This window comes from Salinigranum marinum (genome assembly GCF_024228675.1).
Classification (GTDB): Archaea; Halobacteriota; Halobacteria; order Halobacteriales; family Haloferacaceae; genus Salinigranum; species Salinigranum marinum.
This window is the reverse complement of sequence record NZ_CP100461.1, coordinates 3,526,481-3,964,608: the sequence shown is the minus strand read 5'-3', so window position 1 is coordinate 3,964,608 and position 438,128 is coordinate 3,526,481. Positions and strand designations below refer to the sequence as shown.

General features: G+C 69.1%; 453 protein-coding genes, 6 tRNA genes, 1 other RNA gene and 3 pseudogenes (1 of these 463 cut by a window edge). 229 read left to right on the top strand and 234 right to left on the bottom strand.

The genetic code is table 11. The features are described 5' to 3' along the window. Nucleotides 1-231, bottom strand: the 5' portion of a protein-coding gene (locus NKJ07_RS19895) for a nuclear transport factor 2 family protein (RefSeq protein WP_318568517.1). It extends 117 nt beyond the left edge of the window; only the first 231 of its 348 coding nucleotides appear in the window; it begins with the start codon at nucleotides 229-231; its stop codon lies off the left edge, out of view. 152 nt (nucleotides 232-383) lie between these two features. On the opposite strand from NKJ07_RS19895, the gene NKJ07_RS19890 reads away from it, so the two are divergent. Continuing rightward, nucleotides 384-454 (top strand) — tRNA-Gly (locus tag NKJ07_RS19890). Between the two features lie 536 nt (nucleotides 455-990). Then, nucleotides 991-1,185, top strand: coding sequence for a cold-shock protein (locus NKJ07_RS19885; protein WP_318568516.1), 195 nt, complete (start codon nucleotides 991-993; stop codon nucleotides 1,183-1,185). A 222-nt stretch (nucleotides 1,186-1,407) separates the two neighbouring features. Here NKJ07_RS19885 and NKJ07_RS19880 read toward each other — a convergent pair whose 3' ends face one another. The 4 genes from NKJ07_RS19880 to NKJ07_RS19865 all read right to left on the bottom strand — a co-directional run bounded on the left by NKJ07_RS19880 (nucleotide 1,408) and on the right by NKJ07_RS19865 (nucleotide 3,598). Next, nucleotides 1,408-1,584: a hypothetical protein gene (locus tag NKJ07_RS19880; RefSeq protein WP_318568515.1), complete on the bottom strand. Its 177-nt coding sequence runs from the start codon at nucleotides 1,582-1,584 to the stop codon at nucleotides 1,408-1,410. 266 nt (nucleotides 1,585-1,850) lie between these two features. Further along, complete coding sequence (locus NKJ07_RS19875) at nucleotides 1,851-2,021, bottom strand: hypothetical protein (RefSeq protein WP_162562537.1); 171 nt, start codon at nucleotides 2,019-2,021, stop codon at nucleotides 1,851-1,853. 113 nt (nucleotides 2,022-2,134) lie between these two features. Continuing rightward, nucleotides 2,135-2,443, bottom strand: coding sequence for a DUF7130 family rubredoxin-like protein (locus tag NKJ07_RS19870; protein WP_318568514.1), 309 nt, complete (start codon nucleotides 2,441-2,443; stop codon nucleotides 2,135-2,137). Nucleotides 2,444-2,491: 48 nt separating this feature from the next. After that, the gene (locus NKJ07_RS19865) at nucleotides 2,492-3,598 is read right to left on the bottom strand and encodes a YihY/virulence factor BrkB family protein (RefSeq protein WP_318568513.1); all 1,107 of its coding nucleotides are present in this window, start codon (nucleotides 3,596-3,598) and stop codon (nucleotides 2,492-2,494) included. Nucleotides 3,599-3,953: 355 nt separating this feature from the next. Between NKJ07_RS19865 and NKJ07_RS19860 the strand changes: the two genes are divergently transcribed. Genes NKJ07_RS19860 through NKJ07_RS19845 form a run of 4 tightly spaced genes read left to right on the top strand, consistent with a single transcriptional unit; the run spans nucleotide 3,954 to nucleotide 6,517 of the window. After that, a complete protein-coding gene (locus NKJ07_RS19860) occupies nucleotides 3,954-4,271 on the top strand; it encodes a thiamine-binding protein (RefSeq protein ID WP_318568512.1) in 318 nt (105 codons plus the stop codon). Between the two features lie 42 nt (nucleotides 4,272-4,313). Continuing rightward, complete coding sequence (gene mch, locus NKJ07_RS19855) at nucleotides 4,314-5,267, top strand: methenyltetrahydromethanopterin cyclohydrolase (protein WP_318568511.1); 954 nt, start codon at nucleotides 4,314-4,316, stop codon at nucleotides 5,265-5,267. Between the two features lie 10 nt (nucleotides 5,268-5,277). Beyond that, the gene (locus tag NKJ07_RS19850; RefSeq protein ID WP_318568510.1) at nucleotides 5,278-5,796 is read left to right on the top strand and encodes a double winged helix-containing putative transcriptional regulator; all 519 of its coding nucleotides are present in this window, start codon (nucleotides 5,278-5,280) and stop codon (nucleotides 5,794-5,796) included. Nucleotides 5,797-5,839: 43 nt separating this feature from the next. Continuing rightward, complete coding sequence (locus NKJ07_RS19845; RefSeq protein ID WP_318568509.1) at nucleotides 5,840-6,517, top strand: HAD family hydrolase; 678 nt, start codon at nucleotides 5,840-5,842, stop codon at nucleotides 6,515-6,517. Nucleotides 6,518-6,634: 117 nt separating this feature from the next. Here the strand turns inward: NKJ07_RS19845 and NKJ07_RS19840 are convergent, their stop codons facing one another. Together NKJ07_RS19840 and NKJ07_RS19835 are read right to left on the bottom strand one after the other, a co-directional pair. Further along, entirely contained in the window at nucleotides 6,635-8,236 is a 1,602-nt protein-coding gene (locus NKJ07_RS19840; RefSeq protein ID WP_318568508.1) for a GTPBP1 family GTP-binding protein, read from the bottom strand. Nucleotides 8,237-8,343: 107 nt separating this feature from the next. Continuing rightward, a complete protein-coding gene (locus NKJ07_RS19835; protein WP_318568507.1) occupies nucleotides 8,344-8,841 on the bottom strand; it encodes a J domain-containing protein in 498 nt (165 codons plus the stop codon). 203 nt (nucleotides 8,842-9,044) lie between these two features. Here NKJ07_RS19835 and NKJ07_RS19830 point away from each other — a divergent pair, with 203 nt between their 5' ends. Beyond that, on the top strand, nucleotides 9,045-9,185 hold the full coding sequence (locus NKJ07_RS19830; protein WP_318568506.1) for a C2H2-type zinc finger protein: 141 nt from the start codon (nucleotides 9,045-9,047) through the stop codon (nucleotides 9,183-9,185). 29 nt (nucleotides 9,186-9,214) lie between these two features. Here NKJ07_RS19830 and pyrF read toward each other — a convergent pair whose 3' ends face one another. Next, nucleotides 9,215-10,021 (bottom strand): orotidine-5'-phosphate decarboxylase, encoded by an 807-nt coding sequence (gene pyrF / locus NKJ07_RS19825; RefSeq protein WP_318568505.1) that lies wholly within the window; start codon nucleotides 10,019-10,021, stop codon nucleotides 9,215-9,217. Between the two features lie 108 nt (nucleotides 10,022-10,129). Next, nucleotides 10,130-11,734 (bottom strand): amidohydrolase, encoded by a 1,605-nt coding sequence (locus NKJ07_RS19820; RefSeq protein ID WP_318568504.1) that lies wholly within the window; start codon nucleotides 11,732-11,734, stop codon nucleotides 10,130-10,132. A 508-nt stretch (nucleotides 11,735-12,242) separates the two neighbouring features. Between NKJ07_RS19820 and hmgA the strand changes: the two genes are divergently transcribed. Together hmgA and NKJ07_RS19810 are read left to right on the top strand one after the other, a co-directional pair. Then, nucleotides 12,243-13,496 (top strand): hydroxymethylglutaryl-CoA reductase (NADPH), encoded by a 1,254-nt coding sequence (hmgA, locus tag NKJ07_RS19815; protein ID WP_425504695.1) that lies wholly within the window; start codon nucleotides 12,243-12,245, stop codon nucleotides 13,494-13,496. Between the two features lie 99 nt (nucleotides 13,497-13,595). Then, nucleotides 13,596-13,724: a hypothetical protein gene (locus NKJ07_RS19810; protein ID WP_318568503.1), complete on the top strand. Its 129-nt coding sequence runs from the start codon at nucleotides 13,596-13,598 to the stop codon at nucleotides 13,722-13,724. 119 nt (nucleotides 13,725-13,843) lie between these two features. Here NKJ07_RS19810 and NKJ07_RS19805 read toward each other — a convergent pair whose 3' ends face one another. Next, nucleotides 13,844-14,362 carry a DUF5817 domain-containing protein gene (locus NKJ07_RS19805; protein ID WP_318568502.1) on the bottom strand — a complete coding sequence of 173 codons (519 nt, stop codon included), beginning with the start codon at nucleotides 14,360-14,362 and terminating at the stop codon, nucleotides 13,844-13,846. Nucleotides 14,363-14,414: 52 nt separating this feature from the next. Here NKJ07_RS19805 and NKJ07_RS19800 point away from each other — a divergent pair, with 52 nt between their 5' ends. From NKJ07_RS19800 to NKJ07_RS19790, 3 genes are all read left to right on the top strand, one after another. Further along, nucleotides 14,415-14,756 carry a cupin domain-containing protein gene (locus tag NKJ07_RS19800; protein ID WP_318568501.1) on the top strand — a complete coding sequence of 114 codons (342 nt, stop codon included), beginning with the start codon at nucleotides 14,415-14,417 and terminating at the stop codon, nucleotides 14,754-14,756. A gap of 230 nt (nucleotides 14,757-14,986) precedes the next feature. Then, entirely contained in the window at nucleotides 14,987-15,478 is a 492-nt protein-coding gene (locus NKJ07_RS19795; protein ID WP_318568500.1) for a DUF2238 domain-containing protein, read from the top strand. Nucleotides 15,479-15,524: 46 nt separating this feature from the next. Further along, complete coding sequence (locus NKJ07_RS19790) at nucleotides 15,525-16,004, top strand: DUF2238 domain-containing protein (protein ID WP_425504694.1); 480 nt, start codon at nucleotides 15,525-15,527, stop codon at nucleotides 16,002-16,004. A gap of 6 nt (nucleotides 16,005-16,010) precedes the next feature. Here the strand turns inward: NKJ07_RS19790 and NKJ07_RS19785 are convergent, their stop codons facing one another. Continuing rightward, a complete protein-coding gene (locus NKJ07_RS19785; protein ID WP_318568499.1) occupies nucleotides 16,011-16,919 on the bottom strand; it encodes an ADP-ribosylglycohydrolase family protein in 909 nt (302 codons plus the stop codon). Between the two features lie 134 nt (nucleotides 16,920-17,053). Between NKJ07_RS19785 and NKJ07_RS19780 the strand changes: the two genes are divergently transcribed. Next, nucleotides 17,054-17,470 (top strand): VOC family protein, encoded by a 417-nt coding sequence (locus NKJ07_RS19780; protein WP_318568498.1) that lies wholly within the window; start codon nucleotides 17,054-17,056, stop codon nucleotides 17,468-17,470. Nucleotides 17,471-17,551: 81 nt separating this feature from the next. Here the strand turns inward: NKJ07_RS19780 and NKJ07_RS19775 are convergent, their stop codons facing one another. Continuing rightward, on the bottom strand, nucleotides 17,552-18,268 hold the full coding sequence (locus NKJ07_RS19775) for a sugar phosphate nucleotidyltransferase (RefSeq protein WP_318568497.1): 717 nt from the start codon (nucleotides 18,266-18,268) through the stop codon (nucleotides 17,552-17,554). Nucleotides 18,269-18,404: 136 nt separating this feature from the next. Here NKJ07_RS19775 and NKJ07_RS19770 point away from each other — a divergent pair, with 136 nt between their 5' ends. Beyond that, on the top strand, nucleotides 18,405-18,638 hold the full coding sequence (locus tag NKJ07_RS19770) for a YgaP-like transmembrane domain (protein ID WP_318568496.1): 234 nt from the start codon (nucleotides 18,405-18,407) through the stop codon (nucleotides 18,636-18,638). Nucleotides 18,639-18,819: 181 nt separating this feature from the next. Here NKJ07_RS19770 and icd read toward each other — a convergent pair whose 3' ends face one another. Beyond that, entirely contained in the window at nucleotides 18,820-20,085 is a 1,266-nt protein-coding gene (icd, locus tag NKJ07_RS19765) for an isocitrate dehydrogenase (NADP(+)) (protein WP_318568495.1), read from the bottom strand. Nucleotides 20,086-20,252: 167 nt separating this feature from the next. On the opposite strand from icd, the gene NKJ07_RS19760 reads away from it, so the two are divergent. Continuing rightward, nucleotides 20,253-21,131 (top strand): isoaspartyl peptidase/L-asparaginase, encoded by an 879-nt coding sequence (locus tag NKJ07_RS19760; RefSeq protein ID WP_318568494.1) that lies wholly within the window; start codon nucleotides 20,253-20,255, stop codon nucleotides 21,129-21,131. Nucleotides 21,132-21,158: 27 nt separating this feature from the next. On the opposite strand, the gene NKJ07_RS19755 is transcribed toward NKJ07_RS19760, so the two are convergent. Beyond that, complete coding sequence (locus NKJ07_RS19755; protein ID WP_318568493.1) at nucleotides 21,159-21,872, bottom strand: helix-turn-helix domain-containing protein; 714 nt, start codon at nucleotides 21,870-21,872, stop codon at nucleotides 21,159-21,161. Between the two features lie 85 nt (nucleotides 21,873-21,957). Here NKJ07_RS19755 and NKJ07_RS19750 point away from each other — a divergent pair, with 85 nt between their 5' ends. Further along, nucleotides 21,958-23,628: an NADH-quinone oxidoreductase subunit D gene (locus NKJ07_RS19750; RefSeq protein ID WP_318568492.1), complete on the top strand. Its 1,671-nt coding sequence runs from the start codon at nucleotides 21,958-21,960 to the stop codon at nucleotides 23,626-23,628. Nucleotides 23,629-24,146: 518 nt separating this feature from the next. Here the strand turns inward: NKJ07_RS19750 and ppk1 are convergent. Then, entirely contained in the window at nucleotides 24,147-26,447 is a 2,301-nt protein-coding gene (ppk1, locus tag NKJ07_RS19745) for a polyphosphate kinase 1 (RefSeq protein WP_318568491.1), read from the bottom strand. Between the two features lie 31 nt (nucleotides 26,448-26,478). Then, entirely contained in the window at nucleotides 26,479-27,174 is a 696-nt protein-coding gene (locus NKJ07_RS19740) for a metallophosphoesterase family protein (protein WP_318568490.1), read from the bottom strand. 194 nt (nucleotides 27,175-27,368) lie between these two features. Here NKJ07_RS19740 and map point away from each other — a divergent pair, with 194 nt between their 5' ends. Beyond that, nucleotides 27,369-28,259, top strand: coding sequence for a type II methionyl aminopeptidase (gene map / locus NKJ07_RS19735; protein WP_318568489.1), 891 nt, complete (start codon nucleotides 27,369-27,371; stop codon nucleotides 28,257-28,259). 44 nt (nucleotides 28,260-28,303) lie between these two features. Here map and NKJ07_RS19730 read toward each other — a convergent pair whose 3' ends face one another. Then, nucleotides 28,304-28,504, bottom strand: a complete 201-nt coding sequence (locus NKJ07_RS19730) for a DUF7835 family putative zinc beta-ribbon protein (RefSeq protein ID WP_318570537.1) — start codon at nucleotides 28,502-28,504, stop codon at nucleotides 28,304-28,306. A 183-nt stretch (nucleotides 28,505-28,687) separates the two neighbouring features. On the opposite strand from NKJ07_RS19730, the gene NKJ07_RS19725 reads away from it, so the two are divergent. Genes NKJ07_RS19725 through NKJ07_RS19715 form a run of 3 tightly spaced genes read left to right on the top strand, consistent with a single transcriptional unit; the run spans nucleotide 28,688 to nucleotide 31,738 of the window. Then, entirely contained in the window at nucleotides 28,688-29,227 is a 540-nt protein-coding gene (locus NKJ07_RS19725; protein WP_318568488.1) for an HIT family protein, read from the top strand. 54 nt (nucleotides 29,228-29,281) lie between these two features. Next, nucleotides 29,282-30,277, top strand: a complete 996-nt coding sequence (locus tag NKJ07_RS19720; RefSeq protein ID WP_318568487.1) for a cation diffusion facilitator family transporter — start codon at nucleotides 29,282-29,284, stop codon at nucleotides 30,275-30,277. Between the two features lie 30 nt (nucleotides 30,278-30,307). Then, nucleotides 30,308-31,738 (top strand): carotenoid oxygenase family protein, encoded by a 1,431-nt coding sequence (locus NKJ07_RS19715; RefSeq protein WP_318568486.1) that lies wholly within the window; start codon nucleotides 30,308-30,310, stop codon nucleotides 31,736-31,738. Nucleotides 31,739-31,791: 53 nt separating this feature from the next. On the opposite strand, the gene NKJ07_RS19710 is transcribed toward NKJ07_RS19715, so the two are convergent. Together NKJ07_RS19710 and NKJ07_RS19705 are read right to left on the bottom strand one after the other, a co-directional pair. Then, the gene (locus NKJ07_RS19710; RefSeq protein WP_318568485.1) at nucleotides 31,792-32,370 is read right to left on the bottom strand and encodes a S26 family signal peptidase; all 579 of its coding nucleotides are present in this window, start codon (nucleotides 32,368-32,370) and stop codon (nucleotides 31,792-31,794) included. Nucleotides 32,371-32,470: 100 nt separating this feature from the next. Beyond that, nucleotides 32,471-33,721, bottom strand: a complete 1,251-nt coding sequence (locus NKJ07_RS19705) for a tRNA (N(6)-L-threonylcarbamoyladenosine(37)-C(2))-methylthiotransferase (protein WP_318568484.1) — start codon at nucleotides 33,719-33,721, stop codon at nucleotides 32,471-32,473. Between the two features lie 394 nt (nucleotides 33,722-34,115). On the opposite strand from NKJ07_RS19705, the gene NKJ07_RS19700 reads away from it, so the two are divergent. Then, on the top strand, nucleotides 34,116-34,517 hold the full coding sequence (locus tag NKJ07_RS19700) for a DUF5518 domain-containing protein (protein WP_318568483.1): 402 nt from the start codon (nucleotides 34,116-34,118) through the stop codon (nucleotides 34,515-34,517). 22 nt (nucleotides 34,518-34,539) lie between these two features. Here the strand turns inward: NKJ07_RS19700 and deoC are convergent, their stop codons facing one another. Together deoC and NKJ07_RS19690 are read right to left on the bottom strand one after the other, a co-directional pair. Then, complete coding sequence (gene deoC / locus NKJ07_RS19695; RefSeq protein WP_318568482.1) at nucleotides 34,540-35,175, bottom strand: deoxyribose-phosphate aldolase; 636 nt, start codon at nucleotides 35,173-35,175, stop codon at nucleotides 34,540-34,542. A gap of 68 nt (nucleotides 35,176-35,243) precedes the next feature. Next, nucleotides 35,244-36,458 carry an outer membrane protein assembly factor BamB family protein gene (locus tag NKJ07_RS19690; protein WP_318568481.1) on the bottom strand — a complete coding sequence of 405 codons (1,215 nt, stop codon included), beginning with the start codon at nucleotides 36,456-36,458 and terminating at the stop codon, nucleotides 35,244-35,246. Between the two features lie 110 nt (nucleotides 36,459-36,568). Here NKJ07_RS19690 and NKJ07_RS19685 point away from each other — a divergent pair, with 110 nt between their 5' ends. Together NKJ07_RS19685 and NKJ07_RS19680 are read left to right on the top strand one after the other, a co-directional pair. Continuing rightward, nucleotides 36,569-37,381 (top strand): DUF63 family protein, encoded by an 813-nt coding sequence (locus NKJ07_RS19685; RefSeq protein ID WP_318570505.1) that lies wholly within the window; start codon nucleotides 36,569-36,571, stop codon nucleotides 37,379-37,381. A 171-nt stretch (nucleotides 37,382-37,552) separates the two neighbouring features. After that, nucleotides 37,553-38,413, top strand: a complete 861-nt coding sequence (locus tag NKJ07_RS19680; protein ID WP_318568480.1) for an ATP-dependent ribose-1-phosphate kinase — start codon at nucleotides 37,553-37,555, stop codon at nucleotides 38,411-38,413. 33 nt (nucleotides 38,414-38,446) lie between these two features. Here the strand turns inward: NKJ07_RS19680 and NKJ07_RS19675 are convergent, their stop codons facing one another. Further along, nucleotides 38,447-38,635 (bottom strand): hypothetical protein, encoded by a 189-nt coding sequence (locus NKJ07_RS19675; protein WP_318568479.1) that lies wholly within the window; start codon nucleotides 38,633-38,635, stop codon nucleotides 38,447-38,449. Nucleotides 38,636-38,749: 114 nt separating this feature from the next. Between NKJ07_RS19675 and NKJ07_RS19670 the strand changes: the two genes are divergently transcribed. From NKJ07_RS19670 to NKJ07_RS19660, 3 genes are all read left to right on the top strand, one after another. Beyond that, nucleotides 38,750-39,475 carry a guanosine phosphorylase gene (locus tag NKJ07_RS19670; protein WP_318568478.1) on the top strand — a complete coding sequence of 242 codons (726 nt, stop codon included), beginning with the start codon at nucleotides 38,750-38,752 and terminating at the stop codon, nucleotides 39,473-39,475. Nucleotides 39,476-39,488: 13 nt separating this feature from the next. Next, entirely contained in the window at nucleotides 39,489-40,859 is a 1,371-nt protein-coding gene (locus NKJ07_RS19665) for an HPP family protein (protein ID WP_318568477.1), read from the top strand. A 226-nt stretch (nucleotides 40,860-41,085) separates the two neighbouring features. After that, on the top strand, nucleotides 41,086-41,505 hold the full coding sequence (locus NKJ07_RS19660) for a universal stress protein (protein WP_318570504.1): 420 nt from the start codon (nucleotides 41,086-41,088) through the stop codon (nucleotides 41,503-41,505). 482 nt (nucleotides 41,506-41,987) lie between these two features. Here the strand turns inward: NKJ07_RS19660 and NKJ07_RS19655 are convergent, their stop codons facing one another. Both NKJ07_RS19655 and NKJ07_RS19650 read right to left on the bottom strand, forming a co-directional pair. Next, nucleotides 41,988-42,419, bottom strand: coding sequence for an ester cyclase (locus tag NKJ07_RS19655; protein WP_318568476.1), 432 nt, complete (start codon nucleotides 42,417-42,419; stop codon nucleotides 41,988-41,990). A 182-nt stretch (nucleotides 42,420-42,601) separates the two neighbouring features. Next, nucleotides 42,602-43,813, bottom strand: a complete 1,212-nt coding sequence (locus NKJ07_RS19650; RefSeq protein ID WP_318568475.1) for an NAD-binding protein — start codon at nucleotides 43,811-43,813, stop codon at nucleotides 42,602-42,604. A 110-nt stretch (nucleotides 43,814-43,923) separates the two neighbouring features. Between NKJ07_RS19650 and NKJ07_RS19645 the strand changes: the two genes are divergently transcribed. The 4 genes from NKJ07_RS19645 to NKJ07_RS19630 all read left to right on the top strand — a co-directional run bounded on the left by NKJ07_RS19645 (nucleotide 43,924) and on the right by NKJ07_RS19630 (nucleotide 47,548). After that, entirely contained in the window at nucleotides 43,924-45,135 is a 1,212-nt protein-coding gene (locus tag NKJ07_RS19645; protein ID WP_318568474.1) for a potassium channel family protein, read from the top strand. Beyond that, the gene (locus NKJ07_RS19640; protein ID WP_318568473.1) at nucleotides 45,132-46,388 is read left to right on the top strand and encodes a TrkA C-terminal domain-containing protein; all 1,257 of its coding nucleotides are present in this window, start codon (nucleotides 45,132-45,134) and stop codon (nucleotides 46,386-46,388) included. The genes NKJ07_RS19645 and NKJ07_RS19640 overlap by 4 nt, the downstream gene beginning before the upstream one ends. Nucleotides 46,389-46,464: 76 nt before the next feature. Then, nucleotides 46,465-47,148 (top strand): DUF8215 family protein, encoded by a 684-nt coding sequence (locus NKJ07_RS19635; protein WP_318568472.1) that lies wholly within the window; start codon nucleotides 46,465-46,467, stop codon nucleotides 47,146-47,148. A gap of 115 nt (nucleotides 47,149-47,263) precedes the next feature. Next, nucleotides 47,264-47,548 (top strand): ubiquitin-like small modifier protein 1, encoded by a 285-nt coding sequence (locus NKJ07_RS19630; protein ID WP_318568471.1) that lies wholly within the window; start codon nucleotides 47,264-47,266, stop codon nucleotides 47,546-47,548. Here NKJ07_RS19630 and NKJ07_RS19625 read toward each other — a convergent pair. Beyond that, on the bottom strand, nucleotides 47,545-48,393 hold the full coding sequence (locus tag NKJ07_RS19625; protein ID WP_318568470.1) for a ubiquinol-cytochrome c reductase iron-sulfur subunit: 849 nt from the start codon (nucleotides 48,391-48,393) through the stop codon (nucleotides 47,545-47,547). The genes NKJ07_RS19630 and NKJ07_RS19625 overlap by 4 nt on opposite strands. 237 nt (nucleotides 48,394-48,630) lie before the next feature. Here NKJ07_RS19625 and ppc point away from each other — a divergent pair, with 237 nt between their 5' ends. Beyond that, nucleotides 48,631-51,321: a phosphoenolpyruvate carboxylase gene (gene ppc, locus NKJ07_RS19620; protein ID WP_318568469.1), complete on the top strand. Its 2,691-nt coding sequence runs from the start codon at nucleotides 48,631-48,633 to the stop codon at nucleotides 51,319-51,321. Between the two features lie 75 nt (nucleotides 51,322-51,396). Here the strand turns inward: ppc and NKJ07_RS19615 are convergent, their stop codons facing one another. The 3 genes from NKJ07_RS19615 to NKJ07_RS19605 form a co-directional block, all read right to left on the bottom strand. Further along, on the bottom strand, nucleotides 51,397-51,564 hold the full coding sequence (locus NKJ07_RS19615; RefSeq protein ID WP_318568468.1) for a hypothetical protein: 168 nt from the start codon (nucleotides 51,562-51,564) through the stop codon (nucleotides 51,397-51,399). 279 nt (nucleotides 51,565-51,843) lie between these two features. Further along, nucleotides 51,844-52,668, bottom strand: a complete 825-nt coding sequence (locus NKJ07_RS19610) for an aldo/keto reductase (protein ID WP_318568467.1) — start codon at nucleotides 52,666-52,668, stop codon at nucleotides 51,844-51,846. A 360-nt stretch (nucleotides 52,669-53,028) separates the two neighbouring features. Then, on the bottom strand, nucleotides 53,029-53,796 hold the full coding sequence (locus NKJ07_RS19605; protein WP_318570503.1) for a PHP domain-containing protein: 768 nt from the start codon (nucleotides 53,794-53,796) through the stop codon (nucleotides 53,029-53,031). A 181-nt stretch (nucleotides 53,797-53,977) separates the two neighbouring features. On the opposite strand from NKJ07_RS19605, the gene pyrG reads away from it, so the two are divergent. The 10 genes from pyrG (at nucleotide 53,978) to NKJ07_RS19555 (ending at nucleotide 62,135) form a co-directional block, all read left to right on the top strand. Next, entirely contained in the window at nucleotides 53,978-55,648 is a 1,671-nt protein-coding gene (gene pyrG, locus NKJ07_RS19600; protein WP_318568466.1) for a CTP synthase, read from the top strand. Then, nucleotides 55,648-56,565: a glutamine-hydrolyzing GMP synthase gene (gene guaA / locus NKJ07_RS19595; protein ID WP_318568465.1), complete on the top strand. Its 918-nt coding sequence runs from the start codon at nucleotides 55,648-55,650 to the stop codon at nucleotides 56,563-56,565. Before pyrG ends, guaA begins: the two co-directional genes overlap by 1 nt. Further along, on the top strand, nucleotides 56,562-56,885 hold the full coding sequence (locus NKJ07_RS19590; RefSeq protein WP_318568464.1) for a DUF7126 family protein: 324 nt from the start codon (nucleotides 56,562-56,564) through the stop codon (nucleotides 56,883-56,885). Before guaA ends, NKJ07_RS19590 begins: the two co-directional genes overlap by 4 nt. A 69-nt stretch (nucleotides 56,886-56,954) precedes the next feature. Next, nucleotides 56,955-57,404 carry a universal stress protein gene (locus NKJ07_RS19585; protein WP_318568463.1) on the top strand — a complete coding sequence of 150 codons (450 nt, stop codon included), beginning with the start codon at nucleotides 56,955-56,957 and terminating at the stop codon, nucleotides 57,402-57,404. A 437-nt stretch (nucleotides 57,405-57,841) separates the two neighbouring features. Continuing rightward, nucleotides 57,842-58,171, top strand: a complete 330-nt coding sequence (locus tag NKJ07_RS19580; RefSeq protein WP_318568462.1) for a cupin domain-containing protein — start codon at nucleotides 57,842-57,844, stop codon at nucleotides 58,169-58,171. Nucleotides 58,172-58,281: 110 nt separating this feature from the next. Further along, the gene (locus tag NKJ07_RS19575; protein ID WP_318568461.1) at nucleotides 58,282-59,256 is read left to right on the top strand and encodes a beta-ribofuranosylaminobenzene 5'-phosphate synthase family protein; all 975 of its coding nucleotides are present in this window, start codon (nucleotides 58,282-58,284) and stop codon (nucleotides 59,254-59,256) included. A 68-nt stretch (nucleotides 59,257-59,324) separates the two neighbouring features. Further along, nucleotides 59,325-60,161, top strand: a complete 837-nt coding sequence (locus NKJ07_RS19570) for an RAD55 family ATPase (protein ID WP_318568460.1) — start codon at nucleotides 59,325-59,327, stop codon at nucleotides 60,159-60,161. A 59-nt stretch (nucleotides 60,162-60,220) separates the two neighbouring features. Then, nucleotides 60,221-61,141 carry a CopG family transcriptional regulator gene (locus tag NKJ07_RS19565; RefSeq protein ID WP_318568459.1) on the top strand — a complete coding sequence of 307 codons (921 nt, stop codon included), beginning with the start codon at nucleotides 60,221-60,223 and terminating at the stop codon, nucleotides 61,139-61,141. Then, nucleotides 61,134-61,775, top strand: coding sequence for a DUF8135 domain-containing protein (locus NKJ07_RS19560; RefSeq protein ID WP_318568458.1), 642 nt, complete (start codon nucleotides 61,134-61,136; stop codon nucleotides 61,773-61,775). The genes NKJ07_RS19565 and NKJ07_RS19560 overlap by 8 nt, the downstream gene beginning before the upstream one ends. Before the next feature lie 30 nt (nucleotides 61,776-61,805). Continuing rightward, complete coding sequence (locus NKJ07_RS19555) at nucleotides 61,806-62,135, top strand: transcription factor S (RefSeq protein ID WP_318568457.1); 330 nt, start codon at nucleotides 61,806-61,808, stop codon at nucleotides 62,133-62,135. Nucleotides 62,136-62,141: 6 nt separating this feature from the next. Here the strand turns inward: NKJ07_RS19555 and NKJ07_RS19550 are convergent, their stop codons facing one another. The 3 genes from NKJ07_RS19550 to NKJ07_RS19540 all read right to left on the bottom strand — a co-directional run bounded on the left by NKJ07_RS19550 (nucleotide 62,142) and on the right by NKJ07_RS19540 (nucleotide 64,461). Then, complete coding sequence (locus tag NKJ07_RS19550) at nucleotides 62,142-62,690, bottom strand: hypothetical protein (RefSeq protein WP_318568456.1); 549 nt, start codon at nucleotides 62,688-62,690, stop codon at nucleotides 62,142-62,144. 55 nt (nucleotides 62,691-62,745) lie between these two features. Continuing rightward, a complete protein-coding gene (locus NKJ07_RS19545; RefSeq protein WP_318568455.1) occupies nucleotides 62,746-63,759 on the bottom strand; it encodes a DUF8127 domain-containing protein in 1,014 nt (337 codons plus the stop codon). Nucleotides 63,760-63,864: 105 nt separating this feature from the next. Further along, the gene (locus NKJ07_RS19540) at nucleotides 63,865-64,461 is read right to left on the bottom strand and encodes a dienelactone hydrolase family protein (RefSeq protein ID WP_318568454.1); all 597 of its coding nucleotides are present in this window, start codon (nucleotides 64,459-64,461) and stop codon (nucleotides 63,865-63,867) included. A 220-nt stretch (nucleotides 64,462-64,681) separates the two neighbouring features. On the opposite strand from NKJ07_RS19540, the gene NKJ07_RS19535 reads away from it, so the two are divergent. Genes NKJ07_RS19535 through NKJ07_RS19520 form a run of 4 tightly spaced genes read left to right on the top strand, consistent with a single transcriptional unit; the run spans nucleotide 64,682 to nucleotide 69,333 of the window. Beyond that, entirely contained in the window at nucleotides 64,682-65,503 is an 822-nt protein-coding gene (locus tag NKJ07_RS19535) for a PspA/IM30 family protein (protein WP_318568453.1), read from the top strand. Between the two features lie 12 nt (nucleotides 65,504-65,515). Next, nucleotides 65,516-67,192: a glutamate-cysteine ligase family protein gene (locus NKJ07_RS19530; protein WP_318568452.1), complete on the top strand. Its 1,677-nt coding sequence runs from the start codon at nucleotides 65,516-65,518 to the stop codon at nucleotides 67,190-67,192. Continuing rightward, nucleotides 67,189-68,235, top strand: a complete 1,047-nt coding sequence (locus NKJ07_RS19525) for a TIGR04024 family LLM class F420-dependent oxidoreductase (protein WP_318568451.1) — start codon at nucleotides 67,189-67,191, stop codon at nucleotides 68,233-68,235. Before NKJ07_RS19530 ends, NKJ07_RS19525 begins: the two co-directional genes overlap by 4 nt. A 45-nt stretch (nucleotides 68,236-68,280) precedes the next feature. Beyond that, on the top strand, nucleotides 68,281-69,333 hold the full coding sequence (locus tag NKJ07_RS19520) for a DUF7972 family membrane protein (RefSeq protein WP_318568450.1): 1,053 nt from the start codon (nucleotides 68,281-68,283) through the stop codon (nucleotides 69,331-69,333). Nucleotides 69,334-69,762: 429 nt separating this feature from the next. Here NKJ07_RS19520 and NKJ07_RS19515 read toward each other — a convergent pair whose 3' ends face one another. The 3 genes from NKJ07_RS19515 to NKJ07_RS19505 form a co-directional block, all read right to left on the bottom strand. Further along, nucleotides 69,763-70,029, bottom strand: coding sequence for a hypothetical protein (locus NKJ07_RS19515; protein ID WP_318568449.1), 267 nt, complete (start codon nucleotides 70,027-70,029; stop codon nucleotides 69,763-69,765). 405 nt (nucleotides 70,030-70,434) lie between these two features. Next, a complete protein-coding gene (locus NKJ07_RS19510) occupies nucleotides 70,435-70,686 on the bottom strand; it encodes a type II toxin-antitoxin system HicA family toxin (RefSeq protein ID WP_318568448.1) in 252 nt (83 codons plus the stop codon). A gap of 3 nt (nucleotides 70,687-70,689) precedes the next feature. Beyond that, nucleotides 70,690-70,959 (bottom strand): type II toxin-antitoxin system HicB family antitoxin, encoded by a 270-nt coding sequence (locus tag NKJ07_RS19505; protein WP_318568447.1) that lies wholly within the window; start codon nucleotides 70,957-70,959, stop codon nucleotides 70,690-70,692. Nucleotides 70,960-71,119: 160 nt separating this feature from the next. On the opposite strand from NKJ07_RS19505, the gene NKJ07_RS19500 reads away from it, so the two are divergent. Beyond that, nucleotides 71,120-71,320, top strand: coding sequence for a hypothetical protein (locus NKJ07_RS19500; RefSeq protein ID WP_318568446.1), 201 nt, complete (start codon nucleotides 71,120-71,122; stop codon nucleotides 71,318-71,320). 35 nt (nucleotides 71,321-71,355) lie between these two features. On the opposite strand, the gene NKJ07_RS19495 is transcribed toward NKJ07_RS19500, so the two are convergent. The 7 genes from NKJ07_RS19495 to NKJ07_RS19465 all read right to left on the bottom strand — a co-directional run bounded on the left by NKJ07_RS19495 (nucleotide 71,356) and on the right by NKJ07_RS19465 (nucleotide 76,946). Next, entirely contained in the window at nucleotides 71,356-71,529 is a 174-nt protein-coding gene (locus tag NKJ07_RS19495) for a hypothetical protein (protein ID WP_318568445.1), read from the bottom strand. Between the two features lie 15 nt (nucleotides 71,530-71,544). After that, complete coding sequence (locus NKJ07_RS19490) at nucleotides 71,545-72,585, bottom strand: dipeptide epimerase (protein WP_318568444.1); 1,041 nt, start codon at nucleotides 72,583-72,585, stop codon at nucleotides 71,545-71,547. Beyond that, entirely contained in the window at nucleotides 72,582-73,631 is a 1,050-nt protein-coding gene (locus NKJ07_RS19485; RefSeq protein ID WP_318568443.1) for an N-acetyltransferase DgcN family protein, read from the bottom strand. Before NKJ07_RS19485 ends, NKJ07_RS19490 begins: the two co-directional genes overlap by 4 nt. Nucleotides 73,632-74,105: 474 nt before the next feature. Continuing rightward, complete coding sequence (locus NKJ07_RS19480) at nucleotides 74,106-74,990, bottom strand: Vms1/Ankzf1 family peptidyl-tRNA hydrolase (RefSeq protein ID WP_318568442.1); 885 nt, start codon at nucleotides 74,988-74,990, stop codon at nucleotides 74,106-74,108. Between the two features lie 68 nt (nucleotides 74,991-75,058). Further along, entirely contained in the window at nucleotides 75,059-75,406 is a 348-nt protein-coding gene (locus NKJ07_RS19475; protein ID WP_318570502.1) for a DUF5802 family protein, read from the bottom strand. A gap of 165 nt (nucleotides 75,407-75,571) precedes the next feature. Then, nucleotides 75,572-75,916, bottom strand: a complete 345-nt coding sequence (locus tag NKJ07_RS19470; RefSeq protein ID WP_318568441.1) for a DUF7977 family protein — start codon at nucleotides 75,914-75,916, stop codon at nucleotides 75,572-75,574. Continuing rightward, a complete protein-coding gene (locus tag NKJ07_RS19465; RefSeq protein ID WP_318568440.1) occupies nucleotides 75,906-76,946 on the bottom strand; it encodes a zinc-binding dehydrogenase in 1,041 nt (346 codons plus the stop codon). The genes NKJ07_RS19470 and NKJ07_RS19465 overlap by 11 nt, the downstream gene beginning before the upstream one ends. Before the next feature lie 143 nt (nucleotides 76,947-77,089). Here NKJ07_RS19465 and NKJ07_RS19460 point away from each other — a divergent pair, with 143 nt between their 5' ends. From NKJ07_RS19460 to NKJ07_RS19445, 4 genes are all read left to right on the top strand, one after another. Next, nucleotides 77,090-77,848 (top strand): YqjF family protein, encoded by a 759-nt coding sequence (locus NKJ07_RS19460; RefSeq protein ID WP_318568439.1) that lies wholly within the window; start codon nucleotides 77,090-77,092, stop codon nucleotides 77,846-77,848. Between the two features lie 129 nt (nucleotides 77,849-77,977). Further along, a complete protein-coding gene (locus tag NKJ07_RS19455; RefSeq protein WP_318568438.1) occupies nucleotides 77,978-78,634 on the top strand; it encodes a MogA/MoaB family molybdenum cofactor biosynthesis protein in 657 nt (218 codons plus the stop codon). A 65-nt stretch (nucleotides 78,635-78,699) separates the two neighbouring features. Continuing rightward, on the top strand, nucleotides 78,700-80,451 hold the full coding sequence (gene ilvD / locus NKJ07_RS19450) for a dihydroxy-acid dehydratase (protein WP_318568437.1): 1,752 nt from the start codon (nucleotides 78,700-78,702) through the stop codon (nucleotides 80,449-80,451). Between the two features lie 295 nt (nucleotides 80,452-80,746). Beyond that, a complete protein-coding gene (locus NKJ07_RS19445) occupies nucleotides 80,747-81,883 on the top strand; it encodes a CBS domain-containing protein (protein ID WP_318568436.1) in 1,137 nt (378 codons plus the stop codon). Between the two features lie 27 nt (nucleotides 81,884-81,910). Here NKJ07_RS19445 and radB read toward each other — a convergent pair whose 3' ends face one another. The 5 genes from radB to NKJ07_RS19420 all read right to left on the bottom strand — a co-directional run bounded on the left by radB (nucleotide 81,911) and on the right by NKJ07_RS19420 (nucleotide 87,501). Continuing rightward, entirely contained in the window at nucleotides 81,911-82,591 is a 681-nt protein-coding gene (radB, locus tag NKJ07_RS19440; RefSeq protein ID WP_318568435.1) for a DNA repair and recombination protein RadB, read from the bottom strand. Between the two features lie 151 nt (nucleotides 82,592-82,742). Then, nucleotides 82,743-83,921 (bottom strand): ABC transporter ATP-binding protein, encoded by a 1,179-nt coding sequence (locus NKJ07_RS19435; RefSeq protein ID WP_318568434.1) that lies wholly within the window; start codon nucleotides 83,919-83,921, stop codon nucleotides 82,743-82,745. A 4-nt stretch (nucleotides 83,922-83,925) separates the two neighbouring features. After that, nucleotides 83,926-84,903, bottom strand: a complete 978-nt coding sequence (locus tag NKJ07_RS19430) for a carbohydrate ABC transporter permease (protein ID WP_318568433.1) — start codon at nucleotides 84,901-84,903, stop codon at nucleotides 83,926-83,928. Then, entirely contained in the window at nucleotides 84,904-85,839 is a 936-nt protein-coding gene (locus NKJ07_RS19425; RefSeq protein ID WP_318570501.1) for a carbohydrate ABC transporter permease, read from the bottom strand. A 105-nt stretch (nucleotides 85,840-85,944) separates the two neighbouring features. After that, nucleotides 85,945-87,501: a substrate-binding domain-containing protein gene (locus NKJ07_RS19420; protein WP_318568432.1), complete on the bottom strand. Its 1,557-nt coding sequence runs from the start codon at nucleotides 87,499-87,501 to the stop codon at nucleotides 85,945-85,947. Nucleotides 87,502-87,760: 259 nt separating this feature from the next. Between NKJ07_RS19420 and priS the strand changes: the two genes are divergently transcribed. Genes priS through bcp form a run of 3 tightly spaced genes read left to right on the top strand, consistent with a single transcriptional unit; the run spans nucleotide 87,761 to nucleotide 90,381 of the window. After that, nucleotides 87,761-88,954, top strand: a complete 1,194-nt coding sequence (gene priS / locus NKJ07_RS19415) for a DNA primase catalytic subunit PriS (protein WP_318568431.1) — start codon at nucleotides 87,761-87,763, stop codon at nucleotides 88,952-88,954. After that, the gene (locus tag NKJ07_RS19410; RefSeq protein ID WP_318568430.1) at nucleotides 88,951-89,889 is read left to right on the top strand and encodes a hypothetical protein; all 939 of its coding nucleotides are present in this window, start codon (nucleotides 88,951-88,953) and stop codon (nucleotides 89,887-89,889) included. Before priS ends, NKJ07_RS19410 begins: the two co-directional genes overlap by 4 nt. A 30-nt stretch (nucleotides 89,890-89,919) precedes the next feature. Further along, the gene (bcp, locus tag NKJ07_RS19405) at nucleotides 89,920-90,381 is read left to right on the top strand and encodes a thioredoxin-dependent thiol peroxidase (protein WP_318568429.1); all 462 of its coding nucleotides are present in this window, start codon (nucleotides 89,920-89,922) and stop codon (nucleotides 90,379-90,381) included. A 153-nt stretch (nucleotides 90,382-90,534) separates the two neighbouring features. Here the strand turns inward: bcp and NKJ07_RS19400 are convergent, their stop codons facing one another. From NKJ07_RS19400 to NKJ07_RS19390, 3 genes are all read right to left on the bottom strand, one after another. Beyond that, on the bottom strand, nucleotides 90,535-91,380 hold the full coding sequence (locus tag NKJ07_RS19400) for a DUF3891 family protein (RefSeq protein ID WP_318568428.1): 846 nt from the start codon (nucleotides 91,378-91,380) through the stop codon (nucleotides 90,535-90,537). 127 nt (nucleotides 91,381-91,507) lie between these two features. After that, complete coding sequence (locus NKJ07_RS19395) at nucleotides 91,508-93,769, bottom strand: CDC48 family AAA ATPase (RefSeq protein ID WP_318568427.1); 2,262 nt, start codon at nucleotides 93,767-93,769, stop codon at nucleotides 91,508-91,510. Between the two features lie 30 nt (nucleotides 93,770-93,799). Then, nucleotides 93,800-94,048 carry a DUF7127 family protein gene (locus tag NKJ07_RS19390; protein ID WP_318568426.1) on the bottom strand — a complete coding sequence of 83 codons (249 nt, stop codon included), beginning with the start codon at nucleotides 94,046-94,048 and terminating at the stop codon, nucleotides 93,800-93,802. Nucleotides 94,049-94,214: 166 nt separating this feature from the next. Between NKJ07_RS19390 and NKJ07_RS19385 the strand changes: the two genes are divergently transcribed. The 3 genes from NKJ07_RS19385 to NKJ07_RS19375 all read left to right on the top strand — a co-directional run bounded on the left by NKJ07_RS19385 (nucleotide 94,215) and on the right by NKJ07_RS19375 (nucleotide 96,432). Then, nucleotides 94,215-94,982 (top strand): alpha/beta fold hydrolase, encoded by a 768-nt coding sequence (locus tag NKJ07_RS19385; RefSeq protein WP_318568425.1) that lies wholly within the window; start codon nucleotides 94,215-94,217, stop codon nucleotides 94,980-94,982. A 63-nt stretch (nucleotides 94,983-95,045) separates the two neighbouring features. Continuing rightward, on the top strand, nucleotides 95,046-95,327 hold the full coding sequence (locus tag NKJ07_RS19380; protein ID WP_318568424.1) for a DUF5822 domain-containing protein: 282 nt from the start codon (nucleotides 95,046-95,048) through the stop codon (nucleotides 95,325-95,327). Nucleotides 95,328-95,589: 262 nt separating this feature from the next. After that, complete coding sequence (locus NKJ07_RS19375) at nucleotides 95,590-96,432, top strand: eIF2B alpha/beta/delta subunit family protein (protein ID WP_318568423.1); 843 nt, start codon at nucleotides 95,590-95,592, stop codon at nucleotides 96,430-96,432. An 11-nt stretch (nucleotides 96,433-96,443) separates the two neighbouring features. On the opposite strand, the gene NKJ07_RS19370 is transcribed toward NKJ07_RS19375, so the two are convergent. The 3 genes from NKJ07_RS19370 to NKJ07_RS19360 all read right to left on the bottom strand — a co-directional run bounded on the left by NKJ07_RS19370 (nucleotide 96,444) and on the right by NKJ07_RS19360 (nucleotide 99,083). Then, the gene (locus tag NKJ07_RS19370) at nucleotides 96,444-97,553 is read right to left on the bottom strand and encodes a Gfo/Idh/MocA family protein (protein ID WP_318568422.1); all 1,110 of its coding nucleotides are present in this window, start codon (nucleotides 97,551-97,553) and stop codon (nucleotides 96,444-96,446) included. A 5-nt stretch (nucleotides 97,554-97,558) separates the two neighbouring features. Next, entirely contained in the window at nucleotides 97,559-98,521 is a 963-nt protein-coding gene (locus NKJ07_RS19365; RefSeq protein WP_318568421.1) for a sugar phosphate isomerase/epimerase family protein, read from the bottom strand. Between the two features lie 85 nt (nucleotides 98,522-98,606). Continuing rightward, nucleotides 98,607-99,083 carry a GNAT family N-acetyltransferase gene (locus NKJ07_RS19360; RefSeq protein WP_318568420.1) on the bottom strand — a complete coding sequence of 159 codons (477 nt, stop codon included), beginning with the start codon at nucleotides 99,081-99,083 and terminating at the stop codon, nucleotides 98,607-98,609. 255 nt (nucleotides 99,084-99,338) lie between these two features. Here NKJ07_RS19360 and NKJ07_RS19355 point away from each other — a divergent pair, with 255 nt between their 5' ends. The 4 genes from NKJ07_RS19355 to NKJ07_RS19340 all read left to right on the top strand — a co-directional run bounded on the left by NKJ07_RS19355 (nucleotide 99,339) and on the right by NKJ07_RS19340 (nucleotide 103,664). Beyond that, nucleotides 99,339-100,424: a DUF502 domain-containing protein gene (locus tag NKJ07_RS19355; protein ID WP_318568419.1), complete on the top strand. Its 1,086-nt coding sequence runs from the start codon at nucleotides 99,339-99,341 to the stop codon at nucleotides 100,422-100,424. Continuing rightward, the gene (locus tag NKJ07_RS19350) at nucleotides 100,421-100,858 is read left to right on the top strand and encodes an archease (RefSeq protein WP_318568418.1); all 438 of its coding nucleotides are present in this window, start codon (nucleotides 100,421-100,423) and stop codon (nucleotides 100,856-100,858) included. The genes NKJ07_RS19355 and NKJ07_RS19350 overlap by 4 nt, the downstream gene beginning before the upstream one ends. Nucleotides 100,859-100,976: 118 nt before the next feature. After that, nucleotides 100,977-102,095: a DoxX family protein gene (locus tag NKJ07_RS19345; protein ID WP_318568417.1), complete on the top strand. Its 1,119-nt coding sequence runs from the start codon at nucleotides 100,977-100,979 to the stop codon at nucleotides 102,093-102,095. Nucleotides 102,096-102,158: 63 nt separating this feature from the next. After that, on the top strand, nucleotides 102,159-103,664 hold the full coding sequence (locus tag NKJ07_RS19340) for an RtcB family protein (RefSeq protein ID WP_318568416.1): 1,506 nt from the start codon (nucleotides 102,159-102,161) through the stop codon (nucleotides 103,662-103,664). A 269-nt stretch (nucleotides 103,665-103,933) separates the two neighbouring features. On the opposite strand, the gene NKJ07_RS19335 is transcribed toward NKJ07_RS19340, so the two are convergent. The 4 genes from NKJ07_RS19335 to NKJ07_RS19320 form a co-directional block, all read right to left on the bottom strand. After that, the gene (locus tag NKJ07_RS19335) at nucleotides 103,934-104,290 is read right to left on the bottom strand and encodes a DUF7969 family protein (RefSeq protein WP_318570500.1); all 357 of its coding nucleotides are present in this window, start codon (nucleotides 104,288-104,290) and stop codon (nucleotides 103,934-103,936) included. Between the two features lie 489 nt (nucleotides 104,291-104,779). Continuing rightward, the gene (locus NKJ07_RS19330) at nucleotides 104,780-107,593 is read right to left on the bottom strand and encodes a beta strand repeat-containing protein (RefSeq protein WP_318568415.1); all 2,814 of its coding nucleotides are present in this window, start codon (nucleotides 107,591-107,593) and stop codon (nucleotides 104,780-104,782) included. 253 nt (nucleotides 107,594-107,846) lie between these two features. Then, complete coding sequence (locus tag NKJ07_RS19325; protein ID WP_318568414.1) at nucleotides 107,847-108,797, bottom strand: hypothetical protein; 951 nt, start codon at nucleotides 108,795-108,797, stop codon at nucleotides 107,847-107,849. A gap of 209 nt (nucleotides 108,798-109,006) precedes the next feature. Then, the gene (locus NKJ07_RS19320; RefSeq protein ID WP_318568413.1) at nucleotides 109,007-110,716 is read right to left on the bottom strand and encodes an ABC transporter substrate-binding protein; all 1,710 of its coding nucleotides are present in this window, start codon (nucleotides 110,714-110,716) and stop codon (nucleotides 109,007-109,009) included. Between the two features lie 250 nt (nucleotides 110,717-110,966). Between NKJ07_RS19320 and NKJ07_RS19315 the strand changes: the two genes are divergently transcribed. The 4 genes from NKJ07_RS19315 to NKJ07_RS19300 all read left to right on the top strand — a co-directional run bounded on the left by NKJ07_RS19315 (nucleotide 110,967) and on the right by NKJ07_RS19300 (nucleotide 121,627). Then, a complete protein-coding gene (locus NKJ07_RS19315; RefSeq protein WP_318568412.1) occupies nucleotides 110,967-114,542 on the top strand; it encodes a tubulin-like doman-containing protein in 3,576 nt (1,191 codons plus the stop codon). Between the two features lie 3 nt (nucleotides 114,543-114,545). Beyond that, complete coding sequence (locus NKJ07_RS19310; protein ID WP_318568411.1) at nucleotides 114,546-116,021, top strand: hypothetical protein; 1,476 nt, start codon at nucleotides 114,546-114,548, stop codon at nucleotides 116,019-116,021. Between the two features lie 63 nt (nucleotides 116,022-116,084). Beyond that, complete coding sequence (locus tag NKJ07_RS19305; protein ID WP_318568410.1) at nucleotides 116,085-118,001, top strand: hypothetical protein; 1,917 nt, start codon at nucleotides 116,085-116,087, stop codon at nucleotides 117,999-118,001. A gap of 2 nt (nucleotides 118,002-118,003) precedes the next feature. Further along, complete coding sequence (locus tag NKJ07_RS19300) at nucleotides 118,004-121,627, top strand: outer membrane protein assembly factor BamB family protein (protein WP_318568409.1); 3,624 nt, start codon at nucleotides 118,004-118,006, stop codon at nucleotides 121,625-121,627. 240 nt (nucleotides 121,628-121,867) lie between these two features. On the opposite strand, the gene NKJ07_RS19295 is transcribed toward NKJ07_RS19300, so the two are convergent. From NKJ07_RS19295 to NKJ07_RS19285, 3 genes are all read right to left on the bottom strand, one after another. After that, nucleotides 121,868-123,415 (bottom strand): PGF-CTERM sorting domain-containing protein, encoded by a 1,548-nt coding sequence (locus NKJ07_RS19295; protein ID WP_318568408.1) that lies wholly within the window; start codon nucleotides 123,413-123,415, stop codon nucleotides 121,868-121,870. A 223-nt stretch (nucleotides 123,416-123,638) separates the two neighbouring features. Then, nucleotides 123,639-123,712 (bottom strand) — tRNA-Ile (locus NKJ07_RS19290). Nucleotides 123,713-123,775: 63 nt separating this feature from the next. Beyond that, nucleotides 123,776-124,273 (bottom strand): FxsA family protein, encoded by a 498-nt coding sequence (locus tag NKJ07_RS19285; protein ID WP_318568407.1) that lies wholly within the window; start codon nucleotides 124,271-124,273, stop codon nucleotides 123,776-123,778. 124 nt (nucleotides 124,274-124,397) lie between these two features. Here NKJ07_RS19285 and NKJ07_RS19280 point away from each other — a divergent pair, with 124 nt between their 5' ends. After that, entirely contained in the window at nucleotides 124,398-126,038 is a 1,641-nt protein-coding gene (locus NKJ07_RS19280) for a DUF255 domain-containing protein (protein ID WP_318568406.1), read from the top strand. 130 nt (nucleotides 126,039-126,168) lie between these two features. Beyond that, a complete protein-coding gene (locus tag NKJ07_RS19275; protein ID WP_318568405.1) occupies nucleotides 126,169-126,972 on the top strand; it encodes a TrmB family transcriptional regulator in 804 nt (267 codons plus the stop codon). Nucleotides 126,973-126,976: 4 nt separating this feature from the next. Here NKJ07_RS19275 and mptA read toward each other — a convergent pair whose 3' ends face one another. Beyond that, nucleotides 126,977-127,903: a GTP cyclohydrolase MptA gene (gene mptA / locus NKJ07_RS19270; protein WP_318568404.1), complete on the bottom strand. Its 927-nt coding sequence runs from the start codon at nucleotides 127,901-127,903 to the stop codon at nucleotides 126,977-126,979. Between the two features lie 118 nt (nucleotides 127,904-128,021). Between mptA and NKJ07_RS19265 the strand changes: the two genes are divergently transcribed. Further along, a complete protein-coding gene (locus NKJ07_RS19265; protein WP_318568403.1) occupies nucleotides 128,022-128,798 on the top strand; it encodes a DUF7847 domain-containing protein in 777 nt (258 codons plus the stop codon). Nucleotides 128,799-128,800: 2 nt separating this feature from the next. On the opposite strand, the gene NKJ07_RS19260 is transcribed toward NKJ07_RS19265, so the two are convergent. Together NKJ07_RS19260 and NKJ07_RS19255 are read right to left on the bottom strand one after the other, a co-directional pair. Next, nucleotides 128,801-129,193, bottom strand: a complete 393-nt coding sequence (locus NKJ07_RS19260; RefSeq protein ID WP_318570499.1) for a DUF7124 domain-containing protein — start codon at nucleotides 129,191-129,193, stop codon at nucleotides 128,801-128,803. A gap of 76 nt (nucleotides 129,194-129,269) precedes the next feature. Continuing rightward, nucleotides 129,270-130,505 (bottom strand): NAD(P)/FAD-dependent oxidoreductase, encoded by a 1,236-nt coding sequence (locus tag NKJ07_RS19255; RefSeq protein ID WP_318568402.1) that lies wholly within the window; start codon nucleotides 130,503-130,505, stop codon nucleotides 129,270-129,272. A 229-nt stretch (nucleotides 130,506-130,734) separates the two neighbouring features. Here NKJ07_RS19255 and NKJ07_RS19250 point away from each other — a divergent pair, with 229 nt between their 5' ends. Then, nucleotides 130,735-130,908, top strand: a complete 174-nt coding sequence (locus NKJ07_RS19250) for a hypothetical protein (protein ID WP_318568401.1) — start codon at nucleotides 130,735-130,737, stop codon at nucleotides 130,906-130,908. Nucleotides 130,909-131,039: 131 nt separating this feature from the next. Here the strand turns inward: NKJ07_RS19250 and NKJ07_RS19245 are convergent, their stop codons facing one another. Further along, nucleotides 131,040-132,908 (bottom strand): cation:proton antiporter domain-containing protein, encoded by a 1,869-nt coding sequence (locus NKJ07_RS19245; protein WP_318568400.1) that lies wholly within the window; start codon nucleotides 132,906-132,908, stop codon nucleotides 131,040-131,042. Nucleotides 132,909-133,146: 238 nt separating this feature from the next. On the opposite strand from NKJ07_RS19245, the gene NKJ07_RS19240 reads away from it, so the two are divergent. After that, complete coding sequence (locus tag NKJ07_RS19240) at nucleotides 133,147-134,961, top strand: formate/nitrite transporter family protein (protein WP_318568399.1); 1,815 nt, start codon at nucleotides 133,147-133,149, stop codon at nucleotides 134,959-134,961. Between the two features lie 64 nt (nucleotides 134,962-135,025). Further along, the gene (locus NKJ07_RS19235; RefSeq protein ID WP_318568398.1) at nucleotides 135,026-135,448 is read left to right on the top strand and encodes a universal stress protein; all 423 of its coding nucleotides are present in this window, start codon (nucleotides 135,026-135,028) and stop codon (nucleotides 135,446-135,448) included. Nucleotides 135,449-135,516: 68 nt separating this feature from the next. Here NKJ07_RS19235 and NKJ07_RS19230 read toward each other — a convergent pair whose 3' ends face one another. Then, nucleotides 135,517-136,419 (bottom strand): MBL fold metallo-hydrolase, encoded by a 903-nt coding sequence (locus tag NKJ07_RS19230; RefSeq protein WP_318568397.1) that lies wholly within the window; start codon nucleotides 136,417-136,419, stop codon nucleotides 135,517-135,519. A gap of 118 nt (nucleotides 136,420-136,537) precedes the next feature. On the opposite strand from NKJ07_RS19230, the gene serS reads away from it, so the two are divergent. The 3 genes from serS (at nucleotide 136,538) to NKJ07_RS19215 (ending at nucleotide 138,963) form a co-directional block, all read left to right on the top strand. Then, nucleotides 136,538-137,914, top strand: a complete 1,377-nt coding sequence (serS, locus tag NKJ07_RS19225) for a serine--tRNA ligase (protein ID WP_318568396.1) — start codon at nucleotides 136,538-136,540, stop codon at nucleotides 137,912-137,914. A 64-nt stretch (nucleotides 137,915-137,978) separates the two neighbouring features. Then, nucleotides 137,979-138,419 carry a hypothetical protein gene (locus NKJ07_RS19220; RefSeq protein WP_318568395.1) on the top strand — a complete coding sequence of 147 codons (441 nt, stop codon included), beginning with the start codon at nucleotides 137,979-137,981 and terminating at the stop codon, nucleotides 138,417-138,419. Between the two features lie 49 nt (nucleotides 138,420-138,468). Further along, nucleotides 138,469-138,963 (top strand): DUF367 family protein, encoded by a 495-nt coding sequence (locus NKJ07_RS19215; protein ID WP_318568394.1) that lies wholly within the window; start codon nucleotides 138,469-138,471, stop codon nucleotides 138,961-138,963. A 25-nt stretch (nucleotides 138,964-138,988) separates the two neighbouring features. Here the strand turns inward: NKJ07_RS19215 and NKJ07_RS19210 are convergent, their stop codons facing one another. Beyond that, a complete protein-coding gene (locus tag NKJ07_RS19210; protein ID WP_318568393.1) occupies nucleotides 138,989-139,357 on the bottom strand; it encodes a DUF5518 domain-containing protein in 369 nt (122 codons plus the stop codon). A gap of 598 nt (nucleotides 139,358-139,955) precedes the next feature. Here NKJ07_RS19210 and NKJ07_RS19205 point away from each other — a divergent pair. Further along, entirely contained in the window at nucleotides 139,956-140,978 is a 1,023-nt protein-coding gene (locus NKJ07_RS19205) for an NOG1 family protein (RefSeq protein ID WP_318568392.1), read from the top strand. 198 nt (nucleotides 140,979-141,176) lie between these two features. Then, the gene (locus NKJ07_RS19200; RefSeq protein WP_318568391.1) at nucleotides 141,177-141,461 is read left to right on the top strand and encodes a hypothetical protein; all 285 of its coding nucleotides are present in this window, start codon (nucleotides 141,177-141,179) and stop codon (nucleotides 141,459-141,461) included. A 47-nt stretch (nucleotides 141,462-141,508) separates the two neighbouring features. Here the strand turns inward: NKJ07_RS19200 and NKJ07_RS19195 are convergent, their stop codons facing one another. Both NKJ07_RS19195 and NKJ07_RS19190 read right to left on the bottom strand, forming a co-directional pair. Continuing rightward, complete coding sequence (locus tag NKJ07_RS19195; protein WP_318568390.1) at nucleotides 141,509-142,231, bottom strand: SIMPL domain-containing protein; 723 nt, start codon at nucleotides 142,229-142,231, stop codon at nucleotides 141,509-141,511. Nucleotides 142,232-142,359: 128 nt separating this feature from the next. Further along, the gene (locus NKJ07_RS19190) at nucleotides 142,360-143,694 is read right to left on the bottom strand and encodes a TIGR00341 family protein (protein ID WP_318568389.1); all 1,335 of its coding nucleotides are present in this window, start codon (nucleotides 143,692-143,694) and stop codon (nucleotides 142,360-142,362) included. Between the two features lie 1,076 nt (nucleotides 143,695-144,770). Here NKJ07_RS19190 and NKJ07_RS19185 point away from each other — a divergent pair. The 3 genes and pseudogenes from NKJ07_RS19185 to NKJ07_RS19175 all read left to right on the top strand — a co-directional run bounded on the left by NKJ07_RS19185 (nucleotide 144,771) and on the right by NKJ07_RS19175 (nucleotide 147,812). Beyond that, a complete protein-coding gene (locus NKJ07_RS19185; RefSeq protein ID WP_318568388.1) occupies nucleotides 144,771-145,388 on the top strand; it encodes a hypothetical protein in 618 nt (205 codons plus the stop codon). Then, nucleotides 145,385-146,563 (top strand): inorganic phosphate transporter, encoded by a 1,179-nt coding sequence (locus NKJ07_RS19180; protein WP_318568387.1) that lies wholly within the window; start codon nucleotides 145,385-145,387, stop codon nucleotides 146,561-146,563. Before NKJ07_RS19185 ends, NKJ07_RS19180 begins: the two co-directional genes overlap by 4 nt. Nucleotides 146,564-146,819: 256 nt before the next feature. Beyond that, a pseudogene (locus tag NKJ07_RS19175) lies at nucleotides 146,820-147,812 on the top strand (transposase). Nucleotides 147,813-148,145: 333 nt separating this feature from the next. Here the strand turns inward: NKJ07_RS19175 and NKJ07_RS19170 are convergent. The 3 genes from NKJ07_RS19170 to NKJ07_RS19160 all read right to left on the bottom strand — a co-directional run bounded on the left by NKJ07_RS19170 (nucleotide 148,146) and on the right by NKJ07_RS19160 (nucleotide 150,109). Further along, nucleotides 148,146-148,865, bottom strand: coding sequence for a 5-formyltetrahydrofolate cyclo-ligase (locus tag NKJ07_RS19170; protein WP_318568386.1), 720 nt, complete (start codon nucleotides 148,863-148,865; stop codon nucleotides 148,146-148,148). A gap of 158 nt (nucleotides 148,866-149,023) precedes the next feature. After that, complete coding sequence (locus tag NKJ07_RS19165) at nucleotides 149,024-149,194, bottom strand: hypothetical protein (RefSeq protein ID WP_318568385.1); 171 nt, start codon at nucleotides 149,192-149,194, stop codon at nucleotides 149,024-149,026. Between the two features lie 18 nt (nucleotides 149,195-149,212). After that, complete coding sequence (locus NKJ07_RS19160; protein ID WP_318568384.1) at nucleotides 149,213-150,109, bottom strand: universal stress protein; 897 nt, start codon at nucleotides 150,107-150,109, stop codon at nucleotides 149,213-149,215. A gap of 137 nt (nucleotides 150,110-150,246) precedes the next feature. Here NKJ07_RS19160 and NKJ07_RS19155 point away from each other — a divergent pair, with 137 nt between their 5' ends. Continuing rightward, nucleotides 150,247-150,672, top strand: coding sequence for a Rieske (2Fe-2S) protein (locus tag NKJ07_RS19155; RefSeq protein WP_318568383.1), 426 nt, complete (start codon nucleotides 150,247-150,249; stop codon nucleotides 150,670-150,672). Here the strand turns inward: NKJ07_RS19155 and NKJ07_RS19150 are convergent. Further along, nucleotides 150,655-151,440, bottom strand: a complete 786-nt coding sequence (locus tag NKJ07_RS19150) for a hypothetical protein (protein WP_318568382.1) — start codon at nucleotides 151,438-151,440, stop codon at nucleotides 150,655-150,657. The two genes, NKJ07_RS19155 and NKJ07_RS19150, sit on opposite strands and share 18 nt — an antisense overlap. 125 nt (nucleotides 151,441-151,565) lie before the next feature. Here NKJ07_RS19150 and engB point away from each other — a divergent pair, with 125 nt between their 5' ends. Then, nucleotides 151,566-152,186 carry a GTP-binding protein EngB gene (engB, locus tag NKJ07_RS19145; protein ID WP_318568381.1) on the top strand — a complete coding sequence of 207 codons (621 nt, stop codon included), beginning with the start codon at nucleotides 151,566-151,568 and terminating at the stop codon, nucleotides 152,184-152,186. 1 nt (nucleotide 152,187) lies between these two features. On the opposite strand, the gene ddh is transcribed toward engB, so the two are convergent. The 3 genes from ddh to NKJ07_RS19130 all read right to left on the bottom strand — a co-directional run bounded on the left by ddh (nucleotide 152,188) and on the right by NKJ07_RS19130 (nucleotide 155,003). Further along, nucleotides 152,188-153,114: a D-2-hydroxyacid dehydrogenase gene (gene ddh / locus NKJ07_RS19140; RefSeq protein WP_318568380.1), complete on the bottom strand. Its 927-nt coding sequence runs from the start codon at nucleotides 153,112-153,114 to the stop codon at nucleotides 152,188-152,190. A gap of 122 nt (nucleotides 153,115-153,236) precedes the next feature. Beyond that, nucleotides 153,237-154,082, bottom strand: coding sequence for a halorhodopsin (gene hop, locus NKJ07_RS19135; protein ID WP_318568379.1), 846 nt, complete (start codon nucleotides 154,080-154,082; stop codon nucleotides 153,237-153,239). 54 nt (nucleotides 154,083-154,136) lie between these two features. After that, a complete protein-coding gene (locus NKJ07_RS19130) occupies nucleotides 154,137-155,003 on the bottom strand; it encodes a DUF3179 domain-containing (seleno)protein (protein ID WP_318568378.1) in 867 nt (288 codons plus the stop codon). A gap of 318 nt (nucleotides 155,004-155,321) precedes the next feature. Between NKJ07_RS19130 and NKJ07_RS19125 the strand changes: the two genes are divergently transcribed. After that, nucleotides 155,322-157,439: an acetate--CoA ligase family protein gene (locus NKJ07_RS19125; protein ID WP_318568377.1), complete on the top strand. Its 2,118-nt coding sequence runs from the start codon at nucleotides 155,322-155,324 to the stop codon at nucleotides 157,437-157,439. 61 nt (nucleotides 157,440-157,500) lie between these two features. Here the strand turns inward: NKJ07_RS19125 and NKJ07_RS19120 are convergent, their stop codons facing one another. From NKJ07_RS19120 to NKJ07_RS19100, 5 genes are read right to left on the bottom strand one after another with little or no spacing between them, the layout of a single operon-like run. Continuing rightward, nucleotides 157,501-158,346, bottom strand: coding sequence for an HpcH/HpaI aldolase/citrate lyase family protein (locus NKJ07_RS19120; protein ID WP_318568376.1), 846 nt, complete (start codon nucleotides 158,344-158,346; stop codon nucleotides 157,501-157,503). A 1-nt stretch (nucleotide 158,347) separates the two neighbouring features. Further along, nucleotides 158,348-160,399 carry an ABC transporter ATP-binding protein gene (locus tag NKJ07_RS19115; protein ID WP_318568375.1) on the bottom strand — a complete coding sequence of 684 codons (2,052 nt, stop codon included), beginning with the start codon at nucleotides 160,397-160,399 and terminating at the stop codon, nucleotides 158,348-158,350. Beyond that, nucleotides 160,396-161,319: an ABC transporter permease gene (locus tag NKJ07_RS19110; protein WP_318568374.1), complete on the bottom strand. Its 924-nt coding sequence runs from the start codon at nucleotides 161,317-161,319 to the stop codon at nucleotides 160,396-160,398. Before NKJ07_RS19110 ends, NKJ07_RS19115 begins: the two co-directional genes overlap by 4 nt. Then, nucleotides 161,319-162,302, bottom strand: coding sequence for an ABC transporter permease (locus tag NKJ07_RS19105; RefSeq protein ID WP_318568373.1), 984 nt, complete (start codon nucleotides 162,300-162,302; stop codon nucleotides 161,319-161,321). The genes NKJ07_RS19110 and NKJ07_RS19105 overlap by 1 nt, the downstream gene beginning before the upstream one ends. A gap of 25 nt (nucleotides 162,303-162,327) precedes the next feature. Further along, nucleotides 162,328-164,229: an ABC transporter substrate-binding protein gene (locus tag NKJ07_RS19100; RefSeq protein ID WP_425504778.1), complete on the bottom strand. Its 1,902-nt coding sequence runs from the start codon at nucleotides 164,227-164,229 to the stop codon at nucleotides 162,328-162,330. Between the two features lie 255 nt (nucleotides 164,230-164,484). Between NKJ07_RS19100 and NKJ07_RS19095 the strand changes: the two genes are divergently transcribed. The 3 genes from NKJ07_RS19095 to NKJ07_RS19085 all read left to right on the top strand — a co-directional run bounded on the left by NKJ07_RS19095 (nucleotide 164,485) and on the right by NKJ07_RS19085 (nucleotide 166,949). After that, complete coding sequence (locus NKJ07_RS19095; protein ID WP_318568371.1) at nucleotides 164,485-164,994, top strand: metallophosphoesterase family protein; 510 nt, start codon at nucleotides 164,485-164,487, stop codon at nucleotides 164,992-164,994. A gap of 96 nt (nucleotides 164,995-165,090) precedes the next feature. After that, on the top strand, nucleotides 165,091-165,846 hold the full coding sequence (locus NKJ07_RS19090) for a coenzyme F420-0:L-glutamate ligase (protein WP_318568370.1): 756 nt from the start codon (nucleotides 165,091-165,093) through the stop codon (nucleotides 165,844-165,846). Between the two features lie 131 nt (nucleotides 165,847-165,977). Further along, nucleotides 165,978-166,949 (top strand): 5,10-methylenetetrahydromethanopterin reductase, encoded by a 972-nt coding sequence (locus NKJ07_RS19085; protein WP_318568369.1) that lies wholly within the window; start codon nucleotides 165,978-165,980, stop codon nucleotides 166,947-166,949. Here the strand turns inward: NKJ07_RS19085 and NKJ07_RS19080 are convergent. Beyond that, nucleotides 166,918-167,175, bottom strand: coding sequence for a DUF8024 family protein (locus NKJ07_RS19080; RefSeq protein ID WP_318568368.1), 258 nt, complete (start codon nucleotides 167,173-167,175; stop codon nucleotides 166,918-166,920). The two genes, NKJ07_RS19085 and NKJ07_RS19080, sit on opposite strands and share 32 nt — an antisense overlap. Nucleotides 167,176-167,328: 153 nt before the next feature. Here NKJ07_RS19080 and fer point away from each other — a divergent pair, with 153 nt between their 5' ends. Further along, nucleotides 167,329-168,042 (top strand): ferredoxin Fer, encoded by a 714-nt coding sequence (gene fer, locus NKJ07_RS19075; RefSeq protein WP_318568367.1) that lies wholly within the window; start codon nucleotides 167,329-167,331, stop codon nucleotides 168,040-168,042. A gap of 69 nt (nucleotides 168,043-168,111) precedes the next feature. Here fer and NKJ07_RS19070 read toward each other — a convergent pair whose 3' ends face one another. Both NKJ07_RS19070 and NKJ07_RS19065 read right to left on the bottom strand, forming a co-directional pair. Further along, complete coding sequence (locus NKJ07_RS19070; RefSeq protein ID WP_318568366.1) at nucleotides 168,112-169,143, bottom strand: phosphoribosylaminoimidazolesuccinocarboxamide synthase; 1,032 nt, start codon at nucleotides 169,141-169,143, stop codon at nucleotides 168,112-168,114. Nucleotides 169,144-169,231: 88 nt separating this feature from the next. Continuing rightward, complete coding sequence (locus NKJ07_RS19065; protein ID WP_318568365.1) at nucleotides 169,232-170,029, bottom strand: hypothetical protein; 798 nt, start codon at nucleotides 170,027-170,029, stop codon at nucleotides 169,232-169,234. Nucleotides 170,030-170,263: 234 nt separating this feature from the next. On the opposite strand from NKJ07_RS19065, the gene NKJ07_RS19060 reads away from it, so the two are divergent. From NKJ07_RS19060 to NKJ07_RS19045, 4 genes are all read left to right on the top strand, one after another. Next, nucleotides 170,264-171,925, top strand: coding sequence for an outer membrane protein assembly factor BamB family protein (locus NKJ07_RS19060; protein ID WP_318568364.1), 1,662 nt, complete (start codon nucleotides 170,264-170,266; stop codon nucleotides 171,923-171,925). Nucleotides 171,926-172,030: 105 nt separating this feature from the next. Further along, on the top strand, nucleotides 172,031-172,819 hold the full coding sequence (locus tag NKJ07_RS19055) for a Sir2 family NAD-dependent protein deacetylase (RefSeq protein ID WP_318568363.1): 789 nt from the start codon (nucleotides 172,031-172,033) through the stop codon (nucleotides 172,817-172,819). Between the two features lie 129 nt (nucleotides 172,820-172,948). Continuing rightward, nucleotides 172,949-174,319: a 7,8-didemethyl-8-hydroxy-5-deazariboflavin synthase subunit CofH gene (gene cofH, locus NKJ07_RS19050; protein WP_318568362.1), complete on the top strand. Its 1,371-nt coding sequence runs from the start codon at nucleotides 172,949-172,951 to the stop codon at nucleotides 174,317-174,319. A 322-nt stretch (nucleotides 174,320-174,641) separates the two neighbouring features. Then, on the top strand, nucleotides 174,642-177,668 hold the full coding sequence (locus NKJ07_RS19045) for an ATP-dependent DNA ligase (protein WP_318568361.1): 3,027 nt from the start codon (nucleotides 174,642-174,644) through the stop codon (nucleotides 177,666-177,668). 174 nt (nucleotides 177,669-177,842) lie between these two features. On the opposite strand, the gene NKJ07_RS19040 is transcribed toward NKJ07_RS19045, so the two are convergent. Then, nucleotides 177,843-179,189 (bottom strand): outer membrane protein assembly factor BamB family protein, encoded by a 1,347-nt coding sequence (locus tag NKJ07_RS19040; protein WP_318568360.1) that lies wholly within the window; start codon nucleotides 179,187-179,189, stop codon nucleotides 177,843-177,845. A gap of 49 nt (nucleotides 179,190-179,238) precedes the next feature. Here NKJ07_RS19040 and NKJ07_RS19035 point away from each other — a divergent pair, with 49 nt between their 5' ends. After that, nucleotides 179,239-180,222 (top strand): MBL fold metallo-hydrolase RNA specificity domain-containing protein, encoded by a 984-nt coding sequence (locus NKJ07_RS19035; RefSeq protein ID WP_318568359.1) that lies wholly within the window; start codon nucleotides 179,239-179,241, stop codon nucleotides 180,220-180,222. 68 nt (nucleotides 180,223-180,290) lie between these two features. After that, nucleotides 180,291-181,370, top strand: coding sequence for a DUF2891 domain-containing protein (locus tag NKJ07_RS19030; RefSeq protein WP_318568358.1), 1,080 nt, complete (start codon nucleotides 180,291-180,293; stop codon nucleotides 181,368-181,370). Between the two features lie 109 nt (nucleotides 181,371-181,479). Here NKJ07_RS19030 and NKJ07_RS19025 read toward each other — a convergent pair whose 3' ends face one another. From NKJ07_RS19025 to NKJ07_RS18965, 13 genes are all read right to left on the bottom strand, one after another. Continuing rightward, a complete protein-coding gene (locus NKJ07_RS19025) occupies nucleotides 181,480-182,523 on the bottom strand; it encodes an alpha-ketoacid dehydrogenase subunit beta (protein WP_318568357.1) in 1,044 nt (347 codons plus the stop codon). Beyond that, on the bottom strand, nucleotides 182,523-183,653 hold the full coding sequence (gene pdhA / locus NKJ07_RS19020; protein WP_318568356.1) for a pyruvate dehydrogenase (acetyl-transferring) E1 component subunit alpha: 1,131 nt from the start codon (nucleotides 183,651-183,653) through the stop codon (nucleotides 182,523-182,525). Before pdhA ends, NKJ07_RS19025 begins: the two co-directional genes overlap by 1 nt. An 88-nt stretch (nucleotides 183,654-183,741) precedes the next feature. Next, nucleotides 183,742-183,924 (bottom strand): hypothetical protein, encoded by a 183-nt coding sequence (locus tag NKJ07_RS19015; RefSeq protein ID WP_318568355.1) that lies wholly within the window; start codon nucleotides 183,922-183,924, stop codon nucleotides 183,742-183,744. A 176-nt stretch (nucleotides 183,925-184,100) separates the two neighbouring features. Next, nucleotides 184,101-184,868, bottom strand: a complete 768-nt coding sequence (locus tag NKJ07_RS19010) for an ABC transporter ATP-binding protein (protein ID WP_318568354.1) — start codon at nucleotides 184,866-184,868, stop codon at nucleotides 184,101-184,103. Further along, nucleotides 184,865-185,683 carry an ABC transporter ATP-binding protein gene (locus tag NKJ07_RS19005; protein ID WP_318568353.1) on the bottom strand — a complete coding sequence of 273 codons (819 nt, stop codon included), beginning with the start codon at nucleotides 185,681-185,683 and terminating at the stop codon, nucleotides 184,865-184,867. Before NKJ07_RS19005 ends, NKJ07_RS19010 begins: the two co-directional genes overlap by 4 nt. Next, nucleotides 185,680-186,867 carry a branched-chain amino acid ABC transporter permease gene (locus NKJ07_RS19000; protein ID WP_318568352.1) on the bottom strand — a complete coding sequence of 396 codons (1,188 nt, stop codon included), beginning with the start codon at nucleotides 186,865-186,867 and terminating at the stop codon, nucleotides 185,680-185,682. Before NKJ07_RS19000 ends, NKJ07_RS19005 begins: the two co-directional genes overlap by 4 nt. Beyond that, nucleotides 186,864-187,889 carry a branched-chain amino acid ABC transporter permease gene (locus NKJ07_RS18995; RefSeq protein WP_318568351.1) on the bottom strand — a complete coding sequence of 342 codons (1,026 nt, stop codon included), beginning with the start codon at nucleotides 187,887-187,889 and terminating at the stop codon, nucleotides 186,864-186,866. Before NKJ07_RS18995 ends, NKJ07_RS19000 begins: the two co-directional genes overlap by 4 nt. Continuing rightward, nucleotides 187,886-189,226: an ABC transporter substrate-binding protein gene (locus NKJ07_RS18990; protein WP_318568350.1), complete on the bottom strand. Its 1,341-nt coding sequence runs from the start codon at nucleotides 189,224-189,226 to the stop codon at nucleotides 187,886-187,888. Before NKJ07_RS18990 ends, NKJ07_RS18995 begins: the two co-directional genes overlap by 4 nt. 110 nt (nucleotides 189,227-189,336) lie before the next feature. Further along, complete coding sequence (gene cofG / locus NKJ07_RS18985) at nucleotides 189,337-190,446, bottom strand: 7,8-didemethyl-8-hydroxy-5-deazariboflavin synthase subunit CofG (RefSeq protein ID WP_318568349.1); 1,110 nt, start codon at nucleotides 190,444-190,446, stop codon at nucleotides 189,337-189,339. A gap of 66 nt (nucleotides 190,447-190,512) precedes the next feature. Then, on the bottom strand, nucleotides 190,513-191,142 hold the full coding sequence (gene cofC / locus NKJ07_RS18980; RefSeq protein WP_318568348.1) for a 2-phospho-L-lactate guanylyltransferase: 630 nt from the start codon (nucleotides 191,140-191,142) through the stop codon (nucleotides 190,513-190,515). After that, nucleotides 191,143-191,940 carry a hypothetical protein gene (locus NKJ07_RS18975; RefSeq protein ID WP_318568347.1) on the bottom strand — a complete coding sequence of 266 codons (798 nt, stop codon included), beginning with the start codon at nucleotides 191,938-191,940 and terminating at the stop codon, nucleotides 191,143-191,145. Further along, complete coding sequence (locus tag NKJ07_RS18970) at nucleotides 191,909-193,096, bottom strand: tubulin/FtsZ family protein (RefSeq protein ID WP_318568346.1); 1,188 nt, start codon at nucleotides 193,094-193,096, stop codon at nucleotides 191,909-191,911. Before NKJ07_RS18970 ends, NKJ07_RS18975 begins: the two co-directional genes overlap by 32 nt. Before the next feature lie 266 nt (nucleotides 193,097-193,362). Further along, nucleotides 193,363-194,247: a complex I NDUFA9 subunit family protein gene (locus NKJ07_RS18965; RefSeq protein ID WP_318568345.1), complete on the bottom strand. Its 885-nt coding sequence runs from the start codon at nucleotides 194,245-194,247 to the stop codon at nucleotides 193,363-193,365. Nucleotides 194,248-194,414: 167 nt separating this feature from the next. Between NKJ07_RS18965 and tmk the strand changes: the two genes are divergently transcribed. Beyond that, nucleotides 194,415-195,008 (top strand): dTMP kinase, encoded by a 594-nt coding sequence (tmk, locus tag NKJ07_RS18960; protein ID WP_318568344.1) that lies wholly within the window; start codon nucleotides 194,415-194,417, stop codon nucleotides 195,006-195,008. Nucleotides 195,009-195,244: 236 nt separating this feature from the next. Here tmk and NKJ07_RS18955 read toward each other — a convergent pair whose 3' ends face one another. Continuing rightward, nucleotides 195,245-195,553 (bottom strand): DUF7991 family protein, encoded by a 309-nt coding sequence (locus NKJ07_RS18955; protein ID WP_318568343.1) that lies wholly within the window; start codon nucleotides 195,551-195,553, stop codon nucleotides 195,245-195,247. Between the two features lie 113 nt (nucleotides 195,554-195,666). On the opposite strand from NKJ07_RS18955, the gene NKJ07_RS18950 reads away from it, so the two are divergent. Further along, nucleotides 195,667-196,698 (top strand): thiamine pyrophosphate-dependent dehydrogenase E1 component subunit alpha, encoded by a 1,032-nt coding sequence (locus tag NKJ07_RS18950; RefSeq protein ID WP_318568342.1) that lies wholly within the window; start codon nucleotides 195,667-195,669, stop codon nucleotides 196,696-196,698. Between the two features lie 8 nt (nucleotides 196,699-196,706). Here NKJ07_RS18950 and NKJ07_RS18945 read toward each other — a convergent pair whose 3' ends face one another. Then, complete coding sequence (locus tag NKJ07_RS18945; RefSeq protein WP_318568341.1) at nucleotides 196,707-196,940, bottom strand: Lrp/AsnC ligand binding domain-containing protein; 234 nt, start codon at nucleotides 196,938-196,940, stop codon at nucleotides 196,707-196,709. Nucleotides 196,941-197,025: 85 nt separating this feature from the next. Between NKJ07_RS18945 and NKJ07_RS18940 the strand changes: the two genes are divergently transcribed. Both NKJ07_RS18940 and NKJ07_RS18935 read left to right on the top strand, forming a co-directional pair. After that, nucleotides 197,026-197,709 carry a potassium channel family protein gene (locus tag NKJ07_RS18940; RefSeq protein ID WP_318568340.1) on the top strand — a complete coding sequence of 228 codons (684 nt, stop codon included), beginning with the start codon at nucleotides 197,026-197,028 and terminating at the stop codon, nucleotides 197,707-197,709. 2 nt (nucleotides 197,710-197,711) lie between these two features. Beyond that, the gene (locus NKJ07_RS18935) at nucleotides 197,712-197,942 is read left to right on the top strand and encodes an Lrp/AsnC ligand binding domain-containing protein (RefSeq protein ID WP_318568339.1); all 231 of its coding nucleotides are present in this window, start codon (nucleotides 197,712-197,714) and stop codon (nucleotides 197,940-197,942) included. A gap of 49 nt (nucleotides 197,943-197,991) precedes the next feature. On the opposite strand, the gene NKJ07_RS18930 is transcribed toward NKJ07_RS18935, so the two are convergent. Next, entirely contained in the window at nucleotides 197,992-198,480 is a 489-nt protein-coding gene (locus NKJ07_RS18930) for a DUF5813 family protein (RefSeq protein ID WP_318568338.1), read from the bottom strand. Between the two features lie 390 nt (nucleotides 198,481-198,870). Here NKJ07_RS18930 and NKJ07_RS18925 point away from each other — a divergent pair, with 390 nt between their 5' ends. Further along, nucleotides 198,871-199,101, top strand: a complete 231-nt coding sequence (locus NKJ07_RS18925) for a DUF7860 family protein (RefSeq protein ID WP_318568337.1) — start codon at nucleotides 198,871-198,873, stop codon at nucleotides 199,099-199,101. A gap of 3 nt (nucleotides 199,102-199,104) precedes the next feature. Then, nucleotides 199,105-199,737, top strand: a complete 633-nt coding sequence (locus NKJ07_RS18920) for a uracil-DNA glycosylase (protein WP_318568336.1) — start codon at nucleotides 199,105-199,107, stop codon at nucleotides 199,735-199,737. 93 nt (nucleotides 199,738-199,830) lie between these two features. Here the strand turns inward: NKJ07_RS18920 and NKJ07_RS18915 are convergent, their stop codons facing one another. After that, entirely contained in the window at nucleotides 199,831-200,841 is a 1,011-nt protein-coding gene (locus NKJ07_RS18915) for a hypothetical protein (RefSeq protein WP_318568335.1), read from the bottom strand. A 117-nt stretch (nucleotides 200,842-200,958) separates the two neighbouring features. Continuing rightward, nucleotides 200,959-202,422: a winged helix-turn-helix transcriptional regulator gene (locus NKJ07_RS18910; protein ID WP_318568334.1), complete on the bottom strand. Its 1,464-nt coding sequence runs from the start codon at nucleotides 202,420-202,422 to the stop codon at nucleotides 200,959-200,961. Nucleotides 202,423-202,640: 218 nt separating this feature from the next. On the opposite strand from NKJ07_RS18910, the gene NKJ07_RS18905 reads away from it, so the two are divergent. The 4 genes from NKJ07_RS18905 to NKJ07_RS18890 all read left to right on the top strand — a co-directional run bounded on the left by NKJ07_RS18905 (nucleotide 202,641) and on the right by NKJ07_RS18890 (nucleotide 204,962). Beyond that, on the top strand, nucleotides 202,641-203,327 hold the full coding sequence (locus NKJ07_RS18905) for a sugar-transfer associated ATP-grasp domain-containing protein (RefSeq protein ID WP_318568333.1): 687 nt from the start codon (nucleotides 202,641-202,643) through the stop codon (nucleotides 203,325-203,327). 231 nt (nucleotides 203,328-203,558) lie between these two features. After that, on the top strand, nucleotides 203,559-203,834 hold the full coding sequence (locus NKJ07_RS18900; protein WP_318568332.1) for a hypothetical protein: 276 nt from the start codon (nucleotides 203,559-203,561) through the stop codon (nucleotides 203,832-203,834). Between the two features lie 73 nt (nucleotides 203,835-203,907). Beyond that, on the top strand, nucleotides 203,908-204,354 hold the full coding sequence (locus tag NKJ07_RS18895) for an HIT family protein (RefSeq protein ID WP_425504689.1): 447 nt from the start codon (nucleotides 203,908-203,910) through the stop codon (nucleotides 204,352-204,354). 119 nt (nucleotides 204,355-204,473) lie between these two features. Then, entirely contained in the window at nucleotides 204,474-204,962 is a 489-nt protein-coding gene (locus NKJ07_RS18890) for a pyridoxamine 5'-phosphate oxidase family protein (RefSeq protein WP_318568331.1), read from the top strand. Nucleotides 204,963-204,983: 21 nt separating this feature from the next. Here the strand turns inward: NKJ07_RS18890 and NKJ07_RS18885 are convergent, their stop codons facing one another. The 4 genes and pseudogenes from NKJ07_RS18885 to NKJ07_RS18870 all read right to left on the bottom strand — a co-directional run bounded on the left by NKJ07_RS18885 (nucleotide 204,984) and on the right by NKJ07_RS18870 (nucleotide 207,866). Continuing rightward, nucleotides 204,984-205,430 (bottom strand): universal stress protein, encoded by a 447-nt coding sequence (locus NKJ07_RS18885; protein WP_318568330.1) that lies wholly within the window; start codon nucleotides 205,428-205,430, stop codon nucleotides 204,984-204,986. Nucleotides 205,431-206,100: 670 nt separating this feature from the next. Further along, nucleotides 206,101-206,520, bottom strand: coding sequence for a universal stress protein (locus tag NKJ07_RS18880; RefSeq protein WP_318568329.1), 420 nt, complete (start codon nucleotides 206,518-206,520; stop codon nucleotides 206,101-206,103). A gap of 108 nt (nucleotides 206,521-206,628) precedes the next feature. Continuing rightward, nucleotides 206,629-207,269: pseudogene (locus NKJ07_RS18875) on the bottom strand (dienelactone hydrolase family protein). A gap of 168 nt (nucleotides 207,270-207,437) precedes the next feature. Next, the gene (locus NKJ07_RS18870; RefSeq protein ID WP_318568328.1) at nucleotides 207,438-207,866 is read right to left on the bottom strand and encodes a DUF2267 domain-containing protein; all 429 of its coding nucleotides are present in this window, start codon (nucleotides 207,864-207,866) and stop codon (nucleotides 207,438-207,440) included. Nucleotides 207,867-208,044: 178 nt separating this feature from the next. Between NKJ07_RS18870 and NKJ07_RS18865 the strand changes: the two genes are divergently transcribed. Continuing rightward, entirely contained in the window at nucleotides 208,045-208,245 is a 201-nt protein-coding gene (locus NKJ07_RS18865; protein ID WP_318568327.1) for a hypothetical protein, read from the top strand. A gap of 9 nt (nucleotides 208,246-208,254) precedes the next feature. Here the strand turns inward: NKJ07_RS18865 and NKJ07_RS18860 are convergent, their stop codons facing one another. From NKJ07_RS18860 to NKJ07_RS18830, 7 genes are all read right to left on the bottom strand, one after another. Further along, nucleotides 208,255-208,641, bottom strand: coding sequence for a Zn-ribbon domain-containing OB-fold protein (locus tag NKJ07_RS18860; protein ID WP_318568326.1), 387 nt, complete (start codon nucleotides 208,639-208,641; stop codon nucleotides 208,255-208,257). Continuing rightward, nucleotides 208,638-209,795 (bottom strand): thiolase domain-containing protein, encoded by a 1,158-nt coding sequence (locus NKJ07_RS18855; RefSeq protein ID WP_318568325.1) that lies wholly within the window; start codon nucleotides 209,793-209,795, stop codon nucleotides 208,638-208,640. The genes NKJ07_RS18860 and NKJ07_RS18855 overlap by 4 nt, the downstream gene beginning before the upstream one ends. An 88-nt stretch (nucleotides 209,796-209,883) precedes the next feature. Then, on the bottom strand, nucleotides 209,884-210,342 hold the full coding sequence (locus NKJ07_RS18850; RefSeq protein WP_318568324.1) for a universal stress protein: 459 nt from the start codon (nucleotides 210,340-210,342) through the stop codon (nucleotides 209,884-209,886). 154 nt (nucleotides 210,343-210,496) lie between these two features. Next, the gene (locus NKJ07_RS18845) at nucleotides 210,497-210,919 is read right to left on the bottom strand and encodes a CBS domain-containing protein (protein ID WP_318568323.1); all 423 of its coding nucleotides are present in this window, start codon (nucleotides 210,917-210,919) and stop codon (nucleotides 210,497-210,499) included. Nucleotides 210,920-211,065: 146 nt separating this feature from the next. After that, complete coding sequence (locus tag NKJ07_RS18840) at nucleotides 211,066-211,224, bottom strand: C2H2-type zinc finger protein (RefSeq protein ID WP_318568322.1); 159 nt, start codon at nucleotides 211,222-211,224, stop codon at nucleotides 211,066-211,068. Between the two features lie 263 nt (nucleotides 211,225-211,487). Beyond that, entirely contained in the window at nucleotides 211,488-212,720 is a 1,233-nt protein-coding gene (locus tag NKJ07_RS18835) for a CBS domain-containing protein (protein ID WP_318568321.1), read from the bottom strand. Nucleotides 212,721-212,841: 121 nt separating this feature from the next. Continuing rightward, complete coding sequence (locus tag NKJ07_RS18830; RefSeq protein WP_318568320.1) at nucleotides 212,842-212,976, bottom strand: hypothetical protein; 135 nt, start codon at nucleotides 212,974-212,976, stop codon at nucleotides 212,842-212,844. A 236-nt stretch (nucleotides 212,977-213,212) separates the two neighbouring features. Between NKJ07_RS18830 and NKJ07_RS18825 the strand changes: the two genes are divergently transcribed. Together NKJ07_RS18825 and NKJ07_RS18820 are read left to right on the top strand one after the other, a co-directional pair. Further along, nucleotides 213,213-213,905, top strand: a complete 693-nt coding sequence (locus NKJ07_RS18825; protein WP_318568319.1) for a plastocyanin/azurin family copper-binding protein — start codon at nucleotides 213,213-213,215, stop codon at nucleotides 213,903-213,905. 773 nt (nucleotides 213,906-214,678) lie between these two features. Continuing rightward, entirely contained in the window at nucleotides 214,679-215,416 is a 738-nt protein-coding gene (locus NKJ07_RS18820) for a P-loop NTPase family protein (protein WP_318568318.1), read from the top strand. Nucleotides 215,417-215,470: 54 nt separating this feature from the next. On the opposite strand, the gene NKJ07_RS18815 is transcribed toward NKJ07_RS18820, so the two are convergent. Continuing rightward, nucleotides 215,471-215,986: a DUF7858 family protein gene (locus NKJ07_RS18815; RefSeq protein WP_318568317.1), complete on the bottom strand. Its 516-nt coding sequence runs from the start codon at nucleotides 215,984-215,986 to the stop codon at nucleotides 215,471-215,473. A gap of 158 nt (nucleotides 215,987-216,144) precedes the next feature. Here NKJ07_RS18815 and NKJ07_RS18810 point away from each other — a divergent pair, with 158 nt between their 5' ends. Then, complete coding sequence (locus NKJ07_RS18810; RefSeq protein WP_318568316.1) at nucleotides 216,145-217,008, top strand: transcription initiation factor IIB; 864 nt, start codon at nucleotides 216,145-216,147, stop codon at nucleotides 217,006-217,008. Between the two features lie 102 nt (nucleotides 217,009-217,110). On the opposite strand, the gene NKJ07_RS18805 is transcribed toward NKJ07_RS18810, so the two are convergent. The 5 genes from NKJ07_RS18805 to NKJ07_RS18785 form a co-directional block, all read right to left on the bottom strand. Then, nucleotides 217,111-217,818 (bottom strand): nucleotide-binding protein, encoded by a 708-nt coding sequence (locus NKJ07_RS18805; protein WP_318568315.1) that lies wholly within the window; start codon nucleotides 217,816-217,818, stop codon nucleotides 217,111-217,113. Further along, nucleotides 217,815-218,714 (bottom strand): DUF7857 domain-containing protein, encoded by a 900-nt coding sequence (locus tag NKJ07_RS18800; RefSeq protein WP_318568314.1) that lies wholly within the window; start codon nucleotides 218,712-218,714, stop codon nucleotides 217,815-217,817. The genes NKJ07_RS18805 and NKJ07_RS18800 overlap by 4 nt, the downstream gene beginning before the upstream one ends. Before the next feature lie 37 nt (nucleotides 218,715-218,751). Next, the gene (locus NKJ07_RS18795; protein WP_318568313.1) at nucleotides 218,752-219,660 is read right to left on the bottom strand and encodes a DUF7856 family protein; all 909 of its coding nucleotides are present in this window, start codon (nucleotides 219,658-219,660) and stop codon (nucleotides 218,752-218,754) included. Next, nucleotides 219,657-219,995, bottom strand: coding sequence for a DUF7855 family protein (locus tag NKJ07_RS18790; protein WP_318568312.1), 339 nt, complete (start codon nucleotides 219,993-219,995; stop codon nucleotides 219,657-219,659). The genes NKJ07_RS18795 and NKJ07_RS18790 overlap by 4 nt, the downstream gene beginning before the upstream one ends. Nucleotides 219,996-220,101: 106 nt before the next feature. Then, complete coding sequence (locus NKJ07_RS18785; RefSeq protein WP_318568311.1) at nucleotides 220,102-220,392, bottom strand: DUF7854 family protein; 291 nt, start codon at nucleotides 220,390-220,392, stop codon at nucleotides 220,102-220,104. A 280-nt stretch (nucleotides 220,393-220,672) separates the two neighbouring features. Between NKJ07_RS18785 and NKJ07_RS18780 the strand changes: the two genes are divergently transcribed. The 4 genes from NKJ07_RS18780 (at nucleotide 220,673) to NKJ07_RS18765 (ending at nucleotide 222,337) form a co-directional block, all read left to right on the top strand. After that, on the top strand, nucleotides 220,673-221,065 hold the full coding sequence (locus tag NKJ07_RS18780) for a hypothetical protein (protein WP_318568310.1): 393 nt from the start codon (nucleotides 220,673-220,675) through the stop codon (nucleotides 221,063-221,065). Then, nucleotides 221,046-221,258, top strand: coding sequence for an SRPBCC domain-containing protein (locus tag NKJ07_RS18775; RefSeq protein ID WP_318568309.1), 213 nt, complete (start codon nucleotides 221,046-221,048; stop codon nucleotides 221,256-221,258). The genes NKJ07_RS18780 and NKJ07_RS18775 overlap by 20 nt, the downstream gene beginning before the upstream one ends. Nucleotides 221,259-221,444: 186 nt before the next feature. Continuing rightward, a complete protein-coding gene (locus tag NKJ07_RS18770) occupies nucleotides 221,445-221,867 on the top strand; it encodes an FAD binding domain-containing protein (RefSeq protein WP_318568308.1) in 423 nt (140 codons plus the stop codon). A 284-nt stretch (nucleotides 221,868-222,151) separates the two neighbouring features. Further along, a complete protein-coding gene (locus NKJ07_RS18765) occupies nucleotides 222,152-222,337 on the top strand; it encodes a hypothetical protein (RefSeq protein ID WP_318568307.1) in 186 nt (61 codons plus the stop codon). A gap of 92 nt (nucleotides 222,338-222,429) precedes the next feature. On the opposite strand, the gene NKJ07_RS18760 is transcribed toward NKJ07_RS18765, so the two are convergent. Continuing rightward, nucleotides 222,430-222,639 (bottom strand): TOBE domain-containing protein, encoded by a 210-nt coding sequence (locus NKJ07_RS18760; protein ID WP_318568306.1) that lies wholly within the window; start codon nucleotides 222,637-222,639, stop codon nucleotides 222,430-222,432. Between the two features lie 149 nt (nucleotides 222,640-222,788). Further along, nucleotides 222,789-224,897, bottom strand: a complete 2,109-nt coding sequence (locus tag NKJ07_RS18755) for a minichromosome maintenance protein MCM (protein ID WP_318568305.1) — start codon at nucleotides 224,895-224,897, stop codon at nucleotides 222,789-222,791. Nucleotides 224,898-225,036: 139 nt separating this feature from the next. Here NKJ07_RS18755 and NKJ07_RS18750 point away from each other — a divergent pair, with 139 nt between their 5' ends. From NKJ07_RS18750 to NKJ07_RS18730, 5 genes are all read left to right on the top strand, one after another. Beyond that, nucleotides 225,037-225,459 carry an OsmC family protein gene (locus NKJ07_RS18750; RefSeq protein ID WP_318568304.1) on the top strand — a complete coding sequence of 141 codons (423 nt, stop codon included), beginning with the start codon at nucleotides 225,037-225,039 and terminating at the stop codon, nucleotides 225,457-225,459. Nucleotides 225,460-225,639: 180 nt separating this feature from the next. Beyond that, nucleotides 225,640-226,368: a type 1 glutamine amidotransferase gene (locus NKJ07_RS18745; protein WP_318568303.1), complete on the top strand. Its 729-nt coding sequence runs from the start codon at nucleotides 225,640-225,642 to the stop codon at nucleotides 226,366-226,368. A 61-nt stretch (nucleotides 226,369-226,429) separates the two neighbouring features. Continuing rightward, nucleotides 226,430-226,774, top strand: coding sequence for a thioredoxin (trxA, locus tag NKJ07_RS18740; RefSeq protein WP_318568302.1), 345 nt, complete (start codon nucleotides 226,430-226,432; stop codon nucleotides 226,772-226,774). A 127-nt stretch (nucleotides 226,775-226,901) separates the two neighbouring features. After that, the gene (locus tag NKJ07_RS18735) at nucleotides 226,902-228,248 is read left to right on the top strand and encodes an FAD-dependent oxidoreductase (protein WP_318568301.1); all 1,347 of its coding nucleotides are present in this window, start codon (nucleotides 226,902-226,904) and stop codon (nucleotides 228,246-228,248) included. A gap of 177 nt (nucleotides 228,249-228,425) precedes the next feature. Further along, nucleotides 228,426-229,280 (top strand): hypothetical protein, encoded by an 855-nt coding sequence (locus NKJ07_RS18730; protein WP_318568300.1) that lies wholly within the window; start codon nucleotides 228,426-228,428, stop codon nucleotides 229,278-229,280. 22 nt (nucleotides 229,281-229,302) lie between these two features. Here the strand turns inward: NKJ07_RS18730 and NKJ07_RS18725 are convergent, their stop codons facing one another. Further along, nucleotides 229,303-229,884 (bottom strand): VIT1/CCC1 transporter family protein, encoded by a 582-nt coding sequence (locus tag NKJ07_RS18725; protein WP_318568299.1) that lies wholly within the window; start codon nucleotides 229,882-229,884, stop codon nucleotides 229,303-229,305. Between the two features lie 331 nt (nucleotides 229,885-230,215). On the opposite strand from NKJ07_RS18725, the gene NKJ07_RS18720 reads away from it, so the two are divergent. Continuing rightward, nucleotides 230,216-230,797: a DUF1684 domain-containing protein gene (locus NKJ07_RS18720; protein WP_318570497.1), complete on the top strand. Its 582-nt coding sequence runs from the start codon at nucleotides 230,216-230,218 to the stop codon at nucleotides 230,795-230,797. A gap of 166 nt (nucleotides 230,798-230,963) precedes the next feature. Continuing rightward, nucleotides 230,964-231,308, top strand: a complete 345-nt coding sequence (locus NKJ07_RS18715; protein ID WP_318568298.1) for a carboxymuconolactone decarboxylase family protein — start codon at nucleotides 230,964-230,966, stop codon at nucleotides 231,306-231,308. 99 nt (nucleotides 231,309-231,407) lie between these two features. Here the strand turns inward: NKJ07_RS18715 and eif1A are convergent, their stop codons facing one another. Together eif1A and NKJ07_RS18705 are read right to left on the bottom strand one after the other, a co-directional pair. Further along, nucleotides 231,408-231,692, bottom strand: a complete 285-nt coding sequence (eif1A, locus tag NKJ07_RS18710; RefSeq protein ID WP_425504687.1) for a translation initiation factor eIF-1A — start codon at nucleotides 231,690-231,692, stop codon at nucleotides 231,408-231,410. A 161-nt stretch (nucleotides 231,693-231,853) separates the two neighbouring features. Further along, nucleotides 231,854-231,997 carry a hypothetical protein gene (locus tag NKJ07_RS18705; protein ID WP_318568297.1) on the bottom strand — a complete coding sequence of 48 codons (144 nt, stop codon included), beginning with the start codon at nucleotides 231,995-231,997 and terminating at the stop codon, nucleotides 231,854-231,856. Between the two features lie 161 nt (nucleotides 231,998-232,158). Here NKJ07_RS18705 and NKJ07_RS18700 point away from each other — a divergent pair, with 161 nt between their 5' ends. The 12 genes from NKJ07_RS18700 (at nucleotide 232,159) to NKJ07_RS18645 (ending at nucleotide 242,014) form a co-directional block, all read left to right on the top strand. Next, nucleotides 232,159-232,518 carry an avidin-fold protein gene (locus NKJ07_RS18700; protein ID WP_318568296.1) on the top strand — a complete coding sequence of 120 codons (360 nt, stop codon included), beginning with the start codon at nucleotides 232,159-232,161 and terminating at the stop codon, nucleotides 232,516-232,518. 192 nt (nucleotides 232,519-232,710) lie between these two features. Continuing rightward, a complete protein-coding gene (locus NKJ07_RS18695; protein WP_318568295.1) occupies nucleotides 232,711-233,082 on the top strand; it encodes an Ig-like domain-containing protein in 372 nt (123 codons plus the stop codon). An 84-nt stretch (nucleotides 233,083-233,166) separates the two neighbouring features. Further along, nucleotides 233,167-234,924: an archaeosine synthase subunit alpha gene (gene arcS, locus NKJ07_RS18690; protein ID WP_318568294.1), complete on the top strand. Its 1,758-nt coding sequence runs from the start codon at nucleotides 233,167-233,169 to the stop codon at nucleotides 234,922-234,924. A gap of 209 nt (nucleotides 234,925-235,133) precedes the next feature. Continuing rightward, nucleotides 235,134-237,185: a hydantoinase/oxoprolinase family protein gene (locus tag NKJ07_RS18685; RefSeq protein WP_318568293.1), complete on the top strand. Its 2,052-nt coding sequence runs from the start codon at nucleotides 235,134-235,136 to the stop codon at nucleotides 237,183-237,185. A gap of 77 nt (nucleotides 237,186-237,262) precedes the next feature. Beyond that, a complete protein-coding gene (locus NKJ07_RS18680; RefSeq protein WP_318570495.1) occupies nucleotides 237,263-238,951 on the top strand; it encodes a hydantoinase B/oxoprolinase family protein in 1,689 nt (562 codons plus the stop codon). A gap of 100 nt (nucleotides 238,952-239,051) precedes the next feature. Then, nucleotides 239,052-239,264 (top strand): hypothetical protein, encoded by a 213-nt coding sequence (locus NKJ07_RS18675; protein WP_318568292.1) that lies wholly within the window; start codon nucleotides 239,052-239,054, stop codon nucleotides 239,262-239,264. A gap of 97 nt (nucleotides 239,265-239,361) precedes the next feature. Then, complete coding sequence (locus NKJ07_RS18670; RefSeq protein WP_318568291.1) at nucleotides 239,362-239,760, top strand: DUF7971 family protein; 399 nt, start codon at nucleotides 239,362-239,364, stop codon at nucleotides 239,758-239,760. A 77-nt stretch (nucleotides 239,761-239,837) separates the two neighbouring features. Beyond that, entirely contained in the window at nucleotides 239,838-240,122 is a 285-nt protein-coding gene (locus tag NKJ07_RS18665) for a ubiquitin-like small modifier protein 1 (RefSeq protein WP_318568290.1), read from the top strand. Next, nucleotides 240,119-240,373, top strand: coding sequence for a MoaD-like domain-containing protein (locus NKJ07_RS18660; protein ID WP_318568289.1), 255 nt, complete (start codon nucleotides 240,119-240,121; stop codon nucleotides 240,371-240,373). Before NKJ07_RS18665 ends, NKJ07_RS18660 begins: the two co-directional genes overlap by 4 nt. Before the next feature lies 1 nt (nucleotide 240,374). After that, complete coding sequence (locus NKJ07_RS18655) at nucleotides 240,375-240,779, top strand: DUF8048 family protein (protein WP_318568288.1); 405 nt, start codon at nucleotides 240,375-240,377, stop codon at nucleotides 240,777-240,779. A gap of 114 nt (nucleotides 240,780-240,893) precedes the next feature. Then, nucleotides 240,894-241,655, top strand: a complete 762-nt coding sequence (locus NKJ07_RS18650; RefSeq protein ID WP_318568287.1) for an AzlC family ABC transporter permease — start codon at nucleotides 240,894-240,896, stop codon at nucleotides 241,653-241,655. Continuing rightward, the gene (locus tag NKJ07_RS18645) at nucleotides 241,652-242,014 is read left to right on the top strand and encodes an AzlD domain-containing protein (RefSeq protein WP_318568286.1); all 363 of its coding nucleotides are present in this window, start codon (nucleotides 241,652-241,654) and stop codon (nucleotides 242,012-242,014) included. The genes NKJ07_RS18650 and NKJ07_RS18645 overlap by 4 nt, the downstream gene beginning before the upstream one ends. A 400-nt stretch (nucleotides 242,015-242,414) precedes the next feature. On the opposite strand, the gene NKJ07_RS18640 is transcribed toward NKJ07_RS18645, so the two are convergent. From NKJ07_RS18640 to NKJ07_RS18630, 3 genes are all read right to left on the bottom strand, one after another. After that, a complete protein-coding gene (locus tag NKJ07_RS18640; protein ID WP_318568285.1) occupies nucleotides 242,415-242,840 on the bottom strand; it encodes a universal stress protein in 426 nt (141 codons plus the stop codon). A gap of 146 nt (nucleotides 242,841-242,986) precedes the next feature. Beyond that, the gene (locus NKJ07_RS18635) at nucleotides 242,987-243,688 is read right to left on the bottom strand and encodes a class I SAM-dependent methyltransferase (RefSeq protein ID WP_318568284.1); all 702 of its coding nucleotides are present in this window, start codon (nucleotides 243,686-243,688) and stop codon (nucleotides 242,987-242,989) included. Nucleotides 243,689-243,727: 39 nt separating this feature from the next. Further along, nucleotides 243,728-245,158 (bottom strand): radical SAM protein, encoded by a 1,431-nt coding sequence (locus NKJ07_RS18630; protein ID WP_318568283.1) that lies wholly within the window; start codon nucleotides 245,156-245,158, stop codon nucleotides 243,728-243,730. Nucleotides 245,159-245,280: 122 nt separating this feature from the next. Here NKJ07_RS18630 and NKJ07_RS18625 point away from each other — a divergent pair, with 122 nt between their 5' ends. Together NKJ07_RS18625 and NKJ07_RS18620 are read left to right on the top strand one after the other, a co-directional pair. Next, on the top strand, nucleotides 245,281-245,931 hold the full coding sequence (locus NKJ07_RS18625; RefSeq protein WP_318568282.1) for a DUF2238 domain-containing protein: 651 nt from the start codon (nucleotides 245,281-245,283) through the stop codon (nucleotides 245,929-245,931). Between the two features lie 101 nt (nucleotides 245,932-246,032). Continuing rightward, entirely contained in the window at nucleotides 246,033-247,787 is a 1,755-nt protein-coding gene (locus NKJ07_RS18620; protein ID WP_318568281.1) for a Rieske (2Fe-2S) protein, read from the top strand. Nucleotide 247,788: 1 nt separating this feature from the next. On the opposite strand, the gene NKJ07_RS18615 is transcribed toward NKJ07_RS18620, so the two are convergent. Continuing rightward, nucleotides 247,789-248,829 (bottom strand): NAD(P)/FAD-dependent oxidoreductase, encoded by a 1,041-nt coding sequence (locus tag NKJ07_RS18615; RefSeq protein ID WP_318568280.1) that lies wholly within the window; start codon nucleotides 248,827-248,829, stop codon nucleotides 247,789-247,791. Nucleotides 248,830-249,008: 179 nt separating this feature from the next. Between NKJ07_RS18615 and NKJ07_RS18610 the strand changes: the two genes are divergently transcribed. The 7 genes from NKJ07_RS18610 to NKJ07_RS18580 all read left to right on the top strand — a co-directional run bounded on the left by NKJ07_RS18610 (nucleotide 249,009) and on the right by NKJ07_RS18580 (nucleotide 253,221). Further along, the gene (locus tag NKJ07_RS18610) at nucleotides 249,009-249,707 is read left to right on the top strand and encodes an HAD family hydrolase (RefSeq protein WP_318568279.1); all 699 of its coding nucleotides are present in this window, start codon (nucleotides 249,009-249,011) and stop codon (nucleotides 249,705-249,707) included. Between the two features lie 71 nt (nucleotides 249,708-249,778). Beyond that, a complete protein-coding gene (locus NKJ07_RS18605) occupies nucleotides 249,779-250,531 on the top strand; it encodes an aldo/keto reductase (protein ID WP_318570494.1) in 753 nt (250 codons plus the stop codon). 209 nt (nucleotides 250,532-250,740) lie between these two features. Continuing rightward, entirely contained in the window at nucleotides 250,741-251,445 is a 705-nt protein-coding gene (locus tag NKJ07_RS18600; RefSeq protein WP_318568278.1) for an RAD55 family ATPase, read from the top strand. A 5-nt stretch (nucleotides 251,446-251,450) separates the two neighbouring features. Then, the gene (locus tag NKJ07_RS18595) at nucleotides 251,451-251,867 is read left to right on the top strand and encodes a DUF8057 family protein (RefSeq protein WP_484593990.1); all 417 of its coding nucleotides are present in this window, start codon (nucleotides 251,451-251,453) and stop codon (nucleotides 251,865-251,867) included. A 116-nt stretch (nucleotides 251,868-251,983) separates the two neighbouring features. After that, on the top strand, nucleotides 251,984-252,400 hold the full coding sequence (gene msrB / locus NKJ07_RS18590; RefSeq protein WP_318568276.1) for a peptide-methionine (R)-S-oxide reductase MsrB: 417 nt from the start codon (nucleotides 251,984-251,986) through the stop codon (nucleotides 252,398-252,400). A 113-nt stretch (nucleotides 252,401-252,513) separates the two neighbouring features. Continuing rightward, complete coding sequence (locus NKJ07_RS18585; RefSeq protein ID WP_318568275.1) at nucleotides 252,514-252,771, top strand: hypothetical protein; 258 nt, start codon at nucleotides 252,514-252,516, stop codon at nucleotides 252,769-252,771. 45 nt (nucleotides 252,772-252,816) lie between these two features. Continuing rightward, the gene (locus tag NKJ07_RS18580; protein ID WP_318568274.1) at nucleotides 252,817-253,221 is read left to right on the top strand and encodes a pyridoxamine 5'-phosphate oxidase family protein; all 405 of its coding nucleotides are present in this window, start codon (nucleotides 252,817-252,819) and stop codon (nucleotides 253,219-253,221) included. On the opposite strand, the gene NKJ07_RS18575 is transcribed toward NKJ07_RS18580, so the two are convergent. Further along, nucleotides 253,215-254,075, bottom strand: coding sequence for a fructosamine kinase family protein (locus NKJ07_RS18575; protein ID WP_318568273.1), 861 nt, complete (start codon nucleotides 254,073-254,075; stop codon nucleotides 253,215-253,217). The genes NKJ07_RS18580 and NKJ07_RS18575 overlap by 7 nt on opposite strands. 111 nt (nucleotides 254,076-254,186) lie before the next feature. Here NKJ07_RS18575 and NKJ07_RS18570 point away from each other — a divergent pair, with 111 nt between their 5' ends. Both NKJ07_RS18570 and NKJ07_RS18565 read left to right on the top strand, forming a co-directional pair. Beyond that, complete coding sequence (locus tag NKJ07_RS18570) at nucleotides 254,187-254,627, top strand: acyl-CoA thioesterase (RefSeq protein ID WP_318568272.1); 441 nt, start codon at nucleotides 254,187-254,189, stop codon at nucleotides 254,625-254,627. A gap of 96 nt (nucleotides 254,628-254,723) precedes the next feature. Next, nucleotides 254,724-255,638, top strand: coding sequence for a proline iminopeptidase-family hydrolase (locus NKJ07_RS18565; RefSeq protein WP_318568271.1), 915 nt, complete (start codon nucleotides 254,724-254,726; stop codon nucleotides 255,636-255,638). A 109-nt stretch (nucleotides 255,639-255,747) separates the two neighbouring features. On the opposite strand, the gene NKJ07_RS18560 is transcribed toward NKJ07_RS18565, so the two are convergent. Then, nucleotides 255,748-255,969, bottom strand: a complete 222-nt coding sequence (locus NKJ07_RS18560; RefSeq protein WP_318568270.1) for a hypothetical protein — start codon at nucleotides 255,967-255,969, stop codon at nucleotides 255,748-255,750. On the opposite strand from NKJ07_RS18560, the gene NKJ07_RS18555 reads away from it, so the two are divergent. Then, nucleotides 255,943-256,716, top strand: coding sequence for a hypothetical protein (locus NKJ07_RS18555; RefSeq protein WP_318568269.1), 774 nt, complete (start codon nucleotides 255,943-255,945; stop codon nucleotides 256,714-256,716). The two genes, NKJ07_RS18560 and NKJ07_RS18555, sit on opposite strands and share 27 nt — an antisense overlap. Before the next feature lie 74 nt (nucleotides 256,717-256,790). Further along, on the top strand, nucleotides 256,791-257,432 hold the full coding sequence (locus NKJ07_RS18550) for a cupin domain-containing protein (RefSeq protein WP_318568268.1): 642 nt from the start codon (nucleotides 256,791-256,793) through the stop codon (nucleotides 257,430-257,432). A 52-nt stretch (nucleotides 257,433-257,484) separates the two neighbouring features. Here NKJ07_RS18550 and NKJ07_RS18545 read toward each other — a convergent pair whose 3' ends face one another. Then, nucleotides 257,485-258,456, bottom strand: coding sequence for an aldo/keto reductase (locus NKJ07_RS18545; RefSeq protein WP_318568267.1), 972 nt, complete (start codon nucleotides 258,454-258,456; stop codon nucleotides 257,485-257,487). A gap of 342 nt (nucleotides 258,457-258,798) precedes the next feature. Then, nucleotides 258,799-259,413 (bottom strand): translation initiation factor IF-2 subunit beta, encoded by a 615-nt coding sequence (locus tag NKJ07_RS18540; protein ID WP_318568266.1) that lies wholly within the window; start codon nucleotides 259,411-259,413, stop codon nucleotides 258,799-258,801. Between the two features lie 117 nt (nucleotides 259,414-259,530). Here NKJ07_RS18540 and NKJ07_RS18535 point away from each other — a divergent pair, with 117 nt between their 5' ends. Continuing rightward, nucleotides 259,531-259,764 carry a hypothetical protein gene (locus NKJ07_RS18535; protein WP_318568265.1) on the top strand — a complete coding sequence of 78 codons (234 nt, stop codon included), beginning with the start codon at nucleotides 259,531-259,533 and terminating at the stop codon, nucleotides 259,762-259,764. 70 nt (nucleotides 259,765-259,834) lie between these two features. Beyond that, on the top strand, nucleotides 259,835-260,272 hold the full coding sequence (locus NKJ07_RS18530) for a MaoC family dehydratase (RefSeq protein ID WP_318568264.1): 438 nt from the start codon (nucleotides 259,835-259,837) through the stop codon (nucleotides 260,270-260,272). A gap of 69 nt (nucleotides 260,273-260,341) precedes the next feature. Here NKJ07_RS18530 and NKJ07_RS18525 read toward each other — a convergent pair whose 3' ends face one another. After that, nucleotides 260,342-261,187, bottom strand: coding sequence for a potassium channel family protein (locus NKJ07_RS18525; protein ID WP_318568263.1), 846 nt, complete (start codon nucleotides 261,185-261,187; stop codon nucleotides 260,342-260,344). A 90-nt stretch (nucleotides 261,188-261,277) separates the two neighbouring features. Here NKJ07_RS18525 and NKJ07_RS18520 point away from each other — a divergent pair, with 90 nt between their 5' ends. After that, nucleotides 261,278-262,720 carry an Hvo_1808 family surface protein gene (locus NKJ07_RS18520; RefSeq protein WP_318568262.1) on the top strand — a complete coding sequence of 481 codons (1,443 nt, stop codon included), beginning with the start codon at nucleotides 261,278-261,280 and terminating at the stop codon, nucleotides 262,718-262,720. 142 nt (nucleotides 262,721-262,862) lie between these two features. On the opposite strand, the gene NKJ07_RS18515 is transcribed toward NKJ07_RS18520, so the two are convergent. After that, the gene (locus NKJ07_RS18515; RefSeq protein WP_318568261.1) at nucleotides 262,863-263,057 is read right to left on the bottom strand and encodes a hypothetical protein; all 195 of its coding nucleotides are present in this window, start codon (nucleotides 263,055-263,057) and stop codon (nucleotides 262,863-262,865) included. A gap of 254 nt (nucleotides 263,058-263,311) precedes the next feature. Here NKJ07_RS18515 and NKJ07_RS18510 point away from each other — a divergent pair, with 254 nt between their 5' ends. Together NKJ07_RS18510 and NKJ07_RS18505 are read left to right on the top strand one after the other, a co-directional pair. Further along, nucleotides 263,312-264,067 carry a hypothetical protein gene (locus NKJ07_RS18510; protein ID WP_318568260.1) on the top strand — a complete coding sequence of 252 codons (756 nt, stop codon included), beginning with the start codon at nucleotides 263,312-263,314 and terminating at the stop codon, nucleotides 264,065-264,067. A gap of 298 nt (nucleotides 264,068-264,365) precedes the next feature. After that, nucleotides 264,366-265,526 (top strand): nicotinate phosphoribosyltransferase, encoded by a 1,161-nt coding sequence (locus NKJ07_RS18505; protein WP_318568259.1) that lies wholly within the window; start codon nucleotides 264,366-264,368, stop codon nucleotides 265,524-265,526. A 15-nt stretch (nucleotides 265,527-265,541) separates the two neighbouring features. Here NKJ07_RS18505 and NKJ07_RS18500 read toward each other — a convergent pair whose 3' ends face one another. Both NKJ07_RS18500 and NKJ07_RS18495 read right to left on the bottom strand, forming a co-directional pair. After that, complete coding sequence (locus NKJ07_RS18500; protein ID WP_318568258.1) at nucleotides 265,542-266,051, bottom strand: redoxin domain-containing protein; 510 nt, start codon at nucleotides 266,049-266,051, stop codon at nucleotides 265,542-265,544. Between the two features lie 332 nt (nucleotides 266,052-266,383). After that, entirely contained in the window at nucleotides 266,384-266,986 is a 603-nt protein-coding gene (locus tag NKJ07_RS18495; RefSeq protein ID WP_318568257.1) for a TIGR00296 family protein, read from the bottom strand. 157 nt (nucleotides 266,987-267,143) lie between these two features. On the opposite strand from NKJ07_RS18495, the gene rnpB reads away from it, so the two are divergent. From rnpB to NKJ07_RS18475, 4 genes are all read left to right on the top strand, one after another. Next, nucleotides 267,144-267,587, top strand: an RNA gene (rnpB, locus tag NKJ07_RS18490) — RNase P RNA component. A gap of 129 nt (nucleotides 267,588-267,716) precedes the next feature. Continuing rightward, a complete protein-coding gene (locus NKJ07_RS18485; protein WP_318568256.1) occupies nucleotides 267,717-270,356 on the top strand; it encodes a heavy metal translocating P-type ATPase in 2,640 nt (879 codons plus the stop codon). An 84-nt stretch (nucleotides 270,357-270,440) separates the two neighbouring features. Next, complete coding sequence (locus NKJ07_RS18480) at nucleotides 270,441-271,508, top strand: matrixin family metalloprotease (protein WP_318568255.1); 1,068 nt, start codon at nucleotides 270,441-270,443, stop codon at nucleotides 271,506-271,508. 541 nt (nucleotides 271,509-272,049) lie between these two features. Further along, the gene (locus tag NKJ07_RS18475) at nucleotides 272,050-272,328 is read left to right on the top strand and encodes a WNWW family protein (protein ID WP_318568254.1); all 279 of its coding nucleotides are present in this window, start codon (nucleotides 272,050-272,052) and stop codon (nucleotides 272,326-272,328) included. A gap of 55 nt (nucleotides 272,329-272,383) precedes the next feature. Here NKJ07_RS18475 and NKJ07_RS18470 read toward each other — a convergent pair whose 3' ends face one another. Together NKJ07_RS18470 and NKJ07_RS18465 are read right to left on the bottom strand one after the other, a co-directional pair. Then, on the bottom strand, nucleotides 272,384-272,875 hold the full coding sequence (locus NKJ07_RS18470; RefSeq protein WP_318568253.1) for a type IV pilin N-terminal domain-containing protein: 492 nt from the start codon (nucleotides 272,873-272,875) through the stop codon (nucleotides 272,384-272,386). Between the two features lie 2 nt (nucleotides 272,876-272,877). Then, nucleotides 272,878-273,330: a type IV pilin N-terminal domain-containing protein gene (locus tag NKJ07_RS18465; RefSeq protein WP_318568252.1), complete on the bottom strand. Its 453-nt coding sequence runs from the start codon at nucleotides 273,328-273,330 to the stop codon at nucleotides 272,878-272,880. A 311-nt stretch (nucleotides 273,331-273,641) separates the two neighbouring features. Between NKJ07_RS18465 and NKJ07_RS18460 the strand changes: the two genes are divergently transcribed. Beyond that, on the top strand, nucleotides 273,642-274,871 hold the full coding sequence (locus tag NKJ07_RS18460) for an MBL fold metallo-hydrolase (protein ID WP_318568251.1): 1,230 nt from the start codon (nucleotides 273,642-273,644) through the stop codon (nucleotides 274,869-274,871). 39 nt (nucleotides 274,872-274,910) lie between these two features. Here the strand turns inward: NKJ07_RS18460 and NKJ07_RS18455 are convergent, their stop codons facing one another. Further along, on the bottom strand, nucleotides 274,911-275,879 hold the full coding sequence (locus NKJ07_RS18455; RefSeq protein WP_318568250.1) for an oxidoreductase: 969 nt from the start codon (nucleotides 275,877-275,879) through the stop codon (nucleotides 274,911-274,913). A gap of 41 nt (nucleotides 275,880-275,920) precedes the next feature. Next, a complete protein-coding gene (locus NKJ07_RS18450) occupies nucleotides 275,921-276,115 on the bottom strand; it encodes a hypothetical protein (RefSeq protein ID WP_318568249.1) in 195 nt (64 codons plus the stop codon). Nucleotides 276,116-276,208: 93 nt separating this feature from the next. Here NKJ07_RS18450 and NKJ07_RS18445 point away from each other — a divergent pair, with 93 nt between their 5' ends. Further along, nucleotides 276,209-276,649: a pyridoxamine 5'-phosphate oxidase family protein gene (locus tag NKJ07_RS18445; protein WP_318568248.1), complete on the top strand. Its 441-nt coding sequence runs from the start codon at nucleotides 276,209-276,211 to the stop codon at nucleotides 276,647-276,649. Nucleotides 276,650-276,753: 104 nt separating this feature from the next. Here the strand turns inward: NKJ07_RS18445 and tgtA are convergent, their stop codons facing one another. After that, the gene (gene tgtA, locus NKJ07_RS18440; RefSeq protein WP_318568247.1) at nucleotides 276,754-278,226 is read right to left on the bottom strand and encodes a tRNA guanosine(15) transglycosylase TgtA; all 1,473 of its coding nucleotides are present in this window, start codon (nucleotides 278,224-278,226) and stop codon (nucleotides 276,754-276,756) included. Between the two features lie 171 nt (nucleotides 278,227-278,397). After that, nucleotides 278,398-279,150 carry a CPBP family intramembrane glutamic endopeptidase gene (locus NKJ07_RS18435; protein ID WP_318568246.1) on the bottom strand — a complete coding sequence of 251 codons (753 nt, stop codon included), beginning with the start codon at nucleotides 279,148-279,150 and terminating at the stop codon, nucleotides 278,398-278,400. A 114-nt stretch (nucleotides 279,151-279,264) separates the two neighbouring features. On the opposite strand from NKJ07_RS18435, the gene NKJ07_RS18430 reads away from it, so the two are divergent. Further along, nucleotides 279,265-279,447, top strand: a complete 183-nt coding sequence (locus NKJ07_RS18430; protein ID WP_318568245.1) for a hypothetical protein — start codon at nucleotides 279,265-279,267, stop codon at nucleotides 279,445-279,447. Nucleotides 279,448-279,788: 341 nt separating this feature from the next. Further along, a complete protein-coding gene (locus NKJ07_RS18425) occupies nucleotides 279,789-281,666 on the top strand; it encodes a hypothetical protein (RefSeq protein ID WP_318568244.1) in 1,878 nt (625 codons plus the stop codon). A 6-nt stretch (nucleotides 281,667-281,672) separates the two neighbouring features. Here NKJ07_RS18425 and NKJ07_RS18420 read toward each other — a convergent pair whose 3' ends face one another. Together NKJ07_RS18420 and NKJ07_RS18415 are read right to left on the bottom strand one after the other, a co-directional pair. Then, on the bottom strand, nucleotides 281,673-282,242 hold the full coding sequence (locus NKJ07_RS18420) for an NUDIX hydrolase (protein WP_318570493.1): 570 nt from the start codon (nucleotides 282,240-282,242) through the stop codon (nucleotides 281,673-281,675). A 57-nt stretch (nucleotides 282,243-282,299) separates the two neighbouring features. Beyond that, nucleotides 282,300-283,625, bottom strand: a complete 1,326-nt coding sequence (locus NKJ07_RS18415; RefSeq protein ID WP_318568243.1) for an aryl-sulfate sulfotransferase — start codon at nucleotides 283,623-283,625, stop codon at nucleotides 282,300-282,302. A 174-nt stretch (nucleotides 283,626-283,799) separates the two neighbouring features. Here NKJ07_RS18415 and NKJ07_RS18410 point away from each other — a divergent pair, with 174 nt between their 5' ends. Continuing rightward, the gene (locus tag NKJ07_RS18410) at nucleotides 283,800-284,714 is read left to right on the top strand and encodes a cell division protein CdpA domain-containing protein (protein ID WP_318568242.1); all 915 of its coding nucleotides are present in this window, start codon (nucleotides 283,800-283,802) and stop codon (nucleotides 284,712-284,714) included. A 171-nt stretch (nucleotides 284,715-284,885) separates the two neighbouring features. Beyond that, nucleotides 284,886-285,899 carry a disk-shape morphogenesis protein volactin gene (locus tag NKJ07_RS18405; protein ID WP_318568241.1) on the top strand — a complete coding sequence of 338 codons (1,014 nt, stop codon included), beginning with the start codon at nucleotides 284,886-284,888 and terminating at the stop codon, nucleotides 285,897-285,899. Between the two features lie 55 nt (nucleotides 285,900-285,954). Here NKJ07_RS18405 and NKJ07_RS18400 read toward each other — a convergent pair whose 3' ends face one another. Then, nucleotides 285,955-286,260 carry a TFIIB-type zinc ribbon-containing protein gene (locus tag NKJ07_RS18400; RefSeq protein WP_318568240.1) on the bottom strand — a complete coding sequence of 102 codons (306 nt, stop codon included), beginning with the start codon at nucleotides 286,258-286,260 and terminating at the stop codon, nucleotides 285,955-285,957. A gap of 86 nt (nucleotides 286,261-286,346) precedes the next feature. Between NKJ07_RS18400 and NKJ07_RS18395 the strand changes: the two genes are divergently transcribed. The 5 genes from NKJ07_RS18395 to NKJ07_RS18375 all read left to right on the top strand — a co-directional run bounded on the left by NKJ07_RS18395 (nucleotide 286,347) and on the right by NKJ07_RS18375 (nucleotide 288,982). Then, nucleotides 286,347-287,204 (top strand): UbiA family prenyltransferase, encoded by an 858-nt coding sequence (locus tag NKJ07_RS18395; RefSeq protein WP_318568239.1) that lies wholly within the window; start codon nucleotides 286,347-286,349, stop codon nucleotides 287,202-287,204. 2 nt (nucleotides 287,205-287,206) lie between these two features. After that, nucleotides 287,207-287,533, top strand: a complete 327-nt coding sequence (locus tag NKJ07_RS18390) for a lycopene cyclase domain-containing protein (protein ID WP_318568238.1) — start codon at nucleotides 287,207-287,209, stop codon at nucleotides 287,531-287,533. Between the two features lie 100 nt (nucleotides 287,534-287,633). After that, nucleotides 287,634-288,002, top strand: a complete 369-nt coding sequence (locus NKJ07_RS18385; RefSeq protein ID WP_318568237.1) for a nuclear transport factor 2 family protein — start codon at nucleotides 287,634-287,636, stop codon at nucleotides 288,000-288,002. Nucleotides 288,003-288,053: 51 nt separating this feature from the next. Further along, complete coding sequence (locus tag NKJ07_RS18380; protein ID WP_318568236.1) at nucleotides 288,054-288,470, top strand: DoxX family membrane protein; 417 nt, start codon at nucleotides 288,054-288,056, stop codon at nucleotides 288,468-288,470. Between the two features lie 56 nt (nucleotides 288,471-288,526). Then, nucleotides 288,527-288,982, top strand: a complete 456-nt coding sequence (locus tag NKJ07_RS18375; protein ID WP_318568235.1) for a rhodanese-like domain-containing protein — start codon at nucleotides 288,527-288,529, stop codon at nucleotides 288,980-288,982. Nucleotides 288,983-289,125: 143 nt separating this feature from the next. Here the strand turns inward: NKJ07_RS18375 and NKJ07_RS18370 are convergent, their stop codons facing one another. From NKJ07_RS18370 to NKJ07_RS18360, 3 genes are all read right to left on the bottom strand, one after another. Beyond that, nucleotides 289,126-289,602, bottom strand: a complete 477-nt coding sequence (locus NKJ07_RS18370; RefSeq protein WP_425504686.1) for a hypothetical protein — start codon at nucleotides 289,600-289,602, stop codon at nucleotides 289,126-289,128. 135 nt (nucleotides 289,603-289,737) lie between these two features. Continuing rightward, on the bottom strand, nucleotides 289,738-291,672 hold the full coding sequence (locus tag NKJ07_RS18365; RefSeq protein ID WP_318568233.1) for an aldehyde ferredoxin oxidoreductase family protein: 1,935 nt from the start codon (nucleotides 291,670-291,672) through the stop codon (nucleotides 289,738-289,740). A gap of 276 nt (nucleotides 291,673-291,948) precedes the next feature. Beyond that, nucleotides 291,949-293,211 (bottom strand): M20/M25/M40 family metallo-hydrolase, encoded by a 1,263-nt coding sequence (locus NKJ07_RS18360; RefSeq protein ID WP_318568232.1) that lies wholly within the window; start codon nucleotides 293,209-293,211, stop codon nucleotides 291,949-291,951. A gap of 148 nt (nucleotides 293,212-293,359) precedes the next feature. Here NKJ07_RS18360 and NKJ07_RS18355 point away from each other — a divergent pair, with 148 nt between their 5' ends. From NKJ07_RS18355 to NKJ07_RS18330, 6 genes are all read left to right on the top strand, one after another. Then, nucleotides 293,360-294,760: an FAD-binding oxidoreductase gene (locus NKJ07_RS18355; protein ID WP_318568231.1), complete on the top strand. Its 1,401-nt coding sequence runs from the start codon at nucleotides 293,360-293,362 to the stop codon at nucleotides 294,758-294,760. 133 nt (nucleotides 294,761-294,893) lie between these two features. Next, nucleotides 294,894-296,015: an ABC transporter substrate-binding protein gene (locus NKJ07_RS18350; protein ID WP_318568230.1), complete on the top strand. Its 1,122-nt coding sequence runs from the start codon at nucleotides 294,894-294,896 to the stop codon at nucleotides 296,013-296,015. Nucleotides 296,016-296,019: 4 nt separating this feature from the next. Then, a complete protein-coding gene (locus NKJ07_RS18345; RefSeq protein WP_318568229.1) occupies nucleotides 296,020-297,105 on the top strand; it encodes an ABC transporter ATP-binding protein in 1,086 nt (361 codons plus the stop codon). 1 nt (nucleotide 297,106) lies between these two features. Beyond that, nucleotides 297,107-298,024, top strand: a complete 918-nt coding sequence (locus NKJ07_RS18340) for an ABC transporter permease (RefSeq protein WP_318568228.1) — start codon at nucleotides 297,107-297,109, stop codon at nucleotides 298,022-298,024. Beyond that, nucleotides 298,021-298,884, top strand: coding sequence for an ABC transporter permease (locus NKJ07_RS18335; RefSeq protein WP_318568227.1), 864 nt, complete (start codon nucleotides 298,021-298,023; stop codon nucleotides 298,882-298,884). The genes NKJ07_RS18340 and NKJ07_RS18335 overlap by 4 nt, the downstream gene beginning before the upstream one ends. A gap of 132 nt (nucleotides 298,885-299,016) precedes the next feature. Then, nucleotides 299,017-299,589 (top strand): DoxX family protein, encoded by a 573-nt coding sequence (locus tag NKJ07_RS18330; protein ID WP_318568226.1) that lies wholly within the window; start codon nucleotides 299,017-299,019, stop codon nucleotides 299,587-299,589. A gap of 40 nt (nucleotides 299,590-299,629) precedes the next feature. Here NKJ07_RS18330 and NKJ07_RS18325 read toward each other — a convergent pair whose 3' ends face one another. From NKJ07_RS18325 to NKJ07_RS18315, 3 genes are all read right to left on the bottom strand, one after another. Next, on the bottom strand, nucleotides 299,630-300,421 hold the full coding sequence (locus tag NKJ07_RS18325) for a hypothetical protein (protein WP_318568225.1): 792 nt from the start codon (nucleotides 300,419-300,421) through the stop codon (nucleotides 299,630-299,632). A gap of 64 nt (nucleotides 300,422-300,485) precedes the next feature. Beyond that, nucleotides 300,486-301,016: a metal-dependent hydrolase gene (locus NKJ07_RS18320; protein ID WP_318568224.1), complete on the bottom strand. Its 531-nt coding sequence runs from the start codon at nucleotides 301,014-301,016 to the stop codon at nucleotides 300,486-300,488. Nucleotides 301,017-301,084: 68 nt separating this feature from the next. Further along, entirely contained in the window at nucleotides 301,085-302,128 is a 1,044-nt protein-coding gene (locus NKJ07_RS18315; RefSeq protein WP_318568223.1) for an Ig-like domain-containing protein, read from the bottom strand. 141 nt (nucleotides 302,129-302,269) lie between these two features. On the opposite strand from NKJ07_RS18315, the gene NKJ07_RS18310 reads away from it, so the two are divergent. Continuing rightward, nucleotides 302,270-303,340, top strand: a complete 1,071-nt coding sequence (locus NKJ07_RS18310) for an archaeosine biosynthesis radical SAM protein RaSEA (protein ID WP_318568222.1) — start codon at nucleotides 302,270-302,272, stop codon at nucleotides 303,338-303,340. Between the two features lie 330 nt (nucleotides 303,341-303,670). Here NKJ07_RS18310 and purQ read toward each other — a convergent pair whose 3' ends face one another. Beyond that, nucleotides 303,671-304,345: a phosphoribosylformylglycinamidine synthase I gene (purQ, locus tag NKJ07_RS18305; RefSeq protein WP_318568221.1), complete on the bottom strand. Its 675-nt coding sequence runs from the start codon at nucleotides 304,343-304,345 to the stop codon at nucleotides 303,671-303,673. A gap of 52 nt (nucleotides 304,346-304,397) precedes the next feature. Beyond that, on the bottom strand, nucleotides 304,398-304,652 hold the full coding sequence (gene purS / locus NKJ07_RS18300; protein ID WP_318568220.1) for a phosphoribosylformylglycinamidine synthase subunit PurS: 255 nt from the start codon (nucleotides 304,650-304,652) through the stop codon (nucleotides 304,398-304,400). Nucleotides 304,653-304,867: 215 nt separating this feature from the next. Between purS and NKJ07_RS18295 the strand changes: the two genes are divergently transcribed. The 3 genes from NKJ07_RS18295 to NKJ07_RS18285 all read left to right on the top strand — a co-directional run bounded on the left by NKJ07_RS18295 (nucleotide 304,868) and on the right by NKJ07_RS18285 (nucleotide 306,887). Next, nucleotides 304,868-305,872: a formyltetrahydrofolate deformylase gene (locus tag NKJ07_RS18295; protein ID WP_318568219.1), complete on the top strand. Its 1,005-nt coding sequence runs from the start codon at nucleotides 304,868-304,870 to the stop codon at nucleotides 305,870-305,872. A 101-nt stretch (nucleotides 305,873-305,973) separates the two neighbouring features. Then, nucleotides 305,974-306,438, top strand: a complete 465-nt coding sequence (locus NKJ07_RS18290; RefSeq protein ID WP_318568218.1) for a GNAT family N-acetyltransferase — start codon at nucleotides 305,974-305,976, stop codon at nucleotides 306,436-306,438. Between the two features lie 56 nt (nucleotides 306,439-306,494). Continuing rightward, the gene (locus NKJ07_RS18285; protein WP_318568217.1) at nucleotides 306,495-306,887 is read left to right on the top strand and encodes a zinc ribbon domain-containing protein; all 393 of its coding nucleotides are present in this window, start codon (nucleotides 306,495-306,497) and stop codon (nucleotides 306,885-306,887) included. 54 nt (nucleotides 306,888-306,941) lie between these two features. On the opposite strand, the gene mutL is transcribed toward NKJ07_RS18285, so the two are convergent. The 3 genes from mutL to NKJ07_RS18270 form a co-directional block, all read right to left on the bottom strand. Then, nucleotides 306,942-308,585 (bottom strand): DNA mismatch repair endonuclease MutL, encoded by a 1,644-nt coding sequence (gene mutL, locus NKJ07_RS18280; protein ID WP_318568216.1) that lies wholly within the window; start codon nucleotides 308,583-308,585, stop codon nucleotides 306,942-306,944. Beyond that, the gene (mutS, locus tag NKJ07_RS18275; RefSeq protein ID WP_318570492.1) at nucleotides 308,563-311,352 is read right to left on the bottom strand and encodes a DNA mismatch repair protein MutS; all 2,790 of its coding nucleotides are present in this window, start codon (nucleotides 311,350-311,352) and stop codon (nucleotides 308,563-308,565) included. The genes mutL and mutS overlap by 23 nt, the downstream gene beginning before the upstream one ends. A 261-nt stretch (nucleotides 311,353-311,613) precedes the next feature. Beyond that, nucleotides 311,614-312,450 carry a universal stress protein gene (locus tag NKJ07_RS18270; protein ID WP_318568215.1) on the bottom strand — a complete coding sequence of 279 codons (837 nt, stop codon included), beginning with the start codon at nucleotides 312,448-312,450 and terminating at the stop codon, nucleotides 311,614-311,616. Between the two features lie 368 nt (nucleotides 312,451-312,818). On the opposite strand from NKJ07_RS18270, the gene NKJ07_RS18265 reads away from it, so the two are divergent. From NKJ07_RS18265 to yciH, 4 genes are all read left to right on the top strand, one after another. Beyond that, on the top strand, nucleotides 312,819-313,805 hold the full coding sequence (locus NKJ07_RS18265; protein WP_425504684.1) for an AAA family ATPase: 987 nt from the start codon (nucleotides 312,819-312,821) through the stop codon (nucleotides 313,803-313,805). Then, nucleotides 313,802-314,848, top strand: coding sequence for a DUF58 domain-containing protein (locus NKJ07_RS18260; RefSeq protein WP_318568214.1), 1,047 nt, complete (start codon nucleotides 313,802-313,804; stop codon nucleotides 314,846-314,848). The genes NKJ07_RS18265 and NKJ07_RS18260 overlap by 4 nt, the downstream gene beginning before the upstream one ends. Next, entirely contained in the window at nucleotides 314,845-317,115 is a 2,271-nt protein-coding gene (locus NKJ07_RS18255) for a transglutaminase TgpA family protein (RefSeq protein ID WP_318568213.1), read from the top strand. The genes NKJ07_RS18260 and NKJ07_RS18255 overlap by 4 nt, the downstream gene beginning before the upstream one ends. Nucleotides 317,116-317,230: 115 nt before the next feature. Next, the gene (yciH, locus tag NKJ07_RS18250) at nucleotides 317,231-317,524 is read left to right on the top strand and encodes a stress response translation initiation inhibitor YciH (RefSeq protein WP_318568212.1); all 294 of its coding nucleotides are present in this window, start codon (nucleotides 317,231-317,233) and stop codon (nucleotides 317,522-317,524) included. A 169-nt stretch (nucleotides 317,525-317,693) separates the two neighbouring features. On the opposite strand, the gene NKJ07_RS18245 is transcribed toward yciH, so the two are convergent. The 3 genes from NKJ07_RS18245 to NKJ07_RS18235 form a co-directional block, all read right to left on the bottom strand. Then, complete coding sequence (locus NKJ07_RS18245; RefSeq protein ID WP_318568211.1) at nucleotides 317,694-318,056, bottom strand: rhodanese-like domain-containing protein; 363 nt, start codon at nucleotides 318,054-318,056, stop codon at nucleotides 317,694-317,696. A gap of 110 nt (nucleotides 318,057-318,166) precedes the next feature. Further along, a complete protein-coding gene (locus NKJ07_RS18240) occupies nucleotides 318,167-318,736 on the bottom strand; it encodes an NUDIX hydrolase (protein ID WP_318568210.1) in 570 nt (189 codons plus the stop codon). Next, a complete protein-coding gene (locus NKJ07_RS18235; protein WP_318568209.1) occupies nucleotides 318,733-319,251 on the bottom strand; it encodes a DUF5809 family protein in 519 nt (172 codons plus the stop codon). The genes NKJ07_RS18240 and NKJ07_RS18235 overlap by 4 nt, the downstream gene beginning before the upstream one ends. A gap of 88 nt (nucleotides 319,252-319,339) precedes the next feature. On the opposite strand from NKJ07_RS18235, the gene NKJ07_RS18230 reads away from it, so the two are divergent. Further along, nucleotides 319,340-319,828, top strand: a complete 489-nt coding sequence (locus tag NKJ07_RS18230) for a hypothetical protein (RefSeq protein ID WP_318568208.1) — start codon at nucleotides 319,340-319,342, stop codon at nucleotides 319,826-319,828. 15 nt (nucleotides 319,829-319,843) lie between these two features. Here NKJ07_RS18230 and NKJ07_RS18225 read toward each other — a convergent pair whose 3' ends face one another. The 3 genes from NKJ07_RS18225 to NKJ07_RS18215 all read right to left on the bottom strand — a co-directional run bounded on the left by NKJ07_RS18225 (nucleotide 319,844) and on the right by NKJ07_RS18215 (nucleotide 323,054). After that, nucleotides 319,844-320,302, bottom strand: coding sequence for a DUF5810 domain-containing protein (locus tag NKJ07_RS18225; RefSeq protein WP_318568207.1), 459 nt, complete (start codon nucleotides 320,300-320,302; stop codon nucleotides 319,844-319,846). Between the two features lie 38 nt (nucleotides 320,303-320,340). Further along, nucleotides 320,341-320,931, bottom strand: coding sequence for a ribosomal protein S18-alanine N-acetyltransferase (gene rimI / locus NKJ07_RS18220; RefSeq protein ID WP_318570490.1), 591 nt, complete (start codon nucleotides 320,929-320,931; stop codon nucleotides 320,341-320,343). 149 nt (nucleotides 320,932-321,080) lie between these two features. Further along, nucleotides 321,081-323,054, bottom strand: coding sequence for an aconitate hydratase (locus tag NKJ07_RS18215; RefSeq protein WP_318568206.1), 1,974 nt, complete (start codon nucleotides 323,052-323,054; stop codon nucleotides 321,081-321,083). A 189-nt stretch (nucleotides 323,055-323,243) separates the two neighbouring features. On the opposite strand from NKJ07_RS18215, the gene NKJ07_RS18210 reads away from it, so the two are divergent. Next, complete coding sequence (locus tag NKJ07_RS18210; RefSeq protein ID WP_318568205.1) at nucleotides 323,244-323,720, top strand: deoxyuridine 5'-triphosphate nucleotidohydrolase; 477 nt, start codon at nucleotides 323,244-323,246, stop codon at nucleotides 323,718-323,720. 200 nt (nucleotides 323,721-323,920) lie between these two features. Here the strand turns inward: NKJ07_RS18210 and NKJ07_RS18205 are convergent. The 3 genes from NKJ07_RS18205 to NKJ07_RS18195 form a co-directional block, all read right to left on the bottom strand. Further along, a tRNA-Lys gene (locus NKJ07_RS18205) sits at nucleotides 323,921-323,994 on the bottom strand. A gap of 180 nt (nucleotides 323,995-324,174) precedes the next feature. Then, nucleotides 324,175-324,852 (bottom strand): DUF7119 family protein, encoded by a 678-nt coding sequence (locus NKJ07_RS18200; protein ID WP_318568204.1) that lies wholly within the window; start codon nucleotides 324,850-324,852, stop codon nucleotides 324,175-324,177. 72 nt (nucleotides 324,853-324,924) lie between these two features. After that, the gene (locus NKJ07_RS18195; protein ID WP_318568203.1) at nucleotides 324,925-325,071 is read right to left on the bottom strand and encodes a hypothetical protein; all 147 of its coding nucleotides are present in this window, start codon (nucleotides 325,069-325,071) and stop codon (nucleotides 324,925-324,927) included. Between the two features lie 302 nt (nucleotides 325,072-325,373). On the opposite strand from NKJ07_RS18195, the gene NKJ07_RS18190 reads away from it, so the two are divergent. From NKJ07_RS18190 to NKJ07_RS18170, 5 genes are all read left to right on the top strand, one after another. Then, nucleotides 325,374-325,703: a DUF8134 family protein gene (locus NKJ07_RS18190; protein WP_318568202.1), complete on the top strand. Its 330-nt coding sequence runs from the start codon at nucleotides 325,374-325,376 to the stop codon at nucleotides 325,701-325,703. 92 nt (nucleotides 325,704-325,795) lie between these two features. Next, the gene (locus NKJ07_RS18185; RefSeq protein ID WP_318568201.1) at nucleotides 325,796-327,580 is read left to right on the top strand and encodes a nitrite/sulfite reductase; all 1,785 of its coding nucleotides are present in this window, start codon (nucleotides 325,796-325,798) and stop codon (nucleotides 327,578-327,580) included. A 79-nt stretch (nucleotides 327,581-327,659) separates the two neighbouring features. Beyond that, nucleotides 327,660-328,172, top strand: coding sequence for a DUF5367 family protein (locus NKJ07_RS18180; RefSeq protein WP_318568200.1), 513 nt, complete (start codon nucleotides 327,660-327,662; stop codon nucleotides 328,170-328,172). A 60-nt stretch (nucleotides 328,173-328,232) separates the two neighbouring features. Continuing rightward, on the top strand, nucleotides 328,233-328,514 hold the full coding sequence (locus NKJ07_RS18175) for a DUF6360 family protein (protein WP_318568199.1): 282 nt from the start codon (nucleotides 328,233-328,235) through the stop codon (nucleotides 328,512-328,514). A 240-nt stretch (nucleotides 328,515-328,754) separates the two neighbouring features. Further along, nucleotides 328,755-329,705: a DMT family transporter gene (locus NKJ07_RS18170; RefSeq protein WP_318568198.1), complete on the top strand. Its 951-nt coding sequence runs from the start codon at nucleotides 328,755-328,757 to the stop codon at nucleotides 329,703-329,705. A 6-nt stretch (nucleotides 329,706-329,711) separates the two neighbouring features. Here the strand turns inward: NKJ07_RS18170 and NKJ07_RS18165 are convergent, their stop codons facing one another. Both NKJ07_RS18165 and NKJ07_RS18160 read right to left on the bottom strand, forming a co-directional pair. Beyond that, on the bottom strand, nucleotides 329,712-330,101 hold the full coding sequence (locus NKJ07_RS18165; protein WP_318568197.1) for a hypothetical protein: 390 nt from the start codon (nucleotides 330,099-330,101) through the stop codon (nucleotides 329,712-329,714). 52 nt (nucleotides 330,102-330,153) lie between these two features. Further along, nucleotides 330,154-330,999, bottom strand: coding sequence for an aldo/keto reductase (locus tag NKJ07_RS18160; RefSeq protein WP_318568196.1), 846 nt, complete (start codon nucleotides 330,997-330,999; stop codon nucleotides 330,154-330,156). Nucleotides 331,000-331,090: 91 nt separating this feature from the next. Here NKJ07_RS18160 and NKJ07_RS18155 point away from each other — a divergent pair, with 91 nt between their 5' ends. Further along, the gene (locus tag NKJ07_RS18155) at nucleotides 331,091-331,678 is read left to right on the top strand and encodes a cysteine hydrolase family protein (protein WP_318568195.1); all 588 of its coding nucleotides are present in this window, start codon (nucleotides 331,091-331,093) and stop codon (nucleotides 331,676-331,678) included. Nucleotides 331,679-331,682: 4 nt separating this feature from the next. Here NKJ07_RS18155 and NKJ07_RS18150 read toward each other — a convergent pair whose 3' ends face one another. From NKJ07_RS18150 to NKJ07_RS18135, 4 genes are all read right to left on the bottom strand, one after another. Beyond that, nucleotides 331,683-333,401, bottom strand: a complete 1,719-nt coding sequence (locus NKJ07_RS18150) for a sensor histidine kinase (RefSeq protein WP_425504777.1) — start codon at nucleotides 333,399-333,401, stop codon at nucleotides 331,683-331,685. Beyond that, nucleotides 333,299-333,718 (bottom strand): histidine kinase N-terminal 7TM domain-containing protein, encoded by a 420-nt coding sequence (locus NKJ07_RS24470; protein ID WP_425504776.1) that lies wholly within the window; start codon nucleotides 333,716-333,718, stop codon nucleotides 333,299-333,301. The genes NKJ07_RS18150 and NKJ07_RS24470 overlap by 103 nt, the downstream gene beginning before the upstream one ends. Before the next feature lie 126 nt (nucleotides 333,719-333,844). Then, nucleotides 333,845-334,333 carry a PaaI family thioesterase gene (locus NKJ07_RS18140; RefSeq protein WP_318568192.1) on the bottom strand — a complete coding sequence of 163 codons (489 nt, stop codon included), beginning with the start codon at nucleotides 334,331-334,333 and terminating at the stop codon, nucleotides 333,845-333,847. Nucleotides 334,334-334,376: 43 nt separating this feature from the next. Then, nucleotides 334,377-335,339 (bottom strand): DUF8155 domain-containing protein, encoded by a 963-nt coding sequence (locus NKJ07_RS18135; protein ID WP_318568191.1) that lies wholly within the window; start codon nucleotides 335,337-335,339, stop codon nucleotides 334,377-334,379. Between the two features lie 92 nt (nucleotides 335,340-335,431). On the opposite strand from NKJ07_RS18135, the gene NKJ07_RS18130 reads away from it, so the two are divergent. Beyond that, a complete protein-coding gene (locus NKJ07_RS18130; protein ID WP_318568190.1) occupies nucleotides 335,432-336,169 on the top strand; it encodes a lipoate--protein ligase family protein in 738 nt (245 codons plus the stop codon). Between the two features lie 87 nt (nucleotides 336,170-336,256). Here NKJ07_RS18130 and NKJ07_RS18125 read toward each other — a convergent pair whose 3' ends face one another. From NKJ07_RS18125 to NKJ07_RS18105, 5 genes are all read right to left on the bottom strand, one after another. After that, nucleotides 336,257-336,655, bottom strand: coding sequence for a DUF7268 family protein (locus tag NKJ07_RS18125; RefSeq protein ID WP_318568189.1), 399 nt, complete (start codon nucleotides 336,653-336,655; stop codon nucleotides 336,257-336,259). Nucleotides 336,656-336,667: 12 nt separating this feature from the next. Further along, nucleotides 336,668-337,609, bottom strand: a complete 942-nt coding sequence (locus NKJ07_RS18120) for an ABC transporter permease (RefSeq protein WP_318568188.1) — start codon at nucleotides 337,607-337,609, stop codon at nucleotides 336,668-336,670. After that, on the bottom strand, nucleotides 337,609-338,652 hold the full coding sequence (locus tag NKJ07_RS18115) for an ABC transporter permease (RefSeq protein ID WP_318568187.1): 1,044 nt from the start codon (nucleotides 338,650-338,652) through the stop codon (nucleotides 337,609-337,611). Before NKJ07_RS18115 ends, NKJ07_RS18120 begins: the two co-directional genes overlap by 1 nt. Before the next feature lie 50 nt (nucleotides 338,653-338,702). Next, the gene (locus NKJ07_RS18110; RefSeq protein ID WP_318568186.1) at nucleotides 338,703-340,454 is read right to left on the bottom strand and encodes an ABC transporter substrate-binding protein; all 1,752 of its coding nucleotides are present in this window, start codon (nucleotides 340,452-340,454) and stop codon (nucleotides 338,703-338,705) included. A gap of 101 nt (nucleotides 340,455-340,555) precedes the next feature. Next, on the bottom strand, nucleotides 340,556-343,030 hold the full coding sequence (locus tag NKJ07_RS18105; RefSeq protein ID WP_318568185.1) for an ABC transporter ATP-binding protein: 2,475 nt from the start codon (nucleotides 343,028-343,030) through the stop codon (nucleotides 340,556-340,558). A gap of 181 nt (nucleotides 343,031-343,211) precedes the next feature. Between NKJ07_RS18105 and NKJ07_RS18100 the strand changes: the two genes are divergently transcribed. After that, nucleotides 343,212-343,742 carry a DUF7529 family protein gene (locus tag NKJ07_RS18100; RefSeq protein ID WP_318568184.1) on the top strand — a complete coding sequence of 177 codons (531 nt, stop codon included), beginning with the start codon at nucleotides 343,212-343,214 and terminating at the stop codon, nucleotides 343,740-343,742. Between the two features lie 43 nt (nucleotides 343,743-343,785). Here the strand turns inward: NKJ07_RS18100 and NKJ07_RS18095 are convergent, their stop codons facing one another. Both NKJ07_RS18095 and NKJ07_RS18090 read right to left on the bottom strand, forming a co-directional pair. After that, nucleotides 343,786-344,406 (bottom strand): zinc ribbon domain-containing protein, encoded by a 621-nt coding sequence (locus tag NKJ07_RS18095; RefSeq protein ID WP_318568183.1) that lies wholly within the window; start codon nucleotides 344,404-344,406, stop codon nucleotides 343,786-343,788. A gap of 152 nt (nucleotides 344,407-344,558) precedes the next feature. Next, nucleotides 344,559-345,437: a DUF5806 family protein gene (locus NKJ07_RS18090; RefSeq protein ID WP_318568182.1), complete on the bottom strand. Its 879-nt coding sequence runs from the start codon at nucleotides 345,435-345,437 to the stop codon at nucleotides 344,559-344,561. Nucleotides 345,438-345,668: 231 nt separating this feature from the next. Here NKJ07_RS18090 and NKJ07_RS18085 point away from each other — a divergent pair, with 231 nt between their 5' ends. Then, nucleotides 345,669-346,727, top strand: coding sequence for a GNAT family N-acetyltransferase (locus NKJ07_RS18085; RefSeq protein ID WP_318570489.1), 1,059 nt, complete (start codon nucleotides 345,669-345,671; stop codon nucleotides 346,725-346,727). Here the strand turns inward: NKJ07_RS18085 and NKJ07_RS18080 are convergent. From NKJ07_RS18080 to NKJ07_RS18040, 9 genes are all read right to left on the bottom strand, one after another. Then, nucleotides 346,724-347,806 (bottom strand): M20 family metallopeptidase, encoded by a 1,083-nt coding sequence (locus NKJ07_RS18080; protein WP_318568181.1) that lies wholly within the window; start codon nucleotides 347,804-347,806, stop codon nucleotides 346,724-346,726. The genes NKJ07_RS18085 and NKJ07_RS18080 overlap by 4 nt on opposite strands. A gap of 136 nt (nucleotides 347,807-347,942) precedes the next feature. Further along, a complete protein-coding gene (gene truA, locus NKJ07_RS18075; protein ID WP_318570488.1) occupies nucleotides 347,943-348,773 on the bottom strand; it encodes a tRNA pseudouridine(38-40) synthase TruA in 831 nt (276 codons plus the stop codon). 120 nt (nucleotides 348,774-348,893) lie between these two features. Continuing rightward, on the bottom strand, nucleotides 348,894-349,367 hold the full coding sequence (locus NKJ07_RS18070) for a universal stress protein (RefSeq protein WP_318568180.1): 474 nt from the start codon (nucleotides 349,365-349,367) through the stop codon (nucleotides 348,894-348,896). 87 nt (nucleotides 349,368-349,454) lie between these two features. Further along, the gene (gene hisS, locus NKJ07_RS18065; protein WP_318568179.1) at nucleotides 349,455-350,753 is read right to left on the bottom strand and encodes a histidine--tRNA ligase; all 1,299 of its coding nucleotides are present in this window, start codon (nucleotides 350,751-350,753) and stop codon (nucleotides 349,455-349,457) included. A 65-nt stretch (nucleotides 350,754-350,818) separates the two neighbouring features. Continuing rightward, nucleotides 350,819-351,700, bottom strand: coding sequence for a DMT family transporter (locus NKJ07_RS18060; protein ID WP_318568178.1), 882 nt, complete (start codon nucleotides 351,698-351,700; stop codon nucleotides 350,819-350,821). 414 nt (nucleotides 351,701-352,114) lie between these two features. After that, nucleotides 352,115-352,705: a DUF7411 family protein gene (locus NKJ07_RS18055; RefSeq protein ID WP_318568177.1), complete on the bottom strand. Its 591-nt coding sequence runs from the start codon at nucleotides 352,703-352,705 to the stop codon at nucleotides 352,115-352,117. After that, complete coding sequence (locus NKJ07_RS18050) at nucleotides 352,705-353,073, bottom strand: DNA-binding protein (RefSeq protein ID WP_318568176.1); 369 nt, start codon at nucleotides 353,071-353,073, stop codon at nucleotides 352,705-352,707. The genes NKJ07_RS18055 and NKJ07_RS18050 overlap by 1 nt, the downstream gene beginning before the upstream one ends. An 84-nt stretch (nucleotides 353,074-353,157) precedes the next feature. Further along, entirely contained in the window at nucleotides 353,158-353,613 is a 456-nt protein-coding gene (locus tag NKJ07_RS18045) for a 30S ribosomal protein S19e (protein WP_318568175.1), read from the bottom strand. A gap of 126 nt (nucleotides 353,614-353,739) precedes the next feature. Continuing rightward, the gene (locus NKJ07_RS18040; RefSeq protein WP_318568174.1) at nucleotides 353,740-354,765 is read right to left on the bottom strand and encodes a lysylphosphatidylglycerol synthase transmembrane domain-containing protein; all 1,026 of its coding nucleotides are present in this window, start codon (nucleotides 354,763-354,765) and stop codon (nucleotides 353,740-353,742) included. Nucleotides 354,766-354,940: 175 nt separating this feature from the next. On the opposite strand from NKJ07_RS18040, the gene thiL reads away from it, so the two are divergent. Further along, nucleotides 354,941-355,837 carry a thiamine-phosphate kinase gene (gene thiL, locus NKJ07_RS18035; RefSeq protein WP_318568173.1) on the top strand — a complete coding sequence of 299 codons (897 nt, stop codon included), beginning with the start codon at nucleotides 354,941-354,943 and terminating at the stop codon, nucleotides 355,835-355,837. A 78-nt stretch (nucleotides 355,838-355,915) separates the two neighbouring features. On the opposite strand, the gene NKJ07_RS18030 is transcribed toward thiL, so the two are convergent. The 3 genes from NKJ07_RS18030 to NKJ07_RS18020 form a co-directional block, all read right to left on the bottom strand. After that, nucleotides 355,916-357,049 (bottom strand): site-2 protease family protein, encoded by a 1,134-nt coding sequence (locus tag NKJ07_RS18030; protein WP_318568172.1) that lies wholly within the window; start codon nucleotides 357,047-357,049, stop codon nucleotides 355,916-355,918. Between the two features lie 152 nt (nucleotides 357,050-357,201). Further along, nucleotides 357,202-357,462, bottom strand: a complete 261-nt coding sequence (locus tag NKJ07_RS18025) for a DUF7123 family protein (protein WP_318568171.1) — start codon at nucleotides 357,460-357,462, stop codon at nucleotides 357,202-357,204. A gap of 349 nt (nucleotides 357,463-357,811) precedes the next feature. Then, nucleotides 357,812-358,582 (bottom strand): molybdopterin synthase, encoded by a 771-nt coding sequence (locus NKJ07_RS18020; RefSeq protein WP_318568170.1) that lies wholly within the window; start codon nucleotides 358,580-358,582, stop codon nucleotides 357,812-357,814. Nucleotides 358,583-358,844: 262 nt separating this feature from the next. On the opposite strand from NKJ07_RS18020, the gene pyrH reads away from it, so the two are divergent. Together pyrH and lysS are read left to right on the top strand one after the other, a co-directional pair. After that, nucleotides 358,845-359,564 carry a UMP kinase gene (gene pyrH, locus NKJ07_RS18015; protein WP_318568169.1) on the top strand — a complete coding sequence of 240 codons (720 nt, stop codon included), beginning with the start codon at nucleotides 358,845-358,847 and terminating at the stop codon, nucleotides 359,562-359,564. After that, nucleotides 359,561-361,249, top strand: coding sequence for a lysine--tRNA ligase (gene lysS / locus NKJ07_RS18010; RefSeq protein WP_318568168.1), 1,689 nt, complete (start codon nucleotides 359,561-359,563; stop codon nucleotides 361,247-361,249). The genes pyrH and lysS overlap by 4 nt, the downstream gene beginning before the upstream one ends. A gap of 59 nt (nucleotides 361,250-361,308) precedes the next feature. Here lysS and NKJ07_RS18005 read toward each other — a convergent pair whose 3' ends face one another. From NKJ07_RS18005 to NKJ07_RS17995, 3 genes are all read right to left on the bottom strand, one after another. Then, the gene (locus NKJ07_RS18005; protein ID WP_318568167.1) at nucleotides 361,309-362,118 is read right to left on the bottom strand and encodes a DUF2182 domain-containing protein; all 810 of its coding nucleotides are present in this window, start codon (nucleotides 362,116-362,118) and stop codon (nucleotides 361,309-361,311) included. Between the two features lie 28 nt (nucleotides 362,119-362,146). Continuing rightward, nucleotides 362,147-362,761 carry a DUF1326 domain-containing protein gene (locus tag NKJ07_RS18000; RefSeq protein WP_318568166.1) on the bottom strand — a complete coding sequence of 205 codons (615 nt, stop codon included), beginning with the start codon at nucleotides 362,759-362,761 and terminating at the stop codon, nucleotides 362,147-362,149. Nucleotides 362,762-363,001: 240 nt separating this feature from the next. Next, on the bottom strand, nucleotides 363,002-363,784 hold the full coding sequence (locus tag NKJ07_RS17995) for a helix-turn-helix transcriptional regulator (protein ID WP_318568165.1): 783 nt from the start codon (nucleotides 363,782-363,784) through the stop codon (nucleotides 363,002-363,004). Between the two features lie 200 nt (nucleotides 363,785-363,984). On the opposite strand from NKJ07_RS17995, the gene NKJ07_RS17990 reads away from it, so the two are divergent. From NKJ07_RS17990 to NKJ07_RS17980, 3 genes are all read left to right on the top strand, one after another. After that, entirely contained in the window at nucleotides 363,985-364,179 is a 195-nt protein-coding gene (locus tag NKJ07_RS17990) for a hypothetical protein (protein ID WP_318568164.1), read from the top strand. A gap of 170 nt (nucleotides 364,180-364,349) precedes the next feature. After that, nucleotides 364,350-364,607, top strand: coding sequence for a hypothetical protein (locus NKJ07_RS17985; protein WP_318568163.1), 258 nt, complete (start codon nucleotides 364,350-364,352; stop codon nucleotides 364,605-364,607). Between the two features lie 89 nt (nucleotides 364,608-364,696). Continuing rightward, the gene (locus NKJ07_RS17980; protein WP_318568162.1) at nucleotides 364,697-366,487 is read left to right on the top strand and encodes a site-2 protease family protein; all 1,791 of its coding nucleotides are present in this window, start codon (nucleotides 364,697-364,699) and stop codon (nucleotides 366,485-366,487) included. Between the two features lie 41 nt (nucleotides 366,488-366,528). Here the strand turns inward: NKJ07_RS17980 and NKJ07_RS17975 are convergent, their stop codons facing one another. After that, nucleotides 366,529-366,912, bottom strand: coding sequence for a cupin domain-containing protein (locus NKJ07_RS17975; RefSeq protein ID WP_318568161.1), 384 nt, complete (start codon nucleotides 366,910-366,912; stop codon nucleotides 366,529-366,531). A 51-nt stretch (nucleotides 366,913-366,963) separates the two neighbouring features. After that, a complete protein-coding gene (locus NKJ07_RS17970; RefSeq protein ID WP_318568160.1) occupies nucleotides 366,964-367,134 on the bottom strand; it encodes a hypothetical protein in 171 nt (56 codons plus the stop codon). 25 nt (nucleotides 367,135-367,159) lie between these two features. Between NKJ07_RS17970 and NKJ07_RS17965 the strand changes: the two genes are divergently transcribed. Next, nucleotides 367,160-368,722 carry a heme-binding protein gene (locus NKJ07_RS17965; protein WP_318568159.1) on the top strand — a complete coding sequence of 521 codons (1,563 nt, stop codon included), beginning with the start codon at nucleotides 367,160-367,162 and terminating at the stop codon, nucleotides 368,720-368,722. Nucleotide 368,723: 1 nt separating this feature from the next. Next, nucleotides 368,724-370,820 (top strand): ATP-binding protein, encoded by a 2,097-nt coding sequence (locus NKJ07_RS17960; protein ID WP_343230483.1) that lies wholly within the window; start codon nucleotides 368,724-368,726, stop codon nucleotides 370,818-370,820. Here the strand turns inward: NKJ07_RS17960 and NKJ07_RS17955 are convergent. Both NKJ07_RS17955 and NKJ07_RS17950 read right to left on the bottom strand, forming a co-directional pair. Beyond that, the gene (locus NKJ07_RS17955; RefSeq protein WP_318568157.1) at nucleotides 370,812-371,027 is read right to left on the bottom strand and encodes a hypothetical protein; all 216 of its coding nucleotides are present in this window, start codon (nucleotides 371,025-371,027) and stop codon (nucleotides 370,812-370,814) included. The two genes, NKJ07_RS17960 and NKJ07_RS17955, sit on opposite strands and share 9 nt — an antisense overlap. A 2-nt stretch (nucleotides 371,028-371,029) precedes the next feature. After that, nucleotides 371,030-372,082: an aldo/keto reductase gene (locus NKJ07_RS17950; RefSeq protein WP_318568156.1), complete on the bottom strand. Its 1,053-nt coding sequence runs from the start codon at nucleotides 372,080-372,082 to the stop codon at nucleotides 371,030-371,032. A gap of 203 nt (nucleotides 372,083-372,285) precedes the next feature. Here NKJ07_RS17950 and NKJ07_RS17945 point away from each other — a divergent pair, with 203 nt between their 5' ends. Beyond that, nucleotides 372,286-372,555 carry a hypothetical protein gene (locus tag NKJ07_RS17945; RefSeq protein ID WP_318568155.1) on the top strand — a complete coding sequence of 90 codons (270 nt, stop codon included), beginning with the start codon at nucleotides 372,286-372,288 and terminating at the stop codon, nucleotides 372,553-372,555. A gap of 91 nt (nucleotides 372,556-372,646) precedes the next feature. After that, entirely contained in the window at nucleotides 372,647-374,860 is a 2,214-nt protein-coding gene (locus NKJ07_RS17940; RefSeq protein ID WP_318568154.1) for a GH32 C-terminal domain-containing protein, read from the top strand. Nucleotides 374,861-374,948: 88 nt separating this feature from the next. On the opposite strand, the gene NKJ07_RS17935 is transcribed toward NKJ07_RS17940, so the two are convergent. Then, nucleotides 374,949-376,262 carry a glycoside hydrolase family 68 protein gene (locus NKJ07_RS17935; RefSeq protein WP_318568153.1) on the bottom strand — a complete coding sequence of 438 codons (1,314 nt, stop codon included), beginning with the start codon at nucleotides 376,260-376,262 and terminating at the stop codon, nucleotides 374,949-374,951. A 126-nt stretch (nucleotides 376,263-376,388) separates the two neighbouring features. Between NKJ07_RS17935 and NKJ07_RS17930 the strand changes: the two genes are divergently transcribed. The 7 genes and pseudogenes from NKJ07_RS17930 (at nucleotide 376,389) to NKJ07_RS17905 (ending at nucleotide 380,253) form a co-directional block, all read left to right on the top strand. Then, complete coding sequence (locus NKJ07_RS17930; protein ID WP_318568152.1) at nucleotides 376,389-377,300, top strand: acyltransferase; 912 nt, start codon at nucleotides 376,389-376,391, stop codon at nucleotides 377,298-377,300. A 117-nt stretch (nucleotides 377,301-377,417) separates the two neighbouring features. Continuing rightward, a pseudogene (locus tag NKJ07_RS24465) lies at nucleotides 377,418-377,498 on the top strand (DUF7577 domain-containing protein); the annotation flags it as partial. A gap of 12 nt (nucleotides 377,499-377,510) precedes the next feature. Beyond that, nucleotides 377,511-377,804 carry a DUF7577 domain-containing protein gene (locus tag NKJ07_RS17925; RefSeq protein ID WP_425504775.1) on the top strand — a complete coding sequence of 98 codons (294 nt, stop codon included), beginning with the start codon at nucleotides 377,511-377,513 and terminating at the stop codon, nucleotides 377,802-377,804. Continuing rightward, the gene (locus NKJ07_RS17920; protein WP_318568150.1) at nucleotides 377,801-378,526 is read left to right on the top strand and encodes an Nmad3 family putative nucleotide modification protein; all 726 of its coding nucleotides are present in this window, start codon (nucleotides 377,801-377,803) and stop codon (nucleotides 378,524-378,526) included. Before NKJ07_RS17925 ends, NKJ07_RS17920 begins: the two co-directional genes overlap by 4 nt. A gap of 83 nt (nucleotides 378,527-378,609) precedes the next feature. Then, entirely contained in the window at nucleotides 378,610-379,260 is a 651-nt protein-coding gene (locus NKJ07_RS17915) for a hypothetical protein (RefSeq protein ID WP_318568149.1), read from the top strand. 122 nt (nucleotides 379,261-379,382) lie between these two features. Further along, entirely contained in the window at nucleotides 379,383-379,835 is a 453-nt protein-coding gene (locus NKJ07_RS17910; protein WP_318568148.1) for a hypothetical protein, read from the top strand. Nucleotides 379,836-379,911: 76 nt separating this feature from the next. Then, entirely contained in the window at nucleotides 379,912-380,253 is a 342-nt protein-coding gene (locus NKJ07_RS17905) for a DUF8152 family protein (protein WP_318568147.1), read from the top strand. A 173-nt stretch (nucleotides 380,254-380,426) separates the two neighbouring features. On the opposite strand, the gene NKJ07_RS17900 is transcribed toward NKJ07_RS17905, so the two are convergent. The 3 genes from NKJ07_RS17900 to NKJ07_RS17890 all read right to left on the bottom strand — a co-directional run bounded on the left by NKJ07_RS17900 (nucleotide 380,427) and on the right by NKJ07_RS17890 (nucleotide 381,453). Next, a tRNA-Ser gene (locus tag NKJ07_RS17900) sits at nucleotides 380,427-380,510 on the bottom strand. A gap of 126 nt (nucleotides 380,511-380,636) precedes the next feature. Continuing rightward, nucleotides 380,637-380,708 (bottom strand) — tRNA-Thr (locus NKJ07_RS17895). 70 nt (nucleotides 380,709-380,778) lie between these two features. Further along, on the bottom strand, nucleotides 380,779-381,453 hold the full coding sequence (locus NKJ07_RS17890; RefSeq protein WP_318568146.1) for a DUF7114 family protein: 675 nt from the start codon (nucleotides 381,451-381,453) through the stop codon (nucleotides 380,779-380,781). A 60-nt stretch (nucleotides 381,454-381,513) separates the two neighbouring features. Here NKJ07_RS17890 and NKJ07_RS17885 point away from each other — a divergent pair, with 60 nt between their 5' ends. Both NKJ07_RS17885 and NKJ07_RS17880 read left to right on the top strand, forming a co-directional pair. Next, the gene (locus tag NKJ07_RS17885; RefSeq protein ID WP_318568145.1) at nucleotides 381,514-382,248 is read left to right on the top strand and encodes an enoyl-CoA hydratase/isomerase family protein; all 735 of its coding nucleotides are present in this window, start codon (nucleotides 381,514-381,516) and stop codon (nucleotides 382,246-382,248) included. A 30-nt stretch (nucleotides 382,249-382,278) separates the two neighbouring features. Next, the gene (locus tag NKJ07_RS17880) at nucleotides 382,279-382,920 is read left to right on the top strand and encodes a hypothetical protein (protein ID WP_318568144.1); all 642 of its coding nucleotides are present in this window, start codon (nucleotides 382,279-382,281) and stop codon (nucleotides 382,918-382,920) included. Between the two features lie 13 nt (nucleotides 382,921-382,933). On the opposite strand, the gene NKJ07_RS17875 is transcribed toward NKJ07_RS17880, so the two are convergent. Further along, on the bottom strand, nucleotides 382,934-383,767 hold the full coding sequence (locus tag NKJ07_RS17875) for an NAD+ synthase (RefSeq protein WP_318568143.1): 834 nt from the start codon (nucleotides 383,765-383,767) through the stop codon (nucleotides 382,934-382,936). Nucleotides 383,768-383,913: 146 nt separating this feature from the next. Between NKJ07_RS17875 and NKJ07_RS17870 the strand changes: the two genes are divergently transcribed. Continuing rightward, a tRNA-Gly gene (locus NKJ07_RS17870) sits at nucleotides 383,914-383,984 on the top strand. Between the two features lie 250 nt (nucleotides 383,985-384,234). Continuing rightward, nucleotides 384,235-384,948 carry a TIGR00266 family protein gene (locus NKJ07_RS17865; RefSeq protein WP_318568142.1) on the top strand — a complete coding sequence of 238 codons (714 nt, stop codon included), beginning with the start codon at nucleotides 384,235-384,237 and terminating at the stop codon, nucleotides 384,946-384,948. 40 nt (nucleotides 384,949-384,988) lie between these two features. Here the strand turns inward: NKJ07_RS17865 and NKJ07_RS17860 are convergent, their stop codons facing one another. Further along, entirely contained in the window at nucleotides 384,989-388,027 is a 3,039-nt protein-coding gene (locus NKJ07_RS17860) for an N-6 DNA methylase (RefSeq protein WP_318568141.1), read from the bottom strand. A 99-nt stretch (nucleotides 388,028-388,126) separates the two neighbouring features. After that, nucleotides 388,127-388,747, bottom strand: coding sequence for a metal-dependent hydrolase (locus tag NKJ07_RS17855; RefSeq protein ID WP_318568140.1), 621 nt, complete (start codon nucleotides 388,745-388,747; stop codon nucleotides 388,127-388,129). Between the two features lie 124 nt (nucleotides 388,748-388,871). Between NKJ07_RS17855 and NKJ07_RS17850 the strand changes: the two genes are divergently transcribed. Next, nucleotides 388,872-389,543, top strand: a complete 672-nt coding sequence (locus NKJ07_RS17850; RefSeq protein WP_318568139.1) for a potassium channel family protein — start codon at nucleotides 388,872-388,874, stop codon at nucleotides 389,541-389,543. 567 nt (nucleotides 389,544-390,110) lie between these two features. Then, a complete protein-coding gene (locus tag NKJ07_RS17845; protein ID WP_318568138.1) occupies nucleotides 390,111-390,584 on the top strand; it encodes a DUF7384 family protein in 474 nt (157 codons plus the stop codon). Nucleotides 390,585-390,749: 165 nt separating this feature from the next. Here the strand turns inward: NKJ07_RS17845 and NKJ07_RS17840 are convergent, their stop codons facing one another. From NKJ07_RS17840 to NKJ07_RS17800, 9 genes are all read right to left on the bottom strand, one after another. Beyond that, nucleotides 390,750-391,382 carry a non-canonical purine NTP pyrophosphatase gene (locus tag NKJ07_RS17840; protein ID WP_318568137.1) on the bottom strand — a complete coding sequence of 211 codons (633 nt, stop codon included), beginning with the start codon at nucleotides 391,380-391,382 and terminating at the stop codon, nucleotides 390,750-390,752. 46 nt (nucleotides 391,383-391,428) lie between these two features. After that, nucleotides 391,429-391,704, bottom strand: a complete 276-nt coding sequence (locus NKJ07_RS17835; protein WP_318568136.1) for a DUF5808 domain-containing protein — start codon at nucleotides 391,702-391,704, stop codon at nucleotides 391,429-391,431. 261 nt (nucleotides 391,705-391,965) lie between these two features. Then, nucleotides 391,966-393,591: a bifunctional N(6)-L-threonylcarbamoyladenine synthase/serine/threonine protein kinase gene (locus NKJ07_RS17830; RefSeq protein WP_318568135.1), complete on the bottom strand. Its 1,626-nt coding sequence runs from the start codon at nucleotides 393,589-393,591 to the stop codon at nucleotides 391,966-391,968. 11 nt (nucleotides 393,592-393,602) lie between these two features. Then, nucleotides 393,603-393,917 (bottom strand): 30S ribosomal protein S24e, encoded by a 315-nt coding sequence (locus NKJ07_RS17825; RefSeq protein WP_318568134.1) that lies wholly within the window; start codon nucleotides 393,915-393,917, stop codon nucleotides 393,603-393,605. Nucleotides 393,918-394,067: 150 nt separating this feature from the next. Continuing rightward, nucleotides 394,068-394,610, bottom strand: coding sequence for a GTP-dependent dephospho-CoA kinase family protein (locus NKJ07_RS17820; RefSeq protein ID WP_318568133.1), 543 nt, complete (start codon nucleotides 394,608-394,610; stop codon nucleotides 394,068-394,070). A 5-nt stretch (nucleotides 394,611-394,615) separates the two neighbouring features. After that, on the bottom strand, nucleotides 394,616-394,813 hold the full coding sequence (gene spt4 / locus NKJ07_RS17815; RefSeq protein ID WP_318568132.1) for a transcription elongation factor subunit Spt4: 198 nt from the start codon (nucleotides 394,811-394,813) through the stop codon (nucleotides 394,616-394,618). Then, complete coding sequence (locus NKJ07_RS17810; RefSeq protein ID WP_318568131.1) at nucleotides 394,813-395,382, bottom strand: DNA-directed RNA polymerase; 570 nt, start codon at nucleotides 395,380-395,382, stop codon at nucleotides 394,813-394,815. Before NKJ07_RS17810 ends, spt4 begins: the two co-directional genes overlap by 1 nt. Before the next feature lie 20 nt (nucleotides 395,383-395,402). Beyond that, a complete protein-coding gene (locus NKJ07_RS17805) occupies nucleotides 395,403-395,786 on the bottom strand; it encodes a type II toxin-antitoxin system VapC family toxin (RefSeq protein ID WP_318570487.1) in 384 nt (127 codons plus the stop codon). A 15-nt stretch (nucleotides 395,787-395,801) separates the two neighbouring features. Continuing rightward, nucleotides 395,802-397,034 (bottom strand): translation initiation factor IF-2 subunit gamma, encoded by a 1,233-nt coding sequence (locus NKJ07_RS17800; protein WP_318568130.1) that lies wholly within the window; start codon nucleotides 397,032-397,034, stop codon nucleotides 395,802-395,804. Nucleotides 397,035-397,256: 222 nt separating this feature from the next. On the opposite strand from NKJ07_RS17800, the gene NKJ07_RS17795 reads away from it, so the two are divergent. Continuing rightward, nucleotides 397,257-398,261 carry a DUF5787 family protein gene (locus NKJ07_RS17795; RefSeq protein ID WP_425504774.1) on the top strand — a complete coding sequence of 335 codons (1,005 nt, stop codon included), beginning with the start codon at nucleotides 397,257-397,259 and terminating at the stop codon, nucleotides 398,259-398,261. Nucleotides 398,262-398,302: 41 nt separating this feature from the next. Here the strand turns inward: NKJ07_RS17795 and NKJ07_RS17790 are convergent, their stop codons facing one another. From NKJ07_RS17790 to NKJ07_RS17780, 3 genes are all read right to left on the bottom strand, one after another. Continuing rightward, nucleotides 398,303-399,733 carry an amidase gene (locus NKJ07_RS17790; protein ID WP_318568129.1) on the bottom strand — a complete coding sequence of 477 codons (1,431 nt, stop codon included), beginning with the start codon at nucleotides 399,731-399,733 and terminating at the stop codon, nucleotides 398,303-398,305. A gap of 104 nt (nucleotides 399,734-399,837) precedes the next feature. Next, nucleotides 399,838-400,662, bottom strand: a complete 825-nt coding sequence (locus NKJ07_RS17785) for an MBL fold metallo-hydrolase (protein WP_318568128.1) — start codon at nucleotides 400,660-400,662, stop codon at nucleotides 399,838-399,840. A gap of 452 nt (nucleotides 400,663-401,114) precedes the next feature. Then, nucleotides 401,115-402,515, bottom strand: coding sequence for an ATP-binding protein (locus NKJ07_RS17780; protein WP_318568127.1), 1,401 nt, complete (start codon nucleotides 402,513-402,515; stop codon nucleotides 401,115-401,117). A 525-nt stretch (nucleotides 402,516-403,040) separates the two neighbouring features. Between NKJ07_RS17780 and NKJ07_RS17775 the strand changes: the two genes are divergently transcribed. The 3 genes from NKJ07_RS17775 to NKJ07_RS17765 all read left to right on the top strand — a co-directional run bounded on the left by NKJ07_RS17775 (nucleotide 403,041) and on the right by NKJ07_RS17765 (nucleotide 405,407). Next, a complete protein-coding gene (locus NKJ07_RS17775) occupies nucleotides 403,041-403,745 on the top strand; it encodes a molybdenum cofactor guanylyltransferase (protein WP_318568126.1) in 705 nt (234 codons plus the stop codon). Between the two features lie 158 nt (nucleotides 403,746-403,903). After that, complete coding sequence (locus NKJ07_RS17770) at nucleotides 403,904-405,037, top strand: thiolase family protein (protein ID WP_318568125.1); 1,134 nt, start codon at nucleotides 403,904-403,906, stop codon at nucleotides 405,035-405,037. A gap of 196 nt (nucleotides 405,038-405,233) precedes the next feature. Beyond that, a complete protein-coding gene (locus tag NKJ07_RS17765; RefSeq protein WP_318568124.1) occupies nucleotides 405,234-405,407 on the top strand; it encodes a hypothetical protein in 174 nt (57 codons plus the stop codon). Nucleotides 405,408-405,625: 218 nt separating this feature from the next. Here the strand turns inward: NKJ07_RS17765 and NKJ07_RS17760 are convergent, their stop codons facing one another. Then, nucleotides 405,626-407,314 carry an aldehyde ferredoxin oxidoreductase family protein gene (locus NKJ07_RS17760; RefSeq protein ID WP_318568123.1) on the bottom strand — a complete coding sequence of 563 codons (1,689 nt, stop codon included), beginning with the start codon at nucleotides 407,312-407,314 and terminating at the stop codon, nucleotides 405,626-405,628. Between the two features lie 196 nt (nucleotides 407,315-407,510). On the opposite strand from NKJ07_RS17760, the gene NKJ07_RS17755 reads away from it, so the two are divergent. Further along, nucleotides 407,511-408,128 carry a DUF6149 family protein gene (locus NKJ07_RS17755; protein WP_318568122.1) on the top strand — a complete coding sequence of 206 codons (618 nt, stop codon included), beginning with the start codon at nucleotides 407,511-407,513 and terminating at the stop codon, nucleotides 408,126-408,128. A 130-nt stretch (nucleotides 408,129-408,258) separates the two neighbouring features. Here NKJ07_RS17755 and NKJ07_RS17750 read toward each other — a convergent pair whose 3' ends face one another. After that, nucleotides 408,259-409,632, bottom strand: a complete 1,374-nt coding sequence (locus NKJ07_RS17750; protein ID WP_318568121.1) for an NAD(P)/FAD-dependent oxidoreductase — start codon at nucleotides 409,630-409,632, stop codon at nucleotides 408,259-408,261. Between the two features lie 169 nt (nucleotides 409,633-409,801). Here NKJ07_RS17750 and NKJ07_RS17745 point away from each other — a divergent pair, with 169 nt between their 5' ends. From NKJ07_RS17745 to NKJ07_RS17735, 3 genes are all read left to right on the top strand, one after another. Then, nucleotides 409,802-410,005, top strand: a complete 204-nt coding sequence (locus NKJ07_RS17745; RefSeq protein WP_318568120.1) for a dodecin family protein — start codon at nucleotides 409,802-409,804, stop codon at nucleotides 410,003-410,005. Between the two features lie 167 nt (nucleotides 410,006-410,172). Beyond that, nucleotides 410,173-411,051: a homoserine kinase gene (locus NKJ07_RS17740; RefSeq protein ID WP_318568119.1), complete on the top strand. Its 879-nt coding sequence runs from the start codon at nucleotides 410,173-410,175 to the stop codon at nucleotides 411,049-411,051. Between the two features lie 93 nt (nucleotides 411,052-411,144). Then, nucleotides 411,145-411,279, top strand: a complete 135-nt coding sequence (locus NKJ07_RS17735) for a hypothetical protein (RefSeq protein ID WP_318568118.1) — start codon at nucleotides 411,145-411,147, stop codon at nucleotides 411,277-411,279. A gap of 31 nt (nucleotides 411,280-411,310) precedes the next feature. Here the strand turns inward: NKJ07_RS17735 and NKJ07_RS17730 are convergent, their stop codons facing one another. From NKJ07_RS17730 to pdxS, 3 genes are all read right to left on the bottom strand, one after another. Further along, nucleotides 411,311-411,472, bottom strand: a complete 162-nt coding sequence (locus tag NKJ07_RS17730; RefSeq protein ID WP_318568117.1) for a hypothetical protein — start codon at nucleotides 411,470-411,472, stop codon at nucleotides 411,311-411,313. 116 nt (nucleotides 411,473-411,588) lie between these two features. Continuing rightward, nucleotides 411,589-412,110 (bottom strand): hypothetical protein, encoded by a 522-nt coding sequence (locus tag NKJ07_RS17725; protein WP_318568116.1) that lies wholly within the window; start codon nucleotides 412,108-412,110, stop codon nucleotides 411,589-411,591. Between the two features lie 15 nt (nucleotides 412,111-412,125). Beyond that, complete coding sequence (pdxS, locus tag NKJ07_RS17720; protein ID WP_318568115.1) at nucleotides 412,126-413,034, bottom strand: pyridoxal 5'-phosphate synthase lyase subunit PdxS; 909 nt, start codon at nucleotides 413,032-413,034, stop codon at nucleotides 412,126-412,128. 170 nt (nucleotides 413,035-413,204) lie between these two features. Between pdxS and NKJ07_RS17715 the strand changes: the two genes are divergently transcribed. Both NKJ07_RS17715 and NKJ07_RS17710 read left to right on the top strand, forming a co-directional pair. Further along, entirely contained in the window at nucleotides 413,205-413,921 is a 717-nt protein-coding gene (locus NKJ07_RS17715) for a DUF1405 domain-containing protein (RefSeq protein WP_318568114.1), read from the top strand. Nucleotides 413,922-414,275: 354 nt separating this feature from the next. Next, nucleotides 414,276-415,334: an enolase-like domain-containing protein gene (locus tag NKJ07_RS17710; protein WP_318568113.1), complete on the top strand. Its 1,059-nt coding sequence runs from the start codon at nucleotides 414,276-414,278 to the stop codon at nucleotides 415,332-415,334. 146 nt (nucleotides 415,335-415,480) lie between these two features. On the opposite strand, the gene NKJ07_RS17705 is transcribed toward NKJ07_RS17710, so the two are convergent. The 6 genes from NKJ07_RS17705 to NKJ07_RS17680 all read right to left on the bottom strand — a co-directional run bounded on the left by NKJ07_RS17705 (nucleotide 415,481) and on the right by NKJ07_RS17680 (nucleotide 420,416). Next, nucleotides 415,481-416,401 carry an HFX_2341 family transcriptional regulator gene (locus tag NKJ07_RS17705; RefSeq protein ID WP_318568112.1) on the bottom strand — a complete coding sequence of 307 codons (921 nt, stop codon included), beginning with the start codon at nucleotides 416,399-416,401 and terminating at the stop codon, nucleotides 415,481-415,483. 308 nt (nucleotides 416,402-416,709) lie between these two features. Continuing rightward, on the bottom strand, nucleotides 416,710-417,276 hold the full coding sequence (locus tag NKJ07_RS17700; protein WP_318568111.1) for a cysteine hydrolase family protein: 567 nt from the start codon (nucleotides 417,274-417,276) through the stop codon (nucleotides 416,710-416,712). A 3-nt stretch (nucleotides 417,277-417,279) separates the two neighbouring features. Beyond that, nucleotides 417,280-418,092 carry a YqcI/YcgG family protein gene (locus tag NKJ07_RS17695; protein WP_318568110.1) on the bottom strand — a complete coding sequence of 271 codons (813 nt, stop codon included), beginning with the start codon at nucleotides 418,090-418,092 and terminating at the stop codon, nucleotides 417,280-417,282. Between the two features lie 117 nt (nucleotides 418,093-418,209). Further along, on the bottom strand, nucleotides 418,210-418,608 hold the full coding sequence (locus NKJ07_RS17690; protein WP_318568109.1) for a pyridoxamine 5'-phosphate oxidase family protein: 399 nt from the start codon (nucleotides 418,606-418,608) through the stop codon (nucleotides 418,210-418,212). Between the two features lie 73 nt (nucleotides 418,609-418,681). Next, nucleotides 418,682-420,208: a sodium:solute symporter family protein gene (locus tag NKJ07_RS17685; protein WP_318568108.1), complete on the bottom strand. Its 1,527-nt coding sequence runs from the start codon at nucleotides 420,206-420,208 to the stop codon at nucleotides 418,682-418,684. Then, nucleotides 420,201-420,416: a DUF3311 domain-containing protein gene (locus NKJ07_RS17680; RefSeq protein ID WP_318568107.1), complete on the bottom strand. Its 216-nt coding sequence runs from the start codon at nucleotides 420,414-420,416 to the stop codon at nucleotides 420,201-420,203. Before NKJ07_RS17680 ends, NKJ07_RS17685 begins: the two co-directional genes overlap by 8 nt. A 206-nt stretch (nucleotides 420,417-420,622) precedes the next feature. Between NKJ07_RS17680 and NKJ07_RS17675 the strand changes: the two genes are divergently transcribed. Continuing rightward, entirely contained in the window at nucleotides 420,623-421,366 is a 744-nt protein-coding gene (locus NKJ07_RS17675) for a sugar phosphate isomerase/epimerase family protein (protein ID WP_318568106.1), read from the top strand. Nucleotides 421,367-421,493: 127 nt separating this feature from the next. Continuing rightward, complete coding sequence (gene dnaG / locus NKJ07_RS17670) at nucleotides 421,494-423,032, top strand: DNA primase DnaG (RefSeq protein ID WP_318568105.1); 1,539 nt, start codon at nucleotides 421,494-421,496, stop codon at nucleotides 423,030-423,032. On the opposite strand, the gene NKJ07_RS17665 is transcribed toward dnaG, so the two are convergent. Both NKJ07_RS17665 and NKJ07_RS17660 read right to left on the bottom strand, forming a co-directional pair. Continuing rightward, nucleotides 423,003-423,470: a GNAT family N-acetyltransferase gene (locus NKJ07_RS17665; protein ID WP_318568104.1), complete on the bottom strand. Its 468-nt coding sequence runs from the start codon at nucleotides 423,468-423,470 to the stop codon at nucleotides 423,003-423,005. The genes dnaG and NKJ07_RS17665 overlap by 30 nt on opposite strands. A gap of 5 nt (nucleotides 423,471-423,475) precedes the next feature. After that, nucleotides 423,476-424,849 carry a DUF92 domain-containing protein gene (locus NKJ07_RS17660; protein ID WP_318568103.1) on the bottom strand — a complete coding sequence of 458 codons (1,374 nt, stop codon included), beginning with the start codon at nucleotides 424,847-424,849 and terminating at the stop codon, nucleotides 423,476-423,478. A gap of 188 nt (nucleotides 424,850-425,037) precedes the next feature. Between NKJ07_RS17660 and NKJ07_RS17655 the strand changes: the two genes are divergently transcribed. Then, nucleotides 425,038-425,655 carry an undecaprenyl diphosphate synthase family protein gene (locus NKJ07_RS17655; protein ID WP_318568102.1) on the top strand — a complete coding sequence of 206 codons (618 nt, stop codon included), beginning with the start codon at nucleotides 425,038-425,040 and terminating at the stop codon, nucleotides 425,653-425,655. Between the two features lie 543 nt (nucleotides 425,656-426,198). On the opposite strand, the gene NKJ07_RS17650 is transcribed toward NKJ07_RS17655, so the two are convergent. Beyond that, nucleotides 426,199-426,513: a hypothetical protein gene (locus NKJ07_RS17650; RefSeq protein ID WP_318568101.1), complete on the bottom strand. Its 315-nt coding sequence runs from the start codon at nucleotides 426,511-426,513 to the stop codon at nucleotides 426,199-426,201. 303 nt (nucleotides 426,514-426,816) lie between these two features. Further along, nucleotides 426,817-427,755, bottom strand: a complete 939-nt coding sequence (gene uppS, locus NKJ07_RS17645; protein ID WP_318568100.1) for a polyprenyl diphosphate synthase — start codon at nucleotides 427,753-427,755, stop codon at nucleotides 426,817-426,819. Nucleotides 427,756-427,871: 116 nt separating this feature from the next. On the opposite strand from uppS, the gene NKJ07_RS17640 reads away from it, so the two are divergent. The 7 genes from NKJ07_RS17640 to NKJ07_RS17610 all read left to right on the top strand — a co-directional run bounded on the left by NKJ07_RS17640 (nucleotide 427,872) and on the right by NKJ07_RS17610 (nucleotide 433,137). Next, nucleotides 427,872-428,279: a DUF5778 family protein gene (locus tag NKJ07_RS17640; RefSeq protein ID WP_318568099.1), complete on the top strand. Its 408-nt coding sequence runs from the start codon at nucleotides 427,872-427,874 to the stop codon at nucleotides 428,277-428,279. Between the two features lie 94 nt (nucleotides 428,280-428,373). Then, nucleotides 428,374-429,474, top strand: coding sequence for a siroheme decarboxylase subunit beta (ahbB, locus tag NKJ07_RS17635; RefSeq protein WP_318568098.1), 1,101 nt, complete (start codon nucleotides 428,374-428,376; stop codon nucleotides 429,472-429,474). Nucleotides 429,475-429,482: 8 nt separating this feature from the next. Continuing rightward, nucleotides 429,483-430,211, top strand: coding sequence for a precorrin-2 dehydrogenase/sirohydrochlorin ferrochelatase family protein (locus NKJ07_RS17630; RefSeq protein ID WP_318568097.1), 729 nt, complete (start codon nucleotides 429,483-429,485; stop codon nucleotides 430,209-430,211). Continuing rightward, complete coding sequence (gene hemA / locus NKJ07_RS17625) at nucleotides 430,208-431,554, top strand: glutamyl-tRNA reductase (RefSeq protein WP_318568096.1); 1,347 nt, start codon at nucleotides 430,208-430,210, stop codon at nucleotides 431,552-431,554. The genes NKJ07_RS17630 and hemA overlap by 4 nt, the downstream gene beginning before the upstream one ends. 133 nt (nucleotides 431,555-431,687) lie before the next feature. Continuing rightward, nucleotides 431,688-431,963 carry a 4a-hydroxytetrahydrobiopterin dehydratase gene (locus NKJ07_RS17620; RefSeq protein WP_318568095.1) on the top strand — a complete coding sequence of 92 codons (276 nt, stop codon included), beginning with the start codon at nucleotides 431,688-431,690 and terminating at the stop codon, nucleotides 431,961-431,963. Between the two features lie 9 nt (nucleotides 431,964-431,972). Continuing rightward, nucleotides 431,973-432,344, top strand: a complete 372-nt coding sequence (lwrS, locus tag NKJ07_RS17615) for an LWR-salt protein (protein WP_318568094.1) — start codon at nucleotides 431,973-431,975, stop codon at nucleotides 432,342-432,344. Nucleotides 432,345-432,489: 145 nt separating this feature from the next. Next, the gene (locus tag NKJ07_RS17610; RefSeq protein ID WP_318568093.1) at nucleotides 432,490-433,137 is read left to right on the top strand and encodes an HAD family hydrolase; all 648 of its coding nucleotides are present in this window, start codon (nucleotides 432,490-432,492) and stop codon (nucleotides 433,135-433,137) included. On the opposite strand, the gene NKJ07_RS17605 is transcribed toward NKJ07_RS17610, so the two are convergent. From NKJ07_RS17605 to NKJ07_RS17590, 4 genes are all read right to left on the bottom strand, one after another. Then, nucleotides 433,124-433,837 (bottom strand): HalOD1 output domain-containing protein, encoded by a 714-nt coding sequence (locus tag NKJ07_RS17605; protein WP_318568092.1) that lies wholly within the window; start codon nucleotides 433,835-433,837, stop codon nucleotides 433,124-433,126. The two genes, NKJ07_RS17610 and NKJ07_RS17605, sit on opposite strands and share 14 nt — an antisense overlap. Nucleotides 433,838-433,981: 144 nt before the next feature. Continuing rightward, nucleotides 433,982-434,638: a HalOD1 output domain-containing protein gene (locus tag NKJ07_RS17600; RefSeq protein WP_318568091.1), complete on the bottom strand. Its 657-nt coding sequence runs from the start codon at nucleotides 434,636-434,638 to the stop codon at nucleotides 433,982-433,984. 75 nt (nucleotides 434,639-434,713) lie between these two features. Then, on the bottom strand, nucleotides 434,714-436,600 hold the full coding sequence (locus tag NKJ07_RS17595; protein ID WP_318570485.1) for a molybdopterin biosynthesis protein: 1,887 nt from the start codon (nucleotides 436,598-436,600) through the stop codon (nucleotides 434,714-434,716). Then, nucleotides 436,597-437,823 (bottom strand): molybdopterin molybdotransferase MoeA, encoded by a 1,227-nt coding sequence (locus NKJ07_RS17590; RefSeq protein WP_318568090.1) that lies wholly within the window; start codon nucleotides 437,821-437,823, stop codon nucleotides 436,597-436,599. Before NKJ07_RS17590 ends, NKJ07_RS17595 begins: the two co-directional genes overlap by 4 nt. Between the last annotated feature and the right edge of the window lie 305 nt (nucleotides 437,824-438,128).

The window sequence follows — 438,128 nt, the reverse complement described above, 5'->3', positions numbered from 1 at the left end:
GTAGGCGGTGTCGTCGACGATCTCTTCCATCTCGAGTTCGGCCGTCGATCCCGGCTGTGAGAACTCGTCGAAGATGCCCGTGAACAGTTCCTCGATCCCGTCGAGACCGTGGAAGGTCCCCAGATTAGTGATGACGACCGAGTCGTCGTCGTAGTCTTCCATGACCATGTCGAGGTCCTGTGTCGTGAACGCCTCCCAGTGGTGGTCGAGAATCTCTTTCGTCGTGCTCATGTGTCCTCCCCTGAATCATCGTGTAGAACGATCATGAACGTTTGGGGTGGATCCACCGCCGGCGCACCGGCGTGGCTGAGTGAGACACTCACGGAAGGGGTGAAAGGACGGATTTTTATAGCACCGTGGCATTAGCAGAAGATGCGCAGAACGCGCTGGTAGTGTAGTGGTATCACGTGACCTTGCCATGGTCACAACCTGGGTTCAAATCCCAGCCAGCGCACTTCTACAACATCTGACACGGCGAGCGACTTCTGTGTCGCTCGGCCTCGTCGGACGTGGTGTGTGAGCACCTGGGATTCGAATCAGAGAGTGGAGCGAACGCAGTGAGCGGAACGACCGTGGTTCAACATCCCAGCCAGCGCACTTCTCCGAACGCAACACAACGAGCGGACGCTTCGCGTGCCGCTCGGCCTCGTTGAGTGCGGTGTGTGAGTTCCTGAGGTTTGAACCCGGAGAGTCGCGCGCAGCGAGGTACGAGCGAGCACATCTCTACTCGGTTCAACATCCCAACCAGCGCACGGCTCGACTCCTGTACGAGACGAGGAGGCCTCGGCGACGACGGTGTCGGAGACTCACGAGTGTCGTCGACGGAAGTGCCGGCTCCGGAGAACAGCGAGAAGGGCCGATCAGCGAGAGCGTCCGCGGAGGGTTACCACTCGTGGCACCGGGCGATAGGATCTCCACTCCCCTGGGAGGGGTCATGGTACCGCGACCCTCGCAAGTTTTATTTATATACCCAGTCTACGTTTGTTTGCAATGGCAAACGGAAAGGTTGATTTCTTCAACGACACAGGCGGCTACGGTTTCATCTCGACGGACGACTCTGACGACGACGTGTTCTTCCACATGGAGGATGTCGGCGGCGAGGACCTGACGGAAGGTACCGAGGTCGAATTCAGCATCGAACAGGCCCCCAAGGGCCCCCGCGCGACGAACCTCGTCCGCAACTAAACGACGTTTCAGCTGTCGCCTCACGGCGACTGGTTGACGACGCTGTTCTTTCACACTGATACGCTCCGTAGTCGGTGCCGTCTTCACCACCTAGCTCGACCCGAGACGGGTGGTGGAGACTCACCGTGACGGAACGCCCGCAGGGGCGAGCGCTTCGCGTCGGACGCGACAGCCGCGTCTCGACGGAAACGTCGAACTCGCTGGAAAAAGCCGGTGGGTGGTTTACGCGGCGAAGAACTGTTCGAGTTCTTCGGAGGTCACTTCGACGCGACGGAGGTTGTCGGTGCTCTCTAACTTCATCGAGGCGACGTGCCACGGACCGTACGCGGCGACTCGCTCGAACTCGGTGCCTTCGTCGAAGCCACGGTATGCTTTACTGAGAGTGAACGTACTTCTCATACTCGTTCGAAGGGGCGCCGAGGGTTAAAGTTTTACTACAGAACGAATTAAAATTATCACAAACGTCTATGCCACGCGGACACTGGTCTGGCATCCACCTGGACGTGAGTGGGACCTGTGTGGGACGTGCGTGGCATCTACCCGAAAGCGAACGAACCGAAATCGGAGAACTGCTGCCTCGGAAGCACGGAGGACGCACGGCTCGCCGTGTAAAGGGAGCGACGGCCGACACTCGAGCCGACGGGGGTCGGACGAGCGGTCGGCGCTCAGAGTTCGTGCTGTTTCTGGTGTTTCAGCCGCTCGGCGACGATGCCCGGGACCGTCGTCTGGCACCGCCGACAGCGCCACGAGGGCTTCGTCACGCCGTCGAGTTTCGTCAGGTCACGCTTGGTCTGCAAGAGCGCGTTGCAGCCAGAACAGCGGCGAGAGATCGCCATAGGCGGCGCTACGACGCGTTCGTATTTGAAACTACCTCCGGCCCCGGCGCGGCGCGCCACCGGTGGCGGCGACGGACACGGACGCGACCGGCAGGAAGCCGGCGTGAGCGCTCTCAGTCCTCGACGACGTACGCAAGGGCCTCGCGGCGCGCGCCACAGACACACCGCATCGGGAGGGCGTCGAGCGAGCCGACGGTACCGCAGTCCAGACACCGCCAGACGAGATACGCCTCGCCGAAGCCGTCGTCCGCGAGGTGTTTGTTCCGGACGAGGGCGGGTGGACGGACCGCCCGGGAAGCCGTGACGGCGCTGGGCTCCTCGCTCGCGAGTTCGACCAGTCGTTGCGTCCGCGTCCCCGTCTCCGCCGTCTTGGTCGTCTCGGCGCGTCCCGGCGTCATCGGACTGGGTAGTCGAATCGCCATGACAGGGAGACGCACGCCACGGTATTAACTTGCGACCGTTCCCCTCGGTTACTCCGACTCTCTCGGCGACCAGGTGAGTTCGATCGTGACGGGGCCACCGAGCAACCCCGTGTCGGTCCGGGCGACGGCGGCGTCGGGGGCCGGCAGCGTCACGCGGTGGTCCCCGACGGTCACCACGACCTCCCTCCGGTCGTCAGTATCCACGTCCGTCTCGGCCACGTCGGTGTGCCGCTCGGTGGCGAGCGCGTGTTCGAGTGCCTCGACCACGGCGGTCACCTGCGTCCGCGTCGGCCCCGACGAGTTGTCGTAGTCGACGCCGCCAAACACCGGCCGGACGTTGACGTCGCGCGATCGGTTCGAGAGCACAGCGTTCACCGCGGCACCGAGCAGGATGACGAGCCCGCTGAAGTACAGCCAGGTGAGGAGGACGAGGATACCGGCGACGACGCTCGGATCCTGTGCTTTCGAGCTGAACTGGGCGTACAGCTGAAACAGCGTCTCGAACGACGCCAAGCCGATGGCGGCGATGAACACGCCGGGCAGGACTTCGACGACGCCGACGTCCGAGTCGGGAAAGACGTAGTACATCGGGAACAGCGCGAGCGAGAGGAGCGCGACGAGCACCAGGCGGTGTACGAGCCACGCGGCCCCTCCGTCGCCGAACGAGAGCCGCGACTCAACGAACACCACCAGCAGGACGGCCAGTGCGAAGACGACGAGCACGAGTACGCCGTCGGAGACCTGGTCGGCGAAGGTGTTGGCGGCCTCGGACTCGTAGATGTCGGAGAAGGCGGTGTCGAGCCCGCGGAAGATACGGAGCGTCCCCCAGACGAGGACGATCCCACCGAACAGCGAGATGCTCGCGGAGCCCCCGGCCTCGGAGAGTTCGCCCACGAAGATCGGTGCCGCACCCGGCGTGAGGACGGCCGCGACGAACTCCTCGAACGCGGCTTGGAGGCTCCGGTCTCCGATGCGCGCGACGAGCGCCAGCACCAGCAGTAGCAGGGGGAGAAGCGAGACGAACGCGTGGTAGGCGATGCTGCCGGCCATGAACGTGAGCCGTTCGGCGCGGACCTCGTGGACGATCGCGCGGAGCAAGACGACCGCGCGCTCGACCCGCGGATCGGCGTCGGTCGCGCGGGAGATGACGGACATGGCGCGTGGTACGGCCGGGGTGGAGATAACCTGGCGGGGAGAGTGGGTGTCACGGGACCGGTTCGCGGGCAACGGGCGTGACGAGCGGTCGGCGACGGTGTCGGTGCGGCTGACGGGGCGAAAGAGCGTCGGTGCGGCTGACGGGGCGAAAACGCCGAACAGTCACCAGGGCGATTGGGCCACGTCCTCGCCAGCCAATTCGCTCTCGCGCTCGCTCCGTTCCGTCGCTCGCCCGGTCGCTCATCCCTCGCGCGAGTCGCTCGCGGTGCTCGCTCCCGCGCGCCACCGCACCGCGCTCGCCGTCAGTGTCCGGCCGACCACCGACAGTTACCTTCCTCCCCGTGCTCTCCCACGTATGACCGTCATCGCAATGTTGAGCGTGGCACCGGTCGTCGAGGGGAGCATGGCCCCCGAGGTAGCGAAGGCCGTCGCCGCGCTCGACGACTTCGACGTGGCCTACGAGACGAATCCGATGGGCACTGTCGTCGAGGCTGACGACATCGACACCCTCCTCGCGGCGGTTGCCACGGCGCACAAAGCCGTCGACGGCGACAGAGTGAGCACGTTCCTGAAGATCGACGACAAGCGCACGCGGAGCCAGGGCGCGCGAGAGAAAGTCGACAGAGTGGAAGCAGAACTCGGGCGCGAACCGCGGCGCGACCGCCCCGAGTAGCCAGACCCAGGACCCTTTATTCCAGGGCGCGGAAGGCGAGGTATGGAGAGTCTCAACCGGATGGCCATCGAACTCGTCGACGAGGTGCTCGACTTCGCCGACGAGCTGGGAGTCGTCGTCTACGAACTCGACTCCGGCGCGACGGTCATCGACTGCGGCGTCGACGCGGAGGCCGGGCTGGAGGCCGGCCTGCTCCTCGCGGAGGTCCAGACGGCCGGTCTCGCGACGGTCCAGACCCGGATGGACACCGTCGCGGGCGCGCCGGTGCCCCACGTCGAACTCACGACCGACCACCCCGCGCTCGCGCTGCTCTGTTCGCAGAAGGCCGGCTGGGAACTCGCGTTCGAGGGCCAGGATGGCGGGGGAGGCTTCGACGGCCTCGGCGCCGGCCCCGCCCGCGCGCTCGTCGGGCAGGAGAGCGAGTTTCAGGCCGTCGGCTACTACGACGAGTTCGATCTCACCGTGCTCACCGTCGAGAGCATCGACCTGCCGGACGACGCCGTCGCGCGGCACGTCGCCGACCTCACCGGCGTCGAGCCGTCGGGCGTCTTCCTCCCGACGTTCGCGACCGGCTCCACGGTCGGGAGCGTGACGATGGCGTCCCGTGCTGCGGAACTCGGCGTCTTCCGCCTCTTCGAGCTCGGCTACGACCCCAAGGACGTTCTCACCGTCTCCAGCTCGGCACCCGTCGCGCCCGTCAGCTACGACGAGGGCGTCGCGATGGGCCGGACGAACGACGCCCTCGCCTACGGCGGCCAGGTGTACATGCAGGTGCGCGAGGACAGCGACGTCTTCGACGACCTCCCGTCGACCGCCAACGACGAGTACGGGACCCCGTTCGAGACGGTCTTCGAGGACGCCGGCTGGGACTTCTACGAGGTGTCTGACTCGGTGTTCGCGCCCGCGCAGGTGACCGTCGACGTCGTCGATGGCCCGACGCGCGTCCTCGGGGCGGTCGACGAGGACCTGCTCGCGGAGTCGTTCGGGTTCGCGTGAGCCGACGGAGATGACGCGGTTCAAACTCCTCCCGCCGGCCCCGGAGACCCTCGACGGCGTCGTCGAGGCCCAGCGAGCGGTTCCGCTCGTCCCCGGAACCGAGGACGACTGCTGTGCGCGGCTCGTGCGTCGGCTGGCACTCCCGAGCCGCGACGTGGCGCGGACGTGGCTCACGTTCCTTCGGGCGCTGGGGCTCGCCGCGGAGCGGGAGTCGGGGTTCGTCCGTCTCACGCGGGAGCCGACGCCCGGCTACCTGCGCGCGGCGTTTCTCGACGGCGTCTACGGGGCACGCGAGATCAACGACGCCCTCGGCCCGAGGCCGGTCGACGCCGACGCCGTCTTCGAGCGGTTCGAAGCGCGGGTCCCCGAGTGGGAGCGGCACAAAGACCCCGCGCGATGGCGCGACACGTGGCGCGAGCGCGTCGACCACCTCCTCGACTGGCTCGTCCTCCTCGACCTCGCGGCCCGCGAGAGCGACGGGTACGTCGCCGCGGAGCCGCCCGACGGCTCGGTCGAGAACGGCGGCTGAACCCGCCACACACCTTTTATTCACACCGAACCTACCGAGGACGATGACGACAGAGCCGGTCGACACCGTGCTGTTCGACCTCGACGACACCCTCGTCACGTACAACCGGACCACGAGCGAGGTACTCGACGAGGCGTTCGCCGCCGTCGGCGTCGACCCGTTTTTTCCCGCGGAGGCGTACTTCGAGCGGTACGAGGAGTTCCTTCCCACGACGGGATCGATCGAGGAGCTCCGCGAGGCGTGTTTCGCGGCCGTCGCCGACGACCGGGGACGCGACCCCACGCTCGGCCGCGACGTCGCCCGCGCGTTCAGCGCCCGGCGCGACCACGGCGACGTCCGACTCCTCCCGGGCGCGCGAGAGGTCGTCGACGCCTTCACCGACGAGTACCGGGTCGGGGTCGTAACGAACGGCCCGCCGGACGTCCAGCGGCCCAAGCTCGCGGGGGCGGGCCTCGACGGCGCGTTCGAGACGGTCGTCTTCGCCGGACACGACACGGAACCGAAGCCGAAGCCAGAGCCGTTTCACCGGGCGCTCGCGACGCTTGGCGGCGAGTCGGACCGGGCGGTGCACGTCGGCAACTCGCTCGCGTCGGATGTCGCCGGGGCGCACGCGGCCGGACTCCGAAGCGTCTGGATCCCCGCGTACGCGGAGGACGCGACGATCGAACCCCACTACGAGCTCGAGTCGCTCGCCGAACTGGCGGCGCGACCGTGGCATTAAGTACGAAGCCGAAGCCAGCGGGCCCGTGCGCTGACACCGGCCGCGGGACGGCACGCGACGCGGCGGCACACCGTCTCTCGGGGATGCGATTGTGGTGCCGTCCGTTCGCCCCTGCGCTCAGTCGTCGTAGACGCGCGTGACGGTTCCGACGCCCTTGCTCCGGCCCTCGCGGAAGACGAACCGCTGGCCGGCCTCGACGAGATACGGCCGGAACTTGAACTCCACGTCCGTCGTGCCGGTGTCGCCGGGGAGCAACTGCCCGCCCTCGGGGCGGAACACCGCGGCCTCGCTGATCGTTTCGAGGTGGACGACGGGTTCGTAGCCTGCACCGATCCTGGTTGGGTGGTTGAGCACCATCACTTCTGCCTCGAACCGCCGGACGGGGTCGGGGTCGGCGTCGCGCGGTAGGAGCACCATCCCGCGTTCGAGATCCGCCTCGCGGACGCCCTTGAGCGCGATGCCGACGATACGGCCGGCCTTCGCGCGATCGACCCGGTGGTAGTGCATCTCGATCGAGCGGACCTCGACCTCACGGAACGCCCCGTCGGCCATCGGCCCGACGAGGAGTTCGTCGCCGGCTTCGACGCTTCCCGAGTTGACCGTCCCGGAGGCGACCGCACCGACGCCCGTCACGGAGTACGACCGATCGATGTACATCCGGAACCGGCCCTCCTCGCGCGTCGTCTTCGGGAGGTGCTCGAACAGGTAGTCGAGACGGTCGAGCCCCTGCATCGTCACGGCGCTGGTCTGGAGGATCGGGACGACGGCGTCGCTGATCTCCTCGACGGCCGTCTCGACTCCGTGACGTTCGACGCGGAGCGGGGTCTTGCCGACGTCGCGGAGCAACTGCTCGACCTCACGCTCGACCGCGCTGACGCGCTCGTCGTCGACCATGTCGACCTTGGTGAGCGCGACGAGCGTCGGGAGCTCCATGGCCAGGAGGATCCCGAGGTGCTCCCGCGTCGTTCGGGTGGGGCCGTCGTCCGCCGCGACGACGATGAGCCCGTAGTCGAGGCGCTGCCCGACGAGGCCCCTGATCGTGGTCCGGAGCCACGGCTCGTGACCGACGGTGTCGACGAACGACACCAGCCGGTCGGCCTCTTGGACGATCCGAGCGCGGTCGGCCTTCCGGTGGGGGTTGTCCATACGGACCGGCCCGTCGTCGTCGAAGCCGTAGACGCCGTACGAGAGGTCGGCGGATAGCCCGCGTTCGACCTCGTGGGGCTGGACGTCGAGGAACGAACGCGTCTCGCCCTCGCCGTCGTCGGGTCGGCCGGTGACGAGCGATCCCACGAGCGTCGACTTGCCGTGGTCGACGTGACCGGCCGTGCCGACGACGATGTGGTCGTCGTCGCCGTCGAGCATCCCTCCCTCCCGGAGGGTCGCGACGCCGACGAGGCCGTCGTCGCCGACGCCCCACGTCTCGACGTCGTGAATGTGAGCGCCGGCCTCCTCGGCCAGAAGCGAGAGGACGTCCATCGATTCGGAGAACGCGTCGCGGGAGATGCCGGCGATGCCACCCTCGTCCGTGACGCCGACGACGTACGTCGCCGTCCCGTCGCCCGAGAGGACGCGGTGGCGGAGCTGAGCGGCCAGGCTCTCCATTCGTCCCTCCGAGAGGTGAATGTCGCGAGAGAGCCGCTCTTTGAACTCGATGTGCCCGCCCTCCTCTTCGCCGCGCTCGAGGGCCTCCTCAAGGACGGCCCGATCAGCGCTCATGGTCGCGCGTAGGAAACCACCCACGTTAAGCGTTTCCGTGGGATGAGTCTTCATGTCACACGAACACCCCCGACGGACGACGCCTCCGGCGAGCATCGATCAGGAAGCTACGTCTGTTCGTCGGTCAGCCGCTCGTACGCCCGGTTGACCCGCTTGAACTCGTCCTCGTCTCCCGACGGCCTGTCCGGATGGACCTCCTTGACTCGCTGTCGGTAGGCCTGCCGCACGGCGTCTTCGTCGGCCCCGGGGTCGAGCCCGAGCGTCCGGTACGCCTCTGTCGGCGAGGGCCCCGACGACGGGGGCCGAACGCTCGCGCGCCCCCGCGTGCGGCCGTTCCGTGCGCCAGCACCGAACCCCCCTGGACCGTTCGGATCGTTCCTCCGCGCGCCACGGCCGAAGCGACTGCCGGCGCGGACCCGCCTCGTCCGCGTCCGTTCTTCGAGCCGGCCGCTCGCCTGGTACCACATGAAGTACGTCGTCGCGCCGAACGGGACGGCGAGGAGGATCAGGTACCACGGCCCGGACGCGAGCGAGGCGACGACTAGCAACACTGTCAGGCCGGCGAACACCGCCGCGAGTCCCAAGACGAGTCGGTCGCGGTCCACACCCGCGATTGGGAACGCGGGGTTGTAAGCGTCTCGCACGTGTCGGCGGTCAGAGATAGCGTCGGCGGAGCGACCGCGGCGATCGGGAACTGTCGGGCCACCCGCGTCACGCCGACCGACGCGCCACGGTCCCTCTCACGTTCCGTCACCGGGAACGTCGCCCAGCCGGCTGGACGGAGGGGACGCCCGGCGGGCGAACGCTCATGCCGGATCACGACGAACGACAGGACGGATCGATGTACATGGACGAACGCGAGACGTACCGGTGTGAGTCCTGCGGGAAAGAGTTCGACTCCGAGCGCGCCCTTCGAGCGCACGTTCGGGCGGTCGGACTCGTCGACTGATCGAGGAACGGCCGCGGGGACGGGTCCGGTCAGCGGTGCTGGTTGAGCCGCTTCTGCAGCCGTTTGGCCGCCTCGCCGGCCGCCCCGGCGAACGCCTCCCCCCTGTCCTCGCCGGCGAAGATGATCCCGCGCGAGGAGTTGACCAGACCGACGCCGTCGGCGAGGCCGTGTTCGACGGCCGCCTCGGCGTCGCCGCCCTGTGCGCCGACGCCCGGGACGAGAAACGGGAGTCCGGGCACCTGTTCGCGGACGTCGGCGAGTTCGTCGGGCGTGGTCGCGCCGACGACGAGTCCGACGTTGTCGTTCGCGTTCCACAGCTCCGCGAGCGCCGCGACGCGTTCGTACACCCGGTCGCCCGAGGCGAGTTCGAGGTCCTGGAGGTCGCCGCCGCCGGGGTTCGAGGTGCGACAGAGGACGAACACGCCCTTGTCTGCCTGGGACAGAAACGGTTCCAGCGAGTCCCGTCCGAGGTAGGGGTTCACCGTGATCGCGTCGGCGTCGTCGAGGAGGCTCGCGTACTGCCGTGAGGTGTTGCCGATGTCGGCGCGCTTGGCGTCGAGGAGGACGGGAACGTCCTTCCCGTGGGCGTACGCGATCGTCTCTTGGAGGGCGCGCCACCCGTCGCCGTCCTCGTAGAAGGCGGCGTTGGGCTTGTAGCAGGCGGTGTATTCGTGCGTCGCGTCGATAATGCGCCGGTTGAACGCCCACCGCGGCAGGTCGTACTCGCGGAGGTGATCGGGGATCCGTGCGGGGTCGGGATCGAGCCCGACGGAAACGACGCTGTCGATCCGCTCGATGCGCGCTCGGAGCCGGTCGAAGAAGCCGGTCGTTGTCATGGGCGGACGATACCCGGGGACGTACCTCAACCCTTCCATCCGGGCGCGAGGTGGGCGGCGTTCGGCCCCGAGGTGGACGGCCTCCGTGCAGGGTGGCCGCACGGCGGGTCAGCGGGACCGCGCGGCGCCGTCCACCGCGTCGTACACCACCCGGCCGTCGACGACGGTCAGCACCGGGTCGATCCCGTCGATCCCGTCGATCCCTTCGGCCCACGGCGAGCCGTCGAGGGCGACCAGATCCGCGTGGCTGTCGAGCGTGACGGTGCCCAGGCGGTCCTCGTCGAAGCCCGCGTACGCGCCCCCGCTCGTGTACGCCCTGAGCGCCGCCGTGGTCGAGAGCCGCTGGTCGTCCGCGGGCGCGTCGACGGCGTGGGAGACGCCCAACAGCGGGTCGAGCGGCATGCAGTCGCTCCCGAACGCGAGCGGGACGCCCGCCTCGGCCATGACGCGGTATCGGTTCGTCTCCGTCCGACGGTCGCCGAGGCGGCGGTCGTACAGGCCGCCCTCGCCGGCCCACTTGAGGAAGTTCGGCTGCACGGAGGCGACGACGCCGAGGTCGACCATGCGGTCGATCGCCGCATCGTCGGCGAGCTCGGCGTGTTCGATCCGGTGTCGGGACCCGTCGTCTCCGTCGGAGCTGACTCGCTCGAACGCGTCGAGAACGGCGTCGACCGCCGCGTCCCCGATCGCGTGAGCGGCGACCTGAAAGCCCGCGTCGTCGGCCGCGCGGACGATCTCGTCCAGTTCGGTGGGGGGGACGACCCACTGTCCCGTCGGGTCGGTGTCGCTCTCGTCGGCGTCGGCGTACGGTGCGGAGAGCTTCGCCGTCCGCCCGCCGAAGCTACCGTCGGTGTACGTCTTGATCGCGCCGAGACGGACGAGCCCCGCGCCGTGGTTCGTCCGTAGGCCGACCTCTCTGAGGGCGTCGAGGTGGTCGGCCCAGTAGTTCAGCCGGACGCGGAGGGTGAGCTCCCCCGCCCGTTCGAGGTCGCGGTACACCCCGGGTGCGTGCGACCCCCGGACCATGTCGTGGACGGCGGTGACACCGCGCTCGTTCGCGTACCGCTGGGCAGCCGTGAGGAGCGCTCTCGTCTCCTCCTTCGAGGGCGAAACGGCGTCCCAGACGTCGTCGACCGCCCGTTCGACGAGGACGCCCGTCGGGTCGCCGCCCTGCTCGCGGACGTCACCCCCGTGGTCGCCCGCTGCCAGGCCGAGCCGGTCGAGCGCGACCGAGTTCACCGAGGCGACATGCATGTCCTCGCGGAACGCCACCACGGGGCGGTCGTCGGAGACCTCGTCGAGTTCCTCCCCGAGGAGGTAGCCGTCGTCGTCCCACCCCGACTCGTCGTAGCCGAAGCCCTGTATCCACTCGCCGCCCTCGCCGTCGCCCGAACTCTCGACCGTGAGATCCACCGCGCGCTCGCGGAGTCGGTCGATCGACGCCGCTCGAGAGCCGACCGCGAGGTCGGCGTGAACGAGCCGGCGACCGACCATCGGGAGGTGCGTGTGGGCGTCGACGAACCCCGGGAGCACGACCCGTCCCTCGAGGTCGACGACGCGCGTGTCGGTGCCGACGAGGAAGTCGACGTCGTAGGCGCTCCCGAGGCGGGCGATCCGGCCGTCGCGGACGGCGAGAGCCTCGTACGTCTCGTCCGGGTCTGTCAGCGTGTGAACCTCCGCGTTCGTCAAGACGAGGTCGGCGGCCGCGGTCATACGCTCTCACCGGCGGGCGGAGCCAAGAACGTTCGGGAGCCGGCCCGGGATGGTGTCGTGTGCCGTCGTCTGTGAGGCGTGGATACAGAGACGAGAGCGGGTGTCGGCCGGAGACGGGGAGAACGGACGCCAGGTCGGTGACGCCTCACTCCTCCCCAGCCGACTCCTTCGCTCGTTTCACTCGGTCGGTCGCCCCCCACGCGAGTCGTTCGCTCGCTTTACTCGCTTTACTCCCGCACGCCGACCGCTCACGGAGCGGCTGCGGTGGCGCGCGACGAGGGAGCGAACGGATGTGAGCGAGTGAGCGCGCGAGGGATGAGGACGGGAGCGACCGACGGGAGCGAGCGTCCGAATCGGCTGGGGAGGTCGTGGAATACCCCGCCCTGGCTGCTCCCGGCTTCGTCCGATCCGAGGCCGCGACACCTGGCGCCACAAGCCCGGGCTGGAACGTTCCCAGGGAGACGATACGGACCGACAACGGTTAGCCGCGCGAGGGAGACGGGAGCGTATGACCGACTCGGACTCGGATTCGGACCCCGGCGCGGACATGGACGTGGACGCGACGTCACTCGCCGAGCGCGTCCGCGCCGGCGACCTCCGGTTCCACGAACTCGAAGCGCACACCGACGCCGACACGGCCGCGGCCGCGCGACGTCACCTGGTCGAAGCGCAGTCGGGCGCGTCGCTCGACACCGTCGGCGCGTACGGCTTCGACGCCGCCGCGGCCGACGCGAACATCGAGAACATGATCGGTGCCGTCCAGATCCCGGCCGGGGTCGCCGGCCCCGTCTCGATCGACGGCGGTGCCGCGTCGGGCGAGTACTACCTCCCGATGGCGACCACCGAAGGTGCCCTGCTGGCCTCGGTGAACCGCGGCTGTTCGGTCATCGACCGCGCCGGCGGGGCGGCCGCGCGCGTCACCGCCGCGGGGATGACCCGCGCGCCCGTCTTCCGCGTCGAGAGCGTCGTCGAGGCGGAAGCGCTCGCGTCGTGGGTCCGCGACAACCACGCGGCGCTGGCGGCGGCGGCCGAGGAGACGACGAGCCACGGCGAACTCCTCGCGGCGAAACCGTACGTCGTCGGCGACAACGTCTTCGTTCGGTTCCGCTACGACACGAAGGACGCGATGGGAATGAACATGGCGACCATCGCCACCCGCGCGGCGTGTGAGGTGATCGAGTCCGAAACGCCAGCGTCGCTCGTGGCGCTGTCCGGCAACCTCTGCACGGACAAGAAACCCGCCGCGGTCAACGCCGTCGAGGGGCGCGGGCGTTCGGTCACCGCGGACGTGCTCGTCCCCCGGGAGGTCGTCGAGGAGCGCCTGCACACCACCCCCGAGGCGGTGGCAGAAGTCAACACCCGGAAGAACCTCGTCGGGAGCGCCAAGGCGGGGTCGCTCGGGTTCAACGCCCACGTCGCCAACGTCGTCGCGGCGATGTTCCTCGCGACCGGCCAGGACGCCGCACAGGTCGTCGAGGGATCGAACGCCATCACGACGGTGGAGGTCCGCGAGTCGGGGCTGTACGTCGGCGTCTCGCTCGCCTCGCTCGAAGTGGGGACGGTCGGCGGCGGGACGAAGCTCCCGACGCAGTCGGAGGGGCTCGACGTCCTCGGCGTTCGGGGCGGTGGCGACCCGCCGGGCGAACACGCCGACGCGCTCGCGGAGTGCGTCGCCGTCGGCGCGCTCGCCGGCGAACTCTCGCTGTTGTCGGCGCTGGCGTCGCGACACCTCTCCTCGGCGCACGAGTCGCTCGGCAGGTAGACCAGTTTCACTTCCGCCGCGCGTCTGGCTCGCGCTTTTTCACCTCGGGACCGTCGCTTCCGGTGCGCGCGCCGGCGAGCACCGGCGGGCGCGTCCACCATGCCGACCGAGACGACCGAGACGACCGACGAGTACCGGCGGACGGTCCTGACGCTGCGAGTGGTGAAGCTCGTCCTCGGGATCGCCGTGTCCGCCCTGACCGTGCTCCGCCTGCTGGGCGTGCTCTGAACGCTCTCTTTTCTTCGGGTTCGATCGTCGCTCGTCCACCGAAGCGACGCGGTCGCTGCGAGCGGTTCGCGGGAACGCCACGGAGTCGGCCCGGCCGCGCCACCACACCGCGGGCGGCTTCAGACCAGCCGGTACCGGCCGCGGCTCTCGGAGACCTCCCCCCGGCGGGTCAGCGCCTCGAGCAGATCGCGGGCGGCGTCGGCCGGCACGCCGTGCTCGGTGGCGTAGTCGACCACCGCCGCCTCGGTCGGCCGGTCCTGCTGCCCGACGGCGTCCCTGACGATCCGGTCGCGGCTCCGCGATTCAGCCTCCCGTTCGCCGGCTGCCGCCACCGCGTCGGCGTCCAGCCCCGACCCCGTCAGGTACTCGCGGTCGTCGACGGCCGGTTCGTCGACCTGCCGTTCCATCGCCGCGACCGAGTCGAGGCGCTCGAACGCTTCGGACGCCCCCTGCTTCTTTGCCAGGAGTTCCGCGCGTGCCTGCCGGGCCACGTCGCGGTCGTCGGACTCGAAGAGGCGCTTGAGTTTTCGGAGCTGGTGTCGCCGTCCGCAACGCGGACACTGGGCCGTCTTCGACGACTGGGGATCCGAGACCAGCCACAGCGCCGCACAGTCGGTGCAGCCGACCACCGCGTACATACCCGACCACGACGCCCCGCACGCTTATATCGCTCGCCGTCCCGGCGGTGGTATGAAGCACGTCTCGGGTTCGGCGGTCGATCCCACGGAGGCCGTCGACGGCGTCCACCTCGCACAGCACGCCGCGGGTTCGGAGATGAGCGTCCAGCGGTTCCGCATCGAACCCGGGGCCGTGGTCCCCGAACACGCCCACCCCCACGAACAGACCGGCTACGTCGCGGCGGGGACGCTCACCTTCATCATCGACGGCGAGGAGATCGTCGTCTCCGCCGGCGACTCGTACGCCATCCCGGGCGACGAGCCCCACGCCGTCGAGAACCGGGGCGAGCGCGTGGTCGAGGGCGTCGACGTCTTCGCCCCGCCACGGCTGAACCCCGACTGGGCCGGCGACTGAGACGGGCTGTCGTCGGCGAGGTGCAGGTGGACGAGCGCGAGCCGATCACCACCGAGACGCCGCTCGTCACCGTCGACGGGGCGGCTGACGACACTTCGAGCGGCTATTTATCCGACGCGTGAGAGCGGACGGGTGATGGAGGACCTGCCGGCACCGTCGACGTCCCTCCCCGTCGGTCGGCCGTCACGGTCGAACGCGCCGGGCGGAGTCGAACGCGACCGGAGGAGACGATGTCACTGACAGAACGGACTCCGAGCATCGACGAGCTGGACGTTCGCTACCGACGGCACCGTCGCGGGGCGTGGACGGCCGCGCTCGTCTGGGGCGTCGCCGTCTCGACGCTCCACTTCGCGGGGCTGGCGTACGGCATCTACACCGAGATCTGGTGGTGGGACCTCCTCACCCACTCGACGTCGGGCTTCGGCGTCGCCGCCCTGCTCTACCTGGCGTGGACCGACGGCTTCCGCTCCCGGCTCGGCCTCTTCGTCGTGTTGCCCGTCTGCGTCCTCTGCGTCGGGACGTGGTTCGAGGTGTACGAGCGCCTGTTCAGGAACTTCTGGTGGGGCTGGTCGCTGTCGTTTTACCTCCAGGACACGGGCATCGACCTCGTCCTCGACACGGCGGGGGCACTCGCGTTCGGGGCCGTGCTCCGACTGTACGGCCGCCTCCGGCGTGAGCGGGCGTCGTCGGCGTCGCCGGCGGCGGACGAGCGCCAGCTCTGATAACCGGGGGCAAACCCTTTTGCTGCGTCTCTCCCTCGGTTCGGCTATGATTCCCCGACCCCGAACCGTCGCTCGTTCGACCCGGTGGGTCGAGGCGTTCAGTCGCCGCCGGTCGCTTCACCCGGGCGCGGTGTACGCGGTCGGTGGGTTCGGCGTCGCCGTGACCGGCCTGCACTTCGCCAGCATGGGCCTGTTCCTCTACTCGAAGATCTGGTGGTGGGACATGCTCGTCCACGCCCTCTCGGGCTTCGGCGTCGCCGCGCTCTGTTACGTCTACCGACCACGGCTCGCCCGCGGGTTCTTCGCCGTCTTCGTCGTGTTGCCACTCCTGGTGCTCGCCATCGGGACGTGGTTCGAGGTGTACGAGCGACTGTTCACCGACTTCTGGGTGAACTGGAGCCGCGCCTTTTACCTCGAAGACACCGCCGTGGACCTCGTCGCCGACACGGCCGGTGCCGTCGGCTTCTCCGTCCTCGTGTGGGCCCACAGGCGGCTGTGGCCCGCGGTCGGGCGCTCGTGGCTCTGAGCCGAGTTACTCCCCGACGGTCGTGAGGTCGCGCGCCAGCGCCCGAAGTTCGTCGGCGGTATCGAGTTCGGCGAGCCACCGGTCCGGGAGGGCGTCGGCACCGAACCGCGCGCCCACGACCGCGCCGGTGATCGCGCCGACGGTGTCGGCGTCGCCGCCCATGTTCACCACGTCGACGAGCGCGTTCTCCGCGGTCCCGGCCCGGAGACCGTACCACAACGCCGTCCGGAGCGTGTCGACGACGTAGCCGGTCGACCGGAGGTCGTCGGGGGCGGCGGCGGCCGCCGCGACCGGTCGGAGGGCGTCTTCGAGGGGCTCCGGCGGCTCCGCGCGGTCGAGCGCGCGCGACAGCGGCTCGGACCGGCCGGAGGCGAGTCCCGCGAGCGTGAGGTTCAACACGGCACAGCCGGCCGTACAGCGCGGGTCGGCGTGCGTGATCTTCGAACTCGCCACGCTCGCGTCGACGAGTTCGGACTCTCGGGACGCGAACGCGACCGCGAGCGGCGCGGCGCGCATCACGCTCCCGTTGCCGGCGTTCGACCCCTCGGGCGACGCCTCCCACACCCGCTGTCCGGCGACGTGCCACGGCTCCCCGTCGCGGATCCGACCGAGCGCCGAGGCGGTCATGTTACCGATGTCGAACGGCCCCGACTCGTACCACGCGACGAACCGTTCGGCGACGTCCGCCGGGTCGAACGCACCCCGGTCGACGAGGCTCCGCGCGAGACGGAGCGCCATCTCGGTGTCGTCGGTCACCGTTCCCGCGGGCTTGTTCCAGGTGCCGTTCGCGAGCATCTCGGTCACCTCGCCGTACTGCGCGAGGATCCGCGCCGGCGTCTCGAACTCGACCGGGCGGCCGAGCGCGTCACCACAGGCTAAGCCGAGCAGGACCCCTTCGGCGCGGTCGCCGTCCATACCCTACCGAGTGAAATGACGGTACAAAAAGACGTTGGGGCGCTCGTCGGCTGTCGGCCGGCGGCCGGCCGTCCCCGACGGCGCGGTGGCGTCGAGCCGAAACCGGTATCCCCGGCCCGCACGCCCACCCGAGTATGCCACCCCGCGCACACCACGTCGGGCTGACCGTGAGCGACCTCGACCGGGCGGTCGCGTTCTACCGCGACGTCCTCGGTCTCGCCGTCGTCGACCGCTTCTCGGTCGACGGCGAAGCGTTCGCGACCGGCGTCGGCGTCGACGGTGCCAGCGCCGAGTTCGCACACCTCGACGCCGACGGCGTCCGCGTCGAACTCGTCGCGTACGACCCCGAGGGCACGGCCGTCGAATCGGGGACTGTGAACCGGCCGGGGACGGCACACGTGGGGCTGTCGACGCCCGACCTGGACGCGTTCTACGAGTCGCTTCCGGCCGAGGTCGAAACCCAGAGCGCCCCCCAGCGGACGGCCAGTGGGACCAAGATCCTGTTCGTCCGCGATCCGGAGGGGAACCTCGTCGAGGTGCTGGAGGTCTGAGCGTCGCCGCGGCGAACGTCGCCCGAAGCGCGGCGCGCGACCGGGCGTGTTCGAAACCAACGCCGACGGGGACGGGTCGGCTCAGGACCGCTCGCCCAGCCGTCGTTCGGCCCGGCTGCGGTCCGCGGCCGTGTTCACGTTGACGCACCAGCCGTCGAGCGGGACGGTCTCGACCCGGCCACCCGCCGCGAGGAGGCGGTCGATCGCGGCCGTGAGTTCGTACTCCCTGGTCGGCGACGGCTCGACGGCGCGGCAGGCCTCGAAGATCCGCGGCGAGAAGGCGTAGAAGCCCCGCGGGACCGTGGTCGACGGCGGGTCGTCCGGCTTCTCGACGAGGCCGACGACGCCGCCGTCGTCGTCGAACTCGACCACACCGGTTCGGGACGCCCGGTCGCGGGGAACCCGGTCGACGAGGAGGGTCGCGTCGGCGTCGGTCTCGGCGTGTCGGGAGACGACCGCCGAGAGGGTCGCGTCGCAGACGTTGTCGCCGTTCATCACGACCGCGTCGCCGTTGACGTGTGCGCCGGCGATCGCCAGCGCGTGGGCCGACCCCTTCCGCTCCGCTTGTGTGGCGTACGTGATCGGAAGGTCGCCGAATCGGTCGCCGTAGTACGAGACGACGTCGTCCCCGCGGTAGCCCACGACGACGACCAGTTCGTCGACGCCGAGCGAGCGGAGCGTCTCGAAACAGCGCGTCAGGATCGGCACGCCGGCGACCTCGACCAGCCCCTTCGGCCGCTCGGCCGTCAGCGGGCGCAGTCGGGTTCCCTCGCCGGCCGCGAGAACGACGCCGTACACGCCCGCCCACACGGGTGCCAGCCAGTAAAAGCCTCGTGGTCGGGTTGGTCGACCGCGTGCTGGCCCCGTGGTCGGGCCGCGCGGTCACCCAGTGAGGGGCCGTCGTCGTTTAGCGTGCGCGGGCCAACGAACGGGCATGACCGAACGAAACGTCGGCGGTGCCGACAGGATCGCCCGCGGACTGCTCGCCGTCGGACTGGCGGTGGTCGCCGTGCGTGCGCTCCGGTCGGGAAGCCGCTCGCTCGGCGGACTCGCGGCGCTCGGCGGACTCGCGGCGCTCGGCGCGCTCGGGGCCGGCTTCAACGCGACCACGTGCTTCTGCGGCGCGAACGCGACGCTCGGCCTCGACACGACCGAGTCGGGGGAGTGAACCGACGGGCCGAGTCACCGTCGGTCGTCCCGTCGCTGACGGCGAGAGAGACGACGTCCGGCCGATAAAAAGACGATGTCGGGCAGATTCGCGCGTGTCGCGTCGGGCCGGGAGGGGTCCCACACGAGACGGTGAGCGAACCGAACGACGGTCGGGAAATCGGAGCGTGGAGTCGAGTCGCTTACGCGAGTTCGTGGATCTTCTCGACGACGGCGTCGGCGAACTCGCTGGTGGCGACCTTGGTGCCACCTTCGATCTGGCGGTGGAGGTCGTAGGTGACCGTGCCCGAGGAGATGGTCTCCTCGACGGCGTCTTTGACCAGCGCGGCAGCGTCCTTCCAGCCCATGTAGTCGAGCATGATGCGGCCCGAGAGGATCATCGCGGTCGGGTTGACCTTGTCCTCGCCGGCGTACTTCGGTGCGCTGCCGTGGACCGGTTCGGCGAGACAGAGGCCGTCGCCGAAGTTCCCGCCGGGCGCGATGCCGAGGCCGCCGATCTGTGCGCCGGCGGCGTCGGACATGTAGTCACCGTTGAGGTTCATCGTCGCGATAACGTCGTAGTCGCTCGTCCGCGTGAGGAGCTGCTGGAGCATGTTGTCGGCGATGCGGTCCTTGACGACGACCGTGTCGTCGGGCCGCTCGCCGTCGTACTCCTCCCAGAGTTCGTCCTCGGTGATAGTGACGTCGGCGTACTTCTCCTCGTCGGCGACCTCGTAGCCCCAGTCGCGGAACGCGCCCTCGGTGAACTTCATGATGTTCCCCTTGTGGACGAGGGTGACGGAGGGACGGTCGTTCTCGATGGCGTAGTCGATCGCCTGTCGGACCAGTCGTTTCGTGCCGAACTCGGTGATCGGCTTGACGCCGATGCCGATCGGGCCGTCGTGCATGACGCCGTCGAAGCCCATCTCGTCCTCGACGAACGCCTTCACTGCCTGGACCTCGTCGGTGCCGGCCTCCCACTCGATGCCGGCGTAGACGTCCTCGGTGTTCTCCCGGAACGTGACCATGTCCATCTGGCTCGGGTCCTTGACGGGCGAGGGGACGCCGTCGAGGTGGTAGGTGGGGCGGACGTTCGCGTACAGGTCGAGCTTCTGACGGAGGGCGACGTTCAGCGAGCGGAAACCGGACCCGACCGGCGTCGTCAGCGGCCCCTTGATCGCGACGCGGTGGTTGCGGATCGCGGACACCGTGTCCTCGGGGAGGTTCTCGCCGTACTTCTCGCGGGCCGACGACCCGGCGTACACGCGCATCCAGGCGATCGAGCGACCGGTCGCCTCGGCGGCGGCGTCGAGCACTTGCTGTGCCGCCGGGCCGACGTCCGTCCCGATTCCGTCGCCGTGGATGATCGGGATGATGGGCGTCTCCGGTACGTCGAGCGCTCCGGTCTCCTCGTCGGCGATGGTGATGGGTTCGCCGTCTTCGGGGACCTCGACCTTGTCGTAACTCATGAACAACCACGACTTTCCAGACCACGTTAAAAGGCCTGCCGTTCTCCGTCAACAAGTGACAGAAGACGAGTACGAACCGCGGCCGCGGGATCGATCGATGACGGCGGACGGGGGGCCACCGGAGCGCGGTCGGCGGGCTATAAGTCGACGCCACGACAGGGTCGAACGTGCGACTCATCGTTCACGGTGGAGCCGGATCGTCTCCCGCCGCGCCGGCGGCCAGACAGGCCGTCCTCGACGACGCGGCCGCCGCCGGCGTCGGCGCGTCGACGCCGGTCGACGCGGTCGAGGCCGCCCTCCGGACGCTCGAACGCGACGAGCGGTTCAACGCCGGCCGCGGCGGGGCGGTCCAGTCCGACGGTCGGGTCCGGGTCGACGCCGGCGTGATGACTTCTGGGGGAGAAATCGGCGCGGTCGCCTCCCTCGCGGGCGTCGAACACCCGATCTCCGTCGCCCGAGCCGTCTGTGTGGAGACGCCGCACGTCCTGCTGGCGGGCCCGCCCGGGGAGGCGTTCGCCGAGTGCGTCGGCGTCGAGACCGGCGTCGATCTCCTGACCGAGGCGACCCGCGAGCGGTTCGCGGCGGCGGACCCCCCGCACGGGGACGCGGCCGACCAGCTCGCGTGGCTCCGTGACCGCTTCGGCGACGACGCGGGCGGGGCGGACCCCACCACCGACCACGACACCGTCGGCGCGGTCGCCGGCGACGGCGAGACGTTCGCGGCGGCGACGTCGACCGGCGGGCGGTGGTTCGCCCTCGCCGGCCGGGTCGGCGACGTCCCGCAGGTCGGCTCCGGCTTCTACTGCGGGGCGGCGGGCGGCGCCTCCGCGACCGGGGCCGGCGAGGACATCGCCCGCGTGACGCTCACGCGGCGGGCCGTCGACCGTCTCGGCGCGGGCGCGAGCGCCCAGTCGGCCGCCGAGGCCGCGATCGCGGCGTTCGCCGACGAGACCGGGTCGACGGCGGGACTGATCGTCCTCGACGCCGAGGGCGTCGGGAGCGCGTACAACAGCGACGCGATGCAGACCGCCGTGGCCGAGCGGTGACGACCGCGACGGGGCCGACGGAGAGCGTCACCGTTCGCCGACGACCGCACGCATCACCCGGGCCTCGGCCTTGCGGAGGTGTTCGGCCGCCGTCCCCGTCGAACAGTCGAGTGTCTCGGCCACGGCCGCGACGCTCCCCTCGCGCGTCGCGCCGTAGTAGCCGGCGTCGACCGCCGCCGCGACCGCCTCGCGCTGTCGCGTGGTGAGCGCCGCCGCGGGCGACGAATCCACGACGGCACCGTCGAAGCCGCCGATCCGGCGCACCTCCGCCTCGACCGCCGCCGGGAGCGCCTCGACCGCCGACTGGACCGCGCTCGCGCCGCCGACGACCGTGAGCCGGATCGTCCGGTCGGCGACGAACTCCACGGGCGGAACGATCACGAGCTGGAGTCGGGTGAACGTCGCCGCCAGCCGCGTGTCGAACGGCGACCGCGCCTCCAGCACGTACGCGTAGAGCACGTCGCCGCGGCGGTCGAGTTCGAATTCGGCGACGCTGTCGGTGTCGCGCAGCGCCGCGGCGTACGCCTCGCGTGCGGGGTCGGAGCCCTCGACGTGAAACAGGAGTGCCTGCGGTTCGTCGGCCATCTCGTCGACGTCGTCGTTTCCGTCGCTTCCGCCCGGTCGCCGCTCGCCCTCCGCGAGGAGTCGCGCCCGGGTGAACCCGTCGTGTCGGATCACGAACTCGTGCATCGGGTGGATCGCATCGGGGTCGGGATGCAGGCGGAGACGCAGGGCTCGCATACGGCCCGCCTCGGCCGGCGATGGAATAAAAGCGCCGCACGCATGCGGCAGAACGCCGAGGACGCTGGCTGCCGTCGGTCCGAGCATGTCTCCCTCCCAGACGTCGGACGTCGCGGCGACGACCCGCCCCGACGTCCGCGACGACCCCCGCACCGCGCTCCGGGCGCTCCTGGGCGACCGCGTCCTCGGCTTCGAGGACCACGTCAACGCACCGGCGGTGGTGATCCGTCCGGACGCGGTCCAGGACGTGCTGTCGACGCTCAGAGACGAGGCTGGCTTCGACCACCTCTCGTGCGTGACGAGCCAGGAGTACGAGGACCGCTACGAGTCGATCTACCACCTCACCTCGTACGACGACCGGACCCGGGAGGTGAGCGTGGTCGTTCCCACGTCGAAGGGCGCCCCGAAGAGCCAGACCGCCGAACCCGTGTTCAGAACGGCCGAGTGGCACGAACGGGAGGCCTACGATCTGGTAGGGATCGAGTACGAGGGCCACCCCGATCTCCGACGGATCCTCCTCCCCGAGACGTGGCAGGGCCACCCGCTCTCGCTCGACTACGACCAGGACCGCCCTCAGATCGTCCCGTACACCGAACACGCCAACCCGATCGACGAAGACCACCGCGCGGGCGAGACGATGTTCATCAACATCGGGCCACACCACCCGGCGACCCACGGCGTGCTCCACCTCGAAGCCGTCCTCGACGGCGAGCAGGTCGTCGACCTCGACCCCGACATCGGCTACATCCACCGGTGTGAGGAGCAGATGTGCCAGCAGGGGACCTACCGGTATCAGATCATGCCGTACCCCGACCGCTGGGACTGGAGCGGCGGGGGCCTGCTCAACGAGTGGGCCTACGCGCGTGTCGCCGAAGAGTTGGCCGGGATCGACGTCCCCGAGTACGCCCGGCTCCTACGGACGCTGAGCGCCGAACTCTCCCGCATCCTCGCGCATATGCTCGCGGTCGGCGCGTACGCGCTGGACGTCACCGGCGACTTCACCGCGACGTTCATGTACGCGATCACCGACCGCGAGCGGGTGCAGAACCTCCTCGAGGACCTGACGGGCCAGCGGCTGATGTTCAACTACTTCCGGCTCGGCGGCGTCGTCTGGGACCTCCCCGAACCGCGGGAGGACTTTTTCGAGAAGGTGCGGGACTTTGTCGACGGCTTCGCGGGCGCGCTGGAGGAGTACCACGACCTGCTGACTGCGAACGAGATCCTGCAGATGCGCACGGTCGATACGGGCGTCCTTCCGCCGGCGGTCGCCAAGGAGTACGGCGTCACCGGCCCGGTCGCCCGCGGGTCGGGGATCGACTACGACCTCCGCCGCGACGACCCCTACGGCTCCTACCCGGACCTCGACTGGGAGGTCGTCACCGAAGACGGCTGTGACAACTTCTCCCGACTGCTGGTCCGCCTCCGGGAGGTCGAGGAGTCGGCGAAGATCGTCGAGCAGTGCGTCGACCGACTGGAGGACTGGCCCGAAGAGGACAGGGAGATCCAGGCGAACGTCCCGCGGACCCTGCGGCCCGAGGACGACACCGAGATCTACCGGGCCGTCGAGGCCGCGAAGGGCGAACTCGGGATCTACATCCGGAGCGACGGCACCGACAAGCCCGCGCGCTTCAAGATCCGCGGCCCCTCGTTCTCGAACCTCCAGGCCCTGCCCGAGATGGCCGAGGGCGAACACGTCCCCGACATGATCGCGGCGCTCGGGAGTCTCGACACGATCATGGGTGAGGTGGATCGGTGACGTTCGGTTCGTGACCTGGCGAGTGGACGAGGCAGTGGTTCGTTGACCGACAGGGGACGATGCGCCAGGACGGTGCGGCCGCGCCACCGGAGCGCCCGCGGCGCTCCGAGCCGTTCGGTCGTTCGTCTCGCTCACGCCCGAAGACCTCCCCAGCCGAGTCGCTCACTCGCTCACGCCGTTCACTCGTCCACTCATCCCTCACGCGTCCGTCGCCAGGCGAGACCACGGCCTCGCTGGCTCCCGTTCGGATGCCTCACGGGAACGACCACAGAGGCCGCGACGACACGCGCCACCACACCGCTCGCGGCGGTCGACGCGCGGGAGCGAACGCAGTGAGCGACTCGCGCGAGGGGCGAGTGAGCGAGTGAAACGAGCGAACGAGTCGGCTGGGGAGGGCGAGGCGTCACCGCCCTATGGACTGACGCAGTTGTCTCGCTCGGAGAGCCTGATTGCTCACGGAACGCGACCACTCACGGAACGCGAAGAGCCCACCCCATCCACCACCCGATGGCCGAGCACTACCGATCGTCGGTGAACACGTCGTCGAGGTCGACGCCGGAGTCGCGGGTCGCGTCGTCGGCGAACCCCGCGGTCCGGTCCGCCTCGGGGACCGACCGCTCAGCGCGGCGCATCAGCCGCCGGTGGGTGTTCCGGACCGGGTCGTCGCCCGGCGTGACCTGTTCGTAGCTCCCGTCCGAATCCATCACCCAGCGCTTGCGGTTGTCCTCGCGCATGGCGTCGAGGACGAACTGGAGCTCCGCCCGCAGGGCGGGGTTCTCGACGGGCGTGACGGCTTCGACGCGGCGGTCGAGGTTGCGCGTCATCCAGTCCGCCGAGCCGATGTAGTACTCGGGGCCGCTCCCGTCGCCGGCCTCACCGGCTGCCTGGGGGGTCTCCGACTGCCCCCCGTTTTCGAAGTAGAAGATCCGCGAGTGTTCGAGGAAGCGCCCGACGACCGACGAGACGGAGACGGTGTCGCTCACGCCGTCGATGCCGGGGCGGAGCCGGCAGATGCCGCGGACGAGAAGATCGATGTCGACGCCGGCGATCGACGCACGGTACAGCTCTTTCACCATCTCCGGATCCTCCAGCGAGTTCATCTTCAAGACGATCTTCGCCTCGCGACCCGCGCGAGCGTGGTCGGCCTCCCGACGGACGAGCCGGGTGAACTCCCGGCGCATGTTCTCCGGGGCGACGAGCAGCTTGCGGTACGACTCGTGCAGGGAGTGGCCCGTGAAGAAGTTGAACAGCTTCACCAGGTCCTGGCCAACGTCGCGGTCGGTCGTCAGGAGCCCGAGGTCGGTGTACGTCTTCGCCGTCTCGGAGTGGTAGTTGCCCGTGGCGACGTGGGAGTACAGCCGGACGCCGTCGTCTTCCTCGCGGACGACTAGCGCCGTCTTGGAGTGGGTCTTCAGGCCGATCGTGCCGTAGGCGACGTGGATGCCTTCCTCCTCGAGGCGTTTGACCCACCGGAGGTTGTTCTCCTCGTCGAACCGCGCTTTGAGTTCGACCATCACCGCCACCTGCTTGCCGTTCTTCGCCGCCTCGATGAGGCGCTCGATGACCTTCGAGTCCGACGCCGTGCGGTAGATCGCCGCCTTGATCGCGAGCACGTCCGGGTCCGACGCCGCGGCGTCGAGAAACGACTGGACGGTCGTCGTAAACGAGTGGTACGGGTGGTGGACGAGCACGTCCTCGCGGCCGATCTCGGCGAACAGCGCCGCCGGGTCGTCGGAGTCGACGCCGGCGAAACGGGGGTGGACCTGCGGCGTCCACGGTTCGAGCTTGAGCTCGGGCCGGTCGACGTCGACGAGCGAGAACAGCGCCGTGAAGTCGAGCGGACCGTCGTGTTCGAACACCTCGCGCTCGGCGACCCCCAACTGTTCGACCAGCAGTTCCCGCACGCGGTCCGGCGCGTCAGCGGAGAGTTCGAGCCGGACCACGGTCGCAAACCGGCGCTGGCGGAGCACGTCCTCGATCACCCCGATGAGCCCCTCTGCGATCTCCTCGTTCCGCCTGACCTCGGCGTTTCTGGTGACGCGGAACAGCGAGGTGTCGATCACCTCGACGTTCGGGAAGAGGAGGTCGAGGTTCGCCTCGACGACGTGTTCGAGCCGGACGTAGCGGTGGTCGTCGTCGCCGACGCGGACGAGTCGCGGTCGGTTGCGCGGGATCTTCACCCGGGAGAACTTCACGTCGGCGTCGTCGCGCGTGAGCACCGCAAGCGACAGCGAGAGGTTCGAGATGAACGGGAACGGATGGGCGGGGTCGAACGTCAGCGGCGTCAGCGTCGGAAGGACGGACTGCTCGAAGTAGTCCCGCAGGTCGGCGCGTTCGGCGTCGGAGAGGCCGTCCCAGTCGACGATGCGGATCCCCTCGGCGGCGAGTTCCGACCGGACGGCGTCGTAACAGTCGGCCTGTCGGCCGAAGAGGTCGCGCGACTCCTCTAAGATCGCTTCCCACTGTTCCTCGGGCGTCCGGCCGTCGGGCGTCAGCTCGGTGACGCCGGCGTCCATCTGCTGTTTGAGTCCCCCCACCCGTTTCATGAAGAACTCGTCCATGTTGCGCGTGAAGATGGCGAGGAACTTCACGCGCTCCAACAGCGGGTTGCGCTCGTCGACGGCTTCGTGGAGGACGCGGCGCTGGAAGGCCAACTCGGACAGTTCGCGGTTGAGATACAGCGCGGGATCGTCGAGGTCGACCCGATCGGCGTCGACGGCCGCATCCGACGAGGGAGCTGTCTCCGCGGCATCAACGACGCCCGATCCGTCCGACAGCTCGTCGCGGTCGGCGTCGCCGGGCAGTTCGTCCTGCGACATCCTCGACGTTAGGCTCCGGCGGGTCTTGAGTTCACTGGCGAACCGGGTGCCGCGGCGTGACGAACTTCGAGGCGGGACGGTGCTCGACGACCCGGTCGGTCGCCAGTTCGATCACGGCCTCGTCGTACCAGCTGTACGCCGTCAGCGACCCGCCGTACACGCAGCCGGTGTCGAGTCCGACCGCGTGCTCGCGGAGGACAGGCGAGTTGATCGGAGTGTGGCCGAAAAAGACCGTCTGCGGGCCGTCGTGTCGTTCCCACCAGAAGGGGCGCTCGTAGCCGCTCGATAGCGACCGCATCTCCAAGAGGTCGTCGACGTCGTGCTCCGCCAGAGACTTCCGTGGATCGACGCCGCCGTGGACGACGAGCGCGTCCTCGAAGGAGATCGCCACGGGGAGCGAGCGGATCCACGCGAGGTCGTCGTGGGTGAGTTCCGGCAGTTCCTTGGTCCCCCGGAGGAGCTTCTCCTCGTTGTTGCCGCGGATCGTGACCATGTTGTCCGCCTCGCGGACGTAGTCGACGACGCCCTTGCTGTCGGGACCTTTCCGGACGAGGTCGCCGACGAAGACGAGGAGGTCGTCGTCCGAGGGACCGATGCGGTCGACGAGCGTCCGGAGTTCGCGCAGACAGCCGTGGACGTCGCCGACGACGTAGATGTCGTCCCACTCGTCCGCGTCGATGCGGTGGTGCTGGGCCGCGACGCTGTGGTTGAACTGAGGGACAGTCATAGGGGAGGCAGTCGTTGTAAGGGATCTAGACGGATCGTATCTAAAGGGTTGCTAAGTCATCTATATAGATGGATAGAGACATGGTGGCGAGGCGGATGCGGTCCCAACGGTCCGGATCGAGACGGGGACACACCACGGTCGGCGGCGGATGGACGGCCCGCAACCTCTTTCCGCGCCTCCCGCAAAGCGGGGGCATGGCAATCGGACCCCTCGACGACGGGACGGTCGAGAAGTACCGCGAGGCCGGCGAGATCCTCCGGACGGTGATGGACGAGGCGCGCGAGATGGTCGAACCGGGGGTGACCCACCTCGAAGTGGCCGAGCACGCAGAAGCGCGTATCGACGAACTCGCCGACGGCCCCGCCTTTCCCGCCAACATCTCCGTCAACGAGGAGGCGTCGCACTCGACGCCCGCCCGCGACGACGACACCGCGTTCGGCGAGGACCTCGTCTGCTTGGATCTGGGCGTCCACGTCGACGGCTACATCGCCGACGCCGCCGTCACCGTCGACCTCGCCGGCGAGGACGAACTGACCGAGGCCGCCGAACAGGCGCTCGACGCCGCGCTCGACGAGGTCGGCCCGGGCGTCGAGACCGGCACGGTTGGCAAGGCCATCGAGGACGTCATCCGCGGCTACGGCTTCACGCCCGTGTTGAACCTCTCGGGCCACGGCGTCGCCCAGTACGACGCCCACACGGGCCCGAACATCCCCAACCGGGGGACGGATCGAGGGGTCGAACTCGAAGTCGGCGACGTGGTCGCTATCGAGCCGTTCGCGACCGACGGTCGCGGGAAGGTAGGCGAGGGCTCGAAAGAGGAGATCTACAGCCTCGAACACGAGCGTTCGGTCCGCAACCGCCAGGCCCGCGAGGTGCTCGACCACGTTACCGAGAACTACCGGACGCTCCCGTTCGCCGCGCGGTGGGTGGACACGCCGCGGGCGGAGATGGCGATCAAGCGGCTCTCCCGCCAGGGCGTCCTCCACGGCTACCCCGTGCTGAAAGAAGAAGACGGCCGGATGGTGAGCCAGGCCGAACACACCGTCATCGTCACCGAGGACGGCTGCGAGATCACGACGGCGTAGCCGTCGCTCGGCGGCGACCACCGAAAAAAGAGCGCCCGTCCGGCTCAGGCGTCGTTCATCCGCCGCGCGGAGGTCACCCCGCAGTCGAGGCAGGTGGACACGCGATACGGCTCGCGCGAGTACTCCGCGTTCTCCGGCTTCGAACTCTCCGTTCGAAGCTCGACCTGAACCCGATGGAGCGTCTCTCGCCCACACTCCTCGCAGGGTTCGGTCATCCCGTCTGTGTCTGATGGTCGCGTAGCCATCGAACGGCGCTAAGGATTCGTCCGTCATTAATTTACTTCTACAACTCCGTGTTTGAAACACGTGCCCAACTAGTTGGGTTTCTACCCGACCACCTCGCCGATGTCCGTCGGTTTTCGCGGCCACGATTCGGGCGACTCGCGGCGGACGAACAGGACTAAGCGGCCGCCGCGACTGGCGGAAACATGGACCAGATCTTCGCCCCCTGGCGCATCCAGTGGGTCGAGCGCGAGGGCGACAACGCCGACGACGGCTGTCCGTTCTGTACCCTCCCCGAGCGCGGCGACGACGCCGACGCGCGCGTCGTCGCACGCTCGGAACACACGTTCGTCCTCTTCAACAACTACCCGTACAACCCGGGGCACGTGATGGTCATCCCGTACCAGCACACGGGCGAGTACGGCGCGCTCACCGAGGCGGAACTGCTCGACCACGCGCGGCTGAAGGCGCGGACGTTCGACGCCCTGGAGGCGGGGCTCGGCCCGGACGCGTTCAACGCCGGGCTGAACCTCGGCGGCCCCGCCGGGGGGTCGATCGCCGACCACCTCCACACCCACGTGGTGCCGCGGTGGAACGGCGACACGAACTTCATGCCCGTCATCGCCGAGACGTCGGTCATCGTCGAGGCGATCGCGGAGACGTACGAGCGGGTCCACGACGCCTTCGCGGCACAGCCCGGTGCGTCGGTGACGGAGACCGGTGCCGTGCGGTTGCGGTTCGACTGAATGCCGGTGCCGTCGGTCGAAGCGTCTTTGACCTCCACGGGCCAACGGGGAGTGATGGACCGGTCGGATGCGGTGCGGCGCGTCGGCGCCGTCATCCTCGCGGTGAACCTCGTGCTCGCGCTCCTGAAGGGTGGGGCGTGGTACCTCACCGGCAGCCTCGCGGTTGGCTCCGAAGCGGTCAACAGCCTGTCCGACGCCGTCTACAGTTTGGTCGTGCTGGCGGGGTTGTATCTCACGACCCAGCCGCCGGACTTCGAGCACCCCCACGGCCACGAGCGCATCGAGCCGTTCGTCTCGCTCGTCATCGCGCTGGGCGTCTTCGCCGCCGGTATCGCCGTGCTCTGGCAGGCCGTCTCGTCGGTCGCGACCGGCGACTACGGCGGCGTCGCCGGCCCGCTCGGGCTAAGCGTGCTCGGCGTGGGCGCGCTCGTGAAGATCGGCCTCTACCGGTACTGCCTCCGGATGGGCGAGCGCTACCACTCGCCCGCGCTGGAGGCGACCGCGCTCGACAACCGCAACGACGTGCTGACCGCCGGGGCGGCGATCGTGGGCGTGCTCGGGGCGTCGGTGGGCTTTCCGATCCTCGACCCCATCGCCGCGGGCGTCGTCTCGTTCGGCATCCTCTACACCGGCTACGAGATCGTCCGCGACAATCTCAACTATCTGGTCGGGGCGGCCCCACCGGAAAGCCTCCGCGTCGAGATCCTCCGGCGGGCGTTCGCCCACCCCGACGTGAAGGGCGCACACGATGTCGTCGCCCACTACGTCGGCCCCGAGATCGACGTCAGCCTCCACATCGAGGTCGAAGGCGAGATGACACTCCTCGAAGCGCACGACATCGAGACCGAGGTCATCGAGTCGATCCGCGAACTACCGCAGGTCGACGACGTCTTCGTCCACGTCGATCCGCGGGAACTCGGGGAGTGGAAGGACGACGAGACGACCGATCTCCTCGACCAGCGACTGTTCGACGAGGAGGACGGACACGACGCGGACCTCGACGCGGACGGCAACTCGACCGTGCCCGACGGCGGTCGCCGCGGCCAGTAGCGCTTTGCCGCCAGCGGCCGCCCACACCGTATGCACCCGTGGTTCCGGACGCTCACCGAGGAGGTGCGCGACCGACGACTCGACGTCGAGGGCACCGTCCCCGCCTGGCTCGACGGCGCGCTCGTCCGCAACGGGCCGGCCCACTTCGAGACGGCGGCGGGGCGCGTCAACCACTGGTTCGACGGCCTCGCCATGCTCCGTCGGTTCGGCTTCGCCGACGGCGAGGTGCGGTACACCAACCGCTTCCTCCGGACTGCGGCGTACCGCTCGCGCGTGAACGGCGACGTCGCCACCACCGAGTTCGGGACCGGTCCGACCTCGCTCCTCAGGCGAGTCGGATCGCTCCTCATGCCGACGGCCACCGACAACGCGAACGTCACCGTCGCGCGCGTCGCCGGGCGGCACGTCGCGCTCACCGAGACGCCGCGGATGGTCGCCTTCGATCCCGAGCGGCTCGTCACGTTCGGCGAGCGGACGTTCGACGACGACCTCCCCGGGCAGTGGACCGCGGCCCACCTCGAACGCGATCGGGAGCGAGCCGAGCAGGTCGGCCTGACCCTCCGGTTCGGCCGGGAGTCGTCGTACCACGTCTACCGGCTCCCCGACGGCGCTCGGAGCCGGACGGAGATCGCCCGAATCCCGGTCGCCGAACCCGCATACGTCCACAGTATCGGGCTCACGGACCGGTACGCCGTCGTCCCGGCGGTGCCGTTCACCGCCGACCCGCGCCGCTTTCTCTCCCCTGGCGTCGAGTCGTTCGTCGACGCCTTCCGCTGGGACGGCGACCGCGGGACCCGTTTTCACCTCGTCGATCGCGCGGACGGCTCCGTCGAGACCGTCACTGGACCGCCGTTCTTCTTCTTCCACACGGTGAACGCGTTCGAGCGCGACGGTGCCGCGGGTCGCGAGGTCGTCGTCGACCTCGTCGCGTTCGCGGACGCGTCGGTCGTCAGGGCGCTCGCGTTCGATCGGGTCGAACAGGGTATCCGGCGGGCGACCGGCGAACTCCGCCGGTACCGGCTCCCGGTCGGCGGCGGACGGGTGACCAGTCGGCCGATCGCGGACGACGTCGCGCTCCCGCGGACCGCACCCACGGTTCGGCGTCGTCCCTACCGGTACGCGTACGCGCAGCGAACCGGTGACGGGGCGGCGACCGGCCTGGTCAAAGTGGACGTCACCGACGGGTCGGAGACCGTGTGGCGCGAACACGACTGTTTCGCCGGCGAGCCGGTGTTCGTGCCGCGTGCCGACGCCAGCGACGATGACGGCGGCGACGGCCGGGACGGCGCCGGAGACGAACGCGCGACCGAGGACGACGGCGTCGTGCTCTCGGTCGTGCTCAACCGCGACCGCGAGCGGTCGTTCCTGCTCGTGCTCGACGCCCGAACGTTCGGAGCGGAGGCGCGGGCGTGGCTCCCACACGCCCTGCCGCTGGGCTTTCACGGCGAGTACCTCCGGTAGGGCGGCGTGCACTCATCCGGAAGGGCGGCGTCGCCGACGGCGTCCCGACAACGTCAGGCACCCGCGAGCAACAGTCGAAGGTGTCCGACCCACGGGATCGCGACCTGTGCCTTGCCGCGGAGCCGGGCGTCGCGGACGACGGTGAACCGTCCCGCCTGGTCGTACGCGCCGTTGGCGTCGCCTTTGGTGACGTAACCGGCGTGCGGAGCAGGACAGTGAGCGAGGTCGTCGCAGCCGTTGACCGACGCGGGCAGTGCGTCCGGATCCGCCTCGTCGTACCAGTTCTCGCCGCGCTCGACGCGGAACGCCGCGCGGTGGATGACCGGCGAACCGTCGCGCGACGGCGGAGCGAAGACGATCACGTCGCCGGGGGCACCGAGCCGGCGGTACGTCGACGCCGTGGCGCTGGTGACGACGCCGGCGTCGGTGGCGTGTGGAGGAGCGAACCGGTCGGTCGCCGTCAGCAACACGAGGTCGCCGCGTTCGAGATGCGGTTCCATGCTTCCGCTCTCGACCGCAACGAACGGGGGCCACGCGCCGGCGACCACGACCAAGAGGGCGAACAGCAACAGGACGACCGCTGCGGGGGCGACGGTGCCGAGACGGCCGTCAGATCGGTCTGGAGGGGCCACACAGGACGCGGACGCGGCGGCGACAAGAGGCCACCGGTCGACGGCAGTGTGCGGTGGGTACGAGCGATCGACGCAGAGCGGGTCGTCGGGATCGAGGCGTTCAGATCGGCGTGCCGAAGGCGTACACCGTCTGGTGCCCCGTCACCTCGACCGCGCAGAAGTCGCCGGGTTCGAGCCCGTGGTCGGAGGCATGCTGGACGACGATCTGCCGGTACGCGCCGTCGCGGCACTTCACCGAGTCGCCCGTCCCGTCTTCGACGACGAGCACCTCCTGGGTGGTGCCGACCATCTCGTCGTACGCCTCGCCGACGACCGCCATCTTCAGCTCCGACATCTCCTTCGATCGCTCCTTCTTGATCGTGCCACCGAGTCCCTTCAGCCGCGCGGCGTCGGTGCCGGGGCGCTTCGAGAAGCGGGTGACGTTGATCTTCTCTGGGCGCGTCTCGCGGAGCAGCGCCAGCGACTGCTGGTGATCGGCCTCGTCCTCGGTGGGGAAGCCGACGATGAAGTCCGTCGAGAGCGTCCAGTAGTCCAGGGACGAATCGAGCGTCTCGACCACCTCGACGTACTCCGAGACCTGGTGTTGGCGACGCATCTCTCCGAGGACGGCGTTCGACCCCGACTGGACGGGCGCGTGGATGAAGTTGTAGAGCTTCTCGTTCTCGGCGAACACCCGTGCGAGCTCCTCGCGAATGCCGTGGAGCCCCTTCGGGTTGGCCATCCCCACTCTGACCCTGAAGTCGCCGTCGATGTCGCAGATGCGCTCTAAGAGCTGGGGCAGCTTTCGTTCGCCCTGGTCCCACCCGTAGACGCCCGTGTCCTGGCCCGTGATTCTGAGCTCCTTCGCGCCGGCGTGGACGAGCGCGCGGGCCTTCTCGACGTTCTCCTCGACCGGTGGGGAGTCGATCTTCCCCGTCGCCCGCTTCGTGATGCAGTACGAGCAGTCGCTCATACAGCCGCGGGCGATGGGGAGGATGCCGACGACGCCGTCGAGGACGGGTTCGACACCGGGGCCGGGCGTCGGACACTCGCCGTTCGTCACCGCCGAGGGGACGTCGTCCCAGTGGAGGATCTGAGCGTCGACGTGCTCCTCGCGGAAGAGGTCGCCCTGGGCGAGCGCCATACAGCCGGTGACGATGAGGTCCGCGGTCTCGTCTTCGAGTTCCTTGGCCCGACGGAGCATGTTCCGCTCCGTCTTCTCCACCACGGTGCAGGTGTTCATGATGGCGACGTCGGCCTCGTCCGGACCGTCGACGCGGTAGTGTCCCGCGTCGCGGAGCGCCGACTCGATCTGTCGGCTCTCCCCGCGGTTGGACGTACAGCCGTACGTCTCGATGTGATACCGGGCCATTCGCTTCGCTCGCGCTTGCCGTCGAACGGGCAAAAACACGACGGTCTCGGGTCGGGGTGAGGAACAGAGGTGTGGCGAACGACCGGCACGCTCGCTCGCGCGACGCGGTTGTGCCGGTATGGTCGAGCGCAGGCGCGCTCCGTACCGCGTCGCGGCCGTTGTCAGGTCACACGACGGGTGGCCACGGCTTCGGATATGAACGTCGGGGTGCGAACCCCTCTGGCTTCGCGCCGGCAGGGTTCGCTCGCGGTTACGGCCAGGGTATCGACTGTCAGTCGCGCCACCGCGAGTGTGACGGATTCGAGTGAGTGTCCGACAACGGGATGATTTCCGATACCGTCAGGCAATCCTTGAAAATTGTTTAAATTTTTACGTGTCGCACCGTTACAGCGGAATGAGAATTAACAGCAGAGCGATCGGGGTCGGATTCCTCGTCGCGTTGGTCATCGGCATCGTCGGTGGGTCGACACTGCCGTACTCGGGGGCGACCTACCCGGCCATCGTCCAGGGACTCAGCGGACTCCTCGGCGGGTTTACCGCCGGCTACGTCGCCCGCTTCGGCCCTAGCGACGGCGCGCTCAACGGCTTTCTCGCCACGTCGATCAGTGCGATCGTCGTCTCGCTCGCTTTGATTCTCGTCGGGACGGTCGCGGAGGGGCTGTTCGCAGGGCTGACACTCACGCTCACGCTGTTCGTGCTCGTCGTCGTCGCCGGCGTTCCCGGGATCGTCGGCGGCGCGATCGGCGGGATGGTCGCCGACAGGCGGGAGCGGCCCCAGACGAAGTCCACCGCCTGAGGCTCGACTGTGGGTCTGCGACTCACTCGGGGAAGCCCTCGACGATGGTGACGCCCGACGACGCGCCGATGCGTTCGGCGCCTGCATCGAGCATCGACTTCGCCTCCTCGTAGCTCCCGATGCCGCCGCTGGCCTTCACCGGCAGGTACTCGGCCATGAGTTCGACGTCTTCGACCGTCGCGCCGCCGTCAGCGAAGCCCGTCGAGGTCTTGACGAAGTCGGCGTCGGCGTCGCGGGCGAGTTTGCAGGCGCGGTGTTTCTCTTCTCGGTCCAAGAGCGCCGTCTCGATGATGACCTTCACCGGGATCGGGACCGCGGCGACGATCTCGGTGAGTTCGTCGCGGACCGCGGCGTCCTCGCCCGCGTGGAGGAGACCGACGTTAAGCACGACGTCGAGTTCGTCCGCGCCGTCGCGCCAGGCCGTCGCCGCCTCCTCACGTTTTGCGATCGTAGCGTGCTGGCCGTGGGGGAAGCCGACGACGGTCGCGATGGTGAGGTCGGGCGCGTGCTCGCGGGCCTCCGCGACGTAACAGGGCGGGATGCAGGCGTTCATCCCGTAGCCCTGCGCCTCGTCGACGACGCGCTCGGCGTCCGCCGGCGGGGTCTCGGGGCCGAGGACGGTGTGGTCGATGCGGGCGGCGAACTCGCTGCGGTCCATGCGTCGTGAGACGTGAACTGACGGTAAAAACGCGGGGGTCGATCGGACGCCTGCCCGGCGGGAGCCGGTCACCCCGAGACCAGCCGGTACAGGTTCCCCGCCCGATCCTCGGTCGCCCGTTCGGCGTAGTAGACGGCGTCGTCCGTCACGAGCGCGGCGCTCGTGGCCTGACCCCGGCCGGTCGCGCGCCACGTCTCCTCGCCCGAGGCGGCGTCGACCGCGTACAGCCTGGCGTCGTACGAGCCCACGAGCACGTGGTCGGGGGTCGCCGTCACCGAGCCGATGAGCCAGCCGTCGGTGTCGAACCGCCACCGCTCCCGCCCGGTGGCGGCGTCGAGCGCGTACAGGCGCGTGTCGTGGCTGCCGACGTACACCCGACCGTGGGCGACGGCGGGGCCGGACATCACGTCGGCGTCGGCCGCGAACGACCACACCTCGCTCCCGTCGGCGAGCGAGAGAGCGTACACCCGGTGGTCCCACGAGCCGAAGACCGCCAGCCCATCGACGACCGCGACCGGACCCTTGATCGCCCCGCTCGTCTCGAACGTCCAGGCGCGTTCGAGGCCGGGGAACGACCAGGCGTAACAGGTGCCGTCGTTCGCGCCGACGACCAGCCGGCCGGTGTCGCGCGCGAGCGCGAGCGTCGAGTGCGGGTGGTCCGTCGGCCAGTGGTCGATCCAGCGAACCTCCCCCGAGGCGGCGTGGACCGCGGCGACGCTCCCGCTCGGCTCGGCGTACTCGACGGCGATGTAACAGTGCCCGTTGTAGTAGACGGGGCTGGAGCCGATCGCGTCACCGAGTTTCGTCCGCCACCGGCGGTCGCCGGTCGCGAGGTCGAACGCGTAGAGCGCCCCGTCGTACGCGCCGACGTAGACGTGCCCGTTGGCGACCGCGGGCGTGCCGTGGATGCCACGGGTTGTCGGCTCGACGCGGGCGGTCCACCGGGTCTCCCCATCGGATCCCACGCGCCGCAGTTCGCCGGTGTCGCCGGCGACGACCACGTCGCCCCCGATGGCGACCGGTGTCGACTTCGCGGCGGTGTGTTCACCGCGGTTCACGGGCAGCGACCAGTCGACTCGGACCGCCGAGGGGACGGCCACGTCGACGTACCCGCGGTTGTGGAGCCCGCCGCGGAACGCCGTGACTGCGCGTTCGTCGAGCGGTGTCGGTGCGAGCGGGTCGAACGCCGACCGGTCCGCGGCCCGCGGGGCCGCCGCACAGCCAGCGAGACCGACACCGAAAGCGCCGCCGGCGCGCCGGAGCCACTGTCGTCGTGTTGGCATCTACTCTCTCCTCGCCGTGGGGCACGGACAAAAACCCCGCCGACAGTGAGCGACCACACGAGAGCGTAAGTGGTTTACTCCGAGGTCACGGTCGACACGGCATGACGATCCTGCAGGTCCTGCCCGAGGGGTTCGCCCTGCCGCCGCTGCCGTACCTCGTCGTTCTCGTGGCCGGGGTCGTGGCCGTCAGCGTCGGCGCGACCCGGCGGGACCCCGCGCTCGACGGCCGACACGTGCTCGCGTTCGTCCCCTGGATCCTCGCGGGATCGTGCGTCCACGCGCTGTACGTCGTCGACGCGCTGCCGCCACTTCTCGGGCCCCTCGGGGGGACGCCGGCCGTCTACCTCACCGTCGCCGTCGTCGGCGGCGTCGCCTGGCTCGCGACCGACGCCGGCCTCGACGACGAGACGGCCCCGCGCGCGCTCGGATTCGCCGGCCTCGCGGCGTTCGTCGCCCCGTGCGCGGCGGGCATCGCCGTCGGCCTCGCCCGCGGAACGTTCGCTCCCTTCTGGTCCGCGGTCGCACTCGCCGTGAGCCTCGTGGTCGGGGCGGCCGCGTGGTGGCTCCTGCGACGGGTGGCTCCCGGGGTCGAGGTCGCCGGTTCGGTCGGGGCGCTCGCGGTCGTCGGACACGCGCTCGACGGCGTCTCGACTGCGGTCGGCATCGACATCCTTGGCTTCGGCGAGCGGACCCCGCTGTCGCGCGTCATCATCGAGGTCGCGGCGGCGCTCCCGACCGCCGACGTCATCGGCGCGGGCTGGCTGTTCGTCGTGGTGAAGCTCGTCGTCGCGAGCGTCGTGGTCGTGCTCCTCGCGGACCTAATGCGGGAGGATCCCCGGGAAGGGTCGCTCCTCCTGGGGTTCGTCGCCGCGGTCGGACTGGGGCCGGGGGCGCACAACCTGCTGTTGTTCGCGATCGCGTGACCTCGGTCGGGAGCCGGGTCGGAGTCGGCCGAGGACGGACGCACGTACGCTGAACGTGTCCCGTAGGCCGATGAACAGTCAAAAATACCAGACACCGATCGGCGGGCCGTTCGAACCCCGACCCCGAGACGGCGGAGGTGTTTTGAAGACGGGCGCTGACTGGTACGAGAGATGCCGCGCGTCATCTGTGTGGGCCACGTCAACTGGGACGTGACGCTCCACGTCGACGACCTGCCCGGACCCGACGGGGAGGCGCAGGTCCGCGAACTGCAGGCCGGCGGCGGCGGGAGCGCCGCGAACGTCGCCTGCGGCCTCGTCGGCCTCGACGTGGAGACGGCGCTGCTCGGAAGCGTCGGCGGCGACAGCAACGGGACCGAGGCGCGCCACGAACTGGCCGCCGCGGGCGTCGATACGACCCACATCCAGACGGCCCCCGACCGGCCGACCGCGGTCAAGTACATCGCCGTCGACGACGTCGGCGAGGTGATGGTGTTCGGCGTTCCGGGGGCGAACGAGGCGTTCGACGCCGCGGGGGTCCCCGAGGCGGCGCTGGCCCCGGCGGAGCACCTCCACCTCACCGGTCAGGCCCCGGCGACGGCGACCCGCCTCGCCGAGCGGGCACAGGCGGCCGGCCTCACGGTAAGCGTCGACCCGGGACGGCAGGTCGAGGCCCGCGACTTCGAGCCGGTGCTCGCGCGGGCTGACGTCGTCTTCCTGAACGACCGCGAGGCGCGCTGTGTCACCGACGTCGGCGGCGTCGTGGTCAGGAAGCGCGGCCACGAGGGGGCCGAGGTCGTCGGCGACGACGAGCGGCACACACACCGTGGGTTCGCGGCCGCGGCCGTCGACACGACCGGCGCGGGTGACGCCTTCGCGGCGGGCTTCATCGCCGCGTCGCTCGACGGCGCGGACCACGGGGAGGCGCTCGTCGTGGCGAACGCCTGCGGCGCACTGGCGTCGGAGATCCGCGGGGCCCGCGCGGACCTCTCGTGGGCGGCGGTCGAGGCGCTTCGGTCGCGCGGGCTGGAGTGAGAGTAAGCACGCCCGCGGAGCCGAGAGCGACCGTTACCGGCCGCGACCGAGGACGGCGAGGCCGCCCGCGGCCACGAGTACCGCGACGAACAGGCCGGTTCCGACGGCGAAGGCCGTGTCGACGCCGGCGACGAAGGCGACGAGGCCGACGACGGCACCCGCGAGGACGCCGCCGCCGAACAACCGATTGACCGAGAGGTCGTCCGCGGTGTCAGCGGTCATACTCCGTCTCCGGTTGCCGTCGACAAGAGTCGTCCGGCCGATTCCGGGGCGGGCGGGACGCCGACCCCCGGCGCACCCGCGCGTTTTTTCACCCTCCGCTGCGCGACGCCGGGTATGGGCAAGCAACCGCACCTCCTGGTCGAGGAGGGCGACGTCGCGGACCTCGCGCTCGTCCCGGGCGACCCGGGGCGCGTCGAACGCATCGCCGGCCACTGCGACGACGTCGAGCACGTCTCCACGAACCGGGAGTACACCGTCGTCAACGCCACCTACGAGGGCCGTCCCCTCACGATCTGCTCGACGGGCATCGGCTGTCCGTCGGCGGCCATCGCGGTGGAGGAACTCTCGCGCGTCGGCGTCGAGACGTTCGTCCGCGTCGGGACCACCGGTGCACTGCAGGAGGGAATCGAGATCGGCGACATGATCGTCGCCTCGGGCGCGGCGAAGAACGAGGGCACCTCCAAGCGGTACGAACCGGCCGAGTTCCCCGCCGTCCCCGACTTCGAGGTGCTCCGAGCGCTGGTCGACAGCGCCGAAGCCCGAGACGAGGACGTCCACGTCGGCCCCATCGTCTCCGACGACGCCTACTACGCCGAGACCGAGGCGTACGTCAGCGAGTGGGAGGCGGCCGGCATCCTCTCGGTCGAGATGGAAGCCGCCACGGTGTTCACCCTCGCGCGGCGGAAGGGGCTCCGAGCGGGGGCGATCTGTACCGTCGACGGCAACCTCGTCGAGGGCACGCAAAAGGGGGCCGACTCCGAGGACGAACTCCCCGAGAAGGCGAAGGACAACGTCGAGCGCGCCATCGCGCTGACGCTCGACGCCGTCGTCGACCTGTAATCGGGTCACAGCCGTGGCACTCGACTCTCTCGTCGCCCGACTCGTCGCGATCGGCCGGCGGCTCCGCCGGATCGAGCGCCGCGAACTCACGGAGTTCCGTCGGTGGATCGAGAACACGAACAACCTGATCCACCTCACGATCCTGCTGTTCGTCCCCCTGTTGATCGGCGGCGTCACGGTCGTCGCGAACGCCCTGACCGAACTGTCGTTCCTCCTGTTCCCGCCGCTCGCATCGGGCACCTACACCCTCTTCGCCGACCCCGAGGGGCAGTACGCGTCGCCCGTGAAGTTCGTCGGCGGCCTCACGCTGGGGGCGCTCGCGGGCTGGGCCGCGCTCGAACTCACGCTTCTCGTCTCGGGGTCGCCCACGGGCAGGTTCGGCGTTCTGCCGGCGAGCGCGGCGCTGTCGATCCTCCTCACCGGCGGGGTGACGTGGGCACTGCAGGTCGAGGAGCCGGCGGCGTTCTCGACCGCACTGCTCGTCCTCGTGACCGACCGGGCGACGCCGCAGGCGTACGTCCTCTCGGTCGCCGTCTTCGGCACGCTCGTCGCGGGCGTCTTCTACGTCTGGCGCGGGCGGTTCTACGAGAAGCGGGCGCGCTACCTCTACAGCACCGTCGCCGCCGACGACCGCGTCCTCGTCCCGATGCGCGGCCCCGACTGGGCCGCCGAGGCGACCGCCGTCTTCGGCTCGCGGCTCGCCGCGGCCCACGACGCGGGGAAGGTCGTCCTCCTCGGCTTCGTCGACGCGACCGACGAGGCGACCGCGCCAGCCGTCCGGGAGCGTCTCGACCGGGTCGCCGACACGGTCGCCGACGGCGTCGCCTGCGAGGTCGTCGTGACCGAGGGCGACCCGATCACGGCGACGCTCCGGTCCGTCCGCGACACCGGCTGTGACCTGGTCGTCACGCCGTACGAGGCCGACGACGGCACGCTCACCGAGTACGTCCGTGGCGTCTTCGGCGGCCCGGAGGACGCCATCGCGTTCCGCTCGGCGACCGGGCGACGCGACTGGCGTCGCGTGCTGGTGATGGTCGCCCGGCCCGGCGACTCGGCACACGCGATGATCGACTTCGCGGCGCGGCTCACCGGCGACGGCGGGGACCTGAGCGTCTGTACCTGCATCAGTCGCGAGGTCGAACGGCGACCCGCCGAGACCCGACTGGCGAACCTCGTCGAGACCGTCGAACGGCCGGCCGAGACCCGCGTCGCCCGCTCGGCCGTGACGGAGTACCTCACGGCGAACGCCGGCGCCTACGACTTAGTGGTCATCGGCTCCAGCGGCGACCGGTCGGCGGCCTCACGGTTCATCTCCCCCCCAACGTTCGAGCGGATCGGCGAGATCGAGACGGACGTCGCCGTCTTCGATCGCGGGAACCCCTGAGGTGAGTTTTCGTCGAACTCCTCGGTGGGTGATACGACCCGTGCGCTGAATTCAGCGGTGATAGTGTTTATTGTGACTGTTTACCGTTGGGTCGCCGGGACGGGGCGGCGACCCAGCGGAAGTGACTCACGGTAAACACGATGAGTCCGGCAGCTGGTGCCAGTCCGACGCAGAGCCTGAGACGAGCGAGCTTCCATTTTATACACGTCCTGACCGTAGTCTGGATGTGATATCACGGATTCTCGTCCCGATGGACGATTCGGAGATGGCCCAGCGAGCGCTCGAGTACGCTCTCGAGAACCATCCCGAGGCGGAGATCACGGTCTTACATGTCGTGGGCGAACCGTCACTGATGGCGGGAGCAGCCACGGCACTCGCTCTCGAGGAGGATCCGGAAGAGGCCGCTGAAGAGCGCTCTGAGGCGGTATTCGAGGACGCCCGGAAACTCGCCGCCGAGTACGATGTCGAGATCGCCACCGACGTTCAGATGGGTCATCCGGCCCGGGCGATTTTGAACAGAGCCGACGACTTCGATGCGATCGTACTCGGTAGCCACAGCGGTTCGTTAGTCGATCGGCTGGTCGTCGGGAACGTCGCCCAGAAGGTGGTCCGCCAGTCGCCCATCCCGGTAATCGTCACCCGGTGAGTGGCGGCGAGTAAGGCCTTAGACAGACGTGCCTCGGAGTCCTCAGCGAACGAATACAGACCTGCCTACCGCTATCTGTACCAACTCAATTCAGCGTCCGGCAAAAGCGAATTCGTTGGTCGATACGTGCTCTGTATGCAGCAGTGCCCTCGGTGAACTCCCCCGACCTACCGCGCTCGGACCTGCTCGGCCCTCGCTTGTTGAGGTCGGGACTTCCTGTTTCTGTGTCGGAGCTTGCATCCGCCGTGGACACAGCGGCTCTAGACTCCGCAGGCGGCTTCCCTTCGGTCGGCGATCGCTGAAGAAGGGGGCTTAGCGCCTCAGTTCAGCTAACTGAACGATTCCCATCAATAACAGCGTGCCCGAGACAGAGGGTATGTCATCATCGACAGACAGGAACGGTGTCATGAGAGATCGATGACCTCAATACTGAAATATCGAAGATAGTAGTGTGTGAGAGTACAGGAGAGGTCGGGAGAACGTCAGTCCACCTCGATGATGCCGAGTTGTTGGAGCATGCCGAGATCGTCCTGTCGGTACCTCTTTTCGGCGATCTTCCCGCCTTCCATTCGGAAGAGCGCAAGGGCTGTAATCTCGAAGGCCCGATTCGTCGCAGGAATCTCAAAGAGGTCCTTTTCGTGAGTTCCGGTGAAGGTCCAGCGTGCAGCAGCCCTTTCCCCGGACTGCAAGTAATCGTCTATTTCGATATGGGCATCCGGGAGACCAGACAACGTCTCTCTCCACCATTCGCCATACTCCTCGATACCGTTCACATCCCCATCGGCACCGATCAACCCCTGAGCAAGAACATCCTCAGTCACTAACTCGGGTGAAGCGTCCACGTCTTGCTCGTTGAACGCCGTAAGATACCGCTCGATCATCTGTTTGTGCTCAAGCGGTCTTGTTTCGGCCATGGGACACCTCGACCATGTTACTACGTGTCGCTGTATCATAGTCTTACTCGGTGCAAATCTGCAAGGAGTGAAAGGAAACCAGTCGGTGAACGATTCGCGCCCTGTATGCAGCACGACCGCTCGAGACTGTCACCGGTCGAGAGAGACGACGAAACGGGCCGAGTCGACAGTCCAACGACGCGTCAGCGGTCGGGGTCGCCGTCGGCGTCGGGTTCAACGTTCGGCTCCTCGACGGGGTCGTCCTCCGAGGGGTGGACCTCCATCACCTGCTCTTCGACCTTCTCGGAGTCGCCGCCGAGGGCGGACTCGGCCATCAGGTGCCCGCCCAGGGTGGTCGGGCTGATGACCGTGTTCGCGCCCGCGCGCTTGAGCTTCTCGACGTTCTCCCGGTTGGAGGCCGCCGCGACGATCCTGATGTCGGGGTTCAACTGCCGCGCGGTGAGGATGGCGAGCGCGTCCTCGGCGTCGTTGTTCGTGGCGACGACGACCGCGCGGGCGGTGTCGACGCGGGCGCGTTCGAGCGACTCGACGTCGCTCGGATCCGCGGTGAAGACGTCGAGATCGCGCTCCGTGAGGAGTCGCGCCCGTTCCGTGTCCTGGGTGAGGATGACGTACCGCGCCTTGCCGGAGAGTTCTTCGAGGATCGGTTCCGTTAGGTCCCCGTAGCCGAGCACGAGGACGTGGTTTTCGAGGAGGTCGAGCTGTGTCTCTGTCATGCGTCCGAGTGCCTTGGAGAGCTGTGCTTCGATGGCGGGCGTGAGCAACACCCCGAGCGCCACCGCAAAGGAGGAGACCGTCACGAGCAGGACGGACATCCCGAACAGTCGAGCGATCGGGGTCGCCGGGGTGATGTCGCCGTAGCCGACCGTCGAGCCCGTGACGAGCGCGAAATAGAACGCGTCGACGAGGTTGTTCAGCCCGGTGAACTCGTCGCGGAGCGCGTACGCGCCGACGGTGCCGTACGTCTGCGCGCCGACGATGGCGGCGAGCGCGGCCAGTTCGGTCGCCGACACGTCGAGGTCGCGGTGGAACCGCTTCCGATTGAACGCGAGGACGACGAACGCGACCGCCGACAGCGCGACCAGCGGTACCGCCCGCTCGTTCGACTGCAACGCCCCCTGGAGCGCCGTCACGGGGAGCAGAACCAGCGTCGCGTACCACGCGGCGCGGAGCCCCCGCCGGAGGCCGAACGCGCTCGCGAGGAGCACGAACCCCGTGAGCGCGCCCGTGAAGCCGGCGATCGTCGGGACGAAGGCGGGGACGACCGTCGCGATCGGCCCGATCGGGCGGGGCGGGGCACCGATGTTGGCGATGCCGGTGACGATCGACGCGAGTGCGACCGCGAAGGTCAACAGGACTGCGGCCCGTCCCCCGATCCACTCGCGGCTGACCATACCCGTCGTTGGGTGGACTGGATGTATTAAACGGCTCGGTCGGGTAGCGCGGTCGCAGGGGAATCCGACGGGACGGAACTTGTATACCGGCCCCGCGAGTGAGCGAGAGTATGGCTTCGCTCCCGATCGAGGTGCTGTTCGGGCTCTACCTCGGACTCCTCACCGGCATCATCCCGGCGCTGGTCTCCGGGGCGCTCGGCTTCGTCTTCAAGTACGTCACGGGGGTGACAATCCCCGGGCTCGGGGTCGTCGTCCTCTCGCTCGCCATCGCGGGGGCCAACGGGGGGCTCATGGCGCTGTACGACCCGGCGCTCGTCGGCTCGGGCGAGCGGTTCATCGTCGCCGTGCTCGTCGTGTTGATGCTCTCGCTGTACGCCCACAGCCAGGGCGACAAGCTCGGCACGGCGGTCCCGAAGCGGCTGAACCTCCGCAAGCTGACCGAACGAACGCTCAACACCGACGTCGTCGAACTCGTCGGTGGGCGCGGACAGGTCCGTGTCACCGTCGCCGGCGACGTGGGCGACATGGAGGGGTATCCGGCGCTCCCGGCCGACCTCCGGGCGAGCGTCCGCGACGGGGAGTGGACGTTTCCGGCCGACATCCCGCTCGTGGAACTCGAAACCAGGTTCGCCGACCGGCTCCGCTCGGAGTTCGACCTCGCCGACGTCTCGGTCCGCCTCGACGAGGACGCACGTGCGACGGTGAACGCCGCACCGCCCGTGGGCGCGCTCTCGAAACGCATCCCGGCCGGGCGACGGGCCGTCTCTGTGACGGCGCTGATCCCGACCGGGTTAGCGGTAGGCGACCGGGTCGAGGTCACCGCCGACGGTCGGACCGTCTCGGGAACCGTCCTCAGCGCGAAGAGCGACGCGAAAGCCGAACCGTCGGACGCGGCCGCGACCGACGGCGGGACCGACGCGTCGACGCCGGCACCGGCGACGCCGACCGCGACCGGTGGCGAGGGGCGCGTCACCGTCTCGGTCAGCCGGGCCGACGCGGAGTTCCTCCTCGGGGCGTCGACGATCGACCGGCTCGTCGTGAACTCCCGCGGCGTCCGGCGCGAGTTCGAGCTCATCTCGCTGCTCCGGCGGGGCGGACACCGCTTCCGCAAGCTCACGGTCAGGGAGGGTGGGGTGCTCGACGGCGTCACCCTGGGGGAAGTGAGCGTCCGCGATAGCTACGCCGTGGTGGTCCTCGCGGTCCGCCACGAGGGTGTGTGGCGGATCACCCCGCGCGGGTCACAGTCGGTCGCGGCCGGCGACGACCTCTTCGTCGTCGGGCGGCGCGACGCGCTCGCCGCGTTCGCGGAGGTGGCCGCGTGACACCCCTCGCACTCATCCAGGCGACCCCGCTCGACGATCCGACACTCGCGCAGAACGCCGGTCGACTCCTCGCGTTCGTCCTCGCCGCGGGCGGGGTGTCGGGGGTCGCCGCGCTCGTCTTCCGGTGGTACACCCGCGAGCCGGTCCCGCTCGGCGTGTCGACCCTGCTCGGCCTCTCGGTCGTCGCGCTGTATCTCAACACGGTCGGGCTGTTCAGCCAGCTCGTCGGCGGGGCGTCGAGCGGGATCTTCGCGCTCGACGCGGTCGTGTTCAACGTCGTCGCCATCGTGCTCGCGGGGCTCGCGACGCCCGTCGGCCGGCGCGCCGGTGACCGCGTGGCGACCGACGTCTTCGCCGTCACCGGCGCGAAGGAACTCGACGCGGAGGTGTCACGGATCGTCCGCACCGTCGGGCGGGTCACGACGGTCACCCTCCCCGAGGCGGACGAGATCGGCGACATGGATAGCTACGACCCGGTGTCGGCGGAGTTGAAAGCGGAGATGGGCGAGAAGACCCTGCTGTTCCCGAACCGGCTCTCGGTCGACGAACTCCGCGACCGGCTGGTCGCCCGACTGAAAGACGACTACCGCATCGGCTACGTCGACGTCGAGATCACCGACCGCGGCGTGATCGAGTATCTCGCCGTTGGCAGTCGGGCTGCGGGCCTGGGGCCGACGCTCGGTCACGGCACCGTCGCCGTCTCGGTCCGGGCGGACCCCGCACACGCCGCGAGTCCGGGCGACGTGGTGCAGGTGTGGCGACCCGCGCGCGTCGATCCGGGCGCGGGCGACGACGAGGAGGGGACGCGTCACCCGCCTGAACGGCTCCTCACGGGCGAGTTGCGGGCCCGATCCGGCGACGTCGTCACCCTCGCGGTCGACGCCGTCGACGCCGGCCTGCTCGACGCGGCGACGAGCTACCGGCTCGTCTCGCTCCCGGCCGAGCCGCAGGCCGACCGGGAGTTCGCCTCCCTGCTCCGCGCGGCCGACGAGACGATGGCCGCCGTGGCCGTCACCGACGCGTCGGCGGTCGTCGGCGAGACGCTCGGTTCGCTCGACGTGACGGTCGCCGCGGTCCGCACCGCGTCGGGGTCGGTCGAGGCGATCCCGACGCGCTCGCGGACGATCGACGCGGGCGACACCCTGTACGTCGTCGCCCGTCCCGAGATGCTCCGCCGACTCGAAGCGCGCGCCAGCGTCGTCGTCGAAGTGCCACCGTCGGCCGAGTCGGCGGTCGGGGCGACGACGAACTGAGCCGGGGAGAAACGTTTTTCTCCGATTCGATCCGGAAAAACGCTTTACTGCGAGCTCTCCGTACCGACGGCTGCCGATGTCCTCAGGCACCGACCGGCTGCAGACCAACGACGACCGGCGACTCGCTGCGGAGTCGGCTCCCACGCCCGACCGTCTCTCGACGACCGTCGGCCGGTGGCTCTGGACCAGCGGCTACCAGGGGCTCGCCCAGGTGTTCCTCCTCTCCGCGCCGGTCCTGTGGCTGATCTTCCGGTCGCCGCGGGCCGCCTCACACCTCAAGCCGACCGTGCTCGTGCTCGCGGTCGTGACGCCGCTCGTCGTCGGCGCGCTCCGCGAGGGGCACCTCTCGGCGGGCCGTCCGTGGCCGGCAATCACGAGCGACCGCCTGTCGTTCGCCGGCGGCTACTGGGCGGTGTTCAGGCGGGGCGTCCTGCTCAACCACGCCCTCGGCGTCGCGACGTACGGGGGCGCGGCCGTCGGGCTCCTCGTCGGGTCGCTGTCGGCCACGATCGGCGTCGCGGTGGCGCTCGCGTTCGGCGGCGTCGCGCTGATCCCCTGGCTGACCCCCGAGACGACCCGAGCGACCCTCGGGCGGCTCTGTTACGCCGCTTCCTCGCTGACGCTCGCGCTCTTCGTCGGCGCTCCCTTCGCCGGCGATCCCCGGTTCCGAACGGCCCCCGCTGGCTTCGCCCTCCTCGTCGGCCTCTCGGTGATCGACCTCCGGCCGTGGGCCGCCCTCGGCGTCGGCCGACCGGAGTGAGGGTGGCCGCGCCGTCGTCCGCACGGCGTTGGCCTCCGATCGCGGCCGCGACCTGCGACGGATCGGACCGCCGTCGTCGCAACCCTCTTTGAGTCGCGGCCTCCGAGAGGGGAGTATGGAACTCGAGTGGAAGCTGTTCGCCGACCTGAAAGAGCGCGCCGGCGACGGTCGCGTGACCGTCGAACTCGACGCGGGAGCCACGGTCGGGGAGGCGCTCACGGCGCTCGTCGAGGCGCGGCCGGGGCTCGACGGGCGCGTCTTCGACGACGACGGCCGGCTCTACGACCACGTGAACGTGCTGAAGAACGGATCGAACGTCGAGACGAGCGACGAGGGGCTCGACGCGCCGGTCGACGAGCAGGACGAACTGGCGCTGTTCCCGCCGGTGAGCGGCGGTTAGTCGGGACGCGGCAGTGCGGTGAACAGCGTCTGGACGACCGAGAACGGGTCGTAGATCGACTGGTGGCACTGGCAGTAGACGCCATCGGCGTCGCCGAACTTGGCGGCGTCGCCCGACTGCTTCCAGCCCGGAACGCAACAGAAGTGCGTACACTTGTTGAGCCAGGCGATGAACCCCTCCTGGGTCGCGGCCTCGAAGAAGCCGCCGACCTCCGGCGCTCGCTGCTCGACGATGTCGCTCTTGATGACCTGAATGGGCATGGTGTCGTCGGAGTCGGTCGAGCGCCAGGTGCCGGTGGCGGGCTTGCCGATGCCGGCCGTCCCGAACTCGTTCCCCCACTCCTGGTAATCGGAGAAGTCGTCGACGTGGAGCTGATCGCCGGCCTCGTACGTCTCCTGCTGCCACGTGTACGCCCCGGAGTCGGACCGGAAGAAGTTGTCACCGTCGTAGGAGGGCGCGAGCTGCGGGTACGACTGGACGCCACAGTACTGGAACCACTCCGACGAGTAGGTGACGCCGCTGCCGCGGAAGTCCTCGGTCGCCGCGATCTCGATCTCGATCCCGTTCTGGGTCTCCGTCCGCACCTCGGGCCAGACGCCCTTGAGGTACCCCTCCGAGTCGATCTCGACGGGAATGAGCGGCATCCCGCGCGGGGCGGGCCCCGCGGTGTTCTCGATGGCGTACGCCTCGGTGGGGCCACCGCCCGCGCCGGGGGAGGTCGTCGCGGAGTTGATGGCCGCCGAACCGGCAGCGCCGACGCCCGCCAACGCTGCCCCCCCGACGACGCCCTTGACGAACCGGCGTCGTCCGGATTCTGTGGGGTACTTGTCGTCGCTCTCGCTCATGTCTGAACCTTGGAGCCGCCGGTAAAAAGGGTGACGAAGTACGGGACCCGGTCGCCGCTCGGCCGACCGGGACGGTCCGATCTCTGTCTGGTCGAACCGCCGTCGCACACGTCCGCTCGCTGGCGTTTCGGCGGATCTCTCTCCCGGAACCGTCGGACGGGAAGAGCTACTCGCCCCCGAGGCAATTTTTCGAGGAAAACTCGTGGGTTTTACACGAGCGACTACGTATCCGGTCACATGGAACTGCACACGAGGGACGTCAGACAGGACGTCCGCGAGCTCGGGGCGCTCCTCGGAGACGTCCTCGAGGACCAGTCGTCGACCGAGGCGTTCGAGACGGTAGAGGGGCTTCGAACGAGCGCGATCGCGTACCGGGCGGGCGAGGTCGACTCGCGCCAGGGTCTCCACGACGTCTTCGACCGGCTCGATCCCGGCGGCGCGAGCGTCGTTGCCCGCGCGTTCACCACGTACTTCGAGCTCATCAACCTCGCCGAGGAGCGCGAGCGGGTCCGCGCCAACCGGGAGGCCTCGCAGGCACGGACGCTCGAGGACGGACTCGAGGAGACGGTCCAGGGGCTGATCGAGGCCGACGCCGACGCCGAGACTGTCCAGGGGATCCTCGACGACGTGCTCATCGAGCCGACGTTTACTGCACACCCGACCGAGGCCCGCCGGAAGACGGTGAAGGCCAAGCTCCGCTCCATCGCGACGGACCTCGAAGAGATCGACGAGCGCCGGCTGACCGACAAGGAGTTCGAGCACGTCTGGAACGAGGTCGACGCCGAGGTGACGAGCCTCTGGCAGACGTCGCAGGTCCGTGACCGCCGGCCCGAGCCACAGGACGAGGCGCGGAACGTCCAGTACTACATCGAGAACATCCTCTTCGACGTCGTCGGCGAGGTGTACCAGGAGTTCGAGGACGTCGTTCACGAGGAGTATCCCGACATCGACGTTCCCAAGCTGTTCGAGTTCCGCTCGTGGGCCGGCTCGGATCGCGACGGCAACCCGTTCGTCACGCCCGAGGTGACCGCCGACACGCTCGAACGCCAGCGCGCGGTCGTCATCGAGAAGTATCTCGACGCGCTGAAGCGGCTCTCCGGCGTGTTGAGTCAGGACGGCCGCCGGGTCGACGTCGGCGACGCGCTCCGGGAGTCGATCACGGCCGACCGCGAACACCTGCCGGTGGTCGGCAAGGAGGTCGAAGCGCGGTACCCCGACGAACCGTACCGACAGAAGCTGAAGCTGATGCGCGAGCGACTCCGTCGCATCTCGGACGTCCGGCCCAACGGCTACCCCGACGTCGAGGCGTTCATCGAGGACCTCGACGTGATCCACGACAGCCTCTGTGCGACCGGTGCCGAACAGGTCGCGTCGACGTACGTCGAGCCCCTGCGCCGCCAGGCCGACACGTTCGGCTTCACGCTCGCGAGCCTCGACCTCCGCGACCACCGCCAAAACCACACCGAAGCGGTGCGCGAGGTGTTCGCCGGGGCCGGCGTCGACTACGACGGGATGAGCGAGGACGAGCGCGTCGATCTCCTGACCGAGGCCATCCTCCAGGAGGAGGCGATCGTCGATCTCGACGAACCGGGCGACGTGACGGACACCGCCGCGCGCGTTCTCGAACTGTTCGACAGGCTCGGCGACTGGCAGCGGGAGTACGGCGTCGGCGCGATCGACACGTACTGCATCTCGATGACCGAAGAGCCCTCGCACGTCCTCGAGGTGCTCTTCCTCGCCGACCAGGCGGGCGTCGTCTCCCTGCCCGACCACTGCGGGATCGACGTCGTCCCGCTCCTCGAGACCGAGAGCGCGCTCAACGGTGCCCGGCGCATCATGGGCACGCTGTTCGAGAACGAGGCGTACGGGCAGGCCCTGAGCGCGAGGAAGAACGTCCAGGAGATCATGCTGGGCTACTCCGACTCCAACAAGGAGAACGGCTTCCTGGCGGCGAACTGGGACCTCTACAAGAACCAACGCCGCCTCGCGAACATCACCGACGACTTCGACGTGACGATGCGGCTGTTCCACGGCCGCGGCGGTTCGATCTCTCGGGGGGGCGGCCCGATGAACCGCGCGATGCTCGCGCTGCCGAACGAGACCGTCACGGGACAGATCAAGTTCACCGAACAGGGCGAGGCGATCGCCGAAAAGTACGCCAACCCCCGGATCGCGGAGCGCAACCTCGAACAGATGCTCAACGCGCAGGTCCGTGCGCGACACATCGCTATCCGCGAACCGAAAGAGCAGGTGCCCGACGAGTGGGCCGACGCGATGGAGACGATGGCGACCGCCGCCCGCGAGGAGTACCGCGACCTCCTCGAATCGGAGGGGTTCGTCGCCTACTTCGAGCAGGCCACCCCGATCACCGTCATCGAGAACCTCAACCTCGGCTCCCGGCCCGCCTCCAGGACCGGCGAACGCACCGTCGAGGACCTCCGGGCGATCCCGTGGGTGTTCTCGTGGACGCAGTCGCGCTGTATCCTCCCCGGCTGGTACGCGCTGGCGACGGGCGTCGACACCTTCCTCGAGGAGGGCGACGTCGAGATGCTCCAGGAGATGTACGAGGAGTGGCCGTTCTTCCGGACGACGGTCGACCGAGCCACGGTGTCGCTAGCCGAGACCGACCTCGAGATTGCCGCGGAGTACGCCGACCTCGCCGACACCGACCTCCGCGAGTCGTTCTTCCCGCGGCTCAGCGACGAGTACGAACGCGCGGTCGGTCACGCGCTCGCCATCTGCGGTCGTGACACGCTCCTCAAGCGCGAGTGGCTCGACGAGAGTCTCTCGCGGCGCAACCCCTACGTCGACCCGCTGAACCTGCTCCAGACCCACCTCATGGCGCAGACGCACCGGACTCCCGACGAGGAACAGACCCTCCGGCTGACGGTCAAAGGCATCGCGGCCGGGATGAAGAACACGGGCTGATCCGCGTCGGTCGGAGACAGTACTTCGAATCGAAAAGCCTCTACGGAGATACCGGAGCGAAAGAACGGACGAGCCTCAGGCGCGGCGGACGTCGTACTCGTGGCCGCACTCGGGACAGGTGTTGCGCGTGAGGCGGTACTCCTGTTTCAGCCGCCGGCGAACACCGCCGACTCGCGCTGACTCCGTTGTCGGTGCCTCGACCCCCTGTCCGCAGTACGGACAGGCCAGCATAGCAGTCCCCATGGTAGTGTATCGTCGAATACACGAAATATAATTTTTGCAGTCGATCGCTGACTGTCTTTCCACGTGATGTTCGGAGCGTGAGACCAATCCCGACGATCGGTGAGAATTACCGTCCGTCGCCGCCATCGGCCGCGCCGCCCGCGAACCCGCGACGACGGCAGTCGCCTCCAGGATCAGGTGGGCGTCGTGTGTGGGATTTCGTCCATCTATTCCGCAGTTTTCGGCCGCTTCGGCCGATTTCTGTCTTGGCTTCGATCGGTGGATCTGGGGGCTCGTCCGCTACCGGTTCCAGGGTGCCGCCTCGAAGTCGACGACGCGTTCGTGGTGGTCGTCGGCCAGCGCGTCGATGCGGGCGATCTCGTCGGAGGAGAGGGTGAGTTCCAGCGCCGCGAGGTTCTCGCGGATGTGCGCCGGGGTCGACGACTTCGGGATGGGGACGACCTGCTCTTTGGTCGCGAGCCACGCGAGCGACACCTGCGCCGGCGTGGCGTCGTGGGCGGCGGCGATCGCTTCGAGGACGGGGATGTCTGTGACCCGGTTGCGGGCGATAGGACAGTACGCGACGAGGTAGTGGTCGTGTTCGCGCGCGAGGTCGTGGAGTTCGCGCTGTTGGAGCAGCGGGTGCATCTCGACCTGGTGGGCGAACAGGTCGTGGTCGAGGCGGTCGATCGCGTGCTCCAGTTGGGCGGGTGTGAAGTTCGACAGCCCGACCTCCCTCGTGACGCCGTCGTCGACGAGTTCGTCGAGCGCCGGCAGCGTCTCCTCGGGATCGTACGTCCCGATGGGCCAGTGGACGTACAGGAGGTCGATCGCGTCGAGTCCGAGGCGCGCGCGACTCTCGCGGGCGGTCGAGACCGCGTCGTCGAAGCCGGTGTTGTCGGTGTCGAGTTTCGTGGCCACGACGACGTCCTCGCGGTCGACGCCGGCGTCGCTCTCGAAGGCCGTTTCGAGCGCCTCGCCGACGAACGACTCGTTGTCGTACATCTGGGCGGTGTCGACGTGGCGGTAGCCGGCGTCGAGGGCGGCTTCGACGGCGGTGACGCACTCGTCGCGGTCGGTCATGCGGTAGGTGCCGAGGCCGATGTCGGGGAACGGGAGATCCATGAGGGTCGGTCGTTCCCGTCTGGACGGCCCCTGGTGTCAAAGCTTGTGGGTTCGTCGCGAGCGTGGCCGCGAGTGCCGTGCTGGGGAACGGAGACGGGACGGGCGGTGCGAGGGAGGCGGCAGAGCCCGGGGAGAGTGGATCAGAGTCCCGTTGTGAGCGGGTCGAGGGAGCGTCGAGTACCGCGTATCGCCAGGGCGGGGAAACCACGAGCCTCCCCAGCCGATTCGTTCGTGCCCTCGTTCCACTCGGCCACTCACTTCATCCCTCGCGCGCTTGGGCGCGACCGCAGTCGCGCCAGCGCGCGCCACCGCACCGCGTCGTCGATGAAGTAGTCGACGCGCGTCACACGCGGAGAGAACTCACAGCACCCGGGTCGGTTCGACGCCGACCTCCCCCACGACTCGTTCGAGTTCCCGGGCCCGCGGGGCCAACTCCGCGGGCGCGTGCGAGTCCGTCCCGAGCGTCACGTCGACCCCGTGGTCCAAGAGCACGGTCAGGAACTCGCCCGTGGGGTGGAAGTCGCCGTAGTCGTCGAGGACGCGACCGGCGTTGATCTCGGGGACCGTCCGGGAGTTCGAGAAGGCCTCGGCGAGTTCGACGTAGTGGTCGCGCGTGAGCAGTCCGCGGAAGGCGGGGTTGCGTTCGAGGAGATCCGGGTGGGCGGCGATCTCGAACAGCTCCGACTCGACGAGCGCCACCAGTTTCTCGACGTAGCGGTCGACGAGCGCTCGGCGTTCGGCGTCGGACTTCGGGGCGAAGTGTCCCTCGAAGTGGACGTTGACGCCGTCGAGGTAATGGACACTGCCGACAGCGTAGTCGAAGCCGGCGCGCGTGAGAAACGCCTCGATCGCCGCCTCGTCGCGGGGGTCGTAGTCCATCTCGACGGCGTCGTACACGTCGAGGTCGAACCGGTCGTCGAGCGACGCGATCGCCTCCCGGCGGCGCTCGTACGTCCGGTCGAGGTTGAACCCCATCCGAGCGCGGGTCCGGCGCATCGCGTCGCGCTCGGAGACGGTACAGTGGTCGGCGACGCCGACGGCGTCGAAATCCGCGTCGGCGGCGGCGCGAACCATCGACCAGAGGAAGCGACCGTCGGAGTAGTTCGAGTGGACGTGGTAGTCGGCGATAGGCACGGACGGCGGTACGACCCGGGCGGCCGAGAAGCTGTCGGGTGAGCGCCGAGAGTCGCTCGAAACTGAACGTTCGTCCATCGTTATCTGTCAATCCCTAACGAAGTGAGGCTCGTGAGCCGGTGTCACGGGTCGTCGGTCCCGAAACGATTTTGAAGAGCGGTTGCGGATGGTCGGTATGCCGAAGGAACCCGAGACAGGGTACGACCCGACGCTGGGTCGGAAATTCGTTTTCGTGACAGGGGGCGTGATGTCCGGGCTCGGAAAGGGGATCACCGCGGCGAGTACCGGCCGACTGCTCGCCAACGCCGGCTTCGACGTGACCGCGGTCAAGATCGACCCGTATCTCAACGTCGACGCGGGGACGATGAACCCCTACGAGCACGGCGAGGTGTACGTGTTGAAGGACGGCGGCGAGGTCGACCTCGACCTGGGGAACTACGAGCGTTTCCTGGGCGTGGACATGACCTCGGACCACAACGTGACGACGGGGAAGGTGTACAAACACGTCATCGAGCGCGAGCGCGCCGGCGACTACCTGGGCAAGACGGTCCAGATCATCCCGCACATCACCGACGACATCAAGCGGCGTATCCGCGAGGCTGCGGAGGGGTCGGACGTCTGTATCGTCGAGGTCGGCGGCACGGTCGGCGACATCGAGGGGATGGCCTTCCTCGAGGCGCTCCGGCAGTTCGCCAGCGAGCAGAACGACGAGGACCTCCTGTTCATGCACGTGACGCTCGTCCCGTACTCGAAGAACGGCGAGCAGAAGACCAAGCCGACCCAGCACTCGGTGAAGGAACTCCGCTCGATCGGCCTGCATCCGGACGTCATCATCGGCCGCAACGAGCAGCGACTCGACGCCGAGACGAAAGAGAAGATCGCGCTGTTCTGTGACATCCCGACCGAGGCCGTCTTCTCGAACCCCGACGTCGACGACATCTACCACGTCCCGCTGATGGTCGAAGACGAGGGGCTCGACGAGTACGTGATGGAGCGGTTGGGCCTCGACGGCGAGGCGCTTCCCGGCCCGGAGCGGGACAACCGCTGGCGCGAACTCGTGACGCGGCCACGCGAGGGGGAGGTCGACGTCGCGCTCGTCGGCAAGTACGGCCTCGAGGACGCCTACATGAGCATCCACGAGTCGCTGAAACACGCCGGGATCGAACTCGGCGTCGAGGTGAACGTCCTGTGGGTCGACGCCGAAAAGATGCGGACGACCCACCGCGACCGCCTCCATCAGGCGGACGGCATCGTCGTCCCCGGCGGGTTCGGCTCGCGCGGGACCGAGGGGAAGGTCGACGCGACGCGGTACGCCCGCGAGAACGCCGTCCCGTTCCTCGGGCTCTGTCTGGGCTTCCAGATGGCCGTCGTCGACCACGCGCGGAACGTCCTCGGGCTCGACGGCGCACACTCGGCCGAACTCGACGCCGACACGCCCCACCCCGTCATCGACATCCTCCCCGAGCAGAAGGAGCTCGACGACATGGGCGGGACGATGCGGCTGGGCGCACACGAGACCGAGATCGAGTCGGGGACCCTCGCTCAAGAGCTGTACGGCGACTCCTGTACGGAGCGCCACCGCCACCGCTACGAGGTCAACCCCGCGTACATCGACCGACTGCAGTCCGAGGGCCTGCGCTTTTCGGGAACGGCCGGCCCCCGCATGGAGATCCTCGAACGGACGGACCACCCGTTCTTCTTCGGGACGCAGTTCCACCCCGAGTTCCGGTCGCGGCCCGACCGCGCCTCGCCGGCGTTCGTCGGCTTCCTCGACGCAGTCCTCGAACGGGCGGACGTCGAACGCGAGCGCGACGACGCGGCCGAGGGCGAGGAGGTGACCGCCTGATGGTCGACACAGAGGCGTTCGTCGAGGAGGCGGTCGCCGAGATCGAGGCGGCGGTCGGCGACGCACACGCCATCATCGCCCTCTCGGGCGGCGTCGACTCGTCGGTCGCCGCCACGCTCGCGTACGAGGCGCTCGGCGAGAACCTCACGCCGGTGTACGTCGACACGGGGCTAATGCGGAAGGGTGAGACCGAGGGGATCCGCGAGACGTTCGCGTTCATGGACTCCCTCGAAGTCGTCGAGGCCCAGGACAGGTTCCTCGACGCGCTCTCCGGCGTGACCGACCCGGAGGAGAAACGCCACGCCATCGGCGAGCAGTTCATCCGGGAGTTCGAGACGATGGCGAGAGAGAGCGACGCCGACTACCTCGTCCAGGGGACGATCTACCCCGACCGGATCGAGAGCGAGGGCAACATCAAATCGCACCACAACGTCGGTGGCCTTCCCGACGTGGTGGACTTCGAGGGGATCGTCGAACCCGTCCGCGATCTCTACAAGGACGAGGTGCGCGCGGTGGCCCGGGCACTGGGGTTAGAGGAGATCATCTCCGAGCGGATGCCGTTCCCGGGGCCCGGTCTCGCGGTGCGGATCATCGGCGAGATCACCGAGGAGAAGCTAGAGGTGGCCCGCGAGTCGTGTCACATCGTCGAAGAGGAAGTCGCCGAGCACGAGCCGTGGCAGGCCTTCGCGGCCGTGATCGGCAAGGCGACCGGGGTGAAAGGTGACAACCGCGTCCACGGCTGGGTCGTCTCCGTGCGCTCGGTCGAGTCCCGGGACGGGATGACCGCCCGGGCGCAGGAACTCCCGTGGGAGACCCTCCAGCGCATCCAGTCGCGGATCACCGGCACGCTCCCGAACGTCGCCCGGGTCGTCTACGACGTCACCCACAAACCGCCCGCGACCATCGAGTACGAATGAGCGTCCGGATCGTGCTCGCGGGGGGCGACGACGAAGGGGTCGCGGCGGCGCTCGACGCCGCCGGGGCCGACGTCAGCCGCATCGACGGGATCGCCACCCGCAACTCCCTCGCCGCGGCAGGGATCGACGACGCCGACGTGTTCGTCCTCACCGACATGACCGACGCGACCGCCATCTCGGTGGCGAAGGACCTGAACCCGGACGTGCGCGTGGTGACGTACGCGACGGACTCGCTGCCCGAGTTCGCCCGGGCACAGGCGGATCTGGCGCTCGATCCGGCGCTTTTCAGTCCCGACCTCGTCGCCGAGGAACTGGCGTAGGCGGGGCGGAACCGGCGCGACGGCGACCGAGGGGTACTTTCTTGAACGCCGTCGGCGAACCCTGAGGCGATGACACTTCTCGTCCCGTTCGACGACTCACCGCTCTCCCGCGCCGCGCTGAAACGCGCGGGCGAGTTCGCGGCGTTCATGGACCGCGAGGTGGTCGCGCTCACCGTCGTCCCCGACGACCCCGACTACGCCGAATCACGTGGCTGGCTGACCGAACGGACGCCTTCGACCGTCGACGCCATCGTCGAGCGCCTCGAGCGGCGAGTCGACGAGATCGCCCCCAACGCGCGGTTCCGGTACGAACCCCTCGACGACGAGGACGACCCCGTCGCGACGACGACGCTCGACGTGGTCCGGAAGGTCCGCGAGGTCGCTCACGAGGAGGGGACGACGATCCTGTTCCTCGGGAGCGAGAACGCCGGTCGGGTCGCGAGCCCGCTGTCGAGCGTCGGCAACCCGCTCTCGGAGGACGCGACGTACGACGTCCACATCGTCCGGCAGGCCGACTGAGCGCGCGAGTCGCCTTTCCTGCGGTCTTAGGCACGGATTAATCCCGTGAATCGGCGTTAATCGGTGTACAACCGGGGACAACTCGGGTTCGGCGTCGGGACGGTTCAAGCCCCTTCGGTCCCGACGACCACGTGCGACGGACACGACGCGAGTCGTCGCAGCCACGTGCGGTGGGCGTCCGGTCGCTGCTCGGCACTTCCGAGGGCCCGTTCGTCGCACGCCGTGCCCGAGCGAGAACGAGTATCGATGTCGCATCCACCCGAAGGGGAGGAGAGGGAGAGCGTTCGGGCCACAGGGGACGCGAACGAGCGCTCCCCCCGGTCGGGCGCACGCGTCCGATCGGAGATGCACGACGGGCGGGCCGGATCGAGCGCCGAGCACTGGCCGACGGAGCGCCCACCCGCACGCTTTTTTTCGACCGCGACGAGAGGGCAGTCGTGACGCTCGACAGACTCGACCTCGCCTCGTTCGACCCCGGCGACGGTGAGGTCCAGACGGGAGAACTGGTCGTGACCGACGACGTGCTGGTGAAGGCGTTCGCGCTCGGACCCGGCGCGACGCTGGATCCACACGAACACGGTGACAGCACGAACGTCTTCCACGTGCTCGACGGGGAAGTGACGGTCCTGCAGGGCGACGACGAGGAACGGGTTGCGGCTCCCGGCGTCGTCCTCCACGAACGCGGCGTCCCCCACGGCGCGCGCAACGACACGGACGACGCCGTGGTGTTCACCGCGAGTCTCTGCCCGCTTCCGGGCTCCGGCTAGACGCCGGCGACGAGGGGGGAACCAACCGAGGCGCAAGGCACAGGGCGCAGGTCGCGTCGTCGCGGGGCGCGAATCCGAACCGACTTACCGCCGCCGTCGAAGGGAAGCGTATGACCGTGCGTGTCTCGACTGGTGGGCGGCTCCACTTCGGCTTCACCAATCTGAGCCTGTCGCACGAGCGACTCTACGGGGGGCTGGGCCTGGCGCTCCGCGAGCCGCGAACCGTCGTCACCGCCGCCCCGACCGACGGCGTCGACTGTGACGACCCTGGCGCCGCCGCGTACGCCCGTCGGGCCGTCTCGCTGCTCGGCGTGCCGGGCGCTCGTCTCACCGTCGAGCGATCGCTCCCGCGACACGTCGGCGTGGGCAGCGGGACGCAGTTGGCGCTCGCCACGCTGACGGCCGTCGCGCGGGCCAACGGCGTCGAACCGGCGGTCAGAGAACTGGCCCCCGACCTCGGGCGCGGCGGTCGCTCCGGCGTCGGCGTGGCGACGTTCGAGTCCGGCGGGTTCGTCCTCGACGCGGGCCACCCGACCGTTCGGTTCACCACGTCGCGGCCGGCGGACGGCGACTGGACGGTCCCCCCAGTGGCGGCGAGCCATCCCGTCCCCGCCGGGTGGCGCTTCCTGCTCGTCCTCCCCGAACTCGACGAGGGCCGGAGCGGGGAGGTGGAGGACGCGAGCATGCGCACCGCCGTCGAACGGGCCGATCCCGTGATCTCGAACCGGATCGCGGGCGTGTTGACGCGGCGCGTGCTCCCCGCCGTCGCGACCGGGAACGCCGAGCGCTTCGGCTCGGCCGTCGAGGAGGTCGGCCGGCTGAACGGCGCGTGGTACGCCGACGAACAGGGCGGGACGTACCGCCCGCCGGTCGGCAAAATCGTGGCGACGCTGTCGGAGACGCCCGCGGTGTTCGGTGCGGGGCAGTCGTCGTGGGGGCCGGCGGTGTACGGCGTGACCGACGCGGCGAACGCCGACGCGGCGGGCGCGGCGGGCGAGGAGGCGCTGGCGGCGGCGGGCGTCGCGGGGCAGGTCCGGATCGTCCGCGGGCGGAACCGCGGCGCGCAGGTCGAGACCGACGACTGACGCGACAGCAGAATCAGATGAGATAGCGCCGGGCGCAGCCTCTTGTACCCTCGATTCGCAGGGGGCGTATGAACACCGTTCCGTTCGGCGTCTCCCGGTTGGACTCGCTCGTCGACGGAGGCGCACCGCAGGGGTCGGTGGTGCTCCTCGCGAGCGAGTCGGGTGCCGGGGGACGGGAGTTTCTCTACACCAGCGCGGTGATGAACACGATCGCCCGGATCGACGAGGAACTGTTCGAGTTGCACTACGGCGAGTTGGCCGGGGACGCGACGCCACCGCCGGAGGTCCACTACGTCTCCTTTACCGCCGACGAGGCGTACCTCACCCGGCAGATGGGCTTTACGATGGACCCCGAACTGGTCGACCGCGCCGCCGAACAGATCCGGTTCGCCGACCTCTCTCGGGAGTACTTCCACCCAAGCCCGGTCCCCAGGGAGTGGTATCTGGGGGAAACGAGCGCGCTCCGTGACCTAGGGACGCGCCAGGAGCACGACGACGTGCTGGAGGCGTTCGGGACGTATCTGTCCGAGCACGCCACCGACAGCCTCGTCGTCATCGACTCAGTGACGGACCTCGTGGCTGCCGTCTCCGACGAGACGACGTGGAGCGACATCGCACTCGTCCTCAAGGGGTTGAGCAAGGCCGCCCACCAGTGGGGCGGCCTGATCCTCCTGTTGGTGAACCGCGAGACGCTCGAGGACGGCGAACTCGGGCTGTTGAAAGACGCCGTCGACGGGACGTTCTGCTTCGAGTGGGAGTCCGGGGGATCCAAGCGCGCGCGGACGATGGTCGTCCAGGAGTTCCGCGGCGTGCTGTCGAGACTCGAAGACGAGAACATCGTGCAGTTCGAGACGGAGATCCACGACGGCGGCTTCGACATCAGTGACATCCGAAAGATCCGGTGATCCAAGATTCGATAATCGGCGACCAACGTTTAAGCACACCGCGGTGAACCGACACACAGATGGCTGGAAAACAGGGGGACGTGCTACCCGAGACACTCAGAACGTGGGTGGACGAACAGGCGGCGGTGTCCGGCGAGGACACCGACGAACTCCTCTCTCGGGCCGTCACTCTGTATCGCCTCGTCGAGGAACACGCGGCGTCGGCGGACGCCGACATCCCCCCCGGCGACGGGTTCGACGACCAACTGACGGGGTTCGACGACCGACTGACGGAGTTCGACGACCGGCTGAGGAGCGTCGATCGCCGCGTCGAGACGGTGGAGGCGGACCTCGACGAGAAGGTCACGGATCTCCGCGAGCGCGTCATTCAGGTCAAGCGTGAGGTCGACGGGAAGGCACCCGCCGACCACGACCACGCCGAACTCCGCGAGCGAGTCGACCGGGCGGGGGCGTCCGCGACGCGGGCGAGCGAGCGGATCGACGAACTCGAAGCGCACGTCGACAGCGGGTTCGAGAACTACGAGGAGATCGCAGAACACCTCACCGACACGACCGACGACCTCGACGAGAAGCTCACCCGACTCGCGTCGGTCGTCGTCGATCTCAGACGGCGGACCGCCGAGGCAGAGCGCGCGCTCGCGACACGCGAGGCCGTGGACGACCTCAAGACGGCCGCCGCCCGACACGGCGAGACGACCGCGAACTGCGACGGCTGTGGGAGCCGGGTCGCGATCGGGCTGTTGACCGAGCCGCGCTGCCCGCACTGCGATGTCCGGTTCGCCGGGGTCGAGCCGTCGCCGCGGTTCTTCGGGTCGGCCACCCTGACGGTCGACGACACCCCGGCGCTGACGGCCGGCGAGCGGCCGACGGAGAACGGCGTGGATCAGGGGAATCAAAACACGACGACCGAGAACGACGCCGGGCGGGACGGCCCGGTCGTCGACACGGCCGAACTGTTCACGGAGACGAGAGATGAGTGAGGGGGGATCCGACGACGGACCGACGGGCGACGGGGGCCGCGACGAGCCGTTCGGCGATCTGAAGCGGCGGCTCCAGGCGCGAAGCGAGTCCGGCGACGGCGCGACCGACCGTGTGGAGCACGCGGGCGTTGCCGACCGTGATGGGATCACCGACACCGACCGCGGTGGGGTCACCGACGCCGACGATACCCGCGAGGGTAGCGGCGCGCGAGGGGCGGACGCCGGCGTCGGCGGGGGAGCCGACGAACTGTTCGAGGAGATGGACGTCACCGACGTCGACGCCGACCGGGTGTGGGAGTCGGTGCTCGACGACGCCGACGACGGGGACGGAGCCTCGATCGACCCCGCGGCGGTCGGGGCCGACAAGAGGGTCGGCACGGACGACACGGCCGACGCGGCCGACGCCGACGAGGGGCACGTCGTCCGGAAGCGCGACCACTGCGAGTCGTGTGAGTTCTTCACCGCGCCGCCGGAGGTGGCCTGCACCGACGAGGACGGCGAGATCGTCGAAGTCGTCGACAGCGAACGGTTCCGCGTCCGCAACTGCCCCGTCGTGGCGGGCCGGATCGACACGGACGGGACCGCCCTCGACGCGAGCGACGGGAACGGAAGCGTCGTCGATGGCTTCGAGTGACTGATGTACGCCGAGTGAAAAGGGTCGGGCATGCAGTTCTGCGACGACTGTGGCTCGATGATGGTCTCGCGGGACGGCGAGATGGTCTGTACCAGCGACGACTGTGAGGCCACGTCCGAGAAGGACGCCGATCTCGCCGCCCAGTACACCTCCACCGAGGCGCAGACCGACTCGGAAGTGATCGAGACGAGCGAGGAGGCGAACTTCGAGGGGAAACCCACGGCCACGGACGTCACCTGCGACGAGTGCGGACACAGCGTGGCGTGGTACACGATCAAACAGACCGCCTCCGCCGACGAACCGCCGACGCGCTTTTTCAAATGCAAGGAGTGCGGCTATCGGTGGCGCGAGTACAACTAACCCCGTTCACCGCCCCCGCCGACTCCACCCGCTTTGCCGCTCGCACGCCGTATCGAGCGCGCGGGCGAGTTCACCGACGTCCGAGAACCAGAGTTCGATCGTCCGACCCTCGTCACGACTGATCCGAACCCCCTCGTCACCGAGCACGTACCGAACCTCGTCGTCGGTCCAGTCGACCCAGCCGCGGCCGAGGTTGACACGGCGGAGGCCTGGCGTGGAGTCGGGCCGGCGGGAGCGCCGCTCGACGGCCGTGATCGAGTCGAGGGGCAGAACGCGCGGGCGGAGGTGCCACGGCCGGACGCGGTACCGGAGTTCGCGCTTTCCGAGTTCGACCTCGAACCGGAGCCGGTTCAAGAGGGGAATCGGCCCGAACAGGAGGAGGGCGGCCAGGGCGGCGACCCACCACGGATCGTTCTCGACGTAGGTGAGCGCGGCCACGAGCAACAAGACCGGGACGGACGAGAGCCCGACGAAGAGCGCGAGCGCCCGGGAGACGAGCGGGACGGTCGTCGCGTATTCGTGTCCAGGGTCGCTCCGGGCCGCGGTCGAGTTCACGGGTACGGATTGACGGTCCGTCGGCTGGGATACAACGTTTTCGCCCGACCAGCGCTCACTCGGGAGTGAACGCGTAGCCGTACGCGGCGAGCGGGAGCGACCCGAGCCAGCCCACGAACAGGAGCGGGAGGGCGAACAGCGCGGCGAACCCGCCGACCGCGACGACCGGCGCGCCCACGCCGACGACGCTCGCGGCGACCGACGCGACGGCCAGCCGCCCCCACGACCGCGAGCGGAGACAGGAGCCGGCGAACAGCCCGAGCGCGGCGACCGTGGCAACGAACGGGACGAGCGTCAGCCGGAGTGCGAGCGACCCGCTCCCCGTGAGCCCCGCGAGCGCCAGCGAGACGACCAGGGTGGCAGCGACGACCGCGAGCGCGTCCCGGTCGCCGATCGGTCGCGCCGTGTCGCGCGAGCGCAACAGCGCGAAGAGCCCGACCGCGGCGACGGTGTACGCCCGGCCGACCGGCGTGAGGACGAAGCCGCCGAACGCCGCGAGGAGACGGCCCGCGAGCGCGCCCTCCGTCCGTGTCTGCACGAGGAAGTACCTCCCGTCGCGGACGACCAGCCCCGGTTCGACGAGCTCCCGCGACCGCACCGTCCCCTCGTCGACGACGCGCTGGGCCGCCGGCGGAGCCGCGGCGTACGGCGTCGCGGCCGCGTCGGCGACCGCCGCGCCCGTCGTCGGATCGAGCCGGATCGTCGCGTGGGTCCGCTCCGCGGAGACGTTCAGTCCGAGTCGGTAGTACCGGCCGTCGTACACCGCGTACGGGGCGTCCATGTCGTCGAGTTGGATGTGCAGTTCGGGCGGGACCTCCCCCGCGAACCGCCCGGTTCGGGCGGCTGTCGCGACCGGCTCCCGGACGGCCGCCGGGTCGTCCGCGAGGCGGGCGTCGAGGTTCACCACGTCCGGTTCGGCGTCGGCGACCACCGCGGGGGCGGCCCCGGGGTCGACCTCGCGGGCGACGTACTCGGTTCGGAGCGAGGTCGCCGTCCCGAAACTCGCGCCGAGGAGGAGGCCGGCGACCAGGAGCGTTAGGGCTGCCGCGTACCGCCGTCTGGGGACCATGCGGGGACGTACCGGTGCGTCGCGGTATCATCGTGTCGGTCGACAGGTACGCGAACGGGCGGCTGGGCGAGGGAGACGACAGGAGACGACGGGAGAGTGGGGGCGTCAGCAGAGCGCCGCGGCCAGAAACGGTGCCACCGCGTCGGCCACCGACTCCGCTTGCCCGACGAAGAAGTGATCCGCGGGCAGTTCGACCACGTCACCGCCCCGCTCCCGAACCGCGTCGACGACCGGTTCCCACTCGACGGTCGTGTCGCGCGCGCCGGCGACGACCTGCGTCGGGACCGCGAGCGACCCCGCCGCCGTCGCCGCGTCAAGGTCGGCGGCGAGCCGGTGTGCGGGTGCGAGCGCGCTCACGGCCGCGAGTTCGGCCCCGCCTTCGGCGGCCGCGAGCAACGCGACGGCCCCGCCGAAGCTGTAGCCGAACAGTCCGACGCGGTCGTATCCCAGTACCTCGCGACAGTGACGGATCGATGCACGGGCGTCGCGGACTTCTCCTGCGCCGTCGGTCCAGGGGCCGTAGTCGATACGGAGGCAGTCGAGTTCTCGCTCGACCAGCGCGTCGCTCACGGCGCGGAGGCGCCCGTCGCTCCGCGAGCCCCCGTGCTGGGGATGGGGCGGGCAGGCGACGACGCACGCCGCGCCCGCGCCGCCGTCGAGCGTCGCGCGAACGTCCCGGACACCGCCGACGACCACGTCCATACGCGGAGGAGGCGGGGAGGGTAGAAAGCTCCTGTGAGCGTGACCCGTGTCGGTGCGCGCACGAGCGACGGGGAGGAATCGGCCGGGCGGGTCGTACCCGGGTGAGCAGAGCGGCGTTCGCCCGACGCCGCCGCGGATCCGTACATTCCCGTCACGCCGCCGAACGCCGCACCGTTCACCCACGTGAGGTTTTAACCCGGGCGTGCCCAAGAGGGGGCATATGGGAATCCTCTCACGCACGTCGTACGTCATCCGGTCGAAGCTCAACGCCATCCTCAACCGAGCCGAAGACCCCTCCGAGACGCTCGACTACTCCTACGAGAAGATGCGGGACGAGCTCCAGCAGGTCAAACAGGGGATCGCGGATCTGACGACCCAGAAGAAGCGACTGGAGATCCAGAAGCGCCGCCTGGAGGAGAACGTCGAGAAGCACAACGAGCAGGCCCGCGAGGCGGTCCGCCAAGACAGGGAGGACCTCGCCCGGAAGGCCTTAGAGAAGAAGCAGTCGAAGATGGAGCAGATCGAGGAGTTGGAGACGCAGATCGCCGGCCTGCAGGAGACACAGGACGGCCTCGTCGAGAAGAAGGACAAGCTCCAGTCGCGCATCGAGGAGTTCCGGACCAAGAAGGAGACGATGAAGGCTCGCTACGATGCCGCCGAGGCCTCCTCGCGGGTGTCGGAGGCGATGACCGGGGCGGGCGACGAGATGGCCGACGTGGGCCGCGCTATCGAGCGCGCCGAGGAACGGACCGACGAGATGGAGGCGCGGGCGGCGGCGATGGACGAACTCGAGGACACCGGCGCGTTCGAGGACGCGCTCTCCGACAAGGACTCGATCGACCGCGAACTGCAGGCCGGCCGCACCTCCAGCGAGGTCGACACCGAGCTGGAGACGCTGAAGGCCGAACTCGGGAAGTCCTCGCCGGGCGAGGAGACCGAAGCCGAGACCGAAGGCGAGACCGAGACGGAGGCCGACACCGCGGCCGACGATCCCGCCGTCGAGGCTGAACTCGAGGAACTGAAGAACGAGGACGACGCCTGAGCGGACGAGCAGATGACACGTGACCCGGCCGGAGGCGGCGACGGTGGCGGCGACGCGGTGACCGAGAGGGAACGAGGCGGCGACGGCGCGACGCGGGAGGCGACGGCGGCGACGGACGACCTCGTCGAGACGGTCCGTCGGTCGCTCGCGTCGGACACGCGGGTGGAGTTCGACCGCCGGGTGGCAGACCAGGCGCTCCGACTGGCGCGCGACTGTCGGACCGGGCGGATCGACACCGGCGATTACGCCGTCGGGCTCGAACTGGAGGCGTACGCCGTCGACGGCGACGGGCGACCGATGGCAGTGCCCCAAGCGGTGTTCGAGGAGGCCGGGTGCGGGAAGGAACTCGGCGTCCACAACGTCGAACTGCACACCGATCCGGACCGGCTGACGGAGACGGGCCTCCGACGGCAGGACGACTCGCTCCGCGAACAGTTCGAGCGGACGCGTGACTCCCTGGCGGCACGCGGCGGCGGGCTCGTCCTCGACGCGATGTGGACCGTCCCCCCGCGGGAGGGGACCGCGGCGTATCTCGGCGGGGCCGACGAACGCGACGGCGTGACGGTCGCACGGAACATGCGGACCGACGCGCGGTACCACGCGCTGGACAACGAGACGCTCCGGCGGGCCGGCGGCGCGGTGAACATCAGCGTCCCCGGCGTCGACCACGACTTCCCGTCGATCCTCGTCGAGTCACTCGCGACGTCGATGCAGCCGCACCTGCAGGTGCCCTCCGGCGAGTCGTTTCCGGCGTACTTCAACGCGGCCATCCGGACGCTCGGGCCCGTGCTCGCGCTGGCGACGAACTCCCCGTTCCTGCCCGCCGACCTCTACGACGCACACGACGGAGACGCCGAACGGATCGTCGACGAGACGCCGCACGAACTCAGAGTGGCGGTGTTCGAGGGATCGATGAACGCCGCCGCACCGCCCGGCGCGGGCAAGGTCCGCGTCCCCCCGGACATCGAGACGCTCGAAGAGGTCGTGACGCGGCTGGTGGCCGACGAGACGTACGCCCCGTTCCTCGACGACCCCGACCCCGACGAGGAGTACCCCGACCCCTACCCCGAGTTGAGCCACAAGCGCGGGACGTACTGGCGGTGGGTCCGGGCGGTGATCGGCGGACAGATCCCGCGCGGGGCCGACGGCGATGACCTCCGGGCCTCCGTCCGAATCGAGTACCGACCCCTCCCGACCCAGCCCACGATCGGGGAGACCGTGTCGCTGTTCGCGCTCGTCGTCGGCTTGCTCCATGGGCTCGTCACGACCGACCACCCCCTCGGGACGCTCCCGTGGGACGAGGCCGAGTCGACGTTCTACCGCGCGGTCGACGACGGCCTCGACGCGGAACTCACGTGGGTCACCGCCGACCGTGACCGGACGACCGACGCCGAACGGATCTACGCCGAGGTGTTCGATCACGCCCGCCGTGGCCTCCGCGACGCCGGCTTCGGCGCGGACGGCGTCGATGAGTTCCTCCGGCCCGTCGAGCGGCGGTACGAGACGGGTCGGACGCCGAGCCGGTGGAAGAAGGCGGCCGTCCGCGCGCGACTCGCGGACGGCGCGTCCCTCCCCGAGGCCATCGTCGGGATGCAACGCGAGTACGTCGAGCGGGCCGGCGGCGACCCGGTCGTCGAGTGGCCGTGGCCGACCGGCGGCGACGGGATCGACCACGGGCGCGGCTCGTGACCACGGACTCCGACGCGACGGACGCGGACGGGACCGCCGACGCCGACCTCGGCGTCCACCTCCCAGTCGCCGCCCAGCCCTCACTCGACGACCTCGTCGGCGTCGGCGTCCACGCGGAAGCGCTCGGCTACGAGCGCGCGTGGCTCCCGGAGACGTGGGGCCGGGACGCGGTGACGACGCTCGCACTCCTGGCCGAGCGCACGGCCGAGATCGGGATCGGATCGAGCCTGCTCAACGTCTACTCGCGGTCGCCGGCGCTGCTCGGGGAGACCGCCGCCACCCTCCAAGAAGCGTCCGGCGGACGGTTCAGGCTTGGCCTCGGACCGAGCGGGCCGGCCGTGATCGAGGGGTGGCACGGTGTCGACTTCGACCGCCCGCTCAGGCGGACCCGCGAGTCCGTCGAGATCGTCAGGCAGGTGCTCGCCGGTGACGTCGTCCGGTACGACGGCGACTGCTTCGAACTCGACGGCTTCCGACTGCGGTGTGCCCCGCCCGAGACGCCACCGCCGATCGACGTCGGCGGGATGGGACCGAAGGCGGTCGAACTCGCCGGCCGGTTCGCCGACGGCTGGCACGCGCTCATGTGCTCGCCCGACGGGCTTCAAAGCAGGGCCGAGGACCTCGAACGCGGGGCCTCGCTTGGTGACCGGTCGGCCGACGACGTACGCGTGACCCTCGTGCTCCCCTGTGCGGTCAGCGAGGGCGACGGGGGCGACCGGGCGCACGAACTCGTGACGGAACACGTCGCGTTCTACGTCGGTGGGATGGGGACGTTCTACCGCGACGCGCTCGTCCGGCAGGGGTACGACGCGGCGCACGATGCGCACGTGGCGTGGGGTGCGGGCGACCGAGAACACGCCGTCGAGATCGTCCGGGGGTTCGTCGACGACCTCGCCGTGTGGGGAACACCCGAGGCGGCGCGGGCGGCGCTCGACCGGTTCTGCGCGGTCGGCGTGGTCGACGAGGTGGCGGTGGCGCTCCCGCGCGGAGCCACCGACGACGACGTCGCGGCGACGGTGGACGCGCTGGCCCCGCGAGCGTAGTCTCGAAAGCAGGAGCGTTTTCACCCGGCCGTGAGAGGTGTGCGCATGGGCACGGACGACGAAGAGGGTGGGGAGACGCCGAGCGACACGCTTCGGGAACGAGCCGGCTCGAACCAGGTGAAGCTCTGGATCCTCCTCGACGCGGACCGCTACCTTGTCGCGGGGATTCCCCTGTGTCTGCTCTTCGTCGTTCTGCTGGTGTTAGGTGCAGTCGACCCTGCCCCTCTTCGCGCGGCGGCGAACAGCAAGGACCCGATCGAGACACTGTTTCAGGCGCTCACGACCGCGATCATCACCGGCGTGACGCTCGTCGTCTCGCTCAACCAGCTCGTCCTCTCGCAGGAACTCGGCCCGCTCGGGGATCAGCGCGAACGGATGGAGGGGACGGTCCAGTTCCGCAACGACGTGGCCGAGGCGCTCGACGTCCCCGCGGCCCCGCCGGAGCCGTCGGCGTTCCTCCGGTCGCTCGTCGACGGCGTCGGCAACCGGGCCCGGCGGCTGGGCGACCTCGCCGACGCGTGCGACGACGAGGAGATCCGCGACCGCGTCTCGGAGTTCGCCGACAGCCTCGCCACGAACGCCGACGGGGTGACCAGAGCGCTCGAGGGCGAGCAGTTCGGGACGTTCGACGTCCTCAGCGCCGCGCTGAACTTCAACTACTCGTGGAAGATCTACGAGGCCCGGCGGATCGAGAACGAGTACGAGTCGGCACTCTCCGAGGAGGCGCTCGACGCGCTCGACGCGCTCGTGGAGACGCTCCGCTTCTTCGGCCCCGCCCGCGAACATATCAAGACACTGTACTTCCAGTGGGAACTGGTCAACCTCTCGCGAGGTATCCTCCTGTCGGCCGTTCCCGCGCTGATCGTGAGCATCGCCGGCGTGCTCTACCTCGACAACCCCGGGACGATCACCGGGACGTTTCTCGGGGTCGACACGCTCGTCTGGGTTGTCGTCGCCGCCGCCGCGGTGTCGCTCGTCCCGTTCATGCTGCTGTTCGCGTACGTCCTGCGGATCGCGACGGTCGCAAAACAGACGCTCTCGATCGGACCCTTTATTTTGCGGCCAACGGAGCGCGACGAGACGCTCGACTGGGAGTGACCGGCGTCGCTCCGCTCGGCCCGCTCACTCTGCGCCCTCCTCGTCTCCCACCCGACGTGCCCACGTCTCACAATGATTCGCGGGAGTATTCGTACTCTCGAACTGATAGATCAGCGACCGATAGAAAGCAGCGTGACCGATTCAGAGGGTGAGTTCTGAGGGGATCAGGTTGATAGGCCAAATATCGTGATAGAAAGCGTCGCCAGACCAACCAGAGTGATACCCACAGCTTGCCCCCATCTCTTGACGCGCACTGCGAGAATCAGAGCTACGAGGCACTGAATCGTAAAGAACGCCGCGAACACACGAGAAGCCGCCGCAACGGCCGAGTTGACGTCGGTGAAGAGCACGACTGCGCCGGCACCTGCGGCGAGAAGTGGGTACGTGATACGACGGGGGATTCGATTGCTCGAGAGCTCTTCGAGAACGTCAGATCGAGACGAGATAGCGTTGATGGACGCTGATGCTTGGCTCCCGATACCCAACAAGATTCTTGTCTGCAACCGGCTCGTACCGCTTGATGTTGAGACGCATAACCCACCCCATCGCAAACCCGAGTGCGCAGAGGCCGAGCATGGTGAAGGGTGTCATGATTCCTGAGATCTCCAGAATGAACGGCGTCATCGCCACGAACCCGATATCGATAATATTGGCGAGCGGAACGACTGTCGCCTGATATTGCTCTGATTGTTGCATGCGACTCGAATAGAGTACGTAAGACAAGCCGACGAGGACCACGAGAGAGGCAAGGGAAAGGATAGTGGTTGCAGTCGATGAAATCACCGTCATTAGCGGTCTCGTCCATCCGTATCACACGCCGATATCGTCACCGTACGCACTCGTTTCACTGATTCGTTTCTCGGGAACATTGGTACCAGCGATAGCAGAGACGAGTTATATTAATATGAATATATTTTAGAGCAGATATGAATGTTCAAGCACTAGCTAAGGAGTCGCCTCGAAATCACTTGTTTCGAGAGACAGGCGACCTGTCTTCGCCTCGTAGGGGTCTCTGCTGCACTCGCGCTATCTATACAGCACGGGCCCCGAAGTCTGTTCGATACTCGATACCGAGACGACGATACCACTGATACGTGTCCCTCAGGCGTTCCGGTCGATCAACTCGCAGAACGCGTCGAAACCGTTTGCCCCGGCGCTCTCGGCGATGTCGCGGATCTCCCCGGTCCGGAGTTCGTCGTGCAGCGGGACCGTCACCTGTCGGCGATCGGTCTCATTCGTTGGGTGTTCGTAGTACAGTTGGGCGTCGTCTCCGGTCGTTCGACGCCACTCGAACCCGCCCGTGTTCACCAGCACCTTCACGACTGCCATCCCAGAGAACGTTCGCCGACCCATCGATCAGTCGAGGACGTCCGGCGATTCGCGCTCGTCCGTGGTGTTGTGAGCGGGATCGATTCTCGCCGTGCGGAGTTCCTCGTCGGTCGGCGCGCGCCCACGCTCACCGTCGCGCAGCGCCACTGCGTCGTCGAGGTTCTCTAGCGCTGCCGCTCTGGACTCGCCCTGTGTCGTAACGCCCGTTTCCACGTCCTTTGCGATCCACCAGTCGTCCTCCTGCCAGAGACGGATCTCACCGTCGTGACCGTTGCCGTCCCGAGTCGAACTGGCCATCGTACTCAGTGTTGGGCTACTGGTCGTATGGCCATTCGGCGGCACCCGACGAAGCTGGACAACAACGGCGAGGACTGGCTGGCCTCGTGACCGACTCGCGCTTTGTGTCTCGCACGCTACATCTACCAACTACTGGGGATGAATCGCACGAACCTATCGATTGCTCCGGTACTCACGATCGGGTATCGCGCTCGCCGAGGAGGGTGACGGCGTAGACAGCCGGGACGGCGACGACGAACGCCCCGGCGGCGGACAGCCCACCCGTGATCGGGTCCGGTGGGGCGACGACCGCCGCGAGCAGAACGCGTTGAGGCCGCCGACCCAGACCGCGAGCGCGACGCGTTCGGTCGTGGTTCGATGATACGTTCGCGTGCCGATCCGACCCCGGACGAACAGCTAGGCGGTCGCGCCGAGTCCGACGAGCGCGGTCAGCATCGCCCACCCGAGCGCGCGGTCGCTCCCGCGGGCGGTGGCATCGCGGTGGACCCAGACCGCGAATCCGATCGTCGCGACGAGCGGGACGACCAAGAGGACGACAGCGACGCCGGCGGACGGCAGGAGGGGAGCCATGGTCGGCCGACCCCGTCAGATCGGTTCCGCGCCAGTCCCGCTCCGGTCGTCCGGCAGGCGGATCACGCCGTCGGAGAGGTCGAGACCGTCGTATGCGTCCCCCTCGTCGGCGAGGAGAAGCGCGCCGTCGAGGTCGGCGTAGTCGAGCAGCGGGGCGAGGTGACAGGCGGGGGCGATGGCGGCGTTCGTCTCGACCATACAGCCGAGCATCACCTCCAGCCCGTGCGCGCGGGCCGTGTGGATCATCCGGCGGGCCTCGCGGAGGCCACCACACTTCATCAGCTTGAGGTTCACCACGTCACACCGGTCGGCGACCCGGGGGACGTCGGCGAGGGTCACGACCGACTCGTCGACCGCCACCGGGACCGCCGAGCGCTCGTGGACGAACCGCAACCGGTCGTGGTGGTCGGCCGGGATCGGCTGCTCGACGAACTCGACGCCGTGGTCGGCCAGGAGCCGTGACTTTTCGACGGCCTCGTGGGGCGTCCACGCCTCGTTGGCGTCGACGCGGAGGGTGGCGTCGGGGGCGGCCTCGCGTACCGCGTCGAGGAGTTCCGCGTCGCGGTCGGTACCGAGTTTGAGTTTCAGGGTCGAATAGCCCGCCTCGACGGCGTCGGCCGTCTTCTCCCGGACTCGTTCCGTGGTATCGAGGCCGATCGTGAAGGACGTCGGCGGGCACTCAGCGGCGTCGAGGCCCCACATGCGGTAGAGCGGGACGCCGAGCCGCTTGGCCGCCAGGTCGTGGAGGGCGACCGAGACGGCGGCGCGTGCGGCAGGGTTGCCGCGGACACGGTGGTGCATGCGGCGCTCAATGCGATCGAGCGCGTGCGGGTCGCCGACGGATTCGGCGACGTCAAGGAGGTCGGGGAGGACCGCCTCGACGGTGTCGGCCGTCTCGCCGTAGTGCGGCGACGGCGCGGCCGCGCCGTGGCCGGTCATGCCGCCCTCGTCGGTGAGGCGGACGAGGACGTTCTCGGCGACGTCCTGGGTGCCGCGGGAGATGGTAAAGGCGTCGGCCAGCGGCAGGGAGACACGCTCGAACTCGCCCGTGATCATGCGTCCAACACGGCGTCGAGGAGTTCGTCGGCGTCGAAGCGGATAGGGTCGGTCGCCGGCCCCCCGACCTGCGAGCCGAACGCGTCGAGCGCCTCACGCGCGGCCGCGTCGGAGTCGATCGACGACGTGTTGACCGCGCCCGCGACCACCTCGCCGGGGTGGACCGGCCCGGCGAGGTCTTCGTAGAGGTCGACGTACGTCCCGGGGTCGGGAATCGCCGTGGACTCGTAGCCGTGGATCGCCTCGCGGCCCGCGACGTGACAGAGCACAATCGCGTCGGGCATCGCGCCGTGGAGGATGCCGCAGGTCACGGCGGAGTACGCCGGGTGGACGATGCTACCCTGCCCCTCGACGAACAGCACGTCGTGTGTGTCGCCCATCTCGAGGATCATCTCCTCGACGGCACCCGCGGTGAAGTCGCTCACGACGCGGTCGATGGGGTTGCCCCACCCGGCGATCATGATACCGGTCTGTCCCGTTGGAACGAACCCGGCGTCGATCCCCCGCTCGCGGGCCGCCCGGGTGAGTTCGAGCGAGACGGTCATCTTCCCGACGGAGCAGTCCGTTCCGACGGTGAGGACGACGTCGGCGTCGACTTCGCTCGCGCGCCCCTCGCTCACCGTCAGGTCGGGGTGTGGCTTGCGGACGTCGTGGATGGTCGCGCCGTGTGCCTCGGCCAGGGCGGCGAACTCGTCGTCCTCGGCGAGGAAGTAGTGCAACCCGGAGATCACGTCGAGACCGGCTTCGAGCGCGCGTTCGACGTCCCCCCGCCACGACTCGTCGAAGCCGCCGCCGATGGGGGCGATGCCGACGACGAGCGCGTCGATTTCTCCCTCCGAGAGCGCGTCGGCCATCGATTCGACGATCGGTGCGTCCCGCCCGTCGGGGAGCGAGAGGTGGTCGCTGGCTCGGGTGCCGGGGTTCGAGCGGTCGAGGACCGCGGCGACGTCGTAGTCGGCGTAGCGGAGGACGCCCGTCGCGGTCTTCGCACGGTGGGGAAAGAGGTCGTGGGCGAGGACGGCCACGCGCGTCGGCTGGGCGTTCATACCATTTCCACAGCGAGGCCGTTCTTAAAAACCGGTCATCGCTCTCGCCCGGTCGTGGCAGTCGGTGCGGTGAGAGCGTCTCGGAGGTGGTGAGTACGAGTCGTCGGGAACGGGTCGAGCGCCACGTCGGTCGTCGGAGGCGAGCAGTCGAGACGGGACGAAGGCAGTCGCTAGGGCGGCGATACGCCACGGCCTCCCCAGCCGATTCGCTCGCGTGGCTTGGATACGAAGACCTCGGGCGGCGGGGCGACGTGGCGTCGCCCCGGCCGCGCCACCGCACCGTGTTCCGATGCGGGGGCGCGCGAAAGCGAAGCGAAGCGAGTGAACGCGCGAGGGGCGAGTGGGCGATCGACCGGAGAGAGAGAGAGAGCGAACGAGTCGGCTGGGGAGGGAGAGGCATTTCGCTGCGCACCGGCTACCGCCGCGCGCTCGGTCTCGTCGGCGACCCCGGCGACGTCCGAACGCACACGCCACTCACAGCAGCGACAGCCGGGTGGTGAAGAAGTCCTCGACGGCGGCCTCGAACGCCGCCTCGGGGTCGCCGCTGGCGTCGACGCGGGCGACGTGATCCGCGCGCGCCTCGAACGCACCGAGGACCGTCCGCTCGCCGGCGACCAGCAGCCGATCGCGGTCGACCCCGTCCAGAGCGGAACGCGCCCGGTCGACGTGCTCGGCGACCTGCGCGTCGCGGCGGCGCTCGAACCGTCCCTGCGAGAAGCCGCCCTTCGAGTGGGCGCTCTTGACGTCGCTCTCGACCGTCTCGGCGATGGTCCACTCCCCCTCGTCGTAGGTGCCGACGACGAACAGGTCCGACCGGAGGAGCGCGAGCGCGTCGCCGTCCTGGGGGAGAACCCACGCATCGTCGATCCGAAACCCCGCGTCCCACGCGACGAACGGGGCGGGAGGACAGGGCGGGTCGAGCGCGACCGCGACGAGGCCGGCGTCGTCGGCGCAGACGAGACAGGGGGCGGCGCGACGGACGAGCGGCGCGCGGTCGCCGACCGCCGCGGCGACCGGGTCGGGGAGGCCGTCGTCGACGAACGCCGTGAGCGCCCCCTCGGCGTCGGTGTCGAGCGAGCGGAGCCGCGACCACACCTCGCGGAGTCGACCCCCAGCGAGCGCCTCCCGGCCGCGGAACGCGACCTCTGTTCCGTCCTCGTCGCGGTCGAGTCGGCCTTCGAGGTCGGCGATGCGGTCTTCGAGACGGTTGACCCGCTCTTCGGCCTCCTGTCGCGCTCGGACCGCGTCGGCACGCCGTTCGGACTCGGCCTCGTAGCGGGCCTCGTAGCTGTCGAGTTCCGCTTCGAGGGCGTCGATGCGCTCTTTCAGCTCGGCGCGGCCGAGCAACTCGTCGAGCATGGGTTCGAGACCGTGGGGAGGGAACTTATACGATCGGTCCCGAGTATCAGGATCGACCCTCGTGCGCGTCAGCGACCCTCGGGCGGCGTCCAACCGGCGTACCGGAGGAGTTCTGTCGCCCGGTCGGCCTTCGCGAGGAGCACCTCGCGGCGGTCGGGGAGGTCCCCCGGCGCGAGCGGTGTGGGAAGGGCGAGTGTGCCTGTCGGGACGGCGTCGTCGCCGAGAACCGGGAAGTGTCCACCGCTGTCCAGTTTCATCACCAGCGGGGCGTCCGTCCGCTCGACACCCTCGCCCGTGGTGTAGAGGTGCTCGTTCACCCGTACGTGGTCGTCTCCGTGGATGACAGCGTGGTCGCCGTCGTACGGCTCGACGTACAGGCGGCCGAGGTAGTAGCCGCTTGAGAACTGTTCGAACATGCCGTGCAATACGGTACCAACACACGATCAGTCAAAAGCGTTGCCGCGATCTTTTTTATAGAACCGCTCGTCGATCGCACTCGAATCTCGGTATCGAGAACCGGACGGTCGAGAAACCGGACGGATCGGGGGAGAACGCGGCGGTCCGTGAGGCGCTTCCGGGCGTCAGCGTCGCCGACTGGCACGCATCGACCAGACCGCCGTCAGGCCCAGCATGACGGCCGGGACGAGCGGGAGTATCAGCATCGCGACGACGAACGACAGGCCGGCCTCTCCCGGGAGTGCCGGGCGGAGGTAGATGACCCCGGGGACGACGAGGAACGCGAGGACGACCGTGGCGACGAGCACCCACCCGCGGTCGCCGAAGCCGGTCGGCTTCGGGCCGGGAAGTGGTGCCGCCTCCTCGTCGTCGGCCCGGTCGACCCGGTCGACCCGGTCGGTCCCGGGGGCGTGTTCGGCGTCGGCCGCATCCGGCCGGTGGACGTAGCCCTCGTCGGTCTCAGAGCTCACTGTCTGGCCTTACGACCACGCTCCCAAAGCCCTCACGGTTCTCCAGCATCTCGTGGGCGCGGGCGGCCTCGCTCATCGGCAGGCTGGCGCGGACGTGCGACTCGAACGTCCCGTCCCACACCAGCGGGAGGACGTCGTCGATCTCGCCGGGCGTGGCCATGGTCGACCCGATGACCGAGAGCTGGTTCCAGAAGATCCGGTTCAGCCCCGCCCCTGGGTTGCCACCGGTCGTCGCGCCGCAGGTGACGATCCGACCGCCCTTCGCCAGCGACTTCAGCGAGTCGGGGTAGGTGGCCTCGCCGATGTGGTCGACGACCATGTCGACGCCGCGCTTGCCCGTGTGTTCGCGGATCTCGGCGGCGAAATCGTCGTCCTCGTAGTTGATGACGTGGTCGGCACCGCACTGTTCGGCGTAGCCGAGTTTCTCGTCCGTCGAGGCCGTCGCGTACACCTCCGCGCCGACGTGGTCGGCGATCTGGACGGCCGCGTGGCCCACGCCCCCGGACGCGCCGAGGACGAGCACCGACTCGCTCGGGCCGAGTTCCCCCCGGCTGATGAGCATCCGCCAGGCGGTCTGGAAGACGAGCGACGCCGACGCCGCGGTCTCCCAGTCGACGTGGTCAGGGACGGAAATCAGGTTCTCCTCGGGGACGGCGGCCAGTTCGGAGTGGACGCCGCGGATGTGTTCCCCGATCAGGTGGTAGGAGACGCACATCGACTCCTCGCCGTCGCGGCAGAACTCACACTTCCCGCAGTACTTCCCGGGTGCGACCGCGACGTGGTCGCCGACCTCGAACCGGGTGACGCTCTCGCCGACCTCGCTCACGACCCCCGCCCCGTCGCTCCCGGGGATGTGCGGGAACTCGAGGTCGAGGATGGGCATGCCGCGGCGAGTCCAGACGTCGAGATAGTTCAGCCCGCCGGCCTTGATGTCGACGAGCACCTCGTCGCGGTCGATTTCGGGGTCGGGGAAGTCGCCGTACTCGATGACGTCACGGTCGCCGTGCTCCGAGAACTGGACGGCTTTCATACTCGGGAGTCCGAGCGAAATGATAAAACAGTATGGTTAGCGGGTGATAACTATCCCGGCAGTGACGAGTGGCCGCGACGGTCGAACCTCGACCGAGAGAGACACCCCGGGTTGACGTGCCCGGAGTCCTCCACAGCAACCGAATGCCGCCACTGTTCACCGTCACCGGGCGGGACGTGCTGTTCGCCCACTGGCCGATGGATTCCGAGGCCCTCTCCAGGCACGTCCCGGACGCGCTCACGCTGGAGACGTTCGACGGCACCGCGTGGGTGAGCGTCCTCGCACTGGAGAACGGTGCCGTCGGGGTCGGTCCGACGACGCCACCGACGTCGGTCGGGGCGACGCCACAGCTCAACCTCCGGACGTACGTGACGATGGACGGCGACTCCGGTGTCTACTTCCTCTCGCTCGACACCGGCCGTCGGGTCGCCGCCCTCGCGGGTCAGCGCGGGTTCGGCCTCCCGTTTCACCACGCGACGATGCGGCTGACGCGACGCGACGGCCGGATCACGTTCCGGAGTCGTCGCCGGGGCGGGGCGACGCCGGCGGCCCGCTTCGGGGCGCGGTACCGCCCGACCGGGCCGGTGTTCGAGGCCGACCGGGAGACAATCGAATCGTTCTGCGTCGAGCGATTCCGCTTTTTCTTCCCCGCCGGCGAGGATCGCCGGGTCGACGCCCTCCAGGTCGGGGACGGGAACCACGGCGGGGTACGGGTCGGCACCATCTCCCGAGAGCCGTGGGAACTCCGGCCGGTGGAGGCGGAGATCCGGCGGAACACGCTGTTCGAGGCGGCCGACCTCCCGCGTCCGACGACGGAGCCGGTCGTCCAGTACAGCCCGGGGTTCCGGATGGGTATCGACCCGCTCGAGACGCGTGACGCCGCCGGGCGACGGTCGGAGTGAGGACGTCACCGGAGACGACGTCGCCGCACCGTCGACTCGCCACGGCCGTTTCGGACGGGACGCCTGCCGGCGGCTGTCCGTGCGCCGATCGGGGTGAGAGTTTTGCCCCGTCGACCGAAACGGGCGTGCATGAGCGACGAGCAGGACCACCACGCGCACGGGGCAGGCGAGCACGACCACGGTCACGGTGACGACGACGAGGAGGGTCACGGCCACGGTGACGACGGCGGAGAGGGTCATCATCACGGACACGGTCACGATCACGAGCACGGTCACGGTCACCACCACCACGACGTCGAGACGCTCGGGGTCGCGGTGCTCACGGTCTCGTCGTCGCGGTCGCTCGACGACGACCCCGCTGGCGACGCCGTCTCCCACGCCTTCGAGTCCGCGGGCCACGAGGTCGTGACGCGCGACCTCGTCGGGGACGACTACGACGGCGTACAGTCGGCGCTGGGGAGCCTCGCGAAGCGGGACGACGTCGACGCGGTCGTGACCTCCGGCGGGACGGGCGTGACGCCCGACGACGTGACCGTCGAGGCCGCCGAACGGCTGTTCGCCAAACGGCTCCCGGGGTTCGGCGAACTCTTCCGGCGGGAGTCGTACGACGAGGTGGGCGTCATGATCGTGGCGACGCGCGCGACGGCGGGCATCGTCGAGAACGTCCCCGTGTTCTGCCTCCCGGGGAGCGAGAACGCGGCCCGCCTCGGCGGGGAGATCGCCGTCAAGGCGGCCGGGCACCTCGCGGGGCTGGCGCGGCGCGACGAGGACGAAGACGAGGAGTGAGGCGCGCGACACGGACGTTGCCGGCAGTGACGGTCATTTAAGCGTCCGCGGCGCAACTCCCGGATATGAGCCAGCAGGAACCTCCCGAACGAGACGACGCCGAACAGTTCTCCGGTCGGAAGGAGGCGGCCCTCCCGAGCCGGGACGTGACGGAGGGGGCCGAGCGTGCGCCCCACCGCGCGATGTTCCGCGCGATGGGCTTCGACGACGAGGACCTCTCCTCGCCGATGGTCGGCGTGGCCAACCCCGCCGCGGACATCACGCCGTGTAACGTCCACCTCGACGACGTCGCCGACGCGGCCATCGGCGGCGTCGACGGCGCGGGTGGGATGCCCATCGAGTTCGGCACGATCACCATCTCGGACGCCATCTCGATGGGGACCGAGGGGATGAAGGCGTCGCTCATCTCCCGCGAAGTCATCGCCGACTCGGTCGAACTCGTCGCCTTCGGCGAGCGGATGGACGGCCTCGTCACCGTCGCCGGCTGTGACAAGAACCTCCCCGGGATGATGATGGCCGCCATCCGGACCGATCTCCCGAGCGTGTTCCTGTACGGCGGGTCGATCATGCCCGGCCAGCACGACGGCCGTGACGTCACCATCGTCCAGGTGTTCGAAGGAGTTGGCGGCTACGCCCAGGGCGAGATGAGCGCCGAGGAACTCGACGACCTCGAACGGCACGCCTGTCCCGGTGCGGGGTCCTGCGGTGGGATGTTCACCGCGAACACCATGGCTTCGATTTCCGAAGCGTTAGGGCTGGCCCCGCTGGGGAGCGCCGGGGCGCCCGCCGAGCACGAGTCGCGGTACGACGTCGCTCGTGAGGCCGGCGAGCTCGTCCTCGACTGCATCGAAGCGGATCGCCGGCCCTCGGACATCCTCACGCGGGAGTCGTTCGAGAACGCGATCGCCCTGCAGACGGCCATCGGCGGCTCGACGAACGGCGTCCTGCACCTCCTGGCGCTCGCCCGGGAGGCGGGGGTCGATCTCGAACTCGCCGATTTCGACGCGATCAGTCGACGGACGCCGAAGATCGCCGACCTCCAGCCGGGCGGCCAGCGCGTGATGAACGACCTCTTCGAGATCGGCGGCGTCCCGATCGTCATCCGCCGCCTCCTCGACGCGGGGCTGTTCCACGGCGACGCCATGACCGTCACCGGCCGCACCGTCGCAGAGGAACTGGCGACGCTCAATCTCCCCGCGGACGACGAGATCGACGCGGACTTCCTCTACGCTGTCGAGGAGCCCAAGCAGGCCGAGGGCGCGATCAAGATCCTCGAGGGGAACCTCGCGCCCGACGGTGCCGTGCTGAAGGTGACGGGCGACGATGCCTTCCACCACGCGGGGCCCGCCCGATTGTTCGAGAACGAGGAGGACGCGATGGAGTACGTCCAGGAGGGCGAGATCGAGTCGGGCGACGTCATCATCATCCGAAACGAAGGCCCACAGGGCGGCCCCGGGATGCGCGAGATGCTCGGCGTCACCGCCGCGGTCGTCGGCCAGGGCCACGAGGACGACGTCGCGCTCATTACCGACGGGCGGTTCTCGGGAGCGACGCGCGGCCCGATGATCGGGCACGTCGCGCCCGAAGCGTCCGTCGGCGGCCCGATCGCGCTGCTCGAAGACGGCGACGAGATCACGGTCGACATCCCCAGCCGCGAGCTCTCGGTCGATGTGAGCGACAAGGAGATGAAGCGTCGGCGCGAGGCGTGGGAGCCGAGCGAGCCGAACTACGCGACGGGTGTCCTCGCGAAGTACGGCCAGGCGTTCGACTCCGCGGCGAACGGTGCCGTCACGAACCCCGGTGTGAAGCGCGACTGAGCCGTTCAGCTCGGCCGGCCAGGGACTCCGGTCGGCGCACACCCGACCGGTACTTTTCGCGAACCGCCATCCACTCCGGGCTCTGTCACGAACACGTGTCTTCGCCCGTGCAGCCGTGGACGGGACCGCGAACCGCGAGAGGACCAGCGGAGTTCGCGTGAGCGTCCGGATGACACACCGGGACACGACGGGACTCGCACGGGGTCGATCGGACAAGAGCGCACGCAGTGGGCGTCATCTCCTGGAAAGAGGACGAAAGTTCAAGAGCGCCCGGGATGTAGGGTCACCTTGGACTATGGATATCTCTGAGATCACCCTTCCTGACTTCATCGAGGTCGACGCGGACAAACGGCTGGGCAAGATCCGGTCGATCTTCGACCGCGAGAACCCCAAGGGCCTCATCGTGACGAACGACGGGGGCTACGTAGGGATCATCAGCGAGAAACAGCTCGTCAAATCGCACGTCGAGGATAACACGAAGGCGGCCGCGCTGGTCCGGTCGGCCCCCAAGATCGACCGGTACGAGGACGTCCGCGAGGTGGCGCGGATGCTCGTCGAGGGTGACGTAAAGATCGCACCGGTGTACGAGGGCGAGAAGCTCGCCGGCGTCATCACCGAGGACGCGATCCTCGACGCGGTCATCGAGAACCTCGACGCACTGGTCGTCGAGCAGATATTCACAGCGGAGGTCGTGACCATCGGCGAAAAGGACCGCATCGGGCGCGCGATCAACCTGCTGCGCGAACACGGTATCTCCCGGCTCCCGGTCACCGACGACGGCGGCCGGCTCGCGGGCGTCATCACGACCCACGACATCGTCGACTTCGTCATCCGCGACGACCGTCGACAGGGTCGACACGACCGCCGGGGCGACATCGACCGGATGCTCGATCTGCCGGTGTACGACCTGATGACGAGCCCCGTGCTGACGGCGACCCCCGACGAATCCGTCCGCGAGACGGTGTCGCGGATGCTCGAAAACGACGTCGCCGGCCTGGTCGTCACGGGTGAGGACGACGGGATCGCGGGCGTCGTGACCAAGACGGACGTTCTGCGCGCGCTCACGTTCACCGAAGAAGAGCGGATGGACGTCCAGATCACGAACGTCTCGCTGCTCGATACGATCTCCCGCGAGGAGATCACGAGCTCGATCACCAGCGTGGTCGACAAGTACCAGGAGATGCAGGTCCACCACGCCCACGTTCGCTTCCACGAGCACAAAGAGAAGCTCCGCGGCACGCCCCTGATCCAGTGTCAGATCCGCCTCCGAACGAGCCACGGTCAGGTCGCGGGGTCGGGCGAGGGGTACGGGGCCGAACACGGCTTCCACGTCGCGCTCGACAAACTCGAACGGAACGTCCTCGAGGTGAAAGGGATCAACGCCGACGAGAAGTACCGCGGACAGCTCCTCCGCAAGCTCGGCGACCTGTAGTCGGTCCACGACCCTCCCCCGGTCGGTTCAGAACTCCTCGACCGCCTCCAGCCCCCGGTCGGAAATCTGGAACGTCGCGGTCTCGCCCGCCGGTTTCGACCCGTGTTTTTCGAGCGTCGCCCGTCGTTTCCCCCCGCGGAACCGGTCCAGGCGGACGACGACGCCCGTCCAGTGTTCGAGCGTGTGCCCGCCGAGCGGCCGCGTACGGTCGGCGTCGGGGTCGGTGAACACCTGGTTCGTCAGGACGACCGCGAGGTCGTGTCGACGGGCGAGCGACAGGAGGTGGGTGACCTGTCTGGCGACGCGTCGGAGCGTCTCGCCCTCGTCGCCGTCGGTCCGTTCCAGTCGATAAAAGCCCGTGACCGAGTCCACGACGACGAGGTCCGCCCGTTCGGCGAAGTCGGCGACGTCCCGGACCGCCTGCTCTTGCTCTTCGAAGTCGTGGGCGTCCGAGACCACGACGCGGGAGGCGAGGTCGTCGACGTCGCCGACCGCCGATGCGACCTGCTCGAACCGCGACGGCGACAGCCCCTCGGTGTCGACGTAGACGGCGACGCCGTCGGCGGCGGCGCGGACGGCGGCACACAGCGCGAAGTTCGTCTTGCCGGCGGCGGGCGGGCCGTACACCTGCGTGACGGCACCGCGCTCGACGCCGCCGCCGAGGAGGTCGTCGAGCGGCTCACAGCCGGTCGGGAGAGGGTCGCTCACGGGTGGACGTAGCGGCGCACCGTGATTTAAACTCTCGTTTCGACCGGGCCGACGGCAGACGTCGAGCGGTGTCCGTCGCCGGGTGCGGTGGCTCGACGGGCCGATGTCAAAAGAACGCGAGTCTGACGCGGCCGGAACGGACCGCCCGGTCTCAGTCGTCGCTCTCGGCGGCTTCGGCCGCACTGCCGGGACTGGTGAGTCCGTCGAGGCCGTGTTGGATCGCCTCGCCGGTCTCACGATCGAACAGGTGGACCTTCGAGCGGTCGAGGACGACCTCGATGGTCTGGTCCTCCTCGATTGGCGTGTCGGGCGAGACGCTCATGAGCAACTGCCCGCTGCCGGAGCCCTCTTCGAGGTCGATCTGGGCGTCCTCCGAGAGGAGGAGGTAGACGAACGTCTCGTCGCCCATCGGCTCCATGACGTCCGTGTCGGCGCTGATGACCTTCGTCTGGCTCTCGAGGCTGCCCGCCTTGTCGACCGGGTAGACGTCTTCGGGCCGGATCCCCATCGCGACCTCGTCGCCGGGCGTGACGCCGTACTGCGAGGGGTCGAAGTCGACCGAGATGTTGTCGTTGCTCCAGCCGTCCTCGGTGATGCGCCCGTCGACCATGTTCATCGCCGGCGAGCCGATGAACGTCGCGACGAACATGTTCGCCGGTTCGTTGTAACAGACCAGCGGCGGATCGATCTGCTGGAGGTTGCCCGAGTCGATGACCGCGATCCGGTCGCTCATCGTCATCGCCTCGGCCTGGTCGTGCGTCACGTAGATAATCGTCGTCTGCAGCTCCTTGTGGAGGCGCTGCAGCTCCGTGCGCATGTGGACGCGGAGCTTGGCGTCGAGGTTGGCCAGCGGCTCGTCCATCAGGAACACTTCGGGGTTCCGGACGATCGCGCGGGCGATAGCGACGCGCTGACGCTGCCCGCCGGACATCTCGTCGGGCATGCGCTCGAGCATGTTAGTGATCTGGACGATCTCCGCGGCGCGCTCGACGCGGCGGTCGATCTCCTCCTTGTCGAAGTCCCGCAGTCGGAGCCCGAAGGAGATGTTGTCGTAGACGTCCATGTGCGGGAACAGCGCGATGTTCTGGAACACCATCGCGATGCCGCGGTCCTTCGGCGGGAGGTTCGTCACCTCACGCCCGCCGATGAACACCTTCCCCTCCGAGGGGATGGTGAGTCCGGCGACCATCTCCATCGTCGTGGACTTCCCACACCCTGAGGGACCGACGAGACAGACGAATTCGCCGTCCCTGATGTGGATGTTCATGTCGTCGACTGCCGTTACGTCTTCGTACCGCTTGTACACGTTCTCGAGTTTGACGTCTCCCATTGTATTACTCCTTGAGTGCTCCGGCGGTCAGTCCGCTCACGATCCGCTCCTGAGCGATGATGACCAGGATTGCCACGGGCAGAACCCCGACGATACTCGCAGCCGCCATCAGGTTGTACGGCGTGTCGAACTGGCCCTGATACTTCAGGATACCGGCGACGATCGGTGCCCACGACGAGGCCTCGCCGTTGTTCATCAGGAACGAGAAGAAGAACTCGTTGTACACCGAGATGAACGTCAGCACGCCGGCGGTCGCGACACCGGGTGCCGACAGCGGGATGATGACGCGGAACAGCGCGCCGAGTCTGGTGGTACCTTCCACCCGCGCGGCGTCCTCCAGACCGTCGGGGATCTGGCCGTAGAACGTCGTGAGGATGAATATCGACAGCGGCAGGAACAGCGCGCTGAACGGCATCACCATCGGGATCGGCGTGTTGAACGTGTCCGGTGACGCGACTGTGATCTCGGGCAAGCCCGGTATCATGAACGTCAAAGCCACGTTCCCAGTGAACAACTGGAACAGCGGGATGAGGAACGCCGCCGGCGGGAAGTACGAGATCGCCAGGATGGCGAGCATCAGTACGTTCTTCCCGGGGAACCGGAGGCGTCCGAACACGTAGCCGGCGAGCGACGCCAGCAGCAGCACGATGACGGTCGTTGAGATGCCGAGAACGAAGCTGTTGAACATGTAGAGGTGGAACGGCACCCGCTCGAACATCGTGACGAAGACGCCGGGGTTGAACCCCTTGGGGACGAGCCCCATGTTCGAGATGGCCTGGTTCGGCGTGAGCGCGAGCACGAGCAGCCAGTAGAAGGGAAACAGCGTCGTGATCAGGAAGAAGATGGTGAGCACGTAGAACATCGCGCGGTACGCGCGCTCGGGGTTCTTGATGACCTTGCTCACCCAGGTGGCGAGCGGCCCGCGCGAGATCGGCGCGTCCTCCATCTGGCCCATCTCTTTCGCCGGGTTGTCGGTCGCCATCTAGAACGCACCTCCCTCGGCGTCGGCGAACTTGACGATGTAGATCGAGACCACGACCGCGATGATGGCCGCGGTCACGAACGCGACGGTCGCCGAGGTGCCGTACAGCCGTGAGTTGAACGTCGTCACGACGAGACACGACAGCGACGGCACCGTCGAACAGCCCGCCATCGTCTCGATGATCCCGTAGACGCGCATCGCGGCGATGGTCCGGAACAGCATCGCGACGAGGATGGTCGGCAGGATCAGCGGGAGCGTGATCATCTTGAAACGCTGCCACGGCGACGCACCGGAGACCTTGGCGACGTTGTACAGCGAGCGGTCGATGCTCTGCATCCCCGCGAGGATCAAAAGCGCCATGAACGCCGTGGTCTTCCAGACGTCGGCGATGATGATGAGCGTCAGCGAGTCGACCGTGTTCCGCAGCGGTGTCGTGCTGATGCCCAGTTGGTTGAGCAGTGTCGGGTTCTCCGCCGAGCCGATGAGGAAGCCGATGTTCGGCTGGAACATCAGGAAGAAGATCATCCCCTGGATAACGATCGGCACCGCCCACGGGATGATGATGGCGACGCGGACCCACCGCCGGCCGCGGAACTCCTGGTCGAGAACGAGCGCCTGGCCGAAGCCGATGATCGTCTCGAACAGCACGCTGAGAGCGGTGAAGACGAGCGTCACGCCCAGTGCGCTCTGGATGAACGCCGTCCCGCCACTGGGCAGGAACGGCGCGGGGAGTTTGAAGTCGATCTGTCCGGTCAGCAGCTGTACGTAGTTCTGGAAGCCGACGAACTCACCGAGCCGAGCGGAGCCGGTGAGGGCGTCCGCCGACAACGACATCAGGAACGTCGACGCCAACGGGTAGATGGCGATGACGAGAAGCAGCACCAACGCTGGGATCAACAGGAGATACGCGTACTGCGCCTCCGAGAGGTTCTCCATCCAGCGGGTGATACCCACAAGCGGCCCCGACCGCGTGCGGACGCCTTCCTCGGTTCGTTGTTCAGTTGCCATGTGTGTGCGTGTGTGACAGTGTCCCGTGGGTACTTAGGCGCTGTTCTCGATCTGCTGGAGCTGCGACTTGAGATCCGACATCGCCTGTTCGGGCGACTTTTCCCGCGCGTACGTGGCGTTGACCTGCGTGGAGATCCGGCCGGACTGCTGTGGCCAGACGACGGTGACGGGCCGCGGGATAGCGTTCTCGCCGGCGACTTTCAGCTGCTGGGTGTACCGGCCGATCACGTCGACCTCGGCGGCCTCGCTGGAGTCGAGCAGGGACGGCTCCGGCGGGATCCAGCCGATGATGCGGAAGATCTCGAGCTTGAACGAGTCCTGCATCATCGTGCGCAGGACCTGCACTGCCGCCTGCTTCTTCGCCGACGACGAGTTCGGGTTCATCGTCATGTGCCAGCCGCCGAGGGCGGCGACCGGGCCGCCGGTCATCGGGTACTGCGCCTCGCTCTCGGGGACACCGTACGGGATCGGCATAACGCCGAGGTCCTCGCCGAAGACGTCCTCCGCGCCGTTGATGACGATCGAGTACGGCCAGTTGCGGTGCATCACCGTCGCGCCGTTCGTGAAGGGCGACCGCGAGGGCTCCTCGGTCCACTGGAGCACCGCCTCGGGGGCGATGTTGCCCGCGTACTCCTCGCCGAGCGCCTCGGGGTCGTCCGAGCCGTGGATGAACTTCCGGACCATCCGGATCGACTGCAGGACGGCCTCCTCGTCGATGGTGATCGGGCGGTCTCCGACCGGGCCGAAGAGGTTCTGGGAGGGGTCGCCGAAGTACGCGCCGCCCCAGGAGGTCATGAACTCGTTGAAGTCACAGCACGACAGCCCCTCGTAGGCGTTCGCCTGGAACGTGTAGCCGTACTGCTGGTCGGCGTTCCCGTAGGAGTTGTCCGCGTCGGCGTTGGCGTCCATCGCCTCTCGGGTGACCTGCGAGAACTCCGCCCACGACATGGACTCGGTGGCCCAGGTTTCGAAGTCGGAGTCGCCGTAGCCGGCCTCACGAAGCAGGTCTTTGCGGTACTGCATCGTCGGGAAGTCCGGGAACAGCGGGATGCCGTACAGGTCACCGTCCGCCCCCTGTGCGGTGTTGACCGACGCCTCGAAGTAGTTCTCCTCGATCTGGCTCACCATCTCGTTCGGGAGCGACTGGCTCAGGTTCTGGAGCTGTTCGCGGGCGATGAACGGGATCGTCCACCCGCTGTCCATCATGAGGAGAGTGGGGTCCTCGCGACCCGAACTCAGCCACTGCTGATACTGCGACTGCCGGTTGTCGGTGACCTGCGACCCCGCGAGGATCTCGACGTTGATGTTGTCCGGAAGCCCCGCCTCCCGCATCGCCTGGATCACCTCGTCGGAGGAGTCCGCGACGCGCGTGTCCGCCGCCCACTGGATCGTGATCTCCTCGGTCGGTGCGTCGGTGTTGATCGGCGTGTCGGTCGAGCCACCGGAGCCGCCGTCGCCGCTCCCCCCGTCACCGCCGCCGGTGCTCACACAGCCGGCGAGCCCGACTGCGACGCCCGACGCCCCGGCCGCCTTGACGAAACTTCGACGCGACACACCCGATCCACCGTCGTGTGGCTCAGTATCAACCATTACAGTTCGATGTGTTAGTATAGGGATTATTTATACTTTCGGTAATGGTTACTACCGTAGTTGTAGTAAATTCGCCGTCATCACTAGCAGCGGCGAACGGCGTCACTCCGCGCGGTCTCGTCGTTGGCCCCCCGAGTTCAATGGACGACGTTTGTGAGTAAGTGACTTAACCGTCTCGCCGTGAGGAGGGTCGTCGAGTCGAGGTCGTCCACGGCGGAGACACAACGATTTTACCGGCCCCTCGACAACCTCAGCCGTCATGGACCCCACGACCCGCGACTACCTTCGCCGTCGGTTCCGCGCGTACTACGCGTCGACCGACGTCGACCTCCCTCCCGGTGCGGAGTCACGGGAGTGGGGCTACATCCCCTGGACCGCCGGCGGGACCACGATGGTCCGACACAAGTCGCTGTTCGACCTCGGCGACGTGGGCACCTTCCTCGGCGACGAAGGGCCGCGGCACGTCTACTTCTCGGCCGCGGAGTACCACGATCCCGGCGCGGGAACGATGGACGAGAAAGGGTGGCAGGGCGCCGACCTCGTCTTCGACCTCGACGGCGACCACCTCGACGGGGTCGACGAGTCGACGCCGTACCCGGAGATGCTCGGCGAGTGCAAGCAGGCACTCGTGCGGTTGCTCGACCTCCTGACCGACGATCTCGGCTTCGCCGACGAGGCGTTGCAGGTGGTGTTCTCGGGCGGGCGGGGCTATCACGTCCACGTGCGCGACGACCGGGTTCGAAGCCTGGATTCGGCGGCGCGGCGCGAGATCGTCGACTACCTCCGCGCGATCGACCTCGATCTCGAAGGGCTGGTTCGGACCGAGTCGAACCGGGGGACGACCCGCCGCGTGCTGAAGACCGAGGGCGGGTGGGGCCGACGGACCCACCGTCGACTCCTCTCGTTCGTCGACGAACTCTGCGGGATGGACGAGGCGGACGCCGTCGACCGCCTGCGGGAGTTCGACGGCATCGGGGAGAAGCGCGCGCGGACGGTGCTCGGGGCGGTCGAGTCGACGCCGGAGGCGATCAGGACGGGTAACCTCGAAGCGGGTGGTCCCGGCGTCCGCACCCTGGTCGAGGCGCTCGCCCGCGAGACGGTGACCGCCGAGACCGCACCCATCGACGAACCGGTGACGACGGACCTCCGGCGGCTCATTCGCTTCCCCGGGAGCCTCCACGGCGGAACCGGCCTCGTGGTCCAACGCGTGCCTGTCGACGGGGTCGACTCGTTCGACCCACTCGTCGACGCGGTCGCCGAACCGTTCACCGACCGCGAGATCGAGATCGAGGTGACCGAGCCCGGCCCCGTTTGGATGGACGGCGACAGGTTTAGGATGGAGGAGGGTGTCGTCTCGGTTCGTGAGTGCGTGGGCGTGTTCCTCCTCGCACGCGAGCGCGCGGAGAAACCCCGACCCGACGTGACCCCCGAACGCGAACACGACCGACGATGAACCTCGAAGAACTACGCAGCGTCCAGCGGGCTGAGCGTCAGAAGGACAGCCTCCAGCACCTGCGCGACGAGTTCTACGAGAACGTCGCCGCCTACATCGCCCAGTTGAAAGACGAACGCGAGCGCGCGGTGGCGGCGGCCGACGACCCCTTCGCCTCCGACGACGTCCGCCGCCTGACCGACGAGATCGAGTCCACGAAGGAGACCGCGAACGCGCTGTACGAGCGCCGCGTGGGCAAGGTGGTCAAGCACGCCTCGTTCGCCGCCGCGGACATGGCGACGGACGAGGACGGGATGACGGTCGAGGAACGCGACCTCTTCGACGACCTCGTCGGGCGCATCCGCGAGAACCGACGGACCGTCCTCGCAACGCTCGAGCGGAACGCCGACGACACGGCGGCGGAACCAGCGTCCGACGAGCCGTCCCCGGCGGCCGCCGAGTCGACCGATTCGACCGAGTCGACCGGGGAGGCCGACGCGGGCAGCGGTGACCGGACCGGGGCGGACGTGGTCGATCCGCCCGACGCACCCGAACCCGCGGCCGACGGCCTGCTGTCGGACGCGCTCGGCGGCGGAGAGTCCGAGGAGAGCCTCGCGGCCGTCGCGTCCGGCGACTCCTCGCCCGAGTCGACGCCCGGAGCGGAGGCCAGTCCTGACGAGTCGACGCCGGTCGGTGGCGAGACGGTCGGTGAGGACCGCCCCGTCGGCGAGGCGGCGACGGTGTCCGACGACTCTGTCCAGGCGCGTTCCGACGACGCCGACACGACCGACACGACCGACACAGAGCGGACGGTGCTCCGGATCACGGCCGACGTCGGGACCGTCTACGGCGTCGACGACCGCGAGTACGACCTCGCGCGCGAGGACGTCGTGACGCTCCCCACGACCAACGCCGAGCCCCTCCTGCAGAAGGACGCCGCCGAGCGCATCGACTGATTCTTGCCCCCGGCGGTCCCGGATCCAAGCATGCTCGACACGGGAACGGCCGCGCCGGACTTCGAGTTGCAGAACCAACACGGCGAACCAGTCGGACTCGCCGATTTCGACGGCTGGGTCGTCGTTTACTTCTACCCGCGTGCGGACACGCCCGGCTGTACCACGGAGGCGTGTGGCTTCCGCGACGCCGTCGACGAGTTCTCCGAGCGAGGGATCTCGGTCGTCGGCATCAGCGACGACCCGGTCTCCGACCTCGCGACGTTCGCCGAGAAACACGACCTGTCGTTCGATCTGCTCTCCGACGAGGACGGCGCGGTCGCCGAGGCGTACGACTCTTACGGCGAGAAGAAGATGTTCGGGAAGACGTTCGACGGCGTCTTCCGCAACACGTACGTCGTCGATCCCGAGGGGACGATCGTCCGAGCCTACGAGGACGTCTCGCCCGAGAACCACGCGGAGGGGATCCTGCTCGACCTCGAAGATAGCATATAAATCGTGACGAACGCGCCGCTGTCGTCTGGTGGTTTGACACACCAGCGTTCCGGTGAAACGAAGCCGCCACGTCGCGGCTTACGACGAGGCGTTCCGACCTGCCATTCGGGGAAGGGTGTATAAGAACCTGTCGGGCGCGGCGGAGCCGCCGCGTCAGCCGCGGACGGTGAACGCGACGGTGTCGACGGGAGCGGCGTAGTACGACCGCACGAGGTCGGCTTCGGTGCCCGAGTCGACCGCGTCCCGGGGGACCGTCCGGGTCCGAACCGGGACCGAGAGCGGCGACTCGTCGAACGGGAACGGATCGATCGCGAACGTCGTCTCGTCGACGGGCCGCACCGAGAGTTCGACGTCGGGTTCCCCGGGGGCGACCGGGACGCCGCCGAGCCGCGTCGCCTCGTGGTCGATCGTCGTACAGCAGTACAGCGAGAGCCGGTCCCACGTCTGGAGGAGTCGGTAGTTGCAGACGAGCTCGCTCTCGACGCTGGGATCTCGTCCGTCGTGGAGCGCCTCCAGCGCTCGCCGGTCGGCCCCGTCGACGTGGTCGGCGTACCGGCCGTCGGCGGCGAGGCGGGCGACGAGCGACAGCTGGCGCGACTCCTGTGCGCGGACGAACGCGGCGAACTCGTCGGACGTGTCCGGGAGGTCGGAGTGGGTGCCGTACCGACGCCGGCGGACCCCCGCGCCGTGCATCGCACACAGCAGTCCCGCGTAGGGGTCCCGCGCCGTCACCGCGTCGATCCCGTTGTCGTAGAACGCGACCCACTCCTCGCGCGTCGTGTCGAGGACGCTCGCGGGCGCCCCGTCGACGAGGTGTGGTGCGAGGTCATAGTCGTGCCAGCCGGCGTCGTGGAGCGCGGCGGCCATCACGACTGGCGCTCGGGGTGAAGGTTCGGCGAACACGCCGCCGCCCCACGCCTCGGCGAAGCGGCCCACCTGTGCTGCGTGCTCTGGCTGGGTGACGAACCGGTACGCGTCGGCGGTCTCGGCGACGATCATACCCGGGGTTCGGCGGCGAGCGGTATGGTCCTTGGTACGAGGTGTGGACGGAAACAGAAACGTCGTGATGACCGACTACGACGTCCGTCGGCGGGCAGTCGAGGGGGAAAGACGGACCGAGTTAGGGTTACTGGAACGTCCGGCCCATTTCGGTCTCGGCGTCGCGTTCGACCTCGCTCTTCTTGAAGCGCTCTTCGATCTCCTCGTAGCGCTTTCTGGTGTCGGCGGTGACCGACGGCGTGACCTCGTCAAGGGCGTCCTCGAAGTGCGCCATCGTGATGCGGACGTTACCGATCGACTCGCCGATCTCCTCCTTCGAGACGCTGTGGATGAACTCCCGGGAGGCGGTCATCGCGGCCTCGCGGGCGACGGCCTCGATGTCGGCACCGACGTACCCTTCGGTCTTCCGCGCGAGGGCGTCGAGGTCGACGTCGTCGGCGAGCGGTTTGCTCCGCGTGTGGACGTCGAAGATCGCCCGGCGGGCCTCCTCGTCGGGGACGGGCACGTGGACGTGTCTGTCTAAGCGCCCCGGCCGGAGGAGCGCCGAGTCGATGAGATCGGGCCGGTTCGAGGTGGCGATGACGACGACGTCTTCGAGTGCTTCGAGCCCGTCGAGTTCCGTCAGCAGCTGGCTCACGACCCGTTCGCTCACGCCGGAGTCGCCGGTGTTGCGGCCGCGCTCGGTGGCGATCGAGTCGATCTCGTCGAAGAACACCACCGTCGGCGCGTTCCCGCGGGCCTTCTTGAACACCTCTCTCACCCCTTTTTCGGACTCCCCGACGTACTTGTTCAGCAGTTCGGGGCCCTTGATGGAGATGAAGTTCGAGTCGGCCTCGTTGGCGACGGCCTTCGCGAGGAGCGTCTTGCCCGTCCCTGGCGGGCCGTACAGCATGACGCCCTTGGCGGCCTCCATGTCCAACTGCTGGAACACCTCGGGGTATTCGAGCGGCCACTGGATGGTCTCGCGGAGGCGTTCTTTCGTCCCTTCGAGGCCGCCGACGTCGTCCCAGGTGACGTCCGGCACCTCGACGAACACCTCGCGGAGCGCGGAGGGTTCGATTCCCTTCAGCGCCTCCTTGAAGTCGTCGAGCGTCACCTGCAGGCGTTCGAGCACCTCGGCGTCGATCTCCTCGGATTCGAGGTCAAGTTCGGGGCGAATTCGTCTGAGCGCGTTCATCGCCGACTCCTTCGCCAGCGATTCGAGGTCGGCACCGACGAAGCCGTGGGTGTTGTCGGCGAACTCGTCGAGGTTCACCTCGTCGGACAGCGGCATGTTGCGGGTGTGAACCTGCAGGATCTCCTTGCGGCCCTCGCGGTCGGGGACGCCGATCTCGATCTCGCGGTCGAACCGGCCCCCTCTCCGAAGAGCGGGGTCGATGGCGTCGACGCGGTTCGTCGCGCCGATGACGACGACCTGCCCACGGGATTCGAGCCCGTCCATCAGCGAGAGGAGCTGGGCGACGACGCGGCGTTCGACGTCGCCGGAGGTCTCCTCGCGCTTGGGCGCGATCGAGTCGAGTTCGTCCATGAAGACGATGGCCGGGGCCTCCTCCTCGGCCTCCTCGAACACCTCTCTGAGCTGTTCTTCGCTCTCACCGTAGTACTTCGACATGATCTCGGGGCCCGAGATCGTGTGGAACGAGGCGTCGATCTCGTTGGCGACGGCCTTCGCGATGAGCGTCTTCCCCGTACCCGGCGGGCCGTGTAACAGCACGCCCTTCGGCGGGTCGATACCTAGCCGCGAGAACAGCTCGGGGTGGCGCATCGGCAGCTCGATCATCTCGCGGACCTGCTCTAACTCCCCGTCGAGGCCGCCGATGTCCTCGTAGGTGATCGACGGACCCTCGTCACCGCCGGGAGAGCTCTCGCGGATCTGTTCGGCGGGCTTCTGGGAGATCTCGACGTTCGTCGAGTCGTTGACGACGACCGTCCCGGAGGGTTGGGTCGACGCGATTCGGAGGGGGACGGACTGGTTCGACGAGGCCATGAAGCCGAAGCCCAGCGGGAGCTGGACGGTCTGGCCTTTCGTCACCGGCTGACCGGCGAGCTTGTCGCGGATGTACGTCCCGATGTTGCCACCGATACGGAGGTTCTGCGGGAGCGCGACCGTCACGCGGGCGGCCGGCTTGACGTCGGCCTTCTCGACCTCGACGCGGTCGTCGATGCCGACGTTGGCTTGCTGTCTGAGCCGGCCGTCGATGCGGATCACGCCGGTGCCGTGGTCCTCGGGGTAGCCGGGCCAGACGCGAGCGATAGTCGAGCCGTTCTGTCCATTGAGGCGGATGAAGTCGCCCCCTTCGAGTCCGAGCTCTTCGGCTGCCTGGCGGTCGATGGCAGCGAGGCCGCGGCCCGCGTCCTTCTGTTTCAGCGGTCTGACGATGAGTTTCATGACGAGATCTGTTGGAGGGTCGTGGTCTGGTTACTTCGCGATGGTGATGGTCAGGATGCCGTTCTGCACGGCGACGTCCGCGTCGGTGCCGGGGAGTTCGAACTCCGTCTCGGCGACCTGGTCGCCGGCGTCGATCACGACGATCGCGGTCGTCCCGACGATGTCGACGTCGACGTCGTCGTCGGAGACGCCGAGGTCGGCCGCGATGACCCAGCTGTCGTCGTACTCGTAGCGGCGCAGGAACCGGTCGTTTGAGCCGGCGAACTGTTGTACACTCATGATACTGACTAACTCCAAGTTAGCTTTCTAAGTATATAAAAGTTTCGTATACGAATCGGGAGACAGCGCAGGGTTCATCGATGAAGAGTCGTCTCGCGGTTCCACCACTCGAAGGGGATGGACGGACACCGGAGCTTTATCTCATCGCACTCGAGACAGTTCCCCTATGGAACGGCTCACACACCACAGGCGGACCACGGCGTACCGCCGGCGTGGCACCGGCGACGGGCCCGGACTGCTCTGTCTCCACGGCAGCGGCGGCTCCCGGGACGTCTGGCGCGCGCAGTTCCGACTCGCGGACGCGACAGGCGTCGCGGCCCTGGACCTGAGCGGCCACGGCGACAGCGGCGACGTCGACAGCGAACCGGGGTACGAGACGCTGGCGGCGTACGCCGACGACGCCGTCGCGGTCGCCCGGGAGGTCGACGCGCGCGTCCTCGTCGGCAACTCCCTCGGCGGGGCGGTCGCGCTCACGGTCGCGCTCGAGCGCGACCTCGATCTCGCGGGCCTCGTGCTCACCGGGACGGGCGCTCGACTGGCCGTGCTCGACGACCTCCTCGACTGGCTCGACGACGACTTCGACCGCGCGGTCGAGTTCCTCCACGCCCCCGACCGACTGTTTCACGACGCTGACGAGGCGCTGGTCGAGGCGTCGACCGCGGCGATGTATGACGTCGGACGAGCCGTTACGCGCCGCGACTTCCGGACGTGCCACGGGTTCGACGTTCGCGACCGGCTCGACGAGGTGACGGTTCCGACCCTCGCCGTCGTCGGCGAGTACGACCAGCTGACCCCGCCGTGGTACCACGAGTACCTCGCCGACGAGCTGCCGGCGTGCAGCTACGCCGAGATCCCCGACGCGGCCCACCTGGCGATGCTCGAACGGCCCGCGGCGTTCAACGAACGCGTGCGGGAGTTCCTCGACGGGCTGTGACGTGCCAGGAGGACGAAGGGGCGAAACCGACACGTCTTAACCGCCGCGTCCGGACCACAGACCGTGCAACCCGTCGAACGCTCGGACCCCGACGGCGTCGACTTCGGGTGGGTGATGCAGACGACGTTCGTCGTCACCATCCTCGTCGGGTCGCCCGTCGTCGCGGCGCTGTCGACCACGACGACGCTCCAGACTTGGGGCGCGCGCGCCTCGTTCGCCATCCGGGTGGGTGCGGTCATCTGGTTTCTGACCGCAGTCGCCGTCTACCTGTACGCCCGGCGGACCGCCGCGGGCGACGGCTCGCTCGAACGCGAACCGGACGTCGGGGCTGACACCGAGGACTGACTCGATGGATCGGTGGCGGGTGTGGGTGTACCCAGAGTCTGACGCGGGACGATCGAAGCCGAGACGCGAGGGGCGAGTGAGCGAAGCGAACGAGGCGGTTGGGGAAGGAACGAGGCGTAGCGTCGCGCCCGGTTACTGTACGTCCACCTCCCACGACACCGACCACTCACGGGACTCACGGCACGCCCGAAGTCCGCTCCGTTCGTAACGATCGGATACGCGCCCCGAAGCCGTTTTCCCCGCGACCCGCACACGTGGGGGTATGATCGACGAGACCATCGAGGAGATCCGGGAGATGCAGACCCACAGTTCCTCGGTCGTCGCCATCAAAGCCGCGCGTGCGCTCGGCGAACTCACGGAGCGGGAGTACGCCACCATCGACGACTTCGAGCGAGCGCTCGAACACAACGCCGGCGCGCTCCGGCGGTCGAACCCCTCGCACGCCTCGCTCCACAACGCCATGCGGGGGATCCTCGACGCGATGATCGGCACGTCGACGACCATCGAGGGGGCCATGTCGGCGCTCGACCAGGCCATCGAGGACGTGATCGAGGAGATCGAGGAAGGCAAACGCCGCGCCGCGGCGAACGCCGCCGAGACCTTCGTCGACGGCGAGACGTTCCTCACCCACGACTACTCGTCGACGGTGCTCGACGCCGTCGAGACCGCCGCCGCGGCGTCGGAGCTCACCGCGTACGTCACCGAGGCGCGCCCCCGGTACCTCGGCCGGAAGACGGCGCGCGAACTCGCCCCGTTCGACACCGTCGACACTCACCTCGTGACCGACGGTGCCTGCGGACACTTCCTCCCGGAGTGCGACCGGGTCGTCATCGGGATGGACTGCATCGTCGAGGACACGCTCTACAACCGCATCGGGACGTTCCCGCTGGTCGCCACCGCGAACCGGGTCGGCGTCCCCGTCACCGTCGTCGGGTCGAGCACGAAGCTCATCGACGAGTTCCGCTTCGAGAACGAGGTCCGGCCAGCGACGGAGGTCATGCTCGAACCCGCCCGCGGTATCACCGTCGAGAACCCCGCCTACGACGCCACCCCCATCGATCTCGTCTCGGAGATCGTCACCGACGAGGGCGTCCACGAGGTCTGACTGCCGACCGCTCAGTCGACGTCGACCCACGCGCCGCGCTCGTCGCTTCGCTCGATCGCATCGAGCACCTGCTGGACCCGGTAGGCGTCCGCGAACGACGGGTGGAACTCCCCGCCCGCGGCCGCCGCGGAGAGGAACTCGTAGTTCTCGTGGACGAACGTGTGCTCCCAGCCGATGACGTGCCCCGGCGGCCACCAGTGGTCGATGTAGGGGTCCGACTCGTCCGTGACGAGGATCGTCTCGTACCCCCGGGAGTCGCTCGAATTGTACTCGAGTTCGTTCAGCCGTTCGAGCGCGAACCTGACGCTCCCCGCGGAGCCGTGGATCTCGATCGTGTGGTCGTTCTTGTGGCCCGTGGCGAACCGGGAGGCCTCGAACGTCCCAACCGCACCGTTCTCGAACGAGGCCTGGGCGGTGTAGGCGTCGTCGACCGTCACGGGCCGCGTCTCCTCCCCGGCGGGGCGCTCGTCGACGAACGTCCGGAGCTGTCCCGAGAGGCGGGTGATGTCGCCCGCGGCGTCGCCGACGAGAAAGCGCGCGAGGTCGATCGTGTGCGCGCCGAGATCGCCCAACGCGCCGCTCCCGGCCAGTTCCTTCGAGTTGCGCCACGACCACGGCGCGTCGGGGTCGACCAGCCAGTCTTGGAGGTAGCGCCCGCGGACGTGGCGGATCTCGCCCAGTTCGCCGTCGTCGATCAACCCTTTCGCGTAGCGGATCGCCGGGACGAACCGGTAGTTGAACGCACAGCCCGCGACGCCCGGGGCGGCAGCGGCCGCCTCGTGCATCTCGCGGGCCGCCTCGATGGTCGGTGCGAGCGGCTTCTCACAGAAGACGTGTGCGCCCGCGTCGAGCGCCGCGATGGAGGGCTCGGCGTGGACGTGGTTCGGGCCGAGGTTGTAGAAGACGTCCACCTCGTCGACGACGTCGCGCCAGTCCGTCGCGGTGTGGGAGAAGCCGAACCGCTCGGCGGCGTCGGCCAGTGCCGCCTCGTCACGGCCGACGAGAGTGTGTCGCTCGACGCTCGGCGCGTCCGGGAAGAACATCGGGAGGCGCGCGAGCGCGTTCGAGTGCGCCTTGCCCATGAACCGGTAGCCGAGGACGCCGACGGTGAGTTCAGTCATGCGGATCACTCCGCCCAGTAGGCGTCGCCCGGTCGTGTCTCGAACACGGCGCGCTGGAGCAGGTCGACCGCCTTCTCCAGCCCCTCTCGCGAGGAGGTGAGCGAGTCCTCGTGTTCGATCGAGAGCGCGCCGTCGTAGCCGACCATCCGCAGCGTGGAGACGACGTCCTTCCAGTGGGACTCCCCGTGGCCGTACCCGACCGAGCGGAAGAGCCACGACCGCTCCGCTTCGTCGGTGTACGGCGCGGTGTCGAGCACCCCCTTCGTCCGGGCGTTGGCCTCGTACACCTTCGTGTCCTTGGCGTGGACGTGGTGGATCGCGCCTTCCAAAGAGCGAATCGCCGCCGTCGCGTCGATGCCCTGCCAGTAGAGGTGCGATGGGTCGAAGTTCGCGCCGATCCGCTCGTTCGTCGCCTCCCTGAGTCGGAGCAGCGAGTGTGGTTCGTACACCAGCATGTTGGGGTGCATCTCGATCGCGACGTCGACGCCCGCGGCCGCGGCGTGGCCCGCCAGGTCGGTCCAGTAGTCGGTAGCGACCTCCCACTGGTACTCCAGGGCGTCGGCGTGTTCGGTCGGCCACGGCGCTGTGATCCAGTTCGGGACCTCGTCGTTCGGGCCGCCCGCCGGCAGGCCCGAGAAACAGGTCACGGCGTCGACGTCGAGTTCGGCCGCGAGATCGATCGCCTCGCGGAGTTCCTCGTCGGCGCGGGCGGCCGTCTCGTCGTCGGGGTGCAACGGGTTGTTGTGCGTCGCCAGCGCACTCACCCGGAGGCCGTGTTCGTCGAGCGCCGCGGCGAGGTCGCTCCGGGCCTCCGCGTCGTCGAGGAGCGCCCGCCGGTCGACGTGGTCCTGCCCGGGAAAGCCGCCGACGCCGACTTCGACCGCGCCGACGCCGAGCCCCGCGAGGTACGCGAGTGCGTCGTCGAGCGGTTCGTCACCGAGTGGGACCGTGAGTACGCCTACGTCCATGACGCCGCGTACTCCCGAGCCGTGAATAAACCTTCAGGTGGCCGACGGTGTCGGTCGCAGGTCGTCGTGTGCAGGGCGTGGCGAGTTACCGCCGCAGGAACTCGGAGAGCCGCTCGCGGAAGGAGGCGTCCTGTCCGAGACGGAGGTAGTAGGCGTTACCGCCGTCCTCGTAGTAGTTGTCGATCCGGCGTCGGACCTCGAAGCCGACGTGCTCGTAAAACCGGAGGGCGCTCTCGTTGGTCGCCCGCGCGTGGCAGGTCACGGAGCGGTGGTTCTGTGCGACTTCGGCGACGAGGCGGCGACCGAGTCCCTGTCCGCGTGCGTCGGGGGCGACCGCGAGAAAGAGGATGTAGCCGTCGCGACGGACGGAGACGAAGCCGACGAGGTCCTCACCGTCGAAGAGGAGGTGCGTCGTCGAGCGGCGGTAGGCGTCGACGAAGAAGCCGCGTCGCTGTTTCAGGACCCCCTCGGTGCGTCTGATACGCTCTTTGAGCGCCCACGCCTCCTCGACGTGCGTGGCATCGTTGGGCCCGTCGACCCGTTTCTCGATTGTGGCACTCACTGTCGTACAGGTACACGAGTCTGGAATATAACTCCACCGCGTCGTGTCTGCCGAACGAGGCCGAGACGCCGACAGACGGTGGCTGAAGGGCCTTCGTCCGGGAGTCGTCGGTGTCACGACAGCGGAGCGGGGGGGCAGTCGTGCTGGCCTGGCTCCGCCGGTGCGACCGTCTCCGGGATCGGACGTTCCACACCACGACCCGATCCCGACGACAGGCCCGGAAGGCTTTGGTGGACCCCGCGCGCAGTACGCCGTATGTCGCAGTCGCCCGAGACAGCGGCGTCCGCGCACTCCATGAGCGACACCGTCCGTGAGTCGCTCATCACGGGCGTCGCCGTCGTCGTCCCCGTCTTGGTCACGACGTTCGTCTTCGCCGTCCTGTTCAACACCCTCTACCGCTATCTCGCGCTCGTCTCGAACCTGCTTCCGGTCTCGACGCGGGTGACGGTCGTCCCCGAACTGGTGACGTTGCGCGCCGAGACGGTCCTCGAACTCACCATCCCGGTCGTCGTCCTCCTCGTCGTCTTCTGGGTCGGGTTCGTCGTCGATCGGTCGCGCCACGGCGAGCGGGCCGTCGACTACTTCGACGACGCGCTCGCCCGCGTCCCCGGCTTCGGCTCCATCTACGAGAGCTTCCGGCAGATGTCCGACGTCGTCCTGTCGAGCGACACGGAGAGCTTCCGCGAGGTAAAACTCGTCGAGTTCCCCCACGAGGGGTCGTACACGCTCGGCTTCGTCACGACCGAGACGCCCGACTCGCTCGCCGACCCGACGCCGCACGACGAGATGGTGACCATGTTCCTCCCGATGGCCCCGAACCCGGTGATGGGCGGGCATCTCGTCCACCTCCCGGCCGATCGGGTGATGGACGTCGACCTCACGGTCGAAGAGGGGGTCCAGACGATCGTCACGAGCGGGGTCGCCATCGCTGAGTCCGATCTGGACAGCGGCCTCTCCGGTGACGAACTCCGCGGCCTCGCCGACGCGGAGACGGTCGACAGACAGACCGATCCCGGCTCGGCGATCCAGTTCGGTCGTGAGGCGGCGACGACCGAACGCACCGCGCGCTACGACGCAGCCGTCGATCCTGCGTTCGCCGATCGGCCCCAGCACATCGTCGAGCGCGAGCGAGACGACGACGGCGATCCCGACTCGGACCGGCCCGCGCGCGAGGCCGATCGCGCGCCCGACGCCCGCGCCGACACGGAAGGCCGCCCCGCGGAACTCGCGGGTCGCCAGCGCGAGCGCACCGACGGGGCGGACGACGAGGCGGCGACCGACCGCGCTCGGGCCGCGAGGGAGTCGGACCGAGGCCCAGCCGACGGAGGGGACGGCCAGTGACCTTCCACCTCCGCGACCACACGGCCGACGTCGCCGTCGAGGCCGACGCCGCGACGCTGTCGGGTGTCTTCGCCGCCGTCGGCGACGGCCTCACGGCGGCGATGTGCGACGACGTGCCCGCGCCGGCCGACGACGACGAGACGGTCTCGTTCACCGTCGAGGCCGAGTCCCGCGAGGCGCTCCTGTTCGATTACCTCGACCAGCTCATCTACGAGCGTGACGTTCGCGAGGTGCTCCCGGTCGACAACGAGGCGACCGTCTCGTCGGTGCCGACGTCCGATGGAGACGGAGGCTCGTGGCGCGTCGAGGGGCGAACTCGCGGCGTCGCCCTCTCGCGCGTCGACGCCCGCGAGATCAAGGCGGTGACGTACTCGGAGATGCGGCTGGAGGAGGGGGCCGACGGCTGGGAGGCGTACGTCGTCTTCGACGTCTGAGGGTCGCCGGGGCGACGGGCCGCCGGGCCCGACCGGGGCGTCTCGACGAACCGTTCCGGCCCGTCAACCGGGAACCCGCACCGCTTAGGTCGGTCGGGAACTTACTCACGGAAGAGTAATGTCACCCTCACGACTCCGCCGGACGGTGCCGTCGATCGCCGTCGTGAGCCTTACGCTCGCGGCCGCGCTCACCGCACCCGTCCGCGCACACGTGCAGTACGTCACTCCGGGAGGCGACGCGGTCGACGCGATCGGGTTCCTGCTTGCGACGCTCGCCGAGCCCCTGAACGCGGCGCTCCTCGGGGGCGGGGTCGCCGCCGGAACCGTCGGACTCCTCGCGTACCTCCGGATCCGACCGGCCCGTCACGACGTGCTCCGCCTGCGCGAACTCCTCGCGGGATACCGTGACCTCCTGCCGTGGTTGCTCCGGCTCAGCGTCGGTCTCCCGCTCGTGGGGGCGGGCTTCGCAGGCTACCTCTTCACGCCCCTCTTCACCCCCAGCCCGGCCACGTTCGTCCGCCTCGTCGGCATCACGATCGGCTTCCTCCTGCTGTTCGGCTTCGGGACCCGGCTCGTGGCCGCAACCGGTCTCGTCGTCTACGGCTGGGCGCTCACGCAGTCGCCCGACCTCCTCCTTGCGTTCGAGTACGTCCCCGGCTTCCTCGCCATCGCGCTCGTCGGCGGCGGGCGGCCGAGCGCCGACCAAGTGATCGCGCGCATGGCTGCCGACGAGCGGACCCTCTACTCCCGTATCGATCCGTTCTACCGGCGCGTGGCGGTGCCGTTCGTCGAGCGGGTCGATTCGTACAGAGAGTACGTCCCGCTCGTCCTCCGCGCGGGGATGGGGCTGGCGTTCGTCTACCTCGGGATCGTCCAGAAGCTCGTGAACCCCGGCGACTCGCTCGCCGTCGTCGCGAAGTACGACCTCACCGCGGTCGTGCCGGTCGACCCCGCCCTCTGGGTCGTCGGCGCGGGCGTCGTCGAGGCCGCCGTCGGCGTGGCGCTCCTCGCGGGCCTCTTCGTCCGTCTGTTCTCCGGCGTCGCCTTCCTGCTTCTGACGACGACGCTGTTCGGCCTCCCGGACGACCCGGTGGTCGCTCACATCTCCATGTTCGGGCTCGTGAGCGCGCTGCTCGTCACCGGCGCTGGCCCGGTCTCGTTCGACGCCTGGGTCGCCCGCGAGGTCCCCGACGCGGTCCCGGACCCGCTGGAGGAGTCGGCGGGGGCGGCGGACTGACCGAGACAGTCCCCGAAGCCGAAGGACGGAACCCTTTCCACCGAACGCGTCGACTGCCTAGTTATGACCACGCGCGAGTTCGGCGACGTCACGCTCGAACAGCTCTCCGACTACGTCTGGGAACTCCCGAAAACGGGCGAGATGCGCGTCCCAGCGCGTGTCTTCGCCAGCGAGATGCTCCTCGAGCAGATCGGCGACGACAAGACCCTCCAGCAGCTGCGAAACGCGACTCACCTGCCCGGCATCGCCGACTACGCCGTCTGCATGCCCGACGGCCACCAGGGCTACGGTTTCCCCGTCGGCGGCGTCGGCGCGACCGACGTCGAGACCGGCTGTATCTCGCCCGGCTCGGTCGGCTACGACATAAATTGTGGCGTCAGAATGTTGAAAACAAACCTCGAATACGACGATCTCGAAGGACGCGAGACGGAACTCGTCGACGCGCTCTTCGACGCCATCCCCTCGGGACTCGGCGGCGGCGGGGTCGTCGAGACCTCGAAAGCGGAGGTCGAGGCGGTGCTCGAACGCGGCGTCGACTGGGCGCTCGAAAAGGGGTACGCCGTCCGCGAGGACCTGACTCACTGCGAGGACGAGGGGTACCGCCCGGAGGCCGACGCGTCGGTCGTCTCGCAGAAAGCCAAGGACAGAGGGAAGAACCAGCTCGGCTCGCTCGGCTCCGGCAACCACTTCCTCGAAGTCCAGCGCGTCACCGACGTCTTCCGCGCCGACGTCGCCGACGCGTACGGCCTCCACGAGAATCAGACCGTCGTCCTGATCCACTGCGGCTCGCGCGGGCTCGGCCACCAGACCTGTACGGACTACCTCCGCCGGGTCGAAAGGGAACACGCCGACCTCCTCGCCGAGTTGCCCGACAGGGAACTGGCGGCCGCCCCTGCGGGCTCGGAACTCGCCGACGAGTACTACCGCGCGATGTGTGCCTGCATCAACTTCGCGTGGGTGAACCGCCAGCTCATCACCCACCGCACCCGTGAGGTGTTCGCCGACGTGTTCGGCGCGTCGTGGAAAGAGTTGGAAATGGACCTGCTGTACGACGTCGCACACAACATCGCCAAGAAGGAAGTCCACGAGGTCGCGGTCGACGCCGATGGCAGACCGACGGCGTACGACGAGGGCGTCCGGCGTGAAGAGCGTGAACTGTACGTCCACCGAAAGGGAGCCACGCGGGCGTTCCCTGCCGGTCGCCCCGAGATCCCACCGGCGTACCGCGACGTCGGACAGCCGGTCATCATCCCCGGGAGCATGGGATCGGGCTCGTACGTTCTCAGAGGAGGAGACCGGTCGCTCGACCGCTCGTTCGGCTCGACCGCCCACGGTGCCGGCCGAGTGATGAGCCGAACACAGGCCAAGAAACAGTTCTGGGGCGGCGACGTGCAGTCCGAACTCCGCGAGGGCCAGCAGATCTACGTGAAAGCACAGTCGGGAGCGACCGTCGCCGAGGAAGCACCCGGCGTCTACAAGGACGTCGACGAGGTCGTGCGGGTGTCGGACGAGCTCGGCATCGGCGAGACCGTCGCGCGGACGTTCCCCGTGTGTAACATCAAGGGCTGAGCCGTCGCGACGCGGTTCGTCAGCAGGAGCCGGATCGTTCCAATCCACTGGGAACCGGCGGAATCCGTTTTCATCACGCTTCCGTATCTACGCCCGGGACGACCCTGCTCGTCGTCGTGCGTCGGCGTCAAGGCGGACCACGGCGACTACAGCGGCCAGGGAACGTCCCACGCGACCCATCGCCTCTAGCTTATGGCCGATCGATTGCGGACGGCCGATGTCTCCCGGTCCGCTTCACTACCAGGTCGGTTCTCGTGTGGGCTCGCTACTCACTGGCCCCCCTGACCTGTCGGACCCGACGGTCCCTGCGGCCCGCGCGGACCGGTGCCCTCGCTCAGTTCGACGTACTCGGCGGGTCGTCGTGGATCGACCTCGCGGCCGTTCTCGTACTTGACGAAACTCAGATAGAACGGCTCGCCACAGCCGTCCTCGTCGTCTTTCAGGGTCCCGTCCTCGCCGCAGACGAACCGAACGCCCTCGGCCGACTCGTACTCCTCGTCGGGCGTCGCGTACGTCCAGCCCTCGAACGGGAACGGCGTAACGGCCTTGTCGGCGAGGTAAGCGTCGCGGTCGAGTTCCGCTAGCGCCCCGCAGTGCGGACAATAGTAGGTGACCGTGACGGTCACCTCCGTGGCATCGTCGTCCACGGTATCCGGAGCCGTCCTGTCGGTCACGCTCGCGTCGTCGAGGACGGTCTTGCGCTCGTCGTGATCCTCGTTACTCATCACTCTCACTAGCGGTGCGAGAGGCATAAGCGGTGCGCGGCGACACGAAGGCGTTCACCGGTGGACGAGAGTTCCGGAGCCGAGTTCGATTCTCGAGACCGCGCATAGGCCGTCCGTGGCTCCGAGCACCGAGACGATCAGCCGACTGCGATCCGTCCGACGGGACCGCGACACGACCGCGAGGGATCGACAGACCGACTCGTTCGTCCTCGGAACGACTCACCTCCGACGTAGTCGGAGTACGATACGTCGGCTCGTGGCAGTCCGATCGACGACGGACGATTAGGAGCGACGTCGATCGCATATCGTCGTCACTGGCGGTGTGAGCGCCCGTCAAAAATGGAACCGCGAACCGCAGTGACCGGTATCGCCGGTCAGTCGTGGTTCAGATTAGTCGCGGCGGATCGCCAGCAGTGCCGCGGCGATGAGCGCGACGAGTGCGACGATCGCACCGAAGCCGGGCGTCGACGTCGACGTCGTCGTCTCCGTCTCAGGTGCCGGCGTCTCCGTCTCCGTGTCCGGAGCCGGCGTCTCCGTCTCCGTGTCCGGAGCCGGCGTCTCCGTCTCCGTGTCCGGAGCCGGCGTCTCCGTCGGCGTGCTCAGTTCGCTCACCAGCTCGAACTCGAGTTCGGCCGATGCTTCGTCGTCGTCAGCGCGCAGCGTGTAGGTCCCCGTCTCGACGTCCGACATGTCGAGCGTGGCTTCCCACTCGCTGTTCGAGCCGTTGACTTCGGCTTCCTGGGATGCAACGACGTTGTCGTTCTGACCCAGGACCTCGATGAAGACGGTCGTCTCGTCTTCGCGGTTCGAGGTGCCCGAGATCGTGACCTCACCCTGGGCGACCTGCCCGTCGGTGGTGAAGTCGTCGATCGTCAGCTGCGGGTTCTGCGCCTGGAGCGTCAGCTCGACGAGCTGGTCGTCCGAGCCCGCGCCAGTGTACTCGTCGTTGATCAGCGCGACCGCCTGCTGCGGCGTCGTGCTGAGTCCGCTCAGGTCAGTCGGGTCGAGACGCTCGTTCCCGTCGTTGAACTGGCCGTCGCGGCCCTGGCCAACGATGATGAACGTGTACGTCCCACGCCGGTTGAAGATCGCGTAGTCCTCTTCGAATTCCTCTTCGTCCACGTCGATCGTGGCGACGCCGTCCGTGGCGTTCAGTGCGAGGAAGTCACCGCGCGGGTCGACAATGTAGACCAGCACTTCGTCGCCCTGGCCGAGCGCCGTGCCCGACAGGGTGACTTCGTCACCGACGTCTGCCGCGATGGCCGACGTCGACAGCTGAGCCGTCAGGTCACCTTCGACCGTCCGGACCGTCGTGGTGGTCGTCGTCTCGAACTCGGAGTAGTCGTCCGAGTCGACCGAGTTGCCCGGGCCCGTAACGCCGAGCGTCGCCGTGGCGACGTCGTCAGTCGGGTCGGCGACGAGCGCGATGCGGTACGAGTCAGGCAGGTCGATGTACTGACCCGAGTCGATGTCGACCGAGAAGCTGCCGTCGGAGTCGACGTTGTCCGTCGAGGCGTCACCGTTGTCGTCCTCGAGCGGGACGTAGTCGTTGTCGATGCGGGCGTACGCCTTCACGTCGTCAGATTCGGGAGCCTGCCCTTCGAGGGTGAACTCCTCGCCGATGCGGACGACGCTCGGGGCGGACGTGATGTTGATCTCTTTGTCCTCGACGGTCAGTTCGGCGTCAGCGTCCGAGTCGTTGGTGAACGCGTTGTCGACCTCACCGATCGTGAGGGGCGTGTTCGCGTTCGAGATGCCGGTCTCGACGAATTCGACGTCGATCGTCGCAGTGTCGAGGTAGTTCGAGTCGACGCGGACCGAAGCTTCGCCGCCGTCGTCGAGGTCGACGAAGGCGCCGACGTACTCGTCACCCGAGTAGCCCGCGACGTCCTGGGTGCCGTTGATGCCGACGACGTCGCCGGTGTTAGCGAAGACGTTCGACGCGTTGGTGTTGTCCGCGGTGCCGTTCGCGTCGTCGAGGTCGTCCTGGGCGATGCGGACGAGGCCGATCTGCCCGGGCGTACCGGTCACCGTGGCGACGACGTTGTCGCCCTTGGTGAGCGTCGACTCGGCGAGGTTGATGGTCTGGTCTTCGTCACGGATCGAGAACGTGGCCGAGCGCGAGGCGCTGTCGAGGTCGTCCTCACCCTCGACCGTGACCGTGTACTCGCCCGTGTCGAGGTCGGTCAGACCAGTGAACGTGACATCGCCACCAGAGGTGGTGATCTGACTGGGCGAGGCGCTCAGCTGGGTCTGGACTTCGAGACCGTCCTCGTCCTCGATGGTAATGTCGAGAGCTTCGGCGTCCTCGAAGTTGAACTCACCCTCGACGGTGATCGTGTCGTCGGAGGTGAGGATGGAGCCGTCGGTGACGTCAGCGCCGGAGTCGTCGCTGCCCCGGTAGATCGTAGCGTCGGTGACTCTAGGCTCGATGACCGAGAGTTCGACGGTGTCGTCACCGCTGGCGGTACTGTACCCGCCGGTGGTGAAGTCGTTGTCTTCGGAGATGTCCGCGTTCGTGATGTCGGAGACCGAGGCGGTCGAGCCGTCGGCCTCACCGGCGACACCGTAGAGGGTCGCCGAGTCGCCCGCCGCGCCCGAGATACCCGAGACGCCACGGAGGTCGACGCCCGACTCACCGAGGTACGCGGTGTCCGTGATGGTGCCACCTGGTCGGTCGTCAGCGACAACATCGAACGTAGTGGTGCCGTCCGTGGCGCCGCCGGCGCCGTCGTTGATATCGATTCCAACGCCGGACGTTGCACCGACAGCCGACAGGTCGTGCGTGACGTCGAAGCTAACAGTGACCGTCTCGGGGTCAGCGTCAGCAGTATCGTCCAGTTCGAACTGGAACGTTGTCGTCCCACTTGCAGGAATGGACGGCGACGAGGAAACACTCACGTCACTCGCGTTAGTACCCCCGTCAGGGTCACTGAGCGAGATAGTACTAACACTGGTGACATTACCAGCGGCGTAGTCGATTTCTACGACGTTGCCCGTACTGCTTGCGGGAATTTCAGTTGTAAACTCTACCGTGTGTGTCGTGCCTGCTGCGTTAGCAGTAACGTCTCCGGCAGATGCACCGGACACGCTGTTAAGAGTCGCAGCCGCTGTACCGGTAAACGCGATGGTCCCCGCGAAAACGGAGAGAACCATCAGCGCTGCGAGTACAACAGCGCGGATCTTATTGTTGTTGTCTGTCATGGGTTATTGATTGCAGTCGGCGACAGCACCTTTCTCGCACGACCACCCTGCGGGTGAGCGGCGATACTCGTTGTTGCCACCATGGGTAGGGGTACACCGCAAACCGGGAGCGGTTCTGTAATAAGTTTTGTGTGATACGTTCGGCGTGCGAACAGGTGCCAAATCGGTCGCCATCCGTGGGTTTTAGTCGGCCCATAAAGCTCTTGTGTCAGACGTGATTTCGGCTCACAGAGAGGTATCGCGACCGAACCGTTCAACTCGAACACCGATTCCGGGTGGATTCGGCCGTCCGCAGGAGTCGCGCCGCGCGCTCGGCGTCGCCCGCGTCGGCCTCGGTCGCTGCTCGTCGAGCGACCGAAGTGGCCTCCACCCCCGCCGTCGCCACGCACGACCGACGGTCCGTGAGGTCGGCGAACGAGCCGTCGGTCCCGAGGCCGCCGTCGAGCAGTCGCTCCGCGGCGCGGTACTCCTCGCGCGCCGTGTCGAAGTTCGCACGGGCGTCGGCGAACGCCGCACGCTCGAACGCCGCCAGCCCCGCGCGCCAGTCGAGCGAAGCGGCGAGTTCGCGCTCGACCACGTCGAGTAAGCGTCCGATAGCCGTCGACTGCGCGTCGAGCGTCGCGGCGAGTGCGCGCGTGCGATCGGTCGTGAGGAACACTGATCGGGGCATCGTCGGGTCGGTCTCGACGACGTCGGTGAGATCGCTCGCGAGCGCCGCGAGGGTCGCCGTCATCGCGCGAGGCGTGTCGAGTCGACCCTGTGGGTCGTCAACGGAATCGTCAGCGAGCGTCGCGAGCGACGAGTGGAGTTCGACGGCGGTGGTGAGCGCGTCGAGGAGGTGCTCGTGGATCGTCACGAGCGTCGAAAGAGAGCGGTACCGCGGTGGGATCTCGTCGACTGCCGCCGAAAACGTCGTCACCGCGTCGCGAGCGTTCGCGAGCGACGTCCGTGCTGCGGACTGGTCGTCTCGCGAGACGTCGTCGAACTCGAACCTCGCGAGCGGTCCGCGGACGACGCGGTACACCTCGTTGAGCGGTCGCGTGACCGCCTGTGCACGCGATTCGACGGGGTCGACCGTCGCAGTCGACGACGACTCAGTCGGCGGTTCGGGGGGGAGCGTTCGTGGGCCCGAGGCGCGGTAGTCCGTCCCTGCACAGCCCGCGACCACCGAGCACGCGACGGCGAGAAAGCGGCGGCGGCGCATCGTGTACTCGGCTGGGGGACCGCCGGGGACATGAAACGTTCCCTCCGACAGCGGCGGGGAGTCGGACCGAGAGGAAGACGGGACGAAAGGGGGCGATCAGATCAGGCTCTCGCGCACGCGAGTGTTGATAACCGAACGACAGGCGCTCGAGACAAATCGAGCCCAGATCGGGCACAAAACGAGCGTAAGCCGTGCCTACTTCCCCCGGTTCAATCGAGGCGTGCGACGGCCAGAGCCGCGACCAGCGCCGCGATCACGGCCACGACGCCGAAGCCGGGGGCGTCGGTCCCGGTCGTGTCGGCCACCGTCGTCGACGGTGGTGCGGCTGTCGGTCGGGTCGTCGCGGGCTCCGTCGTCGAAGTCGCGGTCGGCGTCGGTTCTGGGGTCGGTGTCGCCGTGACAGCCCGTGCGCTCGTCGTCTCGGGGACGGCGACCGAGAACGTCGCCGGCGTCGCCGACGTCGTCTCGAAGACGACCGAGCCGTTCTGCGAGCCGACGACCCGCGTTTCGAGCGCCGCCCACGACGACCCGTTGTGGCGGTAGAGCGTGACGTTCTCCGCCGAGACGTTCCGTGCCGCGAGCGCGCTCTCGGTCGCCACGAAGCGGACGCGGAGTCGATCGATGTCCTCGTTCGGCAGTCCGTTGGCGTCCATGGAGAAGCGGGCGAGCTCACGGGTGCCGTCGAGCGGAGTCGGCCCGTCGTCGGCACGGGGGTACCGAACGTCGACGGTGAACGTCGGGTTCAGGTTCGCCAACGAGACGTTGACCCGTTGCAACTGGACCGTCGCGTTCGGCCGGTCGGGAACCGAGAAGCTCACCCGCTTGTCACGGCCGAGGTTGCGCGCTTCGAGCCGGACGCTGCCGTCCGCGAGCGCCGTGGTCCGGACCTGTTTCGCCCCGCCGGGCTCCTCGGACCGATCGAGCCGACCGCGGATCTCCTCGCGGTACGCCTCGGGGTGGACGACTTTCACGACGTCGAGGACGGCGTTGACGACCCGCGGTGCCGGTTGTGAGATCTCGTTGGCGTCGAGCACGACCGCGTTATCCTCCTCGTACGCCGTCGTCTCGGTGAACGCGCCGTTGGGTCCCGCGGGAACCCGCGCCTCGCGGTATTCGTTGCTGTTGAGGAGGAACCACTCGGGGTCCTCGGCGACGACCGTCTCGGCGTTTACGACAAAGAAGCCACTCGACTGCTCCTCGTTCGCTCCGCCCGCGGCGGCGACGTTCTCGACGCCCGCGGTCGTGATGATCTCGTCGATGAACGTGTCGGAGCCGGCCGTGAAGCTGAAGAAGTAATAAAGCGCCTTCGGGCGCTCCTCGTCGCGAAGCGCGTCGCGGACGATGTCGAGTTCGCGCTCCATCGTGTCGGCGGTGTCGCGTGCACCGTCACACTCGCCGACGAGGCGGCCGATGAGCCGGGTTTTCTCGGTGACCGTCGTTCCCGATGCCGAAGCGTCGCCGTCGATGGAGTCCGCGGGACGGAACTTGAACACCGTCAGCCCCGCGTCGCGAAGTTGCTGGACGGTGGGATCGGGGATCGTGTTCGGGGCGAGCACGAGGTCGGGCGCGAGCGCGACCGTTCGCTCGACCGTCGCGTCCGAGCGACCGTTTCCGACGGTCGTCTTCCCCGCCGTCCCGGGGAGGTACGAGGCGAACTGCGAGACGCCGACGACGCGGTCCCAGGCGGGGTCGTCCGAGGCGGAGATCTCGTAGACAGTCTGGGCGGCGCTGGGATTCAGCGTGACGATGCGGTCAGGTGAACCGGAGAGCGTGACGGTCGTGCCGGTGGCGTCGGTCTCCGAGACGGGGAACGAACAGCCACCGGACTCCTGGGCGGTCGCGGGCCCCGCGCCGAGCGGGACGACCGCCGCCACGAGCACGACCGAGAGCGTGAAGACGACGACGTGTCGTGCGGACATGTAGACACCCACGAAAGAGTGCAATAAGAATTTACCTAATACAAGTCGAGTTACGTTTCGGCACACGACTTGCCCAGGGGACGAACGCTGTCGACCGGTGACGACGAAGTCGAGGGCGGCCGCGGCGGCCGTCGTCGGACCCCGAACGACCGGGTGGCCGACCGGGGCGGAAACGCAACCGGGCGCGTGGTTTAGGTAGATGATAACCGTCGCCCAACACTTATTAGCCAGTCAATAGAGGTGTGGGACAATGTCCACCTCGAACGAAGGAAACAAGGCCACCGACCAGGTCAGGTGTCAGCTTCCCGATACGATAATCGGGCTCGGGATGGCGGGGAAGTCCGTGGTCTACAACATGTTCAGCAGGGACTGGATCCTCGACGAGATCCTCGAGGAGCGGTCGGGGACCGTCCAGGAGGTCAGCGCGTACGTGGTCGACACGGCGGAGGACGAGAAAGAACAGGACCTAGTGACCGTCGACCGACTCAACGACCGGATCGACCGTCGGGGGGAGGAGCTGGGTCGCTCACCGACGAACATCTGGACGGAGATCGAGTACATCAATCCGCTGGAGGACACCGACTCGATCTACACGACGCGTGCGGGGCTGACCGCCGAGGGGACGGTCCGCGAAGTCGCCTCGGGTTCGGGACTGAACGCCTGGTGGATCGGCTCGAACACCAACGAGGCGATGCTGTCGGAGCTGAACGAGTACAAGGAGGGTGTCATCAGGCGACGGGCGCTGTCGAAAGCGCTGTTCGACGCGGGCTGGGCGAACAACTCCCAGCTCAAACAGGTGATCCGGCAGGCCGAAGGCGACGTCTACATCATCGTCGGCATCGGCGGCGGGACGGGGTCGGGGATGTTCCTCGACATCGCCAAGCGACTGTCGACCGAGTCCGACGCGAACCGCATCCACCTGTTCGGTGTGACGCCCGGCCGCGGCGAGTCGACGGACGAACGTGCCAACGCACACGCCGTGCTCTCCGAGCTCGAGTACGTGAACCTGACCGGGTCGAACGGCGAGAAGAACCCGTTCGACAACATCGTCCTCTACCCGTTCGGGCCGGTGATCGCGGATAACCCGGACATGGACGAGTTCTACGACGGCATCATCCAGTCGATCATCGCCCACCAGAACATGGAGTCGAACATGGTGGACACCATGAACACGTCGATGCTCGGCGGGCCGCAGAAACACGCACCGTTCGTGCTCGCAATGCCGCAGATCCTCCGGTACGCCGTCGCCGACACGCAGGACGCGAAGGACGCCGTCGAGGCGTACATCGAGGGGAAGAACGAGGCGCTCGAGACCGAACACGCCCTCTACGACGCCGTCGAGGAGTACGTCCGCCGGGAATTCGACGGCGAGGAGGCGGCGCGGGACCTCGAGGCGGTCTCCTCGGGCGGCGTCCCGCGGAGCGGACTGTTCAACCTCGACACGGACGAGGCGAGCGACCTGCACGGCCGGCTCGAGGAGTTCCGTGACGTGCTCGAGGAGGACGTCTTCGAGCAGTTGGACTACACGCCGGCGCTGGAGTGGCGGCAGACGCTCGCCCAGCGCGAGGAACAGATCCGCGACCGCAACGAGACGATGAAGGACGCCGAGTTGCGCAAGGAGATCGTCACGGAGGTGCCGGCGACGGCGATGAGCGGACTCGAGCCCGTCGAACAGCAGTACTCCGGCGACGAGATCCTCCGCCGGCTCGAACGCACGATCCGTCGGGAGTTGCAGGCGATCAAGCGCCGGAGCGACCTGCTGCGGACGGTCCACCTCGTCGAGGACGAGGACCTCAAGACGGGGCTGCGTGCGGCGCTCGACCAGAACGTCGACTCTGCGATGACCGTCCCCGAGGTCAAACGCACGCAGGGAACGGTCTCGAACGACACCGAGGACCTCGAAGAACAGCTCGCCGGCCTCGATCAGTTCGACAGCGAGGTGCTCGCCCCGCGCATTGAGGCGCGCCAGAGCGAGTGGCGGACGGGCGTCGAAGGGGACATCGAGCGGCTCGTCTCGCTCGACGAGAACGCCGAGCGTATCCAGTCGTTGCTGGCGGGCCTCGACGACGCCGTCGACAAGGCGGTGAGCCACATCAACCAGGCCGAACGGACCGACGACCTCGACCCCACGCCGTTTGCCTTCACCGACTTCGACGAACTCAACAGCCGGCTCCGCGACGTCGGGCTCGACGAGGTCGACGCGAGCAAGCTCAAGAGCAACCTCAACCACGGCCTGCGCGAGGCGAAGGCGTACTGGCTGAAGAAAGAGGAGATCGAGTCCAGCACGTTCACCCGGTTCCTCAAGGGGACGGGCGACCTCGAAGAGGAGTACTCGTACACCGCGGCGTCGCTCGACAACGACCTGGTGGCGCTGACGGACTTCGACGAGGAGTTCGACTGCTCGTTCATCGGCCCCGACTTCGCCGCCCGCGCCGACGACCTGATCGACGAGCGGGCGCGGCTCCTCGACGATATCGAGGAGTCGTACCGCAGCGCGCTCCACGACATCGAGATCAAGGCGTCGACGATGGCGGAGTTCCTCGACGTTGACGTCATCGAGCGGCACCTCCCCGAGTGGACACCGAAGGTGACCTGGCCGGGCGATGTCGCCGAGTTCCCCGGCGACCTCCGGTCGGAGTTGGAGGACGACGTAGCCGACCGGACGGCGTCGGCGCTCCTCGACCGGCTCTGTGCGTCCGCCGACGGTGTCGGCGAGCCGGGGGTCGTGTACGAGGGGTTCGACACGGCCTACCGCGGGCCGGTCGCGGAGGTCGAACGGCGGGTCACCGACCGACTCGACGAACTCCGGGGAGAACAGCAGCGGTACGACGAGCTCCGGACGCTCATCGACGAGGACGGCAAGCGCTTCGCCCACGGGGGGACGGGGCCGACCGAACTGGACACGACGTTCGAGGCACCGACGCGGGACCAGTACACCTACACGAAGCACGTGCCGCCGGCGGGCGACCAGTCCCTCCTGCGGTACGACGACATCGGGGAGGCGAAGCTCTGGGAGTCGAACGAGCGGCGGAACATGCTCCGGTCACTGGAGGAGTTCGCGCGGAACGTCGCCAGCGCCGACGAGCGGCTCCCGCTTTTGACCCGGACGATCCAGGGCGATCCGAACCGCTACGACGGCTCGATGGCCAGCCCACAGTACGACCAACACCGGCTCAAGACCGTCTTCATGAGCCCGATGTTCGAGACGGGCGAGAGTCCGGGCGGCCTCGACCGGGTCGAGGACAAGCTCCGGGCCAACATCTGGACGCCGGCCGGCAGCGACGGCTACCAGCAACACTGCGTCGGCTTCGGCGGGCCGTGGGACCTCTCGATGGTGACGTTCGTCGGCGGGGTCTTCCTCGACAACATCGACGTGGTCACCGGCGACAGCGGCTACCGATCGCGCTACCTCAAGCAGAAGAACTCCCTCGAAGAGGGCGTCATCGTCCGGCACACCCACGGGATCGACGGGAAGGACGCCGATCTCTGTGAGTACGGTCGCGGCGCGTATCTCGTCCGCCGCGACCTGCTCAACATGAACGACGTCCACGACCGGAACCGGCTCATCGCGAGTAACGAGGGCGAACTCCGGCGGTACCTCGTCTCCAACTACGTCGAGGTCACCGACTTCGAGAGCACGATCGACCTCGTCGGCGACCGCGGCGGCGGCCCGGCGAGCGCGTCGACGGCGGGCGATCCCACGGACGGAACCGACGCCGGGGGAGCCGACGGACCCGACGGGTCGACCACCGAACCGGAGCCGGAGCCCGACCCCGACCTCAGCACCGACGGTGACGGATCCGGCGCGACCGACAACCGGTCCTGACAGATGGGGCGTGGAACGGACTCGCTGCTGACAGAACGGCGGCTCGTCGTCGCCTCGGTGGTCGTCACGCTGGTCACCATCGTCCCGGTGACGCGCATGCTCGGCGAGGCGTGGGACGAACAGGAGCTGGTGTTCAACCTCGTCTGGTTCGTCACCACGACGCTCGGCGTCGACATCGACGTCGCGGTGGTGTTCCCCGTCGGGCTCGTCGTCGGCTGGCTGTTGCTGTTCGGCCTCGACGACTACAAGCGCGTCCAGGGCGTCGTCCTGCTGGCCGCGGTGCCCGTCGGCGTCGTCACGCTCGCGGGCATGAACAAGTGGATCGGGACCGTCTCGTGGGTAGCGCTGACGCCGTTTCTCCTCGGCGGGGTCGTCGTCGCGGGCGGGGCCGGCGTGCTCAGCGGGCAGCAGAACAAGAAGACGGGGCGTCGGGAGTTCCCGCTCGCCCCGGGGATGCTGTACGCGACGGCGGTCGTCGCGACCCTCGTCGGCTTCGTCGAGCGGCACCTCCGGTACGACAGCCCGATCGTCGTCGACCGCGCGACGGGCGCGGTCACCGGCGGATCGCTCGGCTCCGTGGGGGTCGTCGTTGACGGGCTCGCCGTCGACCTCGTGGCGTCGGTCGCGTTCCTCGTCGTTTTGAGCTGGTTCGTCCAGTACGACAACCGCTCGGACGTGCTCGTCGTGCGCCCGGACGAGGGTGACGGCCGGCTGGCCGAGACGCGGTTTCTCGCGGCGACGATGCAGGTCGCCTGGCGGGAGTACGACGCGGTCCCGCTCGAAGGGGGGTCGTCGTTCTACCCCAACGTGAAGAACGTGGATTCGGAGGCGGACGTCGTCGAGGTGGACGGGAGCCGCCCGTCGACAGTCAGCTTCCGGTTCACACAGCCGGGACTGCTGTCGCGGCGGACCGTCATCGAGTCGAACAGCTACAGCCCGCCGTCGCGGGGAGACATCAAGCGAATCGAAGCGCGGATCGACCGTGAATCGGGGCCGCTCGGCACGGTTCGGAGCCTGCTGTCGCGACCGCTGTCGCTCCTCGTGCCCGCGGGGCTCCGTGCGCTCGTCGCGTCCGACCCGGCACGGTTCGTCAACCGCGTGGCCAACGCCGACACGCTCGTGCTGTTGGCCCCGGTGCCCGACCGCCTCAACCAGTACGCGCTCGAGGAGGGCGAGACGTCGTTCGCCGCGGTCGTCCGAGACGAACCCGAGTACATCAAGCGGTACAACGAGCTGTGTGCGGCGTACCGCGGCCACCCGCGGACCGACGTGTTCGTGGTGGCAACGGGAGCCAACAGCGTCTCCGGCTTCTACGAGCAGACGACGGAACGACTCCCGCGGCTCGACAGCGACCACTTCGCCGGCTTCGTCGGCCAGAAGATCCTCGGGATCGGCGGGTGTGACGTCGTCCCCGTCGACGATTCGTTCGACAACGAGGAGGGGCCACAGGGAATCGAACGAGTCTTAAAACGGCTGTAATGTCATCCAGACGTGATAGACGGCGGCAAGGATTTATCAACGATGACTAAAGTTGGATAACACATGTTGGCACGAGGACAGGGCGACGGACCGCTCGGGGGGTTGAACCTCTCGCGGCGTCGCCGGAAGAGCCTGCAACGACTGTTTCTCTACGTCGCCTTGGCTGGAGTGGGTGCGTTCCTCTCGATCGATATGCTCGCTCGCGGCTGGGAGTCGTGGGGGCAGGTGCGGCAGTTCTTCCGGGGTGCGATCAACATCTTGGGGGTCGACGTAAAGACGTTCTACTACCTTCCGACGGGGATCGCGCTCGGCCTCGTCGTGACGCTGTTGCTCGACTCGTTCAAGCGCGGCCAGGGACTCATTCTGGTCGGGGGGATCGGGCTCGGAAGCGCCGTCATCCTGCTCGGGCAGGGACTGCTTATTCAACCGCTCATCGCCGGGTTCGGCCCCGCGTCGGCGATCGTCGGCGTCGCGGGAATCGTGCTCGGCCTCCTGCTCGGCGGCATCCGCCCGCAGACGGCCGGCGACGCGGTGACCCCCGGCGTCAGGGCGGAGTTCCCCCGGGCACCGCGGTGGATCTTCAGGCTCGCCCTGCTCATGATCGTCCTCGGCTTCGTGGAGGCGCACGTCGCGTACAGCCCGATCCTGCAGGCCCATCCGGAGGGATGGGTGCTCCAACCCTTCGCGTTCAACGGCTTCGTCGGGGGAGCGCTGTTCGTCGACATCATCGGCTCGGTGCTGTTGCTCGGCGGACTCCTGCGGTTCACGCGCTACGAGAGCCAGAACCGAACGATCGTGCTCGGCCCACAGCGGAGCGGGAAGAGCGCCGCGTTCGGCGGCCTCCACCGCGCGCTGCTCGACTTCGGACACGACGACGTCGCGCTCAACTACGACGGCAACGTCGACAGCCTGAGCCGGATGATCTCGAAGGGCGAGTTCCCGACGGCGACCGGCACCACCACCATCTCCCTGCTCGGGATGAACTACGTCCGCGGCGGGGTGTTCCCCGAGAAGACGTCGATCCAGACCATCGACTACGCGGGCGAGCATCTCGACGACATCGTCGACCGGGTCGCGCCGAAGACCGCCGCGACTGACGGGGGGAGTTCGGCGGGCGATCGCTCGCTGTTCAGCGACGCCGACGAGGTCGACCAGGAGGTCGAGCAGATCCGCGAGGAACTCGACGGCGAGTCGGAGCACGAGGACGAGAGCGACGGGCCGGACGGCGGCGGGCGCGGCTCCCGCGGCGGCTACGGCAGCCCGGAGGTCGATTCGACCGACGGGTGGGCCGAGGCGACCAACGAGGTCAGACGGCTCTCCGAGGAGTCCGAGCGCGGGCGGGCAATCGCCGGGAGCGTCATCGCCGACGCCGTCGCCAACTGCGTCGAGCACGCCGACCGGATCGTCTTCGTCGTCCCGCTCGACGACTTCATCGCGCCGATCATCGACCGCGGCAACGAGCCGTCGTACGCCAAGGTGGTCCGCAACCCCGGTCGCGAGAAGTCCGCGAGCGAGGTCGCCGACGAACTCGGAATCGACCTCGACCGCCAGACGCTCCGGAGCCGGAGCTACTCCGACGGCGTGTTCTACGTCAAGAACGACTTCGACCGACCCGATTCGAACGAGTATCTCGGCTGGTACCAGCGACTCGCCAGACAGTACCGCGACGACCGCGACAAGGACTTCGTCGTCGCCGTGACGATGGGCGATTGGGCCGTCTCGGACTTCGAGAAGCGAAACGAGGGCTCGCTCGCGGCCCGCGAGTACGAGGAGTTCTGTGAGTACGTCTACGACGAACTGCTCGAAGACGAACTCGAGTGGCTCTACCGCGGGCTCGGCCTCGAACGCGTCTACGTCCTCTGGTACGTGATCACGAACGACGAGCCGCCGGAGACCGACGCGGACTACACGATCGACACGACGAAACGGCCGACCATCCTGCGTCGAGCCGACAAGCTCATCGAGCGCCTCGAACGCTGACAATGACCAGACTCAGAATCTACTCCGCAGGCACCGGACGGCTCCAGTTCGATTCGAGCGGCAGCGCGGCCGACGTGACCGAAGAGTCCGTCAAGCGCGACTTCAAATCCGACCTGCTGCTCTACTACGACCCCGGCCGGAACGGGCTCCGCTGTTACGTGAAGCTGGTCCGGAGCGGCTCCGAGCAGTTCATGGCCGACTACGAGTTCGACCCCGGCACCGCGACGCCGATCGAGTCGTTCAAATCGACGCTCGAACGTGAGATCGAGGAGGTCGGCTGGCGCGTCGAAGACGACGCCGGCTACGAACAGCGGCTCTACGAGTCCATCGGCTCCGCGGGGGAGGCCAGCCCCGACGTTCCGGTGGCCGATCTCGAGTACCTCCTCGACGCGGAGGGACAGATCAGGATCGGAACGCCCGACGAGGCCCGGGCACTCGGCGTCGTGTCGTATCTCCGGCGGGCGTTCGACGACAGCCTCGACATCGCGGTCACCTACTCGGGCGAGACGGGAACCCACGCCGGCGTCGACGCGGTCGTCGTCCCCGGGTCGACCGACCGCGTGACGGTGACGCGCGGCCAGCGGGCGGTGCTCGCACGGCGACGGCTCCGCGAGTTGAAACAGGCGGTTCCAGCCACGGGCGTCGGCGGCGGCGCGGCGGCGATGCGGCGCGCGCTCGTCGACGCCGGCGCGGAGGACAGACTCGGGCTGGCGATCGACGAACAGGAGGCGTCGGTGCCGGGTGCGGCCGCCGGCCAGCGGAACGCCGTCCTCACGGCGCTCGTGCTCGTCCCGCTCGCGGTGTTGCTCGTCGTCGTCAGAGCGGGGACAGAGACGCTGCTCCCGGCGCTGACGCGCGTCCAGGGTTTTTACCTCCCGCTCGCCGAGACGGCGAACGGCGTCCTCCCGATCGCGGTTCCACAGTACCTCTTCGACTTCACCAGCTGGCACGTGCTCGTCGTGTCGGCCGTCGTCATCGGGGTTGCGCTCGTCTCCACCCCGCCGGTCCAACGAACCGTAACCGGGCTCACCGGCTTCTCGATCCCCGGCCTGGGCGGCGGGAGTCGCGGTGGGGGGCCGACGCCCTCCGATCGGGCGAGTGCGGCGGTGGACGAACTCGTCGCCCTCCAGCGGACGGGCGGTGACGGCGGCGCGAAACGCGACATCGCCACTCTGCTCGACGAGTTCGGGCTCGAAGCGGGGTCGCAGTCGACCCGTGCGCGGACCGCGCTCGCGGTCCAGGCGGCGGGGCTGCTCGCCGGCGCGATCGGCGCGGCCGTGGTGTTCGTCGTCGCGTCGCAGGTGGCCGGCGTGGTGTTCGGCCTCCTGATCGGCAACTGGGCGCTCGTGCTGGATCTATTCATGTTCGGTGGCGTCGTCGCGGTCGTCGGCGTCGTCGGCCTCGCTGGTGTGATCCTCGCGGGCGACGCCCTCGGCGGGAACCGCCGCCGGTCGGGGCGATCACGATCCCCGTCCCGATCGCGGTCGACGTCGACATCGACGCGTGGCTCGGTCGGCGGGACGGGTGTCGCCGGACCGGCGAGCCGACGGAGCGGTGGGTTCGACGTCGGGAGCTTCGAGAAACGGGTCGAGACGAATCCCCACCGCGCCGCGAGCCAGGGCCCGGAGGCGCTCGAAGCCCTCAGCGCACACTCGCGGCCGTCTCCGCGGTCGAAGCGGCTGGCCAACGCGCTCCTCACGCTCGAACAGCGGGTTCCAGACACCGAGTTCCGACTCTCGCCGTCGAACCGCAAACTCGTCCAACAGCACGCCGACGAGCCGAGCGGGAGCGGAATGATGGACGAACTCGTGAAGGGACAACCCAAGCAAGGCCGTCGGGACGACACCGGCACGGGGACGCGCGGCGACTCCCGAGCGCCGGCCGACGGATCGCGGCGGGAAAGCGCCGACGGCCGGGGAGAGAGCACGGGAGGCGACAGCGGGCCGGAACCGGGACGCGACAGCGGGCCGGAACCGGGACGCGACGACGCGGCCCCGGCGACCGACGACGGCGACGCGGACGACTTCCTCTATCCGGCCGGTGACGATGGCGACGACGGAACCGTCGACCGGCTCGACGTTCAGGGGGGCGACGACAGCGGCGGTGATGTCGACCCTTTTGGGAGTCGGCGGACGACGACGGCGACCGACAGTGAGCCCGCGACGGACGCCGACGGACCGACCGCCAGAGAGCCTGCCACGGTGGGCGACGAACCGGACACGCAACCCCCGGTCGACGGCGACGCGGCGACAGAGTCCACGACGGGATCGGACGTGGTCTCCGTCGGGACCACGGAGCCGGCCGGGGTCGGTCGGTCGGAGGCGAGTGCGTCGGACGGCGAACCCGCCGACGAAGCGACCGACGGGAACGCCGACGAATTGACTCCCTCCGTGGGGAGTCCGGCCCAAGAGCCGGAGCGAACCGCCGGCGTCGATCCGACAGCCCAGGTGGGCGACGCCAGCTTCTCGCAGTTTCGGTACGACGCCGCGAACACCGGGAGCGTCGCGGGCGTCGGGCGGACCGTCCGAACGCCGGCGCACGCCTGGGAGCCGGTGGCGCTCGGCGAGGAGTGCACCACGACGCCCGTGGTGCTGGGCGACAGCCTCGTCGTCGGCACCAGGGCGGGGCGGCTCCACGCGATCTCCCGCTCGGCCGGCGATCACGAGGTGGTCGCGACGCCCGGGGCGGCGGCCGACGTGGAACTGTTCGCATCACCCGCGGTCGTCCGTGACACGGTCGTCGTCGTCACGTCGGTGGGAGAGGTCATCGGCTACCGACTCGCCGACGGCCCGCGCGCTCGGGAAGCGTGGCGCGCCGATCGACGCGTGACCGGACCGGGCTCAGTGGCGACCGCGTCACCGACAGTGGCCGACGGTCGACTGTTCGTCGCCGGCGGCGAGGGGACCGTCCACGCGCTCGACGGACGGAACGGCGATGCAGTGTGGGACGAGCCGTACGACGCCGGAGCGGGGATCACGCTCGCCGCGCCGGCCGTCGACGACGGCACCGTCTACGTCGCGACCGACGACGGCACGCTGCACGCGATCGACGCCGCGAGCGGGGCGGGGAGCTGGTCTACGCGGCTCGGCCCCGAACCGATCTGGGCGAGTCCGGCGGTCGCGGACGGCCGGCTCCTCGTCGGGAACCGCAGCGGCACGCTGTACGTGGTCGACGCCGAGGGCGGCGCGGTCCGCAGAAAGGAGGCGGTGGGCGACGAGATCGTCTCGTCCGCCGCGGTCCACGGCGAGCGGGCGTACGTCGTGAGCAACGTCGGCGGGCGCGTCTCGGCCGAGGCGCGCGGGCCGACCGACGACGACGACGGCGCGTCGGCCTCGCCGCGTGCGGTCGTCACCGCGTTCGACCTCGAGGGGCGAATCGAGCGACGCTGGGAGACTGACCTCGACGCGATGACCATCTCGTCGCCGACGGTCGCCGGCCAGGGGCTCTTCCTCGGAACCAACGGCGGTCGACTGGCGGCGCTCGACTGCCGGACCGGCGAGTCGCTCTGGGACGACGCCACCGACGCCGGGACGCGGATCGAATCGAGCGTCGCCGCGGTCGACGGGGCGCTCTACGTACCCGACCACGACGGAACCGTCTGGGGCCTCGTCGACGACCACGGCTGAGACGTCGAGAGCACCGAACACGGAGAGGCGGTCGCTCCTCTCTCGGTCGCTCGTGACTCCGGCGAGAACGGGGTGGCGGACGGCGTGCGGCCGCCGGGTTCGGAAGTCGAACGGAGAACCACCCTGATGGCGAACGGAGAATCGACCGGGAGCCGAACGGCCGACGAGGCGAGACGGCGAAGAACGAGGAGACGACAGATCGGGGTCTGCAGTCGAGCAGTCGAAGCAGAACTGTGCGGTTCAGCGGTTGCGGCGTCGGGCCAAGAGCAGCGCGGCCGAGACGGCGGCGACGAGCGCGTGACCGACTCCGAAGCCCGGGATGACCGTGGGCGTCGACGTCGCCCCGCCGCTGTTGTTGTCGCTGCCGCCGTTGCCGTTACTCGCACTGTCTCCGCCACCCGACTCGTCGTTCGCGTTGTCGCTCTCGGTCCCGGCGTCGCCGTCACGCTCGCCGGCTCCGTCCGACTCCTCGTTCGACGCCGAACTCGCGTCGACCCGGCTCCCGGGTTCGACGGTCACGCTCCGGACGTGTTCTTCGTCCTCGTTGTCGACGGCGCGGACGACGACCTCCGTCGGTCCGTCTTCGACCGCCGCCATCTGTTCGTCGAAGCTCACGTTCCCGCCGGTCGTCTCACCCTGGTACACCTGTTTGAAGTCGAGCGTCTCGCCCGTCTCGGGGTCGACCGTTTCGACCGAGACGCGCTTGAACGAGCCGTACCGAACGAAGCCGTCGAACCGGACGCTGCCGGACTCCGAGACGGCGCTCGCGATCGACATCTCGGGGACGACCGTGTCGTTGTAGACGACGGTACGGCGCACGGTCGACGTCCGGCCGGAGACGTCGCGGGCGGTCACGCGGATGACGTTCTCGCCGGGCCCGAGCGGGACTCGCTGTTCGAAGTCGATCGACTGCCGAGCCGGATCCGCACCGTCACCTTCGGATACGACGAGCGTCGCGGAGTCGACGCTCCCCTCGATCGAGTAGGTCACCTCGTCCACCTGCACGTTGTCCGTGGCCTGCCCGGACAGAACGATCGAGCTGTTCCGGATCTCCGTGGGCGTCTCGTCCATCGAGAGTTCCGGGGCGCTCCGGTCGTTGATCCTGAAGTCGATGGTGTACGTCCGGGTGTTCTGTAGCCGGTCGGTCATCGTGATCGTGATCTCGTTCCGGCCGTAGCCGAGGAACACGTCCATCGAGAACGACGAGCCGGGGTCGCTGAGCTGCTGGTTCGACGTCGCGACCCGCTCCTCGTTGAGGGTCGTGTAGAAGTGCCGCCGCTCGATCGCGATCGTCTCGACGCCGGTGATGTCCTCGAAACTGCCCGCGAACGTCAGCCGCGAGTTCGTCTCGGACGCCTGCGTCGGTGGCCGCGACCCTAGCTGGCTCTGGAACGGCGACTCGAAGCCGATGAACGGGCCGACGCCGTCTTTCGTGATCGTGATCTGGCGCGATTCGACACCGCCGGCGCTGTCGCGCACGATGACGTTCACCGTGTTCTGCTCGTTGTCTTCGAGCTGTGCGACGAACACCCGGGAGAACTCCGTGCCGTCCGGCGAGAACGTGCGGACCGACTCGCCGTTGAGTCGGACCACGACGCTCTCGATCGGTTCGGCGGCCGATGCCTCGATACCGAAGTCGGGGTTGCGGTTGAGGACGAACTCCTGGCCGCTAGACGCCTGCTCGCCGTCGACCGTCAGCGAGAGCGACGGTGTGTCGGCACCGGCGACGCCGGCCCCGACCGACGTGACGACGAGGAGAACGACCACGAGAACGACTCTAGATGACATACGATTCCGTCATGTTGGGTGATACCTAAAGTTTAGCACCGCGGAACGACAGGTGATAATGATGGTCGGAACAGGTGACACGAACGGACGAAGCGCAGTGTCGGCACAGCCCTGACGGTCGCCGAGGAGGGACGTCTCTCCAGGAGAGTGGAAGCCGAAGTTAGGTGGCTGGGGAGTTGTTCCCCACCCATCCCGGACGGCCAGAGACCGTCCGTTTTGGAGGTGGGCCAACGCGGATTTGAACCGCGGACCTCCCGGTTATCAGCCGAGCGCTCAACCTGACTGAGCTATTGGCCCAGGTGAGCGCATTCAGTCGTTGCGCGCTGGTTTGTTTAAGAGTTTCCTTTCACCACCGCGCCGTCACCGGTTGTCCTCGTTCACCGGGCCGCCGTCGACGTCGACGTAGTCGCCAGCGGGGCGCGATCCGCCGTCCTGCGGGAAGCCGGCGGTCCAGACGGTCCCCGAGACGAAGCCGTCCATGCGCCGGTCGAGATACGGCTCGACGACGAGCCGTTTGAGGAACTCCCGGATGGGGTAGCGCGTGAGCGGCACGGCGATGAGAAAGCCGATGGTGTCGGTCACCAGTCCGGGGGTGAGGAGGAACGCCCCGGCGGCGATAAGCAACCCGCCGTCCATCAGTTCGTTCGTCGGGAGGTCGCCGGTCCCGACCTTCCGCTGGAGCGCCCGGAGCGTGTGTCGACCCTCGGCGCGGACGAGCAGCATCCCGACGAGCCCCGTCAGGACGACGAGCGCGACGGTGGCCTTCCACCCGATGAAGTCCGAGACGACCACGAGGAACAGTGCGTCCGCGAGCGGGATGAGGAGCAAGGACGCGATGATCCAGCGCGTGCGCGGCATAGAGTCGACTTGCTGGTCCGGACAGATAGCCTTTCTGCACCCGTCGCCATCGGGCCCCGGCCGGTCCACCGCCGGATCACACGAATCCCGAGGGGCTTTACCCCTCCACTTCCCACCCGCGAGCATGGACGACGAGGGCGCGGGCGCGGACGCGAACGAGAGCGAGCCAGTGGTCGGCGTCGACTGGCGCGAGTGGGGGACGGACGCGTTCGACGAGGCGCGCGAGCGCGACGTCCCTCTCCTGCTGTCGCTGACCGCGACGTGGTGTAGCGCCTGTCACGAGATGGAGCGGGAGACTTACGCCGACCCCAGGGTGGCGGCCGCCGTCAGGGACGGCTACGTTCCGGTCCGCGTCGACATCGACCGCCATCCTCGGGTTCGAGAACGGTACAACATGGGCGGCTTCCCGTCGACCGTCTTCTGCACGCCCGCGGGCGAGGTGCTCACGGGCGCGACCTATCTCGGTCCCGACGGGATGAAACAGGTGGTCGACCGGATCCGCGAGACGTGGGCCGAGCGCGGACGCGACGCGGGGAGCGTCCCTCGGGCGCTCGCCGGCGACCCCACGCCAGCGGGCGAGGTCACGGGACGGATCGAAGAACACCTCGCGGGCCAACTGGAGGCGCAGTACGACCACGAGTTCGCCGGCTGGGGGACGGACGCGAAGTTCCCGCTCCCCCGGACGATCGAGTTCGCCCTCAAGCGCGAACGCCACCAGGCGCTGTCGACGCTCGACGTGATCCAGCGACGGCTCTTCGACGAGGTCGACGGCGGCTTCTTCCGCTACGCCGGCTCCCGGGACTGGAGCGACGTCGCCCACGAGAAACTGCTCGCGACGAACGCGGCGCTCGTCCGGGCGTTCGCGAACGGCTACCTCTACACCGGCGACGACGCCTACCGCGAGACCGCCCGTTCGACGGTGGACTTTCTCACCGACGACCTCTGGACCGGCCGGGCTGTCGGCGGAAGCCTCGGCCCCGCCGACGAGTCCGACTACTACGCGCTCGCCGCCGACGAGCGCGCGGCCGTCGCCCCGCCGCGGCGCGACCTGACGGTGTACGCCGGCGACAACGGCCTCGCCGCGGAGGCGTTTCTCACCCTGGCCGCGTACACCGACGACGAGGCCGCGCGCGACGCCGCCGAGCGCGTGCTCGACCACCTCCGCGCGGAACTCGTCGTGGACGGGGTCGTGACTCGCTACCGCGACGGCGACGAGGCCGGCGAGCGCGGCCTCCTGGAGGAGCACGCGCGGGTCGCCGCGGCCTTTTGCCGCGCCGAGCAGGTGCTCGGCGAGGGCAGAGAGACCGCGCGCGCGGTCGTCGACCACGCGATCGAGGCGCTCCACGACGACGGCTCGTTCCGCGACGGTCCCGCGGCGGGCGAGGGGTTGCTCGACCGGCCGCTCCGGCCGATCGACGGCAACGTCGAACTCGCGGAGGTCTGTCTGGATCTCGCGGCGCTCACCGGCGAGAACAGGTACGAGACGGTCGCCCGGGAGGTCGTCGCGGCCTTCGCGGGCGCGACCGATCGCTTCGGGATCCAGGTCGCCGGCTACGGCTCGGTCGCGGCGCGGCTCTGCCGGCCGGCGCTCGTCATCGAGGTTCCCGACGGTGGGGATCTCCACCGCGCGGCGCTCCGCGTGGCCGACCACGAGAAGGTGGTCGTCCCGGGCGAGCGCGACGCCGCGGCGGTCCGCGTCGGCGACGACCGCCGCACGGCGACGACGCCCGACGAGCTGATGGCCGAGGTGTCGGCGCTCAGGTAGGCGGCCTCGCCGGGCGTCGACGACGGCCTCCGGGAGAATCGACCGACGAGTGTGGACTCGAGACCGGGGAGCCGGAAGAACGAGAGTAAACTGACGACGTGTTTATATCTGTCCGAGGGTACGGGCGTGTATGGCGACACTGCGTGACCTCGGCCTGTCCGAGTACGAAGCCCGCTCGTACCGGTCGCTCCTCGACCTCGGACCGACGACCGCCAAGGAGCTCTCGCGGACGAGCGACGTGCCGATGGGCCGGGTCTACGACGTTCTCAACGGCCTCGAACAGGACGGCCTCGTTCGGAGCCAGGCGGCGAGCCGCCCGAAGAAGTACGTCGCCGTGGAGCCGGAGACGGGGCTCGAACGGCTCTTGGGCGACAAACGAGCTGAGCTCGAACGGAAGGTGGAGCAGTACGAGGCCGTCGTGGAGGAGCTCTCCGAGGAACTCGACGCGCGGGGCGCGGTCGACGAGCAGTTCTGGACCGCCGCTATCGGCCCCGACGAGAGCGGGGATCTGCTCGTCGAACGGCTGGCGGCCGCCGACGAGCGGCTCGTCATGGTCGCCGGGACACCCTCGCCGCAGTTCGACATCGGTCAGGTCAGCGGACGGGTCGTCGACCGGCTCGACGAGGCACTCGACCGCGGGGTCCGCGCGTCCCTGTTGCTCTCGCCGGGGCTCGTCGAGTCGCTTCCAGAGACCGTGTGGGACGACTACCACGCGCGCCTCGTGACGAACGAGGGGTTCGAGGCGCGCGTCGCGAGCGAGGTGTCGGGGACGTTCAATCTCATCGACGACGTGGAGGTGTGCATCGAGGTGCCGAACCCGCTCGACCCGGCACAAGCCTTCGCGATGATCGATCTCAAGGACCCCGAGTTCGCGGCGAACCTCAGAGAGGCGTTCGACGAACGGTGGGTCGAGGCCGAGCCGCTGTCGTTGTGAGACGTTACAGCCGGAGCTCCTCGCGGAGCGTGCCCATCGTCAGTTCGCGCTCGGCGTGGGCGTTGTGCTGGTGGATGGACTCGTCGTTCGACTGCTTCATGTGGACGACCGCGTCGTCCGGCAGGTGATCGAACTCGTCGACGACGCCCTCGGCGATCGAGCGGACGCAGTCCTCGACGAATTTCGCGTTCGCGTGGGCGTGGTAGGTCATGTGATCCTCGTCGGGGCGCTTCGCGAGGTTGTAGATCCGCGCGCTCATCGCGTCGCGTGCGATGTCGATGAGGTCGATGAGGTCGACGTCCGGCGACCCCTCGCTCGTCACGGTCAGCGTGGCGTGGCCGCGCTGTGAGTGGCCCGGCTGGGGCACTGCCTCTAAGAACTCCTCGGTCGTCTCCTCGTCGACGCCGAGGTCGAGGAGCGTCTCGCGGGCACGGGAGGCCGACATCCCTTGCGAGCAGGGACAGACGGTCATGCCGACGACGCGCGCGCCGATCTCCTCGCGGGTCCCCTCGTCGGTGGCCGTCGCCGAGGCGATGATGTCGACGCTGCTCTGGGTCGCGAGGCCGCTCGCGGGCGTGTCCTCCTTGAGGATGAGTTCGGCCTCCATGTGGACCTCCGCCGTCGAGGTGTAGTCGTGTTTGGCCAGGAGGCGTTCGGCGGCGTCGCCGCAGACGTCTTCGACCCGGTACGCCGGCTCCGAGACCGCCTCTTCGAGGATCTCGTCGATGACCTGCATGTTCCGGCTCATGTCGATTCCCTTCCTTCCCCCGGGGAGATCGACGAACACCTCGAACTCCGCCATCAGAACGAGCGGGCGCTTGCCGTTGCGGGCGATCTTCACGAGCTTCTCGACGCCGGTCACGCCGACCTGGCTCAGTCCAACGGTGACGTCGGGGCGAGTCGCCTGCACGTCGGGCAGCTGATGACTCATTACCGGAGTCAAGGACCCGGTTTGATTAGGGCTTTCGATGGGGTGACTCGACCAGCAACCGTCCGGACTGTCACCGGTTCGACACCGTTTTATTGCCATAAAGACGACGTGCTGGAGCATGTCCCTCCAACTCGGACGCGCACTGAAACGAGGCGCTGGCCTGCTCGTCAGCCGGGCCGGTGCCGTGGTCCTCGCCGCGTACGCGGCGACGATGCTCGTCTACCAGCTGAGTTTCAACACCCTGTTGCAGCCACTCCTCGCCGGGCTGACGCCGCCGGGCGTCGGGTCGGCCACCCCGGGGCTGGTGACGCTTCCGGTGCCCGGCGTCGTCGCGGGCGGACTGGCCGCGCTCGCGCTGCTCACGGCGGCGGTCATCAGCGTGGTCGCCATCCGCACGTTCGTCGCCGGCGAGCGCGCGCACGTCCCCCGTCGGTTCCTGACCGAACGCATGCCGTTCGCGGTCGTCAACGTCGTCGTCGGCGGGATCGCGTTCGCGCTCGTCGTCGGCCTCGGAACGCTCCTGCTCGTCGTCCCCGGCATCGTTGCGTACGTCGGGCTCCTGTTCATGGTGCAGTTCGTCGCCGTCGAGAACGTGAACTTCCTCACGGCGATGCGACGCAGTTGGCGGCTCACGAAGGGGAACCGAATCCGGCTCTTCCTCCTCGTCGTCGTGCTCCTCGTCGCGATCGTCGTCGCGACGTTCGTCGTCAGCTTCGGCCTCGGGTTCGTGCTCGCGTCCGGCTCCGGCGGGCTCGCCGGGGTCGTCGTCGCGATGGTCAACGTCGTCGCGACGCTGTACCTCCTCGCGGTGCTGTCGGACGCGTTCGTCCAGCTCCGTGACGGAATCGACCCGTCGCGGGGAACCCGGCCGACGACCGACGCCCTGGGCGTGTAACGTCAGGGCCAGTCGCCGCGGCCGTCGTCCTCGAAGGGGTCGTCCTCGCTCTCCTCGTCGCCGAGCGTCCAGCCGGCGGCCTCGGCCGCCTGCTCGACCGGGAGGAACTCCCAGTCGGTCTCCTCGGCGGCCGCGCGGTCCTCGTCGGTGGTGCCGACGAGGACGTGCCGGTCGGTGTCGAACTGCCGTTTGACGTTCTCGAGGCTCTCTATCACCCCGCGCGGGCCCGAGAAGAAGTCCTGCCGAACCCGGTGTTTCCGGGTGTAGTTGGTCACGACGTACGTGGGCTGGTCGCTCACGACGCCGACGTACTTGGTCCACTGTCGGGCGTCGGAGAACACTGCCCCCGGATCCGCGACCGCTTTGAGCGCGTCGAGTTCGAAGGCGAGTGTCATCGTCCCACCCGTGTCGCCGCCGTCCATACCCTTCGATACGCGGGCGGCGGAAAAACGGCTTCGTTTCCGAGTCGGCTTACTGCTGGGCCGGGGCGACCTTGTCGAGGTCGACACGCTTCTCCAAGAGGACGTCCTTCTGGTCGGAGACGACGCGCTCTTCGCGCATCAGCTTCTTGTACGCCGACTGCGCCGAGAGGTCGCCGACGAGGACGCCGCCGATGATCTTGCCATCCTTGAACGTGATGCGCCGCCAGGTGTCGTCCTCGTAGCGTCGCTCGGCCTCGTCGTCGCCGAGGGTCGGGTGGCCGAAGGAGAGGAACGGGAAGTCGAAGTGCGTGATCGAGTACGACGAGACCCAGCGGAACTCCTCGGAGGCGTAGTCGACCATGTTCTTCGCGGCGATGGTCCCCTGCTCTTTCGCGCTCCCCCACGCGCCGTTTTGGGTCCGCTCGCCGAGGATAACGTCGTGGAACTGCGTGATGTCGCCCGCGGCGAAGATGTCGTCGTCGTTCGTCCGCATATACTCGTCGACGACGACCCCGTCGTCGCACTCGACGTCGGTGCCCTGGAGGAGTTCGGCGTTGAAGTCGAGGCCGATCGCGATGCCGACGAACGCCGAGTCGTAGCGGTCGCCGTTGGGGTCGACGGTCGAGACGACGTGGCCGTCGTCGTCGGTCTCGAAGCGGTCGACACCCGATCCAAAGACGGGGGTGACGCCGCGCTCTTCGAGGGCGTCGTGGATGATCTCGGCACCGTCTGGCGACAGCGCGTAGCGCCACCAGCACTCGCCGCGCATCAGGTAGTGTGCGTCGATGCCCTGTGCGGCGCAGATGGCCGCGAGGTCGATCCCCAGGAGGCCGGCACCGACGACCACGCCGGTCTCGGACTGTTCGGCGTGTTCGCGGATGGCGCGGGCGTCCTGAAACGTCCAGAAGTGGTGGATGCCCTCGGCGTCGGAGTTCTCGACGGGCAACTGGGTCGGGGTCCCGCCCGTGGCGACGAGGAGTTTGTCGTACTCGATCTCCTCGCCCTCGTGGGTCGCGAGGGTGTGCGCGTCGGGGTCGACGTTCGTCACGACCGTGTTGAGGCGGAGGTCGATGTCGCGGTCGTCGTACCACGAGTCGCTGTGGATGGAGATGGGGGCCTCGGGGAGTTTGCCTTTGGCGAACTCCTTGATGAGGATCCGGTTGTACAGGGCCTCGCCCTCGTCTGTGATGACGGTGACATCGGCGTCTGGCGCCTCCTCACGGAGCGTCTCGGCCGCGGACGAACCCGCGATGCCGTCGCCGATGATCACATACGACTGGCTCATATCCGCCACGTTGTAGTTCGGGGTTAATGTGGATTGCTATCCGCGCATCATCCGCGATAACCCTGAAACGCGGCCGACGAGAGCCGTCTCGGGGAGATAGAGTGAGCGCCGAACTCCCCCGGAACCGTGACGGTCGCCGGACGAGACGGGAGCGTCCGACGAGGCCGGGCACGCAGCGGTCGTACGGAGACCGATACGCATATGTCTGTCACCCGTCGATTCGTAGCGCATGCGCCGTCGACGTCTCGCGGTCGGGGTGGCAGCCGCCTTCACCGGCCTCGGCATGGCCGTCGTGGAGGCCGGTCTGGTCGGCCAGCCAGCCCTGGCCGATCCCGTCTGGCTCGTCCTCGCCGCGCTCGTCGTCGGCTACTGGGGCGTCTTCGTCCACTGGGCGCGGACCTGACGCCGGGAAAACCTCGTCTCGGACCGTCGCGGCGGCGGTCACCGCGAACCGGCGAAACACGACGTGACAGCCGAGGAGAACGAACTGTCGCCCGGGCGGCGCGGTCACCGCACCGACCGTCCAGCCGTCGATCAGCCGTCAGGGTGGACGAACGACATCGCCTCGCGGACGTCGGCGCGTTCGCCGATGACGGTGACGCGGTCGCCGTGCTCGACGGTGAAGTCGTCTGGCGGGACGCGCGCGTTGCCGTCGCGGGCGACGAGCGCGACGAGCACTCCCGAGGGGAGTTGGTTGGTGATCTCCTCGATCGTCATCCCGATGAGTTCGTCCGCCGTGAGTTCGACCTCCTGGACGTCGCCCGACTGGCCGATCTCGCTCATCCAGTTCATCATCGCCGGCCGCTCGATGTAGTTGTCGAGCGCCTGCGCCGTGGCGAGCGTGGTCGAGATGGTCCGCACACCGAGCTCCTCGAACGCCTCGACGTTCGAGGGGTTGTTGACGCGCGCCAGGATCGTCTCGGGCGCGAACTTCGAGTTCGACAGCTGGGCGACGAGCAGGTTCACGTCGTCGTCACCGGTGGCGGCGACGACGACCTTCGACTTCTCGGCACCCGCCGACCGGAGCACGTCCGTGGCGGTGGCGTCGCCGTGGTGGACGGTAAAACCCGCGTTGCGCGCGGTCTCGACGGTCTCGATGTCTTCTTCGATCAGTACGACGTTCTCTCCGCGGTCTTCGAGGCGTTCGGCGAGCGTCCGGCCCACCTTGCCGCCTCCGATGACGAGTACACGCATGGGAATCACGTCCAGGTATTCGGCGATCTGCCGGGCGAAGCCACCCTCGAAGACGACGGTCATGAGGATGACGAGAAAGACGGTGCCGACGAGGAGGTCCGCCGCCGCCGTGAGCCCCTGCGCCCGGAGTTGGATGGCGAACAGCGTCGCGACGGAGGCGGGAATGATCCCGCGGGGGCCGACGAAACTCATGAAGAGCTTCTCTCCCCGGGAGAAGCGATCGCCGAGACAGGAGACGAACACCAACAGCGGACGGATGACGACCGCGACGACGACGACGAGGAGGATACCGCCGAGCCCGAGCTGGATGAGCGTCGAGAACTGCAGCAGCGCCGCGAGCGCGATGAAGACGAACGAGAGGACCACCAGGGTGATGTCGCCTTTGAACTCCTCGATGTCCTGTTCGTACGGCACGTCGAGGTTGCCAAGGATGACGCCCGCGGTCGCGACAGCCGCGATGCCCGCCTCGGTCGCGATGGCGTCGGCGGCACCGTAGGCGACGAGCGCCCCCGCGAGCACCAGGAGTCGGGCGTTCTGCGGTGCGTTGCCGGGCGAGAGGTCGACGTACCGCAGGAGATAGTAGACGACTGCCCCGACGACGACGCCGACGAGCATCCCGATCCCCAGTCGTTCGGCGAACAGCGCGACGAAGATGCTCGCGCCGGCCTCCTGGGCGAGGATGGCCTCGAAGATGACGACCGCGAGGATCGCCGCGGTGACGTCGTTGACGATCCCTTCGGTTTCGAGCGCGGCCTCGACGCGGTCCCGCGCGGGGACGACTTCGAGGATCGGCGCGATGACCGTCGGCCCCGTCGCCACGAGGAGCGCGCCGATGAGAAACGAGACGAGCCACTCCACACCGAGCAGGAAGTGAACCGCCACCGCCGTCCCGACCAGCGCGATGGCGGCACCGACGGTGACGAGTCGGAGCGTCACGGCCGGTGCCTCGCGCAGTTTCTCGATGCGGAGGTGAAACGCGCCCTCGAAGACGATGACGGCGACCGAGAGGCCGACGATGTCCGAGAGCGCGCCGCCGAACACGTCCGGGTCGACGATCCCGAGCATCTCGGGGCCGAGCGCGATCCCGGCCGCGATGAGGAACACGACGCTGGGGATCTGAAACCGATCCGAGAGGATCTGGGAGACGACACCGATTCCGATGATCGCGGCGACGATCGGAATGAGGCTGACACCTTCGGCGGTGGCCATTCAGTTCGCCTCCATGTACGACTGTCCAGCCCCCCCTCGGAAATAAATCCCGATAGTGCATGCGCCCGAACCGCCCTCCGACCTCGACCGTGAGACCGTCCGACGTGGACGCGGTCAGCGTGGCCCGAGCGTCCTGGAGTCGCCCAGCAGGCTCGGCCGACGCGGCGTGTGCCGCCCCCGTGCCAGTGCGGGAGTGGACATGCCAAACGATTAGTAGCCGTTCGACGGAATCCCGGCAATGAGCGATCCCGACGAACGAGTCCCCGAGGAGTCAGTTCGGGACGCCGTCGAACGGTCTCGGAGCGGTGCGCCGGCCGTCGGCCACGTCGTTCGCGATCGCTTCTCGTCCGACGAGGTGTTCCAGCGGATCGTCGCGGCGGCCGACGAGGAGATCACGTCTGGGAGCCGCGAACTGTTCTTCAGCGCGCTCGCGGGCGGGTTCGCGATCACCATCACGTTCATGCTCTACGTCTCGATGAAGACCTCGACCGGGGGCGACCCGGTGTTGAGCGCCCTGCTGTATCCGCTCGGGTTCGTCTACATCATCATCGGCGGCTACCAACTCTACACCGAGAACACGCTGCCGCCGGTCGCGCTGACCCTCGAACGGCTGGCGAGCGTTCCGGCTCTGTTGCGCAACTGGATCGTCGTCCTGACCGGTAACTTCGCCGGCGGGGCGATGGGTGCGGCCGCGCTCGCGTTCGGCGGTGTCCTCTCCCCGGAGGCCGGCGTGGTGGCGGCCGGGATCGCACAGGAGGGCGTCGACACGGCGTGGTGGAACCTGTTCAGCAAGGCGGCCTTCGCGGGGTTGATCGTCGCCGGCGTCGTCTGGGTCGAGTACGCGGCCCGGGACACGATCTCCCGGCTCGCCGTGGTCTATCTCGCGTTCCTGGCCATCCCGCTCGGAGGACTGTACCACTCGGTCGTCTCGTTCACGGAGATGATCTACCTGGTCTTGCTCGGCGACCTCGCGATCGGCGTCGGACTCGTCGACTTCGTGCTCCCGGTCCTCTTGGGGAACACGATCGGCGGCGTGGTGTTGGTGACTGTCGTCAACTACTTCCAGACGACCGAACAGCGGCTCGAATCGGCCCGCTTCGAGGGAGCCCAACGCCAGCTCTCCCTCCCGGAGTGGGTGCTCGGTGGCCTCGCCGGGCGGTCGTACGTCCCGCTGCTCGACACGGCCGACGCCCCTCCGGTCGCGGACGACGGTCCGTACCGGATCGTCGTGCCGATCCAGAACCCACGGACAGAAACGCAACTCGTCGAGGTCGCCTGTCTGTTGGCCAGTCAGCGGGACGACGCCGTCGTCAACCCCGTGCACATCGTGCAGGTCCCCGACCGGAGTCGGGGGTACGGAAGCACACAGCGCCGGCGGATCGTCACCGAGTCCGAGGCGCTGATGGGAGACATGCGCGACATCGCCGCCGACTACGACGTCGAGTACCAGAGTTCGACTGTCGTCTCCCGTCGCTCGTTCGAGGAACTGTTCGAGATCGCCAGGCGCAAGCAGGCCGACCTGGCGCTGCTGCAGTGGGGTGACGACCGGCTGTGGGGGGCCGCGCGAACGGACCGCTCGCTGAGCGATCTCACCAGCCAGCTCCCCTGTGACTTCCTCGTGTTGAAGAACCGTGGCTTCGACGCGTCACGCCTCCTGTTGCCGACCGAAGGGGGACACAACTGCGAGCTGAGCGCCGAGATCGCCCGCACGCTCCGCGACGCCGTCGGGTCGGAGATCACCCTGTTGCACGTGGTCGCGGACGTCACCGAACGCGATGCCGGCGAACGGTTCCTGGCCGAATGGGCCGACGAACTCGGGATCGGTGACGCGACGCGCGTCGTCGACGACACCGGCGACGTCGAGCGAGCCATCGCTCGCGAGGCGCGTGACAACTCGCTGTTGCTCCTCGGGGCGACCGAACGGGGACTGCTCTCGCGGCTCGTCCACGACTCGCTCAACCTCAGCGTCGTCGACGAGGTGGACTGTTCGGTCCTGCTCGCCGAGCGAGCGAGGCCTCGCAGTCTCCGTGAGCGCCTGTTCGGGCAGCGCTGAGCCCGTTCGCACGAACCGGCGATCGGGTGCATGGTATAAGCGTGCCGACATCCTTTCTCAAGTCGTGTACAAGAGAATATTAATTCCAACTGATGGGAGTATCGGGGCCGACCGCGGTGTCGAGACCGGACTCGACCTCGCGGGGCAGTACGACGCGACGATCCACGCGCTGTTCGTCGTCGACGAGCGCATCTACGGGGAGACGCCCGGCCTCTCGGACATGGAGCTCCGCTTCGAACAGATCGAAGACCGGGGCGAGGAGTTCCTGTCCGAGATCGAAACCCAGGCCGACGAACTGGGGCTCGACGTCCGGACGACCGTGCGACGTGGGATGCCCTACGAGATCATCACGGCGTACGCCGACGAGCACGACGTCGACCTCATCGTGATGGGTCGCCACGGGGCATCCGCGCATCCGGTGCCCCACATCGGCTCCTGCACCGACCGCGTCCTCCGGACCGCGTCCGTGCCGGTCCTCCCGGCGTAGCCGGCCCGGCCGCCGACGGGTCGGCGAGGCTGTCGGCATCCCTCGCCCGGCCAGGGCCGATCAGCGCGTCACTCGTCGGCGACGTAGTCGAGGTAGCCCAGCACGCCTTTCGTGTTCAGTCGATCCTCCGCCCGCGCCTTCTCCTCGCCCCAGATCTCGACCATGTCGGTGTGGTCCATGAAGTAGTCGACGACGGCGTCGTCGTCCGGGAGTTCCGAGCGTTTCTGCCGGACGGCCTCGACCCACTCGACGAGCGTCCGTTTGTACTCGTCCATGATGCCGTCCTCGTAGGGACGCGAGCCGAAGTGGCCGTAACAGAGGACCTCGGGGTCGACCGCGGCGATAGCGTCGGCGTCGGCGAGAGACTTCTCCAAGTGGAACTGCGCCGGCGGCGACGTCGGCCGGACCGCCCCGGTCTCGGGGACGTAGATGCCCGCCGCGTCGGCGGTGAAGACGACGTCGTCGCCGTCGTCGTGGACGAAACAGTGGTGCGGCGCGTGGCCGGGCGCGTGGTGGACGTGGAGGGTCCGGTCCCCGAGGTCGATCTCGTCGCCGTCTTCGATCCCCCGGATCCGATCTTCGGGGACGGGCACCGGTTCGTCGTAGTACTTCCACTGGTCCTCAACGGCCGCCTTCGTTCCCGCGACGAGCCGCGAGGGGTCGACGAGGTGTTCGACGCCCCGTTTGGGCGTCAGGACGGTCGAGTCGGGGTAGCGTTCAGCCAGATAGCCCGCCCCGCCGGCGTGGTCAAGGTGGACGTGCGTCGGAACGACGTACTCGGGGTCGATCTCGAGGTGGTCGAGGAGGTCGTACACGTACTCGCGGTTGCGCCCGAGGCCCGTGTCTACGACGGCCGGCCGCTCGGCGTCGACCACGTAGACGGTCCCGTACTCGGGGATGCCGTACGCGCCGACGTCGACGTAGTAGAGGTCGGTGCAGCCGGGGACTTCGAACCAGTCGCCGATGGCCATACGAGGGGAGGGAGGCGGGCTGGCAAAAGGGTTCGGTCGGCTCCGTCGGCGCGGAGACGGTCGTCCAGGCGGCGCGTGAACGACACGGTTTTGCCGCGCCCGTCTGAATTCAGAACAAATGTTGAGCAGGCAGTACCTCCGCGAGCACCCCGAGGACGTTCGGGCCTCGCTCGACGACCGCGGGTACGACGACACCGACCTCGACCGGATCCTCGAGCTCGACGACGAGTGGCGCGCGCGCAAGAGCGAGGGCGACGACCTCCGCCACGAGCGCAACGAGGTGTCAGCGAAGATCGGCCGGCTGAAACAGGAAGGGAAAGAGGACGAGGCCGAGGCGGCGATCGAGCGCTCACAGGAGCTGAAAGAACGCATCCAGGAGGTCGAATCGCGGGCCGACGAACTCGAAGCCGAGTTGGAAGCGCGGATGCTCGAACTCCCGAACGTCCCTCACGGGTCGGTTCCGGTCGGTGCGGACGAGGCCGACAACGTCCAAGTCGACCGCTGGGGGTTCGACGCGCTCCGCGCCCTGCCCGACGAGGTGACCCCACACTACGACCTCGGCGAGGACCTGGACATCATCGACGAGGCGCGCGGCGCGAAGACGACCGGCGCGGGCTTTTATTTCCTGAAGGGCGACGGGGCGCGTCTCGAACACGCGCTCATCCAGTTCATGCTCGACGTCCACCGCGAGCAGGCGTACGTCGACGTCTTCCCGCCCGTTCCCGTCAAGAGCGCGTCGATGCGCGGGACGGGTCAACTCCCGAAGTTCAACGAGGACGCGTACCGAGTGGGTGGCGACGAGTTCGAAGACTACGCCGACGACGACCTCTGGCTCTGTCCCACCGCCGAGGTGCCCGTCACGAACATGTACGCCGACGAGATCCTCCTCCGCGAGGACCTCCCCCTCAAGCACCAGGCGTACACGCCGAACTTCCGGCGCGAGGCGGGCGAGCACGGCACCGAGACCCGAGGGATCGTCCGCGTCCACCAGTTCAACAAGGTCGAACTCGTCAACTTCGTCGAGCCCGACGAGTCGTACGACCGGCTCGAACGCCTGGTCGAGGAGGCCGCCACGGTACTCGAACGGCTCGAGCTCCCTTACCGCGTGCTCTCGCTCTGTACCGGCGACCTCACCTTCGCCTCGGCGAAGACGTACGACCTCGAAGTGTGGGCACCCGGCACCGACGCCGACGACGGCCCCGAGATGGGCGGCCGATGGTTGGAGGTGTCGAGCGCCTCGAACTTCGAGGAGTTCCAGGCACGACGCGCCGGGATTCGCTACCGTCCCGAACACCACGAGTCGGCGGAGTACCTCCACACGCTCAACGCCTCGGGGACCGCCGTCGGCCGGGTGATGGTCGCCATCCTCGAATACTACCAGAACGACGACGGCACCGTCACCGTCCCCGAGGTGCTCCGGCCGTACATGGGCGGCCAGGAGGTCATCGAGGGGCACGAGAAGGTCGGCGAGTCGGCGCTCGGTGCGGACGACTGATACTCGTTCGCACGCGCTGAAAACGATCGAGGAACACCCTGCGGTCGAGATCGTACGTTCTCGTATGACCACTCGACGCACCCACGGAGTGCACCTCGCGACCGGGGCGATCACCGTCCTCCTCGCGGTTCCGGTGCTCGGCGTCTTGCTCTGGGGAGCGTGGCGACTGCTCTTCTGGGGCGTCGTCGCCGTGGCACCACACGCACAGTACGGCCCCGCGGCCGGCATGACCACCCCCAGCGCGATACCACCGGGCATCGACACGATGTTCGCCGGGGGCGGGCTCTCGGGTACCGGTTCCTCCCTGTCGACGCTCGTCGCCGTCGGCGTCGTCGTGGTCGTCGTCCTGCTCGCGAGTGTCGCCGTCACGCCCCGGGCGGGCGACGACCTCGCCACGCTCGAGGAGACGGCCGTCCACGGCGGGGTCGGCGAAGGCAGCGACGAGGAGGTCGCTCGTCGGCGGCGGCGGGCGCTCACCGGCGACCCGCGCGACAGGACATCCTGACGCCACCGTTCCCGAACGCGCTTTACCGGTGGCTCGTCTATCATCCACCGTGCCCGTCGACCTGCACGTCCGATACGAGGGTGACGACGACCCCGACAAGTGTACGGCACGGAAACTCGCGCGGTTCGACCTCACGACGCTCCACCGGTCCGACAGGGAGACGCCGTACGGTGTCGTGTTGAACCCTCACGCCGAGCGGGCGCTCTCGCCCGCGGACGCGACCGACACGCTCGTCGCCCTCGACTGCTCGTGGGAGTCGGCGGGCGAAAAACGCTTCTCGCTCCGCGGCGACCACCGCGCCCTCCCGTATCTCGTGGCGGCCAACCCGGTCAACTTCGGGCGGCCGCTCCAGCTGACGACGGTCGAGGCGCTCGCGGCCGCGCTGTGTCTCTTCGGCGAGCGAGCCCACGCAGTACGGATCCTCTCGAAGTTCCGGTGGGGCGAAACGTTCCTCGAACTCAACGACGAGCCCCTGCGGCGGTACGCCGACTGCGCCGACTCGACCGAGGTCGTCGCGATCCAGCAGGAGTACCTGGATCGGTAGCCGTCGAGTCCCACCGACTGCCCCGTTACGTCGAGCGGCGCTTGAGCCAGCCGCCGACCGCGCCGGCGACGGCGCTGTCGGCGGCGAAGAGGAGCGTGAGCGCGGAGACGACGACGAGCGCACCGAAGCCGCCGACGAGCGCGCTGAGCGGGCCGCCCGAGGCGACGGCGTCGCCGAGGAAGGCGACGCCGAGTGCGACGACCAACCCCGCGATCGAGCCAGCGACGAGCCCGTGCCACGCGCCGCGTCCGGGACCGCCACCGGCGACGTAGCCGGCGGCGAAGCCGGCGACGAGCCCGGCACCGAGCTGTCCGACGACCGGAACCGAGACCCCGGCCGTGCCGATGACGACGAGGAGAGCGAACCCGACCGCGACCGCACGCCAGTTCGTCATACGTGGCGCGACGGATGGGGGATGGATAACTGCGTTGAGACGCGCCGGACGGTCGTGCGAACAGGCGACACCGAGGGTGAGAGACGCGAGACGCGGTGTCGCACACCCGCGGTCGTCTCGCGGCGGTCGTCAGCTCACGACCCCGGGTGGCCCCCCTCTCGGATGTAAACGTTCGTGTCATGGCGAGCGGTGTGCGGCGAGCCCCTCAACCAGCCTCGGTCGGCGCTTCGTCCGTTCGTTTCGCGCCGATCGAAGCGGTGACAGCGACACGGGACCGTTCGGTGGCGTTGCGGTTCGGTGGCGCGCGCTGGCGCGATAGGGGTCGCACCTCCATCGTGCGGAGGATGAGAACGCGAGCGAACGAAGTGAGCGAGGGCCCGAATCGGCTGGAGAGGGCGTGGCCCGTCGCCGCGCTGGCGGCTGCACTCGTTCGGCCGATCGTTCCGTTCGATCGCCCCACTGTTTCGGTCTCCCACCACCCGCCAGCCTCGACGGCCCGCGTGAGCGACGTCGGCCGACGGGCGACTCCGCCACGCGCGACTGAGGGAGCGCCCGCGAACGGACGGGCTTTTGCGTGCGGGCGATCAAGAGTCGTGAAATGATATTCGAGACCCTCCCGACGACACCGCGCGCGGAGGAGCTCCTGGACAAGGCGTTCTCGCGGGCGGCCCGCTCCGGGCGATCGAAATCGGGGCTGGAGGCACAGGAGTCGATGCTCGTCACGGCGTCGAACATCGTCTCCGACAACCTCGAGAACGTGGTGACGACGTGGCCCGACTTCGACACTGTCGACCCCTTCTACCGGGAACTGGCCGACGCAGTGCTCCGGCAGTCAACGCTGGCGCGCGAGAGCCCCGAGGGCGAGACGCTCGGCGTCGACGCGATCAGAGGGAGCCTCTCCGAGGTGACGTGGGCGTCCCGACAGATCCGCGAGATCCGCTCGGAGTACCAGACGAAGCTCCGCAACGCCGACCTGGAGACGGCGCGCAAGCACAGGAAACAGGCGTTCGCCCGCATCGCCGACATCCTCGACGAAATCGAGGGCGACCTGCTCCGAATCGGCGCGGCCCGCGACGCGCTGAAGAACCTCCCCGACATCCGCCCCGACGAGCCGGCGATCGTCGTCGCGGGCTACCCGAACGTCGGCAAGTCGTCGTTCGTCAACAGCGTGACCCGCGCGTCGAACGAGATCGCGTCGTACCCCTTCACGACGAAGGGCGTCCAGATCGGCCACTTCGAGCGCGACCGCATCCGCTATCAGATCATCGACACGCCTGGACTCCTGGACCGCCCCGACGGCGAGCGGAACGACATCGAACGCCAGGCCGTCTCTGCGCTGGAGCACCTCGCCGACGCCGTGGTCTTTCTCGTCGACCCCAGCGGCGACTGCGGCTACCCACTCGACTCACAGCTCGAACTCCGCGACGCGGTCCGCGACCGCTTCGCCACCCGCGGCGTTCCGGTTCTCACCGTCTGCAACAAGATCGACCGGTCCCGGGAGGTCGAGGCCGACGCGTACATGAGCGTCACCGAGGGCGAGGGCGTTGAGGAACTCCTCGACCTCGCGGTCGACGCGGTCGACTACGAACCCGACGTCCCCCCGTCGCGGCTCGACGGCTGATCCAGACGGCGTGAACGGCCTCGGGGGTGGTCGGATCCGGCAGTCCCGCCGGACGGCCTGCGTGTGGCGGCCGTCGGTTCGGCGCTGAGTCCCGTCGTGCGTCGTCGTTCGCGGCGAGCGTTCGCGGCGGCGACCCGGGAGGTCAGTCGAAACGGCGTTCGAGAACAGTTTTACGAGGCGGTGGGACGACCCCGACGCATGGAACGAACCAGCCGAAGACTCGACCGTCGGACGCTCCTCCGGGGGATCTTCGCGTGTCTACTGAGCGTCGGCGTCGCGGGCTGTGCCGGTCCCGGCGGAGAGGAAGGCGACGACGGTGGTGACGGGGAAGGCGGAGGTGGAGAGGAAGACGACGACGAGGATGAGGGTGGAGAAGAAGGCGACGATGACGAGGATGACGGGGGAGAAGAAAGCGACGAGGATGACGGGGAGGGCGACGGGGAGGAAGACGAAGAGAGCGTCTCCCGGCCGACGGGATCGTAGCCCGACGCCGGTCTGACTGAACCTCGTCTCCCCTCGTCCCGCCACGCTCAGGCGGCGCGGTAGGTGACGTCGACCGTCACCGAGACGGAGACCGGACCGGGCTTGAACGTCGTCCGGGCACCGTCGGCGGCCGACTCCGCGGCGAGCCGTTCGACGGGGGCGAACCCACCCGTCGTCGACATCGTCTCCACGCCCGTGATCGAGCGGTCGACCGACCCGGCCATCGCGTCGGCGTCCGCGCGGGCGGCCGTCACGGCGCGTTCGATGGCCTGACTGCGGAGCGACGCACGGGTCTCGTCGGTGAGCGTGAAGACGACGCCCTGGACCTCGCTCGCGCCGTTTGCGACCACGACGTCGACGATCTCGCCGGCGCGCGCGGGGTCGGTCTCGATGCGGAACGAGTGGACCGCGCGGAAGCCGCGTTCGGCGGGATCGTCGCCGTTGCGATAGTCGGGGAACACCGAAAAGGACGCCGTCGAGACCGCATCGTCGGGGACACCGGCGTCGCGGAGGGCAGTGCGCATGCGCTGGCTGTCCGTGGCGATCTGGCCGCGGGCGGCGTCGGCGGAGTCGGCCGTCGCGACGACCGCGACAGAGACGACCGCGAGGTCGGCGTCGGCGGTCACGGAGCCAGTGCCGGTCGCGGAGATGGTCGTGCCGTCGGTCGTCTCGGTCGTGTCCGTCGTGGTCGATGCGGTCTGGAGCGGGCCGAGACAGCCGGCGAGCAGGACGAGCAGGCCGAGCGCCACGGCGAGGGATCGTGTTCGCATGGCGAGACGGACGACGGCTCGGATATTGAAGACACGTTAGACACAAGTACGCATTTCACTCATCTCGGGAGCCGTTCCGCCCGTTTCGGGTTCTCGGCTCGGCTCTTTTTTCTCGTGTCGCAGCCGACTCACTCGCCCGGCGAGCCGTCGACCGGGACGTACCGAACGTCGACCGCGACGTCGCCGTTCGTCTCGACCGGGAGTTGCGGCGGCGGTGGCTGGCGCGCCACGGCTCGAACGCGGCCGCCGAGTCGGTCGGCCAGGGGCGGCGGCTCGGTGTCGATCGGATGGCCCACGGTGACGACGACGCGCGTCGGTCGCCGGAACGGGAAGTCCTCGTACTCGACGGTCATCGAGAGGAGTTCCAGCTCCGTGTCGGTCGCCTCGAGTTCGGCGGCGACGGCGGCGCGGGCGTCCTCCTCGAACGTCGCCGTCCGGTACGTCGAGTACGTGACGCCGGCGAGGAACGCCGAGAGCACCACGAGTCCGACCGCGAGAACGGCGATCCGCTTCAGCGTCGCCGTCCGCGCCTCGTCGAGCTTGAACCACCGCTCGGGCCGGTAGCCCTGGTGCCAGAGGACGGCGAGGGCGACGAGGTTGATCGCGAGGAAGTTCACCAGCACCAACACGGCGGAACCCACGACGGCAGTCGGCCGCCCCCACGCGATGCCGATGCCGACGACCGCAGTGGGGGGAACGAGCGCCGCGGCGATCATGACGCCGACGAGTGCCGATGAGACCCCCGTCGAGAGCGAGAGCGCGCCCGCGACGCCGGCACCGAGCGCCACGGCCAGCGAGAGGACGTCCGGCGAGAGTCGCTCGCGGACCTCGCCGATCGCGAACACCTCGGTCGCGGTCAACGGGACGATCCCGCTCCACCGAACGGCGAACGCGAAGACGGCCGCACCAGCGACCGCGAGGACACCGCCGAGCACCTGGAGCCGGACACCACGGTCGAACAGTTCCTCGTCGTCGACGACGGTGCCGACGCTGGTCGCCATCGCGGGGCCGATGAGCGGCGCGATGACCATCGAGCCGACGACGACCGCCGGCGAGTCGACGAGTACCCCCGCGGTGGCGACGACGGTGCTGATGAGCGTCATCACGACGAACGTCACCAGCGACGGGGCCATCTCTCTCGCGCGCGCAGTGAGTTCGTCCCGCGAGATGCGGTCGCCGTTCTCGGCCGTCTCCTCGTACTCCGCCTGGAGTTCCTCGAACCGGCGGGAGACGACCGTCTCGGCGTTGACCACGACCGTAAACGAGTCGCGTTCCAACCCCGCCTCGCGCAGGTCGTCGAGGACCGACTCGACCGCCGCCGTCGGCAGGGGAAACGAGACGACCGCGGTGTACTCCCGGCCGCTCGTCTCGTCGGTGAGGACGTAGTCAACCCCGTCGTCGTCGAGCGTCGACGTGACCGCCTCGCGCTTGCCCGCGGGGACCGTGACCTGGACGAGTCGCACGCGTCCCTCTCACGCCGCCGCCGGCTTATAACCCTACCCGCCGGCTTCGTCGGCCGTATCGGCCGTGTTGACCCCGTCGGGTGCGAACCGCGCCAGAGCGGGATCTCGCCGAGCCGATCGGCCGCGAGCGCCCAGTCGATCCCCGCCGGTTTCCCCGTCGCGCCGGTCTCGACCACACTCGCTCCGGCGTGGCGACGAGGTCCATCGACACGTCGTGTGTCGCGGGCGTCGGCGCGTCGGTCGCGGCGACGACCTGCCGCTCGTGGACAGTCGTCGCCACCGGCGTCGTCTCGTCCACACGGTCGAGTTCGGAGAGCACCGCCCACTACGTGTCGGAGTCGCCCTCACCTTTGTCGACTCTGACGCCCGATTCGGTCACGGCGGCGCTCCCACTCAGGTAGAAGCGTCGACTGCTGGCCCGGACGGCGCCACGTTCCGTACAGAACGTGTACCGCGGTTGCTCGAAAGGTGCGACGTCGGTCGTCGACCCGAACGTACTCTATTCAGTAGCATACGTTCCGAGCCCCTGGAAGTTCACTTCGGAACCTCGATCTGACGTCGTAGCGAGAGACGGTGCATCGGGTTATATATCAACCAGACAACCGTTCGATGCGGCTCCCGTCGGAACGAGGACGTCTCGGGCCGGTTCTCGATCAGAAAACGAAACGTCAAAATAGCTAGAAGAGGTATCCACGGTCTCACCAGCACGTTGATACACCTTCGAAATCGTGGTGGCCGTGCACGTTCGAGTGGATGTACTCGATCGGCGGGGGGCCACTGCGACCGAACGACGAGCAAGTAGACGGGAAACTGTCGACGATAGCCTCTGGATCTCGCACGAGCGTTCTTCGGACCGTTCTGCAGACAGGGCGCGTATGCAGCACCTCACAGCACCGTCAGAGGGAGTTCTCCCGGGTCAGACGTACGATCGACCGTGCTCAACCACCGGCATCCGGCCGAGATGTCTTTGCCAAATTACTTGAACGAGGCGGGCATAAAACCTATATGTGTTCTCTCACGTCTATTGATTTCGAGTTTGTCCTACCCATTCAGGTGACCTTCGAACTGGGTGGGTCGTGAACCCGAACCGCGTCGACTCTCTCGTCGACCTGACCTACGGCCTGTTAATCGCGGTCTCGGTCGGACTGATCGTCGTCGCTGGCAACGCTATCGGGTTGGCGTTCGGGTTTGGAGTATTGCTTTCCTACGTCCTCCACGTCGTTTGGAAGATGGCCCGTTTCGATCCGAACTGGATGACGACGGCGGTCAAAGAAACCGTCGAGGAGACCGTCGAGGAGACCGTCAACGAGACGGTCGGAGAAACTGTCGACGAGACAGTCAGCGAGACGGTCGAGAAGACGGTCGGAGAAACGGTTGAAAAGACCGTCGAGGAGAAGGTCGGCGAGACGGTCGAGAAGACGGTCGAAGAGAAGGTTGGAGAGACAGTGGAGAAGACGGTGGACGAGAAGGTTGGAGAGACGGTCGAGAAAACGGTCGGCGAAACCGTCGAGAAGACGGTTGGAGAGACAGTAGAAAAGACGATGGACGAGAAGGTTGGAGAGACGGTCGAGAAGACCGTCGAGGAGAAGGTCGGGGAGACAGTGGAGAAGACCCTCGAAGAACAGCGTGCGGCCGAGAGCGCGGATAGCGAGACGGACGAGGCCGCCGGGGACGACGAGACAGAGGATCGATGATCGACCTCCTGCTCGTCGCTGGCGTCCTCGTCGCGATGTTCGTCGCCTACAACATCGGAGGGTCGACCACGGGACCGGCGTTCGGGCCGGCCGTCGGTGCCGACGCTATCTCCAAGCCCGTAGCCGCGGCGTTGATGGGTGTGTTCTTTTTCATCGGTGCCTGGACGCTAGGTCGGAACGTCGTAACGAAGCTCGGCACCGAACTGGTCGTCGACCCCGGTGTCTTCACGCTCGAATCCTCCATCGCGGTGCTGTTTTTTATCGGGATCGCACTGCTGGTCGGGAACCTCTTCGGCGTACCGGCCTCGACTTCGATGACCGCTGTGGGGGCAATCGCCGGCCTCGCGTTGGCCGGTGGCGTGCTGGATTTCGCCGTGATGGGACAGATCGTCGTTTGGTGGGTCGTCTCGCCCATCATCGGCTTCTGGGTCTCGCTGATCATCGGCCGGTACTTCTACGCGCGGCTGAACGGATTGATCGCGATAGAGCGCAGTACGGGGCCTCTGTTCGAGCTCGACCGGTCCGGTGTCGTCCCCGTTCCACGGGTCCACCGGACGACCAACCGCCGGGAGCTGGCCGGGACGTTTACCGTCGTCGCGATCGGCTGTCTGATGGCCTTCTCCTCGGGCACCTCGAACATCGCCAACGCCGTCGCACCGCTGGTCGGCAGCGGCGAACTGGCGATGAATCCCGCGATCATCTTCGGTGGGATCGCCGTCGCCATCGGCTCGTTCACCATCGCTCGACGAACTCTGGAGACGATGGGCAGTGATATCACGGAACTACCCCTCACTGCGGCCATCGTCGTCGCGTCGGTCTCCTCGACGCTGGTCGTCTTCCTCTCGGCGCTCGGCATCCCCGCGAGTTTCGTCATCATCGCGACCATGTCCATCGTCGGGCTGGGTTGGGGTCGAGCGACTCGACCGATGACCGGCCGCGAAATAGTCTCTGGCGATGGTGGGACCCCGGTCACGGTCGACGCGCTGGCGGCCGACGAGGAGGGCGAGACGCTCCCCCCTATCGGCGCCGAAGATACCAAGGACATCCCCAGCCCGGGGGCGTTGTTCAACCCCGTAACGACCGCCCGGGTCGTCCTGATGCAGAACGTCGTGCCGGCCATCGCGACGGCCGGTGCCTATCTCACGTTCCGGTTCGTCCCGATATTCGGGTTCTGAACCGGAGCCGAATTGAACCGCGTTACGCACGTACAAGCAGCATCTCCCGAGGAGAAAGAAGTCACATAAGGAGCCGAACCCACGTAGAAACGCCGTTGTCATGATAGTTTGAGTGGAGAATCCATAATGCCGCAGATACGCTCTGTCTCTTGCACTGCCCTACCTACGAACTCCGGAGAGATACTGCTGTTTCACCGTGTTCGAGGGTGTCATAGAACGATTAGCACACCAAAGAGCAGGGTGAACGCTGAGGTGGATGAGTTCAGCGACCCTGCAAGATGATCCTTCGGTAGACTCGTTCTTCAATGCCGTGGAGACAGAGACGCTAGCGCTGTTCGAGCACCTCTCTTTCGAGTTTCTCGAAGAGTTCGACGTGTTCGCCCCGGCGAAGACGGGGCGAACACGAGACCACGAACCACCAGAACTGATGCGTGGCTTTCTCCACTGCTACTACAAGGACATCTACGGCATTCGTCCCGTTGAACGAGAGCTTCGGAACACGGTCGGCGATCTGGCTGTGGATTCGATCGACCGCCGTCGAGAGACGCGGTCGATCGCTTTCTCACCGATCTTGAACACGTCGTTGACAAGGTGTTCGACCACCTCGTCGAGCAGGCCGCCCGGCGCGGCCTGCTCGACTTGACCTACTGTATCGATTCAACAGACGTGAGGGCGATGCCCGCCGATCCAGACGCCTCAAAGTGCTACGATCCAACCGACGACGAGTACTACTACGGCTACGGCTGTACGATCGTCTCGACCGGGCAAAAGATCCCGATCGGAGCGGAGTTCACCGAGAGTAAGCAAGCGCCAGAAGAGACGGCGATGCGCGTCACGCGTGACGCGCTCGCCGTCGCCACACCGATCTGGAATGGTCGGTGACAGCGCCTACGACACGCTCGACTGGCACGACCACCTGCTGACCGCAGGGGTCGTGCCAGTCGCTCCATACAACGCCCGGAACGCTGATGACCCGAAAGACATTGAGTACAGGGTCGAAGACCGCATCACCGAACACGGCGAGGACGTTCAGTTGAAGCAGTCCACGTTGGATGAGACGTACAACCGCCGTAGTGGAGTCGAACGAACCAACGAATCAGTGAAGGACTGCGGCCTCGGGCGAACGCACGCCCGAGGCCGCGTCCACGCACGGGCGCAGGTATTTCTCGCCCTGTGCCTTCGCCTCGTCGTCGCAATCACCAACTACGAACGTGGAGACAATCCGGGAAGTACCGTGATCACGGTGTGAGAACTCTTCTATGACACCCTCCGTGTTCGGTTACACTCTCGAGATCTTTCGGACGCGGGTTCGACCCAACACGTCAGGCCGACCGGTTACCGCCTGTTACGGACGGGTTTCGAGGAACGAACCACGCCACTAGTCCACTATCCCGCCCGAGTGCGTTGGCTCAGTCGATCCGTCTCCGGTGAGTATGAGTCGCTCGTCGTCCCGTCTCCAGTCACGGTCTCCCGGGAGTTCCCCCGTCGTCGTGACGGGAAGCGATGTACTTCGTCAGACGGCTACGTGCGTCAGGTTCTGAGCGATCCGATTATGAACTGGTGCCAAGGTCGCCAATGGTCGTTACGAATCCGAGTACGTCCGTTCGAGTCGCCGTAGAGCCGGAATCTCGTCGAGTCGTTCCTCGCTAAGAATGCCCCATTCGATCTCCGTCGGTTTACTACCTGAGGCGTCCGCTCGAATCGACCGCTCTGGAGTGAATAGCCGGTCCATTGGAACGTCTTGTGGTGTCGTCGGAATCTCTTCGTTGACGACCTGTATCTCGTGAACCGTCGTGACGGTAGTTGTCTCGTCGTCCACCAGTCCGAACGCACGCAGGATGACGAACTCAAGGTCGCTGTATCCTTCGCCTTTCCCGACTCGCGCACCTTCGTCGTTCACGGCGACGCTCCCCGAGACGATCAGATCGATCGGTTCCATCTCGTCGGGACCGACCTGCACACCGACCTCCGAAGAACCGCCAATCGTCGTCGCGTGATTGATATCCTCAATCTCGTCCGGATCTAGCCGAAAGAAGCACTTCTCGTCTCGCAGTCGAGGAACAGCCATGTAAATCGTCTTTCCCTCTCGCAGTGCGGCCCGCCGAACGGGAAGCTGCGGAGAGTCGGGATTGGACTTGATTACATCCGCGTCCTGCCACGTCTCGTTCGCCGTCAACCGCTCCGCCGCCCGGCCCGCACCGTTGAAATTGGGAATTCTCCCGTGGGGCGGATATGGAAAACGGGCTTCCCCGCTTTCCTCTATCTGATCCCAGATCCGCGCTCGTAATTCCTGCTTGTCCATACTCCCAATTGCAGTCCGCCGTACTAGTACATCCTCACCTTACGGCGGAAACGGAAAACGGGCCTCTCCACTCTCCCCGAGTTAGTCCCACACTCGCTCACGAAGGTCCTGTTTCTCCATGTGCCAACCGTTCGGCTCCGCACGAGTATATCGTCACCTCAGGGCGGGGACGGAAACCGCGCCTCGCCGCTGTCTTCCAACTCGTCCCAGATCCGCTCTCGCAACGCCTGCTTGTCCATGAGGTCCCGGACGACGGACCGACGACCGTTGTACGTCCGCATCGCCCGGCCGCCCTGCCGGCGGGGACGAGTCGGTCCCCCGCGTCGCATCACGGGGCCTGCGCCACCTCAGACGTCCTCGACGGGCGCGGTGAGCACCGGGACGACGGAGTTCCGCACGACGCGTTCGGCGACGCTCCCGAGGAGGTAGTGGGCGAGTCCGGTTCGCCCGTGAGAGGCCATGACGACGAGGTCGGCCCCCGACTCGTCCGCGTGGTCGCAGATCGCCCGGGACGGCAGCCCCTCAACGATGGTCGTCGACACGTCGACCCCGCGCGCTGTGGCCTCGCGCTCGATCCGCCCGGTGGCGGCCTCGGCCGTCGTCTGCAGCCCGCCGACCAGGTCCTCCAGCGCCGTTCCGACGTTGTAGAACGTCGACTTCGCCCGCTCGTCGACGACCGAGAAGGCGTCAACCGTGGCGTCGAACCGGTCGGCGATGTCGAGCGCGTGCGGCAGCGCCGAGAACGATTCGTCGCTCCCGTCGGTCGGCACGAGGATACGGTCGATCGGCGGCCACCGCGGGGCGGTCTCGGCGGCGCGGACCGTCACCACGGGAACGTCGGCGCGCCTGACCACCTTCTCGGCGACGCTCCCGATGACGAACCGACCGACGCCGGTTCGCCCGTGCGTCCCCATCACGACGAGGTCGACGCCGGCGTCGGCGACGTACGCGAGGATCGCCTCCGACGGGACGCCGACCTCGACGTGCGTGACGGCCGCGCCGTCTTCGGCGAGATCGGCGACCGCGTCGACCGCCCGCCGCGCGTCCTGGGAGGCGTCCGTCCGTCCGTCGTCGAACGCCGTCTCCGTGTCGAGCGTGGCCCCGTCGTAGTCACGCTCGTCGACGACGGTGAGCGCGTGGACCGTGGCGTCGTACGCTGCCGCCAGTACCAGGCCGTGCTGTGCGGCCCGCTCGGCCGACTCGCTTCCGTCGGTCGGGATCAAAATGTCACCGTACGAACCCATGGAGGGTGTACGCCGGTCGGTCGCATAACCGTTGGGTCGACCGTGACAGAGAGGGCCAGCGGATCGATCCCGTGCGGCGGCCGCGGCGTCGCGCGACGCGCGGTACGTTTACCCGCCCGCGAGGCGACGCGTCGGGCATGACGCGAACGCGACTCGCGGCGGTCGACGACGTGCCCGAAGACGGCTCGGTGCTGTTCACCGTTCGGGAGCGGGACGGCACCGAAGAGGAGGTGATCCTCGTCCGGTGTGCCGACGGCGAGGGCGACGCGGTGGCGGCGTGGCGGAACTTCTGCCAGCACGAGACCGACCAGCGCCTCGACCGGGGGTTCGGTGCCGCGGTCCGCGACGGGGAGGTCGTCTGCCCGAAACACGGCTCGATGTTCGACACCTGCACGGGCTACTGTGACAACGGAAAGGCCGCGGAGTCGTACCTCTCGGCGGTCGACGTGGCGGTCGACGACGGCGACGTCTACCTCACCGACGCGGCCGTCACGTTCGCCCACGAGGGCGGGGTCGACGACGGCGACGACGAGCCGAGTTCGACGTCACACCTGACGTTCTGAGCCGGGGTCGACGGCGACCACCTCGCTCACGACGCGCGTCGAGAGCCGGTCGGGGACCAGCTCGGCGCGGTCGGCGGCGAGCGCCGCCGACTCGTGGAGGTCGATCGCGACGAACGCCGGCGCGGGCCGGCGACCGAGCCTGAGGACGCCGTCGTCGAGCGTGCCGAACCAGCCGTGGTACGAGAAGCGGTCGTGCGGGTCGTCGATGCGGCAGGCGACGTAGACGGCACCGCCGTTGAGCGGCCGCCACGGCTGGACGTACGCCGTGACCGGACGGGTCCACGACTCCAGCGCGAGGGCGCGCGTCTCGCCCGCGGCGGCCGCGTCGGCCGGCTTCGGGTGTCGGACGGGCGTTTCGACCGACGCCGCGCTCGCGCGGGGGACCGACGGCCTGAGGTCGGGCGTGGCGTCGGCGAGGTGGTCGCTCGCGGGGCCGGTCTCGACCACCGGCCGCCACCGCCGACCGGCGGGCGTCCCCTCGCCGAGGAGGAGTCGCTCCTGCCCGCGGTCGAAGACGCCGAAGTGCCCGCCGCAGTCGTCGACCGCCCACGCGACGTACGTCGCGGCGGCACCCCGCGGGGTCCACGGCTGGAGGGTGAGCGTCGGCGGCGTGTCCCCCGCGCGGCGGTGGTCGCGCTCCCGGGAGTGGAGCCGGCAGACGACCGTGGGGCCGCGGACGTCGGCGTCGGACGGCGCGGGCGTGTCGACGCTCCGCGCGGTGTCGCGGTCCGCGGCGTCGGCGAACGAGCCACCGTCGGGACGCTCCATACTCCGGGTTCAGTCGGCGGCGTGAAAAGCCCACGCCTCCGTGCTCGACCCGTCCCGACCCCACCGGTTCGGCGACGGGCCGGCCGACTCGTGGGTGTTATCCGCCTCTACGGTGTACCGACGGTATGTTCGAGAACCGACCCGACCGCGACGAAGTGGTGCTCGTGGGACGGTCGAACGTGGGCAAGTCGACGCTGATGCGTGAACTCACCGGGCACGCGGTGAAGACGGGGAAGAAACCCGGCGTCACCCGCCAGCCGAACCACTTCGACTGGGCCCCCGAGAAGTTCATGTTCACCGACCTCCCGGGGTTCGGCTTCATGTCCGGCGTGAGCGAGGAGCGACGCGAGCAGATCAAGACCGACGTCGTCCGCTACCTCGAGGCGAACGCCGACCGGGTGCTCGTCGGCGTCGTCGTCGTCGACGGGAAGGCCGCCGTCGATATCATCGACCGCCACGCCGACGCGGGCGAGGTGCCGCACGACGTCGAACTGTTCCACTTCCTCCGGGAACTCGAGATTCCGACGGTCGTCGCCGTCAACAAGATGGACAAGGTCGACGACCGCGACGAGCGGCTGAACGAACTCTGTGACCGGCTGGGACTGCTCCCGCCGTGGCAGCAGTGGCGCGAGACGGTCGCGCCCGTCAGCGCCAAGCGCGGGAGCGTCGAACCCCTCCTCGAAGCGCTCCGGACCCACTTCCACGACCAGAAGCGAGACGACCTGCTGAAGTTCGTCACGGCCTGAGTCAGACGACGCGGTTCGTCAGGTCCTCGCCGGCGCGGACCCGCCGGACGTTCTCCCGGACGAGCCCGGCGACGTCCTCGTGATAGCGGTTCGTCGCGGCGCTCGTGTGTGGCGTCACGACGACGTCCTCGTGGCTCCACAGCGGCCACGTCTCGGGCAGGGGCTCCTCGGCGAACACGTCGAGCGCCGCGCCCGCGACGGCTCCGTCGTCCAGCGCCGCCACGAGCGCGTCCTCGTCGACGACGGCCCCGCGGGCGACGTTGACGAGGTAGCTCGACTCGTCCATCGCCGCGAACGTCGACGCGGAGACGAGGCCCTCGGTCTCGTCCGTCAGCGGCACCGCGAGGACGACGAACCGCGCGCCTGCGACGGCGTCGTCCAGCTCGTCGGGCGTGTACACCCGCCGGGCGTGCTCGTGGAGGTCCCCCGAGGCCCGGACGCCGACGACGTCCATCCCCAGCGCGTCCGCACGCCGGGCGACCCCGGTTCCGAGCGTCCCGAGCCCGACGACGCAGACGCGCTCACCGGCGAGCGTGAAGGGGACGTCGTACGGCTCACGCGTCCACTCGTGGTCGCGCTGACGGTCCCGGAAGACGTGGAGTCGTCGGGCCAGCGCGAGCATGTAGCCGAGCACCGTCTCGCCGACGGTCGTCCCGTGGATGCCGGTGCTGTTGGTGAGCACGACGCCCGCGTTGGCGTACCGTTCGAGGGGGAACTCGTCGTAGCCGGCGCGAACGCTGTGCACCCACGACGCGTCGAAGAACGACGGGCGTGGACTGAACGTGACGACCACGTCGCCCTCGTCGAGGGCGGGAGCGTCGCCGACTGTCTCGACGGGGACGGGGAGGTCGGCGAGCGCCTCCACGAGGACGCTCGGTTCGAAGATGATGCCGACGGAGTCGTGGACGACGACGCGCTGCAGTTCCATGGTCGGGCCTCACGCGCGCCGTACAAAGTCGGCAGGGGTTCGACGCGTCGGACGGACTGCCGTCAGTCACGACCGGATCGCGGGACGGCCCGCGATCGACCAGTACCCAGCAACAGTCCGTCTCAGTCGTCGGCCGGGGTCGCGGTCTCCGCGCCCGTCGAGCGGCCCGGCGTGACGGCGTCGACGACGCGTTCGTTCGCCGCGACCCACCGGAGCAACAGGAACGCGAAGACGTACTTCGCGCCGATGTCGAGCAGCGAGTAGCCCCACGAGGTGGTCGCGACGTCGAGCAGGGCGAAGCCCTCGCTCCCCAGCGCCCAGAGGATCGGATAGCCGAGCCAGAGGACGACCGTCAGCAGTTTGAGCGTGCCGAAGATCTCGCTCGTGCCGGCGGCCGCCGCGTCCTGCGGCCACTCGACGAGGAGCACGTACAGGACGGCGATGAAGAAGGCACAGCTGATGCCGTAGAACACCCACCGGAGCAGGTACGACGAGGTGATGAGCGCCGCGGCGAGCCCCGTGACGCACATCCCGACGTCCATCGTGATGGCCGTGAACAGCTTCGTCCGGTCGGTCCCGGCCAACAGCCCGAGCGCGAGGAGGATCATCGGCGTCGAGAACGTCCACGTGAGATAGCGACCCCACGGCGAGAGCACCTCCTGGCCGGCGAGGGCGTGGCCCGCCGGCATCTCCAGCAGGCCGACGGTCAGCCCCGACGCGAGCCCGGCGTAGCTCGAGATCGAGACCAGCGGGACGAGCAGCGTCGCCACCCAGATGAGCCGCGCCCGGGCCGACTCGATGCGGCGTCCCATCGCGACGAACAGGAGGATCGAGAGCCCCGCGAGCGCGATGTTCACCCACAGCGACGCGTTGAGCGAAGCGTTCTCCTGGATCAACCGGAGCACCTCGGTCTGTGTCGTCTGCAGCGGTACCTCTGCGAGCGTCGACAGGCTGTCGTGTCGCACCATACCGGAGCGCAGGACTGAGGCGAGATAAGTTGATTGCCGATCAAGGGCCGTCGGTCACATCACCGTCGAGTGCGGCGGCGGCAGGAGAACGTCCGTCTCCGGATGGTCGGCGCGCCACTCCCCCCAGCGAACCACCGTCGAGGGGCGGATCGTGAGCCGATCGCCCTCGCGCTCGCCGCAGATGGCGCGGGCGAGGAGTTGGCTCCAGTAGCTTCGCGTGCGCCCGTCGTAGAGGACGAGGTTCCCCGAGTTCCGGACCTCGGCCTCGCCGTCGGTCGCGCTCGCGCCGAAGACGCGGCCGTCGGTTTTCGCGGTCTCGGTGTAGATCCGTGGGGGTTGCCAGAGCTGTCCCGTGACGCCGAAGACGGTCGGCTCGCCGTCGACGAGCCGCTCGGCGACCATCCCCGACTGGCAGATCGGACAGAACGTGACGAGCAGCGGCCCGTCGAGGCTGTCGTTGACGATCTCGTGCCACCAGACCACCGACAGCGGGTACGCGCGGGCCTGGTCGCCGTCGGCGCTCGTCACGCCGATGACGTAGCTGTCGTCGGTGAGGCCGTCGCCGACCTCGAACCCCATCCGGTACCGCTCTTCGACCGCGATCTCCTCCCAGCTGTCGCCGAAGACGGGTTCGACGATGGCGCGGATCCCCGTGTCCTCGACGATCTCCGCCCGACAGATCGTCGAAGGGAGCCCCCACTCCCCGAGGCTGTCGCGCTCCTCGACGGGAACGGGCGTTCCGTCGACGGCGAACGCGCCGCGGTCGGGGGCCGTCGGCGACGGCCTCGGTGTCGCCGTCACCGCCGTCTCCCCGTCGGCAGCGCGCGGCGCGTCGGTCGCACAGCCGGCGAACGCGCCCGTGACACCGGCGGCGAGCACCGCGAGGAGTCGACGGCGGGTCGGCGCGCGGGAGTCGTCCATACACGCGTCTCGTCGAGTAGACGGATAATCGGCGCGCGGCTGTGTGGGTTCGATGCACGCGGCTCGGCGCTCACGCTCGTCGGCGAGCGTCGCGGATCCGGGTCGTCAGAACGGTGGCTCGGGGAAATGCCTCGTCACACGGGGCTCGGAGGGGGTAACTGTCGTCACTGCCACCGCTCGTCTCTTCGCTCCGGAGGGGAAAAACGCACATGGTTCCCGCGGGAGTACCCGAAGGCGAGTCCCTCCGTCGGGTCACTGCGCCGTCACAACTACAACGATTTATCAAACGTTTTTACGGGCGGCGAGCCAGTTCAGCCGATGTCAGTCGACGCCCCAGCTCTCGCCCCCCTGTTCGATCCAGACTCCGTCGCCGTCGTCGGCGCGAGTCCGGACTCGTTTTACGCCGGCAACCTCATCGACAACCTCCTCGACTACGGCTTCGACGGCTCGCTGTACCCCGTGAACCCGAAGCGCGAGGAGGTGTGGGATCGGCCCTGCTACGATTCGATCGACGACGTGCCCGAGACCGTCGATCTCGTCGTCGTCAGCGTCCCCCGCGACTACGTCGTCGACGTCGTTCGCTCGGCGGGCGAACGCGGCGTCCCCGTGGCGCTCGTCGTCGCCGCCGGCTTCGGCGAGGCGGACGAGCGCGGGGCCGAACTCGAGGCCGAACTCGCCGCGACTGCCGCCGAGGTCGGGATCCGCGTCGTCGGGCCGAACTGCATCGGCGTGATGGCGGCCCGCGGCGCGACGCTGACCGCGACGTGTTCCCGCGAGCCCGAGCCGGGATCGATCGGCCTCGTCAGTCAGTCCGGTGCGCTCGCGTTTACCACCTTCTTCGAGCGCGCCGCGGACGACGACGTCCACTTCAGCCACATCGTCTCGACCGGCAACGAGGCCGACCTCACCACCAGCGACTACGTCGCCTACCTCGCCGCCCAGGAGACGGTCGACGTCGTCTGCGCGTACGTCGAGGGGCTGACCGACCCCGAGCGGTTCATGCGCGTCGCCGAGGCCGCGACCCGCGCCGGAACGCCCGTCCTCACCGTGAAGATCGGCCAGTCGGACGTCGCCGAGGCCGCGACCCTCTCACACACCGGGTCGCTCACGGGCGACGACGACGCCTGGGAGGCGGCGTTCCGACAGACCGGCGTCCAGCGCGTCCCGGACATCCCCGACCTGCTCTCGCGGGCCAGCGCACACGCGACGGACGACGCCCCCGAGGGCGGCCGCGTCGCCGTCGCGTCGACCAGTGGCGGGCTGGCGAGCCTGCTCGCCGATCTGGCCGACGAACGCGGACTCGCGCTCCCGGACATCACCGGCGAGACCGAGGAAACGCTGCTGGAGATGGACGAACTGCTCACGTTCGGCGCGTTCCACAACCCCGCCGACATCCGTGGCTACGGCGCCGAGGTGCTCCCCGAGATCGCCGACACGCTGTTCGCCGACGAGTCGTTCGACGCCTACGTCTTCGCCATCGGCCTCTCGGCCGTGGACGAACGGGCCGCCCGCGTCGCGGGCGACCTCCAAGCCATCGTCGACCGCACCGACGACCCGGTGTTCGTCCTCTGGACCGGGCGGAAAGAGCCCGACGACCCAACCGAGACCCCGCCGTACGCCCGGCTTCGGCGGTCGATTCCCGTGTACGAGGATCCCGGCCGCTGCATGGACGCGGTCGCCTCGACCGTCGACGCCGCCGCCGCTCGCGACCGACTCGCGGAGCGACCGACCCGACCCGAACTCGACGAGCGGCTCGACGATCCCGCCGTCGACCCGCCGCGCGGGCGCGTCCTCACGTGGGCCGAGAGCGAGGCCCTGCTCGCGGCGTTCGACGTCCCGGTCGTGGAGACGCACCTCGCGACGACCGCGGACGACGCCGTTGCCGCCGCGGAGGCGGTCGGCTACCCGGTCGTCCTCAAGATCGACTCACCCGCGCTCCCACACCGGACCGACGTCGGTGCCGTCCGGGTCGGCGTCGACTCCGCCGAAGGGGTCCGCGACGCCTTCGGGGAGATCACGGAGGCCGCCCGGGCCAGCGCCCCCACCGAGGCGATCGAGGGCGTGCTCGTCCAGCCGATGGTCGACGACGGCGTCGAGGCCATCGCGGGCGTCTCGCCGGACGAGGTGTTCGGCTCGCTCGTGACGGTCGGCCCCGGCGGCGTCCTGGTCGAGGCGCTGAACGACAGCGCGGTGTTGGTGCCGCCGTTCTCGCGGGACGACGCGCGGGAGGCGGTCGAGACGACGGCGCTCGCGGACCTCCTCGCCGACCGACGCGGCGGGCCCGCGCTCTCGCTCGACGGGCTCGTCGAGTTGCTCGTGAACGTCGGCGACCTGGCCACGACGGTCGAGGCGGTCGCCGAACTCGACCTCAACCCGATCCTCGTGACCGACGACGGGCCAGTCGCCGTCGACGCGCTGATCAGAACCCGCGAGTGAAAAAAGACGAACGGCTCGCACGCGGCCGCGACAGTTGGGCGACGCGGACGCCGCCGGCGTGTTACTCCGGGACGCGGTCGAGCAGTCGGCGGTAGCGGTCGACGGTCGCCGTGTCGAGGAAGACGCCCTCGACTTCGAGTGCGTCCCGCTCGGAGTCGTCGAACGCACTGACCAGCCGTCGCGCCTGCGCGACCGCATCCTCGTCCGGGGTGAACGCCTCGTTGATCACGTCGAGCTGGCCGGGGTGGATCGCCGTCATCCCGACGAACCCCGTCTCGCTGGCGCGGTCGGCGACCCGTTCGAGCCCCGCGTCGTCGCCGATGTCGAGGTGGACGGAGGCGACGGGGTCGACACCGCCCATGGCGGCGTACTCGACGGTCAGCAGTTCGAGTCGCTCACGAACCCGGTCGGGCGTGCCCGGCGAGCCGATCGCCTTGCAGTAGTCCGCGAAGCCGAACGCGAGACTCTCGACCCCGGTCTCGCGACAGGCGGCGGCGATCTCCCTACCCGCGTGCATGCCGGTCGGCGTCTCGATCGTCGCCCGGAGCAGGGGCGGATCGTCGGTCAACGCCGTAAGCGTCGCCCACGTCTCGCGGACGTCGCGGCCCGACTCGACCATCGGAAGCGCCACGGCGTCCGCCCCGGCGTCGACGGCGGTGGCCACGTCGCGCGCGAACCAGTCGGTGCTGGGCGCGTTGATCCGCACTGCCACCTCCCGGGCCACGTCGAGCTCCGGGACGACCTCGCGGACGTTCGCGCGGGCCGTCTCCTTCATCGAGGGGTGGACCGCGTCCTCCAGGTCGAAGATGAACGCGTCGGCGTCGGTCCCCACGGCCTTGTGGAGCATCTCGGCGTCGTCGGCGGGTGTGAACAGGGCCGACCGGCGGGGGCGAGTCGAGCGACTCACGTCACTCGTACTCCGCCAGCAGCTCTCGTTCGATGCGCTCGACGGGGTGGTAGCAGGCGGCCTCGTGGTCGCCGTCGCTGAACGTCGCCCGCTCTGGTTCCGTGGTGCGGCACTCTTCGGTCGCCTTCGGGCAGCGCGGGGCGAAGTTACAGCCGTCGGGGAGGTTGACTGGGTTCGGCGGCTCGCCCGGGAGCAACACCCGTTTTCGTTTTTCGGTCGGGTCGGCGTTCGGCGAGGCCGACAGGAGCGACGCGGCGTAGGGGTGTTTCGGGTCCTGGACGATCTCGCGCGTCTCCCCGACCTCGACGATCCGGCCCAGATACATCACGGCGAGGCGGTCCGTGATCTGCGAGAGGCTTGCCAGATCGTGGGAGATGTAGACGATCCCGATGTCGCGCTCGTCGGCCATCTGGCGGAGGATGTTGAGGATGCTGGCCTTCAGCGAGACGTCGAGCATCGACGCCGGCTCGTCGCAGATGAGCAGTTCGGGATCGAGGACGAGCGCCCGCGCGATGGCGACGCGCTGGCGCTCGCCGCCCGACAGCTGGTGGGGGTAGCTGTCGAGGTACTTCTCGGGCGGGTTGAGGCCGACGTCTGAGAGCGTCTCTCTGACCGTCCCCTCGATGCCGCCGCGCTGGCGGCCCTGGATCTTCAGCGGTTCGGCCACCGCCGCGCGGACCGTCTGTCGGGGGTTCAGCGAGTCGAAGGGGTCCTGGAAAATGAACTGTACCTTCGAGCGGAACTCCTTGGGCCCGTCGGCGAGGTAGTCGTCGACCGACTTGCCGCGGAACGTGATACCGCCGTCGGTCCGCGGCTGGAGCACCGAGATGACCTCGCCGAGCGTCGACTTCCCACAGCCGGACTCGCCGGCGATGCCGACGATCTCGCTCTCGCGCACGTCGAGGTCGACCTCGTTGACCGCCTTGACGTAGTTCGGCTCGTTCCCCAGCAACTGGTCGAGCATCCCCTGGGTCTGCGTGAACCACTTCGAGAGGTCGTCGGTGCTGAGCACCGTCTCGCCGTGCTCGCGGTCGCCCGTGCGGTCGGCGAGGTCGAGCCCCCAGGTCCCCGGGTCGGTCGCCTCCTCGCGGAGCTGTTCGACGCGGTCGGTGTGGTAGCAGGCCGACCGCTGGTTCTCGACCGTCTCCAACTCCGGGTGGCCGTTCTCGCACGCCTCGGTGGCGAACGGACAGCGGTTCCGGAACACACAGCCCGTCGGCTCCTCCGTAAGATCGGGCAGCGAACCCGGGATCGAGACGGCCTGTCGGTCGAAGTCCTCGATGTCCGGGAAGGAGTTCTTCAGCCCCATCGTGTACGGGTTGGTTGGGTGCTTGAGCACGTGTCGGGTCGCCCCCTGCTCCATCACCTTCCCGCCGTAGAGGACGGAGATGTCGTCGCAGGTCTCGGAGACGACGCCGATGTCGTGGGTGATCAACAGGAGCGAGCTGTCGATCTCCGCTTGGATCTCCATCAGCTTGTGGATGATCTTGTCCTGGACGATGACGTCCAGCCCGGTCGTGGGTTCGTCGGCGATGATGAGGTCCGGATCGAGCGCGAGCGCCATCGCGATCGTGACGCGCTGGCGCATCCCCCCGGAGAACTGGTGGGGGTAGTCGCTAATGCGGTCGGGGTCCAGCCCGACGATGTCGAACACCTCGGCGACGCGCTCGCGTGCGGTGGCCTTCGAGACGTCGCGGTGTTTCCGGATGGCCTGTGTGATCTGCGCGCCGACGCTCATCACGGGGTCGAGCGAGTCCATCGCGCTCTGTGGGATGTACGAGATCTGCTGCCAGCGCACGTCCCGCCACTCCCGCTCGGAGAGGTCGAGCAGGTCCTGGCCGTCGAAGGTGACCGTTCCGGAGTCGATCCGCGCGTTGTCGTCGAGGAGCCCGAGGATCGAGTGGGCGATGGTGGATTTACCACAGCCGGACTCGCCGACGAGCCCGTAGTTGTCGCCGGCGTCGACCGAGAACGAGACGCCGTTGACCGCGTGAACGTCGTCCTCGGACGTACGATACCTGATTCGGAGGTCTTCGACTTCGAGTAGACTCATTCTTCGCTCCGTAGTTCGGGGTTCACGACCTCTTCGAACGCGCGTCCGACGAGGAACACCGAGGTAGTCACCGCCGCGATACCGACCGCCGGTGGGAGCACCCACCACCACGCCTCGCGCATCCCGCCGGACTCGAACACCTGCTGGAGCATCCGGCCCCACGAGGTGGCCGTCGGATCGCCGAAGCCGAGGAAGGCGAGCGACGCCTGGCCCGCGATGGCCCAGGAGACGGCGTAGGCGGTGTAGAGGAAGCCGACGCCGATGACGTTCGGCGCGACGTGTAAGAACATCGTCCGCCCGTGACCCGCGCCGGCGGCGCGAGCCGACTTCACGAACGTGCGCTCGCGGACGGTCATCACCTCCGACCGGATGACGCGAGCGGGCATCTTCCAGAAGAACGCCACGATCACCGCGGTGATGAGGACGATTGTCGGCTGGACGAACGTCAGCACGAGCAGCGCCATCGGCAGGAACGGCAGGGCGAACGTCAGGTCCGTCAGGCGCATCAGCAGTTCGTCGACCCGCCCGCCGAAGTAGCCGCTCGTGAGCCCGACGAGGAAGCCGACGACGCCGGTTCCGATGCCGCCGAAGAAGCCGACGATGAACGTCGGCCGTGCGCCGGCGAGGAACTGGCTCAGCACGTCCTTCCCGAACGTCGTGGTCCCGAGCGGGGCCGCGCTGCTGGGCGGGGACATCCGCATGATGCCGCCGTCGTTCGCCCGGAGCGTGTCCTCGATCGGCTCGTACGGGGCCAGCATCGGTCCGAACAGCCCTAAGAAGACGAACGCGACGAGCACGACGACGCCGACCTTGGCGGCGTCGTCCTGCAACACGACCGCCATGACGTTCCTGGCGCGCGTGAGGTTCTCCGAGGCGCGCTCTCGTAGCTCCTCGGCGTCGAGCGTGGCGACCGAGAGCATCAGACGTCACCCCCTTCGACCGTCGGGTCGACCTTCGCGTACATCACGTCCGCGAGGAGGTTCATTACGATGACGGCAAAGGCCATGATGAAGATCGCCGCCTGGACGGTCGGGTAGTCCTGCTGGTTGATCGCCTGGACGAGCGCGCGCCCGATCCCCGGCCACGCGAAGACGACTTCGAGGGTGATGACGCCCTGGAACATCATCCCGAGCCGGAGCGCGAAGTACGTGAGCAAGGGAAGCATCGAGTTTCGCCCGGCGCGGGCGAGCTGTTCCATCTCGGAGAGCCCTTTCGCACGGTGGAGCGTGAGAAACGCCGACCCCTTGCGCTCGACGACCGAGTTGCGCGCGAGCATCAGGAAGTCGCCGCTGTAGTACAGCACCGTCGCGAGGAACGGCAGGAAGTAGTGCATCGCGAAGTCCGGCGAGAGGTACGTCTCGACGAACCCCTCCGGGGCCGCCGTCGGGCTCCGCATCCCGAACGCGGGCAGCAGGTCGAGCTGGTAGGAGAAGATGATGAGGAAGAAGATGCCCGTGACGAACACCGGCGTCGAGCGGAAGAACGTCGTCACGACGATGCTCAGCTGCTCGAACTTCGAGCCACGGTTCCAGCCGGCGTACGAGCCGAGCGCCGAGCTGACGATGGCGGTCACGACCAGCGCGGGCACGAGCAGGATCATCGTGTTGAGCAGCCGCGGGAAGACGATGGCGCTCACCGGGCGGCTCTGGGCGATCGAGAACCCGAAGTTCAGCGTCATCAGGCTCTGGACGTACTTGAGGTACTGGACGTATATCGGCTCGTCGAGGCCATACTGGACGCGCAACGCCTGGACTTGCTCCTGTGTGAGCCCTCCGGAGGCGATGAGCGAGCTGAACGGATCGCCCGGGAGCAGTCGGAGCGCGAGGAAGATGATCGAGACGGAGACGAGCGTCAGGACTATCGAGATCGCAATTCGTTTGACGAGAAATCGTCTGAAACTCATGTGAGAGTAAGCTACCCCGCTGCGTTCAGGAGAAGTCGGGCTGGTCCAGGTCGGACCGATCGGCGTGCCCGTCTTCGACCCGTGCAGCGAACGCGTCCCAGGCATCGCCCGAGGGGGCCACGAGCGTGTCGCCGTCGAAGGTGTACCCCGCCTGTTCGAGCCGTTGCACGGCCATTTCGGGGTCGTACTCGTACGTCGGGATGTCGCCGGTGTAGAACGGACTCATCATCGGCGAGATGAGGTTCTGTCCCTCGATGACCGTCCCGCGGCCGCCGAGGACGCCCTCGACGAACCCCGTCTTGTCGACCGAGTGGCTGAGCGCCTTGCGGAACTCCTTGTCACGGATGAGGGGGTTGATGTGGTTGATGTGGACGTCGAGCGGCGCGTAGTTCTGCGACACCTGCTTCTCGACGCCGCTGGTCTGAGCGGCGCGTTCCGCCTGGGAGTTCGACAGCGTCGTCCCGATGGCGTCGATGTCGCCGCTCTGCATGGCACCGATGAGCGCGTCGACGTTGCCGACGTTGGCCCAGACGATGCCGTCGATGCCGTCCCCAGGGGTGAAGTAGTCGCCGAGGATCTCCTCGCGGACCGCCTCGTCCCACATCCAGTGGCCGGGGTTCTTCTCGACGGCGAAGCGGGTCCCCTGCTCCCAGCTGGAGAACTGGAACGGCCCCGTCCCGACCGGGTTCGAGGGACTGTGCTGTGCGGGGTTGTCGACGTCCTCCCACTTGTGTTGCGGGAGGATGACGCTGCGGACCATGCGCTGGGTCAGGAACGCCGCGTCGGGCTGAGAGAGGTTGAACCGGACCGCGCCGCCGCCGCTCTCCGAGACGACCTCGACGCTGTCGATCGGGCTGTAGAACGGTCCCATCTCGGGGGAGTTGTACTCCTTGAACAGCTCGACGCTGAACTTCACGTCCTGCGGGCCGAACGACTCCCCGTCGTGCCACTGGACCCCCTCGCGGAGGTCGACATCGACGGTCGTGTCGTCGACGACCTCGGCGTTGGTCGCGAGCGCCGGGACGATCTCGAGGTTCGGCGAGGCGTCGAAGAGCCCGTCGTAGAGGTTGGTGAGCCGCTTCGCCTCGGGGCCGCCGCCGGCCCAGGCGATGTTGAGCCCGCCCATCGACGCGAGGACGCCCTTGACCCACGTGCTCGAATCGCCCTGCGGCTGGAGGTTCACCTGCGTCCAGATGAACGAGTCGCGGTTCGTCCCGTTGCCGGGCATGGGGACGTACCCCTCCCAGTTGGCGGTGTTGCCCGCCATGATGACGTCGGTGAACGCGATCGACTGGATGTACGCGTCCTCGCTCGCCTTCCGCTGGATCTCGTGGCACAGTTCGACGCGGCGCTCTCGATCCTGGATCTCGGTCGCCTGCTGGTCGAGCAGTTCCGTGATCTCGGGGTTGTTGTAGTTGTAGTAGTTGCCGCCCGTCTTCGGGTGCATCCGCATCAGGAACGGGTTGGGGTCGAGACCGCGCTGGGGGTCCGGGCCGTGGGTGTTCATCGACACCGATACCGTGTGGCCCGTGTCCGCGGCCCAGTACTCGTCGTACATCACGTTCGTCGGGACGTCGTCGAGCGCGACCGGGACGCCGACGTCGGTGAACGCGCGCTGGATCATCAGCGCGTGCTCGCGCATCCACGGCTCCTCGTCGCTGGCGAAGTTGACCGTGATCTCCGGGACGGCCGCCCCCTCGGTCACCGTGTACTCGAAGGGGATGTTGTCGTTGTTCTTCGTCTCGATCGGCCACTCGCCCCGGAACATGGTCTCGACGCTTCGACCCTGGCCGCCGCCGCTGCTGGTGCCGCCGCCGCCACCGCTGCCGCCGCCACCGTCGCCGCCGTCACCGCCCCCGCCACCACCGCTTTGACCACCACAGCCGGCGAGTCCGGCGGTTCCGAGCACCGCCGTCGACACCAGCATCCGACGGCGCGACAGTCCGTTCTCGCACACACTGTTATTGTCATTATCGTCCATGATGCGTGAACTGGCCGAAACACTACTAATATATAAAACTAGACGATCCTCCGTCACGTTCGATGGGGAACGACCTCCGGAGACCACCGCGTCGTGACCGGGGAATCGGGTCGACGGGCGGGCGACAGAGCGCCGCTCGCCCGGCACCGACAGGTCGCACCTCGGGAAACGGCTTTGCCGCTCGCGGCCGACGGCTCAGCCATGCCGACCGAACTCGCCGTCGTCAGCGACACGCACGTCCCGGGGCGCGAACCGGCGATTCCCGAGTGGGTGAGCGCGCGCGTCCGCGCCGCCGACCACACGATCCACGCGGGCGACTTCGACGCCCCCGAGACGCTCGAAACCGTCCGCGGCCTCGCGACCGAACTGACCGCCGTGGCGGGGAACATCGACCCCTCGACCGTCGACCTGCCGACGACCGCGACGGTCGAGATCGAGGACGTGACGTTCGTCGTCGTCCACGGGACGGGCCCGCACGAGTCGTGGCCGGAGCGCGTCGCGACGCTCGTCGGGGAGGCGATCGGCGGCGAGACCGAGGGGATCGTCGTCGGCGTCGCGGGTCACACGCACACGCCGACCGACACGGTGGTCGCGGGCCGCCGACTGCTCAACCCCGGGAGCGCGACGGGCGCGCGGCCGGCAACGCGGACGACGATGCTCTCGGTCCGGGTCGACGGCGACGCGATCGACGTGGAACTGCACGCGGAGTGACCGCCGGTCGCGTCCGCGCGAACGGAAACCGAGGGACGCTTTGGCTTCGCGGCCCGTTCACGCGCCTCTTTTTATCCCTGCCGCGAACGGGGGCGTATGGAACTGTTCGCCGTCCCGGACCTGCCGGAGATCGAACCGGGCGACGACCTCGCCGCCCTGATCACGGAACGGGTCGACCTCCGCCCCGACGACGTCGTCTGCGTCGCCTCGACGGTGGTCTCGAAGGCCGAAAACAGGGTGAAAGCGCTCGACGACTTCCCCGCGGGGCCCCGCGCGCGGGAGATCGCCACCGAACTGGCGTCGATCACGGGCGAGACGAAGGACCCCCGGTTCGCACAGGCCGTCCTGGAGGAGTCGACCGAACTGCTGATCGAGGCGCCGTTCCTCCTGACGGAGACGCGCTTCGGCCACGTCAACGTCAACGCGGGGATCGACCGCTCGAACGTCGCGGGCGGTGACCTGCTGTTGCTCCCGAAGCGCCCGGACGAGTCGGCCGAACGGCTCCGGGAGGGGCTCGTGGCCGACCGGGTCGTCGTCACCGACACCTGCGGCCGGCCGTTCCGTCACGGCCAGCGCGGCGTCGCCATCGGCTGGGCCGGTACGCCGGCCTCCCGCGACTGGCGCGGCGAACGCGACCGCGACGGGCGCGAACTCACGGCGACGGTCGAGAGCGTCGTCGACGAACTCGCCGCCGCGTCGAACCTCGTCGCGGGCGAGGGCGCAGGGGGGACGCCCGTCGTCGTCGTCCGTGACTTCGCGTTCGGCGACCACCAGGGGAGCGACGAACTCTTTCGGGAGATCGACGACGACCTCGTGCGGCAGGCGATCCGCGAGTGGCGGTTCCGAGGATAGGTTTCGAGAGCGGGCACCCTTGCCGGTACCTCGACCGTTGAAACCCGACGCGTCCCGAGTGAGAATATGCGACAGCACACCCCGCGAGCGACCGCCGACGTCGGCGCGCGACCCGACGGGAGGGTCGTCTGATGTTCGGAATCGAACTCACCCCCGAACACCCCGTCGACGAGGTCGTCGACCTCGGTGTCCGCGCCGAGCGCGCGGGTTACGACACGGTGTTCGTCACCTCACACTACAACAACCGCGATCCGTTCGCGGTGCTGGCACGGCTCGCGATCGAGACCGAGCGCGTCCGCCTGGGACCGGGCGTGGTGAACCCCTACGAGCGCCACCCGGTGACGCTCGCCTCGCAGGTGGGAACGGTCGCCGAGGAGTCCGGCGGCCGGGCCGTCTTCGGCATCGGCCCGGGCGACCCCTCCACGCTCGCCAACCTTGGCCTCGCCGACGAGCGCGGCCTCCGCTCCGTGCTGGAGGCGTTCCGCGTGGCGCGGCGGCTCTGGGACGGCGAGCGCGTCACGCACGACGGGGCGTTTCAGTGCGAGGACGCGGGGCTGAACTTCGACGTGCCCGGCGAGGTCCCGGTGTACGTCGGCGGCGAGGGGCCGCACATGTGCCGGATGGCGGGCAAACACGCCGACGGCCTGCTGTTCAACGGCTCCCACCCCGACGACCTCGCGTGGGCGCGTGACCGCGTCGAGGAAGGGAAGAAAGAGCGTCCCGTCGAGGACGGCGCGTTCGACCTCGCGGCGTACGCCAGCGTCTCGGTGGCCGACGAGCGCGAGGCGGCGCGGGAGGCCGCCCGGCCGCCGGTGGCGTTCATCGCGGCGGGCGCGGCACCGCCGGTGCTCGACAGACACGGACTCGACCACGAGCGGGCGGAGGAGATCGGCGAGAAGATACGTGCTGGCGAGTTCTCGGCGGCGTTCGAGCGCGTCACGCCGGCGATGATCGACGCGTTCTGTATGGCGGGGACGGTCGACGACGTGGCCGAACGGATGGCCGGCGTGCGCGAGCACGCCGACAGCATCGTCGTCGGCTCGCCGATCGGTCCCGACCTCGACGAGGCGATTACTCTCGCGGCGGCGGCGCACGACCGATAGCGCCGTCGCCACCGCTGGTGTCCCCCGAGCCCCCGGCGACGGCGTCGACGAGCGCGCCGAACGCGAGATACCCTAGCGCGACGATGGAGAACGTCGTCAGCGCGCCGCCGACGGCGAACGAGACGAACGAGAGCGGATCGGACAGCGCCACCTGCGTGATGAAGATGACGACGAGTTCGAAGACGCTCCCGATCAACCGGGCGAGGAAATCCACGAGCGTGACCATGTGCGGGGGTTGGGACGGGGGGTACTTGTGTGTTCAGGCTTCCGCCGGCGCGGGTGTTCGACGGGGCTGGCCGACCCGAACCGCGGGGGCGGTTCGGGGGCAGCGGCCCCCGCTGGGAGAAGCGTTATATCTCTGATTTCGCTAGGGGTAGTCGTGGCGTCTCCGTTCGATATTCTACAGGTCGACCCGGACGCGGACGAACGGGAACTGAGCCGGGCGTATCGCCGCCGCGTAATCGAGACCCACCCGGACCAGGGCGGCTCGGCGCGGGAGTTCCAGCTCGTCAAGCAGGCGTACGAGGAGATCAAGGCGGGTCGCGGCGACGCCGAACTCGAGACCGCGGTCGACGCGGAGGACACGGACCCCCCCGACGACGGCGTCGACGCGGACGACGGCCAGGACGACGACGCCGGCGGGGACGAGCCGGTCGAGGAGGGGTCGGAGGGCGTGACGGTCGAGTACCTGAACTACGACGTCCTCGCCGACCACGGCTGGTCGCTCGACGACGAGGACCTGTTCGAGAAGGCGGCCGACGCGGATCTCGACCCCGCCGACCGCGGCCGCTTTCTCGTCCAGGGCCGCGAGTCGATCCTGCAGGCCGCAGAGAACTGCGGCTTCGCGTGGCCGTACGCCTGCCGCGGCGGGGCGTGCGCCAACTGCGCGGTCGCCGTCACGGAGGGCGAGGTGGAGATGCCGGCCGGACACATCCTCTCGTCGGAGATGCGCGACAACGGGATCGAACTGTCGTGTATCGGGATCCCGACGACGGACGAACTGAAAGTCGTCTACAACGTCAAGCACCTGCCGGGGCTCGACGAACTCCGACTGCCGGCGAGCCGGTTCGAGAAGGCACAACTCAACGACTGATGCCGGGGTGGGCACGCCCTGCGGCCAGGCGCGTCGGTCGGCCTCCGGGCGGCCAGGGTCAAGGCCGGATCAGAGATCGGCGACGCTATCCACGACCGCCTCGAGCTGCGGCGCATCGAACCAGTCGAAGCCGGTGTAGGCGTTCGTCCCCGCGGTGTAGACGTTCGAGACGGTCTCGACGACCTCGGCCGGGAGCGGGTCGGGCGACTCCGTACAGCGCGTCCGCCAGTCGGCGACCCCCTGCTCGCGGGCCGCCCGCTTCGCCGTACTCACCGCGTCGACCCACGCAGGGTTCGTCCGCCGGTAGTACTGCCTGACGACCTCCTTCGAGAGCTCCTGACCCCGATACGAAAAGCGGTTCTCGTCGAACGTACCGACGACGTCGGCGACTTTCAGCGTCCCGTCGTCGTACACCACCTCGATCTTGCCGTCCTCGTGGGTGAAGCCGGCGCGCTCGGCCCGCATCGTCACGACCGTGTTCACCCCGAGCGCCAGCTCCTCCAGCCGGTCGAGGCTGGCGCGCCCCGCGATGGCGTCGGCCTCCCCCTCGGAGAGGTAGCGGTCCTGCTCTTCGAACTTCGTGGAGAACTCGACGATCGGGGTGGGGAGGTCGACCGTCTCGTCGGGCCACTCGTCGTACGGGAGGTCGAACGTCTCAGGCGAGCGTCGCCGCCTGAGCGACGACCCCTCGGGGACCGTGTTGCGGAAGACGATCTCCAGCGGGACGACGTAGCCGTCGCCAGCCGCGGCGTGAAACGCCTCGTAGTCGTAGCCGTCGCCGTCGGCAGGCAGGTCGGGCACCCGCGCGAGGTCGATCGCCATCGTCCGCGGGGGCGTCTCGCACTCGCCGAGTTCCTTCGGTTCTCCCCTCGCGTCCGCCTCCTCGTACACCCCGCGGTAGTGCGTCGGGACGTGGTTCACGTCGAGGAGTTCGAAGTTGGCCGCCCCCATCGTACAGAGGGCGGCTCCCTTCTCGGGGATCCGGTCCGGCATCGTCCCCCAGTCGAAGACCGAGTAGTCGTCGGTGAAGTAGAACTCCCCGCGGCCCAGGCCGTCCACGTCGGGTTCGCGGTCGACGCGGATCTCCTTGACGCTGGTCATACCCGTGTGCGGGTCGGCCGACGGGAAAAAGGGTTCAGTTCCGTCCGTCGCGTGTCGTCGACCGCGTGGGCGGTGCCTGGGACGCCGGTCAGTCGGCGGCCCACGCGCCGGGTGCTCGCATCTCGTCGGTGATCCACGACAGGTCCTCGGGGACCCGCCGCTGGTGGTACGTGTGGAGGGCGATCCCGGCGACGACCTCGGCGACGGCGTCCTCGGGCGAGGAACCGCCGTCGTCCAGCCCGGCCGCACCCCGGGCGAGCAGGAGGAGTGCGCTCCCCAGTCCCCGCGTGTGGGTCGACGCGTCGGCGAGCATCGCGTCCGAGAGGAGCACCTCCGACATCCAGAGATGCCTCCCGAGGTCGTCGAGCCAGTCGACCACACCTTCGGTCGCCCCACGCGTCGTCATCGGGGAGACCTTGTCGGGCCTGTCGGGCTCCCAGCGGACGTTCACGCCGATCTCCGCGGTGTGTTCGAGGGCTTCGCTCACCAGTTCCGGGAGGGCAGCGTCCACGTTCGCCGTCTCGAACACCGACGCGTCCGTTGCTTCGGCGCTCCCGAGGCCGTGAGTGAGACAGGCATCGAGGAAGTCGTCGTCGAACGGCGGGAGCGTCTCGTCGACGGCCTCGAAGAAGCCCGCCGAGACGAGACGGGAGACGACGGCGTCCCCCGCGTTCGCCAACTCCTTGTACCTCGCCTCCAGCTCCGGTGTCAGGTCGTCACCGGTCAGCTCCGTGAGTCCACCCAACGCCTCCGCCACCGCCGCCGCGTCGTCCGAAAGCGCCGACGCGTCGACGTCGGAGCCGACCGCTGCCGCCACCTCCTCGCCGGCGGCGGCCAGTTCCTCCCTCGTCTCCTGTTCGACCGTTCGGTCGAGGTCTTCAACCATGCTATTCTATGACAGTGACAACTAAAATAAAACTTGTGACGGGGGATATGATGCGAGAAATAACCCTAATATGGTACGAAGTGTTCTCGTTCTCTATCTGTCTTGCTGCCATTTTCTCGCACCTGGAGCGATTTTTGTCTATAAGTGACAGTGATATGGTATAGATTTAATAACAGTATTCGCTAGATGTGTCCAAAAAAATTAGTTCCGGGACAATCGTTAACGATCTGTTACATGCCAGCACCAGACGTCACCGATTCGGGGCAGGTCGACTACGGCCCGGCACACGAGACGTACGCGACGGACGAGATCCCGCGGGTGGAAGTCACCGACGAGATGCTGCTCGAAGACGGCGAGAACGAGGAGTCGTGGCTCCACTACCGGGGCGGGTACAGAGGCCACGGCTACACCCCGTGTGACGCGCTCGACACGGAGAGCGTCGCGGACCTCGAACTGGAGTACATCTACCACATCGACACGGGCGGCGGCTACGAGGACTCGCCCACGATCGTCCCGGGCGACCCGCCGATCCTGTACACGGTCGGCGGTTACGACAAGATGGCGGCACTCAACGCCCGCACGGGTGAGGTGTACTGGGTGTTCCAGCCGCGGTTCAGACACCACACGGACGTCAGCATGGCCCGGCCGTACAGTCGGGGCGTCGCGGTGTACGGCGACACGGTGTATCTCAACGCGACTGACACGACGATCTACGCGCTCGACCGCTACACGGGCGAGGAGCGCTGGTCGACCCGCCTCCACGATCCGACGGACGGCTACTTCCAGACCCAGAAGCCGATCGTCTACGACGGGATGCTCATCCTCGGTCACTCGGGTGGGGAGCGGGGCGTCCAGGGCGAGTACACCGCTGTCGACGCCGAGACCGGCGAGATCGAGTACAGCGAGACGTTCATCCTCAAGGACAAGTGGCCCGAGGAGAGCTGGCGGTACGGTGCCGGCACGGCGTGGATGACCCCGGTCATCGATCCGGAGACGGAGACAGTTTACTGGTCGACGGGGAACCCCGGGCCGGACTTCAACGCGAACGTCCGGCCCGGGCCGAACGTGATGACGTGTTCGACGGTCGCGACCGATGCACACACCGGCGAGCTGAAGTGGTTCTACCAGATCCTTCCGCACGACTGGTGGGACCGCGACATCGCGAGCCCGCCGCTGGTCGCGACCCCGAGCGACGGTCGGACCCGGGTGTTCCAGCAGGGCAAACACGGCTGGGTGTACATGTTCGACGCGGAGAGCGGGAAGGTCACGGAACGGAGCGAGCCGTACGGCTACCACACGGACAACGAGTTCGAACGGCCCGGCTTCTCCAACGAGGAGGCCGTCGAAGACCAGGGGCCCTCTCTGTGGGGGGGGAGCGAGTGGTCGCCGCCGAGTTGGAGCCCGAAGACCGACCGGTTCTACGCGCTAGGGAACTTCACCAAGAACGACCTCGTCGCGGCCCATCCCGACTACGAAGAGCGGGCGCAGGGGAGTTACGGCTACCTCGACGGCTTCGTCGGCGGCGGGCTGAAGAACGACGTACTTCCCACGAACGAAGGCGGCGAAGTTGTGGCGTACGACCCCGAGACCGGGGCCCGCGACTGGACCCACGAGACGCCGGAGATCATCATGTCCGGCTCGCTCGTCACCGGCGGGAACGTTCTCGTCGTCGGCCTCCCGACCAGCGAGATCCGGTTCATCGACGCCGAGACGGGCGATCTCCTGCGCCGGGAACGGGAGCCCGACGCGCCGGTGTGTGCCGCGCCGACGAGCTGGTACGACCCCGGCACCGAGAAGCAGTACCTCGCGGTCGCCGCCGGTGGCGGCGGCGACGTGGCACGGTACAAGTACCCCTCGCGTCCGGGCCACCTGCTGGTCTACTCGGTCGACGCGTAGGCGAACACACCGGGTCCGTGACCGTGGAGCGAGGGACAGCGGCCCCACGGTCGGGGGACCGGCGACGACGGACGACTTTTATCGAGCGAGCGGCTCCGACGAGTCATGGACGGCACAGGGAGCGAGCCCGACGGCGGAGACGCCGAGACTGAGACGGCACTGCGGACCGTCGCCGACGCGCTCGTCGAGGGACACGGGGCGATGGTGCTCACGGGTGCGGGCGTCTCGACCGCCTCGGGCGTACCGAGTTTCCGCGGCGAGGGTGGCATCTGGCGGACCGAGTTCGACCCGAACGACTTCCACCACTCGCGGTTCCTGCGCGATCCCGCGGGTTTTTGGGCCGACCGGCTCCGCCTCCAGGAGGCGATGTTCGGGGGCGAGTACGAGCCGAACGCCGCCCACCATGCGCTCGTCGCCCTGGAGGAACGCGGCGTCATCGACGGCGTCGTCACCCAGAACACCGACGGCCTCCACCGCGCGGCGGGTCAGGAGACGCTGGCGGAGCTCCACGGGAACGCCGCCCGCGTCGCGTGTCAGTCGTGCGGGGGGACGCGCCCCGCAGAGCCGATCTTCGACCGCGTCCGCGACGGCGACCGCCCGCCGCGGTGTGACTGCGGCGGCGTCTACAAGCCCGACGTCGTGCTCTTCGGCGAACAGCTCGACCCCGACACGCTCGCGCGGGCCGAAGAGCTCGCGATGGGCTCGGAGACCGTCCTCGCGGTGGGTACCTCGCTGCAGGTCGAGCCCGCGGCGTCGCTCGCCGGGCTGGGCGAGCGGCTCGTCGTCGTCAACTTCGACGAGACGCCGTACACAGACCGCGCAGCGGTCGACCTCCGCGCGGACGTCACGCGGGCGCTGCCCCGACTGGTCGACCTCGTCGACGACCGGCCGTGAGACGGTTGGTCGCCGTCGCGTGAGCCGGGGACGGGACGCTGTCCACGTCGCCGGCGGGGCGCGACCCGCGTGCCGTCAGGGGTTTCGCCGACCGTCCCATTTTTTACGCAGTAGCCTCTCCCCCAGAGCATGTCTTCACGTCCGGTCCCGACTGACGTGACGTTCGAGCACGTCCCGGACACGGACCAGTCGTTCGAGAACGCCCTCGTGAAGGCCCGCGCGGGCGACCGTCTCACCGTCGACGACGGCGTCGAACTCCTCACCACGGGCACCGACGCCGACGGGATCGACCTCGAACGGAAGGAACTCGTCTTGGAAGCGGCCGACCGCCGCCGCGCCGACGTCGTCGGCGAGGACGTGACATTCGTCGCCAACCTCAACAACAACGTCACCACCGCCTGCAACACGGGCTGTCTGTTCTGCAACTTCAAGGATACCGCCCACCGGTTCGAGCGCGGCGGCGAGGAGCACGCCGGCTTCACCAAACCGCCCGCGGAGTCCCGGCGGATCGTCAGGGAGACACTCGACCGCGGCATCTCGGAAGTGTGTTCGGTGTCGGGCCTCCACCCCGCCTTCGCCCTCGACGACGAACACCACGAGATCCTCGCGTCCCACGACGCCCCGGCGAAGACGGTGAACTACAAGCCGCCCGCGGCGTACGAAGTCGACCCCGGCACCTACCTCGACCAGATGCGGGCGATGAGCGTCGGCGGCATCCACCTCCACTCGATGACGCCCGAGGAGGCGTACCACGCCCGCCGCGGAACCGACTGGTCGTACGAGTCGGTGTACCGCAGACTCCGCGAGGCGGGTCTCGATTCGGCACCGGGAACCGCGGCGGAGATCCTCGTCGACGAGGTGCGCGACGTCATCTGTCCCGGGAAGATCGACTCCGACGGGTGGGTCACCGCGATCGAGGGCGCGGTGGCCGCGGGGCTGGACGTGACAGCGACGATCATGTACGGCCACGTCGAGAACGAGATGCACCGCGTCATGCATCTCGACGTCGTCCGCGACCTGCAGGATCGAGTGGGGGGAATCACCGAGTTCGTCCCGCTATCGTTCGTCCACCAGAACACGCCGCTGTACAGGCGGGGCGTCGTCGACGGCGGGGCGAGCGACGCGGAGGACGAACTGATGATCGCCGTCTCGCGGCTGTTCCTCGACAACGTCGACAACGTCCAGTCGTCGTGGGTGAAGTACGGCAACGCGAAGGCGCTCAAACTGCTCAACTGCGGCGCGAACGACCTCATGGGAACGATCCTCTCCGAGGAGATCACGAAACGCGCCGGGGGCGAGTACGGCGAGTTCCGCTCGGTCGCCGACTACGTCGACATGGCGTCGGCGATCGGCCGCCCACTGGTCGAACGCTCGACCGACTACCGGCGGCGACACCGGGTCAACCCCGACGCGTCGACGGTCGGCCCCCGCCTCGGTCCGCGTGCTGACGGGACCCCGATGCTCGGCCGAGTGACACAGGTGGCGGCCGACGACGACTGAGCCGCGTTCGGACCGGACGGGCCGGGCAGAACTGATATATCAGAACACCCCATATTCGCGGGGAGATGGGTTCCCGCGTCTCCTCTCCCGTTCGGCTACTCGCCGTCGTCCCGCCCGGGGAATCGGACGCGGTCGTCCGCGAACTCGACGTTCGTCCGGGCCACGAGGTCACCATCGCGGAATCGGTCGACGACCTGACCGCCCCCCTCGACACCGACGCCTGGATCGACTGCGTCGTCTGTCGGTACGATCTCGTCGACGGGACCGGGACGGACGTCCTCGCCCGCGTGACCGAGCGCCGACCCGACGTGCCGGTCATGTTGTGCGTCGAAGCCACGGACGGCCGGATCCCTGCCGGGGCCGTCGCCGACGGGTTCGCGGCCCGCGTCGTGACCGACGGCACGACGCCGGTCGATGGACTGACCGAGGCGGTCGACGCGGCCGTCGGGAGCAACGGTGGGGGGCGATCTCCGGGCGACTCCCCCCGGCCGGCTGGTCGGCGGACGCCTGGAAAGCGAGCGTCCTCGACCAGCTGTTCGACAGGCTCCCGCTCCACGTCTTCGTCAAGGACCGCGACGGTCGGATCGCACTCGTCACCAAGGGTCCCGTCGAGGAGCGCCTCCACCCCTTCGGGAACCGGTTCCGCGGCAAGCGCGACATCGACGGCGTCGTCCCGTTCGAGGAGGGGCTCGGCTCGTACGTCGACGACCTGCGGGTGATCGGCATAGGCGACCCGGCCGTCGACGAGGAGGAGTACTTCGCGTCGTCGGGACGGTGGTTCCTGACCACGAAGATCCCCCTCCACGACGGGACGGACGACGTCGTCGGGCTACTCGGGGTCACGCGGGAGGTGACCGAGCGCAAGGAGCGCGAACTCCAGCTCACCGCGCTCAACCACCTCGTCCGGCACAACCTCCGGAACGAGGTGAACGTCATCCGGGGCTGGGCCGAGGTCCTCCACGAGGGGGTCGACGAGGAACACCGGGCGAACGCCGACCGGATCGTCCGGGCGTCGAACCGCCTGCTGTCGACGATCGACAAACAGCAGGAAACCGTCGACGTCCTCACCGAGTGTGCCGGCCCCGTCACCCTCGACGTCGCCGCGCTCACGCGACGGATCGCCGACGACGACGCCGATCGCTACCCCGACGCTCGGGTGGATCGGACGGTCCCCGAGAACGTCCCGATCAGGGTAGTCGAGGGGTTCGGACAGTCGGTCGGCGAACTGGTGGAGAACGCCATCGTCCACAACGCGCGGGACGCGCCGCTCGTCGACCTGCGCGTCGAGACCCGCGACGAACGGGTCCGGAGCCGCGTCGCCGACGACGGCCCGCCGATCCCCGAGATGGAGGTCGCAACCCTGACGGGCGAACGATCGATCGAACCGCTCTACCGCGGCACGGGACTGGGCCTGTGGATGGTCAACTGGATCGTCAGGCGCTCGGACGGCACGCTGGGGTTCGAACCGAACGACCCGCGCGGGAACGTCGTCGCCGTCTCCGTCCCGGCCACCGAGCGACGCGAGACGCGGTGTCCGGTCGGCCGGACACGACCGACGTCGACCCCCGGTCGAGAGCGGGGTTCTTCCCCACCCGTGCCCAACACGCGTCCGATGGAGTTCGCCACGCTGGTCGCGACGTTCGACGCGCTCGACGCGACCGCCTCGACGCTCGACAAGACGGCCGTCTTAGCGGAGCGGTTCGCCGGTGCCGACGGCCGACTCGCCGACCTGGTCGTGGTCGTCCAGGGACAGCTGTTCCCCTCGTGGGACCCCGCCGACCTCGGGGTCTCCTCGCGGTCGGCGCGCGCGGCGGTGGCGAAGGCGACCGGCGTCGATGAGGCGGCGATCGAGGAGCGCTGGGGCGAGACGGGCGACCTCGGCGACGCCGCCGCGTGGGCGGTCGACCACCGGACACAACAGCGCCTGTTCTCCGAGCCGCTCACCGTCGACCGGCTGTTGTCGACGCTCCGTGCGTTCCCCGACTTCCAGGGGGCGGGCTCGCAGACCCGACGGATCGACGAACTGGCCGGGCTCGTCTCGGACGCCGACCCTGCGGAGGCCCGGTACCTCGTCCGGCTCGCCGTCGGTCACCTCCGGCTCGGGATCGGCGACGGGCTGGTCCGTGACGCCATCGCCGCCGCGTTCTTAGCCGACGGGACACCGCTGTGGGAACTCCCTCCCGAGCGCCGGACCGAACCGCCCGCGGAGCTCACCGCGGCGGTCGAGCGCGGCTTTCAGGTGACGAACGACTACCCGCTCGTGGCGACGACCGCACGCGACGAGGGACTGGCCGGGCTCGCGGCGCTCGACATCGAGGTGGGCCGGCCGATCCAGTCGATGAAGGCCGAGAAAGCCGAGTCGGCGGCGGCCGGCATCGACGCGGTCGCCTCGCACCCGGCGGTGCTCGTCGAGACGAAGCTCGACGGGATGCGGCTGCAGGTCCACGTCGACGGCGACGACGTGACGCTGTACACCCGTCGGCTCGGAGACGTTACCGCGGGGTTCCCCGAGGTCGAGGCCGCGGTGCGCGAGGCGGTCACCGCGACGACAGCCGTGCTGGACGGGGAGGCTGTCGGGTTCGACGGCGAGACGGACGAGTTGGTCCCGTTCCAGGAGTTCTCGCGGCGCATCAAGCGCGAGTACGAGGTCGAGCGGCTGGCCGCCGAGATCCCCGCCACGCTGTACCTGTTCGACGCGCTCCACGTCGACGGCGACTCGTTGCTCGACAGCCCGCTCCGCGAGCGAGTCGCCCGGCTGGAGGCGTCGTTCACGCCGTCGGCGGGGCGGATCGAGCGCGTCCGGAACACGTGGCTGGACGAGACCGACGAGCCGGTCGCTCGGACGGAGTCGTTCTACCGCGAGGTGCTCGCGGCCGGCCACGAGGGAGTCATGCTGAAGAACGGGACGGCACCGTACCAGCCGGGCGTTCGGGTCGGGCAGATGGTGAAGCTCAAGCCGGTGATGGAACCACTCGACCTCGTGGTGACGCGTGCGCAGTGGTCGGAGGGCCGCCGGGCCGAACAGCTCGGACGGCTCTTTCTCGGCTGTCGCGACCCCGAGACCGGAGAGTTCAGGGAGGTGGGGCGGCTGTCGACGGGGTACACCGACGAGGAACTGGCGGCGCTGACCGAGCGCTTGGAGCACCACGTCACGGGCGAGGCGGGCCGGCAGGTCGAGGTAGAACCCGCGGTCGTCCTCGAAGTCGAGTACGAGGAGATCCAGCGCTCGACCGAGTACGACTCCGGCTTCGCGCTTCGGTTCCCGCGGTTCCTGGGCGTGCGCGAGGACCTCGATCCGACGGCGGCCGACACCAGCGCTCGGATCGAGTCGCTGTACGAAGGGCAGTAGGATACGAGTGAGTCCGGGGTCGGAGCGTCGGGGCGGGGCCGATCGATCGGCTGAGCCGCGTACTGACGGCTCTGTCGGGACGATGGCCGGATCGTGAGAGGGGATGCGGTATACAGAAGTCGTCGTCAGCACGGGATCGGCTTCTGCCGCCTGGATCTCGCGATTCGTCGGGTCTCACGCCTCGCCTAACGCGTACACGTCACCGGCCTGGGTGGCGACGATGACGATGCCATCCGTGACGGTCGGCGCGGCCCGAATACCTCCGAGCACGACGTCAGTGTAGGTGCGTTCTCGGGTCTCGAACGACCACCACTCCGTTCCATCGGTCAGCGACAGCGACCGTACCGTCCGCTCGTCGCCGACGTATACGCCATCTCCGGCGATCACCGGTGCAGTGGCTCCCGAAACCGCGTCGGCAGTCCACTGTACAGAGCCCCCGGTATCGACCGTCACCAGCCCCCTCTCTGTCGGGGCGACGATTCGGTCGTCAGCCACGGCGACCGACTGACGAACTGGACCGGGAAGATCGACCGTCCAGTCTTCGGAACCATCCTCGACATCGAGGGCGTACAGCGCACCGGCCCGCGTTCCGACCACGACGCGGCCGTCCGCGACGGTAGGCGCCGCTGTCACGTCGCCATCGGTGTCGAACTGCCACTGCCGTTCGCCCGAGACGGCGTCGTAGGCGACGACGCGAGCAGTTCCCGCCCCGTAGATGGCAGTGCTGTCGGCCACCGCCGGTGTCGAAGCGTATTCGCCGAGGTCGTGACGCCAGCGCTCGGTACCATCGTGAGCGAACGCTGCGACAGTTGTCGTCTCGTGCCCACCGCCGACGAACACACCGTCGACAGTCACGGCCGGGGCGGTAGTTACGTCTGCGTCTGTCACGCCGCGCCACTCGACCGCACCACTCTCAGTATCGAGAGCTGCCAACCCACGGTCGACATCAGCCCCGCCGTTCCAGACCGTGACGTAGACTGTCCCATCGTACACCGCGGGCGTCGAGGCACCGTCGTGACCGACATCGGTGAGCCACCGACGCTCGCCTGTCGAACGGTCCAACTGGATCAGGTTGCCGGTGAACGAGACGTACACTCGCTCACCGACGACGACCGGCTGAGAGTGGTCGTACCGGTAGGGAGTCCGTCGCCAGAACGTCGTGACGGAGTCAGTCGGCCCGGTTGCATCGACCCGCCCCGTGTGTTCGGGAGCGCCCTGGAACTGCGGGATCGTTTCGCCGCCGTCGTCCCCGGGCGGCACCTCGCGGTTCACGACCGGGGTCGGTGTTGACTCTGCCGCACCGAACCCGACCTCTCCGAGACAGCCCACGACCCCGGTGAGGGTGCAGCTCGCGAGAGCCCCGAGGACCGACCGCCTGTTCATAGGTCCAGGAACCGCCGTGTGGGGTAAGTGCCTTCTGTAGAGTTGGGCGCACCGCCCTGCTCTCCGAAGCTCGAGAGAGACGCGAGGATCACCGATCCTCCCGCGGCGGATCGAGAACGACGGACCGCGAGCCGCCACCGTCGCTCTCGACGGAGGCGATATACGTCCCGCCCACTGAGACGAACCGATGAGCGTTCGGCTCCGCGACGGGATCGAGATCACGCTCGCGGACGGTACCCGGGTCGTCTGCGACGCCGACCGGCCGGCGGGCGACGTCAACGTGGTGAGCCACGCCCACGGCGACCATTTCTACGCCGATCCCCCCGAAGAAGTGGTCTGTTCGGCGCTCACGCTGGCGCTCGCGACGGCCCGCCGTGAGGACACCCAGGAGGAGGTGCCGACCCGCGTGGCCGACGACCGGATCCGGCAGGTGCCCGCGGGACACGTCGCCGGGGCGCGCGCGACGTACGTCGACGACGGGGAGACGACGTACTGCTACACCGGGGACTGTTCGATCCGTGACCGGGCGTATCGCTCGGGGTTCGACCCCGAACCCGCCGACGTGCTGGTGATCGAATCGACCTACGGGGAGCCGGGGTACGAGTTTCCCCCGCAGGGGCAGCTGGAGGCGACGGTACGCGCGGCGCTGGCGGAGGCCGCGGCCGACGGGCCCCTGCTCCTGTTCGGCTACTCGCTCGGGCGGGCCCAGACGCTCCAACTGCTCGCCGCCGAGGTCGGCCTCGACGTGCACGCGACCCGCGCGATCCGGCGCGTGAACGACGTGATCGAGGCCCACCGCGACGTGACGTTTCCGGCCGACCCGTACACGGACGAGGTCGAACTCGAGCCGGGGACGGCACTCGTCGTCCCGTCCCAGGCCTCGCGTGCGAACTGGGTCGAGGCGCTCGCCGAGCGGACCGGTGCGCGCAGGCTCGGCTTCTCGGGGTGGGCGGTCGACTCCTCGTTCCGCTTTCGGGGCGGCTACGACGACGCGTACGTCCTCTCCGACCACGCCGACTTCGCCGAACTCGTCGCGGTCGTCGAGGCCATCGATCCCGAGCGGGTGTACACGACCCACGGCTCGACTGACGCGTTCGCCAGACACCTCACGCAGCGCGGCTGGGACGCCCGGTCGCTCAAGCGGAACCAGTCGTCGCTGGCGGACTTCTGAGTCGGGCCGCACTCGTTTCCCGCACGGGCCGTACCGATAAGTGGGGCCGCGGAGAGGCAGTACTGGAGATGGACGCGTTCGAGTCGGTCGAGTCGCGGACGGTGCTCTCGGGCCGGGGCGACTGGCTCGACACCGACCTGGCGGCACGGCTCTCGCGGCGGCCGCTGGAGGGAGTCGAGACGGAGTTTCCCCATTATCAGGGGTCGATCGACGCCGAGACGGTCGAGCGCCCGACGGAGCGCCACCCGGTGTTCTACGGCAGCTTCGACTGGCACTCGTCGGTCCACAGCCACTGGAGTCTGTTCCGGCTCCTGCGCGTGTGCGACGAACACCCGGCGGAGGCGGAGATCACCCGAAGCGTCGAGCGTCGACTCACGCCCGAGACCGTCGCGCGCGAGGTGGCGTACTTCGAGGAGAACGAGTCGTTCGAGCGGCCGTACGGCTGGGCGTGGTTCCTGCGGCTGGCGGCCGAACTGCACCTGTGGGACGACGGCCCTGCCGACGACTGGCGTCGGGTGTTGGAACCGCTGGAGGCGCGGATCGTCACGCTCGTCGAGTCCGCGCTCCTCGCCCGAGAGCGCCCGATACGGGTCGGGACCCACGACAACACCGCGTTCGCGCTGGGGTGTGTCCTCGACTACGCGCGCGTGATCGGGGACGACTCGCTCGCGGCCGCGGCGGCGGACACCTCGCGGGAGCTGTTCGCGGCGGACTGCGACTACCCCGTCGAGTACGAGCCGCTGGGGTGGGACTTCCTGTCACCGGCGCTCGTGGAGGCGGACCTGATGCGCCGCGTGCTCGACGGCGACGCGTTCGAGACGTGGCTCGACGGCTTCCTCCCCGACGTGCGGACGGGCCCGTCCGACGCCGTCTCGGCGCCGGTCGAAGCTCCCCCGGGGACGGACGACGGGGCCGAACTCCACCTGGTCGGGCTGAACCTCTCGAAGGCGTGGTGTCTCGCGGGCGTCGCCGCCGCGCTCCGCGGCCGCGACCCTCGGACCGTCGCGACGCTCGAACGGAGCGCCGTCCGGCACGCGCGACGTGGCCTGGCGCGGGCGTTCACCGACGAGTACGCGGGCGCACACTGGCTCTCGTCGTTCGTGGTGTACCTGCTCACGAGGAACGAGGGCGGAATCGCGCCGGCGTGAGCGGTCGACGCCGCTCGCGTGGTCACGGCCGGCGTCTCACGGGAGTCTCACGCGCGTCGACCCCGAACAGGCACGGTCTGGCTCCGGACGGCGGGCGGCCCTGGGCGGTTCAACACCTGACCGTCTCGCGGACGGCGTCCACGATGCGGACCGCGGCCGGCAGGTAGAAGTCCTCGTTCCGGTGGAGCGGCACCGGGACGTCGTAGCCGGTCACGCGCGCGACGGGAGCCTCTTGGGAGAACAGCGCCGCCTCCTGGAGCGTGGCGGTGACCTCGGCACCGATCCCGCCAGAACGCGGCCCCTCGTGGACCACCACGGCGCGGCCCGTCTTCTCGAACGAGTCGACGATACGCTCGCGGTCGAGCGGCGAGACGGTCCGGAGGTCGACCACCTCACAGTCGATCCCCTCCGCGGCGAGCTCCTCGGCCGCGACCGCGGCGGGGCGGGTCATCGCACCGTAGGTGAACACGGACACGTCGCTCCCCTTCCTCCGAAGCTCCGCCTCGCCGATGGGGACCGTGTGCGCACCGGTGGGGACCGCGCCGCGGGTGGCGCGGTAGAGCCGTTTCGGTTCGAGAACCACGACGGGATCGGGATCGCGGATCGCGCTGGCGAGCAGCCCCTTCGCGTCCGCCGGGGTCGAGGGGACGACGACTTTGAGACCGGGCTGGTGGGCGAACAGCGCCTCGGCGGACTCCGAGTGGTGTTCGGGGGCGGCGATACCCGCGCCGTACGGCATCCGCACGGCGAGCGAGCAGGTAAAGCGCCCGCGGGACCGCGACCGCAGGCGGGCGGCGTGGGAGACCAACTGGTCGAACGCGGGGTAGACGAAACCCATGAACTGGATCTCGGCGACCGGGCGGAGCCCGTGGGTCGCCAGCCCGATGGCGGCACCGACGATGCCCGACTCGGCGAGCGGCGTGTCGACGACGCGGTCGCGGCCGAACGCCTCCTGGAGCCCCTCCGTGGCCCGGAACACCCCGCCGGCGCGACCCACGTCCTCGCCGAGCACGAGCACGCGGTCGTCGCGGGCCAGTTCGGTCCGGAGCCCGTCGCGGACTGCCTCGACGAGCGTCAGGTCGGCCGTCGACTCCGGCTCCGATCCCGGGTCGGGCTCCGTCCGCTGGCTGGTGTCGAATTCGGGCGCACTCATCACCACCCCTCCGTGAACGCCGCGTCGCCGTAGCGCTCCCTGAGCCGCCGGAGCTCCGCGCGCTGGCGCTCCAGCTCTGCGGTCGGCTCGGCGTAGACGTGCTCGAACATCGCCTCGGGGTCGTCCCGGGCCGCTTCGGCGCGGTCGACCGCGTCGTCGATCTCCTCGGTCACCCGGGCGTCGATAGCGGCCACACGCTCGTCGTCGAGCAGGCCGGCGTCGCGGAGGAACGTCTCGTAGCGGTCGAGCGGGTCGCGGTCGCGCCACTTCTCGGGGACGCCGTCGCGGTACGTCGAGGGGTCGTCCGCGGTGGAGTGGGCCCCCTGGCGGTAGGTGACCGCCTCGACGAGCGTCGGGCGTCGCTCGCCGGCGGCGGGGTCGCGGGCCTTCTCGGCGGCCAGCCGCGTCACCTCGTACACCGCGAGCGGGTCGGTGCCGTCGACCTGAACCCCCTGGAAGCCGTAGGCGTGGGCCTTCCCCGCGAGGGTCGCGGCGGCGGTCTGTCGCTCCCGGGGGACGGAGATCGCCCACTGGTTGTTGATGCAGAAGAACACGGTGGGCGTGTCGAAGACGCCCGCGAAGTTCAGCCCCTCGTGGAAGTCGCCCTCGCTCGTCGCGCCGTCGCCGAAGTAACACAACGTGACTTCGTCTCTCCCCCGGAGTCGGGCGGCCCACGCGGCCCCGACGGCCTGTGGGATCTGCGTGGCGATCGGGATGAACTCGGGCATGACGCGGACGTCCTCGTCGATACGGTAGCCGTCGCCGTGGCCGGCCATCGCTTTCAACATCGTTGCGAGGTCCATCCCGCGGACGTACTTGGCGGCGTGGTCACGGTAGGTCGGGTAACACCAGTCGTCGTCAGCGAGAGCGTGGGCGCTGGCGACCTGTGCGGCCTCGTGACCGCGGATCGGTGCGTACGTCGAGATGCGTCCCTGGCGCTGGAGGCTGACTGCGCGCTCGTCGAAGCGGCGGGCGAGGCGCATGTCCTCGTAGATGGCGAGCAGTCGCTCGTCGGGGATCGCCGGGAGATCGACGTCGGGCCGTACCCCCCCGTCCACGTCGAGCAACTGGACGCGGTGGAAGTTGGGGTCCGGGAGTCGGTACTCGGGGTGGTCTCTGGTGGTACTCATGGGAGAGTGTGGGTGGCGTGGCTGCGTGTCGGTGCGGACCGCGGGGTCGCGGACGCGGGTGCGAACGGGCATCGCTACAGCGGGGCGATCACGGGACGCCATCGGCGTCCCCGTCGTCGGTACCCGCGAGCGAGCGCGAGGAGTGGAGCGAACGGGTGGGTGTCTCCGCCAGTGTCCCTGCCGGTGTGGCCGACGGGTCGAACCCGGTCCCGCCGCGTGCGGGGACGGTCGGACTGCCGATGCCGGAACGGCGCGGACTGGCGGAGTCCATAGTTAACGATTGTGAAGGTTTACACTTAGCTATTCTGTGAGAAACGCTAGCACCCGATCGAGATCGTGGACGTTCACGCCTCCTTCCGCGATCTCTCCCCGTGTACGTTCGTCGATGGAGTAAAAAATACGACGTTGTGCGATCGTGTACACCGACCGACGGGAGCGAAACGGCGATCAGACGCCGAGATACGCCCGCCGGAGGTCGGCGTCCGCCCGCAACTGCTCGGTGGAGACCTGCGCGACGATGCGTCCCTCGTCGAGGACGTAGTGGCGATCGGCGACGGCCATCGCGGCGGCGACGTTCTGTTCGACCATCAGGACGGCCGTCCCGGCGGCGTTGATCTCGGCGATGATGTCCTCGATCCGGCGGACGATGTAGGGAGCCAGCCCCTCGAACGGTTCGTCGAGCAACATCACGCGGGGGTTGGCGGCGACCGCGCGAGCGATGGCGAGCATCTGCTGTTCGCCGCCGCTGGTGTTGCGGGCCTCCTTCGCGCGCATCTCCGCCAGTTCGGGGAAGAACTCGAACACCTCCGCCAGTCCGAGCGGATCGCGGGCGTGGTTGATCGCCACGCGGACGTTCTCGGCGATGCTCAACCGGGGGAAACACCGGCGGTCCTCGGGGACGAACGCGACGCCCTCGCCCGCGATCTCGTAGGCGGGTCGGCCGAGGAGCGACTCCCCGTCGAGGCGGATGTCGCCGCCGAGCACGCGCGGGACCTCCGCACCCGCGACGGCCCGCAGGGTGGTCGTCTTGCCCGCGCCGTTGCGCCCCAGGAGCGAGACGAGTTCGTCGTCGCCGACCGCGAGGTCGACGCCGAACAGCACCTGGCCGGTCTCGTAGCCCGCCTCGAGCCCCTCGACCGAGAGCAACGGGTCGGCGGGCGGGTCGGGCGTCCCTTCGGGGACGGGCGCGGCGTCGGACGCGGAGCCGTCGCTCATAGTGCCTCCCGCATCCCGCCGAGGTACGCGTCCTGGACGTCGGTGTTCTCGCGGACCGCGTCGGGCGGGCCGGTGGTGATGACCGACCCGCGATCGAGCACGGAGATCCGGTCGCTGATCGAGAGCACGACGTCCATGTCGTGTTCGATGAGCAGCACCGTCAGCCCCATCGCCGCCTGGATCTCCTCGACGAGCGTGGCGGTCTCCTCGGTGGCGGCTGGGCTCATCCCCGAGGTCGGTTCGTCCAACAGCAACACCTCGGGGTCGGTCGCGAGCGCCATCGCGATCCCCAGGCGGCGCTGATCGCCGTGCGAGAGGTTCCGAGCGAGCGTGTCGACGTCGGCGTCGAAGCCGACGCGATCGATGAGTCCGAGCGCCCGCTCGCGGGCGACCGACCGGGCGTCGCGGAACAGGTCGAGACTGAACGCCCCGCGTTCGGCCGTCTGGGCGATCACGCGGACGTTCTCCAGTACGGTCCGGTCGGTGAATAGTTCGTTGGCCTGGAACGAGCGGGCCAGCCCGCGGTGGGGACGCGCGTGCTGTGGCGCGTCCGTCACCTCCGTCCCGTCGAGCCACACCTGGCCGCCCGACGGGGTGAGCGCGCCGGTCACGACGTTGAACAGCGTGGTCTTGCCGGCCCCGTTCGGGCCGATGATCGCCCGGAGTTCCCCCGCCGGGACGCGGAGCGACACGCCGTCGACGGCGGTCACCTCGCCGAACGACTTTCTCAACTGTTCGGTCGCCAGCGCGGCCTCGCGGGCGTCGATGGCCGGTTCGCCCTCCTCGGGGGGCGCTCCCGCTCGCGCGTCGCTCATTCGTCGGCCCCCCGTGCACGGTGGTACGCGCGTGTGATTCCGGTCCGCAGGAGGCCGTAGACGCCGTCCTTCGGCGACAACAGCACGACGAGCACGAAGATGGCACCCAGGCCGAACCGCCAGAACTGCAGGATACCGGAGACGTCCAGCGTCACGAGCGGGTACTCGGCCAGGGGGAGCTGGAGGAGCGTGAAGTCGGTGAGGTAGTCCTCGGCACCGAACCAGACGAACACGCCCGTGATCGGGCCGAAGAAGTAGTTGACCCCGCCGAGGATCGCCATCAACACCGCGTCGCCGCTGGTGAGGACGTCGAACGTCGCCAGCGAGGCGGCTCCGTCGTTGAGTTCGAGGAGGACGCCCGCGACGGCCGCGAGCGCGCTGCTCGCGGTGAACGCGGCGATCTTGTACCGGGTGGTGTCGACGCCCATGGCGCGCGCCAGCGGCTCGTTCTCGCGGATGGCGATCAGCGTCTGGCCGAACGGCGATCGGAGGAGTTGCCACAGTGCCAGCATGCACAGGAGGAACACCGCCGCGACCAGGTAGTAGAAGTCGTTCGCGAACTCCGGGAGCAAGGTGAGCGTCTTCTCCCCTCGGAACGTCTCGATCCACGGCGGGAGCGTGGTCCCCGTGAGGCCGTTCGAGCCGCCGGTCAACCCGTACGGGTCGCGGTTGACCATGAAGTAGACCGCCTGCCCGACGGCGAGCGTCAGCATGGCGAAGTAGATCTCGCCCTTCTCGACGATGAGCCGGCCGAGCAGGGTGCCGACGACGGCGGCGAGGACGACCCCGCCGACCGCGCCGACGAGAAACGGCAGGTCGAGCCGGCTCATCGCGATGGCGACGCCGTACATCCCGAAGCCGAAGAACATCGCGTGGCCGAACGACAGCAAGCCTGTGAAACCGAACAGGAGGTTCCACGCCGCGACGAACAGCATCCAGACGAGCATCGTCGTGGCGATCTGCTCGAAGCCGAGGAACCACGGGTGGGCGACGACCGGTCTGAGGAAGACGACGAGCGCGAACAGGCCGATCGGTACCCGGTAGGGCCACAGCCGGGCCACGAGGGGGCCGAGCGGCGTCTCCACGACGGCCTCCGTCTCTTCGTCGCTCTCGACCGTCCCGCCGTCGGGCCGTTCGACGGTGCGTGCGGCGTCGACGCTCCCGTCGGCGTCGCTCGCGGTCATTCGAGAAAGCCCTCCTCGCCGAACAGCCCCCGCGGGCGCACCAGCAACACGACGATCATGACGACGTACGGGACGATCCCCCGGACGCCGGGGACGGCGATCGCCTCGACCCCCGTCACCATCGCCAGCGAGCTCAACACGGTGGGGGTGAGGAACTGGGCCTCGGCGATGAGCACGCCGGCGATGACGCTCCCGAACAGCGAGCCGACCCCGCCGACGACGACGACGACGAACGCGAGGATGACGAACTGCTGGGCCATGCTGAGCCCCATGCCGAACTCCGCACCCCGCAGAACGCCGCCGAGGCCGGCGATAGCCGCCCCGAGGAAGAACATCGCAGTGAAGCGGATCGGGAGGTTCGCACCGAGGAACTCGGTCATCTCGCCGTCCTGCACCCCAGCACGGACCGTGAGCCCGAACTCCGAGCGCGTGATGAGCAGGTACACCGCGAGCACCGCCAGGGCGCTCACGGCGACGGCGAACAGCCGGAACGTCCCCACCTGCGTCACGCCGAGATCGGTGCTCGTCGCCAGGGCGGGTGGCACCGAAAAGGACAGCGGCGCGGCCCCCCACACCGAGCGCGTGGCCTCCTCGGCCATCAGCGTCAGCCCGAACGTGGCGAGTAGCCCGATGACGGGCTGTTGGCCGTACAGCGGGCGGAGCACCGTCATCTCCATGACGACGCCGACGACGCCGACCGCGAGCGGGACGACCACGAGCGCCACCCAGAAGGGCAGTCCCCAGGCCCCGACGACCTGGTACGAGAAGTACGCCCCGAGCATGAACAACGCGCCGTGAGCGAAGTTGACGACGCCCATCAACCCGAGGATGAGCGCCAGCCCGAGCGCGACCATCACCAGCTGCATGCCGTAGACGAGCCCGCCGATGGCGTTGTCGACGAACAGCCCCGGCTGCGTGACCGCCGCCAGCGACAACAGCGCGAGCGCGGCGACGCCGCCCGCGAGGCTCGCGGGCGAGGCGTCCGTGAGCGTCGCCGCGAGGCGGGAGGTACCGACGCTCACAGCTGGCAGCCGGTCGCGTCGCAAGATCGGACGACGTCGTCGCCGGCGAACTCGTTCTCGACGTCGAACCACTGCTTGTACGGCGAGTCGGTCATCTCCTCGACCGGACGCGCCGCGACGCTGTAGGCGGGCTGGACGAGCTGGTGGTCACACGCCCGCCAGTACATCTCGCCGCCGCCTTTGATCTCCTTCGCCGGGGAGGTCACCTCGTGACCTTCGAGCGCGTCGCGCATCGCGTCGGCGTCCGACGAGCCGGCGCGGACGGCCGCACGCACCATCTGGTCGAGCGAGAGGTAGCCCAGGAAGTGCCGGACGTACGGATCCGTGTCGTAGTTGTCCGCGACGCGCTGTTTGAACTCGTCGCCGCCCGGCGAGGCCGGGCCCCACACCTGGCCGGCGAGGTCGAGCGCGCCCGCGGTGTCTTTGGGGAGCCCCCAGTAGACGATGTCCTCGTGTTGGTGCATGGCGAGCGTGCGGTCGTCGACGCCGCGGTCGATGATGGAGTTGAGCGCCTTGCGCATGTCGAGCCCCGCGATGAGGACGCCGATGCCGTCGGCGTCGCTTGCGCGCGCCTCGTTGACGTACGGCGAGTAGTCGTCGTGCGGGAACGGGACGGCGCTCCGGCCGACGACGGTGTTGCCCTGGCCTTCGAGCAGTTCCGTGACCGCCTGCTGGGCCGTCTGCCCCCAGGTGTAATCCGAGTAGAGTAGATACCACGAGTCGGCCGCCTCGGCCATCTCCGAGCCGATCGCCTCCGCCAGCATCGAGTTCGAGCACGTCGGCCGGAACATGTACTCTGCACACTGCCCGCCGGTGATGGCGTCGGAGTGTGCGCCCGTCGGCATGTAGACCACGCCGTTCTGGGAGGCCCACGAGCCGATATTGAGCGCGACCGACGACGAGACGCCGCCCATCGCGAAGTCGATGCCGTCCTCCGTGACGAGCCGCTTCATCCGGTCGAGCCCCGTGCTCGGGTTGACCTCCGTGTCGCCTTCGAGGATCTCGATCGAGACGTCGAGTTCGGATTCGAGGTCCTCCTTTGCCAGCTCCGCGCCCGCGAGTTCGGCCTCGCCGAACACCGCGAAGGGCCCCGACAGCGACGTCGTCACGCCGACCGAGAACGACGTCGTGCCGCTCGACGTCGCCGTCCCCGTGGTGTCGCCGCTCCCACCGTCGCCGGAGCCACCGTCGCCGCTGCCGCTGCTCTCGTCGCCCCCGGAGCCGCCGTCACCGCCACCGCCGCCGGCACAGCCGGCCAGGCCGGCGATGCCGGCCGCGCCGAGCCCTCTCAGAACTGTCCGCCTCGTCGACCGTCCGCTTTCTTGATCACCCTGCATGACACTCACTGGCGAGTAGACCCATTTAAGTCTTGCAGGAGCGCGTCGGGAACCTCGTGTCCGTATTCAGGTACCCACGCGGTCACGCCGGCCCGGGGTCGCCCGCGTCGTCACGCCGAGCCGGGCAGTCCGCCGGAGAGACACGCGCGGTACCGGCGGCCGGCGTCACTCTCGGCCTCGATCGCCCCCCGGATCCGGTCGGAGAGCCAGTCGCGGTCGTCGCGGAGATACCGCTCGTACACCGGCAAGCGTTCGCGGAGCGGGACATCCCCCTGGTCCGCGATCTTCTCCAGTTCCCGGAGGGCCGGCCACGCGTAGTCGGGGTTGATGTAGTCGTCCGTCACAGGGGAGACGCCGCCGAGGTCGTCGACACCGCAGTCCAAGAGGTGATCGGTGGGCGAGAGGTTCGGCGGCACCTGCACCGACACCTCCTCGGGCAGGGCGACGCGCGCCATCGCCACGACGCGGCGCATCGTCTCGACCGACGGTTTGTCGAACGACGACCGTTCGTTCGGCACGACGTTCTGGACGATCACCTCCTGGACGTGACCGTAGCGCTCGTGAAGCGCGCGGATCGCGAGCAACGACTCCGCGCGGTCGCGCCACGTCTCCCCGATCCCGACCAGGAGTCCCGTCGTGAACGGGACGCCGGCCTCGCCGGCGGCGCGGATCGTGTTGAGCCGCTGGCCGGGCGTCTTCTTCCGCCCACCCGAGTGCGCCGCCACGTCGGCCGTCGTCTCCAGCATGACGCCCATCGAGGCGTTCACCTCCCGGAGGCGCTCGAACTCGCCTTCGCGGAGGTCGCCGGGGTTCGAGTGCGGCAGGAGTCCGGAGTCGAGGGCGATCTCACAGGCCTCGTAGAGGTAGTCGAGGATCGAGTCGTGGCCCCACTCCGTCAGTTGCGAGTGGATCGCCTCGTACCGGGCGTCGGGCTTGTCGCCGAAGGTGAACAGCGCCTCCGTACAGCCGGCGTCCGCACCTATCCGTAGCGTCTCTTCGATCTCCGTGGGCGACATGAGCGACGCCTGCCCGGGCACGTCGTAGTACGTGCAGTACGTACAGGTGTAGCGACACGCCGTGGTGAGCGGGAGGAAGACGTTCCGTGCGAAGCTGAGCGCGGGCGCGGGGTCGACGTCGGCGGGCGTCACGGCGAGCAGGCGCTCGACCGCCGCGTCGTCGACGTCGAGCGAGAGGTCGTACTCGTCCGCACCGGGAAACATAGCTGCACTCGGATGGGGAGGCACAAAAATCGACGGGTCGCGACCGAATTTACGCGCCCGTCGGGCTCAGCGCCGTCCGAGACCCACGCGCCCCTCGTTGTCGTCGACCACGAGTTCAAACCGCGCGTCGAGCCACTCGTGGGCCCGACCCGTGCCGTGGACCAGTACCTCGACCAGGTCCGCGGGTTCGTCGACGTCCGTCGCGAGCCTGAGTGAGTCGACGACGGTCGGTTCGACGCCCGCCGCACGAGCGATGTCGAGGTGGTCGAGGAAGGACGTCCCGTGGTAGTCGACGTGGAAGTCGGGGGTGCGCACGACGAGCGCGTTCGTCCCGGCACCACGGCCCGGCGCGACGACGACGTCGCCCTCGGCCTCGAACAGCCGCGAGAGGGCGGTGGGCGTCGCCAGCGCGAGGTCCGCGACGACGACCGCGAGGGGGGCGCCGCCACCCCCGACGGTGCGGTCGATAGCCTCGTTGACGACCGCCGAGAGGGGGCGGTCGTCGACGCGGACGGTCGGAGGGTCGTCGTCGAGCGGCTCCGTCGCGACGACCTGGGGGACGCCGCCGGCCGCACCAACGGCGTCGACCACGTCACGCAGCATACACTCGGCGAACGCGCGTCGCTCCGTCGGGTCGAGAACGGGCGCGAGTCGCGTCTTCGGGGCCGTCGCGTCGAAGGGGACGACGACGCGCATTCAGCCGAGGGGGTCGTGGGTGTCCTGCTGGGAGCGCCAGTAGAGGAAGCCACCGACCAGCAGTCCGACCACGACGAGCCCGCCGACGGCGTAGAGCGCCAGCTGGAGGGTCTGTCGCGACTGCTGCGCGGAGTCGGCCTGCGACTGCGCCTCGTTCGCGAGTTCGACGGCGAGATCGAAGTTCTCCGACTCGTAGGCGTTGACCGCCTGGTCGAAGGTGTTCTGCGCCTCGTCGACGTTCGCCCCGCCGGCGTTCGCCGCGCTGATCGCGCGCTGGGCGTCGTCGAGCGCGGTCCGTGCCTGGTCGCTGTCGGCGGTGAAGGAGTGGCTCTCCCACGTGTCGATGGCGTTGGCGTTGCCGCCCTCGCGAGCCTGCGTCAGCGAGACGAAGACGAACGTCTGCTCGGGGTCGTACGAGTACGACTCGACCGGTGGGACCGTCCCCGTGACCCGCACGCGGACCTCGGCGGTGCCGTCCGCGGCGGCGACCGGCGAGGAGGTGAAGTTCTGCCCGTCGAACTCCTCGCGGGCCACGGTCGCCCCGGTCTGGTCGATGTAGCTGAGCGACCACGTCACGTCGCGGAGTTCGGTCTCGCCTTCGAGCTGCCACTGCTGCAGCGTCGGGTTCTGGTACAGCTCCGTCAGCGTCACCGTCGCTTCGACCTGCGTACCCACTTCGCCCTCGTCGGGAACCGTCGTATCACCGACCGAAACCGCCGCGACCGGCGCGGCGACCGAACCCAGGACCAACAGGGCGAGGAGGAGGCTAGAAAAGCGACTCCAGTTCGTCTTCGTCATCGTTGACCAGCCCTTCGAGCTTCTCATCACTCTCCTCTCGGATCTCGGCAAGATTGTCTTGTGCCTCGATCGCGACCTGCTGGAGCTCCTTGATCCGCGGGACGTTCGTCACGCCCGAGAGGAGGATCACCGACGCGACCTGCCGGGAGTTCCGAATGGGGTAGTCGCCGCCGCGGACCTCCATCGAGCCAGTCTGCTCCTCGATCCACTTGCGCCCGCGCTCGATACCTTTGCGGTTGAGGTGCTCCGGCGGCCCCGCGAGCACGAGCAGCGCGCGTTCGGTTCCCTCAACCTCGCAGGGAAGAGTGAGGCGACCGAGCGCGGCCTTCCGCACGAGCGACGTGATCCGGTTCGTGGTGTGTGCGCTGTCGAGGCCGCTGTCGCCGTCGTCGCCGCCGCCGGTGAGCCGCGAGAGCAGTCCGCCGGACTTCTTCTGGGGTTCGACCTCCTCGGAGGCGTAGCCCACGGTCGAGACGCCGCCCGACGCGAGCGTGTTGATGATCTCCGAGGAGTCGACGACCGACTCCGCGACCTCCTGGCCAGACTCGACCTCGCCCGCCCCGAACAGCACGCCGAAGCGGGTGACGATCTCCTTGTTGATCTCGTCGTACCCACCTTGGACCGACTCGCCGGTCTTGCGCCAGGCGTCGTTGTCGAAGACGAGCAGGTTGTCCACCTCGCGGACGAACGTCTGGAACGACCGCGCGGCGTTGAGCGTGTAGATCCCCCCCTCGTCGCTCCCGGGGAGGACTCCTAATCCATAGACCGGCTCGGTGTAGATGCGCTTGAGATGCTTTGCGAGGACCGGCGCGCCGCCGCTGCCGGTGCCGCCGCCGAGCCCCGCCACTACGAGGAAAGCGTCGACCTCGTGGACCGGGATGGCGTCGATGGCACCCTGGACCTCGTCGATGTCCTCCTCGGCGATCTCCGCGCCGAGTTCGTTGTCAGCGCCGACGCCGTGGCCCTTGACGCGCGACTGGCCGATGAGTACCCGCTGATCCTGTGGGATGTTCTCGAGCCCCAGCAGATCCGCCTTCGCCGTGTTCACCGCGACCGCGGCGCGGACGATGTTCGAGTTGTTGTTCCGGTCGTACTCCAGGAACTTGTCGACGACTTTGCCGCCCGCCTGCCCGAAGCCGACCATTGCGAGTTTCATTTGTACAGTCCCCTCGTCATTGGGTAGAAACCAACACGAAACAGCCTATAAGCCTTGTGACTATCTGAATGCTTATACGTACTGAGACAACCGCAGGACACGGCCGGTAAACGGAAATGTCAGACCGCTGTATGACGTGCGTCTGACACCCCCTCGTTCTCACGGAGGAGAATCGGCGGCGCTCGCACCTGAGAACGCCGAGCGCGCGGGCGCACCGGTTGCCGGCCCCGCCGCGGGGTCACGCCCGACCGATCCGACGGGCCGCCTCAGCCGGCGAGGTACGACCCGAGCGTCGTTAGATCGGCCTCGCTCACCCCGAACGCGCCGATCGCGTTGTCCGCGGTCGTGTTGTCGAACTTCAGCGACCGGTACTGGTCGGCACCCATCGGGAAGCCGGGGACTTTCCCCGCGACGCTGAGGCCGACGCCCGCCAGCGCCATCGGAACCGGGACGACCGTGACCGACCGCCCCGCGGCCCCGTGGATGGTCTCGGCGACCTCCGCGAGCGTCAGTTGCTCCGGGCCGCCGATCTCGTACGTCTCGCCCACGTGGTCGTCATCCTCGCAGGCGTCGGCGAGCATCGGGACCAGGTCCTGGACCCAGATCGGCTGGAAGCGCGTCTTCCCGCCGCCGGGAAGCGGCGTGAAGTACGGCGGTGCGAGCTTCTTGGTGAAGGAGACGAACTCGCCCCCCTCGCCGAACACGACCGAGGGACGGAAGATCACCCAGTCGAGCGACGAGCTTTTTACTATCTCCTCGGCCTGCCCCTTCGAGCGGATGTACGCGGTGTCGCCGTTCGGGTCGGCACCGAGCGCACTCATCTGCACCAGCCGCGACACCCCGTGTTCCTCGCAGGCGCGGACGACGTTCTCGGTTCCCTGCCGGTGGACGCGGTCGTGCATCTCGTCGCCGCCGCTGGGTTTGAACAGCGGCGACAGCGCGACCAGGTTGACCACGACGTCCATCCCGTCGAACGCCTCGTGCATCGAGTCGTACGCGGTGACGTTGCCCATCGCCTTCGAGATGCCTTTCGGGAGGTCGTCGTTGCCCGGACTCCGTGACAACGCGGTGACGCTGTGGCCGCGCGTCTTGAGTTCACGGCACAGGTGACTGCCGACGAAGCCGCTCCCGCCGACGACAAGGATTTTCATACGTCCGCCTGCGGCGGAGTAAACGTAAAGCTGTCGCGACAGTTCCGGTCCCGTGTCCCGGTTTCGAGCGAGTCGACGGAGCGGTCAGGACCGACACCGTCGCGGCGAGCGCCCGAGACGCGGCCGGCTTCGACAGTGTTATTCGCCGGCCGACCCCGCCTCAGGCCATGCTCGTCACGCTCGAAGGTCTCGACGGGAGCGGCAAGACGACGGCGTGGGAGTCGCTCCGAGACGAGTTCGAGGCCGTGTTCACCCGCGAGCCGACCGACTCGTGGTACGGCGACGCCGTCCTGCGGTCGATCCGCGACGACGACGCCGACCCGCTCGCCGAACTGTTCCTCTTCACCGCCGACCACGCAGACCACCTCGCCCGCGTCGTCCGGCCCGCCCTCGCCGACGGCGAGTCGGTCGTCTCCGACCGGTTCTCCGACTCCCGGTACGCCTACCAGGCCGCGACGCTCGCCGCGTACGACTCCCTCGCGGTCGACGACCCACTCGAGTACGTTCGCGGCGTACACGAGCCGTTCTCACGCACGCCCGACCTGACGGTTTACCTCGCCGTCGGCCCCGAGACCGCCGCCGAGCGCGCGGGGAAGACGAACAAACTCGAACGGGTGGCGTATCTGCGCCGGGTCGCCGAGAACTACGAGCGACTGATCGACGACGACCCCGATCGGTTCGTCCGGATCGACGCGTCTCGCTCGGAGGACGAAGTGCTCGCAGACGTGATCGAGGTGGTTGGCGGTATTCTCGGTGGGTGATGGAGTGGAGACGGGAAGCGAACGGGTGACGGCCGCAGTGGCGTAGTCGGGTCGGGACCGCATGCGTCCCCGGAATCTACGGTGTAGCCTGTCGAGAGACAGTGAAGCCTGGAGACGAGGTAGTACCCGGGACGCGGCGGTTGCGCACGACCGCTTCGTTCACCCCAGCGACATCGTCTCGACCGAACCCCGATCGAAGTCGAGAACGACGCCGATGCGGGTCCGAGACGAACGGTTCAGGTCGTGTCGGGGAGTTCGATCTCCTCCGGCGGGGGGACGTACAGCACGTCGATGGTGAAGCCGAGCACGAGCGGCATGCCGATCCAGAGGCCGAGGAGCACCGACACCCCGAGGTTCCCGGGGATGATCGAGCCGAACACCATCGTGGTGACGAAGAGGACGACCGGAATGAGCAACAGCGCGTAGATCACCGCCCCGGTGCGCGTCTTCAGCCGGATCCGGAAGAACCGCGTCATCACCGCGGCGATGAGGGTGTTGACCACGAGAACGACACCCAGGAGTGCGAGGTTCAGGACCGAGACCATACCAGCGATACGGCGGGAGCAGTCTTTGACCTGTCGGAGTCGGTCACCGCGGGCGGCGGACGGGTGGATTCCGCCTCGGCTGGATTTATTTCACCGGAGGCAGAACGCCGACCATGCACCGGCTCATCGCCGACCGTTCGCTCGACGACTCGTGGCTCGGCGTCGACGACGCGCGGGCGGCGTACCGCGACATGGTCCGGGCGCGCCGCTTCGACGACCGCGCGCTCGCGCTCCAGCGTCGCGGATGGATGAGCGGCTACCCGCCGTTCCGGGGACAGGAAGCCGCACAGGTGGGCGCGGCCCACGCCATGCGCGACGACGACTGGCTCGTCCCGACGTACCGCTCGAACGCCCTCCAGCTCGCGCTCGGCGTCCCGATGAGCGACCTGTTGCTCTTTCGGAGAGGCCACCCCGAGTTCCACTCGAACCACGACTACCGCGTGCTCCCGCAGGCGGTTCCGATCGCCACCCAGCTCCCGCACGCGGTGGGGCTGGGGATGGCGCGGAACTACCGCGGCAACGACGAGGCGGCACTCGTCTGCTTCGGCGACGGCGCGACCAGCGAGGGTGACACTCACGAGGCGATGAACTTCGCCGGCGTCTTCGACGCGCCCACCGTGTTCTTCTGCGAGAACAACGGCTGGGCCATCTCCCACCCTCGCGACCGGCAGACCGCCTCAGCGACCATCGCGGAGAAGGCACGGGCGTACGGGTTCGAGGGCGTACAGGTCGACGGCAACGACCCACTGGCCGTCCGCGAGGTCGTCACGGACGCGCTCGCGTCGGCCCGCGACGGCGACCCGGTACTCGTGGAGGCGCTCACCTACCGACAGGGCGCACACACCACCGCCGACGATCCCGACCGCTACCGTCCGGCGGATCCCGACCTGCCCGAGTGGCGGCGGCGCGACCCACTCGATCGCTACGAGACGTTCCTCCGGGAGGCGGGCGTCGTCGACGACGAGTTCGTCGCGGCGACCCGCGAGCGCGCCGACGAGGAGCTCGCGGCGGCGGTCGCGACCGCCGAGGACGAACCGTCCGCCGACCGCGACGAACTGTTCGAACACGTCTACGGCGCGCCGACGCAAGCCCTCGACGCCCAGCGCGAGGCGGCCGCACGACATCCCCCGGACGGCAGCCACTGACCCGGCGGTCAGTCGTCCATCGCGATGTACGTCTTGGTGTCCCTCACGCCCTGCAGCCCCTGAATCCCGCTCGATGCGACCTTCAGCACGTCGTACACCTCGGCGGCGTCCACCTCCGCGATGATGTCGTACGCGCCCGCGACGATGTGCGCCTCGGTGACCAAGTCGAGCCCACGAACGGGCTCCAACAGCTGCTCTGACTCCCCGGCGCCCGTTTTCACCATGATGAACGCGTGAACCATGCGGCGTGATACACTACAACAGGGCAAAAAGCGTTCGCCTCCGTGGGGGACAAACTTATTGACGCCGTGCAGTGTATCCTCCTCCATGCGCTTCGTTATCATTGGTGGCGGTCGTGTCGGGTCCCGCGCCGCGCGCGTCCTCCGCGAAGAGGGCCACGACGTGACCATCGTCGAGCTCGACGAGGACCGTATCGAGCGCTGTCGGTCGTCGGGGTTCGAGGTCGTCGCCGGAGACGGCTCACACGAGGACGTCCTCCTCCGTGCGGGCGTCGACGAGGCCGACGCGCTCGGAGCGCTCACGAGCGACCTCAACGTCAACTTCGCGGCCTGTATGATCGGGAAACACCACGGCTGCCGCACCGTGATGCGCATCGACGAGGAGTACCGCGAGGAGATCTACCAGAAGTACGCCGAGGAGGTCGACGAGATCGTCTACCCCGAGCGGCTCGGCGCGGTCCTCGCCAAGAACGCCCTCCTGGGCGGGTCGATCCGTGCCATCGCCGACGTCGCCCAGAACCTCCAGGTCGTCCTCCTCACCGTGGGGAAGTCGTCGCCGATGCGCGGCTACACGCTCTCGGAGGTTGCGCTCCCCGGTCAGTCGCACCTGCTCGCCTTCGGCAAGGAGGACGAGCCGATGGGCATCCCCCTCCCGGACGACTCGCTCGAACTCGGCGACCGCGTCGCCGTCCTCGCGGACTTCTCCGTCCTGGGTGAAGTGCGCCAGCTCCTGGTCGGCGACACCGTCGCCTACGCGGCCGGGGGTGACTGAGCGTGGTGACCGCCTACATCATGGTCAAGGCGAACACCGGCGAGGCCGACCGGCTCAAAGCCGAGATCCTCGACCTGGGAGCGGGGGTCGTCGACGCCAACATCGTCGCCGGCGACGTCGACTTCGTCGTGAAGGTGGCCGTCGAGACGCCCGTCGACGTCAAGGACGTCGCCTCTGCCATCCAGGCCATCGGCGGGATCGAGGACACCCAGACGTACATCGCGATGGACTGACTCGCACGCGGCCGTCGCCGACCCCGGGTCGTGCCGTTCCGTGCCGTTCTCAGAACCCGCCCGCGTCCCGTGCGCTCGACATGAGCGACGTCACCGGCTCGGTGTAGTCGTACCCCGGGATGACGCCCTGGACGAACGTCCCCTCGACGAAGGTGACGAGCGCGGCGGCGTCGTCGACGCCGCGGCGTTCGTCGATGTCGGTGTACTCGACCACCACGACGACCTCCTCGCCCGCCCGCCGGACGGCGGGTTCGAGCGCGTGGTCGCCACGGGTCACGCCAGCCGCGTCGCTCGCACGGAGCTCGAACGTCTCGTACCACCCCTCCTCGACGACGTCGGCGACCTCGTCCTCGACGACCGCCGACAGCGTGGGAACCCGCGTCTCGACGGCAAACGATACGTGGCCGTTATCCACGCCGTCGACCGTCACCCGTGCGTCGAACGGCGACGCCGTCGACGCGTACTCGTCCGCCGCGACCGCCTCGAACCCGTCGTGATCGGCGAACGCGCGCCGGACACGACCCGGTAGCTCACTCATGTCTCACGGAAGCAGTCCGGCGAACAAAAGCCCGTTGTCCGAGCGGGTTCACCGGGCCGTCCGTGACGCCGGCGGCCCGCGACCGTGCCCCCGATCGAGCCGGCCGCCGTCCCGGGGACGCTCCGGACGGATGGGCGCACGACCAGTATAAGCGATCGGAAACACCGGGAGGCGTGCCGTCGACGGCATGTTTAAGTTGTCACGGCGGTATTGTCCACGTGACGCTTCGCTTTGGAGGGCCGAAGCGTCAGCGGGGACCAATTCAGGGCGGCAAGCGGTCGCATTTTCGGCGACCGCTTTCCACTCTCTTCGACGAACTCACCACCGGAGCGGTGCGGCCGTGGGTCGACGGAGCAAAACAACTATACTCGCGTCCGGCGACGTGCGCCCATGTCCGGACGATACGGAGACATCGACTACCCGCGCGTGACGAAACTCGGCGTGCTCGCCGGGGCGACACTGTTCATACTCGGACTGCTGGGCGAAGTCGTCGGGGCGGCGCTCTTCGGCCCCCTCCCGGCGTGGGAGCACACCCTCTTTTTCGACATGGAGGCCGTCGGGATCGTGCTCGTGCTCGTCGTGCCGTTCGTCTTCGGCGTCGCGCTTCCGCTGACCGAGTAGACGGTGCCGGATTCGCTGTTTCCCGACCCCGAGACACGAGCCGTCGTCGAACCCGACTGCCGCCGGTGTCCGGCGCTCGCGGCCTGTCGAACCGAGATCTCGTGGGGCACCGGTCCCGCGGACGCGGCCGTGATGGTCGTCGGCGAGGCCCCCGGGGCGGGCGACCGAACCGCGGAGCGGTGGCGGGGCGGCAACCACACGGGGATGGCGTACACGACCCGCCACTCGGGCCGTCGGATCAGAGGGCTGTTCGCCCGCCTGGGCTACGACCCGTACTACACGAACGCGGTCAAGTGTTTTCCCGGCGACGGCGAGGGGTCGAACCGTGAACCGACGGCCCGAGAGCGAGCGAACTGCCGGGCACACCTCGAACGGGAAGTCGACGGGGTCGATCCCGACGTGGTCGTCCCCACGGGAAAACACGCCACGGCGACGATGCTGGCGTTCGAGGGGCGCGACCTGGGTGGGTTCGTCGCGCGCGTCCTCACGCCCGAACGGCTCCCGTCGCTCGGCGTATCCCTCCTGCCGGTCTTTCATCCCTCCTACCAGGACGTGTGGATCGCGCGGCAGGGGTACACCCCCGAGGAGTACGAGGACGAGATCAGCACGACGCTCGCGTCGCTCGTCGATGGCTGACGGTGGACCTGGCGCCCGGGCGACCGGTCGGGTCGTCCCCGCGTATCTCCGACCGTGGCTCGGGAGCGGCGGCCGCCCGCCGTCCCACGTGCCTCAGAAGAAGTCGTGGGCCGCGTCGCCGTACTCCTCGGGCGCGACGTCGACGACGCCCTCGTCGTGCAGCGCGGTGAAGAACGTCGCATCGCTCCAGTAGTGCTCGTCGAACACCGACCGGGCGGTGACGTTCAGCAGGGGCGGAAGCGCGGGGTCGTCGCGTTCGAGGAACATGGCGACGTTGAAGCTGTTCAGCCCGAGCGAGGCGTAGTACGAGAGGACGTTCACGAGCCCTTCGGCGAAGTCGTGGGCGACGTCGCCTCGCGGTTCGGGAACGCCGGAGTGGATCTGCGCCGCGACGCCGACGAGGTGACGATGGTGCGTCGGTGCGAAGGGGGCCAGCCAGTGGACGTTACCGATCTCGGCGACGTAGCGGTCGCCGCCGCGCTCCTGCAGGGCGAGTTCCGACCAGTACACCTCGTCGTTCTCGTCGTAGAACGCGCGGGCGGCCTCGGCGACGCGGCGCTGTTCGTTCGTCCCGCGACCATCGACGAGCGTCTGCATGTGCGGGTGGATCAGGCTCGACCCCGCCGACGGGAGGAAGTTCATGTTCACGGAGGCGAACCGCGCGTCGGGGTCGTGGTCGAAGACGTCCCGGACGTACTGTAACGCCGCACAGAGCCCGTCGGCGAACTGCTGGGTCGTGAACTCGTCGATTGGGACGTAGTGTTCTTCGGTGAGCGCGACAACGTTCGAGTACGCGCCGTACGGGTTGAGGTTCGGGAAGGACGTCGCCTCGCCGCTCTTGCCGCGGTCGGTCCCGACCCAGTCGGGGTACTGGGGCGTCGCCTCCTCGACCGTTCCGGGACAGAAGAAACAGCCCTCGTCGTCGAGAACTTCCTCGGAGATCTCCGGCGACTCGGACACGAGGAAGTTGTCCGTGACGACCCGCGCCGTCCGGCCGGTGAGCGGGTCGACCCGCACCTCGGTCTCGACAGTTGTCTCCTCGAACTCCTCCAAAGGGCTGTAGAACGTCGTTTCCTGAACCTCGCGTTCGAAGTCGATTGACATGATCGAGGGTTCGGCGGGTCGAGTGAAAAGCGTAGCCCCGCCGGCGACGAGCGGGTGGATCCGATCGACGACCCCGGCCGGATTGAACGACGTCGACAGCCGTCTATCGTCAGGGCTTCAATCGCCGGTCGTCGGCTGATCCGCGGTGGCCGCACCGGCCTCGGCGAACGGCCCCTGTGTGAGCACGGTCTCGACGCCCGGCGTGAGCCGATTGATCACCGCTTGCCCGTCGCGTTCCCGCTCGACGAGACCGTCGTCGTTCAACCGGGAGAGGTGGTGTGAGACCGTGCTCGGGTCGCGGTCGATCCGGTCGGCGAGCCCCGAGACGGTGTCGGACGACGCGGTGAGTTCCTCCAGGATCGTCCTCGTCGACGCCGACTCCAGCGCGATGTCCAGCGCGTCGGGCGACGTCCCGATCGGGTAGTACCGGCGCTTCCCCCCCACCTTCGCGGACGTGACGAGCCCCTCGCGTTCGAGGATCTGCAGGTGGTATCTGATCGTGCCGAGCGAGGCGTCGAGCGTAGACGCCTCGACGAACGCCGAGAGGTACGTCCCGGGATCGGCCTGGAGGTGGTCGTACAGCTCCGCCCGGGTGTCGTGTTCCAACGGCTCGTCGCCGGCCCACTTCGTGTAGCCCGCCGCGCCGAGCACGCGGCCCACCCAGTCCGACAGCGTGGCGTGGACCCGCTGGGCGGACTCCGAGGCCAGCGAGAGGGCCGTCCGAAACGTCCCGCGAGGCGCAGTCCTCGCCGTCGCGAGGGTGGACGTCACCGTGTTCGCACTCCCGCCCGGCCCCGTGAGGAGGACGCGTCGAGCGATCGCGCCGGCGGCGACGAGCCCGACGCCGACCGCCGCTCCCGCCCCGGCCGACGACGGCCCGAACCCGGTCGATGACCCCGAGCCGGCCCCGCTGTCGGCGTCTCCAGCCCCGCCGGCCGCACTCGCGTTCTCCGGGGCCGTCGTTTCCGTCGTGGGTGCTGGAGTCGTCGTGTTCTGCCCGACGTCGGATTCCGTGAGCACGGCCTCGCCTGCGGCCCGACCGTCGCCGTCTGTGGCGACGCCCGTCGGGACACCGCTGCGAGTCGCCGCGAACCCCGCACTCGGGGCTTCGGTCGGCGTCGCGGTCTCGGTCTCGTTGGTCACTTCCGTATCGGTTCCGTCCTCGGTGTCGCTCTCGGATGCCGACTCGTCGCCCGCTGTCGTGTCGGTCGAGTCCGATTCGGACGCGTCGGTGTCGGAGCCCGCGTCGGAGGTCGATTCGGCCGAGTCAGTGGTATCGGCGTCGGAATCGGCAGTCGAGTCGGTGTCTGAATCGGCAGTCGAGTCGGTGTCTGAATCGGCAGTCGAGTCGGTGTCTGAATCGGCAGTCGAGTCGGTGTCTGAATCGGCAGTCGAGTCGCCGTTGGAATCCGATTCCGAGTCGGCAGTCGACCCGGCGTCGCCGTCACTGTCCTCCTCCACCTCGAAGGTGACGTCGCCACCACTGGCCGCGACGCTCGTCCCGTCCGGCGCACCGACGACGACGCCCGGCGCGAGGACGAGACTGACGACGAGGAGGGAGATGACGGGTATTGTTCGCATCGCTGTTCGGTACCGCACAGTTTCGCTGGGTGTATCAAATATATTCCGACGAACAGGACAGTCCAGGTGGGCCAGGAGTCGCTCTCGCGATCGGTGAACGGCACCGACGTCCCGTTCGCGCTTGGTCAAATCGGCCTGCAGCGCGCGACCGGCGAGGGGAGACGAGGTTTGGACGCGTTTGTGAGAGACCCTTTTGTGACTCGTCCGCAGTGGTCGGTATGGATCGGGACGAACCCACGGACGATGGACACTCCACGGCCGAACGGGGTCGCGACGGTACCTCGACGCTGGCGGCGTTCCCGAGCGCGTCCCACGGCGACGGCATCGCTGACGTTCGGGTCGTCGTCTACCGCGGGTATCCGATCGTAGCGCTGGTACGGCTCCCGACGGAGTCGTCCGGCGGATCAGTCAGTTTCCACCGCGGCGCGGTCGGCGTCCGACTCGCCGTCGCAGATGGCACCGCGCTGGGAGCCTGTCACCCGCGGTCCGGTCGGGAACTGACGGCTCACCCCGACACGGGCGCGCCGCTAGTCGACCGCCGGATACCCAACTGGGGAAGGGTGGTCGAGGCGGCGACGCGCGCCGCGCCAACCACCGGGATCTGCTACGTCGTCGATCTCACACTGACCGCGGGGAACAGCCCGGTGGTTCTGCACGTCGACAGTCGCCCCGGTCTGGCTCTCCAGGGTACGAGCGAGTGTGGGTTGTTCCGTCGATTACGGTTCGTCACGGCGTTGCCGACCGGCGGCGAGGAACTTCCGATCGATCGGCGACTCGCCCGTGTGCGTGATTTGACGCGGGCGGAGTACTCGCTGCAACCGCTTCCGGCCGGTGACGACGTCCGTCTCGCCAGTAGCGTTGCCCCCGGACACGTCGAAGCCGTCGATCCGGGCGGCCAGGCGTAACCGCCTGACGTCCCGGACGAGAACGCCCCGATCCCGTGCCGGGCGCGGGCCAGTCCACCCCCTCGACCGTCGGTTCCCCTCCACCGCCGGTCGTTCTCCGCTCCACCGTCGGGCGTCGCTCCCACGCGCCTCACCCGTCGGTCCCAGTCGCGTCGCCGACCGACGGTCGGACACCACCCTTTGGACGCGTTTGTGAGAGACCCTTTGGTCGGACAGTCGCTCCTCACAAGTATGCCCCACGATGGGAGCGGACGACTCGACCCAGAACCCGCCGCCGAACCGTCTGCCGACCGGTCCGACCACGTCGTCGCCGTCTCCGAACGGGAGGCCCCCCGCACGAGCGCTGACGCGGAGGGCGAGACTGCCGACACGGGAGCGGACACGACAACGGAGAGCCCCGACCCGTTCAGCGGCACGCGTTCCAGCCGTCTGAAGGACGCGCTCGACCAGTGGTGGACGGAGACGACCGAGAGCCTGACCGCGCGCGCCGACACGACGCGTCCCTGAGGACGTCAGTCGGGCCCCGGCCGCCGCGACATCTGGCGATCGGACGCCTCGGCCGGCGGGAGATTTTTCGGCCATGCCCACGGCCTTCGAACCGAACATGAGCTGTATCTTCTGCCGCATCGTCGACGGCGACCTACCGAGTCGAACGGTGTACGAGACCGACGACGCCGTCGCGTTCCTCGACGCCAACCCGCTCGCCGCGGGCCACACGCTCGTCGTCCCCAGCGAGCACTACGAGACGGTCGGCGAGCTCCCCCCGGAGACCGCCGGTGCTCTCTTCGAGACGGTGAGCGCCGTCACGCCCCGCATCGAGCGGGCGATCGACGCCGACGGGACCACCGTCGCGGTGAACAACGGCGAGGCGGCGGGCCAGGAGGTCCCGCACACGCACGTCCACGTCGTCCCACGGTTCGACGGCGACGGGAACGGCCCGATCCACCGACTGTTTTCCACGCGGCCGTCGCTGTCGGACGCGGAACTGGACGCGATCGCGGCCGACATCCGCGGCGCGACCGAGTAGCTCACCCGCCGCGTGCGCCGGAGCGGGCGGGAACGGGCGGAAGTGGGCGCAAGCGGGCGCGTTCTCCCGCCGTGACAACTGTCGATCTATTTATTCGACGCCGCGCCGTCCGACCAAACATGACACTCGACGAACTCGAAACGTACGGGATGGTCCGGATGACCGACGACGAGATCCGGGGGTACCTCGCGAGTCAAAGCGTCGGCGTACTCGGCCTCCCGGCGGCGGACGCACCCAGCATGCGGCCGCTGTCGTTCGGCTACGACGGGGAGTCGCGGCTGTACTTCCTCTATCTCCTCGGTGCAGAGAGCCGGAAGGCGGAGCTGAGCAGTCGGGCTGACGCCGCTCGATTCCTCGTGTACAGCGCCGAGACACCGTTCAACTGGCGGAGCGTCCTCCTGTCGGGGAGCGTCGCCGAGGTCCCCGAGGCCGAGCGGGCCGCCGCGACCGAGACCCTCACCGGTGCCTGGCGACCGGACGTGTTCGAGCGGGCGAGCGCGACGGAGGAGACCGGACTCTACCGGTTCGACGTCGACGAGCAGATCGGCATCAAACACCTGGGGCTCCCGCCCGAGTTCGAGCCGGCGGGCGGCGACGGAGCCGAGTGAGGCCCGGGACCGGCGGGTCGATCAGGGCCCCTCGTGGGTGTCGTCGGCGTGGTCGACCGACGGGACGACGTGGATGGGGACGTCGGCGTGCGTGACGACGTACTCCGTCACGCTCCCGAGCAGTCGGCGCGGGAGTCCTCCTTCGCCGCGCGTCCCCATGACGACGAGGTCGACGTCGTGCGCGTCGACGGACGATAGGAGCGTGCGCGCGGGGCGACCCAGCTCGATGTCGGTCGTAATGGGGGTGTCGGTCTCGCCGGCCGCCGCGACGAGCCGGTCGAGACACCGCTCGCCCTCCCGTTCGAGCGGGTCGACGGCGCTCTCGATCGAGGTGTCGTACCGTCGCGTGTTGATGACGTACAGGAGGCGGAGTTCGGCGTCGAACGCCTCGGCGAGGGCGAGCGCGTGATCCATCGCCGCCTCCGCTGACGGGCTCCCGTCGGTCGGAACGAGGATCCGATCGTACATGCGTAGCAATGGACATGTCGTCACATTAACTTTCGCTCGCGAACGGGGGCCGGATCGGGATCGACGAGCCCCGAACCGGTGGGGATCGCGTCGTGTACTTCACCGTTTCTGCCCCCGCCTCACGACCGGAGTGGCCCAAAGATTAAAAGTCAATACTCGATTACTACTAAAAGAGGGACGGTCAGAGGGCGACCACGGTGGCTCAAAGATCGCCGCGTTCGTCGTGACATCGAAAGGGAATGTCGACCGAACGCCGGTCGAATCGAACGCCCGAAACCGTCGAATTATGGGTCCTCGGGCTTTTCGGCCGTTCGATCGGGTCCACGGATACGACGGGTCAGTTTCGATCGAGTGTCCCGGTACCCGGAGGCGAGTTGATCCGTGCGGGGTCGCTGTTTGCGGGGGAAAAGAGAGGGTCGGTGTCGGTGTGCTGGCGGGCAGTTTGCGGCTCGAACTGGATGACTGCGGACGGACCGGACTGCGCACCGAAGTCGGATTTGCGCCGTGAACGGGCCCGTCACGGCGGGGTCGTCGTGTCCCGTGCGTTTGGTCGACATATTTGAGTAATTAGTTATAAATCTTTACCGAGTCGTCGGCCCTCGGGCTCGCCGACGCCGTGCGGTGAGCGTCCGGACGGACCGGCAGACGGAGTCGAACGATCCCGGGGGCGTCACGGGACGGCTTCGACAACGATCACCTCACGGTCGGCCCGTTCGGTGACCTTCCGGCCGACGCCGGCGAAATGCTCCCTGTGGTCGCCGTGTTCCCCGACGACGATGACGTCCGCGTCCACCTCGTCGGCGTACTCCATGATGACCTCGTGGGGGACCCCGTGTCGGGTGTCTCCTTCGACCGAGATATCGCGCCCTTCGGTCATCCGTTCGACCTCCGCGACGCACGCCGCGGCGTGGTCCTCGGCGTAGATCGTCGCCAACTCCGCGGAGCTGAGCGCCGACTCCCCGAACCGTTGCCGGTCCACCACACAGATGACGTACAGCGGTGCCGACCGCTCCTCGACGAGTTCGATTGCGCGCTCGGCGGCCCGGCGTGCGTACTCGCTTCCATCCGTCGCTAACAGCACGGATCCCATACACGGTGGATACCACCGAGCGACTAAAGTGTTCTGCCCACCGTCTTACCACCCTGGGCTAGTCGTTCCACGACGGCATGGCACGCGTCGCAGCGGCCCGTCCGGAACTCACCCCAGATGCGTCTCGAACCAGTCGGCCGCGAGCTCCGCCACCGTTTCGAGTTCGCCGGGCCCCTCGAAGAGATGCCCCGCGCCTTCGACGACCCGGAACTCCTTCTGTCCGGCGAGTCGCTCGAACGCCCTCCGGTTGAGTTCGAGGACCTGCGTGTCCGCGCCGCCGACGACGAACAGCGTCGCGGCCGTGACCCCGTCGAGGTGTTCGGCGGCGAGGTCGACACGCCCGCCCCGGGAGACGACGGCACCGACCTCGTCCCCCCGATCGGCCGCGGCACGGAGCGCGGCCGCCGCCCCGGTGCTCGACCCGAAGTAGCCGACGGCCAGGTCGCGCGTGCCCGCACGCTCGTCGAGCCAGTCGGTCGCCGCGAGCAACCGTTCCGTGAGCAGGTCGATGTCGAACCGCGTCTCGTACGTCGCGTCCTCCCGTTCGGTGAGCAGGTCGAACAACAGCGTCCCCAGCCCGTGCGTGCGGAGCACTTCGGCGACGGCGGTGTTCCGCGGGCTCTTCCGGCTGCTCCCACTCCCGTGTGCGAAGACCACGAGTCCGGTCCCCCCGCCGGAACGAGCAGCTCGCCGTCGAGTCGGACGCCGTCGATCGGTACCGTCACCCGGCTCTCGGTTCGGTCGTCCATGTCGACGCCGACGACGGCGGGGGTTGTCAACGTTCTCCTGGGCGACACAGACCGTCGTGGGGGCCGACCTACACGGTTTTTCGGTGGCGGTCGTACGTGGCGTCGGATCGAGTAGTCTCGAGCGCGACGTCCGGACGCGGGCGTTTCTCGTTCCGGCGGTCGCTCGGCCTACGAGCGCTCGTGCTCCTCCCAGCCGCCGGCGTCGATCACGCCGAAGAGCTTCCCCCAGTTCTCGTCTGATTCGCTCTCGGGGAGCTGGTCGCGGAGCTGCTGGAGGTCCGACGGCGGAACGAGCGACCCCACGAGATCCACGACGACCTGGGCGTGGTAGGCCGCCTTGGGTGGATCGGTCCGCTCGATCTCGCCGACGCGGGCGACGAACTCCCGCCAGTCGAACCGCTGACCGTGCTCGTCGGCCGCGCCGGTGAGATACCAGTCGATCTCCATCGGGAGCGAGGCGGCGAGGTCCTCGGCGGCACCGGCCGGGATCCGCGACCCCAACGTCATCAGCGTCGCCCGGATCGCACGCACGGTCTCGCCGGTCCCCGGTAGTTCGAGTCGATGCTGGACCGTGCCGGTGAACTCGTCGAAGTCCATACGGTGTGAACGTCCCTGAGCCATATTAGTACTGGTGTCGGCCACGGAGAGCCGTCGCGGTGGCGAAGGCGCCAACCGCGTTCGTGACGTGCACGCGGACCGCCCCCGAGAGCGGGCAAACGTTCGCGTCGCGGCCGGGAGAAGGCGATGCCATGACCGCTGATGGATCCCATCGAGGGTGGAACCGGTTCGAGGCACTACGTACGATCCAGCGGCGGACGCTCGAAACGACCGCCTCGCGGACGCCGCGTCGGTCGACGTCGTCGAGGAGGCGCGGGTCGCGGAGGCCGCCCGGACCAGCACACACATGGCCCGCGAGTGGATCGAGCGGGCACGTGCCCTGCTGGATACGGCCGCGTCCGGAGGACGCGATCACTGAACCCAGCCGTCACTCCTCGGCGGGCTGGAACGTGACGAGCGCCGGCCCGTCGTCGCGCGCCTCGACGCCGAGGGCGACGGGGTCGCCGATGGCGACGTCGTCGGCCGTCGCGTCCCGGAGCTGTCCCGTGAGGACGACACCGCCGTCGAGTTCGGCGACGACGACGGTGTAGGGCGTCTCGCCGTGGAACCGGGGGATCGTGACCGAGATCTCGGTGAACGACAGCACGGTCCCCCGGTCGCCGAACGGCCGCGGGGTCAGCGCGGTCGACCCGCAGGCGGGACAGAACTGTCGGGGCGGGAGCGTCGTCTCGCCGCACGCCTCACAGCCGAGCGCCCGCTGGTCGCCCGCGGCGATCGCGTCGGTGAACCGCTCGAACCACGCCGGCACGGTCACACACCTCCCAGGACGGTGACCGTCGTGCTCGCACCGCTCCCGCCGACGTTGTGCGCGAGGGCGATCGACGGGTCCGCGACCTGGTTCGGGTGCCGCCCGTCGAGTTGCTTCGTCAGTTCGACGAGCTGGCCGACGCCGGTCGCGCCGACCGGGTGACCCTTCCCGAGGAGGCCGCCCGACGTGTTGACTGGGAGACGGCCGTCGACGGCCGTCTCGCCCTCGACCGCGCCGCGGGCACCCTCCCCACGGTCGTAGAAGCCGAGCGATTCGAGCGCCAGCACCTCCGCGATCGTGAAGCAGTCGTGGACCTCCGCCACGTCGACGTCGTCGGGCCCGATCTCCGCGTCCGCGTACGCCGCCCGCGCGGCTCGTTCGGCCGCCGGTGTCCGGCTGAGCGACGGGCGATCCTGTAAGGCGACAGCGTCGCTAGACTGGCCCGTCCCACGAATCGTCGCCGAGACGTCGAGGTCGTTGGCCGCCGCGAAGCCGTCGCTGACCACGACGGCGACGCTGGCACCGTCCGAGATCGGGCAGGCGTCGTAGCGGGTGAGCGGCGTCGCGATGGGCTTCGAATCGAGCACCTCCTCGACCGTGAGTTCCTTCGGTAACTGGGCGAGTGGGTTGTCGACGGCGTTTGCGTGGTTCTTGACCGAGACCGCCGCCAACTGCTCGCGCGTCACGTCGAACTCGTGGGCGTACCGGCGGGACATGAGCGCGTAGATCCCGGGGAACGTCAGCCCCTGGCCGTTCTCGTACACGTCGTCGGCCGCGTTGGCGAGGGCGTCGGTCACGTGTTCGAGGTCCGCGGCGGACATCTGTTCGACGCCACCGGCGAGGACCGCGTCGGCCGCCCCCGATTCGACGGCGGACACCGCCTGCCGGACCGTCGCGCCGCCCGACGCGCAGGCGCTTTCGAGGCGGACCGACGCCGCCTCTCGGGCACCGACGTGCTCGGCGAGTAGTGGTCCCATGTGTCCCTGATCCTCGATGAGTTCGCCCATGAAGTTCCCGACGGAGACGGCGTCGAGATCCGTGGGCGTGAGGTCGGTGTCGTCGAACGCCGCGGCGACCGCCTCGGCGAACAGTTCCCGTGAGGAGCGCTCCGGCTGTCGGCCGTACGCGGTGCTCCCGACGCTCGCAACGTGCGCTGTCATGAGTGTGCCACAGTACCACGACCCGACTGTTAACGGCACCGGTGGCACCGACGGGCTTCCGAGACCGACCGAACCAGGCGTCGAGTGCTCACTCCTCGGCGGTGCCCGCGCTCGCGTCGGCCTCGGTCGATCGGACGGTGAGCACCGGTACGTCGGCCAGTCGGACCACTCGCTCGGTGACGCTCCCGAGGAGCGCGCGTGAGAACCCCCGCCGACCGTGTGTCCCCATGACCACGATGTCGACGTCGTGGTCGGCGACGTACGCCAGGATCGTCTCGTGCGGTCGTCCCTCGGTGACGGTCCCGACGACGGGGTCGATCCCCCGGCGTTCGGCGCGCGTGACGACCTCGGCGACGGCGCGCCGGGCCTCCCGGTCGAGGCGAGCGAAGACTGCCCGCGCGTGCGCGTCGAGCGGGAGCGCGTCCGTGTCGACGACGTAGAGGACGTGGAGCGTCGCGTCGTACGTCTCGGCCAGGTCGAACGCGGCGTCGCGGGCCCGCCGCGACTGCTCGCTGCCGTCGGTGGGAAAGAGGACGCTCTGGTACATCGGGCGTCCCACAGAGGGGTCGGCGGTGTAATCAGTCTTCGCCCGCGGGCCGGTGTGGGTCCGAGGCGACAGCTCCGTCGCGGTCCCCCGGATCGACCGTGTCGCGAGCCCGTCGTCGGAGCACGAGTCGGCCCCAGGCCGGGCGAACGCGCGGTCAGTACGGCGGCGACTCCGCCTCGACGACCGTCGCGAGACCGTTCATCTCGTCCGTGAGGAGGACCAGGAGGTCGTCCAACGTGACGATGCCCGCGATCGAGCCCTCGTCGTCGACCACCGGGAGCCGGCGGACCTTCGCATCGCTCAGCATCCGCGTCACCTCGAACACCCCATGGTCCATGTGCACTGTCGTCGGGTGCTCGGTCATGATGTCGCCCGCGGTCAGTTCCGCGGGATCCGCCCGTGGTTCGAGGACCTCCATCGCCAGGTCGCGGTCGGTCACGATACCGACCGGCGCACCCTCGTCCTCGACGACGACGCTCCCGACGTTCTGGTCTTTCATGACCGTGGCGACGTTGCCGGCGGTCTGTGTTCGGTGGATCGTTACGACGTCCGGCCGTGCGACGTCACGGATTGTCATGTTTGATCACCATAAATATCGTACCGGAGGGCGTCGTTATAACTGTAGTGGTACCCGTCGGCTTCGAGACGGGTCCGGATCGAGGAGTGTCCGCTCGTCGCCGAGCGACGTGCCGGTCCGACGGTGTCGAGATCGAAGACGGCCCATCAGCGGGTGAACTGCAGTTCCTTCGCCGGGTCTTCGGCGACGACCCACCAGTGAACGTCGGCCTTCGGGTGGCGTCGCCCGACGTGGTCGTTCAGTTCGTCGCCCGTCTCGAAGTCCCGTCCACAGAGGTTACAGCGGTGGTGGCGGTTCGATGGCATACGTGGCAGTAAACGGCCAAGCCGCAAGGCTGTTTCTCTCCGCGGCACGAACGTCGGGACCAGCCGACAGCCCTTCGATCGTTCTTGCCGGCAGAGAGGTGACGATTGTAAACGAACCAACAGTACCGGAAGAAATTACATCAGTACTTGCGTAATGTGTTTTTTGTGTTACACTATCTGTCGAGAGGGAGTGAGTGCACGGACGGTCCGAGGGGAGCGGGGAGTCGGCGGCCGGAAGCGCGGACGCGGTCCGGACAGTCGAGTCAGCGCCGGCGCGGCGGGGCGGTGAGCCACCAGCCGAACACCTTCGACCAGTACTCCTCGTCCGGGTGTTTCTTCGTCTCGTCGTGGGACTTGCCGTCGAGCAACTGGCGTTCGACCACGTTCCGTGCGAGGTGGAGCGCGTGGCTTGCGCCGTACCCCTCGCCGGTCCCGACGAAGTGGCCCCTGTCGGTGAAGAGCCGGATGCGTGCCATGATGAGCGGCGTGCCCCGGAGCGTCTCGTCGTGTTCGTGGAGGGAGACGCGCGCCTCCAGCAGCCCCAGGTCGCCGTACTTCCGGGTGACGCCCTCGACGAGGTCGACGACCTCCGCCCGCGTGATGTCGTCGAGGAGATCGACGTTGGTGATCTGCACCGGCGGGCGGCTCTCACCGGTCCAGGTCAGTGATTCGAGCACGTCCGTCTTGGTGACGATGCCGGCCGGCACGTCCTCGTCCAGCACGACGAGCGACGAGATGCCCGCATCGAGCATCTCCCGGACGGCCTCGTCGAGCGGCGTCGCGCGGACGGTCGTCACCGCGGGCGCGCTCATCACGTCGGCGACCGGGAGGTCGAGCAGTCTGTCGAGGTCGCCCGCCCGCTCGCCGAAGCCGCCGTGCGACCGGTAGCCGGGCTGCGAGGCCTCGCCGCCGTGGGCGTCGAACCCCTCGGCCGCGCCGCCGGTGCCGCGCTCGACGGAGCGCGTGGTGAACGCGAGCAGATCGTACAGGCTGACGACGCCGACGGCCTCGTCGCCGTCGACGACCGGGAGGTGAGTGACCCGGTGTTGGCGGCAGGCGTGCAGCGCCTCGCCGAACGTCGTCCCCGACGAGACGGTCACGACGTCCGGCGTGTAGACGTCCGCGACCGTCAACACGCCGAGGAACTCCTCGACTGCCGCCAGCAGGTCGTCGGCGGTGACGATGCCGAACAGTTCCTCGTCTTCCATCACCGGGATGATCTCGCTCCGGCTGGCGACCATCGCTCGGGCGACCGCCCTGACGTCGGCGTCGCGTCCGACGGTCGCCGGATGCCAGACGATCCCCCGTACTTTCGCGTCGGGTGCCCGGTGGCTGTCGCCTAACTGCCGGACGGTGACCACGCCGAGGTACGAGTCGCCGTCGAGGACGACGACCGCCCGCGTCCGCGACTCCTCGAACGTGCCCGCGAGTTTCGAGACGCGTGTGTCGGCGTCGACGGTCTCGAACGCCGTCGAGACGAGTGGCTCGATGTCCATACCCGACGTACGACCGAGTGTCGCTTCAATCTTGTCGACGGCCGCCAGTGGCGGCTCCCGGTGCTCTCGTCCCCGGTTGTCGCCGGCGTTCCCGACCTCCGCGACCCTCGTCGGGACCGCGTTACGGCGTGATATCGCCGTCCAGCTCGTGGTACTCCCACACGTGGTCTTTCAGTTCCGCCCGCGTCGCGAACCGCTCGTCGCAGAGGTCGCACTCGTACGGCAGTTCGTCGGCGCGCTCCGCTCGCTCGGTCATGTGCGTTACCAGCACGGCCAGCGGCTTAATCCTGCGCCAGGGCCGGAGACGCGGCACCCTCCCCGACGGGAGCGAGCCCCGCGCACACCGCGCGCGACCCGCACGCGATCGAACCGGCGAGCGTTCGAGACCCGACCGGGTCAGTCCGGCGCGCACGGCGTCCTCGACCGTCACGGATCGCGACCGGTCGGTCGCTCCGAAGAAAACGTTTTGCGGCTTCGTCACGGTCTGAGTGTATGGGTTCTGAGTCGGAGACGGCCGTCTCGCGGCGTGAGTTCCTCCGCGCCTCGGCGATCACCGCGGGCGTCGCGGGCGTCGCGGGGGGAGCGGCGGCACAGGACGACGGTGGTGGAACCGAAACCGGTGGTGGAACCGAAACGGGGGGCGGGGCCGAGACGGGTGGCGGGACCGAAACTGGGGGTGGGACCGAAGCCGGTGACGGGGGTGGTGGGGGTACCGTGACGATCGACATGACCGACGAACTCGTGTTCGACCCGGACGAGACGACGGTCGCGCCGGGGACGACGGTCGTCTGGGAGAACGTCGGACAGGTCGGGCACTCGGTGACCGCGTACGAGGACGAGATCCCCGGAGAAGCCGAGTTCTTCTCGTCGGGAGACCTCGAGAACGAACAGGCCGCTCGCCAGTCGTACCCACAGCAGGGGGACGTCGCCGGCGGCGAGTCGTACGAACACACGTTCGACGTCGAAGGCGAGTACGGCTACTTCTGCGTGCCGCACGAGGCGGTCGGCATGGTCGCGTCCCTCACGGTCACGACGGAGCAACAGGGCGGTGACGGTGGGCCCTCCGTCCCGACCGTGCCGGACGCCGCGATGGTGATCGCGCTCGCCTCCGCGATCGCGCTGCTCTCCGTGAGTTTCCTCTCGTACTTCTTCCTGAAGTACGGCGGTGATTACGAGGCCGAGTGAGTCGTGGCCGCGAACAACGAGGACCGACCGGTGGAGGCCGACCGATGACGGAGCGCACACACGTTCGGACAGGCACCCTCGGCGTCGTCCGGACGCGCCGGTCCAGCGGCCGTGACTCGATCAGTGAGTCTGCGTGTCGCGTGTGTCTGCGGCGAGTCGGTCCCCGGTGTGAACGCGATTTTGATTAGAATCAAATACTCATAAGTTTGTGGAAGGCCGAATCGTGGTCCTCGGTTCGACCTCCACTCCGGATCGACAGTCGCCGTCCGTGTCGAACCGGTGTCTGTCGTCGCCGTGGCCGTCGACTTCGCCAGCGATACCGCTGCTTGCGGGCCTTAGGGGCCGCCAATCGTCCGGAGAGGCTCCAGCGTGATGCGCGCCTCTTCGGTCGGCGGTGCGAGTCAGCGGGCGTGTCTCCACCGCCGACGAACGATCGGCCGGTTGATGTCCCTATCCGGACAGTCAGCGGCTCTAGACCGATTCATCGGCCGTTATGAGCGATGAGCAGGCCTCGATCTGCTCTCGGGGGTACGCGGAGGGACGGTCCGGGACGACGCCCCCATTTGACGGAGAATTATTCGAGTAATTAGTTATAATCGTATTTGGTCGGTCTCCATCCCCCGAACCACGCCGTACCCGGGTCACGGCTCGGACGACGCGAACCGGGAGGGCACCATTCGGCGGGGGCGGGAGCGAAGCGACGCGTCAGCCGTGAGTATCAACCCCGAGAGCCACGCCCGAGCGTTTTTGGCCAGTGGTGCGACACGTCGGGTATGACGTACACGACGGCGGCACTCGTCGGCGTGGCCGGCGGCGTGGGAACCACCAGAACAACCCTCGAAGTCGCCGTCGCGCTCGCGGCCGACGGGGCCGACGTGGCGGTTCTCGACGCCGCGTACGCGACGCAGGGGCTCGGGGACTACCTCCCGGGGCGGATCGACCCGGATCTCACGGCTCTCGTGACGGACCGTGCCGAGGAGTCGCTCTCGACCGGACTGGCCGACCTCGACGCGGGAACCGACGGACGGGTCACGTGCTGTCCCGTCGACGCACCCTTCGAGCGACTGGCCCGGGCGAAACGCGTCGAGGCCGCCCGTCGCTTCGAGGGACGGATCGAAGAGGCCACCGCGACGTTCGACCACGTGCTCGTCGACGTGCCGCCGATCGCGGCGAACCAGGCGGTGGCCGCGGCCACGACCTGCGAGCGGGTCGGGGCGGTCGCGCCGGTCGGCGACCGCGGGGTGGACGCGACGGCTCGCCTCCGCGAGCGACTGGCGGATCTCGGGACGGCGGCGGACCTCCTCGTGGCGACGGGCGGCACCGACGAGTCGGGAGCCGCCGACGTGGTGCTTCCGGAGACGGAGACGACCGTCCCGGGCTGTCTCACGGACGAGCGGTACGGGCGCGCGATCGAGAGGCTCGTCGCCGAACTCGTCGAGCGTGACGTGGCCGCCGTGGGCGAATCGAACGGACTCCTCGGTGGCGTCGGCGAGGTGTTCCGTCGGCAGTAACGAGCCGCCACCGAGCCGCGTTGCTCCCCGGCGGAGGGGCCGACGCCGACCGGTTCAGACGAAGTCGGCCGCGTCGGTCATCGTCTCGGCGAGCGTTTCGCGTTTCGTGACGCTCGCGTTCCGCTGGGGGGTGAGGGCCGCCTCGGCGGCCTCGACGAGGGTGGGAACGGGATCGTGCGATTCCAGGTAGGCCGCGAGTGCGAACTCGGTCGCGTCGGCACCCGTGAGCGCGACGGCGTCGGCGCGGGAGAGCTCGCCCGCGAGCCAGTCGCGGACGATCCGTCGGGCCGTCGGGCCGAGAGGTGAGAGACCCGACTCGCCGCAGAGGTGAAGCGTCTTCGCGGCGGTCATCGGGGCGACGTCAGCACGGCGGGCGGCCGCGCCGACGCGCACCCCGCGCGTGTACGTTTCGAGGACGGTTGCCGCGGCCGACGGCGAGCACGGAAGCCGCTCCGCGTGGGCCGCGAGCCGGTCTTCGAGGTCGGTGTCCGTCCCGTCGACGGTCGGGACACCACGGTCGCGTTGCGCTGTGGTGACCTCGATGCCGGCCGCGATGTCCGACAGAGCCATGTGAGTTTGTCCGACGGCCCGGCTAATAAATAGTCGTGCGAGGGACAGTCTTCGAATGCGGTACGTATCGGTTACCGGTACGTTCGATCGGCGCGCAGAGGGCATCAGCGCCGTGTTCCTCACGTGTTTAAGTATCCGATCGGGACCGAGTTTCGAGTATGAGCACGGTGACCCAGACCGGCTGTCCCGAATGCGACGGACGACTGAACACGGACGCGAGCGAGACGGTGTGTGCGGAGTGCGGTCTCGTCGTGTCCGCGGACCACATCGACCACGGCCCAGAGTGGCGGTCGTTCCCCGACGGACCCTCCCGCGAACGGACCGGCGCGCCGCTGACGCGGTCGCGCCACGACCGGGGGCTCTCGACCGAGATCGGCCGGTCGACGCGGGTCAAGGGGCGCAAGCGTCGGCAGCTCGCACGGATGCGCGTCCAGCACAACCGGGCACAGATCTCGACCAAGCGCGAGCGGAACCAGGTGTACGTCTTCACCGAGATCCGGAGCGTCACGGCCGGGCTGTCGCTCCCGACGCACATCTGCGAGATGGCGTCGACGCTCTTTAGATCCGCCCAGTCCGCCGACATCGTCCGCAGACGGTCGTTGGAGGGGTTCGCCGCCGCGGTGTACGCCGCCTGCCGCGTCCAGGGTGTCTCGCGGACCATTGAGGAAGTCGTCGCCGAGGCGCGTGCGGACCGGGGCGAACTCCGGGCCGCCTACGACGCGCTGAACCGCGAGCTCGGGCTCCCAACCGGCCCGATCGATCCGGCCGAGTACATCCCGCGGTACGCCACGCGGCTCGGTGTCGACGCGGAGACCGAGCGCCGAGCCCGCGAGTACGCCGTCAGCTGTACCGAGACGGGGGTCGCGTCGGGGCGGAACCCGAGCGGCGTCGCCGCCGCCTGCCTGTACACCGCCTCGTGCGACCTCGGTGGCGACGTCACCCAGGCGACCGCCGCCGACGTCGCCGACGTGACGCCGGTGACCGTTCGGAACACCTACACCGACCTGCGGTCCGAGGAGTAACCACGGTTCGTGCGGTCGGACGGACACCGCGTCGACTCGCGGGAGGCGACTCGTCGCCACCGACGGGCCTCGACCCGGAAGTGAGAGAGAAGACGGCGGAGCTCAGACTCGTTTTGCGGCCCGGACGGCGTCGCCCAGTCGATCGAGCGCGTCGACAACAGCCCCGTCGGAGTCGACGGCGACTGGCTGCCCGGTCTCGACTGATCGGCCGAGGGCCGCGTCGGTCGGAACACGCGTGACCGGGGCACCGAGGATTCGTTCGAACGTCTCGGCCGCCTTCGCGTCGGCGTCGTCGGCGCGGTTGAGTGCGACGCCGACGAGCCCGCAGTCGAGTTCGCGGGTGAGTTCCCGCGTCCGGACCGCGTCGGCCACGGCGAACGGTGCCGGCGAAGCGACGAGGAGGCAGGCGTCGGCGACGGCGAGCGGGACGCCCGCGTCGGCGCGCATCCCGGCCGGACAGTCGACGACGACGTCGCCGAACTCCCGTTCGACGGCACGGATGGCATCGTCGAGACGGCCGAGGTCGGCCGCCCGTGCGCCGGCGAGCGAGCGCCCGCACGGGAGGACACGGACCGGTCCCTCGCGGACCGCTTCGACGGGACACGCGCGGCCGGCCAGCACGTCGTGGAGGTCCGGTCCGCGCGCGAACGGCAGGTCCGCCATCCCGAGGTCAGCGTCGACGACGACGGCCCCGCCGGAAGCGGACGCTGCCGAGCGACGCCACTCGCGCGAATCCAGCGCCGCGCCGACGTTGTACGCGAGCGTCGACTTGCCGACCCCGCCCTTCCCGCCCACGACGGCGAGGATCACTGGTTCCCTCCCACGTCGGGGACGTCGGTCTCGTCGACCCGGTCGGCGAGCGCGGTCGCGCGTACGGCGACGCGACGGAGCGCCGCCGAGTCGTCGTCGAGCGTCGCTGCGAGCGTCTCGACGCCCGCCCGCCCACCGAGCGACGCGACGACCGGCGTCGCCTCCCGGAGATCCCCGGCGAGCCGGTCCGCGGTTTCGAGCCGGGCCTCGACCGCAGCGAACCACGCGGCGACCGTCGTCGGAACGGACGGCGGCGAGCGGTCACCGTGCGCCGCGGACTCCACCTCGTCGATCCCGGCGTTCGCGGCGGGACTCGATCCGGGCTCGTCGGCGGCCGACTCGACGGCGTCGGCCCCGTCGGCCGTGTCGGCGGGCACGGGCCCGTCGCGTCGGTCGGGGTCGGGTCGTCGCTCGGAGTCGTCGGGAAGTGCGGCGCGCGGCGGTGCGTGGTCGCCGAGCGAACGGAGGGCGCGTTCGACGGCGGGTGGTGTCGTCTCCTCGTTCGCCGGGTCGTCTCGGACGGAGATCGGTGGCCGCGCCGGCGGGGCACGGCAGGCGTAGCCGACCGACATGCGCTCGCCGCCAGCGAGAGAGCACGTCAGCCCGTCGTCGTCCCAGCCGCGTTCGGCGACCCCGCGTCGTCGTGGGGGCGAGACCGGCCCGTCGAGCAGGTTGTCGATCCGGACCCGCCGAGGGTGCGTGCGCGTGTTCTCCACGCGAACCGTGACGAGCGTCGTCTCGTTCACGCGGGAGACGTGCCAGTCGACCACGAGCGCGCCAGAACCGATCGAGCCACGGTCGCGGTCGTGGTCGTGGGCGCAGTCGCGGTCGTGGTCCCCCGTTCGATCCGTCGGTCGATCACACGCTCCGTCCGGTGTCGCGGCGTGGGCATACACGCCCTGGCCGCCTCTCCGTATATGAACTGGCGGGCGGTCAGAGCCGAAGCACCGGCGCGTCGAGCCGGGTCGCGGCCTCCGCGGGGGAACCGAAACGGTCGGTGGCGAGGACGACCGGCGCGTCAAGCCGGGCGAGACAGGCGACCGCGAGCGACGCCGTCGTCCGGTCACCGGCGTACTCGGACGGCTCCGTGCCGGGATCGGCGTCACCGGGGAGCGCATCGACGGCGGCGGCGAAGTCGTCGTAGACGCTCGCGACGAGTTCACGGCGGACCTGTCGCCGGCAGTTGTCGACGTGGTCGGCGAGCCGGAGCCGTCGCTGTCGTCTGTCGCGCGCCACCCGGGCGACCCGTTCGAGCTGGACGAGGCGCTGCTCGGCGGCGATCCGGTCGGTCTCGACCTCGGTGAGCGTGCCGACGGCCTCGGCGAGTTCGGCCTCGACGCCGTCCGCGTCGGCACCGACCTCCCGGAGCGCGTCCAGCCGTCCGCGGAGGGCCGCCACCCGCTCGTTGAGGCGGCGTTCCGTCCGCTCCGCGTCGGCGACGCGCCGTTTGGCCCGCGACGGGTCGACGTCGGTCGGCTCGTACGCCACCTCCTGGAGTTCGGCACGGGCGCGTTCGAGCCGATGCACAGTGGGAGCGACCACGTCGTGTGACCGGGCCGCGGCGACGAGCGCGTCGTGGAGATCGAACGTCTCCGGTGGGATGCGGCAGACGTGTGCGTGGACCACGCCAGCCGTCTCGCAGTCGACGTGAACGGGCGGTCTCGGGGAGACGGTCGCGCCGGGCGTCGACGCCTCGCGGACGGCGGCGACGACGGTCTCGGGCGAGAGCCCTTCCCCGCGGAGATCGAGCGCACGACCCCGGCGACACACGCCGTCGATCGTGACGGCGACCGTACCGAGACGGCGTGCGGGCGCGGGGACGCGCGTCGGAACGAAGCTCACAGCTCGCGCTCCCGGAGCGTCGACGGTGACGGGTGATCCGTCCCCCGGACGAACGCGTGGTACGGCGTGCTCGGCGACTCGCGGGTCTCGTACGCACGGGCCGCCTCGCGGACCGCGTCCGGGACGTCGACGAACTCGTTGAGCGGCCGGGTCAGTTCGACGTGGACGTCCGTCCCGTGTTTCTCCACGAGACGGAGCGCGAGGAATGCACCGTGGTGGGTGTCGTCGAGCAGGGCCGCGCGCCCGAACCGCCTGACGACGGTCTCGTCGTGGGTTCGGCAGGCGTTCCGGAGCGACGTGCGGGCCGCACGCGAGTACGTCACCACGAGCAACACTACACGGCGGATGGACGGAGGGAATCAAAACTCTCCCGGCCCGAGTATCGCAGTCGATACTCAGACCGATCCTTAGTCCGACACTCAGCCGGCCCTCACCTGGCCCTCACTCGATGCGGTCGACGACGACGTCGAGCGCCGTCGGGTCCTCGACCTCCAGGAGGTCACGGACCCGCGCTTCGGCTTCGGCGGGCGAGGAGGCGACGACGACCAGTCCCTCGGCGCGGTCGTCGCCGCCGCCGCGGTAGGCAGCCAGTTCTGTTTCACCCTCGAAGTCGGTGGCGTACGTCCTGAGCACGGCCACCACCTGTCGCTCCGTCGTCGCGAGGTCGGCCTCGCCCTGCTCGAACGTCCTGAGCGCGTCCTCGATGTTCCGAAGGGCGGAGATGCGGTCCATGACGCCCCCGTCGTGGCGGACGATCAAAACAACTCAGATTCGGCAGTCTCCGTGTCGGGGCTGTCGGCGTCCGGCGACGCGGTCCAGTCGAACGGGAGTGCTATCGAGACGGAACGTTCGCGAACCGAACGGGAACGCTCCCGACTCCCCCGCACGCAGGGATAACTTTGAGTAGTTACTTTTAGGCGCTAAAGAGTTATTACGTGACAAAATACCGTAATGCCGTGAGGACATAACGATGAGCACGACGACGGTCACGGCTCCGGCGGTGAACTGAGCGATGGAGTTCAACGGCACGTTCACGCTCGAAGACGTATCGACCGAGGAGGTGTGGCTCGCGCTTTCGGATCCGATAATGATCAAGGAGGCCCTCCCCGGCTGTCAGTTCCTTGTCAGGGTCGACGAAGGCGACGTCGACTTCGACGAGCTCGAAGCCTCGGCGACCGACGAGGACCCCCCGACGCTCCCCGAGGCCGGCCTCGAGACGGTGGCCGACCGGGCGTTCGTCGAGGGGGGACGGTACGCCGCGCTGATGGAGGTGGGGGTCGGGAGCGTCAAGCCGCGGTTCGAGACGATCGTGACGATCGAACACCGGGAGTTCCCGGAGATGGACGCCTCGGGCGAGCAACTCCTCGTTCGAGATGAACTCGGGGATGCATCTCACGGAGACTGACGAGGGCGTCGACGTGGAGTGGTGGACCGAGGCGGACGTGTTCGGTCGCGTCGCCCAGATGGGCCAGCGCGTCGTCAACCCGGTGGCGAACCGGGTAGTGAACCGCTTTTTCAAACAGATCCAGGGCCAGTTGACCGAGGTCAGCGCGGAGTCGTCGTCGGGCCTGCGTGACCGGGTCCGGAACCTCCTCTGAGCGACCGCGGGAGAGACCAACAGCCCACCGAACGACACGGACGAAGAACGACCGAATGACGCACGACATCACACTCACGATGAACGGCACGGAACACGAACTGAGCGTCGAGCCGCGGACGCGACGTTCGTCGCACACGGCCCGGACGGCCCCCGACACACCGGCGTCGACGACTTCTTCGAGGGGATGTACGCGACGACGCTCGCCGAGGACGAACTGCTCACGCGGGTCGAACTCCCGGCGCAACCGGACGCTGTGGGTACCTACGCGAAGAAGCCGAGCCCCTCGTCGGGGTACGCGATGGTGGGCGTCGCCGTCTCGCTTGCCATCGACGGCGGCGTCGTCGACGAGGCACGCGTCGGGGCGAGCGGCGTCATCGACCACGGCGTCCGCCTCGGACCGGTCGAAGAGACCATCGTCGGCGAACGGCTCGACTGCGAGACGATCGAGGCGGCCGCCGCCCGCGCGGGCGACGACCTCGACGACTGGATGGTGATGGACGACCTCCAGGCGTCGGCGGAGTTCCGCGGTCAGCTCCTCGGAGTGTACACCGAACGCGCGCTCACCGAAGCGGCCGAGCGCGCGGGAACGGTGACGGTTACGGCGTGACCACCCCGCGGCTCCGCGGAGCGACCGACGGCCGATCACCGCGGATTCGGGCGGGTCGGTCCCCGCTCGGCTGACCGCGGCCGATCAGAGCCGAGTCGGACCGCAGCACGGCCGTCGCGGCACACGACCGTAGGCACGAGACGGTGCCGTGGCGGCCATCGATACACGAACGGGGATCAACGCACGAGAACCGATGGACGACACGACCACGACGCGAACCTGTCGATCGACACATAGATCTCGCGAGAGCGTCGCGTCGGCCGCCCGGCGGGCCGCCAGTGTCCATGACTAGTCGCATGCGCGCCCGGCAGTGGGCCATCGCGGCCCGGTTCCGCGACCCCGCCGACTACGGGGTTCCACCGGCCCCGACGTTTCACGCCGAACGGGACGCGGACGGCGCGGTCGTCCTCTACGACGACGATGGGCGGCTGGTGATGCGCGCGGGCGATCCGATGACCGTCCGGCGGTGAGGACGGCGATCGGCGACACCCGAACGGCCGGCCCGCCGCCGGTGGACCGCTGGCTCCTCGAGCCGTTTTCGAAACGAATCGGAGCGGTGCGGCTACCGGGTCTCGATCATCACTTCCGTCGCCTTCACGACGGCGTCGACCTCGCTGCCGGCTTCGAGGCCGAGACGTTCGGCCGAGCCGCTGGTGATGACCGCCGTGACCGTCTCCCCGTCGTCGAGTTCGACGACAACCTCGGCGATCAGCCCGCTTGTTTCGACGCGCTGGACGGTTCCGGACAGTCTGTTTCGCGCACTGAGACTCATCCTCCTTTAGCAGGACTGCCGAGGAGATAACGATGACGTGACACGTCTGCGCATCGATCGAATACCGAACGGTCGACCGTCGAGCGTCACGACGGACCGGCAGCGTGCGTCGCCGAGCGGTCACGAGGCGGCGGATGCGGGTCGGGGAGTCAGGTCGTCCGGAGGTGATCCTGCCGGGGCTCGTACACCTCGCCCTTCCGTCGGAGTTTCTCGATCTCGTCCTCCGCCTTCGTGCGGTCGAGTCCCAACTCGGTCTCGGCGCGGTCGAGCACCTCGTCGACGGGCGCGCCCTCCTCGAACTCGTCTTCGAGCGTCGAGATCAGGTGTTTGAGGTTCTTGATGCGGTCGCGCTGGGTCTTCGTGGTGCCCGTCTCGATGACGTCGGCGTCGAACTCCCCGGTCTCGGGGTCGACGCCGATCGCCTCCAGACAGGAGCGGACGATCGCGATGACGCGTTCTGCGTCCTCGGCCTCGACGGTGTCGGAGAGCCGCACTCGCGCCGAGGCCTCCGCGAGCCGGACGAGCGCCTCTAGCTTCCGGGCCGTCACGGGGACGGGCGCGTCCTCGTCGGCCCCTCTCGCCCGGAGGTCGACGTAGAACTCACGGATCGCCCGCCGTGCCTCGTCGGTCATCGTCGGGTAGCAGTTACGCTTGGCGTGGGCGATGTACTTCCGGAGGAGGTCGGGTTCGATCGCCGGTTCGACCTCCTCGGTGGCCGCGTCGACCTCCGCTTGTGAGAAGTTCGAGTTCGTCATCCGCGTCCGCTGGGTGTTCAGTTCGCCCGCGTAGTTCGTCTGGAGGATGTGGTCGGCGAGGTCGCCGTCTTTCTCGGGGTCTGGCTGATCCGTGACCGTGAAGATGAGGTCGAACCGCGAGATGAGCGCGGGTTCGAGGTCGATCTGTTCGCCGATGGGTTCGTACTGGTCGAACCGGCCGTACTTCGGGTTCGCCGCGCCCAAAAGCGAACAGCGCGATTTGAGCGTGGCGTTAATGCCGGCCTTGCTGATACTGATCGACTGCTGTTCGAGCGCTTCGTGCATGGCCGACCGGTCCTCCGATCTCATCTTGTCGAGTTCGTCGACGGCCGCGATACCCTTGTCCGCGAGGACGAGCGCACCGGCCTCCAGCGTCCACTGCTGGCCGTCACCGAAGTCGTCGCGGACGGCCGCAGCGGTGAGCCCGGCCGCACTCGAACCTTTCCCGGAGGTGTAGACCGACCGTGGTGCGATATGTCGGATGTACGAGAGGAGCTGACTCTTTCCGGTACCAGGATCACCGATGAGAAGCATGTGGAGGTCGCCACGGATCCGCGATCCGTCGGGGAGGCGTTTCGTCACGCCCGAGAACAGCTGGAGGATCATCGCGAGCTTCTCCTGGTCGTACCCGTAGATCGAGGGGGCGACGGAGGCGATCATCTCGTCGTAGATGTCCGGGTGCGAGGAGAGTTCGACGATCTCCTGTTTGTCCTCGTCGGTGATCTCCATGTCCTCGAACTCCTCGTCCTCGATGGTGATCGAGACGCCGTCCATGTAGAGGTCGAAGATGGGCGTCTTCTCGTTGTTCGACGTCTGCTGTTCGATGTGGAGCACCCCGTTGAGCGTGACGTGGTCGCCCGCCGTGACCTTCCCCGTGATGTCGTCCTCGATGTTGATGTCGATGCTCTGTGGCGTCTCTCCACCTCGCAAGTCCTCCGGCGACTCCTGGACCCGGATCTTCTGGGAGTCGACGAACTCGCTCTGATCGAAGTTCACTCTGAATGGCCCCTGTCGCTCACAGCCCTGGCACTCGTGCGGTTCCTGGAAGCCACTGTCCTGCTGGGGGATGTACGTCATCGTCCCACAGCGCTGGCACTCGAAGGCGGCCTCCGTGATCTTCGGGCGGACGTCCGTAGCCTTGCGGACGATACCCTGCACGGAGACGAGTTTCCCGATGTGGTCGTCGTGGACCCGGATGTTGCGGATGTCGATCGAGTCGGGGATGGTCCGGAGGCGGACGTGCGCCTGACCGAGGCTGACGTCGGCCGGGAGGTCGTAGAGGCGGAGGGCTTCCTGGGCGTACCGCTGGAGTTGGTCCGGCTTGGCGAGGTAGTCTTCGGCGAGGTCGGGGTCGAACGTGTACAGGTCGTCGTAGTCGACGTACAGCGAGCGCTGCTCGTTGGGGTACCGCTGGGCGAGTCTCCCGATCTCGTCGCGATAGTAGTTGCGGTAGAACTGGATGAACCGCTCCGTGAGTTCCTGGTTCTGCGGGGCCTGCGCCATCGAGGACTCATTGTGCGTACTCGACTAAAGAGTCTTGGCTACCGGGGCGGAAGTGGACGATCCCGTTCTCACGGTCGCGTCACGGTCACGACCACAGGGGGCCGAACGTTTTGAACCGGGGGCACGAAGCACGACCCGCATGAGCGAGTCAGCACTGTCGACGTACGAACTCACCGGACGACGGATCAGCCCGCAACGGATGGAAGTGGACACCGGCGAGACGACCTTCGAGATCGGTGCGAGCGTCAACCCCATCGAGTACTTCCTGGGGTCGGTCGTCGGCTGTCTCAACTCGACCGGGACGGTCGTCGCTCGGGATATGGGGATCGAGATCGACGAGTTAGAACTGACGGTCGAGGGAGCAGTGAACTACGCGAAGTACAAGGGCGAACCGACGGACGACCGGGCCGGACTCCAGCGTGTCGAGGTGACCGTGTCGGTCGACGCCGACGCCGACGAGTCGGAGCTTCGAACGTGGCTCGCGGCCGTCGAAGACCGGTGTCCGGTCACCGACAACGTCGAGAACGGGACCGCCGTCGACGTCGGTCTGGACGTCCACTGACCCCGGACCGGCGAGCACCGGGGACGCCGCACGCCGAGTGTCGGTGCTGAGCACCGACGCTGAGGCCCCAGGCCGACGTCACCTGCGTTCCGCGCGGACACCGGACCACGCGGAGCGAACGGTCGGGCGCGGCAGACACACCGTCGCTGGATTCATGTTTATGTGCGAGTATTGTCCAATATGGACAATTCGAACGAGGAGGTCGACATCGCGCTCCTCGACGCGTCGCTCGGCGACACCCCGGCCGAACGGAACCTCCGGCGTGAACTCGACGGCGCGGTGACCGTCTTCAAACTGAGCGACGGGGAGTCCCCACCCGCGGTTGGAGCGGAGTTCCCGTTCGACGCCGCCGTGATCTCGGGCTCACAGACATCGGTGTACGACGACGAGTCGTGGATCGCGGAGACCGAAGCGTGGGTCCGCGAGGCGGTCGAGTCGGGCCTGCCCGTCCTCGGCGTCTGCTGGGGCCACCAGCTCCTCGCACAGGCGCTCGGCGGCGACGTCGATCCGATGGGGAGCCACGAACTCGGCTACGCGGCCGTCGATCTGATCGACGACGATCCGCTGTTCGACGGGTTCGACGCGTCGTTCGTCGCGTTCGAGACGCACTCCGACGAGGTGACGCGGCTCCCGGCCGCGGCGTCGGTGCTCGCCGAGAACGACCGCGCGTTACAGGCGTTCCGGATCCGGAACGCCTGGGGCGTCCAGTTCCACCCCGAGTACGACCTCGGCACCGCCCGGTGGGTCACGGAGAACAAACGCGGCCAGCTCACCGACGCGGCGGTCGACGCGATCCTCGACACGATCACGCCGGCGCGTCACGCCGAGACGGCGGACGCGACGCGCGTGTTCGACAACTTCCTCGCGTTCGCTCGGCGGACGCGCTCGCACCTCGACGTCCGTAGCTGAGTTTGTGTATAGCACAATTCATACACAACTCTTAATCCCTCTGACGACCAACTCGGCGTGTATGTCAGACGCGGCACCGCAGGTCAGCGACGAACCGGTCCACGTAGAGTCGGCCGAACAGTTCGAGGAGTTCACGGGACGGGACGGCGTCGTCATCGCCGACTTCTACGCCGACTGGTGTGGACCGTGCAAGATGCTCGAGCCCACGCTGGCGTCGATCGCGGCCGAGACCGACGCGACCGTCGTGAAGGTCGACGTCGACGCCCACCAAGAACTGGCGGCCACGTTCGGCGTTCAGGGCGTACCGAACCTCGTCTTCTTCCGCGACGGAGACCCCAAGAAACGGGTCGTCGGCGTGCAGGGACAGGCCGCGCTCGAATCGGTCGTCGCGTCGCTGTCGGACTGAGCGTCCGACGCGCGACGGGGGCGGCGTGAGGTCGGGCGAGTCACGGGTCGTCCGCGACCGAGATCCTCGTTCTCTGTATTGTAAAATTCGCGCAATATATTTGACGACGGGGCGAGTACGGGTACGTATGGATCCGATCGTCATCGTCGGCGGCGACGCGGCCGGGATGAGCGCGGCCAGCAAGTTCAAGCGCGAGCGGCCGGAGCGCGAGGTCGTCGTCTTCGAGAGGGGCGAGTACGTCTCGTACGCCGCCTGTGGTATGCCGTACTACGTGAAGGGCGCGGTCGACTCGCTCGACGACCTCGTGACGGTCACGCCCGAGGCGTTCGTCGAGGAGCGTGGCATCGACCTGCGCCTCCACCACGAGGTGGTCGAACTCCGTCCCGACAAGCACGAAGTCGTCGTGGAAGGGCCCGAGGGACGGCTCACCCAGCCGTACGACCAGCTCCTGGTCGCGACCGGCGCGCACGCGGTCGTCCCCCCGTTCGAGGGGATGGACCTCGACGGCGTGTTCACGATGCACTCGTTGCCCGAGGCCGACGCGGTCCGCGACTACCTCGCGTTCGAGGAGCCCGAGACGGTGGGGGTCGTCGGGGGCGGCTACATCGGGATCGAGATGGCCGAGGCCTTCCGCGAGCACGACGTCGAAGTGCACGTCTTCGAGATGCTCCCGCACGTTATGGCCCCGTTCGGCGAGACCGTCGCCGAGGCCGTCGAGGAGGAGTTGCGCCGGCAGGGCGTCCACCTCCACCTCGACACCGCAGTCGAGCGGTTCGTCGGCGACGACAGCGTGACGGGGATCGACGTGGGCGGCGCGGTGTACGACGTGGAGTTGGCGCTCGTCGGCGTCGGCGTCGCCCCGAACACCGACCTCGCGGCGTCGGCGGGGATCGAACTGGGCGAGACGGGCGCGGTCGCGACCGACGAGTACGGCCGGACCTCCCGGTCGGGCGTGTTCGCCGCGGGCGACGTCGCCGAGGCGCGACACGCCGTCACGGGCGAGCCGGACCACGTCCCGCTCGCGCTGACGGCGAACCGTGCGGGGCGAGCCATCGGGCAGACGATGGCCGGCGACGAGACCCCCGTGGGGGAGATCGCCGGCACGGCCGTCGTGAAGGCGTTCGACCTCACGGCGGCACGAACAGGCGTGATCGACGAGGAGCAGGCGCGAGGGGCGGGCTTCGACCCCGTCTCCGTCACGATCACGGCCTCGTCGCGGGCCCACTACTACCCCGGGGCCGAGGAGCTCACCATCACGATGCTCGGCGATCGGGTGTCGGGCCGCGTGCTTGGGGCGACGATGGTCGGCCGCGAGGGTGTCGCCAAACGCATCGACACGGTCGCCGTCGCCCTCCACGAGGGCGCGACCGCCGAGGAGCTGTCGTACTACGACCTCGCGTACGCACCGCCGTTCAGTCCGGTGTGGGACCCGGTGTTGACCGCGGCGAAGGTGCTCGACGGGAAACTCGGGTGAGTCGGGTCGAACGTGCTTCGGCCGACCCCCAGACGGCGTGCCGACGGTGGGGTGCGTCCCGGACGGCGTGCCGACGGTGGGGGCGTCCCGGTCGTCGTGGGGAACGATCGCGTCCGACCCGACTCGCAGGGGGCCCGGTCGGTAGCGTTTTGCTCGTCACGGGAGACGGCTGGTGTGATGACGCGACCCGAGGCCGTGTCGGGATCCCCGACCGTCGCGCGTCCCGACCCCCAGTACGCGTTCGTCGGCGGTCTCTACCTCGCTGCGCTCCTCACGCCGGCCGCGATCCTCGTCGCTTCGATCGTGGTTCAGAACGCCGCTGCCCTCTACGTCGGGTTTCTCGGCGTCTGGGCCGCGGTGACTGTTCTCGCGGGATGGGGTATCTCGCGGACCCGCGGGTTCGCCGTCCGTCTCGGGCGCAGCGACGCGTCCTGGCTCTTCGTCGTGGTTCCGTTCGTCGTGTTCGGCGGCGCGTTCGTGACACTGGGGTTCGGCGAGCGGGTCCCGCGGACGGTCGTGCCGCTGGCGATGGTGACGATGATCACGGGCGTCCTCTTCGGACTCCCGTTCGTGGTGATGAGTCGGACCAGACACGCCGACGATGCCTCGGCAGGCGCGACCGAGTTCGCACGGTGGGAGGCGCGCTGGCCGCCGCGGTGGCGTCGACTCGCGGTCGGTGCGATGCTCCTCGGCCTTGCGAGCGCGCTCGTCGCCGTCGTCGCGCAGGTCGTCTCTCGGGCCGGCTGGGCGGACTCCGCCTACCTGATCGCGTTCCTCTGGACGCCGCTCGCGAGCGCGGCGACGCCGCGGACGTTTCGCGTGACCGACGCGGGCGTCGTCGTCGAGCGGCCGCTTCACCGTCGTCTCCTGCCGTGGGACGCGTTCGAGGGCTACTCGGTGACCGACGACGCGCTCGTGTTGGTGCCGACCGCGTGGTGGCGCCCGAAACTGCGCTCCGACCGCGCCGACGTCGAGGGCCTCGACGCCGTCGTGTCGGCGCTCGACGGAACGCTCGGCAGCGGCCCATCGTGACGCGAGGCGGCGACCGGCTCGTTCACCCCGGCAGGGCGACGTTGATCAGCGCGACGACCAGTCCCGCAAGCGCCATGCGGACCGCCGCGACGTACCACCGCTGGCCCGAGATCGAGCCCATGTACGCGCCGAAGACGCCGAGGATGCCGATCCCGATGCCGACGGCGACGACCGCCGCTTCGACCAGCGTGAACACCCCGCCGACGAGGAGAAACGGGACGAGCGGGACGAGGATGCCGATGAGTGGGCCGAGCCCGCTCATCGTCGCGTGGAAGAGCCGGGCGCTCGACCGTTCGCGCTCGACGCGGGTGTCGTCGAGGTCGGTGAGCATCGCCCGTTCGAGCCGGTCGATGGCGGCCCTGGTCTCGGCCCGTTCGATCTCCCAGACGCTCCAGACGGCCGACGTGCCCAGCCCGACCGCGGCACCGAGACCGATCTTGATTACCGTGAGGCCGTCGGGGACACCCGAGAGGACCGCGCCGACGACGACACCGATGCCCGTGAGCGTCCCGTCGAAGCCGTTCGAGACGAAGTACCGGCGGGCGATCGAGCGGACCTCCTCGTTCCCGAGCAGTCGGGCCAGCTGCCGACGGACGGAACTCATCGCCACGCCGGGATCGGACGGTCGGCGGCCGCCGTCCACCGAACGCGCCGGTCAGGTCGGGGAGGGACGAGAGCGACTGGGGGGACGCTCGCGACGCTCTCGCCTGCGCCGGGCGTCGCCTGCGAGGTATCGGGCGGCACACTCGGGGCCGCGGGCCGACGGCCGACTATCATGCTCCCCAGTGTGTGCGGCAGCCTCTAAAACGTGGTCACGCACGCCCGACGGAAGGGTTTATTGTGTGCCAGACGGACAATACTACAGCGGCGACGGGACACCGTCGAACGACGCATCGGGCGATCGAATCCGACTCACCGACACACCACTCATCACGATGACCACGACAGACGCGCCGGACGGCTGGGAGGCGGCGGTCGAACGGGAACGCGAGAAGAAAGCACGCTTCTTCCGGGACGGCCCTCAGTCGCCGTTGCCACCGGACCGCCGCGGCGAGGCGTTCCCCGGGCTCGACTACTACGATCCCGACCCCGCGTACCGTTACGAACTCGAACTGCACGCGTACGACGACCCCGAGGAGGTGACGGTCGGAACGACCGCCGAAGGCGAGCAGCGCTACCGGCGGTACGGCGAGTTCCACCTGACGGTCGGCGGCGAGTCCGTGACGCTGCACGCGTACCGGCCCGCGGACGGGAGCGACCGGCTGTGGGTCCCGTTCCGCGACGAGACCAGCGGCGAGGAGACGTACGGCGCCGGCCGGTACCTCGACCTCGAACCCGACCACCACCGCACCGCCGAGGACACGTGGGTCGTCGACTTCAACCGGGCGTACAACCCGACGTGTGCGTACAACCCGGCGTACGAGTGTCCGCTCGTGCCGACGGAGAACTGGCTCGACGTCCGTATCGAGGCGGGCGAACGTGCGTTCCCCGCCCCTCACGGGGTCGAGGACGCGTAGCGCCGCGACGGGCGGGGCGAGCCGCCGACGGGCACAGGCGGGAGCGGGCCGTCGGCCGGCTCTGCCCGCCGAGCCACGGAGCCGTGTCGGATCCGGCGCGGGGTCGTTCCCGAAAGCTGGGGACGAGCGTGCCCGTTCTTTTCGTCGGCCATCGAACCGTTGACCGATGTCCTACACAGAGAACCTCTCGGAGTTCAAACGGACGATGGGAGAGCTGATCGAAGAGGCGCCGGAGTTAGAACAGTTCGCGGGCTTCATCCACTCCGCGGAGTCGACAGACGTCATCGACAACAAGACGAAAGAACTGATGTCGCTCGCCATCGCGGTCGCCGTCCGGTGTGAACACTGCATCCTCTGGCACACCGACGCCGCGCTCGAGGCCGGCGCGAGCCACGAGGAGGTGGTCGACACACTGAAGATCGCCGTCGTCATGGGCGGTGGACCCGCGATGACGTACGCGGTCGACGCCTACGAGACGCTCAGGGCGCTCGAAGCCGAGCGTGGCGAGTAAGCTCGGACCCCGACGGGTCCTCCGGGTGGTGTTCCGAACGGACACGACAGTCGTCGCTCGGGGCGTGAATCGAACGGTACGCTGCGGAGTCCCGCTAGATCAGTCGATGTGGCCTTCGCGGCGGAGCTGGTCGGCGTCCTGGCCCGTGTAGCGCCACTCGATGTTGGCCTTCTCGTCCTGCCAGTCCCACGGTTCGACGAGGACGACGTCGCCCTCGTTGATCCAGGTGCGGTACTTCATCCGGCCGGGGATGCGGCCCATCCGGTTCTTGCCGTCCTCACACCGGACACGGACGTGGTTTCCACCGTTGTGTTCTGTGACTACCGCGAACAGCTCGTCGCTGTTCGGCATTCGCAAGTTCTTCTGTTCTCGTTCTTCACTCATTACTCTTCGTACGATGGGCGGACGGTTAAGTCATTGGAGACGCGCGATACCGTGTGACACGACGGCGGGGAGAGGGAGCGAGCGGTCCTCCCGGGCGCACGGGGAAGAGCGGGCCGTCCGCGCCGCCGACGGCCGGCCCTGCGGGTTCGGCGGCGGCGCGGTCACGCGAGCCACGGCTGGTCGACCGGCTCGAAGCGGAACCCACAGACGGGACACGCCACGTACCGCGGGTCGTCGGCGCGGGCGAACCGGCGGGAGAGCCCGACGAACCCGCAGTCGGGACAGCGGCGGAGGAGCGGTGGCATCACGGTCCTGTTCGGCCGGGTACGCGCCCGAGCCACAAGGAGCCACCGGCGCGAGCCGTGGAGCCACCGGCCACCGACGCGAACGGTCGATGCGAGCCCGTCGCAGGGCCGGACACCGGCGACGGCGGGGTTTATGCGTCGCGAGGGTGACCCGACGGATCATGACCGATCCTTCGGGGGCACCCTCGGTCGACGGGCGGGTGTTCGAGTCGGTGCGGAACGACGGCGACGGCGACGTCGGGAACGCGACGACCTTCCGGTTCGACCAGACGGACGATCTGATCCACGCCCGGTACGAGGGTGGCGACGTCCGGCTGGGACACCTCGTCGGCCACCACCTCGGGGACGAACTCCGGTTTCGCTACGCCCACGTGACGGCCGACGGGGAGACCGCGACCGGGCGGTCCCGCGACCGGATCGAACGCCTCGACGACGGGCGGCTCCGGCTCCACGAGGAGTGGGCGTGGGAGTCGAAATCGGGGTCGGGGACGAGCGTGCTCGAGGAATGTCGCCCCGAGTAGGCGTGATCTGCGGACGCGACCAGTGGTGCGACCCGACGTGTTGGTCCGTCGACCGCGCGTGGAACGCGACGAGACTCGGCCGCCGCGGGACGACCGATCTCGGACACCGACTCCGATCGGGCGGGCGGGGCGTCGCGTGCCGAAACGCGCCCCCGGCGACACTTTTTCTCCGGAGGCGGACGACCTCGGCCCGTGAACCGACGTGGCTTTCTCGCCTGTGCCCTCGGAGCCGTCCCGCTCGCGGGCTGTGTCGGCGGCCGCAGCGACTCGGTCACGATGCTTGCCGTCAACCGCGACGACGTCTCGCACACGGCCACAGTGTGGGTCGTCCGCGGGGAGCGGCTCCGCGTCACCGAGACGGTCGACGTCGCGTCCGACGCGTTCGAGCGGCTCGGCGAACTGCCGCCCGACGACGGGAGCGGCGTCCCGTACCGGGTGACGGTCCGGCTTGACGGCGAGCCCGTGCTGGCGAGGGAGTTCCGGCCCGAACGGTGGTTCAACCAGCTCGACGTCGTGATCGACGGCGAGAGAGCGGTGTCGTTGAACCGTGGCCAGGCGGCGTGACCGCGACGACCCGGTCCGACGCCGTGCGGCGAGCGAGAGCGACCAGAAGGCAAGATAGTTCTCCCTCCACGCCGGACGGCGACTATGACCGACTACTTCGAGGTGCACGCGCGCGACGGGGCCGCGCGCATCGGCGAACTCCGCCTCTCGACCCCGCTCACGACGCCCGCCCTCGCCGACGAGGTCGTCGTCGACGCCGGCAGCCTCTGGAGCGAGGGCCGGACGGCGCCCGAGGGGAGCGACGAGGCGCTCACGGTGCTGCCACACCGCGCGTTCCCCGCCGGCACGCGGGCGGAGGTCCAGGAGTCGTTTGCCGTCCAGTACCCCGACGTCGACTTCCCGAGCGCCGCCGTCGTCACGGCTGAGACGGCGACCGACCACGGCGCGGACGCGTACGTCCTCGGCGACGCGACCGGCGTCGTCGGTCACGCCTCGGCGTTCGTCGACTCGATCCGGGCGGTCCGTGAGTCGACGCCGGCCGACACGGCGCTGTATCTCGCCGGCGTCGCCACGCCGGCGAACGTCGCCACGCTCGTCTTCGCGGGCGTGGATCTCGTCGACGGCAAACGCGCCCGCGTGAAGGGCCGACAGGGCCGGTATCTGGCGACCGACGGCGAGTACTTCCTCGAGGACCTCGACGAACTCCCCTGCGCCTGTCCGGCCTGTCAGGGGCCGCGAGAGAGCTTCACCCGCGGCGACTGTGCGACCCACAACGTCAACGCGCTCGCGGCGGAACTCGCGCGGGTCCGACGGCGGATCCGCGACGGGCGGCTCCGCGACTACGTCGAGGGGCAGGCCCGCCACGAGGCGTGGTGTACGGCCGCGTTCCGGACGCTCGACGGGCAGTACGCGTACCTCGAACAGCGGACCCCCGTCGTCCGCGACGCCGAACTCCTCTCGGCGAGCGAGGACACGATCCGGCGCGTCGAGATCCAGCGGTTCGCCGAGCGCGTCACGACGCGGTACCGAAACCGGTTCGACCGGCCGCTCGTGCTGGTGCCGTGTTCGGCCCGCAAGCCGTACAGCGAATCCCAGTCACACGGGCAGTTCCACGGCGCGATCGGCTTCCGCGCACACCTCGTCTCGATGACCTCCCCCATCGGCGTCGTCCCCCAGGAACTCGAACTCACCTACCCGGCCCAGCACTACGACTCGGTGGTGACGGGCCGGTGGAGCGAGGACGAAAAGCGGTTCGTCGTCGAGGTGCTGCGACGGTATCTCGACCGGAACTCGTACCCGAAGGTCGTCGCGCACGTCCCGAGCGAGGGCTACCGCGAGATCTGCGAGCGCGTGGAAGACGCGCTGGATCTCGACTTCGAGTACACGGTCGTCGACCACCCCACGACCGAGGAGTCGCTGTCGAACCTCGCCGAGGCGCTCGACGGCGAGATGACGTACCGAAAGCGGACGCGCGAGCACAACACGGTGCGCGCGATCGCCGACTACATGTTCGGCGACGGCGCTGGCGACGAGGTGTTCGAGCCGGGGACGATCCAGACGACGGCGCGCCACCCCAAACTCCAGGTCCGCGACACCGACGGCGAGCAACTGGCGACGATGGTCCCGCAGTACGGCGTGCTCGCCTTTACGCTCGCCGGAGCGCGGCGCTGGCTGGAGAGCGACGCGCCGACGAAGACCGTCGAGATCGACGGCTTCGTCCCCCACGGGTCGGTGCTCGCGCCGGGCGTCGTCGATGCCTCCTCGGAGATCCGCGTCGGCGACGAGGTCGTCGTCACGGGGCCGAAGGCGTTCGGCGTGGGCCGCGCCGAGATGTCGGGTCCCGAGATGCGGGGGTCGACCCGCGGGATCGCCGTCGAGGTCCGGCACGTCGAAGAACGGTAGGCGGCCGAACGGACGGCAGTCCCCCCGCGGCGTGAACTATTTACTTCCGACCGGGGTTGTCACTCTATGATGAACCAGCGGGTGGTCGCCGTCCACCGAGCGGTGGAGCAACCCACTCCGGGACCGGACAGCGGGCGAGCGAACCGGGGACGTGGCGGCGTCCCCCGAGGGGCGCGGACGCACACACCGACCGCGCAAGGGGCTGACCGATGAGCACGGCCGAGGAGAGCGACGTGCGCGTCGGCGTCGACGTCGGCGGGACGTTCACCGACCTCGTCACGATCCGCGACGGACGAGTCCGCGTCTCGAAGACGCCGTCGACGCCCGCCGCCCCCGAACGGGGGGTCATCGACGGCCTCCGGGACGTCGAGGCGCGGGACGGCGTCACCCCCGGAGCCGTCGTGTTCCTCGGCCACGGCACGACCGTCGCGACCAACGCCGTGCTCGAGGGCGAGTGGGCCGACACCGCCCTCGTCACCACCGAGGGGTTCCGCGACGTGCTCGAGATCGGCCGGCAGGCCCGCCCGGACATCTACGACTTCCAGGCCGAAAAGCCCACACCGGTCGTCGAACGCCACCGGCGCTTCGAGGTGCCGGAACGCCTCGACGAGCGCGGGCAAGTGGTGAAGCCGCTCGACGAGGCCGCCGTTCGCGCGCTGGCGGACGACCTGTCTGCGGTCGAGAGCGTCGCCGTCTCGCTGTTGTACCCCTTCGAGGACGACAGCCACGAGCGCCGCGTCCGCGAACTGCTCAGGGAGGAAGGCGTCGACGCCTCCTTCTCGCTGTCGTCGAGCGTGCTCCCGGAGATCCGCGAGTACGAACGCACGCTGACGACGGCGCTGAACGCCGCGCTCAAACCGGTGATGGACCGCTACGTCGGCGACCTCGAGTCCGAAATCGACGCCATCGGCGTCGACGCGCCGCTGAAGGTCATGCAGTCGAACGGCGGCATCATCACGGCCGACACGGCCCGCGAGCGGCCGGTGAACACGCTCCTGTCGGGGCCCGCGGCGGGCGTCCAGGGGGCCACCTACGTGGCGTCCCGCGGGGGGTACGACGACGTCATCACGATGGACATGGGCGGGACCTCCTGTGACGTCTCCCTGGTCGAGGGGGGCGACCCGCTCGTCTCGACCGACGTCGAGGTGGGTGAGTATCCCGTCTCGGTGCCGATGGTCGACATCCACACCGTGGGTGCCGGCGGCGGCTCCATCGCGTGGGTCGACGCCGGCGGCGCGCTCCGCGTCGGCCCGAAGTCGGCGGGGGCCGATCCCGGCCCGGTCTGTTACGGCCGCGGTGGAGCCCGCCCCACGATCACGGACGCCCACGCCGTCCTGGGACGCATCGACCCCGCGTCGTTCCTCGCGGACGGACTCGACACGGCGTCCACCGACGTCGAGCGCGCGGTCGAGCGCCACGTCGCCGACGACCTCGGCGTCGACGTCGAGACGGCCGCACAGGGCATCCTCGACGTCGCGAACGCGAACATGGAGCGGGCCTTGCGGGTGGTCTCGATCGAGCGCGGCCACGACCCCCGTGAGTTCGGCCTCGTCGCCTTCGGCGGGGCCGGGCCGCTCCACGCGCCGAAGCTCGCGGCCGAACTCGACATCCCCTGCGTCGTGGTCCCGCGGACGGCCGGGGTCCTCTCGGCACTCGGGCTCCTCATCAGCGACATCCTCTACGACCACTCCGCCTCCCGCGTCCGTCGCCTGGACGGGGTCGACGCGGACGAACTCACAGAGACATTCGCGTCGTTCGTCGCGAGGGGCCGGCGACAGCTCGAAGCCGAGGGGCTCGCTCCCGAGGCGATGCGGTTCGAGCCGTCGATGGATCTCCGGTACGTCGGCCAGTCGTTCGAGCTGCGCGTTCCGGCCCCCGCCGACGTGGACGAGGCCGCGCTGGCGACGGTCCGCGAGCGCTTCCACGAACGTCACCGCAAGCGGTACGGCCACGCGTACCCCGAGGAGCCGGTCGAACTCGTAACCCTCAGGCTGCGCGCGCGCGGCGTCGTCGAGACGCCGGAGCTCCGCCCCGAAGGGTCACGGGGCTCCGTCGACGACGCCCGCCTCGAACGACGCCCCGTGGTGTACGACGGCGAGCCGTGCGACACGCCGGTGTACGACCGGACGCGCCTGCCGACGGGGTCGACGTTCGGCGGCCCGGCCGTCGTCGAAGGGCGCGAGTCGACGACCGTCGTCCACCCCGGCCAGCGGGTGCGCGTGGACGGGGACGCTAACCTGATCGTGGAGGTGGACGCGTGAGCGAGGACGCGGACGCGGGCGTCGACTCCGTCACGCTCGAAGTCGTCCGGAACGCCTGCATCGCCGTCGCCGAGGAGATGAACGCCACCCTCGTCCGGACGGGCTACTCGCCGAACATCAAGGAGCGCCGCGACTGCTCGTGTGCGCTGTTCGACGCCGCGGGGGAGATGATCTCCCAGGCCGAGACCATGCCCGTCCACCTCGGTGCGATGCCCTTCTCCGTGGCCGCGGCCGTCAAGCGCTTCCCGCCAGCCGAGCTCGAACCGGGCGACTCGGTCCTGCTCAACGACCCGTTCCGCGGCGGGGCACACCTGCCGGATCTCACGCTCGTCTCGCCGGTGTTCGTCGACGGCGACGTGGTCGCCTACGCGGCCAACCGCGCCCACCACGCCGACATCGGCGGCTCGCGAGCGGGCTCGGTCGCCGCGGACTCGACCGAGATCTACCAGGAGGGCCTGCGCATCCCGCCGGTGAAGTTCGCGTCGAGAGGAACCGTCGACGAGGACGTCCTGTCGATGATCCTCGCCAACGTCCGCACGCCCGACGAGCGCCGCGGCGACCTCCGCGCGCAGGAGGCCGCCAACGCGACCGGTCGCCGCCGTTTTTCCGCGCTCGCCGAGAAGTACGGCGACACGCTCGCGCCGGCGCTGGCGGAGATCAAAGACTACTCCGAGCGGCGGATGCGCGCCGAGATCGAGTCGCTCCCGGACGGGACGTACACGTTCGAGGACGTCCTCGACGACGACGGCAAGGGCAACGAGGACCTCCCGGTCCGCGCGGCCGTGACGGTCGACGACGACGAGGTCCACGTCGACTTCGCCGGGACCGCACCGCAGACCGCGGGCCCGATCAACGCCGTCTTCGCGGTGACGGCGTCGGCGACCTACTACGCCGTGCGGTGCGTGACGGACCCGTCCATCCCACCGAACCACGGCTGTTACCGCCCCATCACCGTCGAGACCCCCGAACGGAGCCTCGTCGACCCGGAGCCGCCCGCCGCCGTCGTCGGGGGGAACCTCGAGACCTCCCAGCGCGTGACCGACGTCGTCCTCGGCGCGTTCGCCGAGGCGGACGTCTCGCGGGTGCTCGCCGGGTCGCAGGGGACGATGAACAACGTCACCTTCGGCGGCACGGACCCCCGTAGGGCCGCGGGGGACGACGGCGCGGCCGAGACGGTCGGCTCGCCCTACGCCTTCTACGAGACGCAGGGAGGCGGCTTCGGCGGTCGCGACGGGAAGGATGGCATGGACGGCGTCCACGTCCACATGTCGAACACGCGGAACACGCCCGTCGAGGTGCTCGAAACCGCCTACCCGCTCCGCGTCGAGCGGTACGAACTCCGCCCGGACTCCGGGGGCGCGGGTCGGTTCCGCGGCGGCCTCGGCCTCCGTCGGGATATCGCGGTCCGCGGCCACACGGCGACGTTCTCGCTGCTGGCGGATCGACAGCGACACGCGCCCTACGGGCTCGCCGGCGGCGCGGACGGCGAACCGGGGGTGGCCTCCCGGATCGACGCCGACGCCGGTCCGGACGACGGGGACGACGGCGTGCGCATCCCGGGAAAGTCGACGCACGACCTGCCGCCGGGGACGACGGTGAGCCTCCGAACCCCGGGCGCGGGCGGGTACGGAGCCCCGAGAGAGCGTGAGCCGGCCGCCCTGGCCGACGACCTCAGACAGGGCAAGGTGACCGAGTCCGCGGCGCGAGCGAGCTACGGCGACGACCTGGTCGACGCCGCCCGCGAGCTGCTGGCGGCCGACGACTGACGGTCCGTCCGCCGTCGACTCCCGACGATCCTTCCCCCGTCGACTCCCGCGGCATCCGCGTCGGCCCGCCGTTTTTCACCCTGGGCCGCCTCTCGCCGGCGTGGTCCGTCGTACCCACCACTGCCGCCGCTGTGGCGCGGCCATCGAACCCGGTGACGTCTACGCCGTCGTCGACGTCCTCGACGCCGAGGGGCGCATCCGAGAGCTGTTGTGTCGGTCTTGTGGGACGGAGCTCCGGGCGTTCGTCGACGGCGACGGAGACGCCCCCGACACGGGAGCGCCCGCGCGGGAGGACCCACGCCGCGAGGAGTGACACACGCCGTGCGAGTGGCGCCACTGCGACCACGGCGGCGAGGCGGCGGTCGGCTCGTGTGACCAGCTTTTTGTCGCCCTCTCCCCTCCTGGGAGGTATGGTCGACGAACACGTCGAACTCGGGGTCCCCCAACAGATCCTGGAGTCGCTGCCGGACGAGGAGGGCGACGCCGCACAGGACATGAAGCGGGCGGTCGCCGGGATGGAGTCCCAGTTGAACCGGGCCATCGACGCCGCGGCGTCGGAGTCGGAGGCGGCGAGTCACGTCGTCGACGCGCTCGAACGTCTAGAGGAACACCTCGACCGGTACGACGAGTTCGTCCCGGAACTGCGCGCGTGGGGGCAGTCGCCCATCTACGCCATCGCCTGGCGGAACCTCCAGGCCGACCTCATCCTCCAGCTCCACGAACACGACTGGCTCGCGGGACACGTCGACCGCGAGCGCAACCACCGCCTCGTCGAGGACGGCATCCGGTTCGGCAAGAGCGGGGACTGACACCCGGCTCGGCGGCCGTTCGCGCCGCGCGCCCGACTCGGCGTACGTTTTTATCCGTGGCAGCGTACCCTCCACCCATGCAGATCACGCTGAAGTTCTTCGCTACCTTCCGGGAGATCGTCGGCTCGAAGACCATCGAGCGCGAGTTCGCCGACGGGACGACCGTCGGAGAGGTGCTCCGCGGCCTGGAGACGGAGTACGAGGCGCTCGGCGGCGAACTCCTCGTCGACGGCGATCTCAAGCCGCAGATCAACGTGCTGAAGAACGGACGAGAGGTATTACACATAGACGGGATCGACACGTCTGTCGACGACGGCGACACGGTGAGCGTCTTCCCGCCGGTGGCCGGGGGGATCGAATGAGGATCGAACGGTCGTTCCGGGGCATCTCACAGCGGCTGGCGGTTCACTATCTGACGAACCTCGGGGGCGAGGTGGTCGCCGAGGACCGCGTCGTCGGCGACGACTGGCAGGCGTCGCTGTCGGAGTCGAAAGCCACCGTCGGCCCGACGCTCAGCCTCAACGAGGTCGACGTCGTCTTCGAGGGCGACGACGACGTACTCGAACCGCTCGTCGAACAGTTCGCACAGAAGGCGATGCGCGCCGGCGGTTGAGATGGCCCGGGGCGATCCGCTCGACGGACAGGTGCTGTTGCTCACGGCGGCGAAAGCCAGCGTCGCGGCGCGAGAGCTACCGGCGCTCGTCGACCGCGTCCAGGCCGACCTCGGCCCGCGGCTTGCAACGTATCGTCGCGCGTACGAGGCGGTCGACGAGTCCCCCGACCGCTGGACCTTTCTCGTCCCGCCCGACCACTGGGAGGAGGTCGGGAGGCGGCTCGACCTCACGAGACGGGAGCGCGAGGCCGTCCGACGCGCCCACGAGGAGCAACTCCGGCGGGTCGGGAGTCGACAGGAGCGCCGCGAGGAGTTCGAGAGCGCCCTCGACATCCGGAGTGCGGTCGTGATCGGCGTCGAAGGAGAGGACGGTGACGGGATCGACGGCGGAGACGCGTCCGCGTAGCCACCGGTCGGAGCCACGGAGTCGCGACCGGCCGGCTCGTGACGGCGTCGGCGGGCGAACGCCACGAGCGCGACGAACGGAAAGGGGTTTTCGGCCGCGTCTCGTCCGGGAGATATGGCTCGCCTTCCACCCCCCGTCCGAGCCGGGGTGCGCGCGTCGCTCCCCCTCCTCGTCGGCATCGTCCCGTTCGGCCTCGTCGCGGGTGTCGCCGCGGTCGACGCGGGGCTCTCGCCGGTCGCGGCACTCGGGATGTCGGTCGTCGTCTTCGCCGGGGCCGCCCAGCTGGCGATCATCGACCTCCTGCGGAGCGACACGCCGCTTTTCGTCGTCGTCCTCACCGGCGTCGTCATCAACCTCCGGATGCTCATGTACTCGGCCTCGATCGCCCCGTACTTCCAGCGGTACCGATCGCGCTGGAAGGCCGTGCTCGCGTACTTCCTCACGGACCAGGCGTACGCCGTCGCGATCGCGCGGTACACGGCTGACGAGCCCGACGACGAGGCGGCCGGCCACGACCGAGAGCGGGACGGATCGACGACGCCAGAGGCGGACGCCGACGATCCGGCGGGCGGGCGGGACTGGTTCTACCTCGGCGTCGGGGCGAGCGTCTGGGTCGTCTGGGTCGTCGCCACCGCCGTCGGCGTCGGCCTCGGGCGGGGCGTCCCCGACGCCTGGGGACTCGACTTCGCCGTCCCGCTCGTCTTTCTCGCACTCCTCGTGCCGCGGCTCGAGGACCGTCCGACCACCGCCGCGGGCCTCGCCGCGGGTGTCGTCGCGCTCGCCGGGACCGGGCTGCCGTACCAACTCGGGCTCCCGGTCGCCGCGATCGTCGGCGTCGGCGTCGGGCTCGCGGTCGAACGGGGGGCCGGCCAGTGACCGACGCGTTCGTGGTCGCGACCGCGTACGGCCCGCTGAGCGTCTGGACGGCGATCGTCGCGGTCGGCGTGGCGACCTACCTCGTTCGGCTCTCGTTCATCTACCTGTTCGGCCGGATCGACGCGGTGCCACCGGCCGTGACGCGTGCGCTACGGTACGTCCCCGCCGCGGTGCTCGCCGCGCTCGTCGTACCGAGCATCGTCTCCGTCGAGCCCACGGTCGTCGGCACGCTCACCGCCGATCGCCTCCTCGCGGGGGCGGCCGCGACGATCGTCGCCTGGCGCACGGGTGACGTCACGGCGACCATCGTCGTCGGACTGGTCGCGCTCTGGCTCGTCCGGTTCGTCGTCCCGGTGTGAGCGGGGGCCGCGGTCGGATCGGGAGCCGCGGACGTGGCCGTGAGGGTGCCCGCTACAGGAACCGTCTCCGCGGCAGAAAGTCGGCCTGGCAGTCCTGACAGGTGACCATACTGCAGCGTTCGGTACACAGGCGCACCTCTTCACACAGTTCGCATTCGATGTGCTGCGTGTGCGAGTGAGACGTAGAACGAGCGTCGTCTTTGTTACCAGATCCGAGCATTCAGTGAACGATGTTCAGTCGCCATCGCACTTAATACCTTTTTGCCACGGTAATTGTACTGATATCTATCCATTCGTCATCTTGACTGTCCGTCTCTCGTGGACGTCGACCCGGTGGACCGACGAGGGCTCAGCTGTCGTCCGTCGCGAATCGAGCGGGAAGGAGGAGTCGCCAGTTACGTTACCGGACGACGGTCACTGGAACGGACGACCGTCGGACGACCGTCTCGGCGACGCTCCCGAGGAGGACGCGGGAGACGCCGTCGCGGCCGTGGCTCCCGACGATGATCTGATCGAAGTCGTTCTCCTCGGCGTAGTTGACGATCGCCCGGGCGGCCGAGCCGTAGACGAGTTCCGTCTCCAGCGCGACACCGGCCGCCTCGGCCTGGTCCACGGCCTCGTCGAGGACGGAACCGATCTCCCCCTCGGCCTTCTCGCGCCAGGCGTCGACGTTCGGCTGTGCCATCTCCACTGTGCCCTGGGCGAACGCCGTCGGGTCGACCACCGCGATGGCGGTCAGGTCGGCGTCAGCGTGGCGATCGAGCGCGAACGAGAACGCTTCCTGGGCAGTGTCGGAGCCGTCGATCGCGACGAGGATACGTGTCATTGCACGCTCCTGTTCGACCGCAACGATACTCATTATTTCGACGACTCTCACGCGATGGGAACGCACCGCGACCGGGGGCACGCCGACCGGCCCGCGAGAGCGGTCGCCCAGTGGCGTGGAGCCGCGGGTCGTTCGCGAGGAACTGCTCACTCGGCTGTGGCGACGACCGAGACGTACCCCACGCGACCGTCCTCGACCGCCGCCTCCAGCTCCTCGATCCCGGTACGGAGCCGTCGACCGCGCTCGCCGAACGCCCCGAGGAGCCCGGCGTAGTCCACCCGACTCGCAGCACGGTCGCGCATCGCCAGCAGGTCCTCGCGGTGGTCCGCGACGCTCTCGACCGAAAAGCTCGCCGCCGCGACGCGCCCGAGGAGCCGCTCGCGCTCGCGCGCGCTGGAGAGGCAGAGCGCCTCCGTCAGCCCGGACGGAAGGTCGAGCAGATCCCCCGCGACGACCACGTCCGACAGGGCGAGTCGCCCGCCGGCGTCGAGGACGCGGCGGGCTTCCGCGAGCCCCCGATCGAGGTCCGCGAGACACAGCACGCACTCGGCGAGCACGACGTCGACACTCGCGTCGCGGAACGGCAGAGACGCCAGTTCCCCCCGGACGGTCCCCGAGCCGCGCGGGTCGTGGTCGAGGCCGACCGCGCTGGCACCGCGTTCGTTGGCGAGCGCGAGCGATCCGCCCGCGCCGCAGCCGACGTCGAGGAGTCGCGTCCCCCGCGTGACGCCCGCGCGGTCGAGCAGTGCCCGCGTGGCGTCCTCCCCGCCCGGGTGGAGCGGGTCGCCCAGGACCGTCCTGAGCACCCCCCAGGGGTCGGCCATCGCCGCGTCGAGAACGTTCAGCACGGGCGCGTCCTCCCGGGAGGACCGGCGCGCGCTCTGGAGTCAGTCATCGTCGCTCTCCGACCGGAGTTCGGGCTCCGGCTCCAGTTCCGACCCTGGGGCGACGCGCTCGCGCCCGCCCCAGCCGTATCTCGACCGAAGGGCGTACGCGCCGTCGTCGGTCGTCATGTTGTACCCACAGAAGGGGACCAGCTCCCCACCGGGCGTGGGGACGGAGAGACAGCAGTTGCCCAGCCGCTCGACGTCGGCGGCGTCGACGTCCATGAAGCCGGTGAGCGTGACGGGGAGCACCGAGTCGAACAGATCTGTCGTCTCCTCCGTCGAGGGGCTCACGGGGCCGCAACAGCCGCTCATACCGCAGGCGCTCTCGCGGCCGACGTCGGTCTTCGCGAGGAACTCCATCCAGTCGGCCTCGTCGACGCCCCCGAGGACCGACCGCCAGAGCCCCTGGTCGAGAAAGCGCGTCAGCGGGACCAGGTCGTCTGCGTCGTCGCTGTCGCCGTCCCCCGTCGGGACGAGCGCCGTCCCCGACTGGCAGTACGCCGAACAGCAGGGGGCCGGCAGGAGATCTCTCGGTTCGAGCGCGTCGAGCTGTTCGGCCAGGCGCGTCGCCGCCGTGTCGAGCGAGAAGCGGCCGTTGGCGTCGACGTCGGCGTAGCGACCGAAGTGCGAGACCGGCTGGAAGTTGACCGAACGCACCACGTCGCGGTTCGCCACGGCGAACTCGACGATCGCCCCCATCTCGTCGTCGTTGACCCCCGGAACTACGGTCGGCACGAGGATCACCGGCAGGTCGGCGCGGCGACACGCCTCGATCGCCGCGTGTTTGTCTTCGAGGACGTCGGCGTCGCGGATCTCGCGGTAGGTCTCCGCCCGGAGCCCGTCGAACTGGAGGTATATCGCGGTGACGCCCGCCTCGACGAGCCGGTCGGCGTAGCCGTCCTCGCGGGCGAGGACGATCCCGTTCGTGTTGACCTCGACGTGGTCGAACCCCTTCCGTACCGCCGTCTCGACGAGCTCGGGCAGGTCGTCGCGGATCGTTGGCTCCCCGCCCGAAAACTGGATCGGACGAGGGCCGCCGCTGTCGAGCACGACGTCGAGCAGGTTGACGACCTCGCCGAAGGCGAGTTCGCGCCCGCCCGGGCCCGAACTGGCGAAACAGTACGAACACGAGAGGTTACACGCCTGGGTCACCTCGACGACGGCGAGACAGGCGTGATCGTTGTCGACCGCGAGGTCGCTCCCGTCGTCGCGCTCGGGCGGGTCACGCTCGGGGACGTCGGGGCTGAACTCGCCGGCCCACTCCCAGTGGTCGAGCGAGTCCCACACTTTGCGGCGACTGATTCCGTGTTCGGGACAGTCCCGGGAGAGGTAGACGGCATCGTCGCGCGCCTCGTACGTGCCGGGGACGCGTGCGAGACAGGTGGGGCAGAGGCTCGTCGTCGTCGAGAGCTCCCTGTCAGAAGTTGCCATGGCGTTGACAGCGGCGACGGACAGTTAACTGTTCCCCGGCTGTGTGACGCGAGCGACCGCGACGGCGTCGTCTGCCACGGTCGGGCGCTCACCGTTGTCGATGAACGAGGCGACCTCCGGTTGTGGCCCCGAGCCCCGCCGTCACGTCGGAAGAACTACTTGCGACGTGGGAGACGCCCGATGCGATGGGATCGATCCCTCACACCTCGCCGCAACTCCTCGTCGGCGTCGGGTCGGTGGTCGTCACGCTGGCGGCGGCGCTGGCGACGCGGGCCACGCCCGGTTCCCCGTCCGACGTCGGCTCCTGGCCCCGGGCGATCGTCACGCGCCTCCGGGCCGACCTCCGGCGCCGCGGGCCGGCGGCTCGCGCCTGGGCGGCGGTCGCGCTCTGGTCGGCGCTCGTGACGGGGTTGCACTTCGGCGGCCTCGCGTGGGGGATCTACTCCCGGCTGTTCTGGTGGGACCTCCTGACGCACGCGACGGGCGGGGCCGGCGTCGCCGCCGTCCTGTTCCTCGGTCTTCGGGATCGGACACCGGCGCGCACGACGCCGTGGTGGCTCGTCACCGGCGTGGCCGCCGTCGGCGCGGGATTCGAGGTGTACGAGTTCCTGTTCAAGGGCTTTTGGTACGGCTGGTCGCTCCGGTTTTACGCCGTCGACACGGCCATCGATATCGTCGTCAACGCGGCGGGCGCGGCCGGGGTGGTCGTCGTGATCGTCGCCTCGCGCCGCCTCCGCACGGAGCGTCGTCCGACGGTTCGGGAGCGGCTCTGAGCCACGCGTTCGGCGGACGAAGGCGACGACGGAGACCGGTGGCTTCAGTCATCTCTCCGCCGCGCGGGAACGTTTTACCTGTGGGGTGTGTTACCAGGGATATGAGTACGTCGCCCCCGTCTCACGCACACGAAGTGGGCCCGCTCGCCGACCTCCGCGAGGAGGGCCACCGCGTCGTCCGCGTCGACGGTCGCGCGATCCTCGTCGTCCACCACGAGGAGGAGGTGTTCGCCGTCGACAACCGCTGTCCGCACATGGGGTTCCCGCTCGCCCGCGGGTCGGTCGACGACGGCGTGCTGACGTGTCACTGGCACCACGCGCGCTTCGCCCTCTCCTGCGGCGACACGTTCGATCCCTGGGCCGACGACGTCCCCTCGTATCCCGTCTCGGTCGTCGACGGAACCGTCTACGTCGATCCCCGGCCGCAGGACGACCGGCCACCCGAAGCGCGGTGGGCCGACCGTCTCGACGACGGCCTCGAACGGAACCTCCGGCTCGTCGTCGCCAAGTCGGTCATCGGCCTCGTCGACGCCGGCGTCACCCCCACGGAGCCGGTCGAGAGCGGCGTCCGGTTCGGCGTGCGCTACCGCGCCGACGGCTGGGGGCCGGGACTGACGATCCTCACGGCCATGGCGAACGTCCTGCCCGCGCTCGCAACCGCGGACCGAAAGCGGGCGCTCTACCAAGGGCTCGTCGAGGTCGCCTCGGACTGCGCCGGCGAGCCGCCGCGGTTCGACCAGGACGCCTTCGAAGCGCGCGGGCTCTCCCACGACCGGCTCACGGGGTGGCTCCGCGACACCGTCGAGGTCCGGGACGGCGACGGCACCGAGCGCTGTCTCCGGACGGCGATCGCCGCCGGCTCCGACGACGACGCCCTTGCCGGTCTCCTGCTGACCGCGGCGACCGACCACCGCTACCTCGACGGCGGGCACACGGTCGACTACATCAACAAGGCGTGCGAGGCGCTCGATCACGCCGGCTGGGAGCACGCCGAGGCGGTCCTGCCCGCGCTCGTGACGAGCCTCACGGACGCGACGCGGAGCGAGGAGCTGTCGTCGTGGCGACAGCCAGTCGACCTCGCGGGACGACTGGACGAAGCGTTCGACCGCCTCGACGAGTTGGGGGCCGACGGCGCGGGGGCGACGTGGACGGAGCCCGAGGGGTTCGTCGAGACGCTTCTCGCGGACGACCCGGACCGCGTCGTGGGCGCGCTCGAAGACGCGATCGGCGCGGGCGCGACGCCGCGGCAGGTGGCTCGCGCGGTGGCGATGGCCGCCGCCACGCGCGTCGCGCGCTTTTCGACCGCGAACGAGTTCTCCGACTGGAATACGGTTCACCACACGTTCACGTACGCGAACGCGGTGCACGCGCTGTCCGAGCGCGTCGCGGGGGCCGACGTCGACCGGGCCGTCTACAAGGCCGTCTTCGATGGCGCGGTCAACGTCTACCTCGACCGCTTTCTCGACAGCCCGCCGGCCCCGCTCCCCGACCGGGGCGACGCGTCCGCGGACGTCGACGCCCTGCTCGACGAACTGGACGACACCATGGATCGGGAGGGGAGCGTCGACGAGGCGGGCCGCCTCGCGGCGCACGTGCTCGACGCCGGCGGCGACGCCGCGCGCTTGAAAGAGCGGTTAGGGGCCGCGCTGGTCCGCGAGGACGCGGGCTTTCACACGTTCCAGGCGCTCGAAGCGGGCTTCGCGCAGGCCGACCGCCGGACGGACGCGGACGCGCGGACCTGTTTCGTCGCCGTCGCGCGCTACCTGGCGGCGCACGCGCCCACGCGCCGAGAGCGCGAGCAGACGTTCACCATCGCGTCGCGCCTCCAGCGGGGAGAGACCGTCCACGGGGAGTGACTCACAGCACGGACGTCGCGAGGTGCTCGCCCACGCGCTCGCCCTGTTCGATCCCGTTCCACAACGCCGCGTGGACCCGCCCCTCGCCGACGACCCAGTCGCCCGCGAAGAACAGCCCCGCCGATTCGGCCTCGGAAACCACGTCCGTGACCGCCCGGTCGGGCTGTGCGTAGCGCCAGCCCTGGTCGTCGTACCAGTCCGGTTCCGCGAGCGTCGAGTCGTCGAGCAGGTCGGCGACCGTCTCCCCAACCACGCCGACCGACTCCTCCAGCGGGTCGTCGTAGTGGGCCGTCGACCACGCGGGCGACATCTGCACGACGAGCAGCGACTCCCCGTCGGGGACGTGCCCCGGCTTGCACTCCTCGCGCGACAGCCAGCCGATATCGTGTTCCTTGTCGAGGTTCACGAGGGCGTACCACGGCCGGTCGATCTCGAAGGGGTAGTGGAGGAGGTACGACCGGACCGTCCGGTAGGGGACCGACCCGACGGCCTCCCGGAGGCGGGGGAGTCGGCCGTCGTCCCACCGGGTGTCGGCGAGCAACGCCGCGGTCTGTGGGGCCGGCGGCGTCAGGAGGAGGGCGTCGAACGGGCCGTGGCCCCCGCCCTCGGTATCCGTGAGCGACCAGCGCTCGCCCTCGCGGTCGATCGACGCGACGCGCGTCCCGTTCCGAACTTCGGCGTCGGTCCGGGCGAGAAGGCGCTTCGCTAGCTGTGTCAGGCCCTCGGTCCAGCCGAACTTGTGTTCGTCGCGGCCGTCTCCCTCGCTGATCCGACCCCCGCCGTCGAACGTCCACACAGGCTGGTCGATGTCGAACAGTCCGTCCTCGCCGAGTTCGTACAGCAGCTCAGTCGTGCGGTCGTCGGGGTCCTTGACGTAGTTGGCCCCGTGGTCGTAGCGACAGCCGTTCTTCCGGCGCGTGGCCGCGCGGCCGCAGACGCCGCGGGACTTCTCCAGCACCGTCACGTCGATCGCCGTATCCCGGAGGGCGTACGCCGCGCCCGCGCCGGCCGCGCCCGCGCCGACGATACACAGTGAGCTCATGAGTGGGTGTTGGGGGAGAGTACTCAAATGTGTCGTGGCCGCGGCCACGCGTGCACGCGAGCCGTCGATCCCGGGTCGGCACGCGTCGATCACGATCGCAGCGGCCGTGCCAGCCACACGACGCCGGGACGCGCCCGCCGCCCGGTACCCTCTTTACTCAGGCTCTCTCGGTAGAAACCGTGACCGACGACGCCTACGACGCAGTGATCTTCGACAACGACGGCGTCCTGACGACGCTCGTCGACCGTTCCGTCCTCCGGGAGGCGGCGGTCGCCACGTTCGACTCGTTCGACGTCGACCCCGCGCCCGAGGACGTCGACCGGGTGACGATCGGCGTCTCGCCTGACGATCTCGCCGCCGTCTGTGAGACGTACGACCTCGCGCCCGACGAGTTCTGGCGCGTCCGCGACGAGACGGCCTCGCGGGCGCAGGTCGACGCCGTCCACCGCGGCGAGAAGCGCCTCTACGACGACGTCCACGCGGTCGACGCCATCGACCTCCCGCGGGGCGTCGTGAGCTCGAACCAGCAGATGACGCTGGATTTCCTCTTCGATCACTTCGCTATCGGCTCGTGGTTCGAGACCGTGTACGGACGGGAGCCCGTCCCGGAGAGCCTCGCGCGGAAGAAGCCGGCGACTCACTACCTCGACCGCGCCCTCGACGATCTGGACGTCGCGGCGGAGCGGACGCTGTACGTCGGAGACAGCTGGGTGGACGTCGTCGCCGGCGACAGCGTGGGCTGCGACACGGCGTTCGTCCGCCGACCGCACCGCCGCGATCACGCGCTCGACACCGAGCCGACGTACGACGTCGAGACGCTGGCGGCGCTGCTGGCGCTCGACCGCGTGCCAGTGAGCGAGTCGGAGGCCGCGCGGTGAGCGTCGACCCCGCGGGAGGGAGCGACCGCGAACCGGGCGACGGCGTCGTCCCGCCGGTCGGCCTCGGAACGATGGGGCTCGACGGCGAGTCGGGGCGAAAAGCGGTGGCGACGGCGCTCGACCTCGGCTACCGCCACCTCGACACGGCGCAGATCTACGGGAACGAGGCGGTCGTCGGGGCGGGGCTGCGCGAGGCGGTCGACCGCGGGATCGTCGACCGCGACGAGGTGCTCGTGGCGACGAAAGTGTGGGTCGACGAACTCGCCCCCGACCGCTTCCGTGACTCCGTCGAGGCCTCGCGCGAGCGACTCGGCGTCGACACCATCGACCTGCTGTACCTCCACCGTCCCCGGGGGCCGTACGATCCCGAGACGACGCTCCCGCTGTTCGACGCCCTCGTCGACGACGGACTGATCGGACACGTCGGCGTGAGCAACTTCACTGTCGACCAGCTCGGAACCGCCCGCGATCACCTCGACGCCCCGATCGTCGCCCACCAGACGGAGTACCATCCGCTGTTTCGCCGTCCCGCCCTCGTGGCCGACGCCCGCGAACACGACTACGCGGTCGTCGCGTACTCGCCGCTCGCCGGCGGGCGCGTCTTCGACCTCGACCCCGTCGTGGCGGTCGCCGAGCGCCACGGCGTCTCCCCTGCGGCGGTGAGCATCGCGTGGCTCCGCGCGAAGGGGCTCGCCGTGGTTCCGAAGGCCTCTTCACGCGAGCATCTCCGCTCGAACCGCCGCGCCGCGACCCTCGCGCTCGACGACGCGGATCTCGCCCGTATCGACGCCATCGAGACCGAGACCGAACTGTACCCCGAGTGACGCTCGCTCCCGCCGTGGGCTCGGCCCCGCCGGGCGGCCGGGCCGCACCGGCTCACGGCGGGGCGTGTCGTTCCAGTTCGAACGGCGTGTATTCACAGCCGTATCGTCGAAAAACACACAGACTGAACCGTGTTCTGTGATATCAGTTAGTTATCGTACCTGATATCTGGTGGAAAACGGTTATGCGTCGGTGTCGTGTGGGTCGAGTTATGAGAATCCGGAGTGGCGTCAGCGGGTTCGACGACCTCGTCGGGGGCGGATTCCTCCCCGAACGGCTGTACGTCCTGAGCGGTCCGCCTGGCAGCGGGAAGACGACCTTTACCGCGCAGTTCGTCGCCGAGGGGTTGCGCAACGGCGAACAGTGTATGTACATCACGATGCACGAGACGCGCGAGGAGTTGGTGAACGACATGTCGGGCTACGAGTTCGGCTTCGATACGCTCACCGACTCGGACAACTTCCGCTTTCTGAACCTCGTGAGCCCCAAGGGAAAGCACGTGCTCAACCAGTTCTCGCAGGGGAGCGGCTCCTCGAGCGTCAAGTCGCTGACCGACAAGATCGTGGCGTTCGTCAACTCGCGCAACGTCGACCGACTCATCATCGACTCGACGATGCTCCTCCGGCTGTTCTTCGCCAACGGCTCCGAGGAGATGACTCGGTTTCTCACCGCGCTGAAACAGGGCGACGCCACCACCCTGCTGGTGTCGGAGATGACGGACCCGACGTCGTACGCCGACGAGCACTACCTCGCCCACGGGGTCGTGTTCTTCCACAACTACCTCGACGCGGGCGGGATGACACGCGGCGTCCAGGTGATCAAGATGCGGGGGACGAACATCGACTGTGACATCCGCTCGGCGGAGTTCACCGACGGCGGGCTCGTGATCGACCCCTCGACCAAGGTCGACGCGTGAGCGAGATGTACGAGAACGCGTTCGGCTTCGACTGGACACGTCTCTCGGAGGACGAGGCGCTCAAGCGGATGTACGCCCTCGGGGTCGCGGCGGTCCTCGGCGAGCGACACCCCGACGAGTATCGGCGGATCATGCAGCAGGCCGACACCGCCTACCGCCGGAGCGTCCTCGAACTCTCGTTCAAGGAGGGACAACAGCGCGCCAAGAACAACCGCCGCGAGTTCGCGGACCACGAGGCGGTCTGGGACGCCCTCGTCGACACCGAACCGGTCGCCGGTCCGCCGTCCGCGCGAGACGACACCGACGACCGCCGGCCCAAGGGGAGCGTCCCCACCGCCGTGACCCGCGCGCGACTCCTTGACTACGGCTTCGACGACCTCGAACGGGTGCGACTCCCCGAGATGCTCCGCCGCAACGGTTGACGCGCGCCGAGCGGCTTGGTGTGAACGGTGTGAGCGGACGTGCGTCGAGGAGTGGTCCCGGTGCGAGCCGACGCCGTCCGGCAAACCCTCTTTTCCTTCCAGCCCCTCTCCCGAGTATGGATCAGTCGACATCGGACGCACGCGACCTGCCCGACTCCGACGCCGAGTGGCGCGAGCGCCTCTCCCCGGAGGCATACCGCGTGCTCCGCGAGCGCGGCACCGAACCCAAGTTCAGCGGTGACCTCCTGAAGAAGTCCGGGGACGGCACGTACGCCTGCGCCGGCTGTGGGACGCCGCTGTTCGACTCGGACACCAAGTTCGACTCCAACAGCGGGTGGCCGAGCTTCTACGACGTGCTCGGCGGCAACGTCGAGACGCGCACGGACACGAGCCACGGGATGCACCGGATCGAGGTGCTGTGTGCGACCTGCGACGGCCACCTCGGACACGTATTCGAGGACGGCCCCGAGCCGACGGGCAAGCGCTACTGCATCAACTCCGCCGCGCTCGAGTTCGACCCCGACGACGAGTGAGACCGTGATCCGGGCCGTCGGTCGCGGTTGAGGAGTGCGATCCACGGCGGACCGATATCAGAGTTGAATGACTTGGACAATATTTATGTTTACGCGGACCTTCTTCGTCGTTGATGAGTAGAGGTGTGCGGTCGGCCGAAGGGTACGAGGATCCGCTCGTTCCGCTCGGACTGATCGTCACTGGACTGCTCGCGCTCTGTCTGGCGGTGTTCTACCCGTTCCAGCAGCTCTTCTGGGGATCGTCACCGATGGCGCTGCTGTCGGGGGACATCGTCATCCCGTCGAGCACGGTGGTGATCGTCGCGATCCTCGTCTGCTTCGCCACCATCGCGACCCTCTACGGCGTCGTACTCCTGTTCTTGCGGCTGTGAGGCCGCCACGGCAGGCCTTTGCCGACGCCGACCGTTCAGTGTGCCATGTCCGACGTCCCCCGAGAAGCCGAACGACTGCTCACGAGCGAACCGCTGATGGCACATCTCGCGACCTGCCGTGAGGGGCGACCGCACGTCGCCCCCGTGTGGTACCTGTACGACCCCGACGGGGACGTGATCGAACTCGTCACCACGGGGCGCAAACTCGCGAACGTCCGTGAGAACCCCCGCGTCGCGCTGTCGGTCCAGAAGGACCACCACGGCCACGCTCAGTGGACGGTGACGCTGCTCGGCACGGCCCGCGTGGTCGACGACGAGGCCGCCACCCGCGCGGCGACGCGGCGGATCAACGCGAAGTACGACGCGAGCGAGGACGCGTGGGCCGAGAACCGCCTCGTCCGTGTCAGCGTGGGGAGCGCGTTCGTCCGGACGTACGACCGGGGTCAGTAGCCGAGCGCCGCGAGCGACCGGTCGAGTCGCTCACGGTAGCCCCCGCCGAAGAGGTGGACGTGGACGACCAGCGGGAAGAGGCGGTACACGCGCTCGCGATCCGCGAAGCCGGGGTCGATGCCGCGCATGGCGCGGTAGCGCTCGAAGAACGCCGCGTCGAACGTGTCCGTCCACGCGACGGACGCCAACTCTACTTCCGGGTGGCCGTAGTAACAGGCCGGATCGAGAAACGCCCGGACGCGGCCGTCGCTCGACAGGACGTTCTCGGTCCAGACGTCGCCGTGGAGCAACGCGGGGCGGGCCGGCTCCGTGAGGAGGTCGGCGAGATCGGCGGCGACGCGGTCGAGCCGGTCGTGCGTGTCCGGGGCGAGCGTCCCCGCCACCCGCGCCAGGTCCGAGACGTGCCGCAGTCGGTGCTCGCGGAAGAAGTCGATCCACGAGGCCGTCCACGGGTTCGGCTGTGCCAGCGGGCCGGTGAGCGTGTCGAACGGGAACCCGAACGCCCCCGCCGTCCGGTCGTGGAGCGCGGCGAGCCGCGTAGCGGCGTCACGCTCGACGGCGGGCGTCGTGGTCGACGACCCCGCGACGAACGCGAGGACGAGGAGGTCGGCGTCGGCGTACGCGACCGCGGGGACGGGAAGCGACGAGTAGCGGGCGAGATACCGGAGCATCCGCGCTTCGACGTCGAGCGGCGTCGGCCCCGTCTTGGCGACGACCGGGTCGCGCGCGGCGAACGCGACGCGGTAGACCGTCCCGACCATCCCGCCGTCGAGTTCCGTAACTCCGGTGACGGTCGCGTCGAACACGTCGGCGACGCGCCTCCCGACCGCGGTCTCGCTGTCGGCGTCGGTCACGGTCGGACGAAGCCGCGAGGGCACCTCACGCTTTCGCCGCGTCCCACGTGGCCCATGGGGTGGCGCGAGCGGTCGCGCCAGTGGTAAGTCGCTCGCCTGCCCTCTCCCTGTATGCCCACGCCCTCGGACACCTACATCCAGAACCGCGAACGCATCCAGCCGAACCAGACGAACAACTACGACACGGCCCACGGCGGCATCGTGATGCATCTCATGGACGAGATCGGCGCGATGAGTGCCATGCGCTTTGCGGGCGAGACCTGCGTCACGGCGCGCGTCGAGAGCCTCGAGTTTCGGAGACCGATCCCGAGAGGGGAGATCGCCGTCGTCGAGTCGTGGGTGTACGACGCCGGCCGGACGAGCGTTCGGGTCCGCATCCGCGTCGACCGCGAGGACCCGCGCACGGGCGAGTCCGAGCGCACGAGCGACTCGACGTTCACCTTCGTCTCCGTCGACACCGAGGGGAGCCCACAGCCAGTCCCCGAACTCGTCGTCGAGACCGACCGTGACGAGGAGCTGTGCGAACTGGGACGGGCCCACCACGGGGAGTGAGCGTCGCCACGCTCCGTCGCTCGAGACACTCCATTAACAGTCAATTGAATGATATATTTATGTCCGTTCGGGTCGTCCAGCCAGAGAGGAGAAAAAATGACGACCTACGACTACTTCGAACGGGACCACGGCGAGGGGTACCTCGACGTGGGCGGGTACGAACTGTTCTTCCGTCGGTTCGGGAGTGGAGACGAGACTGTCGTGGGCCTCCACGGAGGACCAGGCATCCCCCACGACTACCTCGCGCCGCTCGCGGCCCACGGGAGCGGTGAGCGGACGGTCTACCTCTACGACCAGTTCGGTGTCGGCCGTTCCGACGGGCCCGCGACGGGCGACTTCGACCGCTACACCGTGGATCACTACTGCGAGGAGGTCGAGGCGTTCCGTGCGGCAATCGGCGCGGAGCAGATCCACCTGTACGGTCACTCGTGGGGTGGCATGCTCTCGCTGGAGTACGCCCTCGCGTACCCCGAGCGGGTGGCAGGCCTCGTGCTCGCAAACACGTTCGCGGACATGGCCTCCGCGCACGATGCCGTCCGCGAGACCGTGGAGACGCTCTCGGAGGAGTCACGCGAAGCCATCGCGACCCACGAAGCCAGTCGGACGTTCGACGCCCCGGAGTTCCAGGCGGCGCTCATGGAACTCATCAGGACGCACATCTGCCGGACGGAGTCGTTCCCGCGGTCGCTCTCGCGCGCGTTCGCGGAGATGAACCACGATGTCTATGGCCTGATGTGGGGCCCAACGGAGTTCACTGTCGCCGAGACCGCACGCCTCCGCGGCTGGGACGTCTCCGACCGCCTCGCTGGACTCGACGTTCAGACGCTCGTCCTCACGGGCAGCTACGATGAGTTTTCCCCGGACCTCGGCAGAGACCTCGCGGACGGACTCCCAGACGCCGAACTCGTCGAACTCAACGAGAGCAGTCACATGCCGTTCTGGGAACAACCCGACGACCACTTCGAGGCAGTCGAGGCGTTCCTTGGCGAGGTCGACGCGGTTCCCGGGTGACCGACGCAACGTGTTCGGAACCGTCGCTGTGCTGATCGGCGGTCGCTACTCGTGTCCCGACGTCCGTCCTGGCTGAGACGGTTTCCCCACCACTCGACGCCCGGCCTCGTCAGTGGGCTGTTCCGACGGCGGCGGCGAGGGCGAACGTCGAGATGCTCGGCACCTCACCGCCGTCGACGGGTCCGGCCATCCCGTCGAGGTGCCGGACCTCACGGTAGAGACCGACCGCGACCGCGACCTGCGCGCGGAGGGCCGTGCCGCCGCGGTCGGCGGGCTTGATACCGCTCGGTCCGTACCCCGGTTCGTGACCTCGAACAGTGGCGGCGGGCACGGAGACGAGGGCGAACTGAACCACCGCGACCGGGCCATCCGCGCGCTTTCGACCCACGCGTACGCCGACGCCGGCGACGAGTATACGCTCGCCGCCTACGGGGGGTTGGCGGGTCTCGAAGGCCGTCGGCGTGAGGCGTTCGATCCCGACGACGCCGGGTGGGTCGGCTACCCACTCGCCGCGCTCTTCCTGGCGGGAGTCTGTTACCGGGTCGCCGGGGCCGACAACCGCGCCCGCAACCGCGCCGGCCAGGGTATTCTTCTCAGCAGTGACCAGCGCGAGCACGTCCTTGACCACGCCGTCGAGCGCGCCGCCTGCCACGAGTGGACCGGCGACTTTCGATCCCTTGCCGGCGACGCCGACCGCGCCGCTGCGGCGTACGACCGCGCCGCCGACGGCTACGCGGCCGCCGACCCCGACGCGCCGGCGGAGTGGACGACCCGGCCCCTCCTCCAGGCCGGGACCGACGCCGTGCTCCAGCTGTCGCGGCCCGACGACCTCGACTGGGGCGACCTCCACGGGTCGAGCGGGTCGGACGCGCTCGGCCACCGTGTCCGGTTCAAGCGGTCGCGGCTCCGATCGCTGCTACAGGTGAGAGTCGACGACGGCCGGCTGTTCGCCCCTCGGGGATCGACCGAGTACGGCGTCGACGCGTTCCGGTGTCCCGACTGCGGCGCGAACGACGTCAACTACGTCGCCGAGACGGTGTTGTGTCTGCGCTGTAACGCCGCGGTCGACCGCGTCTGAGACGCCCAGCGGCGCGACACGTCCGCCCCCGTGACGGCGAAACCGTCTTTCCGTACGACGCCGACTGGACGCGTATGGCCGAGGGAGCGACCGACGAGCGCGTACCCGTCTCGAACCCCGTGACTGGCGTCTCGCTGTTCGACGTGCCGGGAGACGAGGGAGCCGCGGAGATCCGTCTCGACCCGGGCGCACAGGGGCCGGCCGAACACGTCCACCGCACGACCGAAGAGCGGTTCACGGTCCGCGACGGCACCGTCACCTTCCGCGTCGGCGGCCGCGAACGGCGACTCGGGCCCGACACCGAGGTCCGCGTCTCCCCGGGCACGCCCCACACCTTCCGGAACGAGGGCGACGAAGCGGCCACGATGCGCGTCCGGACCGTCCCGCCGAACGACCGCCTCGGCGCGGTGGTCGTGACGCTGTTCGGCCTCGCCCAAGAGGGGAAGGTCGACGAGCAGGGGCGGCCGGAGTTCCTTCGCGCGATGGCGATGGCCGAGGAGACGCTCGACGAGACGTACTTCACGGGCGCGCCGTACGCGATCCAGCGGGCGCTCGGCGAGACGGTCGGCCCGGTCGCGCGGGCGCTGGGCTATCACGCCACGGACGAGCGGTACCTCGACGATGCGTTCTGGCGCGAGCGCGCCCGCGAGGGGTCGGCGTCAGGTCGGGGGCAGGTTCGAGGAATCGAGATCCCGGTCGTGGACGAGGGTGAGTAGCACTCGACCCGCGCACCAATCGCCGCTGAAGCCTGCGTCCTCGACGACCGGTCTACTCGTGCCCCGACACTCGAACGGGTCGATAGGGCGCTTCGAGCCACTCGACGTCGGAGTCCGACAGCGAGACGTCGAGCGCCTCCACCGCGTCTTCGAGGTGCTCGATGCTCGACGTTCCCAGGATAGGGGTCGTCACCCACTCCTTGTGGAAGAGCCACGAGAGGGCGATCTGGGCCATCTTCACGTCCTTCTCCGCGGCGAGTTCTTCGACTCGTTCGTTCACCTCGATCCCGCCGCCCTCCTTGTACGGTCGGCCGACGCCGGCCTCGTGTTCGCCCCGCGTCGTCGACTCGAACTCGTCGTGGGGGCGGGTGAGGTAGCCCGCGCCGAGCGGCGACCACGGCATCACGGCGACGCCCTCCGTCGCGCAGAGCGGGAGCATCTCGCGTTCTTCTTCCCTGTAGGCGAGGTTGTAGAGGTTCTGCATGGAGACGAACCGTTCGAGCCCCTCGCGTTCCGCGGTGTGGAGCGCCTCGGCGAACTGGTGGGCCCACATCGACGACGCGCCGACGTGTCGCACTTTCTCTCTTCGTACCTGGTCGTCGAGCGCCCGCAACGTCTGCTCGATCGGCGTGTCGTAATCCCAGCGATGGATCTGGTAGAGGTCGACGGTGTCCATGCCGAGTCTCGACAGGGAGGCGTCGAGTTCCTGCTCGATCGTCTTGCGGGAGAGCCCCCCGGAGTTGGGGTCGTCCTCGCGCATCTGTCCGTACACCTTGGTGGCGACGACCAGTTCGTCGCGGTCGTACTCGCCTAAGACCTCGCCGAGGATCTCCTCTGACTCGCCGTACGAGTAGACGTTGGCGGTGTCGAAGAAGTTGATTCCCAACTCGATGGCGCGCTCGATGACCGCGCGGCTCTCCTCGGCGTCCAGCGTCCAGTCGTCCCACTGGGTGCCGAAGCTCATACAGCCGAGACAGATCCGCGAGACGGTCGTCCCCGTCGAGCCGAACGTGGTGTACTCCATACCCGGGAGTCGACCGGACCGGTGAAAAAGCGTGTCGTCGGGACCGGCTCGTCACTCCCTGTCCCGACAGCACGGCCCCGGTGGCGCGACGGTCGCGGCTCTGACCGCGACCCGGCGCGAGGGATGAGCGACTGAGTGAACGCAGTGAGCGAGGGGGCATCGGCTGGGGAGGGCCGTGGTGTCACCGCCCTAGCGGCTGTACGCCACTCTCACTCGCCACTCAGCGCCTCACCTCACCCACCGGTCGTCGGGGTCCATGCGCCGACCGTGAATCGCCTCGGGGTCAAGCCCCGGGGCATTCTTCCTCGACAGCCTGTAAAAACGCACTCGCTCCGCTCCGGTTCAGACTTTCCGCGCGAACGCCAGCGAGCCGCTGATGCTCTCGATGAGCGCGGAGACGACCTCGCCCTCACGCGCGCCGGGGACGAAGATGGTGTACTTGCCGCGCTCGGCGACGCCGTCGCCCTTCCGGCCGGTGCCGGTGATCTCGACCTCGTACGTCTCGCCCTCCTCGATCACGTCGCGGGGGGTCTGCGTGGTCGTCTGGCGCTTCTGCTTCTCGACGGGACGGAACGCCCCACAGGCCGTACAGCGGAGCATGTCGACGCCGTCCTCGGTCGTCAGGCGGGTGTCCGGCAGGCCGCACTCGCTACAGAGGACGAACTCCTCGATGTATTTCTCGATGGCGGCGTCGAAGTCCGCGACGGTGAACGAGCCGTTGTAGCGGGCGCGGTCGCCGTCGAACTGACCCGCCGTCCCGAGTTCGCGCTGGATGGCCCGGTGGACGTGTTCGGGCTCCCGCGAGAGCGCGTCGGCGATCGCGCCGAGGTTCGTCAGGCGTGTGAACGCCCCGTCCGTCTCGCCGGCGGGATCGGGCACGCGGAGGCGTCTCTCTTCGGTTCCGGTTCGCTCCGGCAGCGCGTCGATCGCACGGTCGAGCGACGATTCGTAGTCCATACCGTCGGAAGACGCTCGACACGGATAGCCGTTGGCAATCTCGGACGGACGCCGCGAAGCGGCCCGCGTGAAACGACCCACCGACAGGTCGATGTACCGCACGGCCGATCGTCCCGTATGACACTCTCACCCGTGGCCGACGCCGGCCGATCCGTCACCGAGACGCTCCGCCTCGCGGAGACAGTCGTCTGGTCGCTCCTGTTCGTCGCGAGCGCGGCGCTCGTCGGCGCGGCGCTCGCCGGCGCATTCGTCGTCTCCGCGCGGCCGGTCGACGCTCCCGTCGCCGCGTTCCTCGCCGCCGCGGTCGGCGGGACGCTCCTGTTCGTCGCGAGCGAGTTCGCGTTCGAGTAGGTCCGAGGGTGTGCGTCCGCCGCACCACCCCGACGGCGTCCTTTTGCCGGTCCGCGTCGCTATGTAGACGATGACCGAACACGAGTCGGTCTGGCCGAACGGCGCACCGCAGGTGGGCGACCGAGCGGAACGCTCCCGCGAGATCCGCCCCGAGCACATCGAGTACTTCACCGAGATCACGGGCGACACAAACCCGCTCCACTACGACGACGCGGCCGCGGCGGCGACCCCGTTCGGCGAGCGCGTCGTGCAGGGCGGGGTGACGAGCGGGATACTCAACGCCGTCGTCGCCGAGGACCTCCCGGGGCCTGGAACGGTGTTCATGAGCGTGAACTGGGAGTTCACGGCCCCGGTGCGGCCGGGCGACACGATCACCGGCGCGGTCGAGGTGACCGCCGTCCGGGAGGACAAGCCGATCACCGAACTGGAGACCCAGGTGACGCGTGACGACGGTACCGAGGCACTCTCGGGGACGGCGGTCTGTTACACGTTCGACGTGGGGGAGTGAGACGGCGGGTCGGGGCAGCGTATCGAGGGCGAGGCGGACACGCCGCCGACCCCGAGCGCGGACTACCCATCACTCCCGCGAATCGTGTTCCTGGTAGATGACGTGCCCGCAGGCCTTGCAGTGGGAGGCGTCGGCGTCGTGGTATTCGAGTCCACAGTCCGGGCAGGCGACGTTCTGTCTGTCCTTGTGCGTCCACTCGCGGACGATCTTCGACGCCTGCCACGGGATGAGGATGATGCCAGCGAGAATGGCCGCGATGGTCACCCACCGACCGGCCTCGGTGGCCGGCGTGATGTCGCCGAAGCCGACTGTCGAGAGCGTCACGACGGTGAAGTAGAAGGCGTCACCGAACGTCCGCACGCGGGGGTTGACGGCATGTTCGAAGTCGTAGAACAGCCCCGCCGAGACGAAGAAGATCGCGGCGACGGTCATGAGTAGTTTCACCACCCGGAGCGTCTCGACGGAGACCGCCCCGAAGAAGAACTCCTCGTCGCGGGTGAAGCGGAAGAAGCGGAGCACCCGGACGACGCGGAGCAGTCGGAGGACGCCGAGGCCGCCGGCACCGGCGATGACGCCCGGCCCCGCGAAGACGGCGAACGTCGGGAGGATCGAGAGCAGGTCGACGACCGTGTACGGGTTCGTCGCCTCCGCGAGCCGGTTCCGCGCGCCGTACAGCCGCAGCACGTACTCGGCGGTGAAGACGGCGGCGATCACCACCTCGGCGGCCCAGAGGGCGGCGCGTTGGCCCGGCGAGAGCGGATACGTCTCGGCGACGAAGATGCCGATGAACACCAGGTTCAACAGGAGCAGACAGACGTCGATCGCCTTGCCCGCCGCCGTCCGGTGGTCGATCAGGTAGAAGCGAACCGTGTCGCGCCGGGTTCGCGTCGCGGAGTGCCCACCGTGGCCGTCCATACCTCCCGTACTGGGTCCCCGTGACTAAGCCTTCCGGGCCCGAGTGACGACGCCGACAAGCTTCTTGAACGTCCGACCCATGCAGTCGGTATGAAGCGGTCCCACGCCTCCGCGCTCTTCGTCGTCGTCCTCGTCGTCTTGTCCGGCTGTTCGGCACCGTTCGTGGACGGACCGCCCGCGATCAGCGGCGACGAGGCGGACGGGGGGAGCGGCGGCGCGTCCGCGGACGCCCCCGCCGATCCCGAGACCGACCGGCTCGGCTGGGAGGCGGGCTACTGGTACAACGAGTCGATCGACGTCGACCAGTCCGACGGGCTCTCGGACGCGGAACTCGACGCATTCGTCGGCCGGTCGATGGCCCGCGTGGAGTACCTCCGCGACATCGAGTTCGAGTCCGAGGTCCCCGTCGAGATCATCGCCCGCTCGGAGTACAGAAACGGGTCGAGCGAGGTGCCCACACCCGCCGAGAGCGAGTTCGCCGCCTGGAACAACCAGGTGTGGGAGGCGCTTTTCATCTCCGGCGAGGACGAGAACGTCCAGCGACAGCTCTCTGACACCCAGGGGAGCTCCGTCGTCGGCTTCTACGCGCCCGTCGACGACGAGATCAAGGTCATCACCGAGACGCCCGACTCGCCCGTCATCCGCAACTCGACGCTCATCCACGAACTGGTCCACGCCGCCCAGGACCAGCGGTTCAACCTCACCTCCGCGCGGTACCGCGGCGACACGCAGGACGGCGACCTCGCCATCGACGGACTCATCGAGGGCGACGCCAACTACGTCCAGCGCGAGTACACCCGGCGGTGTGCGAGTGGCGAGTGGGAGTGCGTCGCGACCCCCGCACAGAGCGGCGGATCGGACGGTCCACAGCCGGACCTGGGAATCCTCCTGACCGTCTTCCAGCCGTACTCAGACGGCCCGGTGTACGTCAGTTCGCGGAAGGAAAACGGCGGCTGGGACGCCGTCAACGCCGAGTTCGACGCACCTCCGGAGTCGACCGAGCAGATCATCCACGTCACCGACGAGGAGCCGGTGCCGATCGAGTACACCGACCGCGCACGGAACGGCTGGGCGCTCTACCCCGACCAGGGCGTCGAGGGATCGGACACGGTCGGCGAGGCGTCGATCTACGCCATGTTGTGGAACCAAGCGCGCTCGGCTGACGCCGAGACGGTCGACCCCCGCGGGCTGTTCGATACCGACAGCGACTACGACACGTACAACTACGCCGCCGAACCCTCGACCGGCTGGGCGAACGACCGCGTCTTCCCCTACCACAAGGGCTCGGGTTCCGCGGCGGAGTACGGCTACGTCTGGGTGACCGAGTGGGACTCCACGGCGGACGCCCGTGAGTTCCACGAGGCCTACCGGGCGGTCCTCCGCGCCCAGGGTGCGACCCAGGAGGCCGACCGCGTCTGGGTCGTCTCGGAGGGGCCGTACGCCGACGCGTTCCGCGTCACCCGCTCGGGTACGCGGGTCGTGATCGTCAACGCGCCCACGAGCAGCGATCTGGGCGACGTCCGCCCGCGCTGAACGGCCCGTCGGTCACGTCGGTCACGTCGGAGTCGCCCACGATCGAGACCAGCGCGGTGTTGTATCCAGCGGGTGCATTCGTCGCGGCACCGGTGTTCGTTTCGAAGAACCGTTCTGCAGAACGGCCGCAAAGTCGCGTATGCTACTTCACCGATCGGCTCAGCCAGAACCCGAGAGACCCGATCAGCACGAGTAATACCACACCGGGGAGTGTTGTTGCGAAGTTACCGTAGCCCAAGAACCCCGCAACAAAGAGGAATCCACCGGTCGCGCCGAGTACGAACAGGGCGTCTCGAAGCTGCTGGCCGTGGAGGGCGTCGCTCAGCGGGCGTGACATGGCACGGACGACAGTTGGTAAAATGGTAAGTCTGTCGACTGTGGTAGCGATTCTTCGATCGGGGTCGACCCTACCCACACCGCGGATTCGCGCCCGCTATTCAGGCGAGGGTTTCAACAGGACTGCAGTGACTATTTGACCTAGCAGGATCATTATTCTCCGCCCGTTCGGAGTGTCTCGACAAAACGATGAAACGACACCCTACGATCGTTCTCTTGGCTACGACAGTCGCTCTGGCCGGCTGTGTCGGGCCTGTGACGCCGTTCGACGGTACACCATCCCCGAGTTCCGATCGAGAGTACCCCGAAGGGACTGGGCCGGACCACGTCAACTTCTCGGCGCTCAACGCCGACGACAGGAACGTCTCACACAGCCCTCGAGAGCACTGGGCGTCGTATGCAGTCGTCTACACGGCGCCGTCTGAGCGCCCACTCGTGGAAGGGAACTACTACATCAATTCCTCCACGGGCGAGATCGTCGGCGAGCGTTGGAACGATGCCAGGGTCTACCTGAACGGTTCGACGTACGCGTTCGTCCAGCCGGCCGATGGTGTCTCAGCACGCGAACGCGAGCAACTCGAATCGGACGGCACCTTCGTCTACCACGAGGCCACCGACGCGTACTACCGGTACGACCGGCACTACGGAAGCGTCGCTCCCACGAACCTCGGGCGCCACCCGACCGTTCTCCACGCGTACACCTGGGAAGCCACCGACACGACGACGCATCACGGTGTCCGTGTCGTTACCTACCGAGCGACTGGTAGCCGCACGGACACCCGCGCCCCACCAGTCGTCAACGGGACACTCCGGCTTGGGGTCGAAGCCGGAGTGGTCTACGCGTTCGATGTTACACTCGATGCAGGCGAACGCAACTACCGTTACACGTACGACGTGAAGCCAGCCCCGTTCCCGGATCACGAGTGGGTAGACCGAGCGCAAGAGGTCACCGCCGAAAACACCTCCTCGGCGGGTAGTTCCGAATCCGAGCGCTTTCACGTCTCTCGGTGACTCCGCCCCTCGTACCTCGCACGCCCAGCGGGACGCTCCGGGCCCCGCACTTCCCTCGCTCCGCTCGCTCATCGCTCGCGCCGGATCGCCGGGCGAGACACCGGGCTCGCTGGCCTCCGTTCGGACCCCTCACGGGAACGGGCCAGCGCCGCGGCCGTCGCGCCACCGCATCAGCGTGGCTATCGGCGCGCAGGATCTCACAGAAGCACGGTTCGGCGTACCCGCCTCGAAGACGATTCCTCTTCGAAGTCGAGGACTGAACGAGTGAACTTTTCACGTCCCGCTCGCAACGACGCGTATGACCGACTTCGACATCGTGGGGCCCGACGCCATCGCGGCGGGACGGGCGACCGACGCGTACTTCGAGCGCACGGCGGAGACGCTCGAGGCGGCCGGTCGCAACCCCCACGTCGTCGCGGAGGTGACCGCCGATCAGTTCTCCGATGGAGGGTTCGAGCTCCTCGCGGGCGTGAAGGACGCCGCGACGCTCCTCGGGGGACTGGCCGTCGACGTCGACGCCGTCCCCGCGGGTCGGCTGTTCGACGGCGGTCCCGTGATGCGCATCTCGGGCCGGTACCTCGACTTCGCCCGCTACGAGACCTCGTTGCTCGGCTTTCTCAGTCACGCCAGCGGCGTCGCCACCGCCGCGCTCGACGTTCGAACGGCGGCACCCGACTCGCTCGTGCTCTCGTTCGGGGCGCGGCACGTCCACCCGTCGATCGCCGCGATGGTCGAACGGAGCGCCCTCGTCGCCGGCCTCGACGGCTTCTCGCACGTGGCCGCCGGGGAGGTACTCGGAAGGGAGGCCTCGGGGACAATGCCCCACGCGCTCGTCATCTGTTTCGGGCCCGGCAACCAAGAGACGGCGTGGCGCGCGTTCGACGAGAGCGTCGGTGACGACGTTCCCCGTGTCGCGCTCTGTGACACCTACAGCGACGAGGTCGACGAGAGCCTCCGGGCCGCGCGGGCGGTCGACGCCCTCGACAGCGTCCGCCTCGACACCACCTCCTCCAGGCGGGGCGACTTCCGGCACATCCTCCGGGAGGTGCGGTGGGCGCTCGACAGCGAGGGGTTCGACGACGTGGGGATCTTCGCCAGTGGCGGTCTCGACCCCGTCCAGCTCCGCGGCCTCCGTGACGTCGCTGACGGCTTCGGCGTCGGCGGCTACGTCTCGAACGCCGACCCGGTCGACTTCGCGCTCGACATCGTCGAGGTCGACGGAACCGCGGGGGCGAAACGCGGGAAACTCGGCGGCGTCAAGGAGGTGTACCGGACGCCCGACGGCGAACACCTGATCCGGCGGCGGGACGACCCCGCACCCGACGACGGCGAGGCGCTCCTCGAACCACTCATCCGCGACGGTGAACTCGTCGACGGGGTCGACCTCGGTATCGACGCCGCCGCGGCGCGGGCCGAGGCGGACGCGGCGCTGTGTGGCTACGGCGACGAAGACGGCTGAACCGACCCCATCGGCCTACGCCGGTTCGTCGCCCGCGACCAGTTCCGCGACCACGTCCCTCACGGTCGAGACGAACGCCTCGAAGTCGGGGTTGTCGCCGTCGCGGACCCACCGGTAGCGGACCACGCCGTCGGAATCGAGGACGAAGACGCTCCGCTTCGCCACCTCGATACTCCCGTACATGTCGTCGCGCACCACGTCGTACGCGTGGACGACGTCGTGGGTCCAGTCCGAGAGCATCGGGAAGTTCAGTCGCTCGCGCTGGATCCAGACGTTCTGGGCGAACGGGAGGTCGACGCTGATCCCGTACACTCCCGCGTCGAGGTCGTCGAAGGAGTCCATCGAGTCCCGGAACGCACACATCTCGGCGGTACAGCCGCTGGTGAAGGCGGCCGGGTAGAAGGCGAGGACGATCGGTCCGTCGCCGAACGTCTCGGACAGCGTGAACGTCTCGACATCGTCGTACGCCGTGCCGCCGGCGCGGGGCACGGTGAAATCAGGGGCGGGTTCGCCTACGTCGACCATGTCGCACCGTCTCCCTCGTGGGAGATATACTGGGCCGTCATGTCGAACGAGACCGATAGCTGACGGTCGACAGCAAACTGCTGCTACGGAGTCGGGGTCGCCGTCTTCGGGTTTGCCGCGATGGTCGTCCTCGGCGGCTGAACCCGGGGGCAGAAGCGTCGTTGGACGGCGTAGGAGAGGATGGATTCGAACTGAAAGTCCGCACGGGCACAGCGACCGCCCTCCGTGCGCTCGCTTCGCTTGCGTACTTCGGGCGGAGTTTTTGATCCAGCTTTTTGCGAGTGGGTCGAGGCCGCCGGAGGCGGCCGAGGCCCCGCAGTAAAAAGCTGGGTTTACAGCTCTTCGACGCTCCCGCCGTCGTTGCGCTCGCGGAAGACCTGGCCCTCGAACAGCGTCACCATCGTCTCGTCGGTCTGCCAGGCGAAGGGCGAGAGCTTGGCCTTGCGGCAGACGCGGGTGAGGTACTCCTCTTTCGACCAGTCGTTCTCGACGGGGATCGTGGGGTAGAGCCAGCCGTGTTTCCCGCCGCTGTCGACGGCGACCCCGTGGCGGCCGAGCTCGAGGTCGGCGAGGGGATCGTTAGTGAGAAGATGGTTACAGACGACGCAGACGGAGATGTTCAGATGCGGGAGTTCCTGCGCTTCGATTTCCGAACCACAGGAGTCGCCCGACGCGGCCTGGATGGCCGCGTCGACGATGGCGTGTCCGAGTTGGTCCTTGCCTCGGTACGCGCCGGCACAACCACGGAGGCGACCCCGCCCGCGCGTCGACTGGAGGCGGACGAACGCACCGGTTCGCGCGTAGAAGGCGTCACGCATGCTCCCCGGTTGTTCCCGTTGGCCGTGCAAAACGTACGATTCGACGGATTCCCTGGCCAGTTCGACCGCACGCGCCCCATCCTCGTATGTAAGGCGAACGGTCTGCGCCTCCGACATACCCATCCAGAGGAAGCCTGGCGACTTGAACCCTTCCTTTCACACGAGAAGAATCGTGAGGGTTTCCGTCGGCCGCGCCCGATCGAAGCGCGGGCCGGCCCCGACCCGTTTCGACGACACCGAACGGCTTAACCGCCAGTCGGCGCTACGGACGGGTGGCAGAGAGAGCCCGGCTCCCGTGGCTACACAGGTGGCCATGAGGAAAGTCCCCCCACCGTCCGGACAGGTGACCGGGCGCAAGCCCGGAGTCGGAGACGGCTGGCTCTGGAACAGAAACGAGACCCCTCGGCCCGACCGATGAGGTGTATCCCCCGCGTCGGCACCGCCGACCGGGGTGCGAACCCGACCGCGAGGGAGGGGAGTTAACCCACCGAGGGCTGCGAGGGACGGTCGTCCCTCGTCTGCGAGCGGGCACCGCCCGCGAGCCGCGGGTCGAGAACGGATGGAACGGCGAATCCTCACCGGTGCAAGTCCGCGCCATCAGGTAGTCCGGACGGCGCTGTCGGGCGCTCCCCGACGTGCCCCCGGGTCCCCCCGGGACAGGACGCGGACGCTCAGCCGAATGCCGGGACGAACAGAAGGGGGCTTACTCCTCTCAGCCGCTCACGCCCCGCGAGCGACAGCGACCGGCCGGGTTATTAACCTACTTTGGTTTGATTAGCAAAAATTCGCACTCTTGGCCGGAATTGTGATAGGTGAATTAATAACCGACCGTCCGTTACCGTGGCGTATGAACAACGGTGAGGGCGACGGTGCCGGCGAGTGCGGCTGTGACGACGGGTGTTCCGTCGACGCGGCCGACACCGCGGCGACGGAGACCACCGGGTCGTCCCACGCACGCCGTTCGAGCGACGGCTCCGGCGGGGGGACCGAGCGCACGCTCTCGGTCCCGGAGATGGACTGTCCCTCCTGTGCCGGGAAGGTCGAGAAGGCGCTCGCGACCGTCGACGGGGTTCGGTCGGTCGAGACCCGTCCGACGTCGGGGACGCTCGTCGTCCGCTACGACGACCACGAAACCGCGCCGGCGGCGATCCATCGAGCCGTCGAGGGGGCGGGGTACGCCGTCGAGACCGACGAGCGGCTGACGCTGTCCGTGCCGGAGATGGACTGCCCCTCCTGCGCCGGGAAGGTCGAGAACGGCCTCTCGACGGTCGGCGGGATCCAAACCGTCGAGACCCGTCCGGCGTCGGGGACCCTCGTCGTCACGGTCGACCCCACACGTGCCTCGCGGGGGGATGTCGTCGCCGCCGTCGAACAGTCGGGGTACACCGTCGAGGCCGACGCAGACGACGCCGCGGGTTCGCGGGACGTCTGGCGGTCGCGACGCGCCCTGAAGACCGGGGTCGGGGCGGCGTTGCTCCTGGCCGGCGGGAGCTTGGAGTACGTCGTGCCTGCCGTCGACCCGCTGGTGGGGACCGTCGGCAGTCGCGAGATCACCGTCGCGTGGCTCGCGCTCGTGCTCGCCGCTCTCGTCGCCGGGCAGGCCATCCTCCGCAACGGTTACTACTCGGTGCGCACCCGCTCGCTCGACGTCGACCTCCTGATGGGCGTCGGCGTCGTCGCGGCGCTCGCGGTCGACCTCCCGTTCGAGGCGGCGACGCTGGCCGTGTTGTACTCGGTCGCCGAGTTGCTGGAGCGGTTCTCGATGGACCGCGCCCGCTCGTCGATGCAGGCGCTCGTCGACCTCTCGCCGGACACCGCGACGGTCCTCCGCGACGGTGACGAACGGGTCGTCCCGGTCGACGACGTCACCGTCGGGGAACGCGTCGTGGTTCGTCCGGGCGAGCGCGTTCCCGTGGACGGCGTCGTCGCCGACGGGGAGAGCGCGGTCGACGAGTCGCCGATCACGGGCGAGTCCGTCCCGGTGGACAAGGCTCCGGACGCCGAAGTGTACGCCGGCAGCATCGTCGCCGAGGGCTACCTCGAGGTCGAGGCGTCCGCCACCGCGAGCGAGTCGACGCTGGCGCAGGTGGTCGAGTTGGTCGCCGACGCCGAGGAGGCCCGGACCGACCACGAACGGTACATCGACCGGTTCGCGCGGTACTACACGCCGGTCATCGTCAGTGGGGCGCTCCTCACGGCGTTCGGCCCGCCCCTCGTCGTCGGCGCGCCGTTCGAGACCTGGTTCGTCCGCGGCCTCACGCTGCTGGTCGTCGCCTGCCCCTGCGCGTTCGTCATCTCGACGCCGGTCTCGGTCGTCTCGGCCGTGACGAGCGCCGCGCGCAACGGCGTCCTCGTCAAGGGCGGCGACCGACTCGAAGCGATGGCCGACGTCGACGTCGTGGCGTTCGACAAGACCGGCACGCTCACCACCGGAGAGCTGAGCGTCACGGACGCCGTGCCGCTCGGTGACAGGGATAAAGACGAGCTCCTCGCCTGTGCCCGGGCGCTCGAAGCGCGGAGCGAACACCCGATCGCGGCGGCGATCGTTGACCACGCCGACGACCGCGGGGTCGACGAGCGCGCGATCACGGCGTTCGAGTCGATCCCCGGCAAGGGCGTGAAAGCTGACCTGGACGGTGTCACCCACTACGCAGGCAAGCCTGCGCTGTTCGCCGACCTCGGCTTCGACCTCGGGCACGCACACCTCGACGCCGACCTCCGGACCGACGGAGGGCTCCAGACCCGCCGCTGTGACCACGACGAGGGGACGTACGTCGACCTCGCCGAGGACGTCGTGCCGCGGCTCCAGGCGCGGGGTGCCTCGGTCGTGCTCGTCGGGACCGAGTCGGAGTTGGAAGGCGTCGTCGCCGTCGCCGACACCGTCCGCCCCGAAGCACGCTGGACGGTCGCCCGCCTCCGCGAGTTCGGCGTCCGGACCGCGATGCTCACCGGCGACAACGAGCGCACGGCCCGGGTCATCGGCGAGGCGGTGGGCGTCGACGAGGTCCACGCCGACCTGCTCCCGGAGGAGAAGGTCGATACGGTGTCGCGGCTCGCGGCCGACCACGGGCCGGTCGCGATGGTCGGCGACGGCGTCAACGACGCGCCCGCGCTCGCCACGGCCTCGGTCGGCGTTGCGATGGGTGCCGCGGGCACCGACACGGCGATCGAGACGGCCGACGTCGCGCTGATGAGCGACGACCTCGTGCGGGTCCCGTACCTCGTCACCCTCTCCCGGCGGACGAGTCGGGTCATCCGACAGAACGTCTGGTCGTCGCTGGCTGTCAAGGCCGTCCTCGCCGTCGGCGCGCCGCTCGGCCTCGTGTCGGTCATCCACGCGATCGTCGTCGGTGACATGGGGATGAGCCTGGGCGTCACCGGCAACGCGATGCGACTCGCCGACGTCACGCCCGAGACGCCGACCCTCGTCGACGACGGGGCGACCGACGAGGCGTCCGAGTCGGGCGGTACGCCGGCGTCGGACTGACCGGACGCGCGCCCGGTCGAGCCGTTCCCAGCCGTGAGAGCCGGGGCCAAAGGGATTTGCGTCTCCGCCTCCCAGATCGGAGGGATGGTTCGCTCCTCCCTCGTCGTCGCCTTCCTCCTCGCGGTCGTCCTCGCCGGCTGTCTGGGACCGTCGTTCGGATCGGGCGGTCTCGCCGACAACGACCGCCCGAGTTCGGGGGCGAGTCCCACCGCCGCGACGGCGGTCGACAGCGATCCCGGAAGCGACGGCTCCGCCGAAGGCGGGCAGGCGACCACCGACAGCCGAAGCCCGTGGGGGTCCGATCCGATCGTCGTGGCCGTCGACGGTCCGGCCGGACGCGACGTCGTCCCCCTGGTTCGGACGGCGACGGCGTACTGGGAGGCGAACGCGACGCGGTACGCCGGCTACGGAGTGGAGTACGAGGTCCGCCCGGACGCGGCGAACCCGGACGTCGTGGTCCGGTTCCAGGACGAGATCACGGGCTGTGATGACAGCCACGACACCGCCGGCTGCGCGCCGTACATCACCGCCGCGGGGCAGATCGACCGGCCGGTCACCGTCGAGATCAAGACCGGGCTCTCGGACGCGTCGACCGTCCAGGTCGTCCAACACGAACTCGGCCACACGCTCGGGTTGGGCCACGACGACGAGCCCCAGGACGTGATGCGGACCGGCGTGACGCTCACCACCTTGCCCCAGCCGAACGCGACCGAGCGCGACTTCCCGTGGGCCGACGGCGAGTTCACCGTCTACGTCGACGTCGCGGACGCGCCCGATCCCGGGGCCGCCCGCGAGCAGGTGCGCGAGGCACTCGACTACTACGAGCGCGGCGCGCCGACGGATCGAGAGCTCACGTTCCGCGTCGTCGACGACCCCGACGCCGAACTCGTGGTCCGGTACGCCGAATCGGCGGCGTGTTCCGAAGGGTCGGGCTCCTGCGGGTCGAGCCGTGGCCCTGATCCCGACGGCGACGGGGCCAGCGAGCGCTACTCGCAGTTCACCGTGACCGTCGTCGGACTCGACACGGACGCCGTCGGCTGGCACGTCGGCTACTGGCTCGCCACGGCGTTCGGTGCCGAGACCGACGCGGAGAGACCGCCGCCGTTCCGCGACGCCTCCTACGAGGAGCGGCGGAGCGAGTGGTGGGAGTGAACGGACGAGCGACGTGAGCGATCGGTGACAGCGAGACGGTGACCCGTTTCGGGTTCACCACACCAGCACTGTCAGCACCGTCCGCAACGACGGCATCCGGCTAGATGGGCGATAACTTGGGACACGACTTGCGAAACGACGCGGACGAGGACGGAGCGAGAGCCCCTGCAGTCGCAAGGGTGGCGGGACAACGTCCTCAGCGTGTGCCGGTTGTCCGGGTCGAATCGCGTGTGAGAGGACCGCGCGGTTGCCAGGGTGGGGGTACCACACCGCCGAAGCGGCTCTGTCGTTTCGAGCCGTTCGTCCGCGAGCACCCGGCTGGGGAGGTCTTCACGATCGAAGCGAGTGAAGGCCCGAAGCGCCGCAGGCGCTTCGGTGCGCGAGGATTCGAACTGCGCACCGGGTACTGTGTGGTCACACCGTCGCCCACAGCGATTCCCTCAAACGATCGAACGGTGCCGAGCGCCTCACTCGCGGCGGTGAGCGAACGAGAGTCCGTGCTCAGCGCGGGTTGAAATGTCCTCGTCCCCTCACTCCAGACGTGAACGCCGACGAACTCGACCGCGCGCTCGCCGAGGCGTTCGAGGGGAGCGAGGCGGAACGACGGGTGGTGGTCCGGCAGGCGATGGATCTCGCCGAGTCGGGACAGGTGACCGAGGACCGCGGGTCGGACCTGACCGTCGCGGAGGTGGTTCGAAATCTGGCCGACGCGCCGGACGGGAGCGTCGCGAGTCGGTGGAACTGGTGGCTCGGGGCGCTGGAGGTGGCGTACGGTGGGTACGCCGAGTTTCAGGTGCGGCGGTTCTCACGCGAGGAGTGAGAGTCAGTGCTGCCGCTCAGCAGCGAATAAACAGAAAAATCGAAGGACCGTTGTGTCAGCCCTGCCAGGTGGCCTGGCCGATCGTGGCCGTCTTGTCGCTGTTCGACGACGACCAGACGATACGGACTTCATTACCAGCCTGGTCCGACCCTGGCGCCAGCGCGATAGAGTCACCGGCACTCACTTCACTACCCCAAGCGTCGGCGGCGGCGCCGGCACCGGCAGTGAAGTCAGGTGAGGACGCTGAAATGTCGCCTGGGCTCCCGGCCGCACCAGTTCCTGAGTACACGGTAGCACCACCGACGACCACGCTCAGCGTCGAGTCGTCGATCGAGTCCCCGCCGTCGTGGGTGATCGTTCCGTACGTTCCGTTCGCGAAGTCGAAGGAGAACTGTGCCTGTGGTGCACTCTCTGAGACCTGGTCACCGAGCCCGAGCACGAACGTCCCGATGACGGCCGCTAGGATCACCGTGATCGCGACCATCAGGATAACGCCGATGACCGGGCTCACTGCGCGGTCCTCCGTCAGTAGTTTTCTGAAGTTCATTATTACGCCTCGAATTGTCCGACAGTCGCAGTCTTGTCGCTGTTGGGCGACGACCAGACGATTCGGATCGTCTCGCCTGCAGTGACGGCATCTTCGGTGCCGCCACCCGCCACAGTACCGTCATTGAGGACGGTCGAGTTGCCGGCAGAGACGTCGTACGCCGTGGTGATGCCTTGCGAGTTGTCCCATCTGACGTCGTTCCCACCGCCAGTGATGTTGATATTGTCGCTCGAGATCGCGTCTCCTCCATCGTGAGTGATGGTGAGTTGGTCAGTACTCGAATCAAGATTGAACGTAAACTGTGCTTGCGGTGCGCTCTCGGAGACCTGATCGCCGAGCCCGAGCACGAACGTCCCGATGACGGCCGCCAGGATCACCGTGATCGCGACCATCAGGATGACGCCAATGACCGGGCTCACTGCGCGGTCCTCCGTCAGTAATTGTTTGAAGTTCATTGTCGTTCTCGGCACGTTCCGACCGAGTGGACTCGTCCCATCGACACACCTCGCGTGTGCTGAGAGGCCCGTGCCCCCCCGAGACAGCTCAGTCGCCCGTGCTTACCCCCCAGGTTTCAGAGTCTGATACAAAAACCTGCCTCGCCTATTCTCATAATAGATATCGAGTAGATAAGGGGCATAAGAAGGCCCTATAAACTGGACTCTATCCATCTACCAACGAAATTCGACTCCGTTCTCCTTCCCGAATCTGATATCGAGGGGACGGCGAACCGACGGACGGAAACCGCCGCGGTGGGTAGTCCGGTCCGATGAAGCTCCAGTTCCTCGGCGGCGTCCGCGAGGTCGGCCGGAGCGCGGTCCTCGTCAACGAGTCGCTCCTCCTCGACTACGGGATGCTGACGGGGAACCCGCCGCAGTTCCCCGTCTCGGCGCCGACGCCCGAGGCCGTCGTCGTCTCCCACGGCCACCTCGACCACGCCGGTGTCGTTCCCGCGCTCCTCTCCGGGCGGGACCGACCGGAGATTCACTGGACCCCGCCCACGCAGGAACTCGCGCTCACGCTCGCGCGCGATACGCTGAAACTGCAGGGCGGGAGCTACAACTGCCCGTTCACCGAGAACGACGTCAAACGCGTGACAGAGGTCTCGCGGACGCACGGCTACGGCGAGTCGTTCGAGGCCGCGGGCCACGAGGTGACGCTGTACGACGCGGGCCACATCCCCGGAAGCGCGCACGTGCTCGTCGACGATGGGGAGACGCGCCTGCTCTACACGGCCGACTTCCACACCACTGACCAGCGACTCGTGGCGGGAACGACCGCCCGGCCCGACGCCGACGTCGTGATCTGTGAGAGCACGTACGCCGACGTCGACCACGATCCGCGAGCCGAGGTGGAGCGACGCTTCGCCGAGAGCGTGAAGACGACGCTGTGGGAGGGCGGGACGGTCGTCGTCCCCGCGTTCGCCATCGGCCGGACGCAGGAGCTCCTGCTCGTCTGTGCGGCCCACGACATCCCGTGTTACGTCGACGGGATGGGTCAGGGCGTGACGCGGATGCTCCGCCGACACCCCGATTTCGTCCGCGACGCCGACGCGCTCCAGCGTGCGGCCGGCCACGCCCGGTTCGTCTCCAACCCGGGACAACGCACGCGGATCGCCGACCAAAACGCTGCAATCGTCACGACGAGCGGGATGCTCTCGGGCGGCCCGGCCATGACGTACATCCCGCAGATCCGGGGGAACCCGGTGAACAAGATCACCCTGACCGGCTACCAGGTCGAGGGGACGCCCGGACGCTCGCTCCTCGAGACGGGGAGCGCCGAGATCGACGGCCGCGTCATGCCGGTCAGCGCCCGCGTCGAGTCGTACGACTTCTCCGCGCACGCCGACCACGACGGCCTCCGGGCGTTCCTCCAGTCGTACGAGAACGCGAGGGTGCTCGTCGGCCACGGCGACCGCTGTGCGGCGTTCGCCACCGAGCTCCGGGCCGACGGGTTCGACGCGACCGCCCCCGAACTGGGTGAGATCGTCGAGCACTGAGCGACCCTCCCCGAGTTCGGCGAGTTGACACAGAGGGTCCTACGGCGTCTCACCGGTTGCCTTTTCGGTGAAGCCGTACGTGACGCCGGTCAGGTTTTCGGAGACATCCCAGAGCCGCGCGGCGGTCCGTCGATCGTACGACCGCTCGCTCGACCGCTGTTTTTCGGGAGTGCCGCGCATGTTCAACAGCCCGCCCGGCCCGACGTAGTCGCCGCCGTCGACGTCGGGGGCGGTCGCGGCGTACAACAGCGGGAGCGCACCTCTCGCCGCCGACTGGGCGAACACCGCGTTCGCGACCGTCATCAGCGCGGCCTTGAGCCGCGAGCCCTCGGCCTCGGGGCCCCGGCGCTGGAGGTTCGTCGCCGCGTACCCCGGGTGACAGGCGACGCTGGTCACGTCGTCGATCCCTGAGTCCCCGAGCCGTCGGTCGAGTTCGTACGCGAACAGCACGTTCGCCAGTTTGCTCTGGGCGTACGCCTCCCAGCGGTCGTAGTCGCGTTCGCCCTGTAGGTCGTCGAAGTCGATCTCGCCGCGCTCGTGCAGGCCGCTGGCGTGGGTGACGACCCGGACGTCGCCGGCGGTCGCGGCGGTCTCGCGGAGACGGTCGAAAAGCAGGCCCGTGAGCGCGAAGTGGCCGAGGTGGTTGACGCCGAACTGCGTCTCGAAGCCCTCAGTGGTCTCCGACCGCGGGAGCGCCATCACGCCCGCGTTGTTGCAGAGCGCGTGGAGGTCGCCGTCGAAGCCATCGGCGAACGCCCGGACGGACGACAGCGAGGCGAGGTCGAGCTCGCGCACCGAGAGGTCGGCACCGGCGACCTCGCGTTCGATCTCGGCGGCGGCCGCCTCCCCCCGGTCGACGCTTCGACAGGCCAGGATCACGCGCGCACCGACACGGGCGAACGCCCGCGTCGCCTCGTAGCCCAGCCCGCTGTTCGCGCCCGTCACGATCACCGTCTGCCCGTCGATGTCGGGCATCTCGACGGCCGTCCATCCCTGGCTCCGTGGCATACCCCGACTAGGAAGCCGCGCGACAGAAAGCCGTCGACCGCTTACTCCGTCTCGATCCGGCGCTCGAACTCGAACGAGAGCCAGCCGTCGGCGTACGAGACGCCGCCGCGTTCGCGCGGTCGTGGCTCCGTGCGAACGTCGTAGCCGTAGAGCGTCGCGGTCCCGTCGCGGAGGTCGGCGGCGACGCGCTCGAACGCCGTCGCGAGCGCGTCGGCTCTGTCGGTGGTGTGGGCCATGGGGAAAGAACGTCCCGCGGACCCAAAGCTGTGGGGTCGTCCGCCGTCCGGACGGGCCCGGCGTTTTTTCGCGCTCGCGTCCGACTCCCGAGTATGAAGCTCACCGGGGCCTGGGACCGGCCCGCAGTGGACGACTTCCTGACGACGACTGTCCCGGTTCGGCTGTCGTGTCGGACCCCGGACGAACACCTCTGGATGCTCTCGCTGTGGTATCTCTGGGAGGACGACGCGCTGTGGTGTGCGACCGGGACGGACGCCGACGTCGTCCGCTACCTCCAGGCCGACGACGAGGTGGCGTTCGAGGTGTCGACGAACGACCCCCCGTACAGAGGTGTGCGCGGGCGCGGACGCGCGACGATCGAGCCCGACGAGGAGAAGACGCTCCTCCGGCGACTGCTCGAGAGGTATCTGGGCGGGACCGACTCCCCGCTCGCCGAGCGCTTGCTCGACTCCGCCCGCGACGAGGTGCGGATCCGGATCGCCCCCGTCCGCGTCCACAGCTGGGACTACTCGGGGCGGATGGGCGACGCCTGAGCCGCGGGTGCGGACGCCGGGGAGTCGGCGATGCGGTAGGGGGCGATTCGGCCGACGACGCAGTGGCGGACGGCTCAGCCGCCAACGACGCAGTGGCAGACGGCTCAATCGACGACGCGGTTCCGGAGTGTCACGGCGTCGGGGACGAGCGCGAGCGCCGCGGGGTCCCAGTCGTCGTGGGCGAGCGTCACGGTCGCGTCGGGGTTGGCCTCGACGAGCCGTGCGACGCCGCGGGCGGCCATCTCCTGGGCCGGACGGTCGACGCGATCGGGCGCCTCGGCAGTGAGCGGGTACGAGTCCGACAGCTCCCTGGGGTGGGGGCCGAACGGTGGGACGACCCGCCAGACGTGGTCGTACGCGGCCGAGCCGCCCTTGCCCTCGGTGAGGAGGACGTCCCCGGAGACCGACAGCCGGTCGAGCCGGTCGTGGTGTCGGTGGACTTCGGGTCGCCGGGCGCTCTCCGCGGAGAGGTAGAAGAACGCGTCCTTCGAGACGGGGTCGGCGCGTTCGAGGTCGGCGGCGTGGTCTAAGAGCGCGCGGTAGCCGTCGACCATCGCGGGGTGGCCGCGGGCGCGCGCCTCGACCAGTTCGAGGAGCGTGCCGCGCCTGATGGCCTGTTTCACCCGGCGGAGTTCGCCGTAGGAGACGTGGAGGTTGTGCTCGGCCAGGAGCCGTTCGCGCTCGGCGTCGTCGAACCCGCGCAACTCCTCGGGGGTGTGGCTCGCACACACCGGGCACTCACAGGGGAGGTAGTCGAGGTCGGCGAGGTGTTCGGTGCCCCTGACGGTGAGATAGCGGTCGTCACGGGCGTACAGCGCGTACGCCGCCGAGTCGAACAGATCACAGCCCGCGGCGGCCGCGAGCGCGAACATCATCGGGTGGCCCGCGCCGAAGAGGTGGACCGGGGCGGCCGGCCCGAGCCCGCGCTTGGCGGCGGCGACGACGTCGATCATCTCGGCGTACCGGTACGAGTTCATGAGCGGGACGACCGCCCCGACCGGAAAGACGTCGAGGTCGGTGTCGGCGGCCGCCCGAGCCGCGCGCTCGCGGAGGTCGGGGTAGGTCGACCCCTGGATGGGCGCGTTGAGGAGCATCTCGCCGGTGTCGACCGCTTCGGCGTCGGCGAGGGCTTTTTCGGTCGTTGCGAGGTCGCGTTCGGCCTGCTCGCGGGAGACGTCCGGCGGCGTCGGGATGTCGACGGGCGTCCCCACGTCGGAACCGATGTCGCGCTGGAACTCGACGATCTCCGTGGTCGTGACGTCGATCTCGCCGTACTCCGCGAGTTGGAACGAGCCCGAGTCGGTGACGATCGCCCCCGAGAAGTCCAACAGCGAGTGCAGCCCCTCGTCGAGGGCGCGCTCGCGGAGGTCGTCCGTCGAGCGGATGATGTAGGAGTTGGTGATGAGCACCTGCGCGCCGAACGCCTGTTCTAACCGCGCGGGCGGGATCGTCTCGATGTTGGGGTTGATCACCGGCATGAGCGCCGGTGTCTCGACCGTGACGCCGGCCCGAGGAACCGTCAGTTCGCCGATCCGGCCGGCGGCGTCGGCGTGCCGGAGTTCGAAGTGCTCGCGCATCTGCTCTGGAGTCGACCGGTTGCGGGTGTAAGGGTTGTGTTTAGCCACGTGACGACGTGTCGAGATCCGACGTGTGCGGATACGAGAGAGGACACTCGTCTCGTTCCCGCGCGCCGACCGCGGGCAGATGCGGTGGCGCGGCGTCACACGCGCCCGTGGCCACGTCTCGTCCTACATCGGCTGCATCTCCCCGAACCGGATAGCGACGTACAGCAGGGTGAACAGCGTCGCGTTGTACGCGCCGTGGACCAGCGCCGGCACGACGAGGTTCTCCGTGAACTCGTACACCGCGCCGAACACCAGGCTCGGGAAGAAGAGGATGACGATGGAGACGAGTCGCGCCCCCGTCCCGCCCGACAGCGCGACGAAGTGGATGCTGGCGAAGACGGCGCTGGCGAGGGCGACGGCCGGCACGGCGTCGAACGTCTCGCGCAGGCGGTTCTGGACCACGCCGCGGAACAGCAGTTCCTCGCCGGGGCCGATGAGCAGGAACGACGCGGGGATCAAGAGGAGAAGCACTTCGGGGTTCGCCGCGCCGAGTTCGGCGGCCTGGTTCGAGCCGGCTTGGATCCCCGCGAGCGAGACGAACACCGCACTGGAGATGGCGATGGCGATGGCGACGACGTAGCCGACGACGACCGTGCCCGCGTCCTGCAACGAGGGGAGACGAACGCCGAGATACGCCGTCGTGAGGCCGCGGTACCGGAGATAGCCGAGCGCGACGCCGCCGAAGGCGACCCCCTGCAAGAGGACGAGCGAGGCGACGACGAACCCGAGCGGTGTGATCCGGACGCCGCCGGCACGGACCGCCATCAGCGAACCGAGGACCAGCGCGTACCCGACGGCGATACCCAGAACGGCGACGATCAGGGCAGCGGCGAGAGAGCGCAACGGGGACGACGTTCCGTCGAGGGACGCGGACATACCCCCAGTCCGGCCCCCGCCGACAAAACGGAAACGGTCGCAGCTCCCGAACGGCCGGAGTGCGAAAGCATAATTACGCCGACGCCGGACAACGGAAACGAGAGTTACAGTAGTATGTCACGTTCGGAACAGTCCGACGCCCGCTCGCCCTGTACCATCCCCACCTCCTCCGCCCGTGTCTCCCACACTCGCGACCGACACCACCGCGGCCTCCACCCCGGCCGCGACGCCCGACGGCGGGCCGCGAGCGTCGGCGGTCGAATCCCGTGGACGACCCGAACCGTCGTGCGAGAATGAGCGGGACGCCGGTTCGGTCGACCGTCGTGGCGTGCCTGTTCGTTCTCGACGTCGTCGTCGGAGTCGCCGCCGTGAGCGTCGGGGCCGACGGTGCCGGCGACGGCTCAACCTCGACCGTGGCCACACCGTCGACGGCGACCGAGCGGACCGCGACAGCCACGGCCGGACCATCGACCACGGCAGCGACTCCGATTTCCACACCGTCGACGACCACTCCGACCGCGACTGCGACAACCACTGAACAGACTGGAACGGCGGAACGGACGCCAGTGCCCGACCCGAACGGATCGGACACGCCGAACTCGACCCGGACGACAGACCCGACGCCGTCGTCCACCCCCGTGCCCACACCAACGCCGACGGCGGTCGCCACTTCGACGGCCACTCCCACGGCGACGACGGGGACGCCACCGTCGGGCACGGCGACCTCGCCGCCGGAGACGGCGACACCGACGCCAGCCGGGTCGGTCACGCCCACACCGGCGCCCGATCCGAAGGCGGGGGCGGCCGTCCCGACCGACGGCGTGATCCGCGGGAGCGGAACGGTCTCGCTCCGTCGGAACCGGACGAGCCTCGGCGCACCGGCGCTCAACGTCCGCGGGGCGACTGTCACGGTCGACGGCTCGGACCGGCGGATCACGGGCCCCTGGACCTCCATGGGGGCGGGCGTGAACGCCACGAACGAGTCCGTCGACGCGCTCGTCGTCCGCGACCTCGCGCTCACGCGGTGGGGGACCGGCGTCGCGGTGGCGGACGCGGACGCGGCGCGAGTCGAAGACAGCGAGATCGGCGTCATCCACCGGGGGGTCGTCGCCCGGAACGTCTCGGCCGTCACGGTCGCGGACACGCGACTCGTCGCGGCGACCGCGGGGGCGTTCCACGGCGTCGGCACGGTCTCGCTCCGGAACGTCACGGCCGGGAGCCACGGAACGTTCGTCTTCGACGGGGGGACGCGCGCCGAGGCGTCGAACGTCAGCCTCCACGGTCGCACCCGGGTCGGCTTCACCGCCCGGAACGTCGCGGTCACCGAGGCCGACGGCGTGCCGCGACTCCCGACCGAACGGACGCGCGCCGGTCCCGTGCTCGAGGTCCACGCGACGGGCGAGGAGCCCCGGCTGCGCGTCTCGTTGCCCGCGCGCGCGCCGCCGGGGACGCCCGCCTCGACGGTCGCCGTCTGGCGGTACGACGGGAACTGGACGGCGCTCCCGACGACGAGGACGGCCGACGGCCGCGTCCGGGCGACGCTCACGCCGGACGCCGAACCGTCGACCGTCGCGGTCCTCGGCGCGGCCGAACCGCATCTCGTGAGCCCCCGGTTGGAGCAGACGATGGAGACGACGGTCGGCAACGCGACGACGGACCAGGTGAGCGTCCGCAACGCAGGCACCGCGCCGCTCGCGGCGACGAACGTCACGGTCGAGGGCGCGAACGCGAGCGCCTTCGCCGTCACGGACGACGGCTCGACGACGAAGACGAACCGGACGGCCGCGAAGACGGAGGCGTTGGTGCTCCCGCCGGGATCATCACACACCGTCGAGGTCAGGTTCGCCCCGGCGTCGACCGGGGCCAAGCACGCGCGGCTGACGTTCGCGCGGGTCGACGGCGGGACGGCGTCGGTTCCGGTCGGCGGCGACGCGACGCGGGCGGCCGAAGCGACCGCCCCGACGAACGACACCGCCCCGGGTGGCGAGGTCGGAGCGAGCGACGACGACGAGGACCGAGACGGCGACGAGGCCGACGAGGCCGACGAGGACGGCCGCGTCGTCCGGGAGGAGAACGGCCGACGCCTGCTCCGCGTCAGCGAGAACCTCTGGCTGGTGTTGAACCCCCAGCAGCCGGACAGCCCGGTGGTGACGCCGAAGAAAGGGACCGACACGACCGACGTGCCGGAGGTCGGCACGCCGACGGTGACGACGACCCCGGCGAACGAGACCGAGATGCCCACGCCGGAGCCACGGACGGAGACGCCGGTCACGGCGACCCGCGAGACGGGGACCGAGCCGGCGACACCGGCGACGCCCGGCGGCGGTCCGGGCGACGGGGCAGCCGGAAGCGTCCCGACGCCGGGGGTGACCCCGACGGGTTCGCCCCCGAAGGCGACTCCGACGGAGACACACACCCGGACGGGGACGACGCCGGCGACGACGCCCGGGTTCGGCGTGCTCCCCGTCCTCGTCGCGGTCGGCGGGAGCTGCCTCGTGGTGCGACGGCGTCGCTGAGTCGGCTCAGTCGTCGCCGCGGAGTTCGTACGCGAAGACGCCGAGGAGCGTCCGGCCGTCGCGGATCTCGCCGTCGAGCGCCGTCCGGAGGAGGTCGTCGTAGGCGGTCGTCGACACGCGGATGCTCTCGTTGAAATCGAGGTCCTGCTCGCCCGTCGGGGTACAGTCGCGGGCGACGAAGTAGTGATGGACGACGTTGGCGACGCCGTTGATCGGTTCGGCGCTGAGCAGTGGTTCGATCTCTCGGGCCTCGTACCCCGTCTCCTCGGCGAGTTCGCGGCGTGCCGCCGTCGCCAGGTCGTCGTCGGTCTCCTCCGTGGTGCCGGCGGGGAGCCCCCGACTCACGCGCCCGACCGCCTGTCGCCACTCCTCGATGACGACGACGTCGCCCTCCGGGGTGAACGGGAGGACGACGACCGCGGGCGGTTCGTCGACGTAGTGGTAGTCGGCGTCGGTGCCGTCGGGCAGGCGGACGTCGTCGCGTCGGACGTCGAAGCCCGGGCAGGAGTAGTCGATCGCCGATCCCAGCAGTTGCCACGCGAGATCGTCGGCTCCCTCGGAGTGGTCCGGATCCATCTTCGTCTCGACACCGAGGCGGCGGCGGTGAAATGGCTGTCCCTCCACGGGTCCGCCTCATTCGGTGCGACGCCGGATCCGCTCGCGGAGCGAGAGCCCGCCGCCCGCGAGCCCGAGCACGATCGCCAGCAGCGTCGTCCCGACGTGGAGCTCCGAGACCCAGAACGGGATCGGGAGGCTGGTCCGGACGATCTGGAGGACGGACGAGAGGAGCGGTACCTCCCCGGCATCGGACGTGTCGCCGGGCGAGCCGTACAGCGTCGCACCGACCGTCTCGCCGTCGGGGAGCCGTTCGGCCTCGTAGGGGATGAGCGGCGTCCGGTAGCTCCAGACGGTCTCGCCCGACTCGTTCACCTCGACGATCCGCTGGTTCGCCGAATCGGTGACGAGCGTGTTCCCGTTGGGGAGGCGGTCGGCGTCGCGCGGCCACGAGAAGGCGACGCCCTCTGCCCGCCGGAGCGTCCACGCCGCCTCCCACTCGCCGTCCGAGCGGTGGAGTTCGACGATCCGGTTGTTCTCGGAGTCCGCCACCAGAACCGCCCCCTCGCCGAGCCACTGCGGGTTGTGCTGGTGGTCCAACAGGTCTGGATCGCCACAGCGCACGTCGCCGTCGCCGTCCGTGTCGGCGAGTTGGGCGAACTGCGTGCAGTCGCCGTCGTCGCTGTCGTCGGTGTCCTCGTTGATCACCTCGACGACGCCCGCACCGCGCTCGACGATCAGGAGCTGGTTGGCGTTGCGGACGGAGACGAGAAAGCGGTCCTCGCCCAGAAAGTCGACGTCGTTTATGTGGAGCCAGTCGGCCGTGGTGGGGTCGTCGGGGGCGTCGTAGAAGTCGCTCGCGCGCCACTCCCAGGTCGTCTCGCCGTCGCCGTCGATCGTGAAGACCCGTTCGGCGTCCATGTCCGTCATGACGAGCTCCCCCGACGGCAGGGGTTCGACGTCGTGGACCTCGCTGTTCCCGCGCGTTCTGACAGGGAAGGAGTACTCCTCGACGACCGCCGGCTCCCCGCCGGCGGGGTCAATGACGCGGTAGCCCGTGTGCGTGCAGGGCGACTCGTAGGGGCCGCAGTCGGTGTAGCCCGAGTGCATGAAGCCCGCGAGGACGCGGCCGTCGTCGGTCATCGTGACGTCGAAGTACGAGTCCGCCGACCCCTCCCGCCAGTCGGTCTCCGAGCCGGTGAGCAGGTAGACGCTCCCGTCCTCGTGGAGACCCGTCCCACCGCCCTGTGAGCCGACGAGCGTGCGTGGTGGACCCGCCGTCCCGTCGGCGGTGTCGGTCGCGCCGATCGTCGGCGCGGTGAGGGAGCTGACGGCTAGCGGGACGACGAGGACGACGAGCGCCGCCACGAGGAGGCGGTTCGCGGTACTGGCCGGAGGGTCCATCTCGTACCACGCGGTCGGGGTACCGAGTTGTAAGCCTTCCCATCACGAACGTGGTGTCGAGACGATCTCGGAACAGATATTTTCGGGTAAACGGTGTAACTCGGTTTACTGGTTCGTTTTAATTTGTGATAGCGCGGGGCCAACAGTATTGTGGGGGGAGGGTGTAGCGGCCGCATGGACGCGAGTCAGGACGGCGAGAACCTCCTCCTCGGGTTGTACCGGCGGTACGTCGGCCCGCCCGAGGCGGAACGAACGGTCTACGGGGGCTTCGGGCTGTTCTTCGGCGGGATCGGGCTGGCACTCATCGGGATCGTGGTCTTCCTCGCGAGCGCGACGGTGCCGGCCGACGACCTCTTCCGGTACACGCTCCGGGAGATCGCCGGCGGGGCCGGTGCGGTGGGGTTGCCGGCGCTGTTGCTCGGGGTCACCGTCCTCCTGCCCGTCGACCGGAAGGTGCTCTACGCCGCCGGCGTCGGCACCGCCGTCTGTCTGGTCGGCGTCGGCCTGTTCGCCGCCTCGTACCCCTACGCGTGGAACGTCGTCGGCTCCGACCGGAGCGGACAGGTGGTCGCGGTCTACGCGGCGGGCATCGTCGCCGTCATCGGCGCGACGGGTGCCGCACTCGTTGGCCACCACATCGACCGGGCCTCGACCACGACCGAGCGGGTCGTCGAACGCGAGGAGACCGAGACGACGACGTCCACGACCGGCGAGACCGCGACCGTCACGGCCGACCAGGTCCGCCGCGACATCGACGAGGCGATGGCCGACTCGGAGCTGTCGTGGGGAGGGGTCGAGAAGACGAAGACGAAACGGCTCCAGCTGAACACGGCCGAGATCGACGAGATCGACGGCTCGAACGTCGCCGACGTGGAGGCGACGACCGTCCGGAGCGCGGGGCGGAACGTCGACGACGCGGTCGACGCGATGAAGGGACTCCGGGGTGGGGAGACGAAACAGGCGCGCAGCACTCAGACCACCGACGACCAGACCGCCGCGCTACAGGCGCTCCGCGACAAACAGGCCGCGGAGGAACTCTCCACCGACGACGAGAGCGTCGTCGGCCGTCTACGGAACATCTTCTCCTGAGTGGGTTCGGCTCGCTCCCGCGGGAGGGCCGCACCCGACTCGGGGTGCCCGGCTCCAGAGCCGCCGTTAGTATCGTTTTGTACTTCGTTTATCGGTAGTACTCCATAGGTGATTTTCACTTATGATACTGAGAGAGCACCATTTATCACGAATCCTGAGAGTTGTGCGGGTATGGCCAAGGGCCTCGACGTCGGTACGATGAACATTATCTCGGGTCAGCAGGACGACCCCGAGACCGTGTTCGTCCAACAACGTAACTCCTTCGTGGAGATCGAGTACAGCGACATGGCGGAGCAGATGCTCTCGCGGAGCGACGTGCTCCACATTCGGAAGGGAGACCAGGTGTACGTCGTCGGCGACGACGCGCTCAACTTCGCGAACATCTTCAACCGCGAGACGCGGCGACCGATGAGCCAGGGCATCCTCTCGTCGGACGAGTCGTCGGCGATCCCGATGATCAAGCTCATCACCGAACAGGTCGTCGGCGAACCCGCCTACGAGGGCGAACGACTGTTCTTCTCGTCGCCCGCCGATCCGATCGACTCGAAGCTCAACACGCTCTACCACGAGAAGACGCTCGAGTCGATGCTCGGCGACGTCGGCTACGACCCCGAGCCGATCAACGAGGGGATGGCGGTCATCTACTCCGAGCTCGCGGACCACAACTTCACCGGCCTCGGCGTCTCCTTCGGCGCGGGCATGACGAACGTCTGTCTGGCGTACTACGCGGTTCCCGTGATGAAGTTCTCGATCGCCCGCGGCGGCGACTGGATCGACGAACAGGCCGCGAACGCGACCGGTACGCCTGTGGACAAGGTCACGTCGATCAAGGAGGACGGCTTCGAACTCGACTTCAGGACCGACGTGGGCGGCGTCGAGGGCGCACTCGCCATCTACTACGAGAACCTGCTGGACTACGTCATCCAGAACATCTCCCGGGAGGTCGACGACGAGGACGTCGAGGAGGGGCTCGACGTCCCCGTCGTCGTCACCGGCGGGACCTCCTCGCCGGACGGCTTCGAGAAGCTCTTCGCGGACCACCTCGGCGACGCGCCGATCCCCTTCTCGATCAGCGACGTCCGCTCACCCCAAGAGCCGCTCTACAGCGTCGCTCGCGGTGCGCTCGTCGCCGCCCGCTCCGAGGAAGAACAGGAGCAGGCCGCGATCGCCCCCGCCGAGGACTGAGCGGCGCCGCACGGTTCACCCTCTTTCTGTGGCCTCTCACGCGAGCGACCGCGTCTCACGCCGACTCGTCGTCCGTCGTCCCGTAGAACCGCCGGAGCGCCTCCGCCCACGTCTCGACACGGGCCCGTTCGGACCCCTCGCGCCGATCGCCGGAACGGATCGGGACGGTCAACTCGGCGTCGGCATCGGCATCGGTCGTCCCGTAGAACCGTCGAAGCGCGTCGGACCACGACTCGACGCGCACCCGTGCCCCGCGGTGTTCGGCTTCGATCCCGACGTGCCCGCACTGTTCGCAGACGGGTGCCTCGCGGTCGGCGAGGCGGTACGTCACGAGCGTCGACCCACACTCGGGACAGTCCATACGGCTCGTTGATCGCGTGGCTACATATACGTCTCCCCGCCGCCGACGTGGCAAACCACTAGTACGTGTGTTTCCCTAGCGAGGACATGTCCATCGCACGACACGGGGATGGGACCGGTGCCGTTCTGGGCGCGCTGGCCTCACAGATCCATCCGGTGTTCATGCTCCCGCCGCTCGCCGCCTCCGCGTTCGGTGCGGTGCTCGCCGGGCGGTTCGTAGCCGGGCTCGCCGCGGGACACCTGTTCGTCGTCTTCTGCGCGCTGTACACGGCCCACGTGAAGGACGGCTACGTCGACTTCCACCTCCGGGGGGAGGACGCCGACCACCCGCTCACCGCGCGCGGCTGTCGGGTCGCGCTCGCCCTCGCGACCCTCGGCTTCGCCGCCGGAACCGCCGTCCTCGGGGTGGTCGTCGACGGCGTCGCGGCGCTGCTCTGCCTCCCGGGGTGGATCGTCGGCTACCTCCACGCCCCACAGCTCGACACGCATCCGGTGACGGCGACGGTCGGTTACCCGGCCGGGATCGGCTTCGCGCTGATCGGCGGCTACTACGTGCAGGCGCGGGCGGTGTCCGTGACGGTGCTCGCGTTCGCCGCCGTCTTCGTCACGATCCTCGCCGGCATCAAGGTGATCGACGACGCGACCGACTACGCGTACGACCGCTCGATCGACAAGCGGACCGTCGCGGTCGTTCTCGGACGTCGCCGCGCCCGTGGGGTGGCGTACGGCCTCATGGCCGCCGGGCTCGGAGGGGTGCTCGCGTTCGCCGGGAGCGGCGTCTTCCCCCCGTCGTCGGTCGGGGCCGTGGGCGCGTTCGGGGTCGTCGCCGCCGTCGCACGCCGGGCCGGTGACGACGACCGCCTCGCCACGATGCTCCTGGTCAGGGCGTCGTACCTCTTCCTCGCCGTGCTCGTGATCGCCGTCTGGTTCCGGCCGCTCTCGTGACCATGTCCGTGCTCGCGCTCCCCGACATCGGCGTCCTCGGCCCGTACACGTATCTGGCGACCGAACTGCTCTGGGGGGCCGTCGCGCTCGCGCTCCTCCGGTACGCCGACGCCTTTCGAGAGGCGGCCCGGACGACGCTCGTGCTCTATCCCTTCGCGTACCTCTGGGACTGGTACACCCTCGAAGTCGGCGTCTTCGCCATCCCCCTCCGGACCGGCGTCGAGTTCCTCGGCATCCCCATCGAGGAGCACCTCTTCATGTTCGTCGTCCCGGCGATGGTCGTCGGCACGCACGAGTCGCTCCGCCGGCTGCTCGACGAGGACGACTGACGTCGTCGTGGCGTGCGGCTGCCGTTCCGGCCGTATCCCCGCCACACGACGGGTTCGGGCGCGGGTGGCAATTTTTGTGCCCGGTCCCCGTACGTCGCGTATGGTCCCACTCGACCACGGAACGTTCCGCGCCTGGCTCGACGAGTACGCGACCGCGTGGGAGACGGGTGACGCCGACGCGGCGGCGTCGCTGTTCGCAGACAACGCGACCTACCACGAGACCCCGTTCACCGAGCCGCTGGAGGGTCGTGGCGCGATCCGTGAGTACTGGGCCGACGCGACCGCGACCCAGGAGGAGATCGCGTGTGAAACCGCGGTCGAGGCGCTCGGGCGGGACCACGGCCTCGCGCGGTTCAACGCGTCGTTCGTCCGCCGGGGGAACCCGGTCGAGATCGACGGCCTCCTCCAGGCGCGGTTTCTCGGCGGCGACTGCGTCGAGTTCCGCGAGTGGTGGCACACACAGCGGTGAGCCGGACCGCGCCGCCGACCGGTTTTTGCCGACACGGGCCGTCGCGCCGGTATGGACAGCACGGACGCCGTCGGGACACTCGCCCGCGGTGAGCGCGTCGCCGACCCCCTCGCACGGGTCGGCATCGGCCTCGTCATCCTCCTCGCCGGGATCCACAAACTGCTCGCGCCGGAGGCGTGGGCGGTGTACGTCGTGTCGCCGTTCGACCGACTGCTCCCGATGACGCCCGTCGAGTTCATGCTCCTCAACGGCGTGCTGGAGCCGCCGTTCGCGCTCGCGCTGCTGGCCGACCGCTACACCGTGTTCGCGGCCGGGTTCGTCACCCTCTCGCTGGTCGCGACGGTCGCGTATCTCTCGGTCGCCGCCCTGTTGGCCGGCGGTGCGTTCGTCGACGTCATCGTCCGCGACGTCGGCCTCGCCGCGCTCGCCGCGAGCGTCACGATCCGCGCGGCGGCTCGCTCCGACTGAGCGCCCGGCGTCGGTCGGCCCCCACCGTTATTTCGGTCGCGCCCGCTGTCGAGGGTATGACAGACAGCGATGCCGAGGCGACGTTCACGGTCGACCGGAAGGCGTGGGACCTCGCCGAGGCGGCCGACGAGGTCGTCGAGACGATCACGGTCGCGGAACTCCAAGTGGAACTCGCCGCCGCGGACGGAGAGGACGGGGAGGACGTACCCGTCCTGCTCGATGTCCGCGACATCCGCGAGGCGTGGATCGAAGGCGGGATCCCCGGCGCGAAACACGCGCCGCGCGGGATGATCGAGTGGTGGGCCGACCCCTCCACGGAGTACTACAAGCCGTTCTTCCACCCCTCGAATCGGTACGTCGTCTACTGCAACGAGGCCGGACGGTCGGCGCTCGTCGCGCGAACGCTCGGCGAGATGGGGTACGACGACGTCGCCCACCTCGACGGCGGGTTCACGGCGTGGCGGGAGGCGGGCGGCGAGGTCGAGGACGTGCCTCAGCGCGACTACAAGTAGCCGCCCGCGTCGAGATACGCGACCCGTGACGGGGTTCGGAGCGCCGTGTCGAACGGAGAGCGCGTCTCCGTTCGGTGATCGGATCTCCACTCTCGTTCGCGACCGCGTCGAACTGCGGGCGTTTCCACCCGAGATCGCCCCGACTACGGCTCGTCTCGAACGGTGCTGCCGATGACGAGCGCCGCGGCGATGATCACGAGGTTCTTGATGATGTACTGACCCTCGACAGTCAGCGCGTAGGGGAACGTGACGTAGACGACGTCGGGGAGCAAGACGAGCGGGAGGAACGTCCCCGGGAGCTGGAGGGCTAACAGCAGCAGACCAAGGCGGGTGAGCGGCCGGTAGAGTAAGCAGAGGCCGATGAGGACCTCCCAGACGCCGAGCACGGGGACGAACAGCTCGGCGGGGACGACGTACACCGTCGACGCGACGAGGTCGGCGGCCGGTGAGACACCCAGTACTTTCAGCCCACCGAACCAGACGAACACGATTCCGAGTGCCGCTCGGAGCGCCGGGATACTCCATCGGTCCATCAGTGACGTGAGGGCCGCGTCGAACGCGTCCACCCGCTCACGAAACCTCAGCCATAGCTGCGGGGTCTCTGTTTCTTTGGCCGTCATCACTGTGTCCGATCGTAGGGTCTCAGCGAGCTAAAACCCTCTGAGCTCCTCATCGATGCTGTCCGAAGATCGTCCGAACGAGAGGGACAGCTGGTCTCGATCGGTCGTCGAAAGAAATGGGTCGGTCGAGCCTGCTCAGTCGTCGGCGGGCGTGCCCGCACCGCTGCCCGAGGAGACGCCGGTGCCGGGACCGACGTCGATGCCGAGTTCGTCGAGTTTCTCGTCGGGAACGACGCCGTCGACCCAGCCGCGGTGTGCGTAGTACTCTTCTTTCATCTGGTCGAGTTCGCAGAGTTCGCCCTCGCTGGCACCCTGACCGGGGATGGCCTCGTCGCCCTCGACGAACCGGGCCGGCAGGGAGTCGTCGGAGCCGTCGAAGCCGGCGAGGTTGTTGAAGTAGCGTTCGAGGTTGTAGACGCGCTCGCCCGCCTGCATGAGTTCGTCCTCGCTCACGTCGAGGCCGGTCATGCCGTTGTACTGGAGCACGTACTCCTCGACGCCCTCGGCGAACGCGTTGAACTTGCAGATGTCGAACGAGTCCGAGATGGCGTGGAGGTCCTGGAACGTCGCGGTGAGTTCACCCTTGCCCTCCCACTCGTAGGGGTCGACCTTCTCGGGGATGCCGAGGATCTCGGCGGCCGGCGTGTAGCCACGGAGGTGGCACGCCCCCCGGTTGGAGGTGGCGTAGGCGATGCCCATGCCCTTCATACAGCGCGGGTCGTACGCCGGGATGGTCTCGTTCTTGACGTCGAGCCGGCAGTCGTGGGCGTCGAACTCCTCGGCCGCGCCGGCGGCACCCCCGGCGAGCGCGTCGGCGAGCGGGCCGTCGCGGTGGGCGATGCGGTCGAGCATCTCGATCATCTCGTCGGCGTCGCCCCAGTCGATCCCCTCGCCGATCTCGTCGAGGTAGCCTTTCTCGGTCATCTCCATGCCCATCGCAAGCATGTTGCCCGCCTCGATGGTGTCGACGCCGACGTCGTTACACCGGTCGATCATCACCGCGATCTTGTCGCGGTCGTCGTTACCGGAGTTCGTTCCGAGCGCCCAGGCGGACTCGTACTCGTACGACTCCATCCGGACGTTCATCTCCTCGCCTTTGACCGTGGTCGAGACCTCGACCTCCTTCTTGCAGGCCACGGGGCAGGAGTGACAGGTCGGCTCGTCGACGAGGATGTTCTCGCGGACGTTCTCGCCGCTGATGCGCTCGGCGTCGAGGTCCGTCCCCTCCGCGGCGTTCATCGAGTGCGACGAGGTGTACTTCCCGTTCTTCGTCGGGTGACCGTCCATCTCCTCGGAGATGTTCATCAGCACGTTCGTCCCGTACACCGAGAGGCCGCCCTCGTTCGGGGCGGTGACGTCCGACTCGCGGATGGCCGACATCGCCTGCTGGAACCCCTTCTTGAACGTCTCGGGGTCCTTCGGCTTCGGCATCTTCGTCCCGGACTTGATGACGATCGCTTTGAGGTTCTTCGACCCCATCACACAGCCCGTGCCGCCTCTCCCGCTCGCACGGTCGTCCTCGTTGACGATGCAGGCGTACTTGACCTGGTTCTCCCCGCCCTGCCCGATCATCATGGCGGAGAGGTTCTTGCCGAACTCGCCCTCGATCTCCTCGCCGATGGTGTCGCGGGTCTCGTGGACGCCCTTGCCCCAGAGGTGGGAGGCGTCACGGAGTTCGACCTCGCCGTCCTCGACGTAAGCGTAGACGGGGCCGTCGGCTTTCCCCTCGAAGAGCAGGCCGTCGAAGCCGGCCCACTTGAGGCGAGCGCCCGACCAGCCGCCGTGGTGCGAGTCGGTGACGGTGCCCGTGAGCGGGGATTTCGTGCAGACGGCGATCCGACCGCTCATGGTCACCTGCGTCCCCGTGAGCGGCCCGTTCATGAACGCGATGAGGTTCTCCTCGCTCATCGGGTCGATGTCCGGCCCGTTGTCGAAGACGTACTTGACGCCCAGCCCGCGCGCGCCGATATACTTCTTCGCGTCCTCGTCGTCGATGCCCTCGTACGCGACGTCGCCCGACGACAGGTCGACGCGCGCGACGTGATCTTGGAATCCGCCTAGTTCTGTCATAGTTAATGGACGGGGTTATATTGGGTCGCTGTCGGGTTAGATGTTGCCTCCAGTCCGTAACCGGATTCGGTTTCATCCGTCGCCACCGCCCGGGTCTGTCGAGAACGAAAAGGCGGCTGACAGTTCGACGACGATCGACGTGGCGTCCGTGGAAACCGATCGACGGAGCCGACACGTCGGCGGCGGGGACCGCGGTCGGCGCCGAGCGGCGACCGCCGCGGGAGCGCTAGTACGATCACTCTCGTCGCGCCGCCGGGCGTGCGACGCGTCCGCGGCTCACTCCGGGGTCGACAGATACCGACCGGCGGCGTCGGCGATGACCTCGCCGGCGACGAGCGCGTCCTCCCAGACGAGCGTCTCGTCGGGGAAGTGCGCCTGCTCGATCCGTCCCGGGCCGAAGACGACCGACGGGATCCCGCTCGCGACGTAGTGGCGGTTGTCCGCGCCGTACGTCTCGGCCAGCGGCTCGGTCCCGTCGAGTCCCCGGCCGTTCATCGCCGCCTGGACCGCGCCGACGACCGGCTCGTCGGGGGCGATCTCGGCGGGCTCGAACTGGATCGAAAAGCGCTCGAACGCGGGAGGGTGCGCCGACAGCCACTCGTCGTCGTCGACGACGTCCGCGAGCGCGGCCTCGTACTCGGCCTCGGCCTCGTCGACGGACTCGCCGGGCGCGACGCCGAACCGGCACTCGGCGACGAGCGAGGCGGCGACGGTCGAGGCCCACGAGCCCGCCTCGACGATCCCGATCGTGAGCGGCAGGGGGTTGTCGAACCGCTCGTACAGCGGGTGCGAGAGCCGCGCGCCCCGTTCGGCTTCGAGGTCGAGAAAGCGCTCGCGGATCGTCTCGAACAGGTCGAGAACGTCGACGCCCTCCCACCGCCGGGCGGCGTGGGCCGACCGACCCGTCAGTTCGAGCCGCTTCATCAGACAGCCCTCCGTGGCGACGACGGGCCGGAGATCCGTCGGTTCGGCCACGATGGCGGCGTCGCGCTCGAACGGATAGGGGCTGTCGAGCGCCGCCGCCGCGGCCCCGATGCCGCCCTCCTCCTCACCGGCGACGGACTCAACCACGAGCCGGCCGTCGATCTCGGGCCCGGCGTCGGCGACCGTCCGCGCGGCGAAGACGCAGACCCCGACCGCGGTCTTCATGTCGACCGCCCCGCGGGCCGTGAGTGCTTCGCCCGCGTCGTCCCACGTCGGCTCGAACGGCTCGGCGGTCCAGATGCCCTCGTCGGCGGGGACGACGTCTGCGTGGCCGTTCAGTACGAGCGTCGGCCCCGCCTCGGGGTCGCCGAACTCCAGGACGCCCGCGACGCTCGGGCGATCGGCGGTCGCGATCCCGTCGGGATCGTCGGGGAAGGAGGGATGGGTGGCGAGGCGCTCGGCGTCGGCCTCCCAGCGGTAGGTCTCGAACCCCATGTCGTCGAGGCGGGAGCGGAGCCACTCCTGTGCCGGCGCGACGTTTCCGTCAGTGGTGTCGAACCGAATGAACTGCTCGGTGAACCGTCTGAGGTCGTCGTCGTAGGCGCGGAACGTCATTGGTCGTGGTGTGTGGATGGGCTACAAAGCGTTGTCGTCGCCCGTTCGTTGCCTGACGTGTTCGCCGCTGCTCCCGGCTCGTGTTCCGACCCCCGCCGGGATCGACCCGACACTCTTTTGCCACCCGTTCACAACCTTCGATAGACCGATGACGACGGCACCAGCGGCGTTCCTCGCCGACGTGTTACCCGACGACCAGTACTCGACGGCGGCGAACGACCGCGACGGCCACTCGCGAGACTGGGCCACTACCCCCGAAGAGGCGGTCGAACCCGACGTGGTCGTCTGGCCCGAGTCCACCGACGACGTCTCGACGGTGCTGGCCGCGGCGACCGAACACGGCGTTCCCGTCACCCCGTTCGCCGCCGCGACGGGCATCGAGGGCAACGCCGTCCCCACCCACGGCGGCATCAGCCTCGACATGACGCGGATGGATTCCGTGCTCGAGATCCGCCCCGACGACTTCCAGATCGACGTCCAACCGGGCGTGCTCGGGAGCGAGGTCAACGAGGCGCTCGAACGCTACGGCCTCTTCTTCCCGCCGCTGCCCACCTCGGGCGACATCGCCACGATCGGCGGGATGATCGCGACGAACGCCGCGGGCAAACAGACCGTCAAGTACGGCAAGGTGGGCGACTGGGTGCTGGAACTGGAGGCCGTCCTCGCCGACGGCGCCGTCGTCGAACCCGGGACGCGCGCGGCGAAGAGCTCCTCGGGCTACAACCTCCGCGACCTGCTCATCGGCAGCGAGGGCACCCTCGCCGTGGTGACGCGCGCCACGCTGAAACTCGCGGGCCGGCCCGAACAGCGACGCGCCGGGCGGGTCGTCTTCGACTCGTTCGACACCGCCGCCGCCGCCGCGTCCGACGTCGTCCGGTCGGGGGTGGACGTCGCGGCGCTCGAACTCATCGACGGGCTGTCGGCCGAGGCGGTCAACGCCTACCTCGGCGGCTCCCTCCCCGAGAAACCGATGGCCTTCTTCGAGTTCCACGCCAACCACGGCATCGAGGAGGAACTCGACTTCTGCCGGACGGTGCTGTCGGGGTACGACCCGCTCTCGGTCGAGTTCGGCGACGAGTCCGCCCAGGCCGACCTCTGGGCGGCACGGCGCGAACTCGCCGACGCGACGCGCGCGTACTACCCCGACCGCCAGTCGACCGCCGCCGGCGACGTCGCGGTGCCGATCTCCCGCTATCCGGAGCTGATCGACCGGATCCACGACCTCTCCGACGAGTGTGGCCTCCCGATCCCCTGCTTCGGGCACGCCGGCGACGGCAACGTCCACTTCGACGTCTTCGCCGACCCCGACGACGAGGCCGAGTGGGCCCGCGGCGTCGAGGCGTACGAGACGGTCGTGAGCGAGGCGATTCGGATGGGCGGCACCGCCACGGCCGAACACGGGGTCGGGCGGGGCAAGCGCAAGTTCATGATCGAGGAACACGGCGCGGACGGCGTTCGTGCGATGCGCGCGCTCAAGCGCGCGTTGGACCCCGACGGGGTCCTCAACCCCGGCAAGGTCCTCCCGGAGCCGGACGTGACGGACGACTGACGACAATAGCTGTACATCAGAGCACGGTTCTATTCGTCGCCGTTCGACTAATCTGTTAATATGGTATTTATTTACACTCCGTCGTGGCTGTCTAACAGGCACCACTATATACCCGGAGTCCAACGCCACCGCTATGTCACGGAAGCCGTCGTTCGGGCGAAGAGAGGTACTGAAGACGACCGGGGCCGCGCTGGCCGCTGGCACCGTCGCTGGCTGTCTCGGCGGCGGCGGCGGAGGCGGCGGCGGTGGCGACCGGGTACCGATGGATATCACCGAGTGGCCCCCCGAGGATTTCTCCTCGAACCTCAACATGATGAACTGGTACGACAGTTGGGCCGAGTGGGCCATGGAGGAGTTCGGCAACGAGTACGACGTCGAGGTGACGAACGAGGGCTTCTCGTCGCCCGACCAGTGGTACTCCCGGCTGCAGGCCGGTAACACGGAGATCGACAACATCGCGGCGACGACCAACTGGGTCGAGCGCTCGATCAACAACGACTTCCTCCACGAACTCCCCGTCGACGTCATGCCCGCGTGGCAGAACGTCACGGAGAACATCAAGGAGGCCTCGTCGTACCAGCAGGACGGCTCGACGTACGCCATCCCCGAGGCGCTCGTGCTCTACCCCCTGACGTACAACACGGATCACTTCGACTCCGCGCCGGAGTCGTGGGGGGTCCTCTGGGACGAGTCCCTCGAAGGCGAGATCATGATGTGGGACAACTCGACCGTCTCCTGTCAGATCGCGGCGATGTACACCGGGCAGGACCCCATCTCGCCGTCTGACTTCGGGGAGATCGAAGAGGTGCTCAAACAGCAGAAACCCCTCCTCCGAACGTACTGGGGCGACTACGAACAGGGGATGCAGCTGTTCGTCAACGAGGACGTCGTCGCCGGCCCGCTGACGATGGGCCGGACTTACACGGCGCGGTTCAGCGAGGGTGCGCCCGTGAACTACACCGCGCCGAGCGAGGGAGCGATGTTCACCTCCGACCTCTTCGTCATCCCGAAGGGTGCGCCGAACCCGATTACGAGCCTGCTCTTCACCAACTGGGCCTCGGAGAAGCCCAACGCCGCCCAGCTGTTCGAGACGATGGGGTACAAACCCGGCGTCGACATCCAGAGCGAACTCTCCGAACAGGACCGCGAGTTCACGACGTGGCCCTCCGACTGGAACCTCGTCTTCTCGGAGACGCTCTCGGACGACGTCCGCTCGCGATACGACGAGATCTGGACCGCGGTGAAGGCAGCGTAGGCCCATGGCGCTTCTCAGCGTACGCGGCCTCACGAAGCGATTCGGTGCACTCACGGCGGTCGACGACGCGGCGTTCGACGTCGAAGACGGCGAGTTCGTCTCCATCCTCGGCCCCTCCGGGTCGGGGAAGTCGACCATCCTCCGGATGGTCGCGGGCTTCGAAGAGCCCACCGAGGGCGACATCGTCCTCGCCGGCGAGAACGTCGTCGGCACGCCGCCGTTCGAGCGCGACATCAACATGGTGTTCCAGAACCTCGCGCTCTTCCCGCACCTCACCGTGTCGGGGAACATCCAGTACGGGCTCAAACAGCGCGGCGTGCCCAAGGACGAGCGCGAACGCCGGACCGAGGAGATGCTCGAGATGGTCCGCCTGCCAGGCTACGGCCCGCGCGACCCCTCGGAGCTGTCGGGTGGGGAACAACAGCGCGTCGCGCTCGCCCGGGCGCTGGTGAACGAGCCCGCGCTCGTGCTGTTCGACGAGCCGCTGTCGAGCCTGGACCGCAAACTGCGCCAGCACATGCAGACCGAACTCCAGCGCATCCAGGCGGAGACGGGGACGACGTTCCTCTACGTCACCCACGACCAGGAGGTCGCGCTCTCGGTCTCCGATCGACTGGTGGTGCTCAACGACGGCCTCGTCGAGCAGGTCGGTTCCGTCGAGGCGCTGTACGAAGCGCCCGCGTCGCAGTTCGTCGCGGACTTCATCGGCGACGTCAACACCGTCGAAGCCAGCGTCGTCACGGCGGACGGCGAGGGCCTCACCGTCGAGACGGGCGGCGTCGAGTGTCTCGTCCCCGGGCGGAACGGCTTCGACGCGGGCGAATCCGTCTCCGTCTGCGTCCGGCCGCACGACGTCCGGATGGGGGCCGACGCCGAGGGTGGATTCGCCGCGACGGGAACCGTCCGCACGCGGAGCTACCAGGGCTCCGACACCGTCTACACGGTCGCGACCGACCGCTGGGGCGACATCGTCGCCGATGTCCGCGGCTCGAAGTTCGACGTCGGCGACGAGGTGACGGTCGCGTGGGACGGCGCGGACGTCCACCTCTTCGAGGGCGCGACCGGCGACGGGGCCGAGGAGGCGACCTGAGATGGGCACCGAGACCGAAGCGCGGACTCCGAGCGGGTCGTCGACCCGCCTGACCGAACTGGTCGACTTCTTCCGGACGCGACCACGGCTGAAGAAGTTCGCCATCGCTGGGCCGCCGTACGGCGTCCTCGTCGCGTTCTTCGCGCTCCCGCTGCTCGCGATGTTGGTCATCTCGTTTCAGGAGGGGCAGATCAACGGCCCCTGGACGCTGTCGAACTACACCGACTTCCTCGGATCGGCGACGTACCTCACCGTCGTCTGGCGGACGTTCCTCGTCACGGTCCAGGTGACGGTGCTCGTCACCGTCGTCGGCTACACCCTCGCGTACAGCATCGTCCGCTTCTCCCGGCGGACCACGCTTCTCCTCCTGCTCGTGATCCTCCCCTTCTGGACCTCGTACATCATCCGGATGTACGCGTGGATCAACATCCTCCAGAGCGGCGGCGTGCTCGACTCGACGCTCCAGCTGGTCGGCCTCCCGGCCGTGGGACTGCTCTACACCCAGCCGGCGGTGATGATCGGCTTCACCTACGTGTGGCTCCCGCTCGCCGTCCTCCCCTTCTACGCCTCGCTCACGAACATGGACGCCGACCTCATCGAGGCCGCGAAGGACCTCGGTGCGGGCCCGATCAAGACGTTCTTCACCGTGACGCTCCCGATGACCAAGAACGGCGTCATCACCGGCGTCATCCTCGTGTTTATTCCCACGTTCGGGTCCTTCATCACTCCTCGGCTGTTGGGCGGGACGAACAACATCATGATCGGGATGGTCATCGAGAACCAGTTCAAATCGGCGTTCAACTGGCCGTTCGGTGCCGCCATCGGTATCGTCATCTCGGCGGTGGTGGTCGCCCTGCTCGTCGCGGGCGCGCGCTCGGGTGGGAACCTCTTCGGCGGCGGGGAGCGTGATCGGTCATGAGTTCGCCAACCTCCTCCGGACCCGGCTCGTCCGGCCCCGTCGCGGCGGTCGAACGCGTCGTCGAGACCCACGGCGGGTCGCTCGCCCGCGTCGCGATGCTCGCCGTCTTCGCGTTCCTCTGGGTCCCCATCGCCGTCCTCGTGTTCATGTCGTTCGCCGCGGGCGGCGTGCTCTCGTTCCCGCCCGAGGAGCTCACCCTCCGGTGGTACGTCGAGTTCCTCGGCAACGACACGGCCATCGACGCCATCGTCACCACACTGCAGGTGTCGGTCCCGACAACCGTCATCACCGTGGTGCTGGCGACGCTGATCGCCTACGCGGTCGACCGCTACGTCTTCCCCGGCCGCAACGCCCTCCAGCTCCTGGCGACGCTCCCCATCGTCGTCCCGCTGGTGGTGACCGGGATCGCGCTCGTGCTCTTCTTCGGGCTGATCCGGCCGCTGATCGTCGTCAACGGCTACCCCGCGGTGGTGATCGCCCACGTGATCCGCACGATCCCGTTCGCGACGCTCGTCATCATCCCGACGTTCCTCACCTTCGACCGCGGGCTGGAGGAGGCCTCGAAGGACCTCGGCGCGGACGAACTCCAGACGTTCCTGCGGGTGACGCTCCCGAACGTCTTCCCCGGCATCGTCGCCGGTGGCCTCCTGGCCTTTACTCTCTCGTTCAACGAGTTCGTCTTCACTTACTTCGTGAAGGACTCGGCGACCACGACGCTCCCGGTGTACATCTGGAACCAGATCCGCTACAACGTCACCCCCGAGGTGAACGTCATCAGCGTCGTGTTCCTCCTCGTGGCCGTGACGCTCGTCCTGGTGGCCGTCTCGCTCACGCGCGTCGACCTCCTCGCGCGGAACTGATCCGCCGAGCGTCGGCGCTTACGGCTCTGTCGCCGCGATCGCTCGGTGGCCGCCCGCGGCACCGAAATATTTGAATGGCATGATATGTCATGGTCGGGTTTCGTATTGCCGCCGGTCGTACCTTGCCATGGTATGTCCACACAGAACACGATCCACGCCGAGATCCTCGGCCGCGACGTCGCGTTCGACTACTCGGAGAGCTGGGTCGGCTACTCGCTGTTCTTCATGCGGGTGACGATGGGGTGGGTGCTGTTTCAGGGTGGCGTCACGAAGCTCATCACCTATCTGGACGGCGACCCGACGAACAACTGGACGGCGTCGGGCTTCCTGCTCAACGCCATCCCGGAGGGGAACCCGCTGATGGGGTTCTGGGGGGCGATGGCCGGGAGTCCCCTCATCGACGCGTTGAACATGTGGGGGCTCACCCTCACCGGCCTCGCGCTCATCGTCGGGGCGTTCGTGCGCTGGAGCGCCTTCTGGGGCGCGATGATGATGCTCTTTTACTGGCTCGCAGCGCTCCAGGGTGGCCTCCTCGCGGGGCTCCCCCTCGAACACGGCTGGGTCGTCGACGACCACCTCGTGTACGCCTTCCTGCTGTTCGGCCTGGGCGCGTTCGGTGCCGGCCGCATCCTCGGCGTCGACGCCTGGCTCGAACGCACGTCGATCGTCGAGAACAACCGCTGGTTGCGGCTGTTCCTCGGTTGAGGTCGGCACGGCCACCGCGGCCGGCAGCTCGAACGAGGACTCAGCCGGCACCGTCGACCGTCACCCGACGGACCGGGTTCGTCTCCATCGCCCACCGGAACCGGCGCGTGTCCCCGCCGTCGACGTCGACTCGAACCGCGGTCTCGCCGGCGCGCTGTGGGACCGGGACGACGAGCGTCACAGCCGGTGGGAGCCGGTAGCGGTAGTCCAAGACCGCGCCATCGGCGACGCGAACCCGGACGACGGTCGGCACCGCGTCGGCGTTGTGGACGCGGAGTTCGGAGCCAGCACGCCGACCGCGTGGGTCGAACCCACCCGCGGGGTACCCGGTCGCCGTCCCGCCGAGCGCGACGCCGCCGCAGTCAGGATCGCACGCCGCGGGCCGCGAGAACGACACCTCGTCGGTCAGCCGGGCCCGGAGGGCGGGGAGCTGGGACGTGACCGGCCAGTCGAACGTGCCGCGCGGGCCCGCGGCGGTGTCGACCACGACGCGGTACGTGCCCGTCGCCGGGACGACGCCGTCGAACGTGACGGCGGTGCCGCGACGGACGGAACGGCTCTCGACGAAGGCTGACCCGGCCTCGGATTCGACCACGACCGTCACATAGCGGTCCGCGTCGGCGTCGTTGGCCACGGTCACGGCTCCGACCGCCTGCACCGACTCCTCCGGGTCGTCGTCGGGGCGACCGATCGTCGTCGCGCCGTCTCCGGCCGTCGGTGAACGCCGCGGTGTCGACGGTCCGGGTGGGGATAGTCCGAACCCCGGACGCGACCCACACCCCGCCAGCAGGGAGACGGAAACGCCGAGGAGAGCGCGACGGCTGAGTGACACGGTCGGCGTTCGGGCGCGGCGGTGAAACGTTCCCCGATCGACACCGGGGCCCGGGTCGTCCGCGCTACGTCGGCAGCCGACGTCGGCGGATCTCGATGGCGACGAACACGATCACCGCGATCGGGATCAACACCAGCCCGGGAGTGAGCTCCGGCGAGGCGTAGTACCGGACGATCCGCACCCAGGGTGCGATGTCGTCGCTGGGGTATGTCGTGGCCGGGAAGACTGGCCACAGAAGGAACGTGAGCTCTCCGATCCGGCCGGCGGCGACCGGGTTCACCGCGTCGCCGAGGAGGTGAGAGACGTGGCCGAAGCCGAACGCGGCCGCGAGGTGGGGACGGTGGGGACGGTCGTACCGGCGCGCGGCGACCCAGAGCACGGCGAAGAGGCCGGCCGCGAAGAACACGGAGTGTGCGAGGGCCCGACCGCTGGGAAGTACCCCGACGAAGGCGAGCGGCTTGTCGACGACGTCGGGGAACTGGGTCCCGACGAGGAGGGCGACGAGGGTACCGCGGTAGGGGAGCCGATAGCGGGTGAGCAGCGCGAACGGGACGTACAGCAGGTAACCGAACAGCGCGTGACCGAGCGGGAACACGGTGAGTGAGCGTGTCGTCGACCGAACCTAAGCACTCCGGTTCGTGCTATACTGCCGTTCGCGGGGAGTCAGAGGCCCGACTGGCTGAACGTCGCCGTCCCCGTCGCGTCGACGGCGGCCGTCGCGGGGCCGTGTGGCGGGCAGGCCCACCAGGTCCACGTCCGTTCGGTCCCCCCGGCGGAGCGCAGGCAGACCTCGTACCGTCCGGACGCCGCGACCGGCACCACCGCACGGCGTTCGCCCGGGTCGAGACGGTAGCGCTCCGCGAACCGGACCGTCCCCTCGCGTTCGACCGCCACACGGACGGCGTGGCTGCGGTCGTCGTCGTTCTCGATCCGCAGTTGCGTGTTCCCCGGACCGCACCCGACGGCGAGGGTCGAGAAGTCGACGACGCGCGAGGGCTCCTCGGGGACGCGCCAGTCGCCGACGACGCCCCCGGCTGCGGTTTCGACCCCGACGCGGTAGGTGCCGCTCCGGTAGGTGAGCGGGACGACGACCTGCGTCTCGTGTGGGACCCGGTAGCGCGCGTCGACGAGCGTCCGCCCGTCGAGCGAGACGGTGACCTCCGCCTCGGCCGACGCGCCCGGGTTCGCGAGGACGACCTGCGCCGGCGCGTACCACCGGGCGCTTCCGTCCCCGACGAGCGGGGCGTCGAGGCGCTCCCCGTCGCCGAGCGCGCAGTCGGGGCCGCAGCGGACCGTCCGCACGACGTCGATCCCGTCTGCGAGCGTCACCGCCAGGCCGTCGAGCTCGTCGACGACCGTCCATCGGTACGTCGTCCGGCTCCCGTCGGCGGTGTCGACGACCGCGTCGTACGTCCCCCCCGTAGAGAGGACGTCGCCGGTCGTGTGCCGCTCGCCGGGGACGAGCTCGCGGCTCTCGACGAAGCGTGTTTCGCCCGCCCGTTCGACCGCGACGGTGACGAACTGCCGCGTCGGTCGGGTGTTGCCGACCGAGACCGACTGCGGCGACACCGATGGTCCCGTCCGTGTCGGCTCGGGACCCGACGCCGGTCCCGCCGGCGTCCTCGGCTCGCCGCCGCGAGCCGCCCCGCCGCACCCCGCCACCCCTGTCGAGAGGAGCGCGAGGAGCCGGCGGCGAGGGAGGCGCATGGGTGGTCGTCGCCCGGCACCGGCAAATAGCCCGTCGTCGGAGCGACGAGGGGCGACTGCCTCGGTGGCGGGCGGAAACAGGCGGAGACGAGCGGTCGCCGAGGCGAAGCCGTTTTCCCCGGGCTCCGGGTACAGAAACCGATGAGCAAGCCGACGCCCGAGGTGTACGAGCGGGGCCGCGGGATGGACGCACACAACCAGGTGATGCGCGACATCCGGTCGCAGAAGGACGAGCAGTACGACCCACACGAGCCGACGCGAGTGTGGCTCGACGAGGACAACACGCCCGACGGCGTCCGTCAGTCGCTCACCATCATCCTCAACACCGGTGGCTGTCGGTGGGCGCGCGCCGGCGGCTGTACGATGTGTGGCTACGTCGCCGAGTCGGTCGAGGGCGGCACCGTCGCGCACGAGGCGCTGATGGACCAGATCGAGGTCTGTCTCGACCACGAGGAAGCGGAGGCCGACGACCCCTCTCCCCTGATCAAGATCTACACCTCGGGGTCGTTCCTCGACGAGCGCGAGGTGCCCGCGGAGACGCGCGCGGCGATCGCCGACGCCTTCGCCGACCGCGAGCGGATCGTCGTCGAGTCCCTCCCCGACTTCGTCGCCCGCGAGAAGCTCGCGGACTTCACCGACCACGGACTGGAGACCGACGTCGCTGTCGGCCTCGAAACCGCGACCGACCGGGTCCGTCACGACTGCGTGAACAAGTACTTCGACTTCGAGGACTTCGTCGCCGCGAGCGAGGAGGCCGACGCGGCGGGCGCGGGCGTCAAGGCCTACCTCCTGATGAAGCCGCCGTTCCTCACCGAGCGCGAGGCGCTCGACGACATGATCACCTCGGTTCGGCGGTGTTCGGAGTACGCCCACACCGTCTCGATGAACCCCTGCAACGTCCAGCGGTACACGATGGTCGACGAGCTCTTTTTCGAGGGCGGCTACCGCCCGCCGTGGCTCTGGTCGGTCGCCGAGGTGCTCGAGAGAACGGCCGACGTTGACGCCATCGTCGTCTCCGACCCCGTCGGGCACGGCTCCGAGCGTGGCCCGCACAACTGCGGCGACTGTGACGACCGCGTCCAGCGCGCGATCAAGGACTTCGACCTCCGCCAGGACCCGACGGTGTTCGAGCAGGTCGACTGCGACTGCGAGGCGACGTGGCGCGCGGTGCTCGACGAGGAGACCGCCTACGCGACGCCGCTCGCCCGCTGAGGGCGGGTAAGAGTCCCCTAAACCACTGGTTTAGCCTGGTTCTGGCCCCGACAGCGCGTGTGAACGCTACCCATACCGGTGGCGACGCGATCGTCCGACCCCGCCTAACCAGTCGTTTCAGTCCGTAAGCTCGCCTTGTGGATCCGGAACGATACGCGTACCAAAGTAGTCGGCACACGTCCGGTTCGGTGGTAGCAGACGTCGCTATCTGACACCTATGTCGGAACACGCATACAAATCGGTTCACTACGAGGACGGCTGGCTCGAGATCCGCGAAGACGGGAACCCGGAGGGGTGGATCGCCACCGACAACCCAATCTGGATCGAGCTTTAGGCCAGTCCCTGGAGCACGCCCTGTCCGTCGGTCCGACCGAGGTCCGGGAGCGTCGCCCGCTCCGGATGCGGCATCAGCACCGCGACGGTGTCGCGCTCGCCGAGGATCCCCGCGACGTTGCCGGTCGACCCGTTCGGGTTCGCCGCATCGGTCACGTTCCCCGCGGCGTCGCAGTAGCGGAACAGCACTCTCCCCTCGTCGTCGAGTCGCTCGTACCGCTCGGCGTCGATCTCGAACCGTCCCTCGCCGTGGGCGATGGGGAGTTCGACGACCTCGCCCTCCTCGTAGGCCCGCGTCCACGGCGTGTCGGCTCGTTCGACCCGGAGGAAGACGTGTTCACACTGAAAGCGCGCGCTCCGGTTCGTGGTGAACGCGCCCTCGGTGAGCCCCGACTCACAGCCGATCTGTGCGCCGTTGCAGATGCCGAGCACCGGGACGCCCGCCGCGGCGCGCTCGCGGACCTCGGCCATGATCGGCGCGCGGGCGGCCATCGCCCCCGCACGGAGGTAGTCGCCGTAGGAGAACCCGCCGGGGACGACGATACCCGTGGTGTCGTCGGGAAGCCCGTCCTCGTGCCAGACGCGTCGCGCCTCGATGCCGAGGTGTGCGAGCGCCTGGACGGCGTCGCGGTCGCAGTTCGACCCGCCGAACTGGACGACGGCGACGGTCACCGCCGAACCCTCCGTGTGACGGAATTAAGCGTCGCCGTCGCAGACGAGACGGTCATTCCGCCTCCGCGACCTCCACGTCGTAGTCGTGGATGGTCGGGTTGGCGAGCAGTCGTTCGGCCATCTCGTCGGCTCGTTCGGCGGCGGCGTCGGTCGAGTCGGCGTCGAGGTCGATCTCGAACCGGTCGGCCGAACGGAGGGCGTCGAGCTCGAACCCGAGGCGTTCGAGCGCGCGTTTCGTCGTCTCGGCCTCCGGATCGAGCACGCCACGCTTGAGGCGGACGGTGACCGTCGCGGTGTAGGCAGTCATCGAGTGGGGGTGCGCGGTCATGCGCAAAAGCCGTTTTGGAGTCGTGCCGATATGCACGTTCGAGTATACCACCCCGAACTCGAACGGACTCGTCTCGGTGGCCCGCCGACGCGACAGTCGCTCCCCGAAGCGGGCCTTCCGAGAAGCGGAAGCGGTTTAGGTACGCACCGGTTCATCGCGGATATGTTCGGTCTCGAACGGCCAGAGGTGACCGTATGACGCGTGAATACACCGAAATCACGGTCATCGGAGGAGACAAGACCGGAATCGTCGCGAAAGTCACCAACCTGCTGTTCGAGCGCGGAATCAACATCGAGGACATCGACCAGGCGGTCCGCGACGGCGTCTTCCGGATGACGCTCCACGCCGACACCTCCGGGATGGTCTGTACGGAGGCGACCCTGCGCGACGCGCTGGCGGAACTCGGCGAGCGGATGGACGTCGACGTGCAGGTCCGGTTCCCCGCCGACCGCGAGACGAAACGCATCGCGGTGCTCGTCACGCGGGAGTCACACTGTCTCGAAGCGCTGTTCGAGGCGCGGACCGCCGGCGAATTGGACGCGGATATCTCGGTCGTCATCGGCAACCACGACGACCTCCGGCCGCTCGCGGACGAACACGGCGTCCCGTTCCACGACGTCGGTGACGAGAAGGGCTCGCCCGACGAGGCCGAGCTTCTCCGACTCCTCGACGAGTACGACACGGACCTCGTCGTCCTCGCGCGGTACATCCGGATCCTCTCGCCGAACGTCGTTTTCCGGTACGAGGACCGGATCATCAACGTCCACCCCTCCCTGCTCCCGTCGTTCCCCGGGGCAGCGGCGTACCGACAGGCGCGGGAGGCGGGCGTCCGGATCGCCGGCGTCACGGCCCACTACGTGACGACCGACCTCGACCAGGGGCCGATCATCACCCAGCGAGCGTTCGACGTGCCCGACGACGCCTCGGTCGCGGCGCTGAAAGAGCGGGGACAGCCGCTCGAAGCCGAGGCGCTCCTCGAAGCGGTGAAGCTCCACCTCGACGATGCCGTGAGCGTTCACCGCGGCCGCACCAGCCTGCGCGACGGCGTCGACGGGAGCGCGTACCGACTCGGCCTCGGCGACGTCGAGACGCCCGACGGCCCCGTCGACGGGCTCGACGCGGCGCTGGACGGCGCGACGGAGACGGACGCCGGCGACACGGAGGACGACGCGGAACCCAGACCCACGTCGGGCAACTGATCGCGGAAGCGGGGGGCCGCCCGAGCCCCCAGGCCGACTCCGTTCTCGTTCCCGAGAAATCGAGCGGGTGATTGATACCACCGGGACCCGACGACCACGCCATGACCCGCGACATCGACGCCGACGTCGTCTACGGAATCCCCGACGGAGGCGTCGACGACGTGATCCGGCTCCTCCGCTCGACGGGATGGGCCGCCGACCGCGACCGCGACGGCGTCCGCCGGATGCTAGATCACACCGACGTCGTCGTCTGTCTCGTCCGCGAGGTGGTGAGCGGCCGCACCCGCGACCACGAGGTGGTCGCCTTCGCCCGCGCGCTCACCGACACGGAGTACCGCGCGTTCGTCGAGGACGTCGTCGTCGGCGTCCCCTACCGCGGCCGGGGGCTCGGCACGACCCTGATCGAGGCGGTCTGCGACCACCCGTCGGTGGCCGGCGTCGAGCAGGTCGTCCTGGAGTGCCGGGGCGAACTCGTCGACTTCTACGAACAGTTCGGCTTCGAGCCCGTGCCCGCGGAGGCGGTCTTGATGAAGCGCGAACGCGACGCGAACCGGAGCGGCGGATGAGCGGGAAGACGGGGCCGTCCCACCAGCGATAAGCCGGTGTGGCCCGACGTCGGCGTATGGGCGAGAACCGGTCGCTCGACGATTTCCTCCACGGCGAGGGGGACGACGGCGTCGCGGACGAGGACCCAGCGAGCAAGCGTTCGACCGCGACGACGGCCGCGGCTGCCGACGCGGGAGCTGGAGCGGAACCGACCGACACTGGCGAGACCGACGAAAGCGCCGCGGAGCGAACGGAGGAGTCGACCGGGGATACCGGCAGGGAAGCCGTCGAAGCCGATAGCGAGGCCGACTCGGCTCACGACGGCGATGACGCGCCGAGTGTCGACCCGCCACGGGCGACCTACCGGTGGTCGGCCGACGGCGACGGCTGCCCGGCCTGTGGGGCGACCGTCGACCGGCAGTGGCGCGACGGCGACCGGTTCGTCTGTGCGGACTGCAAGGACTGGTAGCCGACGGCCCGCGCCCTCACTGGCGGTCGCCGGACCCGTCCGTCGGTCCGCGGCTCAGCCGAACCGCGTGTTCCCGCGCTCGAACCCGCGGACGAGCGTCTCCTCGCCGATCGAGAGAACGGTCGGCCGCCCGTGCGGGCAGGCGTACGGCTGGTCGCACGCGCCGAGGCGGTCGAGCAGTCTCTCCGCCGCCGCCGCGGAGAGCGCGTCGCCGGCCTTCAGAGAGGGGTGACACGCCATCTCCTTCAGGAGGTCGTCGCGGGCGTCCGCGGGGCGTTCGCCGCCCCGATCGAGGGTCGCGAGGACCTCACGGAGCGACGCCGGTGCGGCGGTCCGCCCGAGCGGGGCCGGGACGGCGCTGACGCGGATCGTCCCGCCGCCGAACGGCGATGCGTCGTACCCGAGCGCCCGGAGTTCGTCCCCGCGTGACTCGACCAGCGCCGCCTCCGCGGGCGTGACCGACAGCGTCGCCGGCGGGTCGACGGCCTGCGACGGGACCGAGCCCACGGCGGCCCGGAGCCGCTCGTAGTTGACGCGCTCGTGGGCCGCGTGCTGGTCGACGACGAGCAGTTCGTCGCCGGCGGCACAGAGCAGGTACAGGTCGCGGAAGCCGCCGATGACCGACGCGTCGGCGAGCCGCGACTCACCCTCGACCGGTTCCAGCGTCGCGTCGAGGTCCATCGCCACCTCGCCGCTCCGGCGGAGGTCGGCCGTCGAGAGCGCGTCGGCGACGGCGCGTTCGACCCGATCGGCCACGCCCTCGTCGCGGAACGCCACCGCGGCCTTCGCGGGGTGGACGTTGTGGTCAACCGCGTCGGGCGGGACGGTGATCGACACGACGGCGATCGGTGCCCGGTTCGAGGGGAGGAGCGAACCGTAGCCCGCGACGACGGCCCGCCGGAGCGACTCGTCCGCGAGCGGGCGGCCGTTGACCGCGACGTGGACGTGATCGCGCGTGGCGCGGGTGACCGACGGGTAACAGAGGACGCCCTCGACGCCCGTCTCTGTCCCGTCGGCCGAGCCGGCGGCGAACGAAAAGTGCGTGCACTGGCCGGCGACCGTCCGGTCGTACACCCCGAGGAGCGCGTCTGTCCAGCCGGTGCCAGGCGTCGAGAACGTCTCGCGGCCGTCGTGCGACAGCGAGAACCCGACGTCGGGGTGACAGAGCGCGTACCGCGAGAGCAGCTTCGAGACGCGCGCGAACTCGGCCTTCGCGGAGCCGAGGTGTTTCCGACGGGCGGGCCGGTTGTAAAAGAGGTCGGCGACCTGGACAGTCGTCCCCCGCGCGCGGCCGGCGGGAGCGGTCTCGATCCCGTCGTCGGAGACGCGGACGCGCGTCCCCCGCGGCCCGCCGTCGTTCGTCGTCAACTCGAGGCTGGCGACGGCGACGATACTGGGTAAGGCCTCGCCGCGGAAGCCGAGCGTCGAAACGCGCTCGACGTCGGCCGGGCCGGAGAGCTTCGACGTGGTGTGACGCTCGACCGCGAGCGCGGCGTCGTCGCTGTCCATCCCGTGGCCGTCGTCGCGGACCCAGATTCGCTCGGTCCCGTCGCCCTCGACGGCGACCGACACCCGTGAGGCGTCGGCGTCGAGGCTGTTCTCGACGAGTTCTCGTACCACTGACGACGGGCGAGTGACGACCTCGCCGGCGGCGATCTTCCGTCTGGTTTCGGTCTCAAGTCTCCTGATTCGCGTCATCGAGTCTCCGCTGGAGTTCGTGGAGGAGGGCGAGCGCGTCCATCGGCGTCGTGCGCGCGACGTCGACGGCTCGGACATCGGCGAGAACCTCGTTGACGACGTGGTTCGAGTCGTCGCCCGGCTCTCGCGACGGGTCGGGCAGTGGCGCTGACTTCGCGCGGCCATCGCCCTGTTGGGAAGGACCCCCAAAGGCCTTTTCGGCTGGGTCGATCCCCTCCTGGGCCGTCGCCGTCCGTTCGCGTCGCCGATCCTGCCCGTTCGTCGTCCCGGCCTGTGCTCCCCCTGGCCGCGCGTCGGTCGCCGCCGGGGCGTCCCGCGGCGGCGTCTCGACCGGCGCGGATTTCGTCTGTTCTTCGGCGGCCTCGGCGCGCTCAACCAGCGCCCGGGCGCGTTCGACCACCCGGTCGGGGACGCCCGCGAGCCGGGCCACCTCGATACCGTACGACGACGACGACGGCCCTGCGGCGACGCGGTGGAGGAACGTCACGTCGTCGCCGTCGCGGTCCGCGGTGAAGTGGAGGGTGAACACGCCCTCGTGGTCCTCGGCGAGGTCCGTGAGTTCGTGGTAGTGCGTCGCGAAGAGCGTCGTCGCGCCGACCTCGTCGTGGAGGAACTCGGTCGTCGCACGGGCGATCGCGAGGCCGTCGGTCGTCGAGGTCCCCCGCCCCACCTCGTCGAGGAGGACGAGCGACCGCTCCGTCGCCCCGTGGAGCACCTCGGTGAGTTCGGCCATCTCGCGCATGAACGTCGACTGGCCGCCGGCGATGTCGTCCGACGCCCCGACGCGGGTGAAGACGCGGTCGACCACGCGGAGTCGCGCCCGGGAGGCGGGGACGAAACTCCCCGCCTGTGCCATGAGACAGGTGAGTGCGATCTGCCGCATGTACGTCGACTTGCCCGACATGTTCGGGCCGGTGACGAGCGCGATCCGTCCAGTGGAAAAGTCGACGTCGTTCGGGACGAACTCCGTCGTCCGTTCGACGACTGGGTGCCGACCGCCCTCGATCTCGATGGCGTCGGTCCCGAACGTCGGCCGTGCGTAGTCGTGTTCGACCGCACAGGCGGCGAACGTCGCCAGCACGTCGAGCGTCGCGAGCACGTCCGCGAGCTCTTGGAGTCGTTCGGTCTCCGCGGCGACCGACGAGCGGACCTCGCAGAACACCTCGTATTCGAGGGAATCGGCCCGTTCCGAGGCCGAGATGATCTCGTCCTCGCGGCGCTTCAGTTCGGGCGTATAGAAGCGCTCGGAGTTCTTCAACGTCTGCCGCCGCGTATACTCGTCGGGGACGCGGTCGAGGTTCGGGTTCGTCACCTCGATGTAGTAGCCGTGGACCTGCGTGTAGCCGACGTCGAGCGAGTCGATCCCCGTCCGCTCGCGTTCGCGCGCTTCGAGCTTCGACACCCACTCGCGCCCCTCGCGTTCGGTCGCTCGGAGATCGTCCAACTCGGAATCGAATCCCTCGCGGACGACGCCGCCCTCGGTGATCTCCTGGGGCGGGTCGGCGACGATCGCCTCCTCGACGAGCGCGCGGACGTCCGCGCAGTCGTCGAGGCGCTCTTGGAGGGTTCGGAGTCGGGTCGCGTCGTGGGCGGCGGCGACCGACGCGAGCGCCTCGCGCACGTCGGGGACGACCGCGAGCGTCGTCGCGAGGGCGCGGAGGTCGCGGGCGTTGGCCCGCTCGCGCGAGACGCGTCCGACGAGCCGTTCGAGGTCGTACACCTCCCGGAGGCGCTCCCGGAGCGTCTCGCGATCGACCCCCTCCGTCGAGAGCGCCTCGACCGCGTCGAGCCGGGCCTCACACTCGGCGTGGTCGACGCTCGGTCGCCGGAGCCACGTCTCCAGGCGGCGGCGACCGAGCGCGCACGCGGTGTCGTCGAGCGTCCCCATCAGCGTCCGGCCCGACAGCGACCGAGAGTCGAACAGTTCGAGACTCCGAAGGGCCGTGGCGTCCAGCCGCATGGATTCGCGGGGGTCGAACCGCGTCACCCGCGAGACGTAGTCGAGCCGGTCGCCACCCTGGGTGTACTCGGCGTACGCGAGCGCCGCCCCGGCCGCGCGGATCTCCGCGTCGCCGTCGAGCACCGCGTCCGGGCGGGCGTACGCCGCCAGTCGGTCGCGGGCGGCGTCGAGGCTGAACGCCCTCGGATCGAACGACGTCCGCATCGCCTCGCCCGCGACCGGCGTCGCGTCGAGGTCGACCTCGGGCGCGGTGAGCAGTTCCGCGGGGGCGAGCCGTTCGATCTCTTCGCGGACCGTTGCCCGGTCACCGCTCGTCACCAGACACTCGCCGGTCGAGACGTCGACGACCGCGAAGCCGTACGTCGCCGTGGCCGCGTTCGCTCCGTCGCCGTCGCCGCCCCCGCGGACGACCGCCCCGAGGTAGTTCGCGGTGCTCCCCGCCAGGAGTTCGTCGTCGACGAGCGTCCCCGGAGTGATCACCTGCGTGACGGCGCGGTCGACGAGCCCCGAGGCCTCCTCGGCCGGTTCGATCTGGTCGGCGAGCGCGACGCGGTAGCCGGCGTCGAGCAGTCGGTCGACGTACGAGGCGGCGTTGTCGATCGGGACGCCCGCCATCGGATAGCGCCCGGTCGAATCCTCGCGCTTCGTGAGCGTCACCTCACAGACCCGCGCGACGGTCTCGGCGGCCTGACAGAAGGCCTCGTAGAAGTCGCCGACCTGGAACAACACGAGCGCGTCGTCGTGGGCCTCGCAGAGATCGGTGTACTGCGCCATCATCGGCGTCAGGTCCTCGCGAACGTCGAGCATCGCGGCGGGGGCACCGAGTGCCGGGTCCGCGTCGGCCGCGTCGCCGGGATCGGCGCTCCCCTCGTGGCCGTCCCGACGCTCACCGCCGGTGGTGTCGCTCGCTCCCGCGTCGCGCTCGGCGTCCCCGCCTCCGTTCATGTGGGGATAGCCGGCGACGGAGCGGTAAAAAGCGTCGGGTCGACCGGCGAGCGCGTGACGCGCGACGGTGCTGGGCCCGCGTGGCTGGGTCCGGGGCGTCGGACGACGACGCACGCGACCGCGCTAGCCGACGATCGTCACCGGGCGTTCGGCCGAGAGCATGGCGTCCAGCGACGTGCTCCCCAGGATCACCTTCTGGACACCGGATCGCTTCCGGCCGCCCATTACGATCCCGTCGACGTCGTGCTCCTCGGCGGTGTCGAGGATCGTCCGGACGACCTCGCCGCCGGGCGCCAGTCGATCGACGGACACTCCCCGTCCGTCGAGGTAGTCGGCCACTGCGACCGCCGCTTCGACTTCCCCGAACTCGTGCGGCGGGGCACCCGCGTAGTCCTGGTGGGGGAACACGTACAGCACGACCGCGTCGACGCGCTCCCCGGCGTTCGGCAGGTTCGCCACGTACGACGCCTGATCCAGCGCGCGGTCGGCGTCGCGGTCGACCGGGACGAGCACCGTCCGCCGGTCCCTGCCGAACGAGACGCTTCCCCCGGCGACCGTGACCGGTCGCTCGGCCGAGAGCACGACGTCGTGGACGACGCTCCCGAGGAGGACCTGCGTCACGCCCGTTCGCTTGTGGCCGCCCATCACGATCTCGTCGACGTCGAGTTCCTCGGCGGTGCGGACGATCTGTTGCGGAACGCCGCCGTCGCCGACGATCCGGTCCACCGGAACCCCCGCCTCCTCGAGGGAGCGGGCGGCGTCGACCGCCGCGTCGACCTCCGAGAACGCCACGTCCTCGGCCCGGCCGAACGTCTCCGGAGAGACCACGTAGAGGACCGTCGCCGTGATCTCCGCACCGTCGCTCGCGAGGCGCTCGACGTATCTCGCCTGCCGGGCCGCCCGATCCGTCTCCCGATCGACTGCCACGAGCACGTTGTACATCGCGACCGTACGTTGCATCTTGTCACTCATATAACTAGTCTACGGTCGAGCCGACCGAGAAGTCGAGCAGCCGAGGGGCGGTCGACGCGCCGACCGGTCGTCGGCGGAGGGAGCCGGGGTCGAGCCGGGCACGCGCCGCGCAGCGACGCCGGAGTGAGGCGGGTCGCCGACGGTCCGGGATGTGACCTGGGCACACCCAGCAGAGTTAGGTGACTCCGGCAAGAAGTAACGGTAACCGTGAGGACGAAGAGCTACCCGAAGCTCCCCAGCCCCGTGTCGTGGTCCCGGCACGTGCCGCCACGGTCGATGCCTCGGCCACACCGTCCCCCGGCGGTGCGGTCACGTGGGGGACGACGGCGGGGCCAGCCGCGGACGGGAGGCCGCGCGTGACCGACGTGAGCCGGCCGGACGCCGACGCCGCCGTCGTCTCTCCCGACGAGGAGTTCGAGCCGCTCTCCCTCGACGCCGCCGCCGCCCTCGCCGACCGCATCACCGAGAACGTCGAGCGGGTCATCGTCGGCCAGCACGACGCCATCGAACATATCCTCGTCGCCTTCTTCGCCCGCGGACACCTCCTGTTGGAGGACGTGCCCGGGGTGGGAAAGACGATGCTCGCCCGGTCGATCGCCACGTCGATTGACTGCACGTTCAAGCGCGTCCAGTTCACGCCCGACCTCCTCCCGTCGGACGTCACCGGCGTGAACGTCTTCAACCAGAAGAACCGCGAGTTCGAGTTCCAGCCCGGCCCGGTGTTCGCGAACATCGTCCTCGGCGACGAGATCAACCGCGCGCCGCCGAAGACGCAGGCGGCGCTGTTGGAGGCGATGGAAGAAGAGCAGGTGACCGTCGACGGCGACACGCACCGGCTCCCCTCCCCCTTTACCGTCATCGCGACGCAGAACGACGTCGAACCCAACCGGACGTACGAACTGCCGATGGCCGAGATCGACCGGTTCATGAAGAAGCTCCGGCTGGGCTACCCCAGCGAGGACGACGAGACCGAACTCCTGGGTCGGGTCGCCGGCGACCACCCCATCGAGTCGCTCGACCCCGTCGCCTCGGTGCCGGAGGTCCAGCGCGCCCGGCGGACGGTCGTCGCCGTCGACGTCCGCGAGCCGGTCCGGTCGTACATCACCGAACTGGCGTCGTTCACCCGCGACCACGCACAGCTGGGCGTCTCCCCCCGCGGGAGCATCGCCCTCGTCCGGGCGGCGCAGGCCCGGGCGGTGTTCGAGGGGCGGGACTACGTCGTCCCCGACGACGTCCAAGCGGAGCTCCCCACCGTGTGGAGCCACCGGATCCGCCCTAGTGGGGGCGACGGAGACGGCGTCGCGGTCGTCGAGCGAGCGCTCGACACCGTCCCCGTCGAATGAAGCTGACGCGCCGCGGCTGGACGGTCGTCGGCGTCGGTGTCCTCGGGACCGCGATGGCCGCGGCGTTCGGGGCGCGTGCACTCAACGCCGTCGTCTTCCCCTGCGTCGTCGCGCTCGTCGCCGCAGTCGTCCAGCTCCGCCGGATCGATCCGCCGGCGGTCGACCGGACGCTCCCGAAGCGGGGGTTCCCGGGCGAATCCGGGACGGTCACCCTCCGGTTCGACACCGACTCGCCGTTCACCGCCTCGGTTCGGGACGCGCTCCCACCGGGCGTCGCCGGCGATCCGCGCGCCGAGACGACCGTCGGCCGCGAAGCCGTCTCGTACGAGGTGACCTACCGCCGCCGAGGGAGACACACGATCGGTCCGGCGTCGTTCGTGGCGCGGGACGTCCTCGGCCTGGCGACGCGCCGCGTCGCGACCGCCACGACCGACGAGTTGCTCGTCTACCCGCGGGTGTACGACCTCTCCAGCCGGGCCCGCCGCGACCTCGTCGCCCTCCACGACACGGGCGAGAGCCACGACCGCGACGAGTTCGACCGCCTCCGCCAGTACGTCCGCGGCGACTCGCTCCGCGACATCCACTGGAAGTCGTCGGCCAAACGGGAGGACCTCGTCGTCAAGGAGTTCGCGGCCGACAACCGCAGTCAGGCGCTCTCGGTGTCGCTGTCGGCCGACCGGGGGCGGGCCGACGAGATGGCCGAGGCGGGCGCGACCGTCGTTCTGGCGCTCCTGCGCGCGGGCGTGCCCGTGACGCTCGTCACGCCGGACGGGGAGCACTCGGTCACCCCCGGCGACCGCGAGCGGGTCCTCACGGCGCTGGCCCGCGTCGGCCACGGCGACCCGGCGACAGAGAGCGACCCCGCCGCCGCGGTACGGGCCGCGCGCGGCGGGACGGTGGTCCACCTCGGTAGGACGGCCGTCCCCGTCGAGAACCTGATCGAGGGACGACCGGAACGCGTCGACTCCGCGGGCGGGGCGACCGATGAGGGAGATCCCGCGCACGCGGCCGGCGACGACGGGACCCAGGGGGTGACGGCGTGAGCCGGCAGGGCTGGTCGCTGTCGGCGGGGCCGCTGTCCGAACGGACCGGCTTCCGCGGCCCCGCGCTCGTCGGCGTCCTCGTCCTCACCGGCTCGTACCTCAGCGTGCTCGCGCACGTTACGAACGTGGTCGGCGGCAGCCGGGTCTTCGTCCCCCTCGTCGTGGGGACGTTCCTGCTGGCGACGGCGCTCGGGCACTTCCTCCGGATCCGCACCGCGATCTTCTTCACCGCCGTGTTGCTCGTCGGCGGGACGCTCACGTACTTCCTCGCGATCCCGGCGAGTCAGCTGTCGCTGTTGTCGCCCGAGCGCATCCTCTCGGACACCGTCGCGCTCCTCACCGGGCTCTCCGTGCTCCGGCTGACCGCGGCGGACGTGTGGGCGCTCGGCATCGCCCCCGGACCGGTGTTCCTCTCGTGGTATCTCGCGATGCGCGAGCGGTACGTCTGGAGCGTCACCGTCGGTGGGACCGCCCTCGGCCTGTTCGTCCTGACGGGCGACGCCGGCACGACGACGACGCTCGTCGGCGTCCTCGGGGCGGGCGCGGCGATCGGTCTCGGCACGCTCGATCGGTACGGCGGCACCGTCGCGCAACTCGACACGCTCGTCGCGGTGCTGGCGGCGATGGTCGTCCTCGCGGCGACGCTCTCGGTGGTCCCGGGCGGGGCTGCCCAGCCGCTCTTGCCCGACCGCGGCTCCCCCACCGTGGAGGCCAGCGTCGTCGACTCCTCGGAGCGGATCGAGGTGCTCGGCTCGATCCGGCTCTCGCCGAAGGTGCGCTACACGATCGAGGCGGAGGAGGGCCAGTACTGGCAGACGGCGTCGTACGATCGCTACACCGGCAGCGGGTGGGTGCGGACGGGCAACACCGACCCCTACCAGGGGCGGCTCCAGGGCCCGCCCGGCTCCTCGCGCCGGCTCACCCAGACCGTGCGGGCGGAGTCGACGGTCTCGGCCATGCCGACCGCGTGGAAGCCCGTGTCGGTGTCGGGGGCCGACGCCGCGCGGGTGCAGATCACCCAGCAGGGCTTCCTGCGTCCGGCGACGAGCCTCCAGGCCGGCGAGGAGTACACCGTCGAGAGCCGCGTCCCGCAGTACACCTCCGAACAGTTGCGCCGTGCCGGCACCGACTACCCCGAGGAGATCCGAGCGTCGTACCTCCAACTGCCCGGGAGCACCTCGACGCGGGTGCGCGAGCGAGCCGCGGAGATCGCCGGCGGCGAGGACAACGCTTACGACAAGGCGGTCGCCATCGAACGGTGGCTTGAGGAGAACAAGCGCTACTCCCTCACGGTCGAACGCCCCGAGGGCGACATCGCCGAGGCGTTCCTCTTCGAGATGGATGCGGGCTACTGTACGTACTACGCGACCACGATGGTGACGCTCCTGCGGACGCAGGGCGTGCCAGCACGGCTCGCCGTCGGCTACACGCCCGGCGAGCAGGTCGGCGAGAACGAGTACGTCGTCCGCGGGCTCAACTCCCACGCGTGGGTCGAGGTGTACTTCCCCGACGTCGGCTGGGTCCGCTTCGACCCGACGCCGGCGACCCCGCGCGAGACCGCCGAGCGCACCCGGCTCACCGACGCGAGACAGAACGGCGAGACGGGCGTCGACACGAACGCGACGCAGCCCGCGGCCGGCGGCGCACCTGACGTCACCCCGTTCGAGGCCACCAACGGCTCGTTGAACAACACCTCGCAGAACGAGTCGCTCCGCGGGAACCTCGAAGGGAACGCCCCCGCGCCGGAGACGACGCCGGACCCGGCCGCGATCGACCCCGGCGCCGGCGGTGACGAGGGGAGCGGCGGCGTCAGCCTGCCCGAGTTGCCGTCCCGCGAGACGCTCGGCGTCGGCCTCGTCGCGGTCGTCGGCCTCGCTGCCGCCGCTCGACGGGTCGGCTTCACTGCGGTGCTGTCCCGCGAACTCCGCCTGCGCTACCAGCGATCGACGGGCGACCCGGCGGCGGACGTCGAACGGGCGTTCGGCCGGCTTGAGCGGCTCCTCGAACGGCGCTACCGGCCGCGTCGACCGACCGAGACCCCCCGATCGTACCTCGCGGCGATCGGCAGGGGACACGGACTCGACGACCGCGTCGAGCGCGTCGCCACCAGCTACGAACGCTCACGGTACGGCTCCGGCGTCTCGGCGGCCGAGGCCGAAACGGTTGTCGAACTCGTCGACGAACTGGTGTGGGAGGCGACGCCCGTGGTCGGCGACCTCGTCGTCCGTCGCGGCGAGCGCGAGTCGCAGTCCGGAGCCGCCGCCTGAACCCGTCGCTGGAGTGGAAACGGCGGTTCGTGCGGGTTGCTCGGTCGGCGCGGTCGGTCGGGCCGTGCACCTTCCCGATACTGTTTTGTATCTCGCTCTCAGAAGTCAGGTTGGAATGTCAGAGGTATGCTCGACGTGTGGCCTGCCTGAGGAACTCTGCGTCTGTGAAGACGTGGCGCGAGAGTCCCAGGAGATCAACATCCACATCGACGAGCGACGCTACGGCAAGGAGGTAACGGTCATCGAGGGGTTCGACCCGCGGGACGTCGACATGGACAGCCTGTCGTCCGACCTGAAGTCGAAGTTCGCCTGTGGAGGTACCGTCGAGGACGGCTCCATCGAACTCCAGGGGAACCACACCGGCCGCGTGGAGGACTTCCTCCGCGAGAAGGGCTTCAACGTCGCGTGACCCTCTAACCACGGCCCACGTCGAGTCGAATCGTTTCGTTTCTTTCCGGTTACGCCGCGAGCGCCAGCCGTCGTGGTCGCCACGAGCGGCGTGTCGGCGGCTCGAGCGTCGCCGGAGTGCTCTACGGCGGCGAAGTCGCCACCGCCCGGAGCTGAGAGAGTCGGACGGGCTAGAAGGGCGCGTCGGGCTCCGATTCCGCCGCCGTCTCGGTGGCGGCGTCGGCCTCCAGCGGGCCGTCCCAGTCTTCGAGGCCACCGGCCATGCTCTCGACGCGCGCGTCGGCCGTGCCCTCGTACGACGTGATGAGCCGGGCGGCCTGGACGCTCGCCTTGCCGTGGGGACAGACGGTGACGATGCGGTCGGAGCCCGCCAGTGACTCGATGCGCTCGGGGAGTTCGCCGAGCGGGACGTTCTCGCTGCCCGGGATGTGTCCGCGGGCGAACGCCGCCGGCGATCGGATGTCGACGACGCGCGGCGGCTCCTCGGTGTTCAGGAGTTCGGCCACCTCGTCGGTGGAGATCTCGCCGTCCATGTGCGTCCAGAACGGGTACGGCGGTATAAGTCCCCCGCCGATCGTCGGGGGCGGCGCTCAGTCCCGTCGGAGCGCGCCGCTCGCGCCGCGGACGCGGCGGCCGGCCCGCCTCAGAGGAGCCCCTCGTCGTGAGCGACGAGCAGTCCCTCGACGGTCGCGTCGTTGGTCGGAGCGGCGCGGGCCACGTCGACGGCCTCGTCGACCGGAACGGCGCGGACCTCGAGGAACTCGTTGTCGTCGAGTTCCTGGCCGACGGGCGAGAGCCCCTCGGCGAAGACGAAGCCGCGGCGGTGCCGGAGCATCCCGGTCGTACACCACACGTCCTGGAGGAGGCTGGTCGACGACGCCTCGAAGCCCGTCTCCTCGCGGAGTTCGCGAGCGGCCGCCGCGGTGAAGGACTCGCCCGCCTCGACGATGCCCGCGGGGAGTTCGACCTGCGTCTCACGGATCGTCGGCCGGTACTGCTCGACCATCACGACCGCATCGTCGGTGACGGCGACGACGACGACGGCAGTCGCCAGCTCCGCCCAGTAGTAGCGTTTCGTGCTCCCGTCGGGCTGTTCGACCAGGTCGTACCCGCCCGTGTACCAGCCCGTCTCGTACTCGACTTCGGAGTCGACGACGGGCCACTCCGGCTCCGGAAGCGACTCGTGGCGACGGCCGTCGTCGGGGAGCGTCACGACTGCCTCCCGCCGTCTCTGCCGCCGACTTCCGTCTCGCTGGCGTCGCCAGCGCCGGCGTCGTCGACGGTGTCCGTCGCTGCCGCGCCCTCCATCCCCTCGAGTTCGACGCGGTAGATCCGGCCGAGCGCCTGTCGCCGCAGGATCTCGACGGCGGCGTCGCGTTCGTCCTGGTAGGTGGCCGCCACGACCGTGTCGGCGAAGGGGGCGGCGTGCCAGACGACCCGTTCGACGTTGGGGCTGCCGACCTCGACGACCTCGTACTCCTCGTGGTCGGCACACCACGCGTCGAACGCCGCGCGGTCGCCGCTGTGGACCCGAAGCCGCGCGGCGAAGAGGACGTCACGCGCCGTCGAGACGACGTCGGCCGTGACCCGCTCGCGGTACTCCTCGGGGTCGAACCCCATCGCGCGCGCCGTTTCGCGGACGACCGTCTGCGCGACCGGGCCGGCGGCCTCGAACGCCTCGCGTGCTTCCTCGCTCGTCTCGGGTGACAGCGTGCCCTCCGATTCCATCTCGGTTCGGCACTGGTGGTGGCGACGGTATACGTCTACCGCTCTCTCGACCGCCGGGATTTATTTCACGGTCGACGAACGGCGAGTGATGTGGTCTCAGTTCGTTCCCGCGTTCCTCGCGACCCGCCACGACGACCCACCGCTGACGGCGCGAACGGTGTTCCGAGAGAGCCTCCCCGTCGTGGGCGTGTTACTCTTCTGGTCGGTTCTCTCGTGGCCGACCATCCCCGGCGTCGACGACGTGCTCCGCACCGCTGGACTGGTGATGGTCGCGTTTTACGTCGTCGTCCGCGGCGTCGGGCTCTCCCGGCGAGTCTCCGCGCCCGTGCTCTCGGACCTCGCCGTGGTGCTCCGCGAAAACGTCCGGGCGGCGCTCCCCGCCGCCGGGTGGTTCGTTGCCGCTCACCTCGTGGCGGTGCTCGAAAGCCTCTGGCAGGGACTCGGCCTCCCCGGACTGTTCACCTCCCCCCGCGGCGCGCTCGTCCGGCTGTTCGCCCTCACCGGCGTCGCCACCGTCGGCCTGTACGCCGTCGCCGTCGGTACGGCGGCCCTCCGCGGCGGCCTCCGGGAGGAGTGACGCCACGGCGGGCGCTCAGTCGCGGCTCTCGGCCTCGTCCCCGGCGTCGTCGTCACCGTCGTCGGCCAGCATCTCCCGCGTGAGTTCCCGCGCGTCCTCGACGACGTCGCGCGTCTCGGGGTCGAGGTCGCCCATCGACCCCCCGAAGAGGGGCTCTCCCCGTTCGTAGCCGTGGTTGTGGCCGTGGTCGTGCGCGTGCGGTCCCACCTCCCCCTGCAGGTCGGGATCGTACTGTTTTCCGTCGGTCTCCCCGTCGGTCGTGTCTTCGAACGCGGTCTCGTACGCCGCGTCGGGGGCGTGGGCGGCGACCAGTGGCGCGAGCTCCGCCGGCCCGCCGCTCGCCCAGTCGGGGGCGTGCTCGTCGAGCCACGTCTCGTGGTCGTCGCCGTGTGTCATCGCCTGGAACGCGAGGTGGTTCGCGAGGTGTTCGGCGTCCTGCTGTGGTTCTTCACAGACCGGACAGGCGTAGCCCATGGCGGAGCGAAGGCGAGCCACGGGGTTAAGCGGCCGGATTAGCGCTCGTCCTCGTCGGCCACGACGTCGGGGCGCTCGGCGGCCTGCGACGGCGTGGGGTCGATCCCCGACGCGGCGTCGTCAGCGTCGGCGTCGCCGCCGGCGTCCGCGCTCCACTCCGCGAGGTCCAGCACCATCACGTAGGCGTCCTCGCCGTCCTCGTAGTAGCGGGGGATCCGCCGGAGCGGCTCGAACCCCTCGCTTCGGTACAGCGACAGCGCGGCGTCGTTGCTCGCGCGGACCTCCAGTTTGACGAGCGCCGCACCCGCCGCCGAGAGAGCCCCCAGCGCGCGGCGAAGCAGGTCGCGGCCGAGCCCCTGTCGTCGCGCGTCGGGGTGGATCGCGAGGTCTTTTACGTGGCCGATGTCGCGTCCGTAGTTCGGGGTCGTGTCGCTCACGACGTAGCCGACGACCGACGGCGCGTCCTGGGGCGTCGCCACGAGGAAGCCGCGCTCACCGACGAACGACTCGAACGCCGAGAACGGCCACGGCTGGGGGAAGGTCGACCGCTCGAGGCGGTAGACATCGAGCAGGTCGGCCTGTTCGGCCTGCCGGATCACGACTGCGCCGTCGTGGAGGGTCTCGCGGATGTCGTCCGGTCCGTTCGCGGGGGACACATTGCTCCGTTACGAGAGCCCCGCGCAAAAACACGGCGGCCGGTTCCGTGCGTCGCGACCCCCCTTGCAGCGCCGCCGCTGACCGCGTGAAAGAACGGAGAAGGGGTGGAAGTGGGAGTAGTTCAGTCGTCGGCGGGTGCCGCGCCACTGTCGGCGTCGTACTGCTCCTTCGTGAGACGGAGCTTGCCGCCAGCGGCGAGGATGCGGCGCTCGCGCTCGGAGGCCTTCATCGTCGCCGTGGCTTCCCAGTCGTCGTTGACGCGAACGGTGAACTCCTCCTCACCGCTCTCGACGGCCGCCGCGACGTCGGTGACGATCTCGACGTCGTCGCCCTGCTCGAGTTGCTCGTAGGTGTCGGCGTCGATCGTCAGGGGGAGAATGCCGAAGTTGAACAGGTTGGCGCGGTGGATGCGCGCGAACGACTCGGCGAGGACTGCCTCGACGCCGAGGTACAGCGGGCACATCGCGGCGTGCTCCCGGGAGGAGCCCTGGCCGTAGTTCTCGCCGGCGACGAGGACGCCGCCGTCGGCGTCCATCGCGCGCTGGGCGAACGTCTCGTCCACACGGGAAAGCGTGTACTCCGAGAGCTTCTCGATGTTCGACCGGTACATCAGGATGTCCGACGTGGCGGGGATGATGTGGTCCGTCGTGATGTTGTCGTCCATCTTCAGGAGCACCTCGCCCGCGACGTCGGCGTCGAGCGGCTCGCCGATCGGCGCGTTCCCGATGTTCGGGCCCTTGACGAGCGAGTCGTCGACGGCCCCCTCGGGCGTGATGATGTCCGTCTTCGAGCCGTCGTACTGGTCGGGGAGTTCGACACCGGGCGCTTCGAGGTCGCCGAGTTCGTCGGCGAGGTCGCGCGGGTCGACGATCTCGCCCTTGAGCGCGGCGGCGGTGGCGACCTCGGGCGAGCAGAGGTAGACGTTGTCGTCCTCGATGCCCGACCGGCCCTCGAAGTTGCGGTTGAACGTCCGCAGCGAGACGGAGTCGGAGGCGGGAACGTGGCCGATGCCGATACAGGCACCACACGTCGCCTCGGAGAAGTTGACGCCGGCGGCCATCAGTTCGGCGGTCCAGCCGTCGCGGGCGAGGATCTCCGACGCCTGCTTCGAGCCGGGGGCGATGATCATGTCCGTCTTGCGGTTGATCTGCCGCCCCTCGAGCATCTTCGCGGCCGGGAGGATATCCTCGTACCCGCCGTTCGTACAGGAGCCGACGATGACCTGCTCGACGCTCTCCCCGGCCACTTCGCGGACGGGAACGACGTTGTCGGGCATCGACGGCGTGGCGATGAGCGGCTCCAGCTCCGAGAGATCGACCGTGATCTCGTCGGCGTACTCGGCGTCCTCGTCGGGCGCGAGTTCGACGTGCTCCTCCTCGCGGCCCTGCCGGGCGAGGTAGTCGCGCGTGTGCTCGTCCGTCGGGAAGATCGAGGAGGTCGCGCCGAGTTCCGTCCCCATGTTCGTGATCGTCGTGCGCTCTGGCACCGTGAGCGACTCGACACCGGGGCCGGTGTACTCGAACACCTTGCCGACGCCACCTTTCACCGAGAGGCGTCGGAGCATCTCGAGGATGACGTCCTTCGCGGTGGCCCACTCGGGGAGTTCACCTTCGAGCCGGACGTTGACGATCTCGGGCATCTCGACGTAGTAGGCACCGCCGCCCATCGCGACGGAGATGTCGAGGCCGCCGGCGCCGATCGCCAGTTGGCCCAATCCCCCAGGAGTCGGCGTGTGGCTGTCCGAGCCGAGGAGCGTCTTGCCGGGTGCGGCGAAGTTCTCCTTGTGGACGTTGTGGCAGATGCCGTTGCCCGGGCGGGAGAAGTACGCGCCGTACGTCCCCGCTGCGGAGCGGAGGAAGCGGTGGTCGTCGGTGTTCTTGAAGTCGAACTGGTACGTCTGGTGGTCGCAGTACTGCGCCGCCAGTTCGGTCTGGACCTCGTCGAGTTCGAGCGCCTCGAACTGTAGCCAGACCATCGTTCCTGTCGTGTCCTGCGTGAGCACCTGGTCGATCTCGATTCCGATCTCTTCGCCAGGTTCGAGTTCACCCTCGACGAGATGGTCGTCAAGGATCTTCTCTGTCAACGTCAGTCCCATAACGTTTGCCCGTGGATGGCGGATAGATATAAATCCTCCCTGTCGTGTGTGAAAGTCCGGGACGAATCGATCGCTGTCCGGCAATTTTCGCGGCAAGTTTTAGATTCGTTCGACCGCGAGTAAATATGCCGTCGGCTCCGCCGATGGACGCATCAAAACCCTTTTGTGACCCCTCCCAGCACGGGGGGTATGTTCCGGTCCGGACGGTTCGTCGCCGACCACGTCGAGCCCGCAGACGACTCGCAGGTGCAGCCGAACGGGGTCGACCTGACGCTCGCGTCGGTCCACGAACAGACCTCTAGGGGGCGGATCAGTCGCGACGGCAAGCGGATCGGCGATCGCCGCGAGATCCCGTTCGAGTCCATCGAGGGGCGCAAGTGGGCGTCTCTCGGCCGCGGCGGCTACGTGCTCCAGTACGCCGAGACCGTCCACATCCCCGAGGGACACGTCGGCTTTATTTACCCGCGCTCGTCGCTCATGCGGAACTCCTGTATGCTCAACACTGCGGTGTGGGACGCGGGGTACGAGGGTAAGGGCGAGGGCCTGCTGGAGGTCCACCACTACGTCGAACTCGAACGCGGCGCACGGGTGGCACAGCTAGTGCTCGCCGAGGCGGACCACGACGGGACGTACGAGGGGAGCTACCAGGGCGAGCGGACGGAGTGAGCGTTTCACTGTGCGGGGTCAGGCTCGTTTGAACGCAGTTTCGGCTTCGCTCGTCACGCTCATTCCTCGCAGGAGCGGGCCGAGAGGGAGTCGAACCGAGTGGAGACGTGCTCTCTCACCGTATTCGCTGCGTGCGCCTCCCCGGGTTCGAGCCCCCACAGGTCGTTCCAGCCCGCTCGCTGTGGCTCGCGGATCTCTCACGGGCCGGGAGGGACTTGAACCCCCGACCGTCTGGTTAAAAGCCAGACGCTCTGCCGAACTGAGCTACCGGCCCTCACCTCCACGTAGCCGCGGTGTGTTGATAAGCGTTTACTGTCGAGAGCCGCCCCCGTGGGCGGATTCAAATACGAGGACGCCTCCAACCCGTCACCTGCTGTGAGCGTCACTGCGGGGCGGACTGCGTTCGCGCGGCACGCCGCCTCGTGAGCGAGCGTGCCGCCTGTTCGCCTTCAGATCAGCCCTCGAAATACCCCGTCAGGGCGTCCGCGAGGACGTCTTCGGGGGGGACGTTCTCCAGCGAGGCGCGTCGCCGGAGTTCGAGATACAGCTCCGGCGGCAGCCGGACGGTGAGTTCGCCGAGCGTGGCGCCGTGGTCCGCCAGCGCTTCGGCCGCGGAGGTTCCGGCGTTGACCGCGCTGGCGATCCGTCGAACCTCGCGTACGGTGAGGTCGCCGTCGAGCGTCGCCCACGCGAGGGCGAACCGCGCGTCACCCGAGACACGCGCGATGTGTTTCGCGGCCGTCGGGGCGATGTCGCCGCGAGCGACGTGCCGGCGGATCGCCTGCGGGAGGTCGTGCACGCGGGCCCACTTCCGGATGAACGAGACCGAGACGTCGCCGCCGGCGCGCTCGGCGGCGCGTTTGTACGAGCCGACGCCGCGGACCAGCGCGGCGCAGGCGGCCGCTCCGCGAAGCATGTACACGTTGTCTTCGGCACCGACCGTGTTCTCCGAGAACGCCCGTACCGTCTCGGCGGCGAGTTGGACGCTCTCGGGGTCGTCGGGATCGAACCCGACCGCCTCGCGGGCACGCTCGCCGGTGACCGACGGGTCGGCGCGGACGACCGGTTCACCCACGGGTTCCTCACGATCGGCCGGATGCGTCCACTCGCGACCGGGGTTTCGGTCGGTCATTTCGTTCGTGGATCGGGCTTCGGCGTCAAAAGCGTCCTGTTGCCGTGTGTGACCGCCGACAGAGCGGTGTGGTCAGTCCGAGCCCGCACGCTCGCGGTGCTCGGAGAGATGCTCCCAGATCTCGGTACAGCCCGCACCCGCCTGTAGCTCGTCGAGATGGTCGGTGTCGGCCGCGTTGTCATCGGTCGTCCCCGTAGCGGCGGCTTCGTCCTCACTCATCGGCCCTCATCCTCTGCGTCGTACAGTTCCGGCGCGACGTCGGCCGGCGCGTGTTGTCGAGAACGATACCGGAGATACTCACTCATCGTCTGGGTCCATGGGGCGGAGTGGAATAAGGCCGCCTCAGCCAGTAATCGATGCCAGCACTCCCGGATAGCGGAGACCGCTGCCTCTATCTTTGACACACATCTCGGCGGAAAAATAGGCGCAGTGGTGCGGTTCCCGTCGAGCGGGGCGTCACCAGACTCGTCAGGGATTGCGCCGGCCGGGTTGTACTCGTGTCCGGGGGGCCAAACGGAGGCATGAGCGTCGCGCTTCGCATCCTCGACGATGGGGCATGGGTCTCGGTGAACGACGACCGCCGCGTGAGCGTGAGCGAACTCTGGCGGTTCGACGACCTCGACTTCTGCGGCTGTGCGCTCCCGGATCTCGTCGTCGAGAACTTCCAGCAGGTCGGCGTCGACGGCCGCACCGTCGAAGCGCGGGTCTACGGGCAGTGCATCGAGTGCGGAACGAAAGGCGAGACGTCGTGGCTCCCCGTCGGCCGCATCGTCGACGGCGCGTACCACGATCTCGACCGCGAGAGCGTCCTGCGACGGACGCGCGTGCCGTGTGTGTCCGACCGCATCTGAAACAGGCAACAATATCCGATTACCCGAAGCACCGGGAAGGGTTGACGGCATACGGGCGGGCTTACGTGTGGAGGGAGTAGGGATCGCTACGAATGCCGACGGACGTCGAAAACTGGAAATCCGAGGTTTACGGCAACGAGATCAGGGAGCACCTCTTCCGCTTCGCCGAGGAGGGGTGGGGCGCGATCCCCGAGGACGAACACGACGCGTGGTTCGAGCGCTTCAAGTGGTGGGGGCTGTACCACCAGCGCAACGGCCAGGAGTCGTTTTTCATGATGCGCATCGGGACGCCCAACGGCGTCCTGAAGCCGGGCCAGACGGAAGTGGTCGCCGAGATCGCCGACGAGTACGCGGAAGGTCCCGCGGAGAACCCGATCTTCGGCAACGGCTGGGTCGACTGGACGACGCGGCAGTCGATCCAGCTCCACTGGATCAAACTCGAGGACGTCCCCGAGATCTTCGAGAAGCTCGAATCCGTGGGGCTGTCGACACAACAGGCCTGCGGCGACTCCTGGCGGAACATCGTCGGCTGTCCGGTCGCCGGCAAGGACAAACACGAACACGTCGACGCCCTGCCCGTCGCCGAGGGGCTGCACGAGACGTACAAGGGCCACGACGAGCACTCGAACCTCCCGCGGAAGTGGAAGGTCGCCGTGACGGGCTGCCGCGAGGGCTGTGGCCAGGGCGACATCAACGATCTGGCGTTCGAGCCGGCGACGAAGGAGATCGACGACGAGCGGGTGCGTGGGTTCAACGTCAACGTCGGCGGCGGCCTGGCCCGGAACGAGCCACGACTCGCGCGGGAGCTAGACGCGTTCGTCACGCCCGAGGAGGCCGTCGAGGTCGGCGGCGCGATCTCGGCGCTGTTCCGCGACTACGGCAACCGCGAGGACCGCTACAGCGCCCGGATGAAGTTCCTCGTCGACGAGATGGGGGCCGAGGAGATCCGCGAGACGCTCCAGGAGGAGTACGTCGACTTCGAGCTCCGCACGGCGGGCGAAGACCTCCGCGAGAGCTACTCGTACAACGCCGGCCACGCGACGGGCGGTCACTCCGACCACGTCGGTGTCCACGAACAGCGTGACGGGAACTACTACGTCGGCCTGAACGTGCTCGTCGGCCGCATGGCCACCCCGGACACGCGCGAGTTGGCCCGCGTCGCCGAGGAGTACGGCTCCGGTGAGGTGCGCGTCACGCAGCGACAGAACGTCATCATCACCGACGTTCCCGAGTCCGAGCTCGACGCGCTCCTCGAAGAGCCGCTCCTCGACACTTACTCGCCCGACCCGAACCCGTTCATGCGCGGCTCGATCGCCTGCACGGGCACCGAGTTCTGCTCGCTCTCGATCGTCGAGACGAAGAACCGCCAGGTGCGCTACGCGCGCTGGCTGAAGGAGAACGTCGACCTCCCCGCGGGCGTCGAAGACTTCCACGTTCACCTGTCGGGCTGTACCGCGTCGTGTGCCCAGCCGCAGATCGCCGACGTCTCCCTGCGGGGGATGAAGACGCGGAAGGACGGCGAGGCGGTCGAGGCGCTCGACGTCGGGCTCGGCGGTGGCCTCGGCGAGAACCCGCGTTTCACCCAGTGGGTCAAACAGCGCGTCCCGGTCGACGAGGTCCCCGGCGCGATCCGGAGCCTGCTGGCGAACTTCGAGGCAAACAGGAACGAAGGCGAGACGTTCCGCGAGTTCGTCGAGCGCCACGAGGACGACGAGGAGTACCTCGCCTCGCTCGTCGAACCCGAAGAGACCGATTACGACGATCCGATGATGCACAACACGAAGATGACCTGGTATCCGTACGCCGCCGAGGACGATCTGGACGCCTCGCCGGCACCGACCGACCGCGACGGCGAACCGCTCCCGGCCGACGACTGAGCGCGTCGCGGCGTCCGCCGGCTCCTTTTGGAGTTCGCACGTCGGCACGTTGACGTTCCGCCACGTCCTGAGGTTACGTATGGCTCCCCTTCTCACGCGCGAGGCGGTGATCGGCTCGCGCACACAGGCCGCGTCGCTCGTCGGCGTCGGGATCGGGGTCTGGCTCCTCGCGACCGTCGGCCTCCGGGTCGCCGGGCAGTTTCTGCTCCCGCCCGACGACCCGGGGCGCGTCGCGTTCGTCTTCGTCGCCACGGTCCCGCTGATGGCGATGGTCGCGTTCGCCGTCTACTCGCTGCTCGACGTCGCCCCGGAGCGCCGGCTCACCGCCGCGACGCTGCTCGTCCTCCCCGGGATGGTGCTCGACGCGGTCGTCGTGTCGGCGTTCGGGACCGTTTTTCCCGACATGGCGACGGCGACCGGGTCGACACTCGGCGGACTGCTGCTGCTCGCGTACGCCTCCGTCCTGCTCACCGGCATCGTCCCCCTGAGCTACGTGAGCGAGGAGTCGGGCGAGTCCGCGGACCGACCGAGCGAGCGAACGACGGACGGATCGGCAGAGCACGCCGGCGGCAACGGGGTCGGCGAGGACTGACACTATCGGGCTCGAACCGGACACGACACGCCTTTGCCGGCCGGCCCCACAGAGCCAGCTATGCCCGACCGACTGCTGAAGATCAACGCCTACACGACCTTCGACATGCTCGACGGCTCGGCGCAGGGCCACGGCTTCGACGAGGAGGCGTTCGCCGTGCTCAACGTCACGGCCCCGCGGAGAGAGCCCGACCACGTGACGCTCGAACTCGAACTGGACAACACGCAACTGGAGACGCTACCGGCCCACGCCGATCGGGTGACGCTCTCGGCCGCGCAGGCGCGGGAACTCGCCGGGGAGTTACAAGCGTACGCCGCCCGGGTCGAAGCTGCCGAGGAGTGACCGGCGAGCGGCCCGTCGGAGCCGCATGCGAGTAGTTCCCATGTCGTGAGTGAACGAGAGATGTGGCAAACGTTCGTATACTTTTGAATCATATCGATGGTTACTTCACGCGACGAACCCCTCCTTAGCGTGAGAAACGACAGTGCATCCGAGAGCTCACCTCCAGCGCCGTATCGGCTCAGAACGCCCCGTCTCCCGCGCCGCGACACACGAGCGAGTCGTCGCGCGGGAGGTGCGGGCGTGAGCCGTCGGTCGAGTGGACTGTTCGTCGCCGCGACGCTCCTCCTCGGCACCTCGTTCGTCGGGATCGAAGCCGGCCTCGCGTCGCTTCCACCCGTGTTGTTCGCGGCGTTCCGCGTCGACATCGCCGCCGTCGTCCTCCTCGGCTACGCCTGGCTCCGCTACCGTGGGGCGTGGCTGCCGACGACCCGCGCGGACCGCGTCGGCGTCGCCGTCAGCGCCGTCCTCGTCGTGCTGGCGAACAACGTGTTGCTGTTCGTCGGCCAGACGACCACGTCGGGCAACGCCGGTGCGGTCGTCTACGGGCTGATGCCCATCGCCGCCCCGGCCTTCGCGGTCTTCTTGCTCCGCGACGAGCGGGTGTCGGCGGTCGACGCGCTCGGACTCGGCCTCGGGCTCGCGGGTGTCGTCGTCATCGTCCAGCCCGACCCCGCGGACCTCCTCGGGAGCACGGGACAGGGGCTCGTCGCCGTGGCGGCCCTCTGTGTCGCGCTCGGGAGCGTCCTCCTGCGTCGCGTCGGGCCGTCGATGCCGACGCTGGCGCTGACCGGGTGGTCGATGGCGCTCGCCGCGCCCGCGGTCCACCTCGTCAGCCTCGGCCTCGGCGAGTCGGCCGCGGGCCTCGCGTGGACGCCGGCAGCCGTCGCCGCGGTGCTGTACGTCGGCCTCTTCGGGACGGCCGCGGCGTACCCCGCGTACTTCGCGCTCATCGACGCGGTCGGGCCGGTCCGGGCGAACCTCACGGCGTACGCGATGCCGGTCGTGGCCGCGCTCACCGGCTGGGCGGTCCTCGGCGAACGGGTCGCCCCGACGACGGTGCTCGGCTTTCTCGTCGTCTTCGCCGGCTTCCTCGTCGTCCAGCGCCGGACACTCGCGACCGAACTCAGCCGTCGCCGCCGCCGAGCCACCGAGGGCGCGTCGGGCTACCCGTTCGAGTCGGCCAACGACTGAGCCGTCTCAGTCCTGTGCCCGCTCGCGCCAGGCGCGTTGCTGAGCGCGCTCCGTGACGTGTGACTGCCCGCTCGCGAGGTCGGCGCGGACGGCCGCGTCGAACGCGGTGACGTCCGCGAGAAAGCCCGTCTCGAACGCCTCGACCAGCTCGTACGACCAGCGGTCGTCGATGACGCCCGCGGGGAGGTGGCAGTCGCGGATGGCGTCGGCGTGCGCCTCGTGCCCGGCGGCTCGGAGCTCCGGCTCGGCGGACGCGAAGTGGTCCATCGACCGGCCGATGGCGTGGTGGAACGCCAGGAGGTGTCCGTACGCGCGGTGGACTCCTTCGACCCCGAGCTGGAGTTCGTGCAGTGCCGCCCGCTCGTCGTCGGTCAGGCCGTCGAACGCGTCGTCCATACCCACAGTACGTTCCGTGTTACCAAGGACTTCACGGTGGCGCGGATGTCGCTCAGTCCGCGAGCCGCGCCAGTTCGTCGTCGGTGAGCTCGAGCGCCGACGCCGCCACGTTCTCCGCGAGGTGGTCGAGGCTCGACGTGCCGGGGATCGGGAGCATGACCGGCGAACGCGCGAGGAGCCACGCGAGCGCGACCTGGAAGCGGGAGGCGTCGTGTGCCGCCGCGACCTCGTCGAGGACGCGTCCCTTCGCGCCGAGGTCGCCGCCCCCGAACGGGAACCACGGGATGAAACCGATCCCGTGCTCCTCACACGCCCGCAAGACGTCCTCGCTGTCGCGGTCGACGACGCTGTAGCGGTTCTGCACCGTCGCGATCTCGACGGTCTCCCGTGCGCGCTCCAGCTGGTCGACCGAGACGTTCGACAGCCCGACGTGCTCGACGACGCCGTCGTCTTTCAGCTCCGCGAGCGCTTCGACCGACGCCTCCAGGGGAACGTCGGGGTCCGGGCGGTGTAGCTGGTAGAGGTCGATGCTGTCGACGCCGAGGCGGTCGAGGCTACACAGGTGGGCGTTGCGGAGGTAATCGGGGTCGGCGTGGCGGATCCAGTTGCCCTCGCGGTTCCGTAAGAGTCCGCCCTTCGTGGCGACCACCACGTCGTCGTACGGGTGGAGCGCCTCGCGGATGAGCCGCTCGCTCACGCCCGGGCCGTACGAGTCCGCGGTATCGACGAAGTCGACCCCGAGTTCGACCGCCCGTTCGAGCACGCCTTTCGCGGCGTCGACGTCGTCGGGTTCGCCGATGATCCCCTCGCCCGTGATGCGCATCGCCCCGAAGCCGAGCCGGTGCACCGTGCGGTCGCCGCCGATCTCGAACGTGTCGCTCTCGTTCGTGATTGCCATGCGGCGCGGTACGACCCTCGCGGGGATAGCTGTTGGGCGCGTCGAGCGGGACGCCACCGGACCTTTACTCCCGAGCCCCCTACGGGGACGTATGGCCGAGACACCGACGACGTACGATCCGACGCGGACCGCCGTGGTCGTGGTCGACGTGCAGAACGGCTTCTGTCACCCGGACGGGAGCCTCTACGCGCCGCCGAGCGAGGAGGCGGTCCGCCCCGTGACCGGCCTCGTCTCGCGGGCGCGCGACGCCGGGGCGCGGATCGTCTACACGCGCGACGTCCACCCGCCGGAGCAGTTCGACGACGCCCACTACTACGACGAGTTCGAGCGCTGGGGCGAACACGTCGTCGAGGGGACCTGGGAGGCGGAGCTGGTCGACGAACTCGACGTTCGCGACGGGGATCTCGTGGTCGAGAAGCACACCTACGACGCGTTCTACCGGACCCAACTGGAGGGGTGGCTCCGCGCCCGCGGCGTCGACGACCTGTTGCTCTGCGGAACGCTCGCGAACGTCTGCGTCCTCCACACGGCCGGGAGCGCCGGGCTCAGGGACTTCAAGCCGGTGCTCGTGACCGACGCGCTCGGCTACATCGAGGCGGACCACAAGGAGTACGCCGTCGACCACGCGGACTGGCTGTTCGGCGAGACGACGACGCGCGACGACGTGCGGTTCGACTGAGCGGTCACGTCTCGAAGACGAACCGGGCCCCGCGGTCCGGCGTCGGATCGGCGGCCGCGACCTCCCAGCCGTGGACGTCCGCGACGCGCCTGACGACCGCCATCCCGATGCCGGTCCCGCCGGCCCCGGAGACGCCCTGTTCGAAGAGGTCGTCCTCGACGGCTGTCGGCAGCCCGACGCCGTCGTCCTCGACGAAGAAGCCCGCGTCGGTCGCGCCGACGCGGACGACGTCCGCCTCGCCGTGTTCGACGGCGTTCCGGAAGAGGTTCTCCAGCGCCTGCCGGAGCCAGTCGCGGTCGGCCTCGATGACCACGTCGTCACCGACGTACTCTATCGTCGCGTCGTCGGTCCGGGTCGTCTCCCACGCCGACGCGGCGACCGCGCGGAGCGCCATCGGCCGCCGGTCGAGGTCGGCGTCGCCCACCAGCGTGAGGACGCCGCCGATGATGGTCTCGATCCGGTCGAGCGCGCCGGCGACGTGGTCGAGTTCCCGCTCGGCCGCGACACCCTCGCGGCTCCGGAGCGCCTCGACGTAGCCGGTCGCCACCGACAGCGGATTGCGGAGGTCGTGGCTGAGGACGGCGCTGAACTCCTCGAGCCGAGCGTTCTGCCGGGCGAGTTCCCGCTCGCGCGTCACGCGGGCCAGCGAGACGTCGAGGTTCGTCGCGAGGATGTCGGCCACGCGGACGGCCGCGTTGTCGAGCCCACGGCCCTCGTCGCCGATGACGAGCAGTCCCCGGTCGCCGACCGGAGCGAGCAAGACGGCGTCGAGATCGGCCGGCGCGTCCCGGCCGTCGATCACGACGGGTGCGCAGTGCCCCCCGTCGGCCGCCACCGACCCCACGTCGAGGTCCGCCGGCGAGAGGGCGTCTTCGCCGGCGACGTGATCGAAGCCGCCGTCGTCCAGGTCGTCGGTTCGAACCCACCCCCCGACGAAGGTGACGTTGGCCGTCTCGCGTGCCACCTCGACCGCCGCGCGCCAGACGGCAGCGGGGTCGCCCGCGTCGACCAGCCGGCGGGTCCCCGAGGCGAGTTCCGCGAGCGTCCGCTCGCGGGCGATGCGCTCGGTCACGTCGTTCAGGAGACAGAGCCGCCCGGCGCGGCCGTAGCCGGCCGACAGCGGCTCGACGCGCAGGTCGTAGTGTCGGTCGACACCGTCGACTTCGAGAACGATCTCCGCGCTCGTCCGGCCGTCGGCGTCGCCCGGCCCCGCCGCGGTGTCGACTGCGTCGGCAACCGCCGGTGCCACCGTCGTGAGGCGGCGGCCCACGATACCGTCGCCGATGACGGCTCTGGCTGCGCCGTTGCCGTCGACGAGACGGTCGGTGGCGTCGAGGACGAACACGGGGTCCGAGAGCTGTTCGAAGAGCGCCGCCCGCCCCACCGGCGGCAGGTCCAGCAGGTCGAAGCCGAAGAGCGCCCAGAAGAGGACGACTGCCTCGACGACGAAGGCGTACGGCGAGAAGTCGAAGCCGGGGACGGGTCCGGCGCCGAGGATCCGGACCGCGGTGGCGACGGTCGGGAACGACGCCGCGACCGCCACGAGGCCGACCTGGCGGCGGTGGTATCGCCCGGAGGCGACGAACAGCCGCGCGAGGACGCCGAAGCCGGCCCCGACGGTCAGGAAGGCACCGGCGGCGAGGAACCAGCCGACGCCGGCGTAGCTGGCGACGACGTAGCGGAGGCCGCTGGCCTCGACGACTGTGAGGGTGTCCCAGCCCAGGCCGAGCCAGGGGTGAGAGAGGATGGAGGCCGTCCCGAGAGTCGCGAAACCGACGACACGACCGCGAGTCGACGCCGGATCGTCGGGCCCACGTCGGCGTACGCGAGCGTGAAGAGGAGCCACGGCACAGGGAGATAGTTGAGGAACGCCTGGCTGAGGAGGAACCACGTGCGTGCGGCGTCGGGGGCGGGCGCAAGGAGCATCCCCCCGTGTGCGGCGAGCCAGCCGGCGGCGACCAGCGAGAGCACGGCGAACTCCGTCGCGCCGGGGCGGGGCCGTCGTCGCCAAGCGAGGACACCCAGCGAGACCGCGACCACGGCGCCGAGGACGGTCGCGCCGATGAACGCGACCAGCGGAAGCGCGAGAGCGGACACAGGTACGCGTAGTTGGATGTCACCCAAAAAAGGGATGCGGGTCCGGGTATCGATCCTGATACTGAGAGCTCAGCCGTCGAGGGCGGAGCCGTCCGCCGAGCGAAACAGCCGGTAGGCGACCTGTCCGGTCGCGACCGGCTGTCGGCCCTCGCCGTCGGGGGCGGGCCCTTCGACCGTCACCGTCGAGACACCGATCGTGCCGCCCGCGCGGACCACCTCCGCCGTCGCCGTCAGATCGCCCGCCGCGGGCCGGAGGTAGTTCACGTTCAGGTTCACCGTCGCGATGCCGCCGGCGAGCGGATCCTCGTAGCGGGTCCGCTGGGCGACCGCACCGGCCGTGTCGACGAGCGTCGCCGCGACCCCGCCGTGGACCTGCGGCGACGACCGGGCGTCGGGGCCCCCGTTCGTCAGTTTCTCGTCGAACGGGATGGAGAGCACGACGCGCCCGTAGTCGACCTCGTCGACCTGCGTCCCGAGCCACGAGAGGTAGCCGTGACGGTCCTCGATGTACTCCTCGAACAGCCGTGCGACCGCCGGGGGGAACGCGTCCGTCGTCACGCCCGTCCGTCCGCAGCGGGGCGGTTTGTACCCGTCGGTGTGCTCACGTCGACCGCTCAACGATCCGAACCGTGACCCGTTGTCCCGGCTCGAACTCGTGGCCGGGACAGACGACTTTCGCACCCGCGGGCCCCGCGCGGGCGAGAAAGAGCGACAGCCCCACCGCGGGCCGGCCGTTCGCCTCGACGACCACGTCGCGCCAGGTGACCGTGCGGCCGTGGCGGTCGCCGACGACCCGACCGAGCAGCGAGACGGGACCGACGCGTTCGGTTCCGGTCTCGGTCCCGCCCCCGATCGCTGTCGCGTCGAGCACCCCGCCGCCGTCGTAGTGTGGGAGTCCACCGTCGAGGACGCCCGCGTGTGCGCCCCGGGCGCTCTCGGCGTCCGGGTCGCCGACGACGATCCCGCACCAGCCCGCGTCCCGACCGGGGTGGGCGGGCGAGTCAAGGACGACGTACGTCTCGCCGGTCTCGACGACGGTACCCTCCCCGTCCCACGCGAGCGGCGTCGGCGGGGCCGGAAGCGACACCGGGAGCGACCCCGACGCCCGGACGAGGTTCTGATCCGGGGTCCGAAACCCGAGGTGGACGTGGTTGTCGACCCAGGGGGCGAAAAATCCCGATCGGACCATCTCCCCGAGGGAGTCGCCGACGGCGACGCGGTCGCCCGCCTCGACCGCGGGGTCGACATGGAGCACGCGAGCGACGACGCCCTCGACGCCCGCCGCGACACACCAGTCGTCGTCGGGGGCGACGAGGATCAGGTGGTCGTGTGCGGCGGCGTACGGCTTCGTTGGCGTGCGGACGGTCCGCGTCGCCAGCACCTCGCCGGCCACGGGGGAGAATCCCTCGTTCGTGTCGGGGTAGAGGTCGATCGCGTGCCCGGCGTCGTGGGCGGGGTACGGCGAGTTGTACAGCGAGAGCCGACGGAACGGGGCGAGCGACGCCGGTGGGAGCGTGACCCGCGGGGTGTCGTCGTCGCCCGTCCGTTCCGGTCTGTCGCGCATACCCGTTCCAGGGCCGATGTCGGTATGAGTGCGTCGACCCGTGCGGGACGGGGAGAGACACCGTTAGGTTCCCCGGTCCCCTCCCCAGCCACATGCGACTGGTCCGAGGACGCGCGGCGACGCCACGCGACGACCGTGCCGCGACAGCGACGATGCTCGCCCGTGCGGGGGAGACGGGCGAGGAGGCGTTCCGGGCGTGGACACCCCACCGGCAGGTGGCGTTCGGCCGGCGCGACGCGCACGAGCCGGGGTACGAGGCGGCGTGCCGGGCGGCACGCGAGCGCGACTACGTCACGGTCGAACGGAGCGTCGGCGGACGGGCGGTCGCCTACACGGGGAGGACCGTCGCGTTCGCCCACGCGCTCCCGCTCGACGACCCCCGCCGGGGGCTGACCGACCGGTACGAGGCGGGCGTCGACGGCGTCGTCGTCGCCCTCCGTGAACTCGGCGTCGACGCCCGTCCGGGGGAGCCGGCAGCGTCGTTCTGCCCCGGCGATCACTCGGTGCAGGTCACGGTGGACGGGCGCGCGGGCAAGGTCGCGGGCATCGCCCAGCGCGTCCAGTCGGGGGCGGCGCTCGTCGCCGGCTGCGTCCTCGTCGACGACCGGGACGCGCTCGTCGACGTCCTCTCGCGGGTGTACGGAGCACTGGACGTGCCGTTCGACTCCGAGTCGGTGGGCACCGTCGCGGACGCGGGGGGGCCGCGCGATCCTGACCCGATCTGTCGGGCGCTCGAACGCGCCTTCGTCGGCGACGAGTCCGACCCGCGCGTGCGAGTAGTGTCGGTCGACGCGCTCGCGACCGCCACGGGGGACGGCACGGAGACGTGACGGGGCGACCGCCAGCGTCCACGCCCACGGCGCGAGCGTAGTCGGAGTCGAACGAACAACGGCCCTGCCGGCGTGGGTGTTCAGTCGTTACCCGTATCCCAGCGCCGTCCCGACCGCCACGGCGGCGAGCATCACGCCCGCGCCGAAGCCGCCGATGCGGGCCATCGCCCGCCGCGACCCGGCCTCTGTCCAGCCGCTCGCCCCGTCGAGATACGACTGCATCGCCTCGAAGCCGGGGCCGGCGACGACAGAGCCAGCCCACCCGAGCAGGCCGAACCCGAACGCGAGCGTGCCGAGCAGAAACCCCGTGTCCGCCGCGGACGCCAGGCCGACGGCGACGGTTCCGACACCGACGCCGACGACGCCGACGCCGAGACCAGCGAGGAGCGCGCCGACGACGAGCCGGGCCCGCGCCGCGAGCGACGGCGGCCGGGTCTCGTGGCCGCCGGACGGGACCGACGTCGACCGGGGTGGCGAAGGGGGCATGCGACGACGCCGTCAGTCGACGGCCTCGCGCATCCGCGGGTCGAGCGCGTCGCGCATCCCGTCGCCCAGCAGGTTGAACCCGAGGACAGTGATCGCAAGGAACAGCCCCGGGAAGAACGACATCCACCACTTGCCGGTGAGGAGACCGTTCTCGACGCCGCGGGAGAGCATCAGCCCCCACGAGGGCGCGCCGGCCTGTGCGCCGAAGCCGAGGAACGACAGCGCCGCGAGGTCGATGATCGCGAGCCCGAAGTTGAGCGTCGACTGGACGGTGATGGGCGCGACGCAGTTCGGGAACACGTGCCGGAGGAGGACGCGGGGGTCTTTCGCCCCCAGCGCGACGGTGGCGTCGACGTACTCGTCTTCGAGCACCTTGAGTGCGGCCCCGCGGACGACGCGGGCGAACCGCGGCGTGTACACGAGGGTGAGCGCCAGCACGGCCTTCCATAGGCCCGCGCCGAAGATGGCGACGAGCGCCAGCGCGAGGAGCAGCGAGGGGAACGCCAGCAGCATGTCCATCGTTCGCATGATGACGTTGTCCGTCACGTCGCCGTAGTACGCGGCGACGATCCCGAGCCCCACGCCGAGCGCCGTCGACGCCCCGACGGCGATGGTGCCGAACTTCAGCGCCAGCCAAGAGCCGTACAGCGTCCGTCTGAAGATGTCGCGGGCGGCCACGTCGGTGCCGAAGAGGTACTCGTTCCACGCCGCGGGGCCGGCCCACCCCGGCGGGTGGCGGTCAGGGATCCCCGTTCCGAGCCGCGAGGTGGTCAGCGCGTTCAGGTCGAGCGTGAACCGAGCGACCACGGCGATCAGGAGCATCCCGAAGATGATGCTCAGGCCGACGACGGCGAGCCGGTTCGACAGCAGGTTCGAGACGAACGGCGACGCCAGCAGTCGATCCAGAAAGCCGCGCGTGTCGTCGTCCGTGGGTGTCTGGGTTTCCGTGCTCATTATTGATCGATCCGCGGGTCGAGGTAGCTGTACGTGATGTCGACGCCGAAGTTAACCAGCGTGAACAGCAGCGCGAACGTGAGGACCGTTCCCTGCACCAGTGGGTAGTCGGAGGCTCCGATGGCGTTGACGAGCATCGTCCCGATCCCGCCGATCCCGAAGATGGTCTCGGTGAGGACCGCCCCGCCCAGGAGCGTCCCGAACTGGATACCAATGACGGTGACGACGGGGATCAGCGCGTTCTGGAAGCCGTGTTTCATGATCGTGATCTTCGCGCCCTGCCCCTTCGCGCGGGCGGTTCGGATGTAGTCCTGTCTGACCACCTCGAGCATCGACGAGCGCATCATCCGCGAGAGCAGCGCCATCTGGTACACCCCCAGCACGACGATCGGGAGGAACAGGTGCCGGACGGCGGAGACGAACGCCTCGACGTTGCCGAGGAGGATCGTGTCGACCGTCACCATCCCCGTCAGCGGGAGCTGGGTTCCGAACAGTGTCCAGTGTTCGTCAAGGAAGATCGTCGAGCCGATGCGGCCGCTCGTCGGCAGGATACCGAGATACGTCGAGAACAGCAGGATCAACAGCGGCCCGGACCAGAAGATCGGGACGGAGATACCGGTGAGCGCACCGACCCGGGTGAGGTGGTCGGTCAGCGAGTCCTGCTTGACCGCCGAGATGACGCCGAGCGGGATGCCGAGGAGGATGCCGGCGATCTGTCCGAAGATCGCGAGTTCGAGCGTGACCGGCAGCCGATCGACGAGTACCTCCCGGACAGGTGTCCCCTGCGAGATCTTGTACGATTGGCCGAAGTCGAAGCCGGCGGCGTCACCGAGGAACCGGAGGTACTGGATCCAGATGGGATCGTTCAGGCCGAGTTCGGTGCGGACCTGTGCGACCTGCTCGGCGGAGGCGCGCTGGCCGACGATGACGCGCGCGGGGTCGCCCGGCGCGAGCTGGAGGATGGCGAAGACGAGCGTCGCCACGCCGAACAGCACCGGAACGAGAAGTAGAACCCGCTTGACGAGAAATCGTTTCGAGACCATGACTGTGCGAGAGGTGGTGTGTGGAGACCCGAATTAGTTCTTTCGCGTCGTCACTGCAGCTGGACCGTGTTCAGGAACGGTCCGCCGACGGAGCTGACGGTGTAGCTGTCGGAGACGACGGCCTGGTTGACGCCGCGCAGCGTCTGCGCGTAGTCGATGAACACCCAGGGGGCCTCCTCGTTGGCGATCTGATTCGCCTCCATGTAGAGCTGCTCGCGGGCGGCGTCGTCGTACGTCTGCTGCGCTTCGCGGACCCGCGACATGAACTCGCTGTTGGCCCACGCGGCGACGTTGAGGGTGCTGTACCCCTCCGTGTCGAAGCTGACCCAGTCTTGGCCCTCGGGAACCGCGCTCATCTCGACCTTCGGATCGAGCAGGACGTACAGGAAGTTGTCCGGGTCGGCGTTGTCGGTGTACCAGCCGAGGAAACAGGCGTCGTGGTTGCCCTGGTCGGTGTAGTCGAGGTACGACGAGAACGTCGAGAACTGGTTGATGTTCACCGTGAGCCCGATGGCTTCGAGGTCCGAACGAACCTGGTTGGCCGTCTCGACGGGGCTGGGGTTGTAGCCGCGCGGGTTCGAGAACGTCGCGAGCTCGAACTCGAAGCCGTCGCCGTAGCCGGCCTCTTCGAGGAGTCGTTGTGCTTCCTCCTGGTCGGTCGGGTACGGTTCGAGCTCCTCGTTGTGGCCGAGGACGTCCGGCGGGAGCGGCTGGTCGGCGACGGTCGCAAAGCCCTGGTAGATGCTGTCGACGATGGCCTGCGTGTTCACGGCGTACGAGATGGCCCGTCGGACCCGCCTGTCGCGGAACTCCTCCCGACGGGACTGGTTCATCGCCATGTAGCCGACGTTGATCCCGTTCTTCGAGGCGAGCCGCGCCGAGCCCGCGTTTTCGAGCTGCTGGGAGGACTGCGAGTCCAGGTTGTCGGTGATGTGAGAGTTGCCGTTGATCACGTCCTGGACGCGCGTGGAGTTCTGCCCGATGGTCTTGAAGACGACCTGTTCGACGTTCGGCCCGTCGCCCCAGTAGTCGCCGTTGCCCGAGAGCAGCACTCGCTGGTTCCCGTTGTCGAGTTGCTCGAACTGGAACGCGCCCGTCCCCTGTGGCTCGGTACCGAGCGCGACCTGGTCGTCGAGCGACTCGATCTGCTCCTGAGAGAGGATCGCGGCCGCGAACATCGCCAGGTTCCGCAGGAACGGCGCGTACTGCTGGGTGAGTTCGATCGTCACCTCGTAGTCGCTGGAGTCGTCGACGCTCTCGACCCAGTTGCCGAAGGTGAACGGCCCGTAGCCCGAGCGGTTCTCGTCGCCGAGGTAGTACTCGTAGTCCGAATCGGTGAACCGGCGGATCGTCGCCCGGACGTCCGAGGCGGTCAGCTCCGAACCGTTGTGGAAGGAGATGCCCTGGCGGAGCGTCAGGGTCGCCGTCGTCCCCTCGAGGGAGTACTCGGTCGCCAGCCCGTCACGGAGCTGTCCGCCGCTACCGGGGTTGAAACCGACCAGCTGGTCGAAGATCTGGTTCGTGATCTTCGCCACCTCGCCGCTCGTGGTCTGCTGGGGGTCGTAGTTCTCGGGGTGGTCGCCGCGAGCGTACACGAGCGTCCCGCTCATGTCGCTTCCGCCGCCGCCCGAGTCGGTCTCCATCTCCGTGGCGGTGGAGCCGCCGTCGCTGCCGTCGCCACCATCGCCACCGTCGCCGCCGTCGCCACCGGAGTCACTGCTGGAACAACCCGCCAGCGTCGCCGCGGCCGCGGCGCTGCCGGCCGTCTTGAGGAAGGTACGTCGGTCTACGTTGCGGGACATAGTCGTAACAAAAAGAGTTTCAAGTAAAGCTTTGCGATACGTCAGCGAACTGTTTCACCGAATCGTCCACACCGCCGGGTCCGTCCGGCGGCCGGACCGGCCTACTCGGCGTTCGACGTCGGGAGCGGTTCGGTTCCCTCATCCGTCCGCTCGGCCGTCCCGTCGTCGGCGTAGAGGTGACACGCGGCGGGGTGGTCGGCGTCGCCGAGCGCGGGCGAACGGCGTTCACAGACGCTCTCGAACCGGGCACGGAGTCGGTCGCCGGCGGTCTCGAACTCCCCCGCGACGACCGCTTCGAGCGCCGTGTCGACGACCCGGCGGTTCTCCCCGGCGAGGGGTGCGTCGACGTACCGCTCGCGGAGGAGGTCGACGAGCGCCTCGTCCGTCGCATCCCGCTCGGCCACCTCGTCGCGGATCGCGTCGACGTCGATCGCCTCGTCGGCGACGCGCTCGCGGAGCGTCATCACGTCGCGGTACGCCGCCTGTTCGATCTCGACGTCGTCGGGCGGGATGATCTCGGGACAGCGGGTCCGGAAGTGACAGCCCGACGGCGGATCGATGGGCGAGGGGACGTCGCCTTCGAGGATGACGCGGTCGGTCTCGGCGGTCGGGTCGGGGACGGGGATTGCTGAGAGGAGCGCCCGCGTGTAGGGGTGTTTCGGCTCCGCGAACAGGTCGCCGGTCGGGGCCGTCTCGACCACTTCGCCGAGATACATCACCGCGATGCGGTCGCAGATGTGCCGGACGACCGAGAGATCGTGGGCGATGAAGAGAAACGTGAGGCCGAACTCCTCCTGGAGGTCCTCGAGGAGGTTGAGGATCTGCGCCTGGACGCTCACGTCGAGCGCGGAGACGGGTTCGTCGCAGACGATGAAGTCCGGATCGACGGCGAGCGCGCGAGCGATCCCGACGCGCTGTCGCTGGCCGCCGGAGAGTTCGTGCGGGTAGCGGTCGCGCTGGTCGGGGTCGAGACCCACAGCTTCGAGCAGTTCGGTGACGCGACGGCGGCGCTGGCTCCGCCGAGAGCCCTCGGAGTCGTCGCCCAGGTCGTGAACGACGAGGGGTTCGGCGACGATCTTCTCGACGGTCATCCGCGGGTCGAGCGATGACATGGGGTCCTGGAAGATCATCTGGAGGTCCCGCCGCCGCTCGCGGAGGTCCGCCTTCGACAGGGAGGTCAGGTCCTCACCCGCGAACAGCACCCGGCCCTCGGTGGCGTCGAGGAGCCGGAGGATCGTCCGTCCGGTCGTCGACTTCCCACAGCCGGACTCGCCGACGAGTCCCAGCGTCTCCCCCTCGTAGACGGTGAGGTCGACGCCGTCGACGGCCTTGACGCTCTTGCGATCGAACCCAAGGAACTCGTCGAGGAGCCCCTCCGCCCGCGAGAAGTATTTCTTCAGCCCGTCGACTTCGAGCATCGGCTCGCCCACCTGTCGGGTCCGCTCGGAGCCGAGATCGCCCGCGGTGCCGTACTCGCCCTCGTCGAACGACTCCAGGACGCACTTCGCCCGGTGGTCGACGTCGTCGGGTCCGTGCTGGAGGTTCGGGATCTCCCCGTTCCGGCACGTCTCCGTGGCCCACGGACAGCGCGGTGCGAAGTGGCAGCCATCGGGCATGTCGATGAGGTCGGGCACGTTCCCCTCGATGGGAGTGAGCCGATCGCGGTCCTCGGTCGGGACCGACTGCAGGAGGGCGTACGTGTAGGGGTGAGACGGGTTGGCGAAGATCTCCTCGACGGGGCCTTCCTCGACGATCTCGCCGGCGTACATCACGGCTACTCTGTCACACGTCTCGGCGACGACCCCGAGGTCGTGCGTGATGAAGAGGACCGACATCCCCAGCTCCGCCTGGAGATCGTTGATGAGGTCGAGGATCTGCGCCTGGATAGTGACGTCGAGTGCCGTCGTCGGTTCGTCGGCGACGAGGATGTTCGGTCGGCAGGCGAGGGCGATGGCGATGAGGACGCGCTGTCGCATCCCCCCGGAGAACTCGTGGGGATACTCGTCGATCCGGGAGGTGGGTTCGGGGATCCCCACTTCGGAGAGCACCTCGATCGTGCGGTCGACGATCTCGTCGTCGAGGTCCGACCCGAGTTTGGGGAGGATCTCGCGGACGGCGTTGAGCCAGGTGTCCTTCTTCCGGCCGCCGTACTGGTGGAGACGGAGCGACTCGGCGACCTGCTCGCCGACGGTGAGCGCCGGGTTGAGCGAGGTCATCGGGTCCTGGAAGATCATGCTCATCTCCCCCCCGCGGACCGACCGAAGCGCCTCTTCGGGGGCGGTGGTGAGGTCGATGCGGTCGCCGTCGACGAACGTCGGGTTCGAGTAGCTGTCGCGGAACGTGTCGGCGAGCGCCGACGAGCGAAGGGTCACCTCGCCGCCGACGACCCGGCCGGGGTCGTCGACGAGTCCCATCGCCGACAGCGCAGTCACGCTCTTGCCGCTGCCTGACTCGCCGACGAGTCCCACGGTTTCGCCTTCGTCGATGTCGAGTGAGACGCCGTCGACTGCCTTGACCTGGCCCCGTTCCGTCGAGAACTGCGTCTGTAGGTCGGACAGTGAGAGCACGGGGGGCATGCCTCACATGTCGATACCTGTGACCGAAATAGTTTGTGACTCTTCGTGCCGTCGTCCCGAGAGGGGGACGAGCCGATCGGGTTCGACGCTCTCACGCCGCGTTCGGCCACCCCGAGTCAGCGCGCCCCGTGGGTCGGACGAAACGGACGCGTTTTTCCCGCGAAAGACCGAACCCGAGCGCATGGACGAACCTGGCGCGGCGGACGTGGGTGGCGGCGACGACCACCCGCTCGCCGGCACCGTCGACCGCTGGGAGGCGGTCATCGACGACATGGAGGCGACGGCGGCCGACTACCGCGAGGCCGGCTGGACGGCCGTCGAACTCCATCCCGGCGACGTGACGCCACTCCCTCCCGCTCGCGGCGGCGACGCGCTCGACGACGACCGTGTGGGTCTCGACGTGCTGGTCCCGGACAACGAGTTCGAGACGGTCGAAACCCAGGCGGACGGAACGGCGTTCGACAGCTACGACGCCTACCGGGCGCAGGTCGGGAGCGTCGTCTTCGCCGTCGCGGCGATCGAGTCGACGGCGGCCGAGCTGGTGGTGCTCGTTCCCCTCTACTACCGGGCCGCCGACGCGAGCCAGATGGCGCGCCGCGCGCTCGACCGCGGCCGGCTCGACCTGTTCGTCCGGCCGCTCGCCGACGACCGTCGGGTGGTGTTCAGTCAGACCGAACCGCAGCTCCTCCTGCCGGAGACAGCCGGGGAGTGACGACTCCGGCGGCGGAGCGGTAGTGGCGGACCGCCCCGGCGGCTCACTCCGCTTCGGAACCGAGCCGGAGCCGCGAGACGGCGAAGCCGAAGCCGGCTGCGATCGCCGCCGGGACGGCGAGCCCAGCGAGCATCGCCGCGAACACCACGATCCGGGTGCCCAGTTCGGTCGTCTCGCTCGACGGGCCGAACGCGACGAACGGGACGAGAAGCAACACGAACGAGACGGCGTAGGCGGTCCGGGTGACGGCGTCACGGACGGTGCGCCGGCGAGCGAGATGCGCCGTCGCGGCCAGCCACGCCACGATCCCGACCCAGACCCCCCAACTACTGCTGGTCAGGACCAGGACGACGGTCGTCGCGACGAACCCGACGACGAGTCCGCCGACGAGACCGACCACCGCCGTCAGGGTGTTGTCGACGACGCCGTCTGGGGCGAGCAGGCCACCGTCGTCGGTCGCGGTGTTGGCTGCCGATCGAAGGCCGTCCGTCGACGGCGTGTCCCCGGCGGGACTGGCGTCGTCCCAGAACCCGTCGTCGTTCGCGTCCGCACGCTCCTTTTCGTCCGTGAGATCCACCGAGCAGTACATGCAGTACGCGGCCGTCATCCCGATCGGCTCGCCGCACGCCGGACAGCGTGGGTCGTCCCTGTCTCCGTGGCTCACCGCGCGTGACCTCTCCGGATGGCTACCGTCCACAGCGGCTTCACTGTACGGGTGGGATCGTACCGTACCGGGGGCGGCCCGCCACGGCAGCGGCGCGTTCGAGGGACGACGCAAAACGCCGACGACGGTCGACACCTCGGCCAGGGGATGGACTAGTCGTCCGACGCCTCGGCGAGGTCCTCCGCGCGGAGTTCGGAACTCGCCTCGCGGACCTCCCGCATCACGCTGGAGATGCGCTCCTCGGCGTCGAGTTCCTCGGCGACGGCGAGGTCGACGCCCTCGACCTCGAGGAGGAACTTCGCGATCTCCGACACCTCGTACATCAGTTCGTCGAGTTCTTCGGCGGTGAAGAAGCCGCACATCGCGCCGTAGAGGAACGTCGCTCCGGACTTGCGGACCTTCTCACGGAAGGCGTGGCGGGCCTGGTTGACCGCCTGCGGCGAGTACGTGTCGGTCATGAAGGGAACGAGATACGGGAGGTTGTCGCCGATCTTCGTCATCTCCACTCCCGTTTCGGTTCGGAAGTCGGCACAGAGGCGGGCGATGGCCCACTCGCGGGCGGTGATGTACGTCCGCTCGCGGAGGAAGTCGTTGACGCGGTCGTACTGCGCGCCGTCGACCTTCTTGAACCGTTCGTACTTGCGGACGTCTTCGGGCGGCCGGTCGGCGTCGGACGGTGCGTCCACGCCGTCCGCGTCGCCTGCACCGCCGGTCGGGTCGTCCACGCCGTCCGCGTCGCCTGCACCGCCGGTCGGGTCGTCCACGCCGTCCGCGTCGCCTGCACCGCCGGTCGGGTCGTCCACGCCGTCCGCGTCGCCTGCACCGTCGGTCGGGTCGTCCACGCCGTCCGCGTCGCCTGCACCATCGGTCGGGTCGTCCACGGTGGTCGTGTCGGTGCCGTGGTCGGACCCGGTCGTGTCGGCGGTTGCCTCCACGCCGTCACGGCTCGGCTCTCCGTGCCCCTCGTTCCCGTGGAATCCGGCCTCGGCGTCCGTCTCCTCGCCGTTCGTCGCGGCGGGGTCGTCTCCCATGCACCGTCGTTCCCGTGGCCGAGCGAAAAGCGTGTCGGGGACGTCAGACGCTCGTCTGCCGGGTGACAGACCGGGCACGGCTCAGCCGTGCCAGTCGACGGTGTCCTGGCCCACACGGAGGCCCCCGCGTCCGGGCAGGTGTCTTCCCGAGGCTCGCTCGCGTCCGCCCCGACGACACAGCTAAATGCGTTCGCGTGGTCCCTGTGATCAGGTGACGCGGTAGTGAGTGCCATGGATGGGCGGCGGCCGCCGTTCGCTCTCGACCTCCCGGACGGGTACGTCGTCCGCGAGGCCGAGAGGGCGGACGCGGCGGGGGTGGCGGGCGTGTACGCCGACGCCTACCCGGCGGGCACGGAGTACCCACTGGTGTCGGAGCGTCGGGTTCGGCGGGACCTCGTCGACGATGCGAGCGTCCGGCCGTTCGTCGTCGAGACCGACGGCGAACTGGTCGCCGCGGCCGCCATCGAGTACGACTCGCTCGACGAGGGGAACGCGCAGATCTGCAAACTGGCGGTCAAGCGGGCACACCGCGGCAAGGGGCTCGGGCGCGTCCTGTTGAAACACCGGCTGAACGTGCTGGCCACCGACGAGTCGTTCTCGGGACTGGTGTACGTGGCCGCCGTCACCGCCCATCCGGCCTCACAGCACAACCTGGTCTCTCGGGGGTTCGCGCCGTTTTCGTTCCACAAGAACTTCCAGGGCGGCTACTTCGGTCCGGGGAACGAGAGCGAGATCATCATGCTCTACACCGACAGCATCGAGTACGCCGAGCGCTCGGTGTACGTCCCCGAGCGCTACCGGCACGTCGTCGAACGGACGCTGGCACAGGTGTCGCTCGACCTGCTCGGCCGGCGGCTCGTGCTGACCGAGGACGTGGCGTTCCCGACGCTCGACGTCGACTGCCTGCGGACGGGGATCGAGCACAACCGCGAGTTCCTCTGGGAGGTGACGGCGTCGGGCACCGACGCGTGGGTGGAGACCGAGGCCGAACTCACGGCCGCGATCCGGCGCGACGACACCCACCTGATGGTACCGATCGACGCGAACACGCCCGCGCTGGCGTCGCTGTACGACGCGCTGGAGGCTGACGGCTTCTCCCCGGCCGGCTTCATCCCCGACTGGCTGACGCGCGACGGCGAGAAGCGCGACGCGTTCGTCTTCCAGCACCCCCCGCACGACGAACCGACCCGGATCGACGTCGTCGCCGACGTGAAGGCGCTCATCGAGGTACTGGGAATCGACTACCGCGTCCTCGAGAGTCACGACCGGTACTGGACGCTGGAGATCTAGTAGGGCCCGCCCGTGACGAACTCGTAGAGCGTCCGCTGGTACTCCTCGAGGCTTCCGAGCACCAGATGCTCGAACTGCTCGTGTGAGCCGTACCCCTCCGGGCCGAACGCCACGCCGGGAACCCCGTGGCGGGCGAAGTGACGCAGGTCGCTCGTGTGGGGCTTCCGTGCGAGGCCGACATCCCCCATAACCCGTTCGGCGTGCCCGCGTAGTCCCCGAACGTGCGGGTCGGCCGGGTCGGTGTTCACCGGGTTCCCGTGGCCGAGGCTGTGCACCTCGATCTCCGGGATCCGGCGCAGCCGCGTCAGGACCTCGTCGCGGTCGGTCTCGTCGGGGTAGCGGATGTCGAGTTCCAGCGTCGCCGCGTCGGGGACCTGGTTGAGCGCCTCGCCGCCGCGGATCCGCCCGAAGTTCACCGTCGCGCCCCACTCGTCGTCCGCGTCGGCGAAGACCGATTCGATCGCCGGATACGCCCCGAGCAGTTTCGCGATCGCGTTCTCGCCCTCAGCGGGCGTCGCCGCGTGCGCCAGCTCCCCCCGCGCCGTGAGCTCCACCTGGACGACCCCTTTCTGCTGTGTGACGATGTCCATGTAGCCGTCGAGGTTGTTCGGCTCCCCGGTGATACAGAACTCCGGACGGTAGCCCACCTCGTCGAGGAGGTACTGCGCGCCGTGGCGGCCGCCGCGCTCCTCGTCGGCGACGACCATCATCGCGAGCGACGGTGTCCGACCGTCGGCCGCGACGTCGCCGAGCACGTGCATCATCGCCGCGAGCCCGCCCTTCATGTCCGCGGTCCCGCGGCCGTACAGGAGTCCGTCGTCGATCCGGGGCGTGAACAGCCGGCCGGGCGCGGGGACGACGTCGAGGTGTCCGTGGAGCATGATCTCCGGCTCCTTCGACTCGGTGAACGACGCCACGAGCGACGGGACGCCGTCGTGTCGGTACCGCTCGACGGGGACGCCCGCCTCGGTGAAGAACGCCGCGACCCGGTCCATGCACGCCTCGATCTCGGCGGGTTCGCTCGCCGTCGTCCGGTGTGTGACGAGCTCGGCGGTCAACTCAGTCACTCGCTCCTGCATCGGATCTCCGGCGTGTGCCGCCATCCCCGTCCAGTAACACGGCGACCAGTTTGAGCGTTGCGCCCGGACCGACGCGCCGTCGGCCGCGGTCCTGGGGAGTGAGCCGACGGCCCTCTTCGCGGTGCCGGCGGTGGCGCTATCGGTCGCCGCGGTCCCCGGGGGCGCCGTCCGCGCCAACGCCGTCGCGGACACGGCCGGCCACGCGCGCTCGAACCAGCCCGTCGACGGCTCGCTCGGCGAACAGTTCGCGGGCGGTCGCCGCCGCGTCCGCGTCGACGGTGAACGAGAGCCCCGGATAGTCGACGGCAGTGAGCACGAGCGGTTCGGCGGGCGCTGGCGGGATCCCCTCGTGACCCGGAAGCGGCGCCGGGACGAGGGCGCGCTCGACAGTCGCCAGCGGCGCCCCCTCCCCCACGAGGTGGACGAGCGAGACGACCCGCCGGACGAGCTGGCGGGCGAACCCCCCGGCGGCGAGCGTGACGACGAGGAAGTCGCCGTCGCGGACGACCGACCCACGGAGGTCGCGGACGGTGCCCCGCGCGTCGGGCGTGAGGTTGGCGAAATCGTGGTCACCACAGAGCGTCGCGAGCGCGGCCGCCGCGCGACCGACCGCGGCGTCGGGCGCGTACAGGTAGTAGGTGTACTCGCGGCGCGCGGCGTCGTGGGTCGCGTGGAACCCGTCGTCCACGTCGGCGCTGGCCCACGCGCGCACCGAACCGGGGAGTTCGCTGTTCAGCGCCCCCGGCGAGCACCACGCGGGACACCGGAACCCGACCGTCTGGGCGAGCGCCGAGACGCCGGCGTCGGTCCGGCCGGCCGCGGCGTACTCCGGCGGGGGGCCGTCGTCGGGGGCGAGCCCGAGCGCGACGAGCGCGTTCAAGAGTGTGTCCTCGACGGTCGGGACGGTCGGCTGGCGCTGAAAGCCGTAGAAGGGCCGTCCGTCGTAGGCGACGCGGAAGGCACGCAGCCGCCCGTCGTCCCCTGCCTCCCGGGTCATTCGTGTCGCCGCGCGGCGGTCGCCGGTCGCGGGCCGTCGTCGTCCATCGTCGGGCGTTGACGGGGTCGGTACTTGAGTCTCCCGAGGCCGCTAGTCGGCGGCGTCCGTGGGTTCGGAGCCCTCGGCTTCGACGTCCGCCTCCTCGCCGCGAACGGTGAGGACGGGAACCGGACTGCTCCGGACGACCCGCTCGGTGACGCTCCCGAGGAGGAACCGCTGGATCCCGTGACGGCCGTGGGTCCCCATCACGACAAGGTCGACGCCGTGTTCGTCGGTGTAGTCGGTGATGGCCTCGTGTGTGTGACCGTGGAGGACGGCCGTCTCGCAGGTGACCCCCACATCCGACGCCGCCGCCACCACGTCGTCGAGGATCTGTTCCCCTTCCGTCTCGAACCCGGCGAGCACGACGTCGGAGTCGATCCGCGCCGCACGGAGGGCCGCGTCGTCGATGACGTACACCGCGTGGAGCGTCGCGTCGTACGCCGCCGCGAGCCCGACCGCGTGGTCGCGTGCCGCGTCGCTCGGGGCGCTTCCGTCCGTCGGCAGGAGTATCGTGTCGTACATGTGAGGGGAGACGGCCGCGGGGATGTTAAACACACGCGCCGGTCCCCCACCGGTGAAAGCCGACCGGCGTCGGGGACGCCGAGAGAGTCAGGCGAAGTCGTCGTACGTCGGTGCCGCGTGGTCGCCCGGGAACTCGTCGACCGGCGCGGTCGTCTGCTCGCCCGTCTCCATCTCCTTCAGCGTGACTTCGTCGTTCGCGAGGTCCTGTTCGCCCACGACGACGACCGTCCGGGCGTTGATCGAGTCGGCGTACGACAGCTGTGAGCCGAAGCCCCGGTCGGTGAGGTCCGTCTCGACGACGTGTCCGCGCGACCGGAGGTCGCGGGCGATCCGAGCGGCGACGGGCCGGGTGTCGCCCACCGTGAGGACGTAGTAGTCCGTCGCGAGCTCCTCGGCCGGCCAGGCGTCGGCCCGCTCACACAGCAGTTGGAGCGTCGCGTCGCCGAGGGCGACGCCGACCGCGGGCGTCGGCTGACCGCCGAACGACTCGATGAGGTCGTCGTAGCGGCCGCCGCCGAAGACGGCCCGCGAGACCGACCCCGTCGTGTCGAAACACTCGAAGACGACGCCGGTGTAGTAGTCGAGCCCGCGGGCGGTCTCCAAAGAGAGGGTACAGAACTCGCGGACGCCGAGGTCCGCGGTCGCGTCGAGGACGGCCCGGAGGTTCTCGACCGCCTCTTCGACCCGGGCGGTGCCGGCGAACTCGACGAGCGCGTCGAGGTCTTGGTCGGAAAGGAGGTCGTCGAACTCGCGGGCCTGGTCGTACGAGAGGCCCGCGTCGTGCAGGAGGTCGTAGTACTCGTTGCGCTCGACCTTCGCGCTCTTGTCGACCGCGCGGATCGCCTCGCGGACGTCGACGTCACCGCCCATGGATTCGAGCAGCCCGCCGAGGATGTCGCGGTGGGAGACGCGGAACTCGAACTCGTCGGCTGAGAGTCCCAGGTCGGTCAGGGCGTCGGCGGCGAAGGCGAGGATCTCGGCGTCGGCGTCGGGTTCCGAGGAGCCGAACACGTCGACGTTCGTCTGGTAGAACTCGCGGAACCGTCCCTGCTGGACCTGTTCGTACCGCCAGAAGGGCCGCGTCGACACCCACTTGATCGGCTTCGACAGTTCCTGACCGCGGGCGACGACCATCCGCGCCACCGTCGGGGTGAGCTCCGGCGTCAGGGCGACGTCCCGACCGCCCTTGTCCGTGAACGTGTACAGTTCGTCGACGATCTCCTCGCCGCTCTTGTCGACGTACATCTGCGTCCGCTCCAGCGCCGGCGTCCCCACCTCGCGGAAGCCGTAGCGCGCGGCCGTGGCCCCGACGGTGTCGAGGACCTCCCGCCGGGCGGCCATCTCGCCGGGGTAGAAGTCCCGAAACCCCTTCAGTCGGTCGTACATGGCCGCCGGTTTGCGACTCGGGCGCTTGAAGCTGTTGAAGCCAGGTCCGATGTGGTGCACGCCGATCAGAGCGCGATGAGGCCGACCCCGCAGACGGCCAGTCCGGCGGCGACGAGCCTGGTGGCGAAGGCGCGCTCGCGGAGGACCACCCCTCCCAGGACGACCGCGACGATCGCCTGGGTGTTGATGATCGGCGAGGCGATGCTCGCGGGAACCTGTTGGAACGCGAGCGCGGTGACGTGTTCGCCGAGCGCCACCCCGCCGCCGGCGGCGACGAACTTCGGCAGATCCGCGCGCACCGACACCCACTCACGGGCGGCGAGCGGGAGCACGACGACGAGCACGCCGAGGAGGAGCGTCGGGACCCACAGTTCGGGCTGGATCCCCAGTTCCTGCAGTGCGAGGCGCTTGCCCACGTCGCTAATGGCGTAACACACGGCGCTCAACAGCGCCAACTGCGCGGGGCGGGCGGTCGCGGCCTTCCGGAGGGGATCGAGCAGGCTCCCCGTGCGGTAGTTCGCGACGTACACCGCGAGCGTGGCGACGACGACGCCCACGACCTGGAGCGGGGTCAGCCGCTGGTGCAACAGCAGCACCTCGATAGGGAGGACGAAGACGGGGACGATCTTGCTGATCGGGGCGACGTACGACACTTCGCCGGCGTCCAGCGCCCGGAGGAACACGAGGAAGGCGACCGCGCTCGTCACGACCGTGCCGACGACGACGGCGAGTTGGCTCGCGCCGACGGCGGTGGCGTCGGGCAGGCCTGCCGCTCGCACACGTGTCACCGCGACCGGGAGGTACCACGCGACGGCGACGGCGTTGATGACGACGGTCAACACCGTCCCCGGATATCGCGAGAAGAAGCGCTTCAGGACGAAGATGTACGTCCCCCAGACGACCGCGGCCGCGAGTGAGAAGCCGACACCGGGCGAGAGGGGGACCATTACTGGTGCGTGGCCCACAGGAACCCAAAGGCGTTCGGATTCCGTGCTCGGTCGGGGTCGAGTACGCGACGGACCGGTCGGGCGGAGCGTGACGGGGACTCCGAAGACGGAGAACTCGGACAGTACAGGGTGGACAGAAACGGGACGGACGAAACCGCCAGCGCGGTTCCCGCACGTCCGCACCAGCCGACTGCGCTCCTCGCGCCGTCGGCGCTGTGGTGCTCGTCCACCGGAGTGACAGAGTCGCTCCGAGCCGTTCGACCGTTCGGGTCGGTCACTCCCGAAGACCCCGCCGCGGATCGCCCGACGAGACCCGCGGTTTCGCTCGCTCCCGTTCGCTCTCCTCACGGGAACGCGGAGGAACCGCGCGACGCCGCGTGCCACCACACGGAAACGGGCCCGACCCGAGACGCGTCATTTCAGTCCACGAACGCGCGTCTGGACGTGGTCGGGGAACACCTCGCCGACGGCGTCGGCTCCGTGGGCGTCGGCGAGGAGCGCGCGGAGTTCGGACTCGTAGTCGGCCTTGGGGACCTCCGCGCTGGGTCCGGATTCGACGTCGAGCGTGCGCTCGACGAGCCGGTCGATCGCGCGACGGCCGAACCCCGACAGCGGGGAGAGGTAGTCGACGTCGTGGCGGTCCTCGAGCGACTGCGCCTGTGCGCGGGAGACAGTCGGGACGCGGTCGTCCCGGCGGGTGCCGTCGGCGACCGCGGTGACGTCCAGTTCCGCGACCCGTTCGAGCGCGTGGGTGTGGACCCGCTGGATCCCGTTTCGGGGGTAGCCGTCGTCGTACATCCGGTCGACCGCCTCGCGGGCGACCGCGCGGTCGAGTTCGACGCGCTCGAAGCCGTAGCCGAGTTCACCGGCGGCCTCGCGGGCGTGCCGCCAGTCGTCGGTGACGCCGAAACACGCGGTCACGAGCGTCACGTCGTAAAACGAGTCGAGCAGGAGTGCAGCCAGCGTGGAGTCCTTGCCGCCGCTGTACAACAGGGCCAGCTCCATCACCGGCGTCGGATGTTGAAGCTCTTCGAGTCGGGCTGCATCTCCTTCAGCAGGCTCTTCATCTGCTCCTCGTCGATGCGCTGTTGGAGTCGCCCGCTCTGGGCGAGCGCGACGAGCTGGCGCTCGACCTGGTCGGCGAAGTCGGGCTTGGACATCTGGACCGCGTTGAGCCGCTGTCGCGCCCCGTCGGTGAGGTGCTGCTTGAGAAGCGCCTGTTTCTGGGCCTCGGCCTGCTCCTGGGCGGCCTGTTGTGCCTCCTCGTCGACGGCTCCTTGTCCCTGCCCCTGTCCTTGCTGTTGCTCGCGGAGTTCCTGCATCTTCTTCTCGCGGAGTTCTTCGAGCCGGTCGTCGTCTGGGCTGCCGCTCATACAGACGTCTTCGCGGTTGCGACAAAAAACGGTTACGGACCCCTCAGCCCGGGGATCTTCGCCGAGAACCGGCGGAAGCGGCGCTCAGGCGTACCGTTCCAGATCGGGACGATCCAGCGACTCGAGCACGTCGCCGGCGACGGAGTCGAGGAAGCTCTGGCCCTCGGGGGTGATGCGGCGGCCCTCGCCTCTAACCGTCGTCACCATCCCCTCGTCTTCGAGCTGCTGGAGGATGACGCGGATGATCTTCTTCGAGCCGTCCGACTGGCTGGCCTTCGCGACGCGGTAGCGGTTCGACCCGCGCTTCTTGCCGCCGTACTCGGTCGCGAGGCGGTCGATGCCGCGCGGGCCGTCGATCGCGAGCTTGCGGAGCAGTGACGCGGCGCGGACGTACCAGAAGTCGTCCTGCTGTGGCGGGAGTTCCCGGTCGGAGCCGGTCTTCGTGAAACTCGCCCAGTCCGGTTGTTCGATCCGGTCTTCGAGTTCCGCGGCGACCGCCTCGATGAGGTCGTCCGCCGGGACGTCATAGAGGGTTACCATGGCCGTTTCTTCCCGAGGACGGCGTTTAAACCCATCGTATCACGGCGGCAGCGTGCGGGCGTCTCACACGCTCTGGACGGCGTCGGGGGCGCGTCACGGCCTGGAGTAGTGTCTCCCCGGGCCGCCTTAGACGCGGCTCCCGGCCCCGGTCGTGCCGACGACGGCGCCGCCGAGGACGACCGGCGTCCAGTAGACGAAGCCCCGAAAGAGGACCACGCCGGCGGTCGCGATCTTGAACCCGACGGCGGGCGAGGCGGCGGCGATGAGGATGGCGAGCGTCCACTCGATGCCGCCGGCCCCGCCCGGCAGTGGGGTGACGCCCGCGATGGCACCGATCGGGACCACGAACAGCGCGATCGAGAAGGCGATTGGTTCGCCGATCGCGGCGAAGGCGAACCAGAGCGCGGCCATCTGGAGGCCCCAGCCGAGCGAGGAGAGCGCGAGCGCGAACGCCAGCCCGCGGGGGTTCGCCGCGACCCGCTCGATGGCGCGAAAGAAGCCGGTGATCCGGCTTTCGAGCCCGTCAGCCGTCGGGACCGACACGCGCGGGACGACTCGGGCGACCGCACGGATCGCCGGGATGAGCGCGTCGATGACCCGGTGTTCGAGTTCGTACCGACGGGTCCAGCCGACGTACACGAGCGACGGGACGAGAAGCGCGAGCACGCCGACCGCGCCGAGCGCGAACTCCAAGCGCCGACCGAGCGTCACCTCGGTGGCGTAGTAGCCCGCGCCGATGAGCGCGATCGTGATCGAGGGGACGAAGTTGAGCGTGTCGACGCTCGCGATGGCGGCCAGGCCGGTCTCGTACTCGGTGTCGGTCGCGCGGTTGATCAGGAGGGCCGTGACGGGTTCGCCGCCGGCCTGCCCGAACGGCGTGATGTTGTTCGAGAACATCGCGCCGCAGAACACCAAGAACGAGCGGATCCGGGAGAGTTCGACGCCAAGGACGCCGAGGACGGTCCGCAACGCCCCGCCCCACGCGGCCAGCCACGCGAGCGTCGCGAGGAAGACGAGCCCCGTGTACCGGGGATCGGCCGTCGTGAGCTGCGTGACGAGGTCGTCGATGCCCGCGGTGTAGAGCAACACGGCGAACACCGCGAGGGTCGCCGCGAACCCGATGAGAGTCGCGCGAAGGTTCTCGCGGGCCATACCGGCGCGTGGCGGAGCGCGTGCATTAAGCCTCCGGAACCGTCCGTGCGCGTCCGCTTCGGGCCGTCCGCTCGGCGGCGGACGCCACCACCATGTCGGCCGGCGCGGGTGCGTGGCGACCGCGACCACGGACGGAAGGGAAGCTTTTCTACGGGGGGCGACGACCCCTGGCCGCATGGACGAGCGGACCGCCCTGCGGGTGCTCGCCGACACGCTCCCGGCCGCCGGGGACGACGCGGCCGTCGTCGACGACCTGGTGGTGACCACGGACATGCTCCACGAGACGACGGACTTCCCGCCCGGGACGACGCGGTACACTGCCGGGTGGCGGGCCGTCGGCGCCTCGCTGTCCGACGTGGCGGCGATGGGCGTTCCCGCCCTCGCCGCGGTCGCCGCCTACGCCGCCCCGCGGTTCGACGAGACCGAACTGGCCGCGTTCCTCGACGGCGCCCGCGACGTCTCCGACCGCGTCGACGCCGCGTACGTCGGGGGCGACCTGGACCACCACGAGGAGTTCACCGTCGCGACGACCGCGATCGGTCGCGCCGGCGACGCCGAGCCGGTCCGTCGGTCGGGGGCGTCCCCCGGCGAGGTCGTCTGCGTCACCGGGAGTCTGGGCCGCAGCGCCGCGGGCCTCCGCGCATTCGAGCGCGGCGACACCGACCGCGGCAACGACCTGTTTCGGTTTTCGCCCCGGATCCACGAGGGCGAACGGCTCGCCGCGGACGCGACCGCGATGATGGATTCCAGTGACGGCCTCGCCCGGTCGCTCCACCAGCTGGCCGAGGCGTCGGACTGCGGCTTCGCCGTCGACTCGGCGCAGGTGCCCGTCCACGACGCCCTCCGGTCGTACGCCGAGGCCGACGAGGTGTGGGACCTGGCGGCGCAGTTCGGCGAGGACTTCGAACTCGTCTGTACGCTCCCGTCGGGGGCCGTCGACGGGGCGAGCGTCGCGCTCAACGCGGTCGGCACCCCCTTGTCGGTCGTAGGGCGAGTCGTCGACGCCGACGAGGGGATCACGGTCGACGGCGACTCACTCTCGGACCGCGGCTACACCCACGGCCAGGAGTAGCGAGCGGCCGTCGAGCCGGCGATTAATATCCCGTTAACGACCGTCTCTCCGGGGAGCCCACCGGGATCCTCCGCCGGGTTACACGCCCATGATCCGGATGGGGACGAGGAGGAAACAGAGCGCGCCGAGGGCGAACGTGAGCAGCCCGATCGCCTGCCGCCGCGTGTCCAACGGCGTCTCGTCGATCGGGTCCGCCGGGCCGTTGTAGGCGATGACCGTCGCGAACAGGCCCCAGAAGGCCCAGAGGCCGACGGATTCGTTGAGCCCGAGCCCGCGACCGTAGTGGAGGTACGCCGCGAGGCCGAACAAACCGAGTGGCACCAGCGCGGCGACGGTCTCCTGTCGCTCGCCGAGCATCGCGCGGAGCATGTGGCCCCCGTCGAGTTGCCCGACGGGGAGGAGGTTGAGCACGGTGAAGAACATCCCGACCCAGCCGCCGATGATGACCGGATGGACCGTCTTCGTCGGGTCGGTGTAGCTGGTCGGTTGGCCGATGGCGGCCGCGATGAGGTCGAGCAGGGGTGGGTTGTTGAACACGATGACCTCGCCGCTCTGTTGGAGTACCCGGGCGGGGATCGTCATCGGGGCCAGCGAGAGGCCGACGACCGTGACGACGATCGTGGCGGCGAGTCCCGCCAGCGGGCCGGCAACGCCGATGTCGAACAGGGCTCGCCGGTCGGGCATCTGTCCACGCATGCGGATGATCGCCCCGAGGGTGCCGAACGGGAAGATGAACGGGATGAGATACGGGAGCGAGACATCGACGCCGTGGTAGCGGCCGACGACGTAGTGACCGAGTTCGTGCGCAGAGAGCACGCCCAGGACCGCGGCGGTAAACGGCCACGCCTGCAGGACGAGAAGCGGGTTCCGCTGGATCCCTTCGAGCGGAACGTAGTACCACGCGACGCTGCCGACGAACAGCGTCGACAACACCGTCGCGACGAACAGCCCCAGGTTCTTCCACGGCACTCCGTCCGGGCCGTGCGAGACCGGTTCGGCGATGACGACGTCCTCCGCGCCCGAGCGCGTCGTCGCCAGGCGGGCCTCGTAGCCCGCCTCACGGAACGCCGGCCACACCTCCTCGATGACCGTCCCGCGCGAGGCGAGCGCCTCGCCGTAAAAGAGCACCCGGTCGCCGTCGTGATGCGTCTCGCGGAGGTGGAAGACGGACTGGAGCGCCTCTCTGGGCGCGTCCGACTCGGCCGAATCCATCACCCGTGGTAGGAGAGACACCAGTATAAATCCCGTGTCGCCCAGCGACGGCGCTGATCGTACACGAAAAGCAACCGCAAGAAGCGGGGGGAACGCCGAGTCGGTCGAACGGCGGGGACCGCGCTCGGACGACTGTTGCTGCGATGCGGGGTTCAGGCAGGCACGGCGTCCTTCCGCTCGATGCGCCACGTGGTCGCGGACGTGTACGACCACTTCTCAATCTCGAGCTCGGCCGCCGAGTCGCGGAGTTTGACCATCAGGGCACCGATCTCTTTGGGGGAGAGGCCGACGTCGTCGGCGATGAACTTGCTCTTGAAGTACATCTCGCCGTCCTGCGCCTTCTCGACGAGATACTGCTTCAGGCGTTCTTCTTTCGAGCCGTTGTCGGTGGAGGGGGAGATGGTTGCGCTCATTTCGTTCAACCTCGTCTCTCGGCTTGTCCTGAGTGGGTATATAAAGGGAGGAACGTTAGGAGCAGTTCGGATGCTTTCAGCCCGAATCGACGTTTTACGAACGGTTCAGAACGCTTCCAAATTCTTTTAGACATTTTACACGCCGATCTGAGAATTTAATTCACTTCTATATATTGTGAATCGGAAGCGGCGTGAACGGTCCGAAAACCCGTCTGACGGGCGGCATACTACGGCAATTTTTTCTTGTTTCTGGCGGCCGGAGGCGTGAGACGCACCCGGTCGACGGCGTGAGCGCGCCCGCGGCGAGAGGTCCAGCGCGCGGCGAGTCGCGGTGTCGAACACCAGTGACCTACCGCTCGTGCCGCCAGAACGTGTCCTCGACCGTGACCTCCTTCTTGAACAGCGGAACCTCGTCTTTGAGACGGTTGATCCCGTCCTCGACGGTCCGGAACGCTTCCCCACGGTGGCCCGCGAGGACGACCACGAAGACGATGTCGTCGCCGTCGGGGATGACGCCCGTCCGGTGGTGCATCCTGACGTCGAGGACGCCGTCGCGTTCCTCCAGTTCGCGGCAGATCGTCGCCATGCGTTCCTCTGCGACGCCCTCGTACTTCTCGAACTCCAGCGCCGTGGTTCGGGGGTCGTCGGCGGCGTCCTTGGCCCGGACGCGGCCGGTGAACGTGGCGATAGCGCCCGCGCGGTCGGCTCGGGGAGACGCCTTGACCCGTTCGACGAGCGATCCCAGCGTGACGTGCGGTTCGACGCCCGCGAGGACGTCAAGCAGTCGGTCGATGTCGACCGCGTCGGCCTCGGTGGCCCGGAGGAGCACGTCGGACGCCTCCGCGTCGCCGAGGACGACCGTCGGGAGCCCGATCCCCTCGAAACCGACACACACCGCGTGTGCGTACCGGGGGGCGAGATCGTCGACGAGGTCGTCGAGCGAGCGCCCGCTCCCCCGTGCCCCCCAGGTCCCCCCGGCGGTCAGCCGGTACGTGTCCGCGGTCCCCGAGCGGTCGAGCGTGTCGGCGGACTCGACGACCGCGACGGGCCCGTCGAGCCGGGACGTGAGCCGCGCCGCCAGCCGCCCCGCCTCCGGCCCGGCGATGCCAAATACTCGCATACTCCCAACCCGGTGACCGACCGGCTTTAGTGTTTCCCGCTCGGCCTCCGTCACCCGAACGATGAGGCTCGCGACCGGACCGGACGGCCGCCGGACGGGGAGCCAGCACCGGCAGCCGGAGCGAGACGGAGCGGCGGGGTGGCGCGTCTCCGGGGCCGGGTGCGGGAAAATCACCGCCGCTGGGCGGTGAGTCGGGCGTGACGCCGTCGGGTGCCCGCGGACTTGATAACTCTTAAGCCTCGCTCTCGGCAATCCGGTGCCAATGAGAGTCGTGGTTTCTATCGGCGGGAGTGTGCTCGCGCCACAGCTCGACGCCAGACGCGTCGAGCGTCACGCCGCCGTCGTCGAGTCCCTCGCGGCCGAAGGATGCGAACTCGGGATCGTCGTCGGCGGCGGGGGCGTCGCCCGCGACTACATCGGAGCCGCGCGTGACCTCGGGGCCAACGAAGTCCAGCTCGACCAGCTCGGGATCGACGTGACGCGGATCAACGCGCGCCTGCTCATCGCGGCGCTCGGACCGCGCGTCGACCCGAAGCCGGCCCACACGTACGAGGACGCCGGTGACTCCATCAGGAGGGGAGACGTATCGGTGATGGGCGGCGTCTCGCCGGGGCAGACGACCGACGCCGTCGCCGCGGCGCTCGCGGAGTACGTCAACGCCGACCTCCTGATCTACGCGACGAGCGTCGACGGCGTTTACAGCACCGACCCGAACGTGGAGTCGACCGCCGAGAAGTACGACGCGCTGTCGGCGTCCGAACTCGTGGACGTCATCGGCGACATCGAGATGAACGCGGGCGCGTCCGCCCCCGTCGATCTCCTGGCCGCGAAGCTCATCGAGCGGTCGAAGATGCGGACGATCGTCCTCGACGGCACCGACCCCGAGCGGATCGAGGCGGCCGCCCTCCGCGGGGACCACTCCGGGACGGACATCATTCCCGAGGGGACCGACGAAGCGCCGACGTACTGGGCGCAGGGATGACGGACGAGCAGTCGCCGGCGGCTGACGCGGGGGCGAGCGACATCGGTTCGAGTGCCGACGATGACGACGGCGACGACGCCGAGTACCGCGCCTTCTGGGCCGACGAGATCGCCGACGCGATCGAGGCACGATCCCCCACTGACCCCGTCGTGATCAAGGGCGGCGTCTCGCCGTCGGGGATCCCCCACCTGGGGCACTTCAACGAGATCATGCGCGGCTACTACGTCGCCGAAGTGCTCCGCGAGCGGGGCCACGAGGTCCGGCAGGTGTTCACCTCCGACGACCGCGACGCCCTCCGCAAGGTTCCGAGAACGCTCGCCGACGCCGACTGGAACCTGGTCGGCCTGGGAGAGGTCGACGCGGGCGCGCTCGGGCGAAACCTCGGCGTGCCCTACACGTCGATCCCCGACCCGTTCGACGACTGCGACCACGACTCCTACGGCGACCACTTCAGTGCCCTCTTGGAGGAGAGCGCCGACCGGATCGGCGTGCCGGTCGAGATGCTGTCGAACACCGCGATGTACGAGGCGGGCGAGTTCGACGACGTCGTCGGCCACGTCCTCGCCGAGGCCGATGTCGCCCGCGAGGTGCTGAGCGAGTATCAGGACGGTGTCGACGGCTCGTACGTCCCGTTCATGGCGCAGTGTGCCGAGTGCGGGAAGCTGACGACAGATATTCGACGGGTGGATCTCGACGCGGGAACGGTCGACTACGTCTGTTCCGGACTCGAAGCCGGCGGCCAGCAGATCGACGGCTGTGGCCACGAGGGGACCGCCTCGTTCAGGGAGGGAAAACTCCCCTGGCGGTTCGAGTGGCCCGCTCAGTGGCAGGTGCTCGGGGTCGACTTCGAACCGTTCGGCAAGGACCACGCCGAGGGGTCGTGGCCCTCCGGCGAGGACATCGCCGAGACCGTCCTCGGGATCGATCCGCCCGTCCCCATGACGTACGAGTGGTTCACGCTCAACGGCGAGCCGCTTTCTTCTTCTTCGGGCAACGTCGTCACCGTCGACGAGGTGCTCGAACTCCTCGAACCCGAGGTGTTGCGGTACTTCTTCGTTCGGAACCCCAAGAAGGCGAAGGACTTCGACGTCTCCCGGCTGGACCAACTCGTCGACGAGTTCGACCGCTTCGAGCGCGTCTACTTCGGCGAGGTCGAAGACGAGACTGTCGCCGCGCTCGCCGACCGCGCGTACCCCTTCGTCGTCGACGAGGTGCGGGAAGAGCGGGTCCGGATCCCCTACACGTTCGCGGCCGTGCTCGGGATGACCGACGACCGTGGGTTGCGAGAGCGGATGGCCCGCAACGAGGGCCACATCACCGACGACACGCCCGAGTGGGCGGTCGAGGAGGCGCTCGCGCGGGTCGAACAAGCCCGCGCGTGGGCCGAGCGCATGGACAACGAGTACAACTACCGCCTGCAGGCGGCGTTGCCCGAGGTCGACTTCGACCGGTCGACGGTGAGAGCGCTCGATGCCCTCGCCGACTTCGTCGAGGCGGGACACACGGGCGAGGAGATCCAGGGACAGATGTACGAACTCCCCGAGGAGTGCGGGATCGAGACGGGCGAGTTCTTCGGGGCCGGCTACCGGCTCTTCTTCGACGCCGACTCCGGTCCCCGACTCGGGGAGTTCCTCGGCGAACTCGACCGCGAGTTCGTGGTGCGGCGGCTCCGGCGCGAGGAGTAGCGTCGGGCGGGTATCGAGGCCCAGGTACGTGTTACCGTCGTGTGGGCGTTCCCCCGGTCTCAGCCGACGAGCGGGAGCTGACCCGCCACGACGAGCCCGAGTCCGACGACGCCGGAGACGAGCCCGGTGGCTGTCGCCAGCCGGTCGCCCCACGACACCATCCGTTCGAGCGACACGACGATCGTGATGCCGGCCATCCACAGCAGGTTCATCGAGCCGACGACGACCATGAGCCCCATCAGCGCCCAGCAACACCCGAGACAGAACACGCTGAACCGTCCGCTCAACCGTATCGCACCGCGGACCCCGGGGCGATAGTGGTCCGTGAGGAAGCCGAGCGGCGACCGGCAGTAGTCGAGACAGCGGTGCTTGTACGAGGAGAGCTGATACGCGGACAACACCAGCAGGGATGCGCCCAGAAGAACCGTGCCGCTCTCGGCGGCGAGGGTGGCGACCGGAACGACACGGTTCACCGCGAGCGGTACGACTCCCGTGAGTGCCCACACGACCGTGTACGTCCCCATGAACGCGCCGAGGCGCGTTATCCGCTCGGGCTTGGTCGTTCCCCGGAGCGTCCCGTTGTACAGCCGAAACAGCGGCACCGTCGCGGGATACATCATCGCGAGCATCATCACACCCCACATGAGCAGGTACAGTCCGACACCGGACGGCCCGTTCGCCAGCGCCATCGCCTCGGGCGCACCCGGATCGGCCATCCGCGTTCCCGCAGCCGTTCCCGATCCCGGCATCGGAAGCCATCGCTCGGCGAGCGCGACCCACGCCAACAGCGCGACCACGTACGTGGCAAGCGCGACGAACGGGATTCGGCTGAGATCGATGCGTTCTCGTAACCCGTCTCTCGTGTGCATGAAGCACGGTCCTCCTGAGCGCACCCGGTTACGCCCCGTACTCGAACTCGCCGAAGTAGGAGTTGTTGCCTGACACGTCCCAGGAGAACTCGTCGTTGAACGAAACGGTCGCCGTCGTGGACTTACCGGTCGACGCGGTCATCGATGGCGAGGTGAGCGGATGGGGTGACACCTCCCCGGGTAACTCTTCGATCCCGTCGATGGCGTCCGCCTCGACCGCCACGACGTCGCCCGCCACGACCGAGATGTGGCCGTTCTCCTTCGAGTAGGAGATCGGCACGACTGCGGTGTCCGTCACGTCTTCGACGAGTTCGGCGACGGCACCCATGACGCCGCCGGCTCGGCCCATGAAGATCTCTTCGAGCCCCGACGCCTGTTCGTCGGTCGCTTGCTCGTCCATGAGGACGACCAGATCCCACCCCCCATCGAAGAGGAGCCCCTGATCGTAGAGGAGGACGCCCACCGTGAGATCGCTCAGGTCGGCTCCCTCGTACACGCCCTCGTCGATGTGCCAGAAGAGGGCTGCGGTACACTCGTCGTCGTCGGGGGCTTCGTTCCACAGGCACTGACACGGTGCCGAGCAGTTGCAGGCCTCGACGAACTCCCCTTTGACGTTCCACCGGTTCTGGTTGTCTACTGCCATCGTTGTCCCTCCGCGACACAAACCGGTTCGATCGGGACGGGTATATAAGCGCCTAGTGAGATTCGCCCGACCCGTGACCGGCCTGCAGACGGTGCACGCGGCCCACTACGCGCAAGCGAGTGACCCGCCGTTCGACGCCCGCACCGTTCGACGCCATCGTCCTACCGGGAGCGTGGCGAGCGGCGCGGGTGACGACGCGACTGTCGGCTGCGGAAAACCCGTCTCGGGACGACGAGGTGACTACGGCTCGGAGACCGGCTCCGCCTCGCCGCGGTAGGTCTCGAACGTGTCGACGGCCCACCTGTGGACGCGGTCGGCGTCGCTACAGATCAGCCCCCGGGGGGTCGCCGCCTCGTCGACGAGTCCGACGCCCACACGGTCGTCGACGATCTGCAATATGAGGGGGACGCCCTCCGTTACCAGGACCCGCACGTCCTCCGAATCGCGCAAGTCATCGTACACCGCAGCCATCGCAGGATCGCTCACGAGCGTGTCGTAGACGCCGGGTGTCACCACCCCTTCGACGTGCATCCCCTCGTCAGAGACCAGCTCTCTGACGACGTCGAAGTACTGGACGGTGACCTGAGTCGTGAGGAAGCGGAGCCGTGTTCCGGCGCGCAGTTGCTGGCCTGCACGCCTGACCGGTGCCATCGGGTCGCTCTCGGTCGGGAACACGATCTCGGCGTCACGCAGACACCGAACGACGTCGAACTCCACGTCGTCGGTCGGGAACCACCGCATCACCTCGCGGAGCGTCTGCTCGGTCTCCATCCGTCCGAGCAGGCGCATCAGCCCCTCGACGACGAACGCACCCAGCGGTGTCGCCTCGAACTGGTGGCCCTCTTTTCCGATCCAGTGTCGGGCCTCGAACTCGCGGAGCATGCGACTGATCGTGGACGCCGACGCGCCGGTCAGCGCCCGGAGCTCCGATCGGCTCTGCGGGCCGTCAGCCAGCGCGTCAAGCACCGCTACGCGGTGCTCTGACCGGACGAGGTATTCGACGTCTTCGAGCGACGAGCTCATGATATCTCGCTCTTCCACAGTGTGGTATGGTTTCGAGTAGCATAGTGATTGCCGTCTCGGGACCGCGTCTTATCGAGTCGGGTTAGTCGACGGTCGCCGAGACGTATCGGCCCGACCGGTCGAGTCGGGCGACGGTCCACTCTCGCCGCGGCTCCCGGACACACAGAGCATATACGCGACGGCGAAGAAGCCGGACTGCGATGGATTGGTCTCTCCGTGACACGGCAGGAATCGTGGTCGTCCTCGCGATCACTGTCTCCGCCGCGAGTACCGTCGAAGGAATCGCTCAGGCGTTGATCGTTCTCGTCGGGGTCGTCGTCGCACTGCTCTGGATCGGTAACTTCGTGCTCCGTGGCTACACGGACGCGGTGCGAACACCGGACGCGGACGAGTGATCGTAGCTCCTGGCGTCGTTGCCCGTGGGTCCACCGGTCGAACGACGCGGCGGTGTGGGAATCACCCGGAGGGCTCGTGAGAGGAGACGAACCGCCGGTCATCGCTTCGACTGCGTCCGAGCAGGGGACACGCTCAAGAGGGTTGCGTACGTTCATCCCACGATAACAGCATGGGACTTCTCGACAGCAAACGTGGACTGGACGCGGACGACGGACCGTCGGCCGAGACCGAGGCCGAGACGAACGCGGACGCCACCGGGAACGGCGGTGGGAGGCGGCGCTGGCTCGTGGTGGCGCTGGTCGGCGTGGTCGCCGTCGGCGTGGTCCTGTCTCTCCGCTCGCGGCGGCGGGCCGCTCGAGAGGCGGAGTTCACCGAGATCGAACTCGAACCGACGGAGTCCGAGTCCGAATCCGCGTCCACGGAGTAGCGTCAGCCGTCTCTTCCCCGCCCGGTGTCGGTCGGCTCGGCGCGTTCCAATCCGAACGTCTTTGAGCGCGGCTCCCGTTTCTTCCGCTGATGAACACGCTGATCTGGGTGCTCGTCGGCGTCTTCGCCTACTCTTTCATCGGCTTCTTCCTGAAGTCGCGCGGCATCCTGCCCTCCTCCGTCCGCGTCCAGGGACCGCTCACCACGCTCCACACGAAGCGCGGGCGTGACTTCCTCGACTGGCTCGCCGGACCGAAGCGCTTCTGGCGAGCGTGGAGCAACGTCGGCGTCGGCATTACGCTCGTCGTGATGGTCGGCACGTTCGCCCTCCTCGTGTTCCAGGCCCTCACAATCCTCCAGAACCCGCCCGCCCCCACGCAGGTGAACCAGCCGCAGAACTTCCTCGTCATCCCGGGAGTCAACGACTTCCTCCCGCTCTCGGTCGCCCCGGAGATCGTTTTCGGCCTGCTCGTCGGGCTGGTCGTCCACGAGGGCGGGCACGGCCTCCTCTGTCGCGTCGAGGACATCGACATCGAGTCGATGGGACTTGTCTTTCTCACGCTCATCCCCGTCGGTGCGTTCGTCGAACCCGACGAGGACAGCCAGCGCGCCGCCGACCGCGGCGGCCGGACCCGGATGTTCGCCGCGGGCGTCACGAACAACTTCGCCATCACCGTCGTCGCCTTCGCGCTCCTCTTTGGCCCCGTCATCGGCGCGATCGGCGTCGCCCCCGGGATGGCCGTCCAGGGGACGTTCGAGGGGGCACCGGCCGCCGCCGCGGGGATAGAGAGCGGCGACCGGATCCTGGGCGTCGCGAACCAGAGCGTCTCCTCCGAGACCGAACTCGACGCGGTCCTGTCGTCGACGGACGCCCGAACCGTCGACGTCCGGATCGACAGCGGCGACGGGCCGCGGACGGTCGCGGTGGAGCGGAGCCTCGTCGTCGTCGGCTCCGTGGGCGGGAACCCGGCGAACTTCACCGTGTCGGGCGACGACGAGCCCATCGCGGTCACCGCGGTCAACGGCACGCCGGTGTACACCCGTGCGGGGCTCCGCGAGGCGACCGCGGACACCACCTTCGCCCGCCTGTCGACCTCCCGCGGGACGGTCACGGTCCCGGTGGGCGCGTACATCACACAGGTGGCCGACGATGGCCCCCTCGACGAGGGGGGTGCGCCGACGAACGGGAGCCTCATCATCACCGAGTTCGGCGGCGAGCGCGTCACGTCCTCCTCGGAGCTCAACGCCGCGCTCGACGGGACGAACCCCGGCGGTGAGGTGTCGATAACCGCCTGGCGCGACGGGTCGATGGAGTCGTACACCGTCACGCTCGGGGAGAACCCCCGCGACGGCAACGGCTTCCTCGGCGTGAACATCTTCCCGGGGACGAGCGGGCTCCTCCTGACGGACTTCGGCGCGCAGTCGTACCCCGCGGGGACCTACCTGACCCTGCTCGGCGGCGACGGCGGGAGCGCCCCGATCAACATCGTGGACTCACCGCTCGGACTGGTCTACGTCTCGCTCATCCTCCCGCTCGCGTCGGTCATCCTCGGCATCCCCAACTTCCCGGGCTTTACCCCCGCGGTGATGAACTTCTACGTGGTCGAGGGGCCACTGGCGGCGCTCGGGAGCGGCGTGTTCATCCTCGCGAACCTGCTGTTCTGGACGGCGTGGATCAACCTCCAGCTGGGGCTGTTCAACTGTATCCCGGGCTACCCGCTCGACGGCGGTCGCATCCTCCGCACCGGGACCGAGGCCATCGTCTCCCGGTTGCCCGTCTCCAGGCCGCACGCGCTCGTCCGCACCGTGACGACGAGCGTCGGGCTCGTGATGCTCGCGTCGCTCGTGTTGCTCATCTTCGGGCCGACGCTGTTGAGCTGAGCCCGGAGTTGACGGGCGAGCGGGCAGAACGGAGCTGCCCCTCAGGAGTCGGCGTCGAGGACGACGCCGTCGTCCTTGACGTTCGGCGCGCCGACGACGAACAGTTCGCCATCTTCGAGCGCCGTCAGCTGGCGGGCGACGTCGGGTTCGACCACGAGCACGTCGCGGGGGCCGAACTCGAACGTCTCCTCGTCTCCATCGCCGTGATCGAGCCGGACCTCGAATCGACCGGAGAGCGCGAGGTACAGCTCCTCCTGCTCCCGCTGGCGGTGGTACGGCGTCGACTCGCCGGCGGGGAGGTTCCAGACGGCCGGACGCATCTTCGAGGGGCGGAGTTCGTAACCGACGGGGACGACCGAGGCATCGGTGTCGGACCTGTCGACCGAAACCGCGTCGAGGTCGTCCAGTGAGGTGTGTGCGGGCATGCACGCGTACGAACAGCCGGTGACGGGATGAAGGTACCCCCGGACGACACCTCACCGGTCGAACCGCTCGGGGATCGCGTCGGACAGCGCGTCGAGACAGTCGGCCGACAGTGCGAGGAGGTCGGGGAGGGCAGCGAGGTCGAGTGAGACGCCGTGTGACCGCCGCTCCCGGGCCCGTCGCGGGTTCGTTCTCACCGTCCGGGAGCGACACGCAAGTCCCATACCCCTCCCCTCCTAACGTCGGCGTATGACAGCGGCTCCACCGACCGACGAAGGGTGGTTCGTGCTCCACGACTTCAGAACCGTCGACTGGGACGCCTGGCGGGACGCCCCGGAGCGAGAGCGGACGCGCGCCGTCGATGAGGGCGTCGCCTATCTGATGTCGCACGAGGCCGTCGAGGACGCCTCGGAAGGCGCGAGCGCCGTCTTCAGCGTCGTCGGCCACAAGGCCGACCTCCTCGTGTTACACCTCCGGCCGTCGCTCGACGCGCTCTCGCGTGCGGAACGACAGTTCGAGACGACGGCGCTTGCGGGCTATCTCGAGCAGTCGACGTCGTACGTCTCGGTCACGGAGGTGTCGGGCTACGTCTCGGACGACTACTTCACCGGCGACGAGGACGAGATCGACGAGGGGCTCCGACGGTACATCGAGGGGAAGATGAAACCCGATCTCCCCGACGACGAGTACGTCTCCTTCTACCCGATGTCGAAGCGCCGAACGGGCGACGACAACTGGTACAGCCTCTCGTTCGACGAGCGCCGCGAGCTGATGTCAGAACACGGCGACACCGGCCGCGAGTACGCGGGCCGGATCAAGCAGATCATCTCCTCCTCGGTGGGGTTCGACGACTACGAGTGGGGCGTGACGCTCTTCGGGGCGGACCCGACGGACATCAAGGACATCGTCTACGAGATGCGGTTCGACGAGGTTTCGGCGCGCTACGGCGAGTTCGGACGGTTCTACGTCGGCCGGCGGTTCCCACCGCGTGACCTCGGTGCCTACCTGCGGGGTGAGTCGGTTCCGACCGGCGCGGCCGACGCGGACGGCGAGCCCCACGGCCACGCACACGACGCCGCGGGCGACCACCCACACGGACCCGGCCACGCCCACGGCGGCGCGGGCGACCATCCCCACGGGGCCGAGCAGGGGGCGCACGCCGACGCCGACACCCACGCTCACGCCCACGGCGAGGATGACGGAGATGAGGACCACGGCGGCGCGTCCGAGGAGGAGATCCGCGGCGAACTGGACGACCTGAACATCTACGCCGGCAAACCGCACGGCGAGGAAGTCTACGCGACCGTGCTGTACTCGGAGGCCGCCCCCGACGACCTGTTTGAGGAGGTCGCGGGCCTGCGCGAGAGCTTCGAGCACTACGGCACACACGTCAAGACGGCGGAGTACGAGGCCGAATCCGTCGACCGGACCGCAGTGGTGAGCATCTGGGAGACGGCCTCGGCGGCCGAGACCGCCGCGGGCTTCCTCTCGGAGCTCCCGGGCGTGGTCTCCCGCGCCGGCGAGGAGAGCGGCTTCGGGACGATGGGGATGTTCTACACCGTAAAGCCGGAGTACCGCGCGGAGTTCGTCGAGAAGTTCGACGTCGTCGGCGGGCTGCTCGACGAGATGGACGGCCACCACGAGACCGCGCTGATGGTCAACCACGAGGACCAAAACGACATGTTCATCTCCAGCCAGTGGCGCTCGAAGGAGGACGCGATGGGCTTCTTCCGCTCCGAGGAGTTCCGCGAGACGGTCCAGTGGGGCCGGGACGTCCTCGCCGACCGTCCACGACACGTCTTTTTGGCCTGAGATCACGGAGGCGGCGGGCGATTTTTGTCGCCCGGAGCCGACCCCTGAGTACAGAACGCTCGCCGAGGACGACGCCGTCGGCCGCTGTGTCGTCCGCGACGGGGCGTTCGTCTACGTGAACCCGTGCGTTGCCGACCTCGTGAACGTCGGCCGCGACGAGCTCCGCGGACGCGACCCGCTCGACGTGATCGCGCCCGCCGACCACGACGAGGTCCGCGGACCGCTCCGCGGACGGGCCGGCGACGGGGCCGAGAGAGCCGTTCGCCGGGTCACGCTCCTCGGGCGCGACCGCGACCCGCTCGACGTGACGCTCCGTTTCGCCCGGATCGACTACGATGGCGAGCCAGCGACCCTCGTCGTGTTCGTCCCGCCGGCCAAGCCGGTACGGTCACACACCGTCTCGGTGCTCGAACGGGCGACGGCCGATCTGGTCCGCGCGGCGAGCACCGCGGAGGTGTGTGCGGTCGCCGTCGAGACGGCCGCCGAGACGCTCGATCCCGAGCTGGTCGGCGTCTACACCCCCGACGACGCGGGATCGCTCACCCCGGAGATGATCGACGAGACCGCCGCGGACCTGTCGACGACCACGATCACGCCCGCCACCGAGGCGGTCTGGGCAGCGTTCCGGGCCGGAGAGAGCCGAGTCGTTCCCGCCGCGGAGCACGACCTCTGGGCGGCGCTCGACCTGCTCGTCGTCCCGCTCGGCGACCACGGACTGCTGGTCGCCGCGGCGGAGCCCGACGGGACGCTCGAGGGGAGCGTCGAGGTCGTCGGCCTGCTGGCGACGAACGCCCAGGCGGCGCTCGACCGGGTCCAGCGCGAGGAGCGTCTCGAGCGGCTCCACGAGACGACGCGGAGCCTCATGAACGCCGAGACCGAGACGGAGGTGGCCGATGTCGCGATCACGACCGCACGGGACGTCCTGAGCCACGACATCTGCGGCGTCCACCTGTACGACCCCGACCGGGACGCACTCGTCCCCGCCGCGGCGAGCGACCGGACGCGCGAGTTCCTCGGCGACCGGGGTGACCTCCCGGCGTTCGAGCGCGGCGAGAGCCTCACGTTCGAGGCGTTCGAGACCGGCGAGACCCGCGTGTACGACCGCGTGAACGAGGCGCGGGGCGTGATGGATCCGACGACGCGGGTCCGCAGCGAACTCATCGTCCCGCTCGGCGACCGCGGCGTCTTCCTCGCCGGCTCGTCCCTCCCCGCCCAGTTCGACGAGACGGACGTCTCGCTGGCGAAGGTGCTCTGTGCGAACGTCGAGGCCGCGCTCGAACGGGCCGAGCGAGAGGAGACGCTCCGCAGACAGGAGGCCGAACTCCGCGAGCGGAACAGCCGGCTCGACGAGTTCGCCTCCGTGGTCAGCCACGACCTCCGCAACCCGCTGAACGTCGCGCAGGGCCGGCTCGAACTCGCCCGCGACGCCCCGTCCCGCGACGCCGCCGCGGAGCACCTCGACGCCGTGACCGAGAGCCACGACCGCATGGAGGAACTCGTCGCGGACCTGCTCACCCTCGCCCGGCAGGGCCGCGGCGCGGGCGACACCGAGGCCGTTGACGTCGGCGCGCTCGCGCGGACGTGCTGGGCGGGACTCGGACCGGGCGAACTCGTCGTGGACGACGAACCGACCGTCGAAGCCGACCGGAGCCGACTGCGCGAACTCCTCGAGAACCTCCTGCAGAACAGCGTGGAGCACGGCTCCACGAGCCCTCACTCGCCGGCTCGTGAGGACAGCGTGGAGCACGGCTCCACGAGCAACCGGACTGCCGTGCAGTCCGGTGACACCGTCGAACACGGCTCGTCGGAGGGCCAGCGGACCGTCGACGCCGACGGCACCGGGCCGACGGTCCGCATCGGCGCGCTCCGGGCCGGCGGGAGCGACGACGTCGACCGCCGCGGGTTCTTCGTCGAGGACGACGGCCCCGGGATCCCCGAGGACGAGCGCGAGACGGTCTTCGAACACGGCTACTCGACCGACGCCGACGGCACCGGGTTCGGGCTCGCCATCGTCAGCGCGGTCGCCGACGCCCACGGCTGGGACGTTCGGCTGACGGAGGGACGCGAGGGCGGGGCGCGGTTCGAGTTCCTACTCTAGCTCGACCTGATCGACGAGTTCGTCCAGCGGGACGTCGTCGTCACCCCCCGAGAGGACGTACGCGGCGACGCCCACGAGACCGGTCAGGAGCGTGACGGCCACCCACTTGCCGACGCAGCGGCCGTGGCGGCGCGCGTCGACGGCCACGACGGCCGCCAGCACGGCGTGGACGGCAAGCGTGAGCTTCAGCAGTTTCGCTTTCGACATCGTCAGTCACCCGCCGCCTGCTTGTCGACGCCCTCGAGGTCGGCTCCGCCCACGGACGAGCGGAGCGAGTCCATCCCGTCGAAGCGGTCGACGCCGAAGTTCTCCTGGGACAGTTCCTCCACCCGGCGGACCTCCTCGTCGGAGAGCGGCGGCGTCTCGGGCGCGTCGGCCCACGCGGTCACGTCCGCTTTCGTCCGGAACGTCGGGGTCACCGCGGCGACCTCGTCGTGTGAGAGGAGCCACTGGATCGACGCCTGCGCCATCGTCCGCTCACCCCCTCGTTCGAGGAACCGGAGGCGTTCGAGCTTCTCCCAGCCCGTCTCGTACCACTCGGAGGGGCGGTGTGCCCGGTGGTCGCCCTTTCCTAACTCGGTGTCGGGCGTCACCTGCTCGTTCAGGAGGCCCGAGGAGTGCGGGACGCGCGCGACGACCGAGGTGTCGGCATCGGTCGCGCGGATCGTCTCGACGAAGTGCCGGCCGGGGGTCTGCTCGAAGACGTTGAAGACGGTCTGGACCGCGTCGAAGTCGAGTTCGACCGCCCGGTCGCCCTCGGCGAGCCAGCCGATCGAAGGGCCGAGCGCCCAGCCCAGGGCGTCGACTGTCCCCTCCTCGCGGAGTTCTTCTAAGGCTTCGACGACGTCGGGCGTCACCTCGTCGACGTTCGCGTTGTGCAACTGGAGGAACTCGATGTGGTCCGTCCCCAGCCGGTCGAGCGACCGCTCGACTGCGGTTCGGATCCACTCGGGCGTGATCTCCTTGGGGAGTTCGCCGTGGCCCGCCTGGGGGTTGTTGTAGAAGTCGTAGCCGATCTTCGTCGACAGCGTGACCTCGTCACGTCTGCCGTCCAGCGCGCGTCCGATGAGTTTCTCGGAGTCGCCGTGGCCGTAAACGTCGCCGGTGTCGATGTAGGTGATGCCGCAGTCGAGGGCGTGGTGGACCAGATCGATCGCCTGCTCCTCCGTGCGGTCGCCCCACCAGTCCGTACCGACGACCCACGCGCCGAAGCCGACTTCGGAGACCTCGACGCCGGAGTCACCGAGTTCGCGGTGCTTCATACTCGGCCCTGGGGGTTCCGGCGACTTATACCGTCCGCTGTCTCTCAGTGCGTGGGTTCCGGCCGTGTGGGAGTGTACAACGGATTCGTCGGGCGTGTCGCCGGCTCGGAGGTGAACGCCGTCGACGCCGCGGGTCGCGGGTCCGAACGCACGACGTGTGGGGCAAGCTATATCCCCCCGCCGAGCGAGGACCAGCCCGACCGATGCATCCCTCCCGTGCGGTCGCCCTGTCTCTCCTCGTCGTCGCCCTCCTGACGCTGCTCCAGGTCGGCATCGCCGACCGTCCACGGCTCACCGCCGTGGCCGTGCTCCGGTTCGTGGGCGGGATCGTCCTCCTCGTCGGTAGCCTGTACGGCCTCCTCCGGTACGAGACGAGCCCGACCGTCACCGAGTACGGCCCGAAAGCGTACCTGCTCGTCGGTGCCGCGTCGCTGTGGGCCGTCGGACTGGTGGTGCAGTTTTTTTCCGGGTAACCCCTCGTCTCCGGCCGTGGGCCGGGCGGAAGCGTCGACGAATCTAGCGCCGAAGCAAGCGTTTTTTCACCCACCCCACGGAGACGGCGCTATGAACCTGTCCGGGCTCCGCGTCGCGACCCTCGCGCTCGGGGAGCGAACGCCGGAGCAGACGGCAGCGTACGACTCCCTCGAGGCGACCGGCGGTGCCGTCGGCCGCGTCGACCTCGCGGCCGTCGCCGCCGGCGACGTCGACCTCGCCGCGTACGACGTCTGCTGGTGGCACCGCGACCGCCCCCTCGACTGGGAGGACGCCCCGGGTGTCCTCGACGCCTGTGCCGCCCCGTTCGACGACTATCTCGAGCGCGGCGGCGGCCTGCTCCTGACGCTCCACGCGCTGTCGGCCGTCGCCGATCTGGGGATCGACCCCGTCGCCCCCGACGCGACCGGCCACGAGACAGCGCCGGCTCGGGTCGGCTATCTCGCGAAGGCCGTCCACCGCGACCACCCCGCGTTCGAGACGTTCGACGACCTCCCTGTCCACACCCGCGCGGCGGACGCCGACACGGCGTTCGCCCGGTACGAGCGCCTCGTCCCCGCCGACGGCGTCGTCCTCGCAGCCGGCCTCCGCGGCGACGACTACCTCGTCGACCGGAAGCCGCTCGTCGAGTGGCACGTCGGCGCCGGTCGGGTGATCGGCGCGGGCGTCGGCCTCTCGTTCGCCCACGCCCGCGACTTCGAGTGCGCCGCGAACCAGGAGCGGTTCGTCGGCAACCTCCTCGTCACGCTCGGCGGGGACCGCGCGCCGACGTTCACCGACCGGCCCGACACGCGCGAGGGGTTCGACCGACTCCGCCGGTCGCTCGACGACGACCACCACCGACCACGCTACCACGTCTGCCCCCCCGCGAACTGGCTGAACGACCCGAACGGCCTCGTCCACCACGACGGGGTCTACCACCTGTTCTACCAGTACAACCCCGCGGGCCCCGCCCACGGAACGATCCACTGGGGCCACGCGACGAGCGAGGACCTCGTCCACTGGCAGGACGAACCGGTCGCGCTCACGCCCGATCCCGACGGGCCGGACCGCGACGGCTGCTGGTCCGGCTGTGCCGTCGACGACGACGGGACGATGCGGCTTCTGTACACGGGCGGCCGGGGTCGCCGACAGCTCCCGTGTCTCGCGACGGCCGAGCGCGACGACCTCTCTACCTGGCACAAACACGCTGACAACCCGATCATCGAGGCCGCGCCGAACGACCTGGAGATCCTCGCGACCGACCACTGGGAGGCGGAGTTCCGCGACCACTGCGTCTGGCGCGAGGGAGGGACGTGGTACCACCTCATCGGCTCGGGCGTGGCCGACGTCGGCGGCACCGCCCTGCTCTACCGGGGGGCGCGCCTCGACGAGTGGGAGTACGTCGGCCCGCTGCTGACGGGCGACTGGGAGGGTGCCGGCCCCGTCTGGGAGTGCCCCGAACTGCTCGACTTCGGCGCGAAACAGCTCCTGCACGTCTCGAACTACGCGGACGTGCAGTACTTCCTCGGCTCCGCGGATCTGACGAGTCCGGGCTTTCTCGTCGAGGAGCACGGTCTCCTCGACCACGGCGACTTCTACGCCCCACAGACGATGACCGACGCCGACGGTCGGCGGCTGCTGTGGGCGTGGCTGCCCGAGGCCCGCGGCGTCGAGGCGCAGTGGCACGCCGGCTGGTCCGGCGTCATGAGCCTCCCCCGCGTGGTCGACCTCGACGACGAGGGCCGGCTCCGACAGCGACCGGCAGCCGAGTTGGCGGCGCTCCGAACCGAGGGCGTCCCGGCGTCGGTCGACCTCGCGGCCGGCGAGCGGCGGGCGCTTCCGCTGTCGGGCAACGCGTACGAGCTCGACCTGACGGTCAGCAGGGAGGCCGACGCGACGTTCGAGCTCGTGCTGTTCGAGTCGCCGGCGCGCACCGAACGAACCGTCGTCCGGTGGGCCGGCGACGAGGTGGTGGTCGACCGGTCGGGGAGCAGTCACGGCCACGCCGCCGAGGAGGGCGACCAGCGCCTGCCGCTCGGCGGGACGGGGAAGGTCGCCGGCGGACGGGCGTCGGTCGCCGACGGCGGTCGAGCGGAACACGAGGCGACCGAGTCGGCGGACCGCGACCTGTCGCTCCGGGTGTTCGTCGACGGCTCGGTGCTCGAACTGTTCGCGAACGGGTCGCGCTGTCTGACCTCGCGCGTCTACCCAACGCGCGCCGACGCCGACGGCGTCTCCCTCCTCGCCCGTGACGGGGCGGTGACGGTCGACGGCGAGGCGTGGGAACTGGGCGGCGCGTTCTAGGTGCGAACACGATCGGCGGCGTACCTACGTCACCGACACGGACGCCGACGGCCGCTCACACGGACGACGACCACTCCTGTCGAGGCCGTTACCGAGCGCCGTAGCCGGGGCGCTCCTCGTCGCCGTCAGCGCCGCGAAGCCGCGCGATCCGCTCGTCCTCGGTCTCGGGGAGGGCCTCCTCGGCGGTCGGGAGGTGGCCGTGGTCGAGCGTCCCACGAACCCGGGTGTCGAGTCCGTCGACGCCCAGCCGAACCGTCGGCGCGAGCGTCCCGCCGAACCGGCGGAACTGCTCGTCCTCGGGCAGATACGCCACGTCGTCGAGGCTGGGGCGGTCGTAGTCGAGGTAGTTGAGAAAGGAGGTGACGAGGATCTCCTCGCAGTGGCCGTACGCGAGCCACGAGTACGCCTGGAACGGCGCGTTCGCGGGGTTCGTGAGGACGAGTCCCGAGCCGTTCAGCGGTTCGTACGGGCCGAACAGCGCGTCGGCGGCGAAGCCGTAGAGGGCGTCGTAGCCGTCGATCCCCGGCGCGAACGTGTGTCGATGGCTAGCGACGAACAGGTAGTACGTGCCGTCGCGGTAGACGACGTGGGGCCGTTCGAGTTCCTGGTTGACGCAGACGGCGTCGACGAGCGGCGGCAGGAGTTCGCAGGCCGTCGGGTCGGTCTTCGAGGCCCGTGCGATCCCGACCGAGCCGTTGAACGCCTGCTGTTCGGGGTCGCCGCCGCACGCTTTCGAGCCCTCGGGGATGGGCGTGTTCCCCTCGAACAGCAGATACGCCTCGTCGGTCTCGGGGTCCTCGAAGTACCACGGGTCGCGGAACGTGTAGATCATCCCCCGGGACTGCTCCTCGCGCTCGTACCACTCGCCGTCGGGACGGGCGAGCGTCTTGTGCGTCCACGGCCCCTCGAACCGGACGCCGTCGGCGGTGGTGCGGGCGGAGCCCCCGTGGGCGACCGCGAGGCGTTGCGTGTACGAGAGCGCGTCCTCGCCGCGGTGCCCGGCGGCGGTGTAGTACAGCGAGACGTCACCGGTTTCGGGGTCGTAGATCGCCGAACCCGCCCACTGTCGGGAGCCGAGGGGGACGGAATCGCCGAAGACGCACCCCCCCGGGGTCCAGTTCCGTCCGTCGGTCGAGTAGTAAAAGCGGTGCGTCGCGACGTCGTGGCGCTTGCCGGGAAGGAGGTCGTTCGAGGCGGTGAGCGCGACGACGACGCGGTAGCCGTCCACGTCGGCGATCTCGCCCGCCGGGGTTCGGAGCAGCCACGTGTCCCAGAGGTGGTTGTCGGGGTCGGTCCGTCGATCCGGCGGGTAGATGATCGGTGCAGTGTTTCGATCGGTGCGGGAGAGTCCGGCGGCGTGGTCGCGCGTCCAGGCGGCCGTGTCGCGTGACGGATCGCTCATTGTGACTGCGTCGACGACGCCCATAAAAATAGACCACTACTTCGGTCGTGAGCCACGACGACGGACGCTTTGACGGGTGGTTCGCACATCCAAATCCATTTGAGCGATGGCAGCAAACGAACGACGATGACAAAGCGCCACGTGTCTCTTCCCCCCATCGCCGAGGAGGGGGTCAGAGCGTTCATCGCCGAGGTCGACGAGCGACTCTCATCGGACGAGGAAACGTGTGAGGTCGTCAAAGACGTCCTCATCGACCTGTTCGGCGACCGCGAGGCGTACGAGCGGTGGCAGTCGGGGGAGTCGATCTCGGCGGCCGAGCGCGTCCGCCTGCAGGGGTACGATCCGTGCAACGCGACGCTCGAATCCGAGTACTACGCCGAGAAGGACGAGAAGGCGTTCAAGCGGTCGAAGTACCTCCAGTGGCTCTGGCGACAGTTCGACGCGACGCCGATGGCCGACAACGTCGCGTTCGCCCTGCGGTTCCGGCAGATGCTCGCCGAACACCTCTTCGAGGACGTGGGCGAGGACTGCCGCTTCTTCAAAGACATCACGTTCACTTACGGCCACAACATCACGGTCGGGGACAACACGGTCATCCACGACGACGTCCACCTCGACGACCGCGGGAAGCTCACGATCGGCGACCGCGTCTCGATCTCCGACAGCGCCCACGTGTACAGCCACGACCACGACGTGGTCGACCAGACCCAGGTGGAGAACTACCACACGATCGTCGACGACGACGCCCGCGTCACTTACGACTCGATGGTCACGGCGGGCGCTCGCGTGGGCAAGAACGCCATCGTCGGCGCGAAGGCCATCGTCCGCGGCGACGTCCCCGACCACCACATCGCGGTCGGTTCGCCCGCGAAAAGCGTGAAGATCAAACCCGGCTGGGAGGACGTCGCCGATCCGCTCGACGCGGGCGGGGAGAACCGTAAGACGGAACGGCAGATCGAGTACGACCTGCCCGACAGCCTCGACGTCTTCGACGAGTTCGGACGCGACCGCGGCTCACCGTCGTCGGGATCGGACTGAACGGACCGGTGGGGAACCGGTCGAAACACTGTCACACGCCGGGTAGCTGTCGCTCCGCTCGACACTCTCGGCCGTCCGTCCGAAGAATCAAGTGTACTGACACCATACCACACGGTGATGGACGTCTGGGGGTGGATCGTCGTGTACGCGGTCGGACTGACGCTCCTGCAGTTGCTCGTCTACCGCTACCTCCTCAACAACGGGGGGTCGGTGACGCGACGCGTCGGCACGCCGTTCGGCGAGAACGACCGCGACTCCTCCTGGTCCAGCGGCTCCTCCGGCTCGAACCCGTCGCAATCGAACGGGCCGTCGCGGACGGGTGAGGACGCCGACGGGGGAGCGGTCCCGCCCCGGTCCTTGGACGCGTGGCCGCGGAGTGACCAACACGCCGCGACCGAGCCGGCCCGAACGAGCGCCGGAAGCCGCCGGTGTCGGCACTGCGGCGTCGAAAACGAGTCCGACGAGACGTTCACGCTCTGTTGGAACTGCGCGCGCGAGCTGTGAGCCGGAGCCCGCGGGCCATCGCGATCAACGTCGGCGCGAACACGAACCTCCCGGGCGTCCGCGGCCCGATCTACCCCGACGGCCGCTTCGAGTACGTTCCGATCCCGGAGCGACAGCCGACGACCGAGGCGGTGCCGACGTACGCCGACCTCGATCCTCACCTGCGGTTCGACCTCCCCGACCGGTTCTTCGATCTGCCGGTCCACCTCGACCCGTCGTTCGCCGGCTACCCGTTCTGTTCGACGTACACGTACGGCGACGAACACGGGGTGAAAGCCGGGCCGCTGTCGCGGCTCGAACCCGGCGACATTCTGCTGTTCTACGCGACGCTCTCCCTGCACGGTGACCCGGCCGCGGCCGCGGAGTGGGTCGTCCCCGACTGGGGTGCGTACCTCATCGGCGAGTTTCGGGTCGAACGCGCCGTGACCGGCGACGAGTACGCGTCGCTCCCGCCGGCGGAACGCGACCGCTTCGCGACCAACGCGCACGTCCGCCGCGATCCGTTCGACGCGAAGGTGCTCGTCGCCGGCGACGGGCGCTCGGCGCTGTACGACCGCGCGGTCCCCCTCTCCGCGCCCGCGGGCGGAACCACCCCGAACGAGCTCGTGACGGCGCTGTCGAACGACTCGGGCAAGGGACCGTGGTGGCGGCGTCGGCTGTGGTTCGACGCCGACGCGACCGGCCGGCTCCGCGACCGCATCGCGGCACACCGAACCGACTGATCCGGCCGCGAGCGGGCCGCGAGCGGCCGTTTGTGCGTGCCGTTCGCGCGAAATGTTAAGCCGTCAGCGAGCGTGTCTGTCCCATGGCACCGACGACGAGCGATGCGCCGGGAGACGGCCGACGGCGGCCGCTCGGGGACGACGGGTTCAGCATCGAGCGACAGACCATCCAGGGCCAGGAGGCGCTCGTCCACCGTCGTCCCGACGAGGTGTACGTCGAGTGGCGGGCCGGCCAACCCGTCTACTTCGGCGTCCACGTCGGCGACCACCTCAAGGACGCCGACGCCGACGTCTCCTCGCCCCGCATCGCCGAGTGGCGGGTGACGGAGATCACCCCGACCCGGGTCGTCGGCGAGCACACCAAGAGCGGTGACCGGCGCGAGTTCGACCGCGACCGGGTCGAACGCGGGCTCGTCGTCGGCAACTACGCGACGAACCTCTCGGAGTTCGCGCGGGTCGCGGTTCACGCCGTCGGGAGCTGGGACGCGTACGACCCCGACGCCGACGACACCGGTGTGATCTACCGCGGCCGGCCGTACGTGACGGTCGTCGCCTACGGGAACAACGGTCAGAGGTACGGCCTCCGCTACCGGTACGTCGAGGACGGGACCGACCGCGACGTGACCCCGTGGAAGGAGGACGCCCCCGTCGGCGCGCTCGACGACGAGCTCCGACAGCGGCTGTTCACCGCCGTCGAGTCGGCGCTCACGGCCGAGGGCTTCACCGTCGCGTAGGCCGCCCAGTGGGAGCGATCGCCTCGTCCGCCGTCGCTGTGGTCGTGACCGCCGGGGAGACGTTACAACGGAACAGAATTTGTCTGACGTAGACTTATCTTCGACTGGGCGGAGAGAGACGTATGAACGAGCGAGTGAGCCGCCGCCGACTCCTCGCCGGGGTGAGCGTCCTTGGGGTGGGAGCACTCGCGGGCTGTGGCTCCGCCGCTGGGTCGTCCACGTCGCGGCTCGCGTACGTCCGGGTGGCGAACTGGCACGCCGAAGCACACACCGTCCACGTGATCGTCGAGCGCGACGGAGACCTCGTCCACTGGTCGTCGCACGACCTCGCCGCGCGGGACGGGGAGATCACGACCCAGCCGCTGGATCGGACCTGGGCCGACGAGCAGGCCGAGTTCGTCGTCCGGGTCCGGATCGACGACCGGAACACGTGGAAGGTGTTCGACCTCGCGGGCCGCGAGGGGGACTGCTACGGCGTCGAGGCCCGAGTCAACGACCAGGGTTCACTCGGGGTCTGGTACGAACAGGCTCCGCGTCAGTGCCGGACACAGAGCGACCAGTCCGCCGACGGCTGAGCGAGTTGCTCGGTCGGGGTGTCCCGCGTGGGGGCCCACCGACAGCTACCTATCGGTCCGGTGTCTACGGCCGACGATGAGTGGCTCCGATCGACCGACCGACGACCCGGCGGACGACCGCTCGCTCGACGACCTCCTCGCGGCGCTCGCGTCGGAGCTTCGCGCGACCGAGGAACTCCCCGTCGCCCCCTCGGCGAGCGTCTGGCTCGGCGAGGCGCACGCCGTCGCCGAGGACCTCGCTCGCGGCGACCTCGACCGCCCGGTGGTCCACGAACGGGTCGGACACGTCCATCGGCTCCTAGAGAACGCCGACGGCCTCGACAACGAAGCCGCCGTGGAACGGGTGGCGACCGCGCGCTCGCTGGCCGTGACGGTCCACGAGCGGACGGCCGACGAGCGTCCCGACGAAACCGGGTGAGCGTACCGGTCACCGGAGAACGCGGTACGACTGGGGTTCGAACCGGAGTCCGACGGTCGCCCCCGCTCCGCTCGGGCGCTGCGACCGACAGGGTTCAACTCCAGTCGTCTTCACGACAGTCGCTCACGAGTGCGCGGAGACGGAGCTCCGCGCCGCTGATTCGCGACAGAACGCGGTGGGACTGGGATTTGAACCCAGGAGGCCGTAGGGCCACCTGCTTTCAAGGCAGGCGCGATAGTCCACTCCGCCATCCCACCACACCCCGGTGAAGGAGAAGGCGTGTCTAAGAACTGTCGGTCCCCGACCGCCGGTCGCGACCTGACTGGTGAGTTCGAGGACGAGTCGAAGAATCCGTGCCCGGTCGGCGGGACCGAAGAGCTTCAAGCCTAGGCCGGGATTTGAACCCGGGCTCTCGTCCTTACCAAGGACGCGCTTTACCGCTAAGCTACCCAGGCGCGTTTTCGCGTAGGCCGGATTCGTCTTTAGGCGTTTCGATACGGCGGCGCCCTGCGTCAGTCTCGCATCCTACGTGTCGGTCGCCGAGGGCGGGACGCGGTCGCCGTCTCCGTCGGTCGAGTGCGCGAGCGCGGCGAGCCTCTCCGGGGTCGTCTCCGCGAGCGCGACGGTGGCCGGGGGGAGTTCGCCCCCGTCGTGTGCGAGCGTGGCCGCGTACTCGACGAGCGCCGTGGGCGGGTCGACGTCGACCGCGGTCGCCCCGGCGATCGTCGCGAGGACGAACACCGACGCTTCGAGGTTGCGGTCGAGCGCGGCGGCGTCGGCCCCCGCTTCGCGGCGGAGCGTCTGGTCGCGGCCGAACGTGCGGACCGTCTCGACGGCGTGGTCGGCGGCGTCCGTCCGGGCGAGGACGTAGAAGCCACGCGAGACGAGAACGGACGCGGCGAGCATCTCGAGGTCGGCCGCGATGTCGCTGTCGCCCGCGGCGGTGGTCCACGGTTCGTCGTGCGCCAACGTCCGCGTCAGCCGGAGCCCCTCGTAGATGAGCTGGACGCCGGCGGCTCGCTCCGCGATCGCGTCGACGTTCACCGCCGGGCCGAGCGCTCGGGCGCAGAGGAGCGAGAACACGGCCGGTGCCATCGAAGCGTCGTCCAGTCTGTCGTGGAGTGCATCGCGGAGACGTGGCGGTTCGATGTCGGCCAGTGCCTCGCGCGCGGCATCGCGAACCCGCGCGGCATCGTCCATTAACCGAGGGTAGCGACGGGAGAGCCAAAGACCTTTGGAAAGCGCTTGACATCGGACGGCATGATCGAAACCACCGAAGACGACGCCGTCCGAACCGTCACGCTCTCGCGGCCGGAGCGCCGCAACGCCCTTCGCCCGTCCGATCTCGACGCGCTGGAGGCGGCCGTCGTCGACGCCGACGTGCCGGTCGTCTACCTCCACGGGGCCGGGCCGGGTTTCTGTGCGGGCGCGGATCTCGACGCCGTCTCGACGCTCGACGACCCGGCGGCGTTCGCCCGCCACGGCCAGCGCGTCGCACGCGCGCTCGAAGCGAGCGAGTCGGTCGTCGTCGCGGGCGTCGACGGCGCGGCCCGGGGTGGCGGTGTCGAACTCGCGCTCGCCTGCGACCTTCGGATCGCCACGCCCGACGCCACGTTCGCCGAACCCGGCGTTCGGTTCGGTCTGTTCGGTGCCTGGGGCGGGACGGTCCGCCTCCCGCGTGTCGTCGGCGAGGGCGAGGCGCTCGACTTCGCGCTTTCGGGCCGCGTCGTCGACGCCGACGAGGCCCTCCGGATGGGGCTCGTCTCCCGCGTCGTCGACGACCCGCGGCGGATCGCCGCCGACCTCGCCGCGGGCGCGCCGGACGCACTCGCCGTCGTCAAGGAACGCGTGCGCTCCCGGGACGACCGCGAGAGCCAAGAGCGCGCCGAGGCGGCGGCGTTCGGCGACCTCCACCGGGCACACGTCGACGACATCGCGGCCTCCCGCGCGGCGGACTCGGAGAGCGCCGGCGACGGCGGTCGCGACGACGCGTAGCTCTTTATTCTCGGCCTCCTGACGGCCGGCATGCGCGACTGTCCTCACTGTGCGGAATCGTTCGACACGGAGGTCGCTTCGCTCGAACATCTTCGCGACGACCACCCGGCAGAGTTCGGCTCGGTCGACGAACGCCGGCTCGCCCAACTCGGCGGCGACGGGGACGACGGCGGCTCGAACACGGCGCTCCTGCTCGGGGGGCTCGCGGTCGCCGTCGTCGGCATCGTCGTCGTGGTCACGTTCTTTCTCGGCGGGTCGTCGCCCGACACGGGGGGCGACGCGGCCCGGACGCCGTCGAACGTCGGAGCGGCCCACTCCCACGGCACGATGGAGATGGTCGTCCTCGGCGACCGCGTCGACTTCTCGCGCGAGGAGTACCAGCTCCAGGCGAACGCCTTCCACTTCGAAGGTGGCGACGGACAGGTGTGGCACGGGCACGCACAGGGCGTCACGCTGGAGTGGGCGATGGCCTCGCTCGGGATCGAGGTCACCGAAACGTCCGTCACGTTCGACGGGACGACCTACCGCGACGGCGACTCCGAGTACGCCGTCTCGGTGACGGTCGACGGTCAGCCCGTCGACCCCTCGACGTACGTCCTCCAGGGTGCACAGGACGCCGCGGCGGCGGGGTCACAGGGCGACCACGTCCGCATCGTCGTCACGGCCGCCTGAACCCGACGCGAACTCATCGGAACAGCGGCTCGGGGGCCGGCGGCATGCGTCGTTTGTGCGCGCTCTGTTCGTAGAGGTCGACGACCCGCTCCACCTGCGCGGGCTCGACGCCGAGCTCGCGGACGGTCGCCATCTTCGACAGCGGGCCGTCGACGTGGAGCGCGAGGATCGCGTCGAGCGTGTCGTAGTCGAGGCCCATCTCCTCCTCGTCAGTCTGGCCGAGCCACATCTCCGCGGAGGGTGTCTTCATCACCAAGTCGTGCGGAAGGCCGAGCGCGGCGGCGAGCTGGCGGACCTGCTGTTTGTAGAGGTTGCCGATCGGGTTGCAGTCGACCGCCTGATCACCGTACTTGGTGAAGTAGCCCGTCAGCGCCTCGCTTCGGTTTCCGGTCCCGAGGACGACCCGGTTCTCGTGGTTGGCGACGAAGTAGTTGAGCACCCCCCGGAGCCGAACGCGGACGTTGCCGGCCGCCATCCGGCTTTCGGTCGCGTCGGGGTAGGCGTCGAACACCGCGTCGGCGATCGGGTTGATGTCGACGACGTCGTACTCGATCCCCAGGCGTTCGGCGACGCGCTCGGCGTCGCTCATGTTCTCGTCGGTGTTCACCTCGCTCGGCATCACGAGGCCGTGAACGCCGTCAGAACCGAGCGCCTCGACCGCGACCGCGGCCGTCGTCGTCGAGTCGATCCCGCCCGAGAGTCCGATGACCGCGCCGTCGGCCTCGGCGTCGTCGACAACGCCGCGGACGAAGTCGACGACGTGCTCGCGCGTCGCGTCGAGTTCCGCTTCGGAGAGTCGGAGGTCGAGCGGTGCGGTGTCGCGGAGAACGGACGTGTCCTGACTCATCGTTCGTCGATACCGGCGGGAGCGACTAATATCCACGTCTCACGATCGCGCGATGGACGTGCGCTCAGTTCCGCGTCCGAGCCCGCCGGTCGGCCGAAGCGCTATTTTCAAGTACGGCGGTCTGATAGTGACTCATGCTCCACCACGCGCCGTTGGTCCAGTGGTAGGACATTGGCTTCCCAAGCCAATAGCCCGGGTTCAATTCCCGGACGGCGCATCCTGCGAGGAACGGACGTGACGGGCGGATGCACTCTCGGGAATTGAATCAGAGAGCGAACGGAGTGAGCGACCGTGGTTCAATTCCCGGACGGCGCATGTCCTTCACTTCGTTCAGTCCATGCGCCTCTCGCGAGACGGTGTCGGGCGCTGATCCCCGTCGCGCACCCCCAGCGTTCCGCTGAGCGACCTCCTCGGCAGAGATGTATCCGGTAAGTATTTACAAAAAGTCAGGTATTCGAAATCATACTATGGACTACAATATCGAGAACGGCCCGAGCTACGCGGTGCTCCGGACGACGATGGACCGGGGAGACCGACTCATGGCGGAGACCGGAGCGATGATCAGTCGGAGCGAGAGCGTCCGCGCCGACGCCGAGGTCGGCGGCGGGGACGGGATCGGCGGGATGATCAAGTCGGCGGTGAGTTCGAGCAAGGACCTGGTGGAGAACGCCTTCGAGGCCGAGACCGACGGGGCAGAACTCACACTGGCCCCCGACCATCCCGGCGACGTGTTCGGCGTCGACGTGGGGCAGGACGGTCCGATAAAGGTCAACTCGGGGTCGACCCTCGCCTGGGAGTCGACCGTCGAGCGGTCCAGCGCGTTCAACGACGCCGGGGGCTTCTTCTCCTCGGGGAGCCTTCGCGTCCTCGAACTCTCGGGGCGGGCGTTCCTCTCGGCGTACGGCTCCATCATCGAAACCGAGGTCACCCCCGACGACGCGACGATCGTCGACACCGACCACCTGATCGCGTGGACCGACGGCCTCTCGGTCTCCCGCGAACAGGACGGGAGCATCAAGTCGACGATGCTCGGTGGCGAGGGCATCGTCTCGAAGTTCTCCGGGCGAGGCCGCGTGTGGATCCAGACCCGCGACCCCGCGGTGTTCCGGGCCGCAACCGGGAGCAGTGATCAAGGCGACGGCGGCGACGGTCCGAGCATCGATCCCGGCGACTTCCTCTAGCAGGCGAATCCGCGGGCGGTGAGTCGGCCAAACAGCCGACTCACCGCCCGCGCGCCGCCTTCGTCAGCCGGTCGTCGACCAGCCCGACGAGCCCCCGGTACACCTCCGCCTGCACCGCCGCTGACAGCCCGAGCAGGTCGCCCATCACGGCCTCGTCGAGGGCCCGCCTGTCAGCTCGGACGCCGTCGAGCGACACGTGAGCCCGTCGCCGCGCGCCGCACTCTTCGAACACCGACCCGATCGGCCGCGACGCGACCGTCTCGAACCGGCCCACGAGGCGGTCTCTCGCGGCCACGTCGACCGTCCGAGGGTCGGGGACGGGGACGGAGCGGTGGTCGCCGGTCATCAGGTCGAGCGCCCCTTCACCGAGGCTGACGCGCCCGGCGAGTTCGAGCAGGAACAGGCCGAGCGTCGAGTTCACGAGCGCCGCCAGAAGGGGCGGATCCGCGGCGTCGATGCCGTACAGCGACTGGTGGACCCACAGCGGCGTCGACGGGGCCCAGTAAGCGTGCGTCGCGTGGACGTCCTTGTTCGGCAGCAGCGATCCCCGGGTGAGCTGTCCCGTGATGTCGTACCACCGCTTGCCGGAGCAGTAGGCGGGGAACGACTTCGCGCGTCGGCAGTGAGGACAGTCGGTCACGTCGTGTCGCTCTCCCCACTCGACGTACGCCCGCGCCGCCGGGTCCAGGTCGTCGCGCGCCTCGGGGAACCGCAGCACGTACCGCAGTTGCGTACCGAGGTCGAGATCGTCGACGTCGAAGCGGAGCCGGTCGACGCCCGTCGTGCGCTTCAACAGGTAGTTCGGCCGCCAGCCGTCGGGGCGGTCCGTGCGGCCCCGTTCGGCGTCGTCCGTCGCGTGCATCCAGTACCGTCGTGGGAGGCGACGAGGTTCGGAGAGACCGGTCCCGTCGCGCGGAACGACGCGGAGCGCGTCGCCGTCGACGGCGACGTCGTGGTGCGGGTTGGGAAGGTAGAAGAAGTCCGGCGCGCCCGAACGCGTCCCGTACGAGAGCCGCGCCCAGCCGGCCGCGTCGAGGTCGTGGAAGTCGACGAGCCGGTCGCCGCACCGCTCGGCGACGGTCCAGTACACCCGTGGGGCGCGCACGTACCGCCCCCACTGTCCGGTCTCACCCCCACACGCCCGCGCTCGGCCGTCGCCCGCGGCCGCCTGCCGGAGCGTCGACTGCCGTCTGCGGACGACCTCGGCGTCCGGGATGCCGTGGCTGTCAGCCGATCCGTCCCCCTCGCCGGCCGCCGCGTCGCCGGCGGCGTCCCCGTCGAGGAGCGTCGCGAGGACGTCGTCGCCGTCGAGGAACGTCGCCGGCGGAGCGCGGAGTCGGACGAACGAGACGAGGCCGTCGTCGCGTTCGCGGGCGTCGTCCGTCCGTTCGAGGAGCAACAACACGGCGTTGACGTCGGCGGTGTCGACGAGGTGGTGGCGGGGCGCGCCGACGACCCCCCGGATCCGGAACGTGTCGAGGAGGAACGATTTGAGGCCGGCACCGTAGTCGGCGTCGAGCCAGGAGCTCCCGACGACGACCCCCATCCGTCCGCCGTCGCGGAGGAATGAGGCGGCGTGTCTGATGAAGTACGACGCGAGCCCCGCCGTCCGATCGACGGTCTCCCCGGACGCGATCGCCCGGCGGACGAACGCCACGTAGTCGTCGTCCAGCGCCTCGCGCCGGGTGTACGGCGGGTTCACGAGCACGGCGTCCGCGAGCGGGAGGGGGTCGGGTGGCGTGGGGTCGTCGGACGCCGCGTCCCGCGTCGGTCCGTCCGAACCATTTCGCCGACTCCGGTCTTCGGCGTCCGCCGCCGCGGGCACGCAGTCGAAGAAGTCACCCGCGGCGATCTCGGCGGTGACGCCGTCGGGGAGCGACCGGGTCGCCAGCGCGGCCGGGAGCGCGAACACGTCACGGCCGTACACCGCCGGCGGCGACTCTCCGCGGTCCCGACAGCTCTCGACGGCGGCGCGGAGGAGCCGCCCGGTCCCGCAGGCGGGGTCGAGCACCACGTCAACCGAGCCGCTGTCTGCCTTCGCGTCGGCGGCGGTCGCTCCGGCGGCGGCGGTCACGCGCGCTGTGGCGGTCACGTCGCCACCGACCGCCCAGTCGGCGAGGAGCCGTGCGACGGCCGTCGGCGTGTACACCTGTCCCCAGCGCCAGCGCCGGTCGACGGGGACGAGTCGCTCGAACAGCCGCGCGAGGGTCGACGCCGACCGCGAGAGCGCCGACCCGTCGAGCGCGGACAGGGTCGCCTCGACCGCGTCGACGGCCGCGGCGAACGCCGGCTCGGGGGCCGACGGCGGCGGGCGGAGCGCGGCGTCGGCCAGCGGTGTCTCCGCCGGATCGAACAGCGGGTCGTCGACGCGGTGACGAACCCGGGCCGCGAGCGCCGACCAGGCCGAGCGGGACCGTTCCCCCGTGACGCCGTCGGCGACCGTCGGCTGCCCGTCGCGGCCCGCGACGAGCGCGTCGACGAACAGGCAACTCGCCTGCGACGCGAGCGCCGCCCGTTCGTCCGCGCCGAGCGCGACCTCGTCGGGAGCGGGCCCGGCGGCCCGCAGCGAGTCGCGGAGCCGGTCGGCGAACGCCGGATCCTCGAGGCGGTGGTCCAGCCGAGCCCGCGCGAGCGGCTCGACGGCCCGGCGGAGTGCGTCGAACGCCGCGTCGCAGACGGCCGTGTCGGTCCGGACGCGCCAGGCGACGAGCGCGAGGACGCTCCGGAGTCGACCGACCGGGACGGCCGTACAGACGGCCCGATCGCGGCCGGGGTCGGACCGACACTCGATTCGCCTGACTCGCACCGTCCCGTCGGTCACGACCCCGTACAGATAGCTCCCGTCAAGGGCGACGGCCGCCCGTCTGGCGTCCGACGCCGGATCACCCTCCGTGCGGTCACTCCCGTCCGAGAGGACGAGCGTCGTCCGTGCGCCACCGGCGACGAACTCCACGAACCACGTCCCCGTCCGGGCGTGGTCGGGCGGCAGCGTCCGGAGACGGACCCGACAGTCGCCGACACGCGTGGGAAGCTCCTCGCCGAGTCGCACGATGCCGTCTGTGCCGCCCCCCGGAGGCATGGCCAGGGAGTCGGACGGGCGAGCGATAAACGTTGGCACGGTCGGCGGGTGACGCCAGAACGAGTGAGGGTCTGCGGGTGACGGCAGAACGAGCGATGATCAGCGGTAGGCGGCGACGAACGAGACGACGCGGACCGGGAGCCGGTCGAACACGTCCTGTGGGATCCGCGGGACGACCCGATCGGCGACCGCGACGAGCGGCTTGCGGGCGAGCGTGTACAGCGTCGAGATCGCGAGCGCCGCGGCGATCGCGAGTTGGCCCTGACCGTCGAGCACCGCGAGGCCGGGCACGGCGAGCGCGACACAGAGGAGCAGGTCCTCGGGCGCGCCGTCGTACCGGATCCACCGCCGTGGGGCGATCCAGCGCCGCCGGGCGTGGTCGTACACCGCCCGGTCCGACCGACCGAGCCAGGGGCGCGGTTCAAGCCCTCCACCGGCGGCGTCCATCACGGAGTGGAGCGCGGCGGCGGCGAGAAACAGCGCGACTGCGAGCGTCGCCGTCGTCGTGACGGCGGTCGCGACGGCGGCCGCGACGACGGCCGCGACGGTGTAGTACACCGGGAAGTGCAGCGTCTTGCGGTGATCGCCGGTGAGGTCGAAGTCCGGGAAGAACCCCCCGAGCGCCGCCGCGGCCACCGGAAGCCCACCGGCCTCGGGGACGGCGAGCGAGACGCCGACGGCGAGTGCCACGCCGGCGAGGGCGTGGGTAGTTGCCATCATGGGCCTCTTGTACGCGGCGCCAGGAAAAAACCCTGTCGTGCCCCGTGGTAGCGGTCCGAGGTCGGGACCGTCGGCGACGGGTGCGGGGTCCATCTTTTAAGTTCGGGGCGGCGTACACGTGGGTATGCGATTCGTTATCGTCGGGTACGGCCGCGTCGGTGCCCGGACCGCGCGTGTGCTCTCCGAGGAGGGTCACGACGTCTTCGTCGTGGAGAACGACGAACAGAAAGTCGAGCGGGCCGAGAAAGCCGGGTTCGAGGTGGTCGAAGGTGACGGCTCCAACGAGGCGGTGCTCGTGCGCGCCGACATCGAACACGCAGACGCCGTCGGGGGATTGACTGGCGACCCGAACGTGAACTTCGCGGCCTGCATGATCGGCAAGGAGTTCGGCTGCCGCGCCGTCATGCGGATCAGCGAGGACTACCGCGAGGAGATCTACGAACAGTACGCCGAGGACGTCGACGAGGTCATCTACCCCGAACGGCTCGGCGCGGCGGGGGCGAAGACGGCGCTGCTCGGGGGGAACTTCAACGCGCTCGGCGACCTCACCGAGCGTCTCCAGCTGTCGACGGTCACCGTTCCGGCCGACGCGCCCGTCGTCGGCAAACGCATCACTGAGGTCGATCTCGGGCCGAAAGCTCGGATCTACGCGCACAGCCACAACCGCGAGGAGATGACGATCCCACTGCCCGGGACGGAGATACAGGCGGGTGACCAGCTCGCACTCATCATCGACCTCGATGGGGTCGACGAGGTCAAGACGGCGCTGCTCGGCGAGGCCGCCGAGGCGTCCTGAGACGGGGTCCCGCGGTTCGTCTGCCGCGGGGACGGTCACGAAGCCGAATCGAGGCTAAACGACGGTTGAGTGCACGGAGAGCGGGCGAATCGGCACTCCCGACGGCGGCGACAGTGCGCCGCTGACGGGAGCGACCGGGAGAGGTGGAGCGCTGACGGCACCGTCGTTCGATGGTGCCGCACACCGCAGGTAAACGGTGGGGTGTGCCGGGCGCGCGGGTGGGAGGATGGGAACTGAGGCCGTAGTGCGCGCCCACAAGGATTCACCGTAGACGTACACTTAAATCCGCGTCAGACGAGCGTGTGACTCACCGGTGAGACCGACAGACTGCGCCGCTTCGGCGCGGACACGGTAGCCAACGACCAACATATGAACGGCCGGTGAAGCCGCGGGGCTTCGGCAGGGTCGTTTCCGGTCGACGCCTCGAATCGACAACCCTCTTGTCACGACCCCACGTATCCTCGGCCGTGACCTGGGACGACCTCTTCGAGCGGGCGGCGGCGTACGACACGACCGAAGCGGACGTGCGTGCGGCACTGGCGACCGTCCGCGACGGCGGGGGTTCGGATGCCGACTGAGCCCAGCCCCGCCCGCGTCGTCGCCGACGCGGACGTCCTCGCGGCCGATCTCCTCGTCGGCGGCCCCTCGCGGGCGGCGCTCGACCACGTCAGGCAGCACTCGTGGGTGACGCTCGTCGCCAGCGACGCGCTCCTCGACGACGCCGAGGCGGTCGTTTCGGCGGTCGCGGACGACGCGCTGGCGACCGACTGGCGCGCACACGTCGAGGCGTGGCGCGAGCCCGTCGACCACCCCGACGGCGACCATCCGGGACTCGCCTCGGCGTACCGCGGCGGTGCGATGCACCTGCTCTCGTTCGACGACCGGCTCGCGAGCGCGAAAGCCGGCGCGTCGCTGCAGGGATACGTCCCGCTCAGCGTCCGCCACCCGCGCGCCTTCGCGACCCTGTTCGACGCCGAGAGCCTCTACCGCGAGGTCGTCGGCGGTTCGTACCCCGGGCCGGACCGTGACCCGCGGGCGTGACGCGGCCCAGGACCACCGTGGACCGACGTGCGGGGGCCCGGGCGATCAGGAGGCGAGCCATCTCCCGAGGCTCGCTTCACTGTGGTTCAGCAAACCACCGTCGGACGCTCCGCGCCCGACGCGAGTCTCCCGAGATTTGCTTCGCTACCGCTCAGCAAACCACCGTCACTCCGCATCGCTCCGTTCCGGATACCACTCGGCGAACTTCGCGAGCGCCCGCCCGCGGTGTGAGACGGCGTTCTTCTCCTCGGTCGTCATCTCCGCCATCGTCTTCCCGTTGTGTTCGAAGATCGGATCGTAGCCGAAGCCGCCGTCGCCCCGCGGTTCGACGATTCGACCGCGGACGACACCCTCGAACAGTTTCACCGGGAGCTCCGCCGAGGAACCGTCGTCGGGCCCGGTCGCGGCGGCTTCGGTCCGGTCGGCGCGGTCGATCGGGTCTGGGCTCGCATCGAAGCCCTCCCCGTCGCAGTACGCGAGCACGCACCGGAAGGCGGCACGGTGTTCGTCTTCGGCGGCAACGAGCGTCTGAACGCGTTCGATTCCGACCGTCTCCTCGACGTACGACGAGTACGGACCCGGGAACCCCTCGAGCGCGTCGACGAACAGCCCCGCGTCGTCGACGAGCACCGGCCCGTCGGCGTGGCGGTACGCCTCCCGCGCGCCTCGGGCGGCGATCGGTCCGAGGTCGGCACTCTGGATCTCGGCGTAGTCGAAATCGAGTTGCGCGACATCGTCGCCGAGGTAGTCGACCGCCTCACGGACCTTCCCGGGGTTCGTCGTGACGTAAGCGAGCATATCCGGCGTCGGCCGGCGAGGAAGAAAGCAGGTTCGGTTTCGCGGGTCAGTCGTCGTCGATGATGACTTCGACGGGGTCGTCGGTGACCGACTCCTCGGCGTCGGTGCTCTGTCGTTCCTGCCAGAGGAGAACCGCGACGACGACGAGGACGACCCACGAGCGCCACGACGCGAGGTTGATCGTGTAGCCGATGCCGAAGGGCTTCTTCACGAGCATCCCCTTTCCGGGTTGCCAGTACGACGAGACGAGGCGGCCGACACTCGGTCGTTCGAAATTGTACGGGACGCCAAAGATGGTTCCGGACTGGGGTTTCTCAGCCATACTCACTCGTACAACGCCGCCCGATAAATGGTTTAGCCTCTCCGCGGTGTCGAAACCGCCGTCTGCCGGACCGCCGTGGGGCCCGTCCCGACCGCGGGGGGTTCTCCCGGGGCCGATCCGTCCGAGGGTTGAAATCGGAGACCGCGGCCACGGATCGTGTGCGCTGACGACGACGGCGGGGCGCATCGCGACGTGGCGGCACGAAGTCCCGCACGGTCGCTGCGGGTGCCGTCCGCGAGCCCCTCTCTGTGCTCCCGATCGTTACTGGTATCGGCCGCGGCCTTCGATCTCGCGGAGTCGGTCGACGACCGTCCGCGCGGCGTCACCGCCCGCGTCGAGATAGCCCGACTCGAACGCGTCGAGCAGCGGCCCGGGCGTCTCGGCGGTGCCCACGACGCTCTGTCCGAAGACGTGGAGGTCCATTGCGTGGTCTTCGACGTGACCCGTGTGGAAGCCGAGGCCGAAGTCGACGAGGAACACCTTCGACTCGCCGACGCGGACGTTCCGCGTCGTCGGATCGCCGTGGACGACGCCGGCGTCGTGAAGCGCCGAGAGCAGTTCGCCGACCCGGCGGACCACGTCGGCAGAGAGCCGCGCGGCCAGATCCGCCTCGCCGACGCGCTGGAGCGTCAGCGTCGCTTCGTCGAGGTCGACGTCGCGGACGAGTGGCGTCGAGACGCCGGCCCGCCGGGCCTCGCTCACCAGCCGAGCCTCGGCCACCGTCCGTTCCCGCCGCAGTCGGTCGTCCAGGTCTGGATGGCGGTATCCCTTCGGGAGCCGACGTTTCGTCACGTGGTCGTCGCCCATCGTCACCGTCGCCTCCGCGCCGCGGATCTCCCGATCGTCCCCGTCGTCCGGGGTCCGCGCGATCGACTCCGCACCGCCCCGCCAGGTGACGGGCACCTCGTCCGGCCGGAAGTTCGGGTCGACGGCGGAGTCGGCGATCGGGAGAGTGTCGCCCACTGCGTACATCGTCGCACCGAGGACGGCGATCATCCCGGCGTTGTCCCGGAGGAAGCGCGGCTCGGGCGCGTAGAAGTCCGCACCGCGCGCGTCGCACATCTCACGGAGCATCGCGCGCAGGCGAGCGTTCTGCCCGACGCCGCCGCCGAGGACGAGTTCGTCTGTCCCGCTCAGCGAGAGCGCCCGCTCGGCGACCTCGGTGAGCATCGCGAAGATCGTCTCCTGGAGCCCACAGCAGACGTCCTCGACCGGGGTGCCGTCGTCGTACGCGTCTTTCGCGGCGCTCATGATCCCCGAAAAGGAGAAGTCCATCCCCTTGACCACGTACGGGAGATCGAGGTACGTCCCCTCCGTCGCCGCGGCTTCGACCTTCGGCCCGCCCGGATGTGCCCAGCCGACGTGGCGCGTGAACTTGTCGATCGCGTTGCCGACGCCGGTGTCCATCGTCTCGCCCAGGACGCGGTACCGGCCGTTGTGGTACCCGAGGAGGTGTGCGTTCGCCCCCGACGCGTTCAGACAGACGGGGGATTCGAACCCCGACTGGTGGCGACCGATCTCGAGGTGTGCGATCATGTGGTTGACGCCGACGAGCGGGACCCCGAGCGAGCCGGCGAGCGCGCGCGCCGCGGTCCCGACGATCCGAAGACACGGTCCCAGGCCGGGGCCGCGTGAGAACGCGACGGCGTCGATCGGTGCCGCCCGTTCACCGTCGTCGTGGGAAGAAGCGAGGCCCCGCGCGTATGCGAGCGCCTCCTCGACGACGGACGGGATGGCATCACCCATGTGTTCGGCCGCCTCGCGGGGGTGAATGCCGCCGCTCTCGGGTTCGTACGGGTCCGACGCGATGAAGACCTCGTCGGCCTCGGTGTCGAAGACCGAAGCACTCGCTGCCCACGCCGTTCCTTCGATACCGAGAACGCGCACCGGTTCGGAAGTCAGGCCTCTTCGGCCTCGACTTCGGGCTCGTCGCCGCTCGTGATCTTGTTCCGTTCGAGCATGTACTCCTGTTCGACGTCGCGGGCGAACGCGGGGTTGTCGTACACCTTCGCGTAGCCGACGGTCTTCCGCATACCGAACTTGGTGTCGAGCGCGTGGATGACGACCTCCGCGGAGTCCTTGTTCAGTTTGGCGGCGAGGCTGTCACGCACGGAGAGCCGGGAGGGGGTCGCTTCCTCGTGGACGACCTCGAAGCGGACGTCCGTTCGGTGTAACATCGGGTTCTCGTCCTCGTCGATGATTTCGATTTCCATGGTCAGTTACCCCTAACTCCCCCCGATGCGACCAAAAGGATTTCGAAGGACGTGACCGTGCTGGCCGGCGAGACGCCGTCCGTCGCCTCGAACGACCGGCGGGGTGGGAACACGACCCACCCGGCTCACTGGCTCCCGTCGCCCCGACCGTCACGTGGTGGCCCCACGGAGAAGCGACAGCGCGGCGTCGGCGTCACCCTCGAACCGTTCCAGCAGAGCGGCCATCTCCGCCCGCGTCTCGGGCGTGACGCGGACGAGAACCATCCCCTCGTCGGGCTGGCCGTAGACGACGCTCGCCCCATCGGCCGCGGCGACCACCGCTGGAAGCGTCGCGAGGTCCTCCTCGCCGTCGACGTCCAGCACCCGCGGTTCCGCCGCGGCGATCGCCTCCGTGAGCGCCCGGAGCAGTCCCTCCGTGAGTTCGCCGGCGGAGTTCTCGACCCGTTCACCGTCCGGGAGCCCGTCGAGCGCGTCCGCGGTCGCCGTCGAGATCGCCTCCCGTTTCGTCCGGCCGTCGACGACGGCGACGTCGGGGACGCGCCCGGCGCGGACGAGGTGGGCGGTGACGACATCGCCGACGGCGATCACGGGGCCGTCGACCGCGTCGAGGAGCGCGTCGGCGTCGGTGTAGACGGGGCCGAAGGGCTCTTTGAACGCGCTTCGGAGCGCTCGTGGGAGCCGGAGCCGGAGCATCGCCGTCAGCGGACTTTCAGCGCGTAGCCGCCGGGGTCGGCGACGTTCATCTCCGCGGCGATCTCGCTCTCCTCGGGGTGTGTGATGTAGACGTACCCCGCCCAGTCTTCCGTCAGCGACGAGGAGCCACAGAGGTCACAGGTCTGGTTGTTCGGCTCGTTGATGTGGTGACACTCGCGGCAGGCGAGCCGTTTCTTCGCCATCAGTCACCGGCCTCCGCTTCGCTCTCGCGGCGCTTGGCCTCGAGCCAGCCGTGCTTGCCGAGTCCGGGCTGTTTCGCCGTGAGCCCGATCTTCGAGTCGCGCGGGTTGCGCTCGTCGATGCTCTTCGTGACGATCCGCACCCGGACGGAGTCGCCGACGCCGAGCGTCTGGTTCGACTCCGTGGAGGCGAGTTGCTGGTTCTCGCCGTCGTATGCGAGATACTCGTTGGAGATCTGCGAGACGTGGAGCAGTCCGTCGACGGGGCCGATGCCGACGAACGCGCCGAACTCGACCACCTCGACGACGTTGCCGTCGACGATCTCCTGCATCTGTGGATCGAACGTGATCGCGTCGAACTCCGCTTCGTAGTAGACGCCCGGCCGTCCGGGGAGCACGGAGCCCTCTCCGATGTCGTGCACCTTCGCGACGCTGACGACGCTCCCGACGTCCTCGTCCATCCGTCCTTCGAGTTTGTCCTGGAGCAGCCGCTTCACCCGCTGTGGGGTGACATCAGCCAGGTGGCGGGGCGGCACTTCGACCGTGTCTTTGAGTCGTACCCGTTTGTACATGCGTTGTTGTTGAGTTCCTGCTACGGTTCCGTAATCGCAAGTGTGTTGCGGCCCCGCAGGCCGACGACCGGCACGTTCCGGTCGAGGAGTCGGCCCCGGAGGGGTCTGTCGTTGGTGACGACGTAGTCGGCCTCGGCGGCGAGTTCGACGACGGCGTCGTCGGCGTACGAGGCACTGGTGTCGACGATCCGACACCGGTCGGCGAGGTCGCGCCCGACGCTCGCGGCGACGCCCTCCTCGCCCGCACCCTCGGCGAGCGCCTCGAGTTCGGCGACGACGGCGCGCGGGACGACCAGATCCGCGTTCGAGTCCGTGTCGGCGACGCTCTCGCCGAGCAGGCGAGCGAGTTCGTCGAAAACGCGGACGCCGCATTCGACTGGCATCATGAGCGCGTTGGTGTCCAGCACGACCGTCGTCACTTATTCCAGGGTCCCGATGCCGATGAGACGCCAGCGCGCGCCAACCCGTCGGTTGATCGCGATCTTCGCGCCCGACTGGGCACACACCGGCCGCTTGAGGTTCACTTCACACTCGCCCTCGCGCGCGCTCGTCACCGCGCCGACCGTCGTCGCCGTCCCGACGGTGAGCATCAGCGGTTCGCCCGTCGAGATCTCCTCGACGCTCCCCTCGTCGGCACCGACGACGCGGTCGAGGAGGTCGACGCTCATCGTGAACGACTCGCGCGTCGGCGGGAGCGTCCCCGGCTCGCCGGCGACCTGTCCGGCGAGCGCGTCGCCTTTCGTCAGCGCGGGGTCCAGCCCCGTGCCGACGCCGAGAAGGCCGCCAGGGTGGGCGGTTTCGAGTTGGCTCCCGCCGGCCTGGAGCGACCGGACCGTCGTCTCGATGGGTCGCCACTCGGACTGTCCGCCCTCGTCGACCTCGCGGCCGGGACGGAGTTCGATCTCATCGTCGACCGACAGCTCGCCGGCGACGAGACTGCCCCCGACGACGCCTCCCGACAGCCGGTCCCACGTCGTCCCCGGGCGGTTGATGTCGAAGCTCCGGGCGACGAACATCCGCGCGTCCTCGCCCGCGTCGCGTTCCGGGGTGGGGATCTCCGTCTCGATGGCGTCCATGAGGAGATCCATGTTGATCTCCTGGCCGGCGCTGATCGGGACGATTGGCGCGTCCTCGGCGACGGTCCCCTCGACGAACTCCTGGATCTGCTGGTAGTTCGCCACCGCGCGCTCGCGATCGACGAGGTCGATCTTGTTCTGCGCGACGACGATGTTCTCGATGCCGATGATGTCCAGCGCCATCAGGTGCTCTTCCGTCTGGGCCTGCGGGACTTCCTCCGTCGCCGACACGACGAGGACCGCGCCGTCCATCAGCGCGGCTCCCGAGAGCATCGTCGCCATCAGCGTCTCGTGGCCGGGCGCGTCGACGAACGACACGGTCCGAAGCGCTTCGCTTTCCGAGCCATCTGGGCACTCTTCGTCTACTGTGTAACATTCGGGCTCGTCGAGCCCTGGGCACTCGCGGAACGTCGCGTCCGCGTAGCCCAGTCGGATGGAGATCCCGCGCTTCATCTCCTCCGAGTGCTGGTCGGTCCACGACCCCGACAGGGCCTGGACGAGCGTCGTCTTCCCGTGGTCGACGTGGCCGACGAGTCCGATGTTCACCTCCGGTTGTTGTGTTGTGTCCGTCACCATTGACCTCCTGAGAGTAATCTTGGGGAAGTTTCGCCCCGAACGACTGATAAAGGTGCTGTTCTCGGCGTCCCCCTGTGGCGTCGTACCGCGGTCGGGGGCGCGAGCGCGAGGACCTGTGGCCGCGGGACGATTACCGAGAGGGGTGTGACCGCGGGACGGTGACGGAGAGGAGTGGTCCGGACGACGCCACGGAGGCGGACGGCGGTGCCGACCGCACGGGCCGTGCGTGTCGGTGTCGTTTTCTCGCTCGACGCCCCACCATCGCCCGTGCGGGAGTACGCCTTCGAACTCGCGCTCTGTTCGCACCTCGAGAGCGAGACCGACTGGGTCGTCTCGCGACAGTTAGGCGGGAGCGTGGCCGCACCCGGCGGCCGGATCGTCGACGTCGTCGGCGTGGTGCCCGGCGGCGGGTTCGACCGACGGACGGCCATCACCGCCGAGGCGATCCCCCCGCTCGCCATCGAGAGCCGCGTCGGCGTCGGCTCGGCGGTGCGGCCGGAACGGGCCTTCCCGTGCGCGCCCGAACTCGCCCGCCGGATCACCGACGACGCCGTCGACGTGGGCTTCTTCGAGACCGACCAGCGCGGCGGCCACCGACTCGTCCGCCGGGCAGCGCGGTACCCTAACGACTGGTTTTCGCGCCTGGTCGCCGTCGAGAACAAACCCGATCTCGGCTCGCCCGGCGACCTCGAATCCCAGCTCAGAACGGACGCGTGCCTCGCGCTGTTCGACCGCGTCGTCCTCGCCACCGAGAGCTACGTGACGCGGGCGCACCTCAACCGCATCCCCGACGCCGTGGGCGTCTGGCGGTTCGACCCCGAAACGAGCGACAGGGAGGTCGTCCGCGACCCCGAGTCGCTCCCGACGGCGGCGACGGGCGTCGAACCCGTCGACTCACACCCCTTACGAACGGACGTCGCGTTCGTCACCGCGGACGAGAAGGCCCGGATCAGGCGTCGCGTCGCCGAACGCGCCTACGGCAAGGGATGGCGGCCGGCCCCGCCGGGCTGTGCCCACGCGACCGTCACCGACGACGGCCGCCCGTACTGCGAGCGGTTCGACCGCGTGGTCGACCCCGCCACGGACTGCGGCGACGGCTGTTCGGCGTTCGCGGCCGCCGACCCGCCCGCCGTCGACCGCGCGGCGCTCCGGGACGAACGGACACCATGGGTCGCCGACCCCGACGGCGTCGCCCGCCGACAGACCGGCCTCGATCGGTTCTCCTGACGCGCTCGGGCCCGCCCGGCACGCGCCGTCGCCACCGATCGTCAGGACGACTCGACGACCGCTCCGAGCGCGAGCGCGGTCGCCTCGTCGTGTCGAGCGGTCACGACCTGACAGCCCACGGGCCGCCCGTCGGCGGCTCCACAGGGAACCGACAGCGCCGGGTGGCCGGTGAGGTTGAACGGGAGGGTGTGTGAGACGGTCCGGACGAACGACGCGTCGTCGGTGACCGCCCCGAAGTCGGGTGCGGTCGTCGGCGTCGTCGGGAGGACGAGCGCGTCGTACTCCCGGAGGCGGTCGTCCACCTCGGCGACGAACGCCTCGCGGACGCGCTGGGCCGCCACGTAGTGACGGCCGCCCGACGTCTCCAAGAGCGCACCACCCACGATCAGCTGGTCGGTGACGTTGTCGCCCAGTCGGTCGACGTCGAGGTCGGCCAGCGCCGCCCGGAGCCCCTCGCTGTATCCCGTCCCCGTTCCGTACACCTGTCCGTCGTCGGCGAGGAGACGGGCGAACTCGGCACCCGCGGTCGCCAGGCCCGAAAGCGGCGTCGCCCCGAACGTCGGGAGCGAGACGCGGTCGACCGCGACGCCGCTCTCCCCGAGCGCCTCGGTCGCGTCGGCGACCGCCGCTTCGACCCCCTCGTCCGCGTCGGCCATCGCCTCCTCGACGACCCCGACGCGGGAGCCGTCGACGGCGTCGGGGACCGTTACGGACGGCGTCGGCTGTCCCCAGGTCGACAGGTCGAGCCGGTCCGGACCGGCGATCGCCTCGAACACGTCCCCCGCGAGCGCGACCGACGCAGCCAGGACTCCGACGTGATCGAGCGAGGGCGCGAGGTCGACGAAGCCGAACCGGGGAACCGAACGGTGCGTGGGCTTGAGGCCGACGACGCCGCAGTACGACGCGGGGATCCGGACGCTCCCACCGGTGTCGCTGCCGAGCGCGGCGTCGAGCGATCCCGCGGCGACCGCCGCACCGCTGCCGCTGGAGGAGCCCCCCGGCACCGCCCCCTCGACCGTGGGGTTCTCGACGGGGCCGTGCGCGCACGTCTCGCTCGTGGTGAAGTAGGCGAACTCGTCCATGTTGGTCGTCGCGCGGACGTCCCCGCCCGCCTCGTGGAGTCTGTGGACGGCCGTCGCGTGGTGGGCGGGCGTGTACGACAGCGCCGCCGACCCGCAGGTCATCGGGACGCCCGCGACGGCGAGATTGTCTTTCACGCCGAGTCGGACGCCCGCGAGCGGTCCGTCGCCGGGCGAGAGCGAGAACGTGTACAGGAGCGCGTTGTGCGCGTCGTCGCCCGCGCGCACGTCGGTCGCAGGGTCGTCGTCGGGGTCGACCGCGTCGAGCGTGCCGAAGAGATCGGCCGTCTCAGTGAGTTCGGTCACGTAGCCGTCGGCCGTCTCGTCGTCGAGGTCGAAGCCGTACGTCTCGGCCGCGGTCCGGACGGCCCGAAGTGGATCACTGTCTGACATGAGACCGGTTAGACTAATCGTATCATCGTATTAGGTATTGTGACGAGTGAACGACCGACACGGGCGTGATACCCCTCACGAGTTCGGCCGCGGGCGGACGCGACTCAGAGGTCGTACTGTTCGCCGTCGACCGCCAGCGGCTCCTCGAACGCCTCTTCGGCGGGGTAGAAGTGCGCCGTGTGCACCAGCCGCGTCTCCGCCGCGTCCAGTTCCCGCGCGAGGTCGAGCGCCCCCTCGCGGGTCATGTGTTTCGTCCCGAACGTGCGCGGGACGCCGTCGCTGTTCTCGTGTTTCCCGCCGAGCGGGTGGTACTCACAGAGCGACGCGGGGACGATGGCGTCCGCCAAGAGGAGATCCGGCTCCGCGAGCGCCGCGCGCGAGTCGTCGGGAACGCCGTAGCTCGTGTCGCCCGTCAGGGAGAGCTTCGCACCGGTCTGCGGGTCCTCGATCACGAGCCCGTAACAGACGAGCGGCGGGTGGTCGACCGGGACTAGCGTACAGTCGAAACCGCACGCCGAAAACCGCTCGAAGGGCGCGTGGTCGACGACCGTGATACGGTCGAGGTAGTCGTACTTCGACCGGACCGTTCCGGCGACAGATTCGCCCGTGACGGGGTCGACTTCGTCGGCGGCGTGCACCGGCAGGTCGTCGAAGAGGCGGTAGGCGTTGCCGAGGCCGTCGAGGTGGTCGAAGTGGATGTGCGTCACGACGGCCTCGTCCGGGAGGGCGACGTCGTGGGTGAGAAACTGCTGGCGGAAGTCCGGGCTGAGGTCGACGAGGAGGCACCCCCCGGTCCGACGGTTCTCGACGTGCACCGCGAAGCGCGAGCGTTCGACACCCAGTTCGCGGGCACGAGCGCAGGTGTCGCAGTCGCAGCCGACGGTCGGGGTCCCGGTCGTGTCGCCGGTACCGAGGAGGGTGACGCGCATCTATGCTGGGGCAGGGGACGGCGGTGCTTAAGCCTGGGCGAAGCGCCCACGCAGTGTCGGTCTCGCTGTTGCCACTGCTCGAAGAACGTCGCCCACACGGGAACCGTCGTCCCGTACTCGCGCGTTGCGAGTGAGACGGTCGCGCCGACCCATCGTGGAGCCGCAGCTACGAGGTCGTCGAAGGGCACCTCGGTCGCCGAGACTCGGGTCCCCTGTCGGTCGTAGGTGACGGTCCGCGCCACGACGACGGTTGGGCACGCCTCCGCGTGATGTGACGCCCACGGACGCGTCGAGTTCGTCGTGACCGGGCCGTTCGGCGGTCGTCTCTGTCACCGCCGTTTGGAGGAGGGTCCGTCGACTGGTCGGTGACATACGTCGGCGTCGTGAAGGGGTCGACAAGTGTCTTGTCGAAAGTCAGTCGTGTCGTCGAGCGCTCGATGCCGCCTCTGCGCTTAGTCGTGGGTGTGGGTGTGTCCGTGGCTGTGGTCGTGACTGTTCCCGTCGTCGCCCGTCGAGCCGCCGTCGCCGCCCGCCGAGCCGCCGTCGCCGGCGATAAGCGTCTCCTGGTCGCCGTCGATCATGTCCATGTTCTTCAGGTTGTCCCGCTCTTCGAAGTCGGCGACGGCATCGAGGATGTCCTCTTGAGTGAGACTCATTCGCTCTTCGGTCAGCGCCTCGAGGACAGCCTCGCGCAGCACCAGCCTGAGGTCGCTCCCGGTGAGCCCTTCGGTCTTCTCGGCGACCGCCTCGGGGTCGAACTCCGCGATCTCCATCCGCCGGGTGACGATGCGGAGGATGTCGGCGCGCATCTGGTAGTCTGGCTTCGGGAAGTTGACGATCTCGTCGAAGCGCCGCCAGGCCGCCGAGTCCAACTGATCGGGGTGGTTCGTCGCCCCGATGAGGAGCACGTCGTCGCGGATCAGCGAGATCTCGTCGATACACTTGAGCAGGGTGTTGACGGCGCGCTTGAGCGCGGCGTGTTCGTCCGAGCGCCGGGTCTTCGCCACGGAGTCGAACTCGTCGATGAAGAGGATGCAGGGGGAGAGCCGGCGGGCGACCTCGAACGTCTTGTCGACGTTCTTGGCCGTCTCGCCGAGGTACTGGCTCGTGATCATCGAGAGCTTCACCTCGACGAAGGGAAGTCCGAGTTCGTGCGCCAGCGCCCGCGAGACCGTCGTCTTTCCCGTACCGGGGGGGCCGACGAACAGCAGTTTGCCGATCTCCCGGAGGCCGATCTCGGCGAGGTAGTCGCGGTGTTCGATGGCCTTGACGATCTTCTCGATCTCGCCCTCCTGGTCGGCGGTGAGCACGAGATCGTCGAGAGTCATCTCGATCTCCTCGGGCGCGCGGACCGAGACGAGATCGAGCATCTCCGCGTCCTCCTCCTCGTCGAAGTACGATTCCAGGAGGCTGTCGATCCAGACCCGATCGGCCTGGATCGGCCGGTTCGAGTCGCGCGCCTCCGCGTGGGTCACGTCGAGGTCGGTCCGGTCCTCGACCGCGGCGGCGAGCGTCGGGTTCGTCGCGAACCGCTCCCGGTCGGCACGCTCGACGAGCCAGTCGAGCGCCATCTCCGGCTGCGTCAGCGAGATGCGGCCCGAGAACTCCTCTTTCTGCGTGAACATGAGGTCCGAGACGCTCTCCCAGGGATCGTCGACGCCCGTTGCCTGCCGCGTCGTCTCCTCGGTCGCGACCAGCGGGCGTTCGACCCCGCCGATCTCGTCGTCGTCCGACTCCGCCCAGAACACGCGCCGATACCGCGGTGGCAGATCGTTCGCGTCCAACTGCCGGTTCTCGCTGTAGATGTGGGCAGTCAGAAGGAACTCAACCACGTCGAGGGGCCGGTCACTCATCCGTTCCGCGTTGCCACCACAGGCGCATAAGACCGTCGAAGGGCGTCCGTTCGTGGCGCGCGGTCACGCCTCGGATCGCCCCGTACGATCGACAAGACCGCTCCTCCCTCTATCGACGTTCGTCCACTAATGAGGCAGAATAACTTCGAATTACGCGTGTTAATTCCTTATATTCCCTCGTATATCTGACTATCATCCGGTATAAGCGTGTAGAATTCGAATTGCGTAACAGTTAGAGTTATATCCCTCCGCTAGTGCACGTTTTGTCGAGTACATGGAACGAAGCGCTACGAATACAGAGAATATATGAACGAACATCCACCCACACACTGCGACGGCCGAGAGGTGACGAGTTGTGGGTGATCCCGTTCGGGGGACGGACACGCGCGGTGGACCGGCGACACGTCCCGCAGGGGATCGACAGCGGCGATGGCCCCGGGTCGGTTCGCGGCGATACGTCGGGCACGACGAGCCTGGGTCCCGCTCGCGGGGCGGGTCCGGCCGGTTCCTCGACGACGACTGTCAATGCCAGCCGACGCGTTGAAACCGGACACGGGCCGGGCTGGAGTCGTCCTCGCCGGCGGACGGTCGAGACGGTTCGAGGGGGGCGACAAGGCGCTGGCGACGCTCGCGGGGACGGCGCTGCTCCGGCACGCGGTCGGGGCCGTCGACCCGGTCGTCGACGAGGTAGTCGTCAGCTGTCGGGACGACCAGACGGAGCGGTTCGCGGCCGTCCTCGACGGCTACGACGTGTCGTTCGCCGTCGACCCGATCGACGGACTCGGCCCCGTCGCCGGGCTCCAGACGGCGCTTCGGGAGACCGACCGCGTCACCGCGGTCGTCACGGCGTGTGACACGCCACTGGTCCCGTCGGCGTTCCTCGGCCACCTGCTCGACCGAGTCGAGGGGGCGACGACGGCCGGCGTCGTCACCGAGGCGGGTGAGCGTGTACAGCCGCTCCCCATGGCGGTCAACGTCCGGGCCGCGGCCGCCGCCTGCACGGAGACGCTCGTCGACAGCGGCTCGCTCCGCGACGTGATCGAGTCGCTCGCGCCGGTGGTGATCTCGGAGCGTGCCGTTCGGGCGGCCGTCGGCGCGGACCGACTGCTCGACGTCGACACCCGCGCCGACCTCGCGCGTGCCGAACGGCTGCTCGCACACGCGACCGGCCCGTCGGGCGGGTCGAACGGCTCCCGGGACGGCGGGGAGATGCGGCCGAACAGCAGGTAGTCGGGGGCCGGCGTGGACGGGCATCCCCCTCGTCTACGTGACGTGTTCCCAGTGCGTCGACCGTCCGGAGACGTGCAGGCGTGGCCGTTCCGCGCGAGCGACGGGACTGCCCGGAGAGGTCGCCCGGATTTATCCCCGCGGCCCACCGAGGACGTGGTATGACAACACCCGTCGTTGCGGCCGCTCATCGCACGCCACAGGGGAAAGACGGGGGCGCGCTGTCGACGGTCCGCAGCGAGGACCTCTCGGTCACGCTGATCGACCACGCCCTCGACACGCTGGGGCTCGACCCCGCGGTCGTCGACGACCTGCTGTGGGGCTGTGCCCAGCAACGCTCCGAACAGGATGCCAACGTCGCCCGCGTCGTCGCGCTCCTCTCTCGCCTGGGGGAGGGGACGCCGGCGGCGACGATCAACCGCTGGTGTGCGTCGTCGATGCAGGCGGTCGTCTCGGCCGCGGACGCCGTCGCCGCGGGGAACCGTGACTGCGTCGTCGCCGGGGGCGTCGAGAGCATGTCGCGCGTGCCGCTGTCGTCGATGCCCTACGGCGACCTCCATCCCCGGCTCACCGACGCGTACGACCTCGGGGACCTGGAGATGGGAGCCACCGCCGAGAAGGTGGCCGAGGTTTACGACGTCTCGCGGGAGGCACAGGACGAGTACGCCCTCCGGTCGCAGCGACGGGCCGCCGAGGCGACCGACTCGGGACGGTTCGACGACGAACTCGTGCCGGTCGAAACGGCGGAGGGAGTGGTACGGGCGGACGAAGGGATCCGTCGGGACACCTCCATCGAGGGGCTCTCGAGGCTCCCACCCGTCTTCCGCGAGGACGGCACCGTGACGGCAGGCAACGCCTCACAGATCTCCGACGGCGCGGCGCTGCTGGTCGTCACGAGCGAGTCGTTCGCCGCCGACTACGGCCTCGACGTCCTCGCCCGCGTCGGGACGAACCACGTCGCCGGGGTCGACCCGACCGTCATGGGCATCGGCCCCGTTCCGGCGACCCGGGGACTGCTCGACCGCGCCGGCACCGAGATCGACGACTACGACCTCGTCGAACTCAACGAAGCGTTCGCGTCGCAGACCGTCTACTGCCGGCGCGAACTCGGGATCGATCCAGATCGACTGAACGTCAACGGCGGGGCGATCGCCATCGGCCACCCGTTGGGCGCGTCGGGGGCGAGGCTCCCGGTGACGCTCCTGCACGAACTGCGAAAGCGAGACGCCTCGCGGGGGCTCGCGACCCTCTGCGTCGGCTTCGGACAGGGTGCGGCGGTCGAGTTCGTCCGGTAGGTCTCGGCCGAGCATTTGCGAGCGACCGAGCCAGAGCGAGGGAGCGATGAAGAAGGTCGTCGCGCCAGAGTGCGGCGGTCGGGTTCCGCCGGTAGGGCGCTGTTGCAGTCCGACGGGTTTGCTGCTTTCACCCCGACTCTGCTACCCTCTATACAGCCACTGAAGAGTTTTCTCGCTCCTCGTCGTCCACTCGGCTATGGTCGGGTTAAAACGATGTTACGTCTGCGGCGAAGCCTTCGCGCGGGACGACGACATGGTGAAGTGTGAGCACTGTCATATCTGGTGTCATCGAGCATGCCTGGCGGAGCGTGAGGAAGATCACTGTCCGCGCTGTGGCGACGAGGCGTGGATCAGCGTCGTCGAGTTCTAGCCCTACGGTTCAGCCGCACGCTAAAAGGCCCCCAACAGTTCAGTCAGAGCGGGCGTCCCGAAGCGAACAACCGCACAGTGCTGCACCCATCCTATAGATTCAGCGCGCCACACCGATCAGCCATCAAGGATTTCGACAGAGCATCCGGTAGGGTTTGACCGAGCGTTTGCGAGCGAGCGAGAGCGATCGCCTTCGAGCGACCGATGGCGCGCGACGGCTCAGTCGTCGGCGGGTGCGGCACCGCCAGCCCCGCCGAGGCGGGCGTCGGGGACCCTCCCCTCGGCGGTCCAGCCGCGCTCGCGGTAGTAGTCGTCGAGCGCGGCGTCGAACCCCGGCAGGTCGTACGGCAGGCGGTCGTCGTCGCGGTCGAACCCCCGCTGGTTGTTGAAGTGCCGTTCGAGGTCGACGATCGTCGACCCGACGGCCAGCAGGTCGTCGAACGACGCTCCCAGGAGCTCCGCGAGGCGGTCGTCGGTGACGAACCCCCGCGAGAACTTGCAGACGATGCCTGAGTCGAGCACCGCGTGGTGGTTCTCCCGGCCGACGAGTCGTGCCGGTTTCGAGCCCAGCCCCGCGGGGTCCATCGCCTGGTCCTTGTCGACGAGCGGGTATTCGAGCGCGTAGAAGGTGGCGTACATGTGGTCGGCACCGCGGTTGGCGACGGCGAACGAGAGCCCCTGGCCCTGGAGCGTGCGGCCGTCGTGGCCGGGGAACTCCAGGCCCTTGACGCTCCAGTTCTCCACCCCCAGCTCGTCGTGCACGCGGTCGACCCCTTCGGCGAGGCGGTCGCCGACGCCCTCGCGGCGGGCGATCTTCTCGACGATCTCGTGGGCGAGATCAGCGTTGCCGAACTCGTCTTCGCTCGCGAGGTACGCCGCGACCGTGTCGCCGGCGGAGATGGTGTCCATCCCGAGTTCGTCGCACAGTTCGTTCGACCGCATCACGTCGACGATGTCGTCGACCGCGCAGTTCGAGCCGAACGACATCACCGTCTCGAACTCCGGCCCCTCGGTTTCGAGCCCCGCCTCCTCGTCCCTGGTGGGGAGCTTACAGGCGAACGCACACGACGAACAGGTCCCCTTCTTGAACTTCTTCTCCTCGACGCGGTCGCCGTTGATTCCCTCGACGCCCTCGAACTGCGTCTCCGAGAAGTATCTCGTCGGGAGCGCCGACACCTCGTTGCCGAGGTCCGTAACCGAGGCGGTGCCCTGTCGCTTCATGATGTGATCGTCCGTAGCCGCCTCGCGGTGAACGTCCATCTGGACGGGCGGGATCTCGACCTCGGGGGCGGAGGCGCCGTCGAACGTGAGCAGTTTGACGTTCTTCGCGCCGAGGACGGCTCCCAGCCCGCCCCGTCCGAACGCCCTGGTCTCGGAGGTCATGATCGAGGCGAAGCGGACGCGGTTTTCGCCCGCAGGGCCGATACAGGCGGTGTGTTCGGCCGCGAGGTCCCGCGTCTCTTCGGCGGAGGCGACCGTCTCCGAGGTGGTCGCGCCGACGAGATCGGGAACGGGCTCGAACTCGACACCCTTGTCGGAAACGTGGACAGCCAGGAGTTCGTCGGCCGCGCCGTGGAGTTCGACCGCGCCGTAGCCCGTCGCGACGAAGTTGCGCGAGAGGAAGCCGCCGGCGTTCGACGAGAGCAGTCCGTCCGTCAGAGGCGAGACGGCCGTGGCGTTCATCCGCCCGGTGAAAGACATCTGCGAGTACTGCATCGGCCCCGTGGTGAGGTAGAGGCGGTTGTCGGGGCCGAGCGGATCGGCGTCGAACGGGACGCGGTCGTGGGCGAGTTTCGTCCCGACGCCGCGACCGCCGATGAACGACGCGAGGACGTCGGTGACGTTCTCTTCGGCGACCGTCCGGTCGGTCAGGTCGATCGAGAGGAGCGGACCCTTCGCGTGGCGCATGGCGTGTGTAGTGCCGACCGGGCGATAAGCGTTGGCGTGGTCCCGGTCGAGAGCGAGACGGATCCGGGGCCGGCACCGTCCGTGTGTGTGTCGGAAGCGGGCTCTGGGGCCAGCGCTCGGGACTCGTCCGCCGGCGACTCGCCTCACGACCCCCCGCCGCAACGCTTACCCGAGTTCGCTCCAAGCCCCGAACGAGATGAAGATCCGCCAGAACCTGCGCCACTGGGCGGCGAAGAAGGCACTCACCACCCCGGTCGTCGGTGACATCGCCCGGGACAAACTCGTCGACCTCCACGTCGACGTCTTCGGCCGCAAGGCCGACGAGGGTCGTCGCGAGGAGCGCGAGGCACACATGGCCGACTTCTTCCACTGTACGTTCGACACGTACGTCGCGGCGCTCGACGCCGGCTTCACCGAGGCTGAGGCGCGTGAAATTACCCACGTCCAGGCCAACTTCGACTTCTTCAACCACGGCTGGACCGAGATGATGGAGTTCCCCGGCGACGAACTCGAAGCCCACTACGAGCGCTACGAGGGGTTCTTCGAGCGGTACGAGATCACCATCGACGACCCGCTCGGCGACTTCCGCACGCGGACGATCCCGAGCGCGCCGTCGACGCCCGAGAAACTGGACGCGCCCGAACACCCCCACGCGAAGGGCGGCTTCGCCGACGACGTCTACGTCGAGGACCAGGAGGGTAACCTCCACGTCGGCGACGCGATCGACCCCGATGACGACGAGGTCGACGTCACGGCCGCACCGGGGATGCAGAACGTCGACACCGACGTCGACGAGGACGCGAGAGCGGATTAACTCGTTCTCGGAGTCGTCGTCCCACTCGGTCCCTTCCTCGGCGCGGCGCTGACGCACCTCGGCGGCGGTGTGTGACGCCCGTCCGTCCGGGTCGCGTTCGACGCTCCCTGACCGGTGGGTCGAGCGCGGCTCACTCGTCGCCCGCGCCGTCGGCGACGACCTGGTCGGAGTCGCGCGCTCCCCGCACGTCGGCCGTCGCCCGCGCGTCGATGCGGTCGGCACACTCGAAGCCGGCGACGATGCCGCCGTTGAGCGAGCGCTCGGGGTACTGCGCCCGCGAGGCCATCCCCGCGTAGTAGAGGCCGTCGGCCACCTCGCTCAGGTCGTACGGGACGACCTGCTCGAGGTAGCCGCGCTCGTAGATCGGCGCGGCGCGTGGGTTGCGTGCGACCCGGAACTCCTCGACCGACGCCCGGGAGAAGCCGGGAAACATCTCCTCGATCCCCGCGAGCCACAGCTCCTCGATCTCCTCGTCGGTCGACTGCCACAGTTCCTCGTCGTACTCCTGGATGTAGCTGGCGACGTAGAGGAGACGTTTGCCCCCGTACCTGTCGGGGGAGACGAAGTTCGTGTGCTCGATGAGCGCGCCGAACGGAGCGTCGTGAGCGACGTTCAGCCAGTACGTGTCCGTGAGGGGTTCGTCCATCGTGACGACCGCACACACCGCGCCCTGGAAGTCGATATCGCACTCGTAGCCGCAGAGCGCTTCGAGTACGTTCGGCATCGCCGCGACGACGACCCCGTCGGTGTCGTGCGTCTCCGCGGTTTGCCCGCACTCGACCGTGAGCGTCGACACCGCGCCGTCCTCGACGCCGAGGTCGGTGACGCGTGCCTCGGTCGTCACGGTGTCGCGGCCCACCGCGTCGACGAGCGCCTCGATGAACGGAGCGAAACCGCCGTCGAAGTAGCCGAGGATCTCCCCGCGGAGGAGGTCACGCTCGCCGCGGAACTTGATCCGCCCCAGCAGCCACGCCGCCGACACGTCCTCCTTCCGCGAGCCGAACTTCGCGTCGAGCAACGGCTCGAAGAAGTGTTCGTAGACGCCTTCGGTTGTGTGGTCGACGATGAACTCGCGGATGGGGACGTTCTCGTACGCCTCGAGCGACTCGTAGGAGTCGAACCGTGGCCGCCCGCCGCGGAGGTCGACGCCGAGCGTGAGCATGCCCAGCCGGAACTTGTCGTAGATCGAGAGGTGTGGATACGCGAGGATCTCCCACGGCGTGTCGAGCGGGTGGACGACGCCATCGACGTAGTAGGCGTTCTCGCCGACGAGCCACTCCAGGCGATCGCCGACGCCGAGTTCGTCGGCGAGTTCGACGATGGTCTCCTCGGACTTCGAGAGGTGGTGGTAGAACTTCTCGATGCGGTCGCCCGGCGTCTCGTAGGTCGCCGCGAGTCCGCCCACGGCGTCCGAGGCCTCGAAGACGTGGACGTCGTGACCGTGTTGTCGGAGGCGGTAGGCGGCGGCGAGGCCGGCGATGCCCCCGCCGACGACGTGGATCATTGGACTGAGTTCGAGACGCGCGTGTTAGGACTTTGTGGTTCACCGACCGCCGACGTGTGGCTCCGTTCGGCGGCTCTCGGCCACGAGGCGGTCCCACCCAGTGTCTCGGACGATCGTCACGGTTCAGTGCAAATGGTTAACATGTGTCGGTGCGAATCGGTTCGGTGGGATGTCAGTCGACAAAGAGGTAACCATCACGGCGACGAGCACCGACTCGTGGGAGGCGGCGGCGCTGGCCGCCGTCGACCGCACGGAGGCGACCGTCCACAGTCTCCAGTGGGCGGTCGTCGAAGACCAGTGGCTCGACCTCAAGCAGGGGGGCTCACCCGTGTACAAGACGAAGGTGAACATCGGGTTCAGGGTCGAGGAGTGAGCGTCGTCGGTCGTCGGGAAGGTCATCCGGCGGGGAGAGCCACGTGAGGCCACGTCGCGGCCGACGGCCGGGGAAGGCCACGGTGGTGGACGAGAGCCGAATCACGGGACTGAGACGGACTCTGTCCCTTCGCTACCTTTTTACTCGCCGTTCGTAAACAGCGGGGCATGCTGACGGTCAGGGCCCCCGCGACGAGCGCGAACCTCGGGAGTGGCTTCGACGTCTTCGGCGTCGCCCTCGACCGTCCGGCCGACGTCGTTCGCGTCGAGAAGGCCGACGAGACGACCATCGAGGTGACCGGCATCGGCTCGACGTACATCCCGACCGACCCGGAGGGGAACACGGTCGGCGCGGTCGCCGAGGCGCTCGACGCGCCGGCGCACATCCGCATCGACAAGGGCGTTCGACCCTCCTCCGGCCTGGGGTCGTCGGCGGCCTCGGCGGCCGCCGCGGCGCTCGCGCTGAACGAACTGTACGACCGCGGCCTCACGAAGGAGGAGCTCGTCCCCATCGCCGCGGAGGGCGAGGCGGTCGTCTCCGGCGAACCCCACGCCGACAACGTCGCTCCCTCCCTGTTGGGCGGGTTCACCATCGCCGCCGGCGGCGACATCACCACCGTCGACGCCGCCATCCCGCTCGTCGCCTGCCTCCCCGAGATCGCCGTCTCGACCCGCGACGCGCGCCGGGTCGTCCCGTCGACGGCCGAGATGACGGATCTCGTCGACACGGTCGGACGCGCCGCGACGCTCACCGTCGGGATGTGTCGGTCGGATCCCGCGCTCGTCGGCGAGGGGATGAGCGACGAGATCGTCACCCCTGCCCGCGCGAGCCTCATCTCGGGGTACGGCCAGGTCCGGACGGCGGCGTTCGACGCCGGCGCGACGGGCGTGACCGTCTCCGGGGCCGGTCCCTCGATCATCGCCGCCTGCTACGAGTCCGACCGTCGGGCGGTGGCGGGCGCGATGGTCGACGCCTTCTCGGACGTCGGTGTCGACGCCCGAGCCTACCAGACGGAGATCGGCCGGGGAGCCGAACTGCTGGGGTGAGGTGCCACGGCGCGCGATTTAAAAATCGACGCCGACCGGCGCAACCATTATTCAGTAGGCGAGTCGATACTGGAACTGGCGTGGTGGTACACGATGCCGATCGTCCCGCACTATCCGTCCGACGAACCCGAAGAAGACGAGGAGACGCCGGACTTCGGCGAGATCGTCGACCGAATCCTCAACGGCGGTAACGACCCGACCCCGGTCGTCTCCGCCGCGGGTGCATAGCCAGCCGACCACGCCCTCGATTTCTTGCGCCTCAGGGCCGTCCCCACTGGTAGAACCACCAGGCGATGCCGAGGAGCATGAGGCCGATGCCGAGGGTAGAGGTCGCCGGTTCGGGGATGACGAAGAGGACGAAGCCGACGACGACGAGCGCAGTCGGTTCGAGTTCGTCCCAGTAGTCCGCGAGTGAAACCATTCGGACGGCGGTTCGACGGGCCGGGGTATGTGTCTTGTCACTCGCCCGAACGGGCCTGTCGTCGGCAACGAGACACCGGCCACGAACGGAACGCCGTGGAACGATCCGCTCTCGGATCACGCCGCGTCGAACGCGTCCTGCCAGTCGAGGGCGGCGCTGTCGACGAACTCCTCGTCAAGCAGCGTTGCCGTCTCGCGGACGACGCGCTCGAAGAACTGGCGGTCGTCGCTCTCGACGGTCCGGACGCCTCTGACGATCCGCTCGAAGGACGGGTCGCCCGTGGCTTCGAGCGCGGCGGGTCGCTTCCAGCGGTGGTGCACCGCCAGCGCCGCGACGCGGGCGACGAGATCGACCTGGGCGTCGCGGTCGCCGAACGGGGAATTCGTCGTTCGAACGGTCCGGGCGAGCGCGTCGCCGACGAGCCACGGGAGCCACTCGGGTCCGCAGTCGGCGGCGGCCGCGACCGCACGGACGCACGCGAGATAGCGGAGCGCCGCGTCGCCTCGCGCGTCGGCGGCGGAGACGGTCCGGTCGAGCAACGTCCGGACGCGCGCGCCGCCGTCGTCTGGAGTGGTGTGTGCGGCCGCGTCGTGGACCATCCGGGTGGAGACGTCCTCGGTCGAGTCGTCAGCCGGCAAAACGAGTAGCGAGCGTTAGACGCCGCGACCCTGCAGCTTCTCTTCTTCGGGCATGTCGACGTTCGACTCGCCCTTCATCCCCTTGCCCGTGTTGGTGGCGATCTCGGCGAGCGCCTCGGGGTCGTCCCAGTTGTTGACGGCCTCGACGACGGCGCGTCCCATCGCCTCGGGGTTTTCCGCGCCGAAGATACCGGAGCCGACGAAGATGCCGTCGCACTCGTGGTACATCATGAGCGCCGCGTCGGCGGGGGTGGCGATGCCGCCGGCGGCGAAGTTCACGACGGGGAGTCGGCCCATCTCCGCCGTCTCGTGGACGAGATCGGCGGGCGCTTCGTGCTCGCGGGCCCACTTCTCGCGCTCGTCGTACTGCAGTCCCATGACCGAGCGGATCTGGTGTTTGATCGTCCGCTGGTGGGTGACGGCCTGGTTGACGTCGCCCGTCCCGGCCTCGCCCTTCGTACGGATCATCGCCGCGCCCTCATCGATGCGGCGGAGCGCCTCTGGAAGGTCGCGCGCGCCACAGACGAACGGCGAGGTGAACTCGCGCTTGTCGATGTGGTACTCGTTGTCCGCGGGCGTGAGCACCTCGCTCTCGTCGACCATGTCGACGCCGAGCGCTTCGAGGATCTGCGCCTCGGTGTAGTGGCCGATCCGGGCTTTCCCCATCACCGGGATCGAAACCGAATCGATGATCTCCGACACCTTCTCCGGGTCGGGCATCCGCGAGACGCCGCCGCGCTTGCGGATGTCGGCGGGGACGGCCTCCAGCGCCATGACGGCGACGGCACCGGCCTCCTCGGCGATCCGGGCCTGTTCGGCGTTCACCACGTCCATGATGACGCCACCCTTCTGCATCTGCGCGAAGCCGCGCTTGACGAGGTCGGTCCCGCGTCTGAGTTCCTTCAGGTCGGTCTCTTCGGCCATACTGTGGCCTTGGACCGGACGCACTTAAGCCGTGCTTTCGGGCGAAACGTCGGGTGAGACGACGGCGCGGGGCTCCCGTGATCCGCCGCCCGTCACGTCGTACCGCTCGGCGCGCCGGACCACTCGCACGGGACCGCCATCGCTTTGTCACCGCCCTTCTTTCGACGCCTATGGCCACGGCTCGACGCCGCCTCGCCCGACTGTTCGACGGCGACGGTCTCCCCGCCCCGACAGACCTCCCTCGGTGGCTCGCTCCCCTTCCCCGAGCAGTCGAAAACCTCGGACTCAACCTCGTCCCGCTGGTCGTCGTCACGAACCTCGTCGGGACCGCCTTTGGCTTCTGGTACTACGGGTTTCAGTTCTCGCTCGAACCCGCCGTGATGTGGCCGTTCGTCCCCGACTCGCCGGTCGCGACACTGTTTATCGCGTGCGCGTTCGGCGCGTGGTATCTGGGCCGGACGAACGAGTACCTCAACGCCCTGGCCTTCTTCGGCTGTCTCAAACTCGGCGCGTGGACGCCGTACGTCCTCCTCGTGTTCGCCGAGGACTTCTCGTATCTCCACCCGGCGATGTACAACTTCCTCTTCTGGAGTCACCTGGCCATGGTCGTTGAGGCATTCGTCATCCACCGCTTTTCGGGCTTCCCGGTCCGGGCGGTCCTCGTCGCCGTCGTCTGGTACGGCTTCAACGACCTCGTCGACTACTTCGTCCCGCTCGTTGGAACCCCGCACCACACACTCATCCCCGCCGAGCCCATCGTGGACCAGACGGTCCAGCACGTCTCTCCGGCGCACGAACTCGCCGCCGCCGGGGCGGTCGTGTTGACGCTCGCGGCGACGTTCCTCGCGCTGTCGACACGGGTAAAGAAGCTCGAAGCGACGCGGTGAGTTCGGCGGACGCGAGGGGCCACGGCGACGCTGGGTCGAACCACGCGGGCGGTGGCGCGTGGCGTCGCGGCCTCCGTGGCCGCGACCCGCGCGCGAAGGATGAGGACGGAGGGGACGAGTGAAACGAGTGCCCGAGTCCCGCAGTCGGCTGGGGAGGAGGTGGCCTCCGCGGTCTGGCTCTGGCTCTCGCCTCGTCGCCGCGCTCGTCCCCCCGGCTCCCCGGCTCCCCGGGGATTGATCGACGACAGACGGATCGAGGACAGACGGATCGAGCCCTCGGTGAACGCACTCGATCCGCCGTCGTCCCTGCCGCGTCGACCCGACGCTTAACCCGACGCCGGCAGTACCCACGCTATGGACTTCTCACGCGTCGCCGATTTCCCGCTCACCGTCGAGGGAGTCGGCTACACCCAACAGGAGCGCGACACCTCCAGCGGCTTCGTCCGCAAATCGACCACGTTCGTCCTCTCCGACGGGGACGAGACGGGCCGCGGCGAGGACGTCACCTACGACACGCCGGATCACGACGCCCTGCCCGATCCCGACTCCGAGGCGTTCGGCGACGCGTTCGACCTCGCCGGCGAGTACACGTTCGCGTCCTTCTCGAACCGACTCGACGAGATCGACCTCTTCCCCGCGAAGGAGCCCGAGCGCGACACGGGCCACCACTACCGCCGGTGGGGGCTGGAGTCGGCGGGGCTCGACCTGGCACTCCGGCAGGCCGGCGAGAGCCTCGGCTCCGTCCTGGGACGGGAGTACTCGCCGGTACGATTCGTCGCCTCGACGCGGCTGGGCGAGCCGCCGTCGACCGACCGCGTCGACGCGATCCTCGACCGCGTGCCGAACACCGAGTTCAAACTCGACCCCACCACCGAGTGGACGCCCGAGATCGTCGAGTCGCTCGCGGCGACCGACGCGGTTCGGATCCTCGACATCAAGGGTCGGTACGAGGGGACCGAGGTCGACCAAGAGCCCGACCCCGAACTGTACCGCCTCGTCTTCGAGGGGTTCCCCGACGCCGTGGTCGAGGACCCGGCGCTCGTCCCGGAGACGGAAGAGATCGTCGAAGCCCACGCCGAGCGGCTCTCGTGGGACGTCCCCATCACGGGCGTCGAGTCGGTCGAAGCGCTCCCCTACCCGCCGAACTGGCTCAACATCAAGCCCTCGCGGTTCGGCACGGTCGAGTCGCTGTTCGAGACGCTGGCGTACGCCGACGAGAGAGGGATAGCGCTGTACGGCGGCGGCCAGTTCGAACTCGACGTCGGCCGCCCGCAGATCCAGGCGCTCGCATCGCTGTGTTACCCCGACGGGCCGAACGACGTCGCCCCGGGCGTCTACAACGATCCCGACCTCCCCGACGACCTCCCGACGAGCCCGCTCGACCCCGGCGAACCGGCCGGGCTCGGCTTCTGAGCGAAGGTGCGAAAGTGCGAAGCTGCGAGGGTACGAGAGCGCGCCCGCGGGACGGCGGGACGGGGAAAAGCGAGACGGCGGGACGTAGGTCGTGTGCCGTGCGTCGCGCGTCGGCTCGGTCCCGGCGCTCGGGATCGTGTGCCGGTTCAGTCGTGATTGGCGTGTGCGCGCACCCAGAGTTCGCCGATGCGCGACAGCCTCGTACGGTACGACTTGCCGTGTTCTTCCTGCTCGATATACCCCTTTCCGCCGGGGCCGAGCCGGTCGACGTTGTAGATGACCTTCGACCGGAAGGAGTCGGTGTACTCCTCGTCGAGTTCTTTCGAGAGGGCCTCGGCCAACTCGGACACGGACTCGAACTCGCCGTGTTCGCCGAGCTCGAAGAGGATGACCTCCTCGAACGGCTTGACGTTCGAGAAGGAGGCGACCGGCAGTTCGACGATATGGTTCGCGCCGATCCGTTTCGCGCCGATGGTCGTCCCGCGCTCGTCGAACTCCTCTAGGAGGTCGGAGGCGGCGCCGAGCCGTTCTTCGAGTCGACCGCGGTCGAGGTCGACGCCGGTGTCCCCGGTCTCGGCCTCCGCGGCGTCGAGGAGGTCGGCGAGGAGGTCCCGCCCCGCACGGAGTTCCTCGGCGAGTTCGGTTTCGAGGTACTTTTCGGGGGCGGTGTAGTAGGTGTGGATCCTGTCCCTGTCCTCCTGACGCTCGACCATGATCGAGTGGGCGGCCGTCGCGAAGGCGAAGGAGACGGGCCGCGGCATCGCGCTGACGTTCACCCACACCTCCGCGCCGGTGTCGAGTTCGGTGTTGATGAGGTCGTACGCCTGCTCGAACGCCGTGTCGTAGTCGTAGACGTCCTCGACGATCACGCGCCCGGTTTCGGCACCGAGGAGGTTCCGGAAGTCCTTTTCGAGCTTTTTCGACAGGTGACGCGAGTACTCGACGTTGGCCTCGCTCCCCACCGCCCCTTCGAGGAGCACGACGCGGTCGACGTCGAACTGGTCCCGGATGAGCGGCGCGATGAGGCGGTCGTAATCGAACCCCACCGGGACGATGTGCGTCTGCATGAGGACGTGTAGACCGGAGACGTTCTTAAGTGACGTGCGTCGGTCCGAGCGGGCCTCGTGAGCGACTGGGAGTGGACGAGGGTGGGTCCGGTGTGAGTGTGGCGAGGTGCCCGGAGGTGAGCACGAGGCGAGAGAACGAGCGCCAGGGCGGTGAAGCCACATTCTCCCCAGCCGATTCGCTCCCTCGCTCCGCTCGATCGCTCATCCACCGAAGCGACTGCGTCGCTTCGAGCCGTTCGCTCGCGTCGCTCACTCACGAAGACCTCGCACGCGCCAGCGCGCGCCACCGCCCCGGCGAGCGAGTACCCTTACGCCTCGCCTGTCGCCGCGAGCACCTCGTCGGTCGTCACGACCGTCGCGAACTCCCCCGAGAGGTGCGCCAGCGCCGTCTTGTGAACCGTTTCGGCATCGAACTCCTCTCCTCGAAGTTCGCGGTCGTGGGTCGCCGTCGCGTCGCTCACCACCAGGGGAGAAAAGCCGAGGTTCTCGGCCATCCGGGTCGTCGTCGAGACGCAGTGGTCGGTCGTGAGACCGACGACCACGACCGTCTCGTACTCTCGGTCGCGAAGCCACGCCTCCAAGCCGGTCCCGATGAAGGCGCTGTTGACGTTCTTGACGTAGGTCTGCTCGCCCTCGCGCGGTTCGAAGGCGGGTTTCCACGCGAAGCCGGGGGCGTCGCCGCGGAGCGGGGACGCTTCCTCGGTGGAGTCGTGGCGGACGTGAACCACGGGCATCGACGCCGAACGCCACCGTTCGAGGAGTCGGGCGGCGTTCGCTTCGGCGGCGGGGTTGTTCCGCGCGCCCCAGCGCGGGTCGTCGAAGCCCGTCTGGAGGTCGACGAGGAGCAAGGCGGCGTCGGGCGGGAGCGCAAGCATGGGTCAGTCGTCCGCCGGCGTCCCGGGATCGAACGGCGTCGACACCGCCTTGGGGTGCTCGCGCGTGATCCGGAGGGGACACTCGTCGGGGAACTCGGCGTCGTCCGCCGAGAGCATGTACTGGACCCACTCGCGGTCGCCCTCGACGCCCCAGTCGCCGATGTCGGCGTGGGGACAGACGCCGTCGTACGCCTCCAGGCGGTCGTGGATCACGTCGCGGGCGCGTGCGCCGGCGTCGGTGTCGTGGGTGATGCCGTCGAACAGGCTCCGAGGCTGGAACGTTATCTCCAGTCCGACCGGACAGTAGCGGCTCTTCCGCCGGTCGTAGAAGGGTGCCCGACACGTCGGAAACATCGGCTCGCCGCCGAAGCAGAACTCCCAGCGGGGGTCGTCGGGATCCGTCGGGATGTCGTCGGGCCACGGTTCGGGGTCGTGGACGTGGAGAAACTGCAGGACGTGCCAGAGGCGCTCGTGGAACTCGCTCTCGCTCCGGGCGTCGTCGGGCCGGAAGAAGACGACGAACGACGCGTTGGGCGCGTGGTCCTCGTACGTCGCGAGGTACTCGAGGAGAGTGTCGCGGAAGGCCAACAGCGCGTCCTTGTCGGTCGTCGACGGCACGGTCGAGTAGAGCGGCCACCCCTTCTCGACCGACTCGACGCCGAAGAAACAGGGGAAGGGCGAGCCGTTGCGTTCGCCCAGGAGACCGTCGCGAAACGAGCGCCAGTGGGCGGCGACCCAGTCGGGGTACTCGCCGGCGGAGACGCGCCGGTCGAGCGTCTCCTGATCGAGCAGGCTGGTGAGCCCCGGTTCGTTCATGTCTTCAGGTTCGGCGCGAAAGACAAATGTACTTCGAACGGTAGCCGGATTCGAGAAACGTGCGTGGGGTTCTGTATCGAGCGCGGCCGACACTGGGCGGACGCGCGTCGGCGTCGCTCAGGGTCCGCTGAAGACGCGCTCCGGCCGGATGCGGAGGACGACCCGCTCGCTCTCGATCGGGTTCGGGTACTCGTCTTCGCCCATGTACCGCTGGGCGAGGACATCGATGTGCGCGCGTGCGCCGTCGGTCGTGATCTCGTCGACATCGCCGAACACGGAGAGGAACCGGTACGGATTGTCGGGATCGGTCATGCTCACGCCGACCTTCGGGTCCGCCTCGACGTTCTTCGTCTTCCGTCGCTCACGCTCGGTGTTCACGAGGAGATGACCCGTCTCCGCGTCGTAGTCGACCCAGACCGGGGTGACGTGGGGGTAGCCGGTCGGCGTCATCGTCGCGAAGTGGGCGAACGTCGCCTTCTCGAACAGGTCGTGGACCGCCACGGGGATCGAAGCCATGCGACTGAGACGCGCGTCGACAGCTTCTATCCGTCGGTGGGACGACCCACGGGCGGCGCGCGAACGGGGACCGTCAGTCGGCCTGCAGCCCCTCGGTGTCGGTGAAGCGTGTGACCCGCTCTTCGGGCGCGGCGGTCGTGACGAGCGAGACGCCGACCGTCAACACCAACGAGAGCGCCATCCCGTACAGCGCGAAGTCCCACCCGAGGTACGTGGCGGTGAACAGTTCGACGCCGCCGACGGTCGTCGCCGGGACGAAGACGTGTGCGAGGTAGAACAGCTGTGAGCCGCCGATGCCGGCGACCATGCCGAGTCGCGTGGTCCGCGCCCAGTACAGCGCGGCCATCACGGGCAGGGCGAGCTGGGCGTAGCCGCCGAAGGCGGTGTCGCCGATGCTGACGAGGACATCGAAGCCGCCGCCACCGCCGCCGCCCGCGACGAACAGCGAGGCGACGAACGACGCGAGCGCGAAGACGACGACGCCGACCCGGGCGATCCACCCCTCGCGCGTCTCGGACGCACCGGGGTTCACTAGCGGGCGGTAGAGGTCGCGGGTGAGATACGACGACCCCGACAGGAGCATCGAGTCCGACGAGGACATCATCGCGGCCATCGCGCCGGCGATGACGAGCGCCGCGAACCACGCGGGCGTGTAGTCGGTCAGGAGGGCGGGAATGACGTTGCCACCCTCGGGGACCGTGACGCCGAGCCCCGCGGCCCACGTCCCGAGGAGGAACGCCGGGACGAAAAGCAAGAGCACGAGCACGGGCCAGAGCGCGAACGACCGCTTCAGCACGCGGTCGTCCTTGGCGACGAAGAAGCGCTGGTTGATCTGCGGGAACATCGTAACGCCGAAGGCGATGGTGACGGCGCTCGCGATCATCCACTGCACGGAGTAGAGCCCCCCGCCGAGGGCGACGAACTCGGGGTTGGTCGTGGCGACCTGCTGGCCCACGGCCGAGAGCCCGCCGGCGCTGGTGACGACCCACGCCGCCGCGACCCAGACGATGCCGAGCATGAACACGCCCTGAAGGGTGTCGGTCCACGCCACGCCACGGAGCCCGGCGACGACGACGTAGACGATCATGAAGACGGTGATGAGCGCCGCACCGGCCCAGTACGGCACCACGCCGTCGGTGAGGCCGACGAGCGCCTGTCCGCCGCCGACCTGCTGGAGCATCACGTACGGGAAGAGCCAGAAGAGCGAGACGCCCGCGACGAGCGCACGAAGCCCCGTGGAGCCGAAGCGGTCGCCGAGCATCTCCCCGAGGGTTACGTAGCCGAACGCCCGGCCGACGAGCCACTGCTTGTAGCCGATGACGTACCACAGCAGCGCGAAGAGGATGCCGTCCATGAGACCCATCACCAGGATCCACTCGGGCCCCGCGGCGTACGCGAGGTTCGGCCCCCCGAAGAACGTGAACGCCGACAGCAGGGTCGCGAAGGTGGTGAACAACAGGACGACCGTCCCCATCGACCGCGAGGCGAGGTAGTAGTCCTCGGCGTCGGTGCCGGTCAGTCGGTACGCGAGCAGGCCGATCGCGAGCGCGACGACGAGATACACACCGATGATCCCCAGCGAAACTCCGAGCTCAGCCATGCTTCACCCCCATCCCACGGTCCCACGCACCGCGCGTGAACAGCGCGAAGGCACACGCCGCGAGCACCATCCAGCCGATGTGCCACCACAGCCACGTCGGGAGTCCGGCGACGACCGTCGCGTCACCCCACAGGAACCACGGCACCGCCAACACGACCAGGAGTGCGAAGACGGGTATCCAGAGGTAATCCGTTCGCTTTCGGCTCATACACGACCCAATAACTGACAGATGAACCTAAAGGTTGTTGTTTCTAATTCGTATAGTCATATCGAAGAAAAATTTTCTTCGGATGCGGTCTGTGGAGGGATATAGATATTCAGATAGTGGTCGTGGAGCCCGGTCGTCGGCGGACGCGAGCGCGGCGCGCCGCCCGGAGTGACGGCTTTTTGCCGCCCTGGCCCGAGTCGTGGCGTATGCAGTACGGCGTGCAACTCTACACCCTCCGCTCGCTCCCGGCCGCCGACGGCGTCGAGGCGATCGCCACGGCGGGCTTCGACGGCGTCGAGCTCGTCGGATGCGACCCCGTCGACGTCGGCGCGTGCTCGGTCGCCGCCGCGCACGTCGGTCTCGACGAGATCGAGGCGGACCCCGCCGGGACCGTCGCGCGGTGTCGCGCGAACGGGACGGGAACGCTCGTCGTCCCGATCCTCGACCCGGAGGCGTTCGCGGCCGACGGGATCGACGAGACGGCCGCACGGTTAGACGAGACCGCTGCCGCGGTCGCGGACGCGGGTGGCCGACTCCTGTACCACAACCACGAGTTCGAGTTCGCGGCCGACGCCGGAGTCGGCGAGAGGGACCCGGGCGATGAGACGCCGTTCGACCGACTCGTCGCCGCCACCACGCGGCTGGGCTTCGAGATCGACGTCGGGTGGGCGACGGCAGCGGGCGTCGACCCGGTCGCCCTCGTCGAACGCGTGGGCCACCGCGTCCCGGTCGTCCACTTGAAGGACGTCCGGGTCGATCCGACGGCACCCCGGGGGGGCCACCCCGTCGACCTCGGTGTCGGCGATGTCGACCTGCGCGGCTGTCTCCGCGCGGCCGAGGCGGCCGGGGTCGAGTGGGTCGTCTTCGAACACGACGCACCCGACGACCCTGTGAAATCGGTACGCGACGCCGCGGCCTGGCTCCGGACGGAGCCATCAGGACCACGATAGGTATTTCCACGCTGGCGCTCTACAAACGAGACGGTCATGGACGCGGCCATGACGTCACCATCACCATCATCACTGTCATCACCGCCCTCGGACTGAGGGCACCACTCATGAGTGAAACACACGAGACATGGACGACACATCCAAATACCTCATTCACGCAGCGATCACGGCCGACGGCGTCGTCGAACGGAGCGACGTGGTCGGCGCGATCTTCGGACAGACCGAGGGCCTCCTCGGCGACGACCTCGACCTCAGGGATCTCCAGCAGGCCTCGAAAGTCGGCCGGATAGACGTCGAGATCGAGAGCGAGGCCGGACAGTCGTTCGGCCACGTCACCATCGCGACGAGCCTCGATCGGGTCGAAACGTCGATCCTCGCGGCCTCGCTGGAGACGATCACGCGCGTCGGCCCCTGCCGGTCGGAGGTCCGCGTCACCGAGATCGAGGACGTCCGCGAGGCCAAGCGCCGCGAGGTGGTCGAGCGGGCGAAGGAACTGCTCGCGAAGTCGTTCGACGAGAGCATCATGACCTCCTCGGAGATCCTCGACGAGGTGCGCGAGAGCGTCCGCGTCGAGGACATCACCGAGTACGAGGGCCTCCCCGCCGGTCCCAGAGTCCAAGACTCCGACGCGATCATCGTCGTCGAAGGGCGGGCCGACGTACTCACCCTCCTGAAGTACGGCATCAAGAACGCCGTCGCCGTCGAGGGGACGAACGTCCCCGACGCCATCGCGGATCTCACGCAGGACCGAACGGTCACGACGTTCCTCGACGGCGACCGCGGCGGCGAACTCATCCTGCGCGAACTCGTACAGATAGGCGACGTCGACTACGTCGCGTTCGCCCCGAAGTCACGGTCCGTCGAGGACCTCGGTCGCCCGGAAGTGATGTCCGCACTCCGCGACAAGGTCCCGTACGAGACGTTCACCGCGACGGACCAACCGGACGGTTTCGGGGAGGAACCGCTCGTGACGCCCGGCGAGTCCGAGCCCCAGTCGACGCCGAGCGACGAACCGGAGCGAGCGACCGGGTCGGGCGGCGAAGCCAGGATCGACAACGGAAGCGAAGCGAGCACCTCGACGGCCGACGCGGGCGACGAGACCGGGTCGACGGTCGCCGAGACCGACGGTGCCGGGACGGCGGCCGCCGGCGAAGTCGATACTGCCGGGACGGAGACGACGACCGAGACCACCGAAACCGCGAACACCGCTGGCACCGCCGAGACCGCCGGCGAGGTCGACGACGACGCCGAGAGCGCCGCGGCCGAGGCGGTCGAGGAGGCCGACGCAGCCGAGAAGACCGACGGCGTCTCGAGCGGCGGCGGGGACGAGAGCGATGAGACCGACGAGCCCATCGGGACGCTCCGCGGGATCGCCCGCGACGTCGTCGGCGACGGGACCGGCGAGGTCCGCCTGACCGACGACTCGTTCCGGACGGTCGCATCGGGCGCAACCGACGAGGCGTTCGACCTCCTGAAGGAGGCCGACGAGGTGCCGTACGCGGTGTTCGTCGACGGCGAGGTGACCCAGCGGCTACTCGACGTGGCCGCCCAGCGGGGGACCGAACACGTCGTCGGGCGCTCGCTCGCCGAGTTCGTCAAACGGCCCGTGAGCGTCCGCATCCGGACGGCCGAACAGCTACTCGGCCCTCGGCCGGCGAACGAGTAACAGCCCCGGGTCGCCGTCGAAAAAGCCCGGGAGCTCCTGGGCGACCGTGAAGCCGAAGCGGTCGTACAGCGCCCGCGCCGCCGTGTTGTTCGGGTCGACCGTGAGCGTCAGGGTCGCGTCGGGTCGATCCGCGAGGAGCGTCGCGAGGAGCGCCGAGGCGTGGCCGCGGCGGCGAGCCGACGGGGCGACGACGAGTTCCGCGATGTGTCGCTGAGACCCCCCAGTCGCGATCGACCTCGCGCCGGACGGGACGGGCGGGTCGCCGTCGACCGCGAGCACGTAGCCGACCGGCGCGTCCGCGACGGCGACGAACAGGTCGCCGAGAGTGCCGGCGAGCGCGGCGTCGAGCAGCGCCGGTGCAGGGCTCGGAAGGTACCGCTGGAGCGCACGCAGCGCGGCGGCGTCCGCGGGGACGGCGCGTCGGACGCGTCCACTCATCTTCCTCAGCTCGGAAGGACCGCGAGCGCCACCCCGCCGCTGACGGCCGCGCCGGTGAGCGTCGCGAGGAGGTTGACTGCCTCGTTGCCGATGCGGTCGCCTTCGAGCGTCGCGCCGAGGAGGCTGTCGACGGTCATGCCGGCGACGCCGCCGAGGACGACCGCACCCGCGACGACCTCGTCGGGGCCCGACAGCGGCATGAGAAAGAGCGCGAGCGCGGCAACGAACGCCGCACCGACGACCCCGGCGACCTCGCCCTGCCACGTGACGCCGCCGTCGGTCCCGGGCGCGACGGGCTGGAACGTCGTGATGAGCCGCGGGCGGTCGTAGAGCCCGCCGATCTCCGAGGAGAGCGTGTCGCTCATCGCGGCGGCGACCGAGCCGGCGAACGCGAAGCCGAAGGCGGTGCCGACCACCGGACCGGCCGACAGCCGGGTCGAGGTCGCGAAGCCGACGACCGCGACGAACGCGACGGCGGCGTTGCCGAGCACGTTCGACGAGCCGCGTGCGCCGTCGTTGTCCTCGGCGACGCCGCGGGCGCGTTTCTCGTCGTAGCGGAACTTCGTCGAGAGCCCGCCGACGGAGAAGAAGGCGATGAGGACGACGAACCAGCCGAACCCTCCGAGCACGATGGTCAGCAGCCCGAGGAGCACCCCGGTGAGCATCCCGGTGACGGAGGCGGTCCCCAGCGCGTAGGAGGCGAAACCGAGCGCGGCGGTGACGACGAGAGCCGCGGCGACCTCGACCGCACCGACGTCGACGACGAGCGCGTCGAACACCCACGCGAGGAGGCCGGCCGACAGCAGGACGACCGGATCGTCGCGCTCGTGCAGCACGGAGCGGACGAGCGCGGCGACCAGCGTCACACAGGCGGCGACGAACGCGAACGCGGGGAGGGCGGCCGTGGCGGCCGCGGGTGCCGCGAGGGAGGTGGCCGCGATCGCGGTCGGCTCGGCGATGATCCCCACCACGACCTGGCCGACGATTCCGACGGGGAATCCGAGCGCGGCGAACCCGGCGACGGAGACGGGCGGGCCGTCGGTGCGGGTCGTGACGAGTTGCGCCCCGAGGTTCCCGTACGTGACGGCGAGGACGGTCGCCACGAAGACGCCGACTGGCATCGGAACTCGGGGAACGGTCGCGAGGAGCGCGAGGCCGGTCGCCGCGAGGGCGAAGCTCGCGAGCCCGTTGAGCCGGCCGTCCTCGCGGTCGCCGGGACGGGCGAACAACTCGAACACCGGCCCGTCGGTGATGACGAACGCGGCGAGGACGGCGACGGCCGCGAAGGGTGCGGCGGCGGCCACACCGAGCGCCGGGGCCGCCAGCGAGAGCGTGCCCACGGCGGCGAAGCCGCCAGCCCGCCGGAGCGTCGAAGTCACACAGTGCGGTATCCCCGACGCGCACTTAACGGTCCCGACACGGGGGCGACGGGACCAACCGACGGCGTGGCCCTCCCTCGGCGTGTCGGACGGCCGACCCGCGCGGCCGACCCCGTGGCGACGGTGGAGCCGCCGGCGTGAGTCGACGGAGCGGTGGGGTTTAGACCCTCGACGCCGACCATCGGCTCGTGGGCCTGTACGACCGCTACCTCGCCGTCCGCCACCGGCTCCACCCCGAGGCCCCCCCGGTGCACGTCGCCGTCATCATCACCGAGCGGGACCTGCTCGAACAGGGGGCGTACGCGACGCTCGAGGAGTTCCTGGCCTGGGCGTTCGAGTACGGTGCCGAGCGCGTCACCATCTCGGTGAGCGTGCTCGACGAAGCGGTCGTGCCGACGCTCGAGCGCGAACTCCGCGAGGTCGACTCGCCCGAACCGCTCGCGGTCCGGCAGGTGGGCGACACCGAGCCCGCCACCGAACCCGTCCAGGTGAGCGTCGGGCTCGGCGGGAAACACGAGTTCGCCGAGGCCGTCCGGGCGCTCGCCGAGACGGTCGAGACACACGATATCGCGCCCGAACTCGTCGACGAGATCGACGAGACCGACATCGAAGACCGGCTGGTGTTCCGCGACGAACCCGACCTCGTGATCAAGACCGGTGCCGAACGGCTCTCGGACTTCATGATCTGGCAGTCGGTGTACGCCGAACTGTACTTTACCGACGTCAACTGGCGGGACTTCCGGAGGCGGGACTACCTCCGTGCCGTGCTGGACTACCAGAACCGAAACCGGCGGTTCGGCCGGTGAGCGGTGGGGACCGTCCGAACGTCGAAAACAGAGCGCGAGCCCGGGTTTCGGAACTTCGGCCTATCGGCCGAAGCTCGTCAGACTCGGTCTGACGGCGGGTTGGACGAGCGTGACTGTCGGAACCTCGGGCCTCCGGAAACCCTCAGGGACGGACAAACGTCACGTGCTGAGCAGAGAGAGTGTATGCAGCAAGCAGGCAGCGACGGGTCTACTTCCCTTCTCGAAGCGCTATCGACGGTACAACGAGGGTGGTCATGAAAGCGATCGTCGAACGACGACGGACGGTATCTTCGGGTTCAGACGCGATGGTTCGGTCCGTTCGCCGTTGGCTACTGGTAGCGGCGTTCCTGCCTGGACTCGGCGTGACCGCGCTCGCCGATATCGCAGACACCCTCTGGGAGTGTCTCGAGCCCCTTGCCAGGGAACCGGTGAGCGAGTGCGGGAACTGGCCTGCGAATCTCGTGATTTCGGTGGAGTCAACGAGGAGATGGCCACGATCATCCGAGACGACCGAACGCGGCGTCCGCTACTGGGAACGCCCGTTCAGTCCGCAGCCGGTGCCGTTGTTTTGCGCGTGTCAGACGGCGTGTTCAGATACAGAGACAGCAGTACGAGGATCAGGGCGACCTGAACCGCTTTGTCGACGTAGTCGACCGTCCCGTATTCGGACTTGGCCACGAGCCAGAGCGGGAACTGCACAGCCGTGTATGGAATCCCGATGAGATAGAGCAGCCGTCGGCGATAGTCGAGGAAGAAAAGTACAAGTGCACCAGCGTATCCAACGCCCGCGAGCGTCACCGGCGGTCTTCCCTCGACGATGCCCGCGAACACGTGGAGCACGCCAGTGACGACTACCAACGCGACCGCGACCCACTGGAGTCGGGTGAGTGATCCGATCCAAATCGCCAAAGTGTTTTGTGAGTTTTTCACAATACTACGTCGTTTGCGTGTTCATATAAACGCTGTTATCATCAGACTCCAGCATCGATGATACGACGCTCACTCATACGGGGGGAGGTCGATCCACATACCGCCATAGCCGGGCCGTTTCGGTCGAAGGGAGACCGACCTGCGTGGGCCGCGCCCGGTGTTCGGCACGGATCCCGAAACCGCTCACACTCCGGAGTGCTCGACAGCCTCGGCGGGTCAGCGAACGAGCCGTCAGTCCGCGTAGCCGGGGTCGCCCTCGCCCTGGCGATCGAGTTCGGCGTTCAGTTCGCGCGCACCGGCCGAGGAGAGTTGCTCGCGCAGGCGACCCGACACCGCACGCGCCTCCGCGAGTTCGGTCTCGGCCACCGCACGGACCAGCGCCACCGCGCGCTCCGTCCGGGTGTGTCGCCACGACTCCTCGCGGGACTCGTAGGTGCGGATGGCGCGGAGGAAGTCGGCCTTGGAGAACTCCGGCCAGTAGGGGGCGCAGAAGAAGACGGCGGCCTCGTTGCCATTGGCGTGCCACGGCAAGAAGTTCGAGGTGCGCTCGTCCCCGCCGGTTCGAATAATGAGGTCGACGTCGCGGACGGGGTGGCCCGAGAGTCGCTCGTCGATGGCGTCGACGCCGACCTCCGCCGCGGAGAGGTCGCCGGCGGCGACTTCCCGGAGGACGTCGCGTGCGGCATTGAGGAGTTCGGCCCGTCCGCCGTAGGCGAGCGCGACGTTCAGGTTGAACGAGTCGTACTCGTTGGTTCGCTCTTCGGCGTAGTCGATGGCCTCGCGCAGTCGGTCAGGAAGCAGATCGATCTCGCCGACGGCGCGGATTCGCATCTCGTTGTCGTGAACGCGTTCGGCGTCGGCCAGTTCGTACAGCTTCGACTCGATGAGGTCGAACAGCGGCTCGCGCTCCTCGGGCGGGCGCGAGAAGTTCTCGGTCGAGAAGGCGTAGATCGTGAGCTCCTCGATGCCGAGTTCCTGACACCAGTTGAGCACCTGCTCGGTCGTCTCGGCACCGGCGCGGTGGCCGTCGGGGGCGTCGCTCCCCTGCTGGCGGGCGTACCGACGGTTCCCGTCCTGGATGATGGCGACGTGGGTGGGCCCTTCCCCGATGGTCCGGTCGAGGTGGCGAACGTACGCCTGCCGCACTCGACTTCGGAGCCAACCCAGCATACAGTCCAATACTCTTCCCCCGGAATATGTGTCTTGTGTTCGTGACCCCGGGCCCCGACGCGATCGCGGCGTCGGCTATCGTCAGCAGTAAATGTTCGTCCCACCGAAGGCGAGACATGACCGACGTCTACGACGAGGACCTCCACCGGCGGACGAAGGCGCTCCTCGAACCCGGCGAGATCGAACTCGTGGGACTCATCGTCCACACCGACCTCGCGGGCGAGGAGGACCTTGAGATGCACGAACTCACCGTCGCGCTCAACGACGTCATCGCCGACCACGCCGGGAAGGGCGAGGCGTACATCTACGCGGGCAACGATAATACGAACTTCGCCTCGAACCAGTTCCAGGGGCTGACGCTCGACGAGGACGCGTTCGTCTGGGAGTGCCAGCAACTCCTCCGCGGCGGGACGTTCGACCTCGTCTTCTACTACGAGGCCGACGTGGACCAGGCGGCGGTCGTCGACGCGGTCGAGGCGCTCGATCACGTCGAACGCGCCTCGACCGTTCGGACCGACGACTGAGAGCACCGCGTCCGGGTGTGACGGTTCGTCACTCGTTCTCACGGGGCGGAACGGGGACGAGACGCTTAACTCCCTCTCGCCCTGACGGTCGAACATGAAGACGGTGGACGCGGATCTGACACCGCTCGACCGGGCGATCGTCAACGCCTTTCAGGGTGGGTTCCCGGTCGTCGAGCGGCCGTTCGAGCCGGCCGCCGCGGCGCTGGGCGAACGGGGTCTCGACGTCACTGCCGAGGAGCTCTGCGCGCGGGTCCGGGAACTCGACGAGGCAGGCGTCCTCTCGCGGTTCGGCCCGCTGGTCAACGCCGAGGCCATCGGCGGGACCGCGACGCTCGTCGCGATGCACGCCCCGCCCGAGCGGTTCGACGAGGTGGCCGAACAGGTGAACGACCACCGCGAGGTGGCGCACAACTACGAGCGCGAGCACCCCCACCTGAACATGTGGTTCGTCGTGAGCGTGGCCGACGCAGGTCGCGTGCGCGAAGTGCTCGACGCCATCGAACGCGAGACGGGCCAGCCAACGTACAACATGCCCAAGGAACGGGAGTTCCGCGTCGAGGCGAAGTTCCTCGTCGACGGGCCCCTTCCGGACGGGGAGCTCGATCTCTCACACCTCGGCCCGACGGTCGACGCCGGCGGTCGCACGACGCTCACGCCGGACGAACGCGACCTCGTGATGGCGATCCAGGGCGGGTTGCCGGTGACGGCGACGCCGTACCGCGACGTCGCCGCCGAGTTGGGCGTCGACGTCGACTGGGTGCTTCGAACGGTGAAGCGGTTCGTCGAGGAGGGAAAGATCAGGCGGGTCGGTGTCGTCCCCAACCACTACGCGCTCGGCTACACCGAGAACGGCATGACCGTCTGGAACGTCCCCGACGCGCTGGTCGAGGAGGTCGGTCCCGCCGTCGCGTCGCTGGAGTTCGTCACCCACTGTTACCGCCGGCCGCGCCACGAGGGCGTGTGGCCGTACAACTTCTTCGCGATGACACACGGCCGCTCGGAGGCCGAGTCCGAAGAGCGGGTGGCGGAGGTACGCGAGACGATGGCCGAGTACTGGGACGTCACCGACGACGACTGGGACACCCTGTTTTCGACCCGGATCCTGAAGAAGACGGGCATCAGGCTGGACGAACGCGCCGACGCGAACACCGAGACGGACACGACCGCGAGCGTCGAGACGGACGCCGACACGTAGCCGAACCCATGATCCCACTGGTACACGACTTCACCGGCCGGACCGTCCTCGTCCTCGGCGGCGGGGCGGTCGGCGCACGCAAGGCCCGGCGGTTCGCCAGCGAGGCGCACGTCGTCGTCGTGAGCCCGGCGTTCGCCGACGGCTTCGACGCCGCCGACGCGGCCGAGGCGACCCCAGAGACGTGGCAGCAAACGAGCGACGGTCCCGGCGTGGAACTCGTGTGCGACGCACCCACCCCCGAGGGGGTCGAGCGGTGGATCGACCGCCTCGATCCGGCGCTCGTGGTCGCGGCGACCGACGACGAGGCGATCAACGCCGCGGCGGCCGACGCGGCACGCGACCGCGACGTTCTCGTGAACCGGACCGACAGGGCGGGCGGACGCGGCGGGGACGTGGGGAGCGTTGTCGTCCCCGCGACGGTCGAGGACGGTTCGGTCACCGTCGCCATCACCACCGGCGGTGCCAGCCCCGCGCTCTCGAAGCACCTCCGGGAGCGACTCGAAGCCGAGATCGAAGGGACGGGGGCGATGGCCGACCTGACGCGCGACCTCCGCGCGGAGCTCCGAGATCGGGCGCTCTCACCGACCGAGCGGCGCGACGCGGTCCGCCGCGTCGTCCGGTCGTCCCGCGTTTGGAAGGCTTTACGTACGGGCACGACAAACGCTCGCCGAGTAGCTGAAGACGTGATCGGAACCGACACCACGAGGACCCCCGAGTCGGAGGGAGGCGAGCCGTGACCGAGAGCGCCGCGAACGTCATTTCGGGCGTGAGCGTCTCGCACACCCACGCGAGCGTCGAGGAGATCGAGTGCGTCACCGGTGACACGGAGCGAGAAGTGGTCCGGGACCTCCTCGCGCGGGACGGCGTCGAAGAGGCGTTCGCGCTGCGGACGTGCAACCGCGCGGAGGCGTACGTCGTCACCGACGACGCGGCCGCGGGCCGGCGCGCACTCGCCGAGTTCGCCCCCGACGTCCGCGACGGCGCGGTGATCGACCTCGAACACGAGGCCGCAGTCAGACACCTGATGCGCGTCGCCTCGGGTCTGGAGTCGCTCGTGCTCGGCGAGGACCAGATCCTCGGGCAGTTCCGGACCGCGTTCGAGGAGGCCCGCGCCGTCGGCGGCATCGGCCCGACGCTCGACGAGGCGCTGACGAAGGCGCTCCACGTCGGCGAGCGGGCCCGCGCGGAGACCGCGATCAACGAGGGCGTCGTCTCGCTCGGCTCCGCCGCGGTCCGCCTCGCCGAGCGTCACCTCGACCTCGCCGAGACGACGGCGCTCGTCGTCGGTGCGGGCGAGATGGGACTGCTCGCCGCCCGTGCGCTGGACGCCGCGGGCGTCCAGCGAGTGATCGTGGCGAACCGGACCGTCCCGCACGCAGAGCACGTCGCGCGGGACGTCTCCTGTGACGCGATCGGAATCGGCCTCGACGCCCTGTCAGCGGCCACCGCCCGGGCCGGTCTGGTAGTGAGCGCGACCGCCAGTCCCGACTACGTCCTCGACGACGAGACGCTCGCGGCCGCCGGCGAGACCCTCCTCGTCGACATCGCCCAGCCCCGCGACATCGACCCCGCCGTGTCGACGCGGCCGGGGCTGACCGTCCGCGACATCGACGCGCTGGAGTCCGTGACCGACGAGACCCACGACCGCCGACAGGAGGCGGCGGCGCGGGTCGAGGCGATGATCGACACGGAGTTCACGCACCTGATGGAGCGGTTCAAGCGCAACCGGGCCGACGAGGCGATCAGCGCGATGTACGAGAGCGCCGAGCGGACGAAGCAGGCGGAACTGGAGACGGCGATCCGAAAGCTCGAAGCGCAGGGCGAGTTCACCGAGAAACAGCGCGAGACGGTTGCCGCGCTGGCCGACGCGCTCGTCAACCAGTTGCTCTCGGCACCGACGAAGAGCCTCCGCGAGGCCGCCGCCGAGGACGACTGGACGACGATCCACACCGCCATGCAACTGTTCGATCCCGACTTCGAGGCGGAGCTTCCGGATCCCCCGACGGGCGAGCAGCCCGCGGGGATCCCCGACGACTCTGACATCCCGAGCCACGTCCTCGAACGGCTGAGCGACGACTGACTCGGGCGGGACGCCGACTGTTTTAATTTGTCCGACGAGGACAGCGCTGTCCGCGCGCTCGGTCGTGCGTACCGCGCCGGACGACACGATCCGAGTCCGAACAGTTAACAGAGCCCGCGACGACGCGACGGGTATGGCCGAACTGCTCTCCGATGAGGAGATCGAGGAGCGACTCCCCGGTGGCTGGGAGCGCGAGGGGGACGAGATCGTCCGGACGTACGGGTTCGACGACTACCTCGCCGGCGTCGCGTTCGCCACCCAGGTGGGTGAAGTTGCCGAAGAGGAGTTCCACCACCCCGAGATCGTCATCGGGTACGAGACCGTCGAGGTCCGCCTGACGAGCCACGAGGAGGGCGGGATCACGGACAAGGACGTTCGCCTGGCGAACCTCTTCGACGCCGAACGGTAAGGGGAACCCATGGAGGGTACGTACGTCTTCCGCGTGCGGTTCCGCCTCGACCCGGCCGTGGTCGAGACCGACCCGGCGACGTTCGAGACGGTCGTGCGCTACCCCGCACCCGAACCCGGTGCCGACGCAGAGGAGTGGCGCTTCTTCGAGCAGTGGCTCTGGCACGGCGATCTGACGGACGAGCGGCGGTTCCGGGCGATCGCCGAGGAGTGGCTCTCGGTCACGGTCGTCTCCGTGCGGTTCAGCGAACTCGTCGTCGACGAGGCGTATCTCGACGCGTGGACCGACGCGGTCGCCGCGGAGGTCGACCGCTACAACGCCGACACCGCCCGCGAGGTGCGACACAACCACCTCGGCTCGTCGCTTCGCGTGGTGGAGTGACCGCCGACAGGGCCCCGCGGTGGTTCGGGCGACGGACGACGGTCGACGGGCGATGGCCGACGAGTCGGTGGGAGCGGGGAGTTCTCGTCGGTGAGAGCCGGGGCACAAGGAACTTACCGGCACGCCCCCTATTGGATGCTCCCCAATGGTTGTCGGTGAGTACGACGTCTGGCTGTTCGACCTCGACGGGACGCTCGTCGACGCTGACTGGGCGTACACACGCGACGTGTTCGACCGTGTCGGCGACCGACTCGACCGGACGTTCACGGACCGCGAGGCGGAGATCATCTGGCACGGGCTCAACGGCCCACGCGACCCACAGCTGCGCGCGTGGGGGATCGACCCCGCGGAGTTCTGGCCGGTCTTCCACGACGAGGAGGACCCGCTGGCCCGCGCGGAGGTGACGTACCTCCACGACGACGCCGCCGAGCTCGTCCGCGACGTCCACCGGGCTGGGGTGCCGGTGGGGGTCGTGACGCACTGTCAGGAGTTCCTCGCGGGCCCCGTCCTCGACCACCTCGACATCCGCGACTGGTTCGACACCGTCCACTGTTGCACCGAGGAGATCGGCTGGAAGCCAAACCCCGCACCGGTCGAGCACACCTTGTCCCGACTCGGCGTCGCCGACGGCGAGCGTGGCGTGCTCGCGGGCGACGGTACGAGCGACATCGGCGCGGCGTGGAACGCGGGGCTCGACGGGATCCACGTGGAGCGACACGACCCCGACCAGCGCGGTCACTGCGTCCTCGCGGACTACCGCGTGCGCTCGTTCGACGAACTCAGACGCGGCTGATCGGCCGGCTCTTGACGACGCCGTCGGCCGTGACGACGACCTCGTGACGACCGAGACGGAAGCGGACGTGGAGGTCGGTCGCGGCGTTCGCCGACTCGAACAGCGCCGCCAGCGCCTCGGGATCGATCTCCTCGCCCAGCGGCCGGTCGTCGGCCCGGTCACCGAGCGCGTCGGCGAGCGTCACCACGAGGTCCGACGTCGACGTCGGATCACACCGGGTCAGTTCGGTCCACTCGTCCGAGTCGACCGGCGGCGACTCGTCCGCGGGGTCGTCGGCGGGCGCGTCGAACGTGGTGGCGACTCTCGGAGTCCGAGCAGGGGTCGAGTCGGCGGCGTCGACGAGTCGTCGCACGTGATCGGCCGCGTCGCGGACGCGTCCGTCGTCCTTCCGGGCGTACTCCGTGATTCCCGCCCGAGCGACGAGCGGTGCGACATCGGCGAACGGCTCGTTCGTGTAGAGCACGACCGGTACCGACGGGTACCGGTTCCTGATCGCTTCGGCGAGCGGCGTCCCGTCCGGGAGGTCGATCGCGTCGGTGACCACGACGTCGACGGCCTCGACGGAGAGCGTCGCGAGGGCCGCCTCGCCGTCGGCGCGGGTGAGCAGTCGGACACCGGGCGTCCCCTCGAACGACGACCGTGACGCCCCCAGGCAGTCGTCGTCGGGATCGACGTGGAGAAGCGTCGCTCTGGTGTCCATACGTGCGGAGATCGACGGGGTACGGACGCATATATCATTCGGTTGCACAGTAAAACTGAATGAAAACAAACGAAGTCGTGAAACCGCGAGAACAGCGGGCATCGGCGGGCGTGGCCCGGAACGGCCGTTCGGGCGAGGAGGCGGTCAGTTCGACGCGGTGGCGGCGGTGATCCGACCGTCCGCGGCGACCGCCAGATCGAGCCCCTGATACGAGAACCTGACCTCGACGTTCTCGGGCTGTGCGCGCCCCGCCGCGGGGACGAACAGGCTCTCGAGCGCGTCGGCGTCGACGGCGTCGTACAGCGGATCGAACTCGGTCGCGTCGCCGTCGACGACGTTCTCGACCGCCTCGACGATCGAGACGCCGAGTTCGACGGGCGAAGTGAAGTCGTGCTGGCCGATGAGACGGCGGTCCACGTCGGCGTCCTCGTCACCGGCGAGCCGCTGGACGTGGCGGATGACGGTCTGGTAGTCGGACGCGTCGGCCTTGCGGACGTACTCGGAGACGTCGGCCGCGACCGCGTCGCCGGCGACCTCGTTCCACTCCTTCGCGGTGAAGAGGACGATCGGCGCGTCGGTCGTCCGGCTGGCCGCCTCGACGAACGACTCGCCGTCCGGCATGCGAACCGAGTCGGAGACGACGCAGTCGACGTCGTGGGTGGAGAGTGCCTCGATCCCCGCCGGGCCGCTTCCGGCGGTGACCATCGAGACATCGGAGTCGGTACGTTCGAACAGCTGTGTCGAGAGTTCCAACACGTCGGGTTCGTCGTCGACGTGCAGGACCGAAACCTGTCCGGGCATGGACCATCGTACGGAGAAGACGTACATAAATCCAGACCCCCAGATATCAGATTTGAAGACAGCGTGAGACCGCTGTCACGCCGCGTCGTAGCCTGGGAGGTCCACGTCGGCGGCCGAGAGGGCGGCCGCGAGTTCCCGGACGGCCGGCTTCTCCGTCCGGCCGGGTGCCCCGTGGACGGCGACCCGTTCGTGACCGAGCGGGACGAAGTCGAGCCCGAGCGCCGCGGCGGTCGTCCGAAGCCCGAGTCCCGCGTCGGCCCGACCCTCCAGGACCGCACGTGCGGGGCTCTCGTGAGCTTTCACCGTCAGCTCGTAGCCGTCGATTCGATCGGCGAGCGCGCCGCGGGAGACGCCGCGCGCGTCGGCGAGGTCGTCGAGCGCCGCGTCGAACGTCGCGCGGAGGCCGGCGTTGCGGTCGCGGTTCACGAACCGGACGTCGGCGTCGACGAGCGCGTCGAGGCCGTCGACCTCGTCGCCCGAGACCACGAGTCCCCACTCGCGGGTCCACGCGCCGAGTTCCTCGCTGTCGACGTCGCGGCTGCTCTCGCCGGCCACCACGGCGACGTCGGGCACGCCGTCGCGCAGGCGGCGGAGGCCCTCGCGGCTCCCGACGGGCAGGTATCTCGGGGCGTCGACCCGGTCGAGCAGGCGAGAGAGCAGCGGGTCGTCCTCGCCGACGCCGAGCAGGCGCGGCGCGCGGACGTCGGGCGAGAACAGTCGGACCTCGACGCTGTCGCCGGCCGCGATGTACTCGGTGTCGGCCGGCACCTCGACGACACCGTCGGCCTCGACGAGACTGGTCGTCGCCCCGCTCCCCTTGTCGACGGGGTAGACGAGGAGATCGTCGGCGGCCGGGTCACTCTCGACGAGCCCGACGGGCATCAGCCGCATCCGGCCCTCGCTGTAGCGTTCGCGGACGGCGAACTCGCCCGTGACCGTCGCCGTCCGCGGCTCGGGAAGCCCGGCTGCGCGCCGGATCGCAGGCGCGACGAACGTTCGGAAGATGGTGAGCGCCGACACCGGATAACCCGGGAGCCCGACGTACGCCGACTGGCTCCCCGCGGAGTCGAGCCGCCCGACGAGCATCGGCTTGCCCGGCTTCACCGCGACCCCGTGTAAGAGGAGGTCGCCGCGCTCCTCGATGACCCGGTAGATGACGTCCACGGCGGAGGCTGAGGTCGACCCCGACGAGAGAACGAGATCGCACTCGTCGGCCGCCTGTCTGAGTAGACGCTCCATCTCGTCGTAGTCGTCGCCCGCGTGGGGGTAGAGGACGGGCTCGCCGCCCGCCTCCGTTACCCCGGCGGCGACGGTGTTCGAGTTGACGTCGTAGATCTCCCCGCGCGCCGAGTTGAGATCCTCCCCCGGCCGGACGAGCTCGTCGCCGGTCGAGACGATGCCGACCCGCGGCCGTCCGCGGACGGGCACCTGATCGACGCCCAGCGCCGAGAGCAGGCCGATCTCGCGCGGCGTCAGCCGCGTGCCGGGGCCGAGCGCCCGTGACCCGGCGGCGATGTCCGCACCCGCGAACATCACGCGGTCGCCGGGGGCCACGGCGGTCCGGATCTCGATCTCGCCGCCGAGATCGTCCGTCCGCTCGACCATCACGACGGCGTCCGCGCCGGGCGGCAACACGGCACCGGTCGAAATCTCGGCACAGGTCCCCGGCTCGACCGTCACGTCCGGCTCCGTGCCGGCGTGGACCGTCCCGACGAGGTCGAGCACCCGGGGGTCTGACTCGTCGGCACCGAACGTGTCCCGCCCGCGGACCGCGTAGCCGTCCACGCTCGCCCGGTCGAAGCCGGGGACGTCGATCGCGGCGTCGATCCGTTCGGCGAGCACTCGCCCCCGGGCCTCGTCGAGCGACACCGACTCCGGCGACGGCGTCAGCGCCAGCGAGGCGATGGCCTCGTGTGCCGCCTCCGGCGGCGCGAGGTCGCGGAACTCCTTGCGGTCGGTCACGCCGACCACTCCCACTGTTCGACCTCCACCCGTTCACCCGCCGGGATGCCCTCCTGGGACTCGGGCACGACCACCCAGCCGTCCGCGAGCGCGACCGACGAGAGGATTCCCGACCCCGATGTGCGCGTCGGGACGGCGACCTGCTCGCCGTCTTCCTCGCGAACTTCGACGCGGGCGAACGTCCGGACGCCGGGTTCGCTCGACAGCTTCCGGGCCAGGCGTACCTCCCGCCGTGGGAGCGGCGGACAGTCCATCCCGCCGACGTGTTTGACCAGCGGTCGCAGGAACTGGACGGCGTTGACGATACACGCGACGGGGTAGCCCGGGAGCGACACCACAGGCGTGTCCTCGACGACGCCGAGCGCGACCGGGTGACCCGGTTTCAGGGCGACACCGTGGACGAGGACCTCGCCGAGTTCGTCGATCACCTCGGGGAGAAGGTCGCGCTCGCCGACCGACGAACCGCCGGTCGTGACGATGACGTCCTTCGTGAGGTCGCGCTGGACCGCGGCGCGGAGCGCGCTGAACTCGTCCGTCACGACGTTGCGGTAGGTCGGGACGCCACCCCACCGCGAGACCAGCGCCGAGACCGTGAGGCCGTTGGTCTCGATCACTTCGCCGGGCCCGGGGTCGGCCTGGACCAGTTCCTCGCCTGTCGGGACGACGCCGACGGTCGGCGGCTCGAACGCCCGGACGCGGTCGAGGCCCACGGATTTGAGCAACCCCAGGTCGGAGGGTCGGAGCGCGTGTCCGGGCTCGAACAGCGACTGCCCGGCCTCGACGTCCTCGCCGGCGTCGCCGACGTTCTCCCCCTCGGTAACGGCGTCGAACACCTCGACGTCGTCGCCGACGCGCTCGGTCTGTTCGATCATCACGACCGCGTCGGCACCGTCGGGGAGGGCGCTCCCGGTGTGGACCCGGGCGGCGTCGCTCGGGCCGACGGCGACGTCGGCGTCGCCGGCGGCGCGCAGGACCGTCGGCGACCGGTCGGAGGCACCGAAGGTGTCGGCGGCGCGGACCGCCCAGCCGTCCATCGCGGCGCGGTCGTAGCCCGGAACGGGGTTCGGAGCCGTCACGCGCTCGGCGAGCGTGCGACCGTCCGCGCGCGTGAGCGCGACGCGTTCGGTTCGGCCGTGTGGATCTGCTGCCGCGAGCAGGCGCTCGCGGGCGTCTTCGACCCGGGTTCGGGATTTGAAGCCGGAGCGTTTCCGGTCGTCGTGCATACCTGTGTCTGGGTGGACGAGCGGTAAAAAGCGTCGGCGAGCGTCGGGAGTGACCGAGCACCGCGGTCGGGGAGGACTCGACCGCCCGTTGCACACCGCGTGCTGCTGGTCTCTCCCACGCACGGGATCGAAGGGGACGTTCCGGCTCTCGCGCGTCCCGCTGTCCCGCGGCCGCCGAACCACCTCGGTCTTCGGGTCCGGGCGTCGTCACACTACCCGGGGCGGTCGTACCGAGGGGCCGACCCGAGAGGGGACGAAAGCGGCTCAGGCGGGAGCGAACGCCACCACGACTACCTTGCTGGCGG

Coding starts and splice junctions, on each gene's coding strand:
- NKJ07_RS19885 (WP_318568516.1), top strand. CDS start 991: ATGGCAAACGGAAAGGTTGATTTCTTCAACGACACAGGCGGCTACGGT.
- NKJ07_RS19880 (WP_318568515.1), bottom strand. CDS start 1,584: ATGAGAAGTACGTTCACTCTCAGTAAAGCATACCGTGGCTTCGACGAA.
- NKJ07_RS19875 (WP_162562537.1), bottom strand. CDS start 2,021: ATGGCGATCTCTCGCCGCTGTTCTGGCTGCAACGCGCTCTTGCAGACC.
- NKJ07_RS19870 (WP_318568514.1), bottom strand. CDS start 2,443: ATGGCGATTCGACTACCCAGTCCGATGACGCCGGGACGCGCCGAGACG.
- NKJ07_RS19865 (WP_318568513.1), bottom strand. CDS start 3,598: ATGTCCGTCATCTCCCGCGCGACCGACGCCGATCCGCGGGTCGAGCGC.
- NKJ07_RS19860 (WP_318568512.1), top strand. CDS start 3,954: ATGACCGTCATCGCAATGTTGAGCGTGGCACCGGTCGTCGAGGGGAGC.
- mch (WP_318568511.1), top strand. CDS start 4,314: ATGGAGAGTCTCAACCGGATGGCCATCGAACTCGTCGACGAGGTGCTC.
- NKJ07_RS19850 (WP_318568510.1), top strand. CDS start 5,278: ATGACGCGGTTCAAACTCCTCCCGCCGGCCCCGGAGACCCTCGACGGC.
- NKJ07_RS19845 (WP_318568509.1), top strand. CDS start 5,840: ATGACGACAGAGCCGGTCGACACCGTGCTGTTCGACCTCGACGACACC.
- NKJ07_RS19840 (WP_318568508.1), bottom strand. CDS start 8,236: ATGAGCGCTGATCGGGCCGTCCTTGAGGAGGCCCTCGAGCGCGGCGAA.
- NKJ07_RS19830 (WP_318568506.1), top strand. CDS start 9,045: ATGCCGGATCACGACGAACGACAGGACGGATCGATGTACATGGACGAA.
- pyrF (WP_318568505.1), bottom strand. CDS start 10,021: ATGACAACGACCGGCTTCTTCGACCGGCTCCGAGCGCGCATCGAGCGG.
- NKJ07_RS19820 (WP_318568504.1), bottom strand. CDS start 11,734: ATGACCGCGGCCGCCGACCTCGTCTTGACGAACGCGGAGGTTCACACG.
- hmgA (WP_425504695.1), top strand. CDS start 12,243: ATGACCGACTCGGACTCGGATTCGGACCCCGGCGCGGACATGGACGTG.
- NKJ07_RS19810 (WP_318568503.1), top strand. CDS start 13,596: ATGCCGACCGAGACGACCGAGACGACCGACGAGTACCGGCGGACGGTC.
- NKJ07_RS19805 (WP_318568502.1), bottom strand. CDS start 14,362: ATGTACGCGGTGGTCGGCTGCACCGACTGTGCGGCGCTGTGGCTGGTC.
- NKJ07_RS19800 (WP_318568501.1), top strand. CDS start 14,415: ATGAAGCACGTCTCGGGTTCGGCGGTCGATCCCACGGAGGCCGTCGAC.
- NKJ07_RS19795 (WP_318568500.1), top strand. CDS start 14,987: ATGTCACTGACAGAACGGACTCCGAGCATCGACGAGCTGGACGTTCGC.
- NKJ07_RS19790 (WP_425504694.1), top strand. CDS start 15,525: ATGATTCCCCGACCCCGAACCGTCGCTCGTTCGACCCGGTGGGTCGAG.
- NKJ07_RS19785 (WP_318568499.1), bottom strand. CDS start 16,919: ATGGACGGCGACCGCGCCGAAGGGGTCCTGCTCGGCTTAGCCTGTGGT.
- NKJ07_RS19780 (WP_318568498.1), top strand. CDS start 17,054: ATGCCACCCCGCGCACACCACGTCGGGCTGACCGTGAGCGACCTCGAC.
- NKJ07_RS19770 (WP_318568496.1), top strand. CDS start 18,405: ATGACCGAACGAAACGTCGGCGGTGCCGACAGGATCGCCCGCGGACTG.
- icd (WP_318568495.1), bottom strand. CDS start 20,085: ATGAGTTACGACAAGGTCGAGGTCCCCGAAGACGGCGAACCCATCACC.
- NKJ07_RS19755 (WP_318568493.1), bottom strand. CDS start 21,872: ATGCGAGCCCTGCGTCTCCGCCTGCATCCCGACCCCGATGCGATCCAC.
- NKJ07_RS19750 (WP_318568492.1), top strand. CDS start 21,958: ATGTCTCCCTCCCAGACGTCGGACGTCGCGGCGACGACCCGCCCCGAC.
- ppk1 (WP_318568491.1), bottom strand. CDS start 26,447: ATGTCGCAGGACGAACTGCCCGGCGACGCCGACCGCGACGAGCTGTCG.
- NKJ07_RS19740 (WP_318568490.1), bottom strand. CDS start 27,174: ATGACTGTCCCTCAGTTCAACCACAGCGTCGCGGCCCAGCACCACCGC.
- map (WP_318568489.1), top strand. CDS start 27,369: ATGGCAATCGGACCCCTCGACGACGGGACGGTCGAGAAGTACCGCGAG.
- NKJ07_RS19730 (WP_318570537.1), bottom strand. CDS start 28,504: ATGGCTACGCGACCATCAGACACAGACGGGATGACCGAACCCTGCGAG.
- NKJ07_RS19725 (WP_318568488.1), top strand. CDS start 28,688: ATGGACCAGATCTTCGCCCCCTGGCGCATCCAGTGGGTCGAGCGCGAG.
- NKJ07_RS19720 (WP_318568487.1), top strand. CDS start 29,282: ATGGACCGGTCGGATGCGGTGCGGCGCGTCGGCGCCGTCATCCTCGCG.
- NKJ07_RS19715 (WP_318568486.1), top strand. CDS start 30,308: ATGCACCCGTGGTTCCGGACGCTCACCGAGGAGGTGCGCGACCGACGA.
- NKJ07_RS19705 (WP_318568484.1), bottom strand. CDS start 33,721: ATGGCCCGGTATCACATCGAGACGTACGGCTGTACGTCCAACCGCGGG.
- NKJ07_RS19700 (WP_318568483.1), top strand. CDS start 34,116: ATGAGAATTAACAGCAGAGCGATCGGGGTCGGATTCCTCGTCGCGTTG.
- deoC (WP_318568482.1), bottom strand. CDS start 35,175: ATGGACCGCAGCGAGTTCGCCGCCCGCATCGACCACACCGTCCTCGGC.
- NKJ07_RS19690 (WP_318568481.1), bottom strand. CDS start 36,458: ATGCCAACACGACGACAGTGGCTCCGGCGCGCCGGCGGCGCTTTCGGT.
- NKJ07_RS19680 (WP_318568480.1), top strand. CDS start 37,553: ATGCCGCGCGTCATCTGTGTGGGCCACGTCAACTGGGACGTGACGCTC.
- NKJ07_RS19675 (WP_318568479.1), bottom strand. CDS start 38,635: ATGACCGCTGACACCGCGGACGACCTCTCGGTCAATCGGTTGTTCGGC.
- NKJ07_RS19670 (WP_318568478.1), top strand. CDS start 38,750: ATGGGCAAGCAACCGCACCTCCTGGTCGAGGAGGGCGACGTCGCGGAC.
- NKJ07_RS19655 (WP_318568476.1), bottom strand. CDS start 42,419: ATGGCCGAAACAAGACCGCTTGAGCACAAACAGATGATCGAGCGGTAT.
- NKJ07_RS19650 (WP_318568475.1), bottom strand. CDS start 43,813: ATGGTCAGCCGCGAGTGGATCGGGGGACGGGCCGCAGTCCTGTTGACC.
- NKJ07_RS19645 (WP_318568474.1), top strand. CDS start 43,924: ATGGCTTCGCTCCCGATCGAGGTGCTGTTCGGGCTCTACCTCGGACTC.
- NKJ07_RS19635 (WP_318568472.1), top strand. CDS start 46,465: ATGTCCTCAGGCACCGACCGGCTGCAGACCAACGACGACCGGCGACTC.
- NKJ07_RS19630 (WP_318568471.1), top strand. CDS start 47,264: ATGGAACTCGAGTGGAAGCTGTTCGCCGACCTGAAAGAGCGCGCCGGC.
- NKJ07_RS19625 (WP_318568470.1), bottom strand. CDS start 48,393: ATGAGCGAGAGCGACGACAAGTACCCCACAGAATCCGGACGACGCCGG.
- ppc (WP_318568469.1), top strand. CDS start 48,631: ATGGAACTGCACACGAGGGACGTCAGACAGGACGTCCGCGAGCTCGGG.
- NKJ07_RS19615 (WP_318568468.1), bottom strand. CDS start 51,564: ATGGGGACTGCTATGCTGGCCTGTCCGTACTGCGGACAGGGGGTCGAG.
- NKJ07_RS19610 (WP_318568467.1), bottom strand. CDS start 52,668: ATGGATCTCCCGTTCCCCGACATCGGCCTCGGCACCTACCGCATGACC.
- pyrG (WP_318568466.1), top strand. CDS start 53,978: ATGCCGAAGGAACCCGAGACAGGGTACGACCCGACGCTGGGTCGGAAA.
- guaA (WP_318568465.1), top strand. CDS start 55,648: ATGGTCGACACAGAGGCGTTCGTCGAGGAGGCGGTCGCCGAGATCGAG.
- NKJ07_RS19590 (WP_318568464.1), top strand. CDS start 56,562: ATGAGCGTCCGGATCGTGCTCGCGGGGGGCGACGACGAAGGGGTCGCG.
- NKJ07_RS19585 (WP_318568463.1), top strand. CDS start 56,955: ATGACACTTCTCGTCCCGTTCGACGACTCACCGCTCTCCCGCGCCGCG.
- NKJ07_RS19575 (WP_318568461.1), top strand. CDS start 58,282: ATGACCGTGCGTGTCTCGACTGGTGGGCGGCTCCACTTCGGCTTCACC.
- NKJ07_RS19570 (WP_318568460.1), top strand. CDS start 59,325: ATGAACACCGTTCCGTTCGGCGTCTCCCGGTTGGACTCGCTCGTCGAC.
- NKJ07_RS19565 (WP_318568459.1), top strand. CDS start 60,221: ATGGCTGGAAAACAGGGGGACGTGCTACCCGAGACACTCAGAACGTGG.
- NKJ07_RS19560 (WP_318568458.1), top strand. CDS start 61,134: ATGAGTGAGGGGGGATCCGACGACGGACCGACGGGCGACGGGGGCCGC.
- NKJ07_RS19555 (WP_318568457.1), top strand. CDS start 61,806: ATGCAGTTCTGCGACGACTGTGGCTCGATGATGGTCTCGCGGGACGGC.
- NKJ07_RS19545 (WP_318568455.1), bottom strand. CDS start 63,759: ATGGTCCCCAGACGGCGGTACGCGGCAGCCCTAACGCTCCTGGTCGCC.
- NKJ07_RS19540 (WP_318568454.1), bottom strand. CDS start 64,461: ATGGACGTGGTCGTCGGCGGTGTCCGGGACGTTCGCGCGACGCTCGAC.
- NKJ07_RS19535 (WP_318568453.1), top strand. CDS start 64,682: ATGGGAATCCTCTCACGCACGTCGTACGTCATCCGGTCGAAGCTCAAC.
- NKJ07_RS19530 (WP_318568452.1), top strand. CDS start 65,516: ATGACACGTGACCCGGCCGGAGGCGGCGACGGTGGCGGCGACGCGGTG.
- NKJ07_RS19520 (WP_318568450.1), top strand. CDS start 68,281: ATGGGCACGGACGACGAAGAGGGTGGGGAGACGCCGAGCGACACGCTT.
- NKJ07_RS19515 (WP_318568449.1), bottom strand. CDS start 70,029: ATGCAACAATCAGAGCAATATCAGGCGACAGTCGTTCCGCTCGCCAAT.
- NKJ07_RS19510 (WP_318568448.1), bottom strand. CDS start 70,686: ATGGGTCGGCGAACGTTCTCTGGGATGGCAGTCGTGAAGGTGCTGGTG.
- NKJ07_RS19505 (WP_318568447.1), bottom strand. CDS start 70,959: ATGGCCAGTTCGACTCGGGACGGCAACGGTCACGACGGTGAGATCCGT.
- NKJ07_RS19495 (WP_318568445.1), bottom strand. CDS start 71,529: ATGGCTCCCCTCCTGCCGTCCGCCGGCGTCGCTGTCGTCCTCTTGGTC.
- NKJ07_RS19490 (WP_318568444.1), bottom strand. CDS start 72,585: ATGATCACGGGCGAGTTCGAGCGTGTCTCCCTGCCGCTGGCCGACGCC.
- NKJ07_RS19485 (WP_318568443.1), bottom strand. CDS start 73,631: ATGAACGCCCAGCCGACGCGCGTGGCCGTCCTCGCCCACGACCTCTTT.
- NKJ07_RS19480 (WP_318568442.1), bottom strand. CDS start 74,990: ATGCTCGACGAGTTGCTCGGCCGCGCCGAGCTGAAAGAGCGCATCGAC.
- NKJ07_RS19475 (WP_318570502.1), bottom strand. CDS start 75,406: ATGTTCGAACAGTTCTCAAGCGGCTACTACCTCGGCCGCCTGTACGTC.
- NKJ07_RS19465 (WP_318568440.1), bottom strand. CDS start 76,946: ATGAAAGCCGTCCAGTTCTCGGAGCACGGCGACCGTGACGTCATCGAG.
- NKJ07_RS19460 (WP_318568439.1), top strand. CDS start 77,090: ATGCCGCCACTGTTCACCGTCACCGGGCGGGACGTGCTGTTCGCCCAC.
- NKJ07_RS19455 (WP_318568438.1), top strand. CDS start 77,978: ATGAGCGACGAGCAGGACCACCACGCGCACGGGGCAGGCGAGCACGAC.
- ilvD (WP_318568437.1), top strand. CDS start 78,700: ATGAGCCAGCAGGAACCTCCCGAACGAGACGACGCCGAACAGTTCTCC.
- NKJ07_RS19445 (WP_318568436.1), top strand. CDS start 80,747: ATGGATATCTCTGAGATCACCCTTCCTGACTTCATCGAGGTCGACGCG.
- NKJ07_RS19435 (WP_318568434.1), bottom strand. CDS start 83,921: ATGGGAGACGTCAAACTCGAGAACGTGTACAAGCGGTACGAAGACGTA.
- NKJ07_RS19430 (WP_318568433.1), bottom strand. CDS start 84,903: ATGGCGACCGACAACCCGGCGAAAGAGATGGGCCAGATGGAGGACGCG.
- NKJ07_RS19425 (WP_318570501.1), bottom strand. CDS start 85,839: ATGGAGAACCTCTCGGAGGCGCAGTACGCGTATCTCCTGTTGATCCCA.
- NKJ07_RS19420 (WP_318568432.1), bottom strand. CDS start 87,501: ATGGTTGATACTGAGCCACACGACGGTGGATCGGGTGTGTCGCGTCGA.
- priS (WP_318568431.1), top strand. CDS start 87,761: ATGGACCCCACGACCCGCGACTACCTTCGCCGTCGGTTCCGCGCGTAC.
- NKJ07_RS19410 (WP_318568430.1), top strand. CDS start 88,951: ATGAACCTCGAAGAACTACGCAGCGTCCAGCGGGCTGAGCGTCAGAAG.
- bcp (WP_318568429.1), top strand. CDS start 89,920: ATGCTCGACACGGGAACGGCCGCGCCGGACTTCGAGTTGCAGAACCAA.
- NKJ07_RS19400 (WP_318568428.1), bottom strand. CDS start 91,380: ATGATCGTCGCCGAGACCGCCGACGCGTACCGGTTCGTCACCCAGCCA.
- NKJ07_RS19395 (WP_318568427.1), bottom strand. CDS start 93,769: ATGAAACTCATCGTCAGACCGCTGAAACAGAAGGACGCGGGCCGCGGC.
- NKJ07_RS19390 (WP_318568426.1), bottom strand. CDS start 94,048: ATGAGTGTACAACAGTTCGCCGGCTCAAACGACCGGTTCCTGCGCCGC.
- NKJ07_RS19385 (WP_318568425.1), top strand. CDS start 94,215: ATGGAACGGCTCACACACCACAGGCGGACCACGGCGTACCGCCGGCGT.
- NKJ07_RS19375 (WP_318568423.1), top strand. CDS start 95,590: ATGATCGACGAGACCATCGAGGAGATCCGGGAGATGCAGACCCACAGT.
- NKJ07_RS19370 (WP_318568422.1), bottom strand. CDS start 97,553: ATGACTGAACTCACCGTCGGCGTCCTCGGCTACCGGTTCATGGGCAAG.
- NKJ07_RS19365 (WP_318568421.1), bottom strand. CDS start 98,521: ATGGACGTAGGCGTACTCACGGTCCCACTCGGTGACGAACCGCTCGAC.
- NKJ07_RS19355 (WP_318568419.1), top strand. CDS start 99,339: ATGTCGCAGTCGCCCGAGACAGCGGCGTCCGCGCACTCCATGAGCGAC.
- NKJ07_RS19345 (WP_318568417.1), top strand. CDS start 100,977: ATGTCACCCTCACGACTCCGCCGGACGGTGCCGTCGATCGCCGTCGTG.
- NKJ07_RS19340 (WP_318568416.1), top strand. CDS start 102,159: ATGACCACGCGCGAGTTCGGCGACGTCACGCTCGAACAGCTCTCCGAC.
- NKJ07_RS19330 (WP_318568415.1), bottom strand. CDS start 107,593: ATGACAGACAACAACAATAAGATCCGCGCTGTTGTACTCGCAGCGCTG.
- NKJ07_RS19325 (WP_318568414.1), bottom strand. CDS start 108,797: ATGCGCCGCCGCCGCTTTCTCGCCGTCGCGTGCTCGGTGGTCGCGGGC.
- NKJ07_RS19320 (WP_318568413.1), bottom strand. CDS start 110,716: ATGTCCGCACGACACGTCGTCGTCTTCACGCTCTCGGTCGTGCTCGTG.
- NKJ07_RS19315 (WP_318568412.1), top strand. CDS start 110,967: ATGTCCACCTCGAACGAAGGAAACAAGGCCACCGACCAGGTCAGGTGT.
- NKJ07_RS19310 (WP_318568411.1), top strand. CDS start 114,546: ATGGGGCGTGGAACGGACTCGCTGCTGACAGAACGGCGGCTCGTCGTC.
- NKJ07_RS19305 (WP_318568410.1), top strand. CDS start 116,085: ATGTTGGCACGAGGACAGGGCGACGGACCGCTCGGGGGGTTGAACCTC.
- NKJ07_RS19300 (WP_318568409.1), top strand. CDS start 118,004: ATGACCAGACTCAGAATCTACTCCGCAGGCACCGGACGGCTCCAGTTC.
- NKJ07_RS19295 (WP_318568408.1), bottom strand. CDS start 123,415: ATGTCATCTAGAGTCGTTCTCGTGGTCGTTCTCCTCGTCGTCACGTCG.
- NKJ07_RS19285 (WP_318568407.1), bottom strand. CDS start 124,273: ATGCCGCGCACGCGCTGGATCATCGCGTCCTTGCTCCTCATCCCGCTC.
- NKJ07_RS19280 (WP_318568406.1), top strand. CDS start 124,398: ATGGACGACGAGGGCGCGGGCGCGGACGCGAACGAGAGCGAGCCAGTG.
- NKJ07_RS19275 (WP_318568405.1), top strand. CDS start 126,169: ATGGCGACACTGCGTGACCTCGGCCTGTCCGAGTACGAAGCCCGCTCG.
- mptA (WP_318568404.1), bottom strand. CDS start 127,903: ATGAGTCATCAGCTGCCCGACGTGCAGGCGACTCGCCCCGACGTCACC.
- NKJ07_RS19265 (WP_318568403.1), top strand. CDS start 128,022: ATGTCCCTCCAACTCGGACGCGCACTGAAACGAGGCGCTGGCCTGCTC.
- NKJ07_RS19260 (WP_318570499.1), bottom strand. CDS start 129,193: ATGACACTCGCCTTCGAACTCGACGCGCTCAAAGCGGTCGCGGATCCG.
- NKJ07_RS19255 (WP_318568402.1), bottom strand. CDS start 130,505: ATGAGCCAGTCGTATGTGATCATCGGCGACGGCATCGCGGGTTCGTCC.
- NKJ07_RS19250 (WP_318568401.1), top strand. CDS start 130,735: ATGCGCCGTCGACGTCTCGCGGTCGGGGTGGCAGCCGCCTTCACCGGC.
- NKJ07_RS19245 (WP_318568400.1), bottom strand. CDS start 132,908: ATGGCCACCGCCGAAGGTGTCAGCCTCATTCCGATCGTCGCCGCGATC.
- NKJ07_RS19240 (WP_318568399.1), top strand. CDS start 133,147: ATGAGCGATCCCGACGAACGAGTCCCCGAGGAGTCAGTTCGGGACGCC.
- NKJ07_RS19230 (WP_318568397.1), bottom strand. CDS start 136,419: ATGGCCATCGGCGACTGGTTCGAAGTCCCCGGCTGCACCGACCTCTAC.
- serS (WP_318568396.1), top strand. CDS start 136,538: ATGTTGAGCAGGCAGTACCTCCGCGAGCACCCCGAGGACGTTCGGGCC.
- NKJ07_RS19220 (WP_318568395.1), top strand. CDS start 137,979: ATGACCACTCGACGCACCCACGGAGTGCACCTCGCGACCGGGGCGATC.
- NKJ07_RS19210 (WP_318568393.1), bottom strand. CDS start 139,357: ATGACGAACTGGCGTGCGGTCGCGGTCGGGTTCGCTCTCCTCGTCGTC.
- NKJ07_RS19205 (WP_318568392.1), top strand. CDS start 139,956: ATGATATTCGAGACCCTCCCGACGACACCGCGCGCGGAGGAGCTCCTG.
- NKJ07_RS19200 (WP_318568391.1), top strand. CDS start 141,177: ATGGAACGAACCAGCCGAAGACTCGACCGTCGGACGCTCCTCCGGGGG.
- NKJ07_RS19195 (WP_318568390.1), bottom strand. CDS start 142,231: ATGCGAACACGATCCCTCGCCGTGGCGCTCGGCCTGCTCGTCCTGCTC.
- NKJ07_RS19180 (WP_318568387.1), top strand. CDS start 145,385: ATGATCGACCTCCTGCTCGTCGCTGGCGTCCTCGTCGCGATGTTCGTC.
- NKJ07_RS19170 (WP_318568386.1), bottom strand. CDS start 148,865: ATGGACAAGCAGGAATTACGAGCGCGGATCTGGGATCAGATAGAGGAA.
- NKJ07_RS19165 (WP_318568385.1), bottom strand. CDS start 149,194: ATGCGACGCGGGGGACCGACTCGTCCCCGCCGGCAGGGCGGCCGGGCG.
- NKJ07_RS19160 (WP_318568384.1), bottom strand. CDS start 150,109: ATGGGTTCGTACGGTGACATTTTGATCCCGACCGACGGAAGCGAGTCG.
- NKJ07_RS19155 (WP_318568383.1), top strand. CDS start 150,247: ATGACGCGAACGCGACTCGCGGCGGTCGACGACGTGCCCGAAGACGGC.
- NKJ07_RS19150 (WP_318568382.1), bottom strand. CDS start 151,440: ATGGAGCGTCCCGACGGTGGCTCGTTCGCCGACGCCGCGGACCGCGAC.
- engB (WP_318568381.1), top strand. CDS start 151,566: ATGTTCGAGAACCGACCCGACCGCGACGAAGTGGTGCTCGTGGGACGG.
- ddh (WP_318568380.1), bottom strand. CDS start 153,114: ATGGAACTGCAGCGCGTCGTCGTCCACGACTCCGTCGGCATCATCTTC.
- hop (WP_318568379.1), bottom strand. CDS start 154,082: ATGGTGCGACACGACAGCCTGTCGACGCTCGCAGAGGTACCGCTGCAG.
- NKJ07_RS19130 (WP_318568378.1), bottom strand. CDS start 155,003: ATGGACGACTCCCGCGCGCCGACCCGCCGTCGACTCCTCGCGGTGCTC.
- NKJ07_RS19125 (WP_318568377.1), top strand. CDS start 155,322: ATGTCAGTCGACGCCCCAGCTCTCGCCCCCCTGTTCGATCCAGACTCC.
- NKJ07_RS19115 (WP_318568375.1), bottom strand. CDS start 160,399: ATGAGTCTACTCGAAGTCGAAGACCTCCGAATCAGGTATCGTACGTCC.
- NKJ07_RS19110 (WP_318568374.1), bottom strand. CDS start 161,319: ATGCTCTCGGTCGCCACGCTCGACGCCGAGGAGCTACGAGAGCGCGCC.
- NKJ07_RS19105 (WP_318568373.1), bottom strand. CDS start 162,302: ATGAGTTTCAGACGATTTCTCGTCAAACGAATTGCGATCTCGATAGTC.
- NKJ07_RS19100 (WP_425504778.1), bottom strand. CDS start 164,229: ATGCTGGTGTCGACGGCGGTGCTCGGAACCGCCGGACTCGCCGGCTGT.
- NKJ07_RS19095 (WP_318568371.1), top strand. CDS start 164,485: ATGCCGACCGAACTCGCCGTCGTCAGCGACACGCACGTCCCGGGGCGC.
- NKJ07_RS19090 (WP_318568370.1), top strand. CDS start 165,091: ATGGAACTGTTCGCCGTCCCGGACCTGCCGGAGATCGAACCGGGCGAC.
- NKJ07_RS19085 (WP_318568369.1), top strand. CDS start 165,978: ATGTTCGGAATCGAACTCACCCCCGAACACCCCGTCGACGAGGTCGTC.
- NKJ07_RS19080 (WP_318568368.1), bottom strand. CDS start 167,175: ATGGTCACGCTCGTGGATTTCCTCGCCCGGTTGATCGGGAGCGTCTTC.
- NKJ07_RS19070 (WP_318568366.1), bottom strand. CDS start 169,143: ATGACCAGCGTCAAGGAGATCCGCGTCGACCGCGAACCCGACGTGGAC.
- NKJ07_RS19065 (WP_318568365.1), bottom strand. CDS start 170,029: ATGGTTGAAGACCTCGACCGAACGGTCGAACAGGAGACGAGGGAGGAA.
- NKJ07_RS19060 (WP_318568364.1), top strand. CDS start 170,264: ATGCCAGCACCAGACGTCACCGATTCGGGGCAGGTCGACTACGGCCCG.
- NKJ07_RS19055 (WP_318568363.1), top strand. CDS start 172,031: ATGGACGGCACAGGGAGCGAGCCCGACGGCGGAGACGCCGAGACTGAG.
- cofH (WP_318568362.1), top strand. CDS start 172,949: ATGTCTTCACGTCCGGTCCCGACTGACGTGACGTTCGAGCACGTCCCG.
- NKJ07_RS19035 (WP_318568359.1), top strand. CDS start 179,239: ATGAGCGTTCGGCTCCGCGACGGGATCGAGATCACGCTCGCGGACGGT.
- NKJ07_RS19030 (WP_318568358.1), top strand. CDS start 180,291: ATGGACGCGTTCGAGTCGGTCGAGTCGCGGACGGTGCTCTCGGGCCGG.
- NKJ07_RS19025 (WP_318568357.1), bottom strand. CDS start 182,523: ATGAGTGCGCCCGAATTCGACACCAGCCAGCGGACGGAGCCCGACCCG.
- pdhA (WP_318568356.1), bottom strand. CDS start 183,653: ATGAGTACCACCAGAGACCACCCCGAGTACCGACTCCCGGACCCCAAC.
- NKJ07_RS19015 (WP_318568355.1), bottom strand. CDS start 183,924: ATGGACTCCGCCAGTCCGCGCCGTTCCGGCATCGGCAGTCCGACCGTC.
- NKJ07_RS19010 (WP_318568354.1), bottom strand. CDS start 184,868: ATGAGCGACGGCTCCGCGTCCGACGCCGCGCCCGTCCCCGAAGGGACG.
- NKJ07_RS19005 (WP_318568353.1), bottom strand. CDS start 185,683: ATGAGCGACGCGCGAGCGGGAGCGCCCCCCGAGGAGGGCGAACCGGCC.
- NKJ07_RS19000 (WP_318568352.1), bottom strand. CDS start 186,867: ATGACCGCGAGCGACGCCGACGGGAGCGTCGACGCCGCACGCACCGTC.
- NKJ07_RS18990 (WP_318568350.1), bottom strand. CDS start 189,226: ATGCAGGGTGATCAAGAAAGCGGACGGTCGACGAGGCGGACAGTTCTG.
- cofG (WP_318568349.1), bottom strand. CDS start 190,446: ATGTTTCCCGGTGCGGACGAGTACGACCTCTCGCTCGACGTCGACGAC.
- cofC (WP_318568348.1), bottom strand. CDS start 191,142: ATGCGCGTCGTCGTCCCCTTCGACGCGACGGCCCCGAAGACGCGACTC.
- NKJ07_RS18975 (WP_318568347.1), bottom strand. CDS start 191,940: ATGACGAAGACGAACTGGAGTCGCTTTTCTAGCCTCCTCCTCGCCCTG.
- NKJ07_RS18970 (WP_318568346.1), bottom strand. CDS start 193,096: ATGAAACTCGCAATGGTCGGCTTCGGGCAGGCGGGCGGCAAAGTCGTC.
- NKJ07_RS18965 (WP_318568345.1), bottom strand. CDS start 194,247: ATGAAAATCCTTGTCGTCGGCGGGAGCGGCTTCGTCGGCAGTCACCTG.
- tmk (WP_318568344.1), top strand. CDS start 194,415: ATGCTCGTCACGCTCGAAGGTCTCGACGGGAGCGGCAAGACGACGGCG.
- NKJ07_RS18955 (WP_318568343.1), bottom strand. CDS start 195,553: ATGGTCTCGGTCCTGAACCTCGCACTCCTGGGTGTCGTTCTCGTGGTC.
- NKJ07_RS18950 (WP_318568342.1), top strand. CDS start 195,667: ATGCACCGGCTCATCGCCGACCGTTCGCTCGACGACTCGTGGCTCGGC.
- NKJ07_RS18945 (WP_318568341.1), bottom strand. CDS start 196,940: ATGGTTCACGCGTTCATCATGGTGAAAACGGGCGCCGGGGAGTCAGAG.
- NKJ07_RS18940 (WP_318568340.1), top strand. CDS start 197,026: ATGCGCTTCGTTATCATTGGTGGCGGTCGTGTCGGGTCCCGCGCCGCG.
- NKJ07_RS18930 (WP_318568338.1), bottom strand. CDS start 198,480: ATGAGTGAGCTACCGGGTCGTGTCCGGCGCGCGTTCGCCGATCACGAC.
- NKJ07_RS18925 (WP_318568337.1), top strand. CDS start 198,871: ATGTCCGGACGATACGGAGACATCGACTACCCGCGCGTGACGAAACTC.
- NKJ07_RS18915 (WP_318568335.1), bottom strand. CDS start 200,841: ATGTCAATCGACTTCGAACGCGAGGTTCAGGAAACGACGTTCTACAGC.
- NKJ07_RS18910 (WP_318568334.1), bottom strand. CDS start 202,422: ATGCGAACAATACCCGTCATCTCCCTCCTCGTCGTCAGTCTCGTCCTC.
- NKJ07_RS18905 (WP_318568333.1), top strand. CDS start 202,641: ATGGATCGGGACGAACCCACGGACGATGGACACTCCACGGCCGAACGG.
- NKJ07_RS18900 (WP_318568332.1), top strand. CDS start 203,559: ATGCCCCACGATGGGAGCGGACGACTCGACCCAGAACCCGCCGCCGAA.
- NKJ07_RS18895 (WP_425504689.1), top strand. CDS start 203,908: ATGCCCACGGCCTTCGAACCGAACATGAGCTGTATCTTCTGCCGCATC.
- NKJ07_RS18890 (WP_318568331.1), top strand. CDS start 204,474: ATGACACTCGACGAACTCGAAACGTACGGGATGGTCCGGATGACCGAC.
- NKJ07_RS18885 (WP_318568330.1), bottom strand. CDS start 205,430: ATGTACGATCGGATCCTCGTTCCGACCGACGGGAGCCCGTCAGCGGAG.
- NKJ07_RS18880 (WP_318568329.1), bottom strand. CDS start 206,520: ATGGGATCCGTGCTGTTAGCGACGGATGGAAGCGAGTACGCACGCCGG.
- NKJ07_RS18870 (WP_318568328.1), bottom strand. CDS start 207,866: ATGGACTTCGACGAGTTCACCGGCACGGTCCAGCATCGACTCGAACTA.
- NKJ07_RS18855 (WP_318568325.1), bottom strand. CDS start 209,795: ATGACAGCGCACGTTGCGAGCGTCGGGAGCACCGCGTACGGCCGACAG.
- NKJ07_RS18850 (WP_318568324.1), bottom strand. CDS start 210,342: ATGTACCAGAGCGTCCTCTTTCCCACCGACGGCAGCGAGCAGTCGCGG.
- NKJ07_RS18845 (WP_318568323.1), bottom strand. CDS start 210,919: ATGACAATCCGTGACGTCGCACGGCCGGACGTCGTAACGATCCACCGA.
- NKJ07_RS18840 (WP_318568322.1), bottom strand. CDS start 211,224: ATGCCATCGAACCGCCACCACCGCTGTAACCTCTGTGGACGGGACTTC.
- NKJ07_RS18835 (WP_318568321.1), bottom strand. CDS start 212,720: ATGGACATCGAGCCACTCGTCTCGACGGCGTTCGAGACCGTCGACGCC.
- NKJ07_RS18830 (WP_318568320.1), bottom strand. CDS start 212,976: ATGACCGAGCGAGCGGAGCGCGCCGACGAACTGCCGTACGAGTGCGAC.
- NKJ07_RS18825 (WP_318568319.1), top strand. CDS start 213,213: ATGGGTTCTGAGTCGGAGACGGCCGTCTCGCGGCGTGAGTTCCTCCGC.
- NKJ07_RS18820 (WP_318568318.1), top strand. CDS start 214,679: ATGACGTACACGACGGCGGCACTCGTCGGCGTGGCCGGCGGCGTGGGA.
- NKJ07_RS18815 (WP_318568317.1), bottom strand. CDS start 215,986: ATGGCTCTGTCGGACATCGCGGCCGGCATCGAGGTCACCACAGCGCAA.
- NKJ07_RS18810 (WP_318568316.1), top strand. CDS start 216,145: ATGAGCACGGTGACCCAGACCGGCTGTCCCGAATGCGACGGACGACTG.
- NKJ07_RS18785 (WP_318568311.1), bottom strand. CDS start 220,392: ATGGACCGCATCTCCGCCCTTCGGAACATCGAGGACGCGCTCAGGACG.
- NKJ07_RS18780 (WP_318568310.1), top strand. CDS start 220,673: ATGGAGTTCAACGGCACGTTCACGCTCGAAGACGTATCGACCGAGGAG.
- NKJ07_RS18775 (WP_318568309.1), top strand. CDS start 221,046: ATGCATCTCACGGAGACTGACGAGGGCGTCGACGTGGAGTGGTGGACC.
- NKJ07_RS18770 (WP_318568308.1), top strand. CDS start 221,445: ATGTACGCGACGACGCTCGCCGAGGACGAACTGCTCACGCGGGTCGAA.
- NKJ07_RS18765 (WP_318568307.1), top strand. CDS start 222,152: ATGACTAGTCGCATGCGCGCCCGGCAGTGGGCCATCGCGGCCCGGTTC.
- NKJ07_RS18760 (WP_318568306.1), bottom strand. CDS start 222,639: ATGAGTCTCAGTGCGCGAAACAGACTGTCCGGAACCGTCCAGCGCGTC.
- NKJ07_RS18755 (WP_318568305.1), bottom strand. CDS start 224,897: ATGGCGCAGGCCCCGCAGAACCAGGAACTCACGGAGCGGTTCATCCAG.
- NKJ07_RS18750 (WP_318568304.1), top strand. CDS start 225,037: ATGAGCGAGTCAGCACTGTCGACGTACGAACTCACCGGACGACGGATC.
- NKJ07_RS18745 (WP_318568303.1), top strand. CDS start 225,640: ATGGACAATTCGAACGAGGAGGTCGACATCGCGCTCCTCGACGCGTCG.
- trxA (WP_318568302.1), top strand. CDS start 226,430: ATGTCAGACGCGGCACCGCAGGTCAGCGACGAACCGGTCCACGTAGAG.
- NKJ07_RS18735 (WP_318568301.1), top strand. CDS start 226,902: ATGGATCCGATCGTCATCGTCGGCGGCGACGCGGCCGGGATGAGCGCG.
- NKJ07_RS18730 (WP_318568300.1), top strand. CDS start 228,426: ATGACGCGACCCGAGGCCGTGTCGGGATCCCCGACCGTCGCGCGTCCC.
- NKJ07_RS18725 (WP_318568299.1), bottom strand. CDS start 229,884: ATGAGTTCCGTCCGTCGGCAGCTGGCCCGACTGCTCGGGAACGAGGAG.
- NKJ07_RS18720 (WP_318570497.1), top strand. CDS start 230,216: ATGACCACGACAGACGCGCCGGACGGCTGGGAGGCGGCGGTCGAACGG.
- NKJ07_RS18715 (WP_318568298.1), top strand. CDS start 230,964: ATGTCCTACACAGAGAACCTCTCGGAGTTCAAACGGACGATGGGAGAG.
- eif1A (WP_425504687.1), bottom strand. CDS start 231,692: ATGAGTGAAGAACGAGAACAGAAGAACTTGCGAATGCCGAACAGCGAC.
- NKJ07_RS18705 (WP_318568297.1), bottom strand. CDS start 231,997: ATGCCACCGCTCCTCCGCCGCTGTCCCGACTGCGGGTTCGTCGGGCTC.
- NKJ07_RS18700 (WP_318568296.1), top strand. CDS start 232,159: ATGACCGATCCTTCGGGGGCACCCTCGGTCGACGGGCGGGTGTTCGAG.
- arcS (WP_318568294.1), top strand. CDS start 233,167: ATGACCGACTACTTCGAGGTGCACGCGCGCGACGGGGCCGCGCGCATC.
- NKJ07_RS18685 (WP_318568293.1), top strand. CDS start 235,134: ATGAGCACGGCCGAGGAGAGCGACGTGCGCGTCGGCGTCGACGTCGGC.
- NKJ07_RS18680 (WP_318570495.1), top strand. CDS start 237,263: ATGAACGCCACCCTCGTCCGGACGGGCTACTCGCCGAACATCAAGGAG.
- NKJ07_RS18670 (WP_318568291.1), top strand. CDS start 239,362: ATGGTCGACGAACACGTCGAACTCGGGGTCCCCCAACAGATCCTGGAG.
- NKJ07_RS18665 (WP_318568290.1), top strand. CDS start 239,838: ATGCAGATCACGCTGAAGTTCTTCGCTACCTTCCGGGAGATCGTCGGC.
- NKJ07_RS18660 (WP_318568289.1), top strand. CDS start 240,119: ATGAGGATCGAACGGTCGTTCCGGGGCATCTCACAGCGGCTGGCGGTT.
- NKJ07_RS18655 (WP_318568288.1), top strand. CDS start 240,375: ATGGCCCGGGGCGATCCGCTCGACGGACAGGTGCTGTTGCTCACGGCG.
- NKJ07_RS18650 (WP_318568287.1), top strand. CDS start 240,894: ATGGCTCGCCTTCCACCCCCCGTCCGAGCCGGGGTGCGCGCGTCGCTC.
- NKJ07_RS18640 (WP_318568285.1), bottom strand. CDS start 242,840: ATGACACGTATCCTCGTCGCGATCGACGGCTCCGACACTGCCCAGGAA.
- NKJ07_RS18630 (WP_318568283.1), bottom strand. CDS start 245,158: ATGGCAACTTCTGACAGGGAGCTCTCGACGACGACGAGCCTCTGCCCC.
- NKJ07_RS18620 (WP_318568281.1), top strand. CDS start 246,033: ATGAGTACGTCGCCCCCGTCTCACGCACACGAAGTGGGCCCGCTCGCC.
- NKJ07_RS18615 (WP_318568280.1), bottom strand. CDS start 248,829: ATGAGCTCACTGTGTATCGTCGGCGCGGGCGCGGCCGGCGCGGGCGCG.
- NKJ07_RS18605 (WP_318570494.1), top strand. CDS start 249,779: ATGGGGCTCGACGGCGAGTCGGGGCGAAAAGCGGTGGCGACGGCGCTC.
- NKJ07_RS18600 (WP_318568278.1), top strand. CDS start 250,741: ATGAGAATCCGGAGTGGCGTCAGCGGGTTCGACGACCTCGTCGGGGGC.
- NKJ07_RS18595 (WP_484593990.1), top strand. CDS start 251,451: ATGTACGAGAACGCGTTCGGCTTCGACTGGACACGTCTCTCGGAGGAC.
- msrB (WP_318568276.1), top strand. CDS start 251,984: ATGGATCAGTCGACATCGGACGCACGCGACCTGCCCGACTCCGACGCC.
- NKJ07_RS18585 (WP_318568275.1), top strand. CDS start 252,514: ATGAGTAGAGGTGTGCGGTCGGCCGAAGGGTACGAGGATCCGCTCGTT.
- NKJ07_RS18580 (WP_318568274.1), top strand. CDS start 252,817: ATGTCCGACGTCCCCCGAGAAGCCGAACGACTGCTCACGAGCGAACCG.
- NKJ07_RS18570 (WP_318568272.1), top strand. CDS start 254,187: ATGCCCACGCCCTCGGACACCTACATCCAGAACCGCGAACGCATCCAG.
- NKJ07_RS18565 (WP_318568271.1), top strand. CDS start 254,724: ATGACGACCTACGACTACTTCGAACGGGACCACGGCGAGGGGTACCTC.
- NKJ07_RS18550 (WP_318568268.1), top strand. CDS start 256,791: ATGGCCGAGGGAGCGACCGACGAGCGCGTACCCGTCTCGAACCCCGTG.
- NKJ07_RS18545 (WP_318568267.1), bottom strand. CDS start 258,456: ATGGAGTACACCACGTTCGGCTCGACGGGGACGACCGTCTCGCGGATC.
- NKJ07_RS18540 (WP_318568266.1), bottom strand. CDS start 259,413: ATGGACTACGAATCGTCGCTCGACCGTGCGATCGACGCGCTGCCGGAG.
- NKJ07_RS18535 (WP_318568265.1), top strand. CDS start 259,531: ATGACACTCTCACCCGTGGCCGACGCCGGCCGATCCGTCACCGAGACG.
- NKJ07_RS18530 (WP_318568264.1), top strand. CDS start 259,835: ATGACCGAACACGAGTCGGTCTGGCCGAACGGCGCACCGCAGGTGGGC.
- NKJ07_RS18525 (WP_318568263.1), bottom strand. CDS start 261,187: ATGGACGGCCACGGTGGGCACTCCGCGACGCGAACCCGGCGCGACACG.
- NKJ07_RS18520 (WP_318568262.1), top strand. CDS start 261,278: ATGAAGCGGTCCCACGCCTCCGCGCTCTTCGTCGTCGTCCTCGTCGTC.
- NKJ07_RS18515 (WP_318568261.1), bottom strand. CDS start 263,057: ATGTCACGCCCGCTGAGCGACGCCCTCCACGGCCAGCAGCTTCGAGAC.
- NKJ07_RS18505 (WP_318568259.1), top strand. CDS start 264,366: ATGACCGACTTCGACATCGTGGGGCCCGACGCCATCGCGGCGGGACGG.
- NKJ07_RS18500 (WP_318568258.1), bottom strand. CDS start 266,051: ATGGTCGACGTAGGCGAACCCGCCCCTGATTTCACCGTGCCCCGCGCC.
- NKJ07_RS18495 (WP_318568257.1), bottom strand. CDS start 266,986: ATGTCGGAGGCGCAGACCGTTCGCCTTACATACGAGGATGGGGCGCGT.
- NKJ07_RS18485 (WP_318568256.1), top strand. CDS start 267,717: ATGAACAACGGTGAGGGCGACGGTGCCGGCGAGTGCGGCTGTGACGAC.
- NKJ07_RS18480 (WP_318568255.1), top strand. CDS start 270,441: ATGGTTCGCTCCTCCCTCGTCGTCGCCTTCCTCCTCGCGGTCGTCCTC.
- NKJ07_RS18470 (WP_318568253.1), bottom strand. CDS start 272,875: ATGAACTTCAGAAAACTACTGACGGAGGACCGCGCAGTGAGCCCGGTC.
- NKJ07_RS18465 (WP_318568252.1), bottom strand. CDS start 273,330: ATGAACTTCAAACAATTACTGACGGAGGACCGCGCAGTGAGCCCGGTC.
- NKJ07_RS18460 (WP_318568251.1), top strand. CDS start 273,642: ATGAAGCTCCAGTTCCTCGGCGGCGTCCGCGAGGTCGGCCGGAGCGCG.
- NKJ07_RS18455 (WP_318568250.1), bottom strand. CDS start 275,879: ATGCCACGGAGCCAGGGATGGACGGCCGTCGAGATGCCCGACATCGAC.
- NKJ07_RS18450 (WP_318568249.1), bottom strand. CDS start 276,115: ATGGCCCACACCACCGACAGAGCCGACGCGCTCGCGACGGCGTTCGAG.
- NKJ07_RS18445 (WP_318568248.1), top strand. CDS start 276,209: ATGAAGCTCACCGGGGCCTGGGACCGGCCCGCAGTGGACGACTTCCTG.
- tgtA (WP_318568247.1), bottom strand. CDS start 278,226: ATGCGCGAGCACTTCGAACTCCGGCACGCCGACGCCGCCGGCCGGATC.
- NKJ07_RS18435 (WP_318568246.1), bottom strand. CDS start 279,150: ATGTCCGCGTCCCTCGACGGAACGTCGTCCCCGTTGCGCTCTCTCGCC.
- NKJ07_RS18430 (WP_318568245.1), top strand. CDS start 279,265: ATGTCACGTTCGGAACAGTCCGACGCCCGCTCGCCCTGTACCATCCCC.
- NKJ07_RS18420 (WP_318570493.1), bottom strand. CDS start 282,242: ATGGATCCGGACCACTCCGAGGGAGCCGACGATCTCGCGTGGCAACTG.
- NKJ07_RS18415 (WP_318568243.1), bottom strand. CDS start 283,625: ATGGACCCTCCGGCCAGTACCGCGAACCGCCTCCTCGTGGCGGCGCTC.
- NKJ07_RS18410 (WP_318568242.1), top strand. CDS start 283,800: ATGGACGCGAGTCAGGACGGCGAGAACCTCCTCCTCGGGTTGTACCGG.
- NKJ07_RS18405 (WP_318568241.1), top strand. CDS start 284,886: ATGGCCAAGGGCCTCGACGTCGGTACGATGAACATTATCTCGGGTCAG.
- NKJ07_RS18400 (WP_318568240.1), bottom strand. CDS start 286,260: ATGGACTGTCCCGAGTGTGGGTCGACGCTCGTGACGTACCGCCTCGCC.
- NKJ07_RS18395 (WP_318568239.1), top strand. CDS start 286,347: ATGTCCATCGCACGACACGGGGATGGGACCGGTGCCGTTCTGGGCGCG.
- NKJ07_RS18390 (WP_318568238.1), top strand. CDS start 287,207: ATGTCCGTGCTCGCGCTCCCCGACATCGGCGTCCTCGGCCCGTACACG.
- NKJ07_RS18385 (WP_318568237.1), top strand. CDS start 287,634: ATGGTCCCACTCGACCACGGAACGTTCCGCGCCTGGCTCGACGAGTAC.
- NKJ07_RS18380 (WP_318568236.1), top strand. CDS start 288,054: ATGGACAGCACGGACGCCGTCGGGACACTCGCCCGCGGTGAGCGCGTC.
- NKJ07_RS18375 (WP_318568235.1), top strand. CDS start 288,527: ATGACAGACAGCGATGCCGAGGCGACGTTCACGGTCGACCGGAAGGCG.
- NKJ07_RS18370 (WP_425504686.1), bottom strand. CDS start 289,602: ATGACGGCCAAAGAAACAGAGACCCCGCAGCTATGGCTGAGGTTTCGT.
- NKJ07_RS18365 (WP_318568233.1), bottom strand. CDS start 291,672: ATGACAGAACTAGGCGGATTCCAAGATCACGTCGCGCGCGTCGACCTG.
- NKJ07_RS18360 (WP_318568232.1), bottom strand. CDS start 293,211: ATGACGTTCCGCGCCTACGACGACGACCTCAGACGGTTCACCGAGCAG.
- NKJ07_RS18355 (WP_318568231.1), top strand. CDS start 293,360: ATGACGACGGCACCAGCGGCGTTCCTCGCCGACGTGTTACCCGACGAC.
- NKJ07_RS18350 (WP_318568230.1), top strand. CDS start 294,894: ATGTCACGGAAGCCGTCGTTCGGGCGAAGAGAGGTACTGAAGACGACC.
- NKJ07_RS18345 (WP_318568229.1), top strand. CDS start 296,020: ATGGCGCTTCTCAGCGTACGCGGCCTCACGAAGCGATTCGGTGCACTC.
- NKJ07_RS18340 (WP_318568228.1), top strand. CDS start 297,107: ATGGGCACCGAGACCGAAGCGCGGACTCCGAGCGGGTCGTCGACCCGC.
- NKJ07_RS18335 (WP_318568227.1), top strand. CDS start 298,021: ATGAGTTCGCCAACCTCCTCCGGACCCGGCTCGTCCGGCCCCGTCGCG.
- NKJ07_RS18330 (WP_318568226.1), top strand. CDS start 299,017: ATGTCCACACAGAACACGATCCACGCCGAGATCCTCGGCCGCGACGTC.
- NKJ07_RS18315 (WP_318568223.1), bottom strand. CDS start 302,128: ATGCGCCTCCCTCGCCGCCGGCTCCTCGCGCTCCTCTCGACAGGGGTG.
- NKJ07_RS18310 (WP_318568222.1), top strand. CDS start 302,270: ATGAGCAAGCCGACGCCCGAGGTGTACGAGCGGGGCCGCGGGATGGAC.
- purS (WP_318568220.1), bottom strand. CDS start 304,652: ATGACTGCCTACACCGCGACGGTCACCGTCCGCCTCAAGCGTGGCGTG.
- NKJ07_RS18295 (WP_318568219.1), top strand. CDS start 304,868: ATGACGCGTGAATACACCGAAATCACGGTCATCGGAGGAGACAAGACC.
- NKJ07_RS18290 (WP_318568218.1), top strand. CDS start 305,974: ATGACCCGCGACATCGACGCCGACGTCGTCTACGGAATCCCCGACGGA.
- NKJ07_RS18285 (WP_318568217.1), top strand. CDS start 306,495: ATGGGCGAGAACCGGTCGCTCGACGATTTCCTCCACGGCGAGGGGGAC.
- mutL (WP_318568216.1), bottom strand. CDS start 308,585: ATGACGCGAATCAGGAGACTTGAGACCGAAACCAGACGGAAGATCGCC.
- mutS (WP_318570492.1), bottom strand. CDS start 311,352: ATGCTCGACGTTCGCGAGGACCTGACGCCGATGATGGCGCAGTACACC.
- NKJ07_RS18270 (WP_318568215.1), bottom strand. CDS start 312,450: ATGCAACGTACGGTCGCGATGTACAACGTGCTCGTGGCAGTCGATCGG.
- NKJ07_RS18260 (WP_318568214.1), top strand. CDS start 313,802: ATGAAGCTGACGCGCCGCGGCTGGACGGTCGTCGGCGTCGGTGTCCTC.
- yciH (WP_318568212.1), top strand. CDS start 317,231: ATGTCAGAGGTATGCTCGACGTGTGGCCTGCCTGAGGAACTCTGCGTC.
- NKJ07_RS18245 (WP_318568211.1), bottom strand. CDS start 318,056: ATGGACGGCGAGATCTCCACCGACGAGGTGGCCGAACTCCTGAACACC.
- NKJ07_RS18235 (WP_318568209.1), bottom strand. CDS start 319,251: ATGGAATCGGAGGGCACGCTGTCACCCGAGACGAGCGAGGAAGCACGC.
- NKJ07_RS18230 (WP_318568208.1), top strand. CDS start 319,340: ATGTGGTCTCAGTTCGTTCCCGCGTTCCTCGCGACCCGCCACGACGAC.
- NKJ07_RS18225 (WP_318568207.1), bottom strand. CDS start 320,302: ATGGGCTACGCCTGTCCGGTCTGTGAAGAACCACAGCAGGACGCCGAA.
- NKJ07_RS18215 (WP_318568206.1), bottom strand. CDS start 323,054: ATGGGACTGACGTTGACAGAGAAGATCCTTGACGACCATCTCGTCGAG.
- NKJ07_RS18210 (WP_318568205.1), top strand. CDS start 323,244: ATGTTCCGGTCCGGACGGTTCGTCGCCGACCACGTCGAGCCCGCAGAC.
- NKJ07_RS18200 (WP_318568204.1), bottom strand. CDS start 324,852: ATGACCGACCGAAACCCCGGTCGCGAGTGGACGCATCCGGCCGATCGT.
- NKJ07_RS18195 (WP_318568203.1), bottom strand. CDS start 325,071: ATGAGTGAGGACGAAGCCGCCGCTACGGGGACGACCGATGACAACGCG.
- NKJ07_RS18190 (WP_318568202.1), top strand. CDS start 325,374: ATGAGCGTCGCGCTTCGCATCCTCGACGATGGGGCATGGGTCTCGGTG.
- NKJ07_RS18185 (WP_318568201.1), top strand. CDS start 325,796: ATGCCGACGGACGTCGAAAACTGGAAATCCGAGGTTTACGGCAACGAG.
- NKJ07_RS18180 (WP_318568200.1), top strand. CDS start 327,660: ATGGCTCCCCTTCTCACGCGCGAGGCGGTGATCGGCTCGCGCACACAG.
- NKJ07_RS18175 (WP_318568199.1), top strand. CDS start 328,233: ATGCCCGACCGACTGCTGAAGATCAACGCCTACACGACCTTCGACATG.
- NKJ07_RS18165 (WP_318568197.1), bottom strand. CDS start 330,101: ATGGACGACGCGTTCGACGGCCTGACCGACGACGAGCGGGCGGCACTG.
- NKJ07_RS18160 (WP_318568196.1), bottom strand. CDS start 330,999: ATGGCAATCACGAACGAGAGCGACACGTTCGAGATCGGCGGCGACCGC.
- NKJ07_RS18155 (WP_318568195.1), top strand. CDS start 331,091: ATGGCCGAGACACCGACGACGTACGATCCGACGCGGACCGCCGTGGTC.
- NKJ07_RS18135 (WP_318568191.1), bottom strand. CDS start 335,339: ATGCGCGACAGACCGGAACGGACGGGCGACGACGACACCCCGCGGGTC.
- NKJ07_RS18130 (WP_318568190.1), top strand. CDS start 335,432: ATGCGACTGGTCCGAGGACGCGCGGCGACGCCACGCGACGACCGTGCC.
- NKJ07_RS18125 (WP_318568189.1), bottom strand. CDS start 336,655: ATGCCCCCTTCGCCACCCCGGTCGACGTCGGTCCCGTCCGGCGGCCAC.
- NKJ07_RS18120 (WP_318568188.1), bottom strand. CDS start 337,609: ATGAGCACGGAAACCCAGACACCCACGGACGACGACACGCGCGGCTTT.
- NKJ07_RS18115 (WP_318568187.1), bottom strand. CDS start 338,652: ATGGTCTCGAAACGATTTCTCGTCAAGCGGGTTCTACTTCTCGTTCCG.
- NKJ07_RS18110 (WP_318568186.1), bottom strand. CDS start 340,454: ATGTCCCGCAACGTAGACCGACGTACCTTCCTCAAGACGGCCGGCAGC.
- NKJ07_RS18105 (WP_318568185.1), bottom strand. CDS start 343,030: ATGCCCCCCGTGCTCTCACTGTCCGACCTACAGACGCAGTTCTCGACG.
- NKJ07_RS18100 (WP_318568184.1), top strand. CDS start 343,212: ATGGACGAACCTGGCGCGGCGGACGTGGGTGGCGGCGACGACCACCCG.
- NKJ07_RS18090 (WP_318568182.1), bottom strand. CDS start 345,437: ATGGGAGACGACCCCGCCGCGACGAACGGCGAGGAGACGGACGCCGAG.
- NKJ07_RS18085 (WP_318570489.1), top strand. CDS start 345,669: ATGGATGGGCGGCGGCCGCCGTTCGCTCTCGACCTCCCGGACGGGTAC.
- NKJ07_RS18080 (WP_318568181.1), bottom strand. CDS start 347,806: ATGCAGGAGCGAGTGACTGAGTTGACCGCCGAGCTCGTCACACACCGG.
- NKJ07_RS18070 (WP_318568180.1), bottom strand. CDS start 349,367: ATGTACGACACGATACTCCTGCCGACGGACGGAAGCGCCCCGAGCGAC.
- hisS (WP_318568179.1), bottom strand. CDS start 350,753: ATGTACGACCGACTGAAGGGGTTTCGGGACTTCTACCCCGGCGAGATG.
- NKJ07_RS18060 (WP_318568178.1), bottom strand. CDS start 351,700: ATGGTCCCCCTCTCGCCCGGTGTCGGCTTCTCACTCGCGGCCGCGGTC.
- NKJ07_RS18055 (WP_318568177.1), bottom strand. CDS start 352,705: ATGGAGCTGGCCCTGTTGTACAGCGGCGGCAAGGACTCCACGCTGGCT.
- NKJ07_RS18050 (WP_318568176.1), bottom strand. CDS start 353,073: ATGAGCGGCAGCCCAGACGACGACCGGCTCGAAGAACTCCGCGAGAAG.
- NKJ07_RS18045 (WP_318568175.1), bottom strand. CDS start 353,613: ATGGTAACCCTCTATGACGTCCCGGCGGACGACCTCATCGAGGCGGTC.
- NKJ07_RS18040 (WP_318568174.1), bottom strand. CDS start 354,765: ATGGCCCGCGAGAACCTTCGCGCGACTCTCATCGGGTTCGCGGCGACC.
- thiL (WP_318568173.1), top strand. CDS start 354,941: ATGGACGAGCGGACCGCCCTGCGGGTGCTCGCCGACACGCTCCCGGCC.
- NKJ07_RS18030 (WP_318568172.1), bottom strand. CDS start 357,049: ATGGATTCGGCCGAGTCGGACGCGCCCAGAGAGGCGCTCCAGTCCGTC.
- NKJ07_RS18025 (WP_318568171.1), bottom strand. CDS start 357,462: ATGAGCGCAACCATCTCCCCCTCCACCGACAACGGCTCGAAAGAAGAA.
- NKJ07_RS18020 (WP_318568170.1), bottom strand. CDS start 358,582: ATGCGAGTATTTGGCATCGCCGGGCCGGAGGCGGGGCGGCTGGCGGCG.
- pyrH (WP_318568169.1), top strand. CDS start 358,845: ATGAGAGTCGTGGTTTCTATCGGCGGGAGTGTGCTCGCGCCACAGCTC.
- lysS (WP_318568168.1), top strand. CDS start 359,561: ATGACGGACGAGCAGTCGCCGGCGGCTGACGCGGGGGCGAGCGACATC.
- NKJ07_RS18005 (WP_318568167.1), bottom strand. CDS start 362,118: ATGCACACGAGAGACGGGTTACGAGAACGCATCGATCTCAGCCGAATC.
- NKJ07_RS18000 (WP_318568166.1), bottom strand. CDS start 362,761: ATGGCAGTAGACAACCAGAACCGGTGGAACGTCAAAGGGGAGTTCGTC.
- NKJ07_RS17995 (WP_318568165.1), bottom strand. CDS start 363,784: ATGAGCTCGTCGCTCGAAGACGTCGAATACCTCGTCCGGTCAGAGCAC.
- NKJ07_RS17990 (WP_318568164.1), top strand. CDS start 363,985: ATGGATTGGTCTCTCCGTGACACGGCAGGAATCGTGGTCGTCCTCGCG.
- NKJ07_RS17985 (WP_318568163.1), top strand. CDS start 364,350: ATGGGACTTCTCGACAGCAAACGTGGACTGGACGCGGACGACGGACCG.
- NKJ07_RS17980 (WP_318568162.1), top strand. CDS start 364,697: ATGAACACGCTGATCTGGGTGCTCGTCGGCGTCTTCGCCTACTCTTTC.
- NKJ07_RS17975 (WP_318568161.1), bottom strand. CDS start 366,912: ATGCCCGCACACACCTCACTGGACGACCTCGACGCGGTTTCGGTCGAC.
- NKJ07_RS17970 (WP_318568160.1), bottom strand. CDS start 367,134: ATGGGACTTGCGTGTCGCTCCCGGACGGTGAGAACGAACCCGCGACGG.
- NKJ07_RS17965 (WP_318568159.1), top strand. CDS start 367,160: ATGACAGCGGCTCCACCGACCGACGAAGGGTGGTTCGTGCTCCACGAC.
- NKJ07_RS17955 (WP_318568157.1), bottom strand. CDS start 371,027: ATGTCGAAAGCGAAACTGCTGAAGCTCACGCTTGCCGTCCACGCCGTG.
- NKJ07_RS17950 (WP_318568156.1), bottom strand. CDS start 372,082: ATGAAGCACCGCGAACTCGGTGACTCCGGCGTCGAGGTCTCCGAAGTC.
- NKJ07_RS17945 (WP_318568155.1), top strand. CDS start 372,286: ATGCATCCCTCCCGTGCGGTCGCCCTGTCTCTCCTCGTCGTCGCCCTC.
- NKJ07_RS17940 (WP_318568154.1), top strand. CDS start 372,647: ATGAACCTGTCCGGGCTCCGCGTCGCGACCCTCGCGCTCGGGGAGCGA.
- NKJ07_RS17935 (WP_318568153.1), bottom strand. CDS start 376,262: ATGAGCGATCCGTCACGCGACACGGCCGCCTGGACGCGCGACCACGCC.
- NKJ07_RS17930 (WP_318568152.1), top strand. CDS start 376,389: ATGACAAAGCGCCACGTGTCTCTTCCCCCCATCGCCGAGGAGGGGGTC.
- NKJ07_RS17915 (WP_318568149.1), top strand. CDS start 378,610: ATGGCACCGACGACGAGCGATGCGCCGGGAGACGGCCGACGGCGGCCG.
- NKJ07_RS17910 (WP_318568148.1), top strand. CDS start 379,383: ATGAACGAGCGAGTGAGCCGCCGCCGACTCCTCGCCGGGGTGAGCGTC.
- NKJ07_RS17905 (WP_318568147.1), top strand. CDS start 379,912: ATGAGTGGCTCCGATCGACCGACCGACGACCCGGCGGACGACCGCTCG.
- NKJ07_RS17890 (WP_318568146.1), bottom strand. CDS start 381,453: ATGGACGATGCCGCGCGGGTTCGCGATGCCGCGCGCGAGGCACTGGCC.
- NKJ07_RS17885 (WP_318568145.1), top strand. CDS start 381,514: ATGATCGAAACCACCGAAGACGACGCCGTCCGAACCGTCACGCTCTCG.
- NKJ07_RS17880 (WP_318568144.1), top strand. CDS start 382,279: ATGCGCGACTGTCCTCACTGTGCGGAATCGTTCGACACGGAGGTCGCT.
- NKJ07_RS17875 (WP_318568143.1), bottom strand. CDS start 383,767: ATGAGTCAGGACACGTCCGTTCTCCGCGACACCGCACCGCTCGACCTC.
- NKJ07_RS17865 (WP_318568142.1), top strand. CDS start 384,235: ATGGACTACAATATCGAGAACGGCCCGAGCTACGCGGTGCTCCGGACG.
- NKJ07_RS17860 (WP_318568141.1), bottom strand. CDS start 388,027: ATGCCTCCGGGGGGCGGCACAGACGGCATCGTGCGACTCGGCGAGGAG.
- NKJ07_RS17855 (WP_318568140.1), bottom strand. CDS start 388,747: ATGATGGCAACTACCCACGCCCTCGCCGGCGTGGCACTCGCCGTCGGC.
- NKJ07_RS17850 (WP_318568139.1), top strand. CDS start 388,872: ATGCGATTCGTTATCGTCGGGTACGGCCGCGTCGGTGCCCGGACCGCG.
- NKJ07_RS17845 (WP_318568138.1), top strand. CDS start 390,111: ATGCCGACTGAGCCCAGCCCCGCCCGCGTCGTCGCCGACGCGGACGTC.
- NKJ07_RS17840 (WP_318568137.1), bottom strand. CDS start 391,382: ATGCTCGCTTACGTCACGACGAACCCCGGGAAGGTCCGTGAGGCGGTC.
- NKJ07_RS17835 (WP_318568136.1), bottom strand. CDS start 391,704: ATGGCTGAGAAACCCCAGTCCGGAACCATCTTTGGCGTCCCGTACAAT.
- NKJ07_RS17825 (WP_318568134.1), bottom strand. CDS start 393,917: ATGGAAATCGAAATCATCGACGAGGACGAGAACCCGATGTTACACCGA.
- NKJ07_RS17820 (WP_318568133.1), bottom strand. CDS start 394,610: ATGCTCCGGCTCCGGCTCCCACGAGCGCTCCGAAGCGCGTTCAAAGAG.
- spt4 (WP_318568132.1), bottom strand. CDS start 394,813: ATGGCGAAGAAACGGCTCGCCTGCCGCGAGTGTCACCACATCAACGAG.
- NKJ07_RS17810 (WP_318568131.1), bottom strand. CDS start 395,382: ATGTACAAACGGGTACGACTCAAAGACACGGTCGAAGTGCCGCCCCGC.
- NKJ07_RS17800 (WP_318568130.1), bottom strand. CDS start 397,034: ATGGTGACGGACACAACACAACAACCGGAGGTGAACATCGGACTCGTC.
- NKJ07_RS17790 (WP_318568129.1), bottom strand. CDS start 399,733: ATGTCAGACAGTGATCCACTTCGGGCCGTCCGGACCGCGGCCGAGACG.
- NKJ07_RS17785 (WP_318568128.1), bottom strand. CDS start 400,662: ATGCGCGTCACCCTCCTCGGTACCGGCGACACGACCGGGACCCCGACC.
- NKJ07_RS17780 (WP_318568127.1), bottom strand. CDS start 402,515: ATGAGTGACCGGCCCCTCGACGTGGTTGAGTTCCTTCTGACTGCCCAC.
- NKJ07_RS17775 (WP_318568126.1), top strand. CDS start 403,041: ATGCCAGCCGACGCGTTGAAACCGGACACGGGCCGGGCTGGAGTCGTC.
- NKJ07_RS17770 (WP_318568125.1), top strand. CDS start 403,904: ATGACAACACCCGTCGTTGCGGCCGCTCATCGCACGCCACAGGGGAAA.
- NKJ07_RS17765 (WP_318568124.1), top strand. CDS start 405,234: ATGGTCGGGTTAAAACGATGTTACGTCTGCGGCGAAGCCTTCGCGCGG.
- NKJ07_RS17760 (WP_318568123.1), bottom strand. CDS start 407,314: ATGCGCCACGCGAAGGGTCCGCTCCTCTCGATCGACCTGACCGACCGG.
- NKJ07_RS17755 (WP_318568122.1), top strand. CDS start 407,511: ATGAAGATCCGCCAGAACCTGCGCCACTGGGCGGCGAAGAAGGCACTC.
- NKJ07_RS17750 (WP_318568121.1), bottom strand. CDS start 409,632: ATGATCCACGTCGTCGGCGGGGGCATCGCCGGCCTCGCCGCCGCCTAC.
- NKJ07_RS17745 (WP_318568120.1), top strand. CDS start 409,802: ATGTCAGTCGACAAAGAGGTAACCATCACGGCGACGAGCACCGACTCG.
- NKJ07_RS17740 (WP_318568119.1), top strand. CDS start 410,173: ATGCTGACGGTCAGGGCCCCCGCGACGAGCGCGAACCTCGGGAGTGGC.
- NKJ07_RS17735 (WP_318568118.1), top strand. CDS start 411,145: ATGCCGATCGTCCCGCACTATCCGTCCGACGAACCCGAAGAAGACGAG.
- NKJ07_RS17730 (WP_318568117.1), bottom strand. CDS start 411,472: ATGGTTTCACTCGCGGACTACTGGGACGAACTCGAACCGACTGCGCTC.
- pdxS (WP_318568115.1), bottom strand. CDS start 413,034: ATGGCCGAAGAGACCGACCTGAAGGAACTCAGACGCGGGACCGACCTC.
- NKJ07_RS17715 (WP_318568114.1), top strand. CDS start 413,205: ATGGCCACGGCTCGACGCCGCCTCGCCCGACTGTTCGACGGCGACGGT.
- NKJ07_RS17710 (WP_318568113.1), top strand. CDS start 414,276: ATGGACTTCTCACGCGTCGCCGATTTCCCGCTCACCGTCGAGGGAGTC.
- NKJ07_RS17705 (WP_318568112.1), bottom strand. CDS start 416,401: ATGCAGACGCACATCGTCCCGGTGGGGTTCGATTACGACCGCCTCATC.
- NKJ07_RS17700 (WP_318568111.1), bottom strand. CDS start 417,276: ATGCTTGCGCTCCCGCCCGACGCCGCCTTGCTCCTCGTCGACCTCCAG.
- NKJ07_RS17695 (WP_318568110.1), bottom strand. CDS start 418,092: ATGAACGAACCGGGGCTCACCAGCCTGCTCGATCAGGAGACGCTCGAC.
- NKJ07_RS17690 (WP_318568109.1), bottom strand. CDS start 418,608: ATGGCTTCGATCCCCGTGGCGGTCCACGACCTGTTCGAGAAGGCGACG.
- NKJ07_RS17685 (WP_318568108.1), bottom strand. CDS start 420,208: ATGGCTGAGCTCGGAGTTTCGCTGGGGATCATCGGTGTGTATCTCGTC.
- NKJ07_RS17680 (WP_318568107.1), bottom strand. CDS start 420,416: ATGAGCCGAAAGCGAACGGATTACCTCTGGATACCCGTCTTCGCACTC.
- NKJ07_RS17675 (WP_318568106.1), top strand. CDS start 420,623: ATGCAGTACGGCGTGCAACTCTACACCCTCCGCTCGCTCCCGGCCGCC.
- dnaG (WP_318568105.1), top strand. CDS start 421,494: ATGGACGACACATCCAAATACCTCATTCACGCAGCGATCACGGCCGAC.
- NKJ07_RS17665 (WP_318568104.1), bottom strand. CDS start 423,470: ATGAGTGGACGCGTCCGACGCGCCGTCCCCGCGGACGCCGCCGCGCTG.
- uppS (WP_318568100.1), bottom strand. CDS start 427,755: ATGCTGGGTTGGCTCCGAAGTCGAGTGCGGCAGGCGTACGTTCGCCAC.
- NKJ07_RS17640 (WP_318568099.1), top strand. CDS start 427,872: ATGACCGACGTCTACGACGAGGACCTCCACCGGCGGACGAAGGCGCTC.
- ahbB (WP_318568098.1), top strand. CDS start 428,374: ATGAAGACGGTGGACGCGGATCTGACACCGCTCGACCGGGCGATCGTC.
- NKJ07_RS17630 (WP_318568097.1), top strand. CDS start 429,483: ATGATCCCACTGGTACACGACTTCACCGGCCGGACCGTCCTCGTCCTC.
- NKJ07_RS17620 (WP_318568095.1), top strand. CDS start 431,688: ATGGCCGAACTGCTCTCCGATGAGGAGATCGAGGAGCGACTCCCCGGT.
- lwrS (WP_318568094.1), top strand. CDS start 431,973: ATGGAGGGTACGTACGTCTTCCGCGTGCGGTTCCGCCTCGACCCGGCC.
- NKJ07_RS17610 (WP_318568093.1), top strand. CDS start 432,490: ATGGTTGTCGGTGAGTACGACGTCTGGCTGTTCGACCTCGACGGGACG.
- NKJ07_RS17605 (WP_318568092.1), bottom strand. CDS start 433,837: ATGGACACCAGAGCGACGCTTCTCCACGTCGATCCCGACGACGACTGC.
- NKJ07_RS17600 (WP_318568091.1), bottom strand. CDS start 434,638: ATGCCCGGACAGGTTTCGGTCCTGCACGTCGACGACGAACCCGACGTG.
- NKJ07_RS17590 (WP_318568090.1), bottom strand. CDS start 437,823: ATGCACGACGACCGGAAACGCTCCGGCTTCAAATCCCGAACCCGGGTC.